Source organism: Polaribacter sp. Hel_I_88 (assembly GCF_000687935.1).
Taxonomy (GTDB): domain Bacteria; phylum Bacteroidota; class Bacteroidia; order Flavobacteriales; family Flavobacteriaceae; genus Polaribacter.
Genome location: NZ_JHZZ01000001.1, coordinates 2,915,343 through 3,376,715 on the forward strand (window position 1 = coordinate 2,915,343; position 461,373 = coordinate 3,376,715).

General features: G+C 29.2%; 413 protein-coding genes, 1 tRNA gene, 1 other RNA gene and 1 riboswitch (1 of these 416 cut by a window edge). Of the genes, 189 read left to right on the forward strand and 226 right to left on the reverse strand.

Annotated elements, in window-relative coordinates:
- Positions 1 to 20: 20 nt before the first annotated feature.
- From trmD to P161_RS0112875, 3 genes are all read right to left on the reverse strand, one after another.
- Positions 21 to 698 (reverse strand): tRNA (guanosine(37)-N1)-methyltransferase TrmD, encoded by a 678-nt coding sequence (trmD, locus tag P161_RS0112865; RefSeq protein ID WP_026777353.1) that lies wholly within the window; start codon positions 696 to 698, stop codon positions 21 to 23.
- 444 nt (positions 699 to 1,142) lie between these two features.
- Positions 1,143 to 1,319: a hypothetical protein gene (locus P161_RS0112870; RefSeq protein WP_155810465.1), complete on the reverse strand. Its 177-nt coding sequence runs from the start codon at positions 1,317 to 1,319 to the stop codon at positions 1,143 to 1,145.
- 333 nt (positions 1,320 to 1,652) lie between these two features.
- Positions 1,653 to 3,047 carry a T9SS type A sorting domain-containing protein gene (locus tag P161_RS0112875; RefSeq protein WP_026777355.1) on the reverse strand — a complete coding sequence of 465 codons (1,395 nt, stop codon included), beginning with the start codon at positions 3,045 to 3,047 and terminating at the stop codon, positions 1,653 to 1,655.
- 345 nt (positions 3,048 to 3,392) lie between these two features.
- Between P161_RS0112875 and P161_RS19775 the strand changes: the two genes are divergently transcribed.
- Positions 3,393 to 4,472, forward strand: coding sequence for a transposase (locus tag P161_RS19775; protein WP_231494742.1), 1,080 nt, complete (start codon positions 3,393 to 3,395; stop codon positions 4,470 to 4,472).
- Between the two features lie 24 nt (positions 4,473 to 4,496).
- Positions 4,497 to 4,961, forward strand: coding sequence for a transposase (locus P161_RS19780; protein ID WP_231494743.1), 465 nt, complete (start codon positions 4,497 to 4,499; stop codon positions 4,959 to 4,961).
- Positions 4,962 to 5,059: 98 nt separating this feature from the next.
- On the opposite strand, the gene P161_RS0112890 is transcribed toward P161_RS19780, so the two are convergent.
- Both P161_RS0112890 and P161_RS0112895 read right to left on the reverse strand, forming a co-directional pair.
- The gene (locus P161_RS0112890) at positions 5,060 to 5,362 is read right to left on the reverse strand and encodes a helix-turn-helix domain-containing protein (RefSeq protein WP_026777356.1); all 303 of its coding nucleotides are present in this window, start codon (positions 5,360 to 5,362) and stop codon (positions 5,060 to 5,062) included.
- A complete protein-coding gene (locus P161_RS0112895) occupies positions 5,340 to 5,690 on the reverse strand; it encodes a type II toxin-antitoxin system RelE/ParE family toxin (protein WP_026777357.1) in 351 nt (116 codons plus the stop codon). The genes P161_RS0112890 and P161_RS0112895 overlap by 23 nt, the downstream gene beginning before the upstream one ends.
- Positions 5,691 to 5,971: 281 nt before the next feature.
- Here P161_RS0112895 and P161_RS19785 point away from each other — a divergent pair, with 281 nt between their 5' ends.
- Together P161_RS19785 and P161_RS19790 are read left to right on the forward strand one after the other, a co-directional pair.
- Positions 5,972 to 7,051: a transposase gene (locus P161_RS19785; RefSeq protein ID WP_231494742.1), complete on the forward strand. Its 1,080-nt coding sequence runs from the start codon at positions 5,972 to 5,974 to the stop codon at positions 7,049 to 7,051.
- A gap of 24 nt (positions 7,052 to 7,075) precedes the next feature.
- Positions 7,076 to 7,540: a transposase gene (locus P161_RS19790; protein ID WP_231494743.1), complete on the forward strand. Its 465-nt coding sequence runs from the start codon at positions 7,076 to 7,078 to the stop codon at positions 7,538 to 7,540.
- A gap of 1,249 nt (positions 7,541 to 8,789) precedes the next feature.
- On the opposite strand, the gene P161_RS19145 is transcribed toward P161_RS19790, so the two are convergent.
- The 10 genes from P161_RS19145 to P161_RS0112950 form a co-directional block, all read right to left on the reverse strand.
- Positions 8,790 to 10,292 carry a hypothetical protein gene (locus P161_RS19145; protein ID WP_051605750.1) on the reverse strand — a complete coding sequence of 501 codons (1,503 nt, stop codon included), beginning with the start codon at positions 10,290 to 10,292 and terminating at the stop codon, positions 8,790 to 8,792.
- Positions 10,293 to 10,326: 34 nt separating this feature from the next.
- On the reverse strand, positions 10,327 to 11,532 hold the full coding sequence (locus P161_RS18620) for a hypothetical protein (RefSeq protein ID WP_051605751.1): 1,206 nt from the start codon (positions 11,530 to 11,532) through the stop codon (positions 10,327 to 10,329).
- 21 nt (positions 11,533 to 11,553) lie between these two features.
- Entirely contained in the window at positions 11,554 to 12,504 is a 951-nt protein-coding gene (locus P161_RS0112915; protein WP_026777358.1) for a succinylglutamate desuccinylase/aspartoacylase family protein, read from the reverse strand.
- Positions 12,494 to 13,369 (reverse strand): 30S ribosomal protein S6--L-glutamate ligase, encoded by an 876-nt coding sequence (gene rimK / locus P161_RS0112920; RefSeq protein ID WP_026777359.1) that lies wholly within the window; start codon positions 13,367 to 13,369, stop codon positions 12,494 to 12,496. Before rimK ends, P161_RS0112915 begins: the two co-directional genes overlap by 11 nt.
- Positions 13,366 to 13,806, reverse strand: coding sequence for a RimK/LysX family protein (locus P161_RS0112925; RefSeq protein WP_026777360.1), 441 nt, complete (start codon positions 13,804 to 13,806; stop codon positions 13,366 to 13,368). Before P161_RS0112925 ends, rimK begins: the two co-directional genes overlap by 4 nt.
- Before the next feature lie 73 nt (positions 13,807 to 13,879).
- Positions 13,880 to 15,436: an NAD(P)/FAD-dependent oxidoreductase gene (locus P161_RS0112930; protein ID WP_026777361.1), complete on the reverse strand. Its 1,557-nt coding sequence runs from the start codon at positions 15,434 to 15,436 to the stop codon at positions 13,880 to 13,882.
- A 77-nt stretch (positions 15,437 to 15,513) separates the two neighbouring features.
- Positions 15,514 to 16,671 carry an aminotransferase class V-fold PLP-dependent enzyme gene (locus tag P161_RS0112935; RefSeq protein WP_026777362.1) on the reverse strand — a complete coding sequence of 386 codons (1,158 nt, stop codon included), beginning with the start codon at positions 16,669 to 16,671 and terminating at the stop codon, positions 15,514 to 15,516.
- A gap of 340 nt (positions 16,672 to 17,011) precedes the next feature.
- Positions 17,012 to 18,100, reverse strand: coding sequence for a M42 family metallopeptidase (locus P161_RS0112940; protein ID WP_026777363.1), 1,089 nt, complete (start codon positions 18,098 to 18,100; stop codon positions 17,012 to 17,014).
- Positions 18,100 to 18,522 (reverse strand): PIN domain-containing protein, encoded by a 423-nt coding sequence (locus P161_RS0112945; protein ID WP_026777364.1) that lies wholly within the window; start codon positions 18,520 to 18,522, stop codon positions 18,100 to 18,102. Before P161_RS0112945 ends, P161_RS0112940 begins: the two co-directional genes overlap by 1 nt.
- Complete coding sequence (locus P161_RS0112950; RefSeq protein WP_026777365.1) at positions 18,519 to 18,776, reverse strand: DUF6364 family protein; 258 nt, start codon at positions 18,774 to 18,776, stop codon at positions 18,519 to 18,521. The genes P161_RS0112945 and P161_RS0112950 overlap by 4 nt, the downstream gene beginning before the upstream one ends.
- Positions 18,777 to 18,935: 159 nt before the next feature.
- On the opposite strand from P161_RS0112950, the gene P161_RS0112955 reads away from it, so the two are divergent.
- The 8 genes from P161_RS0112955 to P161_RS0112990 all read left to right on the forward strand — a co-directional run bounded on the left by P161_RS0112955 (position 18,936) and on the right by P161_RS0112990 (position 28,991).
- Entirely contained in the window at positions 18,936 to 19,826 is an 891-nt protein-coding gene (locus P161_RS0112955) for an ATP-binding cassette domain-containing protein (RefSeq protein WP_026777366.1), read from the forward strand.
- 106 nt (positions 19,827 to 19,932) lie between these two features.
- Positions 19,933 to 23,586 (forward strand): M1 family aminopeptidase, encoded by a 3,654-nt coding sequence (locus P161_RS0112960; RefSeq protein ID WP_026777367.1) that lies wholly within the window; start codon positions 19,933 to 19,935, stop codon positions 23,584 to 23,586.
- A 162-nt stretch (positions 23,587 to 23,748) separates the two neighbouring features.
- Positions 23,749 to 24,252, forward strand: coding sequence for a hypothetical protein (locus P161_RS0112965; RefSeq protein ID WP_026777368.1), 504 nt, complete (start codon positions 23,749 to 23,751; stop codon positions 24,250 to 24,252).
- Positions 24,253 to 24,348: 96 nt separating this feature from the next.
- Positions 24,349 to 25,224 carry a 4-hydroxy-tetrahydrodipicolinate synthase gene (gene dapA, locus P161_RS0112970; protein ID WP_026777369.1) on the forward strand — a complete coding sequence of 292 codons (876 nt, stop codon included), beginning with the start codon at positions 24,349 to 24,351 and terminating at the stop codon, positions 25,222 to 25,224.
- A 398-nt stretch (positions 25,225 to 25,622) separates the two neighbouring features.
- Positions 25,623 to 26,480, forward strand: a complete 858-nt coding sequence (locus P161_RS0112975) for an outer membrane protein assembly factor BamD (RefSeq protein WP_231494744.1) — start codon at positions 25,623 to 25,625, stop codon at positions 26,478 to 26,480.
- Between the two features lie 5 nt (positions 26,481 to 26,485).
- Positions 26,486 to 26,809 (forward strand): DNA-directed RNA polymerase subunit omega, encoded by a 324-nt coding sequence (locus tag P161_RS0112980; RefSeq protein WP_026777371.1) that lies wholly within the window; start codon positions 26,486 to 26,488, stop codon positions 26,807 to 26,809.
- Complete coding sequence (gene coaBC, locus P161_RS0112985; protein WP_026777372.1) at positions 26,809 to 28,017, forward strand: bifunctional phosphopantothenoylcysteine decarboxylase/phosphopantothenate--cysteine ligase CoaBC; 1,209 nt, start codon at positions 26,809 to 26,811, stop codon at positions 28,015 to 28,017. Before P161_RS0112980 ends, coaBC begins: the two co-directional genes overlap by 1 nt.
- An 83-nt stretch (positions 28,018 to 28,100) precedes the next feature.
- Positions 28,101 to 28,991 carry a DUF4835 family protein gene (locus P161_RS0112990; RefSeq protein WP_026777373.1) on the forward strand — a complete coding sequence of 297 codons (891 nt, stop codon included), beginning with the start codon at positions 28,101 to 28,103 and terminating at the stop codon, positions 28,989 to 28,991.
- Between the two features lie 4 nt (positions 28,992 to 28,995).
- Here P161_RS0112990 and P161_RS0112995 read toward each other — a convergent pair whose 3' ends face one another.
- Positions 28,996 to 30,255 carry an exo-beta-N-acetylmuramidase NamZ domain-containing protein gene (locus P161_RS0112995; protein WP_026777374.1) on the reverse strand — a complete coding sequence of 420 codons (1,260 nt, stop codon included), beginning with the start codon at positions 30,253 to 30,255 and terminating at the stop codon, positions 28,996 to 28,998.
- 4 nt (positions 30,256 to 30,259) lie between these two features.
- Here P161_RS0112995 and P161_RS0113000 point away from each other — a divergent pair, with 4 nt between their 5' ends.
- Positions 30,260 to 31,495: an ABC transporter permease gene (locus tag P161_RS0113000; RefSeq protein WP_026777375.1), complete on the forward strand. Its 1,236-nt coding sequence runs from the start codon at positions 30,260 to 30,262 to the stop codon at positions 31,493 to 31,495.
- Here the strand turns inward: P161_RS0113000 and P161_RS0113005 are convergent.
- Both P161_RS0113005 and P161_RS0113010 read right to left on the reverse strand, forming a co-directional pair.
- Positions 31,482 to 31,778 (reverse strand): type II toxin-antitoxin system RelE/ParE family toxin, encoded by a 297-nt coding sequence (locus P161_RS0113005; RefSeq protein WP_026777376.1) that lies wholly within the window; start codon positions 31,776 to 31,778, stop codon positions 31,482 to 31,484. The two genes, P161_RS0113000 and P161_RS0113005, sit on opposite strands and share 14 nt — an antisense overlap.
- Positions 31,766 to 32,023, reverse strand: a complete 258-nt coding sequence (locus tag P161_RS0113010; protein ID WP_026777377.1) for a hypothetical protein — start codon at positions 32,021 to 32,023, stop codon at positions 31,766 to 31,768. The genes P161_RS0113005 and P161_RS0113010 overlap by 13 nt, the downstream gene beginning before the upstream one ends.
- Positions 32,024 to 32,098: 75 nt before the next feature.
- Between P161_RS0113010 and P161_RS0113015 the strand changes: the two genes are divergently transcribed.
- The 6 genes from P161_RS0113015 (at position 32,099) to P161_RS0113040 (ending at position 42,062) form a co-directional block, all read left to right on the forward strand.
- Positions 32,099 to 33,469, forward strand: a complete 1,371-nt coding sequence (locus P161_RS0113015) for a pyridoxal-phosphate dependent enzyme (protein WP_026777378.1) — start codon at positions 32,099 to 32,101, stop codon at positions 33,467 to 33,469.
- A gap of 674 nt (positions 33,470 to 34,143) precedes the next feature.
- A complete protein-coding gene (locus P161_RS0113020) occupies positions 34,144 to 35,439 on the forward strand; it encodes a dipeptidase (RefSeq protein WP_026777379.1) in 1,296 nt (431 codons plus the stop codon).
- Between the two features lie 186 nt (positions 35,440 to 35,625).
- A complete protein-coding gene (locus P161_RS0113025; protein ID WP_197026354.1) occupies positions 35,626 to 36,411 on the forward strand; it encodes a hypothetical protein in 786 nt (261 codons plus the stop codon).
- Positions 36,412 to 36,424: 13 nt separating this feature from the next.
- On the forward strand, positions 36,425 to 39,178 hold the full coding sequence (locus tag P161_RS0113030) for a TonB-dependent receptor (protein ID WP_026777381.1): 2,754 nt from the start codon (positions 36,425 to 36,427) through the stop codon (positions 39,176 to 39,178).
- Between the two features lie 13 nt (positions 39,179 to 39,191).
- A complete protein-coding gene (locus P161_RS18625; protein WP_051605752.1) occupies positions 39,192 to 40,340 on the forward strand; it encodes a DUF4249 domain-containing protein in 1,149 nt (382 codons plus the stop codon).
- Positions 40,341 to 40,349: 9 nt separating this feature from the next.
- Positions 40,350 to 42,062: a hypothetical protein gene (locus P161_RS0113040; protein ID WP_155810466.1), complete on the forward strand. Its 1,713-nt coding sequence runs from the start codon at positions 40,350 to 40,352 to the stop codon at positions 42,060 to 42,062.
- Here the strand turns inward: P161_RS0113040 and lipA are convergent.
- From lipA to P161_RS0113080, 8 genes are all read right to left on the reverse strand, one after another.
- Entirely contained in the window at positions 42,055 to 42,924 is an 870-nt protein-coding gene (gene lipA / locus P161_RS0113045; RefSeq protein ID WP_026777383.1) for a lipoyl synthase, read from the reverse strand. The two genes, P161_RS0113040 and lipA, sit on opposite strands and share 8 nt — an antisense overlap.
- 264 nt (positions 42,925 to 43,188) lie before the next feature.
- A complete protein-coding gene (locus P161_RS19530; RefSeq protein WP_155810467.1) occupies positions 43,189 to 43,341 on the reverse strand; it encodes a hypothetical protein in 153 nt (50 codons plus the stop codon).
- Between the two features lie 61 nt (positions 43,342 to 43,402).
- Entirely contained in the window at positions 43,403 to 44,623 is a 1,221-nt protein-coding gene (locus tag P161_RS0113055) for an Nramp family divalent metal transporter (protein ID WP_026777384.1), read from the reverse strand.
- Positions 44,624 to 44,625: 2 nt separating this feature from the next.
- On the reverse strand, positions 44,626 to 44,931 hold the full coding sequence (locus P161_RS0113060) for a type II toxin-antitoxin system RelE/ParE family toxin (protein WP_026777385.1): 306 nt from the start codon (positions 44,929 to 44,931) through the stop codon (positions 44,626 to 44,628).
- A gap of 2 nt (positions 44,932 to 44,933) precedes the next feature.
- A complete protein-coding gene (locus tag P161_RS0113065; protein WP_026777386.1) occupies positions 44,934 to 45,188 on the reverse strand; it encodes a hypothetical protein in 255 nt (84 codons plus the stop codon).
- A 43-nt stretch (positions 45,189 to 45,231) separates the two neighbouring features.
- Positions 45,232 to 45,795 carry an RNA polymerase sigma factor gene (locus P161_RS0113070; protein WP_026777387.1) on the reverse strand — a complete coding sequence of 188 codons (564 nt, stop codon included), beginning with the start codon at positions 45,793 to 45,795 and terminating at the stop codon, positions 45,232 to 45,234.
- Positions 45,786 to 46,889 (reverse strand): glycosyltransferase, encoded by a 1,104-nt coding sequence (locus tag P161_RS0113075; protein WP_026777388.1) that lies wholly within the window; start codon positions 46,887 to 46,889, stop codon positions 45,786 to 45,788. Before P161_RS0113075 ends, P161_RS0113070 begins: the two co-directional genes overlap by 10 nt.
- A 15-nt stretch (positions 46,890 to 46,904) precedes the next feature.
- Positions 46,905 to 47,108 (reverse strand): hypothetical protein, encoded by a 204-nt coding sequence (locus P161_RS0113080; RefSeq protein WP_026777389.1) that lies wholly within the window; start codon positions 47,106 to 47,108, stop codon positions 46,905 to 46,907.
- A 96-nt stretch (positions 47,109 to 47,204) separates the two neighbouring features.
- Between P161_RS0113080 and P161_RS0113085 the strand changes: the two genes are divergently transcribed.
- The 7 genes from P161_RS0113085 (at position 47,205) to P161_RS0113115 (ending at position 51,204) form a co-directional block, all read left to right on the forward strand.
- Positions 47,205 to 47,786 carry an RNA polymerase sigma factor gene (locus tag P161_RS0113085; RefSeq protein ID WP_026777390.1) on the forward strand — a complete coding sequence of 194 codons (582 nt, stop codon included), beginning with the start codon at positions 47,205 to 47,207 and terminating at the stop codon, positions 47,784 to 47,786.
- A gap of 91 nt (positions 47,787 to 47,877) precedes the next feature.
- A complete protein-coding gene (locus P161_RS0113090) occupies positions 47,878 to 48,195 on the forward strand; it encodes a hypothetical protein (protein ID WP_026777391.1) in 318 nt (105 codons plus the stop codon).
- Positions 48,196 to 48,200: 5 nt separating this feature from the next.
- The gene (locus P161_RS0113095; protein ID WP_026777392.1) at positions 48,201 to 48,689 is read left to right on the forward strand and encodes a Spy/CpxP family protein refolding chaperone; all 489 of its coding nucleotides are present in this window, start codon (positions 48,201 to 48,203) and stop codon (positions 48,687 to 48,689) included.
- 146 nt (positions 48,690 to 48,835) lie between these two features.
- Positions 48,836 to 49,123, forward strand: coding sequence for a hypothetical protein (locus tag P161_RS0113100; protein WP_051605753.1), 288 nt, complete (start codon positions 48,836 to 48,838; stop codon positions 49,121 to 49,123).
- 69 nt (positions 49,124 to 49,192) lie between these two features.
- Positions 49,193 to 49,966 carry a YHYH protein gene (locus P161_RS0113105; RefSeq protein WP_026777394.1) on the forward strand — a complete coding sequence of 258 codons (774 nt, stop codon included), beginning with the start codon at positions 49,193 to 49,195 and terminating at the stop codon, positions 49,964 to 49,966.
- Complete coding sequence (locus tag P161_RS0113110; protein WP_026777395.1) at positions 49,953 to 50,561, forward strand: toxin-antitoxin system YwqK family antitoxin; 609 nt, start codon at positions 49,953 to 49,955, stop codon at positions 50,559 to 50,561. Before P161_RS0113105 ends, P161_RS0113110 begins: the two co-directional genes overlap by 14 nt.
- On the forward strand, positions 50,548 to 51,204 hold the full coding sequence (locus P161_RS0113115) for an SCO family protein (protein WP_026777396.1): 657 nt from the start codon (positions 50,548 to 50,550) through the stop codon (positions 51,202 to 51,204). The genes P161_RS0113110 and P161_RS0113115 overlap by 14 nt, the downstream gene beginning before the upstream one ends.
- Before the next feature lie 88 nt (positions 51,205 to 51,292).
- On the opposite strand, the gene P161_RS0113120 is transcribed toward P161_RS0113115, so the two are convergent.
- From P161_RS0113120 to P161_RS0113150, 7 genes are all read right to left on the reverse strand, one after another.
- Positions 51,293 to 51,880 (reverse strand): hypothetical protein, encoded by a 588-nt coding sequence (locus P161_RS0113120; protein WP_026777397.1) that lies wholly within the window; start codon positions 51,878 to 51,880, stop codon positions 51,293 to 51,295.
- Between the two features lie 184 nt (positions 51,881 to 52,064).
- On the reverse strand, positions 52,065 to 53,120 hold the full coding sequence (gene murB / locus P161_RS0113125; protein ID WP_026777398.1) for a UDP-N-acetylmuramate dehydrogenase: 1,056 nt from the start codon (positions 53,118 to 53,120) through the stop codon (positions 52,065 to 52,067).
- Between the two features lie 137 nt (positions 53,121 to 53,257).
- Entirely contained in the window at positions 53,258 to 54,073 is an 816-nt protein-coding gene (locus P161_RS0113130) for a DUF695 domain-containing protein (RefSeq protein ID WP_026777399.1), read from the reverse strand.
- Positions 54,074 to 54,181: 108 nt separating this feature from the next.
- Positions 54,182 to 55,048 (reverse strand): IS3 family transposase, encoded by an 867-nt coding sequence (locus P161_RS0113135; protein ID WP_036841220.1) that lies wholly within the window; start codon positions 55,046 to 55,048, stop codon positions 54,182 to 54,184.
- Positions 54,976 to 55,434 (reverse strand): helix-turn-helix domain-containing protein, encoded by a 459-nt coding sequence (locus tag P161_RS0113140; RefSeq protein WP_026775760.1) that lies wholly within the window; start codon positions 55,432 to 55,434, stop codon positions 54,976 to 54,978. Before P161_RS0113140 ends, P161_RS0113135 begins: the two co-directional genes overlap by 73 nt.
- Positions 55,435 to 55,644: 210 nt before the next feature.
- A complete protein-coding gene (locus tag P161_RS0113145) occupies positions 55,645 to 56,496 on the reverse strand; it encodes a hypothetical protein (RefSeq protein ID WP_026777400.1) in 852 nt (283 codons plus the stop codon).
- Between the two features lie 94 nt (positions 56,497 to 56,590).
- Positions 56,591 to 57,781, reverse strand: a complete 1,191-nt coding sequence (locus P161_RS0113150; RefSeq protein ID WP_026777401.1) for a pyridoxal phosphate-dependent aminotransferase — start codon at positions 57,779 to 57,781, stop codon at positions 56,591 to 56,593.
- A gap of 156 nt (positions 57,782 to 57,937) precedes the next feature.
- Here P161_RS0113150 and P161_RS0113155 point away from each other — a divergent pair, with 156 nt between their 5' ends.
- Entirely contained in the window at positions 57,938 to 59,278 is a 1,341-nt protein-coding gene (locus P161_RS0113155; RefSeq protein ID WP_231494745.1) for a retropepsin-like aspartic protease, read from the forward strand.
- Between the two features lie 2 nt (positions 59,279 to 59,280).
- Here the strand turns inward: P161_RS0113155 and P161_RS0113160 are convergent, their stop codons facing one another.
- Positions 59,281 to 59,688 (reverse strand): DUF1573 domain-containing protein, encoded by a 408-nt coding sequence (locus P161_RS0113160; protein ID WP_026777403.1) that lies wholly within the window; start codon positions 59,686 to 59,688, stop codon positions 59,281 to 59,283.
- A gap of 1 nt (position 59,689) precedes the next feature.
- Positions 59,690 to 60,052, reverse strand: coding sequence for a DUF1573 domain-containing protein (locus P161_RS0113165; protein ID WP_026777404.1), 363 nt, complete (start codon positions 60,050 to 60,052; stop codon positions 59,690 to 59,692).
- A gap of 280 nt (positions 60,053 to 60,332) precedes the next feature.
- Between P161_RS0113165 and P161_RS0113170 the strand changes: the two genes are divergently transcribed.
- Both P161_RS0113170 and P161_RS0113175 read left to right on the forward strand, forming a co-directional pair.
- Positions 60,333 to 63,032 carry a valine--tRNA ligase gene (locus tag P161_RS0113170; protein ID WP_026777405.1) on the forward strand — a complete coding sequence of 900 codons (2,700 nt, stop codon included), beginning with the start codon at positions 60,333 to 60,335 and terminating at the stop codon, positions 63,030 to 63,032.
- Between the two features lie 161 nt (positions 63,033 to 63,193).
- A complete protein-coding gene (locus P161_RS0113175; RefSeq protein WP_026777406.1) occupies positions 63,194 to 64,060 on the forward strand; it encodes a flagellar motor protein MotB in 867 nt (288 codons plus the stop codon).
- Positions 64,061 to 64,128: 68 nt separating this feature from the next.
- On the opposite strand, the gene P161_RS0113180 is transcribed toward P161_RS0113175, so the two are convergent.
- The 7 genes from P161_RS0113180 to P161_RS0113210 all read right to left on the reverse strand — a co-directional run bounded on the left by P161_RS0113180 (position 64,129) and on the right by P161_RS0113210 (position 75,620).
- Positions 64,129 to 64,581: a DUF4199 domain-containing protein gene (locus P161_RS0113180; protein ID WP_026777407.1), complete on the reverse strand. Its 453-nt coding sequence runs from the start codon at positions 64,579 to 64,581 to the stop codon at positions 64,129 to 64,131.
- Positions 64,582 to 64,676: 95 nt separating this feature from the next.
- Positions 64,677 to 65,678: an L-glyceraldehyde 3-phosphate reductase gene (gene mgrA / locus P161_RS0113185; RefSeq protein WP_026777408.1), complete on the reverse strand. Its 1,002-nt coding sequence runs from the start codon at positions 65,676 to 65,678 to the stop codon at positions 64,677 to 64,679.
- On the reverse strand, positions 65,675 to 66,913 hold the full coding sequence (locus tag P161_RS0113190; protein ID WP_026777409.1) for a nitrate/nitrite transporter: 1,239 nt from the start codon (positions 66,911 to 66,913) through the stop codon (positions 65,675 to 65,677). The genes mgrA and P161_RS0113190 overlap by 4 nt, the downstream gene beginning before the upstream one ends.
- A gap of 760 nt (positions 66,914 to 67,673) precedes the next feature.
- Positions 67,674 to 70,610 (reverse strand): FAD-binding and (Fe-S)-binding domain-containing protein, encoded by a 2,937-nt coding sequence (locus P161_RS0113195; protein WP_026777410.1) that lies wholly within the window; start codon positions 70,608 to 70,610, stop codon positions 67,674 to 67,676.
- A gap of 112 nt (positions 70,611 to 70,722) precedes the next feature.
- Complete coding sequence (locus P161_RS0113200; protein WP_026777411.1) at positions 70,723 to 71,253, reverse strand: RNA polymerase sigma factor; 531 nt, start codon at positions 71,251 to 71,253, stop codon at positions 70,723 to 70,725.
- 410 nt (positions 71,254 to 71,663) lie between these two features.
- The gene (locus P161_RS19150) at positions 71,664 to 72,716 is read right to left on the reverse strand and encodes a T9SS type A sorting domain-containing protein (protein WP_051605755.1); all 1,053 of its coding nucleotides are present in this window, start codon (positions 72,714 to 72,716) and stop codon (positions 71,664 to 71,666) included.
- A gap of 330 nt (positions 72,717 to 73,046) precedes the next feature.
- Complete coding sequence (locus tag P161_RS0113210; protein WP_231494746.1) at positions 73,047 to 75,620, reverse strand: chondroitinase-B domain-containing protein; 2,574 nt, start codon at positions 75,618 to 75,620, stop codon at positions 73,047 to 73,049.
- A gap of 534 nt (positions 75,621 to 76,154) precedes the next feature.
- Here P161_RS0113210 and P161_RS0113220 point away from each other — a divergent pair.
- The 3 genes from P161_RS0113220 to P161_RS19385 all read left to right on the forward strand — a co-directional run bounded on the left by P161_RS0113220 (position 76,155) and on the right by P161_RS19385 (position 79,574).
- Positions 76,155 to 76,583, forward strand: coding sequence for a peptidylprolyl isomerase (locus P161_RS0113220; RefSeq protein WP_026777413.1), 429 nt, complete (start codon positions 76,155 to 76,157; stop codon positions 76,581 to 76,583).
- Between the two features lie 169 nt (positions 76,584 to 76,752).
- Positions 76,753 to 79,242: a M14 family zinc carboxypeptidase gene (locus P161_RS0113225; protein WP_026777414.1), complete on the forward strand. Its 2,490-nt coding sequence runs from the start codon at positions 76,753 to 76,755 to the stop codon at positions 79,240 to 79,242.
- A 173-nt stretch (positions 79,243 to 79,415) separates the two neighbouring features.
- Positions 79,416 to 79,574: a YqaE/Pmp3 family membrane protein gene (locus tag P161_RS19385; protein WP_081817044.1), complete on the forward strand. Its 159-nt coding sequence runs from the start codon at positions 79,416 to 79,418 to the stop codon at positions 79,572 to 79,574.
- Positions 79,575 to 79,625: 51 nt separating this feature from the next.
- On the opposite strand, the gene P161_RS0113235 is transcribed toward P161_RS19385, so the two are convergent.
- The 9 genes from P161_RS0113235 to P161_RS0113275 all read right to left on the reverse strand — a co-directional run bounded on the left by P161_RS0113235 (position 79,626) and on the right by P161_RS0113275 (position 89,059).
- Positions 79,626 to 79,964 carry a tRNA-binding protein gene (locus P161_RS0113235; RefSeq protein ID WP_026777415.1) on the reverse strand — a complete coding sequence of 113 codons (339 nt, stop codon included), beginning with the start codon at positions 79,962 to 79,964 and terminating at the stop codon, positions 79,626 to 79,628.
- 159 nt (positions 79,965 to 80,123) lie between these two features.
- Complete coding sequence (locus P161_RS0113240) at positions 80,124 to 80,588, reverse strand: DUF962 domain-containing protein (protein WP_026777416.1); 465 nt, start codon at positions 80,586 to 80,588, stop codon at positions 80,124 to 80,126.
- 63 nt (positions 80,589 to 80,651) lie between these two features.
- Positions 80,652 to 81,332: a lipopolysaccharide assembly protein LapB gene (locus tag P161_RS0113245; RefSeq protein WP_026777417.1), complete on the reverse strand. Its 681-nt coding sequence runs from the start codon at positions 81,330 to 81,332 to the stop codon at positions 80,652 to 80,654.
- 161 nt (positions 81,333 to 81,493) lie between these two features.
- Positions 81,494 to 82,549 carry a hypothetical protein gene (locus P161_RS19155; protein WP_026777418.1) on the reverse strand — a complete coding sequence of 352 codons (1,056 nt, stop codon included), beginning with the start codon at positions 82,547 to 82,549 and terminating at the stop codon, positions 81,494 to 81,496.
- Positions 82,550 to 82,632: 83 nt separating this feature from the next.
- Positions 82,633 to 82,857 (reverse strand): hypothetical protein, encoded by a 225-nt coding sequence (locus P161_RS0113255; RefSeq protein ID WP_026777419.1) that lies wholly within the window; start codon positions 82,855 to 82,857, stop codon positions 82,633 to 82,635.
- A 72-nt stretch (positions 82,858 to 82,929) separates the two neighbouring features.
- Positions 82,930 to 85,836 carry a type III restriction-modification system endonuclease gene (locus P161_RS0113260; protein WP_026777420.1) on the reverse strand — a complete coding sequence of 969 codons (2,907 nt, stop codon included), beginning with the start codon at positions 85,834 to 85,836 and terminating at the stop codon, positions 82,930 to 82,932.
- A 2-nt stretch (positions 85,837 to 85,838) separates the two neighbouring features.
- Entirely contained in the window at positions 85,839 to 86,804 is a 966-nt protein-coding gene (rhuM, locus tag P161_RS0113265; RefSeq protein ID WP_036841481.1) for a RhuM family protein, read from the reverse strand.
- Position 86,805: 1 nt separating this feature from the next.
- Positions 86,806 to 88,851, reverse strand: coding sequence for a site-specific DNA-methyltransferase (locus P161_RS0113270; protein ID WP_026777422.1), 2,046 nt, complete (start codon positions 88,849 to 88,851; stop codon positions 86,806 to 86,808).
- A gap of 1 nt (position 88,852) precedes the next feature.
- Positions 88,853 to 89,059 (reverse strand): helix-turn-helix domain-containing protein, encoded by a 207-nt coding sequence (locus P161_RS0113275; protein WP_026777423.1) that lies wholly within the window; start codon positions 89,057 to 89,059, stop codon positions 88,853 to 88,855.
- A 371-nt stretch (positions 89,060 to 89,430) separates the two neighbouring features.
- On the opposite strand from P161_RS0113275, the gene leuC reads away from it, so the two are divergent.
- From leuC to leuB, 4 genes are all read left to right on the forward strand, one after another.
- The gene (gene leuC, locus P161_RS0113280; RefSeq protein WP_026777424.1) at positions 89,431 to 90,828 is read left to right on the forward strand and encodes a 3-isopropylmalate dehydratase large subunit; all 1,398 of its coding nucleotides are present in this window, start codon (positions 89,431 to 89,433) and stop codon (positions 90,826 to 90,828) included.
- A 113-nt stretch (positions 90,829 to 90,941) separates the two neighbouring features.
- A complete protein-coding gene (gene leuD, locus P161_RS0113285) occupies positions 90,942 to 91,541 on the forward strand; it encodes a 3-isopropylmalate dehydratase small subunit (protein ID WP_026777425.1) in 600 nt (199 codons plus the stop codon).
- Positions 91,542 to 91,677: 136 nt separating this feature from the next.
- Positions 91,678 to 93,198, forward strand: a complete 1,521-nt coding sequence (locus P161_RS0113290; RefSeq protein WP_026777426.1) for an alpha-isopropylmalate synthase regulatory domain-containing protein — start codon at positions 91,678 to 91,680, stop codon at positions 93,196 to 93,198.
- A 166-nt stretch (positions 93,199 to 93,364) separates the two neighbouring features.
- Positions 93,365 to 94,420, forward strand: coding sequence for a 3-isopropylmalate dehydrogenase (leuB, locus tag P161_RS0113295; RefSeq protein WP_026777427.1), 1,056 nt, complete (start codon positions 93,365 to 93,367; stop codon positions 94,418 to 94,420).
- 78 nt (positions 94,421 to 94,498) lie between these two features.
- On the opposite strand, the gene P161_RS0113300 is transcribed toward leuB, so the two are convergent.
- The 4 genes from P161_RS0113300 to P161_RS0113315 form a co-directional block, all read right to left on the reverse strand.
- Positions 94,499 to 95,686 carry an aspartate aminotransferase family protein gene (locus tag P161_RS0113300; protein ID WP_036841484.1) on the reverse strand — a complete coding sequence of 396 codons (1,188 nt, stop codon included), beginning with the start codon at positions 95,684 to 95,686 and terminating at the stop codon, positions 94,499 to 94,501.
- Positions 95,679 to 97,304: an OstA-like protein gene (locus P161_RS0113305; RefSeq protein ID WP_197026355.1), complete on the reverse strand. Its 1,626-nt coding sequence runs from the start codon at positions 97,302 to 97,304 to the stop codon at positions 95,679 to 95,681. Before P161_RS0113305 ends, P161_RS0113300 begins: the two co-directional genes overlap by 8 nt.
- 72 nt (positions 97,305 to 97,376) lie before the next feature.
- Positions 97,377 to 98,591 carry a hypothetical protein gene (locus P161_RS0113310; protein ID WP_026777430.1) on the reverse strand — a complete coding sequence of 405 codons (1,215 nt, stop codon included), beginning with the start codon at positions 98,589 to 98,591 and terminating at the stop codon, positions 97,377 to 97,379.
- A complete protein-coding gene (locus tag P161_RS0113315) occupies positions 98,588 to 99,025 on the reverse strand; it encodes an Rrf2 family transcriptional regulator (RefSeq protein ID WP_026777431.1) in 438 nt (145 codons plus the stop codon). The genes P161_RS0113310 and P161_RS0113315 overlap by 4 nt, the downstream gene beginning before the upstream one ends.
- 151 nt (positions 99,026 to 99,176) lie before the next feature.
- On the opposite strand from P161_RS0113315, the gene nirK reads away from it, so the two are divergent.
- From nirK to P161_RS0113350, 7 genes are all read left to right on the forward strand, one after another.
- On the forward strand, positions 99,177 to 100,634 hold the full coding sequence (gene nirK, locus P161_RS0113320; protein ID WP_026777432.1) for a copper-containing nitrite reductase: 1,458 nt from the start codon (positions 99,177 to 99,179) through the stop codon (positions 100,632 to 100,634).
- A gap of 10 nt (positions 100,635 to 100,644) precedes the next feature.
- The gene (locus P161_RS0113325; protein ID WP_026777433.1) at positions 100,645 to 101,409 is read left to right on the forward strand and encodes a formylglycine-generating enzyme family protein; all 765 of its coding nucleotides are present in this window, start codon (positions 100,645 to 100,647) and stop codon (positions 101,407 to 101,409) included.
- An 11-nt stretch (positions 101,410 to 101,420) separates the two neighbouring features.
- Positions 101,421 to 102,131: an SCO family protein gene (locus tag P161_RS0113330; protein ID WP_026777434.1), complete on the forward strand. Its 711-nt coding sequence runs from the start codon at positions 101,421 to 101,423 to the stop codon at positions 102,129 to 102,131.
- 6 nt (positions 102,132 to 102,137) lie between these two features.
- Entirely contained in the window at positions 102,138 to 102,521 is a 384-nt protein-coding gene (locus tag P161_RS0113335) for a group III truncated hemoglobin (RefSeq protein WP_026777435.1), read from the forward strand.
- A 34-nt stretch (positions 102,522 to 102,555) separates the two neighbouring features.
- Positions 102,556 to 102,897, forward strand: a complete 342-nt coding sequence (locus tag P161_RS0113340; protein ID WP_026777436.1) for a cupin — start codon at positions 102,556 to 102,558, stop codon at positions 102,895 to 102,897.
- A gap of 20 nt (positions 102,898 to 102,917) precedes the next feature.
- On the forward strand, positions 102,918 to 103,640 hold the full coding sequence (gene ric, locus P161_RS0113345) for an iron-sulfur cluster repair di-iron protein (RefSeq protein ID WP_026777437.1): 723 nt from the start codon (positions 102,918 to 102,920) through the stop codon (positions 103,638 to 103,640).
- A gap of 170 nt (positions 103,641 to 103,810) precedes the next feature.
- Positions 103,811 to 105,244 (forward strand): aminotransferase class V-fold PLP-dependent enzyme, encoded by a 1,434-nt coding sequence (locus P161_RS0113350; protein WP_036841487.1) that lies wholly within the window; start codon positions 103,811 to 103,813, stop codon positions 105,242 to 105,244.
- Positions 105,245 to 105,319: 75 nt separating this feature from the next.
- Here the strand turns inward: P161_RS0113350 and P161_RS0113355 are convergent, their stop codons facing one another.
- The 11 genes from P161_RS0113355 to P161_RS0113405 all read right to left on the reverse strand — a co-directional run bounded on the left by P161_RS0113355 (position 105,320) and on the right by P161_RS0113405 (position 119,299).
- Positions 105,320 to 106,591, reverse strand: a complete 1,272-nt coding sequence (locus tag P161_RS0113355; protein ID WP_026777439.1) for an adenylosuccinate synthase — start codon at positions 106,589 to 106,591, stop codon at positions 105,320 to 105,322.
- 170 nt (positions 106,592 to 106,761) lie between these two features.
- Entirely contained in the window at positions 106,762 to 107,211 is a 450-nt protein-coding gene (locus P161_RS0113360; RefSeq protein ID WP_026777440.1) for a Fur family transcriptional regulator, read from the reverse strand.
- Between the two features lie 72 nt (positions 107,212 to 107,283).
- On the reverse strand, positions 107,284 to 109,506 hold the full coding sequence (locus P161_RS0113365; RefSeq protein ID WP_026777441.1) for a bifunctional (p)ppGpp synthetase/guanosine-3',5'-bis(diphosphate) 3'-pyrophosphohydrolase: 2,223 nt from the start codon (positions 109,504 to 109,506) through the stop codon (positions 107,284 to 107,286).
- A 239-nt stretch (positions 109,507 to 109,745) separates the two neighbouring features.
- Entirely contained in the window at positions 109,746 to 110,981 is a 1,236-nt protein-coding gene (locus P161_RS0113370; RefSeq protein ID WP_026777442.1) for a M48 family metallopeptidase, read from the reverse strand.
- A gap of 30 nt (positions 110,982 to 111,011) precedes the next feature.
- Entirely contained in the window at positions 111,012 to 112,070 is a 1,059-nt protein-coding gene (locus tag P161_RS0113375; protein ID WP_026777443.1) for a nuclease-related domain-containing protein, read from the reverse strand.
- A gap of 163 nt (positions 112,071 to 112,233) precedes the next feature.
- Complete coding sequence (gene ppgK / locus P161_RS0113380; RefSeq protein WP_026777444.1) at positions 112,234 to 112,980, reverse strand: polyphosphate--glucose phosphotransferase; 747 nt, start codon at positions 112,978 to 112,980, stop codon at positions 112,234 to 112,236.
- Between the two features lie 289 nt (positions 112,981 to 113,269).
- Positions 113,270 to 114,067 carry an RNA methyltransferase gene (locus P161_RS0113385; protein WP_026777445.1) on the reverse strand — a complete coding sequence of 266 codons (798 nt, stop codon included), beginning with the start codon at positions 114,065 to 114,067 and terminating at the stop codon, positions 113,270 to 113,272.
- 108 nt (positions 114,068 to 114,175) lie between these two features.
- The gene (locus P161_RS0113390; RefSeq protein WP_026777446.1) at positions 114,176 to 115,108 is read right to left on the reverse strand and encodes a peptidylprolyl isomerase; all 933 of its coding nucleotides are present in this window, start codon (positions 115,106 to 115,108) and stop codon (positions 114,176 to 114,178) included.
- A gap of 90 nt (positions 115,109 to 115,198) precedes the next feature.
- The gene (locus P161_RS0113395) at positions 115,199 to 116,782 is read right to left on the reverse strand and encodes a hypothetical protein (RefSeq protein WP_026777447.1); all 1,584 of its coding nucleotides are present in this window, start codon (positions 116,780 to 116,782) and stop codon (positions 115,199 to 115,201) included.
- A 4-nt stretch (positions 116,783 to 116,786) separates the two neighbouring features.
- Positions 116,787 to 118,379 (reverse strand): peptide chain release factor 3, encoded by a 1,593-nt coding sequence (locus P161_RS0113400; protein ID WP_026777448.1) that lies wholly within the window; start codon positions 118,377 to 118,379, stop codon positions 116,787 to 116,789.
- Positions 118,380 to 118,537: 158 nt separating this feature from the next.
- On the reverse strand, positions 118,538 to 119,299 hold the full coding sequence (locus tag P161_RS0113405) for a peptidylprolyl isomerase (RefSeq protein ID WP_026777449.1): 762 nt from the start codon (positions 119,297 to 119,299) through the stop codon (positions 118,538 to 118,540).
- A 120-nt stretch (positions 119,300 to 119,419) separates the two neighbouring features.
- Between P161_RS0113405 and idi the strand changes: the two genes are divergently transcribed.
- Entirely contained in the window at positions 119,420 to 119,938 is a 519-nt protein-coding gene (gene idi / locus P161_RS0113410) for an isopentenyl-diphosphate Delta-isomerase (RefSeq protein ID WP_026777450.1), read from the forward strand.
- Positions 119,931 to 120,347, forward strand: coding sequence for a 6-carboxytetrahydropterin synthase (locus tag P161_RS0113415; RefSeq protein WP_026777451.1), 417 nt, complete (start codon positions 119,931 to 119,933; stop codon positions 120,345 to 120,347). Before idi ends, P161_RS0113415 begins: the two co-directional genes overlap by 8 nt.
- 48 nt (positions 120,348 to 120,395) lie before the next feature.
- Here P161_RS0113415 and P161_RS0113420 read toward each other — a convergent pair whose 3' ends face one another.
- A complete protein-coding gene (locus tag P161_RS0113420) occupies positions 120,396 to 121,310 on the reverse strand; it encodes a hypothetical protein (protein ID WP_026777452.1) in 915 nt (304 codons plus the stop codon).
- Positions 121,311 to 121,738: 428 nt separating this feature from the next.
- Positions 121,739 to 121,906, reverse strand: a complete 168-nt coding sequence (locus P161_RS19535; RefSeq protein ID WP_026777453.1) for a lmo0937 family membrane protein — start codon at positions 121,904 to 121,906, stop codon at positions 121,739 to 121,741.
- A 101-nt stretch (positions 121,907 to 122,007) separates the two neighbouring features.
- Here P161_RS19535 and kdsB point away from each other — a divergent pair, with 101 nt between their 5' ends.
- The 4 genes from kdsB to P161_RS0113445 all read left to right on the forward strand — a co-directional run bounded on the left by kdsB (position 122,008) and on the right by P161_RS0113445 (position 124,053).
- Positions 122,008 to 122,742, forward strand: a complete 735-nt coding sequence (gene kdsB / locus P161_RS0113430) for a 3-deoxy-manno-octulosonate cytidylyltransferase (RefSeq protein WP_026777454.1) — start codon at positions 122,008 to 122,010, stop codon at positions 122,740 to 122,742.
- The gene (locus P161_RS0113435) at positions 122,735 to 123,427 is read left to right on the forward strand and encodes an HAD family hydrolase (RefSeq protein ID WP_026777455.1); all 693 of its coding nucleotides are present in this window, start codon (positions 122,735 to 122,737) and stop codon (positions 123,425 to 123,427) included. The genes kdsB and P161_RS0113435 overlap by 8 nt, the downstream gene beginning before the upstream one ends.
- 41 nt (positions 123,428 to 123,468) lie before the next feature.
- Positions 123,469 to 123,729, forward strand: coding sequence for a hypothetical protein (locus P161_RS0113440; RefSeq protein WP_026777456.1), 261 nt, complete (start codon positions 123,469 to 123,471; stop codon positions 123,727 to 123,729).
- A gap of 126 nt (positions 123,730 to 123,855) precedes the next feature.
- Positions 123,856 to 124,053 carry a hypothetical protein gene (locus P161_RS0113445; protein ID WP_026777457.1) on the forward strand — a complete coding sequence of 66 codons (198 nt, stop codon included), beginning with the start codon at positions 123,856 to 123,858 and terminating at the stop codon, positions 124,051 to 124,053.
- A 37-nt stretch (positions 124,054 to 124,090) separates the two neighbouring features.
- On the opposite strand, the gene P161_RS0113450 is transcribed toward P161_RS0113445, so the two are convergent.
- From P161_RS0113450 to P161_RS0113465, 4 genes are read right to left on the reverse strand one after another with little or no spacing between them, the layout of a single operon-like run.
- A complete protein-coding gene (locus P161_RS0113450; protein ID WP_026777458.1) occupies positions 124,091 to 124,552 on the reverse strand; it encodes a flagellar basal body rod protein FlgC in 462 nt (153 codons plus the stop codon).
- 11 nt (positions 124,553 to 124,563) lie between these two features.
- On the reverse strand, positions 124,564 to 125,103 hold the full coding sequence (locus P161_RS0113455) for a hypothetical protein (RefSeq protein ID WP_026777459.1): 540 nt from the start codon (positions 125,101 to 125,103) through the stop codon (positions 124,564 to 124,566).
- A 31-nt stretch (positions 125,104 to 125,134) separates the two neighbouring features.
- The gene (locus P161_RS0113460) at positions 125,135 to 125,683 is read right to left on the reverse strand and encodes an RNA polymerase sigma factor (RefSeq protein WP_026777460.1); all 549 of its coding nucleotides are present in this window, start codon (positions 125,681 to 125,683) and stop codon (positions 125,135 to 125,137) included.
- Between the two features lie 53 nt (positions 125,684 to 125,736).
- Positions 125,737 to 127,185 (reverse strand): hypothetical protein, encoded by a 1,449-nt coding sequence (locus tag P161_RS0113465; protein ID WP_026777461.1) that lies wholly within the window; start codon positions 127,183 to 127,185, stop codon positions 125,737 to 125,739.
- 77 nt (positions 127,186 to 127,262) lie between these two features.
- Here P161_RS0113465 and P161_RS0113470 point away from each other — a divergent pair, with 77 nt between their 5' ends.
- The 5 genes from P161_RS0113470 to P161_RS0113490 all read left to right on the forward strand — a co-directional run bounded on the left by P161_RS0113470 (position 127,263) and on the right by P161_RS0113490 (position 131,349).
- The gene (locus P161_RS0113470) at positions 127,263 to 128,045 is read left to right on the forward strand and encodes an MBL fold metallo-hydrolase (protein WP_026777462.1); all 783 of its coding nucleotides are present in this window, start codon (positions 127,263 to 127,265) and stop codon (positions 128,043 to 128,045) included.
- A 109-nt stretch (positions 128,046 to 128,154) separates the two neighbouring features.
- Complete coding sequence (locus tag P161_RS0113475; RefSeq protein WP_026777463.1) at positions 128,155 to 128,508, forward strand: hypothetical protein; 354 nt, start codon at positions 128,155 to 128,157, stop codon at positions 128,506 to 128,508.
- Positions 128,509 to 129,324: a hypothetical protein gene (locus P161_RS18640; RefSeq protein ID WP_051605757.1), complete on the forward strand. Its 816-nt coding sequence runs from the start codon at positions 128,509 to 128,511 to the stop codon at positions 129,322 to 129,324. It abuts the gene before it with no gap.
- A 13-nt stretch (positions 129,325 to 129,337) separates the two neighbouring features.
- Positions 129,338 to 129,823, forward strand: coding sequence for a Rab family GTPase (locus P161_RS0113485; RefSeq protein WP_026777464.1), 486 nt, complete (start codon positions 129,338 to 129,340; stop codon positions 129,821 to 129,823).
- A 5-nt stretch (positions 129,824 to 129,828) separates the two neighbouring features.
- Positions 129,829 to 131,349, forward strand: a complete 1,521-nt coding sequence (locus tag P161_RS0113490) for an ATP-binding protein (protein WP_026777465.1) — start codon at positions 129,829 to 129,831, stop codon at positions 131,347 to 131,349.
- A gap of 150 nt (positions 131,350 to 131,499) precedes the next feature.
- On the opposite strand, the gene P161_RS0113495 is transcribed toward P161_RS0113490, so the two are convergent.
- The 10 genes from P161_RS0113495 to P161_RS0113540 all read right to left on the reverse strand — a co-directional run bounded on the left by P161_RS0113495 (position 131,500) and on the right by P161_RS0113540 (position 140,150).
- Positions 131,500 to 131,817: a type II toxin-antitoxin system RelE/ParE family toxin gene (locus P161_RS0113495; RefSeq protein ID WP_026777466.1), complete on the reverse strand. Its 318-nt coding sequence runs from the start codon at positions 131,815 to 131,817 to the stop codon at positions 131,500 to 131,502.
- A complete protein-coding gene (locus P161_RS0113500; protein ID WP_026777467.1) occupies positions 131,817 to 132,047 on the reverse strand; it encodes a hypothetical protein in 231 nt (76 codons plus the stop codon). The genes P161_RS0113495 and P161_RS0113500 overlap by 1 nt, the downstream gene beginning before the upstream one ends.
- Before the next feature lie 181 nt (positions 132,048 to 132,228).
- A complete protein-coding gene (locus P161_RS0113505) occupies positions 132,229 to 132,867 on the reverse strand; it encodes an alpha/beta hydrolase (RefSeq protein WP_026777468.1) in 639 nt (212 codons plus the stop codon).
- A gap of 132 nt (positions 132,868 to 132,999) precedes the next feature.
- A complete protein-coding gene (locus P161_RS0113510) occupies positions 133,000 to 133,344 on the reverse strand; it encodes a hypothetical protein (protein WP_026777469.1) in 345 nt (114 codons plus the stop codon).
- A gap of 1 nt (position 133,345) precedes the next feature.
- Positions 133,346 to 134,602: a dihydroorotase family protein gene (locus tag P161_RS0113515; protein WP_026777470.1), complete on the reverse strand. Its 1,257-nt coding sequence runs from the start codon at positions 134,600 to 134,602 to the stop codon at positions 133,346 to 133,348.
- Positions 134,603 to 134,604: 2 nt separating this feature from the next.
- Positions 134,605 to 136,554 (reverse strand): BatA domain-containing protein, encoded by a 1,950-nt coding sequence (locus P161_RS0113520; protein ID WP_026777471.1) that lies wholly within the window; start codon positions 136,552 to 136,554, stop codon positions 134,605 to 134,607.
- A 12-nt stretch (positions 136,555 to 136,566) separates the two neighbouring features.
- Positions 136,567 to 138,051 carry a S10 family peptidase gene (locus P161_RS0113525; protein WP_026777472.1) on the reverse strand — a complete coding sequence of 495 codons (1,485 nt, stop codon included), beginning with the start codon at positions 138,049 to 138,051 and terminating at the stop codon, positions 136,567 to 136,569.
- 66 nt (positions 138,052 to 138,117) lie between these two features.
- Positions 138,118 to 138,882, reverse strand: a complete 765-nt coding sequence (locus P161_RS0113530; RefSeq protein ID WP_026777473.1) for a TIGR02757 family protein — start codon at positions 138,880 to 138,882, stop codon at positions 138,118 to 138,120.
- Position 138,883: 1 nt separating this feature from the next.
- Positions 138,884 to 139,432 (reverse strand): CPBP family intramembrane glutamic endopeptidase, encoded by a 549-nt coding sequence (locus tag P161_RS0113535; protein ID WP_026777474.1) that lies wholly within the window; start codon positions 139,430 to 139,432, stop codon positions 138,884 to 138,886.
- 58 nt (positions 139,433 to 139,490) lie between these two features.
- The gene (locus P161_RS0113540) at positions 139,491 to 140,150 is read right to left on the reverse strand and encodes an ABC transporter ATP-binding protein (RefSeq protein ID WP_026777475.1); all 660 of its coding nucleotides are present in this window, start codon (positions 140,148 to 140,150) and stop codon (positions 139,491 to 139,493) included.
- A 412-nt stretch (positions 140,151 to 140,562) separates the two neighbouring features.
- On the opposite strand from P161_RS0113540, the gene sucC reads away from it, so the two are divergent.
- Entirely contained in the window at positions 140,563 to 141,762 is a 1,200-nt protein-coding gene (sucC, locus tag P161_RS0113545; protein ID WP_026777476.1) for an ADP-forming succinate--CoA ligase subunit beta, read from the forward strand.
- Positions 141,763 to 141,943: 181 nt separating this feature from the next.
- Positions 141,944 to 142,519 carry a hypothetical protein gene (locus P161_RS0113550; protein ID WP_026777477.1) on the forward strand — a complete coding sequence of 192 codons (576 nt, stop codon included), beginning with the start codon at positions 141,944 to 141,946 and terminating at the stop codon, positions 142,517 to 142,519.
- Between the two features lie 93 nt (positions 142,520 to 142,612).
- On the opposite strand, the gene P161_RS0113555 is transcribed toward P161_RS0113550, so the two are convergent.
- From P161_RS0113555 to uvrB, 6 genes are all read right to left on the reverse strand, one after another.
- On the reverse strand, positions 142,613 to 143,812 hold the full coding sequence (locus tag P161_RS0113555) for a glutamate-5-semialdehyde dehydrogenase (RefSeq protein ID WP_026777478.1): 1,200 nt from the start codon (positions 143,810 to 143,812) through the stop codon (positions 142,613 to 142,615).
- A gap of 10 nt (positions 143,813 to 143,822) precedes the next feature.
- A complete protein-coding gene (gene proB / locus P161_RS0113560) occupies positions 143,823 to 144,593 on the reverse strand; it encodes a glutamate 5-kinase (protein WP_026777479.1) in 771 nt (256 codons plus the stop codon).
- 1 nt (position 144,594) lies between these two features.
- Entirely contained in the window at positions 144,595 to 145,401 is an 807-nt protein-coding gene (proC, locus tag P161_RS0113565; RefSeq protein WP_026777480.1) for a pyrroline-5-carboxylate reductase, read from the reverse strand.
- Between the two features lie 44 nt (positions 145,402 to 145,445).
- Positions 145,446 to 145,886, reverse strand: a complete 441-nt coding sequence (locus tag P161_RS18645; RefSeq protein ID WP_051605758.1) for a GNAT family N-acetyltransferase — start codon at positions 145,884 to 145,886, stop codon at positions 145,446 to 145,448.
- Positions 145,887 to 146,265: 379 nt separating this feature from the next.
- Positions 146,266 to 147,432 (reverse strand): hypothetical protein, encoded by a 1,167-nt coding sequence (locus tag P161_RS0113575; protein WP_026777481.1) that lies wholly within the window; start codon positions 147,430 to 147,432, stop codon positions 146,266 to 146,268.
- A gap of 136 nt (positions 147,433 to 147,568) precedes the next feature.
- Entirely contained in the window at positions 147,569 to 149,557 is a 1,989-nt protein-coding gene (uvrB, locus tag P161_RS0113580) for an excinuclease ABC subunit UvrB (RefSeq protein ID WP_026777482.1), read from the reverse strand.
- 502 nt (positions 149,558 to 150,059) lie between these two features.
- On the opposite strand from uvrB, the gene P161_RS0113585 reads away from it, so the two are divergent.
- The 6 genes from P161_RS0113585 to P161_RS0113610 all read left to right on the forward strand — a co-directional run bounded on the left by P161_RS0113585 (position 150,060) and on the right by P161_RS0113610 (position 156,090).
- On the forward strand, positions 150,060 to 150,662 hold the full coding sequence (locus P161_RS0113585) for an alpha-ketoglutarate-dependent dioxygenase AlkB (protein ID WP_026777483.1): 603 nt from the start codon (positions 150,060 to 150,062) through the stop codon (positions 150,660 to 150,662).
- 219 nt (positions 150,663 to 150,881) lie between these two features.
- On the forward strand, positions 150,882 to 151,775 hold the full coding sequence (gene rluF, locus P161_RS18650; RefSeq protein ID WP_036841490.1) for a 23S rRNA pseudouridine(2604) synthase RluF: 894 nt from the start codon (positions 150,882 to 150,884) through the stop codon (positions 151,773 to 151,775).
- 73 nt (positions 151,776 to 151,848) lie between these two features.
- Positions 151,849 to 152,979: a tRNA guanosine(34) transglycosylase Tgt gene (tgt, locus tag P161_RS0113595; protein ID WP_026777484.1), complete on the forward strand. Its 1,131-nt coding sequence runs from the start codon at positions 151,849 to 151,851 to the stop codon at positions 152,977 to 152,979.
- A 91-nt stretch (positions 152,980 to 153,070) separates the two neighbouring features.
- The gene (locus tag P161_RS0113600) at positions 153,071 to 154,162 is read left to right on the forward strand and encodes an LptF/LptG family permease (RefSeq protein ID WP_197026356.1); all 1,092 of its coding nucleotides are present in this window, start codon (positions 153,071 to 153,073) and stop codon (positions 154,160 to 154,162) included.
- On the forward strand, positions 154,149 to 155,063 hold the full coding sequence (locus P161_RS0113605; protein WP_026777486.1) for a DMT family transporter: 915 nt from the start codon (positions 154,149 to 154,151) through the stop codon (positions 155,061 to 155,063). Before P161_RS0113600 ends, P161_RS0113605 begins: the two co-directional genes overlap by 14 nt.
- Positions 155,064 to 155,136: 73 nt before the next feature.
- Complete coding sequence (locus tag P161_RS0113610; RefSeq protein WP_026777487.1) at positions 155,137 to 156,090, forward strand: acetyl-CoA carboxylase carboxyltransferase subunit alpha; 954 nt, start codon at positions 155,137 to 155,139, stop codon at positions 156,088 to 156,090.
- A gap of 504 nt (positions 156,091 to 156,594) precedes the next feature.
- Here the strand turns inward: P161_RS0113610 and P161_RS0113615 are convergent.
- From P161_RS0113615 to P161_RS0113650, 8 genes are all read right to left on the reverse strand, one after another.
- Positions 156,595 to 157,629, reverse strand: a complete 1,035-nt coding sequence (locus P161_RS0113615) for a TlpA disulfide reductase family protein (protein ID WP_026777488.1) — start codon at positions 157,627 to 157,629, stop codon at positions 156,595 to 156,597.
- 134 nt (positions 157,630 to 157,763) lie between these two features.
- On the reverse strand, positions 157,764 to 161,417 hold the full coding sequence (locus tag P161_RS0113620; RefSeq protein WP_026777489.1) for an AAA family ATPase: 3,654 nt from the start codon (positions 161,415 to 161,417) through the stop codon (positions 157,764 to 157,766).
- 12 nt (positions 161,418 to 161,429) lie between these two features.
- The gene (locus P161_RS0113625; RefSeq protein ID WP_026777490.1) at positions 161,430 to 162,632 is read right to left on the reverse strand and encodes an exonuclease SbcCD subunit D C-terminal domain-containing protein; all 1,203 of its coding nucleotides are present in this window, start codon (positions 162,630 to 162,632) and stop codon (positions 161,430 to 161,432) included.
- Positions 162,633 to 162,788: 156 nt separating this feature from the next.
- Positions 162,789 to 164,474 (reverse strand): pyruvate dehydrogenase complex dihydrolipoamide acetyltransferase, encoded by a 1,686-nt coding sequence (locus tag P161_RS0113630; RefSeq protein WP_026777491.1) that lies wholly within the window; start codon positions 164,472 to 164,474, stop codon positions 162,789 to 162,791.
- A 3-nt stretch (positions 164,475 to 164,477) separates the two neighbouring features.
- A complete protein-coding gene (gene pdhA / locus P161_RS0113635; RefSeq protein ID WP_026777492.1) occupies positions 164,478 to 165,467 on the reverse strand; it encodes a pyruvate dehydrogenase (acetyl-transferring) E1 component subunit alpha in 990 nt (329 codons plus the stop codon).
- Between the two features lie 133 nt (positions 165,468 to 165,600).
- A complete protein-coding gene (locus tag P161_RS0113640; protein WP_051605759.1) occupies positions 165,601 to 166,272 on the reverse strand; it encodes a hypothetical protein in 672 nt (223 codons plus the stop codon).
- A 78-nt stretch (positions 166,273 to 166,350) separates the two neighbouring features.
- Positions 166,351 to 167,019 (reverse strand): M15 family metallopeptidase, encoded by a 669-nt coding sequence (locus tag P161_RS0113645; RefSeq protein WP_026777494.1) that lies wholly within the window; start codon positions 167,017 to 167,019, stop codon positions 166,351 to 166,353.
- 30 nt (positions 167,020 to 167,049) lie between these two features.
- Complete coding sequence (locus P161_RS0113650; RefSeq protein WP_026777495.1) at positions 167,050 to 167,811, reverse strand: DUF1206 domain-containing protein; 762 nt, start codon at positions 167,809 to 167,811, stop codon at positions 167,050 to 167,052.
- Between the two features lie 102 nt (positions 167,812 to 167,913).
- Here P161_RS0113650 and P161_RS0113655 point away from each other — a divergent pair, with 102 nt between their 5' ends.
- A complete protein-coding gene (locus P161_RS0113655) occupies positions 167,914 to 168,321 on the forward strand; it encodes a DUF2721 domain-containing protein (protein WP_026777496.1) in 408 nt (135 codons plus the stop codon).
- A 183-nt stretch (positions 168,322 to 168,504) separates the two neighbouring features.
- Here the strand turns inward: P161_RS0113655 and P161_RS19950 are convergent, their stop codons facing one another.
- The 10 genes from P161_RS19950 to P161_RS0113705 form a co-directional block, all read right to left on the reverse strand.
- Positions 168,505 to 169,860 (reverse strand): transposase, encoded by a 1,356-nt coding sequence (locus tag P161_RS19950; protein ID WP_026775079.1) that lies wholly within the window; start codon positions 169,858 to 169,860, stop codon positions 168,505 to 168,507.
- Positions 169,861 to 170,049: 189 nt separating this feature from the next.
- Entirely contained in the window at positions 170,050 to 170,823 is a 774-nt protein-coding gene (locus P161_RS0113665; RefSeq protein ID WP_026777497.1) for an NYN domain-containing protein, read from the reverse strand.
- Positions 170,824 to 171,007: 184 nt separating this feature from the next.
- Complete coding sequence (locus tag P161_RS0113670) at positions 171,008 to 171,679, reverse strand: aspartate/glutamate racemase family protein (protein WP_026777498.1); 672 nt, start codon at positions 171,677 to 171,679, stop codon at positions 171,008 to 171,010.
- 1 nt (position 171,680) lies between these two features.
- Positions 171,681 to 172,628, reverse strand: a complete 948-nt coding sequence (locus P161_RS0113675; protein WP_026777499.1) for an L-histidine N(alpha)-methyltransferase — start codon at positions 172,626 to 172,628, stop codon at positions 171,681 to 171,683.
- Position 172,629: 1 nt separating this feature from the next.
- On the reverse strand, positions 172,630 to 173,778 hold the full coding sequence (gene egtB, locus P161_RS0113680) for an ergothioneine biosynthesis protein EgtB (protein ID WP_026777500.1): 1,149 nt from the start codon (positions 173,776 to 173,778) through the stop codon (positions 172,630 to 172,632).
- 448 nt (positions 173,779 to 174,226) lie between these two features.
- On the reverse strand, positions 174,227 to 174,694 hold the full coding sequence (locus P161_RS18655) for a DUF4440 domain-containing protein (RefSeq protein ID WP_051605760.1): 468 nt from the start codon (positions 174,692 to 174,694) through the stop codon (positions 174,227 to 174,229).
- 112 nt (positions 174,695 to 174,806) lie between these two features.
- Positions 174,807 to 175,532: a head GIN domain-containing protein gene (locus tag P161_RS0113690; RefSeq protein ID WP_026777501.1), complete on the reverse strand. Its 726-nt coding sequence runs from the start codon at positions 175,530 to 175,532 to the stop codon at positions 174,807 to 174,809.
- A gap of 106 nt (positions 175,533 to 175,638) precedes the next feature.
- The gene (locus P161_RS0113695) at positions 175,639 to 177,327 is read right to left on the reverse strand and encodes a PspC domain-containing protein (protein WP_026777502.1); all 1,689 of its coding nucleotides are present in this window, start codon (positions 177,325 to 177,327) and stop codon (positions 175,639 to 175,641) included.
- Positions 177,320 to 177,664: a PadR family transcriptional regulator gene (locus tag P161_RS0113700; protein WP_026777503.1), complete on the reverse strand. Its 345-nt coding sequence runs from the start codon at positions 177,662 to 177,664 to the stop codon at positions 177,320 to 177,322. Before P161_RS0113700 ends, P161_RS0113695 begins: the two co-directional genes overlap by 8 nt.
- A gap of 235 nt (positions 177,665 to 177,899) precedes the next feature.
- Positions 177,900 to 178,340: a DUF4870 domain-containing protein gene (locus P161_RS0113705; protein ID WP_026777504.1), complete on the reverse strand. Its 441-nt coding sequence runs from the start codon at positions 178,338 to 178,340 to the stop codon at positions 177,900 to 177,902.
- Between the two features lie 243 nt (positions 178,341 to 178,583).
- On the opposite strand from P161_RS0113705, the gene P161_RS0113710 reads away from it, so the two are divergent.
- Positions 178,584 to 179,042 (forward strand): DUF4442 domain-containing protein, encoded by a 459-nt coding sequence (locus P161_RS0113710; RefSeq protein ID WP_026777505.1) that lies wholly within the window; start codon positions 178,584 to 178,586, stop codon positions 179,040 to 179,042.
- Positions 179,043 to 179,165: 123 nt separating this feature from the next.
- Here P161_RS0113710 and P161_RS19800 read toward each other — a convergent pair whose 3' ends face one another.
- A complete protein-coding gene (locus tag P161_RS19800) occupies positions 179,166 to 179,312 on the reverse strand; it encodes a hypothetical protein (protein ID WP_197026357.1) in 147 nt (48 codons plus the stop codon).
- A 194-nt stretch (positions 179,313 to 179,506) separates the two neighbouring features.
- On the opposite strand from P161_RS19800, the gene P161_RS0113720 reads away from it, so the two are divergent.
- A complete protein-coding gene (locus tag P161_RS0113720) occupies positions 179,507 to 180,307 on the forward strand; it encodes a TIGR00266 family protein (RefSeq protein WP_026777506.1) in 801 nt (266 codons plus the stop codon).
- Positions 180,308 to 180,383: 76 nt separating this feature from the next.
- On the opposite strand, the gene P161_RS0113725 is transcribed toward P161_RS0113720, so the two are convergent.
- Positions 180,384 to 181,100 carry a YebC/PmpR family DNA-binding transcriptional regulator gene (locus tag P161_RS0113725; protein WP_026777507.1) on the reverse strand — a complete coding sequence of 239 codons (717 nt, stop codon included), beginning with the start codon at positions 181,098 to 181,100 and terminating at the stop codon, positions 180,384 to 180,386.
- A 468-nt stretch (positions 181,101 to 181,568) separates the two neighbouring features.
- Between P161_RS0113725 and P161_RS0113730 the strand changes: the two genes are divergently transcribed.
- Positions 181,569 to 182,564, forward strand: a complete 996-nt coding sequence (locus P161_RS0113730; RefSeq protein WP_026775323.1) for an IS110 family transposase — start codon at positions 181,569 to 181,571, stop codon at positions 182,562 to 182,564.
- Positions 182,565 to 182,693: 129 nt separating this feature from the next.
- Here P161_RS0113730 and P161_RS0113735 read toward each other — a convergent pair whose 3' ends face one another.
- The 8 genes from P161_RS0113735 to P161_RS0113770 all read right to left on the reverse strand — a co-directional run bounded on the left by P161_RS0113735 (position 182,694) and on the right by P161_RS0113770 (position 196,660).
- Positions 182,694 to 183,881 carry an acetate/propionate family kinase gene (locus tag P161_RS0113735; protein WP_026777508.1) on the reverse strand — a complete coding sequence of 396 codons (1,188 nt, stop codon included), beginning with the start codon at positions 183,879 to 183,881 and terminating at the stop codon, positions 182,694 to 182,696.
- A 2-nt stretch (positions 183,882 to 183,883) separates the two neighbouring features.
- Complete coding sequence (gene pta, locus P161_RS0113740; protein ID WP_026777509.1) at positions 183,884 to 185,977, reverse strand: phosphate acetyltransferase; 2,094 nt, start codon at positions 185,975 to 185,977, stop codon at positions 183,884 to 183,886.
- Between the two features lie 114 nt (positions 185,978 to 186,091).
- Complete coding sequence (locus tag P161_RS0113745; protein ID WP_026777510.1) at positions 186,092 to 186,724, reverse strand: hypothetical protein; 633 nt, start codon at positions 186,722 to 186,724, stop codon at positions 186,092 to 186,094.
- Positions 186,725 to 186,732: 8 nt separating this feature from the next.
- On the reverse strand, positions 186,733 to 188,361 hold the full coding sequence (locus tag P161_RS0113750) for an acyl-CoA carboxylase subunit beta (RefSeq protein WP_026777511.1): 1,629 nt from the start codon (positions 188,359 to 188,361) through the stop codon (positions 186,733 to 186,735).
- Between the two features lie 77 nt (positions 188,362 to 188,438).
- Complete coding sequence (locus P161_RS18660; protein WP_051605761.1) at positions 188,439 to 193,934, reverse strand: T9SS type B sorting domain-containing protein; 5,496 nt, start codon at positions 193,932 to 193,934, stop codon at positions 188,439 to 188,441.
- A 165-nt stretch (positions 193,935 to 194,099) separates the two neighbouring features.
- Positions 194,100 to 194,942 carry an ABC transporter permease gene (locus tag P161_RS0113760; protein WP_026777512.1) on the reverse strand — a complete coding sequence of 281 codons (843 nt, stop codon included), beginning with the start codon at positions 194,940 to 194,942 and terminating at the stop codon, positions 194,100 to 194,102.
- A 19-nt stretch (positions 194,943 to 194,961) separates the two neighbouring features.
- Positions 194,962 to 195,861 carry an ABC transporter ATP-binding protein gene (locus tag P161_RS0113765; protein ID WP_026777513.1) on the reverse strand — a complete coding sequence of 300 codons (900 nt, stop codon included), beginning with the start codon at positions 195,859 to 195,861 and terminating at the stop codon, positions 194,962 to 194,964.
- Between the two features lie 298 nt (positions 195,862 to 196,159).
- Entirely contained in the window at positions 196,160 to 196,660 is a 501-nt protein-coding gene (locus P161_RS0113770) for a hypothetical protein (protein ID WP_036841496.1), read from the reverse strand.
- A gap of 72 nt (positions 196,661 to 196,732) precedes the next feature.
- On the opposite strand from P161_RS0113770, the gene P161_RS0113775 reads away from it, so the two are divergent.
- Positions 196,733 to 197,149: a PaaI family thioesterase gene (locus P161_RS0113775; RefSeq protein ID WP_026777515.1), complete on the forward strand. Its 417-nt coding sequence runs from the start codon at positions 196,733 to 196,735 to the stop codon at positions 197,147 to 197,149.
- Positions 197,150 to 197,234: 85 nt separating this feature from the next.
- Positions 197,235 to 198,302, forward strand: coding sequence for a chorismate-binding protein (locus P161_RS0113780; RefSeq protein WP_231494747.1), 1,068 nt, complete (start codon positions 197,235 to 197,237; stop codon positions 198,300 to 198,302).
- A gap of 184 nt (positions 198,303 to 198,486) precedes the next feature.
- Here P161_RS0113780 and P161_RS0113785 read toward each other — a convergent pair whose 3' ends face one another.
- Together P161_RS0113785 and P161_RS0113790 are read right to left on the reverse strand one after the other, a co-directional pair.
- Entirely contained in the window at positions 198,487 to 198,846 is a 360-nt protein-coding gene (locus P161_RS0113785; RefSeq protein WP_026777517.1) for a PUR family DNA/RNA-binding protein, read from the reverse strand.
- Between the two features lie 73 nt (positions 198,847 to 198,919).
- Complete coding sequence (locus P161_RS0113790) at positions 198,920 to 200,674, reverse strand: ABC transporter ATP-binding protein (RefSeq protein WP_026777518.1); 1,755 nt, start codon at positions 200,672 to 200,674, stop codon at positions 198,920 to 198,922.
- A 149-nt stretch (positions 200,675 to 200,823) separates the two neighbouring features.
- On the opposite strand from P161_RS0113790, the gene nusB reads away from it, so the two are divergent.
- The 8 genes from nusB to P161_RS0113830 all read left to right on the forward strand — a co-directional run bounded on the left by nusB (position 200,824) and on the right by P161_RS0113830 (position 207,308).
- Positions 200,824 to 201,762: a transcription antitermination factor NusB gene (gene nusB / locus P161_RS0113795; RefSeq protein ID WP_026777519.1), complete on the forward strand. Its 939-nt coding sequence runs from the start codon at positions 200,824 to 200,826 to the stop codon at positions 201,760 to 201,762.
- 51 nt (positions 201,763 to 201,813) lie between these two features.
- Positions 201,814 to 202,275, forward strand: a complete 462-nt coding sequence (locus tag P161_RS0113800; RefSeq protein ID WP_026777520.1) for a DUF1573 domain-containing protein — start codon at positions 201,814 to 201,816, stop codon at positions 202,273 to 202,275.
- Positions 202,276 to 202,299: 24 nt separating this feature from the next.
- A complete protein-coding gene (yajC, locus tag P161_RS0113805) occupies positions 202,300 to 202,599 on the forward strand; it encodes a preprotein translocase subunit YajC (protein ID WP_026777521.1) in 300 nt (99 codons plus the stop codon).
- Between the two features lie 156 nt (positions 202,600 to 202,755).
- Positions 202,756 to 203,637, forward strand: a complete 882-nt coding sequence (locus P161_RS0113810; RefSeq protein ID WP_231494748.1) for a CdaR family protein — start codon at positions 202,756 to 202,758, stop codon at positions 203,635 to 203,637.
- Positions 203,638 to 204,231 (forward strand): dephospho-CoA kinase, encoded by a 594-nt coding sequence (gene coaE, locus P161_RS0113815; RefSeq protein ID WP_026777523.1) that lies wholly within the window; start codon positions 203,638 to 203,640, stop codon positions 204,229 to 204,231.
- Between the two features lie 109 nt (positions 204,232 to 204,340).
- Positions 204,341 to 205,909 (forward strand): sensor histidine kinase KdpD, encoded by a 1,569-nt coding sequence (locus tag P161_RS0113820; protein WP_026777524.1) that lies wholly within the window; start codon positions 204,341 to 204,343, stop codon positions 205,907 to 205,909.
- Between the two features lie 10 nt (positions 205,910 to 205,919).
- Positions 205,920 to 206,621: a response regulator transcription factor gene (locus P161_RS0113825; RefSeq protein WP_026777525.1), complete on the forward strand. Its 702-nt coding sequence runs from the start codon at positions 205,920 to 205,922 to the stop codon at positions 206,619 to 206,621.
- A gap of 66 nt (positions 206,622 to 206,687) precedes the next feature.
- Positions 206,688 to 207,308: an L-threonylcarbamoyladenylate synthase gene (locus P161_RS0113830; protein WP_026777526.1), complete on the forward strand. Its 621-nt coding sequence runs from the start codon at positions 206,688 to 206,690 to the stop codon at positions 207,306 to 207,308.
- A gap of 179 nt (positions 207,309 to 207,487) precedes the next feature.
- Here P161_RS0113830 and P161_RS0113835 read toward each other — a convergent pair whose 3' ends face one another.
- Together P161_RS0113835 and P161_RS0113840 are read right to left on the reverse strand one after the other, a co-directional pair.
- A complete protein-coding gene (locus tag P161_RS0113835; RefSeq protein WP_026777527.1) occupies positions 207,488 to 208,486 on the reverse strand; it encodes a glycosyltransferase family 2 protein in 999 nt (332 codons plus the stop codon).
- A 46-nt stretch (positions 208,487 to 208,532) separates the two neighbouring features.
- A complete protein-coding gene (locus P161_RS0113840; RefSeq protein ID WP_026777528.1) occupies positions 208,533 to 208,976 on the reverse strand; it encodes a type I restriction enzyme HsdR N-terminal domain-containing protein in 444 nt (147 codons plus the stop codon).
- Between the two features lie 29 nt (positions 208,977 to 209,005).
- Between P161_RS0113840 and P161_RS0113845 the strand changes: the two genes are divergently transcribed.
- The 3 genes from P161_RS0113845 to P161_RS0113855 all read left to right on the forward strand — a co-directional run bounded on the left by P161_RS0113845 (position 209,006) and on the right by P161_RS0113855 (position 211,400).
- Positions 209,006 to 209,371 carry a GxxExxY protein gene (locus P161_RS0113845; protein ID WP_026777529.1) on the forward strand — a complete coding sequence of 122 codons (366 nt, stop codon included), beginning with the start codon at positions 209,006 to 209,008 and terminating at the stop codon, positions 209,369 to 209,371.
- 573 nt (positions 209,372 to 209,944) lie between these two features.
- Positions 209,945 to 210,946: a DNA polymerase III subunit delta gene (gene holA, locus P161_RS0113850; protein WP_026777530.1), complete on the forward strand. Its 1,002-nt coding sequence runs from the start codon at positions 209,945 to 209,947 to the stop codon at positions 210,944 to 210,946.
- Position 210,947: 1 nt separating this feature from the next.
- A complete protein-coding gene (locus P161_RS0113855; RefSeq protein WP_026777531.1) occupies positions 210,948 to 211,400 on the forward strand; it encodes a DUF1569 domain-containing protein in 453 nt (150 codons plus the stop codon).
- Here the strand turns inward: P161_RS0113855 and P161_RS0113860 are convergent.
- From P161_RS0113860 to tsaD, 3 genes are all read right to left on the reverse strand, one after another.
- Complete coding sequence (locus tag P161_RS0113860; RefSeq protein ID WP_026777532.1) at positions 211,397 to 212,221, reverse strand: FkbM family methyltransferase; 825 nt, start codon at positions 212,219 to 212,221, stop codon at positions 211,397 to 211,399. The genes P161_RS0113855 and P161_RS0113860 overlap by 4 nt on opposite strands.
- 45 nt (positions 212,222 to 212,266) lie before the next feature.
- Positions 212,267 to 214,123 carry an LTA synthase family protein gene (locus P161_RS0113865; protein WP_197026358.1) on the reverse strand — a complete coding sequence of 619 codons (1,857 nt, stop codon included), beginning with the start codon at positions 214,121 to 214,123 and terminating at the stop codon, positions 212,267 to 212,269.
- A gap of 83 nt (positions 214,124 to 214,206) precedes the next feature.
- Complete coding sequence (gene tsaD / locus P161_RS0113870; RefSeq protein WP_026777534.1) at positions 214,207 to 215,232, reverse strand: tRNA (adenosine(37)-N6)-threonylcarbamoyltransferase complex transferase subunit TsaD; 1,026 nt, start codon at positions 215,230 to 215,232, stop codon at positions 214,207 to 214,209.
- Between the two features lie 230 nt (positions 215,233 to 215,462).
- Here tsaD and P161_RS0113875 point away from each other — a divergent pair, with 230 nt between their 5' ends.
- The 3 genes from P161_RS0113875 to gap all read left to right on the forward strand — a co-directional run bounded on the left by P161_RS0113875 (position 215,463) and on the right by gap (position 222,015).
- Positions 215,463 to 219,854 carry a translocation/assembly module TamB gene (locus P161_RS0113875; RefSeq protein ID WP_036841502.1) on the forward strand — a complete coding sequence of 1,464 codons (4,392 nt, stop codon included), beginning with the start codon at positions 215,463 to 215,465 and terminating at the stop codon, positions 219,852 to 219,854.
- A gap of 157 nt (positions 219,855 to 220,011) precedes the next feature.
- On the forward strand, positions 220,012 to 220,995 hold the full coding sequence (gene pfkA / locus P161_RS0113880; RefSeq protein ID WP_026777536.1) for a 6-phosphofructokinase: 984 nt from the start codon (positions 220,012 to 220,014) through the stop codon (positions 220,993 to 220,995).
- 18 nt (positions 220,996 to 221,013) lie between these two features.
- Entirely contained in the window at positions 221,014 to 222,015 is a 1,002-nt protein-coding gene (gene gap / locus P161_RS0113885; RefSeq protein WP_026777537.1) for a type I glyceraldehyde-3-phosphate dehydrogenase, read from the forward strand.
- A 94-nt stretch (positions 222,016 to 222,109) separates the two neighbouring features.
- Here gap and P161_RS0113890 read toward each other — a convergent pair whose 3' ends face one another.
- Together P161_RS0113890 and P161_RS0113905 are read right to left on the reverse strand one after the other, a co-directional pair.
- Positions 222,110 to 222,490, reverse strand: coding sequence for a Rid family detoxifying hydrolase (locus P161_RS0113890; protein WP_026777538.1), 381 nt, complete (start codon positions 222,488 to 222,490; stop codon positions 222,110 to 222,112).
- 114 nt (positions 222,491 to 222,604) lie between these two features.
- Complete coding sequence (locus tag P161_RS0113905) at positions 222,605 to 225,301, reverse strand: putative LPS assembly protein LptD (protein WP_026777539.1); 2,697 nt, start codon at positions 225,299 to 225,301, stop codon at positions 222,605 to 222,607.
- Between the two features lie 92 nt (positions 225,302 to 225,393).
- Between P161_RS0113905 and P161_RS0113910 the strand changes: the two genes are divergently transcribed.
- The 13 genes from P161_RS0113910 to P161_RS0113970 all read left to right on the forward strand — a co-directional run bounded on the left by P161_RS0113910 (position 225,394) and on the right by P161_RS0113970 (position 239,170).
- The gene (locus P161_RS0113910; RefSeq protein ID WP_051605762.1) at positions 225,394 to 226,497 is read left to right on the forward strand and encodes an N-acetylmuramoyl-L-alanine amidase; all 1,104 of its coding nucleotides are present in this window, start codon (positions 225,394 to 225,396) and stop codon (positions 226,495 to 226,497) included.
- A gap of 54 nt (positions 226,498 to 226,551) precedes the next feature.
- Positions 226,552 to 227,547 carry an MlaD family protein gene (locus P161_RS18665; RefSeq protein ID WP_036841504.1) on the forward strand — a complete coding sequence of 332 codons (996 nt, stop codon included), beginning with the start codon at positions 226,552 to 226,554 and terminating at the stop codon, positions 227,545 to 227,547.
- A 17-nt stretch (positions 227,548 to 227,564) separates the two neighbouring features.
- A complete protein-coding gene (locus tag P161_RS0113920) occupies positions 227,565 to 228,878 on the forward strand; it encodes a (Fe-S)-binding protein (RefSeq protein WP_026777541.1) in 1,314 nt (437 codons plus the stop codon).
- A 150-nt stretch (positions 228,879 to 229,028) separates the two neighbouring features.
- Positions 229,029 to 229,808 (forward strand): (Fe-S)-binding protein, encoded by a 780-nt coding sequence (locus tag P161_RS0113925; protein WP_026777542.1) that lies wholly within the window; start codon positions 229,029 to 229,031, stop codon positions 229,806 to 229,808.
- Positions 229,809 to 229,812: 4 nt separating this feature from the next.
- Positions 229,813 to 230,226, forward strand: coding sequence for an SPOR domain-containing protein (locus P161_RS0113930; protein ID WP_026777543.1), 414 nt, complete (start codon positions 229,813 to 229,815; stop codon positions 230,224 to 230,226).
- 4 nt (positions 230,227 to 230,230) lie between these two features.
- Positions 230,231 to 230,743 carry a PH domain-containing protein gene (locus tag P161_RS0113935; RefSeq protein ID WP_026777544.1) on the forward strand — a complete coding sequence of 171 codons (513 nt, stop codon included), beginning with the start codon at positions 230,231 to 230,233 and terminating at the stop codon, positions 230,741 to 230,743.
- Entirely contained in the window at positions 230,736 to 232,244 is a 1,509-nt protein-coding gene (locus P161_RS0113940; RefSeq protein ID WP_026777545.1) for a PH domain-containing protein, read from the forward strand. The genes P161_RS0113935 and P161_RS0113940 overlap by 8 nt, the downstream gene beginning before the upstream one ends.
- The gene (gene menA / locus P161_RS0113945; RefSeq protein WP_026777546.1) at positions 232,235 to 233,170 is read left to right on the forward strand and encodes a 1,4-dihydroxy-2-naphthoate octaprenyltransferase; all 936 of its coding nucleotides are present in this window, start codon (positions 232,235 to 232,237) and stop codon (positions 233,168 to 233,170) included. The genes P161_RS0113940 and menA overlap by 10 nt, the downstream gene beginning before the upstream one ends.
- Before the next feature lie 40 nt (positions 233,171 to 233,210).
- On the forward strand, positions 233,211 to 233,726 hold the full coding sequence (locus P161_RS0113950; protein ID WP_026777547.1) for an SRPBCC family protein: 516 nt from the start codon (positions 233,211 to 233,213) through the stop codon (positions 233,724 to 233,726).
- 158 nt (positions 233,727 to 233,884) lie between these two features.
- Positions 233,885 to 234,922, forward strand: a complete 1,038-nt coding sequence (locus P161_RS0113955) for an o-succinylbenzoate synthase (RefSeq protein ID WP_026777548.1) — start codon at positions 233,885 to 233,887, stop codon at positions 234,920 to 234,922.
- Between the two features lie 3 nt (positions 234,923 to 234,925).
- A complete protein-coding gene (locus P161_RS0113960; RefSeq protein ID WP_026777549.1) occupies positions 234,926 to 235,903 on the forward strand; it encodes a CPBP family intramembrane glutamic endopeptidase in 978 nt (325 codons plus the stop codon).
- Positions 235,890 to 236,984 (forward strand): AMP-binding protein, encoded by a 1,095-nt coding sequence (locus tag P161_RS0113965; RefSeq protein WP_026777550.1) that lies wholly within the window; start codon positions 235,890 to 235,892, stop codon positions 236,982 to 236,984. The genes P161_RS0113960 and P161_RS0113965 overlap by 14 nt, the downstream gene beginning before the upstream one ends.
- A 98-nt stretch (positions 236,985 to 237,082) precedes the next feature.
- Positions 237,083 to 239,170, forward strand: a complete 2,088-nt coding sequence (locus P161_RS0113970) for a VWA domain-containing protein (RefSeq protein WP_026777551.1) — start codon at positions 237,083 to 237,085, stop codon at positions 239,168 to 239,170.
- Between the two features lie 32 nt (positions 239,171 to 239,202).
- Here the strand turns inward: P161_RS0113970 and P161_RS0113975 are convergent, their stop codons facing one another.
- Positions 239,203 to 239,853, reverse strand: coding sequence for a peptidoglycan-binding protein (locus P161_RS0113975; protein WP_026777552.1), 651 nt, complete (start codon positions 239,851 to 239,853; stop codon positions 239,203 to 239,205).
- Positions 239,854 to 240,238: 385 nt separating this feature from the next.
- Here P161_RS0113975 and P161_RS0113980 point away from each other — a divergent pair, with 385 nt between their 5' ends.
- Entirely contained in the window at positions 240,239 to 240,775 is a 537-nt protein-coding gene (locus P161_RS0113980; RefSeq protein ID WP_026777553.1) for a hypothetical protein, read from the forward strand.
- Between the two features lie 114 nt (positions 240,776 to 240,889).
- Here the strand turns inward: P161_RS0113980 and P161_RS0113985 are convergent, their stop codons facing one another.
- Complete coding sequence (locus P161_RS0113985; protein ID WP_026777554.1) at positions 240,890 to 241,510, reverse strand: metallophosphatase domain-containing protein; 621 nt, start codon at positions 241,508 to 241,510, stop codon at positions 240,890 to 240,892.
- A gap of 25 nt (positions 241,511 to 241,535) precedes the next feature.
- Complete coding sequence (locus P161_RS0113990; RefSeq protein WP_026777555.1) at positions 241,536 to 242,534, reverse strand: YafY family protein; 999 nt, start codon at positions 242,532 to 242,534, stop codon at positions 241,536 to 241,538.
- Between the two features lie 538 nt (positions 242,535 to 243,072).
- Between P161_RS0113990 and P161_RS0113995 the strand changes: the two genes are divergently transcribed.
- The 19 genes from P161_RS0113995 (at position 243,073) to P161_RS0114085 (ending at position 269,283) form a co-directional block, all read left to right on the forward strand.
- The gene (locus P161_RS0113995) at positions 243,073 to 244,068 is read left to right on the forward strand and encodes an IS110 family transposase (RefSeq protein ID WP_026775323.1); all 996 of its coding nucleotides are present in this window, start codon (positions 243,073 to 243,075) and stop codon (positions 244,066 to 244,068) included.
- Positions 244,069 to 244,383: 315 nt separating this feature from the next.
- Positions 244,384 to 245,793, forward strand: a complete 1,410-nt coding sequence (locus P161_RS18670) for an RtcB family protein (protein WP_231494749.1) — start codon at positions 244,384 to 244,386, stop codon at positions 245,791 to 245,793.
- The gene (locus P161_RS0114005) at positions 245,780 to 246,328 is read left to right on the forward strand and encodes a hypothetical protein (protein ID WP_155810470.1); all 549 of its coding nucleotides are present in this window, start codon (positions 245,780 to 245,782) and stop codon (positions 246,326 to 246,328) included. Before P161_RS18670 ends, P161_RS0114005 begins: the two co-directional genes overlap by 14 nt.
- Positions 246,329 to 246,337: 9 nt before the next feature.
- Positions 246,338 to 247,096, forward strand: coding sequence for a nucleotidyltransferase domain-containing protein (locus P161_RS0114010; RefSeq protein ID WP_026777557.1), 759 nt, complete (start codon positions 246,338 to 246,340; stop codon positions 247,094 to 247,096).
- A complete protein-coding gene (locus P161_RS0114015) occupies positions 247,074 to 248,129 on the forward strand; it encodes a nucleotidyltransferase domain-containing protein (RefSeq protein ID WP_026777558.1) in 1,056 nt (351 codons plus the stop codon). Before P161_RS0114010 ends, P161_RS0114015 begins: the two co-directional genes overlap by 23 nt.
- A 121-nt stretch (positions 248,130 to 248,250) precedes the next feature.
- Positions 248,251 to 253,305, forward strand: a complete 5,055-nt coding sequence (locus P161_RS0114020; RefSeq protein ID WP_026777559.1) for a translocation/assembly module TamB domain-containing protein — start codon at positions 248,251 to 248,253, stop codon at positions 253,303 to 253,305.
- Positions 253,306 to 253,310: 5 nt separating this feature from the next.
- The gene (locus P161_RS0114025) at positions 253,311 to 255,590 is read left to right on the forward strand and encodes a BamA/TamA family outer membrane protein (protein WP_036841509.1); all 2,280 of its coding nucleotides are present in this window, start codon (positions 253,311 to 253,313) and stop codon (positions 255,588 to 255,590) included.
- Between the two features lie 192 nt (positions 255,591 to 255,782).
- Positions 255,783 to 258,158 (forward strand): heavy metal translocating P-type ATPase metal-binding domain-containing protein, encoded by a 2,376-nt coding sequence (locus P161_RS0114030; protein WP_026777561.1) that lies wholly within the window; start codon positions 255,783 to 255,785, stop codon positions 258,156 to 258,158.
- 3 nt (positions 258,159 to 258,161) lie between these two features.
- The gene (gene hemN / locus P161_RS0114035; protein ID WP_026777562.1) at positions 258,162 to 259,523 is read left to right on the forward strand and encodes an oxygen-independent coproporphyrinogen III oxidase; all 1,362 of its coding nucleotides are present in this window, start codon (positions 258,162 to 258,164) and stop codon (positions 259,521 to 259,523) included.
- Positions 259,524 to 259,621: 98 nt separating this feature from the next.
- Positions 259,622 to 259,795 (forward strand): cbb3-type cytochrome oxidase assembly protein CcoS, encoded by a 174-nt coding sequence (gene ccoS / locus P161_RS0114040; RefSeq protein WP_081817076.1) that lies wholly within the window; start codon positions 259,622 to 259,624, stop codon positions 259,793 to 259,795.
- A gap of 9 nt (positions 259,796 to 259,804) precedes the next feature.
- The gene (gene ccoN, locus P161_RS0114045) at positions 259,805 to 262,000 is read left to right on the forward strand and encodes a cytochrome-c oxidase, cbb3-type subunit I (protein WP_026777564.1); all 2,196 of its coding nucleotides are present in this window, start codon (positions 259,805 to 259,807) and stop codon (positions 261,998 to 262,000) included.
- Between the two features lie 3 nt (positions 262,001 to 262,003).
- A complete protein-coding gene (locus P161_RS0114050; protein ID WP_026777565.1) occupies positions 262,004 to 262,171 on the forward strand; it encodes a cytochrome c oxidase subunit IV in 168 nt (55 codons plus the stop codon).
- 13 nt (positions 262,172 to 262,184) lie between these two features.
- The gene (locus tag P161_RS18675) at positions 262,185 to 263,129 is read left to right on the forward strand and encodes a cbb3-type cytochrome c oxidase N-terminal domain-containing protein (RefSeq protein WP_036841511.1); all 945 of its coding nucleotides are present in this window, start codon (positions 262,185 to 262,187) and stop codon (positions 263,127 to 263,129) included.
- A gap of 126 nt (positions 263,130 to 263,255) precedes the next feature.
- The gene (gene ccoG / locus P161_RS0114060; protein ID WP_026777566.1) at positions 263,256 to 264,677 is read left to right on the forward strand and encodes a cytochrome c oxidase accessory protein CcoG; all 1,422 of its coding nucleotides are present in this window, start codon (positions 263,256 to 263,258) and stop codon (positions 264,675 to 264,677) included.
- 119 nt (positions 264,678 to 264,796) lie between these two features.
- On the forward strand, positions 264,797 to 265,243 hold the full coding sequence (locus P161_RS0114065) for a FixH family protein (RefSeq protein WP_026777567.1): 447 nt from the start codon (positions 264,797 to 264,799) through the stop codon (positions 265,241 to 265,243).
- 79 nt (positions 265,244 to 265,322) lie between these two features.
- On the forward strand, positions 265,323 to 266,021 hold the full coding sequence (locus P161_RS0114070; RefSeq protein ID WP_026777568.1) for a sulfite exporter TauE/SafE family protein: 699 nt from the start codon (positions 265,323 to 265,325) through the stop codon (positions 266,019 to 266,021).
- A 213-nt stretch (positions 266,022 to 266,234) separates the two neighbouring features.
- Positions 266,235 to 266,774 (forward strand): heme NO-binding domain-containing protein, encoded by a 540-nt coding sequence (locus P161_RS0114075; protein ID WP_026777569.1) that lies wholly within the window; start codon positions 266,235 to 266,237, stop codon positions 266,772 to 266,774.
- Positions 266,774 to 268,501 carry an ATP-binding protein gene (locus P161_RS0114080; protein WP_036841514.1) on the forward strand — a complete coding sequence of 576 codons (1,728 nt, stop codon included), beginning with the start codon at positions 266,774 to 266,776 and terminating at the stop codon, positions 268,499 to 268,501. Before P161_RS0114075 ends, P161_RS0114080 begins: the two co-directional genes overlap by 1 nt.
- A 77-nt stretch (positions 268,502 to 268,578) precedes the next feature.
- Positions 268,579 to 269,283 carry a LytTR family DNA-binding domain-containing protein gene (locus P161_RS0114085; RefSeq protein ID WP_026777571.1) on the forward strand — a complete coding sequence of 235 codons (705 nt, stop codon included), beginning with the start codon at positions 268,579 to 268,581 and terminating at the stop codon, positions 269,281 to 269,283.
- A gap of 136 nt (positions 269,284 to 269,419) precedes the next feature.
- Here the strand turns inward: P161_RS0114085 and P161_RS0114090 are convergent, their stop codons facing one another.
- A complete protein-coding gene (locus P161_RS0114090) occupies positions 269,420 to 271,489 on the reverse strand; it encodes a lipopolysaccharide assembly protein LapB (protein ID WP_026777572.1) in 2,070 nt (689 codons plus the stop codon).
- 152 nt (positions 271,490 to 271,641) lie between these two features.
- Between P161_RS0114090 and P161_RS0114095 the strand changes: the two genes are divergently transcribed.
- Both P161_RS0114095 and P161_RS18680 read left to right on the forward strand, forming a co-directional pair.
- The gene (locus P161_RS0114095) at positions 271,642 to 272,901 is read left to right on the forward strand and encodes a sugar isomerase (RefSeq protein ID WP_026777573.1); all 1,260 of its coding nucleotides are present in this window, start codon (positions 271,642 to 271,644) and stop codon (positions 272,899 to 272,901) included.
- 103 nt (positions 272,902 to 273,004) lie between these two features.
- A complete protein-coding gene (locus P161_RS18680) occupies positions 273,005 to 274,225 on the forward strand; it encodes a glycosyltransferase (protein ID WP_036841518.1) in 1,221 nt (406 codons plus the stop codon).
- A 113-nt stretch (positions 274,226 to 274,338) separates the two neighbouring features.
- Here P161_RS18680 and P161_RS0114105 read toward each other — a convergent pair whose 3' ends face one another.
- Genes P161_RS0114105 through P161_RS0114115 form a run of 3 tightly spaced genes read right to left on the reverse strand, consistent with a single transcriptional unit; the run spans position 274,339 to position 280,153 of the window.
- Entirely contained in the window at positions 274,339 to 275,853 is a 1,515-nt protein-coding gene (locus tag P161_RS0114105; RefSeq protein WP_026777574.1) for a glycoside hydrolase family 2 TIM barrel-domain containing protein, read from the reverse strand.
- A complete protein-coding gene (locus tag P161_RS0114110; protein WP_231494750.1) occupies positions 275,847 to 277,022 on the reverse strand; it encodes a hypothetical protein in 1,176 nt (391 codons plus the stop codon). The genes P161_RS0114105 and P161_RS0114110 overlap by 7 nt, the downstream gene beginning before the upstream one ends.
- 41 nt (positions 277,023 to 277,063) lie before the next feature.
- Positions 277,064 to 280,153 carry a membrane protein gene (locus P161_RS0114115; protein ID WP_026777576.1) on the reverse strand — a complete coding sequence of 1,030 codons (3,090 nt, stop codon included), beginning with the start codon at positions 280,151 to 280,153 and terminating at the stop codon, positions 277,064 to 277,066.
- Between the two features lie 195 nt (positions 280,154 to 280,348).
- Here P161_RS0114115 and P161_RS0114120 point away from each other — a divergent pair, with 195 nt between their 5' ends.
- Positions 280,349 to 281,572 carry a response regulator gene (locus P161_RS0114120; RefSeq protein WP_026777577.1) on the forward strand — a complete coding sequence of 408 codons (1,224 nt, stop codon included), beginning with the start codon at positions 280,349 to 280,351 and terminating at the stop codon, positions 281,570 to 281,572.
- Positions 281,572 to 282,018 carry a glycosyltransferase gene (locus tag P161_RS18685; protein ID WP_051605763.1) on the forward strand — a complete coding sequence of 149 codons (447 nt, stop codon included), beginning with the start codon at positions 281,572 to 281,574 and terminating at the stop codon, positions 282,016 to 282,018. The genes P161_RS0114120 and P161_RS18685 overlap by 1 nt, the downstream gene beginning before the upstream one ends.
- Before the next feature lie 16 nt (positions 282,019 to 282,034).
- Here the strand turns inward: P161_RS18685 and P161_RS0114130 are convergent, their stop codons facing one another.
- From P161_RS0114130 to P161_RS18690, 3 genes are all read right to left on the reverse strand, one after another.
- Complete coding sequence (locus P161_RS0114130; protein WP_026777578.1) at positions 282,035 to 282,394, reverse strand: hypothetical protein; 360 nt, start codon at positions 282,392 to 282,394, stop codon at positions 282,035 to 282,037.
- An 11-nt stretch (positions 282,395 to 282,405) separates the two neighbouring features.
- Positions 282,406 to 283,281 carry an NmrA family NAD(P)-binding protein gene (locus tag P161_RS0114135; protein WP_026777579.1) on the reverse strand — a complete coding sequence of 292 codons (876 nt, stop codon included), beginning with the start codon at positions 283,279 to 283,281 and terminating at the stop codon, positions 282,406 to 282,408.
- 658 nt (positions 283,282 to 283,939) lie between these two features.
- Complete coding sequence (locus P161_RS18690) at positions 283,940 to 287,224, reverse strand: type ISP restriction/modification enzyme (protein WP_197026359.1); 3,285 nt, start codon at positions 287,222 to 287,224, stop codon at positions 283,940 to 283,942.
- Between P161_RS18690 and P161_RS0114145 the strand changes: the two genes are divergently transcribed.
- Entirely contained in the window at positions 287,201 to 288,769 is a 1,569-nt protein-coding gene (locus P161_RS0114145; protein WP_026777580.1) for an IS1182 family transposase, read from the forward strand. The genes P161_RS18690 and P161_RS0114145 overlap by 24 nt on opposite strands.
- A 1,034-nt stretch (positions 288,770 to 289,803) precedes the next feature.
- Here the strand turns inward: P161_RS0114145 and P161_RS0114155 are convergent.
- The 8 genes from P161_RS0114155 to P161_RS0114190 all read right to left on the reverse strand — a co-directional run bounded on the left by P161_RS0114155 (position 289,804) and on the right by P161_RS0114190 (position 298,077).
- Positions 289,804 to 290,163 carry a type II toxin-antitoxin system HigA family antitoxin gene (locus P161_RS0114155; protein ID WP_026777581.1) on the reverse strand — a complete coding sequence of 120 codons (360 nt, stop codon included), beginning with the start codon at positions 290,161 to 290,163 and terminating at the stop codon, positions 289,804 to 289,806.
- Between the two features lie 62 nt (positions 290,164 to 290,225).
- Positions 290,226 to 291,449, reverse strand: a complete 1,224-nt coding sequence (gene dsrP / locus P161_RS0114160) for a sulfate reduction electron transfer complex DsrMKJOP subunit DsrP (RefSeq protein WP_026777582.1) — start codon at positions 291,447 to 291,449, stop codon at positions 290,226 to 290,228.
- A 142-nt stretch (positions 291,450 to 291,591) separates the two neighbouring features.
- Positions 291,592 to 292,797: a 4Fe-4S dicluster domain-containing protein gene (locus tag P161_RS0114165; protein WP_026777583.1), complete on the reverse strand. Its 1,206-nt coding sequence runs from the start codon at positions 292,795 to 292,797 to the stop codon at positions 291,592 to 291,594.
- A gap of 57 nt (positions 292,798 to 292,854) precedes the next feature.
- A complete protein-coding gene (locus P161_RS0114170; RefSeq protein ID WP_026777584.1) occupies positions 292,855 to 293,487 on the reverse strand; it encodes a cytochrome c3 family protein in 633 nt (210 codons plus the stop codon).
- On the reverse strand, positions 293,480 to 294,172 hold the full coding sequence (locus P161_RS0114175) for a multiheme c-type cytochrome (RefSeq protein ID WP_026777585.1): 693 nt from the start codon (positions 294,170 to 294,172) through the stop codon (positions 293,480 to 293,482). The genes P161_RS0114170 and P161_RS0114175 overlap by 8 nt, the downstream gene beginning before the upstream one ends.
- A 2-nt stretch (positions 294,173 to 294,174) precedes the next feature.
- Positions 294,175 to 296,499 (reverse strand): molybdopterin-dependent oxidoreductase, encoded by a 2,325-nt coding sequence (locus P161_RS0114180; RefSeq protein ID WP_026777586.1) that lies wholly within the window; start codon positions 296,497 to 296,499, stop codon positions 294,175 to 294,177.
- On the reverse strand, positions 296,496 to 296,741 hold the full coding sequence (locus P161_RS0114185) for a hypothetical protein (protein ID WP_026777587.1): 246 nt from the start codon (positions 296,739 to 296,741) through the stop codon (positions 296,496 to 296,498). The genes P161_RS0114180 and P161_RS0114185 overlap by 4 nt, the downstream gene beginning before the upstream one ends.
- Before the next feature lie 70 nt (positions 296,742 to 296,811).
- Entirely contained in the window at positions 296,812 to 298,077 is a 1,266-nt protein-coding gene (locus P161_RS0114190) for an alginate export family protein (protein WP_026777588.1), read from the reverse strand.
- 181 nt (positions 298,078 to 298,258) lie between these two features.
- Between P161_RS0114190 and P161_RS0114195 the strand changes: the two genes are divergently transcribed.
- Complete coding sequence (locus tag P161_RS0114195) at positions 298,259 to 298,699, forward strand: hypothetical protein (RefSeq protein ID WP_026777589.1); 441 nt, start codon at positions 298,259 to 298,261, stop codon at positions 298,697 to 298,699.
- Between the two features lie 88 nt (positions 298,700 to 298,787).
- Here P161_RS0114195 and P161_RS0114200 read toward each other — a convergent pair whose 3' ends face one another.
- The 4 genes from P161_RS0114200 to P161_RS0114215 form a co-directional block, all read right to left on the reverse strand.
- Positions 298,788 to 299,153 (reverse strand): YchJ family protein, encoded by a 366-nt coding sequence (locus tag P161_RS0114200; RefSeq protein ID WP_026777590.1) that lies wholly within the window; start codon positions 299,151 to 299,153, stop codon positions 298,788 to 298,790.
- A gap of 4 nt (positions 299,154 to 299,157) precedes the next feature.
- Positions 299,158 to 300,552: a tRNA uridine-5-carboxymethylaminomethyl(34) synthesis GTPase MnmE gene (gene mnmE, locus P161_RS0114205; RefSeq protein WP_026777591.1), complete on the reverse strand. Its 1,395-nt coding sequence runs from the start codon at positions 300,550 to 300,552 to the stop codon at positions 299,158 to 299,160.
- A 97-nt stretch (positions 300,553 to 300,649) separates the two neighbouring features.
- Entirely contained in the window at positions 300,650 to 301,555 is a 906-nt protein-coding gene (locus P161_RS0114210; RefSeq protein WP_036841523.1) for a mechanosensitive ion channel family protein, read from the reverse strand.
- A 58-nt stretch (positions 301,556 to 301,613) separates the two neighbouring features.
- Positions 301,614 to 302,114 carry a Dps family protein gene (locus P161_RS0114215; RefSeq protein WP_026777593.1) on the reverse strand — a complete coding sequence of 167 codons (501 nt, stop codon included), beginning with the start codon at positions 302,112 to 302,114 and terminating at the stop codon, positions 301,614 to 301,616.
- A 280-nt stretch (positions 302,115 to 302,394) separates the two neighbouring features.
- Between P161_RS0114215 and P161_RS0114220 the strand changes: the two genes are divergently transcribed.
- Positions 302,395 to 302,733, forward strand: a complete 339-nt coding sequence (locus P161_RS0114220) for a DUF4870 domain-containing protein (RefSeq protein ID WP_026777594.1) — start codon at positions 302,395 to 302,397, stop codon at positions 302,731 to 302,733.
- Positions 302,734 to 302,881: 148 nt separating this feature from the next.
- Here P161_RS0114220 and P161_RS0114230 read toward each other — a convergent pair whose 3' ends face one another.
- Positions 302,882 to 303,316, reverse strand: coding sequence for a DUF4268 domain-containing protein (locus tag P161_RS0114230; protein WP_026777595.1), 435 nt, complete (start codon positions 303,314 to 303,316; stop codon positions 302,882 to 302,884).
- 374 nt (positions 303,317 to 303,690) lie between these two features.
- A complete protein-coding gene (locus tag P161_RS0114240; protein ID WP_026777597.1) occupies positions 303,691 to 304,272 on the reverse strand; it encodes a tRNA-(ms[2]io[6]A)-hydroxylase in 582 nt (193 codons plus the stop codon).
- Positions 304,273 to 304,374: 102 nt separating this feature from the next.
- On the opposite strand from P161_RS0114240, the gene P161_RS0114245 reads away from it, so the two are divergent.
- On the forward strand, positions 304,375 to 305,688 hold the full coding sequence (locus P161_RS0114245; RefSeq protein WP_026777598.1) for a DEAD/DEAH box helicase: 1,314 nt from the start codon (positions 304,375 to 304,377) through the stop codon (positions 305,686 to 305,688).
- A gap of 289 nt (positions 305,689 to 305,977) precedes the next feature.
- Positions 305,978 to 307,906 carry a sodium:proton antiporter gene (locus P161_RS18695; protein ID WP_081817046.1) on the forward strand — a complete coding sequence of 643 codons (1,929 nt, stop codon included), beginning with the start codon at positions 305,978 to 305,980 and terminating at the stop codon, positions 307,904 to 307,906.
- A 99-nt stretch (positions 307,907 to 308,005) separates the two neighbouring features.
- On the opposite strand, the gene dnaX is transcribed toward P161_RS18695, so the two are convergent.
- Entirely contained in the window at positions 308,006 to 309,703 is a 1,698-nt protein-coding gene (gene dnaX / locus P161_RS0114255; RefSeq protein ID WP_026777599.1) for a DNA polymerase III subunit gamma/tau, read from the reverse strand.
- Between the two features lie 317 nt (positions 309,704 to 310,020).
- Here dnaX and msrA point away from each other — a divergent pair, with 317 nt between their 5' ends.
- Together msrA and P161_RS0114265 are read left to right on the forward strand one after the other, a co-directional pair.
- Positions 310,021 to 310,677 (forward strand): peptide-methionine (S)-S-oxide reductase MsrA, encoded by a 657-nt coding sequence (msrA, locus tag P161_RS0114260; protein WP_026777600.1) that lies wholly within the window; start codon positions 310,021 to 310,023, stop codon positions 310,675 to 310,677.
- A 126-nt stretch (positions 310,678 to 310,803) separates the two neighbouring features.
- Positions 310,804 to 312,342 (forward strand): IS1182 family transposase, encoded by a 1,539-nt coding sequence (locus P161_RS0114265; RefSeq protein ID WP_026775472.1) that lies wholly within the window; start codon positions 310,804 to 310,806, stop codon positions 312,340 to 312,342.
- 200 nt (positions 312,343 to 312,542) lie between these two features.
- Here the strand turns inward: P161_RS0114265 and P161_RS19955 are convergent, their stop codons facing one another.
- The 6 genes from P161_RS19955 to fahA form a co-directional block, all read right to left on the reverse strand.
- A complete protein-coding gene (locus P161_RS19955) occupies positions 312,543 to 313,898 on the reverse strand; it encodes a transposase (protein ID WP_026775079.1) in 1,356 nt (451 codons plus the stop codon).
- 188 nt (positions 313,899 to 314,086) lie between these two features.
- A complete protein-coding gene (locus tag P161_RS0114275; protein WP_026777601.1) occupies positions 314,087 to 314,617 on the reverse strand; it encodes an OmpH family outer membrane protein in 531 nt (176 codons plus the stop codon).
- 84 nt (positions 314,618 to 314,701) lie between these two features.
- Entirely contained in the window at positions 314,702 to 315,964 is a 1,263-nt protein-coding gene (locus P161_RS0114280) for a DUF2254 domain-containing protein (protein ID WP_026777602.1), read from the reverse strand.
- Entirely contained in the window at positions 315,954 to 316,868 is a 915-nt protein-coding gene (miaA, locus tag P161_RS0114285; protein ID WP_026777603.1) for a tRNA (adenosine(37)-N6)-dimethylallyltransferase MiaA, read from the reverse strand. Before miaA ends, P161_RS0114280 begins: the two co-directional genes overlap by 11 nt.
- Before the next feature lie 6 nt (positions 316,869 to 316,874).
- A complete protein-coding gene (locus tag P161_RS0114290; RefSeq protein ID WP_026777604.1) occupies positions 316,875 to 317,702 on the reverse strand; it encodes an ion transporter in 828 nt (275 codons plus the stop codon).
- A gap of 568 nt (positions 317,703 to 318,270) precedes the next feature.
- On the reverse strand, positions 318,271 to 319,548 hold the full coding sequence (gene fahA, locus P161_RS0114295) for a fumarylacetoacetase (protein WP_026777605.1): 1,278 nt from the start codon (positions 319,546 to 319,548) through the stop codon (positions 318,271 to 318,273).
- A 200-nt stretch (positions 319,549 to 319,748) separates the two neighbouring features.
- On the opposite strand from fahA, the gene glyA reads away from it, so the two are divergent.
- The gene (glyA, locus tag P161_RS0114300) at positions 319,749 to 321,023 is read left to right on the forward strand and encodes a serine hydroxymethyltransferase (RefSeq protein WP_026777606.1); all 1,275 of its coding nucleotides are present in this window, start codon (positions 319,749 to 319,751) and stop codon (positions 321,021 to 321,023) included.
- A gap of 282 nt (positions 321,024 to 321,305) precedes the next feature.
- Here the strand turns inward: glyA and P161_RS0114305 are convergent, their stop codons facing one another.
- Positions 321,306 to 322,769, reverse strand: coding sequence for an L-lactate permease (locus P161_RS0114305; protein WP_026777607.1), 1,464 nt, complete (start codon positions 322,767 to 322,769; stop codon positions 321,306 to 321,308).
- A 237-nt stretch (positions 322,770 to 323,006) separates the two neighbouring features.
- Here P161_RS0114305 and P161_RS0114310 point away from each other — a divergent pair, with 237 nt between their 5' ends.
- Positions 323,007 to 324,254 carry a sodium:proton antiporter gene (locus tag P161_RS0114310; protein ID WP_026777608.1) on the forward strand — a complete coding sequence of 416 codons (1,248 nt, stop codon included), beginning with the start codon at positions 323,007 to 323,009 and terminating at the stop codon, positions 324,252 to 324,254.
- A 62-nt stretch (positions 324,255 to 324,316) separates the two neighbouring features.
- Here P161_RS0114310 and P161_RS0114315 read toward each other — a convergent pair whose 3' ends face one another.
- The 5 genes from P161_RS0114315 to rmuC form a co-directional block, all read right to left on the reverse strand.
- Positions 324,317 to 324,502, reverse strand: coding sequence for a CsbD family protein (locus tag P161_RS0114315; protein WP_026777609.1), 186 nt, complete (start codon positions 324,500 to 324,502; stop codon positions 324,317 to 324,319).
- A gap of 54 nt (positions 324,503 to 324,556) precedes the next feature.
- On the reverse strand, positions 324,557 to 324,799 hold the full coding sequence (locus tag P161_RS0114320) for a hypothetical protein (protein ID WP_026777610.1): 243 nt from the start codon (positions 324,797 to 324,799) through the stop codon (positions 324,557 to 324,559).
- Between the two features lie 12 nt (positions 324,800 to 324,811).
- Positions 324,812 to 325,063, reverse strand: a complete 252-nt coding sequence (locus P161_RS0114325; RefSeq protein ID WP_026777611.1) for a hypothetical protein — start codon at positions 325,061 to 325,063, stop codon at positions 324,812 to 324,814.
- Positions 325,064 to 325,336: 273 nt separating this feature from the next.
- Positions 325,337 to 325,555 (reverse strand): hypothetical protein, encoded by a 219-nt coding sequence (locus tag P161_RS0114330; protein ID WP_026777612.1) that lies wholly within the window; start codon positions 325,553 to 325,555, stop codon positions 325,337 to 325,339.
- Positions 325,556 to 325,642: 87 nt separating this feature from the next.
- Positions 325,643 to 326,986 (reverse strand): DNA recombination protein RmuC, encoded by a 1,344-nt coding sequence (gene rmuC / locus P161_RS0114335; RefSeq protein WP_026777613.1) that lies wholly within the window; start codon positions 326,984 to 326,986, stop codon positions 325,643 to 325,645.
- Positions 326,987 to 327,169: 183 nt separating this feature from the next.
- Between rmuC and P161_RS0114340 the strand changes: the two genes are divergently transcribed.
- Positions 327,170 to 327,709: a 1-acyl-sn-glycerol-3-phosphate acyltransferase gene (locus P161_RS0114340; RefSeq protein WP_026777614.1), complete on the forward strand. Its 540-nt coding sequence runs from the start codon at positions 327,170 to 327,172 to the stop codon at positions 327,707 to 327,709.
- A gap of 155 nt (positions 327,710 to 327,864) precedes the next feature.
- Here P161_RS0114340 and pepT read toward each other — a convergent pair whose 3' ends face one another.
- From pepT to P161_RS0114355, 3 genes are all read right to left on the reverse strand, one after another.
- Complete coding sequence (gene pepT / locus P161_RS0114345) at positions 327,865 to 329,106, reverse strand: peptidase T (RefSeq protein WP_026777615.1); 1,242 nt, start codon at positions 329,104 to 329,106, stop codon at positions 327,865 to 327,867.
- Position 329,107: 1 nt separating this feature from the next.
- Positions 329,108 to 329,671: a hypothetical protein gene (locus P161_RS0114350; protein ID WP_026777616.1), complete on the reverse strand. Its 564-nt coding sequence runs from the start codon at positions 329,669 to 329,671 to the stop codon at positions 329,108 to 329,110.
- Positions 329,672 to 329,881: 210 nt separating this feature from the next.
- A complete protein-coding gene (locus P161_RS0114355) occupies positions 329,882 to 330,922 on the reverse strand; it encodes an oxidoreductase (RefSeq protein ID WP_026777617.1) in 1,041 nt (346 codons plus the stop codon).
- Between the two features lie 219 nt (positions 330,923 to 331,141).
- On the opposite strand from P161_RS0114355, the gene P161_RS0114360 reads away from it, so the two are divergent.
- Positions 331,142 to 332,110, forward strand: a complete 969-nt coding sequence (locus P161_RS0114360) for a patatin family protein (protein ID WP_026777618.1) — start codon at positions 331,142 to 331,144, stop codon at positions 332,108 to 332,110.
- Positions 332,111 to 332,382: 272 nt separating this feature from the next.
- Here the strand turns inward: P161_RS0114360 and P161_RS0114365 are convergent, their stop codons facing one another.
- The 4 genes from P161_RS0114365 to P161_RS0114380 form a co-directional block, all read right to left on the reverse strand.
- Positions 332,383 to 332,865 carry a GNAT family N-acetyltransferase gene (locus P161_RS0114365; RefSeq protein ID WP_036841531.1) on the reverse strand — a complete coding sequence of 161 codons (483 nt, stop codon included), beginning with the start codon at positions 332,863 to 332,865 and terminating at the stop codon, positions 332,383 to 332,385.
- Between the two features lie 138 nt (positions 332,866 to 333,003).
- The gene (locus P161_RS0114370) at positions 333,004 to 334,185 is read right to left on the reverse strand and encodes a DUF4105 domain-containing protein (RefSeq protein WP_026777620.1); all 1,182 of its coding nucleotides are present in this window, start codon (positions 334,183 to 334,185) and stop codon (positions 333,004 to 333,006) included.
- A gap of 5 nt (positions 334,186 to 334,190) precedes the next feature.
- Positions 334,191 to 335,261: a PorV/PorQ family protein gene (locus P161_RS0114375; protein WP_026777621.1), complete on the reverse strand. Its 1,071-nt coding sequence runs from the start codon at positions 335,259 to 335,261 to the stop codon at positions 334,191 to 334,193.
- 71 nt (positions 335,262 to 335,332) lie between these two features.
- On the reverse strand, positions 335,333 to 336,316 hold the full coding sequence (locus P161_RS0114380; RefSeq protein WP_026777622.1) for a YheT family hydrolase: 984 nt from the start codon (positions 336,314 to 336,316) through the stop codon (positions 335,333 to 335,335).
- A 200-nt stretch (positions 336,317 to 336,516) separates the two neighbouring features.
- Between P161_RS0114380 and P161_RS0114385 the strand changes: the two genes are divergently transcribed.
- The 3 genes from P161_RS0114385 to P161_RS0114395 are packed head-to-tail and all read left to right on the forward strand — an operon-like array spanning position 336,517 to position 338,864.
- On the forward strand, positions 336,517 to 337,278 hold the full coding sequence (locus P161_RS0114385; RefSeq protein WP_155810471.1) for a phosphatidylcholine/phosphatidylserine synthase: 762 nt from the start codon (positions 336,517 to 336,519) through the stop codon (positions 337,276 to 337,278).
- A 4-nt stretch (positions 337,279 to 337,282) separates the two neighbouring features.
- Positions 337,283 to 338,503, forward strand: a complete 1,221-nt coding sequence (locus P161_RS0114390) for an ATP-binding protein (RefSeq protein WP_026777624.1) — start codon at positions 337,283 to 337,285, stop codon at positions 338,501 to 338,503.
- 4 nt (positions 338,504 to 338,507) lie between these two features.
- A complete protein-coding gene (locus P161_RS0114395; protein WP_036841536.1) occupies positions 338,508 to 338,864 on the forward strand; it encodes a VOC family protein in 357 nt (118 codons plus the stop codon).
- Here the strand turns inward: P161_RS0114395 and lptB are convergent.
- From lptB to P161_RS0114415, 4 genes are all read right to left on the reverse strand, one after another.
- Positions 338,861 to 339,598, reverse strand: a complete 738-nt coding sequence (lptB, locus tag P161_RS0114400; RefSeq protein ID WP_026777626.1) for an LPS export ABC transporter ATP-binding protein — start codon at positions 339,596 to 339,598, stop codon at positions 338,861 to 338,863. The two genes, P161_RS0114395 and lptB, sit on opposite strands and share 4 nt — an antisense overlap.
- A gap of 138 nt (positions 339,599 to 339,736) precedes the next feature.
- The gene (locus P161_RS0114405; RefSeq protein WP_026777627.1) at positions 339,737 to 340,087 is read right to left on the reverse strand and encodes a carboxymuconolactone decarboxylase family protein; all 351 of its coding nucleotides are present in this window, start codon (positions 340,085 to 340,087) and stop codon (positions 339,737 to 339,739) included.
- Positions 340,071 to 340,892 (reverse strand): twin-arginine translocase subunit TatC, encoded by an 822-nt coding sequence (gene tatC, locus P161_RS0114410; RefSeq protein WP_026777628.1) that lies wholly within the window; start codon positions 340,890 to 340,892, stop codon positions 340,071 to 340,073. Before tatC ends, P161_RS0114405 begins: the two co-directional genes overlap by 17 nt.
- Complete coding sequence (locus P161_RS0114415; RefSeq protein WP_026777629.1) at positions 340,892 to 341,860, reverse strand: SIS domain-containing protein; 969 nt, start codon at positions 341,858 to 341,860, stop codon at positions 340,892 to 340,894. The genes tatC and P161_RS0114415 overlap by 1 nt, the downstream gene beginning before the upstream one ends.
- 138 nt (positions 341,861 to 341,998) lie before the next feature.
- On the opposite strand from P161_RS0114415, the gene P161_RS0114420 reads away from it, so the two are divergent.
- On the forward strand, positions 341,999 to 344,182 hold the full coding sequence (locus P161_RS0114420) for an ATP-dependent DNA helicase RecQ (protein ID WP_026777630.1): 2,184 nt from the start codon (positions 341,999 to 342,001) through the stop codon (positions 344,180 to 344,182).
- Here P161_RS0114420 and P161_RS0114425 read toward each other — a convergent pair.
- The 5 genes from P161_RS0114425 to P161_RS0114445 form a co-directional block, all read right to left on the reverse strand.
- Positions 344,179 to 344,820 (reverse strand): response regulator transcription factor, encoded by a 642-nt coding sequence (locus tag P161_RS0114425; RefSeq protein WP_026777631.1) that lies wholly within the window; start codon positions 344,818 to 344,820, stop codon positions 344,179 to 344,181. The genes P161_RS0114420 and P161_RS0114425 overlap by 4 nt on opposite strands.
- 64 nt (positions 344,821 to 344,884) lie before the next feature.
- Positions 344,885 to 346,555, reverse strand: a complete 1,671-nt coding sequence (locus P161_RS0114430) for a sensor histidine kinase (protein ID WP_155810472.1) — start codon at positions 346,553 to 346,555, stop codon at positions 344,885 to 344,887.
- 51 nt (positions 346,556 to 346,606) lie between these two features.
- A complete protein-coding gene (locus P161_RS0114435; RefSeq protein ID WP_026777633.1) occupies positions 346,607 to 347,107 on the reverse strand; it encodes a hypothetical protein in 501 nt (166 codons plus the stop codon).
- Positions 347,108 to 347,210: 103 nt separating this feature from the next.
- Positions 347,211 to 347,888, reverse strand: coding sequence for a ZIP family metal transporter (locus P161_RS0114440; protein ID WP_026777634.1), 678 nt, complete (start codon positions 347,886 to 347,888; stop codon positions 347,211 to 347,213).
- Positions 347,885 to 348,610 carry a class I SAM-dependent methyltransferase gene (locus tag P161_RS0114445; RefSeq protein ID WP_026777635.1) on the reverse strand — a complete coding sequence of 242 codons (726 nt, stop codon included), beginning with the start codon at positions 348,608 to 348,610 and terminating at the stop codon, positions 347,885 to 347,887. Before P161_RS0114445 ends, P161_RS0114440 begins: the two co-directional genes overlap by 4 nt.
- A 244-nt stretch (positions 348,611 to 348,854) precedes the next feature.
- Between P161_RS0114445 and P161_RS0114450 the strand changes: the two genes are divergently transcribed.
- The gene (locus P161_RS0114450) at positions 348,855 to 350,036 is read left to right on the forward strand and encodes a class I SAM-dependent RNA methyltransferase (RefSeq protein ID WP_026777636.1); all 1,182 of its coding nucleotides are present in this window, start codon (positions 348,855 to 348,857) and stop codon (positions 350,034 to 350,036) included.
- 320 nt (positions 350,037 to 350,356) lie between these two features.
- Here P161_RS0114450 and P161_RS0114455 read toward each other — a convergent pair whose 3' ends face one another.
- The 10 genes from P161_RS0114455 to P161_RS0114500 form a co-directional block, all read right to left on the reverse strand.
- A complete protein-coding gene (locus tag P161_RS0114455) occupies positions 350,357 to 350,911 on the reverse strand; it encodes a hypothetical protein (protein ID WP_155810473.1) in 555 nt (184 codons plus the stop codon).
- A gap of 238 nt (positions 350,912 to 351,149) precedes the next feature.
- Entirely contained in the window at positions 351,150 to 351,941 is a 792-nt protein-coding gene (locus P161_RS0114460) for an anti-sigma factor (RefSeq protein WP_026777638.1), read from the reverse strand.
- A 3-nt stretch (positions 351,942 to 351,944) separates the two neighbouring features.
- Positions 351,945 to 352,478, reverse strand: coding sequence for an RNA polymerase sigma factor (locus P161_RS0114465; RefSeq protein ID WP_026777639.1), 534 nt, complete (start codon positions 352,476 to 352,478; stop codon positions 351,945 to 351,947).
- Between the two features lie 38 nt (positions 352,479 to 352,516).
- Positions 352,517 to 354,472: a DUF3857 domain-containing protein gene (locus tag P161_RS0114470; RefSeq protein WP_051605765.1), complete on the reverse strand. Its 1,956-nt coding sequence runs from the start codon at positions 354,470 to 354,472 to the stop codon at positions 352,517 to 352,519.
- Between the two features lie 2 nt (positions 354,473 to 354,474).
- Complete coding sequence (locus tag P161_RS0114475) at positions 354,475 to 355,554, reverse strand: exonuclease domain-containing protein (RefSeq protein WP_026777641.1); 1,080 nt, start codon at positions 355,552 to 355,554, stop codon at positions 354,475 to 354,477.
- 35 nt (positions 355,555 to 355,589) lie between these two features.
- Positions 355,590 to 356,249 carry a YggS family pyridoxal phosphate-dependent enzyme gene (locus P161_RS0114480; RefSeq protein WP_026777642.1) on the reverse strand — a complete coding sequence of 220 codons (660 nt, stop codon included), beginning with the start codon at positions 356,247 to 356,249 and terminating at the stop codon, positions 355,590 to 355,592.
- A gap of 116 nt (positions 356,250 to 356,365) precedes the next feature.
- Entirely contained in the window at positions 356,366 to 357,601 is a 1,236-nt protein-coding gene (locus tag P161_RS0114485; protein WP_026777643.1) for a DUF1015 domain-containing protein, read from the reverse strand.
- A 74-nt stretch (positions 357,602 to 357,675) separates the two neighbouring features.
- Entirely contained in the window at positions 357,676 to 358,626 is a 951-nt protein-coding gene (locus P161_RS0114490; RefSeq protein WP_026777644.1) for a D-2-hydroxyacid dehydrogenase, read from the reverse strand.
- 89 nt (positions 358,627 to 358,715) lie between these two features.
- On the reverse strand, positions 358,716 to 359,771 hold the full coding sequence (gene serC / locus P161_RS0114495) for a 3-phosphoserine/phosphohydroxythreonine transaminase (protein ID WP_026777645.1): 1,056 nt from the start codon (positions 359,769 to 359,771) through the stop codon (positions 358,716 to 358,718).
- 200 nt (positions 359,772 to 359,971) lie between these two features.
- Positions 359,972 to 361,033, reverse strand: coding sequence for an acyl-CoA reductase (locus P161_RS0114500; protein WP_026777646.1), 1,062 nt, complete (start codon positions 361,031 to 361,033; stop codon positions 359,972 to 359,974).
- A 69-nt stretch (positions 361,034 to 361,102) separates the two neighbouring features.
- Between P161_RS0114500 and P161_RS0114505 the strand changes: the two genes are divergently transcribed.
- Entirely contained in the window at positions 361,103 to 361,453 is a 351-nt protein-coding gene (locus P161_RS0114505) for a 4Fe-4S dicluster domain-containing protein (protein WP_026777647.1), read from the forward strand.
- Between the two features lie 120 nt (positions 361,454 to 361,573).
- Here the strand turns inward: P161_RS0114505 and P161_RS0114510 are convergent, their stop codons facing one another.
- The gene (locus P161_RS0114510) at positions 361,574 to 363,076 is read right to left on the reverse strand and encodes a carboxypeptidase-like regulatory domain-containing protein (protein ID WP_026777648.1); all 1,503 of its coding nucleotides are present in this window, start codon (positions 363,074 to 363,076) and stop codon (positions 361,574 to 361,576) included.
- Between the two features lie 284 nt (positions 363,077 to 363,360).
- Here P161_RS0114510 and ychF point away from each other — a divergent pair, with 284 nt between their 5' ends.
- From ychF to P161_RS19550, 3 genes are all read left to right on the forward strand, one after another.
- Positions 363,361 to 364,452: a redox-regulated ATPase YchF gene (gene ychF, locus P161_RS0114520; protein ID WP_026777649.1), complete on the forward strand. Its 1,092-nt coding sequence runs from the start codon at positions 363,361 to 363,363 to the stop codon at positions 364,450 to 364,452.
- Positions 364,453 to 364,747: 295 nt separating this feature from the next.
- Positions 364,748 to 365,935, forward strand: a complete 1,188-nt coding sequence (locus P161_RS0114525; RefSeq protein WP_026777650.1) for a hypothetical protein — start codon at positions 364,748 to 364,750, stop codon at positions 365,933 to 365,935.
- Between the two features lie 227 nt (positions 365,936 to 366,162).
- On the forward strand, positions 366,163 to 366,330 hold the full coding sequence (locus P161_RS19550) for a hypothetical protein (protein WP_155810474.1): 168 nt from the start codon (positions 366,163 to 366,165) through the stop codon (positions 366,328 to 366,330).
- 31 nt (positions 366,331 to 366,361) lie between these two features.
- Here P161_RS19550 and P161_RS0114535 read toward each other — a convergent pair whose 3' ends face one another.
- Positions 366,362 to 367,360, reverse strand: a complete 999-nt coding sequence (locus tag P161_RS0114535; protein WP_026777651.1) for a metal-dependent hydrolase — start codon at positions 367,358 to 367,360, stop codon at positions 366,362 to 366,364.
- Between the two features lie 9 nt (positions 367,361 to 367,369).
- Complete coding sequence (gene gcvT / locus P161_RS0114540) at positions 367,370 to 368,455, reverse strand: glycine cleavage system aminomethyltransferase GcvT (protein WP_026777652.1); 1,086 nt, start codon at positions 368,453 to 368,455, stop codon at positions 367,370 to 367,372.
- 132 nt (positions 368,456 to 368,587) lie between these two features.
- Between gcvT and P161_RS0114545 the strand changes: the two genes are divergently transcribed.
- Genes P161_RS0114545 through P161_RS0114555 form a run of 3 tightly spaced genes read left to right on the forward strand, consistent with a single transcriptional unit; the run spans position 368,588 to position 371,097 of the window.
- Positions 368,588 to 370,210, forward strand: coding sequence for an aminopeptidase P family protein (locus P161_RS0114545; RefSeq protein ID WP_026777653.1), 1,623 nt, complete (start codon positions 368,588 to 368,590; stop codon positions 370,208 to 370,210).
- Positions 370,210 to 370,869 carry an NAD(P)H-binding protein gene (locus tag P161_RS0114550; protein WP_026777654.1) on the forward strand — a complete coding sequence of 220 codons (660 nt, stop codon included), beginning with the start codon at positions 370,210 to 370,212 and terminating at the stop codon, positions 370,867 to 370,869. The genes P161_RS0114545 and P161_RS0114550 overlap by 1 nt, the downstream gene beginning before the upstream one ends.
- 6 nt (positions 370,870 to 370,875) lie before the next feature.
- Positions 370,876 to 371,097 carry a VF530 family DNA-binding protein gene (locus tag P161_RS0114555; protein WP_026777655.1) on the forward strand — a complete coding sequence of 74 codons (222 nt, stop codon included), beginning with the start codon at positions 370,876 to 370,878 and terminating at the stop codon, positions 371,095 to 371,097.
- Here the strand turns inward: P161_RS0114555 and P161_RS0114560 are convergent, their stop codons facing one another.
- Entirely contained in the window at positions 371,098 to 371,781 is a 684-nt protein-coding gene (locus tag P161_RS0114560) for an NAD-dependent deacylase (RefSeq protein ID WP_026777656.1), read from the reverse strand.
- Between the two features lie 35 nt (positions 371,782 to 371,816).
- Here P161_RS0114560 and P161_RS0114565 point away from each other — a divergent pair, with 35 nt between their 5' ends.
- Complete coding sequence (locus P161_RS0114565; RefSeq protein WP_026777657.1) at positions 371,817 to 372,488, forward strand: RNA methyltransferase; 672 nt, start codon at positions 371,817 to 371,819, stop codon at positions 372,486 to 372,488.
- Positions 372,489 to 372,493: 5 nt separating this feature from the next.
- Entirely contained in the window at positions 372,494 to 373,087 is a 594-nt protein-coding gene (locus tag P161_RS0114570; RefSeq protein ID WP_026777658.1) for a YdeI family protein, read from the forward strand.
- Here P161_RS0114570 and P161_RS0114575 read toward each other — a convergent pair.
- The gene (locus P161_RS0114575; RefSeq protein WP_026777659.1) at positions 373,084 to 373,452 is read right to left on the reverse strand and encodes a DUF4258 domain-containing protein; all 369 of its coding nucleotides are present in this window, start codon (positions 373,450 to 373,452) and stop codon (positions 373,084 to 373,086) included. The genes P161_RS0114570 and P161_RS0114575 overlap by 4 nt on opposite strands.
- A gap of 280 nt (positions 373,453 to 373,732) precedes the next feature.
- On the opposite strand from P161_RS0114575, the gene P161_RS0114580 reads away from it, so the two are divergent.
- From P161_RS0114580 to ald, 4 genes are all read left to right on the forward strand, one after another.
- Positions 373,733 to 374,293, forward strand: coding sequence for an RNA polymerase sigma factor (locus P161_RS0114580; RefSeq protein ID WP_026777660.1), 561 nt, complete (start codon positions 373,733 to 373,735; stop codon positions 374,291 to 374,293).
- Positions 374,280 to 375,092 (forward strand): hypothetical protein, encoded by an 813-nt coding sequence (locus P161_RS0114585; RefSeq protein WP_026777661.1) that lies wholly within the window; start codon positions 374,280 to 374,282, stop codon positions 375,090 to 375,092. The genes P161_RS0114580 and P161_RS0114585 overlap by 14 nt, the downstream gene beginning before the upstream one ends.
- A 107-nt stretch (positions 375,093 to 375,199) precedes the next feature.
- Positions 375,200 to 376,315, forward strand: coding sequence for a hypothetical protein (locus P161_RS0114590; protein ID WP_026777662.1), 1,116 nt, complete (start codon positions 375,200 to 375,202; stop codon positions 376,313 to 376,315).
- A 269-nt stretch (positions 376,316 to 376,584) separates the two neighbouring features.
- Positions 376,585 to 377,667 carry an alanine dehydrogenase gene (gene ald, locus P161_RS0114600; protein ID WP_026777663.1) on the forward strand — a complete coding sequence of 361 codons (1,083 nt, stop codon included), beginning with the start codon at positions 376,585 to 376,587 and terminating at the stop codon, positions 377,665 to 377,667.
- A 69-nt stretch (positions 377,668 to 377,736) separates the two neighbouring features.
- Here ald and P161_RS0114605 read toward each other — a convergent pair whose 3' ends face one another.
- Positions 377,737 to 378,627 carry a sterol desaturase family protein gene (locus P161_RS0114605; RefSeq protein ID WP_026777664.1) on the reverse strand — a complete coding sequence of 297 codons (891 nt, stop codon included), beginning with the start codon at positions 378,625 to 378,627 and terminating at the stop codon, positions 377,737 to 377,739.
- Between the two features lie 123 nt (positions 378,628 to 378,750).
- Here P161_RS0114605 and rpsF point away from each other — a divergent pair, with 123 nt between their 5' ends.
- The 7 genes from rpsF (at position 378,751) to P161_RS18700 (ending at position 381,946) form a co-directional block, all read left to right on the forward strand.
- Positions 378,751 to 379,092, forward strand: a complete 342-nt coding sequence (gene rpsF / locus P161_RS0114610; RefSeq protein ID WP_026777665.1) for a 30S ribosomal protein S6 — start codon at positions 378,751 to 378,753, stop codon at positions 379,090 to 379,092.
- A 3-nt stretch (positions 379,093 to 379,095) separates the two neighbouring features.
- Positions 379,096 to 379,392 (forward strand): 30S ribosomal protein S18, encoded by a 297-nt coding sequence (gene rpsR / locus P161_RS0114615; protein ID WP_026777666.1) that lies wholly within the window; start codon positions 379,096 to 379,098, stop codon positions 379,390 to 379,392.
- Positions 379,393 to 379,407: 15 nt separating this feature from the next.
- Positions 379,408 to 379,854 carry a 50S ribosomal protein L9 gene (gene rplI / locus P161_RS0114620; RefSeq protein ID WP_026777667.1) on the forward strand — a complete coding sequence of 149 codons (447 nt, stop codon included), beginning with the start codon at positions 379,408 to 379,410 and terminating at the stop codon, positions 379,852 to 379,854.
- Between the two features lie 93 nt (positions 379,855 to 379,947).
- Positions 379,948 to 380,415 carry a DUF6495 family protein gene (locus P161_RS0114625; RefSeq protein WP_026777668.1) on the forward strand — a complete coding sequence of 156 codons (468 nt, stop codon included), beginning with the start codon at positions 379,948 to 379,950 and terminating at the stop codon, positions 380,413 to 380,415.
- Between the two features lie 125 nt (positions 380,416 to 380,540).
- A complete protein-coding gene (locus tag P161_RS0114630; protein WP_026777669.1) occupies positions 380,541 to 380,954 on the forward strand; it encodes a response regulator in 414 nt (137 codons plus the stop codon).
- Positions 380,955 to 381,122: 168 nt separating this feature from the next.
- Positions 381,123 to 381,446 (forward strand): Hpt domain-containing protein, encoded by a 324-nt coding sequence (locus P161_RS0114635; protein WP_026777670.1) that lies wholly within the window; start codon positions 381,123 to 381,125, stop codon positions 381,444 to 381,446.
- Between the two features lie 230 nt (positions 381,447 to 381,676).
- Positions 381,677 to 381,946, forward strand: coding sequence for a hypothetical protein (locus P161_RS18700; protein ID WP_036841543.1), 270 nt, complete (start codon positions 381,677 to 381,679; stop codon positions 381,944 to 381,946).
- Position 381,947: 1 nt separating this feature from the next.
- Here P161_RS18700 and P161_RS0114645 read toward each other — a convergent pair whose 3' ends face one another.
- The 7 genes from P161_RS0114645 to lysA form a co-directional block, all read right to left on the reverse strand.
- On the reverse strand, positions 381,948 to 384,293 hold the full coding sequence (locus P161_RS0114645; protein WP_026777671.1) for a type IA DNA topoisomerase: 2,346 nt from the start codon (positions 384,291 to 384,293) through the stop codon (positions 381,948 to 381,950).
- 48 nt (positions 384,294 to 384,341) lie between these two features.
- Positions 384,342 to 385,220 carry a GIY-YIG nuclease family protein gene (locus P161_RS0114650; RefSeq protein ID WP_026777672.1) on the reverse strand — a complete coding sequence of 293 codons (879 nt, stop codon included), beginning with the start codon at positions 385,218 to 385,220 and terminating at the stop codon, positions 384,342 to 384,344.
- Between the two features lie 91 nt (positions 385,221 to 385,311).
- Positions 385,312 to 387,435, reverse strand: coding sequence for a Tex family protein (locus P161_RS0114655; protein WP_026777673.1), 2,124 nt, complete (start codon positions 387,433 to 387,435; stop codon positions 385,312 to 385,314).
- Between the two features lie 83 nt (positions 387,436 to 387,518).
- A complete protein-coding gene (locus tag P161_RS0114660; protein WP_081817048.1) occupies positions 387,519 to 390,422 on the reverse strand; it encodes an ELWxxDGT repeat protein in 2,904 nt (967 codons plus the stop codon).
- A 71-nt stretch (positions 390,423 to 390,493) separates the two neighbouring features.
- On the reverse strand, positions 390,494 to 391,006 hold the full coding sequence (locus P161_RS0114665) for a GNAT family N-acetyltransferase (RefSeq protein ID WP_026777675.1): 513 nt from the start codon (positions 391,004 to 391,006) through the stop codon (positions 390,494 to 390,496).
- Positions 391,007 to 391,103: 97 nt separating this feature from the next.
- Entirely contained in the window at positions 391,104 to 391,715 is a 612-nt protein-coding gene (locus P161_RS0114670) for a fumarylacetoacetate hydrolase family protein (RefSeq protein WP_026777676.1), read from the reverse strand.
- Between the two features lie 94 nt (positions 391,716 to 391,809).
- Positions 391,810 to 393,060, reverse strand: coding sequence for a diaminopimelate decarboxylase (lysA, locus tag P161_RS0114675; RefSeq protein WP_302846544.1), 1,251 nt, complete (start codon positions 393,058 to 393,060; stop codon positions 391,810 to 391,812).
- A 246-nt stretch (positions 393,061 to 393,306) separates the two neighbouring features.
- Between lysA and P161_RS0114680 the strand changes: the two genes are divergently transcribed.
- The 7 genes from P161_RS0114680 (at position 393,307) to P161_RS0114710 (ending at position 401,412) form a co-directional block, all read left to right on the forward strand.
- Complete coding sequence (locus tag P161_RS0114680; protein ID WP_026777678.1) at positions 393,307 to 395,169, forward strand: DNA topoisomerase IV subunit B; 1,863 nt, start codon at positions 393,307 to 393,309, stop codon at positions 395,167 to 395,169.
- 316 nt (positions 395,170 to 395,485) lie between these two features.
- Positions 395,486 to 396,007: an ORF6N domain-containing protein gene (locus P161_RS0114685; RefSeq protein WP_026777679.1), complete on the forward strand. Its 522-nt coding sequence runs from the start codon at positions 395,486 to 395,488 to the stop codon at positions 396,005 to 396,007.
- Positions 396,008 to 396,417: 410 nt separating this feature from the next.
- A complete protein-coding gene (locus tag P161_RS0114690; RefSeq protein WP_026777680.1) occupies positions 396,418 to 399,180 on the forward strand; it encodes a DNA gyrase/topoisomerase IV subunit A in 2,763 nt (920 codons plus the stop codon).
- A 65-nt stretch (positions 399,181 to 399,245) separates the two neighbouring features.
- A complete protein-coding gene (locus tag P161_RS0114695) occupies positions 399,246 to 399,491 on the forward strand; it encodes a type II toxin-antitoxin system ParD family antitoxin (protein ID WP_026777681.1) in 246 nt (81 codons plus the stop codon).
- Complete coding sequence (locus P161_RS0114700) at positions 399,478 to 399,765, forward strand: type II toxin-antitoxin system RelE/ParE family toxin (RefSeq protein WP_026777682.1); 288 nt, start codon at positions 399,478 to 399,480, stop codon at positions 399,763 to 399,765. The genes P161_RS0114695 and P161_RS0114700 overlap by 14 nt, the downstream gene beginning before the upstream one ends.
- The gene (locus P161_RS0114705) at positions 399,762 to 400,097 is read left to right on the forward strand and encodes a DUF2834 domain-containing protein (RefSeq protein ID WP_026777683.1); all 336 of its coding nucleotides are present in this window, start codon (positions 399,762 to 399,764) and stop codon (positions 400,095 to 400,097) included. The genes P161_RS0114700 and P161_RS0114705 overlap by 4 nt, the downstream gene beginning before the upstream one ends.
- Entirely contained in the window at positions 400,087 to 401,412 is a 1,326-nt protein-coding gene (locus P161_RS0114710; protein ID WP_026777684.1) for a LuxR C-terminal-related transcriptional regulator, read from the forward strand. Before P161_RS0114705 ends, P161_RS0114710 begins: the two co-directional genes overlap by 11 nt.
- A gap of 334 nt (positions 401,413 to 401,746) precedes the next feature.
- Here P161_RS0114710 and P161_RS0114720 read toward each other — a convergent pair whose 3' ends face one another.
- Positions 401,747 to 402,844, reverse strand: a complete 1,098-nt coding sequence (locus P161_RS0114720; RefSeq protein ID WP_036841547.1) for an ABC transporter substrate-binding protein — start codon at positions 402,842 to 402,844, stop codon at positions 401,747 to 401,749.
- A gap of 95 nt (positions 402,845 to 402,939) precedes the next feature.
- Positions 402,940 to 403,977 carry a GMP reductase gene (locus P161_RS0114725; RefSeq protein ID WP_026777686.1) on the reverse strand — a complete coding sequence of 346 codons (1,038 nt, stop codon included), beginning with the start codon at positions 403,975 to 403,977 and terminating at the stop codon, positions 402,940 to 402,942.
- A 75-nt stretch (positions 403,978 to 404,052) separates the two neighbouring features.
- Positions 404,053 to 404,277: riboswitch (cobalamin riboswitch) on the forward strand.
- A 144-nt stretch (positions 404,278 to 404,421) separates the two neighbouring features.
- Between P161_RS0114725 and P161_RS0114730 the strand changes: the two genes are divergently transcribed.
- Complete coding sequence (locus P161_RS0114730) at positions 404,422 to 406,326, forward strand: TonB-dependent siderophore receptor (protein WP_026777687.1); 1,905 nt, start codon at positions 404,422 to 404,424, stop codon at positions 406,324 to 406,326.
- A 62-nt stretch (positions 406,327 to 406,388) separates the two neighbouring features.
- Here P161_RS0114730 and P161_RS0114735 read toward each other — a convergent pair whose 3' ends face one another.
- From P161_RS0114735 to P161_RS0114745, 3 genes are read right to left on the reverse strand one after another with little or no spacing between them, the layout of a single operon-like run.
- Entirely contained in the window at positions 406,389 to 406,901 is a 513-nt protein-coding gene (locus P161_RS0114735) for a hypothetical protein (RefSeq protein WP_026777688.1), read from the reverse strand.
- 1 nt (position 406,902) lies between these two features.
- On the reverse strand, positions 406,903 to 407,625 hold the full coding sequence (locus P161_RS0114740) for a DUF3307 domain-containing protein (protein WP_026777689.1): 723 nt from the start codon (positions 407,623 to 407,625) through the stop codon (positions 406,903 to 406,905).
- A 2-nt stretch (positions 407,626 to 407,627) separates the two neighbouring features.
- A complete protein-coding gene (locus P161_RS0114745; RefSeq protein ID WP_026777690.1) occupies positions 407,628 to 408,242 on the reverse strand; it encodes a hypothetical protein in 615 nt (204 codons plus the stop codon).
- Positions 408,243 to 408,450: 208 nt separating this feature from the next.
- Between P161_RS0114745 and P161_RS0114750 the strand changes: the two genes are divergently transcribed.
- From P161_RS0114750 to P161_RS0114780, 9 genes are all read left to right on the forward strand, one after another.
- Positions 408,451 to 410,775 (forward strand): ATP-dependent helicase, encoded by a 2,325-nt coding sequence (locus P161_RS0114750; RefSeq protein WP_026777691.1) that lies wholly within the window; start codon positions 408,451 to 408,453, stop codon positions 410,773 to 410,775.
- Positions 410,776 to 411,183: 408 nt separating this feature from the next.
- Positions 411,184 to 411,315 (forward strand): hypothetical protein, encoded by a 132-nt coding sequence (locus P161_RS20065; protein ID WP_368086212.1) that lies wholly within the window; start codon positions 411,184 to 411,186, stop codon positions 411,313 to 411,315.
- A gap of 6 nt (positions 411,316 to 411,321) precedes the next feature.
- Positions 411,322 to 411,642 carry a transposase gene (locus P161_RS18705; protein WP_368086213.1) on the forward strand — a complete coding sequence of 107 codons (321 nt, stop codon included), beginning with the start codon at positions 411,322 to 411,324 and terminating at the stop codon, positions 411,640 to 411,642.
- Between the two features lie 175 nt (positions 411,643 to 411,817).
- The gene (locus tag P161_RS0114760; RefSeq protein ID WP_026777692.1) at positions 411,818 to 412,468 is read left to right on the forward strand and encodes a DUF4290 domain-containing protein; all 651 of its coding nucleotides are present in this window, start codon (positions 411,818 to 411,820) and stop codon (positions 412,466 to 412,468) included.
- A gap of 3 nt (positions 412,469 to 412,471) precedes the next feature.
- A complete protein-coding gene (murA, locus tag P161_RS0114765; RefSeq protein WP_026777693.1) occupies positions 412,472 to 413,779 on the forward strand; it encodes a UDP-N-acetylglucosamine 1-carboxyvinyltransferase in 1,308 nt (435 codons plus the stop codon).
- A 261-nt stretch (positions 413,780 to 414,040) separates the two neighbouring features.
- Positions 414,041 to 414,589, forward strand: a complete 549-nt coding sequence (locus P161_RS0114770; RefSeq protein WP_026777694.1) for a nucleotide exchange factor GrpE — start codon at positions 414,041 to 414,043, stop codon at positions 414,587 to 414,589.
- A gap of 149 nt (positions 414,590 to 414,738) precedes the next feature.
- Entirely contained in the window at positions 414,739 to 415,866 is a 1,128-nt protein-coding gene (gene dnaJ / locus P161_RS0114775; RefSeq protein WP_026777695.1) for a molecular chaperone DnaJ, read from the forward strand.
- A gap of 188 nt (positions 415,867 to 416,054) precedes the next feature.
- An RNA gene (gene rnpB / locus P161_RS19250) (RNase P RNA component class A) lies at positions 416,055 to 416,366 on the forward strand.
- 181 nt (positions 416,367 to 416,547) lie between these two features.
- Positions 416,548 to 418,815 (forward strand): aconitate hydratase, encoded by a 2,268-nt coding sequence (locus tag P161_RS0114780; RefSeq protein WP_026777696.1) that lies wholly within the window; start codon positions 416,548 to 416,550, stop codon positions 418,813 to 418,815.
- A 64-nt stretch (positions 418,816 to 418,879) separates the two neighbouring features.
- On the opposite strand, the gene P161_RS0114785 is transcribed toward P161_RS0114780, so the two are convergent.
- A complete protein-coding gene (locus P161_RS0114785) occupies positions 418,880 to 420,046 on the reverse strand; it encodes a nitrate/nitrite transporter (protein ID WP_026777697.1) in 1,167 nt (388 codons plus the stop codon).
- Between the two features lie 85 nt (positions 420,047 to 420,131).
- On the opposite strand from P161_RS0114785, the gene P161_RS0114790 reads away from it, so the two are divergent.
- The 4 genes from P161_RS0114790 (at position 420,132) to P161_RS0114805 (ending at position 426,517) form a co-directional block, all read left to right on the forward strand.
- Positions 420,132 to 420,989 (forward strand): hydroxymethylglutaryl-CoA lyase, encoded by an 858-nt coding sequence (locus P161_RS0114790; protein WP_026777698.1) that lies wholly within the window; start codon positions 420,132 to 420,134, stop codon positions 420,987 to 420,989.
- Between the two features lie 225 nt (positions 420,990 to 421,214).
- Positions 421,215 to 423,521, forward strand: a complete 2,307-nt coding sequence (locus P161_RS19390) for a CHRD domain-containing protein (RefSeq protein WP_197026360.1) — start codon at positions 421,215 to 421,217, stop codon at positions 423,519 to 423,521.
- Positions 423,522 to 424,020: 499 nt separating this feature from the next.
- Positions 424,021 to 424,950 (forward strand): hypothetical protein, encoded by a 930-nt coding sequence (locus P161_RS0114800; RefSeq protein WP_231494751.1) that lies wholly within the window; start codon positions 424,021 to 424,023, stop codon positions 424,948 to 424,950.
- A 58-nt stretch (positions 424,951 to 425,008) separates the two neighbouring features.
- Positions 425,009 to 426,517, forward strand: coding sequence for a bifunctional UDP-sugar hydrolase/5'-nucleotidase (locus P161_RS0114805; protein WP_026777700.1), 1,509 nt, complete (start codon positions 425,009 to 425,011; stop codon positions 426,515 to 426,517).
- 117 nt (positions 426,518 to 426,634) lie between these two features.
- On the opposite strand, the gene P161_RS0114810 is transcribed toward P161_RS0114805, so the two are convergent.
- On the reverse strand, positions 426,635 to 428,455 hold the full coding sequence (locus P161_RS0114810; protein ID WP_026777701.1) for a DEAD/DEAH box helicase: 1,821 nt from the start codon (positions 428,453 to 428,455) through the stop codon (positions 426,635 to 426,637).
- A 144-nt stretch (positions 428,456 to 428,599) separates the two neighbouring features.
- Positions 428,600 to 429,991, reverse strand: a complete 1,392-nt coding sequence (locus P161_RS0114815; RefSeq protein ID WP_026777702.1) for a hypothetical protein — start codon at positions 429,989 to 429,991, stop codon at positions 428,600 to 428,602.
- 185 nt (positions 429,992 to 430,176) lie between these two features.
- On the opposite strand from P161_RS0114815, the gene P161_RS0114820 reads away from it, so the two are divergent.
- Positions 430,177 to 431,796 (forward strand): ABC-F family ATP-binding cassette domain-containing protein, encoded by a 1,620-nt coding sequence (locus P161_RS0114820; RefSeq protein WP_026777703.1) that lies wholly within the window; start codon positions 430,177 to 430,179, stop codon positions 431,794 to 431,796.
- Positions 431,797 to 431,980: 184 nt separating this feature from the next.
- On the opposite strand, the gene P161_RS0114825 is transcribed toward P161_RS0114820, so the two are convergent.
- Positions 431,981 to 432,922 carry a hydrogen peroxide-inducible genes activator gene (locus P161_RS0114825; protein WP_026777704.1) on the reverse strand — a complete coding sequence of 314 codons (942 nt, stop codon included), beginning with the start codon at positions 432,920 to 432,922 and terminating at the stop codon, positions 431,981 to 431,983.
- A 100-nt stretch (positions 432,923 to 433,022) separates the two neighbouring features.
- Between P161_RS0114825 and P161_RS0114830 the strand changes: the two genes are divergently transcribed.
- Complete coding sequence (locus P161_RS0114830; RefSeq protein WP_026777705.1) at positions 433,023 to 433,496, forward strand: Dps family protein; 474 nt, start codon at positions 433,023 to 433,025, stop codon at positions 433,494 to 433,496.
- Between the two features lie 129 nt (positions 433,497 to 433,625).
- Here P161_RS0114830 and P161_RS19960 read toward each other — a convergent pair whose 3' ends face one another.
- From P161_RS19960 to P161_RS0114855, 4 genes are all read right to left on the reverse strand, one after another.
- On the reverse strand, positions 433,626 to 434,258 hold the full coding sequence (locus P161_RS19960) for an acyloxyacyl hydrolase (RefSeq protein WP_231494752.1): 633 nt from the start codon (positions 434,256 to 434,258) through the stop codon (positions 433,626 to 433,628).
- Between the two features lie 71 nt (positions 434,259 to 434,329).
- The gene (locus tag P161_RS0114845; protein WP_026777706.1) at positions 434,330 to 434,569 is read right to left on the reverse strand and encodes a hypothetical protein; all 240 of its coding nucleotides are present in this window, start codon (positions 434,567 to 434,569) and stop codon (positions 434,330 to 434,332) included.
- 3 nt (positions 434,570 to 434,572) lie between these two features.
- The gene (locus P161_RS0114850; protein WP_026777707.1) at positions 434,573 to 435,463 is read right to left on the reverse strand and encodes a 3-hydroxybutyryl-CoA dehydrogenase; all 891 of its coding nucleotides are present in this window, start codon (positions 435,461 to 435,463) and stop codon (positions 434,573 to 434,575) included.
- A gap of 230 nt (positions 435,464 to 435,693) precedes the next feature.
- Entirely contained in the window at positions 435,694 to 436,677 is a 984-nt protein-coding gene (locus tag P161_RS0114855) for a Gfo/Idh/MocA family protein (protein WP_026777708.1), read from the reverse strand.
- Between the two features lie 170 nt (positions 436,678 to 436,847).
- Between P161_RS0114855 and P161_RS0114860 the strand changes: the two genes are divergently transcribed.
- Complete coding sequence (locus tag P161_RS0114860) at positions 436,848 to 437,489, forward strand: protein-L-isoaspartate(D-aspartate) O-methyltransferase (RefSeq protein ID WP_026777709.1); 642 nt, start codon at positions 436,848 to 436,850, stop codon at positions 437,487 to 437,489.
- Positions 437,490 to 437,726: 237 nt separating this feature from the next.
- Here the strand turns inward: P161_RS0114860 and P161_RS0114865 are convergent, their stop codons facing one another.
- The 3 genes from P161_RS0114865 to P161_RS0114875 all read right to left on the reverse strand — a co-directional run bounded on the left by P161_RS0114865 (position 437,727) and on the right by P161_RS0114875 (position 439,440).
- Positions 437,727 to 438,158, reverse strand: a complete 432-nt coding sequence (locus P161_RS0114865) for a DUF2147 domain-containing protein (RefSeq protein ID WP_026777710.1) — start codon at positions 438,156 to 438,158, stop codon at positions 437,727 to 437,729.
- A 72-nt stretch (positions 438,159 to 438,230) separates the two neighbouring features.
- Positions 438,231 to 438,755, reverse strand: a complete 525-nt coding sequence (locus P161_RS0114870; protein ID WP_026777711.1) for an HAD family hydrolase — start codon at positions 438,753 to 438,755, stop codon at positions 438,231 to 438,233.
- Complete coding sequence (locus tag P161_RS0114875; protein WP_026777712.1) at positions 438,745 to 439,440, reverse strand: Rossmann-like and DUF2520 domain-containing protein; 696 nt, start codon at positions 439,438 to 439,440, stop codon at positions 438,745 to 438,747. The genes P161_RS0114870 and P161_RS0114875 overlap by 11 nt, the downstream gene beginning before the upstream one ends.
- Before the next feature lie 72 nt (positions 439,441 to 439,512).
- Here P161_RS0114875 and P161_RS0114880 point away from each other — a divergent pair, with 72 nt between their 5' ends.
- From P161_RS0114880 to P161_RS0114890, 3 genes are all read left to right on the forward strand, one after another.
- Positions 439,513 to 440,670 (forward strand): PLP-dependent aspartate aminotransferase family protein, encoded by a 1,158-nt coding sequence (locus P161_RS0114880; RefSeq protein WP_026777713.1) that lies wholly within the window; start codon positions 439,513 to 439,515, stop codon positions 440,668 to 440,670.
- Positions 440,667 to 441,383, forward strand: a complete 717-nt coding sequence (bshB1, locus tag P161_RS0114885) for a bacillithiol biosynthesis deacetylase BshB1 (protein WP_026777714.1) — start codon at positions 440,667 to 440,669, stop codon at positions 441,381 to 441,383. Before P161_RS0114880 ends, bshB1 begins: the two co-directional genes overlap by 4 nt.
- A gap of 54 nt (positions 441,384 to 441,437) precedes the next feature.
- Positions 441,438 to 441,513, forward strand: a tRNA-His gene (locus tag P161_RS0114890).
- A gap of 97 nt (positions 441,514 to 441,610) precedes the next feature.
- Here the strand turns inward: P161_RS0114890 and P161_RS18725 are convergent.
- The 6 genes from P161_RS18725 to uvrA form a co-directional block, all read right to left on the reverse strand.
- The gene (locus P161_RS18725; RefSeq protein ID WP_036841552.1) at positions 441,611 to 441,976 is read right to left on the reverse strand and encodes a helix-turn-helix domain-containing protein; all 366 of its coding nucleotides are present in this window, start codon (positions 441,974 to 441,976) and stop codon (positions 441,611 to 441,613) included.
- A 1,068-nt stretch (positions 441,977 to 443,044) separates the two neighbouring features.
- Positions 443,045 to 443,410: a helix-turn-helix domain-containing protein gene (locus tag P161_RS0114900; RefSeq protein ID WP_026777715.1), complete on the reverse strand. Its 366-nt coding sequence runs from the start codon at positions 443,408 to 443,410 to the stop codon at positions 443,045 to 443,047.
- Between the two features lie 66 nt (positions 443,411 to 443,476).
- Positions 443,477 to 444,226, reverse strand: a complete 750-nt coding sequence (locus tag P161_RS0114905; RefSeq protein ID WP_026777716.1) for a LytTR family DNA-binding domain-containing protein — start codon at positions 444,224 to 444,226, stop codon at positions 443,477 to 443,479.
- 30 nt (positions 444,227 to 444,256) lie between these two features.
- The gene (locus P161_RS0114910; RefSeq protein ID WP_026777717.1) at positions 444,257 to 446,230 is read right to left on the reverse strand and encodes a histidine kinase; all 1,974 of its coding nucleotides are present in this window, start codon (positions 446,228 to 446,230) and stop codon (positions 444,257 to 444,259) included.
- 240 nt (positions 446,231 to 446,470) lie between these two features.
- Positions 446,471 to 447,562, reverse strand: a complete 1,092-nt coding sequence (locus P161_RS0114915) for a hypothetical protein (protein WP_026777718.1) — start codon at positions 447,560 to 447,562, stop codon at positions 446,471 to 446,473.
- Positions 447,563 to 448,020: 458 nt separating this feature from the next.
- Positions 448,021 to 450,807 carry an excinuclease ABC subunit UvrA gene (gene uvrA / locus P161_RS0114920; RefSeq protein WP_026777719.1) on the reverse strand — a complete coding sequence of 929 codons (2,787 nt, stop codon included), beginning with the start codon at positions 450,805 to 450,807 and terminating at the stop codon, positions 448,021 to 448,023.
- A gap of 215 nt (positions 450,808 to 451,022) precedes the next feature.
- Between uvrA and P161_RS0114925 the strand changes: the two genes are divergently transcribed.
- Positions 451,023 to 451,610 (forward strand): RNA polymerase sigma factor, encoded by a 588-nt coding sequence (locus P161_RS0114925; protein WP_026777720.1) that lies wholly within the window; start codon positions 451,023 to 451,025, stop codon positions 451,608 to 451,610.
- A gap of 610 nt (positions 451,611 to 452,220) precedes the next feature.
- On the forward strand, positions 452,221 to 452,844 hold the full coding sequence (locus tag P161_RS0114935) for an SDR family oxidoreductase (protein ID WP_026777721.1): 624 nt from the start codon (positions 452,221 to 452,223) through the stop codon (positions 452,842 to 452,844).
- A 260-nt stretch (positions 452,845 to 453,104) separates the two neighbouring features.
- Here the strand turns inward: P161_RS0114935 and nth are convergent, their stop codons facing one another.
- A complete protein-coding gene (gene nth / locus P161_RS0114940) occupies positions 453,105 to 453,761 on the reverse strand; it encodes an endonuclease III (protein ID WP_026777722.1) in 657 nt (218 codons plus the stop codon).
- A 116-nt stretch (positions 453,762 to 453,877) separates the two neighbouring features.
- On the opposite strand from nth, the gene bcp reads away from it, so the two are divergent.
- The 4 genes from bcp (at position 453,878) to P161_RS0114960 (ending at position 458,740) form a co-directional block, all read left to right on the forward strand.
- A complete protein-coding gene (gene bcp, locus P161_RS0114945) occupies positions 453,878 to 454,330 on the forward strand; it encodes a thioredoxin-dependent thiol peroxidase (protein WP_026777723.1) in 453 nt (150 codons plus the stop codon).
- Between the two features lie 262 nt (positions 454,331 to 454,592).
- Positions 454,593 to 457,034: a M1 family metallopeptidase gene (locus P161_RS0114950; RefSeq protein WP_026777724.1), complete on the forward strand. Its 2,442-nt coding sequence runs from the start codon at positions 454,593 to 454,595 to the stop codon at positions 457,032 to 457,034.
- An 87-nt stretch (positions 457,035 to 457,121) separates the two neighbouring features.
- The gene (locus P161_RS0114955; protein ID WP_026777725.1) at positions 457,122 to 457,910 is read left to right on the forward strand and encodes a membrane protein; all 789 of its coding nucleotides are present in this window, start codon (positions 457,122 to 457,124) and stop codon (positions 457,908 to 457,910) included.
- A 53-nt stretch (positions 457,911 to 457,963) separates the two neighbouring features.
- Positions 457,964 to 458,740 carry a zinc-dependent peptidase gene (locus tag P161_RS0114960; protein ID WP_026777726.1) on the forward strand — a complete coding sequence of 259 codons (777 nt, stop codon included), beginning with the start codon at positions 457,964 to 457,966 and terminating at the stop codon, positions 458,738 to 458,740.
- 25 nt (positions 458,741 to 458,765) lie between these two features.
- Here P161_RS0114960 and P161_RS18730 read toward each other — a convergent pair whose 3' ends face one another.
- Positions 458,766 to 460,409 carry an AAA family ATPase gene (locus P161_RS18730; protein ID WP_197026373.1) on the reverse strand — a complete coding sequence of 548 codons (1,644 nt, stop codon included), beginning with the start codon at positions 460,407 to 460,409 and terminating at the stop codon, positions 458,766 to 458,768.
- A 15-nt stretch (positions 460,410 to 460,424) separates the two neighbouring features.
- The gene (locus P161_RS19810) at positions 460,425 to 461,045 is read right to left on the reverse strand and encodes a hypothetical protein (protein WP_051605767.1); all 621 of its coding nucleotides are present in this window, start codon (positions 461,043 to 461,045) and stop codon (positions 460,425 to 460,427) included.
- Between the two features lie 250 nt (positions 461,046 to 461,295).
- Here P161_RS19810 and P161_RS18735 point away from each other — a divergent pair, with 250 nt between their 5' ends.
- Positions 461,296 to 461,373, forward strand: the 5' portion of a protein-coding gene (locus P161_RS18735; protein WP_036841557.1) for a radical SAM protein. It continues 1,788 nt past the right edge of the window; only the first 78 of its 1,866 coding nucleotides appear in the window; it begins with the start codon at positions 461,296 to 461,298; its stop codon lies beyond the right edge, outside the window.

Below are 461,373 nucleotides of genomic sequence, written 5' to 3' on the forward strand. Positions count from 1 at the left end.
AATCTTTAAGTTACTTATTTTTAGTCTTCCAATAAATCGGGTCTAATTTGTTCTGTTCTTTTATAGGCTTGTTCACTTCGCCAATCTTCAATCTTTGGAAAATTACCAGATAATAAAATTTCTGGAACTTTACTACCTTCAAAATCGGCAGGTCTTGTATAAACTGGTGGTGATAATAAATTGTCTTGAAAAGAATCTGTTAACGCAGATTGTTCATCGCCAATTACGCCTGGAATTAAACGCACCACAGCATCTACCAAAACAGCTGCAGCCAATTCGCCTCCTGTTAACACATAATCGCCAATTGAAATTTCTTTGGTAATAAATAAATCACGAATTCGTTGATCTACACCTTTATAATGACCCGTTAAAATCAATATATTTTCTTTTAAAGAAAGTGTATTTGCTGTAGTTTGATTTAGTGTTTTTGCATCTGGAGTCATGTAAATTACTTCATCGTACTTTCTTTCAGCTTGCAATTTTTTAATACAATTTGCAATGGGTTCTATCATCATCACCATACCTGCACCACCACCAAATTGCGTGTCGTCAATTTGTTTGTAATTGCCCAAACCATATGTACGTAAATCGTGAATTATAATTTCTGCCAAACCTTTTTCTTTTGCACGCTTTACAATAGAGTGGTTAAATGGACTTTCTAATAAATTAGGAGCTACTGAAATAATGTCTATTCGCATGTTGCAAATGTAAGTTTTTTGAATGTTTTGAAAAGACTTTTTTAGAAATGTGTAAATCTAATACTATCTTGAATTCTATTTGTTAAATAGGTATGTTGGCAGTAGTTTTTATTCCGCTAAAACCTCAATTACTTCAGCTTCTCCGATTTTTCTTGGTCCTTCGTGAAACCACCAAGTTCTTCCTTTTTTTTAGTAACTCCTCAATATTCTGATGTCTTAAAAACATAATTTTTACGTTTTCAGTTTCTCCTCGATAAATTCTGTCTTTTTCAAAGTCAATTTGTCCAATATAGGTTGTCGGAAAGTCATTCGAGTTTGGCAAATATTCATAACGTGGTTTGGGCGATAACCTGTTCCGATTCCAGTTTCACGCCCTCCATTTTCGGTTGAGTATAAAGTCAGTTTAGCTTTTGTGTTTATTATGTCGGAATTCATTAATTCAATTTAGCTTTTATTCATTTTCTTCATAAAGTATGGTTTTGTTAGATTTCTGAATAACATATACACAACAATAATAGCTATAACAATAATAGTTCCGCTTATACTTGTTTTTTCATCAGGAATTCCACCTAAAAGATAGAGTAACGTTCTAATTCCAACCAAAATGGAAAGTATTATCATAATACCGTAAATGAAATTGATAGTTTTCCATAGATATTCAAATAATATTTCTTTGTCGTATTTGTCCAAATTCTACTCGTTTCTCAAATTACTGCCAACGTGTTTGTACAAGATTAGTTGCGATGTAAAGCAATAAAGTTTCTAAATAAAACAAATAATCAAGAAAGTCCACGAGAACTTTCGTTAGTAAGTACAAACAAAGCAATTAATTTTGTATGTTGTTGGGCTTTCGTTTTTTATTTATTCCATAACATTATTTATTCCTATAATTTGCTTTGTTAAATTTTTAAGTTTTGTAAATATATTACATGAGTTTTAGGACAAGGTTAATTATTATTTCTTAATTAATTTACCCTTTTGATTTTTGTCTCCAATTATAAGATTATATAAATAGATGCCACTATTTAAATGCTCAAGGTTTAGCTTTTTATTTTCATTAATTTTTTTAGAAATAATTTTACGACCTTGAGAATCAAACAACTCAAAAGTAATTATTTTAGAGTAATCTGTAAGATTAAATTTTAGTTCATTTATAATAGGATTTGGGTATAATGTTATCTTTAGAGGTTTTGTATTTTTAATACTAAGTATATTTTCTTCAGAGTAATAATAAATTTTCTTCTCTTTATTTATCCAGTTATTATTTGTGTCATCCCAATAATAACGTATATATTCAAGAGGTTTATTGTTTAATTCATCAGTTCTTAGATAACTATATGGTAAAAATAAATCAGAAAGATTATATGATAAATCATAATGGTAGGTATATCTTATACTATAAGTATTAGTCGAATCACTTGGAAATTTAGAAGAACGTTTATATTCAATAAGGTTTCCATTACTGTCATAAATGTAGTCATCAAATTGATTACCATATTCAATTCCATTATCTGTTACTTGATAAATTGTACTTGTATTTTTTTGAATTAGATATCCTTCTGAATTATAAGTGTATTCATATTGTCTACTAATCTCCCATATATTGTCTGTTGAATTCCATTTATAAATAATATCTGATAATTCGTTTCCTAATGAATCATATGTATATTCTGTTTTTAAATTATTTTCCCACTCATTGGTGTCTTCATTTAGACGTGGAGCTAATCTTAAAATCAAGTTTTCATTTAAATCATAGTCGTAACTATATTTATAACTTAATTTCCAAATATTCAAGTCCTTTTCCCATGAATAGCCAGTGGTTAGTATTAAATTTCCTTTTGAATTATAAGTTCTTTCACTTTTTTCATCTAAAACCAAACTATTGGCAGAATCATGCCAACTTGAACTATAAGTTTCAGTTATTTTGTTTTCAGTATTGTAGGTGTTTTCAGTTTTTGTGCTAGGTCTCCAATCAGTACCATTTTTTCCAAAATAAAATATACTTTGTGTTCTATTGCGATTTACATCATAAATATACTCATATCTATAATCATTAAACCATCTAGAAGATCCCCACTCATAAACAGAGGCAGTTAACATATCTCCATTAAAATTGTAGGTGTACTCTACTTTATCGTCAAAATACCAATCTGTACCATTATCCCCATGAGATCTAAAGTATTGTGTTATGTTACCATTTGAATCATAAGCAAATTCCTCTTTATCGTCTAAAATCCAATTGCCAGTATTTGCATCCCAATCATATCTTATTGATTGGTTTAAATATTGTATGTTAAAATCGGTAGATTTTAAGTTTTTATTATTTGCCTTAAATTTAACTATATTCATTAAAGATTTTTTTGATTTTGTATCAATAAACCTAAATGAGTTATTTATTTGCTTTTGAGCATGGGTCTTAAGTGTTATGAATAAAATAATAAATAAAATAATCTTTTTATGTTTCATATTTTAATGTTTAGTCAACCTATTTCAGGAAAGTACATTTTTGGTATGAAGCACAACGTGTTTGTGTATGGATAGTTGCGTGTTTGCGTGCGAGGAATTTCCGAAGGAAATTCAGAAGTAGCAAACGTGCAACGACCTTTTGATTAAGCCAATATAAGCAATTATTTATACACGGTGTGTTTGTTGCACAACACTTGTTAAATATACAGAATTTTCGTATCTTATTGGATGCAAGGCACAAAAATATACCAAGAAAAACTGTTCAATAATTTTCAGTTGAGCAGTCGAGTTCCTAAGACCAATTTCTATCGTCGATTATCTGTAGTTTTAAAGTTAGATTTTTTACGGAATCAGACTAAATTGTACTATGGTAACTGCGGACAAAAAAGTATTGATCCTATCGTTTTTTTTAAACTCTGTTTAGTCGGGTATTTAGAAAACATCATAAGCGACCGTAAGTTAATCGAGCATTGTAGCATGCGTATGGATATCCTTTATTTTTTAGGCTATGACATAGATGAAGTTCTTCCTTGGCATTCTACAGTAAGTAGAACGCGTCAATTGTATCCAGAATCTGTATTTGAAACTTTATTTACTCATGTTTTTAAAATGTGTTTTGATAAGGGTATGGTTAGCGGACACACCCAAGCCATTGATTCAGCTCCTGTAAAAGCCAATGCTAGTATGGACAGTTTAGAACTTAAAGTACCTGCATCAGATTTAGAATCTCACTTAGCTTCTGTGCGTCAAATTAGCGAGCGAGATAAAGCGGTTTATCGCAAAGCAAAAGAAAACAAAGCAAGTTTAGAACAACAAACTATTACAGCCAACAAAAAACAATTAGATAGTATTACTGCAAGAAATAAGCGCTGGTCAATCACACAAGATCATCGTCCAGGGGCAGGTAATAAAGGCTCTAGATACACGAGTAATAAAACGCATTACAGTCCAACAGACCCTGATGCTCGAATCAGCGTTAAACCAGGAAAAGCTAGAAAATTAAATTACATGAGTCAGCTTAGTGTAGACACAGGACATCATGTTATTTCGGATGTTCAGGCTTACCATGCAGACCATAAAGACAGTCAATGTTTAGAAGATATTAGCGAGCGATTATCAAAACGATTAAACAGCTTTGGTTTAGTTTGGGAGAACTGTGTAGCCGACACTGGATATAGTAGTGGTGAAGTATATGCGTATTTAGAAACAAAAGGATTAAAAAGTTTTATTCCTCCACATGGCACGTACAAAGGAGGGCCAGATAATTTTAAATATTACAGCATCCCAGATTTGTATCTGTGTCCATAAGGCAAGGTTATTCCCTTTAAGAAAGTGTTTTTTGAAAGTAAGAATAACACTAAGAAAAAGGAATACAGAGCTTCGAGTAAAATCTGTATAGACTGCCCATTAAAAGGGAGTTGTTTAGGGAAATCGAAAGAGAAAAAGTTTACAGTTACCTTTTATAGAGATGAATATGAACGCAATAATCAAAGAATAAATAGCCGACAAGGTAGGTATATGAAAGGTAAGCGGCAAAGTACTGTAGAGCCTGTTTTTGGAACACTTACACAGTTTCTAGGACTAAGGAAAATAAATACTATCGGAATCAAACAAGCTAACAAAGTAATGCACCTGTCTGCTATTGCTTATAATTTGAAGAAGTATCTAAAATTTGTCAATAAAAAGGTAAAAAGCGGGGTAAAAACCCCACGATTAACCTTTTTATATAAAAACTTCTTTATACCGTTAATTTACTCGGTTTTAAGACCACTAAAATTTAGATTTATATACTGCTAAAATTAATATTAAAAGCATAAAATCATGAGTTTTAACATTAATTACTTGTAAATTATAGGGTTGTGCAACGATTACCGGTGTTGCCATTAGTACTTTTTCTAAATGTCCATTGACAATTTCAAACTGCCACCTAATCCTTCTCTAATTATTCTCATTAAAGTCGAAAGTCTTATGTCGCTCGCATTATTTTCGATTCTTGAAATGTAGTTTTTAGTCGTTCCTACTTTTTCCGCTAATTGCTGTTGAGTTAGTTTCTGCTTTTTCCTTGCTTCTTGAATTAAAACTCCAATTCTGAAAGTCTCGAATTCTTCCTCGAATTTTTCTCGATTTTCAGTTCCTTTCTCGCCATATTTATTATCAATATGTTCTTTCCAACTTTTAGGATTTTCCTTTGTTTTCATAATATTTCTTTTTTAGCATTTCAGCTTTTTTAATTTCCTTTTTTGGTGTCTTTTGAGTTTTTTTCTGAAAACCGCTCAATAACATAATTATATTTCCTTTGTCGAAAAAGCAAAATACTCTGAAAATATTACTTCCAGTTTTTACTCTTATTTCCCAAAGTCCATCTGTTCCAGTTAAATGGTCAAAATATTGTTTGGGAACTATTTTTGTTCTTTCGATTAGTGAAATTGTCCAATCAAACTTTGTCTTAACTTTTGGTTCAAGTTTATTATAAAAGTCCCAAAAGTGATTTTCAAATGGTATTATTTCTCTTTCAAATTCAGCCAATTCTATTTGTATTTTTTAATTCTCAAACAAAGTTACCTAAAAAGATAACATTTTCCAAATTATTCAACAAATTTCATTATGAAGACGAGATTTTTTTGTATTAATGGCAACGTGTTTGTATATGGTTTGTTGCGTGGTTTAAGCACCTAATTTAGCAAATAAAAACCGAATAGAAAATCCGCAAGGATTTTCGTAAGTAGGCTAGAACTAGCAATAAATTATATACGGTGTGTTTGTTGCACAACACTTGTTAAATATACAGAATTTTCGTATCTTATTGGATGCAAGGCACAAAAATATACCAAGAAAAACTGTTCAATAATTTTCAGTTGAGCAGTCGAGTTCCTAAGACCAATTTCTATCGTCGATTATCTGTAGTTTTAAAGTTAGATTTTTTACGGAATCAGACTAAATTGTACTATGGTAACTGCGGACAAAAAAGTATTGATCCTATCGTTTTTTTTAAACTCTGTTTAGTCGGGTATTTAGAAAACATCATAAGCGACCGTAAGTTAATCGAGCATTGTAGCATGCGTATGGATATCCTTTATTTTTTAGGCTATGACATAGATGAAGTTCTTCCTTGGCATTCTACAGTAAGTAGAACGCGTCAATTGTATCCAGAATCTGTATTTGAAACTTTATTTACTCATGTTTTTAAAATGTGTTTTGATAAGGGTATGGTTAGCGGACACACCCAAGCCATTGATTCAGCTCCTGTAAAAGCCAATGCTAGTATGGACAGTTTAGAACTTAAAGTACCTGCATCAGATTTAGAATCTCACTTAGCTTCTGTGCGTCAAATTAGCGAGCGAGATAAAGCGGTTTATCGCAAAGCAAAAGAAAACAAAGCAAGTTTAGAACAACAAACTATTACAGCCAACAAAAAACAATTAGATAGTATTACTGCAAGAAATAAGCGCTGGTCAATCACACAAGATCATCGTCCAGGGGCAGGTAATAAAGGCTCTAGATACACGAGTAATAAAACGCATTACAGTCCAACAGACCCTGATGCTCGAATCAGCGTTAAACCAGGAAAAGCTAGAAAATTAAATTACATGAGTCAGCTTAGTGTAGACACAGGACATCATGTTATTTCGGATGTTCAGGCTTACCATGCAGACCATAAAGACAGTCAATGTTTAGAAGATATTAGCGAGCGATTATCAAAACGATTAAACAGCTTTGGTTTAGTTTGGGAGAACTGTGTAGCCGACACTGGATATAGTAGTGGTGAAGTATATGCGTATTTAGAAACAAAAGGATTAAAAAGTTTTATTCCTCCACATGGCACGTACAAAGGAGGGCCAGATAATTTTAAATATTACAGCATCCCAGATTTGTATCTGTGTCCATAAGGCAAGGTTATTCCCTTTAAGAAAGTGTTTTTTGAAAGTAAGAATAACACTAAGAAAAAGGAATACAGAGCTTCGAGTAAAATCTGTATAGACTGCCCATTAAAAGGGAGTTGTTTAGGGAAATCGAAAGAGAAAAAGTTTACAGTTACCTTTTATAGAGATGAATATGAACGCAATAATCAAAGAATAAATAGCCGACAAGGTAGGTATATGAAAGGTAAGCGGCAAAGTACTGTAGAGCCTGTTTTTGGAACACTTACACAGTTTCTAGGACTAAGGAAAATAAATACTATCGGAATCAAACAAGCTAACAAAGTAATGCACCTGTCTGCTATTGCTTATAATTTGAAGAAGTATCTAAAATTTGTCAATAAAAAGGTAAAAAGCGGGGTAAAAACCCCACGATTAACCTTTTTATATAAAAACTTCTTTATACCGTTAATTTACTCGGTTTTAAGACCACTAAAATTTAGATTTATATACTGCTAAAATTAATATTAAAAGCATAAAATCATGAGTTTTAACATTAATTACTTGTAAATTATAGGGTTGTGCAACGATTACCGGTGTTACCTCTAGTTATTGATTTTCAGTTCCAGTTTTTTGTCCGTAATTAAATTCCGTTTGAGTAAATTCCGATTACGTTTTTCCGTAAAGTTTTTCAATTCCGATTTATTGAGCAATTCCGAAAGTGGCTGAATTCACGAGCAATTCAGTTTCCGCAAACTTGCTAAATTCCGACTGAGTGAAATTCCGATTGTGAGTAAGCAATTCCACAATATTCAATTCAGATTCTGAGTGAGAAATTCCAGCGTTGTGCTTTTCAGTCCAACGTTTTAAAATTCAGATTTCGAGTTAGATTTCCAGCGTTTAGTTTGGCTTTAATTCCGCATTTTTAAATTCAGATTATGTTCAGATTTGAGTGCGTGCGTAATTAGAGGTAACGAGTACCTATATGAAATGTAGCGTTTTTAAAGCTATTATTTTATAGATATTCTATTAGTTCTTAAAAATACTTTAATTTTTTTAATAATAACTAAAGTAGCTATTTTTTATATGGGTTGTTGTGTTTAGTATTTTCCATAATCCATCATATAAATAGTTTCGAGGATCTTCTAAAAGATATCATCACTGACAACCTTTCCAAAAATTCACCTGAAAATACGGAGTCTCGAAGACGCTACAATAGAACGCTTTTCAATGCAGTTTTTCACTTAAATATGTTTTATATGCGTTTTATATGGAACGTCTTTAAGTGAAAGAATTATCAAGTCTCGCTCAAAGAGAAGTCACGTAATACTTGACTTTGTCAATTATTTTCAGTATCTTCAAACTGTATAACGTTTTAACGTTTTGAGAGTGAACTCTCAACGATTTCAATCGTAAAGTTTGAGATCTAAAATATTTCAAAGTTATACCGTAAAACTTCTCACTAGATACGCTTGAAAATTCGAGAAAGTGTATTGAAAATTCCGAAAGTCTATCGATATTAAATACAACTCGTTATATAATAACTTTTATTACGCATATCCCGTAAAATTCACGTGATATGGTACTTTTTATGTTACTGTTATTCTGTAAAGATAATTTATTTATTGTAAAATCTGAAAGGCTTTTTTTTAGGTAAACCTTACTTGAAATTTTTGTGATTTATAGATATGTTGGTTTTTATTCTGATTAATATTTTTTTTTAAATAAAGAAAAAAGTTCAAATTATGCAAGTGAGGTTTATATTCAACTAGTTAACATAAAGCGTAAACGGAATTCTGTAACTTATATTCACAATTTTTCCATTTTGCATTGCAGAAGATTTCATGTTTGGTATTAAACTCATTACCCTTTTTGTTTCAGCTTCAATTTGTGGGCTTGGTTTGCTAAGTTTGGTTGTAATTTTGGTAATATTCCCTTCTTTATCAATCTTAAAATTAATTAATATGCTAAGTTTACCTGCAGATAAACCAAGTCTGTTTGGTAAATCTGCATCAAATTTTTTAGCATAATGCATTTGAATATTTTTACTAAAACATCTTTTTGCGTCTTGAATATCTTTAGAGTTTTCACAGCCCACATAAATAGGGATTCTCTCATAACCAACTATGCTACTTGTATTTATGGTGTTTTTTGAATCTTCAAAAGATAAAATTTGAATTAAATAGTTATTAAAATCGCTTTTGTCTGCAAAATTTAAATTCACAATAGGATATTCTTTAAATTCAGTAATAATTTTTTCGTTTAAAGCTGTAGATCTTGCGTTTGTTTTTATATTGAAAGGTTTGTTTTTTTTATCTAATTCAAAAGAAATTGTTAATCGGTTATGAAACCTATTTAGATTCGATTTTTCAAGTAAATCTTCGCTCAGTTTTTCTTTAAAAAAGAGAGATAATTGATTTTCTGGATTTGGTTTTGTGAAGTTAGAAAATTCTTGTCTTGAATCTTTATAAACAGTTTCTTCGCCTTCTTTATAGTAAATTGTAAAGCTATGTAAAGGATTGTGAGTTTGTCCGAAAAAAGTAGATGGATTTTTAATTTTAGGAAAAGAGTTTAAAGCTTTTTCAATTTCATCTTTTAAGAAACTCGGAACTTTTGTTTTTTTATTGATAAGTTTTCCATTTTCATCCACAGTAAATTGGATAAACAAATCAACTTCTTTGTCAAAATATAATTCTAAATCTTTTTCATCTTTTAAATTAATTTGATTTTTAGAATTGATGCTATTTAAAAGTTCGAAATTTATATTTTGATATAAATGTTTTTTTACTTCAATATTTAAGCACGATTTTAAATCTTCAAAATAGTTTAAATCTTCACAAGGTTCGCAAATTGGTGGGGTTTCAACAATAATTTTTGAGCTACAATTTATAAAAGCTTTGTTTCTTTTTCTAGAAGCTATTTGTAAATAATATCTGTTTTTACTATCAAAATTATGTAGGTTTAATTTTTCTAGAGGATATTTTTTAAACGCTTCAATAATCGCTTTTTCAAAATCATCACCATTAAAACTAGAAAGTTGAATTCTATAAGGTTTCTTTTCTTTGTTGATGCTAAAAGACAAAACGATATTTTGTCTATCATTATTAAAGTCTATTTTTTTAAGTACCTTTTTAGGAATTTCTTTCTTGAAATACATAGAAAGTTCATTGTCTTCAGTCGGATTTGAAAATTTTTCATAATCAAAATCTTTTTTATTTTGAGAAAATGAAATTACTGTGTATAAGAATAAAATGAAAACTATTTTTTTCATGCTTTATTTTTTTTTAATGGGTAATATAACAAAATTAATGCAACCAGTTTTTCAATATTTCTGATATTTTAGGATTGCTTAACAAATCTGAATGATTGTTTTCATAAACCGTAAACGTATTTTCTTTTTTAAAATGTAAAGTTTTGTCAGGATTTTTATGCTTTCCTAAGGCACTTTTTACAGAGACTAAACTATCACCAAAAATCCTGTTTTTTAGATAACTTTTCTCTTTGCCAAAAACTGCAGCAATGCTATAAAACGCTATATTTTCTGATAGGGGAATGTGTTTTTTTTCTTCTTTTTTTAATTCGAATCTATTTTTGTTTTGCCAATCTTCATCAACCAAATTGCCATATCTTAAATCGGTTACACCAGCACTTCTTATTTTACCTAATTTTGCAAAAGGTTTTGCATAAGGCACAGATTCAAGAATTAAATCTAAATAATTGCCTTTTCTTTCAATATGAGAACCATGATGTGGAGTTCCTAAAAAAACGATTTTTTTAGTGAGTTTTGTCCAGTTTTTTTCTGCTTGTTCTCCATAATACAAAGCACTTCTGGTTACTAAACCACCCATGCTATGATTTATAATGGTGATTTCTTCCACAGGAACAGGCCAAATTTCAGTAAGTTTTTCTAATAATTTATTGAATTCTTTTCCATTGGTAGAAACATGTTTGCCACTATTATAATTTAAATAGATAAGCGTTTCGTTGGTTTCTTTGGTTAAAACCTCTCCATGATTATGGTTTTTGCGCGTCCAAAGATTTGCATTCATGCAAGAACCATGAACCATTATAATAATTTTACCAAAGATGTTTGCGTAAGAATCTTCGATACTTTTTGTATCAAGTGTAATTTTTTTCGATTGATGCAACAAGTGCATTTTAATCTCTAAGGGATTTTCTTTTTCGGCTAAATAGTCGCCAATAACACCATTTAAAATAGAAAGGATAAAATCCTTTTTATCAGAAGATTTTAAATTACCAATGGCAGGATTTAGTAAGCCTAAAGTTTTGTCTAAAGTTTTACCAACAAATAAGGTACTCCATCTAAAATTTTTAAAAGCGATGCTTGCAATTTTTGTAATTAGTTTTTGGATTTTTGTAGAAGGTAATAGAGGAGGATGCACAATTTGCTTGTGCATAGCTTCCACTAAATCTGTAATACCAAGAGTTGCATCAACAACTAAGTGATTAACGCCTTGTAACTCAGATTTTTTTTTAGGTTTTTTAGACATGCTGTAAGTGTCTCAATTAGGCTATTCTTCTAAGCTTAAATGAAATAAAGCATCTCCTTTATTAACAATAGGTGTTTTGTTGATGCAAAAAACGTAGCCATTGTAAGGAGCATATACTTTCTTTTTAAATTCGCCAAAAGGATCTTGAATAACTCCTAATACTTCTTTTTTCTTTACAAAAGCACCATTGGTAACTCTGGCTTTAAACATTCCAGAATCTGAGGCACGCAACCATTTTGCTTCTTTTACAAATATAGAAGTTGCTCTTGCTTTAATTTCGCCTTCAATTAAACCTAAGTGAATTAATACATTTCTTGTACCATTTACACCCTCGTTTATAATGGTTGGGTTGAGTTCTTTCGATTTTCCACCTTCAAAAAGTAAAACAGTTTTCCCCATTTTATGTAAGGTTTCTCGTAAAGATTTTACAATATTGTTAGAGTACACAATCATTGGTGGATTGAATATTTTAGCCAATTCCAACCCTTTATCATCGTTCTTATTACATCGTATTTGTGCAATATTATCACGTTCTCCTCCACCTGTATGAAAATCGATGACATAATCTACAAAAGGAGCAATTTTTTCGCTAAACTGATAGGCAAATTGGCTCGCCAAAGAACCATTTAAAGTTCCAGGAAACATCCTATTTAAATCACGACCATCAGGAAACTCTCTTGTTTGAATTAAATATCCAAAAATGTTAAAAACAGGAATACAAATAATCGTCCCATTTTTAGGTTTATTAATTTTTAAATCGATAATTTCTCTAACAATACCAACTCCATTTGTTTCATCACCATGAATACCAGCCAATAATAAAACTACAGGTCCAGGGTTTGTGGAATGTTCGATAATTACAGGAACGTTTACAGTAGTTCTTGTGTGTAATTTTGCGATTTTTAAATCGATTACTGTGCGTTTTCCCTCAGGAATAACTTTGCCTAAAAGTGTAAAAGGTTTATTCGACATGCAATTCTAAATAACGGATAATTTCTTTAGCAATATTTTTACCAGTAGCAATTTCAATACCTTCTAAACCAGGAGAAGAATTTACTTCTAAAACTAAAGGTCCTTTTGAAGATTGTAACATATCTACACCAGCAACTCCTAATCCCATTGCTTTTGTAGCTTTTAAAGCTGTTCTTTCTTCTTCGTCAGACAATTCTATAACAATAGCATTTCCACCTCTGTGTAAATTAGAACGGAATTCGCCTTCTTTTCCTTGACGTTTCATAGCACCAACTACTTTACCATCAACCACAAAAGCTCTAATATCTGCACCACCAGCTTCTTTGATAAATTCTTGTGCAATAACTCTTGCCCCTAATCCATTAAAAGCTTCTAGTACAGAAGTCGCTGCATTTGGTGTTTCTGCCAAAACAACGCCTAAACCTTGCGTTCCTTCCAATAACTTTAAAACTAAAGGTGTTCCACCTACTGAATTTATAACATGTTCTACTTCTTTGGTGTAGTTCGTAAAAACTGTTTTTGGTAAGCCAACTCCAGCTCTTGCTAATATTTGAAGACTGCTTAATTTATCTCTAGATCTTGTTAAAGCAATAGACGAAACTGCTGTAAAAACTTTCATCATTTCAAATTGACGAATAACTGCTGTACCATAAAAGGTTACAGAAGCTCCAATTCTTGGAATAATGGCATCAATATTTTCTATATATTCTCCTTTATAATATATTTTCGGAGCTCTTCTTTCTATCTCTATATTACATTTTAAATGATCAACCACAAAAACTTCGTGCTTTCGTTTTGTTGCAGCTTCTACCAATCTGCGTGTAGAATATAATTTAGGATTTCTTGATAGAATAACTATTCTCATTTGTTTGTGTATTTTAATTTATGGGATAAATTTGTTTTTGAAGTATCTATCACAAATTTTTTATTTAAAAATTTTCTTCCTAACAAGATAGGAAATTTCATGTCTTTGCGCTCACTTAATGTTAAGTAAATAGGATATGTTCTATTAAAAATGGTAATCTCTGTCTGAATCATAAATCTTTTTTCAGAAATTCCGTTCGAACTTTTTACAATTTTAGATGTATAATTTTTAAAGGTAAACTCTTTATGGTTGTAAAAAGGGTGTTCAGGATCTAATAATGTAAACTTTATAAAACTTTCATTTTCAATAGTAACTTCCTCTATGTTAGAGCAATGTATGGATGATGTGTAGGCACCTGAATCTACTTTTAAGTCAATATCTTCTAAAATTAATTTAGGAAAATCAGCTTTATCAATTCTGCCAATGGTAATTTTCATGGATTGTATTAAGTTGTAAAATTATAAATAGTAATTGATTTAAAGCGAAAAAGTTATAAAAGTTATCAAAAACTTATAATTTTCCAATAGCAGCTTCTGCACAACGTTCTCCATCCATTGCTGCAGAAACAATTCCTCCTGCATAACCACCACCTTCTCCACAAGGATATAAACCAATTATTTCTGTATGTTCTAAATCTTCTTTTCTTGGTATATTTACTGGTGATGACGTTCTAGATTCTACCCCAACAATATTAGCTTCATTAGTATAATAACCGTGCATTTTTTGCCCAAAAGCAGCAAAACCTTTTCGCAATCTACTTCCAATAATTTTTGGTAATAAAGAATGTAAAGGTGCAGCATTTAATCCTGGTTGATAGGATGTTTCATTTAAATCTGTAGAGAGTTTTCCATCAACAAAATCTACCAATCTTTGGGCAGGTGCAGTTTGTGTTCTTCCACCAGCAAAAAATGCAATTTTTTCTAAATCTTTTTGAAATTCCAACCCTTTTAAAGCGCCAAATTTTTCGTATTTTTTAAAATCTTGATCAATATCCAATTCTACAACAATGCCTGAATTGGCAAACTTGTTATTTCTTCTACTTGGCGACATTCCATTTACAACAACTTCTCCAGCAGATGTTGCTGCAGGTACAATAAAACCTCCTGGACACATACAAAAAGAATACACACCTCTGTTATTTACTTGGTGTACCAAACTATAAGCAGCTGCAGGTAATAATTCGTCTCTTTCTCCTGAGCAACTGTACTGAATTTGATCAATAATTTCTTGCGGATGTTCAACACGAACGCCCATTGCAAAAGATTTGGCTTTTAAAGCGATTTCTTTTTTATGTAACAATTCATACACATCTCTTGCAGAATGACCTGTTGCTAAAACAACAGCATTAACAGCCATTTCTGAACCATTTGCAAGTTGAATAGCTTGCAATTTGTTGTTTTTAATGGTAAAGTCTACCACTTTAGTTTCAAAATGAATTTCACCACCAAATTGTAAAATGGTTTCTCGAATATTTTGAATGATTTTTGGTAATTTATTGGTACCAATATGAGGATGAGCATCTACCAAAATTTGTTCTGTAGCACCATGAAAAACAAGGTTTTCAAAAATTCTACGAACATCACCACGTTTTAAACTTCTGGTATATAATTTTCCATCAGAATACGTTCCTGCACCACCTTCGCCAAAACAATAATTAGAATCTTCGTTTACAATATGATCTTGATTAATTGCTTTTAAATCTCTTCTTCTATCTTGAACATTTTTTCCTCGTTCTAAAACTACAGGTTTGTAACCCAATTCTATACAACGCAAAGCAGCGTACATTCCTGCTGGTCCAAAACCAATAATATGAATTTCTTTGGCCTTAGAAACATCTTTATAATCAAAATTATATTCAGATTTTTCTGGAACTTGTTCATTAATGTAAACAGCTACTTTGTAATTAAAAATGGTTTCTTTTTTACGAGCATCAATCGATTTTCTTAAAACTTTTACAGCAGAAATTTCAGAAACATCCATAGAAAGTTTTTTGGCTGCTTTGTAAAGTAGCGTATTTTCTTGGCGTTCTTCAATTAAATTTACGCGTAATTGAATTTCTTTAATCATATGAAAATAAAAAATAGAGAGTTTCTAATCTGTCTGAAAAGATTTGCAAAGGTACTTAAAATCTTAGAATTTAAAATTTATAAGCATTTTAAAATACAATCTGTTAACTTCTTGAAATCGTCTTTGGTATTGTATAAATGGCAAGAAAGGCGAATGTAATTTCCTCTAAAAGAAATAAAAATATTAGTTTCTTTTAAGGTTGATTTTAGCATGTCAATATTTAATTTTGTAGGCAGTTCTACCCCAAATAAATGATGAGTTCTAAAAGCATCATTTTCAATAATACAACCGTTATTTTTTAAGGTGATGACAGCCTCTGATGTAATTTCTTTACAATAATCTTGAATTGCTTTTGGAGTCCATTCTAAAACTTGCTCTAAAGCCGCAATTTGCATTTTTACATGAATAAAACTTGCGTGTTCACCTACAGAATACCTGTTCGCTAAAGGTTTATATTCAGGTTGATATGAAGTTAAACCGACCATGTTTTCACTATGCAAACGATTGGACCAATTTTCTTCTAGCGGATTTCCGTTATCAAAATAGTCGCTAAAATAGGCATATCCACAACCATAAGGTCCAAAAAGCCATTTGTAACCAGCGCAAACTAAAGCATCTGGTTGTATTTCTTTTACAGAAAAAGGCAAAGCCCCAATAGATTGACTTCCATCAATAATTAATAAAGCCTTGTTTTCGGTCGTTTTTTTTCTGATAGCTTTTAAATCAAACAAAGTTCCATTTGCCCAATGAATATTTCCAAGCGCAACAACTTTGGTTTTTTCTGAAATTCCATTTAATATTGATTCATTCCAAATTTTTCCACGATTTTCTGTGGATTTTGGCATGCCTATAATTTTTAATTTCGCATCAAAAGTATTTGCTAGTTTTTCCCAAACATAATAATTGCTAGGAAACTGACTTTCTATCAACAAAATTTCATCATCTTTTTTAAGAGTGATATTTTTTGCAATAGTTGCTAATCCATAAGAAGCAGAAGGAATGTTGGCAATTCTATTATAATCATCAACATCAATTAATTTCGCAAAAAGTTGTTTGAGTTTTTTTACGGGTTCAAAATAACTATCACCAATAATTTTATAAGGATGGCTTTTTTCTAAAACACCTTCAATTCCTGCTTCTTCAACAGTTTTAAAACTGGGAGATTGACTTGCAATATTCAAGTAGCAAATTTCTTCTGGAATGCTAAAAAGATGTCTTTGGTTGTTGAGTTTCATTATTTAATAAAATTAGATTTATTGCCATCTCAAAAACAAAAAATACATCTATTATTTTTGAATTGATGCTTACAGTTTTCATAGCCATAGATTTGATGTGAACATTGAGGACACATTTCTTTCATTTCAGATTTTTCTAAAAAATATAAGCTATCACATTCTACACATTTTTGAGTTTTCATTAGAAACCTTATATATTTATTTTGTCATTTCTAAATGCGTTTTTTTAGCGATTGAGAAATCTCATAATTTATAAAAACTATGAGATTTCTCCTATCGTTGAAATGCCAGTATTCGCCCGAAAAACATTAATTTTTGAATTTTGTTTCTATTATTTTATTTATTCAAAATAAGAAAAAGTTTCTCCACCTTTTATATTTAAAAGTGTTTCATAAATCATCTTAATTACATTTTCTACATCCTCTCTATGCACCATTTCTACTGTGGTGTGCATATATCTTAAAGGTAAAGAAATCAAAGCAGAAGCAACACCTCCATTGCTATAAGCAAAAGCATCTGTGTCTGTTCCTGTCGCTCTAGAAAGCGCAGAACGTTGAAAAGGAATCTTGTTTTTTTCCGCAGTTTCTGTAATTAAATCACGTAATTTTTGTTGAACTGCAGGAGCGTAAGCCACTACAGGTCCTTTGCCTAATTCTAATTTTCCAGCCTTTTTAACTTCAATCATTGGCGTTGTTGTATCGTGAGTTACATCTGTACAAATTGCCATATTTGGCTTAATTGTATGTGTAATCATTTCTGCACCTCGTAAACCAATTTCTTCTTGAACAGAGTTTGTTACGTATAAACCAAAAGGAAGTGTCTTTCCATTTTCTTTTAATAAACGTGCAACTTCAGCAATCATAAAACCACCCATTCTATTATCTAAAGCTCTACAAACAAATTTATTTCCGTTTAAAATGTGAAACGTGTCTGGATACGTAATCACACAACCCACATGAACTCCCAAAGCTTCAACTTCTTCTTTGGTTGCACAACCAGTGTCAATAAAAATATTGTCTGGTTTTGGTGCTTGTTCTTCAGATTTGTCTCTAGTATGGATTGCTGGCCATCCAAAAACACCTTTTACAATGCCGTTTTTAGTATGAATATTTACAATTTTACTGGGTGCAATTTGATGATCTGATCCTCCATTTCTTATGACATAAATTAGTCCATTGTCAGAAATGTAATTTACATACCAAGAAATTTCATCTGCATGCCCTTCAATAACAACTTTATATTTTGCATCAGGATTAATTACACCAACTGCAGAGCCATAAGTGTCTGTAATAAAAGTGTCTACATAAGGTTTTAGATAGTCCATCCAAATTTTTTGACCTTCCCATTCGTAACCTGTTGGAGCTGCATTGTTTAAATATTTTTCTAAAAAGTCTAATGATTTTTTATTTAAAATTGATTTTTCTGCCATTATAATATGATTAGTGTTTTTAAGTAAGTTTCTGGTGTTAAAACAGCTAGATTACTGTTTTTATAATCTTTTGTATTTCTTGTTATGATGATGTCGATTTTTTTTGAATACTCTGCTGCATAATTTTGTAAAGCATCTTCAAAGTCTTTAAAATTTGAATTTAAAGCTTTTAAAATTATCATTTTATCTATAGATGCAATTTCGATAAAATTTAGAAGTTTCAAAAAAATTGGAACAATTTTCTCTCTTTTATATTTTTTATTAATGATATAATATGTGTTGCTTAAAATAACAGGGGTTATATATCCTTTTATTTTCTTTTTTTCACACAAATCTAAAATGGCTTTAGAATCTTTTAAAAATTCTGTTCTTTCAATTAAAATATCTATTAGAATATCGCTATCAATTAAAATACTTTTCATTTCAGGTATTTTTTCTCTAAAGCTTCTAGTAAATCTTTTTTGTAATCAAAATCTTTATCCATTTTAAAGACACCAACTAAAGAATCTGATATTGGGGTGTCACTAATATTACTGCTAGAATTATCTTCTTTTTTAGTAATTAATTTCAAGTAGTTTTCAACAATATCAGACAAGCTTCTTCCTTTTGACTTTGCATATTGTTTTGCTTTTAGTATAACTTCTTCTTCTACAGTAAGTGTTAATTTAGTATTCATAATACGTTTTTTTTTAACAAAAATTACACGTGCAATTTAATAAAAATGTTTCACATAATAATTAGTATGAAACGTTTTGTAATTATTTAATCTTTTTTGTAACAAATCTCATTATTTTTACACTAATTCTACAAGTAAAACGATAAAAAACCAAGCAACATGAAATTAGTAATAAAAAACTTAACCAAAACTTACAAAAACGGTGTAAAAGCAATTGACGATTTAAATTTAGAAATTGGCACAGGAATGTTTGGTTTGTTAGGACCAAATGGTGCAGGTAAATCCTCTTTAATGAGAACGATTGCAACCTTACAAAGTCCTGATTCTGGTTCTATTATGTTTGGTGATATTAATGTTTTAGAAGACAATATGTCTTTACGAAAAGTGTTGGGGTATTTGCCACAATCTTTTGGAGTGTATCCTAAAATGTCTGCTGAAGATTTGTTAGATTATTTTGCAACGTTAAAAGGAGTTTCAAGCAAAACTGACAGACAAAAAATTGTAAAAGAGGTTCTAGAAATCACCAATTTGTATGAAGTTCGATACAAACATGTTGCAGGGTATTCAGGTGGAATGAAGCAACGTTTTGGAATTGCGCAATTGTTGTTAAACAATCCAAAATTAATTATTGTTGATGAACCAACAGCTGGTTTGGACCCTGCAGAAAGACATCGTTTTTTAAATGTTTTACGTGAAGTGGGTACCAATTGTACTGTAATTTTTTCAACTCACATTGTAGAGGATGTGAAGGAATTATGTAATGAAATGGCAATTTTAAATGGTGGAAAAATTTTAAATCACACTACTCCACAAAAAGCAACAGCTGCTTTAGAAGGGCAAATTTGGAAAAAAATTATTGAAAGAGATGATTTAGAAGAAAATGAGAAATTGTACAACATTTTATCATCCAACTATAATCAAGATAATACATTAAATATTAGAGTGTATTCAGCAGAAAAACCATCAGAGGATTTTATAGCAGTAACTCCACAATTAGACGATGTTTATTTTATCGCTTTAAAACAAGATGAACCAGTTTTAACAAGTTAAGAGTTGTTAGTTTAGAGTTCAGAGTTAAAAATCTGAACCAAATTTTGCTTTTAATCAACTCAACTAACTCATAACTCATCACTCAAAACTCATAACTTAAAGAAGTATGTTTTCAACAATATTCAAACAAGAATTAAAATACTGGTTTAAAAAGCCTATTTTTTATATTTATGCAGCAATTTTTTTTATAATAGCTTTTTTGTCAGCAGCTACAGCAGCAGGTATTTGGGATGGAATTACAGGAACTACGGGTTCCTCTAGAATTGTAAATTCGCCCATAAATATTTTAGATAATTTCAACATATTTACACTATTAATTTTCTTTTTATTTCCCTCTATTATTGGGGTTTCTATTTATAGAGATTTTAAAAGCGAAATGCATACCATTTTATACTCCTATCCGTTTACAAAAGCCAACTATTTATTTGCTAAATTTTTTAGCGGCATTTTAGTAGTTTCTGCAATTGTGTTAGTGATTGCTTTTGGAATGATGATTGGTTTTCGATTTCCAGGAACAAATTCAGAAATTGTAGGATCTTTTAGTTTTATGGCGTATGTAAAATCGTATCTGGTTTTTATTTTACCAAACGTTTTATTTTATGGTGCTGTTGTGTTTGCAGTGGTTACCTTTTCTAGAAACATTGGCGCAGGTTTTATAACTGTTATTATTTTATTGTTTTTCCAAGCAGCAATTGGTGGTATTTTATCTGAACCAGACCAAGAAACTTTGTTGGCAATTTTAGATCCTTTTGGTGCTGCAGCTTCAAATAAATATACAAAATATTGGACCATGTCCGAACAAAATGAAATGCAAGTTCCTATTAAAGAGTTGGTTTTGTATAATAGATTATTTTGGTTGGCGATTTCTTCTTTAATATTTGGGCTGGTTTTTAAATATTTTAAATTCAACCAAAATGCAGTTGTTATTTCTTTTAAGAAAGTGAAATCAGAGAGAGTTATCAAAAGAAATTTTAGCGGAATTACAAGAATCAACTTGCCAAAAGTAACACACAATTATTCGTTTGTAAATAATTTAAAAACGATGTGGCAACTATCCAACATCGACTTTAAATTCATTTTAAAAAGCATTCCCTTTATCTGTATTTTAATTGTTGGTCTTTTAATGATGGTAATTGCCTTGTTTAGTGCAGGTGCAATTTTTGGAACAGAAACCTTGCCTGTAACTTGGCAAATGTTAGGAAGTGGAAGTATTTTTAGCTTTTTAGTCATTAATATTTGTACGTTTTTATATGCAGGTATTTTGGTGCAAAGAGCAGAAACAGCTAAAATAAATCATTTAGTTGATAGTACACCAGTTCCCAATTGGACGCTTTTATTCTCTAAATTGATTGCGTTGTTAAAAATGCAATTGATTTTATTAGCGGTAATTATGGTTGCAGGAATGATATTCCAAACCTATAAAGGCTATTATAATTACGAAATTGGGCATTATATACAAGAATTGTTTGGGTTAAATTTCTTAAACTATTTAGTTTGGGCATTGTTATCAATTTTTGTTCAAACCTTGGTGAAAAATCAATATTTAGGCTTTTTTATTATTTTGATTGTTGTGATTGCAATTCCATTATTATCTTTTATAGGAATTGAATTGGCTGTGTTTAAATACAATCAAGGTCCAGGTTTTGACTATTCTGATATGAATGGTTATGGATCAGCCTTGTCAAGATATTTATGGTATAAATTGTATTGGATTTTAGGAGGATCTTTATTAGTAATTTTAAGCATTTTAATGTGGGTTAGAGGTTTGCCAAGTTCTTTTTCAGAAAGATTGCAAATTGCAGTTCAGCGTTTTACAAAACCAAAGATCGTAAGTTTTCTGGTGATTTTAATCGCATTCTTAACTTTAGGAACTACAATTTTTCTAGAAACAAAATCGGACAATGAAAACTCATCATCTAAACAGGCAGAATTGAATGCTGTAAAATGGGAAAAAACCTATAAGAAATACGAAAATTACAAGCAACCCAGAGTTGTAGCTGTAAAAGCAGATGTGCATATTTATCCGAAGAAAAGAACCTACGAAGCTTCTGCGATTTACACATTGGTTAATAAAACCAATCAAGAAATTGATAGTATTTTCTTAAATCATAATTCTTTAGAAAGTACTTTTGAGTTTAATATTGCAAACCAATTAGTATTAGAAGACACTGTTTTTAATTTTGATATTTATCGATTCGATCATAAAATAAAACCTGGGGATTCTTTACAGTTAACCATCAATGTTAAAAGCAACAAAAACACGATGTTTCAGCAAAAATCGCCTGTTTTAGAAAATGGAACTTTTTTAAATAACTCCATGTTTCCAAATTTAGGCTATGTTTCTGCTGGCGAATTAACAGATAATAAAACACGAAAAAAATACGATTTATTACCAAATGATTTGCAAAAACATCCTTCAGATTCTACAGCTTTAGGCAATACGTATATTTCTAAAGATTCAGATTGGATTGATTTTGAAGCAACAGTATCCACATCTAAAGATCAAATTGCCATTGCTCCAGGATATTTGCAAAAAGAATGGGAGGAAAACGATCGTAAATATTATCACTATAAAATGGATAGTAAAATATTGAATTTTTATGCTTTTAATTCTGCCAGATATGAAGTGAAAAAAGAAATCTGGAATGGCATAAGTTTGGAAATTTACTATCACAAACCACACACCTATAATTTAGAAAGAATGATGAAAGGAATGAAAGCTTCTTTGGCATATAATGCAGAGAATTTTAGTCCTTATCAACATAAACAAGCAAGAATTATTGAATTCCCAAGAACACAAGGAACGTTTGCACAATCGTTTGCAAATACAATTCCGTTTTCTGAAGGTTTTGGCTTTATTGCAGCTGTAGATGATGAGAATGAAGATGGTGTAGATTATCCATTTGCTGTTACTGTTCATGAAGTTGCTCATCAATGGTGGGCACATCAAGTAATTGGTGCAGATGTTTTAGGAGCAACTATGTTGTCTGAAAGTTTGTCTGAATATGTGGCTTTAAAAGTGTTAGAGCACGAACATGGAAAACCTAAAATGCGTACCTTTTTAAAGGAAGCTTTAGATGGTTATTTATTTCAAAGAACCTTAGAAACAAAAAGAGAAAAACCATTAATGTATAATGATGGACAAGGATATATTCGTTACCAAAAAGGATCTTTAGTCTTTTATGCGTTGAGTGATTATATTGGAGAAGAAAACTTAAATGGCGCATTAAAACGTTATGTAGAAAAAGTAAAATTTCAAGAGCCTCCTTATACAACATCCATAGAAATGGTTGACTATATTAGAGAGGTTACTCCAGATTCTTTAAATTATGTTATTAACGATATGTTTGAAACGATTACTTTGTATCAAAATAGAGTTACTGATGTAAAATCCACAGCATTAGAAAACGGAAAATATCAAGTTGATATTGAGTTTGAAGTGGCTAAATATAGGAATGATGAAAAAGGGAAGAAGTTTTATGGCGAAAAAGTAGGGGATACTTTAAGTTACACTCCTGCAAATAAAAACAAACCAATTTTATCAGTAAAATTACAAGACTATATAGATGTTGGTATTTTTACAGAAGAAGAAGTGGATGGAAAAAAGAAAGAAGTAGCCTTGTATTTGCAAAAACATAAGATTACTCAAATCAATAATAAAATAACTATTATTGTTGATAAAAAACCGACAGAAGTTGGTGTTGATCCTTACAATAAATTGATTGACACACAGTCTAATGATAATAGACAAAAAATCTAAAAACTATAAAGTAGATATGTTTATAAAATTGAAAAATTTTTAGAACGTATCTACTTTTAATCCTAAAGTTATTATTTAAACTAAAATCTATAGGTGCTTTTTGTAGATAAAATAAATTATATAGTATTTTTACCAAACTTAATTTAACAGAGATCACAAAACTTGAAAAAATCTTTCATAAAAAAACGGTTTAAAAAATTACTAAAAGAAGAAGAATACAGAGTAGCTTCTAATGAAGAGGTATATACTGTTGGAATTATTGCTTCTGGTGAAATTTCTAAATGGTTAAAAATTGAAGATGAAGTTGAAAAAATTTTAGATTTAGGAAATATTAGGATTTATAGCTACAGACCTTTTAGTAAGAGTGATGTACCTTCTTATAAGTATTTTTCTGAAAAAGATTTTAATTGGAAAGGAGAGCCCAAGAAACCAACTTTTAAAGATTTTATTGATGAACCTCATGATTTGTTAATTGGTTATTTTAATAAGAAAAACCTGTATTTAGAGAATGCAGTTTTGCACAGTAAAGCCAAGTTTAAAGTTGGTTTTGCAAAAGTAAATCAAGAATTATACGATATAGAAATTGCTGAATTTCCAACTAAAATAGAAAGCTTTCTTTTAGAGCTTAAAAAATATCTAATAGTTTTAGGAAAACTAAAAAATTAAACTTCATTTAAAAAGTTGTGTATTCTTTATAAGAACATAAATTTAAAGAATACAATCAATTTGAAAATTGTAATTTTACCTCGTAAAAATTAAGAAATGCAAAAATTTATTGGAACTGGTGTCGCTTTAATAACACCTTTTAAAGATGATTTATCTGTAGATTTTGATGCGCTAATTAAATTAGTGAACTTCAATATCGAACACGGAACAGATTATTTAGTAATTAATGGTACAACTGGCGAAAGCGCAACCATTACTAAAGAAGAAAAACAGCAAATTATTGATGTGATCATCAAAACAAATAATAAGCGTTTGCCTTTAGTTTTAGGCGTTGGTGGTAACAATACTTTAGAAGTTGTAAAAGAATTTAAAACAAGAGATTTTACTGGAATTGACGGAATTTTATCGGTTGCTCCTTATTATAGCAAACCAACTCAAGAAGGTTTTTATCAGCATTACAAAGCATTAGCAGAAGCAACTGATTTACCCATAATATTATACAATGTTCCTGGTAGAACAGCTAAAAATATGGAACCATCTACAACTTTACGTTTGGCAAAAGATTTTAGCAATATTGTTGGTGTAAAAGAAGCAGGCAATAATCAGCAACAATATAATACATTGCTAAAAGACAAGCCAGCAGATTTTTTAATAATTTCTGGTGATGATGATTTAGCTTTAGGAGTAGCATTAGCAGGAGGTTCAGGAGTGATTTCTGTAATTGGACAAGCATTTCCAGCAGCATTTTCTAAAATGATAAACTTAGGGTTAGAAGGAAAAAATAAAGAAGGTTATGACATTCATTTTAAAATGATGGACATTATAGATTTCATTTTCGAGGAAAATAATCCTGCAGGAATTAAAACGGTTTTACAAGAATTAGGCATTTGTAAAAATGATGTTCGTTTGCCTTTAGTAAAAGCAAGTAAAGGTTTACAGGCTAAAATAGCAAAGTTTGTAGCTGATTTCTAGGTTTTTTTGTGATTTAAAGACAAGAGATAAGAGAAAATAGGAATTTCGAAAAACCTGAGTTCTCTATGTCTTTATAGGTTATTTTTTTATTTTAAACCAATAACCAACAAACAATAACCAATAACTAATAACCACAAACCAATAACCAATAACCACAAACCACAAACCAGAAAAAACTTAACAAACTTTTAGGCTCATTTTACCATTTATTTAGCTCTTTTTTATGGATTATTGTAGAACAATTTAAAAGGTTTGCATTCGTTTTAATTTAGGTTGATAAAATTTTTACGCAATCTGTTTAAAAACAAATGATAACCCTTAAAAAAGAAGTTTTATTTCAATAGAAATAAATACTTTTATTATCCATAATTAATTACTAATTTTGCCCGATGCAAAAAATGAAAAATTTAGCGTTTTTATTACTGTTTAGTCTTATGTTATTTTCTTGTGGAGAATACCAAAAAGTACTGAATAAAGGTACTGTGGAAGATCAGTACAAAATGGCTGTGAAGTTATATGAAACCAACAAGTACGCGAAAGCTTTGCGTTTGTTTGATAAAGTAATGCCTGCTTATAGAGGTAAACCACAAATGGAACGTATTCAGTTTATGATTGCACAATCTAACTTTAATGAGAAAAATTACACAGACGCTGGTTATTATTTTGATCGTTTTGTAAAAAATTATCCAAGTAGTTCAAAAATAGAAGAAGCATCTTTTTTATCAGCTTACAGTTATAAATTAGCATCACCTGTTTTTAGTAAAGATCCTACAGATACAAATAAAGCTTTAGAGGCTTTTCAAGTTTTTATAAATACATATCCAGATTCAGATAAAATTGCTGAAGCAAATGCACATTATAAAGAATTAAGATATAAATTACAGAAAAAATATTTCGAAATTGCAAAAACGTATTATACAACTGCAGATTACGATGTAAGAAATTACAAAGCAGCAATACAAGCTTTCGATAATTTATTGTCAGATTATTTAGGGTCAGAATTTAAGGAAGAAGCTTTGTATTACAGATTAAAAGCGGCTCATGATTTTGTGTTAAAAAGTACTGACAGAAGAAAACAAGACAGAATTAAAGATGCTATTGAAGCTTACGAAAAGCTAATAAGAAATTATCCAGAATCACAATTTATGGAAGATGCTAATGAAATGTTAGCGGTTTTAAAAAGTGAGAAGATAAGAATAGACGCTTTAATGGAACAAGTAAAGGATATCAACGAAGAAAACTCTAAAGAGAAATAACAATTATGGATTATAAAGATACAAAAGCAGCAATAAGTACAGTTACTTATAACAGGAATCTTTTGGAAGCTCCAACAGAAAATATTTATGAAGCAATTTCTATTATTGCTAAAAGAGCAGACCAAATTAACGAAGATTTAAAAAAGGAATTAGTTGATAAATTAGAAGAGTTTGCTACTTATAATGATAGTTTAGAAGAAGTTTTCGAAAACAAAGAGCAAATTGAAGTTTCTAAATTTTACGAACGTTTACCAAAGCCAACTGCATTAGCAGTAGAGGAGTGGTTAAATGATAAAGTATATCATAGAAATCCAGAACAAACAGTATAATGTCTGTTTTAGGTGGTAAAAAAATCCTTTTAGGCATTACTGCTGGAATAGCTGCATACAAAACGGCTTCTTTAGTTCGTTTATTTATAAAATTAGGCGCAGATGTCAAAGTAATTATGACACCTGCGTCTAAAGATTTTATAACACCTCTCACACTTTCTACACTTTCTAAAAATCCGGTTCACTCTACTTTTTATGAAAAAGAAGATGAAAACGAACTTTGGAATAATCACGTAGATTTAGGTTTATGGGCAGATTATTTTTTAATTGCTCCTGCAACCGCCAATACACTTTCTAAAATGGTAAATGGAACTTGCAATAATTTATTATTAGCAACCTATTTATCCGCAAAATGTCCAGTATATTTTGCACCAGCCATGGATTTGGATATGTATATGCATCCATCAACCAAAAATAGTTTAGCAAAATTACAATCTTTTGGCAATATTTTAATTCCAGCAACTTCAGGCGAATTAGCAAGTGGTTTAGTTGGCGAAGGCAGAATGGCTGAACCAGAAGACATCGTTTCTTTTATAGAAAGTGATATTACATCAAAATTACCTTTGAAAGGTAAAAAAGTGTTAATTACTGCTGGGCCAACTTATGAAGCTATAGATCCTGTTCGATTTATTGGCAATCATTCTTCTGGGAAAATGGGTTTTGCCATTGCAAGTGCTGCTGCTAATTTGGGAGCAGAAGTTATTTTAATTTCTGGACCAAGTAACCAACAGATACAGCATTCTTTTGTAAAAAGAATTAACGTTATTTCTGCTGATGATATGTATACAGCATGCCACAAATATTTCAAAGAATCAGATATTGCTATTTTATCTGCTGCAGTTGCAGATTATAAACCAAAAAATAAGGCAGATCAGAAAATAAAAAAGAAAGATACAACGTTAACAATGGAGTTAACACCCACAAAAGATATTTTAGCTTCTTTAGGCGAAATTAAAGAACATCAGTTTTTGGTAGGCTTCGCATTAGAAACGAATAATGAAATTGAAAATGCAAAAGGTAAAATAAAACGTAAAAATTTAGATGCGATAGTTTTAAATTCTTTACAAGATAAAGGAGCTGGTTTTGCAACTAACACAAATAAAATTACTATTATTGATAAAAATTTGATTGAAAAACCATTTGAATTAAAATCGAAAGTAGAAGTTGCCAAAGATATTATGAATGAAATTGTTACAAAACTAATTTAAAATATCTTGTCTCCTCGAGTGCAGTCGAGAGGTTTATAGTTAGGTCTCGACTGCGCTCGACCAGACAGAAATCTAAATACAAAATGCGTAAACTAGTTTTTCTTTTTGCTGTATTATTATTTACGAATAACATCAACTCTCAAGAGTTAAACTGTTTGGTAAATATAAATTACGACCAAGTTCCAGGTTCTAATTTGCAGGTTTTTAAAACGTTAGAAACTGCATTGACTGAATTTATCAATCAAACAAAATGGACGAATAGAGTTGTTCAAGCAGAAGAAAGAGTAGATTGTGCTATGAATATTATCATAACTTCTAGAAATGATAATACATTTACAGCAACTCTGCAGGTACAATCCACAAGGCCTGTTTATGGTTCAAGTTATTTAACACCTGTTTTAAATATAAGAGATAACGATTTCTCTTTTAAATACAATGAATTTGACCCTTTATTGTTTAATAAAAACTCTTTTGACAGCAATTTGGTTTCTACCATTGTCTTTTATGTGTATACAATTTTAGGAGTGGATGCAGACACTTTTGCTAAATATGGAGGTCAAGCAGAATTAGAAGAAGCACAAAATGTAATGTTGCAAGCGCAACAAAGTGGCATCAGTTCTTGGCAAAATGTTGTTGGGAAACAAAATCGTTTTTTATTGATTGACAACTTGTTAGCGCCCAAATTAAAGGTATATAGAGATGTTTTATACGATTATCATATAAAAGGTTTGGATAATTTTGCTACCAACAAAGAGTTTGCAAAGCAAACTATTGAAGATAGTGTTTTAAAGGTTGAAAATATATTTAATAAAACTGTTGGTAATTATTTAATCCGATTATTTTTTGATGCAAAAGCAGATGAAATCGTAAATATTTATGCTGATGGACCAAGAACCAGAAATGCAATCAATTTAGTTGAATCTCTTAAGAAAATTTCTCCTAACAATATTTCTAAGTGGAGAGATATTGAGTAGGTTTCTACTCATAAATTAAATATTTGTCTCTAACTTTTTTAAACACTTCCAAATCTTTCTTCCAAGATTCTCTTATTTTTTCTTGAGATAAACCTTTTTCAATTTGTTTTTGTAGTGTTGTATTTCCTGCATGAATTGTAAACGTGCTCCCAAAGAATTGTTCTGTTTTTGGTGTTTTTTCATAAGCATCTAACAACCATTGTAAATTTATTTGATCTTGTTTTTCTGCAGTTCTTAAATCTACGCCATAACAAAGATTCCCATTTTCTTTTGGATATTTAGCGCCAAAGTTTGGTTTTGGAGTATAACTAAAATCACTTTTCGGAAAAAAGGAAGCTCCATATCTTTGAAACTGAAATTCTGTTCCTCTTCCTGCATTTATAATTGTTCCTTCAAAGAAACCTAAACTTGGGTATAAGTTTATAGATTTGTCATTTGGTAAATTTGGAGAAGGTCTTATTGGCAAACTAACATCAGAATTATGAGTATAATTTTTTAAAGGAATTACAGTTAAATCGCAATTCAAGTTGTTTTTAAGCCATTTTTCGCCATTAATCATTTGCCCATATTCGCCAATAGTCATTCCATAAACCACAGGAACAGGGTGTTTACCCACAAAAGAGCTGTGTTCCATTTCTAAAACTGGGCCATCAACATAATGTGCGTTTGGATTTGGTCTATCAAAAATAATCACAGGAATACCAAGTTCTGCACAAGCTTCCATCACATAATGTAAGGTAGAAATATAGGTGTAAAAACGCACACCCACATCTTGAATATCAAAAATAACAACATCAATATGTTCTAATTGTGCTGTTGTAGGTTTCTTGTTTTTTCCATAAAGTGATATAATTGGCAAACCTGTTTTGGTGTCTTTGCCATCTTTTACAAGTTCTGCTGCATCTGCTTCGCCTCTAAAACCATGTTCAGGAGCAAAAACTTTTTGTACGTTGATTTCTAAAGATAATAGAGAATCAACTAAATGAGTGAATGTATGCTTCTCACTTCCAGCTTCCAACTTCCAACTTTTTCTTATTACAGAAGTCTGATTCCCAACAACAGCAACTTTTTTCCCTTTTAAAAGCTTTACATATAAATCTGTTCTTTCAGCTCCAGTTTTAATAGATGCATCTTCTTTTTCAGAATCTTGAACTTGAAACTTTGAATCTTGATTTTGTGATTTTTGTGCACAAGAAATCAGCTGAAAATTCAACGACAAAAACAAGATTAAATATGTACTTTTGAAGGGTTTAAAATTTATCATCAAATTGAATTACGAGTTATTTATTGCAAAACGCATTATTGCTGGCAAAAAGTATAAAAATAGTATTTCTTCACCTATAATAAAAATTGCAATTACAGCAATTGCTTTGGGAATTATTATTATGTTGATTGCTGTTGCAACAGGTTTAGGCTTGCAATATAAAATACGCGATAAAATGGCTGGCTTTAAAGGCCATGTTCAAATTGTAAATTACGATAATAACAATTCTGATGTTTCTACAACACCTGTTGATAAAAACCAAGATTTTTATCCGAAGTTCGATAGCATTTCAGGCATAAAAAATATTCAAGTTTTTGCAAATAAAGGCGGAATTTTAAGAACTGAAACCGATTTTGAAGGTATCATTTTTAAAGGTGTTTCTACAGATTACGATTGGACTTTTTTTGAAGAGTATTTAGTAGAAGGGAAAGTGCCAGACTTTAATCAAATAAGAACCAAAGAAGTTTTGCTCTCGCAAACAGTTGTGAACCGACTTCAGTTAAAGTTGAATGACACTATTTTAGCTACTTTCCTAAAAACAGAAAACAGCAAATTGCCTTCTAATAGAAAATATATTATTTCAGGAATTTATAATTCTGGTTTTGCCCAATTTGATAAAAGTTTTATGATAGGCGATATTAGAGAAGTACAAACCCTAAATAAATGGACAGATAATCAGGTTGGTGGTTTTGAAGTTTTGTTGGATAATTTTGATGAAATTGATAAAAAAGGAAATGAAATTTATTCAAAAATAGGAGTAACTTTAAATAGTAAAACAATTATAGAAGCTTACCTAAACGTATTTGAGTGGATTAAACTTTTTGATAATAATGTGTGGTTTATTATTGCAATTATGATTGTAATTGCTGGCATAAATATGATTACAGCTTTATTGGTTTTAATTTTGGAACGAGTACAGATGATTGGGATTCTAAAAGCTTTAGGAAGCACCAACACAAGTATAAGAAAAGTGTTTTTGTATAATGCGTCTTATTTAATTCTAAAAGGACTTTTTTGGGGAAATGTTATTGGTTTGGCAATACTATTTATACAGCATTATTTTAAAATAATTACGTTGAATCCAGAAACCTACTATGTAACAACAATGCCAGTTTATATTTCATTTACAGCAATTATTTTGCTAAATATAGGTACATTGTTTTTATGTTTTTTAATGTTGATAATTCCTTCTTACATTATTACAAAGATAGAACCCTCAAAGTCTATTAAGTTTGCGTAATTTTTATTGGTTTTTGTCTGCTGTCAAAAATTTGTAAGATTAATATTTTATTGTTTTTCACAATATAAATAATTTTAAAATGCTTGTAAATTACTCTGAACTGGTTGGGTTTTAAGTATTTTTCAGTTTGATGTAAAAAATTAATGGTTAAGGCATCTCCTGTCTTTTTTATTCCTTTTACAACAATATTTGCTCCAGTTATTGTTTCTAATTCTAAAGCATAAAAATTCCAAATTTTTCTTAAATTAATAACAGATCTTTTCGACCAAATTACTTGTTCCATGAAGCAATTTCATTATCTAATTCTTGAGAAGTTAGGTAATTTCCATTCTCTGCTTCTTTTTCAGCTAAATATAATTCAGATTGAAATTCTTCAGCAGAAAGTGATTTTCCATCAATTGTATAAGCAACAACATTATTTTGTTCAGAAGAATTTATTAAAATATCCTTAATTTTTTTTAAAATAGCTTCATTGTCAGTATTTAATAACTGTTTTGCTAATTCTATTTTTGTAGTTTGAATATCCATAAATCTATTTATTGTAAATATAATAATTTTGTTTCAAATTTTAATAAATTACCTTTGCATTTGTAAATTAAAGAAATGAACTACGCAGAAAATATATTAGAAACTATTGGAAACACACCTTTAGTAAAATTAAATGTTTTAACAAAAGAGTTACCATGTTTGGTACTTTCTAAATACGAAACTTTTAATCCAGGAAATTCCGTAAAAGATAGAATGGCTTTGCAAATGATTGAAGATGCAGAAGCAGATGGCCGTTTAAAACCTGGAGGAACTATTATAGAAGGAACTTCTGGAAACACAGGAATGGGTTTAGCTTTGGCTGCCATCGTAAAAGGGTACAAATGTATTTTTGTAATGGCAGACAAACAATCTAAAGAAAAGATAGATATTTTAAGGGCAGTTGGTGCAGAAGTTGTGGTTTGTCCAACCAACGTAGAACCTACTGATCCTCGTTCTTATTATTCAGTTTCTAAAAGGTTAGGAGAAGAAACAACTAATTCTTGGTACGTAAATCAATATGATAATCCAAGCAATTGCAAAGCTCATTTTTTAAGTACGGGTCCAGAAATTTGGGAACAAACTGAAGGAAAAGTTACTCATTTTGTTGTTGGAGTAGGAACAGGAGGAACCATTTCTGGAGTTGGAAGCTATTTAAAAATGAAAGCAAGAGAAGCAGGAACAACTGTTAAAGTTTGGGGAATTGATACCTATGGTTCTGTTTTTAAAAAATATCATGAAACTGGTATTTTTGATGAGAACGAAATATATCCTTACATAACAGAAGGAATTGGAGAAGATATTTTACCAAAAAATGTAAATTTTGGAGTAATTGATGGTTTTACAAAGGTTACTGATAAAGATGCTGCTATTTACACACAACGTTTGGCGAAAGAAGAAGGCATGTTTTTAGGGAATTCTGCTGGAGCTGCAGTAAAAGGGTTGTTACAATTAAAAGAACATTTTACAAAAGACGATGTTGTAGTTGTTTTATTTCACGATCATGGAAGTAGATATGTAGGTAAAATGTTTAACAATGATTGGATGAGAGATAGAGGTTTTATTGATGAAGTAGCTACAACTGCTGCAGATTTAATTAAGAATCATCATGAAAAATCTTTAATAACAGTGCAAACTGAAGAGTTGGTTTCACATGCTATTGAAAGAATGAAAAGCAATAAAATTTCACAAATTCCAGTAAGAGACATGAATGGTTTTGTGGGATCTGTAGATGAAACAGATTTATTACATCATTTTATTTCTGATAAACAGAATGCACATATTCCTATAAAAGAAATTATGGGAAAACCATATCCTATTGTAAAAAAATCAACAAAAATTGATGCAATTTCAAAATTGATATCCAAAGAAAATGAAGCTGTTTTAGTAGATTTAGAAAATGGGAATTATAGTATCATCACAAAATATGATATTATAAGTGCACTTTAAATAACGATTGATTCATGCAATTTAAAGGTATAAAATGTTCAGTCGTCGAAAAACGAACAAAGCAACTTAAATTCCTGCTATATTTGTAACGTATTTAATTACGAATACAACAAATTAATTATAAGTTGGGGGATTTATAGTTTGATTAAAAAACGTCTAATATTTATTAGGCGTTTTTTTTGTTTAATGTTATTTATAATAGAATTCATTTAAAATCTTATAGTAAGTGTTTTTTTAAAAATTAATTATTTATTTTTTTAAATAAATATATGTGATATCAATATTAATTTTGTACATTTACAACATATTTATTTATAAATATAAAAATTTACAATTACTATAAGTTGGGGGATTTATAAATTGTAATAAAAACGTCTGATTTTTCAGACGTTTTTTGTTTACCTACATATAATTATAATTAGTTTTCTTTTTCTAAATTCTATTTGATAGGATTTTACTTATCATTTAAAATAATACATAATTCTTTAATAGTAGTTCTTTAGAGTGTATTTGATACATAATGCAATTTTAAAATAAAGGAAATATTCATATTTTTTTATATTCATTTCAAAAACCCTTTTATAAAGTTACAATTTTTAGACAATTTATATTTTTACATTATTATTGTAGAAAAAGTTGTTATATTTAAATTTAATATAATCAATTAATCAATCATGAAATTTTTAAAAATTTTACCTATTTTTTTTATTATTATATCTTGTAAAAAAGAAAATAAAAACACTATTAACAAGGAGGATATGGTAAGCAAAGCAAAAGCTATTCATCAAAAAGTTATAACTTTAGATACACATGTAGATATTAATGTGGCTAATTTTACAGATGATAAAAATTATACTCAAAAATTAAATAACCAAGTAAACCTCCCAAATATGGAAGAAGGTGGTTTAGATGTTGCATTTTTTATTGTGTATACAGGTCAAGGAGAGTTAACTGAGGAAGGTTATGATAGTGCTTACAAAAATGCCATGAGTAAATTTAACGCTATCCATAAACTCACCAAAGAAATTGCTCCTAAAAGAATTGGTTTAGCAACGACATCTAATGAAGTTAGAGATATTTATAAATCTGGCAAAAAGGTTGCAATGATTGGTGTGGAAAATGCCTATCCTATTGGAACAGATCTTAGCAGAGTAAAAGAGTTTTACGATTTAGGAGCAAGATATATGAGTCTTTCTCATAATGGGCATAGTCAGTTTTGTGATTCAAATACAGGCGAATCAGATGATATTTGGTTGCATAATGGCGTAAGTGATTTAGGAAAAGAAGTTATTAAAGAAATGAATAAATGGGGAATGATGATAGATGTTTCTCACCCATCCAAAAAAGCAATGAAAGATATGATTGAGCTAACTAAAGCACCAATTATAGCTTCACATTCATCTGCAAGAGCTTTATGTAACCATAGTAGAAATTTAGATGATGAGCAATTACAATGGTTAAAGGAAAATGGAGGTGTTGTGCAAACTGTAGCTTTTAGTGCCTATGTAGATACAGAAAAAGATAAAAAATTTAAAGAAGCTTTAATAGGTGAAATGGATATTTTAGCAAAAGAACAAAATTTAGAGTTAGTACCAAGAAGAGAGATTAGAAATTTAACAGGAAAAGCACAAGAAGATGCTATTGCAGTTTATACGCAGTTATCTAAAGAGGCAAAAGCTAAAATGAAATCTTCAGAAAATGCGCCAGTAAATGTTGCAGATTTTGTAGATCATATAGATTATTTGATTAATAAAATAGGAATTGATCATGTTGGAATTAGTTCAGATTTTGATGGTGGAGGAGGAGTTGATGGCTGGAATGATGCTTCTGAAACTTTTAATGTTACTTTAGAATTGGTAAAAAGAGGATATACAGAAGCGCAAATAGCACAACTTTGGAATGGTAATTTATTACGTGTTTTAGATGAAGTAGAAGCTGTAGCTAAAAAAATACAAACTGAAGAGATTTAAATAATTTTTAATAAAAAACTAAAAAACCATCTCGAAGAGAGATGGTTTTAAATTAACTAATTCAAATAATTTACACAATGAAAAGGTTTACTACGTCTTTTCATATAATTTTTAAATCAAATTCTGTGCCAAAGATTATATTTATGGTTAAATTATTTTAATTTATTGTTTTGTCATCAATAGTAAATGAACTACATTTATTTTATGAATGATAAAAAATTATTCTTTTTACTATTGCTGGTTTTTTTAAAACCAAACTTATACGAACTGCATGCTCAATTAAATTTAGCATCAAAAAATCATTATATTTGGTTTGATGAGATTGTTGGCAATGGAAATTTAGCAATTTATAATGGAACTATTTTTGAAGAAAAATTTAAAGCTCCAGAAAATAATCATCGTTTTCTTTTAGATGATACTTACCATTTAGGAAATTTAATTTACGACAATCAGCCTTATTATAATATTTATTTAAAATATGACATTCATGAAGATCAGGTAATTGCGAAATTAGCCTATAAAACCAATTTTTTATTTATCAAACTAATCAAAGAAAAAATTACTTCTTTTGAGATTGATAACTCTAATACAGCCATATTTAATACCCAACTTTCATTTATAAGTAGCGAAACAAAACCTAAAGTTTCTGAAAAAAAATTCACGGGATTTTATCAAGTTTTACATCAATTTGATGAAATCTTATTGTTAAAAAAGAATTTTAAAAAAAGAGGAGAAATAATTTTAAACAACTTTGTGTATAGTAATTTTTTAGACAAAGGTTATTTCGTTATTTTAAGAAATAATAATTATTTTGAAGTCAATTCAAAGTATGATTTTATAAATATTTTTCCAAATCAAAAGAAGTATATTTCTATATTTTATCGAAGAAATAGAAAGTTGTTAAGAACTGATAAAGATCAATTTTATACAAATTTAATGAAAGATCTTCAGGTTTCAATTAGCAAAACATAATCAAATAAACAAGATGAAAAAACACCTATTCTTTTTTATTTTTATGATTAGTTTCATTGCAAATGGCCAACAAAAAATAACATTAACTTTTGATAATTTATCTAAAACTGACATCATAAAAAAAATTGAAGAGCAATCTACTTACCGTTTTTTTTATATAGAAAATTGGTTTAAAGAAACAACATTACATTCAGGTATTTATAAGGATGTAAAATTAGAAGAACTTTTGAATGATATTTTTGATAATTCTTTAATCAATTACTTTATCTACTCAAATACAAAAGTAATTTTAACGCAAAACAGTGTTATTCACAACAACTTTTCAAATTTAGTTTGGCAAGAGGAAGAAAACTTTAATATTGTTGAAAAGGTTAAAGAGACTACACCAATTTTTTACAATGAAGTTGTAAAAGATAAATCATCTAAAATAGGTGTTGTTAGAATTGGTAAAGAATCAGAAAACGCTACAGAAAAGTCATATATTCTTAAAGGTTTTGCTAAGAACGAAACTACTGGAGAACCAATTCCTAATTTGGTTGTTTTGGTTGATGATAAAAATTTATCAGCAGTTACAAATAATGAAGGATTTTACTCTATAAAACTTCCTGTTGGTGCCAATACAATTGAAGCTTCATCTTTAGGTTTTACAAGTTTAAAAAAGGTTTTTGTAATTTATAATAATGGCAATTATAATTTTTTGATGACAGAAAGTTCTGTTTTGTTAGATGAATTAATTATTGAATCTAATAGAGATAAAAATATAAATGACCCAGTTACAGGAGTTTCTACCATAAACATGCAAAACATAAAAAATATTCCACTAATTTTAGGAGAAAGAGATATTTTAAGAGTGGCAATTTCTTTACCAGGCATTAAAAAAGCAGGAGAAGGAGCAGCAGGTTTTAATGTTAGAGGAGGTAAAGAAGATCAAAATTTAATTTTGTTAGATAATGCAGTTTTGTATAACCCTTCTCACTTCTTTGGCATTTTTTCGGGTATAAATCCATTTACATCTGGCGATTTAGATGTCTATAAAGGTTCTATACCACCAGAATTTGGTGGTCGATTATCGTCTGTTTTTGATATTAAAACTAAAGAAGCCGATTTTAATGACTTTAATGGTCAAGCTGCAATTGGTCCAATAACTAGTAATTTGTCGTTTCAAATTCCTGTGATACAAAACAAGGCAAGTTTAATTGTTGGTGGAAGAGGAACTTATTCTAATTGGATTTTAAGACAGTTAGATGATGAGAATTTAAGAAATAGTACAGCATCATTTTACGATACAAACCTAAAATATACACACAAATTTAATGATGAAAATACGTTGGAAGTTGCAGGTTATTATAGTTACGATTCTTTTAATGTTACTAGAGATTCTGTGCAAACTTATTCAAACAGATTTCAATCTTTAAAATATAATCATAAATTTAACGAGAAAAATAGTGGTGATTTAATTTTTGCAAATAGTGAGTATAAGTTCAATTTAAAGTTTGATGAAAATGCTGTAAATGATTTTGAACTTGCGTACAGAATTGTAGAAACTGAATTGAAGTTAAAAATGAAATACGATTTAAACAAACAACATAAAATTGAATACGGTATTTCTAATAAATTATTTAATGTTTCTCCAGGGAATATAACACCAAAAGGAAATCAATCGATTGTAAATGAATTTAATTCGCCAGAGGAAAGAGGATTAGAATCAGCATTATTTTTATCAGATAATTTTAAAGTAGATAAAAAATTACAGCTAAATTTAGGAATTAGAGTTTCTATGTTTACAGCTTTAGGACCATCATCACAAAATATTTATGATCCTAATTTTCCAAGATCAGAAAACTCAATTACAGCAGTTAGAGAATTTGATAATAATGAAGTAATTACAACTTATGGAGGTCCAGAAATAAGAACTTCTTTACGTTATTCTTTAACACCAACGTTATCATTTAAAACTGGTTTTAATAGTACATATCAATATATTCATACACTTTCTAATAACACAACAGCTTCTCCTGTAGATACTTGGAGGTTGTCTAACATCAACATAAAACCCCAACAAGCAAATCAGGTTTCTGCTGGGTTTTTCAAAAATATTAATGGAAACGAATATGAATTAAGTTTAGAAAGTTACTACAAAACCTCTAAAAATATTCTAGATTATAAAGTTGGAGCAAGTTTATTATTGAATGATAATATAGAAGCAGATGTTTTACAAGGAAATGGAAAAGCCTATGGAGTTGAATTTTTATTAAAGAAAAATAAAGGAAAATTAAATGGTTGGGTTGGTTATAGTTATTCGCGTTCTTTTATTCAATTAGATAGTGAGTTTAGTGAAGAAAGAGTAAATGCTGGAAATTTTTTTCCAGCGAATTTCGATAAACCACATGATTTAAACATTATTGCAAATTATAGAATTACTAAAAGATATAGTTTTTCTGCCAATTTTTCTTATCAAACAGGCAGGCCAGTTACGTATCCAATAGGTAGTTTTGTAATTAATGGAGAAGAGCGTGTTTTGTATAGTGATCGTAATAAATTTAGAATACCAGATTATTATAGATTAGATGTTGGTTTTAATGTGGAAGGAAATCATAAATTGAAAAAACCAGGACATAGTTTTTGGAATATTTCAGTGTATAATGTTTTAGGAAGAAACAATCCTTATTCAGTATTTTTTGTAACAGAAGCAGGAGAAATAAAAGCGTATAAAAGTTCCATTTTTGCATTTCCTGTGCCAACAATTACTTACAATATTCGTTTTTAAATCAGTTTAAATTATGAAAAAAGTCATATATTTTTTATCGATTTTAATTTCTTTTACAGCTTTATATAGTTGTATTGAAGAGTTTGAGGCTGCTACTACAGAATTTGAAGATGTAATTGTTATTGAAGCAACACTTACAAACGAACTTAAAAATCACGTTGTTAAATTAACTAGAACCTATAAATTTGAAGATGGTGGTCCAAGTTCAGAAACTGGGGCAAACGTAAAAATTATTACAAATAATACTACATACACTTTTAGTGAAATAAGTTCTGGTGTTTACGCATCAAATGAAATTTTTAAAGCAGAGATTGGTGTACCTTATAGTTTAGAAATTACAACACGTAGTGGAAGAGAATACAAATCTAAAGACACACAACTTACAAATATTACAGCAATCGATGATGTATATGCAGCAATAACAACAAATAAAGATGGTGTTGAAGGAATTGGGTTGTTTGTAGATAGTTTTGATGCTACAAATAGTTCTAAATATTATGGTTATGAATTTGATGAAACGTATAAAATTGTTGTTCCTTATTGGTTTCCTACCGATTTAATTTTAACAGATAATGGTGGCATTAGAGAAGTACCAAAATCACAAGAAGAAGAAACTTGCTATAATACCATAGCATCTAAAGGCAGATTATTAACAAATACAACTTTATTAGGTGAAGATCGTGTAAATGGATTTTTATTAAAATTTATTGCTAATGATGATATTCGCGTAAATACAAGATATAGTATTTTAGTAAAACAATACATTCAATCAAGAGAGTCTTACAATTATTTGCGAGTTTTAGAAGAGTTTTCAGAATCTCAAAGTTTATTTTCTCAAGTACAACCTGGTTTTTTGGCAAGTAATATTTTTTCTTTAACCAACGAAAATGAAAAAGTTTTAGGTTTTTTCGAAGTATCATCTGTTTCAGAGAAAAGATATTTTTTCAATCGAGAAGATATTTTAAACACTGATTATCCTTGGCCTTGTGCAGTTACAGAACCAACAGTACAAAGGTTAATCTCGCAATTAAGAAACAATAGAGTAAAATTAATAGGTGTTTTAGATCCTCAAGATCCAATTCCATATCAAGTGGTAAATAGACTTTGTGGAGATTGTACAGCTTCTGGCAGTAATATAAGACCCGATTTTTGGGAAGATTAAATGTTTAAAATGAAAAAAATAATATTTTTATTACTTACAATCTTTTTTCTTTCAGTTTCTTTTGGGCAACAAATATATGCGCAAACGAATACTGATATTCCTCAAGAAAGAATTTTTGTACACTATAATACTTCTTTTTTTTTAACAGGAGAGCAATTGTTATATAAAATATATTGCTTAAATGCAACAGATAATAATTTTACAAATTTAAGTAAAGTAGCCTATGTTGCTTTGGTTGATAAAGATTTAAACGTAAAATTTAAACATAAAATAATTTTAAATGATGGAGTAGGTCAAGGAGATTTTTTTATACCAACTACTATAGAATCTGGGAATTACAAATTAGTTGCGTATACAAAATGGATGTTAAATGGTAGTAAAAACAACTTTTTTCAGGGAGATGTTGCTATTTTAAATCCATTTTTAAATAATACAGCTTTTTTAACGAATGATAAAAATAGCCCAACTAATTCTAATATTAAAGAAGAGAATACTATTAGTAAAATAAATTTAGCTACTAATAAACAAGTTTTTTCGAAAAGAGAAAAAGTTTCTTTAACTATTAATGCTTCTAATGGTATAGATTTTTCTGGAAAATATTCAATTTCAGTTCGTAAAAAAGAAGCTTATAAAATACCAACTCAATATTCTTCAGGAAATTATAAAACAATCTTTAAGGAGGAAAAGAAGTTTACAAATTCAGCAAATTTAAAGCAAGTTCCAGAATTTAGAGGTGAATTAATTTCTGGTAAAATTGTCGATAAAACTACTAAAAAACCAATTGCAGATGTCTATATTTCTATCACTATAACTGGTAAAGAATATGTGTTTAAAGTATCAGAAACTGATAAAAACGGCATGTTTTACTTCAATATTGATGAAATGTACAACTCTACAAACGCTATTTTTGAGATTGATGATCCAAATCGTGAAAATTTAGAAATTATTTTAAATAAAGATGTGTCTATAGATTATAATGCAATTACTTTTAGTGATTTTCAATTGACAAAAGAAGATAAAAATAGGTTGATGCAAAGAAGTATTTACAGCCAAATTGAAAATGCGTACAACCAAAAGAAACAAGATTCTGTAAAGAATTATGCAAAAACAGCTAGTTTTTTTGGTACGAATGTATACACTTATATGTTAGATGATTACAAAAGGTTTCCAACTTTAAAAGAAACGCTTGTAGAAATAACAGAACATATTTATTATACAAGAAGTAGAGATAATTTTGCTATAAAAATACTTGGTTTCGATTTTATTTATGACGATTTAAAACCTTTATTATTAATAGATGGTTTGCAAATTTTAGACGCGAATGAAATTGCGAATTTAAAGACTAAAAATATTAAAAAAATTCAAGTTTTAAAAGAGAATTACGTTTATGGAACCAAACGTTATAATGGTGTAGTTGTTTTAGAAACATTTAATGGCGATTACAATGTTGAAGCAAATAAGAGCTACAAAAAGAAGATAAATTTGTTTAAGCCATTAGTTTCAAAAATATATTTTGAACAAAAATATGACCTAGATACAAATGATAGAATACCAGATTTTAGATATCAATTATTTTGGGATGCTAATTTTAAGTTTTTTAGTAAACAAAATGAGTTCACTTTTTATACATCAGATAATTTAGGAACTTTTGAAGTACATATAGAAGGTTTTACAGAAAAAGGAAATCCAATTTCTGTAAAAACCTACTTTGAAGTTAAATAGCGTGTTTATGCGCTTTGTAAGAAGAACGTACTAAAGCACCACTTTCTACATACATAAAGCCCATTTCTAAACCAATTGTTTCGTATTTTTTAAATTGCTCTGGAGTTATAAATTCCTTAACAGGTAAATGTTTTTTTGTTGGTTGTAAATATTGTCCAATCGTAATTACATCACAATTTACTGCACGTAAATCTTTCATGGTTTGTATTACTTCTTCTTCTTTTTCTCCTAAACCTAGCATCAAACCAGTTTTAGTTCGCATTCCGTTTTCTTTTAAGTATTTTAAAACACCTAAACTTCTATCATATTTTGCTTGAATTCTTACTTCACGAGTTAGCCTTCTTACAGTTTCCATATTGTGAGAAACTACTTCAGGATGTACAGCAATAATTCTATCAATTTGATCGGTTTTTCCTTGAAAATCAGGAATTAAAGTTTCTAAAGTTGTATTTGGGTTTGCTCTACGAATTGCATCCACAGTTTCTGCCCAAATAATAGAACCACCATCTTTTAGATCATCTCTATCTACAGATGTAATTACAGCATGTTTTATGCTCATAATTTTTATAGATCGAGCTACTTTTTCAGGTTCATCCCATTCTACAGTTTCTGGTCTACCAGTTTTTACGCCACAAAAACCACAAGAACGAGTACAAATATTACCTAAAATCATAAAAGTTGCAGTTCCTTCTCCCCAACATTCGCCCATGTTTGGACAGCTTCCACTTGTACAAATGGTGTTTAGTTTATATTTATCAACCAAACCTCTTAATTCCGTGTATTTTTTACCAACAGGTAATTTTACACGTAACCATTTTGGTTTTTTTGGTCTTTCTGGAAGTACTAGAGTTTCTATTGACATTTCTTTCGATTTGAATTGCAAATTTACGAAGAAATTAAGAGAATAGTCTGTTAAAAATTATAGAAATCTGATTGGATTATTCTCTTTTGAATGAATCTTTTTAGTGCAGAAATTTTGCCGGTTTTTTCTTTTTCGGATAAATTTTCCGGAAGCTTAATTTCATCAATTTGAGATTTTAAACTTTGTTTTAAAGTTGATTTAAAATGCTTTTTCCAGATGCGTGAAATTGATTCATAGTAATATTTTTTTAAAAGTAAAATTTTATCAAACTATTTTATATCTATTTTTACTTTTTTGTAAAATATTATCAAAGTTTGAAGTTTTTCCATCTAAAATTTCATTTTTAGATTTTTCCAGTAATTCACCTATTAAATTTTCTTTAAACCTCTCATTACTATTGTCATTTGAAAACTTCATTTTTATTATTTTATGAATTATTTATTTTGATATTTTATCACTTTATAAAAATACAAAATTTCTACAAACTCATTAAAAACCAAAAACTAAATCCTATTAAAAAGACAATTCCAACAAGACTCAAAATTTTGGTAAATATTTTTGGTTGATGTTCTTTAGGCATATTTTTACCTGTTACCAAAATATAATTTAGAATCGCATAAAAAGGGGCTGTTAAAAATGACAAAATAGTGGCGATATTAATGAGATTTCCCATATCTGCCCTATAAAATTGAAGGATGATAAAAGTACCTGCAAAAAGAAAAAGTATCCAAAACCAATATCCGAGCTTATATTTTTTTCTAAATAATAATTCAGAGCTTAAATTCATTGCTCTTGGTGATGCATCTAAAGTTGTAATTGTGGTGCTAAACATGGTTGTAAAAGCAGCAATTGCAATAAAAATATAAGAGAATTCTCCTAAATTATTAGTATATAATGTAATTAACTGAGATGCAAATTCGCCTCCTTTATTAGAGAAGGTTTCTCCAGACTTATACATAACTAAAGCACCTAAAAGTACAAAGCAAATTCCAAGAATAAGTGTTCCAATATAACCCACATTAAAATCGAAAACAGCGTCTTTGGGTTTTATGTTGATAAACGTATTTTTACTTTTTTCTACAGACCAAATGGAATGCCAAATGGAGATATCTAAAGGAGCAGGCATCCAACCTAAAAAAGCAATTAAAAAAGTTATTTCTACAGTTCCTGATGGTAAAATCTGAGAAACATCAAAAGCTTCTTTAGAGCTAAATAAAGCCACAGAAACTGCTGCAATTGTGCTAATTGTTAAAATGATGATGATGTACTTCATCAAATTATCTAGCAATTTGTATTTGCCAACTACAAGAAATAAAATGCTAATCAGCATTAAAATACTAGACCATAAAACCAGGTTGTTTGTAATACCAAAAAGTTGAGAAGCCAAACCTGCTGTAACAATAGTAACTGCAGCTTGAATGGTAAACATTGTGGCAAAATTTATGATGTAATATATAGCTAAAACACCTTTTCCTAATTTTTTGTAACCATCTAATAAAGTTTCGCCAGTTGCTGCTGCATATCTTGGTCCAAATTGAAAAAACGGATATTTAAAAATATGAACCAACAACAACGCCCAAAGCAATCCAAAACCAAATTCAGCTCCAGCTTTTGTAGATTGCACCAAATGCGAAACCCCAATTGCGGCTCCTGCAAATAATAAACCTGGACCTAAAGATTGTAAAAATGATTTTTTCATAATTAAGACCTTTTTTTAAATACAAAAAGCTTATCTAGATCTTGTCTGCTGTCAAAAAGGTCTAGAATAAAAATGGTGTTAACAGTTTTTTTATAAATGACTTTATAACTCCATTTAGATACAACTCTAACAGCTTCATCATTTATAATTAAATCTTTTGAATATTCAAGAGTTGTGTTTTTTAGCGAATCTCCAAGTAAGATTAATTCGTTAAAAACCATCAAAGCATTTTGTGGACTTTTCTCAAATATAGTTTTGTAAATTTCGTTGAGTGATTTTTTGGATTCTTCTGTCCAAACAACCTCCAAAATTAGTTTTTTTGATTTAAAACAAAATCTCTAACTTCATCTGTGCTATAAGTTTTTGCTCCGTTTTTTATGTTTTCTCTAATTGTATTGATATGTTTTTTATAAGAATTTTCTGTAAAAGATTCTCCTTTAGTAGAGTAGATGTTAATATTTTCTTGCGTAGTTTTTTCTTTAATTTTCTCTACTTTAAGCAAAATATCTTCATTTGAATTTAAAATCCATTGGATTAATTCAACTTTTTTAGTTTGTACGTCCATAATAAAAGTTCTTATAAGGTAAATATAATACTAATTTAACAATTTAACTTCTCTTAATAATCTCTGCTAACAACTTTTTTGCACGTAATAATTTTACTTTTACGTTGTTCATAGGCTCGTTTATTTGTGTAGAAATTTCTTTATAACTCAATTCTTGAAAATAGCGTAACTGAATAACTTCTTGGTATTTAGGTTTTAATTGTTTAATGTCTCGTAACAATTTTGCTAAATTTTGTTCTCGAATAATTTTATCTTCTGGAGTTGGGTTTTCATCAACCACCAAATAAATTTTATCTTCTTGTTCTTTGGTAGTTTCTGTTGAGATTGATGTTTTTTTCTTACGCAATAAATCAATATGAACATTTTTAGAAATGGCAATTAACCAGGTTTTAAAAACGTAATTTTCATCAAAAGTGTGAATTTTATCAAAAGCCTTAGAAAAAGTTTGAATGGCAATATCTTCGGCTTCGTTTTCGCTTCTGGTTCTTTTCAATTGATAATTGTAAACATCGACCCAAAAATTATTCAACAAAAAACGAAAAGAAGATTGATTGCCTTCTTTCGCCTTTGAAATATGTGATTCAATTTTGGTGTTGTCTATCTCCAATGATTGGGTTTTGAAATCAAATTAGCAATAAATATACTAATTTGAATCAACAATAAAGAAATTTCTAGCAAAGGAAGAAAAAAAATGATTTGAGGTTCTTGAAGTTTTTTTGCTGACAATCCTATTATAATATATTGAACCAAAAAATAACCAAGTACAATTCCTAAAATTATTTGCCAAGGATACAAGAAGAATAAAATTGCCCCTAAAACATAAAATAGTAGTTTAGAAATAAAAAAAAGATTTAAAAAAAACTGATTTTTAAATTTAAAATGTTCTTCTATAGAGCTTAAAAGTCGCTGTTCTTGAAACCAATCGTTAAAAGATTTTGGAGCATCAGTTTCAACAAAACTATTTTTAGAAATAGCGTAGCTTATGTTTTCTTTTGTTGCAGCATCTTTTATAAATAAATCGTCTTCTGCAAACTTTATTTTTATGTGTTTTATAAAACCATTCACTTTAAAAAACTCCGTTTTTTTATAGGCTAAGTTATTGCCAAAAGCCATAAAAGGAGAACCTTGTTTTGCAAAAGCAAAGCATTGAATAGCCTTTAATAATCTGTGAAAACGAATAAAAAGATTTTTGATTGAGTTTTCTTTTTTATATTTTTCATACCCTAAAATAATTGTTTTTTTTAAGGTAAATTTCTTGCTCATTTCAGTAACCCAATGCTCATTAATTGGACTCGAATTGATGTTCGAAAATAATAAATGGTCGTATTTAGCTGCTTTTATACCCAAGGTTAACGCATACTTTTTGTTGTTCCAAAAAGCTTCGTTATTTTCTACACTTACAACTTTAATATTTTTATGTTTTGCTACAAAACTTTCAATAACATCTTCTGTATCATCTGAAGAAGCATTATCGATTAAAACAATTTCGAATTCAGGATAGTCTTGAGCTAAATAGTTGGGTAGGTTTTGTTGTAAATTAGTTGCACTATTTTTTGCAAATACAATGAGAGAAACTGGTACTTTTTCGGTGTTATTTGCCTTTTTCTTTTGTTTAAAAAGAAAAGAAGAAAATATAAGATAATATAGTATTTGAATTCCTGTAAATGCTACAAAAACGTAGAAAACTACAGTTATAATCATCGAGTAGAAATAATTTTATTGATGTTGTGGTTCTGTGCAAGTTTCAAATTCATCTGCTGACTTTCCGCAAAAACCACAAGCTTCACCATTTTTATTTAACATTGGGTTTTGGCTAGCACATGTTCCTGCAAATTTACCATCTTTTTTTGCCCAAATTTTAATGCAAATTCCAGCTACTCCAAGACCTAATAAAACTAAAGTTATCAAAAATAATTTCATAATATATGATTGTTTTGCAAAGGTACAAATTATAAATGTCATCATAAAATTGATATTTGTAGTTTTTTTGTATGTTTACTTTTTTAAGAAACAAATTTGAGCGAGCAAGAATTTATTAACGATCTCAAGGAAGGAAAACAAACAGCATATAGCCAACTTTTAGATGAGTATCAGCAGAAAGTTTTTAGTACTTGTATTTCCTTTATCCCCAATAAAGAAGATGCAGAAGATGTTGCACAAGAGGTTTTTTTAACTGTTTTTAAATCGATTCATAAATTTAAGGGCGATTCTAAATTATCTACTTGGATGTATAGAATTGCCACCAATAAATGTTTGGAATTCATTAGGAAAAAGAATGCCAAAAAGCGTTTTGCTTTTATGCAAAGTATTATGGGGAATGAAATTCCTTTTGATAAAACCAATTATTTTACAGAGTTTAATCATCCTGGAATTATTTTAGAAAATAAAGAAAAATCTTCTACTATTTTTAAGGCGATAAATACTCTGCCAGAATCACAAAGAGTAATATTTACCTTGGCTAAAATTGATGGAAAAAGTTATGAAGAAATTATGGAAATTACAGGCAAAAGTTTATCATCTGTAGAATCTTTAATGTTTAGAGCAAAAAAATCATTACAAGAAAAATTAGCCACATTTTATAAAAATAACTCATCTTAATTTTTTTAATAAATTTAAAAAAAGGAACGCAAGTTTTTAAAAAATAATGCATCTAATTATATAGAAGTTTTAATTTTATCAATACAAAAAGATGAAATCATCAGAAAAAATAGAAGAAAATATTAAGGAAACCTTTAAGGTTTTAGATACTATTGAAGAAGTGAAGGTGAACCACTTTTTTAAACACAAAGTGTTGCAAAACATAAAAAGCCAACAAGAAGAGAAAGTACCCGTTTTTGGTTGGTTTACGCCTAAATTTCAATTAGCAACTTTAACTGTGATTTTACTATTAAATGTAGGTTCCATTTTATATGCTTTTTCATCGCAAGAAAATAATACAGAAGTTAGTATAGAAAGTTTTGCGGAAGCATATAATTTGCAATCTGAAACAACATCAATTTTAAATTAAACTCAATGAAATCAAAATTACTTCCAGCACTTTTAATAATTTTAATCGTTTTAAATGGGTTTTTAATTTTTATGTTGATAAAAAAACCGCATCAAAATAGAGAACATCTTCCTCAGAGAACCTTTTTAACTGAGCAGTTACAGTTTTCTGAAAAACAAAAAGAAGTATTCGAAAATCTTGATGAAACTCATAGAGAAACTATGATGGATTTAGATAAAAAAATAAGAAAACAAAAAGACATTTTATTCAATTCTTTTGGAAGTGATGACGTAAATACAGATTCTTTAATTAAAAAAAATGGCGAATTACAAGTTCAAAAAGAAGTAGAAGTTTTTCGTTTTTTTAAATCGGTAAGAAAAATTTGTAGCCCAGAACAGCAAGAAAAATTTGATAAAATTATAAATAAAGCATTAAAAGGAGCTGGAGGAGTAAAACCACCAAGGAATAATGATAGAAGACCTCCAAGAGAAGGAGGAATGCCACCACCAAGATAATTTTTTTAATTCAATTTAAATACTATCAATTTTTATAGGTAGCCTTATTAATTTGTTAATAAGGCTTATTTGTTAAAGTAAAGTTAATGGCCACAAGTTTTTAAAAGGATCTGCATCTTAATACATATAACATTAAAAACAGAATAATGAAAAAATTAATTTTAAGTATCAGTCTAGTAATTTTAGGTTTTATGAGTGTAAATGCACAAGAAGAAAATAATGAGAAAGAAAAAAGAAAAGGACCACCATCAATAGAGCAAATTTTTAAAGATTTAGACAAAGATGAAGATGGTAAAATTTCTTTGAAAGAAGCGAAAGGACGTTTAAAAAAAGATTTTAAAAAAGTAGATTTGAATGAAGATTGTTTTATTACTAAAGAAGAATTAAAAAAAGCACCAAAACCTAAAAGACCAGAAAAAAGAGAAAATAACTAAAATTTTGCGCAAGTTTTTATTTAAAGACGCATCTAAAGAATTACAAACAACTTAAACTATCAAAAAAAAATGAAAAATAAGATAACTAAAATTACAGTATTTTTTTCAATAATATCTTTAGGAATTATTGCTTGTAGTTCATCATCTCAAGAAGAACAAGAAGAAATAATTATCACAAATGGAGTTTTACACAATGCTTTTGCTGATTTTGATGTAGACGAAACAACAATATATGTATCAGGAGCAAATGTTGTGATTGAAACAACTGGTTTACCCAATCATACAACACCTTATTGGAGTACAAATCATCCTTTATATATAGCACCAACAACGACAACTACTGGTATGATGACTCCAACAAGAATAGATACTTCTAATAGAGATTTTACAGGTACTTTAACGGTTTCTCAAAGTCCTTCTAAAGCTACTTCTACAACTTCAACAAGTTTAGGAGCTATAGGAATTGCTGTAAGTGGTGCTTATATTTATAACGATCAAGAAGGAAATGGACCATTGAGCTCTGCTGCAGGAAGTTTAGATTATACAGGAGGTCATATTGGGCCTTCTCAATATCATTATCATTTAGAGCCTTTGGCTTTTACAAATGATGACGAAAATTTAGTAGGTATTATTTCTGATGGATTTTTCCTGTATGGGAGAAAATGCAATGCAACAGGTACATATCCAACTGGTTTAGATGCTTCTGGTGGTCATACAAGTGCAACACAACATTCTTTAAATGATGAATATCATTATCATATTATTAATGAATTATATACAACAACAGGAAGGTATTTAGCTTTTGCTGGTCCATATCAAGGTACTCCAAATGCGATTAACTAAATATTATATCATATTTATTTGTGTTTTTAGTGCTTGTAAAAAGCAAGTTTCTAAAAACACACCTTTATCAACCGAAAAAATAATTCAAACTATTTCTGTTGATAAAAATGATTTGGAATTAAATCAACTAAAAGGAAAATGGTTTTATAATAATGAGCCTTTTAATGGTTTTGGTATAAAAGTGTATGAAAATGATAGTTTATCAGAAAAAACGGGGTTTTTTAATGGTAAAAGAGAAGGAGTAGATTTAAAATATTTTGAAAACGGAAACCTTAAAAGAAAAGCTTTTTATGTTGATAATAAACTTCAGGGTAAAAAATTTAATTATTCAAAAGCTGGTATTTTAATTTCAGAATCTAATTACAAAGATGGAAAACTTGATGGTGTTCAAAAGATTTGGTTTGATAATGGAACATTGGCAAAAAAGAAACATTTAAAAGAGGGCAAAGAAGAAGGTTTGCAACAAGCTTGGTTAGAAAATGGAAAGATTTACGTGAATTACGAAGCAAAAAACGGAAGAGTTTTTGGTATGAAACGTGCCAATTTATGTTATCAACTAAAAAATGAAAAAATTGTAGAGAATGAAGAAATATAGTTTTTTTTTACTAGTGATTCTTCCTTTTTTCTTTGGATGTAAAAATGATAAGAAACAAGAAGTTGCAAGCAGAGTAGCTGAATTACCTTTTTATAATTCACCAACTTTTACACCAAAATGGTTGGATAAAAAGAGCAATGAATTAAAGGGTTTTCATAAAATCCCTGATTTTAAGTTGACCAATCAAAATGGAGAAATTATCACTCAAAAAACATTTGAAAACAAAATTTATGTCACTGATTTTTTCTTTACAACTTGCCCAGGAATTTGTCCAATGATGACCAAAAATATGACAATGGTGCAAGAAGCTTTTAAAAATGATAATGAAGTTTTAATGCTTTCACACTCAGTAACTCCAACAATAGATTCAGTTCCTCAATTAAAAAAATATGCTTTAGAAAAACAAATTGGTAATAATTGGCATTTGGTTACAGGAAATAAAAAAGAAATTTACGATTTAGGAAGACAGTGGTATTTTGTGGAAGAAGATTTAGGAGAGCCTAAAGGATTAGACGATTTTTTACATACAGAAAACTTTATATTAATTGACAAAAACAAACATATAAGAGGTATTTACAATGGATTGAATAAAAATTCTGTGGAACAATTAATTGCAGATATTAATACATTAAAATTAGAATAAAACTTATTGAAGTGGGGATTAGTAAGTTTACTCTATCATTAATTTGATAGAGTTTTTTTTTGATGAAGATTTTATTGAACAGTATGTTTTAATTAGTTTTTTTCGACTTTTTTACTCTATAAAATATAGTAAATTGAATAATTAAACCTATAAAAACTAAAAAAGCAATTTCTAATTTAGACATTACATTGTTTGTGTCTAAAGATCTTTGAGCGATACTTGTTAAATTTTTACTCTCATTAATTTGAATTTCAGATAATTCAATTAAATCTAATTTTATGATATTAATGTTTTCGATAATTTCATTATTGTTATCTGAATTTTCATTTTCTAAATCAATCAAACTATTAAAATCTACTTTTAGTTTTTCAAAAATTCGATTCTCTTTTTTAGTAAGCTTAGTTTCAGAAAATTTTTCAATTAAAAGATTAAAATCCCTATTTAAATTATGGTTAACGCTATTAGGGCTTTCTGTAAGCATAGAAAGTTGTTTGTTGTATATAATAGCATTCATTTTGTAGATAAAATCTTGTGCAATAACTCTATCTGTATGCAAACTTAGTACTGTATTTTGTACAGTATCAAAATGTCTTTTATCTAACCTATTGGTAGCAAAAACCAACAAAAAAACTATTGAAAGTGCTAAGCCTACATTTACTCTATTGGATATCGACATATTTTTATTTTTTTATTCTTTACTTATAGTATTGCATAAAATTTTTATAATTAAATTGACTTTATTTTGATTAAAATCAAAAATAAAGCCAAATACAAGGTTTAAATACCTTTAAAATTTCAGTTCTCTAAAATAAAAGTTATTCTTGAATATTCAATGTAATTTATAAAAAAAAATATAGATTTTATGCAATTACGTTTACTTCAATTTCTAGTTCTATTTGAAACTGATTTAAAATTGTTTGCTGTATTTTTTGTGCCAATTGATAAATTTCTTTTCCAGTTGCATTGCCATAATTTACCAAAACTAGGGCTTGTTTTTCATGTACACCATAATTGCCAAAACGTTTTCCTTTAAAACCAGCTTTTTCTATTAGCCAACCAGCAGGTATTTTAACTTTGGTTTCAGATTTCTCTGAGGAGTTTATCTTGAGCAAAGTTGAAAGGCTCGAATTAACAGGATAACAAGGAATGTTTGGATATTCTTTTTGTAATTTTAAAAACAACTTTTCAGAAATTACTGGATTTTTAAAAAAACTACCACTATTACCAATCTCTTTTGGATCTGGTAATTTCGATTTTCTAATCGCAATTACAGCATCAGAAATATCTTTTAAAGAAGGTTTTTTGATGTTTTTTACAGCTAATTCAGTTTCTATAGCACCATAAGAAGTATTTAAATGATGACTATTTTTCGTCAGTTTAAAACTTACAGCAGTAATTACATAGTTGCCTTTTACTTCATTCTTAAAAATAGAATTTCGATACCCAAAATTACATTCAGCATTTGAAAATGAAACTAATTTTTGACTTTCAATTTCTACAGCTTCCACTTTTATGATGGTGTCTTTTACCTCAACACCATATGCACCAATATTTTGGATTGGACAAGTACCCACATTTCCAGGAATTAAAGATAAATTTTCAATGCCTCCATAATCGTTATCAACACAAAACAAAACGAATTCGTGCCAATTTTCACCAGCATTTACGGTTAAGTACACAAAATTATCATCTTCTTTATCAATAGAAATTCCTTTGATATCAATATGAACCACCAATTTTTCAATATCTTTTGTGAGTAACATATTACTGCCACCAGAAATTAAAAAAATGTCTTTTTCAACTTTTAACAATTGTTGTAATTGATACACTGAATCAACAGTAATAAAACGTTTTGCAGTTACGTTTATACCAAAAGTATTATAGTTTTTTAAAGATATGTTTTGTTGGATGTTCATTTGCGATGGTTAAAAATAAACCTTTTAATGTATTTTTTTTGTGAAGTTAGGTTTGGTAAAATTAAAAAAACTTATTGTAATAGTATTCAACTACGTATTATAATAAATTAGTTATATTCGGATGTTGTGTAAAGTATTTATTCTTTTTCAACTGACGTTTCCCATCCGTCGTAATCTCCATTATATTTTTTAGCTAATTCTCTCAATTGATTTGTAATTAGATTAACTGAATTCAAATCTACTTTATGAACTTTCCAAATTCTAATTTCAAAAGGTCTTTCAAGAGATGCCTTTTCATTCTGACTTTTAATTTTGAAATTTAGTTTTTCAATTTCTTTTCTAAATAAACTTAAATTTTCCTTTTTGGAAAAGTAGACCCAATGATCAACTTGTCGTTCTTTTTTTAGTTTATCACCAGCTTGAATTAATTGACGAACGACTTTTTCGTCTTCTATATAATTTATGGTTTCCTCATTTGGATAAAGAAATTCTCTGTAATATTTCCAGTTGGTGTCTTTTATTAGATTTATATAATATTTTTCTTTTGGAAAATTCCGTTTGTAAAAATTTTCAAGCTTTTCTTTTATTCCGTTTTCAGATTGCAAATAAAAGTAATCAAGTCTTTCATAATCGTAAGTAAATGAACCTACAATAATGTTTTTACAATTCTTATTCAATATTTCAATTATTCCATCAGTTACTTTATATAGCTTGTCAAAAGTTTGTTTTTCAGGAAAACCATCTTCTCTTTTACTTTCATATTTTATTCCTGTAACTAATACATATTCAAATTCCTTATTAGGAACTGAATTTATTAAATCCATTCTAACAGTAGTTGAACCTGGTTTACTTTTTTCATATGTAGCAATATATGTCTCCCAACTTTCCTTTTTTGATTGAGAGTTTAAAAAAGAGGTAATAAAAGCTATTAAAATTAGCGTTAGTTTTTTCATTCTGTATTATACTGAAATAGGTTGACCTTTTTTTAGTTTAAATTATCCCGTCCAAATTATTTTTTTTAGCCGTTTAGAAGGCAAAAAATAATTTGAACTGCTATTAGTTTAAATTTTAAGTTCAGTCAAATTTAGTTTATTTTTTCGATATGATTTGTATTTGATATTTGGGTTTAGGTGTACTTCAGCTGGTTTTCTTAAATCTAAGCTAAAATGGGTTCTTAAATTGTTGTAAATATGCACAGCTTGATTCGCAGTTTTTTGAGCAATCTCTGTATTTTTAATGCAATTTTTAAGACCATATTCATATTTCAAAGTTCTGTTTATTCTTTCTGCGATTGCATTTTCATAAGGGTCGTATTGTTCTGTCATACTCATAATAATTCCATTATTTTCAGCAAATTGAGTGTATTTTGGATTACAGTATTGAAAACCTCTATCTGAGTGATGAATGAGTTTTTTATTAGGGTATTTTCTGTTTTTAATAGCCATTTGAAGCGCTTTTGTACAGAGAGAAGTTTTCATATGATTATCTAGATTATATCCCATAATTTGCTTGGAATAGGCGTCTGTAACAATTGCTAAATAGTTATGTCCATTATCTGTTTTAATATAGGTTATATCGCTTACCCAGAGCTGTTCTGGTCTAGTTGGCACTTGGTCTTTAATTAGGTTTTTATATTTTCTAAACAGGTGATTAGAGTTGGTTGTTGTCACGTAGTTTTTGAGTTTGGGTACCAGTAAATTATGAAGCCTTAAAACGTCATACAACTTGTCTCTTCCTATTTTAATTTCTTGGTTAATAAAGTCTTGTTTAAGTTCAGCATATAGTTTGATACCACCCGTTTTTTGACCTACCTTTTTACGGTAGTTTTTAACCATTTTAATAATTTTGGTATCGTTTATTTGTTTGATTTTTTGTGTTTTAAGTCTTTTGTAGTAGGCTTGTTTGCTAATCCCAAAACATTGATAGATCCATTTTGTTTTAAAATGTTTTTCTTTTTTAGTTCTATCTCTTTTGCTAATGTTTTGGGCAATGACTTTTTTGCCAAATCGACCCCTGTAATGATTTCCATATCAGCAATAATGTCTTGTTGAAAGTCTTTTACAAACTCCAACTCTTCAATACGTTCCTTTAATTTTTTAATTTCATCGTTTTTACTCATACCAGTGTTTTGTTGCACTAAAGTACTGTATTTTTTAATCCAATAACCAATAGTAGTTCTAGGAACATCATATTTTTTGGAAGCAAAGTTTGTTGAAATCTGACCATTTTGAATTTGGTCAACGACGAATAGTTTGGTTTCTAAAGTTACTTTTTGGTACTTTTTTTTCTGCCAGTGTTGTTTTTGATTTTTCATAAGTGACTATTAATAATTGATGAATTTTTAGTCAACCTATTTCAGGAAAGTACATTCTGGGTATTTTACACAACGTGTTTGTATATGGTTTGTTGCGTGTTTTAAGCAACTAATTTAGTAAATAATTAACGACCAAGAAAGTCCGCGAGGACTTTCGTAAGTGGGCGAGAAGCCAGCAATAAATTATATACGGTGTTGCCAGTAGTATTTTTAGTAATAAACTTTAATTTCATTCGGTTTTTTATAGAACTGTAAAAATTTTCTAATTCTTACGGATGTTTTAGTTCCTTCAATAAAAGTTCTTTCCCATACTTTCAAATCTTTTACAATTTTCAAAATATCTATTTCAAAATTTGTTTTAGGTTTTCTGATTTCAATATTTTTTGGTTTATTTAAATTATAGATTGAATCAATAACTTCATTGTTTTCAATATTCATATGTTCTTTAGAAGTCAAGTTTGCTGATATTAGATTTCCTTTTCTGTCTATGTCTACGACAATATCAACTCTATTTTCTTTATATTTTTCTCCGTAGTTTTTATTTTTATAATTATTTAATATTGAGTCTAAATTAATTTTAGGTTTTGCATTCGTAAAATGACCGTCTAAATTCGTAAAAGTGTATTTGTCAATTTTAAATTCATTTCCATTGTCTAAAATTTTTTGCTCTCTCTCTGAAATAATTCTTTTCCCTATGGGTTTTGAGTTAGAACAGTAATAGCCAAAAGTCAATTTATCTTTCCAATAGTAAGCATAGACAAGCCAATTTTCGTTTTTATTTACATTCCAATCACAAGAAGTCCATTCTCCAGTATATTTTCCTTCTGATTTTAAAGTGAATTTCAATTCTGTTGGATTATTATTTCCTTTATAATATTTTGAAACTTTGAAAGTGATAGTGTATGTTAATGAATCTTTTGCATAGACTTTAGAAATTACTTTTCCTTCAAAAACAAATTCTGATGATTCAAATTCAATAATTGGTTTTGGAGTTTCACAACTACAAGCATTCGTTTTAAAAAACGAAAATATAAAAATCACTAAAATTATTGTTTTTTTCATATTACTGGCAACTCCTTATATAATAACTTTTATTACACATATCCCGCAAAAATTACGGGATATGTTATTTTCTTAAATAGTAATTATGTATAAACTACTCTTTATAAACCTTTAAAGCTTCTTTTAAAATCTCAACAGATTTTATCAAGTCTTTTTGGTTCAAAACGTAGGCCATTCTAATTTGATTTTTTCCTTCACCTGGAGTTGAGTAAAAGCCACTTGCAGGGGCAACCATTACAGTTTCGTTATTCAAATTAAAATCTTCTAATAACCATTGAGCAAAAGCATCTGTGTCTGCAACAGGTAATTGCGCAACACAATAAAAAGCACCTTTTGGCTTGGCAACTTTTACGCCATCAATTTTCTCTAATTCAGTTATTAACGTATTTCTACGTTCTACATATTCTGCTTTTACATCATCAAAATAACTTTGTGGTGTATCTAAAGCAGCTTCACTTGCAAGTAATGCATATGTAGGTGGACTTAATCTTGCTTGTGCAAATTTAACAGCTGTTTTTATAAAGTCTGGGTTTTTAGAAACAATACAACCAATTCTTGCTCCACACATGCTGTAACGTTTAGAAACGGAATCTACAACAATGGCATTTTGCTCTAAACCTTCTAAAGAAAGTACAGAGGTGTGCTCTAAACCATCATAAGCAAATTCTCGGTAAACTTCATCCGCAATTAAAAATAAATCGTGTTTTAAAACAATTTCTTTTAATTTTTGAATTTCTTCTTTTGAATATAAATACCCAGTCGGATTTCCTGGATTACAAATTAAAATTGCCTTCGTTTTTTTGGTGATTAATTTTTCGAATTCTTCAATTTTAGGAAGTGCAAAGTTATCATCTATGCTAGAAGTTACAGGAACAACTGTTACTCCAGAAGCTGTAGAAAATCCATTATAATTTGCATAAAAAGGCTCAGGAATTATTATTTCATCACCAGCATCTGCAATGCTTCCCATGGTAAAAAACAACGCTTCAGAACCACCTGTGGTTACAATAATATTATCTTCAGTTACGTTAATGTTATTGTTTCTATAGTATTTAGATAGTTTAACTCTATATTCTTCCGAACCTTCAGAACGTGCATAGGATAGGGTTTCGATATTGTTGTTTTTAACAGCATCTAAAGCAACTTGTGGTGTTTTAATATCTGGCTGACCAATATTTAAATGGTATACTTTAACGCCTCTTTTTTTCGCATCTTCAGCATAAGGTACCAATTTTCTTATTGGCGATTCTGGCATTTGATTTCCTTTTATAGATATTGTAGGCATACGATTATTTGTTTTAAATTTATACGCAAATTTCCGAAATATATTTTAGAAAAGCGATTTAATTTCAGATTCTTTAAAAGGTTAAAAGTTTGCTAAAAATAAATTGAAATGAAACTTAATTTGTATCTTTCTTATCATCCTAAAAAAAATATTTTTTTGAAAAAAACAGTACTTTTTATTATACTACTAATGTGTATTTTTTCTTTGGATGTAAACTGCCAAGAAGGTTTTGAGTTTTTGGACAAAACAAAAACGAAACAACGAGTTAGTTTTAAATTTATTAATAATTTAATTATAATTCCTTTAGAAATAAATGGTAGAACATTGTCTTTTATTTTAGATTCTGGTGTAAATAAAACAATTCTTTTTAACATTACAAAAAATGATAGCATTGGTTTAAATAATGTTGAAAAAGTAAGCTTACAAGGCTTAGGAAATGGAAATCCTGTGGAAGCTTTATTATCAAAAAAAAATACGGTAAACCTAAAAGGGCTAACAAGTTCCAACGAAACTTTATTTGTAATTGTTGAAGATTATTTAGATTTATCTGCAAAAATGGGCATTACCATTCATGGTATTGTTGGGTATAATTTGCTAAAGAATTTTGTTGTTAAAATTAATTATAAGGCTAAAAAAATAGTTTTTTATAAACCAGAAAATTACAAGGCTAAAAAATGTAGAAAGTGCGAAGTTTTCCCTTTAACTTTTTACAGAAGAAAACCATATATAGATGCACAAGTTCAGTTAGATACTGTTGGGAACTCTTTAACGGATGTAAAACTTTTAATAGATACTGGAGGTAGTGATGCTCTTTGGCTTTTTGAGGATACCAAAGATGTTATTCAAACGCCAAATCGCTTTTTTACAGATATTTTAGGGGAAGGCTTAAGTGGTCTTGTTTATGGAAATAGAAGTAGAATACCTAAAATTAAGTTGAAATCTTTTGAGTTAGAAAAGCCAACAGTTTCCTTTTTAGATTCTCTTTCTACCAACAATGCAATAAGCTTTAAAGAAAGAAATGGCAGTATTGGAGCAGCCGTTTTAAAAAGGTTTGTAGTTTGGTTCGATTACCCAAACAGAAAAATTACACTCAAAAAAAATAGTTCTTTAAAAAAAGGTTTTAATTATAATATGAGTGGTTTAGAAGTAATTTATAGTGGTGCAAAACTGGTAAAGGAAAAAGACATCAACACTTTTTCAGATAGCTATCAACAAAAAGCAAACCCTAACAATTCGATTAGTTTTATAACAAGTTTTTCATACAAGTTTAAACCAACTTATAAAATTAATTCTGTTGTAAAAGAATCTCCAGGAGGAAAAGCAGGCATTTTAAAAGACGATATTATTTTAAAAATTAATGGCAAATCGTCTTATGATTACACCTTAGGACAAATCATCAATTTATTCAAACAAAAAAAAGGTAGAAAAATTAAAATGTTAATAGAAAGAAAAGGAGTTGCAATGAAGTTTCAATTTCGGTTAGAAGCTAAAATTTAAAATTAATGATCGTTAGAAAGCATGCTTTTTTCTTTTTCTAACGAAACACCATTGTATACAAAACCTTTAATTTTAAGAACTGTTCTTTCGTTTTTTGCATTTGATAATATGGTGATCGATTTAGAAAATCCGCCAATAATTTTGGTGTTATAAGAAACTTTTATGGTTCCTTTTTCGTTTGGTAATATTGGCTTTTCTGGTTTTTCAGGAATCGTGCAACCACAAGTAGATTTAATATCTTTTATAATTAGTGGTTGATCGCCAATATTGGTAAATGTAAAGGTTCTTACGCCATTAGCATTTTTATCAATTTTACCATAATCAATCGTGGTTTTATCAAACTTAAATTCTTGAGCATTGATAGCAAAATTGAAAAATCCTATAAAAAATAAAGCAAGTATCGTTTTCATATTAATCAATTATAAAACCTTTAATTTTAATTTTTTTGGGTGATGTTTTTGCATTTGAGAAAATAATAATTTCTTTAGAAAAACCACCAACAGTTGCAGTATCATAAGAAACTGTAATGGTTGCTTCTTCTCCTGGCATAATTGGTTTCTCTGGTTTTTCTGGCACAGTACAATCGCAAGAAGTTTTTATTTCTTTTATTATGATTGGAGCATCACCAACATTCGTGAATTTAAAAATACGTTTGCCATCTGCATTTTTTTTAATTTTTCCGTAATTAATAGTTTCCTTTTCAAATTTGAATTCCTGAGCAGAAATCGCCATTGAAAATAAAAACCCTAAAACAAAAAGAAATAATTTTTTCATACTACAAATTTACAAATTTAAAATGATACAGATTAAAAAGTACAAAATCATACTTAGTTTTAAGCCACGAATACACGAATTAATTATTTTAAAAAAGATAATAGATGATTTCACAAATAGAAACCAAAGGTTTATAAAATTCGTGAATTCGTGGCTAATTTTTAGATGATATTTGCAAAATAAAAAGTGTAATTCTATCCTAAAATAATCAACCTCACATTTCCTCTACAAAAAAGAGAATTGTATTTTTGCGAACTATATTCAAAAATTATTCCAAAGTATGGCAATTCCATCTAAATATGATGCAAGTAAGGTAGAAGATAAGTGGTATGCTTATTGGCTTAAAAATAACTATTTTCATTCGGAAGTAGATCACACCAAAGAATCTTATACCATTGTAATTCCACCTCCAAACGTAACTGGAGTTTTGCACATGGGCCACATGTTGAACAATACAATTCAAGATGTTTTGGTTCGTAGAGCAAGATTATTGGGCAAAAACGCTTGTTGGGTTCCTGGAACAGATCATGCATCAATTGCAACAGAAGCAAAAGTTGTAGCAAAATTAAAAGAGCAAGGTATTTCTAAAAACGATTTAACTAGAGCTGAATTCTTGCAACATGCTTTTGATTGGAAAGACGAATATGGAGGAAAAATTTTGGAACAACTTAAAAAGTTAGGAGCTTCTTGCGATTGGGAAAGAACCAAGTTTACTATGGATCCAGAAATGTCTGAATCTGTCATTAAAGTTTTTGTTGATTTATACAACAAGGGGCTAATTTACAGAGGTTACAGAATGGTAAATTGGGATCCTGAAGCAAAAACTACACTTTCTGATGAAGAAGTAATTCATGAAGAAAGACAAGGTAATTTATACTATTTAAAGTATAAAATCCTTTCAGAGGAAAATGAAAAAGTTTCTCAAAGCAACAGTGAGAGTTCTCCTCCTTTGGAGGAGTTAGAGGAGGCCTTTTTAACAATCGCTACAACTCGTCCAGAAACCATTTTTGGAGATACTGCAATTTGTATCAACCCAAATGATGAGCGTTTTACGCATTTAAAAGGGAAGAAAGCAATTGTGCCACTTTGTGGAAGAATTATCCCAATTATTGAAGATGAATATGTTGACTTAGAGTTTGGAACAGGTTGTTTAAAAGTTACACCAGCTCATGATGAAAATGATAAAAATTTAGGTGATAAACACAATCTTGAAGTTATCGATATTTTTAATGACGATGCTTCTTTGAATTCTTTTGGTTTGCATTATCAAGGAAAGGACAGGTTTGTTGTTCGTAAGGAAATTGCTCAAGAATTAGAAGAAAAAGGGATTTTAGTAAAAACTGAAGTGCATACCAATAAAGTTGGAACTTCAGAAAGAACAAAAGCCGTTATTGAACCAAGATTGTCAGATCAATGGTTTTTAAAAATGGAAGAGTTGGCAAAACCTGCTATTGATGCTGTTTTAGGTGATAATGCTGAAGTGAATTTATATCCAAAAAAGTTTGAAAATACTTACAGACATTGGATGGAAAATGTACGTGATTGGAATATTTCTCGTCAACTTTGGTGGGGACAACAAATTCCTGCTTATTTTTATGGAGATCGAAAAGAAGATTTTGTAGTTGCAGAAGATATTGAAACTGCTCTTGAACTTGCGAAAAAGAAAACTTCAAACTCCCAACTTCAAACTTCTGACTTAAAGCAGGATGAAGATGCATTAGATACTTGGTTCTCTTCCTGGTTGTGGCCAATGAGTGTTTTTGACGGAATTAGAAATCCAGAAAACGAAGAAATTAAATACTATTACCCAACAAACGATTTAGTAACTGGACCCGATATTTTATTTTTCTGGGTAGCTAGAATGATTGTTGCTGGGTATGAATACAAAGATGCAAGACCTTTCGAAAATGTGTATTTAACTGGTTTGGTTAGAGACAAACAAAGACGAAAAATGTCTAAATCTTTAGGGAACTCTCCTGATGCTTTAAAATTGATAGAAGAGTTTGGTGCTGATGGAGTAAGAGTAGGACTTTTATTAAGTGCGCCAGCAGGAAATGATATTTTATTCGATGAAGATTTATGTCAGCAAGGAAAAGGTTTTGCGAACAAAATTTGGAATGCCTTTCGATTGATAAAAGGTTGGGAAGTAGATGCGAGTTTACCACAACCAGCAACTGCAAAAATTGGTTTGGAATGGTATGAAGCTAAGTTTCAAAAAGCATTGGCAGAAATAGAAGATCATTTTTCTAAATACAGGTTATCTGATGCTTTAATGGCAATTTATAAATTAATCAATGACGATTTTTCTTCTTGGTTATTAGAAATTGTAAAACCTGCATATCAACAACCCATTGATAAAATTACGTTTGATGCCACTATTGAGGTTTTAGAAAATAACTTAAAAGTGTTGCATCCTTTTATGCCATTTTTAACAGAAGAAATTTGGCAATTTATTGCTGATAGAACTCCAGAAGAAGCTTTAATTATTGCAAAATATCCTGTAATAAAAGATTTTGATACTCAAATAATTGCAGATTTTGATTTTGCTTCGGATGTAATTTCTGGCATTAGAACCATCAGAAAAGATAAAAATATTGCCTTTAAAGATGCCATTGAATTGTTTGTAATTGATGCAGAACAAAATCCAAAAGACTTTGATGTTGTTATTCAAAAATTGACGAATACTTCAAGTATAAAAACGGTTACAGAAAAAGTAGAAGGCGCTTCTTTTAGAGTAAAATCTAATGAATACTTTGTGCCAATATCTTTAGAAAATATAGATGTTGAAGCAGAAATTGAGAAATTATCAGCAGAATTAAAAAGAGCACAAGGCTTTTTAGTAGGAATTCAAAAGAAATTAGCAAACGAACGTTTTGTGGCGAATGCACCAGAAAAAGTTTTGGAATTAGAACGCAAAAAAGAATCTGATACGTTGGCTAAAATTCAAACAATTATTGGAAGTTTAAATTCTTTAAAATAATTTTGAACTAACACTTTTTACATAATAAGTTTTAAAAAACCATAAGAGTCAATTCTTGTGGTTTTTTTAACTTATAACGTTAAAGAAATCAAAAAAAGAATCTTCTCAAAGAATATCGCTCTTTAATATTAGTTTATAGAAGTAACTATAAAACATTAATTATGAAAAAACTTATGATTCCAGTTGCTATTTTAGCAATGATGACAACTTCATGTGTTTCAAAAAAGAAATATGTTGAATTAGAAGAAAGACATACAAATACAAAAGGAACCCTCCAAAAAACAACTTTAGAGAAAGAAGCTTTGGAAGCTAAATTTGCAAAAATTGAAGAACGTGTTGTTTCTTACAACGATAAAATAAATTCTTTAAAAAGTGATAACGTTTCTTTGCAAAGAGAAAATGAAGTAAAATTAGATATGGTTGGGAATACTGCAGTAATATCTAAAAGAACAAAAGAAAAAATGTTGGAAACATTAGCAAAAGTAGATCCAGCTATTTTAGCAAATGCTACTACACTAAAAGATTCATTAAATATTGCAGTATCTTATAATTTAAAAAAATCTATTGATACTTCAGATTTGGAAAATTCCGATGATATTGAAATAAATATAGATCAAACTGTAGTGATGATTTCTGTATCTGATAAATTGCTTTTTAATACAGCAAGTTATAGTGTAAAAAGAGGTGCGTATCCTTTGTTAGAAAAATTAGCAAAAGTTATAAAATCTGAACCAAGTATGGATGTAATGATTGAAGGGCACACAGATTCTAGAACTATAAACAATGCAGTTGTGCAAGACAATTGGGATTTGAGTGTAAAAAGAGCAACATCAATTATTAGACTTTTGGAAGATAAATACAAAGTAGAAGGTAAAAGATTAATTGCTGCTGGTAGAGGTTCTACAATGCCTTTGGTTGAAAATACTTCAAACAAAAATAGAGCAAGAAATAGAAGAACACGTATTGTGATTTTGCCAAATCTAGATAAATTCTTTTCTCTTTTAACAGATGAAGGTGTTATTGAATAACATTAAATTAAATATTAAAAACATAAAAAAAGCTCCAGTTTGGAGCTTTTTTTATGAAATATAATTAGTTATGATGCTTTTGTGTCACTCTTATCATGATTCTTAAAAAATTGCATTACAATTAAAGCACCAACAATTGAAGAAGCTAAACCTTCTATCATTAAAGAGAAAAATACTTCAAAAACGTCTAAATCTCCACCAATTAAAAAGTTGTTGTTCATTAAGTCTAAAAATTCAGGACTTATAAATTCTATATAAAGCAACACACCTACAGAAGAAATTAATACACTTAATGCGCCTGTTGCAAATGCAGAGCCAAAATTTAAGCCATAATTAGTAACGCCATTTTTTGCGATACTTTCTTTAACGGCTTGTCTTATTCCTAAAATTACAAAAACAATGTTTAAAAATCTTAAATAAGGATTATCTTCCTGTCCTAATAATTTACTTAAAAAAAAGAACCCACTAATCATTAAAACGATTAATAAGGCGTTTTTTATTATAATTTTTCTTTGTGACATTTGTTTATTTTTTTTGGTTAATATCTAAACAAATTTAAGAAAATCATCTTAATAAACTCTTAAATAAAATTTAAAACTTTTTATTGTTCAAGTTGTTAGTTTCCTAAAACGTTTTCTATTTTCGTTAATTCCTCCTCAGAAAAAGTAGTGTTTTCAATAGCCTTAACACTATCTAAAATTTGTTCGGTTTTACTTGCGCCAATTAAAACAGAGGTAATTCTATCATCTTTTAAAATCCAAGAAATTGCCATTTGTGCCAAATTCTGATTTCTGTTTTTAGCGATTTCATTCAATGCTTTAATTTTTGGCAACATTTTTTGAACATTTTCAGCGTTTAAAAATGGGCTATCTTTTACAGCTCTTGAATCTTTTGGCAATCCATTTATATATTTATTGGTTAGCATTCCTTGTGCTAAAGGCGAAAAACAGATGGCACCAATGCTCGATTTTCCTAATAAATCTAACAAACCATCTTCAATCCATCTATTAAATAAACTATAATTTGGTTGATGAATTAAACACGGAGTTCCTAACTCTTTTAATATTTTAAATGCATCTTCAGCTCTTTCTGGTTGATAATTTGACAAACCAACATACAAGGCTTTTCCTTGTCTTACCATCAAATCTAAAGTGCCCATGGTTTCTTCTAAAGGTGTGTCATAATCGGGTCTATGATGATAAAAAATATCAACATAATCCAAACCCATTCGTTTTAAACTTTGATCTAAACTGGCAACCAAAAACTTTTTAGAACCCAAATCTCCATAAGGTCCAGCCCACATTCCATAACCCGCTTTTGACGAAATTATCAATTCATCTCTATAATTTTTGAAATCTTTTTTTAAGATTTTACCGAAGTTTTTTTCTGCAGAACCTGGAGGAGGTCCATAATTATTTGCCAAATCAAAATGGGTAATTCCGTTATCAAAAGCACATTTTAATAGATTCCTTTGATTTTCAAAATCATCTTCATTTCCGAAATTATGCCATAAACCTAGTGAAAGTTCGGGTAAAAGCAAGCCACTATTTCCAGTTCTTCTATAATTCATTTTTTCATAGCGATTTTCATCAGCTATATAGTTGTCTTTTTTACTCATAATTTTGATATACTTTTTCGAAAACCCAAAGCTGCTAATAAACCAACAATAGGTATAATTGTAAAGGTTGTAAATAAATGTTGATATTCTAATATTGTAGGATTTTCGCCCAACATATATCCATTAAATAAGGACATAAATATGTCTGGTGTAAAACCAACTACAGAAATAATTCCTACTAACGTTCCTGTAAGTTGCAAAGGTGTTTTTGTTTCTTCAATAATGGCAAAATACAAACCTCTTAAAGAATACGTACCAAATGCCATCAATACAAAAACCGTAAACGATAAAATTATAGGTTGATGTTCAAAAAATCCAAAACCTAATAGTACAGATGCCAAAATTAAAAAAGAAAAACTAGGAATAAGCAGTTTAGAGGGAATAAATTTATCAGCAATATACCCAATAGAAATGGCTGCAATAGGTCTTAAATATTGAATAAAAACTGCAAAATAAGTTGCTTCTTCCAGACTATAATTCCAAACATCTTTGGCATACGTTCCATAAACGCCTGTTAACTTATAAGAACAATAAGCACAAAATATAATCAATGAGTGAAATATTACTTTTTTTTGTTTCATCAACAAAAATGCTTCTTTAAAATTGAATTGAAACTCATTATTGTCATTCTCATGAATAGTGGAAGCTGTTTTTTCCTTCGGAATTACTTTCCAAACTAAAAACGCAATTAAAAACACAATAAAAGTAATTGAACCAATAATATATTGTAATGTTTCAACTTTGTTTTCAAAAGTGATTTCTTCTCCTTTTTGTGGAAAAAAGAAGGTTAAAATTCCAGCTCCAGACAAAGCAATGGTTGCTGCAAAAAAGCCTCTTCCACCATCTAACAAGCCAAAAGATAAACCTTGATTATTTTCATTTCCCCATTGTCTGGTTGCTTTGATTAAAGAAGCCCAAAACAGTAAAATGGTAGAAACTCCCCAAAAAGGATATAATAGTTTCAAGGTAAATATCGATGGAATTGTAGTCAACCAAAAACCGCCAAAAGCCGTTAATAAAAGTGATAAAGAAAGTAATTTTCGAGGTTCGAATTTATCAGCAATAAAACCACCAAAAAAATAAGAAATAACTGCTGTGATGCCATATAAAGCTTGCGCTTCTCCAATTTGAGCATCAGAAATTAAAAAAGCTTCTCTAATTACGGGTTTAAAAACGCGCATCAATATAAAGGGCAATAAAAAGATAGCTTCGCCTGCAATAATTAAGGCAAACATTGCAGATATTTTTGATTGTTTTGGCAAATTGATTTGATTAGAGTTTAAATGTACGAAACTATTTTTAGAAGATTTAAGTAAGTTAATTAAAAAATAAAATTGGAAATTTGAAATAACATTGCAATGTTCTCTCCCGAAATTTCGGGAACAAAATTTCTGAAGAAGAAATTTCACTCGAACTGACAATATCGTTTATTGTTGATATAAAAACCTTCTTTTTACTTTTAGAATTATTTCATTTCAATAAGGGGATTTTTTGAGTTTATGAAATTTAAAACATTTATTAATTAAGCTGATATTTAATATATCGCCCTTATAGGGCTAAATTAGTTTTAATTAAACTATTTCTATTAATATTTCATCCCTATGGGATTTTTTAGCTCCATAGGAGCTTAATATTAATAAAATAATGAATTAAAATTAAATATAAAAAGCTCCATAGGAGCGAAATTACAAAGTTCTTGATGCAAAATTTTAAAAAAGAAATTTCACTTGAACTAAAAACATCTTTTTATATTTAAAGTAAAAAACGTTTTTTTACTTTTAACATTACTTCTTCATGAGTAGAAAATTTACCATTTTTAATGTCTTCTCTGCTTTCGTTTAAAAGTTTCTGAATTTCTTTAGGAAGTTCACCATAAAAATCTAATTTTTCATTTTTAAGATTATTTAAAATCTTTTATGTTAGAATTATCATCAATATTAAAATCAATTATTTTACTGTCAACTACAACTGCAAACTACAACTGCCAGCTGCCTACTAAACTAAAGCTTCTCTCAAAATTGTAATAGGATGTTTTGCAATACGTTTTGTGCCATCAAAAATTTGATGTCTACAGCTTGTTCCTGCAGCAGCAATTTCGGTTTCTGAACTATAATTTCTTACTTTTGGAAAAAGTGTGTCTTCACCAACCTGCATAGAAACTTTGTAATGCTCTTTTTCATACCCAAAAGAACCAGCCATTCCACAACAACCAGAACTGATAATAGTTACAGAATAATTTTTAGGAATATTTAAAACCTGAAAACTAGCATGTGTTCCTGATAAAGCTTTTTGATGACAATGTCCATGAATCTTAATATCTTTTTTTGCGGATGTAAAAAGAGAAATATCTATGTTTTCTTTCTCGATTTCTTTCGCTAGAAATTCTTCAAATGTAAAAGTGTTTTTTGCAATTTTTTCTGCGGATATTTTATCATCTGCTAACCTAATATATTCGTCTCTAAACGTTAAAATTGCAGAAGGTTCAATTCCAATTAATGGGATTTCATCAGTTATAACATTTTTAAAAATGGCAATATTATTATTGCAAATTTCTTTGGCTTCTTTTAAAAATCCTTTAGAAATATGACTTCTTCCACTTTCATCATGCGCAATATTTTTGATTTCATACCCTAATTTTTCTAACAGAAAAACAGCATCTTTTCCAATTGCTGAATCGTAGTAATTAGTGAATTCGTCCTTAAATAAAAAGACAGTTTTTTTAGACTTCTCAACAGAGTTTATCTTGAGCGAAGACGAAAGGCTCGAAGAGACATTATGTTTTTGCAACCAACTCTCTAAAGTTTCATTAGCCAATTTAGGTACTGAACGTTCTAAAGCAACTCCTAAAACCTTTTTTGCCAAAAGTGAATTCGTAAAAAAGTTTGTAATCGCTGGAAATTTACTTCCTAACTTATTGTATTTGGCATTGTTGGCAAACATTTTATTTCTAAAAGAATAGCCATTTGTTTCTTGATATTGATATAAAAACTCAGCTTTCATAGTTGCAATATCCACATTACTTGGGCATTCAGAAGCACAGGCTTTACAACTTAAACATAAATCGAAAACTTCTTTTAATTCTTTATGATTGAACTTGTTGGCTTCCTCTGAATTCGTTAAAAATTCACGTAAGGTATTGGCTCTTGCTCTAGTTGTATCTTTCTCATTTTTTGTGGCTCTATAACTTGGACACATAGTTCCTCCAGCTTCTACAGGTTTTCTGCAGTCTCCAGAACCATTGCATTTTTCTGCTAGTTTTAAAATTCCTTCACTATCAGAAAAATCTTGAATGGTTTCAATTGCTGGCTCAATTCTATCCACTTCATAACGCAAGTTTGTATCCATAGCAAAAGCATCTGTAATTTTCCCTTTGTTAAATACATTATTTGGGTCAAAAGCTTTTTTGATGCGTCTTAACAATTGATAATTTTGTTCACCAATCATTAAAGGAATAAATTCAGCTCTAACAATTCCATCTCCATGTTCACCAGAAAAAGAACCTTTGTATTTTTTGACTAACTCAGCAGTTTCTGTCGTAATTTTTCTAAATAAAACAACATCTTCCTTTTTCTTTAAATTCAAAATCGGACGTAAATGCAATTCTCCAGCTCCTGCATGTGCATAATACACCGCATTTTGCTGATATTTTGTCATGATTTGGGTAAACTCTTCAATGTAATTTGGTAAATCTTCTAAAGCAACAGCAGTATCTTCAATACAAGCAACAGCTTTCATGTCTCCAACCATATTTCCTAAAGCACCCAAACCTGCTTTTCTTAAATAATGCACTTTGGCAATGTCTGCTCCATACACTTTTGGATGATGATACCCAAAGTCATTTTGTTCCAAATCTGCAATTAATTTATCTGCTAAAAGTTCGGCTTCTGGTAAAGTGTTTGCAGAAACTTCTAACATTAAAACTGCTTCAGGATTTCCTTGTAAAAAGAATCGGTTTTTAGCTAATTCTCTGTTGTTTTTTGTGCAATCTAAAATGGTTTTATCCATCAGTTCACAATTATACAAACTGTGATTCATGGCAATTACAGTCGCTTTTAAACTTTCATTAATTGATTTAAAATGCGTACAAACCATAATGCTTTCGGTAGGAGGTAAATCATCTAATTGCAATGTAATTGCTGTAGAAAAAGCCAAAGTGCCTTCACTTCCAGTTAAAAATTTAGCAACATTTATCATGGATTCTGTGCCTCCAAATAAATCTGAAGTTAAGAATTCATCAACTGCATACCCTGTATTTCTTCTATGAATTGCTGGTTTTGGGAATTCGTTTTTTATTTCTTGTTGATTTTCTTTTGATGATAATTCAGTATAAATTCGTTTATAAATTTTACCTTCTAAAGAGTCTAATTTGGTTTTCTCAATAAATTCATCCGAAGTTATTTCTTTGAAAATTGCTGTGCTTCCATCGCTTAAAATAGCATCAATTTGTAATACTTTATCTCTGGTAACTCCGTATTTTATAGAGGTGCTTCCAGAAGAATTATTACCAACCATTCCACCAATCATACATCTGTTAGAGGTTGAGGTGTTTGGTCCAAAAAATAGGCCAAAAGGTTTTAAAAATGTGTTTAAAGAATCTCTTACAATTCCTGGTTGTAGAGTGATTGTTTTTGCTTCTTCATCAAAAGAAAGAATATTGGTAAAATGTTTAGAAACATCAACTACAATTCCATCTCCAACACATTGTCCTGCAAGTGAAGTTCCAGCAGTTCTTGGTATTAAAGTGACGTTGTTTTTGGTAGCAAAATCAATTAAGATTTTAATGTCTTTGTTATCTTTTGGAAATGCAACTGCTAAAGGAATTTTTCTATACACAGAAGCATCTGTAGCATATAAAGTTTTGTGTAAATTATCGAACAAAACATCTCCAGAAAGTGCATTGTGTAAAGTTTCTAATACTGAAATTGCTATCATCAAAAAAAGTGTAAAATATCTTATTTACAAATATCTGAATAAATTAATCAATGAAAGAAACTGTTCGCTAAATTCTAAAATTTTTGTCAAATTACTAAAATTGACGTTTAATTTAAATGAATATTGCTTTTAATTGAGATAAGCCATTTCTTTTTCTAGTTTTTATTGTGCCTAAAGGAATATTGTATTCTTCTGAAATTTCTTTTTGAGTAAAACCTTCAAAATACAAAAGGTTTAAAATATTTCTAAGTTTAGGTTCTAAATTAGCCACAATTTTATTAAGACCAATAGTATTTGTTGTGGAATCTGAATCTGTATGAGACATAAAATTATTAGCAAATTTCTCTGAACTTATGTTTTTCAATGATTTTTTGGAAACTTTAGATCTTGTATAATCAATAGCAGAATTCCTAGCAATATTTAAAATCCATGTAAAAAATCGACCTTTTTTAGACGAGTAATTTGCAGCATTGTTCCATATTTTTAAAAAAACGTCTTGTGTTAGTTCGCTTGCAACATCTTTATTTTTAACAATTTTTAAAATAATTCCATACACACTATCAGCATATATAGTATGTAACTCTTCGAAAGCCGTTTCATTTTTATTTTGAAATCTTTTTATTAGTGCATCTAAGTCTGTCATAAAATCATTTTAATTTGTTTAACAAAGATACTTTGATGTTAGACGAAAAAATGAGCTCAATGCAATTAGATTTTAACCTTAATAAGAATTTGTTTCATCCTTACAAAAACTATTATTCTAAATAGACCATCTTCTATGTAAGAAAAATTCAATGATTGAAAATAGAATAATTGGTGTTTATAATTTTGATAAAAATAAGATGAAGAAGTTTTAGATAAAGGTTTAGTTTGTGATATAAAAAGTTGATATTGTATTTGTTATATTCGAATTAAGAAAAGTTTAAAGGAACTTTTAAAGTTGTAAATTGTGTGGATTTGACTCAAATTTAATATAAAGAGTATGTTTTAAAAACAATGATTATGTAAAAATAATGTATGTAAACTGGTAAACTTAGCTGATGGTAGTAAATTTTATTTTTTAATCAATTTTTGAATGGTTGAAGCCCCATTTTTAAAATGTGTTTTTATAAAATAGATGCCATTAGAAAATTGAGAAATGTGTATCTGATTTTGAAATCCGTTTATTTTTAGTATTGACGAACCAATAGTATTTATAATTTCGATATTAGCTATTTTATTAGGTTCATCCGTTTTAACATGAATGAGCTCGTTAGCGGGATTTGGATATATTGTTAATTGAGGAATGGTAGCATCGTTAGTAGAATTATTTGATAAAGTAACAGATTTTGCTTTTATGCTTTCAATTTTAAAATAATCGATTACTAAAGTATGGGTACCAGTCCAATTAAAGTTTCCTGCCCAAGGTAAATTCCTAAAACCAATAATCACTTCTGACCATCCTTTAGCAATATTTGTATCAAAAGAATCTTGTAATACACCATCTATAAAAAAATCTACACTATCTGATCTCCATTCTATGGTGTAGGTATGAAACTCATCATCCATTAAAGAGATTTTTTGATTATCTACATTTACTACTGCTTTTGCAGAACCTGTATGTGGAAGAGCCGTATTTTCATCTGCATCTCTCCAACTATTAAACCGTGCATCTGTCCAACCATTTGGAGTTGTTATATCATGAGGAGCTGCATCTCTATCCTGAGCTACTACTTCAATATCTACTTCATTAAAAATTGAGCCTGTTTGAGTATAAGTGAATAAAAAAGCGACTAAACCACCAGCTACAACAGCTCCTTTCATTCTAACTTCTAAGCGATGATTTTCTCCAACACCTCCAAAAATTAATGTTTGATATGGATGTATTAAATCAGTATCATTGGTAATGTCAGCATCTACTTTTAGATACGCAAAACCATCTCCAGGAATAAATTTTTCCCAAGTGTCTTGTGTTGGATCAATTTCATTATAAAAGGCCCAATAGCTATCTACTGGAAGTCCTGAAGGATAACCAGCTGTATTGAAGTCTTCAAAATAACTTGTTTGACTATTAATATCGTTAATTTGAAAAACTAAAAGTATGAAAACGAGAAGTTTATATTTCACTAAAAATACTTTTAGTAAATATAAGACAAATTTTTTAAACGTATTTTTTATGAAATTATGGTACTTCTAGCTATAAGTTTCTGAAATTATTTAAAACTAATATTCACTAATAGAAGAAACTTAAATGACCTAAACAATTGGTTGCATTTACTTTTAAAATAGAAAATATATCAGGAATATTTGAAGTTTAAAAATGCGCAGATTTGACTATTATAAAGTAAATACTTAAAATGCAACTTTAGAAGATATCTTAAAAATGAAATTTTACAAGTAATGATTAATGGCAAATTAGCAAATCAAATTGAAAAGCTAATTTGCCATTTGTTTATTTTATAGTTTAATTATTTTTTTAATGATTGTTTTTCCATTGTCTAATTCTGCTTTTAAGAAATAGATTCCTTTAGACAATTTAGAAATATCAATATTTTCTTTATAGTCCCTAACTTCTATGACTGATGCTGATACTGCATTATATATTTTAATCGATTTAATTTTTAAATCTTCATAATTTTTTAACTTTAGAATAGTATGAGAAGGAACTGGATAAATGGTGAAATTTTCAAGATCGAAATTTGTAGTTGATAAAGCTGCTGCTTCTCCAAAGAACTCTATTTCTGTAATATTAGACCATTGACTTTTTCTGGAATTTCCATCAACATTAAAGCGTCCAAAAGAAAGTAATTTTACATAACGCGCATTTGCTGTTATTTGATATTGATCAAAACCTTCTCTAGTTCCTGTAGTGGTTGTAATTTGTAAATCGCCAGAAGTTGGTAGAATTTTGGTAAAATCTGTTGTTTCAGTTCCTGTTGTAGAAACCCAAATTTGAAATCCATAAGGATCAGCTTTATCGTCTGTAGCAATTTGAATTAAATCTAATTGATACTCTTTGCTTAAGTCGAAAATGATAAATTCGCCATCGCTTTTATAATCTCCAGCTAAAACATCTTGATCATCTGCTGTCCATTGCGTATTAAGATCTTTATCTAACGTGTTTACTGCAAAATTGGTTCTGCCACCTTCTGTTTGTTCTTTAGAAAATGAATGAATTGAAACAGGACCACCACCTGCAACATTATTTATAAGTGGGTATAAATCTGTTAAATCTGCACCTTCTTGCGTAATATTTAAAGTTCTTTCAATGGCGTCACTTCCTGTTGTTTGTGTAAATGTTACTGAACCTGTTCTGCTAGTAGTTTGTTCGTTTTTAGTAACAGATAATGATATTGTTGCATTTCCATTACCAGCATTTATATCAATACTTATCCAATTATCATTTACAACAGCTTGCCAACCCACATTTGCTGTTACAAAAATATCGTTGCTAGAAGCACTTGCTGCAAGTGAAGATAAACTGCTAACTGTTAATGATTCTGTTACTGCAATAGTACAATTTCCATTATTTATACTTGCTCCAGCACTATCTAAAAAACAAGCTCCAATTCCATAACCAACCATAGCATCTGTAATAGGTGAGTTATTGCCTAAGTTAGCACCTTTATTTGCAGAACCTGTTCCTGTGAATGTAAAAATTTCTCCATTTGGAGTTGCTGTAATTCCTGTTTCTTCAGAGAAGCCAGCATTTGTTTTGCCCAAGGTAGTTCCAGTAAATACGTTTCCACTATACGTTAAAGCAGTTCCAAGATTTGCGTACGAAGTTTCTGTATCTCCAGAAATAACTGATGTTATATTTGGATTGTTTTCTGCAAAATAAATTAAATTGTTAGAAACTGTTCCTGTAGGATCTGTAGAGCCTTTATCTGTATTATAAAATAATGGAGCATTTGTATTTACAATGGAATTGTTAGATACTATGATGTTTTCGGATTTTTGATATCCGTTAGAAACATTGGTAGAATTACAATCTACAGCTGCATTGTCAGAACCACCAATAAAGGTGATGCCATTATTCCATTTGGCTTGATCAAAGACAGTAATACAATCTTGAATATAATTATTGGTGATGGTATGATTGCTATCTGTAATTCTAATGCCTCCTGTTCCATCTACATTTTCTCCTAAAAAGTAATTTCCATCTACTAATGCGTTTGATCCATGTCGTAAAACCAAAGAACCTCTAGACTGCCTAAAAGTGTTGTTTGTGTAGGTGTTGTTTTTACTTTTATTGGTGATAATTTCATTTTCTCCATCTGCTTTTACAAAGTAATTGTTATGAACAAGTGCTCCACTATTTACGTTTTGATATTCACTTGTTCCAATTCTAATGGTTTCACTATCTCCAGCATTACTTTTAGTAGCATCCATTTTTTCGAAATTGTAGAAATAATTATTACTGATTGTATGACCAACTAAATTACAGCTTGTATTAATTTCTGGTTCGCCATCTGCAACTTCAGGAAATGCATTGTAAGCGTATTCTGCCAAGATTAAGGCACCAGCACTTTTTTTATTCATAAAAGTACAGTTAAGTACGGAATTGTAAGTTCCGTATAAAACGATCCATCTATGTTTTGTAATTGAATTATCTATAATGTCTTCAGCTAAATCACTTGGTTCGATTTGTAAGCCATCAATAACACAATTTTGAATTGTACTATGATGTGCATAGTTATTTCCATTTCTAAATTCAATAAAGTTACTAGCTCCATAACCACCTTTCCAATGAAAGCCATCTACCACCAAATATTCTCCAGTTGCTGTTGTTACACTATTTTCTGATTCGCCACCAATTGTTAAACGAGCTCCACCAGTAAAAACGACACCTCCAGGAGTTTCTGCTCTAAAAGTTACAGGTTTTTCGGCAGTTCCAGATCCCAGAAACCTCATTCGTTCGTCAGTTGAATACGTTCCGTTTTTTAGTATAATTAAATCTCCTGGTTGATAAATTACATTTCTTAAATCCTCAGGGTCATCAATCGTATAGGTTTTGTCTTGGGATAACATTTTGTAATTACTAGATAAAACAAGTAATAAAATGCATGATTTTAAAATAAAATCCTTCAAAAAAGAAAACGTTTTTTTTGTAATTTTAAGTTTCATAGTTGTTTAATTTATAGATTTATAATTGGTTACCCAAACTGGTTAACCAAATGTAGTATTTTTTTTTAGATAAAAACAAATCTTTTTTAGTATAGTGTCAGGTATTTGTGTTTTAATTTTTGATGAATTTTTAAACATGAAATATTCGTTATTATATTAGTTAAAAAGAAGATGAAAACTAACTGACATATTTACAGATTAATAACTTTTTTTTAATTAGCTGGTTTTTCAATTATTTTTATAAAATGCCAGCTATTGTTGCTATGAGTAGTTTCTATCAGTATTTGTGTTTATTGATATTTTTAGAGAATAAATTTAGCTTTCTCATAAATGCTGTTTGGCTTGGTTTTAGCGGTCTTAATAATTATAATTTTAAACAGAAGTAGTTATTGCATAAAAATTATGTAAATATCATTTCTAAAAAAAGTAAATATTAGTATGAGTCAAGTAAAAGAGAACAACACAGTAAAAGTAAATTACACAGGAAAATTAGCTGATGGACAAGTTTTTGATAGTTCTGAAGGTAAAGAGCCTTTAGAAATTACTTTAGGGCAAGGAAAGTTAATTCCTGGTTTTGAAAAAGGTTTAATTGATATGAAATTGAACGAGAAAAAAACTATTACTATTGCTAAAGATGATGCTTATGGAGATGTAAACGATGCCTTAATTCAAGAAGTAAATAAAGCACAATTACCACAAGATATGGCACCAGAAGTAGGGATGGGTTTAGTATCTAAAACTCCAGATGGACAAGAAATTAATTTATTGGTTGTAGAAGTAAAAGACGAAACAATTGTGGTGGATGGGAATCATCCATTAGCAGGTAAAGACCTTGTTTTTGATTTAGAAGTTTTAGAAATTAAATAGAATTTTAATTTTTTTATACATAGCCTGACAGTTTTACTCAAAATTGTCAGGTTTTTTTTTGTATCTTTTTAAAAGAAATGAACTGTATTTCATAAAGCAATGTTAAAAACTAACCTTTAAACTCTTTGAATTGCTATATTTGAGAATTAAACAAAAACCAAACTTTATAATGAAAAAATTACTGTTACTTTTCTTATTTATATCTGTTTCAATTACTGCTCAAAAAACAGATTTATCTTATTATTTGCCAGCAAACACAAATTACAACCAAAACATACCAACTCCAGCATCTGTAATTGGACATGAAGTAGGTGAGTGGCATGTTACACACGATAAATTAGTGGAATACATGAAAGCTTTAGCAGCTTCATCAGATAGAATATCCATAGAAAATAGAGGCAAAACCTATGAAGGTAGACCTTTGTTATTATTGACGATTACTTCTCCAGAAAATCATAAAAATTTAGAGACTATTCGTGAAAAACATATCGAAGCTACCAATAGCAATTCAGTTGATGTTTCTAAAAACCCAATAGTTGTGTACCAAGGATTTTCAATTCATGGTAATGAGCCAAGTGGATCTAATGCAGCTTTGGCAGTTGCTTATTATTTAGCTGCAGCAGATAATATAGATGATTTGCTAAACAATACTGTAATCCTTTTTGATCCTTCTTTTAATCCTGATGGTTTACAGCGTTTTGCGTATTGGGCAAATACAAACAGAAGTAAAAATATCAATCCAGATCCTAATGATAGAGAATATTCAGAGATTTGGCCAAGAGGAAGAACCAATCATTATCAATTTGATATGAATAGAGATTGGTTGCCTGTGCAATTGCCAGAAAGTACTGCAAGAATTGCGAGTTTTCATAAATGGTTGCCAAATATTTTAACTGATCATCATGAAATGGGAAGCAATTCTAGCTTCTTTTTTCAACCAGGAATTCCTAGTAGAACAAATCCTGCTACACCACAAATGAACCAAGATTTAACCAAAGAAATTGCAACCTATCATGCAAAAGCGTTAGATAAAATTGGCTCTCTATATTATTCAGAAGAAAGTTTTGATGACTTTTATTATGGAAAAGGCTCTACATTTCCAGACATTAATGGAAGTATTGGTATTTTGTTTGAACAAGCAAGTTCTAGAGGACATGCACAAGAAACTGAAAACGGAATTTTAACATTTCCATTTACGATTAGAAATCAATTTACAGCAGCCTTATCTACTTTAGAAGCTGCTAAAAATATGAGAGTAAAAATCTTACAATATCAGCAAGATTTTTATCAAGAATCTAGAAATTCAGGAACCAACAAAGCTATTGTTTTTGGTGATGAAAAAGATGCTGCTAAAAGCTTTCATTTGGCAGAAGTAATGAAAAAGCAACACATTAAAATTCATGAAGTAAAAGAAGATTTTACTGAAAACGGAAAAACCTTTAAAAAAGGCTATAGTTATATAGTTCCTATGAATCAGAAAAACCAACGTTTGGTAAAAGCGATGTTTCAAGTAAAAACTAAATTTCAAGATAGTTTGTTTTACGATGTTTCTGCATGGACTTTTAATCATTCATTTGGTGTAGATTTTGCTGAAAATGTTTCCATTTCTAAAGCAGGAAATGAAATCACAGATTTAAAAATGAATGCAGGTAACGTCTCTTTTAAAAGTGATTATGGGTATTTAATGCCTTGGAATGAATTTTATGCTCCCAAAGCTTTAAATGCTATTTTACAAAAAGGATTGCGTGCAAAAGTATCAATGAAAAACTTTAAAAATGGAGGAAATGCTTATGAGTATGGAACCATTTTTATTCCTGTGCAAAACCAAGAATTAAATGCAGCTGAAATGTATCAATTCTTAAATAAAGTTGCAGATGAAAGTCATGTTAAAATTGCAGGTGTTACAACAGGTTTAAATGACGGAATTGATTTAGGTTCCAATAATTTTGAAGCAATTACAAAACCAAAAGTAGCCATGATTGTTGGTGATGGAGTTGCAGGAAACGATTCAGGAGAAATTTGGCATTTGTTTGACCAACGTTTTGACATGCATTTAACACGTTTAGATACGCGCGATTTTAATAGAATGGACATTGCAAAATATACGCATATTGTAATTCCAAGTAGTGGATTAGAGAAAGCAGCTGTAGAAAAATTAAAAACGTGGGTTCAAAATGGTGGAATTATTGTAGGGTATAAAAATACAGCTAGATGGTTGGCAAGCAACAAAATGATCAATTTAAATTTTGAGAGTCAAAAAAGAGATTCCGTTAAAAATGTTTCTTTTGAAAACCGTTCTTTACAATCTGGAGCGCAAGTTATTGGAGGCGCAATTTTTGAAGCAAATTTAGACAGATCTCATCCAGTAAACTTCGGTTATAAGAATGATAAATTAGCTTTATTTAGAAATTCAACTATGTTTATTACTGCTGATAAAAACAGTTATAACAACCCAATTCAATATACTTCAAATCCATTATTAAGTGGTTACATATCAAAAGAAAATGCAAAAGTAATACCAAATACAGTTCCTTTTAAAGCGCAGCGTTTTGGAAGAGGTAGAGTGATTGTTTTTACAGACAATACAAATTTTAGAGCTTTTTGGTTCGGAACGAATAAGTTGTTAATGAATACTATTTTCTTTGGAGACAAGATGTAGGAAATTCAGTTAGCAGTTTATCAGTAAGCAGTTGGCAGTCTGTAAGTTTTAGCAATTTCAGACCTCACAGGTTTTCAAAACCTGTGAGGTCTTTTATATTGTTGAATTTGTGGCGTTTTTGCTGTAACAAAATCAAGAGTAAAACGTCTTATTGATAACTAACCAACATTTAAATGAGCATTTTTAGAGTATTTTTTGCCATCTTTTTTCCACCACTTGCTGTGATTGATAAAGGTTGTGGTTCTTTTGTAATTATTTTTTTATTAACACTTTGTGGTTGGATTCCAGGTATTATTGGAGCTTTGGTAATTTTGAATAATCCCAAAAATTAATGAAATCGTCTTTGTGAAGTTTACTTTTTTTAAACTTCTAACTTACAGTTTCTAACTAACCTGCTCACCATTTTTAATTCCTTTACTAGCTTGCAATAAAACAACATCTCCATCAGTATTATAAATACCTAACACCAAACATTCGCTCATAAAATTGGCAATTTGTCTTGGTTTAAAGTTGATAATAGCTGCAACTTGTTTTTTATGTAAATCTTCTTTAGAATACAAATCCGTTATTTGAGCACTCGATTTTTTTACACCTAAAACACCAAAATCTATTTTAAGTTGATAGGCTGGTTTTCTAGCTTTTGGAAAATCGTTTACTTCAATAATAGTTCCAATTTTGATATCAACTTTTAAAAAATCTTCGAAGGTTATTGTTGGTTTCATTGCTATTGATTTTTAAGGTGTGATTTAGGTTTCATAAAAAGAATATAAAGACTTCGACAAGCTCAGCCTGACATTCGATATTTAAACTGTTATTATTTATGTAATAAATTACGTTTCTTATTATCAACAATTACACAATTACACAATTACACAATTACACTATTTCCTCTTCCCAACTTTCTGAATTACCCAAAGTGGACCAATCAATAAAAACTCTAAATCTTTTAAGAACGATGGTTTTGCACCTTCTACTTTATGACCATAAAACTGACCAATCCACCCCAACACAAAAATGGTAATGGAAACATAGAGTAAATTAAAATTGTTACCAATCCAAAAATTAAGAATGATACAAAGTAGCATCACAAAAAGCATTTCTACAAAATACCAGAAACCTAATTTTAAATAAAAGAAGGAAATAAGTAAACCAACAACTGCAGCCCAATTTTCTAACAACGGATTGTACAAACCAAAAGTATCTCTTAAAAAAGAAGTTGGAATGCACATCAACAAGCCAATAACACTAAAAAAAATAAGCGGAACACAAATATAATGGATGGCTTGGTTGGTTTCATTTTGATGACTTAAAGCATACTCATCAAAATATTCTTGTGCGTTTTTCATGTTCTTTAAATTGAGATTTAAAGATAGTAATTTATAAAAAGAAATATAAAATTTAAAACTAATTTATTCAGTTGTTAATTTTTGGTAAGCGTTTTTTGCATTTCTATTTTCAGGATTTATAGCTAATGCTTTTTTATAATACATTACAGCATTTGTAGTATCTTTTTTGGCTAAATAAGCATCAGCCATGGAGTCGTACACATTTGAACTTTTTGGATATAAAGCTATATTTATTTTAAAAATTTCTATGGCTTTTTCTTCTTCTTTATTTTTTAAATAAGTATACCCTAATCTATTTAAACTGTACTCTCTAATATTGGCATTCAAAGAATCTTTTTGTTGAATATGTAAATAACCAGTCAAGGCTTTTTCATATTCTTTGGCTTTAAAATATTCATCTGGGGTTTTTTCGCCTTTTTTCATTTTATCAAAATGATACAAAATACCATCATGTTCTGTTTTTGGAGCGAGTTCAATGTGCATTTTAGGGTTGCTTACAAAAATCATTTTTTCATTGAGTTCTTTCATGTAAAAAGAGCTATCGCTAACTTTTAAGAGTTCAATATCGTCATTTCCTCTCCATTTTGCGTGCATTTCAGCGTCATCAAAATAAATTTCTAACACCTCATTTGCGTTAAATAAATAACGCCCAGAAGTTGCATTGATAAATTCGTCTGTATTTTTTTGAGAAGTGCAACTGCTTACAATTATCGATAAAATTAAAAGATAGCTTATTTTTTTCATGTTTGGTTTATTAAAAGATTCTATAATTTAGACGTGAAATTTAGTGGTTTTGTTACAAAAAAATCAAACAAGTTTTAATTACATCAAATTAAGTGAAGAAACAGCAATTGCAAAATCAATATTAAATGCAAAAAAAATCCGATTATAAATTAATCTTTTCTTTATTTTAATTGAAGAGCATCATTATCAATTTTAATAAATTTTTGGCGAATTTCACCAACCTCTAAGAAAAATGCTTCAACTTCATCTTCCTCATTAAATAGGAAACGCCCAAAACTAAAACCAGCTATAAAATTTTTTTTCGTATCAAAATACACTTTTGAAGTTCTAAAAAAAGTAGAATCATTGCTATTTTTAAGTGTATAATTTAAATAGCGTAAATTTTGGTTGTTTTCAATGGTAAATATGTAATTTTTTTGATTTTCTAAGTTGTAAGAACCTAAATAATGTGCTATTGAATCATTATTTTTAGTGAAAGATTCGTCTGTATCCATTTCTAAATAATCTGATAATTCATCATAAAGATGCAAACTTGCATTTCTAAATTCAATCACTTTTCTTAAATGATTATTAATACTGATCAAATCGAAATTTATAACTTTATTATAGTAAAAAGGATCGTTTAAAAAGTATTCAATAACTTCATCATTAATATCATAAGTATTTGAAAATTTACCATACCACGCTTTTGTTGCAGATAATTCTTCTATAAATTTAAATAAATCTGAAAGTACTTTTTCATCTAAAATATCTACTTCTTTTTTAACCTTTTTGTAAAGGTTATCTAATTTGAAAATAATAGAATCTTGTGCCTCAGAAAGCTCACCTTTGTTATTTAAAAGATTTACAAAAGCATCATTGGCAATGTCTACAGTTTCTACTCTTTGCAAAATAAAAGTTAAGTTAGGTTGTTTTCTATAATCTTCTTCAGTTACTTTTTTATTAATGATTTTGTAAAAATCAGGATTTATCTCTCTATAAAAATCAATAACCGTATTTGCATTTTTAATATTGACAGCCATTTCTTTTTGAACCTGTTTTAACAACAATTCAGTTTTGTTAAAAGACTTTGTATTTTCATTCCAATTGTTAATTTGTAAGGCAATTACAATACCAATTACAACCAAAACAATTTCGCCAATAGCGTACAAAACATATTTGCTAAATTTGTTATCAGTCAAGTTTTTTTTACGGATTTTTCGGAAGAAGTTAATCATGTACTTTGTGATTTTTACTTTTGTAAAGTAAACAATAAAAAATTGTTTGTAGAATTAAATTTGTTTTAAACTAATTCATAAAACTACTCCACAATTTCATAATCAATATCTAATTTACGCAAAGCTCTTAAACCAGAACCTTTACTTTTATCATTTAGTTCGATGTCTACAACATCACCTTCTAACAAAATTTCGGTGAATTCATTTGCTAAAGAATCACTAACATTTACAGAAATTTCAGCAATACAATTGGCAATCGCTCTTTTATTGGGTCTTTGAGAAGTGCAGGAAAGTAGGTTTATGTGCATGGTTTTGGTTTTGGTTTGTGAGATTTATTAAAATTAATTGCGTTGTCATTTAATTTTAAAGAAAACTTTGGTTTACTTTTCAACGATAATCTCTCGTATTAAATCTTCTATTTTTTTGTTGCTAAATTGTTTTCTAAACTTAATCTTAATTGTATCTCCAAAGAACTTTTCTGCGTGTCTTATTTTCTGTTTTTCTTCATTTCTCAAACTTTCTTCATTTGTGTTTTTTGTTTCTACAACAAAATATAACTTTTTCGAATTATCTTCATAGTTTAAAACATACGCAAAATCTGGTGAGTAACTTTTTCCACCAGCTACTGGAATCTTAATTGAGTTTTTTGGAATTTTAGAGAAAACTACTACTTCCTTCAAATTTTGTTCAATATTCTGTTTTTCTAGTTCAGAATCGTAAAATAATTCGTCTAATAAATAATTTTCAGCAACTTTATTATCGGAATATAATACACCAACATCAGAAGCAGAAATTTCTTTCTTTACAGTTCCATCTGGATGTGTAAATTTAGTGGGATGAATTTCATTACTCACTTTTTGATATTCAATGCCAAATTTATCTATGGCATTAAACATTAAATAATTTTCGAATTTTTGCTTTATAATACGAACTGTAGCAATATTTAAAAATTTGTTGATATCAATATTTGCCTCTATAAATGAATTGTGTAACGTTTTTATGTTGATGTTTACTGTTTTTGCTAATTCCTTTAAGAAACTACTGTATTTCATTGTAGAAATAGGTGTTATTTCATTTCCATAAATTTCTTGTTCTTCTTTAACTCCTGCAATTTTATCAGTTATTGTTATCTGTGCTGTTCTTTCTTTGATGCCTTCAATGGTAAAATTACTATTTTGTTCATTTAAAAAATTTACAAACAGCGTTTTGAACTTGTCTTCTTTTTCGAACTTGTATTCTAAAATTACCTTTTCGTTTAGTTTTTCCCAAAGCTCTTTTAATTCGCTGTATTTTTCTGTTCGTATACTAACTTGCTTTTTTACATCTGTAGCTTTTCTAATTTTATTAGAGCCAATACCTTCAAATATTTTTGGATAGTTTTGTTTGATAAAATCAAAACCACCTTCTTTAAAATCGTTATTTCTTTTAATAAGACCAGCATCATCTAATTTTTCTAATAATTGCTCTTCATCGATATTATATTTTTCTACAATTTGTTGAATCATTTTAGGATGCAATTTGTCTGGAATATCTTCTATAGAAATTGCTCCTGATTTCTCATTAATTTCATTCACTAATTTATCTACAAAATCACTTTCTGTAAAATCTACAAAATAGTTTAGGTAAAACTGTTCGTCTTTTACTCGGTTTCCATATTCATTTACAGGTAGTCTTAAACCTCTACCAACTTCTTGTAATTTAGAAATATCGCTACCACTACTTCTTAATTTACAAATTTGAAAAACATTAGGATTGTCCCAACCTTCTCTTAAAGTCCATTTACTAAAAATAAAACGTCTTGGATTTTCTAAAGAAAGCATTGCTTGTTTGTCGTGCAAAATTTCGTTTATTTCTTTTTCAATAGCTTCATCTTTTTCTGAATTATCTTTAGAAAAATAACCTGCATGTGTAACGCTTATGTCTTCTAATGTTTTTTCGAGATACGCTTTATAAAAGGTATTCTTTTCTGTTTTCAGTAAGGTTTCTACTTCAGCTTTTATTAAATTTTCTATATTTTTTCTTAAATAACCATCTTCATTTCTGTATTCTTCTATATTATCAATAAAAAAAAGGGTAATTGGTTTTATTTTTACGCTTCTAGTTAATAATTCCTTTTCAGTTTTAAAATGACTTTTTATAGCTTTTTTAATCATTATTTCTTGCAGTTTTTCTGCATAAGAATAAGGATTTAATTTATCTCCTTTAGCTAATTCTATTCCATTAGATAACACAACTTTGCTTTTGTTTAAGCTTTCTACATACAAATCTTCCATTGCAAAATGTACACGTTGCAAACTTTCTTTTTTAGTAAGTTTAAAGGTTTTTTTACTTTTATCTTCTAACAATTCAAGAGTAGCCTCTTTGCCATCTGTATTATTTAATTTTACAACAGCGTTTTTACCACTTTCAAATTCTGTAATATGCCCAATAACACCTTTTACTAAATTTCTGTTGAAAGAATCAACAGCAGTTAATGTATAAATTAAATTTTCATATTCCTTAAAGGTTGCTCCATAACGCAATACAAATTGTGGTTTCATTTTTTGAATATTCTCCCAAGTTTTGTTCGATTGTGAAAATTTGTGTGGTTCATCAATAATTAAAAAAGGACTAACTGCCGAAATTGCTTTAAAAGGAACTGTGTGTTTATCAAATATGCCTTTATCAAAAGATTGCTCCATTGTTGGCGAATTTATCATACCTGCATTGATAACAAGAACTTGAATGCTGTTTTTTTCGTAAACACCTGCGTTTACAAAACTATTTACAGCAGGTGGCATAAAAGATTTTTTATTTTTACCCCCTTTTTTACTTTCTACAATATGTAATTTAATAGTTTTACCATATTGTTCTTTAAAATGTGCTCTTGCACTATCGCTTTTTAAAAAATCTACAGTTCCTGCTTTTATTGAAAGTGTAGGTACAATAACAATAAATTTAAAAAGACCGTAATTTTTATTGAGTTCAAAAATAGTTTTAGTATACGTATACGTTTTTCCTGTGCCTGTTTCCATCATAATATCTATGATGTTGCTTTTAGTCTTTACACTTTCTTCTATATCATTGTTTTTTTGCTTTGCTGCAATGTTTTTTCTGAATTGTCCATAAGGCAAATAATTATTATCAAATACGTTTCCTTGCCTTGTTATATTATTATATGTAGGGTTTATAAAATGCTGATCAATTTTTGATACTGCGTGTTTTTCTAAATCTCTAAAAACAGCAACCGTACTTTCTACTGCTTGGGTTTGATGTTCTAGATTTTTCTCAAAATTAAATCCTTTCATAACTAATCTTTAAGTAAAAGCAAAACTAATCCTATCATTTTGTCTTTTTCTTCTGGTAAAGAAGTTGCAATTAATAGGGTAAGTGTTGTTAAGGTTTCTGGTGATATTTTGTGTGTAAAATTATAATTAGCTTTGTGTAAAAGCCAAATAAATGCAAATGCTCCACTGCGTTTATTGCCATCGTTAAAAGGATGATTTTTTACTATAAAATAGAGTAAATGTGCTGCTTTATCTTCAGTAGTTGGGTAGGCATCTTGCCCAAATACAGATTGAAAAACAGTTCCATAAATTCCTTTTAAACTTCCTTGTTTTTTTTCTTGAGCAAACAAATCTGTTGCTTCTCCTTTTTGTAATAATTCTTTTTTCAAGGTTTTTAAGTCGTCTTCTAGCTCTTTTGCAGAGGTAAATATTTCTACTATTTCATTACTTTTTGGGAAGTTATTTTTATCAAAATTTTCTAAATTAAAAAAAGTACTCGAAAAAGATTGTATTAAAGACAGCACATCTTTCGTTTCTAAATTTTTAGTATTTTGAGTTAAAATTTTTAAATCTTCTAACGTGTGTAAGAATTGCTGTTTGTTTTTTTCTAATATTTTTTGGTTGATTGTGTAGCCTTTGGTAATATGTTGTTTTAATGTTTGGGTAGCCCAAATACGAAAATTAGTTCCTTGTTTTGAATTAATACGATAGCCAACAGATATAATTGCGTCTAAATTATAAAAATCTACTTGCCTTTTTACCTTTCTTCCAGATTCATCTTGAACTAGTTCCATTTTGGAACTAGTTGCATTTTTTTGTAGCTCTCCTTCTTTATAAATGTTTTGTAAATGCTTTGAAATTGCCTGCGGATTAACTCCAAAAATTTCACCCATTTGCATTCTTGTTCCCCAGATAGTTTCGTTTTCTGAATCTAACTTTAAAGCGATAGCTCCATTTTCTGCTTGATATATCTTTAACTCCTTTTCCATATTAATAACGTGTTATAAAATCGATATCAATACTTTTTTTATTGGCAAAACTTTTTACGTTTTCGCTAATTTCACGTAAGTTTTTACTTTCAAAATGATACCCAAATGCAATAATGGTGGTTGGGTTAAAATTGGTATCGCTGTCAATTTTTTCTAACAATGTTTTCAAAGTATCAGTTTTAAAACCTTTATCCATTAAATACAGTTTGTTGCTTACATAATTGGCTGTGTAACCATTTAAATCTACTTCTATAAAGTTTTCTGTAAGTGGTACTGTATCATTCGTTTTCCAAGTAATTAATAAGGCTTTTATATCTTCTTTGGTTAATTTACTTTCATCAAAAAGTTGCATTTGTTTTGCATCCAACTCTTCTGCTTCAAAATTATAATCGTCCCAAATTGGCATTGTTTCAAATATTTTGAAACCTACATCTTGCTTCTGAAGTTCTTTTATTTGAACTTCAATTTCTTTTATTTTTTCATCTTTTTGATCAATATTTAATTGACCTTCTAAATCTTTTATCTCTTTTTGTTTTTCTAAAATCTTAATTTTTAAGGTTTCTTCTTTTATTTTTTTTGATGCACGAAGTAAACGTTCTTTAGTGATGTCAAAAATAGTAGGTATTTCTACTTTTAAGTCATTTTTTACAAAATCGTAAGCTGTTTTATTGCTTTTTGGGTCGATGATTTCTGGCAATTGTACTAAAATAAATTTACGCTTTCCATTACCTTCTGCATTTAACTGCATTACAGCATCGCCTGTGGTTCCTGAACCTGCAAAGAAATCGAGGATTATAGAATTTTCTTTTCCTATTGAAATTTCAATACACTTTTGAAGTAATTCAACAGGTTTAGGAAAATCGAAGTATTTTCCATTCAATAAGTTTTTTAAATCTACGGATGCTTTTTTATTACCATCAATATCCTTCCATAAATTTGAAGCTTGTTTCAATCTACCTTCTAAATAAAATTTTAAGTATGGTTTCCAAGTTTCTTTAAGTTCAGTCTTTGATTTAGTTTTTTTCCATTCAATCAAATTATTTAATTTAAATTCTTCATATTTAGATTTAGAACACCTCCATCTGCTTTCATAACCAGTGGGTCCAATAGGTAATATTTCTTCTCCATCAGGAGAGGCAAGAGAAAAATACATACTTGGTCTATCTCCTCTTCTGTCCTCACCACCTGTTTTCCTTAAAGGACGTGTTAAATATTTTCCTTTTGAGTCCTCTTGATTATATATATTCTTATCCTTCTCATTAAAAGGTAAGCCATAGAATTCCATTTTAGAACTTTTAGAATACACTAAAATATAATCAAACTCGGAAACTAAACCATTAGTGCCTTGACCTGTTGGTGTACCAGTTAACCTACTAATTTGACCTAAAAAATTCTCTTCACCAAAAATCTCATCCATCAACAAACGCAATTGCGCAACTTCATTATCATCAATAGAAATAAAAATAACACCATCTTCTTTTAAAAGATGTTTCGCAATATATAAACGAGGATACATAAAGGTTAGCCAAGCAGAATGAGAGTTGCTTTTACTTTGTGTAAAACTTAAAATTCGTTTGGCACGTTCTTCACTTACTCCAGAAAGTTCCATTAAGGTTGGCACATCAAATTTTCTATCATCTTCATATACAAAACCATCACTACCTGTATTATAAGGTGGATCTATGTAAATCATTTTAATTTTCTCATAATAGGCATTGCTTAAATGCTTTAGCACTTCTAAATTATCGCCTTTTATGAGTAGGTTTTCAGAGGTTGCGTTTGCTTCTTTTTGGTTAAAAGCTTCATCTTCTTTTAAAAGAGTATTGGTTTCGTCTGTAGCCAATAAACGCGCATAACTTTTACCCAGCCAATCCATTCCATAACTTTCTGTAGAAAAGTTTATTTCGTTTGCAGAAAGTTGGGTTTTAAATTTATCAAAATCAAAATCGCCATTTTTATCAAAACAGTTTGGGAAATTTTGTTTTAGAATTTCTACATCTTTATTTGGTGGTTGTATGTTGCCTGTTACTTTTTGTGTTGTGCTCATTTTATTTCCCAGTATTGTTTTGGCTATCTATTAACAAGTCTTTTGCATTTATTTGGAGTATTTCAGCTATTTTGTACAAGTCTTGTATACTTGGTTGTCTTATGTTTCTTGCGTATTCATTAATGGTTGGGTAACTTTTGTCCATTTTTTCTGCAAGCCACTTTTGGCTAATTCCTTTTTCTTTTAAAACTTCTTTTATTCGGTTCATGTTAAACCTTTTTTATGATTTGGGCAGAAAGATAGTAAAAATGATTGTCTTGTAATTAAAATATTCATTGTATTATCAATAGTAATTATAAAAACAAACAGAATTAAAAAAAGTATTTTGTAACTATTTCAAAATCATTCTGATAAAAAAAATAAATTACTTCAATTTTAAGAAGATTAGATACACAAAACAAAAATTTCCTAAAACAAATAGACATCGTATTTAAAAACCTGTTAAAAGTCTAAAAATCAAATGTCTAAATCGTTCATCAACAGTTGAAAATAATACCAAAACAAAAACCATCAACCTAAAAAAGTATAAAAACCCTAATTTTGGTAGCTGATATTAAAAATCGAAAAAAAGATACAAAAATGGCAAAGACATTATTTGATAAAGTTTGGGATTCTCATGTAGTTCGTAGTATAAAAGACGGACCAGATGTGTTTTTTATAGACCGTCATTTTATTCATGAAGTTACAAGTCCTGTTGCTTTTTTAGGATTGGAAAGCAGAAACAATGCTGTACTATATCCAGAACGCACATTTGCAACAGCAGATCATAATACACCAACCATCAATCAGCATTTGCCTGTAGAAGATCCTTTGTCTGCAAATCAGTTAAACGCTTTAGAAAGTAATGCTAAAAAGCACGGAATTTCGCATTGGGGTTTAGGTGATAAAAACAACGGAATTGTACATGTTGTTGGGCCAGAAAACGGAATTACATTACCTGGAGCAACGATTGTTTGTGGAGATTCTCACACATCTACTCATGGTGCTTTTGGTGCAATTGCATTTGGTATTGGAACATCTGAAGTAGAAATGGTGTTGTCTACACAATGTATTATGCAGCCAAAACCAAAATCGATGCGAATTAACGTAAACGGAAAATTAGGGTTGGGCGTTACTCCAAAAGATGTGGCTTTGTATATTATTTCTCAACAAACCACTTCTGGAGCTACAGGTTATTTTGTAGAATATGCAGGCGAAGTTTTTGAAGACATGTCTATGGAAGGTAGAATGACAGTTTGTAATTTATCGATAGAAATGGGTGCAAGAGGAGGAATGATTGCTCCAGATGCTAAAACATACGAATATTTAAAAGGACGTTCTCAAACTCCTAAAGGAGAAGCTTGGGACAAAGCCATGAACTATTGGCAGACTTTATATACAGAAGACGATGCTGTTTTTGATCAGGAATTTACCTATCAAGCATCAGACATTGAGCCAATGATTACTTATGGAACCAACCCAGGAATGGGAATGGGTGTTACAAAATCGATTCCGATTGCAGAAAGTTTAAAAGGAGGAGTGGAAACTTACAAAAAATCTTTAGGATATATGTCTTTTAATGAAGGCGATTCTATGATTGGCAAACCCATTGATTTTGTGTTTTTAGGTTCTTGTACCAATGGTAGAATTGAAGATTTTAGAGGTTTTTGTTCTATTGTAAAAGGAAGAAAAAAAGCTGATAATGTTACAGCTTGGTTAGTGCCAGGTTCTCATAAAGTGGTCGATCAAATTAAAGCAGAAGGTTTAGATAAAATTATTTCAGACGCAGGTTTTGTGTTAAGAGAACCAGGTTGCTCTGCTTGTTTGGCAATGAATGATGATAAAATTCCAGCAGGGAAATTATCGGTTTCAACATCGAACAGAAATTTTGAAGGAAGACAAGGTCCAGGTTCTAGAACGCTTTTAGCAAGTCCATTAGTGGCAGCAGCCTCTGCAGTTAGTGGAGTGGTTACAGATCCTAGAACGCTTCTTGTATAGTTTGCAGTTTACAGTGGCAGTTCACAGTCCAAAAACTTGTAAAAATAAAATATTTTATAAAAATTAAATAAGTACTGCCAACTGATACTGGCAACTGAATACTAAAAAAAAAAATGGCATACGATAAATTTACAACGCTAACAAGTACAGCATATCCATTACCAATTGAGAATGTAGATACAGATCAAATAATTCCTGCTCGATTTTTAAAAGCGACAGAACGTGTTGATTTTGATACCAACTTTTTTAGAGATTGGAGATACAACCAAGATGGAACACCAAAAGCAGATTTTCCTTTAAACAAAGAAATTTATGCAGGTTCTAAAATTTTGGTAGGTGGTAGAAACTTCGGTTCAGGTTCTTCAAGAGAACATGCAGCTTGGTCTGTGTATGATTTTGGATTACGTTGTGTAATTTCATCGGCTTTTGCAGATATTTTTAAGAACAACTGTTTAAATGTTGGGGTTTTGCCTGTACAAGTTTCTGAAGGTTTTGCAGATCAATTATTTGATGCAATTATGGCAGATCCAAAAACGGAAATCAAGGTTGATTTACCAAACCAAACAGTTACTTTAGTTGCAACTGGTGCTTCAGAATCTTTTGAGATTAATACCTATAAAAAAGACAATATGCTAAATGGTTTTGATGATATTGATTATCTAAAAAACATTGAAAACGAAATTGTTGATTTTGCAAAAACAAGACCTTTTTAAAACAAAAAGTCTTCGACAAGCTCAGACTGACATATAGAATTTTAATTTCCTTTTAGGATTAAATTTAAAACTAAGAATGTCACACTGAGCTTGTCGAAGTAATTTTAAGTAAAAACTCAATTACTTTTCATAAAGAATGACCAAGAGAAAGATTGAAATAATGGATACCACATTGCGTGATGGAGAACAAACATCAGGTGTGTCTTTTTCGGTTTCAGAAAAACTAACCATTGCAAAATTACTAGTATTAGAATTAAAAGTAGATCGTTTAGAAATTGCTTCTGCAAGAGTTTCTGAAGGCGAATTGCAAGCTGTTAAAAAAATTACGGCTTGGGCTTTAGAACATCATAATATCGATAAAATAGAGGTGTTAACCTTTGTTGATGGAGGAAAATCCATTGATTGGATGTTAGATGCTGGTGCCAAAGTTCAGAACTTACTAACCAAAGGTTCATTAAATCACTTAAAATATCAACTTAAAAAAACACCAGAACAACATTTTTCAGATATCAAAGCAACCATAGATTTAGCTGCAAAAAACGATATTAAAACAAACGTATATTTAGAAGATTGGAGCAATGGAATGCGAAATTCTAAAGACTATGTTTTTGAATATTTAGACTTTTTAGTTACACAAAAAATAGAACGCATTTTATTACCAGATACTTTAGGAATTTTAACTCCCGAAGAAACATTTTTATATATTGATGAAGTTCGAACAAAATATCCAGAAATTCATATTGATTTTCATGGACATAATGATTACGATTTAGGAGTTGCCAATGTTATGGAAGCTGTAAAAGCTGGTGCAAATGGTTTGCATTTAACCATCAATGGAATGGGAGAACGTGCAGGAAATGCGCCAATGGCTAGTGTTTTAGCGGTTATTAAAGATTTTTTGGTTGATGTAAAAATTACAACAAACGAAAAAGCTTTGCACAAAGTTAGCAAGTTAGTGGAAACTTTTTCAGGATTTAGAATTCCTGTAAATAAACCTGTTGTTGGTGCCAATGTGTTTACACAAACTGCAGGAATTCATGCAGATGGAGATAACAAACACAATTTATATTTCAACGATTTAATGCCAGAACGTTTTGGTAGAAAACGTAAATATGCTTTAGGAAAAACATCTGGAAAAGCAAACATTCAAAAGAATTTACAAGATTTGGGCATCAGCTTAAATGATGATGAATTAAAAAAAGTTACCCAAAGAATTATAGAATTAGGAGATAAAAAAGAGGTGGTTTCTCAAGATGATTTGCCTTATATTATTTCTGATGTTTTAGATTCTGATACTATTGAAAAACGTGTTGTTGTAGAAAATTATGTGTTAGGTCATGCAAAAGGCATGAAGCCATCAACAACGTTACAATTAATTGTGGAAGGTGTTTTATATGAAGCGCATGCACAAGGAGATGGACAATTTGATGCTTTTATGAATGCATTAAAAAAGTTGTACAAAACACATAGTAAAAAAGAATTACCAGCGTTGATAGATTATGCAGTTCGAATTCCTCCAGGAAGTCATTCTGATGCTTTGTGTGAGACCATCATCACTTGGAAAAAAGAAAAGAACGAATTTATTACTCGTGGTTTAGATTCAGATCAAACAGTATCTGCGATTAAAGCTACAGAGAAAATGTTGAATATAATATAGTTGATAGTCTTTAGTCGTTAGTTGGTAGAAGTCATACTATCGTCTAAAGTCTAAAGAATACTAACTTAAAAGTTGAATGTAATATAAAAATTAGTCTTTAGACGTTATACTTTAGTTGGTAGAACTCATACTAACGTCTAAAGTCTAGAGACTACAAACTTAAAATATGAAATTAAATATCGCATTATTAGCAGGAGATGGAATTGGTCCTGAAGTAATAGACCAAGCAGTAAAAGTATCAGATGCTATTGCAAAGAAATTCAATCATGAAATTACTTGGAAACCAGCTTTAACTGGAGCAGCAGCCATTGATGCTGTTGGAGAACCTTATCCAGATTCTACACACGAAATTTGTGCGTCTTCAGATGCAGTTTTATTTGGAGCTATTGGGCATCCAAAGTTTGATAATGATCCATCAGCAAAAGTTCGTCCAGAGCAAGGATTGTTAAAAATGCGTAAAAAATTAGGGTTGTTTGCCAATGTTCGTCCTACGTTTACATTTCCTTCTTTGTTAGATAAATCGCCTTTAAAAAGAGAACGCATTGAAGGAACTGATTTGGTTTTTTTACGTGAATTAACAGGAGGAATTTATTTTGGTGAAAAGGGTAGAAGAGATGATGGAGAAACTGCTTTTGACAATTGTGTGTACACAAGAGCTGAAGTAATTCGTTTGGCAAAAAAAGGTTTTGAATTGGCAATGACGCGTTCTAAAAAATTATGTTGTGTAGATAAAGCTAATGTTTTAGAAACATCAAGATTATGGAGAGAAACTGTGCAAGCAATGGAAAAAGACTATCCAGAAGTAGCCGTTTCTTATGAGTTTGTAGATGCAGTAGCTATGCGTTTAGTTCAATGGCCAAATAGTTATGATGTTTTAATTACTGAGAATTTATTCGGCGATATTTTAACAGATGAAGCATCTGTGATTTCAGGTTCTATGGGTTTAATGCCAAGTGCTTCTTTAGGTTCTGATATTGGTTTGTTTGAGCCAATACATGGTTCTTATCCACAAGCAACAGGTTTAAATATTGCAAATCCAATGGCTACAGTTTTATCTGCAGCAATGATGTTTGAAAACTTTGGTTTGCAAGCAGAAGGAAAAGCTATTAGAGATGCTGTGAACAGTGCTTTAGAAAAAGGAATTGTAACAGAAGATTTAGCTGATGGTGCAAAAAGTTATGGAACTAAAGAAGTTGGAGATTGGTTAGCAGCCAATATTTAGTCAAATTATATAAAGTAAAAATGCGTTAAATTTATATTTTAGAATATGAATTTAGCGCATTTTTTTTGAAAAGTAGTTTTAAGAAACTTCCTCTATAACTTCTAAAATTAGTTGACAACCTTCTATCAATTCTTCATCAGAAATGGTTAGTGGAGGTGTAATTCTCATGGCTTTTGGTTCAAATAACAAGAAGAATAAAATTAAGCCTCTGTCTAAACATTTTAGAACAATTTTTGCAGCTAATTCTGGCGATTCAACAATAGCAGCCAACATTAAACCTTTTCCTCGTATTTCTGTTATGACTGGATGTTGTAAGTGTTTTCTAATGATTTTTTCTTTGCGCAAACTTTCAGAAAGATACTGTTTGTCTAAAATTTCTGTAACAGTTGCCAAAGCAGCAGCAGCAATTATGGGATGCCCAGCAAAGGTAGAAATATGACCAAGTTTAGGATTGTCTTTTAGCAAACTCATATGTTCTGAAGATGCTATAAAAGCGCCAATTGGCATTCCACCACCCAAACCTTTTCCTGTAATTATAATATCTGGCACAACATTATAATTTTTAAATCCCCAAAAAGTTCCTGTTCGTCCAATTCCTGTTTGAATTTCATCTAAAATTAACAACGCTCCAACTTCTTGGCAACGTTTTTTTACTTTGGATAAATACCCATTTTGAGGCTCAATAAAACCTGCTCCACCTTGAATGGTTTCTAAAATTACTGCTGCAGTATTTGTGGTGATTTGTTGCAAGCAAAATTCACAATTAAAAGCAATAAATTTTGTGCCAGGAATTAAAGGTCTAAAAGCTGCGTTTTGTCTTTCAACACCAGAAACGCTCATGGCACCCATTGTATTTCCATGATAGGAATTTTTTGCGGCTATAATTTCTGATCTATTGGTAACTCTTTTTGCTAATTTTAAAGCACCTTCTGTAGCTTCTGTTCCAGAATTTGTAATATAAACAGCTTGTAAATTTTCAGGTAATGTTGATGCTAGTAGTTTGCATAAATCAACTTGAGGCTGTTGAATAAATTCGCCATAAACCATTACATGTGCGTATGTATCAACTTGATTTTTAATAGCTTCAGATACTTTTGGGTGATTGTGTCCTAAACTATTGGCAGAAACGCCTGCAACAAAATCTAAATATTTTTTTCCAGAAGTATCGTAGATGTAACTTCCTTTTGCGTGAGAAACTTCTAAGGCAAATGGATGAGAAGAAGTTTGTGCTTGATATTGATAAAAATCGGCTTTTAAATTACTCATTATTTTGCAACGTTGAAACTTTCTTTTTCTCTTGACTAATTACCGCTGATTTTTTTAAAGATTTATTTTTTAACGGTGGTTTTTCTCCATCATTTTTATCTTTGATAAAAATATCCTCCATTTTTTTAGGTTGTTCATCTTCTCTCCAAATAAAATCTTTTAGTTTTCTATCTTCATCAGGATACATAGAAGGAGGATAGGTTTTACCTTCTGAAGCTTTTAAATATTTAATGGATTCAATTTCACCTTTATCAAAAACAAATTCAATATTGCTAGAGATTTCTTTGGTGATGGTTTCTAAAACACCAGTCTCTTCGTTTCTATTGAAATAAACAGATTCTGCATTTCCTGCTACAAACAATGTTTTGAGCTTGTTTTCTAAAAATTTTCCATACATATTCCTACCTTTTATTTGGTTGAAATTGTCTTTAGATAATGAATCTTTAGAAATGATAAACGCATTGTTAAAAACCTTTAAAGAATCTAGTTTTTCAGTTTCTGTATTAGACTGTAGATAAATACTATCGCCCGTAATTTGATTTTGATCCGACCAAATTACAGGATCTCTGTACATTTTTGTATAACCAGTTGTTTGGTTTGTGTGGATAGAATCGCACTTTCCTTGCAAATCCGATTTAAATATTTTTACATTGTGATAGGTTCTTACAATTCGTTTTTTTGGTTTCCCAGTAACCAACAAAGTATCACCATGAATAAACATGGAATCTTTATCAATAATTGAAATAGCAACCGCTTTTTTAATGATGTATAAGGAATCTTTTAATTCATAAAGTTCAGCATAATTTCCTCTAGAAATAAAATTTTGAACAGTATCAATAATTTGAATATTGTTAGTGGCAGATGCAAAACCTCTTTTTTTATCATAATACAAACTATCACCTTCAATTGTTCTTTCTTCAGAATATATTTTTGCGTTGTCTAAAAAATAGGAAATATCGGTTTTGGTATCATAAAACCCTTTTTCGCAATAAATTTTGTTTTTGTTTTGTGTGTTTGTAATTGTTGATGGTCCATACAAATACGTGTGCCCAGTTTCTGTATAATAATTTAAATGATTGGACTCTAAATTATGTTCAGGATTTACAACTGTAACTCTTGTAGTGGCAATAAATTTTTTATCCTCTAAATAATAATTTCCGTATTTACTTTTTAAGGTATTGGTTTCGTCTTTTATAGTAGCATAACTTTGGTAATACAGCTTTTGATTAATTCTGTCAAACTGTAAAGTATCAGTTGTTAACGTCATTGTTGGATCTTTCAAAACTACGTTTCCCCAAGAAAGTGCTTGTTTAGCATTCGCATCATAGTCTGCATAATCACTTGTTTGGGTAATGGTATCTCCTTGTTTGATAAAAACGTTTCCAATTGCTTTAAAAAAGTTTTCTTTTCTGTAATATAAAGCTTGTTGGCAAGTTAAATCAATCCCTTCATGATTCATTTGTACATTTCCAATCAGTACAGTTGCTCCAGGATATTTTTCTTCGTCAGCTTCTTGAATTTCAGCTTTGTATTCGATTTTTCTAGTTCCTTTCTCTTCTGTTTGAGAAAAAGAAAATAATGCAGAAAAAGTTAGCAATAAAAAAAAGATTCTTTTCAAAAGATTTGTTTTGCGACAAAAATAATGAAAAGAATATTGTTGCAACTTAAATAAAAGTGAAAGTTGATGATATTATTTCTTAATTAAACTCCTTTTTTTTACAATGTTTTGAAAAAGGATTCCAAAAAGACTTATAGGAATAAAGCCACTTACCAGAACTAATGTGAGATAATAAGTATCGAAAATAGACAATTGTTGCCAATTACAAAAGCCTTTATAAAAGATTAAAATTTCGGATACAATAAAGCCAATAAGATACATTTTAACCCAAATTTCGGATAGTTTTATCAACTTAAAATAAGCAAGAAACAGCAATAAACTTAAGCTTACTAAGCCTAAAAATACAAGATGTAGATAGCCAATTACAAAATCTATTATTTGTGAAATTAAGGTTGAAAAATAAGGAATATCAGATAAAAATTGCAAAATAATTTTGATGATAAAAAGGAGATATACAAATTTTAGCAATTGATATAAAAACGGCGTTAAGTTTGTAGCTATTGTAGATTTTATTCCGATTAAAATACGATGGAGTTTTACCAATGCTATCAGTTGATATATAACCCCAAAAGTAGCTAAAACAAGAATGTATTTTGGCGGATTCATCCATAGAAATGATAAAAATAATGTTAGAACACAGCTAATAATTAGGTGTCTATAGAAAGAAGAAATCGCTCTTTTTTGAATACTAATCTTATTCTTTTCAAGAAATATTAAGAAAAATCCTAGTAAACAAAAAATAAACCAACCATTATATTGAAAATGCAAATAGAAATAAATAGCATTTTTATACCAATGAGAACTGCTGCCTAAAGTGTTCATGATAATGCCTAAAACCCAAGGACCAATGCTAGAAAATACCATAAATAATAGCGAAGCATTTATAAATTTATAAGAATAACTGTTTTTTATGCACGTATTATTTTTTCTAAAAAAAAGATAAAACCAGTACGAACAAATTAAGAAAAGCGTAGAAAAAATAATTGAAAATAATGCGTAACCAGTTATAGGAAAGCTCACAAGCATTCCTATAATTGTAATTTGTGTACACCAAAATAATAATGAATACTTTTTTTGAACATCATTTTTAATACATACATAAAAAATTAACGATGTTAAACCCACATACACCCAACCTAAAAGTGCAACATGAGAATGTGTGTGAACAATATATTTGTAAGTAGCATTTACATTAGCTACTGGAAATAGACGAAGTATAATACCTAAACTACTGGCAATTAAAAAATAGAAAAGGCTTATTAAAATTTGTTTTTTTACGGAAATCATTTTATAATTTCATTCAAGTTATTGTTTTTAGCAAATTCAGTTGCCATTTCTAAAACTGTTTTATTTTTAAGTTTATGTAATAACTTATTTTTAAAAGGCGCATACAAATAATGAACAACACAAGGGTTTTCTTCATTACATTCATTTTGTCCTAGATAACATTGGTCAAATTTTGCAATATCGTCTATACAATCTATAATTTCAAACACAGTATTTTTTTTGTTTTTTTCTGACAAATAAAAACCTCCATGAGGTCCTTTTACAGAACTTATTAATCCTTTTTTTGTGAGTTCTTGCATTGTTTTTGCCAAAAAAGGTGCAGGCAATTCTAACTTTTTAGCAATTTCTTTAGAACCTATTTTATGCTCTTTAGAGGCATTATTGGTTAGGAATAAAACTGCGGTTATAGCGTATTTACTGGCTTTAGACAACATAGAATTGTTTTTGCTAATATAAAAAGATAATATTATCTTTTTATATGATATTTATCATATTTTAAAAAGTAATGGCATTGTATTTTTGCTGTATTAAAAGATAAAAATGTCTTTTATTTAAAAATGAACTAATACTTTAAAACGATACACTATGAAATTTTTGAAATTAGTCAGTTTATTATTCATTGTAAGTTTGTTGGTAACAAGCTGTAAAAATGAATCAAAACAAGAAGTTGCAATTGTGGACAATGCAAATATCTACATTAAGGGAACTATGGACGCAGAACTCACAGCACCACCATTTGTTCCTGCTCCAGTAGGAAATAGACCAGCAAAAAAGCTATTAGTTAATATGGAGATAATCGAAAAAGAAGGCACAATGACTGATGGTGTACAATATTTATATTGGACATTTGGAGGTTCTGTTCCTGGAAGTTTTATAAGAACAAGAGTAGGAGATTTAGTGGAATTTACTTTATCTAATCATCCAGATAATAAATTGCCTCATAATATAGATTTACATGCAGTTACAGGTCCTGGAGGTGGAGCAGAATCTTCTTTTGTAGCTCCAGGTCATGAAAAAACATTTTCTTTTAAAACCTTAAATCCTGGTTTGTATGTATATCATTGTGCAACTGCACCAGTTGGAATGCATATTGCGAACGGAATGTATGGTTTAATATTGGTAGAACCAGAAGGAGGTTTGCCTCCAGTAGACAAAGAATATTATATTATGCAAGGAGATTTTTATACAAAAGGAGCAACTGGTGAAAGAGGATTACAACCTTTTGATATGACAAAAGCCATTAAAGAAGATGCAGATTATGTAGTTTTTAATGGAGCTGTAAATGCCTTAACAGGAGATAATGCAATTACTGCAAATGTGGGCGAAACTGTTCGTTTGTATGTTGGTAATGGTGGACCAAACTTAACATCGTCTTTTCATGTTATTGGAGAAATATTCGACAATGTGCATGTAGAAGGTGGAGATTTAATCAACAAAAATGTACAGACAACCTCGATTCCTGCTGGTGGTGCAGCTATTGTAGATTTTAAGGTAGATGTTCCTGGAACGTTCATTTTAGTAGATCACGCTATTTTTAGAGCTTTTAACAAAGGTGCTTTAGGAATGTTAAAAGTAACTGGAGAAGAAGACAAAAAATTATATTCAGGTGTAAAACAAGAGGGAATTTATCACCCAGAAGGAGGCACAATTCAAACAATGCCTGAAACAGAAGAGGCTAAGCAAAAGGAAGTGATTGCAGTAAAAGAGAAATCTTTATTAAAAAAATTAAAAGACGGGAAACAAGTGTATATGAATACCTGTTTTGCATGTCATCAAGCAGAAGGTCAAGGAATTCCAAATGCGTTTCCTCCTCTAGCAAAGTCAGATTATTTAAATGCTGATGTAGAAAGGGCTATTGGTGTTGTCTTGAATGGATTAACGGGTGAAATTACTGTAAATGGTAAAAAGTACAACAGTGTAATGACTAGACAAACATTAACAGATGAAGAGGTAGCAGATGTAATGACATATGTTTATAATTCTTGGGGAAATAATAAAACCAATGTAAGTATAAAAACTGTACAAGAAGTTAAAAATAATTAAAAGTAACCCTATGAAAACCATTTTAAGACTGACAATTTTTTTATTACTCCTAAATTCAATAGTTACAAATTGTCAGTCAAAAATGGTGACTATAAAAGGAGGAGAATATATTCCTCTTTATGGCAGAGACTCTATGAAAGTTGTTATTAATGATTTTTTGATGGATGTTTATCCAGTAACTAATAAAGAGTATTTAGAGTATGTGATAAAACATAAAAACTGGCAAAAATCTAAAGCAATAAAATTATTTGTTGATGCAAGTTATTTAAGAGAATGGAAATCTGATACTACTTTAAATGCAAACCAGAAATTAAATTCACCCATTACAAATATATCTTGGTTTGCCGCTAAAAGTTACTGTGAAAATCAAGGAAAAAGATTGCCAACTGTTGATGAATGGGAATATGTAGCCATGGCAAATAAAACAAAGCCAGATGCTAGATCCTTAAAAAACTACAATGAATTTATATTAAGTTGGTATGAAAAGCCAAAAACATTTAATCAATCAATTGGTTCAACTTTTAAAAATTATTGGCAAGTGTACGATTTACATGGGTTGGTTTGGGAGTGGACATCCGATTTTAATTCGGTTTTAATTACTGGAGAATCTAGAAAAGATGTAGATAAAGATAGTAATTTATTCTGTGGAAGTGCAGCTGTAAATGCAACAGATTTAATGAACTATGCAGCCTTTATGCGTTATGCCATTAGAGGAAGTTTAAAAGCAAAATACACCATGAAAAACTTAGGTTTTAGATGTGTAAAAGATAACTAAAAATAACAAATATGAAATCAATAAAATATATCTTTCTGTTTATAACATTCACATTGTTTGTTTCTTGTAATGAAAAAAGCAAAGAAGAAACAGCAAAAGTTGAATATCAATGCCCAATGAAGTGTGAAGATGAAAAAGTATACTCAGAAAAAGGTACTTGCCCAGTTTGTAAAATGGATTTAAGACCACTTTCAAAAGCATCAAAAAAAGTGTTGAGTACTGAGATTTCTGAAGAATCTATCTTTAATTTAACTTCTAATTGGAATACAGAAGAAGGGAAGACAATCACTCTAAAAGAGTTAAAAGGTAAAACTTTAGTGATGGTGATGGTTTATACTACGTGTAAAGCTGCTTGCCCTAGATTAACTGGAGATATGAGGAATATTGAGCAAAAAATTCCAGCTGAAAACAAAGAGGATGTTCAGTTTGTTTTTATTAGCATCGATCCAGAAAATGATACACCAGAAAAACTAAAAAAGTTTGCTATTGATAATTATATAGATGGCGAACAATGGACTTTTTTGCAAGGAACAGAATCCAGTGTGCGTGAATTTGCAAACGTATTAGCTGTAAAATATAAGCAGATTTCACCCATAGATTTTTCACATTCAAACATCATTAGTGTATTTAATCCTCAAGGAGAATTGGTGCATCAACAAGAGGGCTTAGGTGTTGATAATAAAGAAACAATAGCAAAAATTCTAGAAACAGTAAATCAATAAAACTATATGAAAACTATTGAATCTAGAGACGATATTTCATTTCTCGTGAATGAATTTTATGGTAAAATTAGAAAAGATTCTTTGTTAGGGCCAATTTTTAATAGTCATATTCCTGATGAAAAATGGCCTGAACATCTTTTAAAGTTAACGGACTTTTGGGAAACAAATCTTTTTGGTATTCCAAAATTTAAAGGGAATCCTACTCAAAAACATATTGTAGTAGACCGTAATTTAAACCATACAACAAATCAAACACATTTTGGACAGTGGCTTCAACTTTGGTTTGAAACAATAGATAAAAACTTTGAAGGAACTTTAGCTTTAAAAGCCAAAGAAGCTTCAAGAAGAATGGCACATGGACAATTTATGGCAATGTGGAATCATCGCTAAAAACAGCAAAAAAATAATTATTAAATATAGCATTATGAAAACAGCAAATTTATATACCGATTTAGAATTTAATGAAAAAAGACCTTTGATAAAAGTTCTATTTGAAACTCCGTTTACAAAAGAAATTAGAATAGCGATGCATAGAGGAACCGAAATGAAAAAGCACAAAACATCGTTTCCTATTGTTGTAGAAATTGTTGATGGTACTATTGATTTTGGCGTTGATAATGAAGTTTTAAACTTAAATAAAGGAAGCATAATTTCATTGGATAGCAGTGTGCCACATGATTTAAAAGCATTAGAAGATAGTGTTATTAGATTAACATTAACAAAAAATGATGAAACGAATAGAGTTGAAAAAGTAGCCGAAAATTAGTCTTATTAAAAAAATAAATCATGAACATTACAGAAAATAATACAGTAGCAGAAGTTGTAACAAATAATATAAAATCAGCAGACGTATTTAAAAAATATGGCATAGATTTTTGTTGTGGTGGAGGAATTTCAATTAAAAAAGCATGTGAAAAACATGGCGTATCTTTTACAAGTTTAGAGCAAGAATTAGCAAAAATTAATAATAATACTTCTAAAGCATATAATTATGATCATTGGAAACTCGATTTTTTAATTGCTCATATTGAAAATGTTCATCACACATATGTGGAAGAAAGTACACAAATTCTATTGCAATATGTTGCAAAGGTTGCCAAAGTTCACGGACATCATTACACTGAAGTTGTAAAAATTAATGAACTCTTTAATGACATTGCTAAAGAATTAGCATCGCATATGAAAAAAGAAGAATTAATTTTATTTCCATTCATCAAAAAATTGGTCAAAGGTGAAAAAGAAGGAGTAAAAGTAGCTGTGCCTCATTTTGGTTCTGTAAATAACCCTATAAAAATGATGGAAGAAGAGCATGAAAATGCAGGTGATATTATGAAAGAAATAAAACAACTTTCTAATAATTATACTCCTCCAAAAGATGCCTGCAATACATTTAAGGCTTTGTATGCAAAATTAGATGAGTTTGAACAAGACTTGCATCAACATATACATTTAGAAAATAATATTTTGTTTCCAAAAGCAATTCTTTTAGAGCAAAAAAACAATCAATAAAATAATGAATAGTAGACTTGAAAAAGTTATTGAAGTTTGCTCCACCTTTTTAGACATAAAAACATAAAAAGTCCCCCAAAGAAAATTGCGGAATAACTGAAAAAAAATAATCAGTTATTTCGCTTTTAGTTTTTATAGATGTTTTAATTTTGAAAGCTTAAATAAAACAAATGAACTCACCTTTTGAAATGACCAAAGAAGAAATGACTTCTTACGGATATAAAATTGTAGATCAAATAGTTAATCACTTTACTGAGGTAGAACATAAAAAGCCAGTAAAAAAAGCGTCTCGTAAAGAAATGGATACCATTTTTTTAAGTGAAGCACCTGATGAAGCAACAGATGCAGATACTGTATTAGATTTTGTAATGAAAAATGTAATGCCAAACAGTATTATTCTTTCGCATCCAAAATCGTTTTCATTTGTGCCAGGACCAAGTAATTTTATTAGTGCCATGTCAGATTCTCTGGCAACAGGTTTTAATATTTTTTCTGGTGGATGGAATATTGCCCCTGCAGCAGCTGAGTTAGAAATTGTTACCTTAAATTGGATTTTAAAAATATTTAATTTTCCTGTGGATAAAGGTGGAGGAATTTTTACAAGTGGTGGTTCTATGGCAAATTTAACTGCATTAACCACTGCAAGAAGAGTAAAATGTGGTGAAGATTTTTCGAAAGCCATAATTTATTTGTCAGATCAAGCACATTCATCAAACATTAAGGCTATTCGAGTTTTAGGTTTTAAAAGAGAACAAATAAGAATTATTCCTACAGATATTGAATTTAGAATTAGCATTAACAAATTAAAAAATGAAATTGCTAGAGATCGTTTAAAAGGCAATGAACCTTTTTGTATAATTGCTACTGCAGGAACCACCAATACAGGAACTGTAGATCCTTTAGATGCTATTGCAGATATTTGTGAAAAAGAAAATTTATGGTTTCATATTGATGGTGCTTATGGTGCTGCAGCTATGTTATCAAAAAAAGGAAATCGTGCTTTAAAAGGGATTGAAAGAGCAGATTCTTTAACAGTAGATCCTCATAAATGGTTTTTTCAACCGTATGAAATTGGCTGTTTAATTGTAAAAGATAAAGAGTGGTTAAGTGGCACTTTTAGCGAAAAACCAGAATACTTAAGAGATATAGAAGGCAATGAATCTGAAATTAATTTTTACGATTATGGAATTCAATTAACCAGAAGATTTAGAGCTTTAAAATTTTACATGTCTATAAAAACGTATGGTTTAAATGCGTTTAAAAAAGCAGTAACCTATAATATTGATTTAGCAGAAGAAACTGAAGATATTTTAAGGAAAAGCAGCAATTGGGAAATTGTATCGCAAGCAACTTTGGCGATTATCAATTTTAGATATAATCCTATTCATTTAGAATTGCCAGAAGACAAATTAGACAAGTTGAATCAAGAGATTTCTTCCAGAATGACTAATTCTAGAGAAGCTTTATTGGTAACTACCATTTTACAAAATCAAGTGGTTATTAGAATGTGTTTGATAAATCCGAATACCACAATTCAACATATAAAAGACACTTTGAACGAATGTGATAATTTTGCAACAGAGATTTTAAAAGAGTGGAAGTAAATCGACTTTTATAAATGAAAAAAAGCATCTTTTAGAATTTAAAAGATGCTTTTTTTATGAAATTAAATGACTAATTTATCTGTTAATTGTTTGTTTTCTATCTGGTCCAACAGAAACAATACTTACAGGAACTCCTGTTTCTTTTTCTATAAAGGCAACATAATCTAGCAAGTTTTTAGGTAGTTGATCTGCAGATGTCATTTTTGTTAAATCATCTTCCCAACCTTTGAATTCTGTATAATTTACAGAAACGTTTTCTGGCTCTATATTATAAGGTAAATGTGTAATTTCTTCTCCTTTATAAGTATAAGAAGTACATACTTTTAAAGTTTTAAAACCAGAAAGTACATCACCTTTCATCATCATTAATTGTGTAACACCATTTACATCTACAGCATATTTTAAGGCAACTAAATCTAACCAACCACATCTTCTTGGTCTACCCGTTGTTGCACCAAATTCGTGCCCAACACTTGCCATTGTTTCTCCATCTTTATCAAACAATTCTGTAGGAAAAGGGCCAGAACCAACTCTTGTTGTATAGGCTTTAAAGATTCCAAAAACATCACCAATTCTGTTTGGAGCAACTCCTAAACCTGTACAAGCACCAGCAGCTGTTGTGTTAGATGAGGTTACAAAAGGATACGTTCCAAAATCAATATCTAGCAAAGAGCCTTGTGCGCCTTCAGCTAAAATTGTTTTTTTATCTTTGATTGCTTGATTTAAAAACTCTTCACTATCAATAAATTTTAATGTTTTTAATTTATCAATTCCTTTTCTGAATTCAGCTTCTAATTCTGTTAAATTATATTCAACTTGAACATCAAAAAATTCTAACATTTTTAAATGCTTTTCTGTTAAAGCATCGTACTTGTCTTTCCAGTTTTCTAACTCTAAATCACCAACTCGCATTCCATTTCTACCAGTTTTGTCCATATAAGTAGGGCCAATTCCTTTTAAAGTAGAACCAATTTTTGCTTTTCCTTTTGATGTTTCAGAAGCTGCATCTAATAATCTATGAGTAGGTAAAATTAAATGTGCTTTTCTAGAAATTAATAATCTAGATGTATAATCGATGTTATGTTTGTCTAGATTTTCTAATTCTTTTTTAAAGATTACAGGATCTATAACTACACCATTTCCAACAACATTTAAAGCTGTTTTATGAAAAATACCTGAAGGAATTGTATGTAAAACATGTTTAAATCCGTCGAAAATTAAAGTATGTCCTGCATTTGGGCCTCCTTGAAAGCGTGCAATAATATCGTAATTGTTGGTTAAAACATCTACAATTTTACCTTTTCCTTCATCTCCCCATTGTAATCCTAATAATAAATCTACAGCCATTTTGTTGTGTGTAATTGTTTATTTGTTTAATCGTTTATTTGTTTAAATGTGTATTCGTGTAATCGTTTATTTGTAATGAATAACAGTAATTTGTTATTTAATTATTTAACTAAATTTTATTTTTAATAAATACTGAGAACTGCTACTGAAAACTGCCAACTGAATTCTACCTACTCTTTTTTCTTGGTTGTTCCGTAAAAATAAAGTGAATGATTATGGATGTCAATTTCAAAAATATCTTCAATTGTTTTTTTGATGATTTGAATTCTTGGATCACAAAATTCTTTTACTTCTCCAGTATCTGTAAAAATTACATGATCGTGATTTTTATCGAAATAACTTTTTTCGTAACGAGCCATAGATTGCCCATCAAATTGATGTTTACGAACCAAATTACAGTCTAACAATAAATCGATGGTATTGTACAAAGTTGCTCTACTAACCCTATAGTTTTTATTTTTCATTTTAATATAGAGCGATTCTATATCAAAATGCTCTTCAGCATCATAAATTTCTTGGAGTATAGCATAACGTTCAGGTGTTTTTCTGTGTTTATGCTCTTGTAGATAAGAGGTAAAAACTTTTTTAACGACTTCTTGGTTTTCAAGAGAATTACTCATAATTTTAATTTTTACGAAACACAAATTTACTGTAATTTCTTAATAAACTTCTACTTTTTTATAAAATGATATTTACATTCTATTAACACGCTCTACAGTTTTTACACCTTCTACTTTTTGAATACGTTTTATAAGCTTTTGTATTTGAGAACTATTCTTTACACTTAAGGATATTTTACCATCAAAAACACCTTCATCTCCAGAAATATTTATGCTGTGAATAAAAACTCCCATATTGCTAGATATAATTCGAGTTACGTTATTTACAATTCCGCTGTTATCTACTCCATTTATATGTAAAATAGCTTTGAAGTCTTGTTTTGTTGAATCTATCCATTTAGCTAACATAACTCTGTAAGCATAGTTAGATTGCAGAGAAATTGCATTTGGGCAATTTTTTTTGTGAACCTTTATACCATCATTTATGGTTAAAAAACCAAAAACTTTATCACCAGGAATAGGGTTACAGCATTTAGATAACGTATAATCTAACTTTTCTTCATCTTTACCAAAAACTAAAGCATCATATTTGTGAGTAACTTCTTCAGTATTTTCTTGATTCTCTTTTGCGGATGGACTTCTTCTTAATTTTGTTTTAAAGAAGTTTAAAATACTACTATTTTTTTGTGATACAAACGCTTTTAACTGTGTATTGTCTATGGCACCATTTCCAAATCTATAAAATAAATCGAAACTCGTTTTTAACTTAAAATAAACGACTAATTCGTTAATTGTTTTTTCGTTAAAAGGAATTTTTAAATGACGTAATTTTCTTGTTAATATTGCTTTTCCTTCTTCTGCAATTTGTTTTTCTTCATCTTTTAAAGCGGCTCTAATTTTGGTTTTTGCTCTTGCAGTAATTACAAAATCTAACCATCTTGCGTTTGGTTTGTTGGTAGAGCTTGTAATTACCTCTATTTGATCTCCACTATTTAAAGTGTGACTTAAAGGAACCAATTTGCCATTTACTTTTGCACCTCTACATTTTAAACCAACATCTGTATGTACAGAAAATGCAAAATCTAAGGCAGACGCATCTTTTGGTAGCGATTTTAGCTCACCTTTTGGCGTAAAAACGTAAATTTCTTTCGCATATAAATTCAGTTTAAAATCTTCAACAAAATCTACAGCATTAATATTCTGACTTTCTAATGTTTCTTTTAATTTGTTTAACCAACCTTCTAAACCACTTTCATTTTCTTCACCTTGTTTGTACTTAAAATGTGCAGCATAGCCTTTTTCTGCAATTTCGTTCATACGTTCAGATCTAATTTGCACTTCTACCCATTGGGCATCTGGTCCAACAACTGTAATGTGTAAAGCTTCGTAACCAGTAGATTTTGGTTGTGAGATCCAATCTCGTAAACGAGCTGGGTTGGGTCTAAAATTATCGGTTACAATCGAGTATATTTTCCAAGCATCGTGTTTTTCATCTTCGGAAATTGGGCTAAATATTATTCGAATGGCATATTTATCAAAAACTTCATCAAAAGTAACATTCTGTTTTAGCATTTTTCTTTTGATAGAAAAAATAGACTTAAACCTTCCTTTTATTTCATAATTAAAGTTCTCTTTACTTAAACCATTTTTAATGGATTCTGTAAAACGTTCTAAATAATTTTGTTGTTCTTCTTTACTAGCTTTTACTTTGGCAACAATGCTATTGTAAACTTCTGGTTCTGTGTATTTTAATCCTAAGTCTTCAAGCTCTGTTTTTATGTTATACAAACCAAGTCTGTGTGCTAAAGGTGCATAAATATATAAAGTTTCAGAAGCAATTTTTACTTGTTTATCAGCAGGCATTGCATCCATAGTTTGCATATTATGCAGCCTATCCGCAATTTTTATCAAAATAACTCGTACATCATCATTTAATGTTAAGAGCATTTTTCTGAAATTTTCAGCTTGAATAGAGGCGTTTTGTTCTTTGTTTAAACGCGAAATTTTGGTCAATCCGTTTACAATTCTTGCAATAGTTTCTCCAAATAAATGTTCAATATCTTCAACAGTATATTCTGTATCTTCTACAACATCATGCAATAAGGCAGCAGCAATTGATACTGCTCCCAAACCAATTTCCATAGCAACAATTTTAGCTACTGCAATAGGATGAAAAATATAAGGTTCACCCGTTTTTCTGCGTTGCTTGGAATGTGCATCAACAGCAATATCAAAAGCCTTTCTAATCAGTTCTTTATCTTCTTTTGATAAAACTTCATAGGTAATTTTTAGTAGGTCTTTGTATCTACTTGCAATTTCTTTATTTTCTTCTTCTATGGTTGCTGTATATGCCATAAACTGCGCTGTTGGGTTCTTGTTAAATGTAAAGTGAAGTTAGTAATTACAATTTTAACGAGCAAGAATTACTGTTTTTAATTTTGATAAAAAAGACATAAATTTCACGAATTTTCACGGATTTTTGCAGAAAAAAAGACACGAATTGCCCGAATTACACAAAACTAAATTTTTATTTGAGTAGAAATCTGTGCCTATTCATAAAATCTGTGTCAAAATATTTTAGATCAATTCGTGTTTTAAGATTTTTCTAAATTTTCAATTCTTTCCAACAATGTTGGATGAGAATAATGCATAAAAACATACGCAGGATGAGGAGTTAAATTACTCAAACTGTTTTTTGATAATTTTTTAAGTGATGTAATTAAAGGTCTTGCTTCAAAGGTTTCTTTGGCAAAATTATCTGCTTGATACTCAAATTTACGAGACATATAATTCATGAATAACCCTGTAATTTCAGAAATTGGCGAATACAAGATTCCGAAGGCAATTAAGCCAATATGGAAGCTTGGAATGGAAACTCCCAAAGCTTCTGATAACAAAGATGAATTTATAAATAGGGATAAAATAAACAACGTTAAACCTGTGAGTAGGATAGAGGAAGCTAAATTAAAAATGATATGTTTTCTCTTGTAATGACCAACTTCGTGCGCTAAAACAGCTACAATTTCATCGGTTTCTAAATCGTTGATTAGTGTATCAAACAATGTAATTCTTTTTTGCGAACCAAAACCAGAAAAATACGCATTTGCTTTTGTAGAACGTTTTGAACCATCAATCACAAAAATATTATTCAATGTAAAACCCACTTTTTGAGCGTAATTTTCGATAGCAGTTTTTAATTCGCCATTTACTAAAGGAGTCTGTTTGTTGAATAATGGCACAATTAGTTTTGCATAGAACATATTCATAATCAACGAAAAAACAGCAACTACAATCCAAGCATAGATCCAAAAATCTTTTCCTGCAAATTGATAAAACCAGATGATTAATGCTAAAATTCCTCCACCTAAAAGAATGCTCATCAACCAACCTTTTATTTTATCGAACCAAAAAAGCTTTTTTGTAGTTTTATTAAATCCGAACTTTTCTTCAATAACAAACGTTTTGTAATATGAAAAAGGTGTTGTTAAAATATCTGAACCTAACATAATAACTCCGAAGAAAATCAACGCCACTAAAATAGGATTGTCTGTAAAACTTCTTGCAAAATCGTCTACATATTTAAAACCATCAGCAAAGAAAAAAACTAATGTTAACAAAACTGAAAATGTAGAAGTTAAGTTCGAAAATTTATTATTTGTTTTTTTGTAAGCCTGCGATTTCTTGTATTCAACTTCATCATAAACATCGGCTAATTTTGCTGGAATTTTATCATCAAAATGCTTTGCATTTAAAGTGTCTAAAACTTTATCAATAATAAAACTGATAATGATGATTGAAATTAAAATAATAAAAAGTGTGGTTGGTTGCATTTTTAGAGAGATTATTTATATTCGATTTTTTTAATATTTGGCTGTTAGTTTTTTTGTTATTATTTTGAGCTCAGAAGAAGTAAATATCGGCTCAAAATAATTTATATAATCGTTTAACTCTCCTAATAATTTTACTTTAACAAACTTAAATTTAATAGAAGGCTTTTCATTAATCATAACAATTACGTTTCTTATTGGGATTCTTTTTTCTCCCCAATGATGATTTTTTAGAGTTATATTTTCTGAAATATAAATAAAGAGCGCAAAGTTAAACCTTTCAATTTGTTCTACAGGAGATTTTAAATTAGTTGAATTTATTGAAAAGTTATTCCAGTTTTTTGTTTCTATTATGAAAATTCCTGCTTTTGAAATTAAAAGATGGTCAATTTGAATGGAATGAATTCTTTCATTCTTTTTTTTATAATAAATAGGTTTAGGAAACTTTAAATTGAAATCATTAATTAAAACAAAATCATCTGATAATTTTGCAATCTCTTTTGTAACTAAATTTTCTCCAATTGCACCTGAGATTAGATTTTTTAAATTTTTTACAATAGTTCGAGTATTTTCTAATTTTTCAATTTTAGGTTTTGCTATTCTTTCTATTAATCCTTTTCTATTTTTTTTATATTCATTTATAAAAAGTTCATCATTTGTTATTTTTTTTGAAATTTTTATTATTGAATTTTTTATAAGTTCAGACTTATTATTGATAAAATAGTTCAAACGATTTTTAATAAAATAAACCTTTAAACTTGAAGTAAAAGCAATAATGAAATTTTGATTTTTATCTTTTTCAATTAAATTGATTTTTTGCTGTAAAAAAATAATCTGATTATTTATCTTTTCAGTCTCAATTTTAATTTGTTCATTCTTTTCATATATTTTACTTTTTAAATTAATGGAAGTTTCTATAAAATCTACTTTTAATTTTTTGCTGACGTTATTAAATATTTCAAGTTTTTCGGAATTATAATTTAATAAAAATTCGTTAATCTCTTTAACAGATTTAAATCTAGAAATCTTTCGACGTTTCAATTCAAATTTTAAGGATTTTAGCGATTCTATTGTTCCAATTATTATTGCCATTAATTAAAATTCAGATAATTTAAATAAACTTTTAAATATTTAAAAACATATATAAATTTCGTTTTGTTTTATAAAGTTAATTCAAGGTAGATTTTTACATCATTATTTAAAGTAAATTGATATAGAAACTAATTTATAAAGTCTTTAGCAAGATTTTAAAAGATTACGACTTCTTCATTTTATGCGCATACATTGCTGCACCAATAATGCCAGCATTGTTTTTAAACTCAGCAACTTTTACTTTTACATCAGCATTTAAAAATTCCTTAAAACCATCGAATCTTTTGCTAATGCCACCACCTATAATAATTAAACTTGGGGAGAATACAATTTTGGTGTAATTTAATAATTCATCAAATCGTAAAGCCCATTTTTTTAACGTTAATCCTTCTTTTTTTCTCACAGAATCTGCTGTATAATATTCAATAATTTTTCCATCTGAATGCAGCATTTTGCCCAATTCCAAATTAGGGATTAATTGTCCATTAAAAAACAAACCAGAGCCAATACCTGTACCAATGGTAATTACAATAACAACACCTTTTTCTTTTTTACCAGCACCTAAACTAACTTCTGCCAAACCAGCTAAATCAGCATCATTACTCACATAAAAAGGAAGTTTACATTCCTTTCTAAAAAGTTTATCAACTTTAACATTTAACCATTTTTCACTTAAATTTCCAGTATGAATACATTTGCCATCTACAAGTGTTGTTGGAAAACTACAACCCACAGCTTTCTTCCAATCGAAATGTTTCACCATTTCCTTCACCACTTTTGCTACAGCTTCTGGGGTAGCTGGTTTTGGAGTAGGAATTCTGTGTCTTTCAGATAATAATTCACCCGTTTTTGTATCTACAATTGCAGCTTTAATACCTGTACCACCAATATCTATTCCTAATATTTTCATTTTTATTGTGCTATAAATTATATTTTCTGCTACGAATTCACGATTTTTTTATCTAAAAATAAATTTTTTATTGATTTCAAATTTAGTTAAAATTAAGTGATTTCGAATTTTTCACTTTAGTTTCTTATACTTATCAGCCACGAATTCTCGAATTTTATTTAAATACATTTATTAACCTTCGTATTTCACAAAGCAGACTTTTAGTCTGCAAAAATTTGATGAACTTTACGTCGATATTGGCTTTTTTTTAATAAGCTAAAAAAAAGAATCCAATTTTAATTTGTGGCAATTATTTTTTAAAATTTCGTTGTCTTTTTGCTTCAAAAATTACGATAGCAGCAGCTACAGAAACATTCATAGAATCTATTTTGCCTTGCATAGGTATGTTGATGTTTTGCGTTGCTTTTTCTCGCCAAATTTCAGACAAACCTGTGGCTTCTGTTCCAACTACGATTGCAGTTGGTTTTTTATAATTTTCTTGATGATATTCGTTAGAATTCTGCAAAGTAGTTGCAAAAATATCGATATTATTTTCTTGTAAAAAAGCTATAATTTCTGCTGATGAACCAACCCCAATTTGATTGGTAAAAATACAGCCAACACTAGAACGTATGATGTTTGAATTATACAAATCGCTTTTAGGGTCTGCAATAAAAACAGCATCAATATTGGCAGCATCTGCAGTTCTTAACAAAGCACCAATATTACCAGGTTTTTCAATGCCTTCAGCAACTAAAATTAGCGGATTTTCGTCTTTAAAAACAATATTTTTTAAGGAGAAATCTTTCCCTTTTACAACTCCAATAATACCTTCTGTAGAGGCTCTATAAGCTAATTTTTGATACACTTCTTTAGAAATTATAGTTCTATTGATGTTTTGATTAAAGAGGTGTAAAACTTCATCTTCAGAAATAAAACTTTCTAAAAATAGTACATCTTCAAATTCGTAATTAGCAGCGATTGCTAAAGAAATTTCTCTTTTGCCTTCTACTAAAAATAGACCTTGTTTTTTGCGTTCACGAGATTTTTCTTGAATCTTCAGTAAATTTTTGATGTAAGAATTCTGAATGCTTGTAATTTCTTTCATTAGTACAAAGATACCTAAATGTATGGATTTTGTGAATTTGATTGTATAAAAAAAAACTCTTCAATTAGCATTAATTGAAGAGCTTTTTTATATAAATAGGTTTGTAATTTATTTTACATCCATCAATTCAACATCAAAAATAAGTGTTGCATTTGGTGGAATTACTCCTCCAGCTCCAGCTGCACCATATGCTAAATCAGATGGAATTACAAAACGAGCTTTATCACCCACTTGTAATAATTGAATTCCTTCATCCCAACCAGAAATTACTTGACCAACACCAACATTAAAATCGATTGGTTGTTTTCTTTTGTATGATGAATCAAAAACAGTTCCATCTAACAATTGTCCTTTATAATGTACAGAAACTCCAGCACCTTTTGTTGCTTTTTTTCCATCACCTTTTTGTAAAACTTTATAACGTAAACCACTTGCAGTTTCATCATAACCAGCAGCAACAGAATCCAACAATTCTTTTTGTTTTGCTTTTTCTTCTGCTTCACGTTTTTCTCTTGAACCTTCAAAAGTTCTAAAAGCTTCTACAGCGTTAAATTCTTCAGCAGCATCACCAACTCTAATAATTTCTAAAGACTTTAACTCATCACCTTGAGCAACAGCATCCACAATATCTTGCCCTTCAATTACAGATCCAAAAACGGTATGTTTACCATCTAACCATGGAGTAGGAACGTGGGTAATATAAAATTGACTTCCGTTTGTTGCTGGTCCAGAATTAGCCATTGCTAATTTTCCTGGAGCATCATGTTTTAAATTTGGATGAAATTCATCATCAAATTTATAACCTGGATTTCCTGTTCCTGTTCCAAGTGGACAACCACCTTGAATCATAAAATCTGGAATTACTCTATGAAATTTTAAACCATCATAATAAGGCGTTCCTTGTTCTTTTACTGCGTTTTCTAAATTACCTTCTGCTAAAGCAACAAAGTTACCAACAGTTCCAGGTGTTTTTTCGTGTTCTAATTGTACTAAAATATCACCTTTTGTAGTAGTGAATTTTGCGTAAATTCCGTTGTTCATAATTTTAATTTAATATTTAAAAAATAGACTTCGACAAGCTCAGTCTGACATTTCGATTTTTAATTTTTTTTATAATTGAGTTTACTAAACTTATTTCTTTGCATTTAAGATGGATAATCCATAAGACAATCCAATATTGATGTTTGATGAATTTACATTTCCATAAGGAGACCACATCTGTCCTCCAGAAGCATGGAAAGTTAAATCATCTGTTACGTGATAATTTAAACCAATTGTTGGTCTTACTAAAACACCTTCTCCAGAATCAACTCCACCACCACCAGCAACACCACCTGCAGCTTCTACAAATAATGAAAAATTATCGTTTAAAAACTTATTTGATTTTACACCTAACCCAAAAATTCCATGAGCATAACCACCTGCACCACCTAAATAAGCAAATGAAGCTTCACCAGCTACATAAAAACGTTTGTTGATATCATAATTTATTTTTACGGCTAATAGTTGTAAGTCATTATCAGGTTTATCAAGAATGGCAACATCAAAATACGTTTGATTTTGAAAACCTATTTGAACACCTTGAGTTTTTATTTGTTTGATTTTTTCTGATGAAAAAGGGTCTTTTGTTCCTCCACTTAAACCATAATATTTTAAGCTAAAACCAGCTGTATAGGCTTCAAAAGTTCCACCAACTGATCTGTGATACCCTCCATGAAGACTTACACCAATTTTTTCGGTAATTTTAACATCAGCACCTAAACTTGGGTACATTGTTAAACCACCTTCAGGAAAAATTCTACCTCCAGCTGCACCAAGTCCCATTTTAGCGAAAAAGTTTACATATTCTGTTTCTATAAAGTTTTTACCAATTCCGATAAAAACATCCATAAAACCAGCTCTTAAACCACCATACATAGCATCTACATGTGCATAAGCAAAAGTGTTTTTTGTTAAATATCGTTGATATTCAAAACCAATAAGGCTTAATGTTTGTGTAATAGGAGTTGTGTTGTTAAAGTTTCCAATTCCATCATTTCTGGTATCACCAATAGGAAAAAGATAATCGAAAGTTATTTGTTGAACACTTTTTACTGCTGGTTTTTGCCAAAATTCATCTTCAGAATTATTGTTTACTTCAAATTTTTCTGCTGCATCTTTATAGGAAGCAGCTCTGATGGTCGTTGGTATTTCTACAAAGAAAGAAATATTATCTCCTTTTTGAACTCCTGTAAAGAAATTTACGTAACCATATTGAATACCAAAAGCAAACTCATCAGTTTTATATTGTAAACCAGCATTTGGATATATAATTCCACCTCCATTTACCAAACTTCTAAAACCACCTCCACCACCAAAATGGATGTTGGCATCAAAATATAAATTTTTATACAGTTGTTTATTGACTCCTAAATTAATACCTAAGGTAAATAAACCTCCTTGATCTCCATAAACAGCACCGTGAAAACCAGCACCTGTATACAACCAATCATTTAAGGGAATGTTGTAATTTAAGCCAAATAAACCCATGGTTGGGTCTAGTTGATAGGTACTTCCATCTCCATATGTATAAGTTCTATCTGGTTGATCTATTAAAATATAATTTAAGCGGATACTATTTTTTAATTCTTTCCCTTTTAAATTATCTAGATTAAACTCTTGAGAAAAGCTATTGTAGCTTAAAAGAACAACTAATAAAAATAGAATTTTCTTCATCAAATTATTTTTTAAATTCACTTGTAAAATGCAATTTTACAGAAGGATATTTACTCTGTGTCATTTGAATTGTAAAAGCTGAATCTGCCAAAAACACCAATTGACCTTGTTTATCTTTTGCTAAATAACGTTGTTTTACACGTTTAAACTCTTTGAATTCATCGTTTTTTTTGTCTTGTGGTTCTACCCAACAAGCTTTGTGAACGCTTAAATTTTCGTAGGTACATTTTGCGCCATATTCGTGCTCTAATCTATATTGAATAACTTCAAATTGTAAAGCACCAACAGTACCAATTACTCTTCGTCCATTCATTTCTAGAATAAATAATTGAGCAACACCTTCATCCATCAACTGATCTAAACCTTTGTATAGTTGTTTAGATTTCATTGGGTCTGCATTATTTACATACCTAAAATGTTCTGGAGAAAAACTTGGAATTCCTCTAAAGTTTAAATCTTCACCTTCAGTAAGTGTATCTCCAATTTTAAAGTTTCCTGTATCGTGAATTCCTACAATATCGCCAGGAAAAGATTCATCTACAATTTCTTTCTTTTCAGCAAAAAATGCATTCGGACTCGAAAACTTAACTTTTTTGCCATTTCTAACATGTAAATATGGCGAATTCCTTTTAAAAGTTCCAGAAACTATTTTTATAAAAGCCAATCTATCTCTGTGTTTAGGATCCATATTTGCATGGATTTTAAACACAAAACCAGTCATTTTTTTCTCTTTAGAATCTACTAAACGTTCCTCAGCTTTTTTAGGTTGAGGAGAAGGAGCAATTTCAATAAAAGCTTCTAGCAATTCTTTAACGCCAAAATTATTTAAAGCAGAACCAAAAAAAACGGGTTGTAATTCTCCTTGTAAATATTCGTCTCTATTAAAATCAGGATAAACCTCACTAATTAATTCAATTTCTTCACGTAAAGTATCTGCTGCTTTTTTACCAACAATTTTATCTAATTCTGGGTTTGATAAATCATCAAACTCAATTCCCTCTGAAATTGTGGTTTTATTATCACCAGAAAAAAGGTTTAATTTCTTTTCCCAAATATTGTAAATCCCTTTAAAATCATATCCCATTCCAATTGGGAAACTCATTGGTGTAACTCGCAAACCTAATTTTTGCTCAACTTCATCTAACAAATCGAAAGCATCTTTTCCTTCTCTATCCAATTTATTGATAAAAACCAACATAGGTATGCTTCTCATTCTACAAACTTCTACTAATTTTTCGGTTTGTGGTTCTACACCTTTTGCAACATCAATTACAACAATAACGCTATCTACAGCAGTTAAAGTTCTAAAAGTATCTTCTGCAAAATCTTTGTGACCAGGAGTATCTAAAATGTTTATTTTTTTGTCTTTGTAAATAAAAGCCAAGACAGATGTTGCTACAGAAATTCCTCTTTGACGCTCAATTTCCATAAAATCGGAAGTTGCGCCTTTTTTAATTTTATTATTTTTTACAGCACCTGCTTCTTGAATGGCGCCACCAAATAATAATAATTTTTCAGTAAGTGTAGTTTTACCAGCATCTGGATGCGAAATGATACCAAATGTTCTTCTACGTGCTATTTCTTTTAAAAAACTCATCTACAAAATTTGAGGTGCAAAGATAGGTTTTATTCTATAAATTTTTAGGTTGATTTCTGTTTGAAAATAAGATGCTTTTTTTGCTGTTTTTTGATGCTGATCAATATTAAAATTGATTTTTTTTTGCCTTAGATAAAAGCTTAAACTAGAAACCTTTTTTATTCTAAAATTTCAACAGTAATTGGAATTTCGTCAACTGGCCAATCATCTTCACCAACTTGTACTTTAGATATTTTTGTCATGGTATCAAAGCCTTCAAAAACTTCTCCAAAAACGGTATGTTGATTATCTAAATGAGGAGCTCCTTTTTTATTTTGAACCACATAAAACTCAAAAGGATTGGATAGTTTATTAGGGTTATTATCCCATTCTCTAGCAGCAGCCAAAGAACCATATTTGTGAATTCTATGTTTTTTAAATTCAGGTTCTATTAAGTAATTTCCATGTCTTGTTCTCTCTTCTATTGTTAAGTAATTATCGGAATTTCCTCCTTGAATTACAAAATTTTTGGCAACTCTATAAATAACAGTGGTATTGAAATATTTGTTTTTTGTAAGGTAAATAAAGCTAGCTCTATGAGCAGGAACATCTTCAAATAAACGAATTTTTATATCGCCAAATTTAGTTTTGATGATTACTTTGGTTTCTGGATTTCGTTTGCCATATTCTAATAAAAATTCCTCGGTATTTGAACTGTTTAGGCTATTCCATTTTTCAGTTTCTTTTGTTTCTAAAGTGTCCTCCTCAATGATATTTTCAGCTTCTTTTGTTTCTAGAGTGTCTTCTTCAATGATATTTTCAGTTTTTGAGATTTCTTGTTTAGGTTTTTCCTTTTTTAGGTTATCCTTTTTTTTGGGAGCATCACATTGATAACAGATTATACAAAGAATTAAAATAAATAATCGAAATAAAAACTTCACTTTTAAATGTATTTTATGAAATCCAAAGATAAATGATCAACATAAAAGAATAGATAAATCTTATGATTTTATAATAATTTTAAGTTTTTATTGCTATTTGATTCCTCTATATTTGCAAATATGGAAGAATTAGTTGTTTTAGTTGATGAAAAAAATAACCAAATAGGTTTAATGCCTAAAATGGAAGCACACGAAAAAGCTGTTTTACACAGAGCATTTTCCGTATTTGTTTTTAATAAAAAAGGAGAATTAATGGTGCAACAAAGAGCAGCCTGTAAATATCATTCGCCTTTATTATGGACAAATACTTGTTGTTCTCACCAAAGAGAAGGAGAGAGTAATGTGGAAGCAGGTAGAAGACGTTTGCAAGAAGAAATGGGCTTTACAACCGATTTAAAAGAAGTTTTTTCTTTTATTTACAAAGCACCTTTTGATAATGGTTTAACAGAACACGAATTTGATTTTGTGTTAGTTGGTAATTTTGAAGACAAGCCAAATATTAATAAAGAGGAAGTTGAAGCGTACAAATGGATGTCTTTGCAAGATGTAAAAAAGGATATTGAAAACAATCCTGAAATTTACACTGAGTGGTTTAAAATAATTTTTGATAAATCTTTTGATAAATTAATAAATGCCTAAAGTTACAGTACATAGAAAAGCACATTTTAATGCAGCTCATAGGTTGTATAGAAAAGATTGGTCTGAAGAAAAAAACTTTGAAGTTTTTAGCAAATGTAGCAATCCTAATTTTCATGGTCATAATTACGAATTGATTGTTTCTTTAACTGGAGAAATTGATAAAGAAACTGGTTATGTATATGACTTAGGTATTTTAAGTTCGTTAATTAAAGCTGAAATTGAAAACAGTTTTGATCATAAAAATTTAAATATTGATGTGGAAGAATTTAAAAATTTGAATCCTACAGCAGAAAATATAGCCGTTGTTATTTACGATAAATTAAGAAAACATATTCCAACTCATTTGGATTTAAAAGTAACTCTTTATGAAACTCCAAGAAATTTTGTGAGTTATGCTGGCGATTTGTAAATTTTATTTGAGCTATTCAGCTAATATAAAATGATACTTTATCATACTTTAATTCTGTCTGTAAGAATAGTAGCTAACAGATTTTTCTAAAAAACTAAAAGTATGATAACTAAAACCATCAAGATTTAAATTTTTCTTAAAGTTGGTACTGTGATCATTCATAACATCAAAAAATAGGCTTTCACTTTTTTCTAAATCATTAAATTTAAAAAAGTAACCCATTTTATCCATTCTTGTAGAAAATACGATGGATGTTTTTATTTTACTGTTATTCTTTAAAACGTGCTCTAAATTTTTCTTAGCGAATTTAAAACTTGTTTGTGGATTCCTGCCATAAGCTTGCACAATTAGCCTATCAGAATATTTAGCAATTAGTTTAATTTCTTCCTGAGAATAATAACCAACATATGCATCTATTTTTATAGAATGACTATTATTTTTAGACAGTTCTTTGAGTTCTTTTAAATTTTCAATAAAAAAATTAAAAGAACCTTCTCTATTGCAAGGAGAAGAGTTTGCCTTTAAATAATTTTCGCAATAATAACCATTATCTCCAGATGCTTTGTTGGACCAATATTCATATTCTAAATTATAAATATCAAACTTTTCATCAGGTTTGTTTCTAGAGTTATTATAAAGGTTTATTGTATTTGTAAAAAAAGAAGCAGATTCTCCAGAAGCACCAATATTTTTAATTTTAAATTCGGTCTTGGCTTTTAATATAAATTCGGCTAAAACATTATTTTTTCTTGGGTCAGATAAAGACCAAATTTTATCAACTTTATTTAAATCATATAAGATTAAAGTTTTAAAATCGTTTCTCATAGCAAAAAGAAGCAATTTATCTTCTTTATTTGGGCTGCCAATAATGTTGCTAAAATTATCTACGTATAAAGTTCTATCATTGCTAAAAATGTTGGAAATTATAAATAAAAAAAATACGAAAAGAATGGTTTTTCTCAATTGTTAATAGGATTATCTGCACATATTACAACACATGTAAAATGTAATTATTCAAGAATAAATTGCATTTTTCATGCCAAAAAAATTAAATTTAACAAATTGAGGAATTCAAGAATAAAAATACTAAAACTTTTAGAGTTTTAGCCTATTTCAAACTTAAATTTGCATAAAAATTATATAATTTTATTCATTAAAATATTTTTACCTTTTTCTTTCAGATTCACTTATATCTTTTCCTGACTATTTTTCTGTACCAAGTAATTTTTTTTAAAAATAGGCTTAATTTTGGGTGATCATTTTATTAAAAAAAAGTAATTTTATATTTTTATTGCGCTGATTTTAAGAAGAATAGATTCTTTTTAGCCAATAAAAAAGTTCAAGATATATTCTTGAACTTTTTTTAAATATTTTTATTTTTATTGTAAAATCTACAAAGGTTTTCTACCTGTAATTAGATTATATAAAATACTAATAATTGCGATTACTAATAAAATATGAATTAAATTTCCAGTAGCCATTCCTGCTATTACTCCTAAAAAGCCTAATAACCATACAACTATACAAATAACTGCTACTAACCATAATATACTTCTCATAATTTCTGTTTTTTTAGTTCGTCGTAAAAATATGCACAATATGAAACTGAAATTAACGCTATCCATTTAAATATTATCTTTGATACCTAAAATTTTATATAATGAAAGTAATTGCAATGATTCCAGCAAGATATAGTGCTTCACGTTTTCCTGGTAAATTGATGAAAGATTTGGGTGGCAAACCAGTAATTGTAAGAACTTACGAAGCTACCTTAAAAACTAATTTATTTGATGATGTTTATGTAGTTACAGATTCTGATATTATTTTTGAAACCATACAAAAAGCAGGTGGAAACGTAATAATGAGTATAAAAGAACACGAATGTGGTTCTGATAGAATTGCAGAAGCTGTGCAAAATATTGATGCAGATATTGTAATTAATGTGCAAGGAGATGAACCTTTTATAGATACCGTTTCTTTAACAAAATTAGTAGCAGTTTTTAAAGCTGATGAAAAAAAAGAAATTGATTTAGCTTCCTTAAAAGTTCAAATTACGAACCAAGAAGATATCGAGAATCCTAATAATGTAAAAGTAATTACAGATGTAAATAATTTAGCAATTTACTTTTCTAGAAGCGTAATTCCTTATCATAGAGATAAAGAAATTGCCGTAAAATATTATAAACATAAAGGTGTTTATGCCTTTAGAAAACAAGCGTTGTTAGATTTTTATACAACACCAATTACACCCTTGGAAGCTGCCGAAAAAATTGAAGCAATTCGTTATCAAGAAATTGGCAAAAAAATAAAAATGGTAGAAACAGATGTGGAAGCTGTTGGAATTGATACACCAAAAGATTTAGAAAAAGCAATTCAATATTTAAAAAATGTATAAAAATATAAAAGTAATTGCGTTTGATGCTGATGATACTTTATGGGTAAACGAAACCTATTTTAGAGAAGCAGAAAATGAATTTGCAGAACTATTATCAAAATACGAAACCAAAAATAAAATAGATCAAGAACTTTTTAAAACCGAAATAAAAAATTTAACGCATTATGGCTATGGAGTAAAAGGTTTTATCTTGTCGATGATTGAGTGTGCTTTGGAACTATCTAATTTCCAAATTCAGCAAAAAACAATTGAAGCTATTTTAAACATTGGTAAAAATATGCTTGATAAACCCATAGAATTATTGGTGGGCATTGAGGATGTTTTAGATAATCTACAAGGTAAATACAAATTAATTGTTGCTACAAAAGGAGATTTGTTAGATCAGGAACGCAAATTAGAAAAATCGAACTTGCTCAAATACTTTCATCATATAGAAGTTATGAGTGATAAAAAAGAGAAAGATTATCTTAAATTGATACAGCATTTAGATATTGATCCTTCACAATTTTTAATGATTGGGAATTCTTTAAAATCGGATGTTTTACCATTGATAAAAATAGGAGCAGCTGCAATTCATGTTCCATTCCATACAACTTGGGTACATGAAGAAGTTTCTGAACAAGAATCAGGAAAAGCAACTTATAAAACAGTTTCAAATATCAAAGATGTTTTAACGCTCTTTTAAATAAATACCCTAACTTTGCAGCACTTAAAGAATAAGAAATTATGGCAAATATTAAGAATTTAAAAAAAGATATTAATTACGTTTTAGGTGATGTTATTGAATATACTTTAGATGTATCAACCTTAAAAAACGAGCAAAAAAAAGGAGACCAAATTGTAGATGAAGCTATTGAAACTTTTGATGGTTTAATTGCAAAAGTAAACGCAAAAAATGTTGAAAACAAAAAGGCGCATTACAAAGCAATTAATCAAGAGTTAGAAACGAAAGCTAAAGCTTTGGTTGAAAAAGTAAACAGCTTATAAATTTAACAATTTGTAAACAAAAATTTAAGACCAACATTTAAGATATATGTTGGTTTTTTTATTATATTTGGTAAAGTAATAAAAAACAGGAAATTACGTTTAGATAGTAACATTAAATTTTTAAAAATGGCTAGAGCAATGTTTGAGTACACCAAGATAATTTTGAAAAAAGTAAGTTTTAATTCAGAATTGTTTTGTAGAGAATTAGAGAAATCTTTACAAAGATTATTGCCTTTTGAAATTCAAGAATTAACAATTTGGCTAAAACAATTTACAGCAAATAAACCAGAGCTATTTGTCTGTTTAAATCTCATAAAATCATAAAAAAAAGGAGCTAAAATAGCTCCTTTTTTTTATGATTTTAATCTTTTGAATCTGATCGTTTTTTTCGATACTTTTTCATTAATTTTCTAGCAAAATCCATTTCAGAAATTTGTAGCTTTATTATTTTTTTAGCTGATAAAATTCCTTCCATTTTAATAATAAAGTTTTTTTGAGATTCATACAATTGCTTGTCTGTAAGAAGTTTTAAAGCTATCAATTTTTTTGCATCGGCTTCATTTAAACTGTCAATTTCTTCAGTACTTTTAATGGATTGTCTTAGAACTGATTTGTAATTAATTCGTAAATCATTTTGTTCTTTATCAAACTTATTATAAATAGGCCAAAATTTTTGAGCTTCTTCAGTTGTTAAACTCAATTGTTCTGTTAAGTAAGCAACCTTTAAAGCCTTTATTTTTTCTCTACTTTCCTCTCTAGTTTGGGCATTTATAGCCAGTACGTAAAAAAGAGAAATGCTTATAAAAAGGATTATTTTTTTCATGATATATACTTTTAATTCAATTCATTTAATAAAGATGTATTGTCTATTGAGTTTATATAGTCCTCAATGCTTTCATCTTTAATTTCAGTAAATAAAAATTCGTTTTCTTCTAAAATATCATCTTCGTAAACTGTCGAAATATCAGTAGAATGAATTGTGTTTGTATCTAGCCAATATTCAATATCACTATTAGAAAGTGAATCTAATGTTAGTTCATCAATGGTGTTAAAAACAAAAGCATTTAAACCAATAAATAAGATGATAGATGCAGCTGCTGCAATTGGAATCAATTTAAAAATACGTTCTTTAAAAGAAATAACTTTTGTTTCTTTTTCTTCGGATGAAATTCTTTGTAAAATGTTATTTTCTAAATCATCAAAATAATTTTCTGGTACTTTAAATGCACTTTTGTTGCCAAAATTTTCTTCAGCAAGTTTTGTTAGAATGCTATCTTCTAAAGTATCAAAATAATTGGTTGGTGCAGAAAAACCAGTTTTTTTGCCAACTTTATTGTTGATGTATTCAACGCTATTTTTTAGTTCATTTTCCATTGTTATTTAGACCTTTAAAATGCAAAAAGGTTTAATCTGTTTTTGTTTTTATATATTTTTCTATTTTCTTAACTGCATGAAAATAAGACGCTTTTAATGCACCAACAGAGGTTTCTAAAATTTCTGATATTTGCCCATATTTTAATTCCTCAAAATATTTCATATTAAAAACAAGCTGTTGTTTTACAGGTAAAGTAGCAATTGCTTTTTGTAAAATAAGTTGAATTTCATCACCAGAAAAATGCACATCACTTTCTAAAGTACTTGCCAATTGTTCATGATAATCAGAAATATCTACATTTCTTTCTTTGGCTCTCTTATTAATAAAAGTAATAGATTCGTTAGTGGCAATTCTATACATCCAAGAATACAATTTACTTTCTCTATTAAATTTATTGATATTTCTAAAAATTTTAACGAAAGTATTTTGTAATACATCATCTGCATCATCATGTACCAATACAATTTTACGAATATGCCAATACAAACGTTGTTTGTATTGCGTTATTAAAACACCAAAAGCTTTGTCTCTGGTTTTAGGATTCTGTAGTTGTTCTACTAATGTAATTTCGTCTATCAAAAACCATTTTTATAATTAGACAGAAAAATAGAAAAAAGGTTTAATTAAGAGATTTAATTTTTGCCTCTAGTTCTAGAGTAACCAAATAAACGTTTTTGTTTAATGGTTTCTGCAATACCTTCTGGTAACATTTCTTCCCAACCTTTTTCACCATCCATAATCATTTTTAAAACGGTTCTAGAAAAAATATCCAAACTATTTTTATCAAAATCTTTAATATCTACAAGTCTACCATTATTATTAAAAAACTTATACAATTCCTTAACTCTTGGGTGTACTTTTAAGTTGGTGCTGTTTATGTATTCATCAGCTTCTTGATCATGATAAGGATACATATAAACTTTTAAATCTCTGTGGAATAATTTACCAAAGGCTTCTAAAATACCACCACTTAAATCTCGATAGTATTTTTCTTCAAAAATTTGAATTAAATTGTAAACGCCCATAGCCAAAGCCATTCTTTCTTTGGTGAATTCGCTAAAATACTCTACCAATTTATAATATTGTTGAAAGCTGGTAATCATTACATTTTGTCCTAAAGAACATAGTAATTCTGCTCTGTCTAAAAAGTCTCTTTCATTAATTTTACCCTCTGCAGTTAAATTACTTAACGTAATTTCAAAAATAACTTGTGTTTTTTCCTCCTTTACTTTTGTTTCGTTTAAAAACATTTTTTTGGATTGTTCAAACATATCCATGTTTACTTTTGTAACAGGCCTAAAACTGCCACGTAAAGCTAAAATGTTTTTTTTGTAAAGTACTTGAGCAGGTAATAAGTTGTTTCCATCAGGTCCAAACATAACTGCGTTTGTCATGCCGTTTTTAAGGAGTTGTAAACTCATCAATCTGTTATCAACATACATAAAACGTGGCCCAGAGAAATTAATCATATCAATTTCTAGCTGATGATTTCCTAAGTTATCGTAAAAAGATTTTACCAATTCTTTAGGGTTATCATTTAAATAAAAAGCACCATAAATTAAGTTTACACCCAAAATACCAAGCGTTTCCTGTTGCAAACGAGCATCTGTTTCTTTAAAACGTAAGTGCAAAACAATTTCATTATAACCTTCTAAAGGATCTAATTGAAAACGAATTCCAACCCAACCATGGCCTTTAAATTTTCTTGCAAAATCGATTGTTGTAACTGTATTTGCGTAACTAAAAAATAATTTATCAGGATGTTTTTGTCTGCTTAACCTGTCTTCAATCAAGTCAATTTCATGACGTAACATGGTTTGCAAACGAGGTTGAGTTACATAACGTTTGTCTTCTTCCATTCCATAAATGGCGTCAGAGAAATCTTTATCATAAGCACTCATTGCTTTTGCAATAGTTCCAGAAGCAGCTCCAGATCTAAAGAAATTACGCGCAGTTTCTTGTCCTGCTCCAATTTCTGCAAAAGTTCCGTAAATATCTGTGTTTAAATTTATTCTTAATGCTTTACTTTTAGTAGTGGGTACACTACTAATTTCTTGATCTCCTCTTAAAGAAATTGCCATGTATGGATTTTTAATTTCGTAAACAAATGTACTAAATTAGAACGCTACCAGTCAATTTTTATCTTATTTTTGTTGCAATGAATACTGATAAAAAACTGTTAACGATTACTTTTTTAGGAACAGGAACCTCACAAGGCATTCCAATGATTGCTAGTAAAGATCCTGTTTGTTTGTCAAAAGACATAAAAGACAAACGTTTAAGATCTTCTATTTTAATTTCTTGGGACGATGTAACATACACCATAGATTGTGGCCCAGATTTTAGACAGCAAATGTTACGTGAAAATGTAGCGCTAATAAATGGCGTTTTTTTTACGCACGAACATTCAGATCACACAGCTGGGATTGACGATTTAAGACCTTATTGCTACAAAATAGGAGAGATGCCTATTTATCTAAATCAAAGAACTTTAGTTAGTTTGGAAAAACGATTTGAATATATTTTTTGCAAAGAAAATAGATATTCAGGAGCGCCAAGTGTGTGCCCAAATATTGTAGATGAAAACGCTTTTTACGTGGATGATTTAAAGGTAACTCCTATAGAAGTTATGCACGGAAATTTGCCAGTTACAGGCTATAGATTTCAAGATTTTGCGTATTTAACAGATGTTAAAAGTATTGAGAGTTCAGAAAAAGACAAGCTTAAAAATTTAGATGTTTTGGTTGTAAATGCTTTAAGAATTGAAGAACATCCCACGCATTTTAATTTACAAGAAGCCTTAAATTTTATAGAAGAATTGCAGCCTAAAAAAGCATATTTTACGCATATAAGCCATAAATTAGGTTTTCATGAACAGGTTACTAAAAATTTACCAAAAAATGTTTTTTTAGCTTTTGATGGTTTAAAAATTATTGTATAGATTTTTATAATTTGATATTTAGTGTATATTTGTCTACAAAGCTATTATTTACAGCTATTTAGTGAAACCTAAAAAGTGTAAATAGCACTACCAATCTAACAAATATAAAATGACAAAAAATTCCGAAGAAAATAATGAACCAGCTTCTAACCAGCAAGTTGATTCTAGAATTGCAGCAGTAAGAGACCTGATATTTGGAGAAAATATCCAAAAATACGATTCTGAAATTGCAGATGTTTACGATAAAATAAACATACTTCAAGAAAAAAATGCCAAAGCATTAGCTGATGCAGTAGCCAATATCGAAAATAAACTAGCTGATTTAGAAAGTTTAGTAGATCATAGGTTTCAAGATATGACCGATGATTTAGATAAAAAATTGGCAGATTTAGATGATGAAAAAGCTGACAGAAGAAAATTAGGAAAAGCTTTAGAGAAAATTGCACAGATGTTGCAAGAATAAATGGAAAACCTACCTGTAGATCATAAAAAAGAAAATCGATTTGAACTACTAAAAGAACTTTTATTAACAGAAGACAGAAAAGAATTTGAATCTTTAAGAAATGAATTTTTAAAGAAAGAGGATTTTAAAAATGAGGTTAAACCTGTTATAGATAACAAAATTGACGATTTAAAAGATAATTTTTCTGATTATTTTGGCGATCAAGTTACGCAAGCTATAAAAGTTCAAATTAGAGAATCTCAAGACGAAGTCGTAGAAGCTCTTTACCCAATTATGGGTAAATTGATTCAGAAATTTATTGTCGCAGAAATTACAAAACTTTCAGATACCATTAATAAAACTATCAACGATAAATTCTCATTAAAACATATTTTAAAAAGATTATTTAAAGGAAAAAAAACAGATGCAGAAGATGTTTTACAAACCGTTTTTGCAGCAACCATAGAAGAAGTTTTTGTGATTGAAGAAAACTCAGGTTTGTTAATTGGTAGTTATTCAAGAGGTAATATTGCAGATAAAGACATGATTTCTGGAATGTTAACCGCAATTAAATCTTTTGCTGAAGATGCCTTTTCTAAGCAAGGTCAAGATTTAGAAGATATTAAATTTGAAACTTTTCAGTTATCCATGTATAACTTTAAATCGATATATATTGCCACTGCAACTTCTGGCGTTATTACTTCTGAATTCAAAGAAGAATTGTCAGACAACTTAAACACTTTAGCAGAAAAAATTTTACGAGATAGAACTTATTTATCAGATGAAATAAGGCTAAATGCTTTAATCGAAAACATTTTAATAAAAGCCCCAGCATAAAACTCTTTTCAATATGATTGCAAAAAAAGTACTTCTTGTTGGTAATTTTGGTGTTGGTAAAACATCTTTAATAAGGCAATTTGTTTTAAACGAATTTTCTGAAGATTATATTAGTACCATTGGAGTTCGAGTAAGTACAAAAATTGTAAGTTTAAATGGTGAGCAAATTAAACTGTTAATTTGGGATGTTGCTGGTACAAAAGATGATGAAAAAGTACCAAAAGCTTATTTTTTAGGAGCCAGTGCTGCTATGTATGTGTTCGATTTAAATAGAGAGGAAACCTATTTAAATTTAAAAAATCAATTGGAAGTCGTTAAACAATTATCGGGTTTAAAAGAAATTTTAGTAGTTGGTAATAAAAAAGATTTGTTAACAGCTAACGAAATAGATCAAGTTAAAAAAATAATTGAAATTCCTGTAGATTTAATTACCAGTGCAAAAGAAAACGAAAATGTAGAAGATGCTTTTACAATTCTTGCCAAACAATCTCTAAAATAAAACTTTTGACGCCAGCTAAAATTGAAAATGTTTTTTTAGAAGTAATTACCAACCAACAAGGTATTATTAAAAACATACTTGCTGGTAAATTTGCTATTGAAGAGTTTGTTGTTGATACTTCAATTTTTGAAACTTGCCCATTTTTATTCGGAACTTTAGAGTTGCTTCCAGAAAAAGAGTCTTTTTTGATGGAAGGAATGGTGATCACTTCAAAAAATAAAGAATACAATACAGATGTAGAATTGTTTAAAGATGGTGAAGAAATTACAATTTTACTACATAATAGAACAAGTGTTTATAAAGTTATTACTGAGTTAAATCAAAATAGGAATGATTTATTTTTTATGAAAAGAGAAATTTCAGAGAAAAATAAAGAGTTGGCTATTTTAAGAAAAGCATCAGACAAAGCAAACGAAGAAAAGTCACGTTTTTTGGCAATTATGAGTCATGAAGTTCGGAATCCTTTAAACACCATTTTAGGATATACCAACATGATTGCTGAAGAAAATTTGAGCGATAAAGTTAGAGAATATGTGAGCTATTTAGCGTTTTCTGGTAAAAACTTAAAAGTTATTGTAGATGATATTTTAGATTTATCCAGAATTGAAGCTGGTAAATTAGAGTTGGCTTTAGAGGAAATTAACGTGAATAAAATTGTACAAAGTAATTTTATCAATTTTAAAAATCAGCATACAAACGATTTTGTTGCTTTAGAAATTTCTACTTCAACTAAAATTCCAGCAACTTTAATAGGAGATGGAGTTAGAGTGAATCAAATTTTGGCGAATTTGATGAATAATGCACTTAAATTTACCAAAGAAGGTAAAGTTTCTGTTCAAACAGAAATTATATCAGAAAATGAAAAATCAGCTGAAATTAGATTCAAAATTACAGACACAGGCAGAGGAATGACTGATGAACAAACTGCAAAGATTTTTGAGGAATATAGGCAAACAGAATTAGATGATAACCGAGTTTTTGGGGGTGCAGGTTTAGGGTTATCAATTGTAAAACGTTTGGTGGGTGCTATGAATGGCTCTATAACTGTAGCAAGTAAATTGAATGTGGGCACAACTTTTTATGTGGAAATTCCGTTTAAAAAGGTTCTAAATACAGTTAAGAAGCCAATTACTGAAGTTGAAAAATCAACCAAAAAAAGTTTACAAGGAAAACGAATTTTATTGGCAGATGATGATTTGTTGAATCAAAAAATAACTTCACATATTTTAAATAAAGAAGAAGTAATTATAACTGTTGCAAAAAATGGCTTAGAAGCCTTAGAAATATTAAACGTACAAGATTTTGATCTTGCTATTTTAGATATTAACATGCCAGAAATAACAGGAGATACTTTAATTCAACAAAAAGCAACTTTTAAGAAAAACAATCAAATCCCGTTTTTAGCTTTAACAGGAAATGCCACACAAGAACACAAAGAAAATTATTTAAAAATTGGTTTTACAGATGTTATTTTTAAACCTTATAAGTTTGATGAATTGATTGGGAAAATTGAAGGGTGTTTGTAGGTGGTTTTGCTAACGTTTGTGTATAAGAAAAGTTATGTATTTTAAGTAATAAAGTTACTAAATAAAACACGGACCAAGAAAATCCTTGAGGATTTTCGTAAGTAAGCTTTTACCAGTATTTTTTTTATACTTTTTTGCAACTGGCTTTAGTTATTTCGTTCGTTTTATTTTTAATGGATATTGTCGAGTATCAAAAACATCAGCGATTTTAATAAGTCCATTTTCAATATCTACTGAATAGATTATGTTATAGTTTGTATAAATTATATATCTGTACTCAGTTTTTCGTTCTTTAAGTAATTGCTCTTCTTGACCAATAAAAGATAAGTTTATTAATTTTTTTGGTTCATTAATGATTCCTTTAGTGATTTTTTTTGCTAATCTCTCGTTAACTTCTTTTTTATAATATTCGTAAATTTTGTCAAGTTCAGTTTCTGCAAATTCAGACCAAATAATTTCAAATGTCATTATTCGTATTTCGCTAAAAGTTCAGAACTGCTTTTAAATCGATTATTTTTAAAGTCAGATTCTGATTTGTCAATTCGTTCATTAAATTCAGCTATAGTCATTGGTTCAAGTATTTTCTCGGAAGTCTTTTTTTCTTTCCTTAATATTTTTTCAAGACGAGAAACGATATCTTCACTTTGAAGATTTAAAAATTCTTGTACAAATTCTATTTTTCGGGTTTCTAAACTCATTTTAATTTGCTTTTACCAAAGATACTAAAATTTCAATTTATTATCTATTTTTCTTTAATTGATGGATTTTTATTTGCTTGTTGTTAACTTGGTTAAATATTACGAGTATTAATTCGTTATATGTAAAGTTAACGAAGTTAAGAGATTAAAAAATAAAAAATCAACAGGAAAAATCCCCTTCCTACAACCTCTCTTCAATCCACTTTTTAAAACTATAAAAGTTTTGTGGAGCAACTCCATGCCCAACATTGTATTCGGAATATACATTTTGTAAACCTATATTGTCTAAAAAAGGTTTGCTTTTTCTTGCCCAATCTACAGGTAAAACTTGGTCTACAGAGCCATGAGAACAATAATAATCAGTTTTGATGTCTTTAGAGATCGTTTTCGGAATCATTTCATCATTTATATAGCCACTCAAAGCAATTACATGCTGTACTTTGTTTGGATACATAAAACTCAAAGAATAACTTAAAATAGCACCTTGACTAAATCCTAATAAAAAGGTTTTGTCAGGATTTGTGTTGTATTTTTCTTTAATTTCATCAATAAAATCAGCAATTTTTGTTAAAGATTCCCTAGCTTGTTTTAAATCGGAAAATTTACCTTTTACAGCATCAAAATTAATAGCATACCAAGCATAGCCTCCATAACCCATTTCGTAAGGTGCTTGTGCACTTATAATTAATAATTCTTCAGGCAATTCTTCAGCAAAAGAAAATAAATCTTCTTTATTGCTTCCATAACCATGTAATAAAATTAATAAAGGTGGGTTTTTAGTTTCTTTCGTTGGTTTTCTGATACTATATTCTAAACTCATATTTTTTTTGTGATGTTCAATTTTGAAGTAATGATTGCATTATAAATTCAAAATAGACGTGTTATTAAATCCAACTTTTCGATAGGATTTTGTATTCGTAATTTATTAAAATTGCATTTTAGGAATATTGTTTTAAAACCCAATAAACCATTTTTGAAAATATTCTCCAATATAGGGTATCAATTTTTCTTCCCCTTTAAAGGAACCAAATAAAGAAATTATCCAACCTATAAAAAGGAAAACTCCAACAATCCAACTAGCAGTAGCTCCTAAAGATTTATAAATTAAAACACCATTTAAAAGTTGAACTAAATTTAAACCAATCATTTGTCGTATGTAAAAACTTGTAAAAGTGTTTTTTTCGTTTAAATTCAATGCAAAAGCAATGATGATACCAATAATCCAAAAGTGACTAATAATGGCAGGAATTTTTCCATTGCTAATGGTTTTTTCGGTATTTATGTTTATTCTATCCATTTTACTTTAAAATTAATTGATTGTTTGCGAAAATTCCATAAACATTACCTTTTAATTTTTTGCTGATAAAAGGGCTGTTTTTAGACGTTGATAGAATATCGTTTTTCGTAAAAGTTATTTCAGTATTTGGATTGAATAAAGTAATATCAGCAATATTTCCTTTTTTAATAGCGTGATTTTCAACTCCAAAAATTTCTCTAGGTTTAGTGGTAATACAATTGATAAAATCATCCAATTCTAAAACTGAATTCATAGCTCCAAAAGCACTTTCTAAACCAATAACACCATCTTTAGCTTCGCTAAATTCTACTTTTTTATGTTCAATATCAATAGGATTATGATCGGAAGTAATAACATCAATCACACCAGATTTTACTGCTTTTTGCAACGCTTTTATATCGTCTTTAGTTCTTAAAGGCGGATTCGTTTTAAAATTACTATCAAAACCATGCAGTTCATTGTCGGTTAAAACCAAATGATGAGCAGCAACACTGCAAGTAACTTTCAAGCCTTTTTTCTTGGCATCTTTTATTAATTCAACCGATTTTGCTGATGAAATTGTTGGAATGTGCAATTTGCCTCCTGTATATTCTAGCAAAAATAAATCTCTTGCAATTTGAATGTGTTCAGCCAAAGCAGGAATTCCTTTCAAGCCCAATTTAGTGCTATTAATACCTTCGTTAGCAATGCCTTCTCCAGCAATTTTGTTGTTTTTTGGGAAACTCAACACTAAACCATTAAAATTTTGAGCGTACAAAAGTGCAACTTTCATTAAGTTGTCATTCTCAATAGGTTTGTTGTAATCGCCAAAGGCGACTGCTCCAGATTGTTGCATGTCATACAATTCAGCCATGTCAACACCTTCGCTGTTTTTTGTTAAAGCAGCAATTGGGTACAATTTTACAGCAGCATTTTGAGCTTTGTTAATTAAAAACTCAACATCCGATTTCGAATCGATAACAGGATTTGTGTTTGCATTTACAGCGATAGCCGTAAAACCACTTTTTGCAGCCACTTGCAAACCGTTTTTAATGGTTTCTCTTTCTTCAAAACCAGGCTCTCCCAAAGAAACACTGGTATCAAACCATCCACAAGAAACGTGTAAATTTTCTACGTTTACAAGGGTGTAATTCTCTTTTTGTGCAATGGAATCTGCAATTTTTTCAATGTTTCCATCACTAATTAAAATGTCTTTTTTTTGTTGATGATAAGGACTTGTGGCATCTATAATGGTTGCGTTTTTAAGAAGCGTACTCATACTCATGGTTTATAGAATTTTAAAATCAAAATTTCTAATAACAAAGATACAATTGCCAAGGCTAAAAACCATTTCCAAAGCCAATGAACTTCGTTTTTATTATTCAGGTTGATGAAAAAATCTTCAATTGATGAAGAAAAATTGATGTCTGAATTGACATCTTTTACACTATTAATGTCTAAAAATTGCAACAAACTCTCTTCTTTAGGATTGTTAAAAGCGATGGTTTGTAAGGTATCTTTTTTTCTGATAATGTGATAAAAACCAGCCTCAGTTGGATTCTCTTTTGTGGTAATCGTTACTTTATTTTGATAGGTTTGTTGAGCAGGAATAAATGAAGAAGCTACATTTACAATCGATAAAATTTCATCTTTTTCGATTTCAGTTTCAACATCAATCACATTTTCACTATCTAAATGATAAAATAATTTCGAGTGTTGAAAGCTCAATTTTCCGAAATTATAAAAAACGGGCACAATTAAAGGCGAATTTAAAAAGTTGCTATTTTCTTTAGATAGCGAACTCGAAACCCAAAAGATGTTTCCATCAGCATTATTTATTTGACTTATAAAGTCTGTTCCGTTTTCAAAAGAGATAATTTTACTGCTATTTTTTGATAGAATAGGGTAGTGGCTTTTTACAATCGGATATTGAAAATTGTTTACTTTTTTAGAAAAAACATTTTGAAATAAAGGGTGACTGAAATTGATATTTGTAATTTTTAAAGTGTCAGAAATCTTTGATTGTATTTTTACATTTGAAATAGAATTCAAAAATAAATTATACGATTGTAGTTCTATTTTTGAATTTGGAATCATTACAATTGTGCCTCCTTTTTTAGAGAAATCTAGTAGGCTTTTAGATAAACTTTCTGGGATGTTTTCTAACTCATTTAGGAGAACAATTTGTTGTTTTGGAATGCTATTATAATTCACATTTTGAACGGTGGATTCTGTAAGATTAAATTCGTCTTTTGTGTAAATTTTGGATAAGAAATCAGTACTATTTCCAATGCTTAAAACGTTTATTTTTTTGGTTGAATTTAAGCTAAAATAAAACGTGTTGTCAAAAGAAAAAGTATCGCTAAAAGTAAGGGTTATTTTTCCTAAAAATTTTGGTTGATTCTGAATGGTAAATAAAATAGTTTTTGTCGAGTTTTTATCAATAGAGAAGGATTGTTTGCTAATCAGTTTTTCATCATTAAAAATAGCAATAGGAATGTTGTTTTTTGCTTCCCCTTGATTATTTACAAGAATATTTACAGTTAAGTTTTCGGTATTTGTGTTGTTGATAAAAACGCTGTCAATAGAAATGTTATTTTTCTTGGAAGCCTCTAGTTTTATGACCGAAAAAGCAGGTGTTACATTTGTAAACTCGTTATTGTAAGTATTCTGAAAATCAGATATTAGTATGTTTTTATATAAAGTGTTTGTTTGCTTTTTGTTGATGCTCTTTATTTTTAGTAAAATAGTGCTTACATCTATTTTTTTAGCGGTATTTTTAATGTTTAAAAGTGCTGTTTTAAGTTCTTCAAAAGAAATGTCCGAAGAAAGATTAGTATTAGTTTGTAATGAATACATATCTTTTTCAGAAGCATTTTCGATAATTTCTTGCGCCGCTATTTTTAGTAAATTTCCTTTTTCTCCAGTTGCATTTGTGCTTAAAGAATTGTCTAAATAAATAAAAGTATGCTGTTTTGTCTCTGTAGTTTTATTGCTAAAATACGGTTGAGAAAACGCAAAAAGTATCGCTGTAAATAATAGCATTCTAGTAGCTAAAATTAACCACTTTTTGATGCGTGAACTTTTACGAGTTTGTTGTACTAACTTCTTTAAAAAAGCAACATTGGTAAAAGGCACTTTTACAAATTTTTGCAACTGAAAAAGATGTATAATTATGGGGATAATTAACAGTGCTAAAAAGTATAAAACTTCAGGATTTTTAAATTGCATTTAGTGGTTGAATTAGTATTTAGCAGCGCCAATATTTTCTGAACTTTTTTTGATAAAAGAACGCAAATCTTCGTTAGCTTTTTCTAAATCTTCTTTACGTAAATACATCATATGTCCACTTCTATATCCCTTAAAACTCATCCTATTTTTCATCTTTCCACTTGGATCAATTTTACCCATTGTGTATTTTGCAACTGAGTATGTGGTGGCTCCATCATAATAACCAGATTGCACTAAAACTTGTAAATATGGGTTTTGAGCCATTGCTTTTCGTAGACTTTCTCTAGCATCTTCGTTTTCAAAATCCCAATTGCCAACGGGTCCAAACATATTGTATTTTACATCGGTTTTAAAGTTTAAAATGTTTTGTGTGTAATAATTTATAGCTGGCGTAAAAGAATGCAGCCAAGAAGTTAATTCTGGACTATAATCTGGACTTGTACCAATTTCTTGTCTATCAATTCCTAAATACCTGCTATCTAAACGTCCAATAGTTTGGCCTGTTTTGTCTCGTAAAAGTTCTTTCCAGAAAAAACTTGGTTTCATTTCTAAATTTTGCTGTAATAAAACTCGTTTTTTAATGCCTGTAAAACGTGCCATTTTTTCTGCAACCGAATTTCGTTCTTCATCAGTAATATTGCCACCTTTAGCAATTGCAGGTAATAATTCGTTGTAAGAAAAAAGTTCGGCTTCTGGTAAAATCTCTTCTAAATCTTTTTGTTGTAAATCTGCAGGTAACATTTTATGATACCAAGCAGTTGCTGTAAAATAAGGTAAATTCATGGCAATATCTTCAGAACCACCAGTTCTAATTACTTTATAATCTGCAGGCGAAACCATAATTACACCATTTAAATACATCCATTGTCTGCCTTGCAATTCGTTTGCCAATTGCATAACTCTTGTGCCTCCATAACTTTCACCAATAATATATTTTGGAGATAACCAACGATTATTTCTAGTCATAAACGTCGTTAACCAATCTGCTAAATATTTAGCATCAGCATTTACGCCAAAGAAATATTTTTCATCAATTTTTTCTCCTTTTTCTAAAACTGGTCTTGAATAACCAGTGTTTACTGGGTTTATAAAAACTATATCAGCAACATCTAGCACAGAATAAGGATTGTCTTGAATTCCATAAGGTTGAATTGGATTTCCTTCATCATCAATCTTTAAAATTTTTGGACCTGTATATGCAATATGCATCCAAACAGAGGCAGAACCAGGACCACCATTAAAAGACATAATTAAAGGTCTTTTAGAATTGTCTTTTACATCAGTTCTTGAATAATAGGTATAATTTAAAGTCGCTACAATTTTTCCATTGCTGTTCCAAACTGGTTGCATACCAGTCATGGCTTTGTATGGAACGTTTTTACCTTTAATAATTACAGAATTTGTAGTAATTACAGTGGTGTCTAAAGGGATTCTAGAATCCTGAGCAGTAATACATTGATAACTTAAAAAAACGAGAACAAAAAGAATTTTTTTCATGATGTTTGAATTAAAAGACTAAATTATCATAAAAAAAATTAATATTGATAGGTTGTTAATTTCTATTTAAAACTTTTCGAAAACTCCTAAGCCAAAAAGTGCAAAATCATATTTAACAGGATCGTCTTTATCGAGATTTCTTAAACTTTTATCTAATTCAGTTAAGGCTTTCCAGTCGTTTTGTGTTCTCTTTAAAATTTTTAATTTACGTGCAACATTGCCAGAATGTACATCTAAAGGACAAGATAAATTTGCAGGATTATGCGTTTGCCAAATGCCAAAATCTACACCAGTATTATCATTTCTAACCATCCAACGTAAAAACATATTAATTCGTTTGGCAGCCGAATTTTTTAAAGGATCAGAAATGTGTTTTTGTGTTCTTTGCTGATGTTCAACTTCAAAAAATAATTTTTTAAAGTGATGAATGGCAGTTTGGTAGTTTTTTGTTTTATCAGAAATTAATAGGGCATTTTCTAATCCATTATGATTTTTATAAATATGTTGTAACGATTTTATAAATTGCTTAAAATCGACTGAATTAAAGGTTCTGTGCACAAAACTATCAAAAGAGTTTAAATCTTTTTCTTGATGATTGATGATAAAATCGTGTGGAGAATTGTCTAATAATCCCATCATTTTGTAAGAATTTTTGATAATCATAGTTCTGTTTCCCCAAGAAATGGTGGCTGCTAAAAAAGCAGCTATTTCTATATCTTCTTTCTTTGAAAATAAATGTGGAATTTGAATAGGATCAGATTCTATAAATTTTGGATTGTTATATAAAATAACTTTCTCGTCTAAAAATTCTTTGAGTTCGGCTTTTTTCATATTAAGATTCAGGTAAAAAACTTAGTAGAATAAAAAAGCAATTATAAGAGCCATGTAATAAAATAGACCAATGCAAACCAAAACGAACTCTAACATAGCCAAAATATCCACCAACTAATAATTGTGGTAAAACTAAAATTGGCGATAATAAAAGCACGCTTGTTGTAAAATCGAAATTGGTAATATGTACAAAACCAAAAAGTAATGTAAGCACGTAAAAACCTATTTTAAAAGATTTTGGAGTTTTAAAAGCGGTTATTGGACCTCTAAAAATTACTTCTTCAATGGCAGGAACAATAATAGCCCCCATAAGAATAATCAATAATTTATTCATGCCAGCAAATAGTTCTTCAACTTTGTGATTGTCCATATTTATCCAATTCATTTCTTCGAAAAGTGCAAAAATTGGAGTGATGATAATTCCTGTTAAAATGCTGATAAAAAGAATGTAAAAAAATATCTTAAACCGATAGTTTATATCTTGATTTGTATCTTTTTCAAGAACAGGATTTTTAAGATAATTAATAAGATTAAAAAACGTTTCTTTCATGTTGATTTTTATACAAGGGGTTTAAACCCCTTGTTCTGTGTTGTGAATAAACCCCTTGTTATATAATTTTTCCATCTTTCATGGTTAATTTTCTATCTGCCATATTTGCCAGAGTCTCATTATGAGTCACCAATACAAAGGTTTGTCCAAATTCATCTCGCAGTTTAAAAAATAGTTCGTGTAAGTTTTTGGCAGATTCACTATCTAAATTTCCACTTGGTTCATCCGCTAAAATAACAGAAGGATTGTTAATTAACGATCTTGCAACTGCAACTCTTTGTTGTTCTCCTCCAGAAAGTTCGTTAGGTTTATGGTTAATTCTGTGAGATAATCCTAAAAATTCAAGTAATTCTTTTGCTCTTTTTTCAGCTTCCTTTTTAGATTTTTTTCCAATAAAAGCAGGAATACACACATTTTCTAAAGCAGAAAATTCTGGTAATAATTGATGAAATTGAAATATAAAACCAATATGATTGTTTCTAAATTCGGAAAGTTGTTTATCAGAAAGATTTTTTAAAGAAATATCGTTGATTGTCAACTCAAAATCTTCCTCTTTAATAGGCTTGTCTAAAGTTCCTAAAATTTGCAACAGAGTTGTTTTTCCTGCTCCAGAAGGACCAACTATAGCAACAATTTCACCTTTTTTTATTTCTAAATCTAATCCTTTTAAAACTTCAACATCGCCATAATATTTATGGATATTTTTTGTTACAATCATAATTTATATATCGATGTACGAATGTATAAAAAAAGAGTTTGTCCTAAAAGTAATACTAGCTCTATTTGTTTTTTTGATTGGAGATATATGTTGAAATTAGATTATTTAAAAAATCAATAATTTTTATTTTTGTAGGCTTTAGTTTTTATTAAGTTCCTTGTATTTTATCAATTTAATATCATAACAATCATTTTTTAAAAGTGTTCTTTACGTTCATATCATTTTGTTAATCATTTCTTAAAATAAACATAAATATTAATTTTGAAGCTTTTCAGTAATCTTGAAAACCTATTAATAATACCTAATAACTAAAGAATAGGATTACTTTACAGTGAAAATTAATTTTATTAAAAATTTTACAAATCTTCTTCTTTGAATTTGTATTTTTGCTTCCGTTAAAAATACGATACAGATGAACTTACACGAATATCAAGGTAAAGAAATACTAAATAGTTTTGGCGTTAGAATTCAAAGAGGAATTGTAGCAAGTACTCCAATAGAAGCAGTTGCAGCAGCAAAAAAATTGACGGAAGAAACTGGTACAGGTTGGCACGTTATAAAAGCACAAGTTCACGCAGGTGGTCGTGGAAAAGGTGGTGGAGTAAAGTTAGCTAAAAATTTAGAGCAAGTAGAAAGTATTGCTGATGATATTTTAGGAATGATGTTGATTACACCACAAACTTCTGCTGAAGGAAAGTTGGTTAATCAAGTTTTAATTTGTGAAGACGTTTATTATCCTGGAGATTCTGAACCAGATGAATATTATATGTCAGTTTTATTAAATAGAGCAACTGGTAAAAATATGATTATGTATTCTACAGAAGGTGGAATGGATATTGAAACTGTTGCAGAAGAAACTCCACATTTAATTTTTACGGAAGAAATTGATCCTTTATTAGGAATCATGCCTTTTCAAGCACGTAAAGTTGCTTTTAATTTAGGGTTGTCAGGAACTGCTTTTAAAGAAATGACAAAATTTGTGACTGCTTTATATACAGCATACATCAAATCTGATTCTTCTATGTTTGAGATTAATCCTGTGTTAAAAACTTCAGATGATAAAATAATGGCTGTTGATGCTAAAGTTTCTTTAGATGAAAACGCTTTATTTAGACATAAAGATTATGCAGCAATGCGTGATTTACGTGAAGAAAACCCAATTGAAGTTGAAGCAAAAGCTGCTGGTTTAAACTATGTAGATTTAGATGGAAACGTAGGTTGTATGGTTAACGGAGCTGGTTTGGCAATGGGAACTATGGATTTAATTAAAGAATCTGGAGGAGAACCTGCTAACTTTTTAGATGTTGGTGGAACTGCTGATGCTCAAAGAGTTGAAACTGCTTTTGGAATTATTTTAAAAGATCCAGCTGTAAAAGCAATTTTAGTAAATATTTTTGGAGGAATTGTTCGTTGTGACAGAGTTGCACAAGGTGTTGTTGATGCTTACAAAAGTATGGGAGACAAAATTAATGTGCCAATTATTTGTAGATTACAAGGTACAAATGCTAAAGAAGCAAAAGAATTAATTGATAATTCTGGAATGGAAATTATTTCGGCTACAGAATTTCAAGAAGCTGCAGATAAAGTAAAAGAAGTTTTAGAAGCTTCATAGATTTTACAGCTTACATATATTTTAAAAAACCTCGCTTTTGCGAGGTTTTTTTATTTTCAGAAGTTTTTAACCTTCAATTTTAGGCTATCGCTCGTTTTTAACGAGTGAACATAAGTAATATTTTAGTTAAGCTGATAAATTTGATTTATATTTCCAACTCAATTGATATACTTATTAAAAAATGAAAAAATTTCTAATTTTATTATTATTTCCGATTCAAATTTTTGCACAAGAAATTCCAAATTCAATTGAATTTTGGAACACTTTAAAAAAACATTGTGGTAAAGCTTACGAAGGTAAAATTGTTGAAGGAGGCAAAGAAGGGGATGGTTTTACAGGCGAAAAATTAGTAATGCACGTTTCACTTTGTGAAGAAAATACGATTAGAATTCCGTTTTTTGTGGGTGATGACAAATCAAGAACCTGGGTTTTTACGTTGAGTGATGATAATTTAATCACATTAAAACATGATCACAGACATAAAGATGGTTCTGAAAATAAAATTACTCAATATGGAGGAACAAATGCAAATACAGGTTTACCCAATATCCAGATTTTTCATGCAGATCAAGAAACAGCAACATTAATTCCTGCAGCTTCTTCAAATGTTTGGTGGGTTACTTTAAAGGATTCTAAGTTTACCTATAACTTAAGGCGAATTGGTAATAATCGTTTCTTTTCAGTAGAGTTTGATATATCCAAAGAAATTGAAACTCCAGAAAAACTTGGTAGAAATATAAATTTGTACTTATACTAAATGGAAATTTGTTAGAAGAAGTTTTATAGGTTTTACAATACAACTATATTTAAAAAACCTCGCAAATGCGAGGTTTTTTTGTTTTTATATTATTTAAACACGAACATGTCCATCTCCAAATATATAGTATTTATTGGTTACCAATTGTTTTAAACCTAATGGACCTCTATGATGTAATTTATCTGTACTAATTGCCAATTCTGCACCAACACCTAATTGCCCACCATCTGTAAATCTTGTAGAGGAATTTTTATATACTGCAGCACAATCTACTTGTTGCATAAAATTATTCGCATTATCATCATTTTGTGTCATGATTGAAGCTGAATGACCACCTGAATTCTCATTAATTATTTGAATAGCTTCATTAACATTATTTACTGCACCAATAACACATTTTAAAGCTAAAAATTCTTGTTTCCAAATAGTTGTATCTTGTATAACAGTTTCTTCATTTAAAACTTTTTTCACTGTTTCATCAACTAAAATTTCTACTTCTTTTTCTTTTAAAACAGCTTGAAGCTCTTTTATTTTATTTTCAAAATCTGGTAAATTTGAATTGATTAAAATTTTATCTAATGCATTACAGGCAGAAATTTTATCTGTTTTTGCATTTAAAACAACGGATAAGGTTTTGTTCCAATCAGCAGTTTCATCAATATATAGAAAGTTGTTTCCACGTCCGCTAATTAAAACTGCACATTTTGCATGTTCTTTTACAAAAGCAATCAATCTTTCTCCACCTCTTGGCACAATTAAATCTAATGGTTCTGTTGGGTTTCTTAAAAAAGCTTGTGTTTCTTCTCTATTTAATTGCATCAACTTTATGTAATCTGTACTTAGATTGTTTTCAGTTAAGGCTTTGTGCCAAAAATCAACTAAAATTTTATTACTATGTATTGCTTCTTTTCCACCTTTTAAAAGTATTTTGTTGTTGGCCTTAAAAGCTAATACTGCAGCTTCTATAGTTACATCTGGTCTCGATTCGTAAATAATCATAATCGTACCAAAAGGCGCAGTTTTATTAGTTACTTGCAAACCATTTGCCAAGTTTTTATCACTTATAATTTGATTTACAGGATCTTCTTGAGCTTCTACTTCATTGATGGCTTTGATCATTCCATCAATTTTTTTGTCGGTTAAAATAAGGCGATCAAACATTGCTTGATCTTCTTTGGTAAATGCATCTAAATCTTTTTTATTAGCAGCTAACAAAGCTTCTCTGTTGTTGTCGAGAATTTTTGTCATGCTTGTTAATACGTTATTTTTTATTTCTGTATTTAATAATTTCATTATTTGTTTTTTAAAGTGCCACTTTTGTTCCTACTGATTTTCCATCAATAATATCAATAATAGTGTTGTCTCTTTTTCCGTTTGCAATAAATGTGGGTATATTATTAGCTGCAGCTTTTTGAGCATAGTCTAATTTAGAACCCATTCCACCTCTTCCTTCTCCAGGTTTTTTATTGTTTTCTTGAATGTATTTGTCTAAGTTATCCTCTGGGTCTACATCAGAAATTAAGTTGCTACTTTCTGACTCTGGATGCCCTGTGTATAAACCGTCGATATCTGTTAAAATAATTAATTTGTCTGCATTAATAAGCTGTGCAATTAAGCTGGCTAACTCATCATTATCAGAAAACATAGACATGGTTACAGAAACTGCATCATCTTCGTTTGCAATGGGTATGACACCTTCTGACATCAATCCCTCACAACAGTTGATCATGTTTTGTCTATGAACACCTGGACTAAAATCTCTCTTCGTAGGTAAAACCTGCGCACATTTCATTCCATAATCGTTAAATAAATTATAGTAATGACGCATCATTCTTGGTTGGCCAATAGCAGAATATACTTGTCTCCTTTGTGTATTATTTTCAATAGTCGATTCTCCTAAAACCTCTTTACCTGCAATTACAGATCCAGAAGAAACCAAAATTGTGGAAATACCTCTTTCATATAATTCTGCAATTTGCTTTACTAAGCGTCTTAAAACAGGTCTAACAATTCTGTTATCTCTGTTTGTCATTACGTTTGTTCCTACTTTTATTACTATTCTTTGTGTATCCATTTTAGTGTTCTTTACCTAATTCTACAGCTCTGTTAAAAGCAGCAAAAGCGGCATCTTTTATTAATTCATTTACATTATTGTCTTGCATAGAGTCTAAAGCTGCACGAGTTGTACCGCCTTTAGATGCTACTCTTTCCATCCAAGAATTTGGAGAAAGGTTAGATTGATTAAATAGTTCTACTGCACCCGTAAATGTTTGACTTACTAAGACTGTGGAGTCGTTTTTTGAAAAACCCATTTTAAGTGCAGCTTCCATCATGCTTTGCATAAAATAAAATACATAAGCTGGTCCACTTCCAGAAATACCTGTGGAAGCATCAATGAATTTTTCACTGGTAACTTCCATCGATTTTCCTGTGGTATCTAATAGACTTTCTACCGTTAATTTTTCAATTCTGGAAACTTCAGGAGATGTTACATAAGAGGTTAATCCTTTACCAATTTGCGCTGGTAAATTTGGCATAGCTCTTACAATTTTTGTTAGTCCTGAATATTTTTTAATATTATCAATATTTACACCAGCCATAATAGAGACTAATACTTGACCAGGTTTCGTGAATGATTTTAAAGCTTTGAATAAATTTTCTGCATGGTAAGGTTTTACTGCTATAAAAATAATATCTGCTTTAGGTACACAGTCTCCTAATTCCTTAAAAGCGTCGAAATGAGAAATTTCATTTAAAGCTTCTAACTTTTCTTCAGAATTGTCTAAAACCATAATGTTTTTTTTCTTTAACAATTTTGATTTCGACATTCCTTCTGCATAGGTTAAGCCCATGTTTCCTGCTCCAATAACTAATATTTTCATTTTTATTTAAATTATTTTACTATTTATATTTATTTATAACTATGCTATTCTTTATGTAGCGTCATTTCTATCTTTTTTGATTTAAAGCCATTTTTTTCGAATAGCTTAATGGCATTATTTTCTTTTTTTATATTTAATGTGATGTTTCCTTGGCAATATTCTACAGTTTTATGAATTAGTTTCGTAGCAAAGCCTTGGTTTCTGTAGTTTTTATGAATAGCTAAATAGGTCATTAAATTTTCTGATTGATATTGGCTCATACCAGTCTTGTTTATCACAATTACACCAATAATTTCATCATTTTTTTTCATTACAAAGGCGTAACCTCCTAAACTAGTAATCTCTTTGGCAGCATACTTTAAAGATGTACGAATAACATTTTTTGGATCTTTACAATCTTCTAAATGTTCATATAAAAAATTGGTGATTCTAGTAATATTTAAGAATGACATCCTGTTAAAGGCGTCAAAAATTTCAATGGTCATTATATTTTGATTTAATTTATCTAAAAAATGGATAAAAAAGGAAAGCTATAAATAGCAAAATAAAAATTTTAATAAAGAAGTTACTTTATTAAAATAAAATTAGGTAAAGAAAGGTAATTAAAAAAGAGGGTGTGGAGGGATGAATTTTTTAGATTGATTTCTAAAAACCAAAAAATTGAAATTAAATATTCTAAAGTTACGCAGTTTGTGTATCCTAACTTTCATCCTGCAAAATTACGAAAATGCAGGGCTATAGGCAAATTATAAGGGGTTTATAATTTTTAAATTGTCATAATATCAGATAGATAAGAGTATTTTTAGGGGTCTAATAAATATAAGTGCAAATTAATGTAGATTCTAAAATAGAAAAGTAAACTAATTAAAAAATTGTATAACCAAATATCAATGATACTGTGTTGTAATTTGAAAAAGTTGTTCTATAATTATAAAATAAGTCTCTACTGGTATGATATCTAAACTCTAAAGATAATTTATCATTTCTTTTATAACCTAGACCAAAACCTAAATTACCACTTGATTCTATTTCCAAATTTAAAGCTTTACCACTACTAAAATCAATAATATAAGACCCATTTAAGAATAATTTTGATTTTTTATTGATAAACATATAGTGTCTAATTCCAAAAGGTAGTTCTAAGGAACTGTAATCAACAGAATTTCTAACACTACCTTCGTTTTCTACTTTATACGATTGGTAAGTAGGTTCAACAATAAATGCCCATTTATTATTATTAAATGGAAAAATATATTCAAGTTCAAGTCCTGCTCTTAACCCAATTTTGCTTTCAAAATCTGGGTATCTTGAACTGGAACTTACAGTTGTATTATTTGTTGATAGTGACGAATTATTAAGTCCAATTCTGACATTTAGATTAAATAAATCTTGCTTTTTATTCTTTTCGTAGTTTATATAATCTTCGTTTTTACACTTATTATATTTTAAGAAAAAATCAACAAGATCTCTTTTTTTGTATTCTAAATATTTAAAACTTTTAAAAGTAATATTGTTACACTTTAAGTGAAGCCAAAGTTGTTTTTTATATTCCTCGTTCGAAACAATATTATTATCGCTATTTTTATATTTTTTTAGAATTAATTGTTCAATTTCAGAATCATTTTTTTTGTAAAGAAATTTCACTAAATTTCCATCTACATATTCGAAAAGGGTTGCATTTCCTTCTATTAAAACTTTAAAAAATGCTTGTTTTTCTTCGTATTTAAGTTCTTCACTTTCACTCAATTTATAAAGTTCATTATTAGATAAATCCATATCTACTAAAGCTCTAATATATTTTGAGCTATTATAAATGCCAAATTCTTTTACATCTGTAATTGTGTTTGTTTTTTGTTCAGAATTTTCAGAAATTTTATACTCAAATTTAGTTGGATTATTCAACCAATCAATATTTCTTATCAAGCACTCAATTTTTTTGTTTGAATTATCGATAAAGTAACCTTTATCAAATTTAATTTGAGAAAAGCTATTGATACTAATAAATAGGAATAAGAAATAAATTTTTTTCATAGTTTTTATAATAATACTTATGGTTGATTCGTAATTTTTTAAAATTTAATTTTTTGATAAGTAATATTTATCGTTGTTTTAAAATAGTAAAAATAAGTATTGATAAACGAATATTAACATTAAAATAAAAACTAAATTAAACTTGCTCTTTTAAAACAGCAATTTCATCACGTAATTTTGCAGCCACAATAAAATCTAAACCTTTGGCAGCAGCTTCCATTTGTTTTCGTTTTTTACGGATTCTGTCTTCGATTTCTTCTTTAGGTAAATATTGTAGTTCATGTTCAGCAGCCACTTGTTTTGCATTGTCATAATGATAACTGGAAACAGCAGATTTTGTTAACGTATCTTCAATTTTTTTGTTGATTTGCGTGGGTACTTTATTGTGTTTGGTATTGTAAGCAATCTGAATTTCACGTCTTCTTTCTGTTTCATCAATAGTACTTTGCATGCTATTTGTAATTTTATCAGCATACATAATAGCTAAACCATTTACATTTCTTGCAGCTCTACCAACTGTTTGTGTTAAAGATTTGTTGTTACGTAAAAAACCTTCTTTATCAGCATCTAAAATAGCAACTAAAGAAACTTCAGGTAAATCTAAACCTTCACGTAAAAGGTTTACACCAATTAAAACATCAAACAAACCTTTACGCAAATCTTGCATAATTTCCACACGCTCTAAAGTGTCTACGTCAGAATGAATATATCTACACCTAATATCAACTCTCGTTAAATATTTGGTCAATTCTTCTGCCATTCTTTTAGTTAAAGTTGTTACCAAAGTTCGTTCATCTTTTTCAACACGAATTTGGATTTCCTCAATCAAATCATCAATTTGATTCAAACTTGGACGCACTTCAATTGGCGGATCTAATAAACCAGTTGGCCTAATAATTTGCTCTACAAAAATACCTTCTGTTTTTTGCAATTCGTAATCTGCTGGCGTTGCAGAAACAAAAATAGTTTGATTCTGGATTTCCTCAAATTCCTCAAATTTCAAAGGTCTATTATCCATGGCTGCAGGCAATCTAAAACCATATTCCACCAAATTCTCTTTTCTGCTTCTATCTCCACCATACATGGCATGTGTTTGTGGTACAGTCACATGGCTTTCATCAATAACCATCAAATAATCATCAGGAAAATAATCTAACAAACAGAAAGGTCTTGTGCCAGGTTCACGTCCATCTAAATATCTGGAATAGTTTTCAATTCCAGAACAATAGCCCAATTCTCGAATCATTTCTAAATCGAATTCTGTACGTTCTTCCAATCTTTTTGCTTCTAAAGGTTTGCCAATTTCTTTAAAATAATTGACTTGTTTTACCATATCATCTTGAATTTGATGAATCGCATTTTGTAAAACGTCTGGGGAGGTCACAAATAAATTAGCAGGATAAATGGTTAAATGTTCAAACTTTTCAAGGATGTTATTGGTTTCTAAATCAAAAGATTCTAGTTCTTCAATTTCATCACCAAAAAATAAAACACGGTATCCATTATCTCCATAAGATGGATAAATAGTTACCACATCTCCTTTAACTTTAAATTTTCCACTTTTCACTTCAATTTCGGTTCTAGAATATAAACTTTGCACCAATTGATGTAAAAAAGTCGTTCTGCTTATTTGTTGACCAACGTGAACAGGAATTACGTTTTTCTTAAATTCTGTAGGATTTCCAATACCATATAAACACGAAACTGAAGCTACAACCAATACATCTCGTCTACCAGAAAGTAGGGAAGAAGTGGTGCTTAAACGTAAACGTTCAATATCTTCATTAATAGATAAATCTTTTTCTATATACGTTCCTGTTACAGGAATGTAGGCCTCAGGCTGATAATAATCATAATAAGAAACAAAATACTCCACAGCATTTTCTGGAAAAAATTGCTTGAACTCTGAATATAATTGTGCTGCCAATGTTTTGTTATGTGCCAAAACCAAGGTTGGTTTTTTTACCTCTTTCACAACATTTGCAATTGTAAATGTTTTTCCTGAACCTGTAACGCCTAAAAGCGTTTGAAATTTCTCGCCAGATTTTATGGCTTGAGATAATTCATTAATTGCTTGTGGTTGATCTCCAGTAGGAGAAAACTCTGATACCAATTTAAATTCCATACTGTAAAAATACGCATACTTAAAGTTTTAAAAAATAGATAATTTTAAAATCAAGTTAAATTTTGATTTTAGAATAATACATTTGGTAAGTTTAATTATTTCGTTCCTATGGAGCTTTTTGGTTTTTATTATTTTTTCTGTTATTAATATTTCGCTTCTATGAAGCTAAAATTCTATAGGGAAGAAAAATGACTAGCTTTTATTTTGCCACTTTATGTTATTAATAGGATGGTCCTGTAAAACTAAAAATCCCAGAGGGATGAAATATTAATAGCAAGAAGTTATAAAAGTTGATTTAGCTCCAGAGGAGCGATATATTTAAGTTGAAGATATAAAAAAATGTAAATATTTATATAATCTTAAAACGAGCAATAATTAATTAGATTTATAAAATTTAGATTCATAAATTCAATTTTGGTCATCCAAAAAAATCTCTACTAAATCAAGATAAAAAGCGTAATCACTCGTACTAATTTTTATATAATTTTAGTATTTTTATCTTATGGATTTATTTTCTTCGGATGAAATAACGAATATTTTACCTTTTGATGGTGAAACCAACTATCATGGAATTATTTTAGGTAAAAGTCAGTGCGATTTTTATTATCAACAATTATTAGAAAAAATTAATTGGAAAAATGACGAAGCTATTATTTTTGGTAAGAAGATTATTACCAAAAGAAAAGTAGCTTGGTATGGAGAATCTGAATATTCGTACACCTATTCTAAAGTTACAAAAACGGCTAACCTTTGGATAAAAGAATTGTTAGAACTCAAAGAAATCGTAGAAAAAGAAAGTAAGGAAACCTATAATTCTTGCTTGTTAAATTTATATCATTCAGGAGATGAAGGAATGGCTTATCATTCTGATGGTGAAAAAATGATGAAGAAAAATGGCGCAATTGCTTCTGTATCTCTAGGAGCTGAACGTAAATTTTCATTCAAACACAAAGAAACCAAACAACGCATTGATGTTTTTTTAGAAAGAGGGAGTTTATTAGTCATGAAAGGCGAAACTCAAAAAAACTGGTTACACAGATTACCACCAACCAAAAAAGTGAATTCGCCAAGAATTAATTTGACTTTTAGGACAATTGAATTATGATTTTTTTACAATTAACATTACAGCAAGGGGTTTAAACCCCTTGTTAAATTTGTTACATATTATCATCTGTGAAAATCCGTGAAATCTGTGTCAACCTTTTTTGCGAATTCGTGGTAGAATATCAACTGTGTAAATCCCTGAAACCTGTGTCAACATTTTAATTATCTCACAACGCAATTCAAAATAAATATTGATTATTTTTGCAAAAAACTATTTCTTTTGGATATCAATAATCAACAAACAACAAATCTTAATAAATATATTAGTTCTTCAGGAATCTGTTCAAGAAGAGAGGCCGAAAAATTTATAAAAGAAGGCAGAGTTTCCATCAATGGAAAACCTACGCAATTAGGAAATAGAGTTGGTAAAAAAGATGTTGTAAAATTAGATGGACGATTGGTAAAACCAAAAGAAGAAACACTATACATTGCTTTAAATAAGCCAGTTGGTATTGTTTCTACTACTGATGATAGAGAACCAAACAACATCGTAAAACACATTAATTATCCTGAAAGATTATTCCCTATTGGACGTTTAGATAAACCATCTGAAGGATTAATTTTCCTAACAAACGATGGAGATATTGTCAATAAAATTTTACGAGCAGGGAACAATCACGAAAAGGAATATTTTGTTTCAGTTGATAAAACAATCACAGATGATTTTATCGAAAAAATGAGTAATGGAATTCCGATTTTAGGAACTGTAACTCAAAAATGTTTGGTTGAAAAAATTAGTGCTAAAATCTTTAAAATTGTTTTAACACAAGGTTTAAATCGTCAAATTCGAAGAATGTGCGAATATTTAGATTACGAAGTAACCAAGTTAAAACGTACCAGAATTATGAATGTAGAATTAGGATATTTACAAACTGGAGATTGGCGCGAATTAACAGAAGAGGAGATGAAAGAAATTAACGGAATGATTGCTGAATCCTCAAAAACGGAGGAGGCCTCTAAAGTTAAAGAACCTGCTAAAAAGAAAGTATTCAAGAAAAAACTAGCGCCAGCTAAAAACGATTTTAATAAAAAAAGTGCTTCTTTTAGAAAATCATCACCAAAAAATAAGAGAACTACAGGCTCTAAATCTAATTTTCGTAAAAAACGAAATTAAACAAAATATTAAAACTTTCTAAATTCCATTCCTTTAGGAAGGTTAGGAAGGGCTTTTTACTATATTTGCCACAATGAAATTCGACTTAAAAATTACCGATCCAAAAAGTAAAGCAAGAGCAGGAACAATCACCACAGATCATGGTGAGATTGAAACGCCAATTTTTATGCCTGTAGGTACTGTTGGTACTGTAAAAGGAGTTCATCAAACAGAACTTAAACAACAAGTAAATCCTGATATAATTTTAGCAAATACGTATCATTTATACTTACGACCTAAATTAGATATTTTAGAAGCTGCTGGTGGTTTACACAAGTTTATGAATTGGGATAGAAATATTTTGACAGATTCTGGTGGTTACCAAGTGTATTCTTTATCTGGAAGAAGAAAAATTAACGAAGAAGGTGTAAAATTTAAAAGTCATATAGATGGTTCTATGCACTTTTTTACACCAGAAAATGTAATGGAAACTCAACGAACAATTGGGGCAGATATTATTATGGCTTTTGATGAGTGTACACCTTATCCTTGTGAATATAATTACGCAAAACGCTCTATGCACATGACTCATAGATGGTTGGATAGATGTATAAATCATTTAGAAAAACTACCATTTAAATACGGTTTTGAGCAAACTTTTTTTCCAATAGTTCAAGGAAGTACGTATAAAGATTTGCGAAGACAATCTGCAGAGTATATAGCAAATTCTAACCAAAAAGCAAATGCAATTGGCGGTCTTTCTGTGGGTGAACCTGCAGAAGAAATGTATGCAATGACTGAAGTTGTTACAGAAATTTTACCAGAAGACAAACCTAGATACTTAATGGGAGTTGGAACGCCAATTAATATTCTTGAAAATATTGCTTTAGGAATTGATATGTTCGATTGTGTGATGCCAACCAGAAATGCCAGAAATGGAATGTTGTTTACAGCTCATGGAAGCATCAACATAAAAAATAAAAAGTGGGAAAAAGATTTTTCGGCAATTGATGAAATGGGCATTACTGAAGTAGGTACCTATTATTCAAAAGCCTATTTACGTCATTTATTTGTTGCTAAAGAAATGTTAGGGAAACAAATTGCATCGATTCATAATTTAGGATTTTATGTTTGGTTAACTCGCGAGGCAAGAAAACATATTATAGCTGGAGATTTTAGAGAATGGAAAGATAAGATGGTGAAGCAAATGGATAACCGTCTTTAAAATTGTAGACAGTTTTTAAGTAGGCAGTTTGCAGTCATCAAAATAGGGATATCAAATTAAAGATTTTAAAATAAAAAATAAAGCTGCGCTTTTGAAGATAATTGATTGGTACATATTAAAACGATTTCTGGTAACTTTTTTCTTTACCTTATTAATCTTGATTCCTATAGCTGTTGCAATTGATATTTCTGAAAAAATAGATAATTTTTTAGAACATGCAGATTTAGGTTTTTATCAAATAGTAGATGAATATTATAAAAATTTTATCATCTATTATGCCAATACTTTTATGCCTTTAGCGTTATTTATCGCCGTTATTTTATTTACTTCAAAATTATCTAACAACACAGAAATTATTGCTATTAACAATGCAAAAGTATCTTTTACACGTTTTTTGTATCCCTATTTTGTTGGGGCAACTTTAATTACAATTTTATCTTTAGTAATGAATCACTTTGTGGTACCAAATAGTAGTACTACAAGAAAAAACTTCGAAAAAGAGTATATAAATAACAGAAGACAACAACAGGAATTTAAATTTGTAAGTGATTTTAGTCTTCAATTAACAGATAGTACGTATATTTTTATTAAAAATTTTAATACGGAAACCAATGCAGGTTATGATTTTACATCAGAATTATATGATGGTTTAGAGTTAAAAACAAAATTGGTAGCCGATAATATTAGATACAATGAAAAAGATTCTACTTTTTCTGTTCAAAATTGGCGATTGCGTAAAATTTATAAAGATAGAGATAGCATATTTTCGGGTAATAAAATTGACACAGTTTTTAATTTTACACCTAGAGATTTAATTTATAAATCTGCATTATCTCAAGAAATGACTTCAGATGAGTTGTATAAATTTATTAATATTTCTAAAAAAAGAGGTGTTAAAAACCTAAATGCGTATTTGGTTGAATTTCATAAAAGAACAAGTCTGCCAATAGCCTCTTATATTTTAACAATTATAGCTGTGGCTTTGGCTTTTAGAAAAAGAAGAGGAGGTACAGGTGTAAATTTGGCTATCGGCATTGGGTTGATGTTTGTATACGTTTTTCTAATGAAAATTTCCGAAGTTTTAGGCGCTGTTGCAGGTGTAAATTCGCTTTTATACGTATGGATGCCAAATATTTTCTTTGGTTGTGTTGCCATTTATCTATATAATAATGCTAGAAAGTAAATTAAAAAATTACCTATTATTACATCTTATCGTTTTTATTTGGGGCTTTACAGCAATTTTAGGTGCATTAATTACTATTGATGCAATTCCGTTAGTTTTTTTTAGAATGGGGTTGGCTGTTTTTTTTATCGGCATTTATTTTATATTCAAAAAAAAACCTTTTTATGTTGATAAAAAAGGATTGGTTAAGTTTTTATTTACAGGAATTATTATTGCCCTGCATTGGATTTTTTTCTTCAAAGCGATAAAAGTATCTAACGTTTCAGTGGCTTTAGTAACTATGAGTACAGGTGCTTTTTTTACATCACTCATAGAACCAGTTTTCTTTAAGAGAAGAATTAAAACCCTAGAAATTATATTAGGTTTAGTTGTAATTTTCGGACTGTATATTATATTTAATTTCGAAAGTCAGTATAAATTAGGAATTATTTACGCACTCATATCATCGTTCTTAAGTGCCTTATTTGCAGTTTTAAATGGTATGTTCATCCAAAAATATGATGCTTCAAGAATTTCATTTTATCAACTTTTATTCGGAACTTTATTTGTTACAGTTTATCTTTTAATTAACAGCAGTTTTTCAGTTTCATTTTTTACGTTACAAAGTATGGATTGGGTGTATTTGTTTGTGCTAAGTAGTATTTGTACAGCATATGCATTTATAGCTTCTGTAAAGATTATGAAGTTTATATCTCCTTACACTGTAATGTTGACTATTAATTTAGAGCCTATTTATGCCATAATATTAGCGTTATTTATTTTTGGCGATAAAGAAAAAATGAATCCAGAATTTTATTTTGGAGCTTTTATAGTTTTAGGAGTTGTTTTGTTTAACGGAATTATTAAGAATAAATTGGTTATAAAGCAAAAAATTCAGCAAAGAGTAAAATCAAAAAAGTAGTACTATTTAGCGTAAAAAAGTAAATTTTGTAGTATGTTTGTTAATCAAAATAGATCATCAAAATAACTACACAATGGAATATTTAGATTTCGAAATGCCAATAAAAGAGCTTGAAGATCAGCTACAAAAGTGTCAAATTATTGGAGAAGAAAGTGAAGTAGATGTAACTGCTACTTGTAAAAAAATTGAGAAAAAATTAGCAACTGCTAAAAAAGATATTTATAAAAACTTAACACCTTGGCAAAGAGTTCAATTGTCAAGACACCCAAACAGACCTTATACTTTAGATTATATCAAAGCACTTTGTGGAGATACTTTTATGGAACTTCATGGAGATAGAAACGTAAAGGATGACAAAGCCATGATTGGTGGTTTGGGTAAAATTGGCGATCAATCTTTTATGTTTATTGGTCAGCAAAAAGGTTTTAACACAAAAACGCGTCAATTCAGAAACTTTGGAATGGCGAATCCTGAAGGATATAGAAAAGCATTGCGTTTAATGAAAATGGCAGAGAAATTTGGGATTCCTGTTGTTACGTTGTTAGATACACCTGGAGCTTATCCTGGTTTAGAAGCAGAAGAACGTGGACAAGGAGAAGCAATTGCAAGAAATATCTTTGAAATGACTCGCTTAAAAACCCCAATCATTACAATTGTAATTGGTGAAGGAGCTTCTGGAGGTGCATTAGGTATTGGAGTAGGAGATAGAGTGTATATGATGGAAAATACTTGGTACACAGTAATTTCACCAGAATCTTGCTCTTCTATTTTATGGAGAAGTTGGGAATTTAAAGAACAAGCAGCAGAGGCTTTAAAATTAACAGGAACTGATATGAAAAAGTTAAAGTTAATTGACGGAATTATTAAAGAACCAATTGGTGGTGCACATGCAGATAGAGCAGGAGCTTTTAAAGCTGTTCAAGAACAAATAATAGCTGCTTATGACGAATTAAAAGATTTAATTGAAGAAGAATTAGTTGCTAAAAGAATGGATAAATACGCAAATATGGGTGTTTATAAAGAATAGTTTTTAGTGCTACTAGAAACAAGAAAATAAAAAAAGCCTAATTCTTATATAAGAATTAGGCTTTTTTTATTTTCAAACTTCGATCTTCAAACTTCGATCTTCAAACTTCGATCTTCAAACTTCGATCTTCAAACTTCGATCTTCAAACTTCGATCTTCAAACTTCGATCTTCAAACTTCGATCTTCAAACTTCGATCTTCAAACTTCGATCTTCAAACTTCGATCTTCAAACTTCGATCTTCAAACTTCGATCTTCAAACTTCGATCTTCAAACTTCGATCTTCAAACTTCGATCTTCAAACTTCGATCTTCAAACTTCGATCTTCAAACTTCGATCTTCAAACTTCCATCTTCAAACTTCCATCTTCAAACTTCGATCTTCAAACTTCGATCTTCAAACTTCGATCTTCAAACTTCGATCTTCAAACTTCGATCTTCAAACTTCGATCTTCAAACTTCGATCTTCAAACTTCGATCTTCAAACTTCGATCTTCAAACTTCCATCTAAATCCCTAAAGAATCAAACATCGACTTTAATGCTGGGTCAGAAGGTCTAGGAGCGTTTGCATCTACTATATTTCCATTCGGGTCTACCAATATAAATCTTGGAATTCCGTTTATTTGATACATTTGTTGAAAAGAAAAATCTTGTCCAGACCAAAGCTGAACTCCACTCATATTTCTAGCTTTTACAAAATCTCTCCATTTCTTTTCTGCTGCTTCCCAAGAACCACCACTTCTTTGAGATTCATCTGTAGAAATACTGATAAATTCTATATTTTTATTTTGATACTCTTTTTCTAAATTTTGTAAATATGGAATTTGCTGAATACAAGGACCACACCAAGTTGCCCAAACATCAATATAAACATATTTTCCTTTATAATCATCTAAAGAATTCTTACCACCTTTTATGTTGATGTAATCTTCAAATTTTGGAGAAGGTTTACCAACACCCATAATTTGATTTTGTGCATAGGCATTATCAAAATAAGTAACTAATTGCTCATTTTGTTGCTTTACTGAGGCATATAAAACACTATCTAAATTTTTATGAGATTCTAAAATACTGTCGTATTCAAATTTTATTTGATCTACTTTTTTTCGAAACGCTTCCTCTTCTAAATTTAAAATAAGTTGAGGATTTCCCATTTTTTGACTTTTCTCTATTTGAGCCAACACAAAATTACTATTAGAAGATCCTTCACCCGAAAACTTGAAACTAGTCATAAATTTATCTGAATCGCCATTTAAAACAATATTATAACCGTTTTTTAAATAAATTGGCGCTCTTTTAGTATCACTTGTTTGTATTGTGTAGATTTCTCCTTGATTGGTTTTTAACTTTAATGTGTCTTTGAAAGAACCATTTTCGTTAATTTTCATAGTTTTTAAAACGCCTTCTCTGCTAATAATTGTTAACGTTGAATCTTTATTGTTTTCTAATTTTCCAGATAAGGTAATATAGTCTTTTGGTTGCTCTTGGCTACAAGCAATCATTACTAACAAACCTAGAATAAGTGAGCTTATTTTTTTCATTTTTAAAATTTCAAATTGAGTGCAAATATAAAACTTTCTCTTGCAAGAAAATAGTTAAAATCACTTGTTTTACAAGCTGTAAAAACAATTTTAAAGTTAAATTTTGAGATTTACTATTGTATTAATTTTATTTTTTAAACAACATCTACAACACTTATTCCATTGCTTTTTTTTGTGATTTTAATTTGTGTAGGAATTCTTTCTTTTAAGTTTTCTACATGCGAAATTATCCCAATCATTTTTCCTTGAGATTGTAAAGTTTCCAGCGTAGAAATTACAGTTTCTAAAGTATTACTATCTAAGGTTCCAAAACCTTCATCAATAAAAAGTGAATCTATTTTTACATTTTTACTTGCTAAATCTGACAATCCTAAAGCCAAAGCCAAACTAATTATAAACTTTTCTCCACCACTAGATGTGTCTACCAATCTTGCTTGATCTGTTTGATAATGATCAATTAAATTAAAATTCAACTCTTCTTTTGGCTTATAATCTTGCTCCATTTTTAACGAATAACGTTTGTTTAAATTGAACAAATGAACATTCGCTAAATCCAATAAATGTTTCAACGTTAAACGTTGCACATATACATTAAAAGCTTCTTTTGAACTACCAATAATTTTATATAAATCTCTCCAAGTAGTACAAACTGCTGTTTGCTCATCAATCTTTTTATAAATTTCTTGATTTCGGTTTTTAATTTCTTGATCTTTTCTAAACGCTTCTTTTATTTCTCCTTTTTCTGCGGATAAAGTATCTTTTTTAGTTTTTAATTCCTGTAAAGAAACTTTTATATCATCTTCAGCAATTTCAAAATTTTTGCTAGCATTTAAGCTTTCTATTGCTTTTTGGTTGGTTTCTTTTAGGGTGTTTAGTTTTATTTGTTTTTCTTTAATAAGCTCTTTTTGTTTCGAAATTATGGAAACATCATCTTTAGCCAATAAAGCGTTTTCTATATTTTCTTTGGATGTAAAATCACTATTTTTTAAATGATTTTCAAGTGATGATTGCAAAACATTTAGTTCCTCTTTTAAAGTTTTTTGAGTTTTTATATTTTCAACTTTTAAAGTTTCTCTTTCGTTTCTTGCATCTATATATTTCTGCAATTTTCTTGAAGTTATTTCTTCTTTTTCAATCAGTTGCTTACTAATGAACTGTAAATTTTCTCTTTTATTTTCTACAGATATATGTAGAGGTAAAATATTGGAACGTTCTGTTTTTAGCTGAAATATTTTGGATTCACTCTCTTTGATGTTTTTTAAATATTCTTGCTGATTTTCAATAAAAGTTTTTAATTGTTTTTTTATCGATGTTAAATTATTGTGTGAAATTGTAATTTCATTTTTTAATTTTTCAAGATTTTTTTGAGCTGTAATATATGTAAGAATTGATTTTTCAATCTTTTCTATAAAAGAATTTATTTGCTCAATAGTTGGTAATTCAAAATTGAATTTAGATAGTTTTATTGTCAGATTACTTTCTAAAACGTTACAAATTTCAGTATTCTTGTCTATCAATTTTTTCTTTTCGCTAATTTCTAAACTACCATTTTTGATGTTTTCTTTTAAAGTAGCATCTTTCGTTTTTAAAATATCAAAAGATTCGTTTTGCTCTTTTAAAACTGTTGAGATTTTATCTTTTTTAACTTGTAAATTTTGAGTAAATTTTATCTTTTCTTCTATAGATTGAAGTTTATTAAAAGTTGATTTTAATTCAAAATCGATTTTAGTAACATCTTTTAACTCGCAATCAATTTGTAGAGTTTTTGCTTTTTGATGAATCGATTTTAAGGCTTCATTAATTGATTTTATTTGCTTAGAAATATTATCAATCGATGTCAATAATTTCACTTCAATTTTATCTAATTCAGATTTGGATTCTTCTAACTTTTTTAATTGTTCTTTTCTCTTATTTAACTCCAATTCAGATTTCGAAACTCCATTTGCTTCTAAGTTTTCTGCAAAAGGATGATGCTCAGAACCACATAAACCACAAGGTTTTCCATCAACTAGATTCTTACGATCTTCTTCATATTTCGCGATACTTTTTTCTAAATCTAAAATCTTTTCAGCATCAAAAACCGATTTTTTTTGAACCTCAATTTCTTTTTTAAGAAGGTTTATTTCTTTCTTAATAGTATCTAATTCAAAAGAATAAGTTTTATGTTGAATTGATATTTCAGCCAAATCTTTTTCCTCTTTTACGATTTCTTCAGAGAAATTTTTGAATTGTTTTAGATCAGCAATTTTTAAAGAAAGTTTTTTTTCTTCGGATAATAAATCACTTAAATTATGTTTTTTTAAATCGTTATTAAGCTGATGAATTTCTTTATCTAGGGTTTCAATTTCTTGTGATTTTTTATCTAGAATTTCTTTGTTTTTAAAGAATTCAGTATTGGTACTTTCTATATTTTTTTTCTTTTCAGAAATAAGTATTAGGCTTTCATTTAAAGATTCTTTATTCGTTTTTAAAGTTGTTAACCCTTTTGTCCAACCAGAAATTTCTTTGCTTACTTCTTCTAAATATTGATGTTCAGTAAGATACTTTTCATCAATTTTAATCTTTGCTTCGATTTCTGTTAAGTCTTTAGAAACATTGCTTTGTTCTTTTTTGGAAGATTCAATTTGTGAATTTAATTCAGCTAATTTCTTTTTAGTTTTTTCCTTATTGTCAAGTTCATTTTTAATCTGATTATCTAATTTTGTAATCAAATCGAACTTTGGCAACCATAAAGAAAATGTTTTTTCTGCTTTTTCAATTTCAAGAACTTGTTGTTTAGAAATTTCTGTTAGGTTTTTAATAATTGGCTCACGTTGTTTTAATTCCTCTTCTAAAATCTTTAACTGTTGAACTTTATCAAAAGAATTTTTTTCATTTCTATTTAAATTTTCAATGATTTCCTTAAAAGGAGCAGCTTTTTCATTGAGTTCTAATAATTCAAATTCAGTTTTATGGTTTTCTAAATCAGTTTTTATTTCTTTGGCATCTTCGGCTAATTTTTCAGTTTGGATATTTAATTCTTTAGCTTTTGAATACCAATTCACAATCAACTGTATGCTTTCTATTTCTTTGTCCGATTTTACAAGTTCAGCATCAAGTTCTTTGTCTTTTTTTACAAGTTCCTGTTTTTTTTCTTCGGATAAAATATCATCAGCATTTATCTTAGATTGTATTTCTTTTAAAGCATTTTCTTCAATAGATTTTCGTTCTGAAATCGCTAAACCAATTTTTTTGTAAATTTTCTCTCCAGTAATTTGTTCTAACAATCGTCCCTTTTCTGGACCTTTAGCAGTTAAAAAAGAAGCAAATTCACCTTGAGCTAACAATACAGATCTTAAAAATTGATCATAATCTAATTGTGTAACTCGAATGATGTTTTTTATGAAATTTTTCTTTTGAGAAGCTAAATTTTTAGACTTTGTTAAGTTTTTTAAACTCACTTCCTCTTGTGGGTTTTTTAAGATTTTACCTGTATTGGAAGCCAAACGAATTCCCCAATAAGCTTCAAAAATATTCTTTTCATTTTCAAAAGTTACTCTTGTAAAAGCATCAGTAGCACCATAACTTACAACATCTAGTAAAGTAGCTTTTGTGCTGTTAAAACGAGGTACACTATGATATAATGCAATTGTGATTGCATCTAAAATAGTCGTTTTTCCTGCACCTGTAGAACCCGTAATTGCATACAAGCCAACATCTTTAAAATGCTCATTTTCAAAATCGATTACAATTGGCGAATCAGATTTTAAGGAATTTATATTTTGTAATTCTATCTTTAAAATTTTCATAACAACTTGCTTTTATTGATTTTTAACACTTTGTAAAATTTCATTAAAAGCATCCCAGATTTTTGGATTTTCTTGTAAATCAAAATTCATTTCTTCGCATTTTAATTTAAAAACTTCAGTTGGGTTTAATTCTTTGATCGATTTTGTTTCTTTCAATAACTCCTCAATTCCTTTTTGTTTTCTTTGCGTTTTTAAGGAGATTTTTAAAATTTCAAACGTATATTTTTCAGCTTCTTTTTTTAAATCGTCTGTATTTATGGTATGGTCTTCTTTTAAAACAATTTCTACCCAAGGGTTTAAACCAAAGGAATTAGAGGTAATGGTTGGAAACAAATTGATACATTCTTCAATAGTTCCAGAAAGTCGATAAAATTCTCTGAAATTAGGAACAATTATAGCATCAACAGCAATAATTTTATTATTTTCTGTCGATAAAACTATTATTTTTTTATCATAATTAATTTCGCTAAAACTTAAAATATTTGGAGAACCAGAATATTGAATCTTTTCATTTCCGCCAATTATTTGAGGTCTGTGTAAATGTCCTAAAGCAACATAATCAAAATAAGTAGGAAAATCTTTGGCTCCAATATGTCCTAAAGTTCCCACATAAATATTTTGTTCACTGTCAGAAACTGAACCTCCAGTGGCAAATAAATGGCCCATTGCAATTACAGGAGCAGTATTTATGTTGATTTTTTTACATTCTTCAGCTGCAGATTCATAATGATTTATAAGCGCAGTTTTGTATTTATCAGTTAAATCTTCAAAAGATTCTCCTGCAACTGCACGTCTAATATCTCCATCTCTTAAATAAGGAACAGCTGCAATAATGAGTTCTTCATTTTCAATATTTAGCTTGAATACTTCATCTTCAATATCTTCAGTGGCTTTACCAATAACTTTTATAGAAAGTGCGTTTAGAATATGCTTTGGTGCATTTAAAGTTCCTGGAGAATCGTGATTTCCACCAGTAATGATAATTGATTTGCAACACGTATTATTCAATTTTACCAAAAAACTATAATACATTTCCAAACTCTGATTGGATGGAGATCCTGAGTCAAAAATATCGCCAGAAATTAAAAGCACTTCAATTTTTTGAGTAATGATGTAATTTTCAATCCAATTTAAAAATAACATTTGTTCTTCAAATTGAGATTGATCATGCAACCTGTGTCCTAAATGCCAATCTGCTGTGTGAAGTATTTTCATAGCTTTTTATTATGCTTATGTTCAATTTCAAGTTTAGCGAAGTTATAGGTTTATGATAAGAAATTCAAGTTTAGAAATTTATTTTCATCAACAAAAAAAATCCCAAACCAAAAGGTTTAGGATTTTTAAATCTTATAAAATATTTTAAAGAAATAGTTACGCAATCATGGTAACAGGATTTTCAATAAATGTTTTTAAAGTTTGTAAAAATTGAGCACCAACAGCACCATCAACAGTTCTGTGATCGCAAGTTAATGTTAAATTCATTGTGTTTCCAACAACAATTTGTCCGTTTTTAACTACTGGTTTTTGCACAATAGCACCAACAGATAAAATCGCTGAATTAGGTTGGTTGATAATTGACGTAAAATTATCGATACCAAACATCCCTAAGTTAGACACCGTAAAAGTACTTCCTTGCATTTCTGCTGGAGAAATTTTCTTATGTCTTGCTTTTCCTGCTAAATCTCTAACAGTTGCACCAATTTGAGTTAAACTTAAATGATTTGTGTGTTTTACAACAGGCACTAGTAAACCATCATCTACAGCAACAGCAACACCTACATGAATATGAGAGTGATAAATTGTGTTATTATCTGTCCATGAAGTATTTACTTGTGGATGTTTTTGTAAAGCCATTGCACACGCTTTTACAACCATATCATTAAAAGATACTTTTGTATCTGGAATTGCATTGATAGTTGCTCTAGAAGCCATTGCATTGTCCATATCAACTTCAATATTTAAACTGAAATCTGGTGCAGAGAATTTAGAGTTTCCTAAAGATTTTGCAATTGCTTTACGCATTTGAGAATTCTTAACTTCTTCCGATTTTTCTTCTCCAGAAACTGAAAAAGTAGGAGTTGCAGCACTAGTTGCAGGAGCAGGAGTTTCAACTTTTACAGTAGCAGAAGGTGTGTAGTTTTCTACATCCTTTTTTATAATTCTACCATTTTCTCCAGAACCAGTTACATCTGCTAAATTAATTCCTTTGTCAGAAGCAATTTTCTTCGCTAATGGAGATGCAAATATGCGTCCACCAGAATTATTTGTAGTTGTATTTGCTGTTGAAGATGTTGATTCTTCTTTAGACTCTTTTTTATCTTCGGCTTTTGTTTCTTTTTTCTCTTGTTTTTTGTCAGAAGATGAATCTTTTGCTTCAGAAGAACTTGAAGTAGCTCCACCATTTTTAACAATTGCATCAACATTTGTTCCTTCAGGACCAATAATCGTTAATAAACTATCTACAGGTGCAGTTTCGCCTTCTTGCACACCAATGTAAAGAATTGTTCCTTCATAGAAACATTCAAATTCCATAGTTGCTTTATCAGTTTCAATTTCTGCTAAAATGTCTCCTTCTTCAACTTTATCACCAACTTTCTTTAACCAAGTAGCAACTGTACCATCAGTCATTGTATCACTTAAACGTGGCATAGAAATAACAGTAACTCCTTTTGGAATTTCAACCCCTTCAGAAGAAGAGTCTTCTTTTGATTCGTCTTTAGAAGTGTCATCTGAATTTTCTTTTTTATCAGAACTTTCTTCAGATTTGTCATCTTCTTTTTTATCAGCATCACCTTTTAAAAGATCAGAAATATCTTCTCCTTCTTCACCAATAATAGCTAATAATTTATCAACAGGAGAAGTTTCACCTTCTTGAATACCAATATGTAGTAAAACACCTTCATGAAAAGATTCAAATTCCATGGTTGCTTTATCTGTTTCAATTTCTGCTAAAATATCGCCTTCTTCAATTTTATCTCCAACACTTTTTAACCATTTTGCCACAACACCTTCTTCCATGGTGTCACTTAAACGCGGCATATTTACAACTGTAGCCATATTTTATTTTATAAAAGGATAATCTTCTTGTTCATAAACCATATCATACATCTGTTGAGTTTCAGGATATGGAGAATCTTCTGCGAACTTTTCGCATTCTTTTACTTTTGCCTTCACTTCTTTATCCATTGAAGCAATTTCTTCTTCATTAGCAAACCCTTTTTCTAAAATAACTTCTCTTATTTGAGTAATCGGGTCTATTTTTTTATATTCTTCAACTTCGTCTTTTGTTCTATAATGCTGTGCATCAGACATTGAGTGACCTCTATACCTGTATGTTTTCATTTCTAAGAAAGTTGGGCCATCTCCACGTCTTGCTCTTTCAATAGCTTCATCTACAGCTTCAGCAACTTTAATTGGATTCATAGCATCTACAGGTCCACAAGGCATTTCATATCCTAAACCAAGTTTCCAAATATCTGTATGGTTTGCAGTTCTAGCAACAGAAGTACCCATTGCATACCCATTATTTTCAACAATAAAAATTACAGGTAATTTCCATAACATTGCCATGTTAAAAGCTTCATGCAAAGAACCTTGTCTTGCAGCTCCATCACCAAAACAACATAAAGTTACAGCGTCATTACCTTTATACTTATCAGCAAAAGCTAAACCAGCACCTAAAGGAATTTGACCACCAACAATTCCATGACCTCCATAAAAACGAAATTCTTTTGAGAAAATATGCATAGAACCACCCATACCTTTTGAAGTACCTGTAGCTTTCCCATACAATTCTGCCATTACTTTTTTAGGATCTTCGCCCATACCAATTGGTTGTACATGGTTTCTGTATGCTGTAATCATTTTATCTTTCGATAAATCCATAGCATGTAAAGCGCCTGCTAAAATAGCTTCTTGTCCATTATACAAATGCAAAAAGCCTCTAACTTTTTGTTGAATGTAAACAGATGCTAATTTATCTTCGAACTTACGCCAAAAAAGCATGTCTTTGTACCAATCTAAATAGGTTTGTTTGGTGATTTCTTTCATTTAAATAATGTATTGATTTGTTTAATCGTTTAAACAGTTTCTAATTTAACAATACTACAAAAATAACTGTTTTAAGTAGAATAAAAAAACAAGGTTTTACGAATTTAGCGAAAACGATTGCGCTAGCTGTTTGTTATTTGTCTTTTGCAATAATTAATGTTGCTTTTGCACCTGTTGCTAAATTCCATTCATTCGATGAAATTAACATGCCAGCATCATTAAAAACTTTAAAAGCTGCAGTGTTTGGTCCAGAAGTACCTTGATTTAAGGCTTCAATAACAATTGTATTGATACCAACATTTAAAGGAATATTGAATTTCTGATAGTTTTGCTCTAAGGTTAAATTGTAAATAACTGGAACATCGTTTACATAAATAGTAACTCTATCACCATCTGGATATTGATAATCTCTACAAATAATATTTACACTTTTAGAATCTGATCTAAAAGTTCCTAAATCTTGGTCTATTTTTGGAATAATATATTGACCGTTAATTTTTTTAAACGATTTTAAAAAACGTTGTTCGTTTAGTTTTTCTTTGGTTAAAATCCCTTTGTTATTTAATTTATCTTCTTCTTGCTTCTTTTTTAATTTTGCATTTTCTTTATCAAAAGCTTCTTTAAAGCCATTTGTTCCGTCAATTTCTAAAGATTTTGGTTTGATGGCTTCTTTTGAGTTATTTAAAATAACTGCTTTTGTTTTACCACCTTCTTTAGATCCTTTATTGGAGTCTAATTGAGCGAAAATTGTTGCCGATAAAAATAGACAACTAATTGTAAAAAAGTATTTTAAATGTGATTTCATAAGAATATATTTATAGCAATTATAGTACAAATATAATGCCGATTTTATATCATGTGCTTTACAAACTGTTAAAAAATATTATTCTACAGGAAAATTAAAATAAGTATTTCTAAAAGGTTCGTTTTTTAACGTAAAATGCCACCATTCGTTTTCATAAGGTTTAAAGTTGTTTTCTAACATCATTTTGCGCAATAACATTCTATTTTCTTTTTGTTCTTTAGTTAAATTTGGATAAAAAGGATGAGATTGAACACCGAAAAAATCATAAGGACTTCCCATATCTAATTCTTTGCCAGTTTTTGTATTAACAATTGTTAAATCTACTGTACTTCCTCTCGTATGTCCAGATTTTGATGCAATATACCCTTGGTTGAATAATTCCGATTTTGGTACTTTTGGGTAATATTCTTGCTTCATTAACGTATCACTCAAAACTTTTGCCCATTTTACAAAATGATTTACGGCTTCTTGTGGTCTATACGCATCAAAAACTTTTAAACTCAACCCTTCTTTTAAAAGTTGTGCTTGTACTTTTTTAAGTTGATGTGCAGCTTGCGCTGTTATAATTACACAATCATTTTTATAACCATCAATTTTTTTACCAATAAAATTATTGTTGCTTAAATATCTTAATTCTTTTTGAATTGATGCATCTACATCACTCAAATAAACAAAACCATTAGGGATTTCTTGCGCAAAATTTAACGCGCTAAAAGCGAAAATAAATAAGTACAGTATTTTTTTCATAACCCAAAAATAATAAAAAAGAAGGGAAGTTTAATACGTGCTATATCTCGCATAAAAATATTGAAAAATTCCATAAGAAATAAAGCCCAAAGCCATAACTGCCATTAAAATATCTCCAAAAGACAAGCTATGCAAATAGCGAAACATTTCTTGAGTTCCTTTTATTTTATCAGGATTTTTGGTGGATGCTGCTTTGTAAATAAACCATGCGAAAATTAAAAAGGAAACACCTCTTGATGTTATTCCGAATTTGCCAGATTTTTTTAAAAAACTGAATGATTCTATATTTTCTGACTTTTTTATATTGTTTAAATAGTTTTTTTTATACACGATATAAAATTGATTTAAAGCAGAAAAAAATACAATAATAGCCATTGCATATAAAATATATTGGCCATTTTCTAATTTTAAAACATTGGATGCTATTGTTTCTTTTGAAACATCTTTACTTGCAATATTAAAAACTTTATAAAGAATAGAAACCCCAAAAGAACCATAAATAATTCCTCTTGTAAAAAAATCGATGCTTAAGAAATACTTTTTGTTGTTATCTTCTTTTTTTAAGACTTTATACGCTTTAAAAAACCGCCAAATTGCATAAGCTAATATTCCAAGACCAATAATAATTAAAAGTATTTTTCCAAAAATTTGATCTTCCAAAAATTTAATAACACCATTTTTATTGGCAACTTTTCCACCAAGATTTAAAGCAGCTAAAAAGGTTAAGATTCCTAAAAGAATGTATAGAAATCCTTTTGTATAAAAGCCTATAGTTCGTATTTTTTGTATCATTTTTAATAATATAAAACAAAATTAGTGTTAAAAGATGTTTGATTATAATACAATCAATTTAAATATGAATGTTTTTCAAATAAATGGCTAATTTTGCAACTTATGAATGAACTTACTTTAACAACTCCTGCGCTTTTATTTTCGGCAATTTCTTTGATTATGCTTGCTTATACAAATCGGTTTTTGGCATACGCTTCTGTTATAAGAAGTTTGCATGACAAGTATTTAAAAGAAAAAGACGATTCGCTCCTAAGACAAATTAAAAATTTAAAATTGCGTTTAAATTTGACAAAATGGATGCAAATATTCGGAATTACAAGTTTGTTATTCTGTGTATTAACAATGTTTTTGATTTTTATAGGCTCTACAGTAATTGCAGTGTACGCTTTTGGTTTAGGCTTAGTTTTGTTATTGATTTCTTTGGCATTGTTAATCAAAGAAATTCAAATTTCTACTCAAGCACTACAACATCACATTGCTGATATTGAAGAGTATTTAAAGAAAAAGTAAGTTTTATAAGATTATTCTCAATATAGGCACTTTCAGAAGTAGTTTAATTTTTTGAAAATTATTTTAAAAAAGTGATAGAAAATTATAATTTTCTATCACTTTTTTAATTTATATACCTTTTTTATGTTTCGCAGTAACCTTATTGCATAGTTATCCTGTGTTTTTAATTTTTATTTTAAAAATTTAGGCTACTTTTTGTAAAATTTGATTTTGCATTCTTCTGCCAATTTCAAGGCAATTTGCAGTATGAATACCAAAGAATATCCAAAGTATTTCTGTTGGTTTGGTTTTCGCTTTTATCTTTTTTAGATGATAATGTTCCTTTTCTTTACCAAAACCCCCCTCTAATCTAGAAGCTCTTTCTTTGGTAATCATTTTTTTGAGCTTTTTTTGCTCTTTATGATGCTTTGAAGGTCTTCCTTTAGGTTTGAAGTCTGTTTGTATATGGTTTGAAGTTGCAAAAACTCTGTTCTTATTCGTTGCATAAATAGCATCTGCACCAAGTATTTTAATTTTCCTATTGGTTAATCCTTGTGCCTTATAAACTGTATTTTTAAATTGTGTCCCTTCATTAAAGTTATCAAAACTTATTTTCTGTATAAAGTTAATTCCATCAATTTGAAGTTTGTTTACTTTTGCCCCAAATTCTACTTTTTTTATCTCTTTTCCTCTCACTATTGGACGTAAGTAATCTTTGCTTATGCTTACGATTCTATTCTTTGGTTTTTCTCCTTTCTCAAACAGTAAATACTGTTGTGAGAATATTTTTTTTACTGTATTTAGTGTTTTATAAAAACGATTTGGCATTGTAAAATAATGTTGTTTTTCAAGAGTTTTAATCTCCGCTAATAATTTGCGTAATAGTTTTAAAAAAGCTCTTGTTATGGAGGTTCTTTTCTTTGTTGTTTTTCTTCGCATTTTACTATAACCAACATATCTTTTTGACCATTTCAAGTATTTGGTTCTAGGAAGTTTTACACCTAAAGATTTACAAATTATCTTCATTTGTTTATAGCACCAGTCAACAGATTCTTTCAATAGTTTTTGATCTGTTGGATAGCGAACTTCACTCTCATAACAAGTGGCATCTGTTGTTGCTTTTTCTTGTTCATCAATATATTTACTCCAATAATTAAATAGTATTTTTTCTGTTGAACTAATGTTTAAATCAGCAGCTAATTCGCAACGTATTTGACTCACTATTTTATAGTTTTCAAGGGTATCAAATCCTAAATAAATACCACAAAAAAACTGATAATTATAATTGGAATTCAACTGCTCAATCAAACGCTTATCAGAACAACAAGCATAATGTTTTAAAAACATTAAACCTAATTTTCCTTGAGGGCTAAAAATACAGTCTGGTCCTTTGATAGCTTCTGTAATTTTAAATGATTTGACTAAATTTTTCCAAGGAATTGCACTGTAAATTTTACCTAAATCAGACATTAAAAAACGTGCTTTGAATTTTTCTAATTCCTCTGTAGAGGATAAAAAAGAAAAAGAGTACTGGAAGTCAGAAATTCTTCGTATTTTCATATTTGTAAAAAAGAAAAACCCCGTTTTTTAGGCTTTTTGCCTATTTACGGGGTTTGGTTTATCTAAAATACAACTTATTTAACTGATAAACAAGTGTTTATTTAATTCTGAAAGTGCCAATATAAAATTTCTGAAAAAGAAATGTCACTGGAACTGACAGGTTTCTCTAGATACCTTTTCTTAATACTTCTATTTCATCTTCAAAAGAGGATGATTCAAACCATTCACTTCATTTTTAATTACTTCAAACTTTTCGATGTTTGCAAAAAGTTTTGATAAACTTTTAAAACCATAACTTCTAGGATCAAAACTAGGATCTATTTTACGGATGTTTAAACCCAAAGTAGAGATGTGTGCTTTTTCTTCTTCATCCGTAGAAATATCAAAAGCTTTCATGACTGTTTTCCAATCGTCTTTTGAAAGTCTTAAATTTGGCGTAGCTTCCTTTGCTTTTTTAGTGGTTGGTTTTTTAGTAGTTTTTGATGTAGAAGTTGTTTTTTCTTCAGTTTCCTCATTTTCTTCAGATTCTTCTTTTAAGTTTTCTGTAAACGTAAAAACTTCGCAAGATTTTACAAAAGCAGTTGGCGTTTTTTTCTCTCCAATTCCCATAACAAACAAACCTTCTTCTCGAATTCTTTTAGCAAGACCAGTATAATCACTATCACTAGAAACAATACAAAAACCTTCTGTATTTTTACCATGCAAAATATCCATGGCATCAATAATTAAAGCGCCATCTGTTGAGTTTTTACCAGTTGTGTAAGAAAATTTCTGAATGGGAGTAATAGAATGTTGGTTTATAATCGCTTTCCAACTATTCATTTGTTGCGATGTCCAATCGCCATAAATTCTTCTAATAGTTGCTTTTCCGTATTTAGAAACTTCATCAATAATTTCTTTAATGAGTTTTGGTTGAGCATTATCACCATCTATTAATACTGAAATATTGAATTTGTTTTCCATTTGATTATAAAGTTTTGAGTGTTTTTTTATGTTGATTAAATGAGAATGATAGTTTTTTTTATGACCTAATTCCTGAAATTTTAAATGTGTTATTAAAAAGGAAAGTTAGCAAATTAAAACGACATATAATATTTGAGTTCGTATGTATAGTGAAGTGAAAATCAAATTTTTTTAGTTTCTGAATTTAGTCAACTAAAACTTGATGTATGGCTCCTTCCATTTGTATTTCTGCCATATCTAACAACATTTTATGTTCTTTTGGTTTTAAAATAGAAAGTTCTGTACAAGATAAAATTACTGGGTTTTCTTCAGAATATTTATAAATTATTGAATGGTATTTTTTTATCAAATCATCAGTTTCAATTTCATCGTAAATTTGTTTTCGTACTTCATCAATAAAAACCATATCTTCTTCATTAGGTAAAATTACTTCAATATTATTTGCTTTAAATTGATTTTTAATATAATCGGATTTCATACTAAATAGCGAACCAAATAGCACTACTTTTTTCCATTTGTTCTCTTTAATTTTTTTAATACTTAGATGAACAGGATGAATAATGTTTTGAGAAATAGTCAATCGATCAATGGTTTTGTGAAGCGTAATATTTGGTACTAGTAAAGAATCAACTTTTAAACTATTTATTTGATTTGTGTATTGAGAAACTGCATTATCTAACTTTTCTGAAACATAAGGTAACAGTGAATTTATGGTATTAAAATCTGCATTTAAAAGTAAAAACGGACACGTACTAAAACCGCCTTTTTCTCTATTGTAAATCTTGTTTAGGTTCTTTAAATAAAAGGAAGTTGTTCTACTACCAAGTCCTAATATTGCAAGTTTATTTTTTATCATATTAGTTTCTATTTAAAACATAATCAGCAAAATAAGCTTTGCTATCCAAAATTTTAGTTTTTAAACTAAAATCGGTCTTTGAAATAATTTTTTTTATCAAATCATCATTATATTTTCTTGAAATTTCAGTGTGAATTTTTTCTCCTTTTTTAAAGTGATATTTTTTACCAATGGCTTTAATTTCTACTGATTGATCTGCTGTACTCATTATAAAGCTCTTTGCAATGCCTTCTTCCTCATTATATTCTGGGTGATGTTTAAATTGGTTGATATTAAAATTAGCTTCTAATTCCTTGTTAATTCTATCAAGTAAGTTCATGTTGAATTTTGCAGTAATTCCTTGACTATCATTATAAGCTGGCCCCACAATTTCTTCCGATTTTATCAAGTCTACACCTAACAATAACTTATCTCCTGAATTAAGATTATCACCTAAATTGTAAATAAATTTTGAGGCTAATTCATCATTCATATTTCCTATATTGGAGCCTAAAAACAAAATTATTTTAGGATTTTTACTCGTTTTTAAGGTGTCTAAAACTTTAAAATAATCTCCTTGTAGTGTTTTTATGGATAATTTGGGAATTTCACTTTTTAAATTTTCTTTTAAAAGTGATAAAGCATTCGAAGAAATATCGATAGGGAAATAGTCAAAATTGTAGTTTTCATTAACTAAAACTTTTAGTAATTCCTTGGTTTTTAAGCCATCACCAGCTCCTAATTCAATTAACTCAAAATAAGAATCTTTTTGAATATCAAACGAATTGATTAACTCGTGGGTTTTGTTTTTAAAAATATCAAACTCACATCTTGTTAAATAATATTCAGGTGAATTCATGATCTTAACAAAAAGTGCGTCTCCTATTTTATCATAAAAATATTTTGAGGGTAATTTTTTAGGTGTTGAATCTAAACCTTGCTGAACTTCTTTCTTAAATATATTGTTCATATTATTTTACTAATCTTAAACCTGTAAATTGCCACCTATCAGAAGTGTGAAAAAAGTTACGATACGTGTTTCTACTATGATTTTTAGAAGTTGCTACAGAAGCACCTCTTAAAACCATTTTATTGCTCATAAATTTGCCATTATATTCGCCAACAGCGCCATTTTCTTTTTCGAATCTTGGATATGCCAAATAAGCACTGTTTGTCCATTCCCAACGTTTTCCCCAATCTAAATTGTTGGAAGCAATTTCCCATTCAAATTCGGTTGGCAAACGCATTCCTTTCCATTCTGCAAAAGCACTAGCTTCATAATAATTAATGTGACAAAGTATTGCATTTTCATCTACTTTTTGCATTCCTGCAAGCGTGTAATAATGCCATTTGTTATTCATTTTATGCCAATATAAAGGCGAATTAATTTGTTCATTATTTACCCAACTCCAACCTTCATCTAACCAAAGATTAAAATCTGAATAGCCACCAGCATTCATAAACTCTATATATTCTCCATTAGTTATGAAGTAATTATTTATTTCAAAATCATCAACATAAACTTTATGAACTCCTAATTCATTATCGTAACAAAAATCGGTTCCTTGATAGCCAATATCATAAACTCCAGCTTTTATTTTTATACATTTTGAGTCTGTATTGCTGTCTTTTACTAGATTATAAGCTGCATCTAAACTTGGAAAAATAGGGTTGTGTCCCAGCATATATTTCACATCTGTAATTAATAATTCTTGATGTTGTTGCTCATGATTTAAACCAAGTGTAATTAAATCTGTCACTTTTTTATCAGAAATATCCTTTAAATATTCCTGCATTTTAGCATCTACGTATTTTCTATAATCTAAAATCTTACTAGTACTGGGTCTTGACATATTACCTCTGTTGTTTTGTAAAATTCTTTCACCAACAGTATTATAATAGCTATTAAAAAGATAGTTGAAGTTTTTATCGAACTCGTGGTAATTTTTTGCATGATTTTTTAAAATAAAAGTTTCAAAAAACCAAGTTGTATGTGCCAAATGCCATTTTGCAGGACTTGCAAAATCAACCACCTGAACTGCATAATCTTCTATTTCTAAAAGACTGCAAAACTCAATAGTTTTTTGTCTTATTAGCTGATATTTATGTAATAAGCTCATTTATTTTTTGTTTAAAATGCTCTTTATTTATAGAGCTTGATTTTTTTGTGTTGTTTAAAACAAATAATTAGACTAATATAATAATTAAAGATTTAAAAGTTAAAATTCTTATTGAATGCGTTACAATTAAATCTGAATCAGCAAATATTAAAAGTTATGTTTAAAAATACTTTTATTAAAATGGAAGCACTTATAAAATGAAAACATGTAAGTCCCTCTTAAATACTTAAGAGTTAAATTTTACTATTATGTTTCAGAAAATTATTTTTTTTAAGTTTTACACAAAAAAAAAGTAAGCCTCGTTTTTAAAATAAAAACGACGACTTACCAAGTAAACTAATAAAACCAAGTATTAGTAAGAATATGAGAAGTTAGCTTTCTCATAAATTTTTATTCTTTGCTATCTTTATGATCGAAACTTAAAACGCGTTTTAATTTCCATTTATTGTTATCTAAAATCCAAAGATGTGTAAATTGTGCAGTGCCTGTTTTGCGAATTTTTATTATTTTCTTTAACGTAAAAATCGTGTTTGCCATTTTGAATTGCACCATAAACTTTTCCATTGTTTTTAAGTTGATGCACTTCTAAAGAGTTTTCAACTAACTTTCTTGTAAAAGTTCCAGGGTTTGTACAAATGTTGTTTTTAACAGCATTTATAAACTCTTCTCTATTTTGAACACCAACAATATCATGATAAAACTCAATATCTTCAGCGATAATCAGTTCTAATTTATCAACCTCACAATTGTTAAAAGCTCTATCAAAAATAATACTGTCATTCGCTTTTAATACTTTATAAATTTCAGAATTTTTATCAACTTGTGCAGTGCTTATCAAACTAAAAAGAAATACACTTATAGCAATTACTAATTTGTAAAAAGCAGATTCTTTAAAGGATGCTAAAAGTGAATTCATAATTAATTGTTTTTAAGATCTGTTAAAAGTAAGATGAGTTAAAGAAATCTTGAGGCTTTTATAAAACCTCAAGAAATCTAATTTTGGTTGATTGATCTAATTAATTCTATTTTTATTTAGCAGAAATACTTCCACCAGAAGTTGATGTCTTTTTTACCTTTTTTGGGTTTCCTTTAAAATCGATATCTCCACCACTTGTAGCAACTGCATCTATATTTTCTGAAGCATAAATGTTAATATCTGCACCACTTGTAACCTTAACAGTCGCATTTTTACTCTCTAAGTCATATCCGTTAATAGAAGCACCACTTGTTGCAGTAGCTGTGTGATTGTTTGCAATTCCTGAAATTTTAATCCCAGCACCACTTGTAGCTGCAGTGCTTACAGAATCAGCATCTAAAGAAAGTCTAATATCTGCACCACTTGTAGCAATAACAGCCATCATTTCTGTTTTTATCATTTCTTCAGCATACACATCTGCACCACTTGTAGCAGTAATTGCGTCTAAATTTGTTACAGTAACATGAATCTTTTTAGCTTCTGCTCTCCAGATATTCTTTTCCGAATAAATTTTTAAAACACCTTCGTTAATTTCTGTAAAAATAATATCGTGCAGATTTTCATCAGCTTCTACAATAATTTCATTTTTAGAACCTTGAGTTATGTACAAATCTAAACCTGTGCTAATGGTTATTTTTGTAAAATCTGCTTTAGCACTTCTGTTTTCTGTAATTACATTTTTATTTCCGTTAACGCTATTAAACATATTTGCGTTACAAGAACTTAAAATTGTTGCTAAAAATAGTACTGAAAAAAATGTTTTGATTGATGTTTTCATAATGGTTGTTTTTGTATTATACTTCAAAGTTCTTTAAATAGACGTTTAAAAAGAAAGTTTGGTTGCCCAACTGTTGTTTTTTTGTACTGAATTGTATAAAAACAACTTAGTCTTCTTTTTCAGGTTCAGTTTCTTGTTTAATTTCAATGACTTTTTCATCATCTTTAACTTCACAATCTGTGCATGTTAAGTTTTTAGATGTCATTTTAAAGTGATGATCTACCATTTCTTTATCATAAATATCCTCTTCATTATCAATGTTTGATAAAAAGTATTTTGTGGTTACATCAAAATAAACAAATACATTTTCTGGTATGTAAAAGATTAGGTTTACTTCTTCATCTTTCCAGATATTTTTAAAATCAGATAAAAAGTAAGCATCTAAAATAATAGTATTATCTACAATTTTAAATTTGTATCTAATTTTTTCTGAATTTAAACTTGCGCTACTTTTACTTTTTCCTTTTGATTCTTTTTGAACAATTAAGTAACTTTCATCAGAAGAACTTTTTCTAACATCAACTCTTATATTATTCGTATACACCATTTTTTCGCCATCAATTTCTACTTCTTCTTTTCGAGAACTTCTTCTTAAAGTGGGTTTGAAATAAATAGTATCATCATTTACCATTTTAATTTGTAAAGTATCATTGGCAATAAGGTTCAAAGAATTTTTTGTTGATGATTGCCCATAATTTGCATGCGATGTTCCAAAATCTAATCCCGTAAAAATTAGTGCTAAAAGAGAAACAATCCAAATACCTAATAATGATAATGATGCAGGTTTGCTTAACTTTTGTACGTTGCTAGATAAAATTCTTAATCCTAAAATAAATAAGATTAAAAACGGAATTCCAATTAAAAATAGTCCTGCTAAAGTAAGCAGCCAAACAGGTAATTTAGCTTCGTAAAAGAAAGGTGGATACTCCAAACCATCTACATTTAACCACTCTAAACTTCCGATAGAAAACCCTCCAATAATTAGAGATAAAATAACAGCAGCAGAAACAAAAATTATAATGATACCAATAAACTTGCCAATTACTTTAAAAATAGCGAGTATAATTTTACCAATTGTATCTACAAAATCGCTTGCTCCGTTATTTTTTTTTGTCTTTGCTGAAAACGTTTTATTCATTTTATCAGAAAATTCATTTGCACCATCTTTTATTTTTTCGGATGCTTTGTTGGCAAATACAGTAACGTTTTCTGACATATTATTAAACTCTTCACGAATCTTTTTTTCGATGTTATCGATGTTTACAGGTTCGCCTTCCATTTGTAATTTTTCTGCGGTTGTTTTTGCTTCTGGCAACAAAATCCAAAGTATAATGTAGGCTAAAGGAGAAAAACCAGAGGCAAATAAAACTATAAATAAAATACGTATCCAAATAACATCAATATTAAAATAATGCCCAATACCAGAACAAACACCACCCAAAAATTTGTCATCTCCATCTCTAAATAATTTTCTGCTAGAAGCTGTATTTCTTTGATAAGAATAACTAGCATCGCTATAAGCCTCTTCAGCATCTGCATAATCTTCTGGTTGCCCCATTATCTTAATAATATCATCAATATCACCTTCGTTAACAACCTGTCTTACATCCGTTATTTTTTCTGATAAAAGCTCGCTAATTCGTGCTTCAATATCTGCAATAATTTCATTTTTTCCTTGAGGATCGTCGCTCAAAGATCTAGAAATAGATTCTAAATATCTTCTTAATTTCTGATAGGCAACTTCATCTATATGAAAGAAAAATCCGCCTAAATTTATGTTGATAGTCTTATTCATTGGTAGTTGGTTTTTTGCTAGTTACTTGACTTACTGAGTTGATTAAATTGTTCCATGTTTTGTTTAATTCCTTTAAAAACATGCCTCCATTTTCTGTTAAAACATAATATTTTCTTGGAGGTCCAGAAGTGGATTCTTCCCATCTATAGGTAAGCAAACCTGCATTTTTGAGTCGTGTTAAAAGTGGATAAATGGTTCCTTCAACCACAATCATTTCAGCTTCTTTTAGTGTTTCGAGTATTTCAGAAGTGTAAGCATCTCCATTTTTTAAGATGGATAAAATACAGAATTCCAAAACACCTTTACGCATTTGTGCTTTTGTGTTTTCAATCTTCATATATATAATGTGTTAAGAAGCCCATCCTAACCTTCCCATTTCGTCTAAGCTCAATGCAGGCGAAAGGAAGGAACTGTTGTGTGAGCATTTTATTCGTTAAAATCATATTTTAATTTTTACGCTGAACTTGTTTCAGCTTTTTTCTGTTTTCAATCATTTTCCTCCTTTTGGAGGGATTAAGGGAGGCCTTTCCGTTTTCAATCTGTTCCCCTCTTTTGGAGGGGCTAGGGGAGGCTTATTTCACAAACTTTATCGTAAACGGATATTTATAATTTTCGCCATCTTTTGCTTTTATAGAGGCTATAATTACTAATACAATTCCTAAAATGTAAATAATTCCTGCAATAGAGCCAAAACCCAAAAATCCAAAAATGTTATCAAAACCAAAATCGAAATTTATATCTAAGTTGTTCCAATTTAAGTGATTTCTGTTTCTGTTAAACAAAGAACCAAAAGCAAAAGGAATAAATAATATTGTTAAAAGAAATACATATAGCGTATAACTAATATTAAAATTTACAGCTTCTTTGCCTTGTTCATCTAAAAAAGTACTTCTATCTTTTAAGGTTTGCCAAGCAATTAAAGGCGTAATAATATTGCCAAATGGAAACATAAAACCTGCAAATGCAGAAATATGAATTAAAAATGCGTTGGTATTTTCGTTATTATTTTTCATTTTTTAAGTTTGATATAATACTTGCTTATGCAAATATATGTTCTTAAAAAGGTATTGTGCAATACATAGTACTATAATTAACATTTTTTTAACATATTCAAAAATGAATAAAAAGCTTTAAAACTATTGTTATTACTGACTTTAATTAAAATTTAGCTATCTTTGAAAGCAGATTAATAAAATAAATAAAAATAAATTAACAATCTGTTTTTAATAAAAACTTTAAAAAAATCAATCTAAAAAATGAAACTTACACCTGCAAAAGTCAATTTTTTCAATTTTATAAAACTTCCTTTGGCATATTTTGGAGGTGTAAGAGTAAAATCGATTACAGAAAAGGAAGCGATTGTAACTATAAAACATAAATGGATGAATCAAAATCCGTTTAAAAGTATGTTTTGGGCTGCACAAGGAATGGCTGCAGAAATGCCTACAGGAATCTTAGTAATGCAAGCTATTGAAAATTCTAAACGTAAAGTTTCCATGCTAGTAACACATCAAGAGGCAGACTTTTTTAAAAAAGCTACAGGTAAAATTACATTTTCTTGTACTGGAGGAAATGAAATAAGAGAAGCCATTCAGAAATCGATAGAAACAGGAGAAGGACAAAAGATTGTTTTAACATCCGAAGGTAAAAACAAAGATGGAGTAGTGGTTTCTAACTTTAGTTTTCATTGGAGTTTGAGAGTAAAACCTCTTTAATTCCCTATTTCGACTTTGCTCAATACAAGCTCTAGGGAAAACTGATGTTGTAAAAATGTTACTAAAAAAAATAAAAATCCTTAAAACTTAGATAATTTGAGAGCAGTTCGTATTCAAAAAAATCTATTTTTTCTTTCGATGAATTTCAGGTTTTTTCTCTTTATAATCACAATCTTGAAAAATTCCACAAGAAACACTTTTACGAGCTAAAGATTTAGTGGTTTCAAATTGTTTGTAAAAAGCTTCTAATTCTGGAGATAAATATTTCATAATTTTTTTTCAAAAATAGTTTAAATTTTAAAATTCTGATATCAATATAATCTTAAGAAATTATTAAATTTAAGGATTATTTTGTCCATTTATGTAACAAAACAATATCTTAATCATCTTATAAATATAACTAAAATACTAAAACTATGTTTCAAGATAAGCTACCAAACAATTCCCCAAAAAGAAATATCACTATGAATGCTCACGAAATTGATTATAAGATTTTCGGAGAAGAAATGCAATTTGTAGAAATTGAATTAGATCCTCAAGAAGGAGTTGTTGCAGAAGCTGGTACTTTTATGATGATGGATGACCACATTAAAATGAATACCATTTTTGGTGATGGATCTAATCAAGAAAAAGGTATTTTAGGTAAAATATTTTCTGCTGGAAAACGAATTTTAACGGGTGAAAGTTTATTTATGACCGTTTTTACAAACGATGGAATTGGCAAAAAGCAAATCTCTTTTGCATCACCTTATCCAGGAAAAATAATTCCCATTGATTTAGCCGAATTTGGAGGAAAATTTATCTGTCAAAAAGATGCTTTTTTATGTGCTGCAAAAGGAGTTTCAATCGGAATTGAATTCTCTAAAAAGTTAGGAAGAGGGTTATTTGGTGGCGAAGGTTTTATCATGCAAAAAATCGAAGGTGATGGTTTAGGCTTTATTCATGCAGGAGGAACTATGGCTAAAAAAGTCTTAAAACCTGGTGAAGTTTTAAAAGTTGATACAGGTTGTATTGTCGGTTTTACAAAAGAGGTAGATTATGATATTGAGTTTGTTGGTGGTATAAAAAATACTGTTTTTGGTGGCGAAGGTTTATTTTTTGCAACTTTACGTGGTCCAGGAACTGTCTATATTCAATCTTTACCTTTTAGCAGATTAGCAGGTAGAGTGTTGGCAATGGCTCCACAAACAGGCAATGGAAGTAGAGGAGAAGGCTCTGTTTTAGGTGGCATTGGTAATTTATTAGATGGTGATAATAGATTTTAAACCACATGACTTTTAATAAAAAAACCTAAACTTTTAGAAAAGTTTAGGTTTTTTATATTTAAGAACTAGAAGGAAATTAATTTTCCATAGAATGATACACAGAATTTACATCATCATCTTCTTCTAATTTTTCTAATAATTTTTCAACATCAGCTTTTTGTTCATCATTTAATTTTACAGTTGATGTCGGAATTCTTTCAAATCCAGAAGATAAAATTTCTATATTATTTTCTTCAAAATAAGATTGTAAAGAACCAAATTGCTCAAAAGGAGCATAAATTATAATTCCATCTTCATCATCAAAAACCTCTTCCACATCAAAATCAATTAATTCTAATTCTAATTCCTCTAAATCTGTAGTAATATCTTCTTTCTTTAAAGTGAAATTACAAACGTGATCAAACATAAAAACAACAGAACCAGAAGTTCCTAAATTTCCATCATTTTTATTAAAAGCGGCTCTAATATTAGCAACAGTTCTGTTATTATTATCGGTTGCAGTTTCTAAAAGAATGGCAATTCCATGAGGAGCATAGCCTTCAAAAAGTACTTCTTTATAATCTGCTGTATCTTTGTCAGTTGCTTTTTTTATGGCTCTTTCAACATTGTCTTTTGGCATATTTGCTGCCTTAGCATTCTGCATAACAGCTCTTAAACGCGAGTTTGCTTCAGGATTTGGACCACCTTCTTTTATAGCCATCACAATATCTTTACCAATTCTAGTAAAGGTTTTTGCCATTGCTGACCAACGCTTCATTTTACGTCCTTTTCTTAATTCGAATGCTCTACCCATTTCTGTTGTTTGTTTTTTAAATGCTTACAAATGTAAAAATAAGTAAGTTGGTTTACAATTATTTTATTAGGGACTTTTTGTTTAAAATAATGTCACAAATTCACGAATTAGAAAGAAATAATTGATAATAATTAAGACCTAGTTTTGTCTTTTCGACGATAGGAGAAATCACATAATCTTGCTCAACTTTATGCTCTAACTCTTTTAAGACTTCTCCAAAAAGTCCTTTAGATTAGCAAAGTATAATTATTGCATTTAATTCATATATTTAGAACACTAAAGAATTGTTACTTTTTTAATGAAAAAGAATGGAGTGAACTTGTCAAAAGTCCAGATTAATAAGATCTATACTTCGTATTAGTCTCCATTCTTTTATTACCGATTACAAAGGACCAAATAGAATTTCAGCTTCGCCCTTTTAAAGGTTTTAGTCAACGTAATCATCTTTTACTAACACAAAACAAAATTATGAAAATTAAACAAACTATTGGTATTGACATTAGCAAATTAACTTTTGATGTCCGTATTCACAGTAACCAGTGTTATCAATCATTTGAAAACAACTCAAAAGGATTTAAAGCACTTGTAAAATGGGTCGAAAAAAACAACCCAATTTCTAAAGAGCAAACTTTATTTGTTTTAGAACATACAGGTATTTATTCTGAAGAAATCTCATTATTTTTTGATATAAATAACTTTTATTTTGCACTAATTCCAGGTTTAGAAATAAAGAAATCCCTTGGTATTTCTAGAGGAAAAGATGATAAAGTAGATGCCACAAAAATAGCACTTTATGGGTATCGATTAAGAGATGAAATTAAACCTTATAAACTTCCATCAAAAAATATTCATCAACTAAAACGCTTATTAACATTAAGAGAAAGGCTAGTAAAACAAAATGCTGGTTATAAAGCAACACTTAAAGAACAAAAAAGAATTTATACTAGAAAAGAGAATCAACTTCTTATAGAAACCCAAGAGAAAATGATAAAATATTTTACCAAACAAATTAAGAATATTGAGGCTGAAATGAACGTAATAATTAAGGCTAATGAACAACTTAAAAAACAATATAAACTAATTGTGAGTATCAAAGGAGTGGGTAGTCAGACAGCTTTATTTATGATTGTAACAACAAACGGATTTACAAAGTTTGCTTCTTGGAGAAAGTTTGCTTCTTATTGTGGAATTGCACCTTTCCCTAATACCTCTGGAACAAGTATTAGAGGAAGAACTAAAGTGAGTAATCTTGCTAACAAAAAAATAAAAAGCCTCTTTGATATGTGTGCAAAATCAGCAATACAAAATAACCCAGAAATGAAAATATTTTACCATAGAAGACTCGAACAAGGAAAAAATAAAATGAGCACAATTAACATCATAAGAAATAAACTATTATCACGAATTTTTGCTACTATAAAAAGACAAACTCCTTATGTAGATGTATTAAAATATGCTGCGTAAATAAATCAAAATATATTTGGTAAAGTCATAGAATACGAAGTGAAAGGTTTTTGAGATTTTTAATTTTTCACACAATCTACTTTTTAATTCTTGAATTCGTGGCATTTTCATCAAACAAACTCGTAATAATTATTTTAAAAGTTCATAAGATTGTTTTGCAATCTCAATCTCTTCATTAGTTGGAATGACTAAAATTTTTACTTTTGATGATTTACTTTGAATTTCTCTAATTTCTTTAGAGCGAATATTATTTTTTTTGTCATCTAAATTGATACCTAAAAAATCTAAATTTTCACAAGCTAATTTTCTCATGATAGCTGAGTTTTCTCCAATTCCTGCAGTAAAAATTATGGCATCTAATCCGTTTAAAATGGCAACATATGAACCTATATATTTTTTAATTCTATAAGCAGCTAAATCTAAAGCATTTTGGCAGTTTTCATTTCCTTCAGCCGCTTTTTCAGAAATTTCTCGTAAATCAGAAAAACCAGTTAAACCCTGCATCCCAGATTCTTTGTTTAATAAGTTGGAAACTTCATCAGCAGATTTGTTTAATTTTTTCATCAGAAAGAAAATAACAGATTGGTCTATATCTCCTGAACGAGTTCCCATAATCAATCCATTCATAGGGCCAAAACCTAAAGAATTTTCGATACTTTTTCCATCTTTTATGGCAGACATAGAGCAGCCATTTCCTAAATGAATTGTAATAATTTTTGATGATTTTTCTTTTCCTAAATATTCAATAGTTTTTTCTGAAACATATTTATGACTTGTGCCATGAAATCCATATGCCCTTATTTTATAATCATTTAAATACGAATTATCAATGGCATATTGATACGCTTCTTTTGGCATTGTTTGGTGAAAAGCAGTATCAAAAATAGCAATTTGTTTTGCAGTTGTAAAAATGGTTTCTGCAATTTCAATTCCTTTTAAATTTGCAGGATTGTGCAAAGGTGCTAAATCAAATAAATCACGAATACTATTTTTTACTTCAGCTGTAATTACAACAGTTTTGCTAAATTTATTTCCTCCATGAACCACTCTATGCCCAACAGCTTCAATTTCATCAACATTAGTTATAACACCAATTTTTGCATCTAACAATGTTTTTGCAATCTTTTGTAAACCTATTTCATGGTTTAAAATAGATAGATTTTCAGAGTGTTTTTTACCATTTTTTTCATGTGTAAAAATGGCATCATCAAAACCAATTCTTTCAACCAAACCTACACATTCTACAGTTTGAGATGGCATTTCTATCACTTGATATTTTAAAGAAGATGATCCCGCATTTAAAACTAAAATATTCATACTTATGCTTGATTTGCTTGAATAGCTGTTAATAAAACTGTGTTGAAAATATCATCGACTGTACAACCTCTACTTAAATCGTTTACAGGTTTGTTTAATCCTTGTAACATTGGGCCAATTGCCAAAGCTCCAGTTTCTCTCTGAATAGCTTTATAGGTATTATTTCCAGTATTTAAATCAGGAAAAATCAACACAGATGCTTGCCCAGCAACCATAGATTCTGGCATTTTTGTTTTTGCAACAGACATGTCAACAGCTGCATCATATTGAATGGGGCCTTCAATTAATAAATCTGGATTCAATTTTTTAGCAATTTCTGTCGCTTTTCTTACCTTCTCAACTTCTTCTCCTTTTCCAGAACTTCCTGAAGAATAAGACAACATTGCCACTTTTGCTTTAATACCAAATGCTTCTGCAGACGCTGCTGATGAAAGTGCAATTTCTGCTAATTGTTCTGCATTCGGATTAGGATTTACAGCACAATCACCCATTACAGAAACTCTGTCTGACAAACACATAAAAAATACTGATGAAACTACAGAAACACCTGGTTTTGTTTTGATAATTTGCAAAGCTGGTTTTATAGTGTGCATAGTTGTGTGAATTGCGCCAGAAACCATACCATCTGCTAAACCATTTAAAATCATTAAAGTACCATAGTAAGAAACATCTCTTGTTAAATCTTGAGCTGTGGTTTCTGTTAAACCTTTGTGTTTTCTTGCTTCGTATAAAGTTTTTGCAAAATTGTTATTATGAATAGAATCTTCTGGATTTAATATATTTATTTTATCTAAATTTATTTGTAAACCAATTTGATTACATTTTAATTGAATTTCCTTTTTATTACCTAACAGCGTTAAATCTACAATATCTAATAATTGCAAACGTGCAGCTGCCTCAATAATTCTTGGATCATTACCTTCTGGTAAAACAATATGTTTTCTGCTTGCTCTTGCTTTTTGCAATAAATTATATTGAAACATGCTTGGTGTTAATTTATCAGAATTAAAACTTGATAAAATACTTGTTAAGCCTTTTTCATTTACATGTTTATCAAAAGTATCTAGAGCTAACACAATTTTTTTTGTATTGCTAGCATAAATTTTTGGTTTAACAGAACCAATTTGATTCGAAACACCAAAAGTGCCACCTTTTACAGAAATAATAGGAATGGTAGATTGTACGCCTTCAATCAGTTTAAGAATCGAATCTTCAGGGATTAAACCTCCTGTTAAAATAATCCCTGCAATTTTTGGATAATTGCTAGAAGCATTTGCCTGTAAAGCTCCTAAAATAATATCAGCTCTGTCTCCAGGAGTAATTACCAACGCATTTTTTTTAATTCGAGTAATGTAATTTCGCAATTGCATGGCACCTGTGCTATAGCTGCCAATAGAATTATTTAAAAATTGCTCACCAAATAAAATTTCTCCTTGTAATGCATCAACAACTTCTTTTACAGTAGGAAATGCTAAATAGTTTACTTTTGGAATTACATCAATTTGTACTGATTTAGGAATTGATTTATGCAATTGTTCTCTAATATAATCAATTTCATCAACTTCAGTTTTGTTCGCAATTACACCAATAACATCTACTTCTTTTTGCACAAAAGAATTGTAGGTAATTTGCATTGTGTTGATAAAATCTTTTTTCTTTTTCCCATTTCCAGCACCTACAATTAATACAGGAACTCCTAAATTTTTAGCAATCATAAGGTTTACATCAACCTCTGTGAAACCTCCATCACCAGAAAAATCTGTTCCTTCAATTAGCACATAATCGTAAATTGATTCTAGGTTTTTGTATTTTTTAATGATGTTATGAATTACTTCATCAGTTTTGCCTTCGCTAATTAATTCTACAACTTCATTTTGTTCGTACACAAAACAATCTTTGTAATCAATATCTAAATTAAAATAATTAATTGCGGTGTTTGTGTGGTTGTCGAATTCGTTGTTTTCTCCTTTGTTGATAATAGGTCTAAAATACCCAACTTTAGAAGATTGATTTAACATCATTCTTAAAATACCAAGGGAAATTAGTGATTTACCACTATTCGCTTCAATCGTGGTTATATATATGGATTTACTCATTTTTTGTAATTTCTTGCAAAAATAAGGCATAAAAAAATGACTAATTGTGATATTAGTCATTTAATTAAGGTTAGTTTTTTAATTTTATTATTGAAGCTTCATAAATTTGTAATCTTATTTACATTCCTCATTGTAGAAGTCAACAACTTTTATAATATCTTCTTTTCCAAATTCATTATTATCAATTTTATCAACGAATTTTGGACAATTAGAAAAGTATTTTCGAATACTTTTTTTAAATCTTAAACTTTTGGTATCGTTATAAAAAAAGAAAGCTTTGTCATCATTATTTTTAGCAAAATAGTAAGTTTCATAAAAACTAGCTTTTTTATTATAAATACTTATACCTAGCCCATTGGAATTTCCTGAAAATGGAGCTGTATCTGTTTCTTTATGAAGGGCTGTATATAAGGACATACTTTCCCCTTTTTTTAATAATTTTAGTAATACAAACTTTCTTGTGTTCCCTATTTTTTTATAGTAATATGAGGTGCTATCTAAATTGAAATCTAATCTTTTTACTTTTCTGGAATCATAATTTTTTCTTTTTCCGTCTAAAGATTCTTTAAATTTTACTTTGCTGTTTGCTAAAGAATTATAATCTGCAAATCCTATTTTTGATGATCCATCTTTAAAATAAATAGTAGCCTCTTTATAATTTTTACTTGAAGCTAAATTTATTGGTATATTTTGAGAAAAGAGTTTACTAAATGTAAATAATAGTAAAATTAAAATTAAGTTTTTCATAATATTTTTTAAACCTGTAAAACACCCATATTAAACTTCTTTTCAATAGGAGCGTGGTTTGCAGCTTCGATTCCCATAGAAATCCAAGTTCTAGTTTCCAGAGGATTTATAACACCATCTGTCCAAATTCTTGCAGCAGCATAATAAGGAGAAACTTGGTTGTCATAGCGCGATTTTATTTTATCAAAAAGTTCTGCTTCTTTTTCTGGTGTAATTTCTTCACCACGTTTTTTAAGTGATGCAGTTTCTATTTGTAACAACACTTTTGCAGCCGAGTTTCCACTCATTACAGCTAGTTCAGCACTTGGCCAAGCCACAATTAATCTTGGATCGTAAGCTTTACCACACATAGCATAATTTCCTGCACCATAAGAATTCCCAATAACAATTGTAAATTTTGGAACCACAGAATTACTTACAGCATTTACCATTTTTGCGCCATCTTTTATAATTCCTCCATGTTCAGATTTAGAACCGACCATAAAACCAGTAACATCTTGTAAGAAAACTAATGGAATTTTTTTCTGATTACAATTGGCAATAAAACGAGTAGCTTTATCAGCAGAATCATTGTAAATAACGCCACCAAATTGCATTTCTCCTTTTTTAGTTTTTACTAATTTACGTTGATTGGCAACAATACCAACTGCCCAACCATCAATTCTTGCATAACCAGTTAGGATTGTTTGTCCATAACCTTCTTTGTATTGTTCAAATTCAGAATTATCTACCAAACGCTTTATGATTTCTAACATATCATATTGTGCGTTTCTTTCTTTTGGTAAAATCCCAAAGATATCATCTTGATTTTCTTTTGGCTCAAAAGATTCAGTTTTGCTAAAACCAGCTTTGTCATAATCGCCAATTTTATCAACAATAAATTTTATTTTATCCAAAGCATCTTTATCATCTTTGGCTTTATAATCTGTAACTCCAGAAATTTCACAATGCGTAGTTGCGCCTCCTAAAGTTTCATTGTCAATACTTTCACCAATAGCTGCTTTTACTAAGTAACTACCAGCTAAAAAAATACTTGCAGTTTTGTCTACAATTAAAGCTTCATCGCTCATAATTGGTAAATAAGCACCACCAGCAACACAGCTTCCCATTACTGCAGAAATTTGTGTAATTCCCATAGAACTCATCACTGCATTGTTTCTAAAAATACGTCCAAAATGTTCTTTATCAGGAAAAATTTCATCTTGCATTGGTAAATAAACACCAGCAGAATCTACTAAATAAATAATTGGCAATCTATTTTCTATGGATATTTCTTGTGCTCGTAAATTCTTTTTTCCTGTAATTGGGAACCAAGCTCCAGCTTTTACAGTGGCATCATTAGCTACAACAATACATTGCTGTCCTTTTATATAGCCCATTTTTACAACAACACCTCCTGAAGGGCAACCTCCATGTTCTGCATACATATCTTCGCCTGCAAAAGCACCAATTTCTATTGATTTTTTATTTGAATCTAATAAAAAATCAACTCTTTCACGAGCGGTCATTTTACCTTTTTCATGATGTTTATCGATTCTTTTTTGACCTCCACCTAATTTTACTTTGGCAAAACGTCTTTTTAAATCTGATGCTAAAAGTTTATTGTAATCTTCGTTTTTATTAAAGTTAATGTCCATAGATTTTTGATTTCTTAATTTTCAGCTAATTTAAGGAATATAAATGTGAAATATTTTATAAAAATGGCTATTCATTATTATTTCCTCAACAACGAAAAGTTTCCTTTTTTGTTGATGGTTGGTTTTGTAGTATCAGCAGGAATTAGAGTAATGTTGAACCAGTAATCGTCAGAAGGTAATAATTTACCTTGATACATTCCATTCCAACCTTCGCTATCAATTTGTTCTTGTGCTACCAAGGTTCCATATCTGTTAAAAATATTGATACTTGCATTTGGGTAAAAATCTTTGTTGGCACCTTTTACAACCCAAGTATCATTTCGTCCATCTCCATTTGGTGTAAAGAATTTTGGAAACTGAATTACAGAAACTAACAGCATTTCATCTGGAGCACAACCATTTTTATCGTTTACAATAATTTGATATACACCACCTTCTAGATTTTCAAACAATGGCTCGTCTTGAAAACCGATGATTGGAGTTCTTGAGTTATCATCAGTATTTATAATGGCAAATTGATAATCTCCAGGACCTAAATCATTATTGACAATATCAATAGAAATTGATAAGTTGTCCTCACTGCTTATATTGTTACCTTCATCAATAATGGTGATAAAACTGCGCTCTAAAATGGCAGGATTGGATTCGTTAACAACAATACTTTCTGATCTTTCACATAAAGTGCCATCTGTGGTGGTTGCAGTAACTGTATAGGTTCCACCAGAAGTGATATTGATGTTATCTCTAGAAGCTGTGTTTAAAACAGTTCCGTTTTCATCTTGCCAAATATAGCTATACACATCTCTTGCATTTTCTGCAGCAATGTTTAAAGGTAAATCATTCAAACATAAAATTTGAGGTGTTGTCACTGTAAAATCAGGCAATGTATTGACGATCACATCAAAAGTAGCATCATCATTTACACAACCTGTATTTTTGTTTTCAATACGCACAAAAATAGTTTCTGTAGCATTTGTGTTTTGATAAGGAGAAATGATGGCATCATTTCCAGAAGTTGCATTTGCTTGAGAGCTATGAAACGTAACATTAAAATCGTTTGGATTTTGAGTTGTTCCTAAAATCTCAACTATTTTACTATCCAAATCGATGTTTTGCACAATTCCATTGGCATCATCACCATCCAAGTCATTATCACAATAAGCTAAATTAGTTGGTACTACTAAAACGGGTTCAGCATTTATAATGACATCAAAGTTAGAAATTGGATTTGCACACCCAGTATCTGTATTCAAAATACGTACAAAAATTGTTTCTCTATTTGGAGCGTTATTTGAATATGGAGAAATCAAAGGATTGTTGCCATTTTGAGCATCAGCCAAAGATCTGTGATAGGTAACTGTATGTGTATTGGGATCTTGAGTTCCTAAAATACCAGCAGTTTGAGATTCTAAATCAATAGCTTGTGAAAAGCCATTTCTAGCAGAACCATCAGAATTATCATCACAAATTTCTAAATCTTCTACAAAATTGGCAACAGGAATAGGGTTTACAATCACATTAAAGGAAGTATGATTAGTAAAACAGCCAGTTGTAGTATTGGTAACTCTCACAAAAATGGTTTGAGAATCGCGAGTTGTATTTACAAAAGGAGATGATTGAGCATCATTTCCAGCATTGGCATCTGCAGCAGAAAGGTGATACGTTACCGTAAAATCAGCAGGATTTTGGCCATTTAAAATTAAACTAGTTTGGGATTCTAAATCGAAAGATTGCACAATTCCATTGGTTCCATCACCATCATTAGCATCATCACAAAGTTCTAAGTCTGGCACATTTGCAGCTTCAGGAACTGTATTTGTTCTTAGATACAATTCGCCAGTTCCAGAGCAATTGTTGTTGTTTTTATTGGTGATTTTAAAATAAATAGTTTGTCTTGTAACATCTGAAGGAAAATTGATATTTCTGTAATTCGAAATATCAGCAATTGCATTTACAACAGCAGTTCTATCGTCTCTTGTTTCAAAATAAGAGATTTCTAAATCTGGTCGTAAAGCAGGAGGGAAGAACATTAAAATTTCGGCATTTGCTTCACTAAAATCGAAGTTTGTAATACCATCAGTATCATCATTTGCAGGGCCATTTGTGCCATCTGTTTGCAGAAAATCATCACAAACAGCCTCAAATTCTTTGTTGTAAGCAACATCAGCAGCAGCTTCCACTTCTAGATTAATTTTAGAAATTCGGTAACAATTTTCTGTAGAAATAGTTCTTACCCAAGCTTCTCCACTTTGATTCACAGGATAACGCAATTCATCATCAACTAAAGGAGTTCCAGCAATTGCGTCTGCTTCAGTAGCAAAATATTCAAATCTTTCGTTTGCAGAATTTGCAGAAATACTAATTTCTGCTTCTGTTAAATTTACAGTTGATATTCTATCCAAATCATCATCACATTGTAATAAATCTACTTCTGGGGTTACTGTAGGAGCAGGATTTACAGTTAATGTAATTTCGTTTGAATTTTTTGGACATCCATTGCCTGTTCTCTCTAAAACAACCCTGTATAAAAATCCATCAAAATTTAGTGGTGTGTTTGTTATTTGAAGTGTATTTGTTGTTGCTCCACTATAAATGCTGTTATCTGTAATTGTACTCCAAGTTGTTCCATCAACAGAAACTTCCCAAAGAAACGAATCTGCTGTTGTATCTATGTTGATTGTATCTGTAAAATCTTCACAAAAAAACACCTCAACAAAAGGCGTATTTATGATGATTAGCGCACTTGTAATATAATCTACATTAGGATTTGTATAACCATCTGAATTATTTATAACTCTTCCTTTTTCGTCAACCTGAACAGGAGAAACCCCTAAAAATCCATCGTTATTTATATCTGAAAAACCAGCTTCTGTAACATCAAAACAGTCGTCATTATCTGCATCTAGTTCCATGAAATTGAAAATACTATCTGCATCTGTGTCTAAAACTGTATAATTGATTAAATTACTATCTACTGCTGTTTCTAGCGAATTTAACAATCCATTTAAACCAACATTAGTTGCATCTGCATTATCTAAAACTCCATCATTATTTGTGTCAGTTTCTTGATGATTGGCTTCTACCAAATCAAAAATACCATCATTGTCAGAATCTAAGTCGATATAATTTGGAATGCCATCATTATCTGAATCTATATTTGTAGTAATTCCATTAAAAGCATCATCTAAACCATCTTGATTAGTATCTGTATTTAACAACGTAATTTTGGTTGATGAAGCTTCTGCAATATCTGGAATTCCATCATTATCTGAATCCATATCAAACATATTTTCGATGCCATCTCCATCTGAATCTAAAGAAAAGCATGTTAATTGCAGGTTTCCGTTAAAGGTTGATGATGAGTTTGTTGCTGAAGATTGGTGTTGAAATTCTATTTGATTGATTTGATTTGCCAAAAATTGGAAAGTACTTGCTGATCCAGCTAAATTGGCTTTAAACTTAAAATGTATTTCTGATGCAGAAATATTGGTAACCCCAGTTTCAAATTCGCCATCAAAATTAGTATCAATCAATAATTGATCATTAGGATCTAAAAGTGTTAGGTTTTTATTGTTAGGTCCAATTTTTATAATAAAAAATTCGCCTTCTGTAATTGTATGATTTGTAGCTGTATTTTGAGCGAATCTAAAATTTACATTTTGTGTAAAATTAAGTTGATAGACTAACTTAGAATCTACAGCAGGATTTATACTGGATTCAAAATTTCCATTTATATCACCAGAAAAAGTATTGGTTGCTTGCGATTGCGTAAAAACCGAAGAAACGATTGTATTGTTAGTGGAATTATCTAGAAAAATAATTGAAGGATTGTTGCTATCAGTAATATTTAAAGCTGCATTTCCAATAGATTCAGCGCAATTTAAAATACCATCATTATCAATATCAACATCTAAATTGTCGATAATTAAATCGCCATCAAAGTCATCAGGACAAATACTTACAGGGATTTCTACAGATTCAAAAGTAGTTCCAGTACAAGCAATAAAACCAATTAGTTTATATCTTCCTGGTTCAGATTCTATAGGTTTGTATTCTGAATCGGTACTTTTTTGCTCCCACAAAGAAGTTGTTTCGTTAAAATATTGCCATTCAAAACTATCAAATAAATCTGTATTGGCAGCTTGTAAAGTAATGTTAGGGATACAGTTACCCAAAGAAGAGATTGTTGTATCTAGAATAATTTCTGGAGAGGAAGGAAATCCAGAGTAAAAACTACCAGAAGTAGCTGCACCATTTTGATTAAAATAGGCACAATATAATTCTCGATCGCTGTCAATAGAAATATCGCCAGTTAAATTTATCACTTTATACGTAACGTAGTCAGGATTTCCATCAACATCAAAAGGTCCAGAAGTATTAAAATCAGAAATTGGTTGAGAATTGATGGTGACAGTTGCATCTTTGTTGGTAACAATGGTAATTCCTCCTGTAAAAGTAACAGCTCCAATAGATTCTATTTTTGGAATATTATCTACTTTTCCTCTGTTTTCACAACTTAAAGGAGGAACAAAAAATAGTCCTTGATTTGCTTCGCTATTATTAGCCCCAATTCCTTGATATGCAAAAACGGGTTTTGAGGTATTAACATATAAATTTCCATTACTGTTATAAGAGTTTCCCTCAATTAAATAATATTCTCCTTTATTTATAGTTGCTATAATTGGACCATCATTTAAAATTATTCCTGTATCATCTTCATGAGCAACAATTAAAACATTTTCCCAATCGTTATTTCCATTGCCTTTTACGAAAATATAATCAGTGCCAATTTTATCTGCACCAACAATTTGGTCTATTCCATAATCTCGGCCACCACCATTATGAAAACTTCCATTTGCAGAACCAGTATTTACAATAATGGGTTTATCAGCATTAATTAAAGTACCAATTAAACCATCTCTATTAATGGTGTTTTCGAAGGAATTTGTTGCAACTACGTAGCTTTCGCCTTCATTTAAAGTAGTAGAAATTGGTAAAGTGCCTGTATAGTTTTTAATTTCGATGCCAGCTGGTAAATCATCAAAAGTAACTTGAGTGTTATCTTCTGATGCCATAACTGAGATAAAATTCAAATAATTGTCTTGAGGATTTTCATTAGTAAACATCCCTGCTCTAAACGTTGTACCTAAAGCAGAAGCGCCTTTGCTAACTAAAGCTCCTGCTTGTGCACCACCACCTGCTAAAACACGAATAGAAACATAGATAACATCATTTGCTTCAATTATATAACCTTTATCACTATGAACAACACTCGTTTGTCTTGAATCTACAAAAAGTTGGGTATTACCAGTTCCTACAATAATTTCTGCAGGAAAATTACTAGATACAACACCGTTAAAATCGTTATCAGGAAAACCTATTTGTTTGATAGTGTAACTAACATTTTGGTTTTTTGGAGTTGAAATATAAAAAAATTGCTCTTCAGGATTTGCATTTCCATTTTCAGCATAGGTTAAAGGCGGAATAAAATGCTTTTTGCTTAATTGGGCGTTTACACTAGAAACGCAAATAAAAAAGAAAAGATATATGAAGACTATTATTTTTAATTTCAAAGTGTTACCTATTTAACAAAATTATTTGCTAAAAATAACAAGAAATAAATAATAAAAGAGTCTTCTTTTTATAAGTTTAAAACTTTTTTATACACAAAATTTACATATCGTATCATTTTATAAGTTATGATACTCTATTTGTAAAATGTTTACTGAAAAAAATGTTTATAAATCTCTTTTTAATAATAATCTGTAGGATAAAAAAATGAAAATAAACGTCCAAAAAGAAACGATTAAGATTGTTAAAAAGTCCACTTCTTTTTCCATAAAGTTTTTACCCATTTGACTTGCAAAACTTTTAACAGCTCCTAATCTAGAAAATGGTTCTTTGATTAAATTGCTCATGGCTTCCAAAGGTAAAAATTGCATGATAGCATCTACTTTATCTCCAGTATTTTCTGAGTCATTAAATTGCCAATATAAAAAACCTTTGAACATTCCTTCAAAAATTAGCCACACAAACATAGCTCCAACTGCAAATGCAGATCGTTTTACTAAAATGCCTAGAAATAAACCAAAAGAAAAGAAGCCAACTAATTTTATGAAAAAAGCTACTAAATACTCTAAATCTGAAACAATGATTGCTAGCTCATTATAATCTGAATATATCAAACCTAAAACTAATGAAACAACAAAAACAAATACAGTAGAAACTGCTGCAAAAGCTATGACAGTATAGAACTTAGAAAGGATAAATTCTTTTTTACTTAAACCATCAATTAAATTCTGTTTTAAGGTTTTGTAACTATATTCATTAGACATCATTGAAACAATAACCAACAACAAAAAGAATTTTAAAATTGCTGCAATATAGGTGTTGAAATGCCAGATATATGGAAAATTAAAAATCCCTGCATCTGCTAAATGTAATTTGAAACTTCCAAATTCAAATTTTATAGCTGCAATTAATGCAATAGATGTAAGCAAACCAAAATAAATAATAGATAATATTTTACTTGCTCTATTATATTTTAATTTGTGAAATTCTATAGTAAGTAGTCTTAACATGACTTTGTGTTTTAGTTGATTAGTTGTTATTGGTTAAATCTAAAAATTGTTGTTCTAAACTTGGTTTACGTTTTACCAAATGGCTTAAAACAAACCCTTTTTCAAACAAAAATTGATTGATTTCTGTAGCAGAGATTTCAGTATTTAAAGTTGCAATAATTGTTTCATGATCTTTGGTTACTTTTAAAATTGCAGTATGATTTTCTAAAAGTTGCATTAATTCTGCTTCATTTGTATCAATTTTTAGCTCTAGCAAACCTTTAGAGGCTGTCATTTCATCCACTCTACCAGCATATAATTTTATACCTTTTCTAATCACAACCACATGAGAGCATACTTTTTCAACTTCATCTAAAAGATGAGAAGCTAAAAGAATTGTGGTTCCGTTTGCAGCAATTTTTTTAATAATTTGCCTAATTTCGTGAATTCCTTGAGGATCTAAACCATTTGTAGGTTCGTCTAAAATTAAAATTTCAGGATCGTTTAATAAGGCAGATGCAATTGCCAAACGTTGTTTCATTCCTAAAGAAAAAGTACTAAACTTGCTGTTTCTTCTCTCATAAAGATTTACAATTTGTAATTTTTCGTCTATTTTTTCGGTGGATGTTCCTTTAATCTTACAAATCAATGCTAAATTTTGAGTTGCTGTCATATAAGGATAAAAGTTAGGGCGTTCAATTATAGCACCAACTTTTTTAAGAGCTTCATGGGTTGATAAATTTCCATTAAACCAAGAAAATTCACCAGAAGTTCTGTTTACAACATTTAAAATAATACCTAAAGTGGTTGATTTTCCAGAGCCATTGGGTCCAAGAATTCCGTAAACATTGCCTTTTTGAATATCAAAAGAAAGATTATTTACTGCATGAACAGCTCCGTATTTTTTATCGAGATTTTTGAGAGATAAGATAGTTTCCAAAGAAATAGTTTTAGTCGGTTATAAAAAGTAAGACGACTAAAGTACAAATTTGTTACAATATTTCAGTTGGCAGTTTTCAGTTGCAGTATTCAGTTTTCAATATTGAGAAGAAAGGATTCAGTTGAGGTTAAAAGCTACCAATATTATATAAAAAGTATTCTAAAAATTTTTGCCACGAATTCACGAATTTATTTAAATACAATTTTAAAATAATTCGTGAATTCGTGGCAACTTTTTATCCTTTTATAAAAGTCACCCTTTTACACAATTCAACAATTTAACAGTTACACAAATTCTACTAATACTCATTATAATCAAAATCATCAAAATGCCCAAATTCGTCATCAATATCCTCTTCATCACCAAAACCATCATCTACTTTTTCTGCAACAAATTCTTTTTCGGGAGCTTCTGCAGGAATTTCGCCAACCGTTAAAATTATTTGAGGTAAATCGTCTCTTTTTTCGTCCAATATTTCAACAACATCCACATAAAAAGTCCACATTTTTAAAAAATCGTACACATAAATTAGTTTGCTATTTTCTTCTGGCAATGTTTCGCTTAAAATACAGCCTTTCATAGAAATATCTTCACCAGCTTCTGCCATATTAAATAACGGAATTTCCTCACCTTGATTCCATTCATCATCCGTTCTGTAAAAAGAAGCCATTTCTTGCCCAGCAAAACCAAAAGACGACGCAATTGTTTTATGCAAAATTTCTAAATCAATAGTTTCATCAACTAAAACAGTTCTAATAATATCTTCTTTGGTATCTAAAATAATTCTTATTTTGTACATAATCTCTTGCTCTTTTCGATGGCAAAAATACAAATTTTTATGCGTATTTTTACAAGATAAAACCTTTTTAGAATGGATACAAAAGAACTCCTTAAAGCATTTAATGCTCGCAATAAAAACACATTAATGGAAACGCTTGATATAGAATATGTTGCTATTGGTGATGATTTTTTAACAGCAAAAATGCCAGTTTCTCCTAAAGTTCATCAACCTTATGGGCAATTGCATGGAGGAGCCACAGCAGCTTTGGCAGAAACTGTGGGCAGTGCAGCTTCCAACTTTTTTATTGATAGCAAAGATCAATTTGTGAATGGAATTCAGCTTTCTATAAATCATATAAAAAGTAAAAGAGAAGGAGTTGTTTTTGCTACTGCTAAAAATATTCATAAAGGCAAAACAACCCATTTATGGGAAGTTACAATTGTTGATGAAGAGGACAATTTAATTTCGGTTGCTAAAATGACGAATATAATTTTAGCAAAAAGATAACATAAAAGCCTTTAATTTTTGATGAAATTTGTAAAACAAGTCATTGAATTTTAATTGAATAAGGAAGAATTTTAAACTATTTATATTGAATATTTTTAAGAAAATCACTCAGTTTTACGAAAATAATTTACCTTTTGTAGTATATAGAAAACCGAATCAAAATGAAATTTCTGGTTTTTTTATGCAGGATGATTCTTTATTTTTTACTGATAACTTTTCTGAAACTGGTTTTGTTTTTGCACCTTTTAATACCGATGAAAAAGCAATTCTATTTCCATCTGAAAAAGCAGAATTTATTCAAGAAGAATTGATATTAAATGATTTTACTTTTGATGAAAATGATTATTTGGTCGATATAAAATCCAAAGAAAATCACATAAAAATAGTTGAAAAAGCGATTGATGAAATTGATAAAAGTGATTTACAAAAGGTAGTAATTTCGCGAAAAGAAGAAGTTCAATTATCCGATTTTGAATTGCTTTTAGGGTATCAAAAATTATTAAAAAAGTATAAAAATGCTTTTGTTTATGTTTGGTTTCATCCAAAAGTAGGTCTGTGGTTAGGAGCAACACCAGAAACCTTATTGCAAATTTTTGATACTAATTTTAAAACAATGTCTTTAGCAGGTACTCAAGTTGTAACAAATGATTCCGATGAAAATAATGTAGTTTGGAAAAGTAAGGAATTAGAAGAACAGCAATTAGTAACCGATTTTATAGAAAGTCAATTAGCAACAATTTCATCGAACTTAAAAATTGATAAGACAGAAACTATTAGAGCTGGAAATTTATTGCATTTAAGAACCAAAGTAGAAGGAGAGTTGAACAAAAAATCAACTTTAAAATCTTTGATAAGATCCTTGCATCCAACACCAGCAGTTTGTGGTTTGCCAAGAAATATGGCAAGAGATTTTATCATCAATAATGAAAATTATAATCGAAGTTTTTATACTGGATTTTTAGGTGAATTGAATGTTCAAGATTTAAAATTGAATGTTCAAAGTTCACAATTATATGTGAATTTAAGATGTATGGAAATCAACAATAACAAAGCATCAATTTATGTTGGAGGAGGTATTACAAAAGATAGTATTCCAAAAAATGAATGGAAGGAAACCGTATCTAAAAGCGAAACCATGAAAAAAGTTTTGTAATTATTTTCTAGGATTTAAAGATATATATTATTTAGCAAAATTTAAAAACCGCAAACGTTAGTTTACGGTTTTTTAGTAAATGAAATTGTAAATTGAATTTGAATTAAAACTCTTTAAAAGTTGCTTAACAGTTAAATATTTTTACCGTAAACAAGCTAAATAATAAAACAGTTTGAGGCTGTTGTTAAATATCGTCAAAAGAAATGTCTGTAAAACTTTTTGGAGACGTTGCTTCTTCTGCAGTTTCTTCTTTCTTAAAATCTTTTTGATGACGTTCGCTAATAACTTCATCACCTTTTTCATTAACAATATAGTCTGTAGCTTTCTTTAACATTTCATGAAAATCAGAGAAATCTTCTTTGTAAAGATAAATTTTGTGTTTTTGATAATGGAAAGTTCCATCATCATGTGTGAATTTTTTACTTTCTGTAACAGTCAGATAATAATCGTCTGCTTTTGTAGCTCTTACATCAAAAAAATAGGTTCTTCTTCCAGCTCTTAAAACCTGAGAAAAAATTTCTTCCTGTTCAACTCTCTCTGCCATAATCTTTATAATAGTGGTTATTGTTTGTTAATATACAAATCTAACAAAATATTTTACGTAGCAAGGTTAAAGATTACATTTCTTTTTCTAAAAGTTGCTGCTCGTACAAATTCTTATAATATCCTTCTTGTGCTAGTAATTGATTGTGAGTACCTTGTTGTGCAATTTCACCATCTTCTAAAACAATAATTTTATCTGCATTTTTTGCTGATGAAACTCTATGACTAATAATAAAGGTGGTTTTATTTTTTGATACTTTTTCTAAATTAGAAAGTATTTTTTCTTCAGTTTCTGTATCTACAGCAGATAAACAATCATCAAAAATTAAAATTTTAGGATTTTTAATAATAGCTCTAGCAATAGATACACGTTGTTTTTGTCCTCCAGAAAGTGTTACTCCACGTTCCCCAAGAATCGTGTTGTAACCATTTGTAAACTCTATGATATTATCGTGAACAACAGCATCTTTTGCAGCTTCCATAATTTCATCTTCTGTAGCATCTTCTTTCCCGAATTTTATGTTATTTCCAATGGTATCAGAAAATAAAAATGGATCTTGAGGTACAAAACCAATTTGACTTCTAATATCATTTAAATTTCCTTCCTCAATAGGTTTGTCATCTAATAAAATTGTGCCTTTTGTTGTATCGTACAATCTAGAAATTAATTCAATAATAGTAGATTTACCAGAACCAGTGTTTCCTAAAATAGCTAACGTTTCTCCTGGATTCACTGTAAGATTAATATTTTTTAAAGCGGTAATATTGGTGTCATCATAGGTAAAAGTTACATCTTTAAAAGTTACTTTACCATGAATTTCTGTGGATGTTTCGCTTTCGTTTTTAATTTCTGGAACTTGATCTAAAAACTCATTAATTCTAGCCTGTGAAGCTTCTGCTTGTTGCACCATAGATGTTACCCAACCCACAACAGCAACTGGCCAGGTTAATATATTTACATACATGATAAATTCGATGATAACTCCAGATTGTATTTCGCCATTTATGTATTGATTCCCACCAACATAAATTACAATTAGGTTACTAATTCCAATTAATAAAAGCATCAATGGAAAAAAGAGTGCATTTGCTTTCTGTAAATGAATATTTTTTTCTTTGCTCATGTCAGAAATTTCATCAAAATCTTTTATGATTGATCTTTCAATTCCATAAGATTTTACCACATTAATTCCAGAGAAAAACTCTTGATTAAACGTTGTTAATTCCGATAAATATTCTTGAACAACAGTACTTCTTTTATGAATTACTTTGCTTAAAACAAAAATAGAAATCGATAAAAGTGGAAAAGGAAGTAATGTGTATAAGGTAAGTTTTAAATCTACTTGAACCATCTGTGTAAAACCAACTGCAAAAAGTACAATCATGTTCATAGTATACATTACAGCTGGGCCAACGTACATTCTAACTTTAGAAACATCGTCGCTAATTCTGTTCATTAAATCTCCAGTTCTATTCTTTTTATAGAAATTTAAAGACAGTTTTTGGTATTGTTGGTAAATTTCGTTTTTTAAATCGAATTCAATTAATCTTGAAGTAACAATAAGTGTTTGCCTCATTAAAAAAGTAAAAAAACCACTTAATAAAGCAACACCAATTATAATGAGTACATTTATTAAAAGTTCTCTTTTAACATATGCTACATCTATTGTTTTGTCTTTTAAATAGTCTTCTACAACATTAAAAGACTCACCAATAATTTTTGGGACTTGTAATGCTAATAGTTTCGATAAAATAGTAATGAGTAAACCAATTAAAATACGCCATTTGTATTTCGAGAAATATTTATTTAAATATTGTAATGCTTTCAAACGAGTTTTTTGCTTTTTAAAATAAAGCACGAATATACGAGTTTCGCTAAGATATATTTTCTTAAAAAAGAATTAAAAAAGTAGGCATCAAAAAGTAAAATTATACTACTTTTGCAACGCAAATAAAAACGCCTTTTTAAGTTCTTATAATGATTAACAGAAGACATATTCGAGTTAAAGTAATGCAATCTGTATATGCCATGCAGCAATCTCTAAATCAAGATATAGTTAGAGAAGAAAAATTTTTAAAGCACAGTATTTTAAAAATGTTCGATTTGTACGTTTTAAACCTTCAGCTTTTAGTGGAAGTTCAAAAACTAGCAGCAAAAAGAATGGCACTTTCTAAAAAGAAAATTCTTGCCACTAAAGAAGATTTAAAACCCAACACAAAATTTATTGACAATAAAGTAATCAATCTTATTGCAGAAAGCATTAGTATTGAAAGTTATGTTGAAACAAACAGTTTAAATAACTGGGAATTAGATAATGAATATGTTAAAATTATTTTAGATGAATTACAAAAAAGTAATTTATACACAAAATATTTAGACACTGTAGAAGATTCTTATAAAGTAGACCAAGCTTTTATTGTAGATTTCTTTAAAGAAATAATTGCTCCTAATGAAAAATTAGCAGAGTACTATGAAGACAAGATGATTTCTTGGGTAGATGATATTCCTTTTGTAAACACATGGATTGTTAGATCTATAAGCAAGCAAAAAGCGACTAATAATTTTACACTAGGAGTTTTGTATAAAGACGCAGATGATGAGGCTTTTGTAAGCAAGTTGTTTAGAAAAACAGTATTAAAACAGCAAAATTACGAGCAAGACATTGCAGATAAAACACCAAATTGGGAAACTGATAGAATTGCAGATATTGACATGATATTGATTAAAATGGCAATTACAGAGTTTATTGAATTCCCATCCATACCAACAAGAGTAACTATTAATGAATATATAGAAATTGCAAAAGATTATTCAACTTTAAAAAGTAGTTATTTTATCAATGGAGTGTTAGATAAAATTTCAAAAGAATTAACAAACGACAAAAGAATTGTTAAAATAGGGAGAGGTTTACTCTAACCTTATTGCTAAAGACAATTTATTTATTATTTTTACAAAAAATATAATATCATGAAAAAAGTAACAATATTATTCGCTTTTATAATCTCTTCGAGCTTATTTATTTCTTGCGGAAATGGTGGTAGTGCATCAACAAAAATTAATAGTGATAATTTAGAAAGTGCAAAATCTAGAGACACTGAAATTAAAAATGGAGCAGCTTCTGTTTCTTTCGAAAACCCTGTGTACGATTTTGGAACTGTAAATGAAGGAGAAGTTATAGAAACTACCTTTAAATTAACAAATTCAGGAAAAACAGATTTGGTAATTACAGATGCGCAAGTAACTTGTGGTTGTACTGTACCAGTTTGGCCAAAAAAACCAATTAAACCAGGAGAAACAGAAGAAATTCAAGTAAGGTTTAATACAAATGGTAAACAAAACAGACAACAAAAAAACATTACCTTAATTACAAATACAGAAACTGGTAGAGAAATTTTAACTCTTAAAGGAATGGTAACACCAAAAGCTTAAAAAAAACAATAATATATTTTATACATGGATACAGGAGCATTAACAAGTATGTTGCCTTTTGCAGCAATGATTTTAGTCTTATATTTTTTTATGATAAGACCACAAATGACAAAAGCAAAAAAAGAAAAATCTTTTCAAGCAGAGATTAAAAAAGGAGCAAAAGTGGTTACTTCTAGTGGTATTCATGGTAAAATTGCTGAAATAAATTCAACAGACAATACAGTTACAATTGAAACTGGTGCAGGTAAAATTAAGTTTGAACGTGCTGCAATATCAATGGAACTAAGTAAACAATATTTAGCAGCACCTGCTGTAAAAAAATAAACTAGTTTTAAATTTTTAAAAATGAGCTTTTCTTTTTAGGTAAGCTCATTTTTTTGTTTATAAGCTTTTCATTAGATTGCATTAAAATTATATTTCTTGGCCACATCTTCAAAGAAAATACCGAAAACATTTATTACTTTTCTAATCATCTCTTTTTTGATTTGGTTATTAATTACTTTTTCCAAAGAATATACAACAGTAATAACATATCCTGTAAATTATAACAATATTGCACAAGATAAATTATTGCAAGAAAGCCCCATAAAAAAAATAGATCTTTCTATTACAGCAACTGGTTTTAAGATTTTAAGAGCAAAATTAAACACAAAAAAAATTAATATAGAAGCTTCTAATTTGCGAAAAAAAAGTGCTTCAAAATTTTATATTTTACCAAAAAATCAAATAACAAAAATTCAAAAGCAATTATTGAATGGTATTGTTATACAAGAAATATTACAAGACACCATTTTTTTAAATTTAGGAGTTTTGACCTCTAAAAAAGTTGCGTTAAAACCACAAGTAAATATTACCTATCACATTGGTTACGATTTATTAGACGAACTTATAATAACTCCAGATTCTATTGTAATTTCTGGACCAGAAGATCAATTAAATTCAATTACACATCTTAATTTGAGTCCTTTAAATTTAAAAGGAGTAAAAGCTAGTTTTACAAAAGAAGTTTCAATTTTAAAATCTAAAAATCAAAAGAATTTAAAGTTTAAAGATACCAAAGTAACCATTACTGGTAAAGTAGATAAGTTTACAGAAGGCACTGTTAAAGTCCCTTTTATTATTAAAAATTTACCAGAAGACACAGATTTAACTATTTTAACGGATAATGTAGAAATAGTGTATGTAGTTGCTTTATCTAATTTTGCAAAAGTATCAGAAGCCTCTTTTATTATAGAATGCGATTATGCAATGGCTGTTAAAAATGATGTTGGTTATTTAATTCCTAAAATAACAACAGACGTCGATTTTATAAAAAACATTAAAATAATTCCTAGTAAAATTGATTTTTTAATTCAAAAATAAATGAAAATTGTTGGGCTAACAGGTGGTATTGGAAGTGGTAAAACTACAGTTGCAAAATTCTTTGCAGAGTTTAAAAATGTTGCTATTTATATTGCTGATGCAGAAGCTAAAAAGCTAATGAATTCATCAAAAATTATAAAAGAAAATTTAATAAAAGAGTTTGGGCAAAAGTCTTTTGTAAATGGTGAATTAAATCGAGAATTTATCTCAGAAATTGTTTTTAAAGATTCAGCAAAATTAGCCATTCTAAATAGTATTGTTCACCCAGAAGTTCGCAAACATTTTCAAGATTTTGTAAAAAATAATCAAGATAAAGATTATATCATTTACGAGAACGCTATTCTTTTTGAAAGTAAAAGCAATGTATTTTGCGATATTGTTATAACTGTATATGCAGCTTTAAATACAAAAATTAATAGAGTTATGGCAAGAGATTCATCAACCAAAACAGCTGTTTTAAATAGAATGAAAAGCCAATGGAATGATGTTAAAAAAATACTACAATCTAACTATATAATTGATAACGAAAAACTTGAAGATACTGAAAATCAGGTTCATAAAATTCATAATATTTTAACACAATATTACGTTTGATTTTCTAAATATTTAAGAATTCTGTTAAATTACTCATAAATTTACGTTGTTTTTGTTAATCTACGTTAAAATCGTTAATTGCAATTTTATAATAACTTAACTTTGATATATGGGCAAAAAAATGTTTGTTCTTATTGTTGTTTTAATGAGCGTTTCCCTGATGGGAATTATCGCTGTTCAGCTCTATTGGATTAACAATGCAGTAGAAAGTAAAAATGAACAATTTACCAATGATGTTATGAGATCATTAGGTAGTATTGCTGAGAGAATTAATGAAAAACAAGAAAATCAAGTTTATAGTGAAATACAAGATATTATAAATGCAAGAGCTTCTGCAGACAATGCACAAATAAAAAATTTTTTAATTCAACAAATAGATACAACAAACAATAGAAAAATAACATTTGGATCCACTGTTTTAGAGGAAAACTTTGAAATTCCTTTAGATTTTCTTGATAATGAAAGTATAATCTTTACAAGAGTTTCTGGTAAAAAAGATTTTTCTCAAACAAGTTTGATAAAAGGAGTAGATGATCTTTTTAAACCCATAGAAGAAAAACGTTATTCGTTTACAAGTAGATTAAAAAAAATAAATGAAAGTTTGTTTGATGATGTAATGGATAATTACAAAAAAATATATCCAATAAACCAAAGAGTAAATAATAACGAGCTAAATGAAACTATAAAAGACGAATTAAAAAAACGAAATATAAATTTAGATTTTAAATATGGCGTCTATGGAAATGATGGTTTAGCAACAAAATTGAAATCAGGATATTACACAATTAATACAAAGAATAGTTACAAATATCCATTGTTTAAAAATGATGAAGATGTTCCAGAATATATACTATATGTAACGTTTCCAAAAAAAAATGAACATATCTTATCAGGTATTTCAGGTATTTTGCTATTATCATTGTTTTTTATATTAATTATTATTATTGCATTTTCAAGTTCTTTATATCAATTGATAAAACAGAAAAAATTATCAGAAATTAAAACTGATTTTATCAATAATATGACTCATGAGTTTAAAACACCAATTGCAACAATTAATTTGGCTATTGACTCTATAAAGAATCCAAAAATTATTAATGATACAGAAAAAGTAATTCGTTATGTAAATATGATTCGTGACGAAAATAAAAGAATGCACAAGCAAGTGGAAAACGTTTTGCGTATTTCAAAATTAGAAAAAAACCAATTAGATATTAGTACAGAAACTATTGATATTCATGAAGTAATTGAAGATGCTATTAATCACGTTAGCCTTTTAATTGATGATAAAAAAGGAAGCGTAGAAACACATTTTCAGGCAATTACATCAGAAATAAATGGAAACGAATTCCATTTAACAAATGTTTTTGTAAATATTTTAGAAAATGGAATTAAATACACGCAAGGAGCACCAAAAATTGATGTGTATACAGAAAGTGCCAATAAATTTTTTATTATCAAAATAAAAGACGAAGGCATAGGAATGAGTAAAAATGTTCAGAAACAAGTGTTTGATAAATTTTACAGAGAGCAAAAAGGAAACGTGCATGACGTAAAAGGGCATGGTTTAGGGTTGGCTTATGTAAAAGAAATTGTAGAAAAGCATCATGGAACAGTTTTTGTAGAAAGTGAAAAAGGAGAAGGAAGCATATTCACAGTTAAATTACCTTTAATTTAAAATAATAAAAATGGGAAGTAAAAAAATATTATTAGTAGAAGACGATCCAAATTTCGGAACCGTTTTAAAAGATTATTTAGCGTTAAATGATTATAACGTTACACATGCAAAAGATGGTATAGAAGGCTTAATTATGTTTAAAAATAGCGATTACGACTTGTGTATTTTAGATGTTATGATGCCAAGAAAAGATGGTTTTTCTTTAGCACAAGATATTAGAGTTACTAATAAAGAAGTGCCAATTATTTTTTTAACAGCAAAAACTTTAAAAGAAGATGTTTTAAAAGGATATGCTGTTGGTGCAGATGATTATTTAAACAAACCTTTTGATTCTGAAGTTTTATTGCATAAAATTAAAGCAATTTTACAACGTAAAGAATCGGATAAAACAGCGGAATCAGAGCAATTTGAGTTTAAAATTGGATCTTTTTTCTTCAACTCTAAATTACGTCATTTATCTGTTGGCGAAGAAGGAGAACCAAATAAACTGTCGCCAAAAGAAAGTAAATTGTTGCGCATGTTAGCCATTCATAAAAATGATTTAATGCCAAGAGAATTGGCACTTACAAAAATCTGGAGAGATGATAACTACTTTACTTCTAGAAGTATGGATGTTTACATTGCTAAATTACGTAAGTATTTAAAAGAAGATGAAATGGTGGAAATTTTAAATATTCATGGAGAAGGTTTTAGGCTAGTAGATAAAACTTAAAAAATAAAACTTCCTATAATAAAAACTCAATTTGTATTTCAGGTTGAGTTTTTGTAATTTTATATGATGGCAGAATTTATTAAAATTTATAACGAAAACCCAAATCAAAAAGCAATTGATAAAATTGTAAAGGTTTTAAAAAACGATGGTGTAATTATTTATCCTACAGATACCGTTTATGGTTTAGGCTGTGATATAAATAGTAATAAAGCTTTAGAAAGAATTGCTTTAATGAAAGGTGTAAAACTAGAAAAAGCAAAATTTTCTTTTATTTGTGATAGTTTAAGCCATTTATCAGATTACGTAAAACAAATAGATTCGCCAACATTCAAAATTTTAAAACGAGCTTTACCTGGGCCTTACACGTTTATTTTACCAGGAAGTAATAATTTACCTAAAGTTTTTAAGAAGAAAAAAACAGTCGGAATTAGAATTCCAGATAACAATATTGTAAAAGCGATTGTCTCTTCTTTAGGAAACCCAATTGTTTCGACTTCTATTAGAGATGATGATGACGTTTTGGAATATACAACTGATCCAGAATTAATTTTTGAAAAATGGGAAAACTTGGTAGATTTAGTCATTGATGGTGGTTATGGAGATAATTATGCATCTACAATTATCGATTTAACTGGTATTGAACCTGAAGTTGTAAGAGAAGGAAAAGGAAGTTTAGAGATTCTTTAATTCAAAGTTCAGAGTTCAAGGTTCAGAATTTGTCTGTTTGAGTGATTTTCGATTTTTTGAGAAAATTCTATCGAGAACTTGTTAAAACTAGCAATCTTTTTTAAAAAACATCTTTGCGATTTCCTCTGCGTTTTTGCGTTTGAACTTTAACTTTGAATTCAAAATTTTGAATCTTGAACCTATTCCAGTTCTTCAAACTTTTTTCTACCTAAAAAGAAATACTGCCAAACAATGCTAGTTTGTAAATTATAGTCTTGTTTTTTTTGAAGTTTTCTTCGTTTTCCTAAAAATTTAAAAAAGTTTTTATAAAAACTTAAATGTGCTTTAATAATAGACCAAGTGTGGATTGGTCTTAATTCAAACATGAATTTAATTCCTGCAATTCCGTCTAAAATTAAGCGAGAAAAAACCACAAATAGGAACCATTTTTTTGGTACATTTTTTACCACATTTAACAAGCTATTTCTAAAGTTTAAATATGTTTTATGAGGATTTGTTTCTTGTAAAGTTGCTCCACCAACATGAAAAACTGTTGACAAACCTACATATTTAACCTTGTAACCTATATTTTGAGTTCGCCAGCACAAATCAATTTCTTCTTGATGCGCAAAATAATCTTCATCAAAACCATTTAATTGATGATACACTTTAGAGCGAATAAAAAAACAAGCTCCTGATGCCCAAAAAATTTCAGCAATATCATTAAATTGATTTGCATCTGTTTCAAGATGATTAAAAACGCGTCCTCTGCAATAAGGATATCCATATAAATCAATAAAACCACCTGCAGCACCTGCATATTCAAACTTATCTTTCTCTTTATAATCTAGAATTTTCGGTTGAATGATTGCTGTTTTTTCATCACTTTTAAAAACATCTACAATAGGAGAGAGCCAATTTTCGGTTACTTCTACATCAGAATTAATTAAGCAATAAATATCTGCTTTGATGGATTGTAAAGCATCATTATAACCTTTTGCATAGCCGCCATTTACAGCGTTTTGGATAATTTTTACAGCAGGATAAAATTCTTTAATATACTTAATGGAACTGTCAGTAGAAGCATTGTCGGCCACATAAATTTCGGCTTCGTTCGCGCTAAAATTTACGATTGATGGCAAAAACTGTTCAAGTAGTTTTTGTCCATTCCAATTTAATATGACAATTGCTGTTTTCAAGTTTGCGAATTTACATTTTATAAACTGGATTATAACTAAAGTTTTCTTAATTATAAGCAGGTATTTCTTTCAAGAAAATATAGGTTTCTTTTTCAAAATCCATTTTACAATAAAAATGAGTTAAACCATTGGTAACTATTAAATAATTAGCTTTTAGTTTTAAATTATAACGAGCAATTTGATCGAAAGTAGCTTGAGTTATTTGTATTTGTGGTGCTTTGCATTCTACGATAATATCAGGATTTCCATCAGCATCAAAAACTAGAATATCAGTCCTTTTTTTTCGATTGTTAATGGTTAATTGCTTTTCTAAAGCAATCAAAGAAACAGGATATTTTTTTTCATCAATTAAATACTGCACAAAATGCTGACGAACCCATTCTTCTGGAGTTAAAACAAAATATTTTTTTCGTAAATTATCAAAAATAAGCGTCTTATTTTCGCTACTTTTGAGTTTGAATTTATAGTTTGGTAAATTGAGGTTTATCATCTTCATTACAACGAATATCATAATTAAATATGATTTATAAAAAAGAAAGTTATGATATTGTTGGAACTTTATTTGAAGTTCATAATAATTTGGGAGGTGGTTTTTTGGAAGTTGTATATAAAGATGCTTTAGAGCATGAGTTTAAGCTAAAAAACATTTCTTACGAAAGGGAAAAAGAATATACAGTTAATTATAAGGAAATAGTTTTAGCACATAAATTTTTTGCAGATTTTGTTGTTTTAGATAAAATAATTTTGGAGATTAAATCAGTTAAAGAATTTCACCCAAAACATATTGCCCAATGCATTAATTATTTGAAAGTGTCTGGTAATAAACTTTGTATATTAGTTAATTTTCGGAATGAGTCATTAGAATTTAAAAGGATTGTATTATAAATGGGTTTAGCCACGAATTCGCGAATTTTTGTGGTTGAGAATGAAAAAAAAGAATTTCACTAATTTAAATCCTTTGGATTTAAATTTATAATAATTGTTTTAGAGTATGATTAATTTTTTAATTCGTGAATTCGTGGCAATTTTAAAGCAATAATTGAAGTGTCTTCAGCCACGAATTTACGAATTTTGTGGTTGAAAATAAAAAACAGAATTTCACGAATATAAATCCTTTGGATTTATATTTTTAATTAGCGGTAATTATTTAAAGGTTGAGTTTAAGAGTATAATTATTTTTTTAACTTGTGAATTTAGGGCGATTATTATAGAATTAATTTTACTCATAATTTATGAAAAATTTTAGCCACGAATTCACGAATTTTTGTGGTTGAAAATAAAAAACAGAACTTCACGAATATAAATCCTTTGGATTTATATTTTTAATTAGTGGTAATTATTTAAAGTTTGAGTTTAAGAGTATAATTATTTTTTTAATTTGTGAATTCGAGGCAATTATTTTAGAATTAGGTTTTAAAAATATAAATCCATTTAAGTTAAGGAAAAAATAAGTAGTAAATGAACGAGATAAGAACCATTGTTTCAGATATTAAAAAAGGCGATATAAAACCCATATATTTTTTAATGGGAGAAGAGCCTTATTACATTGATAAAATATCTGATTACATAGAAAAAACGGTTTTAGATGAAGCAGAAAAAGGCTTTAATCAGCAAATAATGTATGGTAGAGATGCAAGTATAGAGGATATTGTAGGTGCTGCAAAACGTTATCCAATGATGGCTGAAAGACAGGTCTTGATTGTTAAAGAAGCACAAGATTTAAGCAGAACTATAGAAAAATTGGTTGCTTATGCTCTAAATCCACAGCCCACCACAGTTTTGGTCATCAACTATAAATACAAAAAGTTAGATAAGCGTAAAAAACTCCATAAAGCCATTGCAAAATCGGGTTTAATTTTTGAAAGTAAAAAACTATACGACAATCAAGTTTCAGATTGGATTAGAAGAGTTTTAAGTGGAAAGAACTATCACATTGAGCCAAAAGCAGCTCATATGTTGGTGGAGTTTTTAGGAACTAATTTAAGCAAAATTGCCAATGAACTAGATAAACTAATGTTAATTTTACCAGTAGAAACAATTATTAACGATAAACATATTGAAGAGAATATAGGCATATCCAAAGACTTTAATAATTTTGAGTTACAAAAAGCTGTTGGTGCCAAAGACATTAAAAAAGCGAATAGAATTATCAATTATTTTGTTGAGAATCCAAAGAATAATCCAACAGTAATGACAATTTCTTTATTAAATAGCTTCTTTACAAAGTTGCTGTTATTTCATGGTTTACAAAATAAATCTAAAGATGCAGTTTCTAAATCTTTAGGCGTTGGTTTTTATTTTATTGATGATTATTTTGCGGCTGCTAGAAATTATCCAATGAGAAAAGTTGCACAGGTAATTGCATTTTTAAGAGATGCAGATGTAAAGAGTAAAGGAGTTGGAGCAAGCCAGACACAAAGAGATATTTTAAAAGAATTATTATTTAAAATTTTACATTAAAATGAAAAATATTTTCACCAAAGAAATTACAGCAGAAGTTATTTCAAGAATTGAAAACTTAACTTCCCAAAAACAACCAATTTGGGGTAAAATGTCTGTGTCGCAAATGCTGGCTCATTGTTGTGTTACTTATGAAATGGTATATACAGATAAACATCCAAGACCAAATGCATTTACAAGGTTTATGATGAAAGCTTTGATTAAAAACATAGTAACTTCAGATAAACCTTATGTTAAAAACGGCAGAACTGCGCGTCAGTTTTTAATTGTTGATGAAAAAGATTTTGTATCAGAAAAAAAACGTTTGATAAATTTTATAACGCAAACCCAAGAATTAGGAGAAAAAGAGTTTGAAGGAAAAGCATCTCATTCTTTTGGTAAATTAACAGCGAAAGAATGGAGCACTATGTTTTATAAACATTTAGACCATCATTTAAGACAGTTTGGAGTTTAGCCTTTAAAAACATTTTTAATGGAGTCTTTGGTTTTTCCAAAAGCGCTTGATATTTTAGATTTTAGTTCAGTTTTATGGCTAACAATATTTAAGTACGATTTTGTATCGCTATCTAAACTTTCAAAATAAGTTTTTCTTACCCAAAATTGATCTCCAGCAATATGATTTACTTTATTTAAAATACAGATAAAATTATTTTTAAGGAAAAAATTCTCTATGTCTTTTCTTAAAGCTTGTTTTTCATATAATTCAATTTCTTCAACTTCTAACCATACAGATTTAATGTTAGAAATCATATCATTTGAACCTTCTAAAACCATTAGTTCTGCTCCTTGAACATCCATGTGAATAAAATCTATTAAACTGATTTTTTTTGTTGTACAAAAGTTCTCTAATGTTTCGGTTTTTATTGTAATAGATTCATTGAATTGTAGCCAAGGATGAATTTCTTTTGTTTTTCCTGGCTTATAAAGTGAAGAACTTTTGTTACCAAAGCTGGTAGAGTTATCAGAAGGAATATCTTTATTTTCGGGTTTTCCTGAAGATACATAAAAGGTAGCTTCACCTATTTTAGAAGATAGACCTAACTCAAAAGTGTGCATATTCTTTAAATTATATGTTTCTTTATTTTTTAAAACTATTTTGTAATTACTTGGTACAGGTTCAAATACGTAAATTTGAGAGCTTGGAAATAAAGAAAGATATCGAACACTGCTTAAACCTTCACAAGCACCAATATCAAACAATATTAATTTATCATTTTGGTTAAATAATTTAGTAAGTACTTTTTCATGCAATGTTAATTCAAGATTTTTCTCCATTATATAATTTGTTTCTTTCTATCGCATAAATATATAATATTGTTTTCATTTCCTTTCCAAAAAATCTTGATAAGAATCTTGAGTTAGTGCTTTTCCTAAAGAATCTAATTTTTTTGTGTATTTACCTTCGGATAATATTGGTTTTTTGCTTACATAATCATAAATAAAAGTACCGTTTTTTGTAACAGTTCCATAGCCTTTGTTAAAAGTATAATGCGCATATTGTTCATTAGATGAGTTAAAAATATGCTTGCTAAAAACAAAATCTTTTTTATCGCCTTTTAATAAATCTAGTAAAGTGTAAGAAAAATCAACTTGGCTTGAAAAATTATCAATCTCTTTAATGTTTTTATTTACAGCACCTCCAAGCCACAACATTGGAATTCTGAATTTTTTAGGCGAAAAATAAGGACCTTCGTGTTCAGGAGAACTATGTCCATGATCTGACATGATTACAATTATCGTGTTTTTATACCATTCTTGTTTTTTAGCAAAATTCATAAAATGGCCAATTACGCTGTCCGTATAAAAATGGGCACTTCTAAACAAGTTATCTTGTGAATTTTGTCCAAATTTATATTCGCCTTTAATTTCGTAAGGTTCGTGACTTGTTAAAGTTAAAGCAATTTTAAAAAATGGTTCTTTTTGTTCGGTTGATAAATCATCAGCAAAACGTTTCATAAAAACATCATCATAAGCGCCCCATTTTGAATTCCAATCTTTTGTATCGAATTCACTTCCATCTACAATTTTATTAATTCCTGCATTTCGTAAATAGGTATTCATATTTCCAAAATTTAAATCTCCACCATAATAAAAAGAAGTGTTATAGCCCAATTCAGCCATTTTTTTTGGTAACATTGGTAAGCTTCTAGTTTTGTTTGGCATTCGCATAATTCTCTTTACTGGTTGTGGGTAATAACCACTTAAAACAGCAGGAATTCCTTTGTCAGTTCTATCTCCATTTGCATAGAAATTTGTAAATAACAACCCTTCTTTAGAAAGTCGGTTTAAATTGGGAGTAACATTAGGTTCGCCACCTAAAGAGCCCACAATTTTTGCAGGTAAACTTTCCCAAAGAATTAAAATTACATTGGGTTTTGTTGTTGTTAATATAGAGTCTGTATCAGCAATTAAAAGATTATTTTTTGTTTTGTTGATGATTTTTAAAGCAGTTTTATCATCAAAATATTTATAAATATTTGTGCCATCAGTTTTGTGTGTTAGTGTGTTAGAAAAATTCCACATAAAATTAATTGCTGCATGATTTGCAAACATCGATTCAGAAAAATAAACGTTGCTTTGGTTTACAGGTACAATTTGGAAACCACCTCTTACAGGAATAATCAAAACTGCTGTCATCAATAAAAAAATAGGAAGTTGTGTCCAGTTTCCAAAATCAATTTTATCGCTATTTTTTTGATGAATTTTTTTGAAAATTTTTATAAAAAGAAACGAAATTAAAATCCAACCAAAAATACCAGAAACCAACTGAAAAGTTGATGTTGAAGAAATCATTAATGTTGGTGTGTTTAAGTAAGGAAGCAAAGACGTGTCTAAACGAACACCCCAAGCTTGGTATAAGCCAGCATCAATAAACAAAAGTAAACTTATAAAAATAACGATTACAAAAGTGTACCATTTTATAAATTTTAAAATGATTTTTGGGTTGGTAATCACAGAAAACATGATGAATAAAAAAGGAATTGTAGATATATACGCAGCAAAGGAAGCATCCAATCGTAAACCGTATAAAAAGGTTTTTAAAACAGTTGATAGTTCAAGTTCTTGAGTTTTATCAACATAATACATCAAGAAAAAGAAACGTGCAAAAACAAAATAAACAATCCAAAATAAGAAGTAATAAAGATTATATAAAAATCTGTTTGTAATGTTTTTCATTTTTGATATTTAAAATGTTTTTCAAAACTCTTTATCAAAGAGAATTAAAGTATAATTGTAATAAAAAAATATCTCTTAGAGATTTATTCTGTAACTTTTAAACGAGCTTTTGCAGTTACATTAACATTGGCAAAATCGTTATTTAAAAATTTTAAATAGCCAGTAATTGCAATCATTGCTGCATTGTCTGTAGTATATTCGAATTTTGGGATGTAGGTTTGCCAGCCAAAATGTTGTTCTGCTAATTGTAAACGATTTCTAATTTCTGAATTTGCAGAAACGCCACCAGCAATAGCAATTTGTTTAATCCCTGTTTTTTTAACAGCATTTTTTAATTTATTCATCAAAATTTCTATAATTGTAAACTGAATTGAAGCACAAATATCATGTAAGTTTTCCTCAATAAAATTAGGATTTACTCTTTGTTGCTTTTGAATAAAATATAAAATTCCCGTTTTTAAACCACTAAAACTAAAATCTAAATCGCCCACTTTTGGCTTTGTGAATTTGTAAGCTTTTGGGTTTCCTAATTTAGCATACTTGTCAATAAAAGGACCTCCAGGATAAGGCAATCCTAAAATTTTGGCAGATTTATCAAAAGCTTCTCCAACAGCATCATCTATAGTTTCGCCTAAAATTTCCATATCAAAATGGTTGGTAACTTTTACAATTTGAGTATGTCCACCACTTATTGTCAAACAAATAAAAGGGAAAGTAGGTATTTTGCTGACATCATCTTTAATAAAATGAGCCAAAATATGTGCTTGCATATGGTTTACATCCAACAAAGGAATTTGTAACCCTAAAGCCAACGATTTTGCAAAAGAAGTACCTACCAATAAAGATCCCATTAAACCTGGGCCTTTGGTAAAGGCAATTCCAGCTAATTGTTCTTTAGTAATATTTGCTTGTTCCAAAGCCTGTTGCACAACAGGTACAATATTTTGTTGATGCGCTCTTGAAGCTAATTCTGGAACAACTCCACCATATTTTGAGTGTACTTCTTGGTTTGCAACAACGTTACTCAACACTTTAGCATCACAAATCACAGCAGCACTTGTATCATCACAAGAAGACTCTATTCCTAAAATATAAACAGGTTTTTTCATCAAAAATTAGTTAAAGTGCTGCAAAATTAAGGATTAATTTATGCACCTCTTTGATTTTTAAGAATAGAAATTTAATTCTTTGTTAAAATTGCACGTTCTTTGTACTAATTGGTCAAATTTTTGAGTATTATTAATCATATCTTACAACCACATTAAAACCATCAAATATCAAAATAATAGGAAAGAAAATACTGAAATTTTTAGGGTACTTTATACTCTTTTTACTTTTGATGAGTATAGTGCTTTCTATTCCTGTAGTGCAAACAAAAATAGGTAAACATTATACTGATAAAATTAACGAAGATTTTGGAACAAATTTATCGATAAATAAGGTTGATTTATCTTTTTTAGGAAGTGTAAATTTAAAAGGAATCGAAATTAAAGATCATCATAAAGATACCATGATTTATGTTGCGAAATTGACAACATCGATTATAAACGCAAAAAGAATTTTAGATAAAGAGGTGTATCTAAATGATATTTATCTTGATGGCGCCTATTATTACATGAAAACCTATAAAGGTGAGGAAAATGATAATATGGGTATTTTTATTGATTCTTTTGATGATGGAACTCCTAAAGATTCGCTGAATCCTTTTGTTCTAAAAACATCTAATGTTTATGTAAATAACTTAAATTTTAGAGTAACAAATGCTAATAAAGTAGATTCTGTAAATTATGCTGCTAAAAATGCAGGTGGTAATTTACAAGATTTATCAATTGTAGGCCCTAAATTTTCGAGCAATATAAGAGGTTTGTATTTTATTGATAAATTTGGTTTGGATGTAACTAATTTAACAACCGATTTTAGTTATTCTGAAACTGCAATGCATTTTAAAAATACAACTCTACAAACTGAAAATACCCATATAAAAGCAGAAATAGATTTTCTGTATAAAAGAGAAGATTTATCAGATTTTGTTAATAAAGTACAAATTAAAGCACGTTTTAAAGAGAGCGAAGTTGCTGTGCAAGATGTTAAAAATTTTTATGACGAATTAAGTGGAAATGATATTTTAAGTTTGCAAGGAAACTTGAATGGAACTTTAAATAACTTTGAGTTAAAGAACTTGAATTCAGCCTCAAAAAAAGGATTAAAAATACAAGGAGATTTGTTTTTTGTGAATGCTGTAAGTAGAGAAAGAGGTTTTGTTTTTGAAGGAGATTTGGCAAATTTAACAGCCACTTACAGAGAATTAAGGAATATTTTACCAAATGTTTTGGGTAAAAATTTACCAACTGAATTTGGCAAACTTGGCAAATTTAATTTAAATGGAAAAGTAAAAGTTACTCCAGATCAAATCCAGACAAATATTACTGTAAACTCTGCTGTTGGTACTCTTAAAACAGACTTACAAATTGCCAATATCGAAAATATAGATTACGCAAAATATGATGGAAAAATTCAACTTAAAAATTTCGATATCGGTAATTTTTTCAACGATCCATTATTTGGTAAAGTTTCTTTAAAAGGAGATGTAAATGGAAGTGGATTTAAGCTAGAAAATATTAGCACTTCTTTTGTTGGTAAAGTTTCAGAATTTGGTTTTAAGCAATATAATTATAAGAATATTGAAGCAAATGGACAATACCAAAACAACAAGTTTGATGGAGATTTAACCATTGATGACGAGAATTTTAAAATGAAATTTAATGGCTTGGCAGATTTATCATCAGAAGTTTACGAATTTGATTTTAAGTCGGATGTTGACTATTTAAATTTAAAGGAAACTAACCTGTTTACAAGAGATAGTATTGCACATTTAAAAGGTTCTTTTGAGTTAGATATAGAAGGCAATACATTTGATGATATTGTTGGAAACGCTATTTTTAAAGATGTTTTTTATACCAATCAAAAGCAGGAATTTAGTTTTAAACAATTCATGGTTGCATCTTCTGTAAAAGATAGTATTAAAAGAATCGATTTAGAATCTGAAGATATTGCTCAAGGGTATGTAACAGGTAAATTTACGTTTTCTGAAGTTGCCAAAGTAGCTCAAAATGCGTTGGGAAGTATTTACACGAATTATCAACCTTATGAAGTTGCACCAAATCAGTTTTTAGATTTTAATTTTACAGTATATAATCAAATTGTAAATGTGTTTTTTCCTGATATTTACATTGATGATAATACCAAATTAAAAGGCAAAATAGAATCGAATAAAAATCAATTAAGGTTTACATTTTCATCACCAAGAATAGATGCCTATGGCAATGAGTTTAAAGAAATTTTACTGAGGACTGATAATCAAAACCCTTTGTACAATTCTCACTTAACAGCAGCTGAAGTAAATACAAAATTCTATAATATCTCTAAATTAAACCTTTTAAACAGAACAGAAAATGATACGCTTTATTTTAAATCGGAATTTGATGGGGGTCTAAAAAATAATGAGAATTTTAATTTAGATTTCTTTTATACCATCAATAAAGAAAAAAAATCGGTTTTAGGTTTTGAGAAATCTACTTTCGTTATCAAAAATACAGCTTGGAGTATAAATCCAGATAAAGATTATACAGATAAAATTACCTTCGATTTAAAAAATAATGAATTTGATTTTAGTCAGTTTAAACTAGTATCTGGCCAACAAAAAATAGAATTTAAAGGAAGTTTAAAAGGAGATAGCGAAAAAACATTACTGGCAAATTTAACCAAAGTAAAACTGCAAAGTTTTTTACCAGAAATAGATAGTTTGGCTTTAAAAGGTAGGGTTTCTGGTAATATAGATTTTGTTCAAAAAGGAGCTGTTTACAGTCCAGAGGCAAATTTAATTATTAGTGGCTTTGAAGTTAATAACTTTAAACAGGGAGAGTTAGCCATCAATATTGCAGGAGATAATTCTTATGAAAAATACAATGTAGATTTATCCATTAATAATGAAAATGTAAAAAGTATTGCAGCCACTGGTGTTTTAGATTTTTCGAATAAAAGACCTATTATAGATATTGAAGTTTATTTAGAAGATTATAATCTGCAAGCATTTAGTCCTTTAGGTCAAGATGTAATTTCATCTTTAAGAGGTAGTGTTTCTGGGAACTTCTTTTTGAGAGGTTTTTTAAGAAATCCAGATATGGAAGGTGTTTTAAAATTGAATAATGCAGGTTTAAAATTTCCATATTTAAATGTAGATTTTGATTTTGAGGGAGAATCCATAGTTTCTTTAGAGCAACAATCCTTTATTTTAGAAGATATTAAACTAGTTGATAGTAAATATAAATCTACAGGAAGATTGTTTGGTAATATAACGCATCAAAATTTTGAACAATGGTTTTTAGATTTAGAAATCGATACCGATAATTTAGTGGCATTAGATACAAAAAATACGGAAGAGGCTACTTATTATGGAACTGCCTTTATGAAAGGTTCAGTTGCAGTTTCTGGATTAACAGATCAATTAACCATAGATATTAATGCCACAACAAACCCTAGAACAAAATTTGTAGTACCTTTAAAAGATGTGGAAACTGTAGATAGTTTTCGCTTAATTTATTTTAAATCTGATCAAATAAAAGTAGAGGATAGGCAGAGAGAGTTAGCGCAAGAAGCTTTAAAAGGATTAACCTTAAATATTGATTTAGAAGTTACCAAAGATGCAGAAGCACAAGTTGTAATTGATGAAGAGAATGGAAGTCAATTAACAGGAAGAGGATCAGGAAATCTACAAATTAGAATCGATACAAGAGGTAAATTCAATATGTATGGAGATTACAGAATTGATTCTGGAGTATACGATTTTAGATATGGAGGCATTATCAACAAACCTTTTATAATCCAAAAAGGAGGAACAGTTTCTTGGATTGGAAATCCTTATGAAGCAAATTTAGATGTTACTGCCATTTACAAAGCAAAAGCAAATCCTGGAGTTTTATTGCAAAATTTTAATTCTAACAGAAGAGAGGAAATCGATTTGGTAACAAGAATTACAGGAGATTTGTTCAACTCAAAACAAGAATTAGATATTCAACTTACAAATGTAGATCCAACTATAGCAAGTGAGTTAGAGTTTGTTTTAAATGATAATAATGTAAATGAAAAAACTACTCAATTTATATCTTTATTAGCCTTTAATACGTTTCGAAATCCAGATAAAGTAGATTTTGATGTAAATAATACGTTGGCAGGCACTGCATCAAGTGCACTTGCAGGCGCGTTTTCGAGTTTATTAAACAACCCTGATAGTAAATTTCAATTGGGTGTAGATTATCAGCAAGGAGAAAGAGGCAATGATATAGATCGTTTAAATATAGATAATCAAGTAGATGTTTCTGTAAGCACACAAGTTAGCGATCGAGTAATTATCAACGGAAAAGTCGGTGTTCCTGTGGGTGCACAAACACAATCAAGTGTTGTTGGCGAGGTTAAAGTTGAAATTCTCTTAAATACAGAAGGAAATTTTAGAGGGGTTATTTTTAATCGACAAAACGAAATTCAATATTCGCAACAAGAAGAAGGTTATACACAGGGAGTTGGTTTATCTTATCAAGTTAATTTTAATACTTTATCAGGATTACTTACAAGAATTGGCCTTAAAAAAGAAACGAAAATTAAGGCGAAAAAAAATGAGAAAAAAGATACTTTGCAACCAAAAGTAAACTCGTTAATAAATTTTGAAGGAAATTAGTACCTTTAATTTTTAACAGATTATTCACTAAAAACGAAATGGTTTTCGTACTTAAATTTGTATTTTTCCTTTTAAAAATAAGGGGTTAAAGGCTATATCGATTTCGTAATTTAATTATTTTAAACCACTAAAAAGAATTATTTTTACATCATAATATATGGAGAAAATTAAAAAAATAGGCGTAATGACTTCTGGAGGAGATTCCCCAGGAATGAACGCAGCAATAAGATCTGTAGTAAGAACTTGTGCATATTATAAAATAGAATGTGCAGGAATTTACAGAGGTTATGAAGGAATGATAGAAGGTGATTTTATCGAACTAAATGCACGAAGTGTTAAAGGTATTATCAACAAAGGAGGTACTTTTTTAAAATCTGCGAGGTCTAAAAAATTTATGACCAAAGAAGGAAGGCAACAAGCATATGAGGCTTTAAAAGCAGCTCATATAGATGCTTTAGTTGTTATTGGTGGAGATGGTACTTTTACAGGAGCATTGATATTTAATAAAGAATTCGGTTTCCCAATTATGGGAATTCCTGGAACAATTGATAATGATATTGCAGGGACTTCACATACATTAGGGTATGATACAGCTTTAAATAACGCTGTAGAGGTTATCGATAAAATTAGAGATACAGCATCTTCTCACAACAGATTATTTTTTATTGAAGTAATGGGTAGAGATGTTGGTCATATTGCCTTAAATGTTGGTGTTGGAGCAGGAGCAGAAGAAATTTTGATACCTGAAGAAGATTTAGGTTTAGAGCGTTTGTTAGAATCTTTGCAGAGAAGTAAGGAATCTGGGAAATCGTCGAGTATTGTAATAGTTGCTGAAGGCGATAAAACTGGTAAAAATGTTTTTGAACTAAAAGATTATGTTAATGAGCATTTACCAGAATACGATGTTCGAGTTTCAGTTTTAGGACACATGCAAAGAGGAGGTTCTCCTTCTTGTTTCGACAGAGTTTTGGCGAGTAGAATGGGCGTAAAAGCTGTTGAATCTTTGTTAGATGGTAAATCTAATTTAATGGTTGGTTTATTAAATGATAAAATAGCAGTAACTCCTTTGGAAAAAGCAATCAAAGGACAATCAAAAATAAATAAAGAATTAATTCGTGTGTCAGATATCATGACCACATAATAGTAAAATAGAAAGAATATGATAAAAGTAGGAATTAACGGATTTGGTAGAATAGGAAGATTAGCATTTAGATCTTCAGTATTAAGAGATAACGTTCAAGTAGTAGCAATAAACGATTTATTAGATGTAGATTATTTAGCATACATGTTAAAATACGATTCAGTTCACGGAAAATTTGATGGAACTGTAGAGGTTAAAGATGGTAAATTAGTTGTTAACGGAAACGAAATTAGAATCACAGCAGAAAGAGATCCAGCAAACTTAAAATGGAACGAAGTTGATGCAGATTATGTAATTGAATCTACAGGTTTTTTCTTGACTGAGGAAACTGCTGGAAAGCATTTATTAGCAGGAGCTAAAAAAGTAGTTTTATCTGCTCCATCTAAAGATCATACACCAATGTTTGTGATGGGTGTAAATAACAAAGAATTAAAAGCAGATCAAAAGATTTTTTCTAACGCATCTTGTACAACAAACTGTTTAGCGCCAATTACTAAAGTTTTAAATGATAATTTTGGTATTGTTGAAGGTTTAATGACAACTGTACATGCTGCAACTGCAACTCAAAATACGGTTGATGGACCATCAGCAAAAGATTGGAGAGGAGGACGTTCTGCTATTGGTAACGTAATTCCTTCTTCTACTGGTGCTGCAAAAGCTGTAGGAAAAGTAATCCCAGCAATGGATGGTAAATTAACAGGTATGGCTTTTAGAATACCAACTATGGATGTTTCTGTGGTAGATTTAACTGTAAAGCTAGAAAAAGCAGCTACGTATGATGAAATCTGTGCAGCTATGAAAACAGCTTCAGAAAGTGAAGAAATGAAAGGTGTTTTAGGATATACTGAAGATATGGTTGTTTCTCAAGATTTTGTAGGAGATACAAGAACTTCAATTTTTGATGCTAAAGCAGGTATTGCTTTAAATGACAATTTTGTAAAGGTTGTTGCTTGGTATGATAACGAAATGGGATATTCAACTAAAATAGTTGATTTAATTGAATATGCTGATACTTTATAGTAACTACAATTTCAAATAACTAAAAACCTGATAGAATTCATTTTCTATCAGGTTTTTTAGTTTTTACTGAATACTGAGACTGAATATGGCTAACTTATTTAACAGCAATCATACTAATTTCTACATTTACAAATTTTGGTAAGTTTGCAACTTCAACAGTTTCTCTTGCAGGCGCAGTTTCTTCATTAAAATAAGAACCATAAACGGTATTTATTTTAGCAAACTGATTCATATCAGCAATAAAAATAGATGATTTTATAACGTTTTCAAAAGTCATTTCAGCAGCAGCTAAAACTTCTTTCATATTTTCCATTACTTGTTTTGTTTCGGCTTCGATAGTATCTAAAACTAATTCTCCAGTTGTTGGATTTATTGCAATTTGTCCAGACGTGTATAAAGTATTTCCACTTAAAATAGCTTGATTATAGGGCCCAATAGGAGCAGGTGCTTTTGTAGTTGATATTATTTTTTTCATTTTTATATTTTTGGTCTCTTCTTAAAAGATTTTTTTTATTTTAAACTTCCAACTTCCAACTTCCAACTTCCAACTTCCAACTTCCAACTTCCAACTTCCAACTTCCAACACCAATTAAAACAATCTATCTGGTGGTTTATTTTTATCCCATTTTAAATCTGCTAGTGTAGATGATTTTACACCAATAAAAAAGGTATATGATGAGTTAGAGCCAAAAGGCACCCAATTAAAATTGAATTGCCAGCTATCTAAATCTCTTGTAAAGTTAAATCTAGAAAAAGAAAAAGCACCATTTTTAACATCATAACCAGAAGAATAGCCAACTTTCCATTTTGGTGATAAATCAACATTACCACTAAAACCCAAAGTATGCACACCAATAGTTCCTGGTACTACACCATTGTTAGAATAGGTTGCTGCATATACTAAATTTAAAGACCAAGGAATTTTACCTTTATATAAATCTGTTTTTGTAGTTCCACCACCAATATCTCTTGCATCTTGTCTTCCTTGCCTATTTGTTGGGTCAATGTCTGCACCCATTGTATCAGGAGGATTATTGTTACCATTAGCATTGCTATTCTGATTCCCTTTTTCACTTTTATTAAAATCAGTACTAGAAATAGAATAATTAGCTGTTAAATTGGCGTTGGTTAATCTAAAAATACCAGGATTAAATTTATCGATTCTTCTACCATTTTCATTTACTTGGTAAGGATCTAAAGAGCCATTAAAGTTTAGGGCTAATTTATCTTTAAAAAGTCTTGTTCCAGCACTAAAAGTAACATTAGACCAACGTAAACTATCTGCAGCAATGTTATAAGAAGTATTAAAATTTAAATTATTTAGAAGCATTATTTTTTCATCTTCTTCATCGCTATCAGGATCTTTAGGTGCCATTTTTGCCTCTAAAACATTGTTTACAGAAAGCCCAATAGAATTGCTTAAACCTCCTGATGGAGCTCCATAAATTCCTTGATCAAAAACAGTATAATCTATAACGTCTAAAGGATTTGCGCTTTGCTGAACTTGCTCTAAATAATTATCTCTAAAATCAGGTCTGTAAGAATAAGAAATTGTTGGTCTTATGGTGTGTCTAATTGCTTTTAATCTTCCTTTTTTAAAGTTGAAGGTTCCATAAATATTGGTAGACAAGCTAACTCCCATATTATATTCTCTGTAAGACTTAAAACCTCTTAAAGTATCTGTAACGATTACATTGTTAGTTTCATCGTATTTTCTATCAATATAATCAAACTGCCAAGTTTCTTCATAATTTGCACTTGGTGATAACGTAAAATATTTAAATGCTTTAATATTGGTATTCGTACTTGTTTTATGTTGCATACCAGATCTAGCAGTTTCAAACATTTTGCTAGTAAAAAATTCATCATCAGTTGTATTAATTAAATATTGACCTTGCATATTATAATTAAAGCCTAATTTTTGAATCGGATTCTTTTTTACACCATTTTTCCCTGCAAATGGGTAAACCCTATTCATGTTTAAAGTTAACGATGGCAATGTCATTGTTATACTTTCTGTATTTGTGTTCTGTTGATGAGAAGCTGTAACAGCCATATTAAAAGGTGTGCCAACAAAAGTTTTACTGTAATTTACAGAAGAATTGAATGTGTTGTTTTGGTTCTGATTTAAATTAAATTGATTTAAAGATTCTCTAAAAAAACGACTACTTCCTAAATTTACAGAAGCTGAAAATCTTGAATTAGGGCTCGCTTTAGAATCTTGACTATGATTCCATCTGATGTTAAAGTTGCTTCTTTTATCAAAATCATCAAAACCTCGAATACCGTTAATGATGTTTTCGTAATTAAAGCTAAAAGTTCCATTAAATCTGTAGCGTTTATTGTAGTTAGAGTTTGTTCTTAAACCCCAACTTCCATTTGCCCAGGCATCTCCAGTTAACGTTAAATCTACATAATCGTTAATAGCAAAATAATAACCTCCATTTTGCAAACCAACACCTCTAGCGCTACTTCCAGTATCAAAAGCAGGAATTAAAAAACCAGAAACACTCGTTTCTGTCATCGGAAAATAGGCAAAAGGTAAAAAAACGGGAGTGGGTACATCTGCTAAAACTAAATTACTTACACCCACAATAATTTTTTTTCCAGGAACTAATTTCGCTTTATCAGTACTTATATAATAATCAGGTACTTCTTTCTCAGAGGTTGTAAATCTAATTTTACGAATATAAATAGTAGAATCGTTTACCTGTTTAGTTTTTTCACCATAGGTAAACATTTCTCCTTGTTTGGTTTTTAAACCATAAATTAAAGCTCGCTTACTTTTAAAGTTATAAAGTATGGAATCTTGTTCAGATTCTTGGCCACCTTGTTTAAAAACAGGTCTTTGTATATAACCAGTACTATCTTTAATACCCTTTGCAAAAAGTGTATTTTTTTTATAATCTATAATAATAATACCCGCTTTTAAATCAATATCTGTATAGGTTATATTTGCCTCATTATATAAGGTTACTGTTTTTTCTTTTGCATTTTGAATAGTATAATCTTGGGCAATATGTGTAATAATATCATCAATACTTTCCTTTAATTTTATAGAATCCTTTACAATTGAGTCTTTATTTTTAAGAAGTAAGCTGTCTTTTTTTAAAATGAGACTATCTTTATTGATAGATAATAAGGAGTCTTTTTTCTGTAGCTTTATAGAATCTCTTTGTACAGAGGGAATTACGATTTTTTCTGTCGATTTTATATCTTGTGCTAACCCAATCTTTACAAAAAAGATACAACAAAATAAAAGTAGGTATGATAGGTTTGATTGCAATGCTATATATGCTATTTTTGTATAAAAGTAAAAGTATGGCTCAATAATTGAAACACAAAATTAATGACGCCAAAATTAGTTAAATTTTATTGATGAACTTTTCACAAACGAACAAAATTAATACCAAATTTAAAAAACTTGTTTTTTTAACATTTTCGCTTGTCTTTTTATTTTCGGGATTTACCACAAATGCTCAGAAAAAATATACGATTGTAATAGATGCTGGTCATGGAGGTAAAGATCCAGGGAATTTAGGAAACGGATATAAAGAGAAAAATATTGCCTTAAAAGTGGCTTTAAGTGTTGGCAACGAATTAAAGAAAAATAAAGATATTAAAGTTTTGTACACAAGAGACAAAGATGTTTTTATTGATTTATGGAAAAGAGGAGATGTAGCCAATACAGCAAAAGCAGATTTATTTGTGTCAATTCATTGTGATTCTCATACATCGAATGCATATGGAGCAGGAACTTTTGTTTTAGGGTTAAGAGGAAACAAAAAAAACTTAGAAATTGCAAAAAGAGAAAACTCTAGTATTCTTTTAGAAGATAACTTTCAAGATCGTTATACAGGTTTTGATCCGAATTCAGCAGAATCTGTTGTTGGATTATCACTTTTACAAGAAGAAAATTTAGATAAAAGTTTAGAGATTGCTAGTCTAATACAAAACAATTTTACTTTTAAATTAAAAAGAAATGATCGAAAGGTAAAACAAGATAATTTTCAAGTTTTAAGAGAAACGATTATGCCAAGTGTTTTGGTTGAGTTGGGTTTTTTAACTAACAAAAATGAAGGTAGATATTTAAATTCAAAAAAAGGGCAGTTGCAAATGAGTAAATCAATTGCAGATGCAATTGAAAATTATGTGAGTAATTTAAAATTAAATACAGTAATTGAAAAAATTTCTGAAAACGATTTTGTTGAAACCATAAATAATGAGGTAGAATATAAAGTTCAATTAGCATCTGGAAGAAATAAAATTGAAACAAAATCTTATAATTTTAAAGGCTTAGTAAATGTTGAAAGAGTAAAAGTTGGGTCTTTTTATAAATATTATTATGGGGTAACTTCCTCTTACAAAGATGTTATAGCATCTTTAGATATTGTTAAAAAGAAAGGCTATACATCTGCCTTTATTGTGGCTTTTAAAAATGGAGAAAAAGTATCTGTAAAAGAAGTTAATAAAATGCCTTAAATTTGGCACTTTCAAACAAAAAAAATCAGTAATATTGTTATTAAATTTCTATGTATGTCTAAAGAATTAAAAACAGGAATTGTAGTAGTTTTAATAATTGTAGCTTTCTTTTGGGGTTTCAATTTTTTAAAAGGACATGATTTGTTAGATGGTAAAGCCCGTAAATTTCAAGTAGAATACTCTAAAATTGGAGGTCTTAACAGAGCAAGTTCTGTAACTCTAAATGGCTTAAAAGTTGGGCAAGTTAATGAAATAGAGTTTAATACAACACCTGAGAAAAGAGGGGAATTGATTGTTACTTTTTCAGTTGAAAACGATTTTGAGTTTTCTAAAAAAAGTGTCGTAAGAATTTATTCACCCAATCCATTAGCGGCTTCAAGTTTGGCAATAATTCCTAGTTATGAAGGTGAAATGGCTGTGTCTGGAGACACCCTTGAAGGTAAAATCGAAGAGAGTTTATTTACCTCGATTGGAGAAAGATTAGATCCACTTCAGCAAAAACTTGAAAAAGTAATAGTAAGAGCAGATACTTTATTTAGTGGTGTAAATAGAATTTTAAATGAAGAAACTATAAGTGGTGTAAATGGCTCTATTAGCAATATAGCAGCAATTATTGCAGATTTAAGAGAAACAGTGCAAAGGGTAAATTCTCTTGTTGTTGATAATCAAGATAATCTTAAAAAAACATTACAAAACACAAAAGATATTACAGGAAACTTAAGCAAGATTTCTGATAGTTTAACAACTGTTAATATTAATGAAATTGTAAAAAAAGCAGAAAACGCTGTTAATAATTTTAATGAATTATCTAAAAAAATAAATTCTAATTCAGGTTCTGTTGGTAAACTTCTTAACGACGAACAATTGTACGATAATATTGAGGCTGCAACCAAAGAATTAGAAGAGTTATTAAGAGATATAAAATTAAATCCTAAAAGATATGTTCATTTTTCGGTATTTGGTAAAAAACCAAAAGAATATTCTCCTGTAGAAAATCAATTGCAAGAATTAAAAGAATTAACAGAACAACTGGAAGAATTAAAACAATAGTATTTTAAAAAACAACTATGCAATATTTACCAAATATACTTTTTGCGCTAACTTTAGCTGTTGGTATTGGTTATTTTGTGATGAACGTCAGAAAATTATCAAGAAACATTAAATTAGGAAAAGATGTAGACAGAACAGATAACAAATCTGAACGATTAAAAAATATGTTGATGATTGCAGTTGGGCAATCTAAAATGGTTAAAAGACCTTTGTCTGGTCTTCTTCATATTATCGTTTACATTGGTTTTATCATTATAAATATCGAAGTTTTAGAAATTATTATTGATGGTTTATTAGGTACTCATAGAGTTTTTCAAGGAATTATAGGAGATGGTTTTTACGCATTTTTAATTGGAACTTTCGAAATTTTAGCAGCTTTAGTTTTTGTTGCTGTTGTTGTTTTTTGGTTGCGAAGAAATGTATCAAACATCAAACGTTTTTTAAGCAGAGAAATGAAAGGCTGGCCAAAAAGCGATGCCAATTATATCATTTATTTTGAAATGGTTTTAATGACGCTTTTTATTGTGATGAATGCTACAGATGTTCCTTTTCAACAAGCAGGAATTGGAAATCCAATAAGTCAGTTTGTGGCGCCATTATTTGATGGTTTTACACCAGAAACGATTCATACAATAGAAAGAACTGCTTGGTGGTTGCATATTGTAGGTATTTTAATCTTTTTAAATTACTTGTATTATTCTAAACACTTACATATTTTATTGGCGTTTCCAAACACTTATTTTGCCAATTTAAAACCAAAAGGACAATTCAATAATTTAGAATCGGTTACAAACGAAGTTAAATTAATGATGGATCCTGATGCAGATCCTTATGCAATGCCAGCTGAAGGAGCAGAAGAAGCTGTGCCAGAAAAATTTGGCGCAAGTGATGTAGCAGATTTAAGTTGGGTACAATTATTAAACGCATACACTTGTACAGAATGTGGACGATGTACTTCTGCTTGTCCTGCAAATCTAACAGGTAAAAAATTGTCTCCTCGTAAAATTATGATGGACACAAGAGATCGACTTGAAGAAGTTGGTAGAAATATAGATGCAAATAAAGGTGCTTTTGTCGATGATGGAAAACAGCTTTTAGGCGATTATATTTTAGAAGAAGAACTTTGGGCATGTACAAGTTGTAATGCTTGTGTAGAGGAATGTCCTGTAAATATCGATCCATTATCAATCATTATGGATATGAGAAGATATTTAGTGATGGAAAAAAGTGCAGCACCTCAAGAATTAAACATGATGATGACAAACATCGAGAATAATGGTGCACCTTGGGCTTACAATCAACAAGATAGGTTGAATTGGGCAAATGAATAAGCCCCTGTTTCCCCAAAGGGGAGCAGTGTGTTAGTTTGTTAGTGGAGAATTATTTATGAAAATAAATATTTTAAAAAGGATAAAATTTAATATTAACTAAATACGTAACCCTTGCGTGTGTTCCCCTTTGGGGAAACAGGGGCTTTTTTTATGAACGTACCAACAATGGCAGATATGATGGCTCAAGGCAAACAACCAGAAGTGTTGTTTTGGGTTGGTGCTGCAGGAAGTTATGATGATAGAGCAAAAAAGATAACCAGAGCATTCGTAAAAATTTTACATCAAGCAAATGTAGATTTTGCAGTTTTAGGTGTGGAAGAATCATCAACAGGAGATGCAGCAAAAAGAGCAGGAAACGAGTTTTTGTTTCAAATGCAAGCTATGATGAATATCGAAGTTTTAAATGGTTATGAAGTGAAAAAAATCGTGACTTGCGATCCACATTCCTTCAATACTTTTAAAAATGAATATCCTTCTTTAGGAGGAAAATACGAGGTGTATCATCATACACAATTCATTCAAAATTTAATTTCAGAAGGTCGTTTAAAGATCGATGATACCAATTTAAAAGGAAAAAGAGTTACGTTTCATGATCCTTGTTATTTAGGTAGAGCCAATGAAGTATATGAGTCTCCTAGAGATTTAATTAGAAGATTAGGCGTTAATTTAACAGAAATGAAACGTAGCAGAGAAACTGCTTTATGCTGTGGAGCTGGAGGTGCACAAATGTTTAAAGATGCAGAAAAGGGTGATAAAGAAGTAAATGTTTTAAGAACAGAAGACGCTTTAAAAACCAATCCTCAAATAATTGCAACTGGCTGTCCTTATTGCAATACAATGATGACAGATGGCATAAAATTTAAGGAAAGAGAAGACAATGTTATTGTAAGAGACATTGCAGAACTAATCGCAGAAGCAAATAATCTTTAAAAAAATGAAAAATTTAGCAATCGTACTTTTTTTATCAATTTGTTTATTTTCTTGTAAAAATAAGGAAGTAGAAAAAGAGGATGAAAAAATCTCTGAACCAGAAATTACTTCACCTGTTTTTGAAGTAGAAAAAGACGATATGCTTAAAAATGCAGATTCTGAAAGCGTTAAGAATGATAAAGTTGTATTTACAGTTCAAATTGCTGCTTTAAAAAATGAAAATGAGCAATTAATGAATTTGAATGCTGTGAAAACATATCAAGAAAATTCTTTAACAAAATACAGGTTAGGTTCTTTTGAAACGTATCAAGAAGCTAAACAATTTAGATTACAGGTTTTAAATACGTATAAAGGAGCGTTTGTGCAAGCGTTAAAAAATAACGAGCCAATTCATATTTCAGAAGCTTTACAAGAGTAAATTTATGGCAGATTATTTTCAAAATTCAGAAGTTACTACTTTACCAAATATTATTGAAGTTGAATTTACAAAAATTGATAAAAGTTACCTCAAAGTAATTTTAATCAATTTTTTTCTGATACTTATCCCTCTTTTTGTGGGTTTGGTTTTGTTAGATAAATTTACATTTACAGAAGAAATAACAGTCTATTCAATTTATATATATGCGTTATTTACGTCTTTTTTTGGATTGATTTTTTTATTCCTAATCTTTAGTTTTCCGAAAAGAATGTATGTTGTAAGAGACAAAGATATTTCTTACAAAGCTGGTTTATTTACTAAAAAGATTACAACAGTTCCGTTTTCAAGAATTCAACATGTAGAGATTGATGAAAAACCAATTTCAAGAGTTTTTAATTTGGCTTCTATTAGCGTTTTTACAGCAGGTGATAGTAGTGACGATTTAGAAATTAAAGGCATCAACAAAGAAAAAGCATTACAAATTAAAGAATTTATTAGCACAAAAATAGATGAATAATTTGTTTGATTTTTCAACTTTTTCAAGGCAATCAACAAAAGGTATTTTAGTTATTTATATTGCACATCTTTATAAATTTTTAAAACTAACTTGGATTTTGGTTTTTTTGATAGTAAAAGATTTCACCAAGATAACAAACAAAATAGATGCAATTTATATTTATGCAGGAATTGCATTTTTCCTTATTTTCTTTTTAATTAGAACCTATTTAATTTTCAAAAACTTTCAATTTAAAATAGAAAACGAACACTTTATTTTAAAACAAGGAATTCTTAAAAAAACAAATACAGCCATTCCTTTTCATCGCATACAAAACATCAATTTTAAGCAAAATATAGTGCAACAAATTATTGGTGTTTTTGAGGTAAGCATAGAAACTGCTGGTTCAAGCACTACAGAAATTTCAATAAAAGCGCTGTCTTTGCAAAAAGCAACAGCGTTAAAAGAAATCATTTCTAAAAACACAAAACTTATTGAGGAAGAAGTAGTTGAAAAGCAAGAAACAAAACCATTGGTAAGAATTGGTGTTAAAGAGCTTTTTAAGGTAAGTTTAACCGAAAACCATTTGCAAAATTTATTATTATTTTTTGCAATTGTATTTGGTTTATTGCAACAATTACAACAATTATCAGACAGTTTAGGGCAAACAGAAGCCATAGATGGTTTTATTGAAGAAAATACAAATGCAATTTCTGCGAGTATTTTTTTAGTAATTATCATCCTTTTATTGTTAACTATTGTTGCTTTAGTAAGTTCTTTTGTGAGAGTGTTTTTAGTTCATTTTAATTTAACAGCCTACTTAAAAGAAGATGCTTTTGAAATTAACCAGGGTTTATTTACCAAAAAATCGATTATTTTAAAAAAGCAAAAAATTCAGAATATTACCATATCTACAAATCCTTTAAAAAGGTTGATTGGCATTTCTTTTATCACTTTTAAACAAGCAGTAAGTGGTAAAATAAACAATAAGAAGAAAGACAAGTTAATACGAATAGTTGGTTGTAAAAAAGAGCAAATAGAAATTATAAAAGCAAGTTTGTTTAACCCAACTGATGTTGAAAATAGCGACAAGAAACATCCAGAAAACTACTTTAAGAGAAGGCTTTTTATTTTTACTTTTTTGTTTTTAATACTAGCTTATACAATAACCTATGTAGTGTATTCTCATTTCGAAATTTTCTATTCAACTATAGTAGTCGTTCCAATTGTTGTATTTTTGATCTTGAAAAAAGTAAAGAAACGTTTCTATAAAATTTCTGACGAAATGATCTTAGTTGGCAAAGGATTGTTAGAAACGCATATTACCTATTTAGAAATTTTTAAGGTTCAGAATATAGAAATGCAGCAGACAATTTTTCAAAAAAGAAGTAATGTTGCCGATTTAATTTTACAAACAGCTTCAGGGAAAATAAAAATTCCTTGTATCGATTTTCAAGAGGCCATTAAAATTTATAACCATACTTTGTATAAAGTAGAAACGAGCCAAACTTCATGGATGTAAAAAGTTTTATAAAAGCAGCACGTTTGCGTACTTTACCTTTATCAATTTCTGGAATTATTGTTGGGAGTTATTTAGGGGTCGAATATTTAAATTCAATTTTAACAACAAATAGTATAAAAATAGTGGTTTGGCTTACACCAATTTTCTGGTTAGCAATTCTAACTACAATTGGTTTCCAGGTTTTATCCAATTTCGCTAATGATTATGGAGATTTTGTAAAAGGTTCAGATACAAACAGAACAGGAGAAGCAAGAATGGTTTCTTCTGGTAAAATTACGCCTAAACAAATGAAAATGGCAATGGTTATCACAACCATTATCACTTTAATAATTGCTTTAGCGTTGATTTATGTGTCATTTGGCAAAGACAATTTTGGGTATTCAATCTTGTTTTTTGTGCTGGGAATTGCCTCAATTACAGCAGCTATAAAATATACAGTGGGTAATTCAGCTTACGGGTATTCTGGTTTTGGCGATGTTTTTGTATTTCTGTTTTTTGGTTTGGTAAGTGTTGTTGGGTCTTATTTTTTATATACGAAAACCATCAATTTTGAAATATTTTTACCAGCAATTTCTATTGGTTTGTTAAGTACAGCTGTTTTAAATTTAAATAATTTACGAGATAGAGAAGAAGATCAAAAGAATAATAAAAATACATTAGTTGTAAAATTAGGAACTGATAATGCAAAAATATATCATTATTCTTTAATCATTGGAGCTTTAATTTTTGCACTAATTTATGTGTTTTTAAACTACGAATCTGTATATCAATTTGTATTTTTAGTTGCTTTTATTCCGTTGATAAAAAATATAAAAACTGTAGCAGAAAATAAAATTCCAGCAGCTTTAGATAGTGAGTTAAAAAAAGTAGCGTTAAGTACATTTTTATTTGCTATTTTATTTAGCATTGGAAATACTATTTTTTAGATCTAAAACACTTAAAATTTATAAAATATTGTATTAAAATATGAAGACTGTAAAAGTAATTTTAACGATTATTGTTATTTTAACATTAGCTTTTTTTGCGACAGGTATTGTTGTAAAAGAAACTACATATCAAGCATCAGTTATCATAAATAAACCTATTGAAGTTGTTTTTACGGAATTTAACACTCCAGAAAACACCAAAAATTGGATTCCAGAAATTAAAAAATTCGAAGTGGTAAATGAAAATTTCGGAAAAACAGGAAGTGTTTATGATATTGTTGTAGAAAATCAAGATCAAGAAATTAAGATGACTCAAAAAGTGATGGCTTATGTGCCTAATGAAAAAGTTACCTTATTTTTTGATGCTGAAAATATGTTAAAAAAAGACGATTATACTTTTTTTGAAAATAATGGTATAACCACCATTAAACTGAACTCTGCTTGTAATAGTAAATCGTACATCATGTCTTGTATGTTGCCTTTTTTTGCTGATAAATTAGAAGCTCAAAGTCAGACGTATTTAGATAATTTTAAGGAGTATATTGAAAAGGAATAGTATTCAGTTTTCAGTTGCAGTTTGCAGTATTTAGGATAATTTAAAAAGTTTTTTAAATCTAAAGTTGCATTAAGAATAGTAAATCCAAAACTATGTTTTCTATGCCCCTATTTGTTAAAATTTTTATATTTTAAATTCAATAAAGCAAATTATATATTTTGATAAAAGCAACCTACAAAAAATACATTCTCAACTTCAAAAACCCAAGTGGAACTTCCAGAGGAATTTTAAGAACCAAAGAAACTTGGTTTATCATTTTAGAAGAAGATGGTAAAACAGGTATTGGAGAAACAGGACTTTTTAGAGGTTTAAGTATTGATGACGTTCCTAATTATGAAGAAAAACTAAGTTGGGTTTGTAAAAATATTAGTTTAGGTTTAGAAAACTTGTTATTAAAACTCATTGACTTTCCATCAATTCAGTTTGGATTAGAACAAGCATTTTTATCTTTAAAAAGTGATGACAAATTCGAACTTTTCCCATCAGAATTTACCAAAGGAAATAAAGCCATTAACATTAATGGTTTAATTTGGATGGGCGAAAAGCAGTTTATGAAAGATCAAATTAAAGAGAAACTAAAAACGGGTTTTTCTTGCATCAAAATGAAAATTGGTGCCATTGATTTTGAGGCTGAAATTGAGTTGTTAACATCCATTAGAAAAGAATTTACAGCAAACGAAATAGAATTAAGAGTAGATGCAAATGGTGCATTTAGTCCCAAAAATGCGTTAGAGAAATTAAAGCGTTTATCAGCTTTAGATATCCATTCTATAGAACAACCTATAAAACAAGGACAAATTCAAGAAATGGCTGCTTTATGTTCAAAAACACCTTTACCAATTGCTTTAGATGAAGAATTGATTGGTGTTTTTAAATCCGAAGAAAAACAAGAACTAATTGAAACTATTAAACCACAGTTTATCATTTTAAAACCAAGTTTGGTTGGTGGTTTTGCAGGTAGTAAGGAATGGATTAATTTTGCAACAAAGAATAACGCAGATTGGTGGATAACATCAGCTTTAGAAAGTAATATTGGCTTAAATGCAATTACGCAATTTACGTATACATTGCAAAATAAATTGCCTCAAGGTTTAGGAACAGGAGGATTATTTACCAATAATTTCGACAGTCCTTTAGAAGTTAAAAACGGAAAATTACACTATAATTCCAATAAAAATTGGAATTTTAATTTATAAAACATGAATTATATACAACAAGCCTATAAAGGGCAGTACAAATGGTATTACTGGTTAATTACTATTTTATTGGTGTTTTTTGGTTGGCAAATTTTAGGAGCAATTCCTTTATTATTTGTAGCATTTATGCATGCAGATGGTTTGGAATCTTTTGTGGCAGCTGGTGCAGATAATTTTATGAGTTTAGGGATTAACAAAAATTTATTTTTATTTTTAATGTTATTCACTTTTGTTGTTGGGCTTGTTTTTTTATTGATTGGTATTAAATTTATTCATAAAAGAAGTATTACCTCTTTAGTTACAAGCAGAAAAAAAATAGATTGGAAACGTTTTTTTACAGGTTTTTTAACTTGGGGAAGTTTAGCAGTTGCCTTTTCATTTATTGGTATTTATTTAGAACCAGAAATTTATACATTTAATTTTAATGCAAAACCATTCTTTATATTAGTCGCAATTTCCATTTTAATTTTGCCTTTGCAAACCAGTTTAGAAGAACTTTTATTCAGAGGTTATTTTATGCAAGGAATTGGTATTTTAGCCAAAAATAGATGGTTGCCACTTTTAATAACTTCCATAAGTTTCGGTTTGTTGCATGGTGCAAATCCAGAAGTTCAAAAACTGGGTTCTGTAATGATGGTTTTTTATATTGGCACAGGTTTTTTCTACGGAATTTCAACTTTAATGGATGAAGGCACAGAATTAGCTTTGGGTTTACATGCAGCCAATAATATGTTTGCTGCGTTTTTAGTGACTACAGATTGGATGGTTTTTCAAACGGATGCTTTGTATATTGATACTTCAGAACCTTCTGTTAGTTTCGAAATGTTTTTTCCAGTAGTTATTTTATATCCTTTGCTTTTGTTCTTTTTTTCCAAGAAATACAAATGGACAAATTGGAAAGAAAAATTGACAGGAAAAATAGAAAAACCAGTTAATTTAGAAGAAAACTATAGAATTTTAGAAGAACTTGGTACAAAATAAATTTCATAAAAACTTTACATTAAACAACCATTCATTTACTTCTGTTGATGAATTGTTAGCGTTTACAAAAGGTTTTTCTGATGAAATTCATCAATTTTTAGAAAGTTGGTTTTCTAAAGATGATTATATTATTGTGCAAACTTCTGGCTCAACAGGAGCACCAAAACCAATATCACTTAAAAAAGAATTTGTTATAAATTCGGCAAAAGCAACAGGTTTGTATTTCGATTTACAGGCAAATACAACAGCATTATTATGTTTGCCAATTGCCTATATTGCAGGCAAATTAATGTTGATAAGAGCCTTAACTTTAGGTTGGCATTTAGATGTTGTTGAACCCAATTCAAATCCATTAGTAACTATTGATAAAACATTCGATTTTTCTGCAATGGTGCCTTTGCAAGTAGAAAATTCGCTTTCAAAACTTAATTTAATAAAAAAAATAATTGTTGGTGGAGGAGTAGTTTCTAACTCATTGCAAGAAAAATTACAAGAAATTTCTACGGATGTTTTTGCAACCTATGGAATGACAGAAACCATAACGCATATTGCAGTTAAAAAACTTAATAATTTTATAGCGATAAAAGAGAAACCTTCTATAAACAATGAGATTGCCTCACTTAAAAAAGTTCTCAAAGACGAATTCTATACTATTTTACCAAACGTAACAATTTATAAAGATGAACGAAACTGTTTGGTAATTGCTGCTCCAAAAGTTTCTGATGAAATTATTTTTACAAATGATGTTGTCAACTTAATTTCAGATACACAATTTGAATGGTTAGGACGATTTGACAACGTTATAAATTCTGGTGGCATTAAATTGCATCCAGAAAAAATAGAAGAAAAATTAGCTAAAATCATTACAAATCGTTTTTTTGTTGCTGGTATTCCTAATGAAAAAATAGGCGAAAAATTGGTTTTAATTGTTGAAGGAAATCAACAGGAAATAAATCTTGAAACTGCACAACTTTCTAAATTTGAGATTCCTAAAGAAATTTACTTTGTAAATGAATTTGTTGAAACGAAAACAGCAAAAATCCAAAGAAAAAAAACGTTGGCAAAAATCTTACCTAAATAAAAAAGCAAGTTCACTGCTATAAAAGGAGTGTTTACTCATTATTAGTTTTTTAAAATTGATATAAGAAGTAGTTTTATAATAACTTTAAAACGAATGTTATGTATAAAAAATTATTTTTTCTATTGATAATTTTAGGGATTTCAATAGTACAAGCTCAAGAAAAAACAATTACAGGAATTGTTTACGAAACTTTTGGTCCTTTACCAGGAGTTAGTGTTTTAGTAAAAGGAACCACAAATGGAGTGCAAACCGATTTTGATGGTAAATACTCAATTAAAGCATCAATAGGAGATACTTTAGTTTACACTTATTTAGGTTTTAAAACAGCTTATAAAACTGTTGGAAAATCTTCTATTATCAATGTTACTTTACTTGAAGATGCACAAACTTTAGATGAAATTGTAATTGTAGGTTATGGAACATCAACAAAAAATTACACAACTAGTTCAGCAGTTTCATCAGTAAAAGCAAGTCAAAAAAACAAAAGAAATTATAACATTAGCCAATCTTTGAGTGGTAAAGTTTCTGGAGTTCAAATTACGAATCAACCATATATAAGTTCAGCTATAAGAATTAGAGGAAACTCATCAATTTCAAATAATAATGAACCTTTATATGTTGTAGATGGTGTACCTATCAACAATAATTATAATTCAATTATTAAAGATTTAGATAAAAATTCCATAGAAAAAATAAATGTTCTTAAAGATGATAAAGCAACTAGTTTATATGGAAATCGAGCTTCAAATGGTTGCATTATCATCACTACAAAAAAAGGAAATTATAGTTTAGAAAATGATGAATCTTATGCCCAAATTAACGAGAATAAATTTAAACGAGTACAACTTTCTCCTTTATCTACTTTTTCAATAGACGTTGATAAAGCCTCTTATAGCAATGTAAGAAGAATGATAAATAATGGCGAAAAAGTTCCATTTAATGCTGTTAAAATCGAGGAAATGATCAATTATTTTGATTATCAATATCCACAGCCTAAAGGTGAACATCCTTTTTCAATTAATACAGAATTTGTAGAAACACCTTGGAATACAACTACAAAATTGGTTAAAATTGGTTTGCAGGGTAAAACTTTTGAGCAGGAAGATTTGCCAGCATCCAACCTTACTTTTTTAATTGATGTTTCTGGATCTATGGGTGCTCAAAATAAATTACCTTTATTAAAATCGGCTTTTAAACTTTTGGTAAATCAGCTAAGAAAAGAAGATAAAGTTGCCATTGTTGTTTATGCAGGAGCTGCTGGAGTTGTTTTAAAACCAACTTCTGGAAATCAAAAAGAAAAGATATTAAATGCTTTAAATAATTTAGAATCTGGAGGATCTACAGCTGGTGGAAAAGGAATAAAATTAGCCTATAAATTGGCAGAGAAAAACTTTAAAAAGAATGGCAATAATAGAGTAATTCTTGCAACAGATGGCGATTTTAATGTGGGGGCTTCAAGTGATGAAAGAATGGAAAAACTAATTGCTAAAAAAAGAGAAACTGGTGTTTTTCTGTCGGTTTTAGGTTTTGGTTATGGCAATTATAAAGATTCTAAATTAGAAATTTTAGCCGATAAAGGAAATGGAAATCATGCTTATATTGATACAATGCAAGAAGCTCAAAAAGTTTTTGGACAAGAATTTGGAGGTACTTTACACACGATTGCTAAAGATGTAAAAATTCAAGTTGAGTTTAATCCTAATAAAGTAAAAGGATATAGATTAATTGGTTATGAAAACAGATTATTAAATGATGAAGATTTTATAGATGATTCAATTGATGCAGGAGAATTAGGTGCAGGTCATAAAGTAACAGCTTTATACGAAATAATTTTAGCTGGAACAGAAAATGAATTTTTGAAAGTAGTTCCTGATTTAAAATACACTGGGAATAATTCAAAATTATCAACAAATAATAATGAATTATTTACAGTAAAATTTAGATATAAAAAACCATCAGAAGATAAAAGTTTTGAAATGATTCATATTCAGAATGATGAAATTACAAATGCTTCTGAAGATATGAAATTTGCTACAGCAGTTGCTTTGTTTGGGTTGAAATTAAGAAAATCTCAATATATAAATAAAATTGAAAATTCGACAATTATTGAATTGGCAAAAAATGGAAAAGGAGAAGATGTAAATGGTTACAGAGCAGAATTTATAAGATTGGTAAAAAGTATTTAATTATTAAAAAGGATTGTAATTCAGTTCTTTTTTTACTCAAAAATCATTTCCAAGGTTAAATCATCTAAATAACCATCAGCTAAAAGATTGTTTTTTTGCTCAAAATCTTTAATCGCGTTTAAAGTTTCAAACCTGTAAACACCATCAACAGTAATACTATCACCTTTTCGATTCAGTTCTTTTTGAACTTCAAAAATAATCGCATTTTTTTCGCCATTATAAAGTTTCACGTTCGAATTGAAAAGGTTTTTAATTTTACTGTATTTTAATTTTCTTTTGTAAGTTTTTAAATCAATCCCTTGATTTTCAAGAAATTTTACTTCGCTATTATCAAGGCCTTTTTCTTTTAGTTTGGTAGAGTTTTCAAGAATAGCTTCATAATAATGAACCTTAGCAAGTTTTTTAGCGTAGTTTTCTAAAGCAACTTTAGTTTCAATATCGTCTTCTTCTGGAACTCTCACATCAATTTCATTGGCAGACCATTGCAACATTATATAACTATCTAAAGCCTCAACAGCTTCATAATAATTCATTAAAAGTTCTTGATTGTGATAAGAAACATCAATGTTTTTATCAGTTTGATACTTAATTTCTGTAGAATTATACCTTTTGTATTGCATATATTTTCCATAACCAATACCCAAAGCAATAATTACCAGTAAAAAAATGATGATTTGTTTCATATTATTGGGGAGTTAGATTGATGTCAATTTTTTTAACAAATGTATAAAATCTTTTAGAAAATAAAGATAATATGAAATTTAAGGCAAAGTAATATAATTTCTTGCATATTTGTACTTTAGGAGCAAAATAAACAAAAAAATTAATCTATGAATAATAGCAAACAATATAAAATCGGGCGTTTTTTACGAATATGGATGTCGTTATTTTAGATTTAAAACTCTATAAAATAGTAAAAGCGTCTAAAATTCATTTTTTAGACGCTTTTTATTGAAATATTAACATCAATTATGATATCAATTTTAAAAATGATTTCAAAAGACAAGAAGAATAATAATATCTTTGCAAACAAAAGCGAAGTCTTTTTAAAGAAAACAGAGAACAAGAATGGGATCAGACATTAACAATTATTTATTTAAAGCGTTAGAAAATTATCCTTACGATTTAGATGAAGTCATGGAAGCATTAAATTATGCGTTATCTTATGACGAAAAAAATACAATGGCATTAACTTTAATGGGAAGAATGTATGCCGAAAAATTGTATAAATATGAAGAGGCAATTAAATTTTTTAAAGATGCATTAGCTGAAAATATTTATGCTTTTGAAGCGTATGTGCCATATATCAATACACTTTTATGGAATGAAGACTATAAAGAAGTAGAAGAGTTTATCGATTTCGCATTAACTATAAAAGGTTCTGACAAAGCTGTTTTGTATTTAAAAAAAGCTGTTTTATTTGATCAATTAAAGGACTATAAAAAAGCGTTAGCATTTCTAAAATTGGCAAAACAACATACATATAATGCTGAATTTATGGAAAGCGTAAAAGAAGAAAAAGATAGAATTAAAGGTAAAATGCCTAAGAAAAAGAAAGTTGAAGCAATAAAAAAAGATAAAAAACAAAAGAAAAAGAAGAAGTAAAATTTGTTTTAATATGAATTTTATAATTTAATGAAGTTTTTTAATAAAATCTATTCCCAAAAAACGCTTAATAATTTGGGTGATTAGTGAAATTCGTGTCTTTTTTTATCAAATTTATAAATCAATTACAATAGGAATGTGCGCACTTTGATACTTTTCATTTAATAAAGAAGCGTTAATAAAAAGCGTTTTATTAATAGTAGTTGTGCCATAACCTTCATGAATATGACCAAAAACATGCAATTTTGGTTGAATTGCAAAAACCTTCTTTTTTAGTTCTTTACAGCCAGAATATGTTCCTTTTGTTGTTAAATCTAAAATTTTGTATGGTGGTCCATGTGTGATTAAAATATCTGTATCTGTAGGTATTAAATCCCAATGTTTTTTTATTTCAGCACCTCTTTCTCTATTAAAAGCCCAATCAAAAAAAGTAGGCTGAATGGGAGATCCCCAAAATTTTAAACCATTTATTTCGCAACCAGAATCGTTTAAATAAATAAGATTTTCGAACTCAGGTTTCTCTTTATTTTTAGCTGCATCTTCAAAATAAAAATCGTGATTCCCAGCAATAAAAATTTTGTGTTTGTGAGGATGTGATTGAAACCATTTTATAAAAACATCAATTTCTGCTTTTGTGCCTCTAGAAGAAACATCGCCAGCGTGAATTAATATATCGCCTTCAGGAATCCTAAAGTTGTGATTGGTATGTGTATCAGAAATTAAAACAATTTTCATAAGCAGATGGCAAAGTTAACCTTATTTATTGATAATTTGAAGTTGCCTTCTGGAGTTTTGCAAAAATTAGATTTCTAAATTTCTCTGGTTTTAAAATTTCAATAAGTTCGCCAAAACCTAAAATTTTACGTTCAAGTTCAAAATTTATTTGAACAAAAATATTAAATATTACACCATCTTCTGTATGTTTTATGACTCTTTGAGATTTATGAAATGGTTTCGTAATTACATAAGGTGCATTCTTTTTTTCTATCCAAAATTGTATTCTTTGAGGTCTAGTATTAGAAACTGTTGCACCAATTACATCTTTATAATAAGTATCTCCATCAACATTTTCATCTTTATACTCAATATTATTTTCTTTGGATATTGCAATAATTCTATCTAAAGCTAATGTGTAAAATCTTTTTTTATTTAAACACAACACAAACCACCGATTATTAAATTCCTTTAATAACTGTGGATGCACAATCATATCACTTGGTTTATGTGCTTTAAAAGATTGATAATTTATAACAATTACTTTTTTCTGTTGAATTGCTTGATAAATAGGATCTATAAATTCCAAACCTTTTAATTGTTCATTTTTATCTAAATGAATAATTGATTTTTTGTTTTTTTGTGATGAATATACAGAATCTTCCAACCGTTGTAAAACGCCATTCATCTCTTTAAATAAAGAGAAATCTTTAAACTGACGCAATAATTGTATGGCTTCATTCATCACTTTTACATCATTGTCTGTTACAGGAATATTTGTGATGCTAAAATTGGGTTCACTATATTTATAAAACCGTTTTTCGTAAACTTCGATAGGTGCATTGTAACCCAATTTATCACTTCGCATTAATTGAATATCTAACTGAATAGTTCGTTTACTAACATTTATGTCTTTGCCTTCATATTCATACAAAGCATCAGAGCAGGCTTCAATTAAATCATCTAAAGTCCATTTTTTGAAGTTGTTGCGTAAACAATAATCAATGGTTTTGTATCTGATAAGTGCGTTTTTGTTGGATGCCATTTTATTGTGTTTATGCTGATAAATTAGACGCAAAGTTCGCAAAGTTTTACGCAAAAGTTCGAAAATTATAACGAGTTGTCAGTTCGAGTGAAATTTCTTTTTCAGAAATTTTGTATCGAGAACAGGTTTAAATATCAAAGTTATCAATAAAAATAATAAACTTTTTAATTGAGATGATTACATCCAGTTTTGTACACACAGTTTTATCATTTCTCTTCCGAAATTTCGGAAGAGAAATCTCATAAAGTAGCTCACTCAAAATTTAGCACGATTATGTGATTTCTCCTAAAAAGTCCTTTAGATTAGCAAAGTATAATTATTGCATTTAATTCATATATTTAGAACACTAAAGAATTGTTACTTTTTTAATGAAAAAGAATGGAGTGAACTTGTCAAAAGTCCAGATTAATAAGATCTATACTTCGTATTAGTCTCCATTCTTTTATTACCGATTACAAAGGACCAAATAGAATTTCAGCTTCGCCCTTTTAAAGGTTTTAGTCAACGTAATCATCTTTTACTAACACAAAACAAAATTATGAAAATTAAACAAACTATTGGTATTGACATTAGCAAATTAACTTTTGATGTCCGTATTCACAGTAACCAGTGTTATCAATCATTTGAAAACAACTCAAAAGGATTTAAAGCACTTGTAAAATGGGTCGAAAAAAACAACCCAATTTCTAAAGAGCAAACTTTATTTGTTTTAGAACATACAGGTATTTATTCTGAAGAAATCTCATTATTTTTTGATATAAATAACTTTTATTTTGCACTAATTCCAGGTTTAGAAATAAAGAAATCCCTTGGTATTTCTAGAGGAAAAGATGATAAAGTAGATGCCACAAAAATAGCACTTTATGGGTATCGATTAAGAGATGAAATTAAACCTTATAAACTTCCATCAAAAAATATTCATCAACTAAAACGCTTATTAACATTAAGAGAAAGGCTAGTAAAACAAAATGCTGGTTATAAAGCAACACTTAAAGAACAAAAAAGAATTTATACTAGAAAAGAGAATCAACTTCTTATAGAAACCCAAGAGAAAATGATAAAATATTTTACCAAACAAATTAAGAATATTGAGGCTGAAATGAACGTAATAATTAAGGCTAATGAACAACTTAAAAAACAATATAAACTAATTGTGAGTATCAAAGGAGTGGGTAGTCAGACAGCTTTATTTATGATTGTAACAACAAACGGATTTACAAAGTTTGCTTCTTGGAGAAAGTTTGCTTCTTATTGTGGAATTGCACCTTTCCCTAATACCTCTGGAACAAGTATTAGAGGAAGAACTAAAGTGAGTAATCTTGCTAACAAAAAAATAAAAAGCCTCTTTGATATGTGTGCAAAATCAGCAATACAAAATAACCCAGAAATGAAAATATTTTACCATAGAAGACTCGAACAAGGAAAAAATAAAATGAGCACAATTAACATCATAAGAAATAAACTATTATCACGAATTTTTGCTACTATAAAAAGACAAACTCCTTATGTAGATGTATTAAAATATGCTGCGTAAATAAATCAAAATATATTTGGTAAAGTCATAGAATACGAAATGACAAATTGTATGTTTAAAATTTAGTTAGACGTTTACAATGTCAGTTCGAGTGAAATTTCTTTTTCAGAAATTTTGTATCGAGAACAGCTTTAAACCTAAAAAATTTTCAATAAAAATAACATTTAATTTTAACTGCGCAAATAGATTGCGTAATTAAGTTAGATTTTTGTATCAGATTTATAAGAATAGCGAATTCTTATAGAGTAATCGCTCCACAAAACAAGGAGTTTGTGGAGCAACCCAAATAAAATCGATACATTTATAACAATAAATATGGAACATAAAATGAACATCACAGGAAAAGAGATTATTGAATTAGGTTTTAAATCTGCAAAATGGTTTCCGGAAGCGATTGAATTTATCAATACAAATCAATTATCAAAAGAGGAAATGATAAACTATTTAGCCCAATTTAAAGTTGAGCAAATTGACTTGTTGACAAATCCTGCTGATTTTAAAATCAATATAAAAGCTAAAAATGAGTTGGAAGATATTAATGTGAATTCGGTTGTAAAATCGATGGAAGTTTTAATGAAAACACCAACTATTGTAAATGGCGCAATTATGCCAGATGCTTGTCCTACAGGTTCTTCAGGTACAATTCCTGTTGGTGGAATTGTAGTTGCAAAAAACGCCATTCATCCAGGCATGCACTCTGCAGATATTTGTTGTTCTGTGATGCTAACCGATTTTGGAAAAGCAGATCCTAAACAAGTTTTAGATGCTGCACATTCCATTACACATTTTGGTCCTGGAGGTAGAGATAGAAATACACAGTTTCGTTTTCCTATGGATTTATTGGCGGAAATTGAAGCGAGTCCGTTTTTGAACAATCAAAAATGTATTTCTGCTGCCAGAAGTCACTTAGGAACGCAAGGAGATGGAAACCACTTTTTGTTTGTGGGCACATCTAAAAATACAGGAAATACGATGTTAATTACTCATCATGGTTCTAGAGGTTTTGGTGCGAATTTATATTCAAGTGGAATGAAAGTTGCCGAGAAATTTAGAAAGGAAATTTCACCAGAAACCTTAAAACAAAATGCGTGGATTCCTTTTGAAACTGAAGAAGGAAAAAACTATTGGGAAGCGTTGCAAATTATTAGAAAATGGACAAAGTTAAACCACGAAGTTTTGCACGATGCAACTTTGCATACAATAGGAATGCAACCAGAAAATAGATTTTGGAACGAACATAATTTCGTTTTTAAAGATGGTGATTTATTTTACCACGCAAAAGGTGCAACTCCTTTAGATGCCAAGTTTATGCCAGATATTACTGGTCCAAGATTAATTCCGTTAAATATGGCTGAACCAGTTTTAATTGTGGAAGGAAAAACTACTGAAAATAATTTAGGTTTTGCGCCTCATGGAGCAGGAAGAAATGTGAGTAGAACGCAACATAGGAAAAGCAAAACAGGCACAGTAAAAGATATTTTTAGAGAAGAAACCAAAGGTTTAGATATCCGTTTTTTCTCCAAAGAAATTGATATTACAGAATTGCCTTCTGCTTACAAAAATGCAGCAACAGTAAGAAACCAAATGGACGAATTTGGTTTAGGTGAAGTTATTGATGAAGTAATCCCTTATGGTTGTATTATGGCTGGAGATTGGCAAAAAAATGCCCCTTGGAAAAATAAGAGGAGACAGGATAAAAGGAATAGGAATAATGGAAGAAATTAAAGAAAAAGCGATTGAACTTTTGTTAGATATCATCTCAAAAGAAGATTTTGAGATGATACTTTATGAAAAAGTAAAAACCGAAGATTTGGTTAAAAATAAACTGCTTTTTGATTTGGTAAGTATTAATTATAGAGATGAAAATTATCAAAATAAACTATTTGATATTTTAAAAGATTTTTTGTCGAAAGAAAGTTTAATTATATATAAAGTGAATATTTATTGTTCTAAAATAATTAATGCCGAAACTAACAAAGATATTTATGATTGGTTTGAAAAAATTCTAGATTTATTTTGTGTTGCTATTGATGAATATAACTTGATGTGGGATTTTCTTCTTCTATCTGATAGATTAGGTTTTCTATATATGAAATATGAAAAAGAGGAAATTATTTTAAAGGATGTAAAACATTTGTCTTTAGAATTAATCAAGAACTTTAAAGTTGCCTCATCAATAAAAGAAAAACACAACATATTAAATGATGGATTTAATTTAAAATATAAGTCAGCAATTAAATGGTACGAATTCTGGAAATAAAAAAATGAAATGGAAATAAATAACAAACTAAAAGTAATAGAAAAAAGCAAAAATGTAAACATCCTTTTTGCTTGCGAATCTGGAAGTAGAGCTTGGGGTTTTGCTTCACCAGATTCAGATTTTGATGTACGTTTTATATACACAAAACCATTAGAATGGTATTTGTCAGTATTAGAAAAAAAAGATTCCATAGATATTATGGATGGAGATTTTGATGCTGTTGGTTGGGAAATCAAAAAACAATTAAAGTTGATGATGAAATCGAACATCCCAGCTTTAGAACATTTGTTTTCGCCAATAATTTATAAAGGTAATGATGTTTTGGTTGATGAAATGAGAGCAATTGGTTTGGAATGTTTTTCGCCCATAAAATCGATGTTTCATTATTTGAGTATGAGCAAAAAGTATGAAGCTAAATTACATAAAGAAGAGGTTAAGTTAAAAGATTTATTTTATGCTTTAAGAACTGCTTTTGCAGGAAAATGGATTTTAGAAAACAATTCTTTACCTCCAGTAATTTTTGAAAAAATGTTGCATTTAGTTGATGAAAATTCAGAAAATGAAATTAGAAACTTAATGAAAATTAAAAGTGAAAATGGAGAAAGCTATTTGCATCCAAAGAATGAAAAAGTTGTAAATTTAGTTTCAGAAATTATTGCTAAAAATTGTAAATATGCAAAAACTTTACCATCAGGAAAACCAAATAAAGATAAAATTAATAGTTTTCTATATAAAATATTAACAAATGAAAACAATATCAGCACTTAAAAAATCAGGAAGCATAATATTTGAATGTATAAGTGGTAGCAAGGCTTATGGTCTTGCTACGCCTAATTCTGATACAGATATTAGAGGCGTTTTTATATTACCAAAAGAACAATTTTATTCGTTAGATTATGTTGGTCAAATTAATAACGAAACAAATGATGAGGCTTATTATGAATTGCGAAAATTTATAGAATTATGTGCTAAAAACAATCCCAATATTTTAGAAATGCTTAATGTGCCTGATGAATGTGTTTTGTATAAACATCCATTATTTGATGAAATAAAGGAAGAAATTTTCTTATCGAAATTATGCAAAGATACTTTCGCAAACTATGCGTTTACGCAAATTAAAAAAGCACGAGGATTAAACAAGAAAATAACAAATCCTGTTGAAAAAAAAAGAAAATCTGTTGATGATTTTTGTTTTATTAGAACTGGTAAAAAATCGATAAAATTAGTTGACTTTTTATCAGAAAATAATTTAAAAAGTGCCTTTTGTGGTTTAGTTAAGATACCTCATATAAAAGATTGTTTTAATCTGTTTTATAGCGAAACTGAAAACTATCAAGGTGTTTCTAGAGAAAATGCCAATGAAGTATGTTTAAGTTCGGTTGATAAAACTGAGCAGGCTATTGCAATGCTCTATTTTAATAAGGATGGTTATTCAACATATTGTAAAAAGTACAAAGAGTATTGGTCTTGGGTAGAGAAAAGAAATAGGGAACGTTATAAAAGTAATATTTCTCATGATAAAAATTACGATGCTAAAAATATGATGCACACTTTTAGACTGCTAAATATGGCAAAGGAAATAGGAGAGGAGAGTATAATTAATGTAAAAAGAAAAGACAGAGATTTTTTATTGTTAATTAAAAATGCTGAATTTGAATATGAAGATTTAGTTGAAAAAGCTGAAATTATTAAAAATCAATTAGATGTTATTTACGCATTATCTAATCTTCAAGAAAAGCCAGATTTAAGAGTCGTAAATGAGTTGTTAGTTTCTTTGAGAAGTAAGTTTTACTCATTTTAAAATGATATATAAAAACTTATTTCATCAACACAAAAACATTGCAAAAGAGTTAAAAAATTATTCAAAAAAGATAATTTTGTGATTAGAGTATAAATATCTTTACATTTCTAAAATCAACTAATTGTCTGTTAAAAAAACAAAGAAAAGAAAGTATCGTTTTGTAAGAAGATTACTTCGTGTTTTATTAGGAGTTGCTATTTTCTTTTTTCTAATATACTTATTTATCAGAAGTCCTTGGGGACAAAATATCATTGTAGACAAAGCAACCAACTACGTTGCTAACAAAACCAATACAACTGTAGAAATTGATAAAGCTTTTATAACTTTCGATGGAAATTTAAAAGTTGAAGGGTTATTTTTGAATGATAAAAAAGGCGATACACTTATATATTCCAAATCTTTAGAAGCCAATTTACCACTTTGGGGTTTGATAAATGGAACTGCTTTAGGGGTAGATGATGTAAAATGGAATGGGTTAAAAGCCAATATTATTAGAAAAGATACTATTTCTGGTTATAATTTTCAGTTTTTAATAGATGCTTTTGCAACAAACGCTTCAAATACAGTTACAAAAGATACCACAACAACTTCATCAACTTCGCCAGAAATTGTTATTGGAAGTTTACATTTATCTGCAATAGATGTTGTTTACCTTGATATTCCTTTAGGAATTGACAGCAGCTTTAAAGTTGGCGAATTGCAAACAAGCATGGAAACTTTAGATCTTGAAAATATGATTTTTAGTTTGAATGATATATTTTTATCCAACTCAAACATTAAATATATTCAAACTCCAGTTTTAATTGCATCAACTGAAGAAGCTCCTTTACCAAAATTATCCGCAGAAAATATTGATATAAAAAATACACAGGTTTATTACAAGGCAGAAGAAAATAATTTGTTGGCAGATTTAAACCTTGTAGATGTTGAGGTAGAAAATCCGAACTTCAATTTACAAGAATCTATTTTTAAGATTGATAAAATTGCGCTAAGAGATTCTAAAACGCTTGTTGAAATGCAAACTGCAAGAAATTCTAATCCAGAAACTAACAAATCAGAATTTATTTGGCCATTAATTACGTTAGATGTTGGCGAAATTGATATTGAGAATAATTCGATTAATTACATAGTAAACAACACTAAAATAAATAAAAATGCTTTTGATGCTAATGCAATTTCTTTGCAAGATGTAAATTTAAAAGCATCCACAATTTTTTATAAAGACAAAAATGCAAGGTTGTTAATTGATACTTTTAATTTTAACGAAACCTCTGGCATCAACCTAAAAAAATTGAATTTAAATGTTGAACTAACAGATAAAAGTTTAGATGTTACGAATTTAGATGTTGAATTTAACAACAATAAATTAAAAGCAAACGCGAGTGTAAATTACAGTTCATTATCGCAATTTATTGCTTCACCAGAAACAGCAAATTTAAAAGTCTCTTTATCGTCATTTAATATATTTTTAAAAGAATTACTTAAGATAGAACCTTCTTTAAGAAACAATAAAATTATAAACGATGTAAGTAAAAAACCATTTACAGGAAATTTTTATGCAGATGGAACTTTCGCAAACATAGAAATTTTTAACAGTAAAGTTTTATGGGGGAAATCCACTCAAGTTTATGTAAATGGAATTCTTGAAAACGTTACAAATCCTGATAAAATTGCTTTCAATATTCCTGATTTTAAAGCAGAAACTATTAAAAAAGATTTGTTGGTATTTGTAAATGAAGAAGATTTAGGAATTCAAATTCCAGAAAAAGTATCTTTAACAGGTCAAATTAATGGAGGGTTAAAAGATATTGCTACCAAGCTAAACTTAACATCATCTCAAGGAGTTATTGCATTAAATGGTACTTTCAAAAACACAAAAACAATTGCTTTTGATGCTGCTATTAATGTAGAAAATTACAAATTAAATAAACTTCTAAAAAATAATCAATTAGGAGAAATCTCTATCAATGTAAATGCAAAAGGAAGTGGAAAATCATTGAACGACTTAGATGCTACTTTAAATGCAACTGTTTCTGATTTTAAATTCAAAAATTATACAATAAAAGATTTAAATTTAGAAGGAAACTTTAAAGACGGTAATGGAAAATTAGCATCAAAGTATAAAGATGAGAATTTAAACATCACTTTAGACGCTTTGGTAAATTTAGATACTGTAAATACAAAAGCTTCTGCAACTATTAATTTAATTGGTGCAGATTTACAAGGTTTGGGAATTATGCAACGTAATGTAAAAACGGGTATGGATATTTCCTTAGAATTTAATGGAAATTTAGACAATTACAAAGTAGATGCAGACGTAACTAATGGAGCAGTTGTGTACGATAATAGAACCTATTTATTAGGTGCTATAATTGCAAATGGTTTTGTTGATAAGGACACTACATCAATTACTATAAAAAATAAATTAATTGATTTGGACTTGCAATCTAACACAGATCCTGCTTCTTTTAGTAAAGCTATACAACAACATATAGCAAGTTATTTTTATAGAGATGTTGTTACAAAAGATACACTTACAAATCCTGTAGATCTAAAATTAAAGAGTAAAATTACCCAAACTTCATTATTGAGTGATGTGTTTCTAGTAAACTTAAAAGATATTGATACCATTGATATTTCTTTAGATTTTAACGAAGCTAAAAGAAAATTAGACGCAAAAATTACAGCTCCACACATAAATTATAGTGGCAACGAATTAGATAGTTTGGCTTTTACAATGAATACAGATCAGGATAATTTCAACTTTAAAATTGGTTTTAAAGACATTATTGCAAACCCTCTAAATATTCCAAGAACCATAATTACAGGAAACCAAACAAATAATGAATTGTCATTAAATTTTGCAGGTTTTCACAAAGGCGAAACTTTAATGAACGTAAATACTAAAATTAAAGGAAATAGAGATCGTTTACGTTTTACGGTTAATCCAGATAGTTTAATTCTGAACAGAAATAAATGGAATATTCCAACTGATAATGAAATTGTTTTTACTGAAGATAATAATCTATCATTTTCAAATTTTAAAATTGATAGACAAAATCAATCGATAGAAATTACAGATAAATTACCTAATGTTACTAAGAATCACATAGCAATAACCTATAATAATTTTAAAATTAGCGAGGTTTTTAATTACTTAAATCCTACTAAAAATTTAGCAACAGGAGTTTTAAATGGAGATTTTGTATTGGAAGATCCTTTTAACGATACAGGAATTATTGCAAATTTAAGTGTAAGTAAATTTAAAGTTTTAAAAACAGATTTAGGTACTTTAACCATGGATGCAAAATCCTTAGGAAATAATAATTATGATTTTAGCGCGAAGTTAAAAGAAGGAGATATCGATTTAAATGTAACAGGAGATTATTTTGTAGAAAATACAGATGCTAATCTAAATTTAAATTTGGCAATTAATGAATTTAAGATGCAGGCATTAAACTCACTTTCTTTAGGAGAAATTAAAGAAACTAGTGGTAGTTTTTCTGGTGATTTTAATGTGAAAGGAACAACTTCTAATCCTAAATATAATGGCGAATTAAATTTTAAAGATGCTGTTTTTAATATCACAAAATTAAATACAAAATTCACTTTACAAAACGAAAAATTAAGTGTAGATAATGCTGGTTTTTCTATGAATAATTTTACGGTTTTAGATGCTAAAAAGAATGCTTTAGTGCTGTCTGGATCCATAGGAACAGAAAGTTTTTTAAATCCAACTTTTAAATTAGATTTAAAAGCCAATAATTTTAGAGTATTAAATGCTACTAAAGAAGATAACCCAACATTGTTTGGTTTGGCAACTTTAAATGCAAAAGCAAAACTTACTGGAGATTTACAAATTCCAAAATTAAATGCAACTGTTACAGTTGGTGCAGATACAAATTTAACCTATGTTTTACCAGCAACCTATGCTAACATAGAAAACAGAGATGAAGTTGTTGCTTTTGTTAATCGTGAAAATCCAGATGCAATTTTAACACAAACTGAAGAAAAAACTGCCATTATTAGTGGTTTTGATATTAAGACCACATTAAAGATTGATAAAAAAGCAGCTGTAACAGTTGTTTTAAATGAAGATACAGGTGATAATTTTAAAATTTCTGGCTCAGGAGATTTTATTTTTACAATGTTGCCTAATGGCAGATTAACGCTAACAGGAGGTTATGAAGTTGCAAGTGGGCATTATGAGTTAAACCTTTATAATTTAGTAAATAGAAAGTTTAATTTAGTGCCTGGAAGTAGAATTTCTTGGTCTGGAGATCCTTTTGATGCCGATTTAAATGTTACTGCAAGTTATAAAATAGAAACATCTGCTTCACCATTAATGGCTAGTCAAATTTCTAACGAAGATCCATCTGTAAAAAATAGATTTAAACAAGTTTTACCATTTAATGTGTATTTAAATATTGATGGTGAATTGTTGCAACCCAAAATTTCTTTTGCCTTAAATATGCCAGAAGAAGAGCAAGGAGCAATTGGTGGGCAAGTTTATGGTAGAGTACAACAAGTAAATCAACAAGAAGAAGAACTAAATAAACAGGTTTTTTCTTTATTGGTTTTAAATAGATTTTATCCAAATTCAGGAAGTGATGGTAGTTCAGGTGGTTTTGCAACCATTGCAAGAGACAATTTAAATGATGCAGTTTCTGGACAATTAAATGCTTTTTCTGACAATCTTTTAGGTGGTTCTGGAATCGAATTAGATTTCGATTTAAATAGTTATACTGATTATCAAGGAGCAAGTGCAACAGATAGAACTCAATTGGGTGTAACAGCACAAAAAAAGCTGTTTAACGAACGCTTAACTGTAAGAGTTGGTAGTGATGTAGATTTGCAAGGAACCAGTTCTACAGGAGAAACATCACCTTTAATTGGTAATGTAAGTATTGAGTATAAACTATCTGAAGATGGCAGATATCGTATAAAAGGTTTTAGAAAAAGTGAGTTCGAAAATGTAATTGATGGGCAAACTATTGTAAGCGGAATTGCATTAATTTTTACACAAGAGTTTAATGAGTTTAATGAACTATGGGATGCTATTTTTAGGGCGAAAGAAGATGAAGAGGAAATTCAAAAAGCAAAAGAAGCTGCAGAAGCAAAATTAAAAGAGAAACAAGCAGCAACTAACAAGAGCATTCAAAAGAAAAAGAATTAATTTTAATGAAAAACATACAAACTAAAATAGGTTTATTTTTTTTAGCAATACTGTTATACTCTTGTAGTATTAACAAATTTATTCCTGAAGGAAAACGAATATATACAGGTGCAACAATTGAAATTGATTCAGATTCAACTGTTCAAAAAGTAAATAGATTAAAAGAAAATTTATTGTCTGTGGAATCACCTAAACCCAATACAAAGTTATTAGGGATGCATTTGGGTTTGTATTATTACTATAAAAACGAACAAGAAAACACTAATTTTATTAATAGATGGTTATATAAAAGATTAGGTCAAGAACCTGTTTATCAGTCTGATGTGGAGTTATTAAATGTAGAAGATATTTTAAGAAATAGATTAGAGAATAATGGTTTTTTTTATAGTACTGTAGTTTCTTCTTTTAATGAAAAAGAAAAAAGAGCTTCTGCAACTTATAATTTGCAAATACCAAAACCTTATAAAATGGCAAATTATAAGATTGATAGTATGATTTCTCCAATTTACGAGGACATTAAAAAAGCAACTAAAACATCTCCATTTCAAAAAGATATGCGTTTCGATTTAAACAACTTAAAATTAGAACGCCAACGTTTAGATTCAGAATTAAAAAAAATGGGTTATTATAATTTTAATCCTAATTTTTTAATTTTTGAGGCAGATACAAATCAATATTCTAATAAAAAGTTTGATTTATTCCTTAAATTAAAAGGGAATGTACCTAGAAAATCAACAGTTCCATATACTTTAAAAACAATAAATGTATATCCTAATTACAATTTAAAAGACTCTACAAATACAAACGTTATCAAATTTGATTCGATAAACTATTATCAAGATGAAATATTTTTTAAACCTGAATTTTTAGACGAATTCATCACTTTAAAAAAGGGGAGTAATTACAACCCAATAACGTCTAAAAACACAGCAAGACGTTTATCGTCAATTGGTGCTTATAAATATGTAAACATCCAATACAAAGAATTAGATTCTACAATAACAGGTAGTGAAGGTAATTTAGAAGCAAATATTTTTTTATCACCTTTAACAAAAAGAGCGCTTCGTGCAGAATTGCAAGCGGTTACCAAATCTAACAATTTTGCAGGCCCAACTTTAGGGTTAACTTTTAGTAATAGAAATTTGTTTAAAGGTGGTGAAACCTTAAATATAAGTTCTACAATTGGATATGAAACTCAAGTTTCAAGTGGAGAAAATGCAGGTTTAAGCAGTTTGGAATTAGGTTTAAAATCTGAGTTAATTTTTCCAAGAGTCATTTCGCCTTTCTCTTTTAGTGAAGATTTTTTCGAATACTCAATCCCAAAAACAAAAACGAGTTTAAGTGCAACCTATCTGAGTAGAAGTCAATTATACACATTACTTTCTGGAACTGCTCTTTTTGGCTATGTTTGGAATGCCAATAAATATATTACGTATGAATTCAATCCAATCTCTGTAAATTATACACGTTTATCGAATACAACTCCAGAATTTGAGCAGATATTAGATGATAATCCATTTTTAGAACGAAGTTTCGACCAGCAATTTATATCGGGTTTAACCTTTTCATTTACGTATAATGAAATGATAAGTTCCTCAAAAACACATCAATTTTATGTAAATAGTACTTTAGATGTTGCAGGGAATTCTATTAGTTTATTTGATAGAGAATCTTCTACAAGCGCATCAAGAGAATTTTTAGGATTGGAATATGCACAGTATGCAAAAGCAGATGTAGATTTTAGATATCATTTTAATTTTGGTAGAAATAATGAACAAAAAATAGCAACTAGACTATTTGCAGGTTATGGTTTGGCTTATGGAAATTCTGATGTTGTTCCTTTTGTAAAACAATATTTTTCTGGAGGTCCTTATAGTGTAAGAGCATTCAATATTCGCTCTTTAGGGCCAGGAACGTATACAGATACAACTAACGAAAATAACAGTTCTTTTTTTGATAGAACTGGTAACATTCGTTTGGAAGCCAATATAGAATATCGTTTTCCTATTTACTCTTTCTTTAAAGGTGCCGTTTTTGCAGATGCAGGAAATGTTTGGAATTCTGTTGGAAACCCAAGTTTTAATGGTCAAGATAAATTTACATCAAACTTTTTAAATGAATTAGGAATGGGAGCAGGAGTTGGTTTACGAATCGATGTACAAGGTTTTGTGATTCGTTTTGATTTAGCAGCGCCTTTTCACGATCCTGGTTTACCAGAGGGCGAACGTTTAGACTTTAGATTGGATGAGCCTGTTTTAAATTTTGCAATTGGGTATTCTTTTTAGAAATATTTATCATATAAATTATTCCTAACATTAAAATTTCTATACAACTTTAATAATGTTTCAGTTAATGTATTATTAACATTCACTTCTTTTTTTATTTATAAAACAGCTCACAAAGATTTTAAAAGATGACAATTATCATATTTTAAAAAGTGTATTTATTCGAAATTTGCACTAGGCAAAAGAGTAAATATGAATACGACACAATGTTATCATTGTGGAGATTCTTGTAATGATACTATCATAAAAGTTGATGAGAAAAATTTTTGTTGCAATGGTTGTAAAACTGTTTACGAAATTTTTTCAGAAAACGATTTAACTTGTTATTATGATTTTCAAGAAAATCCAGGAGCAATACCAACAGAAATCCAAGGAAAATACGATTTTCTTGACAATAAAACCATCCTCGATAAATTATTAGATTTTAATGATGATGCTACACAAATTGTAACATTATACATTCCTCATATTCATTGCAGTTCATGTATTTGGGTGTTAGAAAATCTACATAAATTAAACTCAAAAATAACAACCTCTCAAGTAGATTTTCCAAAAAAAACAGTAAGAATTACATACAACTCAACAACTATTTCTTTAAAAGAAATTGTGCTTTTGTTAAGCTCCATTGGGTACGAACCTTATATTAGTTTAGAAGATTACGAAGCTGGTAAAAAGAAAGTTGACAGAAGTTTAATATATAAATTAGGTGTAGCAGGTTTTGCGTTCGGAAACGTAATGTTTCTCTCTTTTCCAGAATATTTTGAAGTTGATGGTTATTGGATCGAAGAATACAAAAACGTTTTTCGTTGGTTGATGTTTTTCTTCTCTTTACCCGTTGTTTTTTATGCTGGTAAAGATTATTTTACTTCTGCATACAAAGGTTTGCGTTCTAAAATTTTAAATATTGATGTGCCAATTGCACTCGGTATTTTAGTATTATTTGTAAGAAGTTCTGTCGAAATTATTTTTGATTTAGGAACTGGTTTTTTTGATAGTTTAACAGGCTTGGTGTTCTTTTTATTATTAGGTAAATTTTTTCAACAAAAAACCTATAATTTTTTGTCTTTTGAGCGTGATTATAAATCGTATTTCCCAATTGCAGTAACTCGAATTTTAGCAAATAATAAGGAAGAAAATGTTCAGATTTATGATGTTGAAAAAGGAGACAGACTACTAATTAGAAATCAAGAATTAATTCCTGTAGATGGTATTTTAATCAACGGAAATGCACAAATAGATTACAGTTTTGTTACTGGAGAAGCTGTGCCAGTTGCAAAAAAATCTGGAGATAAATTATTTGCGGGAGGAAAACAATTATCAGGAATTTTAGAAATGGAGGTTTTAGCATCGGTTTCTCAAAGTTACCTAACACAACTTTGGAGTAACGATGTTTTTGCGAAAGATAAATCATCAACCTTTAAAACACTTACAGATAATATTAGTAAAAACTTTACCATTTTTGTATTGTCAGTGGCATTTTTATCAACAGCATTTTGGTTGTTTTATGATGCTAGCAAAGCTTTAAATGTTTTTACAGCTGTGCTGATTATTGCTTGTCCATGTGCAATTGCTTTGGCTGCACCTTTTACTTTGGGTAATTTATTACGCATTTTTGGAAAGCAAAAATTCTATCTAAAAAACGCTACAGTTATCGAGCAATTAGCAGGTATAAATTCTATTATTTTTGATAAAACTGGTACACTTACCACCAGTAAGGAAAGTACAATTACTTATGATGGCATTGCATTAAATCAGCAAGAAAAAAGGATTTTAAAAAGTGCATTGAGAGCTTCAAACCATCCATTAAGTAGAAATTTATACAACACTTTCGCAGATTTAGAAACGTTAGAAATAACGAATTATAATGAAGTTGTAGGCAATGGAATTAAAGCAAATTACAAAGAAAATTCACTAAAACTAGGAGCTGCTTTTTTTGTAAAAAATGAAACCGAAAATAATGCTTTAGATACAGCTGTTCATATCAGTTTTAACAATATTTACAAAGGAAAATTTACTTTTAAAAATTCGTATAGAAAGGAAGTTGTTGCACTTTTTAATTCTCTTAAAATCGAGTATGATTTAGCTGTTGTTTCTGGAGATAATGAAGGCGAAAAAGATTATCTAAAAGAAAACTTACCAGAAAACACCCATTTATTATTCAACCAAAAACCGAATGATAAATTAAATGTCATTGCAAAATTGCAACAAGAACATAAAAAAGTGGTGATGGTTGGTGATGGTTTAAATGATGCTGGAGCTTTGGCACAAAGTGATGTTGGTATTGCTTTGTCAGAAAACATAAACGTGTTTTCTCCTGCTTGTGATGCCATTTTAGATGCTTCACAATTTCATAAAATAGCCTTGTATTTGCAAGCATCCAAAAAGGCGATTACAATAATTAACTATTGCTTTATCCTTTCTCTGTGCTATAATTTAGTGGGATTATATTTTGCAACTACAGGTCAGTTAAAACCTGTAATAGCAGCAATTTTAATGCCTTTAAGTTCTATAAGTGTTGTTGTGTTTACAACAGTAGCAACTAATTTATTAGGAAAAAAAATAAAATAGAATATGAAATCATTAGTTCAAAAATACAATATTCCAGGGCCAAGATATACGAGTTATCCAACTGTTCCTTTTTGGGATTCAGCAACATTTAGCAAAGAAAAATGGATTGAAAGTTTCAAGAAATCATTTATAGAAAGTAATGAAAAGGAAGGCATCAGTTTGTATATTCATTTGCCTTTCTGCGAGAGTTTGTGTACGTTTTGTGCCTGTCATAAACATATTACAAAACGTCATGAAGTTGAGGAAGAATATATTCAAACCGTTTTAAAAGAATGGCAGTTGTATTGTAATTTGGTTGATGAAACTCCTATTGTAAAAGAATTGCATTTAGGTGGAGGAACTCCCACTTTTTTCTCAAAAGAGCAATTGCAAATTTTAATGGATGGACTTTTTAAAATTGCAAAAAAACATCCTGAAGCTGAATTTAGTTTTGAAGGGCATCCTAATAATACAACAAAAGAACAATTACAAACTTTGTACAATTGTGGTTTTGAAAGAGTAAGTTTTGGTGTGCAAGATTATAACTTAAAAGTCCAAGTAGCTATCAATAGAGTGCAACCTTTTGAGGCTGTTGAACAAGTTACAAAATGGGCGAGAGAAATTGGTTATACTTCTGTGAGTCACGATTTAATTTTTGGTCTTCCACATCAAACAAAAGAAAACGTAATTCATAGCATCAACAAAACAAAGGAATTACAACCCGATCGAATTTCATTTTACAGTTATGCACATGTTCCTTGGGTAAAAGGAGTTGGGCAAAGAGGTTTTAATGAAGATGATTTGCCAAAAGATGATGAAAAAAGAGAGTTGTATGAAATTGGTAAAGAATTATTCGCAGAACTAGGATATGAAGAAATTGGGATGGATCATTTTGCACTAAAAACGGATAGTTTGTATACAGCAACGATCAACAAAACATTGCATAGAAATTTTATGGGCTACACCTCTAGCAAAACACAATTAATGGTTGGTTTAGGTATGTCATCAATTTCTGATTCTTGGTATGGTTTTGCACAAAATGTAAAGACGGTAAAAGAATATCAGAAACTTGTAAATGAAGGTGAAATTCCAGTTTTTAGAGGACATATTTTATCCGAAGAAGATACAGTAATAAGAAAACATATTTTAAATATGATGTGCAATTTTGAGACTTCTTGGGATACTAAAGAAACCCAAATAAACAATATTGAAAAACATTTAAAATTATTAACAACACTAGAAGAAGATGGTTTAGTGCATATAAAAGAGACGTCATTATCGATTCCAGAAAAGGCAAGACCCTTTATTAGAAACATTTGTATGGCTTTTGATGTGCATTTATTAGCAAAAAAACCTACGACAAAATTATTTTCACAAACTATATAAGTTAAAAGTATTAACACTTTTTTAAGAAACATGATAAATGTCATATTTTAAGAATTAGATGAATATTATTTTTGATGTATCAAATTATCAGGCAAGATATGAGCGTAATATACCTACTACTAACACTAAGTATTCTAGTGGCAATTGTATTCTTTATCGCATTTATTTATTCAGTAAAAAAAGGTCAGTATGATGATTCATACACGCCTTCAGTAAGAATGCTGTTTGATGATGAACTCGTAAAGGAAGTAAAAAAAACAAGTAAAAATTAGATTTTAATTATGGAGATGCAACAGTTTTATTATGACAATAAAATAGTCAAGAAGTTTATTTATGCTACCCTAATTTGGGGGATAGTAGGTTTTAGTGTTGGTTTGCTTTTAGCATTTATGTTTTTATTCCCAAATGTAACTGACGGAATTTCGTGGTTAAGTTTTGGGCGTTTAAGACCTTTACATACCAATGCTGTAATTTTTGCCTTTGTAGGTAATGCAATTTATGCAGGTGTTTATTATTCACTTCAAAGATTACTGAAAGCAAGAATGGCAAGTAATTTTTTAAGTAATTTTAACTTTTGGGGTTGGCAAGCAATTATTGTTGCAGCAGCAATTACACTTCCTTTAGGCTATACAAGTTCTAAAGAATACGCAGAGTTAGAATGGCCAATAGATATTATGATTGCTTTGGTTTGGGTTGCATTTGGTGTAAACATGATCTGGACAATTTTACAGAGAAGACAACGTCATTTATATGTAGCAATCTGGTTTTATTTAGGAACTTTTGTAACGGTTGCAGTATTACATATTTTTAACAGTTTAGCATTACCAGTTGGTTTCTTAAAAAGTTACTCAGTGTATGCAGGTGTGCAAGATGCACTTGTACAATGGTGGTATGGACATAATGCAGTTGCCTTTTTCTTAACAACACCATTTTTAGGGTTGATGTATTATTTTGTTCCTAAAGCAGCAAACAGACCTGTATATTCTTATAGATTATCGATTGTGCATTTCTGGTCTTTAATATTTATTTATATCTGGGCAGGCCCTCACCATTTACTTTACACTTCTTTACCAAACTGGGCTCAAAATTTAGGAGTTGCGTTTTCTGTAATGTTATTAGCACCTTCTTGGGGTGGAATGATCAACGGATTATTAACATTAAGAGGTGCTTGGGATAAAGTTAGGACAGATCCAACTTTAAAATTCATGGTAGTTGCAATTACAGGTTATGGAATGGCAACTTTTGAAGGACCAATGTTATCACTTAAAAATGTAAACGCAATTGCACACTTTTCTGATTGGATTATTGCACACGTTCACGTTGGTGCATTAGCTTGGAATGGTTTCTTTACGTTTGGTATGTTGTATTGGATGATTCCAAGAATGTTTAAAACAACTTTATATTCTAAAGCATTGGCTAATTTCCATTTCTGGATTGGAACTTTAGGAATTATTTTATATGCTTTACCAATGTATGTTGCAGGTTTTGTTCAAGCTTCTATGTGGAAACAATTTAATCCTGATGGATCTTTAACCTATGGTAACTTCTTGGAAACTGTAAACGAAATTATCCCAATGTATTGGATGCGTGCCATTGGTGGAACTATGTTTATAATTGGAGCCATTGTAATGTTGTACAATGTTGTAAGAACTGTAAAACAAGGTAGTGGAGTAGAAGATGAGTTAGCAGAAGCTGCAGCTTTAACTAAAATTTCTAAACACAGAAGAAAAGGTGAAGGATACCATACTTGGTTAGAAAGAAAACCTATTAAATTAACAATTTATGCAACAATTGCTATTTTAATTGGAGGTATCATTCAAATTGTACCAACGTTATTGGTAAAATCTAACATTCCAACAATAAGTAGTGTAAAACCTTATACACCATTAGAATTAGAGGGACGAGATTTATATATTAGAGAAGGTTGTGTGGGTTGTCACTCACAAATGGTAAGACCATTTAGAAGTGAAGTAGAACGTTATGGAGAATACTCTAAAGCAGGAGAATTTGTGTACGATCATCCATTTTTATGGGGAAGTAAACGTACAGGACCAGATTTACATAGAATTGGAGAAAAATACTCTGATAGCTGGCACTTGAATCACTTTTACGATCCACAAAGTACTTCACCAGGTTCTATAATGCCATCTTATAAATGGTTGATTAGAAGCAAGCTTGATAAATCGAACACAAAAAATAAAATGGAAGCAATGGTATCATTAGGAGTTCCATATTCTGAAGAAGAAATAGCAAATGCACAAGCCTTAATGGATGCTCAAGGAAAACAAATTGAAGAAAATTTATATCAAGATCCTGCATTTGCAGATAGCTATGAGGCAGATAAAAAGTATGCCAGAGAAAACGGACAAGACTTTGTGGAAATGAAGGATAGAGAAGTTGTAGCAATTATTGCCTATATACAAAGATTAGGTACAGATATAAAAGTTAAAGACGAACAAAAAATTTCTAAAAAATAAGTTATGTTTAAATTTATAAAAGGTCATTTAGAAACGATTACAGGTATAGAAATATATCCATTAATATCACTCCTTATATTTTTTACTTTTTTTGTAGCCTTATTTTGGTGGGTATTTACAGCAAAAAAAGAATATATCAATAAGGTTAGTAACATTCCTTTAGATCAATAAAAACAGCATTATCATGAAAAAAAAGATTCAATCTACAGTTTATATACTATTTATATTAGTAACATTTTTTGCACTTGTAAATGCTTTTAAGTCGTATCAAAATCCGTTAAGTATTTATGAAAACCCATTAGTTTGGTTAGCATTAATTGGTTTTATAGCTGTTATAATTTTAAAGGAAGTTGTAAGTTTTATTGCAACATCAAAAATAACAGAAAGACAAAATGAGGAAGCAGGTATTATTCCTGAAGATCCAAACCTTTGGATAAAGAAATTATTGGTAAAATTTACAAGATCTAAATCTATTGATGAAGAAGAGGATATTGTATTAGATCATAATTACGATGGTATTAGAGAATTAGATAATTCGCTTCCTCCTTGGTGGGTGTATATGTTTTATGCAACTATTTTATTTGCAGTTGTGTATTTGGTTCGCTTTGAAATTATGGATGGTGCAACTCCAGAGATGGAATATCAACAAGCTGTTGCAGAAGCAAGAATAGAAATAAATAAATATAAAGCAACTTCACCAGATGTTTTTGATATTGCAAATCTTGAACTTTTAACAGACGAAAAAGATTTAAAAAGAGGAAAAGCTGTCTTTAATTTAAATTGCGCTTCTTGTCATTTAGGTGATGGAGGAGGAGCAATTGGTCCAAACTTAACAGACAAACACTGGATTTTAGGTGGTGGTATTAAAAACGTTTTTAACACCGTTTATAATGGTGGTAGAGATGGAAAAGGGATGATTGCCTGGAATAAAACCTTAAAACCAGAAGATATTGCAAAAGTATCTAGTTATGTTATTTCTCTTGGAGGCACAACTCCTGCAAAAGGGAAAGAACCTGAAGGAGAAATCTGGGTTGATGAAACTGTAAAAGCTGAAGAAGTAGAGGTTAAAATTGAGGATACAGAAGAAGAAATTGAAGGCAATACTTTAAAAGTAGAGATAGAGGAGTAGGTTTGAAGATTGAAGATTGAAGTTGGAAGTTGGAAGTTTGAAGCTTGAAGTTTAGAGTAGAAGAGTAGTAAATTTTGAAGTTGTTCAAAATTATAAAATAGTAAAAGTTAGTTTTTTTTAGTTAGTATGGAAAATACCGAGAACGAACAATTTAGAGATACTATTGGAACCATCAATAAAGAAGGTAAACGTTCTTGGGTGTTTCCTAAAAAGCCAAGTGGAAAATTTTATAAATACAGAAGTTATGTAAGTTATTTTCTATTAATCTTTTTATTGTCAGCACCCTTTATTAAAATAAACGGAAATCAGTTTTTATTATTTAATATTTTAGAAAGAAAGTTTAATATTTTCGGACTTCCTTTTTGGCCACAAGATTTTTATTTATTGGTAATTTCAATGATTGTTGGTGTTGTTTTTATTATTCTTTTTACGGTAATTTTTGGGCGTGTTTTCTGTGGATGGATTTGTCCACAAACCATTTTTTTAGAAATGGTTTTTAGAAAAATTGAATATTGGATTGATGGTGATCGAGGAAAACAAATTCGTTTAGATAAACAACCTTGGAATGCTGATAAAATTAAAAAAAGACTGCTAAAATGGTTTCTTTTCTTTGTGATTTCCTTTATAATCGCAAATGTATTTTTAGCTTATTTAATTGGTGGAGATACCCTAATTAGCTACATTACAGGGAATCCTTTAGATAATATTAATACACTTATATCTTTAATAATTTTTACAAGTGTTTTTTATTTTGTGTTTGCTTGGTTTAGAGAACAGGTTTGTATTATTGCTTGTCCTTATGGTAGGTTACAAGGTGTTTTATTAGATGATAAAACTATAAATGTTGCTTACGATTATAAACGTGGAGAACGTGAGGAAGGAAGATCTAAATTTAAGAAAAACGAAGATAGAGAAGCTTTAGGAAAAGGAGATTGTATCGATTGTAAACAGTGTGTTGTGGTTTGCCCAACAGGAATCGATATTAGAAATGGTACACAATTAGAGTGTGTAAATTGCACAGCTTGTATAGATGAATGTGATCATATTATGGAGAGCATCAACTTACCAAAAGGATTAATTAGATATGCAAGTGAAGATAATATTGCCAAAAAAGAACCTTTTAAAATTAATGCCAGAATAAAAGGTTATTCAGCAGTTTTGTTAATTTTAACAGGAATTTTAGTAGGAATGTTATTTTTAAGAAATAATGTTGAAGCAACTATTTTAAGATTACCAGGACAATTATATCAGCAAAAAGAAAATAACATTATTAGCAACGTATATACTTTTAAAGTGATTAATAAAACCACGAAAGACATCCAAAATGTTAGCTATAAAATATTATCTCACAAAGGTGAAATTAAATTAGTTTCTAATCATAATTTTATAGTTCCAAAGCAAGGGGCTGCAGAAGGAACTTTATTTATAGAGTTAAATGCTGCACTTTTAAAAGGATCTAACATGGATTTAGAAATTGGAGTTTTTAGTGGCGATAAATTAATAGAAACCACAGAAACTAACTTTTTAGGACCTAGAAGTTATAGGTAGAAAGTTTGAAGTTGGAAGATTGGGGTTTGAAGTTGGAAGTAGATTGAAAAGTATTTTAAAAAAGAAACGAAATTCGTAATTAATTACTCTGAGTTTCGCTAAAATAAAAGTTAGAAATTATGAAAATAGGTTGGGGAACAGGAATTGTAATAGCCATTGTAGCTTTTATGTCCTTTATTTTGTATTTAGTGATTACTATGAGTACAGATCATAACTTTAGTCATGATTTGGTAACAGAACAATATTATCAGCAAGAATTAGCATATCAAGATGAGATTGATGCTGAAAAAAACTTTAAAAATTTAGGAGAAGAAATATCAATTCAAAAAAATAATGAAGGCTTAAAAATTAAATTCCCCAATAAATTTCTAAATGAAAAGTTAGAAGGAAAAGTGTTCCTATATAGACCATCTAATAAACAATTAGATTTTGAAATACCTATTTCAACTTCTGATACATATTTGCTCGTGCCTGAACAACGTTTATTAGATGGTCGCTGGAACATTAAAATTGCTTGGAAACACAAAAATACGGACTATTTGTTTAAAAAAGAATTGATTTATTAATCACTTTTATTAAAAAAGTTACACAAAAAAATCCCTATATTTTTGTGAAGCTTTTATCATTAATTATTATACTTCAAGGATGCTTTTATCAGCAATTATATTCGGTTTATTAGGTAGTTTTCATTGCATTGGCATGTGTGGACCTATTGCGTTTATGTTGCCTATTGATAGAACAAATAAAACAAAAGGTTTTTTTCAAATTTTAAGTTATCATTTAGGTAGGTTGTTTACTTACAGTTTAATAGGGTTACTTTTTGGGTTTTTAGGAAAAGGTTTTTATTTCTTTGGCTTTCAGCAACAACTCTCCATTATTGTTGGAGTTTTAATGATAATTACCATTTTATTTCCAAAAATTTTACAAAAATTATCAGTATCAAAAAAAATAAGTACTGTAATTTTAAAAATCAAAAATTCTTTGGGAAAAGAGTTGAAAAAGAAAGGAAATGACACCTTTTTTACCATCGGTTTTTTAAACGGATTTTTACCTTGTGGCTTAGTTTACATGGCTGTTTTTGGTGCTTTAGCAACCTCAAATGCATTTTCAGGAAGTTTGTATATGTTTTTGTTTGGTTTGGGCACAATTCCTTTAATGACAGCTTTTGTTTATTTAGGTAATTTTACCAAAGGCAATTTTAGGAAAAATATACAAAAAGCAATTCCAGTTTTAGTTGTTTTTATTGGTGTTTTGTTTATTGTAAGAGGTTTAGGTTTAGGTATTCCTTATGTTTCTCCTGCTCCTGTTTTAGATGTTGTTACAAATAACGCAGTTTGTCATTAAGTACATTCCCTTTTTAAGATTAGGTACAATCTCAAATATCTAATTTAAAAACCATTTACCTGTATATTCTTTCATGTGAACTAAAGTTAACCCTATTTTTAACAGATTATAAAAAGCTTTCAAAATAAATAATTTAATTTTACTTTTATTATATTCGAATTTTTAGAAGAAAAAATTTCTTTTTAAAGATGATAATAAATTTAAAATATAATTATGAAAGGAATTGTTTTTACAGAATTTTTAGACTTAGTAGAAGATAAATTTGGTATAAAAATGGTTGATAAAATTATCCACCAATCTAAATTAGAATCTGAAGGAGTTTATACTTCCATAGGTACATATCGTTTTTCTGAAATGCTACAGTTACTTCAAAATTTAAATAAAAATACAGGTATTGCAATCGATGATTTACTTTTAATTTATGGAGAACATTTTTTTGGAATCATCGAAACAAGTTACCCAGGTCTTTTAGCAACCTATAAAGATCCTATAGAAATGATATCCTCTATAGAAAATCATATTCATGTAGAGGTTAGAAAAATATATCCAGATGCTGAATTACCTACTTTTTTAGTAGAAGAAAAAAAAGAAAATTCTTTGACAGTGGTTTATCAATCTAGTAGAGCAATGCACCATTTTGGACTTGGTTTAATGAATAAAACGTTCGAACATTTTAATACAAAGGCTACTATTAATTTAGAAAAAATTAAAGAAGATGGTACAGAAGTTAGGTTTTTTATTAATAAAAAATAATGAGTCAGAACAAAACTGATATATTAGAAAGAGCTTTAAAGCGTCAAAAAAATGCTCGAAAAGAAGCAGAAAAAATACTTGAACATAAGTCTTTAGAATTATATAATACTTCTCAAGAATTAAAACAAGTTAATGAAAAACTTGGCAACCTTTTAAAGGAAAAAACATCTATACTTAAAGGTATTTTTAGGAATATTAATGATGCTTACCTTGTTATAGATTTGAAAGGTAATGTCTTAAAAATGAATAAAAAAGCTCAAGAGTTATTTGGATATAATTTAAAAAACGAAAGTTTAAATACGGCAAAACTCTTTTTTAAGGAAGACTACTCTTATGCATATGAATCATTTCAAAAGCTTATAAAAACTGGACATTTTTTAGATTACGCTTCAAGGGTTATTACTAAAAATAATGAAGTAAAATGGGTAAATATTAATGCCAGTATTATCTACGATAAATTTAATAAACCTATAGCAGCACAGGGTATTATTAAAGATGTTACCTTAGAGAGAGAGAAAAAACGAATATTAGATTTAATAAACAATACTGCAAAATCTATCTTAGGAAAAGAAGATATATTTGAAATTGCTACAGAAATTTCTCAAACAATTGCAAACTATTTAGAAACTGAAGATTGTGTAATTTATCTATTAAATAAAGAAAAAAACGTTTTAGAAGAAATTGCAAGGTTTAGCAGCGATGAAATTAAAAGTAGAAAACCTAACAACAGAATAGTAATTCCTTTAAATAAGGGAATTATCGGTCAAGTTGCAAAAACAGGTATATCCGAAATTGTAAATGATACAAGTAAAGACACTAGATATTTTTTAGATGATGCTTATAGATTGTCGGAAATAACAGTGCCAATTATTAGTGGTGGAGAAGTAATTGCTGTTATAGACTCAGAATATAAACATAAAAATTACTTTACAGAAGAACACAAAAAAACAATTGAAAATATAGCGAGTTTAGTATCTGTTCAATTAAAAAGTGCTATTAATTTAAGAGAAATTAAAAAAGTACAATTAAAAAATAAAGAACTTTTAGACAAATTAGCTAAAAGTAACGAAGAGTTAAATGAATATGCACATATTGTTTCTCACGATTTAAAATCGCCTTTAAGAAGTATTGCAGCCTTAACAACTTGGATTAAAATAGATAATCAAGATAAATTTGATGCCACAAGTTTGCAAAATTTTGATGCTATAGACCTCACTTTAGAAACTATGGAAACTCTTATTTCAGATATTTTGAGATACTCTAGTTTAGACTCTATTTCAGAAGAAATTAAAGAAGTAGATTTAAATTTTTTGATTAAAGATTTAAATCACGTTTTGTTTATACCAGATAATATTAGCATTAATGTTTTACATAAGTTACCCATTGTAAAAGGCGATAAAATAAAATACCAACAAATTTTTCAAAACCTAATTGGAAATGCTATTAAATTTAATGACAAAGAAAAAGGCATTATCAATATTGATGTTGAAGATCAAAATTCTTTTTACAAATTTTCTATAAGTGATAATGGAATTGGTATTGAAAAAAAATATTTTGAGAAAATTTTTAAAATATTTCAATCTTTAAAAGTGGCACAAAACTCATCAGGAATAGGTTTATCTATCGTAAAAAAAATTGTAGATATCTATAAAGGAGAAATATGGCTAGAATCTGAAATACATAAAGGAACTACCTTTTATTTTACAATTAAAAAGAATCTTTTATAAATTTATTCAAAAAACTAAAAATTTTGCTTTGGCATTTCTACAAAAGTAGTATTTTAGAAGACTAAATAAATTACCCTATGAAATGTATCATTATTGATGATGAAAAAATGGCAAGAGTTATCACTAGCACTCTTTGCAATCAAATTTCAGATCTTATTGTTGTAGAAGAATTTAGCAATGCAATACAAGCTATCAAGTTTTTAAACGAAAATAGTGTAGATTTAATTTTTTTAGATATTCATATGCCAGATTTTAACGGTTTAGATTTTATAAAAACGTTAAAAGATCCACCAAAAATTATCTTAACTACTTCAGATCCTCAATTTGCTATAGAAGCTTTTGAATATGATTTTATTATAGATTATTTATTAAAACCTTTAGAGCTAACTCGTTTTAAAAAAGCGATAGATAAAGCCGAGAGAAAGTCAATAACAAAAGCATCTACTACTTCAAAAACTACAAAAGAAAGTGATAACGATTTTTATGTAAACATAGATAGACGACTTATTAAAATCGATTTACCATCCATCTATTTAATTGAAGCAAAAGGAGATTACATCAACATAAAAACAGAAGATAAAAATTACACAGTACATTCTACGCTTAAAAAAATAGAGGAAAAATTACCAGAATCTTTATTTTTAAAAGTGCATCGTTCTTATATTATTAATATCAAAAAAATTATTGATATAGAAGATAATAGTGTGTTGATTAAGAGAGATGTAGTTCCTGTAAGTAGATCAAAAAGACCAGAATTAATGAAACGATTAGATTTGCTTTAAAATCTAACTAAACTTAATTTTAGTGTACTAGATAGTATTTTATCAACGGAAAAATTAAAGTATTTTTGATAATCATAAAATAAGGAATTATCTAAATAATTTTTTGAAAACCAATAATCAAAAAGAAGTCATTAACTTAATCTTTTCTTTTATATAAAGGTGATTTTAAAAAGAACCACTGAAAACGTAACCCGAATTCTGTATAGGTAAAACCTGCTGCTGTTGCAGAAGCAATATTACTTTGCAAACCATATACGTTAATAATACTTCTTTCCGAAAAACGATAGCCTAATTTTCCTTGAACTCTGTAGGTACTTTGCTTTGCATCTTCATCTATATATTGTAAACCAATAGCTGCTGTTAAATCGTAAAATAATGCTTTGTTTTTAGCTTCACCTTCCGTTTTAATAATATTAAAAAATACTTCAACTGCGTTAAAACTATTGGGACTAAAATAAATAGTTGGTACTTGATCTTTAAATGTAATGTATTGATAATTGATTCCAGCTTTTAAAGAAGGTTTCTCTAAAATGTTGTAATACAAAGATGTAAATAATAAATTTCGTTGGTTAGCATCACTTTGATCAGTAAAATAATATTGGCTAAACCAACCCAATTTAAAGTTTGTGCTTAAACTATAATTTACAATATAATTGTTCATTACAATTTCTCTGTCTAATAATTCCGCATTAAAATTTTGTACTTCTCGTCTGTAGCCTAACTCTAAATTTTGCAGTTTAAAAGGCTTTATATTTAATGACGATTCTATTAAAAGTTGATTATAAATAGCAGCTTCAGATTCAGATTTTATGGTTCCTAAACTTCCTCTAAAAACAACATTATTTAAAAGTTGATACGAAAGACCAAAACTAGCAATATTGGTAGTTGCTTTTAAATTATTGATAGGATTGGATGTTTCTCGATAATTATAGGTTCCAAAAATAGCCAAACGAATTGATAATGGCACATTTGCAGTTGCAATATAAGAATTGGCCTCATTGTCTCCATTATCATAAGAATACGAAGTTGTTGCCTCTACATAAGGCGTAAAAACTTTGTCTAAACTAATAATAAAATTAGAAGCATCTTTTTGTTTTTCGTAAAAAGACAAGGTGTTTTCTGCACTTTTATACGCTTCTTTATAATAGCCTAAAGCTTTTAGGGCATTGGCTTTACCAAGATTACCATCAAAAGAAGCACTATCTTTTTCTAAAATTAAATTATAATCGGCAACACTTTTCTTAAAATCGCTTTTATAAATGTTTAAAGTTGCTCTTAAACTGTACATCCAGTTTTCAGGTTTGTCTGTATTTTCAAATAAAGCATCAATTTCATTTTTAGCTAATTTGTATTTTTTATTCCAAATTAAAGCCTGAATATATCTTTCTTTGGTTTGTTTTATAAAGTCAGCATCGGTTTTATCTGTTAAAAGAGCCATCGCTTTTTCACTGGTTTCTAAAGCCATTTTTTCATCTCCATCAAGATGAAAAGCCAAAGCAATTCCGTTTAAAGATGTAAATTTATTTTCAGGATTTAAACCAATGGTTTTATAAGTTTCTTTTGCTTTTTCTGTTTGGTTTGATATCAAATATAAGTTTGCAAGATTCAATAAGGTTTCTTTATCATTTTCGAAACTTTCAAAATTTTCTTTTAAAATAGCTTCAGCTTCACCATATTTTAAATCGGTAACTTTTGTACTTGCTAAACCTAATCGCATATATTTTTTTGAAACCAAGGCATTTGCATTTCCAGGTAAAACCGCTAAAGCTTTATCAACATACATAAGTGCATTTTCATACTCTTTTAAGTTTGATAATGTATTTGCATATCCTAAAAGTGCTGGAAAACTTTGTGCATCTTCTGCCACTAATTTTTGATAAAATTCTTTTGCTTCATCATATTTTTTGTCCCAAAGTAAAGCTTCTGCATAATTTAATTTTACCTCAAAATCCGTAGGATAATCTTTTAAAAGAGATGTAAATAAATTTAGAGCTTTATTTGAGTTTCCACTCAAACCAACAGCTCTTCCATAACATAACCTTGCAGTTTTGTTAGTTGGGAATTCCTGTAGAATTTCTTTAAAAAACACTTCTGCTTTTGCATATTTACCAGTTTCTAAATAGGTAAAACCTTCTTGCATTTCTTGAGAAATACTAGTAAAGCTTATAGAAAAAAGAAAAAATAAGAATAAAATTTGTAAACGCATAAGAGGATTTTTATGGAATGCAAGTTAAGCATTAGAGATGAATCATTAAGCTAAACTTAAACGTTTTTCAACGATAAATAAAAGTATAAGATACCTTTCTGTTAGATATTTGTGCTCAAAATAAACAACAATATAGTTTTAAATTTAATAAAATGGTAGCAACTTTAAGAACTTTAAAAACCAAAATACAACCAGAACAATTATTTATGTTAAGTGTTTTGTTAGTAAATGGTGGAAACTATCTATATAATTTAATTTTAGGTAGATATTTAGGGCCAGAAAAGTTTGCAGATGCTGCAATTTTAATCACTTTTTTATTGGTACTTTCTTTTGTAGCCATGACTTTTCAATTGGTAACAGCAAAATTCTCAGTGTTGTTTGAAGGTTCAGTTTTTGCCAATTTTATTTCATCGATGTTAAAGAACTCTTTAATTGTTGGAGTTTTATTGGGGCTTTTAGTTATCGTGTTTTCATCAGCATTGCAAACATTCTTTAAAACTACAACGTCCACCATGTTTGTTGTTTTTGGTTTTGGCATTCCTTTTTATTTTTTGATGAGTGTTAATAGAGGTGTATTTCAAGGGAAAAAAGAATTAACATCACTTTCAATCACCTATCAAGGAGAAATGGTAAGTCGTTTATTGATTACTTTTTTATTGTTATATTTTTTACATATAGAATCTTCAATATTAATTGCAGTCGGAATTTTTATCTCTTTTATAGTGGCTTTATTTCCTTTTAAAATACAACAGTTTTCTTTTTTTAAATCGATAAAATTAGAAGCACCACAAAAGAAATTAGTAAAGAACTTTTTTATAATTACTGCATTTTACGAGTTAACGCAAATCATTATAAATAACAGTGATATTTTATTAGTAAAACACTATTTTAATGCTGTAGATGCTGGTTTATATGCTTCTTTGGCATTAATTGGTAGAGTTGTTTATTTTATAGCTTGGATGTTTGTAATGCTCTTATTGCCAACTGTAATTCAACTTAAAAAAGATGGAAAATCGACCTTACCAATTTTATTAAAATATGTGAGTTATATTGCTATTATTGCAAGCGTAATTATTGCAAGTTGTTTCTTATTTCCTCAACAAATTATCCTTGCATTATTTGGGAATGATTACATGAATATTGCACCTTTATTATGGCAATATGCTTTGGCAACAGGAATTTTTGCAGTGTCTAACATTTTTGCTTATTACTATTTGTCTTTAGATAATTACATACCAGTTGTACTTTCTGGCTTATTTGGAATGTTGCAAGTTGTTTTTATCGTTTTCTTTCATAATTCTTTAGCGCAAGTTGTTCACGTTCAAATAATAGCAATGATTTTGTTATTGATTATGCAACTAAGTTTTTTCCTTTTATCGAACTTAAAAGAAAGAAAAAACAACAATACCTAAACGTATTTTCCATTCATCTAAACATACTTGTGTTTCAGCCTTGTTAGGTCATAAAAGACTCAAATATTTAAGAAATTTGTATCAGAATTAAAAATCAAAACTCATGAAATTAGCCATTGTAACAGCATATCCACCAAGTAAAGTAACCTTAAACGAATACGCTTATCATTTAGTAAAAAGCTTTAGACAAAGTAAAAAAGTAACAGAACTAGTTTTGTTAACTGATGAAACTCCAGAAGGAAAAGACATCAACTTTACAGAAAACGGATGTAAAATTACTGTTAAAGAATGTTGGAAGTTTAATAGCTACAAAAACATCATTAATGTTACAAAAGCGATTAACGAAACTAAACCAGATTCAGTTTTATTCAATTTACAGTTTATGAAGTTTGGCGATAAAAAAGTTGCTGCTGCTTTAGGCTTGGCTTTGCCTTTGATCTGTAAAATTAAAAGGATTCCTACAATTGTTTTGTTACACAATATTTTGGAACAAGTAGATTTAGAAAGTGCAGGTTTTACATCAAACAAAATTGCTCAAAAAATATATAATTTTATAGGAACTTCATTAACAAAACTAATCTTAAAAGCAGATTTGGTTGCTGTTACTATGGATAAATATGTAACTACATTACAAGAAAAATATAAAGTTGATAATGTAAAAATGATTCCACATGGAACTTTTGAAATTCCTGCAGAACCTTCACATACATTACCTGAAGGTGCTTTAAAAATAATGACTTTTGGTAAATTCGGAACATACAAAAAAGTAGAAAATATGATTGAAGCTGTAGAAAAAGTTAGAAAATCTTCGGGTTTAGATTTAGAAATTGTTATTGCAGGAACAGACAATCCTAATGTACCTGGTTATTTAAAAAGTGTACAAGAAAAATATAAAAATGTTCCTCAAATTACATTTACTGGGTATGTTGAAGAAAACCAAGTAGAAACCATTTTTAACGAAAGTGCTGTGGTTGTTTTTCCTTATACTTCTACAACTGGTAGTTCTGGAGTTTTGCACCAAGCAGGAAGTTATGGAAAAGCTGTTGTAATGCCAAATTTAGGAGATTTAGCCACTTTAATTAAAGATGAAGGTTACAGAGGAGAGTTTTTTGAGCCAGAAAGTGTGGCAAGTTTAGCCAATGCAATTGAAGCAATTGTTACGAATAATCAACACAGAATTCAATTAGAAGTAGCAAATTATAAGGCTGCAACTGCATACCCTATGGAAAGAATTACAAATATGTATTTAAATGAATTCGAATCGATTAGTACTAAAAATCAAAAAGTATATGATAGCGAATTTTCTAAAACATCTACAATATAAAATAGCCCCAAAACTTTTTTGAAGAGTTGTTTTCAAGGAGAGTTTCCCTAAACCTTTTCTTGAAACTTCTTTAAAATTATAAATTAAAAAATAACAAAATACACATTAGGTTTTTATTTAGCAATGTGTTTAAAAGATGGCTTTTCAACTCCTTCAGATGAAATAAAACCAAATCTTTTTTGAGGATTAGTTCTCCAAGGAAGTTTCCCTACAACTTCTTTGGGAACCTCTTCAAAATCATATAAAGTCCATGACATAAAAGAAATTTGATTCTTTGTCAGGACTTTTTGTATTTCTTGATGAAACGTAGCTTGCTCATCTTCAGAAAGTCCAAAAGGCCACCAAAAACCACTATAAGAAGAAACTCCAAACTCTTGCAAAACAAGTGGTTTATTTGGAATTTCGTCTTTTAAAGATTGATAGGATTTTTCGAAGTCTTTTAAATTTTCATAATAATGAAAAGAAACTACATCTACTTTATCTTTTAAAATTGTAGCACTTTCTATGTTGGACCAACCAATGGTTAAAGGATGTTTTTCATCAACAGATTTTATTAAAACAATTAAATTCTCTAACCAAGCAATTACAGTTTCTTTTCCTCTAGCATCAAAATCTAAATTGGGTTCGTTTTTTAAATCCCAAGCTAAAATTGCAGGATGGTTTTTAAAAGTTGATACAATTGTTGAAGCGTGTTTGTAGGTTAACGTCCAATCTAAAATGTCGTAATTTCCATAAAAATCGAATAAAGTTAACACCACTTTTAACCCTTCTTTTTCTGCTCTATCTAAAACTAATTTTAGTTTTTCAAGTTTATCATTTTTTACAGTTGCTTTTCCAAAATCTTCATAAGGCACAAACACACGAACGCTATTTAAACCTGCATTTTTAATAATTTTAAAATCTTTGGTAATGGTTCTAATTTCAAAAGCATCCCCAAACATATCCCAAGGTGTTTTTTGCGGATAATAATTGATACCTTTTATAACCAAGGAATCTACATTTATAGGAATAGGAGTGAACTTGTAAGGTTTTGAGGCTTGTTTTATTTTGTGTCTTATTCTCCAAAAACCATCTTCTAACAAAAGAATAAGCTTGTAATCTGATATTTCTGTAGTTTCAAAAATGAGTTTTTTATCTTTAAAAACTTGTTTGTATTCAATTACATTTTTATCTTCTAAAACTGCTAATTGTCCATCTTCAGAAAAGAATAAAAGATCTGTATTGTGTTGTAAAGTAGTGCTTTCTATCGTTAATTTTTCTTTTTTATTTTCATCGATAAAAGCATAAATATTTTCTCTGGCATTTTTTGTAAAATAATCGTCAATACCAATTTTAGTGTTTGTTTTGTAGGCAATATGTTGCACATACCAAGCGTCTAAATAATCGTTTTCGATTTCATTTAACGTTTGTTCGCTAATTTTTCTACCTTCATTTCCATCTTTTTTCCAAGTGATTTTTGGTGTGTAAATGGTTTGTTTTTGAATTTCTGTATGCAAAATTTTACTTCTGTCTGCACCAGAATTAAAATAACTATATAAAGAACTTATTAAAAACACGATGATACAGATCACCAAAACGTAACCTAGCATTAAAATGGCTCTCAATAATTTTCGATTGCTGTTTACCATAACTTTTTTGCGTTAAAAGTTTTTATAATTCCAGCTGTAGAAATTTCTAAATCGTAATTTCCGTTTTTGTAGATATTTTTATCCAACATAAATTTTGCAAAACCATCTTTTGAGTCTTTTAGAATGGTTTTGATGATTTTTTTATTTTGAGAAATAGTCAATTTTACTTGTAAACCATCAGGAATTAATTGATTCATAAAACTTTTAAGAGGCCCAACTGTAAGCATTCTGTTATCTTTTGAAAAAGTTACAGAAAAATCTTGAACGGCTTTTTTATAGGAAACAGTAATGATATTACTTTCTGCAATTCCTAAAAAATAAGCTTTTACTTGCCAGGTTTCCTCATGATCTGGATGAATCATTTTTGCCTTTGCAACACCATTGATGGTAGTTCCAGTAGTTTTTAGAACGTTATTTTTACTATTGGTGATGTAGAAATATACAAAACTACCATCACTAATAATATTGTTATTTTTATCTTTTATAACTGATGTAGAAAATGTGCTAATTTGATTGCCATCTGCATATTCATGATTTCTATCAACAAAAATTTCAAAATTTGTGGCGATTGCTGGTGTAACATTTACATCAAATTCTTTAGAATTTAGAGATGATGTACTAGATGAAATAATCATTCGTCCATCTTTGTTGGGAGAAAAAATGTTCTTAAAACCGAGTAAGTTTTTTGTATTTATATCTTCTTCAATTTCATCTTTTAAAAATTGACGTTTGGTATTTACAATCGTATTTTCGGGCAAAGGATTGTCTAAAGAATCTGTAGGAATTACCACCAACATTGTAAAATCTGTTCCACCAGCTTCAATGCTTGGAGGTCCTAAATAGGTTTCTAAAGAGTTCGCTTTTAATTGAGGCGTAATTTCAAAATTTCCAGAAATTTGGTTTTGTTCAGTAATCAATTTCCAAAAAACATATCCTCTTTTTTTAGTGATGAATTTTGGAATTCTATAGGTAAGTCTTTCATCTTTTAAAACAGGAGATACAAGTGTGTTTCCATAACTATTTGAACAATATAATTGTGGTTTTATATTGGTTGATGATTCAAAAGAAAGTATAACTTCAGTGCCAGCTTCAAAGGTGTTTTGTGTTGTAAGTAATAAAAAATTTGGAGCATCATTTTTTATGTTTTGAGCGTAAAATGTAGCACTCAAAAAACAAATTAATACTATTAAAAATTTTCCATGTAAACTCATTATCTAGGATTTCCTATAAAATTATTCATCTCTATATTAATAAAACCATAGTTGGGATGTGCTATTTTTTGCAATTCAGTATTTTTATGATTTAGAATTCTGTCTGAAACTATTTTATTCGCAATTTCAGCATTAGGCAAACCATTTACGTAACAATCTTCCATATTTGCATTGATGATTTCTACCTTTTTATCATCAACGAAAGGATACTCAAAATTTTGTTTTCTTTCCTGTCGAATGCCATCTTTCAAAAACAAATGATCTACCCAAATTAATTCTTTTTCAGCAGTATAATAGGTAATTAATAATTGTGGCACTGTAATTTCTTGAAGTCCGCTATTAAAAACAGTTCCAGAAATTGAGTTAGCATTCATATTTACATCACTTAAAACAGCATCTTTATACAAATCTGAATTGCTAACATTCCCTGCAGCTTGTAGATTGAATTTTGTAGGTTGCTCCTCTAATTCAACAGGTGTAAACTCATCTGGATTAAATTTATTCGGAATAGAATCTTGTGTTTTAGACCAAGCAATACCCTCAAAATTAATTTTAAAAGCAGTTATTTCTTTGGGCATTAACTTGTGTTTTACGTGATATTTTGCATTATACGTTGCCAATATTTTATTAGCATCATTATACAAAGTTCCTTTTAAAACAATATCAGAAGGCACATTATCAATATTTTGAATTTCGCCAATAATGGAATAACGATTATCTCTTTTTACCAATTTTGCAGATAAAATTTCTAAAACAGGTTGTTTTAAAACATCTTCATGATAGGTTTGTTCTGTGGTAATTCTTCGTCTGCCTTGGTTAAAATACTTGGTTTCATTTTTAGAGTACAATTGATCTGGAGGCGTATCTAAATCCACATTTTCTGGCTCAATAAACCAGTTTCCTTTTATCTTTAAAAGTGTTTTATAATCTATTCTTTCAATTTTTTCTAAAGGTGTTATCCAATTTGTAGTTACTTTTAAAGTCGCTAAACTATCTGTTTTTGTAAGAACTTTAGTTTCTATGGCATCTAATTTTGCATACGAACTTAAAATACCGTCAGTTACAGACATTTCCAGCATAAATTGCGAAATTGGTAAATTTGCTTTTGGATTTATGAGTTGATAACTTTTTTCAAATTGTTTAAAATCGATGGCATCATAATAGGCAGTTATTGCATTTTCTGGAGTTCTTTGAGAATCGTTTTTTAGATAAAATAAATACAAACTGTACCCTAAAATCAACATTAAAAAAACCGTCCAAATATGTGTGAATTTTAAAAGTCCGTTAGAAAACTTTTTATAACATGTATTTAATTTCAAATAAGCAGGCGCAACTTTTTCTTTCGTTTTTAGGCTGATTACAAAAATGGATTGTATGTTGAGTATAAACGCAATAATTACTGTTAAAAACGGAATAATGCCCCACATTATTTTTAACCAAGTAGCTACTTCATCTTTTGGTAAAATGCTAGAAAGTGGAGGCACATTTAGTTTTTCCCAAACCATAACGCCGTTTTCTAAAGGTTGCAATCTTTGCCAGCCACAGAAATATAAAATAGGATCGTAAAATTTATCGTTCGAAAAAATATACTTCAAATTATATTTTTCGGGCGTTGTTAAAAACTGTTGCAAAGAACCAATTCCTGCAACTCCTTTAAATTTTGAATTTTCTAAACGTTCTATGGGTCTTGTGGTTAATTCTGGCAAACGTCTTGCAGAATGGTAATTGCCATCTACACTCATGGCATTTGTTTGTGCAGACAACCAAGCCATTTGATCGCCAAAACCGAGTGTTAAAAATCGCCATTGATCATGCTGATCTTGGTTTAGGAAATTTACAATTGGTAACATTTTAATTTTTTGTGGTTGAGAAGGTCTAAAATAGCCTAGACTCATAGTAAAAATCACCATAAATAAAAATAGCGAAGCCAAAAAGCCTGCAAAAATTCTATGGTACACTGCCCCAAATTTTGTTTGAATTAATTGTTTTAAATCGCCTTCTACAAATCTGTACACAAATTCTCCAAAAAGAGGTAAAGACATGATGGATGCCCAAAGTGTAAACCTGTCTAACGTTAAAATATTAAAAGCATTTTCGCCTAAAATTATTTTAGGAATTGAGGTGGTTCCTCCAGTTCCTAACAAGGTTAACATGGCAATTGATAGCCCAAAAAATAAATAACGTTTGCTAAAATATCTGTAAAAAATGTAAGGTAAAAGCAATAATAAAATTCCCCAAGGAATAAAAAAGAACACCAAACCAGAAGATGTAATTTCTAAAAAATTATCTCTAGAGCCATGTGGAATAGGAACTTGTGTTATTGGGTTGTTTTTTGAATTGATCCAATAAGGTAACAAACAGCCAATAATTAACGCTAAGGAAAGCAACCCAAAAGTCATGTTTCTTTTAAACTGTTTGCCAAAATTTTTAATGAATAATCTAAAAGTTACTTCCTTGTAAGAGTTTACTTGTTCTCTAGAAATATCTAAAATTACCATGCCAATTAATGGGAAAATAAAGAAAATCATTCCAAAAATAGGCGTAACATGATGTGAGGTTACTGTAACTGCAATTAAAGAAAGAGATGTAAATAAGTATTTATATTTCCCTGTTTTTAACCATAAATAAATTTCGGGCAGGGCATGCAATAAAACAGAAATTCCAATAATACTTGGCAATTGACCAAAAACGTGCAAGGTTTCTAAAAAAGATGATGAAAAAACGGCCAAAAGTGCAGCATACCCAGCAACTGTTCTGTTGGCTGTCATCAACAAAGAAAAACGATACACACCAGTTATAAATAAAATAACTGCAATAATGGCCACTGTAAAAAGTCCAAATTTTAATCCACCTAATAAAGACAAAGCTGCAATAGCTTGATGTACCAAAGGTGGATAACTCATTACTGTAAAACCTGTGTACCATTTATAGTTCCAAGGTTCAAACCAACTGGTACTATAATGTTCTGCAAAAAATAGATGAATTAAAGCATCATAGGTAGTCTCTAAAGTAAAAAATATGGCACTTCCATGAAAAGCAATTGCTAAAAGTAAGGCAACAATTAAATATTTATTAGAGGTTTCTTTCATTAAAATATATCTATTTCTTTAGATACTGTAAAGATAATCGTTTTAAATTATCGTTGAAATTATCATGAAAATTAATTTAGCATAGGTAAAATGTCATTCGTCTAACTAAAACATTCGTTTAGTCTGTAAATTGAAATATAAGGCTGATTCTTAAAGTAAATTTGCAGTGTAATTAATACTTAAAAACACCTAAAGATGAAAGTTTTAGCAATAGATGACCAAAAATTAGTTTTAATCCCATTAGAAATTAGACTAAAAGAATTAGGTTATGAAGTAACAACAACAACTTCTGCTTTAAAAGGAATAGAATTATTCGATTTAATACAACCAGATTTGGTAATTGTTGATATTAATATGCCAGAAACATCTGGAATTGAAGTTGTAAAACACATCAGACAAACTAAAAATGTAGCAACGCCAATAATGATTTTATCTGGAAATACAGATGACGCAATTATCTCTAAAGCGTTTGATTTAGGTGTAAACGATTACATGAAAAAACCATTGAGCCTGCAAGAAGTTTGTGCAAGAACCAAAAGATTAATTGGCGCTCCAAAATTAGATAATAATAATACAAAAACGTATAAAGATGTTGTAATTCAACAAAGATGTGTGGGTGTTGTAATACCTTGTTATGATGAGGAAAAAAGATTACTAAGTGATGAGTTTACAACTTTTATAGAAAAAAATTCTGGTTACCATTTGTGTTTTGTAAACGATGGCAGTAAAGATAATACCTTACAAGTTTTAAACGATTTAAGAAAAGGTAGAGAAGACTTTATAACCGTTTACGATTGTGAAAAAAACGGAGGAAAAGCAGAAGCTGTAAGATTGGGAATGTTGCACATGGCAAAGCACGAAGACCTAGATTATATTGGGTTTTTAGATGCAGATTTATCTACAGATTTAGCAGATTTTGATGATTTGGTTAAAACCATTGAAACAACCGATTATAAAATAGTAAGTGGTTCTAGAATTAGTAGAATGGGTGCAGATATTACCAAAGAGTCTGCAAGAAAAGTAATTAGTTTAACCATTAATTATATCATCAGAAAGATTTTAAAAATGGATTTTAAAGACACGCAATGTGGTGCTAAAATTTTTCATAAAGATGTAATTGAGGTTTCTTTTAAAGACAAATTTGTAACACAATGGATTTTTGATGTAGAAATCTTTAAGAGAATAACGTTGCATTTTGGTTTGGCAAAAGCAAAAGAAATGCTTTGTGAGCAACCTTTAAAAAGATGGATACATGCTGATGGTTCTAAATTATCAATGAAAGACTCTATAAAAATTGTGGGTCAATTAGGGCAAATTGCTTGGACGTATAGAAGTAAAAAAACCATTTCAAAAAAAGAAACTCAAAGTAATTTAAGTGTTATAAAGAACCAACCTGTAATATCTAAAATAGCTTCTTAATGAATACAGGAGTAATTATAATTTTCTCAAAAGAAGAAGAAAAAATTAACGATACAGATGTGGATACACTAGTTAATCAACTTCCATATAATTTATGTTTTGTTAATAATGGTAAGAAAGATGATACCCTTAGTTTTTTGTTGGATATAAAAGAGCATGCAAAAACAAATGTTGTAGTAGTAGATCTTAAAAAAGAAAATGGTTTAAAAAATGCCATTAAAGCAGGAGCAAGGCTATTGTTAAGTGATGCTGATTATGACTTTATCATCTATTTAAAATCGAATATGATACAATGTTTAGATTCTTTAAACGAGTATATAAAAGAATTTAAAAACAAAAAAGAATTATTTACAGCCATTCCATCAAGATCGCAAAGAAGTGTTTTAAATGATGTTTTTCCGATATCAGAATTTTTAAAAATTAAAAAACACGTTCCATTTTTTTAAATGGTGCTGCTTAAATTTAACTTGGTAAATCTTTTTTATTCTTAACCCTAAAACAATTCTCGCTCCCTAAAAACTGTGGATTCCCAAATTCTTCGCTCCAAAAGCCTTCCAGAATATCTTTGGTGAAACATTTGTAAACCACAGTGCCATAATACATGTCATTTTCATCACCCATATACTTAAAGTTGATGACCAAAATATTGTCTTTAAAAAAACCAACGCCAAATTGTTCTTGACTTTTGTTGATGAGCCATTTTGCTATAATGCTATTGTTTTCATCTAACGTTAAAGAAAGTGTGCCTTTATAGGTTTCATCGGAATCGTTTTGGTTTGTGCCTATAATTGTGTAGTCTCCTAGAATATTTTTTATCGTCATTTTTTTATGAATTAATGCCCTAATAAAGTTGATTTTTCTCTTTTAATAAACTCTTTTAATGTTGTGGTTGTCTTGCCAGTTATTTTAAAATAGTTGTTTGTAATCTCTGGTTCTTTCTCTAACCTTGGTAAGAAATGTAGCAGCGTTATTACAAAAGCAAAACTACTTTCCATACCGCTTTTTCTTTTTTTAAAATAAAAACGAATAGGATTTATACTTTTAAATTGAAACTTGGTGCCAGTAACAGTTGTCATTATTTTGGTTACTTCGTCAAAGTTTTTATTTTCTGAACCTGTTATCTCAAAGATATTATTTTCATATTTATGAAACGATTGTAAGAGTATAGCTATAACTTCTGCAATGTTTTTTACATCTATCCAATTAAATTTAGCTTGTTTTGCAGGCAGTGTTATTGTTTTATCTTCTAAAATTTCTGCAAGTAACGTTGTTGTTAAGTTTTGCATAAAATAACTTGGACGCACAAAAATATATTGAAAGCCAATCAATTTTATCAAGCGTTCTATTTTATTATGTGGTATTATGTTGCTTTTTTCTGCACCTTGTACCGATAAAAAAACTATTTTTTCTATTCCGTTTTTTTTGGCGGATTCTAAAAGGGGTTTAAAATATCGGTTAACTTCTGCGATTTGAGGTGGGCGTAATAAAAAAAGTATTTCGATATCTTTAAATGCACTAGTATACGTTTGCGGATCTTTAAAGTTAAATGTTCTGTAGCCTAAGTTTGGCTGATTCCGAAAGTTGTTTTTTGCGCTTGCAATATTTCTAACAGCAACAATTATTTCGGCTTTATTGGTTAGCGTATTCAGAAAGTTGACAACTTCCGTTCCAATATTTCCTGTGGCTCCTGTTATTAATATTTTGTTCATTTTACATTAAATTACAAACTGTATGCAGTATAAATTTCGATAAAAAATAGAAAGCATGCAAATTAACAACGTTTATTATTTTCAACTGAATTTTTGCCTGTGTTCTCGATACAATTTCGATGAAAAAATCGAAATCACTCGAACTGACATTGCTTTATTTTATTTATTTGTTGGTTTTTTTGCCTAAACTTCTCTAAAAACTGTTGCATTTTAATTCAGTTAGGTTACAATGTGGTTAAGTGTTGTTACATTGTAGTTCAGTTGGGTTGCAATGTGGTTAAATTCTGTTACATTTTAGTTCAGTTGGGTTACTTATTCATAAAGTGGACTTACTTAGTGGTTCGTTTAGGTTACTTAGTCATAAAGTGGACTTACTTAGTGGTTCGTTTAGGTTACTTTGTCATTAAGTGGACTTACTTAGTGGTTCGTTTAAGTTACTTAGTGATAAAACACACTTCCTTATAGGTCGGTTTGGGTGACTTAGTGTTAAAACGCACTTCCTTATAGGTTGGTTTGGGTGACTTAGTGTTAAAACGCACTTACTTATAGGTTGGTTTGGGTTGCTTAGTGTTAAAACACCAATGCTTTTATATATATGTAAGTGGTTTTGCTACAAAATGCAGTTGCTGTTTCGTAAAAATCATTTTATGTTTTGTTTTTACTCAATTTCTATGGCATCAATTTGTTGCATTATCTTGTGTGTTTCTGTGAGCGATACAATAATTTTTGAATAATGAAAAATATCATCATATTCTAAAACCCTGCCTTTTCTATCTTTTAACCATTTTTGTGCTGGTTGATAGCCACCAATATAAAATTCCCAAGCAATTAGTGGCACATTGTCAAAATATTGGGTGTCATTTATCCACACTTTGCCTTTTAATGCTGATGTGTTCTCGATTGTGCTAGCACTAACATGTGGTTCGTAGCCAATATCGGTTTTGGTAATTTTCCTGGTGATGCTATTATCGCCTTCACCTGTATAGTTGGTAATAAAATCGTTTACTTTATCACTTTCTAGCAAATGCAATTGGCGAAGTTCTGAGCCTAATTGTACCAATTGCCAAAAGCGTTCTTTAATTTGCAAGGGGTTTAAACCCCTTGTGATAGGAAAAGGAACTCGTGGAAAATCGATCTTTAAAAACTCTTTGTACTTTTCTCTGTAAGTGGGTGAGTGCAAAACTGCGTAGATATAATCTAACAAATCTAAAGGTGAAAAATACTTGTTATGCTCAACTTGTTTCAGCAGTTCATGGTCTTCTACAAACTCTAAACCAATTTTTTTAGCAATTTTATTAACAATTTTTAGGTTTAAGTTTGGTGTTCTTTTGGTTGATGAATTTTCTGTGGATATTTGATTGGTTTCTTCTGGATATAAATAGAGAGGGAAAACAGTACCTCCTCCTCTTCTGTAAATATTTTGATCTGTTAAATTTTTAGAACTAAAAACAACATTCCAATCATTACCACCAGCTGCTTGTCCTTGTCTGCAAATTATTAAACCTATATTTTCATTTATTAAATGACTTAAAACTTTTGGATTTTGTCTGGCTACAAAATAAGAATTATAAAAAACTTTTCTAAAATCAAAAGGTCTGTATTGGATGCGTTGTATTTGTCCTATTATTTCATCTTTTGAAACATTTGATCTAGTAATATTTGCATCCCATTTATCTTTATCTTTTATTACTAAATTATAATATTTACATACTTCTTCTGTTGTAATATCTTGATTTAAAAAATGCTCTATTTTTGATTTCAATTCTTCAGAATTGAATCCTATTGCTAGATTATCTCTTTTTGTTAATAACCCAAGAGAATTTAACGGAAATAAATCTTTAATAAAAAACCCTTTTTTATAAATATCCTCAACTTCATAATCTTTTTGAACCATAAAGTAATTTGGTGCATTATTGGGTAGTTTTTGATAATCAATCGTTTTTAAAGAATTTTCAATTAAAAAATCATATTTAAAATCTCGTTTTCCAAACAAATCATAATGGAAAACTTGCCCCAATTCATTTGATTTCTTTTTTCCTGTTTTTACAAAGATGTTAATAGAAACTCCCTGTTCAATATCAAAAACATTTATATCTGCACTTCCATCAGGTGCAGTTTCCTTCTTTTTTGCATTTCCATGTAAATCAATCGTGTAAATTTTATCGTATGTTTTTAATAAATTCCAACGCATTCCTCTAAAAGTTGGGTTGTCTAAAAAACCATGAGGGTTTATAAAGGCTAAAACTCCAGCTTCGTTTTTTTCGATATAATGTTGCCCATATCTTAAAAACTTTACATAATCATCATTTATAAATTTAGAATTCTGTTCTTTTAACTTCTCTTTTCCTCCAGGTTCTTTTTTATAATCGTCCATTAAACCCATAATCCAATCGCCTTTATTGGCACTTTCTCCACTATAAGGTGGGTTGCCAATAATACACATTACTGGTGTATCTCTTTTAATATGGTTGGCTTCGTTTGCCTCAGAACTTAACCAATTGGCAAAAAGTGTACCTGTATCTTTATGATATTCCTCTAAAGAATTGGTTAAATAAATTTTGGTTCGTCCAGCACCAACGTCTCCAAAAGTGGGGAGATAGCCAGTTTCTTTTAAGAGTAAATCTATTTGCAAATGTGCCATTGCATAACTTGCCATTAACAACTCGAAACCATTTAAACGAGGCAATAAATCGTTTGCTGCATAGCTGCTCCAAATACCAGATTGCCCTTTAAATTTTTTATGAACGTGTTTTATAACTTCTGCCAAAAAAGTTCCTGTACCAGTTGCAGGGTCTAAGATTTGTACTTTGTGTACTTCTTTATCAACCTCTGTATAGCCACTTTTAAAACGGTTGTCTGCAATATCTGTTTTTACTTTTACAGTGGTTTTGCTGGTATCTGCCAAACCTTGTGATAAATTAAAATCGGTTTTTAAAACATCGTCTACAGCTCTAACAATAAAGTTTACAATTGGGGCAGGTGTGTACCAAACACCTCTTGCTTTGCGCAATTTAGGATCGTATTCTGCTAAAAACGTTTCGTAAAAATGAATGATGGGATCTTCCATCTTTGTGGCTTTTCCGTAGTTTTTTAGAATTTCTTCTACATTACACGCCAAAAATATTTCGGATAGGTTTTCTACAATCCATTTTATACGATCATCGATATCTGGCCCAGCAATATAGCCAAAGAGTTTTCTTAAAAACGGGTTCGATTTTGGAATAAGTTCTGCTGCTTCTTGTCTGCTAAAGGTGTTTAAAGTGGGGTCGTGCAAACGTGCAGCAAACATACCATAAGCAATGGTTTGTGCATATACATCTGCAAAACCTTTGGGAGTAATATCATGAATTAAAATGTCTTTAAACGCCAACATTTGCTCTTTTAAGGTGCTGTTTTCTTGGTTTACAACATCGCTATTTAAGGCTTTTTCTATAACATCGGACAATAAACGAGCTTTACCAGCCATCATTTCTGCCAGTTTTTTAGAGCTTTTTATATTCTGACTAATGTGTGTTGCAAAATCTTTAATAAGGTTGGTAAAGGTGTCAAAGTTTTCTGCAAGGGGCTGAATCCCCTTTTCGGTTATTTCGCCAATGGCAATTTTGGTGATAAATTCGCCATCTTGATAAATATGAAAATCGATATAATCTGTAAAAATAAGATTGGTTAAGGATGCTTTGTATCTATCAAACTGTTCTTTATTGCCAGTTTTCTTTTTGCCTAGTAAATCTTTATCGCCAATATCTTTGGCTTCTATAAACCCAACAGGAATTTCTTTTTTGGTTAAAATATAATCTGGAGCGCCACAAGATTGTCTTTTGGGTTCGTTTGTGGCTCTAATATCTGGCAAAATGGATTCTAGGAGTTGTGTTTGTTGCACAACACTTGTTAAATATACAGAATTTTCGTATCTTATTGGATGCAAGGCACAAAAATATACCAAGAAAAACTGTTCAATAATTTTCAGTTGAGCAGTCGAGTTCCTAAGACCAATTTTTATCGTCGTTTATCTGTAGTTTTAAAGTTAGATTTTTTAAGGAATCAGACGAAATTGTACTATGGTAACTGCGGACAAAAAAGTATTGATCCTATCGTTTTTTTTAAACTCTGTTTAGTCGGGTATTTAGAAAACATCATAAGCGACCGTAAGTTAATCGAGCATTGTAGCATGCGTATGGATATCCTTTATTTTTTAGGCTATGACATAGATGAAGTTCTTCCTTGGCATTCTACAGTAAGTAGAACGCGTCAATTGTATCCAGAATCTGTATTTGAAACTTTATTTACTCATGTTTTTAAAATGTGTTTTGATAAAGGTATGGTTAGCGGACACACCCAAGCCATTGATTCAGCTCCTGTAAAAGCCAATGCTAGTATGGACAGTTTAGAACTTAAAGTACCTGCATCAGATTTAGAATCTCACTTAGCTTCTGTGCGTCAAATTAGCGAGCGAGATAAAGCGGTTTATCGCAAAGCAAAAGAAAACAAAGCAAGTTTAGAACAACAAACTATTACAGCCAACAAAAAACAATTAGATAGTATTACTGCAAGAAATAAGCGCTGGTCAATCACACAAGATCATCGTCCAGGGGCAGGTAATAAAGGCTCTAGATACACGAGTAATAAAACGCATTACAGTCCAACAGACCCTGATGCTCGAATCAGCGTTAAACCAGGAAAAGCTAGAAAATTAAATTACATGAGTCAGCTTAGTGTAGACACGGGACATCATGTTATTTCGGATGTTCAGGCTTACCATGCAGACCATAAAGACAGTCAATGTTTAGAAGATATTAGCGAGCGATTATCAAATCGATTAAACAGCTTTGGTTTAGTTTGGGAGAACTGCGTAGCCGACACTGGATATAGTAGTGGTGAAGTATATGCGTATTTAGAAACAAAAGGATTAAAAAGTTTTATTCCTCCACATGGCACGTACAAAGGAGGGCCAGATAATTTTAAATATTACAGCATCCCAGATTTGTATCTGTGTCCACAAGGCAAGGTTATTCCCTTTAAGAAAGTGTTTTTTGAAAGTAAGAATAACACTAAGAAAAAGGAATACAGAGCTTCGAGTAAAATCTGTATAGACTGCCCATTAAAAGGGAGTTGTTTAGGGAAATCGAAAGAGAAAAAGTTTACAGTTACCTTTTATAGAGATGAATATGAACGCAATAATCAAAGAATAAATAGCCGACAAGGTAGGTATATGAAAGGTAAGCGGCAAAGTACTGTAGAGCCTGTTTTTGGAACACTTACACAGTTTCTAGGACTAAGGAAAATAAATACTATCGGAATCAAACAAGCTAACAAAGTAATGCACCTGTCTGCTATTGCTTATAATTTGAAGAAGTATCTAAAATTTGTCAATAAAAAGGTAAAAAGCGGGGTAAAAACCCCACGATTAACCTTTTTATATAAAAACTTCTTTATACCGGTAATTTACTCGGTTTTAAGACCACTAAAATTTAGATTTATATACTGCTAAAATTAATATTAAAAGCCTAAAATCATGAGTTTTAACATTAATTACTTATAAATTATAGGGTTGTGCAACGATTACAGTTGTTGTAAATCGCCTCTAAAAGTATGTTCGGTTGCGTTACCAAGTGTAAAACGTTGGTTTAAATTGTTGATGTAGTTTTCTAAAGTCATAGCTTAGTTTTATTTCTTAGCAATAAGGCTTAAAAATAGGTTTTTTGAGTTTAGAAATAAGGAAAAGGATTAATTTTTTTTGGGATGAATTCGCGGATATGTTTTTAGACTTTTTGTATCAGAACTTGTTCTCGATACAATTTCGATGAAAAAAATCGAAATCACTCGAACTGACATTGTTGTATCAAGTTTGCTTTTTAAATATGACCACATAGAAACATAGGGCACATAGCTTGTGTGTGTTCTCGATACAATTTCGATGAAAAAATCGAAATCACTCGAACTGACATTTCTTTAGTATCCGTTTTTAGGTATATGCTGTCAGTTCGAGTGAAATTTCTTTTTCAGAAATTTTGTATCGAGAACTTTTAGTGTTTGAATTAAATTTTTAATTGAATTTTTATGAGTGTTCTCGATACAATTTCGATGAAAAAAATCAAAATCACTCGAACTGACATTGTTGTATCAAGTTTGCTTTTTTAAATATGACCACATAGAAACATAGGGCACATAGCTTGTGTGTGTTCTCGATACAATTTCGATGAAAAAATCGAAATCACTCGAACTGACATTGTTGTATCAAGGTTGCTTTTTAAATTTTACCACATAGAAACATAGGGCACATAGCTTGTGTTTAAATGCAATAATTATACTTTGCTAATCTAAAGGACTTTTTAGGAGAAGTCTCACAAATACGAGCACACAAAGTTGAGCAATCGTATGTGATTTATTAGTTGGCTAGTTTCAATTAAAAAATGTTTTAATTTCAGTAATGGTTTAAAAGACAAAACTGTGCTAAATAATTGTTTGTCACTCTAAATTTATTTCGGGGTCTTAGTTTGCAGTGATGATTTATAAATATTTAAATTAAACTCCCAAAACAATAGAAGCATCAATACCTAGTTTGATACTAATTTGTTTAGCTACTTTTAAGGTTGGTTCACTTTTACCATTTAAATATTCGCTAACTCTGGAAGTGCTTACTTCTAAAAGTTCAGATAATTTTTTTTGATTTAAGTTCATTTCTGCCATTCGTAGTTTTATAACATCAACTAAAGAAGGTTTTTGAATAGGGTAGTATTGTTCTTCAAAATCTGACACCAAGTCTGACAAAATATTTAATTCAATATAGCCTTTTGCATCTTGATTTTCAATATTATTTGGGTCTTGTAAAAGTGTTTCCACACGTTCTACAATTGTATTGTATTCTTTTTCTGTTTTAATCATCTTTAATTTTTTTAAAAATAAATAAAATTACTACATAAAAAAGCAAAGTTTTAAGCTTATAACTACTTTTTTTTCTTAAACCTCAATTTTCCTAATTCAATTTCAATAGCTGTTCTTGCTAACATTGTAAATATAAATGCGCCCAAAGCCCAAATACCAATGGTTACACCAATTTCTATACCTGTTGGTGTATATTCTGATATTTTTCCATAAGGTCCAGGAATAAAACCAGGTACAATAAGTCCGAACCCTTTTTCTATCCAAATGGCTACAAAGAGCATAAAACAAGAAGCGTACAAAAACCTATAATTGTTTCTTAACTTATGAAAAGTAAGCATTATTGTAGCAATAACATTTAGAGATATGGCTGTCCAAATCCAAGGTAATAGTGCTGTTTTGCCTTCTAAACCAAAGAATAAATAATACGCACTTTCACTATGATGTGTAGGGAAATAGAATTCTTTAAAGAGTTCAGAAATCAACATTATTAAATTAATTTGAGCAGCAACAGTTACTATAATTGCTATTTTATTGATGGTTTTATCTTTAATTATAAATGCAGTATTAGATCTTATAACTGCTAACACTAAAATGATAAGTGCAGGACCAGCTGCAAAAGCAGATGCTAAAAAACGTGGGCCTAATAAAGCGTTGTTCCAAAAAGGTCTTGCTTGTAAACCTTGGTATAAGAAAGCTGTTACTAAGTGAATACCTACAGCCCAAAAAACTGATAATATAGATCCTGGAATATACACTTTTGGGTTTGATTCTTTACCTTGATAATGCCTAAACAGAATGTAAAAAGGAATGGAAATATTTAAAAATAAATAGCCATTAAGTACAATAACATCCCAAGCAAGCATAGAATCTGGGAAGTTAAAAACACCAAGTCCTGGAATCATGTGCCATAAAACTGATGGGCCTCCCATATCTGCCACTACAAATGCCAAGCACATTATTAAGGCTGCAACAGCCAAACCTTCTCCTATTAAAACAGCTTGTTTAAAATCTACATCTTTTAAAATATACGTAGGCATTACCAACATTACAGCAGCAGCTGCAACTCCCACAAGAAATGTAAAGTTAGAGATGTATAAACCCCAACTTACACGATCGGTCATACCAGTTACACTTAAACCATGCTCTAACTGAATGGAATAACAATACATACCAATTAACATAATGAGCGTTAAAAATCCCATCCATAAATGATATTTTAAAGAGCCTGTTGTAATTACTTTCAGGCTATCTTTTATTAAACTGATCAGTACTTTTGCTATTCTCATTATAATTTTATTTTGGTGAAAATCAATTTTGAAAAATAGCAAAGCTGTAAATTCAAAATTCTTCGTTGCAATAATCCCACTTTTTGGCTAATTTTTTTGGTTGATACTCTTTTGGCTCACTTTTCTTAGCTGTTTTATTTTGTTAATCCATAAAATACCAAAACTTAGGTTCTGTACCTAAATCTTCTTTTAATCTAAATACTTTTTTGTTTTCTAATACCCAACGAATGGTGCTATCTGGATCTAACAAGTTTCCGAAAATTCTTGCACCTGTTGGGCAAGCTTCTACACAAGCAGGATTTTTGCCAGCTCTAGATCTTTGTACACAAAAAGTACATTTTTCCATGACACCTTTTTTACGCATTCTGTTTCCAAGATAGTGCTGATCTTTGTTTATTTCTGCTTCTGGAACTTCTGGTTTGCTCCAATTAAAACGACGACCATCATAAGGACAAGCTGCCATACAATATCTACATCCAATACACCAATCGTAATCAATTACAACCAAACCATCATCTTCTCTCCAAGTTGCTTGAACAGGACAAACATCAACACAAGGAGGATTATCACAATGAAAACACTGTGTACCCATGTAAAAATGCCCTTCTGCAGGAACTTCATGATAATAATTATCATCAGCCTCGTTAAAGTTTAATCCTTTTCCATCTTCCATTTCATGAATTCTGATGTATTGCATTTCAGAATTCCTATCTTGGTTATTTTCTTCTACACATGCAGTTACACAATTCATATACCCTTGGCACTTAGAGATGTTGAAAGCATAGCCAAAAAGCACATCTTCTTCAGCATTTTTAGAGGACATAGTTAGGTTTTTACCCGTTCTTAATTGATAAGAACGCACCAATCTATCTACAGTTTTTTCTTTTTCGGAATCCGTCATTAACTTATAGTTTCCTTTAAACTGTTCTTCCCAGTCTATTTGTGCTTTTTCTTTTGATTCACTAGAAGTTACAGTACTGCAAGAAGTAGCAACTGCACCAGCTCCAATTAATAAACTTGCTGTTAATTTTCTAAAAGCTGTTCTTCGATCCATTTTTACATCAAAAACCTGATCAAAACCATCTTTATGACGTTCATCTCCAATAGCGGCATTTACTGCACCATCAAAAAACTCTTGGTCGCTTATTGGTAATTCTTGTTTTTGTTCATGAGAACCACAACTACCTTCACTATTTCCACAACCACAAGCCGTTTTTTCTTGCACAACTTCTTGTGGCTGAGAATTACAACCACCACCAGAACTACTTCCACAACCACAACCTCCAGAAGATTGCTGTTTGGTAGCGCTATTTAAATTCAACTTAAAATATTTTTCAAATAAGCTCATAGGTATATTTTGTATTAAATAATTGATGTTAACAAAAGTTATACATCAATTAAATTTTTATTTGTTTCTTTCTTTTTCTACTCTAGAATTAAATTGCACAGGCAATCTTGTTTCAAAAGAGGGTTTATGAGGATCGTGACAACTTACACAGGTCATAGAAGCTCTTGGTGGTGCCCAGCCTCCAATACGTTTTCCATGTGCACCACCTTTCCAATCTTCAAATTGCGATGTATGGCATTGGCTACAAAGATTGTAACTTTTGTTAAAATCTATTTTTTCGCCAGTAATACTGTGCAATTCATCCATATTATTAGAGTTGTGGCAGGTTACACAATTCATAGCATTTTTATTTGCATGGGCAATTTTAATATTCCAATGGGCTTTTTTATAATCTTTTCCTTTTATTTTTGATAAAGGTTCTGAATGGCACTCTGTACATTTAAAAGAAGCGATTTGACTTTTGCGATCAGGAATTAAAAAGGTTTTACCATCTTCTGTAATTTCGATTAATTTTACATCGCCAAAATGAGCCTCTGAAGTTGTTTCAATTCCCTTAAAATCTTTTCCTTTGGCTTCAATTTTATCAATTATAGTGTGATATTCATCCTCTTTGTGTTTACAAGAAGATGCTAAAATCACTATTAAAAAGCAACTGATAAATAGCAAATATGTGTAGCTGATTTTATTCATTGATGTTGTTTTTTTTAATGAAAATTCCAATATCTTCTGTTATTTTATTATTTAAAACATGGCATTGTCTGCAGTTTACTCTTTCTGGATGTGTAACTCTAATTTCTTTAGGAGCTGTTGGCCCTGCATGACAAGACAAACAATTTTCTCTTAATTGCAATTGATGAGGTATTGTAGGTGGACTGCCTAACAACGCATTGTTAACTCCAATTTTAGGAACATCAAACTTTGTAGCATTTGTGCCTTTAAATAACGAATTTGTTTCTTTACTTACATGACATTGTTTGCAATTCACAAAGTTTGGATGAGGTGTAATAGGAGTATAGGCATTAAATTTTGCTACAAAACCACCATTTTGATGGCATTTTAAACAGTCTTTGCCACCCATCGTTTTTTTCTCACTTACAGGATGTGGAATGTATGGAGGTGCACCATAAAAAGCTCGATTATCATAATAGGTTTCTAATGTTCTTTGATGGTTTTCATCTACAGGCATATTTGCATAGTCTAAAGAAAACTCTGAACCTTTAAAAATACCAATTTCAGTAGGAATTGGGATTTCCTTTTTACTTTCTATAGGCATGTAAGCTTCTTCTTGTCCTTTATAGTAGCTGTAATTCCAATTTAGAATAAAGCCTATAAAAAGGAGTACGAAAAACGATATGATTCCAAATCTCTTTTTCATAATTAGGCTTTTTCTATTTTAACAGCACATTTTTTATAGTCTGGTTCTTTAGAAATCGGACAAAAAGCATCTATGGTAACATCATTAATCATCATGTTTTCATCAAAGAAGGGTACAAAAACTTGCCCAATGGTTGGCAAACCTCTTTCGTTTATAGAGGCTGGTAATGTGCAAGAACCTCTTCTTGATGTTACTTTTATTTGCTCACCATTCCTAATACCCATTTTTGCAGCATCATCAGGATGTAATTCAACATACGCATTTGGCATAGCTTTGTGTAAAACAGGAATTCTTCTGGTCATAGAACCTGTGTGCCAATGTTCTATAACTCTACCTGTGTTTAGCCAAAAAGGATATGTTGCGTCTGGCATTTCTGGAGCAGGTTCAAAAGGCCTTTGCCAAATAATAGCTTTACCATCAGGTTTTCCATAAAAATCAAACTCTGACCCCTTTTTACAAGCAGGATCGTATTTTTCGTTAAAACGCCATTGTGTAGATTTCCCATCAACATAAGGCCAAATAACACCAGATTCTTTTTTCAAAACCTCTAAAGGTGCCATTTCATGTTTTTTACCTTCATGAAATTGACGGTATTCATTAAAAATTTCTTCTACGTGATTTTCTTTTGTGTATGGAAATAAATCTCCATAACCCATTCTTTTTGCAACTTCTATAAACATCCAAGCATCTGGCGTTGTTTCTCCTGGTCCTTCAACCATTTTTTGCCAATACTGGGTTCTTCTTTCTGAATTTCCATACAAACCTCCTTTTTCTATATGCCAGCTTGCAGGTAAAATAACATCGGCAACATCTGATGTTGGAGTAGGAAACACATCAGAAACCACTACAAAACAAGAATCTTTTTTCATACCTGCTGTATACCGTTTTGTTTTTGGCAAAGAAACTAGTGGGTTTGTTGCTTGCGTCCAAATAAATTTAATGTCTCCACGATCTACAGCTCTAAACATTTCTGTTGCATGATACGTAGGTTTTGATGGAATATTTTCTACAGGAACTTTCCAAATTTTAGCAGCTAATTCTCTGTTTTTAGCATTTGTAACCATACCTTTTGGTAATTTGTGAGTAAACGTACCCACTTCTCTTGCAGTTCCACAAGCAGAAGGTTGCCCTGTTAAAGAAAAAGGTCCATTTCCTGGTTGTGATATTTTTCCTGTTAATAAATGAATATTATAAACCAAGTTATTCATCCAAGTTCCTCTTGTATGTTGGTTCATGCCCATACACCAATAAGAGACTACTTTGTTGTTTGGATTGCCATAAATATTGGCTAAATATTTAATATCTTTTACAGAAACTTTAGAGTATTTAGAAACTTTTTCTGGCGTGTAATCTTCTAAAAAAGTCTTGTAGTCTTCAAAACTAATTTTTTCTGGAATATCTTTAAACTCAAAATTATCTTCTAAACCATATCCAATATTTGTAAGCCCTTTGTTAAAATTACAATGTTTTTCTACAAAAGCCTTATTTACAAAACCATTATTCACAATTTCATAACAGATGGCATTTGCTACAGCTAAATCCGTTTGAGGTTCAAATAAGATAGATCTGTTAGATGCCATACTAGAACGTGTTGTTCTTGTTGCAAAATCTATAATTTTTGCACCTCTATTGTTTTTTTGTTCCAACATTCTAGAAAACAAAACAGGGTGCATTTCTGCCATATTATTACCCCAAGTAACAAAATAATCTGCATGTTCTATATCTTCATAACAACCCATGGGTTCATCTGCGCCAAATGTTGTTAAGAAACCTGTAACTGCACTAGCCATGCATAAACGCGCATTACAATCTAAATTATTTGTACCAATGGCACCTTTCATTAATTTTGAGGCGATATAACCTTCTGGAATTGTAGATTGCCCAGAAGTGTACATGGCAACTGAATCTTTACCATGATTTTCTATGGTCGATTTCATTTTGCTAGCCACTAAGTCTAAAGCTTCGTTGATTGGTGTTTTTACATACCTACCATTCTTTTTTACCAAAGCATGTGTTAACCTATCTTTAGCTTGTATACACATTGTTTGATGATACCCTTTTACGCACAACAACCCTTTATTAACACTACTATTTGGGTCTCCTTTTACAGCAACAGCTTTTCCATTTTCTACACCCACTAAAATTCCACAACCAACGCCACAAAAACGGCAAGGTCCTTTTTTCCAATCTAAATTTCCTTCTGGAATTCCTGCCAATTGTTCACTTGCAAAAATAATACCTGGAAACATTGTTGCTGCAGCAGTCATTGCAGCAGTGGCAGCCATTCTTTTTATAAAAGTTCTTCTACTTGATAAAGGTGCACTCATATTTGGTTGTTTTTTGGTGTATTAAAACCAGAAACCAATGCAAGTAATTTTAAACTTTCAAAGGCTTCTATTTGTTCTTTTATAATATCTTCTTGAATTGTATCTTCTGTTTCTGTAACTACAACAACGATATCTTGATTTTCTGCAGGAATTATTTCGCAATTCTGTAAGCCCGCTAATTGTTTGATCAAAACTTCTTTTTGACCCTTCATGGCGTGCGCTAAATAACTTGTGATTGGCATTTTAAAAATGTTAAATATTTACTAAATTAAAAAAAATAATTATATTTCCAAATAGTGGTATAAGTTTTTCTTATTTAGAATTACTAAATAAAGTTGGCTTTACAATTAATTGCACCCAAGCCCAATTGTTGGTATTGTTATTTGATCTACCACTTTTAATTAGACTCATACTATTAGAAGCAAACATGTGAGAATACCCAATATTCATCGAAACATCTTTTAGTAAATTTTTTGAATATACAAGGTCTAATTCAGTACCTAAATAAGTATCAGCATTGTTTATAAGCGTATTATTAGCAGCAAAATAATGTACTTTAGTTAACAAGGTAGATTTTTCGCCAGTTTTAAAAACAGCTTTTGCATAAAGGTCATTTAAACCAACATTATTTGCATGATTGCCCACATAAAAATAATCCATAAAACCATTAAATTTATGATTGGTACCATATAAAGGGAAGAAAGACTTATTTTTAGAAGAGCCATTTTGGTCAGTTCCACTTAAAACTTCAAACCCTAAACCAAAAACAGTATTATTTGGTTTGTAAATTGCTTCTAAAGCCAAATTATACGCACTTAAATCTTTGGTTGCTGTAGCTTTTCCAGATTGATAATAAGCGTTTCCTTCAAAATTAATGGTATTAATTGGGAATTTGAAAAAAGTTCCAGTTGTTTGTCTATAATTTACGCCATCTACAATGGTATTATTTGCATCAGTAAAGTCTTGAAAACCTGTGTTTAAGAATAAAAAACTCACCAAGCCTTTATTATATGTTTTTTTCAAATAAGCATATTGCATCGATTTATAAGTAAAAGCTCCTTGTAATAAAAAATCCGTGTTTTCATTTCTTTGTGATTCTTGACTAAATGCAAATCCAAAGTCTGCTATAAAATTTTTATTTTTATATTTTAATAAAGCAGCATCATGAAATCTTCCTTGCATAGCCCAATCCAAACCACCAAAAATTCTTTGATTATCATAAGAAATTACCTGTCTCCCTAATTTTACAGCCCAAGTTGGCGCAAACGCATATTGCACCCAACCTTGAAACATTGAGAAGGAATTATTGTTATCTCCGATGGCTAATTGTTTGGTATCTCCCCAAGTACTAACGTCTTGAAAACTCATCAATACAGTTAGTTTTTCTAGTTTATAGTTTACATTTAATCGGGTTCTTTGCGTTACAAATGCAGCAGGATCTGTATTATCTGGAAAAAGGTTTCCAAAGCCATGTCTATATTCAAAACGAGCTCTAACATCTGCATCTACTTGGAATTGAGAAAAAGTGTTTAGTGCAAATAAACAGGCAAAAAGAATCGAAATTTTTTGGAAAGTCATAAGTAGTTATTTGGTTTTTCTATAATTGACATTCAAAAATAGAAGACAGCTAAAAGAAAAACTATGACATTTGTCATAATAAATTTAGTTTTAATTCGTAGATTTATTTTATAGAAATATATGTACTAATTTTATTCAATACATAAAATTTGTAATCATCTAGAAAAGAATATTAAAAAAAATGAATTTAAATACAATAGATAAAGTTTGGAATGAGTTTTCAATCCTAAAAAAAACAGTACTAAAATATAACGAACGTAAACAAGGTGCTCTAACTCAAGCCCATTATGTAATTAATTATACTGATGAATTGGCTACGTATAGTTTTATCGGAATTTTAATAAAATCTGCTGATGGGAAAAACACCAATAAAACATCAATTATTATAGAGTTTGAAAATAGATTGGCTATCGATAATTTTGATTTTAAAGCTAGTAATATTTCATCAGAAGTTGACAACTCGTCATTTGAAATAAAGATTTTAGCTCAAATTAATAACGTTGGTGGTAACAGTATAACTTTAAAAGATAATTTTATAAGATTAGATACTGATGCTATTTTTTCTTCTTTAGACGATTTTTACTTTGTTGTTGATTTGGTTAAAGAATTTAAAAACTACTAGTAAATTAAAGTAATTAGGATTTTTATTTTATTAGAAGACTAAGAATTTATAAAGCTTTTAAAAGAAATAATACTGCTTTTCCACTAACTTATAAAGCCTCTTTATATACCCAATGATTATTTTCTTTTGCAAAAAAAGAATTTTCATGTATTACATTCAAAGAATTATTTTCATAAAAAAAAGCTTTAAACTCAACTGTATTTTCGGTGGATTTTAAAACAGTTAATTTCACCCATTCTACAGATTTTGTCCAAGTTAACATTTCTTTTTTCTCAAGCATGTTAGGTCTTGTTTTAGGATGATGACTTTTTTGCAGATAATCAATATTAGCCAAAACAAAAGCACTATATCTAGAACGCATTAATTGTTCAGCTGAAGTTACAGAGCGAATGTCTAGATGTGCTTTTCTACAACAATCTTTATAAAGTTTAGTAGGATTACAAGGACATTTCATGTTTTTACTTTCCAATACAAAAGTTTCCAAAAATATGCCCAAGAATATCTTTATCAACATCATAATTTCCAGTAATAGCTCCTAAATGTCTTAAACATTCTCGAATATCAATAGAAAATAAATCGGTACCAATTTCTAAATCTATACCTAGCTGAACAGACGAAATAGCCATTAAAGCATTATTTAACGCTTCAAAATGACGAGAATTGGTAACAATGGTTTCATTATTACTCAAAGCACCAATGTTTACTAAAGACGTTAATTCGTTTTTAAGTTCCTCAATGCCTGTTTTATTTTTTGCGGATACTAAAATTAAATTTTCTATTTCCGATTGTAGAATTGAAGAATCATGGCAAGTTAACGTATCAATTTTATTAGCAATTACTAATAGTCGTTTGTTAGGAAAACGTTTTTTTATAATGTCAATTTCTTCTAAAAACTCTTCTTGAGCATAAGAGAATTTGTTAGAATCTATTAAATAAATAATCAACTGCGCATTCTCCGCTTTTTCATAGGCTTTTTTAATTCCAATACTTTCTATAACGTCTATGGTTTCTCTTATTCCTGCAGTATCAATAAATCTAAAAGCAACACCATCAATAATTAAATCGTCTTCAATGGCATCTCTTGTTGTACCTGCAATATCAGAAACAATGGCTTTTTCTTCATTTAAAAGCGCATTTAAAAGTGTAGATTTCCCCACATTTGGTTCGCCAATAATAGCAACAGGAATTCCATTTTTCATGGCATTTCCAAACGCAAAAGAATCTATTAAGCGTTTCAACACAAAAGTTATTTTTAAAACTAATTCTTTAAATTTTGTTCTGTCTGCAAACTCTACATCTTCACCAGAAAAATCGAGTTCAAGTTCTATTAAAGCAGCAAAATCTAATAATTGAGTACGCAATTCTTTTAATTCGTTGGTAATTCCACCACGCATTTGCTGAATTGCCATTTGATGACTTGCAGCAGAATTCGCAGCAATTACATCTGCAACAGCTTCAGCCTGACTCAAATCCATCTTTCCGTTTAAAAAAGCACGCATTGTAAATTCGCCATTATCTGCCATTCTACAACCATTTTGTAAAAATAATTGCAGTATTTCTTGCTGGATAAAGCTAGAACCATGGCAAGAAATTTCCACGACATTTTCGCCTGTATACGAATTTGGATTTTTAAAAACCGATACTAAAACTTCATCTAAAATGATTCCTTTATCAATTATATGCCCTAAATGAATGGTATGTGTTTTTTGCGTTTTTATTGATTTTCCTTTTTTAATCGATTTAAAAAAAGCATCAACAATTGTAATTGAATCTTCTCCAGAAAGACGAATTACTGCAATTGCACCAACTCCAGCTGGTGTTGCCAAAGCTATAATAGTATCATTTTTAATCATGGTACAAAAATACGGAAACATTTTATCAGAAAAATAAAAAGTCCACCACAATTTGTGATGGACTTTTAGATACGTTTAAGAATCAATATTCAAAGAATTAAGCATTTTCAACTTTTTCGTTTTTTGCTTTTTCTTCTTCTTGATTGTTATTTTTGGTAATATTTAGATTGTTATTTGGTACAAATTCTAACGTTCTCATTGGGAAAGGTATGTTGAATCCTTCTTTATCAAAAGCCTTTTTAATTTCTATGATGGCTGTACTTTGGGCTTGCCATCTATGCAAAGCTCTTTCACCATCAATCCAAAATCTACATAAAAAATTTATAGAACTATCACCAAATTCGGTAAAATAAAACTCTACATCTTTTCCAAATTTTTTCTGATCAAATTTAGTACCAATGGTTTCAATGGTTAACTTTTTAACAGCCTCTAAATCTGCTCCATATTCCACACCACATGTTACAGAAATTCGCATTTCTTGTGTTAAGGAATAATTTTTAAATGGACTTTCTAAAATTATTTTGTTAGGAATCACAACCATATTATTGTCAGCTTCCTTTAGCACAAAATAATTTAAATTGATATCGATAACTTCACCTGCATAATCGTTAGTTTCTACCCAATTACCAATATTTAAGTTTTTTCTGAAAGATAAAACAACACCAGAAATTGTGTTGGATAAAGTTCCTTGCAAAGCCAAACCAATTACAATACCAGAAACCCCAGCAGCAGAAACAATGGTTTTTAAAGTATCATCGAATTTTAAAATGGTCATTGCAAAATACAATCCTAATAAAAATATAACACCAGATGCAATTCTAGATACTAAATCTCTAACCGATTTTTGTTTTATTTTGCTACCAATTGTCCTATTTATTAAAGAACTTATGTTTCTAGAAGCAAAGTAAGCAATAACTAAAACTACCAATGCAATTGCAATATTTGGTATGTTTTTTATAAAAACATCTTTCCATAGTTCTAATTTTTCTATTACTTTATCCATTTTTGTATCTGCTATTTTTATTAATTAATTATTTTTTGAAATTCAATATTTGTTAAAACTATTCAACAAATGTAGTGTTTAATTCTTCTTTTGTGTCTTTAGACCAGGCATTTAACATCCAGGTAGATTTTTCTAATTGTCTTATATAAGCACCAATTAAATCTACAGTTCCTTCATCTGAAGCTTTGTTAGCTCTATCAATAACCTTACTTAATTGTTCTAATAAAATTTTATGATCATCAATAATATTTGCTACCATTTCTTTGTCAGAAAGTAAAGGGCTAGATTCTTTGATTCTAGAAACTTCAATATAATCAGATAATTTACTTATGGGGTGGTATTTTAAAGTAATAATTCTTTCTGCAACTTCATCAATTTTTAGGCGTGTATCATTATACATTTCCTCGAATTTTTTATGCAAATCAAAAAAATTCTTGCCTAAAATATTCCAATGAAAATTTCTTAATTTTTGATAATATACATGATAATCTGCCAGTAAAACATTTAATTCAGTAACTACAGGCAACACTTTTTGGTTTTCCATATTTAAATAATCCATATCTGTCATTTTAAGTTCTTAGTATTTTACAAATACAAAATTAGTTGCAAATACGTGTTAAAAGTTGCTCAAATAAGTGAGATGTTAACTCAATCAAATTTTATATTTTTATCAACTTAAAACATAGGAATAATGTTTATTTTACTGTAAATAAGTAGTTTAAATTTGTAGTAGTTTGTAAAAAGTTACTGCTATTTAAAAAATAGTAGTAATTTAGTTGTAACATATTAAAAAATTATACGTCTTATAATTATAAAGAATCAACTTAAAATTAAAAATAATGAAAGAGGACAAGCAACTATTAGTACTTACACATTTAAGCCAATTATTAGATTTTGTAACAGGAATTGGTGGTTTTATTGTGCCTTTAGTTTTGTGGCTTATAAAAAAGGACGAAGTTTATAAAATGGACGAACAAGGGAAAGGAATTATAAACTTCAGAATATCCATGTTTATTTATATTTTAGTTTGTATTCCCTTAATTATTTTATTCGGTTTAGGAATTCTTGGTATTATTGTTATTTCAATTTTCTATTTAATTTTCCCGATTATAAATGCGATAAGAGTTAGTAATAACCAAGAGCCAAATTACCCATTAAGTATTACATTTATTAAATAATTATTTTTTTAGGGCGTTCCCAAGTTGAAAAAACTTGGGCAGGCTTGGAGCCAGTATTGAGCGTAGACGAAATATCTCGCTTTTTTTCTGGAATAGAAAAAAGAGCTCAAACAATTGCTGCAATCCTTAACGCAAAGCAAGTTTATAATCAAATGGCTTGATTAATAAAATCTTCATATTCATAAAAGAAAAGCTCAAACTTTGGCATTGTTTCCATGTAAAACTCATAGCAATCTCTCCAAGTATTTTTATTATAAATACTAAATTTTTTATCAAAAGGAACATAAATTCTATGGATAATTTTACCACTTTCCAATTCATAAGCATCATCAAAAATAACTTCAGGCAATTCAGTTTCTAGCAAAACTTTCAAAGAAATCATTTGATCAAAAAGTAATTCGTTTGCAATTTCTTCTGGATGATCAATATCCAAACAAACCATGGCTTTTTTTCTATCAGCCACAAACTTAAAAGCGAAACCTTTTATTTTGGTATTGTACAACAACCATTTTCTTGGAAACGATTTTCCAAAACTCGTCCAAAATAATTTACGTAATTGTGCAGCTTCTTCTTTGCTAAACATTTAAAAATAATTTAAGGTGTAAAGTTTAAGATTCAATTTTAAAAAACAATAATTGACAGCACAAGATAATTGCAGCAAACCAATAAAAGTATTGAATGTATTTTACAATTTTAGTTTCGTTATCAACCACAAATTTTATAGGTTGCCTATGCAGATTCGCTGGATTATATTTTTTATGAAAACCAATTAACTTGTTAATAATAATAGTAATCACAAACCGATTCCAAAGATAAATTATCAATAGAATAAAAATTACGAAGAAAAGTTTTTTCAAAAAATCCATTTAAAACAATTTAAGGTTCAAAATTCCGAATTCAAGATTTAAAATTCTGAGTAAGAATTTTGAATTTTAAATATTAAATTTTGAATCTATTCTACCCATGAATTTTAGCCACATTTCCTCTTTCTCTCATCATTTCAGCTTCAAAAGCTAAAAGGGCGTTCCATTTTTCATCCACAATTGCTCTATCTTGGTATTGTCTTGCAAACTGTAAAAAAGTTGTGTAATGGCCAGCTTCAGAAATCATTAAATTTTTATAGAATTTTTGCAATTCTTCATCTTCCATATTTTCAGAGAACACTTTAAAACGTTCACAACTTCTTGCTTCAATTAAAGCAGCAATTAGCAAACGTTGCACAAGGGCATTTGTTCTATCTTTTGTTTTTGTAAAAAACTTTTGCAATCGAATTGCATAATCGTTTTTTTGCTCACGTCCTAAAACCATTCCACGTTTTACCATTAATAAATGCACCATTTTAAAATGTTGCATTTCTTCGATAGCAATATTGCTCATTTCTTTTACCAATTCTGTTTCTTCAGAATAATTAATAATGATTGATACTGCATTTGAAGCTGCTTTTTGTTCTAAAAAAGCATGATCTGTAAGTATTTGTTCTAAATTTACTTTGGCAATTTCTGCCCAAGAAGTTTCAGTTTCGAATTGTAAGCCTAACATAGTTTTGTTTTAAAACACAAAAGTAAAGAATATAAAATCTTTTATTGATGTTAGACTAACTATCTTTGGCGAAATTATAGAACACTTAAAATAAAAATCAAAATGGCAAACGATATAAAGAATCAAGAAGAAATTTTAGCGAAATTAAATATCTACGAGCTAAATGAAATGCAGAATGAAGCCATTTCAGTAATTGAAAATACAACAAATACTATTATATTATCACCAACAGGAACAGGTAAAACATTGGCTTTTTTATTACCAACGTTAAAACTTATTGATCCTGAAAATGAAGAAATTCAAGTGTTAATTTTAGTGCCATCAAGAGAATTAGCTATTCAGATTGAACAAGTTATTAGAGAAATGGGAACTGGTTTTAAAGTAAATGCAGTGTATGGAGGAAGATCAATGGCGAAAGATAAAATTGAAATTAAACACACACCAAGTATTTTAATAGGAACTCCAGGAAGAATTTCGGATCATTTTGCGAACGATCGTTTTTCAAAAGATAGCATTAAAACTTTAATTTTAGATGAGTTTGATAAATCTCTAGAAGTTGGATTTGAGTATGAAATGAGAGGAATTATCAACCAATTACCAAACATCAACAGACGAATTTTAACATCAGCAACACAAGATGCAGCAGTTCCTGATTTTGTACAACTAGATAAACCCACTGTTTTAAATTATTTAACAGGCAAAAAATCGAAGAAATTAGATATTAAAATTGTTACTTCTTCATCAAAAAATAAAAATGAAACCTTAGTTGATTTGCTGAAACATATTGGGAATCATCCAGGTATTATTTTTTGTAATTTAAAAAGTAGCATCGATCATGTTAGCGCATTTTTAACGAAACATAAATTAGCACATAGTACTTTTTCAGGAGGCATGGAACAAAGAGATCGTGAACGTTCTTTAATTAAATTCAGAAATGGAACAAGCAACATTTTGGTTGCTACAGATTTGGCTGCAAGAGGAATTGATATTCCTGAAATGAAATATATTATTCATTACGAATTGCCAGAAAGATTAGAGGAGTTTACCCATAGAAATGGAAGAACTGCAAGAGTGGATGCCAAAGGAACTGCGTATGTGTTAAAGTGGGAAAAAGAAAATTTACCCGATTTTATAAAAGGTTTTACGAACGCAAATATTGATACAAAACAAAAATTAAAGCCTGTTTTTTGGGAAACATTATTCATTTCTGGAGGTAGAAAAGATAAAATATCAAAAGGAGATGTAGCAGGATTATTTTTTAAACAAGGTAATTTAAATAGAGATCAATTAGGAGTTATTGAACTGAAACAAGATTGTGCTTTTGTTGCTGTGCCAGTTTCTGAAGCCAATAAATTGGTTGAAGAATTGAACAATGTAAGATTGAAAAATAAGAAGGTTCGCGTTTTTGTTGTTTAAACTTTTCTTTTAAACTTTAAAAAAGAATTTTATGGATTTTTACAACTTTAAGAAATATCAATTGTAAAAATTAATTTACCATATAATCCACGTCACAAAACAGCTTTTATACATTTTAAAAGCTGTTTTTATTTGCTTTAAAAGGTTTGTTTATAAAATAGTTTCAAGGAATTTATTTAAAAATAGATTTTAACCTATAAAACCCAATAATAAAGCAAAAAAAATGTGCATTTTATTTTCAAGATGCGCAAACATTCTTAAATTTACAATTAATTGTTTTTAGAAACGTATGATAGAATTAGCAGGAATTATTATTTTAGGAATATTGGCACAATGGGTTGCATGGAAATTTAAAATACCAGCAATTTTACCTTTAATATTAATTGGTTTGTTAGTAGGGCCTATTGCTGCTGCTTATTTAAGTGAAGATGGTTCTAAGTGGATAGAGCCTGTTTGGAATGGCGAAAAAGGCTTATTTCCAGGAGATAGTTTATATTATTTTGTTTCCTTGGCAATTAGTATTATTCTTTTTGAAGGTGGTTTAACCTTAAAAAGAAACGAAATTAAAAATGTTGGCCCAGTAATTACCAAACTAATTACATTAGGTTCTGCCATCACTTTTTTTGGTTCAGGTATTTTAGCACATTATATTTTTGATTTAAGTTGGGAAATTTCTTTTCTTTTTGCAGGTTTAATTATTGTAACTGGCCCAACTGTAATTACACCAATTTTAAGAAATATTCCCTTAAAAAAAGATGTTTCAACTGTTTTAAAATGGGAAGGAATTTTAATTGATCCAATTGGAGCTTTAGTGGCTGTATTGGTTTTTGAGTTTATTAGTGTTGGTGGAGGAGGAGGATTTACCAAAACAGCCTTGATCGAATTTGGTAAAATATTACTTTTCGGTACTACATTTGGATTCACTTTTGCTCATGCTTTAACGTATGCTGTTAACAAAAAAATGATTCCTCATTATCTTTTAAATGTAGTTTCACTATCAACAGTATTGTTAGTTTTTGTAGAATCGGAAGTTTTTGCACATGAATCAGGCCTTTTAGCAGTCGTTGTTATGGGAATGGTTTTAGGAAATGGAAAGCTAAAGAACCTAAAAGAATTGCTTTATTTTAAAGAATCTTTAAGTGTTTTATTAATTTCTATTCTGTTTATTTTATTAGCAGCAAACATCAATATAAGCGAGTTAATGCTTTTATATACTTGGAAAACAGCAGCTTTGTTTGCAATTATAGTTTTTATTATTAGACCTTTAGCCGTTTTTGGAAGTACTATAAATTCTAAACTACAATTTAACGAAAAGTTATTTATCAGTTGGGTTGGTCCAAGAGGTATTGTAGCAGCTGGTATTGCTTCTTTATTTGGCAGTAAATTGTTAAAACAAGGTGTTGATGGAGCTGAATATATTACACCTCTTGTATTTATGATTGTTTTAGGAACCGTTCTTTTAAACGCAACAACAGCAAGATTATTTGCAAAAATGGTAGGTGTTTTTCTAAAAAGTTCAAATGCGATTCTATTTATAGGAGCCTCTAAACCATCAAGATTAATTGCTTCTTATTTACGTGATAAAGGCAAACGTGTGGTTTTAATTGATTCTAATAAAACCTTTATAGAAAAAGCTATAGAAGATGATTTAGAAGCGATTAATGTAAATATTTACGATGATGATTTAACTGATAATATCGAGTTAAATGACGTTGGTTATTTAATAGCATTAACAGGAAATGATGCTGTAAATAAATATGCGCTTACTAATTTTTCTGAAGCTTTTGGCGAACATGGTGCTTTTAGATTAGCATCTTCATTAGAAGTTATAAATGCTACTACAGATGAAAGACAAGGGTTTTTTACACCTAAAGATGACTATATTAATTTAAGTGAAGCTTTTAGAGAAAATCCTACAATTAAGGAAGTTTCCATAAGTTCTCAAGAGGAATATGATAAGATTTTTGAAATTTTAGCAAACGAAGAAAAATCAATTCCTTTATTTATTGAAAAAGGAGAGGGTTTATATTTAATTCCTGAATTCGAAAAACTTGATGTAGAAAAGAGTGGTGTAATATTATCTTATTTAGGAAAAGATGTTGGTGATGATTATAAAATTGAGATAGATCAAGAAAAAGTAGAGATTGAAGATGAAGAACCTTTAGTAGAAACAAATGCAGAACCTGTTAAAAATGAAAAGAAAATAAAAGGTATTTAAAATTAATAGTTATAAAACTTTTACTTCACATCAAAAGTAAAAATATGTAGTATAAGCAAACAAATTCTTGTTCTTAAGGTTCATAAAAACGCTTTTATCTTACAAATCTAACTCAAAAGTTTGGCGTAATTTTTCTAATAAAGGATTCATTTCCTTCATTTTATTAAATTTTTCTTGAGGTGTATAAGCAAACTTTTTTTCTACAGTTTCATTCAATTTTACAGTAATTTTAATTCCATAATTATTTAATTTTTCCCTTAAAAATTTTAATAACATGGGTCTCCCTTTTTTAAATTGATCTTCCATTAACTTATTAGGTACTGTAAAAGAAATTTTAAAAGGACTCTCTAATCTAGGAATATCTGTGCCAACAATGGATGCCATACTTCGTTCTCCTTTTTTTTGAAGTAAGGCTACATAATCTTTCCAAAATTCTTGTAATTTTTTTTCTGTAAAACTATCTTTTGGGTGATTGTCGAAATTTTCTTCAACTACAGATTTTTTTTCAACTTTTTTCTCGTGAATACTTTTTAAAGAAAGTGATGATGATCGTCTTTGTACAGACTGTAAAATAGGTTTGTTTAGTTTTGGTTTTGGCTCTTCAACTTTTTCTGCTTTTTGAGGAGTTGAAGTCGCAACTTTTTGTTCTAAAGGTTTTGCAATCTCTTTTACTGCTGGTGATAGTGATTGGAAAAATGTTGCAGGTATTATGTAGTTAGCTGGCTTTTTTTTTTCTCCATCAAAAGTGATAGAGGCAATTTGCATTAAGGTTAATTCCACCAGTAATCGTTGGTTTTTACTAGCTCTGTAATTTAAATCACAATCGTTTGCTTTGTTAATAGATTGCATTAAAAAAGGAATACTTGCTTTGGTAGATTGTTCTAAATACTTCTTTTTGGCAGTATCTCCAACTTCTAACAAATCAATTGTAACTTTATCTTTAGCCACTAATAAATCTCTAAAATGACTTGCTAAACCATTTATAAAGTGATGTCCCTCAAACCCTTTTCCTAAAACTGTATTGAACGCATTTAAAACATCAGGAATTTTGTTTTCCAACAGTAACGTTGTCATATTAAAATACGTATCGTAATCTAATACGTTTAAGTTTTCTGTAACAGCTTCTCTTGTTAAGTTTTTACCAGAAAAACTAACCACTCTATCAAAAATCGATAAAGCATCCCTCATGGCTCCATCTGCTTTTTGAGCAATGATGTGCAAAGCATCATCCTCAGCAGTAATAGCTTCTTTTTCGCAAATAACTTTTAAATAGTTTTTTGCGTCTAAAACACCAATTCGTTTAAAATCAAAAATTTGACAACGAGATAAAATTGTCGGAATTATTTTATGTTTTTCTGTGGTTGCTAAAATAAAAATAGCGTGAGCAGGTGGTTCTTCCAGCGTTTTTAAGAACGCATTAAAGGCAGCTTGAGAAAGCATGTGAACTTCATCAATAATATATACCTTATATTTTCCTGTTTGTGGAGGAATACGAACTTGGTCTGTTAAACTTCTAATATCATCTACAGAATTATTAGAAGCAGCATCTAATTCAAAAATATTAAACGCAAAATCTTCGTCTGCGGATACTTCTACATCTTGCTGATTTATTTTTTTTGCCAATATCCTAGCACAAGATGTTTTACCAACTCCTCTTGGTCCTGTAAATAATAAAGCTTGTGCTAAATGGTTATTTTTTATAGCGTTTTCTAACGTGTTTGTAATGGCTTGTTGCCCAACAACATCCTCGAAATTTTGAGGACGATATTTACGTGCAGAAACTATAAAATGCTCCATATTATTTTACTAACTTAAGTTTGTTTGAGCGCAGTCGAGAACTAATTTATAAACCTTTCGACTGCACTCAAAAAGACACGATTTATAATTTTTAATTATAGAACAACAAAAATAAGGTTCTATTGATAGTTTTACAACTTGGTTTCTTAATAAAATGCTAAAGTTGTAAACAAATTGTATGAAGTTAGATTTATAGCCGACAAATAAATTAATTCGAATTTTGTTATCGAATTAAAAGTTCAGAAATTTGTTCCAAGAATTTTTAGTTTATTCTTGGGGCAAATTTTATTTTAAAAAACAACTATTTAATATTAAATATGAAGATTATAAAACCAGTATTTACAATTGCAATATCATTATTACTAATTTCTTGCTTGGGTTTTTCTAAAAAAGAAGAAACTACAAATCAAAAAGCTATTTACGTACCAACAGAATCTACTGAAATCGCTTATTTTGCAAGTGGTTGTTTTTGGTGTGTAGAAGCAATTTTTGAAAGTGTACATGGAGTAGAGGAGGCTGTTTCTGGTTATGCAGGTGGACATACTAAAAACCCAACGTATGAAAGTAGCAATACAGGAAAAACAGGTCATGCAGAAACAGTTGCTGTGTATTACAATCCAAAAGAAGTAAGTTTTGAAACTTTAGTAACTGTTTATTTTGGTTCTCATGATCCAACAACGGTTAATGGGCAACATCCAGATTATGGATCTCAATACAGGTCAATTGCTTTTTATCAGAATGATGCTGAAAAGAAAATTATTGAAAACACCATTGCTACTTTAAATAAAGAAAAGTATAATGGAAAAATAGCGACTGAAGTTACTCAATTTACTAAATTTTATAAAGCTGAGGAATATCATCAAGATTTTGAAAAAAGAAACCCAAATCAAAGTTATATAAAAGCAGTTTCTATTCCAAGATTAAATAAATTTAAAAGTAAATTTCCTGAATTATTAAAAGATTCTGAGCACTGATAATTTTAAATAGGCACTTTCAGAAGTAGTTTAATTTTTTGAAAATTATTTTAAAAAAGTGATGAGGCTGTCTGAAAAGGCAGTCTTTTTTTTTGCAAATTTTTAAAGAATTTCGTATTTTTAAGAATGAGCAGAAAAGTTGTTTTTAAGACTTACACTCAAGATCAGTTGAGTCTTTTACCTCCCAGTTATGATGATTTAGTTCCAAAGAATCATCCAGTTCGTATTGTTAATACGATTATAGACCATGTAGATATTAGTAAATTAGAAGAGAGTTATAAAGGTGGAGGCACCTCAAGCTATCACCCAAGAATGTTGCTAAAAATATTAATTTATGCTTATTTACGTAATTTATATTCTTCAAGAAAAATAGAACAAGCTTTATCAGAGAACATCCATTTTATGTGGTTAAGTGGACAAAACAAACCTGATCATAACACAATTAATGATTTTAGAGGTAAAAGACTTCAAGAACATTTCAAGCCCATATTCCATCAAGTAGTTTTACTGCTTGTTGAGCAAGGAGTTATCAGTTTAAAAGATATTTTTGTAGATGGTACTAAAATAGAAGCCAATGCAAATCGCTATACTTTTGTTTGGGGTAAATCTATTAAAACCAGTAAAACTCGCATTGAAAAACAGTTGAAAGAGCTTTGGTCTTATGTAGAGAAGGTTTACAAAGAGGAACAACATATACCCAATACACCAGATTTTGAGCAGATAAATGCGGAGCAAGTTGAAGCTACAATTGATAAAATAAATGAAGTTTTACAAGGCAAAGTAATTGATAAAAAAGTAAAGCAGAAGCTGAATTATGCCAAGAAAAACTGGCCAGCTAATTTAGCGAAATATGAAAAACAAGAAGCTATTTTACAGGGTAGAAATAGTTATAGTAAAACTGATAATGACGCTACTTTTATGCGAATGAAAGATGATCATATGCAAAATGGACAACTCAAACCTGCCTATAATATACAAGCCTCTACCAACAATCAATACCTTACCAATTACACTTTAGCACAAACCACAGCAGACACCACTACTTTAAAAGAACACCTTAACAATCATATCGAAAATTATGACCAAACTCCAGAGACGCTCACAGCAGATGCAGGCTATGGAAGTGAAGAAAATTATACAGATTTAGAAGATAAAGAAATTACCGCTTTTGTAAAATACAATTACTTCCATAAAGAGCAATTAGATAAAAAAAGAGGAAAAACAAATCCTTTCCATCCTAATGAATTACATTATAATAGAGAGAAAGATCTTTATTACTGTCCTATAGGACAAGAAATGAAACTTATAGATACTTATAAAAGAAATACTAAGAACGGATTTATCCAAGAAATACACAGATACCAAGCACAAAACTGTAAAGGTTGCCCTTTAAGAACACTATGTCATAAATCAAAAACAAATCGAGTTATAGAAAGGAATTATAATTTAATACGATTAAAATCAAAAGCTAAAATATTACTCAACTCTGAACAAGGCATTGCAAAGCGAAAACAACGCTGTTGGGATGTAGAAGCTGTTTTTGGAAATATCAAACAAAACATGAACTTTAAACGATTTATGCTAAGAGGAACACGTAAAGTAAATGTTGAAATAGGGCTAATTGCAATGGCACATAACTTAAAAAAGTACAGTTTAACTATTTAGAAAAACTATACTTTTTTTAAATCTGAGTATTTTTTAAATCATTCTTAAAAAATCGCAAGAAAAAATTAACAAAATAAAAAATCGCCTAAAAAATGCTTTTTAGACGACCTCATCACTTTTTTAATTTATATACCTTTTTTATGTTTCGCAGTAACCTTATTGCATAGTTATCCTGTGTTTTTAATTTTTATTTTAAAAATTTAGGCTACTTTTTGTAAAATTTGATTTTGCATTCTTCTGCCAATTTCAAGGCAATTTGCAGTATGAATACCAAAGAATATCCAAAGTATTTCTGTTGGTTTGGTTTTCGCTTTTATCTTTTTTAGATGATAATGTTCCTTTTCTTTACCAAAACCCCCCTCTAATCTAGAAGCTCTTTCTTTGGTAATCATTTTTTTGAGCTTTTTTTGCTCTTTATGATGCTTTGAAGGTCTTCCTTTAGGTTTGAAGTCTGTTTGTATATGGTTTGAAGTTGCAAAAACTCTGTTCTTATTCGTTGCATAAATAGCATCTGCACCAAGTATTTTAATTTTCCTATTGGTTAATCCTTGTGCCTTATAAACTGTATTTTTAAATTGTGTCCCTTCATTAAAGTTATCAAAACTTATTTTCTGTATAAAGTTAATTCCATCAATTTGAAGTTTGTTTACTTTTGCCCCAAATTCTACTTTTTTTATCTCTTTTCCTCTCACTATTGGACGTAAGTAATCTTTGCTTATGCTTACGATTCTATTCTTTGGTTTTTCTCCTTTCTCAAACAGTAAATACTGTTGTGAGAATATTTTTTTTACTGTATTTAGTGTTTTATAAAAACGATTTGGCATTGTAAAATAATGTTGTTTTTCAAGAGTTTTAATCTCCGCTAATAATTTGCGTAATAGTTTTAAAAAAGCTCTTGTTATGGAGGTTCTTTTCTTTGTTGTTTTTCTTCGCATTTTACTATAACCAACATATCTTTTTGACCATTTCAAGTATTTGGTTCTAGGAAGTTTTACACCTAAAGATTTACAAATTATCTTCATTTGTTTATAGCACCAGTCAACAGATTCTTTCAATAGTTTTTGATCTGTTGGATAGCGAACTTCACTCTCATAACAAGTGGCATCTGTTGTTGCTTTTTCTTGTTCATCAATATATTTACTCCAATAATTAAATAGTATTTTTTCTGTTGAACTAATGTTTAAATCAGCAGCTAATTCGCAACGTATTTGACTCACTATTTTATAGTTTTCAAGGGTATCAAATCCTAAATAAATACCACAAAAAAACTGATAATTATAATTGGAATTCAACTGCTCAATCAAACGCTTATCAGAACAACAAGCATAATGTTTTAAAAACATTAAACCTAATTTTCCTTGAGGGCTAAAAATACAGTCTGGTCCTTTGATAGCTTCTGTAATTTTAAATGATTTGACTAAATTTTTCCAAGGAATTGCACTGTAAATTTTACCTAAATCAGACATTAAAAAACGTGCTTTGAATTTTTCTAATTCCTCTGTAGAGGATAAAAAAGAAAAAGAGTACTGGAAGTCAGAAATTCTTCGTATTTTCATATTTGTAAAAAAGAAAAACCCCGTTTTTTAGGCTTTTTGCCTATTTACGGGGTTTGGTTTATCTAAAATACAACTTATTTAACTGATAAACAAGTGTTTATTTAATTCTGAAAGTGCCTAAATACATAAACTATTTATAACACAAAAACCTCACTTTTAGTGAGGTTTTTGTATGTTTAAAACGAAAATTAATTTTGTTCAGGTTCTTTAACTTCTGGTACTTTAATGTTTAATTTTTCCATTACTAGTTTTGTAATATCAAACTTTTGATCTATGTAAGCAAACTGGTTTCCAGTACTTGTTAAAATATGAGTATATCCATTTTCCTTAGCAACTTCATCGATGGCAAGATTCAGTTTTTTATATAATGGACGCATTAACTCGTTTTGTTTTAATTGCATGAGTTTGTTTCCATTATCTTGATATTTTTTTACATCTTGCTCAAGAGCTGTTAATTCTTGAACCAATGTTTTTTTCATTAAAGCACCCATTTCTTTTTCCTTATCTCTAAAGTCTTTTACACGAGTTTGATAATCTGCCATTTTAATAGAGAACGTAGAATCTAATCTTGCTCCATATTCTTGAGATCTTGAAACAACAATCTCATATTCTGGCATATTATTTATAATATAATCGCTGTTGATAGTTCCTGTTTTTGTTTGAGCAATTGCAATAGTGCTTATAAAAGCAACTAATAATAAAGTAAATTTTAATTTCATGGTTGTAATTTATCTATGGCAAAGATATAAAAGTGAACGAATTGCCCAAATTTGCATATCACAAATAATGTTTAATTTTTTATATTAAATATTTTCTAGTTTTTCTAAATCAGTTTTATTGGTAATGGCAATTTTTGCATCTGCCAAAAAGTTTTCTATTTCTTTGTTGATAATTTTAATTTTATCGTCTTTAGAGGTATATGTTTTTAGATCTTTTAAAAATAAAAGTATCTTTTTTACTATAATAACATCGTGTTTACAATAGGTTCTTAAAGATGCCATTACTTTATAAAGTAGATCCTCGAAAGCTACAATATGTAATAAAATAATACATTTTTCTTCTTCAAAAATATAATCTTTTTCTTCTTTTAAAATTCTTAGCTTAAATAATTCGTGTAAATAATCGATAGCATTCATAGCTGTTCCTGGATCATTTATTCCTGGAGACATCGCTTTTAAAGCAATTTCTTTTAGGTGTTTAAAGGCTATTAAATAATTATCTTCTATAAATTCATCATTCGAAAAATCAAACGCTTTATATATTTTATCAGTATTATTTTCTTCTAATTCTTTTTCAATTTTAAAAAGAACATCTCCTTTATAACAAAGTGTACCTTTTTGGGCAACAACTTCTACTTTACATTCTTGTTTAAGTACAATTTCCTTAATAATTTTTATGGAAACATCTTGAAAATAACCAGTTTCTTTCGATTCAAAATCAATCCAATTAGAAGTATCTGGAAAATTAAATTCTTTATCTTTTTCTAAATCTAATAGTTTTTGCAATTTTTTATGCGCAGTTGTACTAATTCTCTTCATTATAAATTCAATTTGAATTTCTTGCGATATTGAATGAATAAAGTAGATAAAAGAGCCCAGTGAAAAAACCATAAAAATAATACTCCAAAGTACAGAAAAGCCAGGAAGTTGGTATTTATTGCCTGAAGGTTCAATAAAAACTAAAATAAAAATACAGTATAAAATAGTAGCGATATAAATGCCTAAAATTATTTGATGTTTTCTATTTGATATTAATCCTGGCAACAATCTTGGCGAAAAATTACTAGAAGCCTGATTTAATAAAATCATCACCATAGAAAAACTAAACACCATAATTGAAATTAAACCTCCAATAAATGTTGTTAAAATATTTCTGGCAGTTTCAGTATTATTGATTACTAACTGTGGTAAAAATTCTATTAAATAGTTTGAGATTCCTTTACTTTCTGCATACATCATTATATATGCAAACACACACCCAGCTAAAGAAATAATAGTAGGATAAAAAGCAATTTTATCTTTTAAGTGATAAACTTTTCTAAAGAATTGTAAAATTCTATCTTTCATTTTTTATCCTATTTTCAATTTCACTAATAATTTTTTTTGCGTCCGATTTATAATCAAACCACAGTGTTTCTTCGTCTCTTTTAAACCAGGTTATTTGTCTTTTTGCAAAGCGTCTTGTATTTTTTTTGATTTCTGAAATGGCGAATTCCATTGTAAAATTAGTATCAAAATAAGAAAATAATTCTCTATAGCCAACCGTTTGTAATGCGTTTAAGTTTTTATGTTGATGTAGGTTTTTTGCTTCTTTAATTAAACCATTTTTAATCATTATATCTACTCGTTGGTTTATTCTGCTGTAAATGATTTCTCTTTCTGCAGTTAAACCAATTTTTATACAGTTAAAATTTCTTGGTTCTTTAGGTTTGTTTTTAAATTCGGAATATGTTTTACCAGAACCAATACAAACTTCTAACGCTCTCATTATTCTATGAGGATTGTCTAAAGCAATGTTATTATAGGTTTCTATGTCTAATTCTTGTAGTTTGTTTTGTAAACTTTCAATGCCCTGTTCTTTAAGTTCTTTTGTTAAGTTTTCTCTTATTTGTGGATCAACTTCAGGAAAATAATCCAATCCTTTTAAAACAGCATCCACATACAAACCACTACCACCAACCATAATTTGTATTGGATTTTCTAAAAACAATTCTTCTAATTTTGCTAAAGCATCTCTTTCGAATTCGCCAACATTATAAGCATCAAAAATACTTCTGTTTTGTATAAAATGATGTTTTGCAGCATTTAGTTCATTAATAGAAGGAACAGCAGTTCCAATAGTCATTTCTTTAAAGAATTGTCTTGAATCGCAAGAAATAATATCACTTTTAAAATGATTAGCTAAAACTATACTTAAAGCAGTTTTACCAATTGCTGTAGGACCAACGATGGTTATCAACGTATTTTTCATAACAAATTACGGATTTAAAACGCTTCCACAATTGTAACAAAAAACAGCTTTATCTTTGTGCTTTTCTTTTAAACAAGTTGGGCAAGATTGTGTATTGTTATCTTCGCTTAAAGTAGATTTTGTTAACTCAGAACTTACAATACCTGTTGGAATTGCAATAATAGCGTATCCTAAAATCATAATAACACTTGCTATTAGTTGGCCTAAAGGTGTTTGTGGTGCAATATCACCAAAACCAACTGTTGTTAATGTTACTATTGCCCAATAAATACTTTTAGGAATGTTTGTAAAACCATTTTCTGCACCCTCAACCATATACATGATAGTGCCAAGAATAATACAAACAATTATAACAAAGAAAAGAAATACAGATATTTTAGCTTTACTAGCTCTCATGGCTAGTTTTAATTTTTCTGATGCTCCTGTATATCTTGCAAGTTTTAAAATTCTAAAAACACGCAATAAACGCAGAGCTCTTAAAGCAACTAAACTGTGAGAACCTACTAAAATAAATGATAAATACATTGGTATGGTTGCCAATAAATCTATAATACCATAAAAACTTAAAACATATTTCAAAGGTTTTTTAATAGAAATTATCCTTAAAATATATTCAACCGAAAAAAAGATGGTAATAATCCATTCACCAATATATAAGTATTCATGAAATTTAGCATCAAAACTTTTTACACTCTCTAACATTACCAATAAAATACTGGCAATAATTACAACTAACAGAATAACATCAAAAAGTTTACCTTCTTGTGTATCTGCTTCATAAATAATTTCATGAATTTTTTCTCTCCAAGATATTTTTTTTGTTGTTTTTTCCAATAGTTTATATCGTTTCTATTACAATATTACAAATATATAATGATATAGTGAATTATTTTAGAAGGCTATTTCTCTATATCTAAAAGGGTTTTTAGAAAAAATAGTAAAAAAGTTACATTTTTTAAAACCGCACATCAATTTACTTCGTATGTATAAGTGAGATTCAATTTAACAGTATTTTAAAAAAAATTAATACCCCTTAAAAATTAATAAAAATCAAATAATTGCTAACTTATTTTAGAAAGCATTAAAAATAGTTTGGTTAGTTTTAGTTGGATTTGAGTACCTATTGCTCTTAAGTAATGGGTACTCTTTTAAAAAACGTTATACCCCTATAAAATAGTTTGAACTTAAATTTGGTTGATTTTAGTTTGATTAGGAGCCTGTTATAGTAATATAACAGGTTTCTTTATTTAAATTATCAATCAAAAACAAGATTTTTTTAACGAATTAAAAAGCTAATTATTTGTATTTAAGTTTATTATATGTTGATATTAGATTTGTTTAAACAAAAAAAAGCTTCACGAAAAGTGAAGCCTTAATTTTTTTAAAAAAGGTAAGTATATTTTTATTTCGCAGGCAAAACTTTCCCAACACATTCTCCAAAACCAATACGCACTTTATCATTTTTACAATGCGCACGCATAATTACAGTATCATTATCATTGATAAATTTACGCGTTGTTCCATCTTTTAATTTTACTGGGTTTTGTCCTTTCCAAGTTAACTCTAACATAGAACCATAACTGTCTTTTGTTGGGCCAGAAATTGTTCCAGAACCCATCATATCTCCAGCCTCTACTGGGCAACCATTTACTGTATGGTGTGCCAATTGCTGAGCCATAGTCCAATACATATACTTAAAGTTCGATTTTGCAACCACAGTTTCTTCACCATTTTCTGGTTTGATGCCTACTTGCAAATTAATATCATAACTTCCTTTTCCTTCTTGTTTTAAATAAGGTAAAGGCTCTACAACTTGTTTTGGATTTTCAGTTCTAAAAGGTTCTAAAGCATCTAAAGTAACAATCCAAGGAGAAATCGTAGAAGCAAAACTCTTTCCTAAAAACGGCCCTAAAGGCACATATTCCCAAGCTTGAATATCTCTTGCAGACCAATCGTTAAATTGTACCAAACCAAAAATATATTCTTCTGTTTCTTCAATTGGTATTCTTTCTCCTAAAACATTGGCATCTGTAGTAATAAAAGCCATTTCTAACTCAAAATCTAATAATTTTGTTGGGCCAAATCCTGGAGTATTGCTTCCTTCAGCAGGTTTTGTTTGTCCATAAGGTCTTCTTATTGGTGTTCCAGAAGGCACAATAGAAGAACTTCTTCCATGATAACCCACAGGAATGTGCAACCAATTTGGTAATAATGCATTCTCTGGATCTCTAAATAATGAACCCACATTTGTTGCGTGTTCTTTACTTGAGTAAAAATCTGTATAATCGCCAACAGCAACTGGCAACAGCATTTCTACTTCTTCCATTCTAAAAATAATTTTATCTTTATGGTTGGCATTATCTCTTAAAGAACCATTGGTTACATCAAAAACTTCAGCAATTCTATTACGAACCAATCTCCATGTTTTTCTTCCATCAGCAATAAAATCATTTAAATTATCTTGCAGAAACATATCGTCTGTTAAAGGAATGCCTTCAAAATACCCTAATTGATGAAATGCGCCTAAATCTATGGCAAAATCTCCAATTCTACTTCCAATGGTAATAATATCATCTCTAGTTATAAAAACGCCAAAAGGAATATTTTGGATAGGGAAATCTGAATTTTCTTTTACTTTTAACCAAGATTTTCTTTTTGGGTTGTTTGCTGTTATGATCATTCGTCTGATTTTTTTTTAGTTCTTCAAACCTACATAATTTTTTATCATTTTAAAACTATTATTTAATGAAAAATGTAATTTTAAGATTACTTTAATCTATTATGTATAATTATTAATAACTTGTTGAAAACAACCACAAAAAGACTTTATTTACAAGGCGATTTTAATTAATTTTGAGTTTTTAATAAATTATACCAAGAATGCAAATAGATAATCAAATTTTTGACCTGATTCAGGAAGAGAAAGAAAGACAATTAAATGGTTTGGAATTAATAGCTTCAGAAAACTTTGTAAGTGATCAAGTTATGCAAGCTCAAGGTTCTATTTTAACCAATAAATATGCTGAAGGATATCCTGGAAAGCGTTATTATGGAGGTTGTGAAATTGTAGATATTGTAGAGCAAATTGCTATTGATAGAGCTAAAGAATTGTTTGGTGCTGAATATGTAAACGTGCAGCCACATTCTGGTTCTCAAGCAAATACAGCTGTATTTTTTGCTTGTTTAAAACCTGGAGATAAAATTTTAGGATTCGATTTGTCTCATGGTGGCCATTTAACACATGGTTCTCCAGTAAATTTTTCTGGTAAATTATACAATCCTGTTTTTTATGGAGTAGATAAAGAAACTGGTATTTTAAATTATGATAAAATTCAAGAAACGGCTACCAAAGAACAACCAAAATTAATTATTGCTGGTGCTTCTGCTTATTCTAGAGATATCGATTTTGAACGTTTTAGAAAAATTGCAGATTCAGTTGGCGCAATTTTAATGGCAGATATTTCTCATCCTGCAGGTTTAATTGCAAAAGGAATTTTAAATGATCCATTACCTCATTGTCATATTGTAACGTCTACAACACATAAAACGTTACGTGGACCAAGAGGAGGAATCATTATGATTGGTAAAGATTTTGAAAATCCGTTTGGAGAAACTTTAAAATCTGGCAAACCAAAAATGATGTCTACTTTGCTAAACTCTGCTGTTTTTCCTGGAAATCAAGGAGGTCCTTTAGAGCACGTTATTGCTGCAAAAGCCATTGCTTTTGGTGAGGCTTTAACAGATGAGTTTTTAGAATATCAAATTCAAGTAAAAGAAAATGCTGCTGCAATGGCTAAAGAATTTGTTGCTAAAGGTTATGATATTATTTCTGGAGGAACAGACAATCACTGTATGTTAATAGATTTAAGAAATAAAAATATCTCTGGTAAAGATGCAGAAATTGCACTAGGTAAAGCAGATATTACTGTAAATAAAAATATGGTTCCTTTTGATGATAAATCTCCTTTTGTTACTTCTGGAATTAGAATTGGAACACCTGCAATAACTACAAGAGGTTTAAAAGTTGCTGATATGAAAGCTGTCGTTGATTTTATTGATGAAGCTTTGCAAAATGCAGACAATGAAGAAGCTTTACATGAAATTGGTGATAGAGTTGCAGATATGATGGGTTCTCGCAGATTATTTGTAATGTAAACTATTACTTTTTAAAATTAAATAATAGAAAAGCACCACTTTATCGAGTGGTGTTTTTTTTGATTATAGGAATTTTTTATTAAAGTAAATTATAGAGGTTATTAGGTTAAATTAGTATATTACTAAACGTTGTTAGATTGAGCTGTTCGTATTCAATCAGCATACAAGCTAAAGGCAAAATTTATATTTTGCAATTCAAAGATTATTAAATGCACTTCAAATGAGAGTGAAAATAATTTTAATACGTTATAATGATTCGGTTAAAGTTATTTATCAAGATATTTAACCACTAATTTTTATCAAGTTTATTATGATCATACCAATTACAGATATTACAAATGTTGCCAATAAAACTGGAGCAATATTTTTACTTAATATTTTTGTATACTGATGAACACCTGCTACTGCAGCAGCAGAAATAATATTAAATAAACAAATAGCATTTCCCAAAGAAGCACCATTTAATTGCATTGCTAATATAATTTCTGAAGATAAACTTAAACTTTCTGCTGTATTATATTGTACTGAACCAAAAATAAGGTTGGAAACTGTTGTGCTTCCTGTAATAAAAGTACCCATTACACCAATAAACGGACTAATTAAAGGGTAAGCACTTCCTGTTTTTGCAAATAAAATAGACATTGTATCAATCATAGAAGGCATTTCAGAACCACTAGATAACATTAATTGTGTAATGCATAAAGATGGAAATAAAATAAAAAACACACCTAAGGTTTTTTTAAATACAGGTTTTAACTGCATCTTACGTTTTTTACCTAAAATAGCAGTGCAAATAGCAGCAAATACAAAAGGAAAAAGAGGCGATCTAAAAGGTGAAAATGATGCGCTTACAGATGAGTTAAAAATTTCGTTAAATGATAATTTAAAGGCTATTAAAGGTTGTAAAGGTGTTATGATTTTTGGCATTAATAGCAAAAACATAAGAATTGCATAAGGTAACCATGGTTTCCAAACTAAATTTTTATTCGTAAAAAAGAAGAAATAAGCAATTATTCCCATAACTGTTGCAGCCACAATTCCTGTTAATTCTTGTAGAAAAAATGATAAAATTACAAAAGGAATTGTAACACTAAAGTACATTCTCCAACCATATGCAGAAATTTTAGGATTTTCTTGCACTACAAAACGCTTAATAAAAATAAGGATTACTGCTCCAGAAATAATCATAAAACAAGAAGCATATATATAAATATGATTAATTTGAGAAGGTTGTAAGTTTAAATTATCTCCAAAACCAGCAATAACAGGTGTGCCAACAGCGCCAGTAATTGCAAATAAACCATCAATTAATAAAACAACAACAATAGATAAAATAGGAGAGAAGCCTAAAGAAATTAATAATAAAGGTACAATAGCCCCTGGAGTTCCAAAACCTGCAACACTTTCAAAAAAAGCCGTTAAAAAAAAAGCTAAAAAGTAAAATTGAAAACTAGAGTCATGGTGTGCTTTTTTTAAAGAGATTTTTATTTCTTCAATAAAACCTACTTGCTCCATATTAGCATGAAGTAATAAAGCTCCAAAAATAATCATCAATATAGAAATAGTATCGATAAAAGCAGAAACCAAAGTAGCAGGAAAAGCAATAAAAGAACTATCCCAAACAAAAAATAATACGGTTGTTATAATAAAACCAGAATAAACACCGGCTTTTACACCTTTGAGTAAACTAATTAAAAGCAGTACTAAAATAGGCACTAATGATAAAATAGAAAAAAGAATATTCATAGCTATTAATTATAAAATAAGGCTCTTTTTTAAGTTACAACTTAAAAAGTAGATCCTTTACTTAAGAACCTTAAATTTATTCAAAATTAAGCTTACTTTATTTTACAAATTATGATAAATGTCAATTTTTTTATATTTAATTACTTCAACTTTTTAATATCTAAAATGATTTATTAAATAAGAGGCTTTACTATTGATGATTAAAAATTCTTTTAATAAATTTGAAAAAACAAAAAAATGGATGCTTATTTAATTGCTACAATACTCATATTTTTATCTGCTATTTTTGGATATATTAATGTTCGTTTTCTAAAAATGCCCAATACGATTGGGTTGATGATTATAACCATCGTTTTTACGTTAATTATTTTATTGATAAGCGTTTTTGATACTACTTTACTAGATTTAGAAAAATCTATTATTTCAAGTATCGATTTTAAAACAGTTTTACTAGACGAAATGTTAAGTTTCCTTTTATTTGCAGGTGCTTTACATACCAATTTTGAACAGCTTAAAATTCAGCGTTGGCCAATTTTATTATTTTCTACATTAGGGGTTTTAACATCTACTTTTTTAGTTGGGATTGTTATGTTTTTTTTACTTCAAGTTTTAAATTTTGATGTCAATTTTATCTATTGTTTACTTTTTGGAGCCTTAATAACACCAACAGATCCTATTGCTGTATTAGGAATTTTAAAACAAGCAAATGTTCCTAAAAAATTAGAAACCAAAATTGTTGGTGAGTCTTTATTTAATGATGGAGTAGGAGTTGTTGTTTTTTTAACCATCTTTCAAATTGCAAGTTCGGGTGTTGAAAATACAACTGTAACAGATGTGTTACAATTATTTGGTCAAGAAGTTTTAGGTGGAATTGCTTTAGGTGCTGTTTTAGGTTGGGTTTCTTACAAGTTGTTAAAAACAATTGACGATTATGATATTGAAGTAATCATCACCTTAGCAGCTGTTATGGGTGGAACTGTAATTGCTCATAAGTTGCATTTATCTGCTCCTTTGGCAATGGTTACTGCTGGTTTAATTGTTGGGAACGATACTGTTAGATCTGCTACTATGTCAGAAAATACGGAAAAATATGTAGACAAATTTTGGGAATTATTAGACATTTTATTAAATGCTATTTTATTCGTTTTAATTGGTATGGAAATGCTTTTATTAGTTTTTGAAGGCAAATATATGATAGCTGGCCTTATTGCAATTCCTGTAGTGTTAGCTTGTAGATATATTTCTTTATTCTTACCCATAAATATCTTTAAAAAGAAATTGGATTTTGTACCAAAAACTAATTTAATTATGACTTGGGGTGGTTTAAGAGGTGGAATTTCTATTGCTTTGGCTTTAGGATTAACCTCAGATATGCACAGAGATTTATTTTTGGTAATTACCTACGTAGTTGTTGTTTTTTCTATTATAGTACAAGGTTTAACTGTAGGATCTTTAGTAAAAAGATTAAAAGAAATTGTAAAATAAAAAAAGCATCCAATAATTAAATTATTGAATGCTTTTCTGTTTTTAAGAAACTGAAAAAAATATTACCAATTTTTAACTGCTTCTGCAATTTCATCTTTGGTTTTACCATATTTTTCTTGGATTTCTCCAAACATTTTATCTTTTTTTCCTTCTGCTTCTGCAGATTCGTCATTTGCAATTTCTCCGTAAGTTTCTTTAAACTCACCTTTAATTTGTTTCCAAGTTCCTTCGTTTGTGTCCTTATTCATAATATTGTGTTTAAATGTTAATAAATTGGTTTAAGTAAAAATAGATTTCAAAAATTATTCTTCTGAGTTCTGAATCTTATCAGCAACTCGTTTATCAGAATTGTCAGTAGCACTATGCACTTGATTTTCTAATTTTTCTTTATCTTCACCTTTTAGCCTTTCTTTGCTACTGTCTTTGTCTTTATATTCGTCTTTTTTGACGGTTCCTTTCAAAGGATGTAAACCTTGTTCGTGTACATCTCCTGAATTTCCTTTTGTTGTATTTTCTGCACTAACTCGCTTTGATTTCTCTGCCATAACATTTTTGATTTATTTCATCAATTTGTTTAAAATTCTTCTTTGTAAAGATTCATGATCTTCTTCTACTTTTTCAACTTCTTCAATTTTTTTACCAATCAAAACCTCTTTACCATCACTTTTATCTTCAGATTTTATAATCTTTGTTTCTTCAGTTTGAATCGTTTGTTCGCCAGCTACATTTTTAGTAACACCATCTGTATCAACATTTTTATATAGCTTTTTATCTTTGTTCTCGTCTTTATTATTATCAATTGTCCCCATAATTGTTGATTTTATTTATTTGTTATACAAAGATATAGGAGAAGGTAGTTTTGTATGTATTCAATCAAAATAAATCTTAACTCATTAGCAAACAATTGCAGTTAATAGTTACAATAACTTTTTTTTAATATTAATTTTTAGGTAGATTTTATTCTTTGAATTTTAAAAATTTTTTTAAATGATTTGCAATCAATAAAAAATCCTTCAAAGATTTCTCTTTAAAGGATTTAAAATATTAGGGATTTTTTACGATAAAGAATACTACAAATAAGATTATTTCATCATCTTATTTAATAGTCTATTTTGTAAAGATTCATGACTTTCTGAAATTTTCTTCACTTCCTCAATATCCTTTCCAGTTAAAACTTCTTTACCATAAAATTCTAGAATTTTTTTTTCTCTAGTTTGCATGTTTTGAGTACCAATATTATTTTCAGTAACTCCATCTCTGATTGCACTCTTCTTGTAAATACTTTTTTCGTCTTTCCCCATGACTTTAAAATTTAAATTAATAATTATAAATTTAAAAAAAATAAAACAAAAAATAAGGTATTTATCTAAATTTTAACGTATTAAAATCTAATTTTCTCTTTTTGCTCTTTCAATAATTTTTTCTGGAATCGCTTTTTTTGCTTTTGCGCCCATTTTTTTTAACTTTTCTACACTAGTAATTAAATTTCCTCTACCATCAAATAACTTATTCATAGCACTCGAATATTCTTTTTTACTATCGTCAATTCGTTTTCCAATACTTACCAAATCTGTTAATAAACCTTGAAATTTATCATACAAGGCACCAGCTTGTTTTGCTATTTCTAGAGCATTTCTTTGTTGTTTTTCATTATTCCACATAGAATCTATAGTTCTTAATGTTGCTAATAATGTAGAGGGAGTTACAATAACTATGTTTTTATCAAAGGCTTTGTTATACAGGTTGTTATCCGTATTTAAAGCCACAGCAAAAGCAGGTTCTATGGGTATAAAGAGCAACACAAAATCTGGGGATTCAATTTGATAAATGTCTTCGTATTTTTTATCTGATAATTGCTCAATATGTTTTTTAAGCGATATAAGATGTTCCTTTAAATAACGCTCTTTTAAACCTTCATCTTCTTCATTAATAAAACGCTCATAAGCCACTAAAGATACTTTAGAATCTACCACCATTTTTTTGTTATCAGGCAAATGAATCACTACATCTGGCAACACTCTTTTTCCATCATCTGTAGTAAAACTTTGCTGCATAAAATATTCTCTATCTTTCTCTAAACCAGATTTTTCTAACACACGTTCTAAAACTAATTCACCCCAATTTCCTTGCATTTTGTTATCACCTTTTAATGCTTTGGTTAGGTTTAGAGTTTCTTTGCTCATTTGTTGATTTAGCTCTTTTAACCCTAGTATTTGTTGACGTAAAGCTGCATGATAATCAATACTTTCTTTATGCGTTTTATCTACTTTATCTTCAAAAACCTTAATTTTTTCTTGAAGCGGATTTAAAATAATCTTTAAGTTTTCTTTATTCTGAAGTGTAAATTTATTCGATTTTTCCTCTAAAATTTTATTGGCTAAAATTTCAAAATCATTGGTAAATTTTTTCTGTAGATTTTCGACCTCGTTTTTGTGTTCGGCTAATTTTAGCTGCAAATTTTTATTTTCCGAATCTTGACGTGTATTTAAAGTGATTAAATTTTCTTTCTCAAATTGTTGTTTTTTAAGCTCTTTTTGCAATTCTATAAAATTATCTTCAACCATATCTTTAGATTGTTGTAATAAAGAAACACGTTCTTCTAAAGTAGATTTTTCTTTTTCTATGGATGTTTTCTCTTTTTCGAAATTTAATTTTGAGAGTAGTTTTCCGATTAAAAAACCAATCAAACTAAAAATTAATGCGATTATAAAATAGGTGATGAAAGTTGTCATTGATTTTTTAAGATTTACTTATTTGTCATCATAAAAATAACAAGAAAATTTAAGGTAATTGCTTCACGACTATTTTTTGTGAAATAACTTTTTATTTCTGCACTCATAAATAATAATTTGCAATTCGATTATAAAGTCGTCAATAATTAAATGCTTAATTTTGTGTATCGATTAAAATAAGGAATGAAAAGATTTGCAAGTTTTATTTTATATAACATTTTAGGCTGGAGATTAGAGGGAGATTTTCCAAGAGAACCAAAAAAATACGTTGTTATTGCTGCTCCACATACAAGTTGGTTAGATTTTCCGATTTCAATTTTAGCTAGAATGAGCTCTGGAATTATGATAAATTTTATTGGAAAAAAATCACTTTTTAAATGGCCTTTTGGCTATTTCTTTAAAGCTTTGGGTGGCACTCCAGTAGATCGTAGCAAAAACAATAATTTGGTGGATGCTATTGTAGAAATTTTTCGTAAAAAGGAAGTCTTCAGATTGGCCTTATCTCCAGAAGGAACTCGCAAAAAAGTAACGGAATGGAAAACAGGGTTTTACTATATAGCAAAAGGCGCAAATGTACCTATTGTAATGGCTACTTTAGATTTCGAAAATAAAAAGTTAAAAATATCTGAACCTTATTACACCACCGAAAATAAAGAAAAAGATTTTGCTTTTATAAGGGGTTTTTACCTGAATGTAAAGGGGAAAAACCCTGAATTATCATAAAGCATTTTTTAAAATTATTTTTTTAAATTAAATTTGAATTCATGTTGTTTTACTATTCAATTTCGGGGGATTTTTATTAGTAAAAGCAACTTAATTGTATTTCATTGTACAATTTTAACACGAAATCTTCAAAAAGCAATTTTTGAAGATTTTTTTTATCGATATTTTATAGCAACTTTAGTTGCAATTCCTACAATTACTTCAGTCGCCTTAAGCATAGATTCTACAGGAACATATTCAAAACGTCCATGAAAATTATGGCCACCAGCAAATATATTAGGACAAGGCAATCCTTTGTAAGAAAGTTGAGAACCATCTGTACCACCTCTTATAGGTTTAATTAAAGGTTGTATGCCAACTTCTTTCATAACTTCTTCAACAATATTTACAATATGCATTACAGGAACTATTTTTTTCTTCATATTAAAATATTGATTTTTAATTTCTAAAGAAATCAATTCTTGCCCTAGTTCTTCATTCATATCAAAGGCAATCTTTTGCATTAAATACTTTCGTTTTTCAAAAATATCTAAATCATGATCTCTTATAATATATTCTAAAACAGTTTCTTCCACACTTCCTTTTACGTCATCTAAATGGAAAAAACCTTCATAACCTTCTGTTTTTTCGGGTACTTCTTCAGATGGAATTGCAGCAATATATTCGTTGGCAATTAAAATGGAATTAATCATTTTTCCTTTTGCATATCCTGGATGTACAATTTTACCTTTAATAGTAACTATGGCACTTGCTGCATTAAAATTTTCGTATTCTAATTCACCAATTTGGCTTCCATCCATAGTATACGCCCATGTTGCACCAAATTTTTCAACATCAAATAAATGTGCACCTTTGCCAACTTCTTCATCGGGTGTAAAACAAATTCTAATTTTTCCGTGTTTAATTTCTGGATGTTCAATTAGATATTCCATGGCAGAAACAATTTCTGTAATACCAGCTTTATCATCTGCACCTAAAAGCGTATTCCCATCTGTAGTAATTAAAGTTTGACCTTTATATTGTAATAAGTCATCAAAGTAATCTGGAGATAAAATGATGTTTTTTGCTGCATTTAAAATGATGTCTTTACCATCATAATTTTCAATAATTTGAGGGTTTACATTTTTACCTGTAAAATCTGGACTTGTATCCATATGCGCAATAAAACCAATTGTTGGCACCTCATACGTTAAATTACTAGGCAAAGTTGCCATAATGTAGCAATTTTGATCTAATTCAACATCTTGCATACCAATTTCAATCAATTCTTTCTCCAACACTTTAGCCAATTCCCATTGATTTTCCGAACTTGGAAAAGCAGGATTTTCAGGATTAGATTCTGTATCAATTGTTACATATTTTATAAAACGCGAAATTATGTGTTGTGTATCTATCATCTTAATTTTTTATTTTGATGTTTTCCATCAGTGAAAATGCTTTACAAAATCGTTGATTTACAATAGAATCTCCATAAACTTCGGTTTTTGCTAATATAAAGTTCGATTCGTTTACTTTGATAAAAGTATTAGAAACTTGATAATCGAATTTACCTTTTTTGCCTTTATAAACCATATAATAAGTTGGTTTTTCAAGAAATATAAGTTCTTTTAATTTTATTCTGATGAGCTCATTTGCTAAATTTTCTTGGTCTTGTTTCAGTAAAAAAACATCATCAAAATTTATTTTTTTGTTGATAAACGTTACATCTAATAAAACAGTTTCTGTCAATTGTTTTGTTGTATCTGCTGTAAAAATGGAAGATTGTATTTCATCTTGATATAAATTAATTTTCCAATCTTTTGGCAAATCAACAGAGAATAAATTTTTAACATCATCAACAGCTTCTAGATTATTAAAGGTTTTGGAATCACAATCAAATTCTTTACGAATTGTTGAGTTTTTATCACAAGAAATAAATAGGAGTGAAGCTATAAAAAGAATACTATAAATATATTTTGACACAGAGTACAGAGTTGATTTAATTATTAAAAGTAAAAAAAATAGACACTAATTTTACAAAGTACACTCAATTTTGACTTTTATTATATTTTGACACAGATTTTCACTGATGCTAAATTTTAAAAAATAATTACACGAATCAAAATTTTGTAAATTTATGAGATTTTTATCACAAAGATTTTTTCTCCTTTGGGGAAATTAAAAGGGGCTTTTTTAATTCAACACCATTTTCCCAATTTTCTCATTTCCACTTAACCAAGCTGTGTTTTTATCCACAAACTGAATGGCATAATAACTTTCATCAGAAACATCTGCCCAAGAAACCCCACCATCATTAGAGAAAGAAACACCAGTTTTACCTACTGCAAAAATCTCTTTTCCATTTGTGTTTGGCACATATTGTACACAACTTTTATAATTTGGGTTTTGATTGTTAGCCACTAAAGTCCAAGTTTTGCCACCATCTTTTGTTATTGCTTTGTTGGCTCTGTTTTCTAAAGGTTTAGAATAATCTCCTCCAATAATAATTCCGTTGTTTTTATCAGCAAAATCAATCGAATAAATTCCTTGAGGGCCATTTCCTTGAATAATTGGCGTTTCAAAAATTTCCCAAGTTTGACCAAAATCATCCGACTTCAAAACTCGTGCTTTTGTACCTCCAGAAGCAATCCAGACTGTGCTTCCTAAAGTTTTTATATTGGTATTACTTGCTGCAAAAAAAGCTTCACCTTCTTCGAATTTCGGTAAGTTTTCGCAAGCTAATTTGTCCCAAGTTTTGCCAGCATCCGTAGTTATTATAATGGATGCACAATTTTCTGTTGGGTCTCCAACTGCAATTCCATGCAAATTATCATCAAAAAAATGCATGGAATCATAAAACACTTTTTCATGTTCTTCTTTGTAAACCAATGTGTATCCAGTTATTGGAGTTTTATATAATAATGCTGGATTGCCAATACTTAAAACAAAAAACTCTTTATCATTAGTTGCTATGCTTCTAAAATTTGGAATCATTGAATCTTGGTACTTTATAGTCATTGGTAAAATAGATTTACCTTTAATGATATAACCAACTTTACCATTAGAGCCTGCATAAGCAACTTTGTTTTCATCCAAAGCAATAATGGCTCTGATGCTTGTGTCTTCCATTTTAAATTCTTCAATTTCAATTGAATCTATATTTCTTGGCACATATTCTTTAGTACAAGAAATTATCAAAAGGAAAACAAGAATTAATAGCGCTATTCTTTTCATTTTTAATATTTTTAACGAAAATAAAGTTTTTTTATAGATAATTACTTGAAACCAAATTGATATCTCTTTTTTATAAATTACGATTTAAAATAATCGTATTAAAAAACAAAAAACTGTATTTTTAAAAGCCCGTAAAAAAATGGGAAAAACAATTGATAAGGGAATCATAAAGAACTTTTTGTGGCGCTCTTTTTCGAATAAACAAATCATTTTTATTGAATGAAAAAAGCGTTGGTAATTTCTGGAGGAGGAAGCAAAGGAGCATTTGCAGGAGGTGTTGCTCAATATTTGATGAAAAAAGAGCACAAAGACTATGATTTATTTGTAGGCACTTCTACTGGTAGTTTAATGGTATCTCATTTGGCTTTAGGAATGTTAGATGATTTGAAAGAATTGTATACAAACGTAAATCAGAACACCATTTTTAGCAATAATCCTTTTCATGTAAAAGTGGTAGCTGGTGAAAAAGTGGTAAGTGTTAGGCATTTAAATACCTTATGGAATTTTTTAAACGGACGTAAAACTTTTGGCGAAAGTAAAAATTTACGAAAGTTAATTAAACAAAGAATAACCAAAGAAATGTATGCTAAAATTCAGGAAAGTAATAAAGAAGTTGTGGTTACAGTATCCAATTTAACAGCCAATCAAATTGAGTATAAATCTAGCAAAGACTGTACTTATGAGGATTTTGCAGATTGGATTTGGGGTTCTTGCAACTATGTACCTTTTATGAGTTTGTTAGAAAAAGATCACTGTCAATATGCAGATGGTGGATTTGGTTCTTTAGTGCCCATAAGAGAAGCAATTTTAAGAGGAGCCACAGAAATTGATGCCATTATTTTAGAAACTGAAGTAACACAATTAAACAGATTGCCTTCTAAAAATCCGTTTTCTTTGTTGTTTGATGTGTTCGATTTTATGTTAACACATGTTGAAAGGCATAATATTACCATTGGTAAATTAGCTGCCACCAACAAAAATGTGAAGTTAAATTTATATTATACACCCACAGTTTTAACCACAAATTCTTTAGTTTTTGATCAAAGATTAATGAGAAATTGGTGGAAATCTGGCTTTAAATATGCAAAATCTAAACAAGAAGAATTAATGAGCGAGTTTAGACCAGATGTGTTAACAGATCAAGAAATTGAGGAAGGTGTAGATGATGTTGAAGATATTAAGGTGTAGTTTTATTTGAAGCTATTTCCAGCTTTCAGCACTCGCTTTTTTTTATGCTGAATTTATTTCAATTACTTTTTATTTTAAAAAATAATTGGATTGTTTATAATAGATCTTGAATCGAGTTCAGCATAAAAAAAGAGCTCAAACAAGAGCCTGTCTTGAGCGTAGTCGAAAGGCTTCAATCTGGGCTAGACTTGTTTGCAAACTATTTTAATTACAGCTAACAATCTGAAATTTCAAAGAATTAAATTAATAGATAATTTAAAAATTATTTTCTACTAAAACTCTAGAAGCATCTTAATATTTGCTCTTTTGTAATGCACATCTTTTTCCACAGGAATTTCTTTAAACCCTATTTTCTGATACAAATTGATGGCAGTTTCTAAAGATCTGTGAGAATACAAAGTAATACTTTCCCATTGTTGCTTTTTTGCGAAATCAACACAAAACTCTAGTAATTTTCGTCCAATTTTTAAGCCTTGGTATTTTGGTGAAACAGCCATTTTACTCAATTCAAAAAACGTTTTTTGATTGATGAGCGCCACAACTCCAACAATTTCATGGTTATATTTTGCCATAAATATAAAACCACCAGGATTTAAAATATATGCTTCAGGATTGCTCAAAACTTTTTCATCATAAGGTTCTACATAAAAATACTTTTGTAACCAAGCAACATTTAAATCGTAGAAGTCTTTTTTGTATTGTACATCAAAAGGAATAATTGCTACTTTTGAAAGGTTGAAATCTGTATTTTCCATTATTTAGAAATCGCTTTGTTTTTTTAATTTATTTAGAATTGAAATTATTTACCTACGATTTTTACGCTTAATATTTAGTTGTGTTTCTAATTTCACGAAGCAGGCTTTTAGTCTGCAAATAATCTATAAGTGACTATATTAAATTGTTTTACCTTTTAAACTTATCGATAAAAACAGATACCTTACAAATAATAAAATCAGCAAAGGTACTATTGAGACTGGAAATAATTGAATTTCTAAAACCCATAAAATTGGTATTAAAATCAATAATAAGAGTAAAAAATTAAAGTAAAAATGCAACCACTTTTTAGGTTGATTTTTAAGAGCTAAAAACGCAACAACTAAATTCGGAGCAAAAGCCCACAGAAAATTAAAGTTGTTTGGAGTAGTGGAGTGGTTGGTAAAAAACCAAAGAAAAACTATTAAAACACCTAAAATTCCAGTCATTAATAATAAGGTGAAATCTAACCATTTGCTTCTCTTTTTATTCTTGAAATCTTTGTAGGTTATAAATAATCCAAATAAAGAAATAACGCTAAAAACCAATAAAGGGTTAAATATGGAAATCTTTTGTTCTAATTCTTTAAAATCTAATAAAACGTCTTCTCTTTTTACTAAACTATCTGGTTGATTTCTAACAGTTAAATTACTGTTTTTTAAAATAGTATGCACGTAATCAGGTAAATACATATAGTCTTTAAAATCTCTTTTTGTATCTAATTTGCTTCCTAAAGCCAAATTAATTCCAAAGCTTCCCCAAGTATTCCAATGGATTTCTTGATTCATTAATTGTCTAAAAGACTTGTTTTTTTCTATTGTACCAGCATTAAAATCAACTTTATTATCTAAAATATCACCTGTAATATCTCTTAATTTTGTAGCACAATTATTAAAGTAAGGATCGTAAAAATAAGTCGCATTTTCTGGCAAAGCATTTTTTTCTAAATAGATAAAATAAGCCTGTTTCTGCTCCTGATTTAAATTCAGCACTTGTTGTTTTACCCAACGTTTGTCTCTTTTATTGCTCGCTAAAAAGTACTTAAAATCGTATCTCGCTAATTTGTAAAGTAATTTTCCTTTGGTGAAATTTGAGTAAAAATTAGGCTGATCAAAATCGAACATTCCATAATTATAAATTAAATCTAAACCTAAAACAGGGTCTTTAATTCTGATGGCAGAATGCCCAAAAGCTTCATATAATTCTGTTCCAGGTCCTGCAGTAACAATGCTAACTTCTGAATACACAGAAAGTTGAACTTGTGCATGAGTGGGTTTTATCAACCCTAAAAAAAGAAGAAGAAATAAGTATTTTTTTTGCATTTTAGTTAAGGTCTAAAAAAACTATAATCGAATGTAATTGAAAAAATATTTGAAAATAAAGCATTCCCAACACTACCAATATTGGTTAAAGCATAATCTATTTGAATGCCTCTGTAATTAAAACCGACTCCAAAATTTGGTTGTGCAGATAAAGATTTACCATCATCAAACTCTGTGATATATTGAAAATTACCAACTCCTAAACGCAAATAAACCAATTGATCATAATCTAATTCAAAACCAACAGCTGGATCTATACTTGCAAATTCTGAAGAAAAAATATCATTAGATTGTTCAAAACGCACATTTAAATTTACCTCAGTTTGTAAGTTAAAATAACGCCCAACTCTAAAATCTTTGGCAACTCCTAATTGTAATTTTGGTTTGGTAATTTCTGTAGTTTCAGGCAATTCTTGATTTTGTCCAGGAATGGCATCTCTAATTTTTTCGAACTCTTCCTCGTTGATAGCCCAACTATTAAAAGTTGTGGTAATATCTCTAGCCATCAATCCAAATTTCCAATTATTTCTTTCAAATTGAATTCCTGCATCAAACCCAAAACCCCAAGAAGAGGCAAATTGACCAATAATTCTTCTTACAATTTTTGCGTTTACACCAAATTTAACATCTTTAAAAATTAAATTACGAGCATAAGCAACATTAAAAGCGTAATCTGCAGCAGAAAAAAGGCTAATTCTATTAAAATCGATATTACCATCGCTATCAATTAATTCTGTTGTGTTTAAAATATCATCGACTCCAAAACGAATTACAGAGATTCCTAAAGCACTTTCGGAATCAATTGGCATTGCAAAAGCAGCATGATTGTAATTGGCAATACCTGCAAAATAAGAAGCGTACATTAAAGAACCTTGATAATCTTCAATGCCCACTAAACCAGCAGGATTCCAGTAAATTGAATTTACATTATTCGTAGTTGCAACAACAGCTTTACTTCTTCCTAAAGCAGCAGCATCAACCCCAATATTTAAAAATTCGTTGGAATAATTTCTAAAAGCTTGCGCATTTAAAAAGAGTGGAAAAATGAATAAAACAACTAAAATTTTATTTTTCAATAGTGGTAAAATTTATCAATACAAATATCTTAAAACCTAGTAAAATAACTGTCGTTTTCTTTGGATATTGTTTACAAAATATCAATTTGAATATTTTCTTTGATAAAACGTGCAATTCTATGCTCTAACCATCTATTTTCATTTGGTTTAAAAGAGGTCATAAAGCCAACATGACCACCAAATTTTGTTTCTTCAAAAAAGAAAAATTCAGAGTTTTCTGCTTCATCAAAAGGAAAACATTCTTTAGATAAAAAAGTATCGTCTTTAGCATTAATCAGTAAGGTGGGTTTTGCTATTTTTGATAAATACGGTTTAGAACTTGCTTTTTCCCAATATTCTTCAGGACTTTTAAAACCAAAAACAGGAGCTGTATATAAATATTCTAAATGTTTAAATTTAGTTGCTTTAAACAATTTATCTTTATCTAGTTGATATTCTGGGAATTTATGTGCTTTTTCTAAAATCTTATTTTTCATCGTCTTAAAAAACATTTCCATATACAATTTGTTTTTTAATTTAGCCATTTCGACTTCAGCACTTCCAATATCAATAGGTACAGAAGTTGCAATTCCTCCTTTTATAATAGGTGAAATATTAGCTCCTTTTTCACCTAAATATTTCAAGGTTAAATTGCCACCTAAACTAAAACCGACAAGTATAATATTCTTATAAGTAAAGCTTTTTAAAAGATATTCAACCACAAAATCCACATCTTCGGTTTTTCCACTATGATAGGTAGCAAGTAACAAATTATCTTCACCAGAACAACCTCTTAAATTAAAACAAACAGTATCTAATCCCTTTTTATTCAAGTGATTAGTGCTTGATGCCATGTATTTAGATTCAGAACTACCTTCCAAACCATGAATCAGTAAAACCAGGGTTTCAGAACCCACAAAAGAAAAATCTAAATCCAGAAAATCATGATCCCAAGTTGTAATTCTTTCTCTTTTATAAGAAGCTTTATCCTTCATAAAAAGAGGTCTGTACATGGTGTTAAAATGACCATTTCTAAAAGGTATTGTAGGCAGAAAATCCGAAGTAAAAACAGGCATAATTTTGGTTGAAGTTGGTAGTTAGTAGTTTGAAGATGGAAATTAAATTATTTGAATAAATTTACAAGGATTCAAATTAATAAAATTTAAATTAATAAAAAAATTTCTAAATTTCTTTTGCAAATATGAAGAAATTTTAGCGATAAAGAAAAACTAACTAATTTCGTTTGCTTATTTTAGCTTTAAAATTGATAAAAAATATGATGATTAAAAAACATATTCCTAATTTATTAACGCTTGGAAATCTTTTTTGCGGAACTTTAGCTACTGTTTTTGCTGTTGAAGGAAAATTTACTGAAGTTGCTTTATTTGTAGTGATAGGAATTTTCTTTGACTTTTTAGATGGTTTTGTTGCGCGCTTATTAAAGGTTTCTGGAGATTTAGGCACACAGTTAGATTCTTTGGCTGATATGGTTACAAGTGGTGTTGTTCCAGGTATTGTAATGTTCAAATTGATTGATATAAATAATTCTCAATCAATTCTGTCTTTTGATTATCATACAGATGAAATGTCTACTGTTTCTATTTATGAAAATACTTTTCTTTTAATTTTTATAGGTTTTTTGTTAACCTTAGGAGCTTGTTACAGATTAGCAAAATTTAATTTAGATACAAGACAAACTGATTCCTTTATTGGTTTGCCAACACCAGCAATGTGTTTATTTGTAATTTCTTTGCCCTTAATACAAGAGTATTCTGAAGTAGAATTTGCTCAGAATTTAATCAGCAATAATTATTTTTTGATTGCAATCACTTTAGTTTTAACTTATTTAATGAATGCAGAATTGCCTTTGTTTTCTTTAAAATTTAAAGATGCTTCTTTTAAGAAAAATTGGATTATTTATTTATTTTTACTAATATCATTAGCGTTAATTTTGTTAATTAACTACTTATCGATTCCTATAATTATTACCTTGTATGTAGTTTTATCAATATTTAAAAATTTAACCCCCAAAATTTAAAAAAATGAAACCTGCAGATATTCCTGAAAATGAAGAGGAAAGATTAAAGCTTTTAGATTCCTACAAAATTCTAGATACTTTACCAGAAGAGGATTATGATGCCATTGCCAAAATAGCTTCAAGTATTTGCAATACTCCAATTGGCTTAATTTCTTTAATTGACAAGGAAAGACAATGGTTTAAATCTCATCATGGCATCAACGCAACAGAAACTCCAAGGAATCTTGCTTTTTGTGCTCATAGTATTTTAAATCCAGATGAATTATTTATCGTTAACGATGCTACAAAAGACGATCGTTTTTTTGATAATCCATTAACCACAGAAAAACCAAATGTTGTTTTTTATGCTGGTGCACCTTTAAATACAACAGAAGGGCATGCTCTAGGAACGCTTTGTGTGATTGATAATAAACCTAACAGTCTTAATGATTCTCAAAAGGAATCTTTAAAATTATTAGCCAATCAAATAGTGGGCTTGTTAGAATTAAGAAAAAAAAATGAAGAACTTAAAGCAGTAAATAATAAGGTAACCCAATTAAATGAACAGTTAAATACATTTGCATTTAGATTGACGCACGACTTAAAATCGCCAATAAGTGGAGTTAATTTTTTATTGAATGTTTTAAAAGAAGATCACAGTAATTTATTTGAAAATACAGCAGCAGAAAATTATATTAGCTTAATAACCAATAGAATGGGCTATATGAGCTCTTTAATTGATGAAATTTTAGAGTATTCAAGAGTAAACACAGAAAACATTGTTTATGAGGATTTTAATTTGGGAACAATTTTAAAAAGTATTTTAAATAATATAGATTTTGATGATAAAATAGCTTTAAACTCTAAAGATTTAGACATACAAATTAATAGTTCAAAAATCGGTTTTGTTCAAATTTTCCAGAATTTAATTTCAAATTCAAGAAAATTTTCTAATAAAGAAAAGGTTTTTATTGAGGTTGATTTTAAAAAGGACAAACAATTTTACAACTTTATTTATAGAGATAATGGTCCTGGTGTTGAAGAACATTATTGGGAGAAAGTTTTTAATATGTTTGAAACATTAGAAAACGGAAATAATGAAAATACAGGAATTGGATTGGCCACTGTTAAATCGATTATCGAAAGATTAGGAGGTAAAATATTTTTACAAAATAGAGAAGATGGAAAAGAAGGGGTTTGCTTTCATTTCTATATTTCTAAAAAAGATGTTTTAGATTCAAAATAAAACTATGTTTAAATCTATAAGAAGTTTTATCGGCGCAAAGGATTTTGAACAATCAAGTAATTTCTATAAAGATTTAGGTTTTTCCGAACTTCGCGTATCAGATAACATGTCTTTCTTTAAGATAGATGATCATCTAGGTTTTTATCTCCAAAAAGCGTATGTTAAAGATTGGGTTGATAATTCCATGCTCTTTTTAGAAGTGGAGGACATTGAGGCTTATTTATCAGAAATAAAAAATAAAAATCTTACAGAAAAATACAAGAATGTAAAATTGTCTGCTATTGTAGAGAATGATTGGGGTAGAGAATTCTTTTTACATGATCCTTCAGGAATACTTTGGCATATTGGTTGTTTCTACTAAAAAAATTTCCTTTTTTTCAATTCGAAATCTTTCCCTAAATATACTTTTCTTACCATTTCATCTGCAGCCAATTCTTCTGGAGTTCCCTCTTTTAAAATACTTCCATTGTACATTAAGTAGGTTTTATCTGTAATTGCCAAAGTTGCTTGTACATCATGATCCGTAATTAAAATACCAATATTTTTGTTTTTTAATTGTGCCACAATACTTTGTATATCTTCCACAGCAATTGGATCTACACCTGCAAAAGGCTCATCTAACAAAATAAAATTTGGGTCAGAAGCTAAACAACGAGCAATTTCTGTTCTTCGCCTTTCTCCTCCAGACAATAAATCTCCTCTGTTTTTACGAACATGACCAATATTAAACTCTTCAATTAAAGACTCTAATTTTATTTTTTGCTCTTTTTTAGACAAACCTGTAAATTGTAACACAGACATTATATTATCTTCCACAGATAACTTTCTAAAAACAGATGCTTCTTGCGCTAAATATCCAATCCCTTTTTGTGCACGTTTGTACATGGCATCATTGGTAATTTCTGTATCATTCAAGAAAATTTTACCTTGGTTAGGTTTTACCATTCCAACAATCATATAAAAAGAAGTTGTTTTTCCAGCGCCATTTGGCCCTAAAAGTCCAATAATTTCTCCTTGCTGAACTTCTAAAGAAATACCTTGAACTACTTTTCTAGAACCGTAAATTTTCTCGATATTCTCTGCTCTTAAAATCATGTTTTTCTGGATGTGTAATTGCTTAATTGTGGAAACGTTTAATTGTTGGTTTTGTGTAAAAGTAATAAAGTTTGTTTGTTAGGAATCTTAAAGCATTCATAAACATTCATACTTTTACACAGTTAGTCAATTCAACAATTACACTTTTTGATTTTCAAGTGCTTCCCAAAACTCAACAGCTCTTCTTAAATGTGGAATTACGATAGTACCACCTACTAAAGTTGCAATAGACATGGTTTCCATCATTTCTTCTTTAGAAACGCCATTTTTATAGGCAGTTTCTAAATGATACGCAATACAATCATCACATCTTAAAACTGCAGAAGCTACTAAACCTAAAAGCTCTTTTGTTTTTGTTGGTAGATGACCTGCTTGAAATGCATTGGTATCTAAATTATAAATTCTTTTGATAACTTTATTATCCGAAGCTAAAATTTTTTCATTCATTTTAGCACGATACTCATTAAATTCTTTAACGTTTGTTGGCATTCTTTTCTTGATTTTTGATAACTCTTTGAGATACTTTTATGCTTATTTCATATAAAATAAGAATAGGAATTGCTACCACAATTTGGCTTGCAACATCTGGTGGTGTAATGATTGCAGCTAAAATTAACACTACAACCAAAGCATGTTTTCTGTACTTTCTTAAAAATTCGGGTGTTATTAAACCTATTTTAGTTAAAAAATAAATTAAAACAGGCAATTCAAATAATATTGAAACCCCTAATAACATGTTAGTTACTAGGCTTATGTGAGATTGTATTGTAAAAGTATTTTCAATAGAATCTGTAATTTGATAGTTGTATAAAAAATTGATGGATATTGGCGCAATTACATAAAAGCTAAATAAAACGCCCAAAAAGAATAAAAGCGATGCAATAAATATAAAACCTCTTGATTTTGATATTTCTTTTTCGGTTAATCCTGGAGAAATAAAGCGCCAAAGTTCCCATAGTAAATAAGGAAAAGCAACTACTATTCCTAAAATTAATGAAGACCAAATAGAGTTCATTAACTGTGAAGTAACCTCAATACTAATTAATTTTTTTTGATTAAAATTAGTTCCACAAAAATCACTATCCATACCAAACAAGTTGAAAAATTCACAAAATACTTGGTAGGTAATAAAATCTGGCTCTAAATGTGCCAGTAAAAAATGATCATAAACTTCTTTCGCAAAAATAAAAAATACAACAGCAAAAATAAAAACTGCTGACGCACTTCTTACCAAATGCCATCTTAATTCTTCTAAATGTCCTAAAAAAGACATTTCTTTTTGTTTGTCTGCCATTAAAAAATACCTTCTTTAATTAAATCATGTAAATGTACAACTCCTGCATAATTATTGGCATCATCTACAGCTAAAATTTGAGAAATGCTATTATTTTCCATGGTTTCTAAAGCCTCAACAGCCATTGCATCTTTATGAATTGTTTTTGGGTTTTTACCCATAATATCTAATGCTACAAAATCATCTATTTTTGTAGTTTTACTTAGCATTCTTCTAATATCACCATCAGTAATAATGCCAATTACTTTTTTATCTTTTACAACAGCTGTAACTCCTAAGCGCTTTTCAGAAATTTCTACGATTACTTTTGCTATGGTATCTGTTTCAACAACTTGTGGTAGTTCATTTTTTTCTAGCAAATCAGAGACTCTTAAATACAAACGTTTTCCTAAAGCTCCTCCTGGATGATATTTTGCAAAATCCTTGCTTGTAAATCCTTTTAATTCTAGTAAGCAAACTGCCAAAGCATCTCCCATTACCAATTGCGCAGTTGTGCTTGTTGTTGGTGCTAAGTTATTAGGACACGCTTCTTTCTCTACATAGGTGTTTAAGGTAAAATCTGCATTTTTGCCTAAAAAAGAATCTACATTTCCTGTTATGGCAATAATTTTATTTCCGTAGTTTTTTATCAACGGAACTAATACTTTTATTTCTGGAGTGTTGCCACTTTTAGAGATGCAGATAACTACATCATCTTTTAAAACATTTCCTAAATCTCCATGAATGGCATCTGCAGCATGCATAAAAACAGCTGGAGTTCCTGTAGAGTTAAAAGTTGCTACTATTTTTGTAGCAATATTGGCACTTTTACCTATTCCTGTTATAATAACTCTTCCTTTAAAATTATAAATATATTTTACAGCATTTTCAAAATCTATATTAATAAAATTTGCTAAATTAGCAATAGCATTACTTTCGGCTAAAATTGTATTTTTTGCGTTTGTAATAATTGAAGATTGATTTTTCAAGTCTTTAGTATTTTATCAGAATAAAAAAAAGTTATATCTTTAAGATATGTTTACAAGACAAATTTACTACAAAAATAAGTTTGCACAAATAATATAATTAAAGGTTTATCTTTTAATTTTCAACAAAATTTATATTGAATGGATTTACATAGTCCTCTTAAAAAGTTTTTTGGTTTTAATAAATTCAAAGGACTCCAAGAAGAAGTCATAAGAAGTATTGTGAATAACAACAATACGTTTGTAATAATGCCAACAGGTGGTGGCAAATCTTTATGTTACCAATTGCCAGCTTTAATGGCAGAAGGTACAGCAATTGTAGTTTCGCCTTTAATAGCTTTGATGAAAAATCAAGTAGATGCTATTAGAGGAATTTCTGAACACCATGGAGTTGCTCATGTTTTAAACTCCTCTTTAAATAAAACAGATGTTGCCCAAGTAAAAGAAGATATTGCAAGTGGCATTACAAAACTGTTATACGTTGCTCCAGAATCTTTAATTAAAGAAGAATATGTTTCTTTTTTAAGAACTCAAAAAATTTCTTTTGTAGCTATTGATGAAGCGCATTGTATTTCTGAATGGGGTCATGATTTTAGACCAGAATACAGAAACTTAAAACATATTATTAAAGCCATAGATAATGTGCCGATAATATGTTTAACAGCAACTGCAACAGAAAAAGTTCAAGAAGATATTTTAAAAACCTTAGGTATTACAGATGCAAACAGATTTAAAGCTTCTTTTAACAGAGATAATTTATTTTATGAAGTAAGACCTAAAACTGAAGATGTTCAAAAAGATATTATTCGCTTTGTAAAGCAAAGAGAAGGAAAATCTGGAATCATTTATTGTTTAAGCCGTAAAAAAGTAGAGGAAATTGCCCAAGTTTTACAAGTTAATGGTGTAAAAGCAGTTCCATATCATGCAGGTTTAGATGCAAAAACGCGCGTAAAACATCAAGATATGTTTTTGATGGAAGATTGTGATGTTGTGGTTGCAACCATTGCTTTTGGTATGGGAATTGACAAACCAGATGTTCGTTTTGTAATTCATCATGACATTCCTAAAAGTTTAGAAAGTTATTACCAAGAAACAGGTAGAGCTGGTAGAGATGATGGAGAAGGATATTGTTTAGCTTTTTATGCTTATAAAGACATAGAAAAGCTAGAGAAGTTTATGGCTAGCAAGCCAATTGCTGAGCAGGAAATTGGACATGCATTATTACAAGAAGTTGTGGGATATGCAGAAACTTCTATGAACAGACGTAAATATTTATTACATTATTTTGGTGAAGATTTTGATGAAGTAAATGGTCTTGGAGCTGACATGGATGATAATTCTAGAAATCCGAAGAAAAAACATGAAGCGAAAGAAAATGTTGTTTTACTTTTAAAAGTTGTTAGAGATACACTTCAAAAATACAAAGCCAAAGAAATTGTAAATACAATAATTGGTAAAGAAAATGCCTTATTAACATCACACAAAACACATTTACAACCTTATTTTGGTATTGGTAAAGATAAAACTGCTGGGTATTGGATGGCGTTAATTCGTCAAGTTTTGGTGGTAAACTTTATCAGAAAAGAAATAGAACAATATGGGGTTATAAAATTGACTGAAGAAGGGGAGAATTTTATAAAAAATCCTACATCTTTTTTAATGACCGAAGATCATGTTTACAACGAAGAAAACGATCAAGCAATTGTTACCAATGCAAAATCTTCTGGTGGTGTTGCTGATGAAAAATTAGTAAGTTTATTAAAAAACTTGCGTAAAAAAGTAGCCACAAAACAAGGAGTACCACCTTTTGCTGTTTTTCAAGATCCGTCTTTAGATGATATGGCTTTAAAATACCCAATTACTTTACCAGAATTAGCAACTGTGCATGGAGTAGGAGAAGGAAAAGCAAGAAAATTTGGGAAAGATTTTATACAGCTTATTGCCACTTATGTTGATGAAAATGATATTTTAAGACCCGATGACTTAATTGTAAAAAGTACAGGAATAAATTCAGGTTTAAAGTTATCGATAATTCAAAATACAGATAAGAAACTCCCTTTAGAGGATATTGCAAAATCCAAAGGGTTGGAAATGAATGAGTTGATTAAAGAGATGGAAGTTATTATCTTTTCTGGAACCAAATTAAATATCGATTATGCTTTAGATGATTTGTTAGATGAAGAGCAACAAGAAGAAATTCATGAATATTTTATGGAAGCTGAAACAGATGATATTGAAGAAGCTTTAAGCGAATTTGATGGTGATTATGATGAAGATGAATTGCGTTTAATGCGAATTAAATTCTTTAATGAAGTTGGTAATTAAAATTTATATTTCATATCTATAGCATATTTAACCAATTCATTTCCAGAAGATAAGTCTAGTTTACGAATAATGTTTTTACGGTGTGTATCTACAGTGGTTTTTGCGATAAATAATGTCTCAGAAATTTCTTTAGATGTTTTTCCGTTTGCAATTAAATTTAAAATTTCCTTTTCTCTATTTGATAAAATAATTTTATTAGATGTTCCAATAGTTACCTGATTCTCTATATAATTATTCATAAAATTGAAAGCCACATTTGGGTCAAAAAATGTTTGTCCGTTTGCAACTGCAACTATGGCTTTTGATAACATTTTAATACCTGAATTTTTTAAAATATAGCCTGTGGCACCAGCATCTAACATTTGTTTAATAGCTTCTGGTTGATCAAACATAGTCATTGCCAAAATATTAATATGGGGTAGTTTTTGCTTGATTATCTTAGTGGCTTGAATACCATCCATAATTGGCATTCTAATATCTGTAATAACTAGTTTAGGCTGTTTTAAACTGACTAGTTTTACAAGTTCATCTCCATTATTAACACTTCCAATAATGTTAATTTCATCATTATATTCAAAAAAAGATTTTACACCATCAATTAGCATTTGATGATCTTCTGCCATTATCACTGTAATCATAGTTTCATTTTAGATAAAAATAATGTTTTTTTAGGGTTTTAACATCCCTATGAATAAGTAATTATTAGACAGGGATATCTAAAATTATAGAACTTCCTTTTCCAAGAGTTGCATCAATACTAAAAGTACCATTTAAGTGTTTTACTCTTGTTTTTATAGAGTTAATTCCCATTCCATTTTTTAAATCTACTTTATTAATATCAAAACCTTTGCCATCGTCTTCAATAATAATATTTAGATTTTTATCATATAGAGAAATATTAATCGTCGCATTTTTGGCATCAGCATGTTTAATAATATTTGTTATTAATTCTTGAATAATCCTAAAAACGGTTATTTCTAAACTATTTTCTAAACGCTCATTAAGACCAAAATGGATTACTTCAATTTTAATTTTATCTGCTAAAGATATTTTTTCAGCCATTATTTGCACAGCCATCAACAAAGCTTGATTAGATATTACACCAGCATTTTTAGCATGTGCAATACTTCTTACCTTTAAATAAGCTTGATCTATTAAACCTTCAGTTTTATTGAATAATTCCTCTTGATTAATTTTCTTTTTTTCTCTGTTAATTTGTAAATTTTCGAAATGTAATTTTAAAGTAGCTAAAACAGACCCTAAATTGTCGTGCAAATCTTCTGCAATTCTTTTACGCTCTTTTTCTTGACCATTAATCATGGCATTTATAATACTTAATTCTTGTTCTTTAAGAAAAGTAATATTTTTTTGTGAAGCTAATTCTTTTTCTTTTTCTGCAAGTTTTATTTTCTTTTTAGAGTTTTTATGGCTTAGCAATGCAATAACTCCCCCAAATAAAATAAAAAGGAGAGCACCTATTAAAAAGTTTCTGTTTTTTTCTTTATCAATTTTTAATTGAAGGTTTTCTTTTTCGTTTTTTTCGTTTTTTGTTTTAAGTTCTTGTTTTTCTATATCATTTTTATATTTTTTATCTAAATTGGAGATTGCAATATTTTGGGCTGTATTGTTTAGACTGTCTTTTGCTAAATTAAATTTTTCGAAATATTCAAAGGCTTTTTTATAATTTCCATATTCTTTATAAATATGAGCAAAATTTTCGAAAATAATTTTGTTGTATTTTAATTGATAAGCATCTAATTGTATTGCTTCTGCTTTTTTTAGTTGAATAAGAGCTTCTTTAAAATTACGCTGTTTTTTTAAAAATAATGCGTAATTGATATAAAAACCAACCATTGTAATTTTATCTGATGAATCTAAAATAGAGACTGTTTTTTTGAAAAAGTAATTCGCTGAATCTGGTTGTTGTAAAGTATATAAAAAAGCTAAATTTAAATATACTGAGGCTTTATATTGTTTTAGTTCTTCTCTGTTTGTTAATAATAATGATTTCTTATAAAATTTACTCGATTTACTTATAGAATCTTGATTCCAAAAGTAAGCTGCATAAGCGTTATTTGCTTTTAATTGCATTAATGAATCGCTTTTTTCTTCTGCATATTTAGAGTAATCATCTAAATATAGTTTTGCATCTTCATTTAAATTATTTTGCGACTTAATTAAGTAATATAAATTGATGTTACATTTTGCAATGCTATCCTTGTTATTTGTTTTTAAATAAAAATTTCTTGATTTAATGTAGCTTTCATAAGCTTTGTAATGTTTATTTTCGAAATCAAATTGTTTTCCTTTTTTAAAATAGTAGTAAGCAGAATCTAGTTTTGAGTTTTGAGCATAACAAAAACTACAAAACATAAAAAATATGATTTGTAGTTTTAAAGTATTAATATATCTTAAAGCTTTCAATTAAGGATTTCTAACAATTACACCTCCACCACCAGCTTCATCTGGCATAAGAATAGTTTCTTCTACTGCTTTTGTAATATTAAATTTACCACAACCCCAATCATGAGAATCTTTATGAAACATCTTTAATAAGGAATATTTTATTCTAAAAATTTGACTGTTAAAATCAGAAGGTATATCGTTTACAATATACACATTAACAGAATCATCTTTATGTAATTTAAAAGGTTCATCTTCCTCAGAATCAAATTTAATAGTTGAAAATGGTATTTCAATAGGTAAACTTATAAAGTCTTCTTTACCACAAATACGTTCTATAGTTCCATTAGAAATATGAACTATAATTCCTTTTGCACCATCTTTTTTATCTAAATAATAACATTCCACATATTTATAAGGATTTTTTTTGTTTTCAGCTACTAGAAAATCGAGATAAATAGTATTATCTCTTAAATCAAAACGATTTGAATCGCTCGCTTTAATAATTAATGGTTCTGGCATATATTTAGTTTTATGGTTAAAATCATTTCAAATATCAGAAATATTCAAAATAATAACATACCTATAAATAGGTATATTTTTACCACTAAATATAAGTAAAAAACTATAAAGTTAAAACAGTTAATAAAACTCCAAAAACGATAGCAATAAATTTTTGTAAGTTAAATTTATGATTTTCAGTGCTTTCAAAAAGAATAATTGTAGAAATGTGCAGAAAAACGCCAATAATTAAAGCCGTAATTTCTGTTGCGTAGGTTGTGAAAAACGAAATTTTATCTCCCAGCAAAACGCCTAAAGGACTCATTAATCCAAAGAAAAATAGAAAACTAAAAACTATTTTTTTATCATATTTTGTTTGCATTAAAAAGGATGTTAACACGATTGCAATCGGAATTTTATGCACAACAATAGCCCATAATAAATTTTCATCTGCATGATGAATAGGTAATCCTTCAGAAAAAGCATGTAAACACAAACTAACAAACAATAAGGTTGGAAACTTTTTCCCATCTGAATGCATATGAATATGTCCATGTTCTGCTCCTTTAGAAAAAGACTCTAAAACCGATTGTAAAATAATACCTACCAGAATAAAAACCCCAATAACAGTGCTGTTGCTTGTAACTGTATAAACATCTGGTAATAAATGCAATATTGTAACCGATAATAAATACGCACCACTAAATGCTAACAGTAAACGAACAATTTGTTTGCTGGGTTTTGTAAATAAAACTAGTAGTGAACCTACTAAAACAGCTATTATTAATAAGATATAATTCACTTGGCAACTAAAATTAATCTGTTAGAAATTTTCTCATTAAAATTATTCAATTTATAATCTCCAAAAGTATGTGTAATTGTAAAACCAACTTTATCAAAGTAAGATTTCATTTTAGTTTCATCTAAATATTTTACTCTTTCTGTGTAAGAATGTTGTTCATCATCAGCAAAAAAAGTGATATTTTTTAAAATAAAACCATTTTTAATTTCCCTTGTAATGTGAAACGTAATGTCGTCTACAATTTTGATTTCTTTCGCCACTAAATTTTCTTTTACCAATGCAGCATTTAAAAAATCGAACACAAAAAAACCATTTGTATGCAAACCATTTTTTATGTTTTGTAAAATTAAAATGTCTTCTTTATCATCCTCAAAATAACCAAAACTTGTAAATAGGTTAAAAATAGCATCATATTGATTGTTAAAAGGTTCACGCATATCATGTACCTTAAATTTTAATGAAGTATTCTCGAATTGTTTTGCAATTTTTATACTGTTTTCAGCCAAATCACCACCAGTAACTTTGTATCCTAATGAATTTAAAAATACAGAATGACGCCCTTTTCCACAAGGTAAATCTAAAATATGAGTTGTTTTTGGCAACGCTAAAAATGCAGTTATATTTTTCATAAATAACTGTGCATCAGCATTGTTTCTATCTTTATAAAGAATGTGATAATACTTTGTATTAAACCATTCTGTAAACCAATCTTTTTCTATCATCATTTTATTGAGTTTGTAAAAGTAGTTAAATCTTACGTTCTGTAAAATCATTTTTTATAAATATAAAGTTTCGGTTCTCAGCAGCATATTCAATAGCAATATTCAGCAATAGTTTTCAGTAATTTACTACAAACAAATACAGCAGCTTTCAACTAATTTTAATGCAATCTAAAACTACCAACAATTTTTTGTTTCTTCAAACTTCCTTTTTCTTACTTTCAACTTATAATAGTAACTTTGCACTATGGATAAAGATTTTAAAATGACAGCAACAACACTTTTTGGTTTAGAAGGTGTTTTGGCAGAAGAACTGAAAAATTTAGGCGCTCAAGATGTTAAAGAAGCTGTAAGAAGTGTTTCTTTTAGGGGAGATAAAGGTTTTATGTATAAAGCAAATATAGCTTTAAGAACTGCTGTTCGAATTTTAAAACCTATAAAAGTTTGTAAAATTTACGATGAAGAAGATTTATACGAATCTATCCAAAAAATTAAATGGGAAAACTTTTTAGATGCAGAAGGCACCTTTGCAATTGGAGCTGTTGTGAATTCTAAAAATTTTACATCGAATTCGCATTATATATCTTTAAAATCTAAAGATGCAATTGCAGATTATTTTAGACATAAATATCATAAAAGACCGAATGTAGATTTAAAATACCCAGATGTTAAAATCCACATTCATATTCAAAAAGATTGGTTAACGGTTTCTTTGGATTCTTCTGGAGATTCTTTGCACAAACGTGGTTACAGAACAGCTACGAATATTGCACCAATTAACGAAGTTTTGGCTGCAGGAATGGTTTTACTATCAGGCTATACAGGAGATGAAAATTTTATTGACCCCATGTGTGGTTCAGGTACAATTTTAATTGAAGCTGCCATGATTGCTAATAATATTCCAGCAAACATCAACAGAAAATTGTTTGCTTTTGAGCAGTGGAAAGATTATGATGAAGATTTATACTTTACCATTCAAGAATCTTTATTAAAGAAAATTCGTTCTTCTCATTTTAAAATTATGGGCTTTGACAAAGCACCATCTGCTGTTCAAAAAGCCAAGGCAAATGTAGAAAGTGCCAATTTAGATGAATTTATTGGGGTACATCATGTCAACTTTTTCAATTCTACCAAAGAAGTTTTTGGAAATACCACCATTTTGTTCAATCCACCTTATGGAGAACGTTTAAATATTGATGTTCAAGAATTTTACAAAAAAATTGGCGATACTTTAAAACACAATTACCCTGGTTCTACTGCTTGGTTAATAACTTCAGATACAGATGCTTTGAAATCTGTAGGTTTGCGAACTTCAAAAAGATTGGCGCTTAAAAACGGAGATTTAGACTGTAAATTTGTTAGATACGATTTGTATGAAGGTTCTCGTAAAATTAAACCTAGAAAAAATAATTCGGACGAGGAAGAGTAGTTTTAAGGTTTTTATAAGGAACAAAGTAATCTTGATATTAAACCTTTTAATTTTTGTTGGAAGCTATTTCCTGCTTTCCATTATATCTTTTTAATTGTTTCTTAACAAATAAAACTTATTCTGTTAGATGTTGTAATTTTTTGAAATGAACAAATATGCTATTTTAAGGCCATTAAAAAGGATGCCATTTCAATCAGGGCTAAACTTGTTTGTTACCTATTAAACCCACAATTTCTATTTTTTTAAAATTAGAATACAAATAAAGGTTAAAACTGTTTTAAATACTATTTGTTAAATATGAATGGTGGCAACTAGTTTTTTTAATTAATAGTTTTCATAATTGGATATGTATCCTCTTTTTTAATATATCCATCCAAAATCAGGCTATGTTTTTTTCTTTCTGTATCATAGATAAAAGTCAATTTCTCACCATGTAAGAAATGAAAATAAATCGAGCTTATTTCGTTTTCCATTTTTGAGTCCGTTAATGCAATTTTCTTTTTTCCATAAGTACACATTGCTGAAGGAATAAAGGCATAATAATTTGTCTCTTTTCCAGAAATGATTTTTTCAGAATAAAAATCCAATTCAGCATTTATACTGTCCTTTTTTGAAGAAATATAATTATATCGAACAACTCCTTTTAAAGGCTTGTTTACTGGTCTAACATCATAGAAACTACAAGGATTTATACTAATTATATATTCGGTATTTTCTTTAAATTTCAAAGCACTCACGCTAATTTGTTTGCCATTTTTTGAACATATTAAAGTGTCAAAATCCATTTTATGAATTTTTATATTGTGCTTTGTCTTGTCAGGCACAATTGTTCGTCCATTTATGTTAAATACTATTTGTTGTCCTTTTAAGTGCATTGTTTCAAAACTAATTATAGCCTCTTCGTACTGACTAAACAAATTTGTTATTGTCAGAATCAATAAAAACGAGAATATGTATTTGTTCTGGGTCATTTCTCAAATTGGTTACAACTCGTTATCTAGTAACTTATCTTACAAATATCCCATAAAAAACAAATAGGATACACAAACTTTTGTTGCTTACTTGTTTTTTTTAATTGGATAAATTATAAATTAAGTAAATAAAATGTAAACTTTAAGAAGAAACTGCCCCTAAAGTATACAGTTGCTCTAGAGTAGGAGAGATACTACCACCTGCAGGCTCTAAAGTAATACCAAATGCTTCTGATTGGTTTGCATTTGTAATGGTAAATATTTTGTTGGTATCCGCTGTAAAAGAATCTAAAGTTCCTAAACTTGTTGGTGTTAAAGGGTCTAAAGTTAAAGACCAAACTTGATACACTTTTCCTTTTGGAGGTTCAGGTAAACCTTTGGCATCTAAATAAATAGATTGCGTTTTTTTATCCCAATACACTTTTGCATAAGCACCTGGTGAAACTGCTTGGCCACCTAAAGGAACTGAAATAATATCTTTATCTCTAAAAATTGTAATCAGTTTTTCTGCAGAAGCTAAATTGGTAGAAGCACTGTCTATTTGAGCTTCTAAAAGTTCTTTTTCAAAATTTTCAGAGGCCAATTGTTCTTTTAATTTATTATTTTGAAGTACAGATAAAATTAAAGTTGAACCTAATATAAAAGCAGCTGCCCAACCAACATATTGTTTCCAATTCGATTGTGGTTTTGCTATTGAAATTACTTTCGTTTCATCAACTTTTAATTTATGCCTTATATTTTCAAATGAATAAGAAGCATCTCTTTTTGTAGCAGCCGTTAATTGTACAATTGCCTTTTCTATAGATTCTACTTCTGCTAATAATTCTGGATTTTGTTGAATTGCAGCGTGTACTTCCTCATTTTCTTTTTCAGAAAGGGAGCCTGCTATATACAGTTCTAAAATTCCAGTTGCTATGTAGTCTTTTGTATTCATTTTTTAAACGCCTAACATTGTTCTTAATTCACCAATGCAAGACCTATTTCTTGTTTTTATGGTTCCTAATGGAATATTCAATTCTTCAGATGCTTCTTTTTGTGTAAATCCTTTAAAATATAGTAATTCAATTACAGATTTACAGGTTTCGCCTAATTTGGTTACAAACTCTTTTAAACCAATTGTATTTGTTTCGCTATCTAAACTAGAACTGCTTTCCAATATATCTACGAAAAAATCTGCACTTAGGTTTTGTTTAGACTGTTTAAATTTTTTAGATCGTGTATAATCTATTGCTGCGTTTCTAGCAATATTTAATAACCACGTAAAAAAACGACCTTTTTTTGCAGAATAAGTATCTGCTTTGTTCCATGCTTTAATAAAGACGTCTTGCGTAATTTCTTGAGCTACATCATCATTTTTAACAATGTTATTTACAACACCAGAAATACTGTTACAATAGAAACTGTAAAGTTTTTCATAGGCTTTTACGTCCTTTTGCTGAAACTGTAAAATTAATTCTGTTTGGTCTTTCATCTATTCGAACAAAAATAGGGTAAATTTTTAGTATAATTTTATTTTTTTTCTATAATTATGTACGAACTTTCTGCAATCACAATTCGTTTAAAAAATTCTTTTAAAGAAAAATATTCTTCAGAAGAATATGTTTTTTTATTTAAACTAAAACGTGTAATTACATTTACAACATTGCCTTTATTAACTGTTTTTAGTAAAAAAGTACCACTATTATTTGGTAACGAAATAGCCATTTGTTCTGGTAATTGGGTAACCTTATAAGTATCAGGAACTTCTAAACTAAGTGTAAAAGTACTACTTTTTGCAAAACCAAAATCTACAGGATAATTTCTTTCTTTAAGTTTAAACGGATTTTCTTTTAATCGATTAAAGAAAAAAGGATTAATTCTTGCTTTTTGAGTCAACTCATCATTCATAAAGATTGTTACTTCAAATATTTCTTGTAAAGGTTTTTCTAAATTATCTTTAAAATGAACCTCATAGCTGTCTACTTCTATATTAGAATTATCTTCTTCAAATTCTTTAATGTAATTGTTTTTGCCTAAAATACTTAGCTTTTCTCTTTGGTTTTGAGCTATATAACCAATTCTTCTTGTGAGTAGATTACCAACAAAATTGCCATTTTCATTTAATTTTAATTTGGCTGATGTATTTATAGATGATTTTGTTTTTGGTTGTAAAACTACCCAATTACTTTCTTTTTTAAAATTTATAACCCTAGCTTGTCCATTTAAAGTTCTTAAAGGAACTTGCCCAAAAGGCGAAAATTTATCTGTTGCATCTAAATAATATTCTTTGCCATTAATTGTGGTTTTTATAACTACATAATTAAAATCGAAAATTACTGGATACAATGTAGTTGGTAAACCGTGATTTCTTGTAGAAAGTATTACCAATTCTGCCTCTATATCTGCAGCTTCTAAAGCATTGAATAAAGATAAATTAATTTCACCTGCACTACCTGATCTATCTTCAAAAGCATCTTTTACTTTTTCATCTTCACTATTCCAATACTTTTCATTCCAAGAATAATGGTTTTGAATAAATGTATAAATACTTTTAGCTTTTTCTAATTGATTTTCTATGGCTAAAATGTCTTCTGGAATTCTTCTTTTAAAAAAGCCTTTTTTACTGGTTTGATTATTAAAAAATATATCTTTTAATTTTTTATCAGCTTCTTTCCAAGTAGTGGTATATCTTTCTGTTTTACCTCTAGGACTTGTATAAGATTTTAAATCAAAAGTTAATCGAGAAACGTAGTTTTTCTTACTTAACATAAAATCTTCTTCTTTAAAGGCAGGTACATCATACATTCCATAAGAGTATATTGCACAGGCAGCATCACCTAACAAACCATCAATGTAAATACATTTTTTGTTTATAGAAGGTTCGTCTTTATCTAAATTTAAATAACCAATAATTCTAATATTATATTTATAATTTCCTAAAATAGCTGCATCAAATTCGCTTTTAATTTTGGGAATATCAGATTGAAAATACCAATCATCAATACCAGAATATGGAGAAATTTTACTGTAGGAATACTCTAAAACACTCCCAACTTTTATATTCGGAAATGTAAATTTATGAGCAGTCCAAGCTTCTGATTCTTCTACTTTAAAAATGGTATTGTCATTTAAATTAGTAGTTTGTATTTTACCGTTTTCAGATATATTATACGTTATCGCTTTTAAGTCTATTATTTTTTCTTTCTTATAAGAATTAATTACAACATTCGCTAAATCAAAAGCTTTTTGATCTAAAATTTTTATTCGATAATAAAAATCTGTTCTTGTATTAAAACCATTTTTTTTGTCTAAATAAATATTGGCATGTTCATATAACACTACTGCTGTTGCTGTTGAGTCTTTATCATAAACTGTCATTGCTAATTCATCTAAACTGGTTTGACCCATTTTTGATGATTTTTCTACTTGAGAATTTAAAAAGGTAGCACTAAATAATAATGTTAGGAGTAAAATTTTTTTTTTCATATTTAAAAACGGACTATTTTTTTCACACTATTTCTATTCAAGTAATTTTTTACAATCGATTTAGCAATTTCTTTATAATTAATAGTTGTTAATACTGATTTTAGGATTTCAGCATTATTTTCTTGAAATGCTAAATTTGTATAACCATAGCTAGTAACAACGTTATTTTCGATTAATATAATTGCATTTTCTTCAACTTCTCTCCCTTTTTCAACAATTATAAAATTATCGTTATTAAAATTTTCTTCATTAATTTTAAAACTCTTTTTAAAGTTGAATTTAGGTGAAATATCTTCTAATTCTAAATAATATTTTAAACGAGTAAATAGCTCGTTACCTGTTTTGTTAAAAGAAACAGAAGTTGCTCTTTCTTGAATTTTTACAGCCCTTCTTGTGGTTTTGATAAACAAGTTGTTTATCTCTGCTTTTATATTTTTTCCTTTTCCAATAAAAATAACTTTTCCATTGGTATCATGTACATAAAAAATACCTAAAACACTCGGAATTTCATCAATTAAATTCTTTAGTTTCTCTTTTTCGAGCCTTCTATCAAAATATTTAATGGAGCTTTGAAAAATAGTTTTTTGAGTATCTTTTGCCAACAATAATTTAAACAATTGTATGGTAGCCAAAGCATCACCATTTGCTCTGTGCCTTTCTGTTATAGGAATTCCCAATGCTTTGGTTAATTTGCCTAAGCTATATGAAGGTTGGTCTAAAATAAGTTGCTGACTTAATTCTACTGTACACAATGTATTTCTCTCAAAATCATACCCTAATCTTTCGAATTCGGTTCTTAAAATTCTATAATCAAATGCAGAATTATGAGCTACAATTATGCAGCCTTTTGTAATCTCTACAATTCTTTTGGCAACTTCGTAAAATTTTGGTGCATTTTGCAACATTTTGTTGTTAATGCCAGTAAGTCTTACTACAAATTCTTGAATGGGTTTTTCAGGATTTATGAGGGATATAAACGTGTCTACAACTTCATGTCCATCAAATTTATGTATTGCAATTTCGGTAATTCCTTCTTCATTAAATTTACCTCCAGTGGTTTCAATATCTAGTATAGCGTACAATTTTTTTCTTTTTTTTGTGAAATTTACTGATAATATTAACGACTACCAAATATAGAACTTCCAACTCGAATCATGGTACTTCCGTTTTCGATTGCCAATTGGTAATCTCCACTCATTCCCATTGATAAAACTTCAAGCTGGCAATTGGCTGCTTCTGTTTTTTGTTTTTGTAAATCGAAAAAGTTTTTAAGGGATGAAAACTCTTCATTCAGCTGATCTTTATCATCAGTAAATGTGGCCATTCCCATAAAACCAACCACTTTAATATTTTGTAAAGTTGCTATTTCTTCGGATGTTAAAATTGCATCAATTTCATCAAAAGAAAGTCCGAATTTAGAATCTTCCTTAGCAATTTTAGCTTGTAACAAAACTTTAATATTTCGATCATGTTTTTTAGCTTCTTTGTTGATGACTTTTAAGGTTTTAAATTTATCGACTCCGTGAATTAAATCGACAAAATGTGCCATATATTTTACCTTATTACTCTGTAAATGGCCAATCATGTGCCATTGAATGTCTTTAGGTAAAGCATCATATTTATCCACCATTTCTTGAATTTTATTTTCGCCTAAAATACGCTGACCAGCATTATAAGCTTCTTGTAAATCTTCAATAGGTTTGGTTTTAGAAACTGCAACAAGCGTTACATTTTCTGGTATTTTCGATTTAAATTCTTGTATATTTTCTTTAATCATTTTGATAATTTTTTAAGCTGATATTCATCAATCTAAATAATGAGAAACTTTTATTTAAAAATACATAAACTATATTTTCAACTTTTTTTTTAGACTGATTTTTTAAAAGATAAAATTTAAAACTCATAAACAGTTAAACCACTTCTTAATTTTGGCTGAATATACGTTGTTTTTGGAGGCATTTTTAAATTTGCATCCGCAATTTCTTTCAATTCAAAAATTGTTACAGGCATCATACTAAAACCAATCGTATAAAAACCAGCATCTACTTTTGTTTTGATGGAAATTACATCTTTTTTATTATCAGAATGGCCAACTCTGTCATTATTCGTTAAATCTTTAACCCCTAAAATTGGTTCTAAAACAGTTCTAAATAATATTTCTGAATCTAATTTACTCAAAGCATTCGTAAAAGTGTAATTATCTTCTTTAAAATATAAAGAATAAAACTCACCATTTAAATACATACTAAAATGATGTTTTTTATCTGGAAAATAAATCAATTGTCCACGATTTTGAATAACAAAATGAACACTTAATTTCTCTAAAAATTCCTCTACAGATAAGCCATTTAAATCTTTTACAAATCGATTAAACTCAGAGATTTTTAATTGTGATTCTGGAATTAAATAACTCATAAAATAGTTATACGCTTCAGAACCAGTATGATTTTCGTTTTCTGAAGCTAATTCTTTAGCTAACAAAGCAGATGATGCAGTTCTATGATGCCCATCAGCAATATACAAAGCCTCTATTTTGGCAAACGCTTTTGTAATTTTTTGAGTGATATTCTCATCATTTACAACCCAAAGTTTATGCAACATTTTATCGGTTGTAGAAAACTCATACTCAGGGTTTTTTGCTTTTTCTTTATTGATGATTTCCTCAAGTGTTTCATCATCTCTAAACGTTAACAAAACAGGTTCTGCATTAAAACCAATTATTTTTAAATATTTTTCAAAAAGACGTTCTCTTTTATGGATTGTTCCTTCGTGTTTTTTAATCAAATTATTCTTGTAATCATCAATACTTGTAGCTCCAATAATGCCACAAAAAGTATTGGTAGCATCGCTTCTTTCGTAAATATAAAAACCAGGAATGGTATCTTGATTAAAAATTTTGTTCCTTTTAAAATCTGCATATCTGCTTTGTACTAATTGAAATCTTTTTTCTGTAGAAACTTCTTGTAAATATTTATAATCAGGATTTACAACATGTAAAAAAGTGTAAGGATTAAAATCTAGTTTTGCACCTAATTCAGCAGGAGTATAGGTTTCATAAGATTTGGAAGAAACCAAAGCAACTTTATCTCTACTTGCTCTAACTGCTTTAAAAGGTTTAATTATGGCCATGTTTTACTATTCAGGTTGCAGATTTGGTATGCAGTTTACAATTTTAGTTTTTTAATATTTTTATAAAAAAAAGACTATCTCAATAATTCTATAATTTGTTTTGCAATTTCTAAACCAACTCTTTCTTCTGCTTCTAAAGTTCCTGCACCAATATGTGGAGATAAAGATAAATCAGGATTCATTAATAGTTGAATTTCTGGATTTGGTTCGCTTTCAAAAACATCTAAACCAGCAAATTGTACTTTTCCATTTTCAATAGCCGTAATTAATGCAACTTCATTTAAATTACTACCTCTAGAGGTATTTATAATTCCAACTCCATCTTTCATTTTTTCTATTTCATCAGTATCTATAACATACCCTTCTTGCTCAGGAATATGAATTGTAATAAAATCAGCTTCTTTTAATAATTCTTCTTTGGTGCTCATATCAATATTAAAATTGATTTTTTGACCATTAAAAAAGTTTAAAGTGATGCTTTCAGAAGTAATATTATCATCAATAGCAATTACTTCCATTCCAATTCCGATGGCAATTTTTGCAACTTCTTGACCAATGCTGCCAAAACCAATAATTCCTAATTTTTTGCCACGTAATTCTGTTCCTTCAGAATACGTTTTTTTTAATTCTCTAAATCTAGAATCTCCTTCTAAAGGCATTTCTCTGTTGGCAGAATGTAAAAATCGTACCATTCCAAATAAATGTGCAAATACCATTTCTGCAACAGAAACTGTTGAAGCTTCTGGAGCATTTATTACATGTAAACCTTTATCAATTGCATACTCTACATCAATAGTATCCATACCAACACCTGCAAAAGCAATTAATTTTAAAGACGGGCATTCATCAATTAAATCGTCTCTAACTTCGGTTAAACTTTTAACAATAATTGCATCTATATTGTTATCATTTATATAATTTTCTAGTTGATTTTGAGCAACTTTTACATTTAGTACTTCAAAACCTCCTTTTTCTAAAGCTTCGATTCCGCTTTTTGATAATCCGTCGTTTGCTAATATTTTCATTCTTAATTCAATTCAAAATTTATAATTTATAGTTCAAGGTTTGGTTCATACTCTAAATTTTGAATATTAAATTTTAAACCTTGAATTCTTTATTTTAAAGCTTTCATTACATCTACCAAAGCTTGCACACTATAAAGTGGCAAAGCATTGTACATGCTTGCTCTATAACCACCAACACTTCTGTGTCCATTTAATCCATTTATTCCTGCTTCTTTCAACATTTTGTCAAACTTTTCTGTTAAAGATTCATCTGTTAACACAAAAGTTGCATTCATAATACTTCTATCTTCTTTGGCTACAATTCCTTTAAAAAGAGGATTTCTATCAATTTCAGCATATAAGAGTTCTGCTTTTTTATTGTTTACTTCTTCAATAAATGGAATGCCACCTAAATCTTTTAACCATTGTAATGTTAGCATAGAAACATACACAGCAAAAACTGATGGTGTATTGTACATGCTATCGCTTTTAATATGAATTTGATAGTTTAACATAGAAGGAATATGTCTTTCTACTTTTCCTAAAATTTCTTCTTTGATAATTACTAAAGTAGTTCCTGCAGGCCCCATGTTTTTTTGAGCTCCAGCATAAATTAAATCGAACTTCTCAAAATCTAATTGACGAGAAAAAATATCTGAACTCATATCGCAAATCAAAGAAACATTTGTTTCTGGAAACGATTTCATTTGTGTTCCTGCAACTGTATTGTTGCTTGTACAGTGAAAATAATCTGCATCCTTTGGAATTGAATATCCTTTAGGAATATAATTAAAACCTTTGTCTTTTGAGGAAGCTACTTCCACAACTTCACCAAAAGCTTTTGCTTCTTTTATGGCTTTGTCAGACCAAGTTCCTGTGTTTAAATACGCTGCTTTTTTATTTAATAAATTGTAAGCAACCATTAAAAATTCCATACTTGCACCACCTTGTAAAAAAATGGCTTGATATCCTTTATTTTCTAAACCTAACAATTCTAAAGCTAAAGAGCGTGCTTTTTCTATCACTTCAACAAAAGGTTTGCTTCTGTGCGAAATTTCGATTAACGATAAATTATCATCATTAAAATTTAGAATAGCATCTGATGCTTTTTGCAAAACCTCTTGTGGTAAAATACAAGGCCCAGCACTAAAATTATGTTTTTTCATACTACTATTAGGTTCAAAATTTAATGTTTTAAGATTCAAAGTTTTGAGTAAAAACTTTGTCTCAATTTTTTTTTTTTTAAATAATAATTTGTGGAATTTTAAAAAACCACACAATTATTTTTAATTTGTGAATTCGTGGCCAATTTATTTTCAGCGCAATTCTTTGCAAACTTTGCGAAAAACCTTTGCCCTCTTCACATTTATATTTTAGATAAAAACTCCAAAGTATTTACGCCATCAGCATAATCTGTTAACTTCGGATGTTGCGTTTGCCCAAAAGCAACTTCATTTTCTAAAAAATCTTTGGCAACAATACACTGTATTTTTTCTTTATCTTGATGTAATTTTATTTTTAAGTCGATTTCATTGTCATAATATTCATAAAAAACGGTAGCAATAGGAGAGGAGTAACTTTCATCTTCCTTAATCATTAAAAAACCATTTTCTAACAAATCGAATTCACTCATTAAATATACAGCCTTATTATAATCGTAATTATTGGCGTATTTTGCATTGTTAATGATGTCTTTTTTTGAGAACATTCCATTGAAAAAGGGATTGAAATCAAAATCTTTTGGCACATACAGTTTTGAAACAGATCTGCAACCCAAACCAAAGTATTGAAAAACATCTTGAGACAGTTTTTCAAAATCTTTATCTGTGACTTTATCAGTAATCACAGCTACAGAATTTCTACTTTTTCTGATAATGTTTGGTTTATCTTTAAAGTAATAATCAAAATAACGAGCAGTATTGTTGCTTCCTGTTGCAATAACAGCTTCAAAATCGGTTAATTTTTCTTCAGTAAATGTAATTTTGCCTTTAAAACCGGGTTCTACATATTCCAAAAATTTTGCTAAAAAAGGCAGTAAATGTTTATCATTAGATGATTGTTTAACAACTACAGCATGTCCAGAAATTAAGACCGATAAAAAATCGTGAAAACCAACCAAAGGAATGTTGCCAGCCATAATAACTGCTACTTTTTTAGAAGAAGTATTTTCAACATTTATTTCACCAACAAAGTTTTTTAAGTTGTTTTCTGTTAGTGCATTAGACCAGCTTTCTAAAGAAAATAGAATGTTATCTTTTGTAAACCAAGAGTTTTTTTCTTGCGCTAATTTTATTTGATGTTTAAAACCTTCAAAAAAAAGAATGTTATCTACAACACTCTCCTTTTTCTCAAAACCAGCTGTTTTAAATTGACTTAAAAAATGCCCTAATTTTGAAAATGCTAAAATTCTATTCTGAATACTAATCATTTATTTGGTTGTCTATTATTTTGGCTTTATTTTTGCAAAAGCAAAGGTACAAAAACAGAAAAGAAAATTATGGCAATTATTATAACAGATGAGTGTATAAATTGTGGGGCATGTGAACCAGAATGTCCTAATACAGCAATTTACGAAGGTGCAGACGATTGGAAATATTCTGATGGAACAGATTTGAAAGGAAATGTAGTGTTACCAAATGGTAAAACCAAAAATGCAGACGAAGATCAAGAACCAGTTTCTGATGAAATTTATTTTATTGTTGCAGATAAATGTACAGAATGTAAAGGTTTTCATGAAGAGCCACAATGTGCTGCAGTTTGTCCTGTAGATTGTTGTGTGCCAGATGATGACAATGTTGAAACTGAAGAAGAATTATTGGCGAAACAGAAGTTTATGCACAATGATTAATTCTTTTGTTTCATGATTTAGTAAATGCCTTAAAGCAATAAAAAAAATAATATTTAGGATTTTTAATTTCTTGAAAATCATTTAAAAGTTTGTAAAACCTCGATTAATTTCGAGGTTTTTTTAGTCCCATTTTTTAAGATACTCAGCAATTAATTGTTTGTTTTTCCAAGCTGATTTATTGTAAGCTTCATTAGTAATATACTCAAATCTTTTTAGTGGGCTATCTTTTGTTACAGGTTTTGTTTCTTGAGCTTCTATACTAAATACATTTGTAATTAGTACTTCTGTAGTTTCTTTGGTATCTAATTCAATCTTTATATCAAACTTTACTTTATTTTTTGTGCGCGAATTTTCTTTGAATTTTATAGGTCTGTGTACGTATGCATACGTTCCTCTAATTTCTTTGTAATAAGAAACATAAACTTTATTTTCCTCATTTTTTTCATAAAATAAAGTTATTGTATTTATATCTTCAGAAACTTTAATACCTAGCAACCATTTTAAATTTACATTCTGCCCCCTTTTTCCATCAGCAAATTGATAATCTATTTTTGCAATGGTAAAATCTGTAGGATTAATAAAAATTTTTCCACTGTATTTAGATTTTGATTTTCTGGGTTCAAAGTTTAAAACATACATCATTTTTGATCCTAAAATGGCGTTTGTCTCTAAAGTATGTTCGTAATATTTTTGACTTAAAAAATTTTGTTGCCTTTGAGAATTAAAAAAACTACCTTTATATTTAGAGGTATTAAATCCACTTAAAGCAAAGTTTTCATTAAAAGTATTTTCAAGGTTTAAAGAATCTGTTTCATTAATTACTTCTTTTATAGAAAGTGAATCTTCAATAGGAAACAAGCCAGTACTTACTTTGTAGGTTTCATTTTTATTAAGGTGTTTTAAAACAATACTTTGTAAATCGTTTTGAGCATCTTCAATCGTAATTTTTTTTCTGTTTTGCATCGATTTGTAACCTTGTACAGTATCTATTTTATCGATATTTTGAAACTTTTTTGTTTTTTCTATAAATAATTTTTTGGTTTTGATATTTCCATAAAATTCATTGGAAAAATTAGGATCACTATTTTTTAAATTGTTTGCATAATCTGTCAATTCTTTTTCAGCTATTTTTCTCTTTTTTCTGCTTAATAATGTGCTTTTATCTAAATTTAAGTCCAATTTTTTAAAGTTGATAAAACTATTTTCTTTTACATAAAAATTACTATTTAAAGCTCCTGAAACAAAATTTTCTTTCATGCTTTTTTGAGTTTTTAAAATAATAGAATCTAAAGAAATTTTAGCTAAATTCAACTGAATTTCGTCTAACTCATTAACTTTTTCAACTAAAAGAACAGTATACTTCAGTTTTTTAAATTCATCGAAATTTATAGTTAAGGTTACATAGCCTAAACTTGAAAAAGTAATTGTTTCTAAACCTTTACTTTGAATAATAAATTCGCCATCAATATTAGACGTACTCCCTCTGTTTAAATTTGTAATAATTGCAACATTTTGTATCGGTTCTAAAGAAACATTATCTACTACTTTTCCAGTAATCGTTTGAGAAATCAGAGAAAAACATCCGAAGAAAAAAAGAAAAACAAAAGGTAATTTTTTAAGCATAGTTGGTTAATTTTTGGGAAAAGTAGAAAAAAATTCAAAACTTGAAACTACAACTATTTTAAGTTTAACAAACTATTATACATCTATTTTCAGAATTTTAAGAAGTGTTAACTTAAATTAAGTTAATTCTTATTGTTATAAACGTTTTTGAATAATTCAACCAAAGTAATAATTCCAAAAAATTGTCAAATTAATTCGGATTTTTTTATTTTTAAAAAAACTATATTTGCACTCGCAAAAATCAAGTAGTGATTCTTGCATTTTTTATCTAAATATCAAAGAAAATGAAAGCTGGAATTGTAGGATTACCAAACGTAGGAAAATCGACTTTATTTAATTGTTTATCAAACGCAAAAGCGCAAAGTGCGAACTTTCCTTTTTGTACTATTGAACCTAATTTGGGAGTTGTAAATGTGCCAGATACACGTTTGCAAAAATTAGAAGAATTGGTGAATCCTGAAAGAGTTCTACCAGCAACTGTAGAGATTGTAGATATTGCAGGTTTGGTAAAAGGTGCAAGCAAAGGCGAAGGTTTGGGAAATCAATTTTTGGCAAATATTAGAGAAACAGACGCAATTTTACATGTAGTACGTTGTTTTGATAATGATAATATTATTCATGTTGATAATTCAATAGATCCTGTTAGAGATAAAGAAACTATTGATATTGAATTACAATTAAAAGATTTAGAGACTGTTGAAAAGCGTTTAGAACGTGTAAAAAGAACTGCAAAAACAGGAAATAAAGAAGCGCAAGCAGAATTGGTAGTTTTACTAAAAATACAGGAAACATTGTTAAAAGGTGTTTCTGTAAGAGCTATCGATTTTAATGAAAAAGAAATGGAATTTGTACAACCTTTACAATTTATTACTGCAAAACCAGTTTTGTATGTGTGTAATGTTGATGAAAATTCTGCTGTTTCTGGAAATGCGTATGTAGAAAAAGTTAGAGAAGCTGTAAAAGATGAAAATGCTGAAGTGATTGTTTTAGCAGTTGGAACAGAAGCAGATATTACAGAATTAGACGATTATGAAGAGCGCCAAATGTTTTTAGCTGATATTGGTTTGGAAGAAGCTGGTGTGTCTAGATTGGTGAGATCTGCGTATAAATTATTAAATTTACAAACGTATTTTACAGCGGGTGTAAAAGAAGTAAGAGCTTGGACAATTCCTATTGGTTCCACTGCACCACAAGCTGCAGGTGTAATTCATACCGATTTTGAAAAAGGTTTTATTAGAGCAGAAACTATTGCTTACGATGATTATGTGGCATTTGGTTCTGAAGCTAAAGTTAAAGAAGCTGGAAAAATGAGAGTAGAAGGTAAAGAATATATTGTAAAAGATGGTGATGTAATGCACTTTAGATTTAATGTTTAAATTTCTTTAGAAATTTAAATGTTGAACTTGCTTCAGTATCTTTATCAAGAAAATATTTAAAGCTGATTTAATTCAAATATTAGCCACGAATTCACGAATTTATCAACTTTAAAATTTAATAATAATTTCACTAATAAAAAATCCGAAAGATTTTAAAATATTAGTGAAATTATTTTTTTTACATTACATTGTAATTCGTGAATTCGTGGCAAAAAAATAGACACAAAATTACACATCTAATCTTAAAATAATTTCTGGCACACACATTGCTTTATCAATTTAAACCAACCTAATTATGAAAAAAACACTACTTTTTACAGCCAGCTTATTTTTATTGATCTCCTGTAGTTCCGTAAAGAAAACGCAGCAAGCAATTAGCAATGGAAATTATGATACAGCTATTGATATTGCTATCGAAAATTTAAAAAAGAATAAAACTAAAAAAGGAAATCAACCTTATGTTTTAATGCTTCAAGAGGCTTTTAACAAAGCAAGATTAAGAGATTTAGACCGAATTAATTTCTTGAAAAAGGATAACAATCCACAAAATATAGAAAGCATTTACAGTCTTTATAACGATTTAAAAAACAGACAAGAGGTTATAAAACCTTTGTTACCATTGCCAATTTTAGATCAAAATAAAAATGCTAGTTTTCAATTTGCTAATTATGATGACGAAATTATAGCGAATAAAAATCAATTGTCAGATTATTTATATGCAAAAGCAAAAAAGCTTTTTACAGCTGATAATAAGTTCGATTATAGAACTGCATATGACGATTTAGAGTATTTAGATAAGGTAAATCCTAACTTTAAAGATGTTCGTAATTTAATGAATATAGCTCATGAAAGAGGTGTAGATTATGTGTTTGTTTCTATGAAAAATGAAACTGATAAAGTAATTCCTAAAAGATTAGAAGAAGATTTACTAAATTTTGACACCTATGGTTTAAATGATTTGTGGACAATGTATCATGGAGCAAAAGATCCAAATATCAAGTATGATTTTGGTTTAGAACTAAATTTAAGAAATATTCAAGTTTCGCCAGAACAAGTTAGAGAAAAGGAATTGGTGAGAGAAAGGCAAGTTGCAGATGGTTTTACCTATCTTTTAGATGATAAAGGAAACCAAGTTTTGGATAAAGATGGCAACAAAATTAAGGTTGATAAAATGGTGAATGTTCGTTGTGAAATTTATCAATTTACACAGTTTAAAACGGCTAAAGTTACTGGTCAAGTAAAGTATGTAGATTTAAACTCCAAACAAACCATTCAAACCTATCCAATTGCAAGTGAGTTTGCCTTTCAGCATATGTATGCAAATTACAGAGGAGATAAAAGAGCTTTAGAATCGTCTTTTTTAGACTTAATTGCCTTAAAAGTAGTTCCTTTCCCAACAAATGAACAAATGATTTATGATGCTGGGCAAGATTTAAAATCAAGATTGAAAACCATTATCACAAGAAATAAATTTAGAAATTAACGTAAAAGTTTTTTTAAAATTGATACAAAGAAAATCGTTTAAAGCTATATTGTTTTAAACGATTTTTTTCTGTGTGATAATCAAATATTTTATAAATTTCAAGAAAATCAAAATAACTAAATCTAATTTTTAAAACCGTTTAACGATAAATACCTACCATTCGAATAATAATAGCCAACTGAAAGAAGTTTTAAAATTACATTTGAGTAACTTTAATATTTAAAATTATGATTTTACAATCTTTTAACTTAGTTCTTATAAAATCTTTAGCAGTTCAATTTGTTGAATATTCAGTTTTAATGGCTGCTTTTTTTATATTTTTTGTATTGATGAATAATTTGATAGATAAAATAAATAAAACTAAAGATTCAAAAGCAAAAGTTTTATCAAATTAAAAGTTTATAAAAAATTTATTAATTATAGTTTCTAGTTTCCTTTAATTCTTGTCCATAATTCAGATAAAAGCTTTTTCCCATCTCGCTTTTCTTTAGTTTCTTCAATAAAAAAAGGGGTTCCGTTTTTATCAATTTCAATTTTATATTTAAAAACAAAATTTGTTGCATTTGGTTGAATGCTTAGAGAACCAAACCGTAAATCATTAAAATACAACACATCATTTTTTCTGTTGATGGTATACCAACCTTTAGAAATAGCAATCATTCGTTGCATTTTTGGATGATTTTTTAATTCTCCCATCAATTCATGATTTTTAGGATATTCAGAAAAGTAAATAGGATTTTTATCAAAAAAAGACGAATAACCAATTAAAAAAGAATTTTCAGTTTCAATATTTGCACTCCATAAAATGGTATTTAGTGGCGTAGGTTTTGTATTTAATTCTTTAAAAGCGATATTTTGATTTGCTAATTCCTTATTAAATGTTTGATAGGCAAAACCTTTTAAAATTAAAGTAATTACCAAATAAGAGCTACTAACAATTAAGCCTAAATTATTATAAAGTTTTCTTTTTTTAGTATTTCTTTTTTGAAACATTGCCAAAATCAGAAAAACCAAAAACGGAATTGTGTATAAAGGGTCTATTACAAACACATTTTTAAAAGCCAAACGAATATCCAAAGGCCAAAAAAATTGAGTTCCCCAAGTGGTTTGCGCATCTAAAATTGGGTGCGTTATAAACGCCCAGAAGAATAGCCAAAACCATTCTTTTGGGTATTTATAGGTTTCGAATTTTGTTGTTAAAAAAGCGAATATTGGTGCAAAAACTAAAGAGAAAAAAATAGAATGTGTAAAACCTCTATGAATTTCTAATGCAGAAACTGTATCTGTAAAAAAGGAAGAAATTACATCTAAATCAGGAATTGTACCAGCAATTGCTCCATACAACATGGCTTTATTCCCAATTTTTTTTCCTAAAACAGCTTCACCAACAGCAGCACCTAAAACAATTTGTGTTAAAGAGTCCAAATAGTAAGTTTATCCTTTATAAAAAGGCAATTTTACAACAGTTGCAGGAATTGCATTTTTACGAACTTGAATATAAATTTGAGTTCCTAATTTAGCAAGTTCTGTTGGTACATAACCCATTCCAATTCCTTTTTGCAAACAAGGGCTCATGGTTCCAGAAGTTACAGTTCCAATAGCAGTTCCAGTGGCATCAACAATATCATAACCTTGTCTTGGAATTCCTCTTTCATCCAACACAAAAGCAACTAATTTTCTTGAAGGTTTATCTGCTTTTTGCTGTGCTAAATTTTCATGATTTACAAAATCTTTTGTAAATTTTGTTATCCAACCTAAACCAGCTTCAATTGGTGATGTTGTATCATCAATATCATTACCATATAAACAATAACCCATTTCTAAACGTAAGGTATCTCTTGCAGCCAAACCAATTGGTTTGATCCCAAAATCGGCTCCAGCTAAAAATATTCTGTTCCAAATTTGTTCAACTTCGCTATTTTTACAGTAAATTTCAAATCCTCCAGAACCAGTATAGCCAGTTGCAGAAATGATAACATGTTCAAAACCTGCAAAATCACCAACTTTAAATTTATAAAAAGGAATGTCTGCCAAATCTAAAGAAGATAAAGACTGCATAGCTTCTACAGCTTTTGGACCTTGAATTGCTAATAAAGAATAGTCATCAGATATATCTTTTAAATCAGCATTAAATTCCTCATTATATTTAGTAATCCAATTCCAATCTTTTTCGATATTAGAAGCATTTACAACAAGTAAATACTGGTTTTCTTTAATTTTGTAACAAATTAAATCATCTACAATACCATTTTTTTCATTTGGGAAACAGCTGTATTGAGCATCACCAATTTCAAGCTTAGAAGCATCGTTAGAAGTTACTTTCTGAATTAATGCCAACGCATTTTCTCCAGAAACCAAAAATTCACCCATATGACTTACATCAAAAACACCCACAGACTCTCTAACAGTTAAATGTTCTGCAGTAACACCTTCATAAGATACAGGCATATTAAAACCTGCAAAAGGCACCATTTTTGCTCCTAATTTTTCGTGAACTTTGTGTAAGGCAATATTTCTCATTGTATAAATTCTTTAATTTTTTGCTAAATTATTGAAAAAATCATAATAAATGCACATTAAAATTCTGTTAATATTCATATTTCAAAAAATAAATAATAGTACATTTGAAATCATAAACGAAATCTACTATCTATGAAAAGTTTAAAATTCTTAACCATTTTATTTATAACATTCAGTTTAAATTTTGTAGCCCAAACTCCAACTGATTTTTTATCGAAAGATTTTCATAAAGAAAGACGCGAACTTCTGCGCTCTAAAATGCCTGAAAATTCTGTAACTGTTGTTTTTGCAAATCCTTTAAGAAATAGAGCAAATGATGTAGATTATGTATTTCATCAAGACCCAAATTTTTATTACTTAACGGGTTATAGAGAGCCAAATGGAGTTTTAGTTATTTTTTCTGATGATCAAACAGCTGAAGATGGAACTAGTTATAATGAAATTTTATACGTGCAGGAAAGAGATGAAAGAGCAGAACAATGGAATGGAAAACGTTTAGGAGTTGAAGGTGCCAAAAAAGAGTTAGGTTTTGAAATGGCTATGAATGCTAGTGAGTTTTTAAAAACCAACATCGATTTTAAAAGTTTTGACAACGTTTATATTGAAAAATTTAATGACGATTATAGAGATTTAGGTGGTGCAGATATTTTTAATTTGGTAAAGAATTTTAAAATAAATGCAGGTTATGATCCTTCTTTATTTTTATCTAACATGCAAAAATATGTGTATAATAATATAGCAGAAACACCAATTGAAAGTAATGCAAATGTGATTAACATTATTGATAGATTGGCAATTAGATCTCCAGAAATTAATAATGACGAATTAATTAAAGGTTACAAATCTGCAACTACAGACGATTTGAAGAAAGAGTATCAACAGAAAATAACGTTGGCATTGCAACCAAAAACAAATATCGACTTAACTTTTTTATCAGCAAATATGGCTACAATGCGTGAAGTTAAAACAGCTGCTGAAGTTAAATTGATAACGAAGGCTGTAAGAATTTCTGCTGTTGGACAAATTGAAGTGATGAAAGCCATGAAACCTCACATGTCTGAAACTGAATTACAAGGAATCCACGAATTTGTGTACAAAAAATATGGAGCAGAATATGAAGGATACCCAAGTATTGTGGGTGCAGGCAATAATGGTTGTATTTTACATTATATAGAAAATAATCAAACAAAAGTTGGTAATGAATTAGTTTTGATGGATTTAGGTGCAGAATATAGAGGCTACACAGCAGATGTAACTCGCACAATTCCTGCAAATGGAAAGTTTACCAAAGAACAAAAGCAAATTTATGATATTGTTTATGATGCTCAAGAAGCTGGCATTGCTTTGTATACAATTGGTTCAAAAATGTCTGCGCCAAATGTAGCAGCAAGAAAAATTGTAAATGAAGGTTTGTATAAATTAGGGATTATAAAATCTGTAGATGAAAGACACAATTATTTTCCTCATGGAACGTCACATCATATTGGTTTAGATGTACACGATCCAGGAAATTATAGAAATTTTGAAGAAAATATGATTGTTACCATGGAACCTGGAATTTACATTCCTGATGGCAGTCCTTGTGATAAAAAATGGTGGGGAATTGGTATAAGAATTGAAGATGATATTTTAGTAACTAAAAATGGACCTATAAACTTGTCTGCAGAAGCACCAAGAACTACAGAAGCTATCGAGAAAATGATGGCTAAAAAATCTGTTTTGGACGATTTTTTATTACCAGATTTAGATAAATAATGAGTAAAACAGCAATTGTATTAGGAGCAACAGGGTTAACAGGAGGAATTTTATTAGAAAAATTACTTGAGGACACAACATATTCAAAAATTAAATTATTTTCTAGAAGTTCTGTAGATATTAAATCTGACAAAATTGAACAGCATTTAATTAGTTTATTTCAATTAGAAAATTATAAAGAAGATTTTACTGGTGATGTCGTTTTTTGTTGCATTGGTACAACAGCAGCTAAAACAAAGGACAGTGCTAAATACAAACAAATCGATTACGGAATTCCTGTAAAAGCAGCAAAAATTGCTAAAGAAAACAAGATTGATACTTTTGTAGTAATGTCTTCTATGGGGGCAGATGTAACCAGTAATACTTTTTATAGCCAAATAAAAGGCGAAATGGAACGTGATGTTTTAAAGCAAAAAATTAAAAACACTTACATTTTAAGACCTTCTTTAATTGGTGGCGATCGTGAAGAGTTTAGATTAGGAGAAAGAATTGGCAAGGGAATTATGAGCGTTTTAAACCCGCTGTTTGTTGGAGGTTTAAAAAAATACAAAATGATTCATCCAGAAGATATAGCAAGTTGTATGCAATCACTTGCAAAAAGTAAAAACAATCAGACCATTTTTAGCTCTGATGAAATCGTAGAAATCGCAAATTCGTAATTATAGATGAGTACAGAACAACCCAATAATCCTTTGCATGGTATAAAATTAGCAACCATGTTAGAGCAATTGTATTTAGAATATGGTTGGGAAGAATTAGGATATTCTTTAAATATAAATGCTTTTAAAAACAACCCAACCTATAAATCTTCCTTAAAATTTTTAAGAACTACACCTTGGGCAAGAGAAAAAGTAGAAAAATTTTATTTAAAAAATATGATTAAATAATTATTTAATCAGCAATTCTATTAATTTATTAGTGCCTAAACTTGCTATGTTTTTAATGATTGTTAAATCGTTAAAATCATTTTCTGAGATTTGAGGTTTTGGATCTATAAAATAAATAGGTGTTTTAGGTTTTATATAATCTATCAAACTTGCAGCAGGATATACTTGCATAGAAGTACCAATAATTACTAAAATATCAGCTTTTTTGGTAATTTCAATAGCCTTATCTAACATGGGTACCATTTCTCCAAACCAAACAATGTGTGGTCTTAATTGGCTTTTTTTAGCGCATAAATCTCCTAAAGTCAAATCTTTAGTCCAATCTAAAATTAAAGAATCGTCTTTAGAACTTCTTACCTTTAAAAGTTCTCCATGCAAATGCGTAACATTTTTACTGCCAGCTTTTTCGTGCAAATTATCGACATTTTGAGTGATGATTTCAACATCAAAATGTTTTTCCAGTTCCACTAAATTTAAATGCCCTTCGTTTGGTTTTACGCTTAGTAATTCTCTTCTACGTTGATTGTAAAACTCTAAAACTAGCTCAGGATTTGCAGCAAAACCTTGTGGAGTAGCAACTTCCATTACATCATGACCTTCCCATAAACCATCAGCATCTCTAAAGGTATTAATGCCACTTTCTGCAGAAATACCTGCACCTGTTAAAACAACTAATTTTTTCATCACTTGTAAAAATAATAATTTTTATGTTTGTATGTATGATTGATGAAAAACTTTTAGCGTATTTTGAAGCGTATCTAACAGATAAAAGAAAAGCTACTTTTAAAAAAGTTCTAGAAAATAGAACTCGACATTTTACTGTGGTTTTAGAAGATATTTATCAACCACACAATGCAAGTGCTGTTGTAAGAACCTGTGATATATTTGGAGTTCAAGATGTGCACTCTATTGAAAATAGATACAGTAACACAGTTTCTAGACATGTTGCCAAGGGTTCTCAAAAATGGTTAAATCAATATAGATATAGAGAAGATGGAGATAATACAAAAATTTGTTTGGACGCTTTAAAAGAAAAAGGCTATCAACTTATTGCAACTTCACCTCATAATGAATCTTGTTTATTGCAAGATTTTGATATCAATAAAAAAACGGCTTTTATTTTAGGAGCAGAAGCAGAAGGCGTTTCAGATATTGTAAAAAGTCAAGCAGATGGTTTTTTAAAAATACCTATGGTTGGTTTTACTGAAAGTTTAAATATTTCTGTGGCTGCTGCTATTATTTTACAGTCTGTTACTACAAAACTTCGAAATTCTAAGATAGATTGGCAATTATCAACCAAAGAAAAAGAAATTTTATATTTTGATTGGGTGAAAAAGACAATAAAAAATGTAGATAAAATTGAGCAACATTATAATAGTAATTTAAAATAATAATTATGAATGTTAAGGTTGATGAATATATAGCTAAAAAAGAAAATTGGAGTAAAGAGTTAAAACTTTTACGTACTATTTTTGCTGATTTACCTTTAGAAGAAACCATAAAATGGGGAGCTCCAGTATATGTTTTTCAGGGTAAAAATATTGTTGGATTATCAGCTTTTAAAAATTACTGTGGCTTATGGTTTTTTCAAGGAGCTTTATTAAAAGACAAAGAAAAGGTTTTTGTAAATGCGCAAGAAGGAAAAACAAAAGCAATGTTGCAATGGAGATTTAATGCTATTGATGAAATAAATACAACGCAAATTAAAGAATATGTTTTAGAAGCTATAGAAAACGTAAAATTAGGAATGGAAATTAAACCAACAAAAACATCAAAACCACTTAGTATTCCTGAAGAATTAAAGTTAGCATTACATGAAAACAAAGAATTAAAAGAAAATTTTGATAATTTTTCTTTAAGCAAACAAAGAGAATTTGCAGCTTATATTGATGAAGCAAAAAGAGCAGCAACAAAATTAAAAAGACTCCAAAAAATAATACCAATGATTATTAGTGGAGTAGGATTGCATGATAAATACAAGAATTGTTAATCAACAATAATTTCTTTGATTGTAGAAACAGAATCGCACCTAGAAACATATAAACTTATGTTTTCTAATTCGTTATTTCCTGTAATATAATATTCTGCACAAGGCTTTTGTCTTGGCTTACTCTTGCCAAAATCTACATCACCAGTATGCAAAATAGTAGAGATTTTTGTAGTATCAATATCCGAGTTTAGCATCACTCTTTTAGCATTATCAGAAAAAACACGCTCTTTAATTCTAATGGTTTTTAACGTTCTTGCATCCATGCCATAATCAAACGTTGCATTTTTCTTTTGCCAGAAAAAGTAAACACCAATTGAACCTAAAGAAACGCCCACTAAATAATATCCTATTCTTTTAATTAACATGCTAAAATTGTTGACTGCAAAGTTATGTAATTTGAATAATTATTGATCTATTTAAAAGAGTTATTTGGAACGATTTTTAAAGTGATACCATAATATCAATAATTAACATCAAAAAAAATCATAATTTATAGTGATTACGAATGTTTGCTATTTTTTATAAATTACATGACTTTAAAATATCAACCCAAAATTAAATACAAATATTTTTTTCACCAAGCAACCTTTTTTAAACTTTGGTAGTCTATATATTTGTAAGGCATTAAAAACTGAATCAAGAGGCTTGAAAATTATAAAACTACATAACTCACAAAAATCGCTCATAAAAAAAGCGAGTAACAATAATAGAGAAGCGCAAGAACAATTGTTCAGGCAACATTCTCCTAAAATGTTAGGTGTTTGTAGGCAGTATGTAAAAGACAGTCATCATGCAGAAGATTTGTTATTACAAGGTTTTTTTAAGGTTTTTAAAAACTTACACACGTTCAAACACGAAGGTAGTTTTGAAGGTTGGATTCGTAGAATTATGGTGAACACGTGCATCTCTTATCTGCGAAAAAAAAATGTAATTGATTTGTCTGATGAAGACTATGTTTTTAATGATGCAGCTACAGAAAGCTTGGAAAATACCTCTGTAGAAGATATTCAAAAATTGATAGATCAATTGCCAGAAGGTTACAAAATGGTGTTTAATTTATACGCCATAGAAGGTTATAAACACTCAGAAATTGCTGAACAATTAGGCATTTCTGAAAGTACATCAAAATCGCAATTGTTTAAAGCGCGTAAACAGTTGCAACAAAATTATATTAAAATGAATACAGTAGTTCATGAAGACAAATAAATTAGATAATTCTATAAAAGAAAAGTTTGCAAATAGAACTTTGGAGCCATCAGCTTCTGCTTGGGAACGCTTGTCTGTAAAATTAGATGAAGAACCTAAACAAAAGAAAATCGGTTGGTTTTTTTATATAGGTGTAGCAGCAAGTATTTTATTATTGGTTTCAGTAAGTATGTACGTTTTTAGTGATACTTCTCAAGAAATTATTTTTGAAGATGATGTTGTGATTGAAAAAATTGACAAAGATTTAATTGATAAAAATATTGAGAATATAAAAACAGAGTTACCAATTGAAGAAGTAATAGTACAAAAAGATGGAATAAAAGTAACTCCAGAAACATCAATAAAAAAAATAATTGATAAAAAAGATATTTTAAAAGAATATAGAAATTCTACAAAAATAAAAGTTACAAAAGCTACCAAAAATGAAAATGTAGGGATTGCAAATGTTGATAAAATATCGACTGAATTAATTGAAAAAGAAGGTTTTAATGAGCCTGAAATTTTAAAAAGAGATCCAAATAGTAGTATAAAAATAAATGCAGAAGATTTATTATTTGCAGTAACACATTCACAAAAAGAAGTAAAAGCCTATTATGCAAAATATAATGTAGAAAGAGAAGATGTTTTAAAAACGATTAAAAGTGAACTGAAAAAAACAAATTTTAAAATAGATCCGAATACTATTTTAGCAGAAGTAGAAAGAACTATAGACGATGATGTTTTTCAGAATAATTTTATGAATTCCCTAAAACGAAAAGTATCTGATATTGCAGAAGCAATTGCAAGTAGAAACGATTAAATTTAATTATTTTATGATGTTGTTTTAGTACGTAATAAAAAAACATTTTAAATATCAATTAGTCATTTATCAACCAAAACAATCAATAAAATTTAAAATCCATAAACATGAAAAGAATAATATGTATCCTGTTATTGTTGTGTGCAACAATTTCACAAGCTCAAGAAAAAACATTCGAAAGAGAAGTCAGTAAAATATCAAAAAGAATAGAACGTATTGCAAAAGAACAAAAAGACTCTTTAAAAGCAAAGGTAATTGCAATTGACAAACGTTTAGATAAGGGAGAAATTACAAAAAGTACCTCGGAAACTTTAAAGAAAGAAGTTGCAGCTTATCACGCAAGACGAATCGAAAAACTAGTAAGTGAACAAGAGGCTTTGTTACAAATATTAGTGCAAGATAAAACCAATGGAAAAATTGCAAGTTCAGGTGAATTAGATAGCGATTATGATGAAGAAAATACGTTTACAATTGGCAGTAAAACCTTTATTTTTAAAGATAATGATAATTATTTTGAAACTCAAAATGAAAAAAGAGAAGCTCGTGAAAAAAAATGGAGAGATAAAGGAAGATCTAGCAGAATTACAACCTCTCAGTTTGTATTTGCAATGGGTATAAATAACGTTTTAACGGATAATGATTTATCTACTTTAGGAGACGATTATCAAACTTGGCGCTCACGTTTTTATGAATTAGGCTTCACTTGGAAAACGAGACTTACAAGAGAACCTTCTCAATTTTATTTTAAATATGGTGTATCTTTTCTTTGGAATAATTTACGATTGAAAGATAATCAACAACATGTTAAAAATGGAGATATGACAAATATCGAAACTAGAATAGATCAAGATTTAACAGAAAGCAGATTACGCCATGTACAAATGAATTTTCCTGTGCATTTAGAATGGGATTTATCTAAAAACAAAATCTATTCTGATGGAAGAAAAAGAGACAGAACTAATGAATCTGTTCGTTTAGGAATTGGAGGCTTTGCAGGTTTTAAATTAGGAACAAGACAGTATTTAGAGTACCAAGATGCTGATGGTGTAGATGTTGAAACTGTGGAGTATGATAATTATAATATGAATATTTTTAATTATGGTTTAAGCAGTTATGTTGGTTATAAAGACGTAAGTTTTTATGTAAAGTATGATTTGAATCCGCTTTTTAAAAATACAGAAACAAGAAATATTTCTATGGGAATTCGTTTAGATTTAGATTAACGAGCTATATCTGTAGTATTAAATATAAGTTTTATATTTAAATTGAGATACTTTTCAATTTTAAATTCAAAAAATATCAAAAAAGCTATTGCGTTTGCAATGGCTTTTGTTTTTTTAGCAAAATTTATACTTGTAAATATAGAATTCATAGTTTAAAATTGATAAATTTATGAAGTTCGTAATAATTAAATGAAATTAGATTTTATTTTATAAAAACCAAAAAAGCCTTATTTTTATATCCTTGTAAACCACAAATAAATAATATAAAAATGAAAATAGGAATTCCTAAAGAAATTAAAAATAACGAAAGTAGAGTAGGGATGACGCCTGCTGGTGTTTTTGCTTTGACAAATAAAAATCATACAGTTTTTGTGCAAGCAACAGCAGGTGAAGGTAGTGGTTTTTTTGATAAAGATTATATAGAGGTTGGTGCAACCATTTTGCCAACAATTGAAGATGTATATGCAAAAAGCGAAATGATTGTAAAGGTAAAAGAACCTATTGCATCAGAATATCCTTTAATTAGAGAAAACCAGATTGTATTTACGTATTTTCATTTTGCATCAAGTGAGCCTTTAACAAAAGCGATGATTGATAGCAAAGCAATTTGTATTGCTTATGAAACTGTAGAAGATGCTGATGGTTCTTTACCATTGTTAACACCAATGTCTGAAGTTGCAGGAAGAATGTCTGTACAACAAGGAGCAAAATACTTAGAAAAACCTGTAAAAGGAAGAGGGATTTTATTAGGAGGTGTTCCAGGAGTTACACCAGGAAAAGTATTAATTCTAGGAGCAGGAGTTGTGGGTGTACAAGCTGCAAAAATGGCAGCAGGTTTGGGTGCTCACGTAACCATTTTAGATATTAATATGAAACGTTTGCGTTATGTAAATGATGTGTTACCAAGTCATGTAATTACAGGTTTTTCTAGCGAATATGTAATTAGACAACACATAAAAACACACGATTTAATAATTGGTGGAGTTTTAGTAAAAGGAGGAAAGGCGCCAAAATTAATTACCAGAGATATGTTAAAAGAAATGCGTCCAGGAACTGTTGTGGTTGATGTTGCAGTAGATCAAGGTGGTTGTTTTGAAACCACAAGAGCAACAACGCATGAAGATCCTACCTATATCATTGATGATGTTGTACATTATTGTGTAGCAAATATGCCAGGTGCTGTTCCATTTACATCAACAATGGCATTAACGAATGTTACTTTAATGTACATTTTAAAAATTGCAAATTTAGGTTGGGAAAAAGCTTGTGAAAATGATGAATCTTTAGCTAAAGGATTAAATATTGTAAAAGGTAAAATTGTTTACAAAGAATTAGAAGGTATTTTTGATTAAAGCTTATTTTATTGCCACGAATTCACGAATAAAATTTTTTAATTGGTGAGTTTGTGGCTTTTTTCAAAATTATTTTCTTTGATGCTCTTCCCACTTTTTTCTAAGATCTGTTGATAAAATACTAGTTCCATCGTGTTTCCAACCTGGAGGTTTTATCAAATATTTAAATTTATTTTTAAGGGTTGTTTTTGAGTACCAAACATCTTTTAGCATATGAATCCATTCTAAGAAAGCAATTTTTATAGGATTATAAGTATTGATGTTAACAACTAAACCATACACAGGCTTTTCAACTTCGGGTTCAAAAGTTTTAAAAAGTCTGTCCCAAATAATAAAAATTCCTGCGTGATTTCTATCCAAATATTGTGGATTGGTTGCATGATGCACTCTATGATGACTTGGTGTATTAAATATATATTCAAACCATTTTGGCATTTTATCAATCAATTCTGTGTGAATCCAATATTGATAAATTAAGCTAATACTCATTTGCACCAAAACCATTATTGGATGAAAACCAATGATAATTAAAGGAAACCAAAAGATAAACGTGTAAAAACTTCCTGACCAAGTTTGTCTTAATGCAGTGCTTAAATTATATTTTTGAGAAGAATGATGCACAACATGACTTGCCCAAAACAACCTACTTTCATGACTTATTCTATGAAACCAATAATAACAAAAATCTTCTACGAATAGTAAAATAACCCAAGCCCACCAAGCAAAAGGAATTGTGAAAAATCTAAATTTATATAAAAATAAAAATACTGCTAAAATCATTATTTTAGTAAAAATGCCAATAAATACATTTCCTAAACCCATTATAATGGAAGTACCAGCATCTTTAAATTCATAATCTTCTAATTTTACCTTTACAGTTAAAATAATTTCAAGAATTACAGTGGCTACAAAAAACGGAATTGCGTAATGAATTAAGTCAGGTATTTCAGGTATTTGCATATCAGTATTTTAAATTGTTTGAATAGAAATTATAGCGTGAACTTTTTAATTAAAAAAAGATGCAGTAAATATAAAAAAGTTACTATATTTGCACCCTTAAAAATAAACAATAAATTATTAATTATGAATCATTACGAAACTGTTTTCATTTTGAATCCCGTTTTATCTGACACTCAGATAAAGGAGACAGTACAAAAGTTCGAGGATTATTTAGTTTCTAAAGGAGCTGAAATAATCTCAAAAGAAGATTGGGGCTTAAAGAAATTAGCCTACCCAATCCAAAAGAAAAAAAGTGGTTTTTATCACTTAGTAGACTTTAAAGTTGCTGGTGAGGAAATCGCTGCATTTGAGTTAGAATTTAGAAGAGATGATAGCGTTATGCGTTATTTAACTGTTAAATTAGACAAACATGCTGCAGCTTGGGCTGAAAAAAGAAGAGAACGTGTTAAATCTACTAAAAAATAAGAAATGGCATCAATAGAACAACAAGCAAAAGGTGGTAAATCTGCTGACGTTAGATATTTAACGCCATTAGATATAGACACTAAAAAAGAAGCTAAATACTGTAGATTCAAGAAAAAAGGCATTAAATATATCGATTATAAAGATGCAGATTTCTTAATGTATTTAGTAAACGAACAAGGTAAAATTTTACCAAGACGTTTAACAGGAACTTCATTAAAATATCAACGTAAAGTTGCGCAAGCAATTAAAAGATCGCGTCATTTAGCGTTAATGCCTTACGTTGGAGATTTACTAAAATAATAAATACGTACAGACATGGAATTGATATTAAGACAAGACGTAGAAAATTTAGGATTTAAAGATGATGTTGTAGACGTTAAAAACGGATATGGTAGAAACTTTTTAATCCCATCAGGAAAAGCATCTTTAGCTACTTCATCTGCAAAGAAAGTATTAGCAGAAAACTTAAAGCAAAGAGCTTATAAAGAAGCTAAATTAATTGATGAAGCAAATGAAATTGCAGAAACAATTAAAGGATATGAAATACAAATTTCATCTAAAACTGGTTCAGGAGACAAATTGTTTGGCTCTGTAAACAACATAGATTTAGCTGAAGCACTTGCAAAAGCAGGTACAGTAATCGACAAAAAATTTATAAAAGTTGTTGGTGGTTCTGTAAAAAGATTAGGTAAATACGAGGCATCTGTAAGATTACACAGAGCTGTAGTTGCTGATATTACTTTTGATGTTGTTGCTGAATAAGTTTAGAAACACATTTAAATAATTTTTTAAAAGCTCGTTAGAAATAACGAGCTTTTCTATTTTTTAATTTAAACTAAAAACCTCAAATATCTTATGAAATACAGACAACTTACCAAAGAACAATTTGAAAGTTTGCATGAAGAATTTGCCCTTTTTTTGGCTTCACAAAGTATAGATGTAAAAGAGTGGAGCACCATTAAAGAAGAAAAGCCAAAAGTTGCAGAAGAAGAGCTAAATGTGTTTTCTGATGTTGTTTGGGATGATGTTTTAACCAGAACAAACTATGTAGAACATTTTTCAGAAAGATCTGCAAACTTATTTAAATGCGATGAAAATGAAATTCATAGAATTGCTATTAAAATTACTTGGGATATTAATTTATTAGAACAAAAAGGTTTTGAATGGTTAATGCAAAACCCAATGGATAATTCAGTTGAAATTTTTAAAGGCTCTAAACCTTATCATTTAGATAGAAATAAAGAAATTTTCGATTTAATAGAAAAAGGTAGCTCTATTTCAAAAGGTGAAATCTTTGAATATTTTAGCCAATTGATTGGGTAATTTTTTAAAAACTGTTTGTCGATACTTTTTTGCATTTTAACCTTACTTTAATTCATTTAAACATCGTTATTAAATTAAAAGATAACTTTAGACTTAATTTGTATCTTATTAATTAGTATTATTAGATGGAAAAAAGTTTAAAGGTTTTATTAGTAGAAGATAATTTAATTGAAATAATGAAAATGAATAGAACCATTTCGTTATTAAAATTAAATCATACCATTTATGAATCCAAAAATGGTGAAGAAGCTCTAAAATTTCTTGAGAATAAAGAAAATATTCCTGATATAATTTTATTAGACTTAAACATGCCTAAGATTAGTGGTTTAGAATTTCTTAAAATTATAAAGGCAAACAACGATTTAAAACATATTCCTACAATTATTTTAACTACCTCAAGCAACCATAAAGATTTATTAGATTGCTATAGAACAGGAATGTCTGGTTACGTATTAAAACCTCTAAAATATGAAGATTATGTTAAAAAAATAGAAACTGTTTTAGCATATTGGAGTGTAAATGAGCTGATAAAAATATAATCATTAGCCAAATAAACTATTCGTAATCTCTATCTAACTAATGTAAATTATCATTTAAAAGTTTACATTTCTTATTTTTTACTTATTTTTTATAAGAATCTTTACGCATTTATTTAAATTTCGCATCAAATCTAGCAACAATTTTTTACCTTTAAAAAAAAGAAAATAATGGAGAAGCCAAATTTAATTTATATAAATAAGTTAGCAAGAGAGGATGTTTCTGTAAAAAACACTTTAATTAAAGTAGTTAAAGATGAGTTTCCAATAGAGGTAAAAGAATACTATTTTAGTGTCGAAAAAAATAATTTTAAAGAAATTGAAGCTAATGTTCATAGAATCAAGCATAAATTTAGTATATTGGGACTCGAAGAGAGTTATGAAAATGCTAATAAATTTGAACATAACCTTCGTGAAAACAAATTAGAGCTTTCACAAAAGGAAAATTTCGAAAAAATTTTAGAAGTAATTTCTCAATATTTAAAAACAATTTAAACATTTAACCCCTAATGAGTTTCATTGTAATAAATAAAACAAATATCTTTTTTAAAATTGTTAACAAATAAGAAAAGGCAACAAATCTTATTTTTATATTCAATCAATAGTCTAAAAGAAAAAATCACTGTTTGATTTTTATTTTTTAAAATATTGATAATAAGTGTTTTATTTAGGTGGAATTTAGTTTTTGATAATAAATTTATACTAACCAATTAAATATTTGTATCATGCCTCTAAAAATTTCAAAAAACAAAAGTGTTTATCATTTAAAAGGAAAAGTAAATACTCCTGACGTAGAATCTCTTTTAACTTATTTTACAGAAAAAATTAATAAAAAAAAGAAAATAACTCTAAACATAGAGGAAACTGAAGAAATTGATAAAAATGGTTTAAATGCTATTCAACAATTGATGATTTTAGCCACAGCTAAGGAAAAAAGTTTTTCAATTGTTGGTGGAGGCTGTAAAGAAATATACGATCATTTTTATGTAAATTAATTTACTTAGATATAATTTCTAAAACAAAATCTTTTGTCAATGGTTTTCCATTGGCAATTTTTTTGATGTTATCAAAAGTAAAAATAAAATCGCAACCCCTTTTATAATTAGAACAACCATAGGCAGTTTTACCTTTTAATACTGTGCCTGTTTTACATTTAGGACAAGAAATTTTTGATGTTGAACTTGTTTCAGTATCTTTTTTTGGTTTTTCTATAGTTTTTTTAGGCTCTAATTTTAGATTAAAATCATCATCAAAACGAATTAAACCTTCTATTTTTTGATCATTTAAAACAAATCCTTTTAAATTTGTTGTGCAGTTTTTGTCAATCAATCTTTTAATTTGATTTTCAGAGACTTTCTTTCCATAAATCTCAAAAGGAATTTTAAAAGCGCAATTATTTTTATATTCAGAACATCCAAAAGCAGAAGAACCTTTTAACAGTTGTCCCTTTTTACATTTTGGACATTTTTTTCCAGCAACTTTTTTAGATTTTGTTGAAGTTGTTTTCGTATCTTTTTTTGATTGTGAATCTGAATTTGAAGAGTTCTCGTCTGCGCTCGAATTAACAGAAGAAATTCGTTTTGAAGATTTGTTAGAACGCACTTCATACACCAATTCATCTACCATTTTTTTCATGTTGTTGATGAACGTTCCTGCATTGAATTCTCCACGTTCAATTTCTTTTAAACGTTTTTCCCACCTTCCAGTCAATTCAGCAGATTTTAGCAATTCATTATCAATAATATTAATTAAATCGATGCCTGTTTGCGTTGGTAAAACTAATTTTTTCTTGCGCTCAATATATTTTCTTCTGAATAAAGTTTCTATGATACTTGCTCTTGTAGAAGGTCTTCCAATTCCGTTTTCTTTCATTAGCTCACGTAAATTTTCGTCATCAACTTGTTTGCCAGCAGTTTCCATAGCTCTTAATAAACTTGCTTCCGTAAAGTTTCTTGGAGGTTTTGTTTCTTTTTCTAAAAACGAAGGTTCATGAGGCCCTTTTTCTCCTTTAACAAAGTTGGGTAAAATTGCTTCACTATTTTTTTTATCAATCTTTTCTGCAGATTGAAAAACAACGCGCCAACCTTGTGTTAAAATTTCTTTTCCTGTTGTTTTAAAAGGAATTTTAGCTGCTTTTCCCAAAATAGTCGAATTAGAAATATCTGATTCCGGATAAAATACAGCAATAAAACGTTTGGTAATAATATCGTAAACCTGCTGTTGATTGTATTGCAAATTACTCTGAATTCCTGTTGGAATTATGGCATGGTGATCTGTAACTTTCTTATCATCAAAAACACGTTTGGTTTTCTTTATTTTCTTACCTAAAAGCGGCTGTGTTAATTCGCTATAACTTGTTAATTTTGATAAAATTCCATGTATTTTAGGATACATATCATTGGGTAAAAAAGTAGTATCAACTCTTGGGTAGGTAACTACTTTCATTTCATATAACTTCTGAACAATTTTTAGAGTTTCGTCTGCAGAAAAACCGAACTTATTATTACAATACACCTGTAAACCTGTTAAATCGAATAATTTAGGTGCATAATCTTTTCCTTTCTTTTTGGTAACAGAAACAATTTCAAAGTCAGATTCTTTAACTTTATCAGCTAAAATTTGGCCATCTTCTTTTTTTAGAAAACGCCCATCTTCGTAATTAAAAAGTGTATCTCTATAGGTAGTTTGTAATTCCCAATAAGGTTCTGGTTTAAAATCTCTAATTTCCACAAAACGATTTACCAACATAGCCAGGGTAGGAGTTTGCACTCTACCCACTGATAAAACCTGTTTGTAACCGCCAAATTTTACAGTGTATAATCTGGTTGCATTTAGGCCTAAAAGCCAATCTCCAATAGCTCTTGAATAACCAGCATAATAAAGATTGTCATATTTTTCTGAAGATTCTAAATTTTCAAATCCTTCTTTTATAGCCTCTTCAGTAAGTGATGAAATCCATAAACGCTGTACTTTTCCTTTGTAATTGCATTGGTTGATAACCCATCTTTGAATGAGTTCTCCTTCAGTTCCAGCATCCCCACAGTTGATAACAACTTCAGCTTTGTCAAACAAAGATTTTACAATATTGAATTGCTTTTTAATTCCAGCATCGCCAGTAACTTTGGTGTCAAAACGTTCTGGAAGCATTGGTAAATTGTTCAAATCCCAACTTTTCCAGTGAGGTTTGTAATCTTTAGGTTCTAAAAGCGTGCATAAATGACCAAAAGTATAAGTAACAGCATAACCATTGCCTTCGTAAAAACCATCACGTTTTGTGTTGGCTCCTAGAATGTTAGCGATTTCTCTTGCTACACTTGGTTTTTCTGCAATACAGACTTTCATTGATTATTTTTGTGAGGTCGAAAATAAGGAAATAATTAAATACAAATTTTAATTGTTGATATTTTCTTGAACTTCTTTAAATGTCAAACCATTTTTGGTAATCCACTCTGTAAACCCATTTGAATTTCTACCCAAAACCATATTAGAGGCTGCACTAGGGCTGTTAAAAACTGTATCTTCTGTAAAAATTAACTTATCTAGGTTTTCTTTCATTATACCAGTTTCAACTAATTTTCGTCTCATATTTCTATAAGTGTCAGTACAAGAATTTGATAAACTTTTTTTAGCTTCACTTCCTTTAGAAATTATATAACCTTGATCAGTTTCTTGCATTGTTGCTTTGAAAGTTTTTGTTTTTATTAAATAAGTTTCGTGAATTGATATTTTATCAGAAATATTATTTTTATCACTTTCTTTTATTGTTGATGAAATTAAAAATTTGAAGCCCATTACAGGTAAAATTAACTTTATCTGTTCTAGAAAATATTCCATATCAGATATATCTGCTTCATGCAAGGTTGGAAGACTAGGAGAATTTCCATTATCAATTTGAGCAGTTTTAGCATCAATTGCAATTTGTACTAATCTAGATTCTAAATATCTTATTTGTGTTTTTGTTAATAACTCATCTTTACTTACAAAGAATATTAATTCCTTAAAATCTTTATTTGGGTCGCTAAGATGTTGTTTTAATCTAACTTTTATGTTTTCTGCTTCACCTATATAAATTTTTTCGTCAAAAGCTTCATCAGTAGGATCACCTTTTAAACAATAAACACCAGGATTATCAAATTCATTTCTATTAATTATTTTATTAATTGATGATCGAGGACTATAAATAGCTTTACCTACCCAATTCCCAATTTCACTCAATCTAGGACCATAAGCAGTCCCATCAATCATGTAGACAGTCAATTTTTTTCCCATTACAATTTAATTATTTTGAAAAGTTTTAATCTAACAAAAATTTTTTTCTTTCATTTTTAAAGATAATCAATTTAATGCTTTAAATGATATTTTACTTCATCAAAGCCAATTGAATTCTCTTCCTCACAACATCAACCTTTAAAACTTTTACAATAATTTGTTGTTGTAAATTAACGATTGCATTTATATCTTTTACAAAAGTTTCTGATAAATTAGAAACGTGAATTAAGCCACTTTCTTTGATGCCAATATCTACAAAACAGCCAAAATTAGTAATGTTATTTACTATTCCTGGTAAAAGTTGTCCTGTTCTTAAATCAGCAATTGATTTGATATTTTCATCAAAAGAAAACGCTTTTGCTTTGGCTCTTGGATCTAAACCTGGTTTTTCTAATTCTTTTACAATGTCCTGTAATGTTGGCAAACCAATGTTTTCAGAAATATAATTTTTTAAGTTTATTTTTTGGAGAATTTCTTTATTTCCAATCAAATTAGAAACATTTTTCTTTACATCTTTGGCAATTTTATCAACCAAAAAATAGCTTTCTGGATGTACAGCAGAATCATCTAAAGGATTTTTTCCGTTCTTGATTCTTAAAAAACCTGCAGCTTGTTCAAAAGCTTTTCCTCCTAATCTTGGTACTTTTTTAATTTCTTTTCTTGATGAAAAAGAGCCATTTTCATTTCTATAATTTACAATATTTTCCGCCAATTTTGGTCCAATACCAGAAACGTAACTCAACAAAGATTCACTTGCAGTATTAATGTTTACACCAACAGTATTTACACAACTTTCTACAGTTGTATCTAAAGATTTTTTCAATTTTGTTTGATCAACATCATGCTGATATTGCCCAACTCCAATCGATTTTGCATCAATCTTTACCAATTCAGCTAAAGGGTCTTGCAATCTTCGTCCAATAGAAACAGAACCACGAACTGTAACATCGTAATTTGGGAATTCGTCTCTTGCAATTTTTGATGCAGAATAAATAGAGGCTCCAGCTTCACTCACCACAAAAACATCAATTTTATCTTTAAAAATAATTTTTTTAACTAAATCTTCTGTTTCTCTGGAAGCTGTTCCATTTCCGATTGCAATTGCATCAATTTTATAAGTTTCAGCTAAAGAACCTAATTTTTTTTTGGCTTCATTAGCTTGATTTTGTGGTTGATGAGGATAAATATTTTCATTGTGTAGTAAATCTCCTTGTTCATTTAAACAAACCACTTTACAGCCAGATTTAAAACCAGGATCGATTGCCAAAATACGTTTTTCACCTAAAGGCGAACCTAATAACAACTGTTTTAGGTTTTTTGTGAAGACATTTATAGCATCTTCATCTGCTTTTTCTTTCGCAATTGATAAAGCTTCATTTGATAGAGAAGGAAATAACAAACGTTTATAAGCATCTTGAATTGCCAACTCAATTTGTGCTGTACAATTGTTTTGAGACTTGATAATTCTATTCTCAATTCTTTGTAACAATCTTTCTGAATCAACTTCAATCTTAACTCGAATAAAACCTTCGTTTTCTGCTCTTAAAATTGCTAGTAATCTATGTGAAGGAATATTTTTTAAACTTTCACTCCAATCAAAATAATCTTTAAATTTTTGTGCGTTTTCTTCATCAATTTTACTCTTAATTATTTTTGATGAAATTGTGGCAAAACGTTCTAATTCTCTTCTGATATTGTTTCTAATATCTGTCCTTTCATTAATCCATTCTGCAATTATAAAACGTGCGCCTTCCAAAGCATCATCAATATTTGTTACTTCTTTTGATGTATATTTTGAGGCAGTTTGTTGTAAGTTATTTACATTTTGGCTTAATATCATCTTTGCCAAAGGTTCTAAACCTTGCAAACGAGCAGTTTCTGATTTGGTTTTTCGTTTTTTCTTGTAAGGCAAATACAAATCTTCTAAAGAGATTAAATCTTTAGAATTTTTAACTTGATTCTCTAATTCACTTGTTAAAACATTTTGTTCTTCTAACACTTTTAAAATTGTCGATTTTCGTTTTTCTAAAGCGTCAAAAAGTTCTTTGAATTTTACAATTTCGCCAATTTGCACTTCATCTAAATTCCCTGTCATTTCCTTTCTATATCTACTGATAAAAGGAATGGTTGCATCTTCATTTAACAGAGAAATAGTATTTTCTACAGATTTTGATGAAAGTTGTGTTTGTTGAATTATATATTGAAGTAGTTGCATTTTGTGTCTAAATTTTATCAGAAAAAAACCTCATAAAATGAATTTATGAGGTTACAAATATAGTTTTAATTTAAACTTTAAATTTAATTCTTAATCCACTTTTTAGAGTAAATATTGCCAAATTCATCTTCAACTTTTAAAATATACATACCTGAATTTAGTTTCGAAACATCAATAGAATTAAAAGAAGTAGTTGCAATTTTTTTTCCTAATAAATTGTAAACTATTCCAGATTTTATTGGTTTGTTTGATTTGATATACAACATAGAATTTACTGGATTTGGATAAATTGTGAAACCTAATTGTCCATCAAAACTTAAGGTATCAAAATTATCTGTACTTAAAACAGCACTTAAATTTGTTACTAATAATTCTTCACCTTTATCATTGAAACTACCTGTAAAATAAAAATCGTTTTCAATAAAAGTGCTTAAAGCAGCCAAACCTCCTGGTAAATTTTCATAATTAACATCAAAACTGTTTGTAGATAAAACAGGGGTTAATGTGCCAGAATTTTCCACAAAATACATTCTATAAATAAAATCAGAGTTTCCAAAATGTTTTGTGTTTATAAACATTTTTTCTCCTTTTGCAACATAATCAAAATATTGATCTATACTACTTGTGCCAGTTTCAGAATCTTTAGAATATAGTTTTTCTGGAGCTGTTGTGTTGCTTAAACGCCATAATTCTGTTTGCGAAGAAGCATTTCTGATAGCAAAGTATAAATAACTATTATGAGCAAAAAAATTGGTTGAGTTTATACCTCGTGAACCAGGCACAATGTCTGCAACAATAGCAATACTATCATCTTTTTCTAAAGCCCACATTTCATCGCCTGTAACTCCACTTTCTGTCTTGTTAAAATATACTTTGTCTTTTACAGGGTAAAATGTTGTATTTCCTGTATTTGGAATTCCAATAACACCATCTGTAGCAGTATCTGTTCTTTGTAATTCTGTTTTATTAGTTCTATTATTTCTTCCATAGAAATACAATTCGTTATTAAAAGAGAAATACGTAAATGCGTTTATAGTTCCGTTTCTAATTACATTGCTTATTTGCGTTGCTTTTTGGGTTCCAGCAATAGTTCCGTTTGTTTTCCACATTGTATAACTTGTATTGTTAATGCTAGAACCTCCAACATAAAAATATAGTTCGTTGTTTACTTCTACAAAAAGTGGTCTTGCATCTAGTGATTCTTGATAACTTGAGTTTGATCCAGGAAGAATATCTTTTAACATTATTGTGCCTTCTTCTGTACCATCAGATTTCCAAGGTTCCATGCCATTTGTGCCGTTATTTGCATAAAAATAGAGTTGATTGTTAAAAATTTTAAACTCTCCAACTCTTACATAGGCTCTTCCATCATTTAAAAAAGTATCACCATTTGGATTGATGTCTTTTACAATTTTAGTGCCTGCTTCTGTGCCATCTGTAATCCAAAGTTCGTATCCTTTTTCTGTGGTATAAGCTTTAAAAAAGATTTTATCGTTTATTAAATAAAAATCGAAAGGATTACTAGATTGAAATCCTGGATGAATGTCTTTAACCAAAGTTGTAGTTGTGCCATCAAAAACAAACAATTCTCTACCATGGATGTTATCATCTGCAGCAAAATAAATTTTACCATTTAATTCTGTTTGAAATTTTGGTTCTGAATCTAAATTACCTGTTTTATTGATGTCTTTTAATAATTTTGTACCTGTATTTGTGCCATCAGAAATCCAAAGCTCTCCAATATCATAAGCCCCAATGGTTCCAGTAAATATTAATTTTTCTCCTAAAGTATACATATTAAAAGTTGGTGTTTGTCCATCTGGCCAAAAAGGATCTAAAGCATAAGTGCCAGTATTTGTACCATTGGTAACCCAAACTCTATCTCCTTGATTTTTATAATTAGATACAAAATAGGTTTTAGTTGTTGTGCTTGCAGCATATTGTCTTACAGAAGTTATATCTGGTGTTGTTAACCTTGTTGTAGTTGTTGTTGTATCGTCAAAAATATGAATACCTCTTTGTAATATTAGTAGTAAATCATTTCCTCTATTCACAATTACTTGTATGCCTCCATCACCATTTACGTTACTTAATACTAATTTTGTGCCAGCTTCTGTGCCATCTGTTTCCCAAAGTTCGTGCGTAAATGCAAAATAAACTTTGTTGTTAAAAGAGGTTATGCCTAAAATTTTAGAAGAAGGTGTTCCTGTAAATGTTTCCAATTTTAAAGTTCCAACATCTGTGCCATCTGTTGCCCATAACTCTTTGTCACCATTTAAAAACAAAAATTTATCTGAAGCTTTGTAAAAATTAGATGGTTTTGCACTTACAGTTTGAAACGTATTTACACCCACTTCTTTTAAGAAATAGGTTCCAGCAGCTGTACCATCAGAAATATAAGGTTCCAAACCTAACGTTTTAGTGTTGATATAAGCTACAAATCGATTATCATCTAATTTTGATAATCCATTTCCGTTAAAAGTGCCATTTGTACTTGCAAATTCATTTCTAGGAAAAGAGATTAATAATTCTGTAGTATTTCCATCAGTTTTAAATAAACCGCTAAAATCTGCGTCTACATATTCTAAATAATAGACAAAATCTTTAAACACACCTACAACAGGGTTATTGTATCCTAAATTTTCTTTTATTTTTGTTGAATTCGCTTCTGTTCCATCAGTTTTCCAAAGATCTCTACCTTCTAGAAAATATATAAAATTATCTGTTGCAAAATATCCTTTATCTGGAAGATTATCTATTTGAATAGTGCCACTTTCTGTTCCATCAGTTTTCCAAAGTTTTCTTACTGAATCGTTATTAGAAAACTCATCTCCAAGTTCAGCAGAAAAGAATAATTGATTTTTGAATTTAAAGAAATTTTGTAAAGAGCTTCCAACAGTTCCCTGATTTACATCACTTGCCACTTGAATTTGAGCACTAAATGAAAAGCTAAAGATGCAAAACGTAAAAAGTAGTATTTTTTTCATAAAATTGAATTTTAAAGTTATTCAAAATTATGATGGTAGTTTATTGCGATCAATACGTCAAATGACGTATTTTAAGAAATCACTTTCTCAAAAGCCAATCTTTTTGCATTGTAATTAGTATAAATAATTCCACAGTATTTATAACCCAATTTTTTGATTAAAGATTGCATACCAATATTTTCTTCATGGGTATCAATCTTTAAACTTTTGATATTTTTTTCTTCCAATTGTAAATGAAATTCGTGAAATAGAAAAGTTGCCAAACCAAATTGTCTGAATTCTTTTTTAATGGCCAATCTATGAATTACACCATACACTTCATCTTCTGAAACGAGCCATTTTCCTTCAATAATTTTATAAGTAGGCTCTTTTCTTAAGGTGAACATAGATGTTGCCATAATTTGATTTTCTTTATTGACAACCACATAACTTTCGCCTTTGTTAATGTCATTTTCAATTTGTACAGCATTTGGATAGCCATTTTGCCATTGATCGATATTTTGAGAAGCTAAATACGCTTTTGCATCATCAATAATGGACATAATATTTGGAATATCATCAAAAGTAGAAAGTCTTATTTTCATCAAAAAAGTATTAGAAAACTTAAATTAAATTTAGGAATTAGAAAATTAGGTTTCGACTGCGCTCAACCTGACAGCTTTAAACTAAAATAAATTATGATTATATCATTTTAAAATCTAACAATAATTCACCCTCAATTGAACATTGTAAATGATCGCCTTTAAAAACTTCTCCTTTTCCCAAAGCAGGAGTTCCAGTAAAAATTAAGTCTCCAGGTTGCAAAGTCATATAATTGGAAATAAATACGATAATATCAGCAAAATCGTTAATCATATAAGCTGTATTACTTTTTTGTTTTTCTTCGCCATTAATTTTTAAATCGAAATTAATATCATCTAAATTATAATTAGAAACAGGTTTAAAGCTAGAAATTGGAGCAGCACCATCAAAACCTTTGGCAAAATCCCAAGGATGTTTGGTTTCTCTAGCATCATTTAAAAGATCTGTTGCAGTATAATCAATACCAACAGCAATTTCAGAAATGTAAGAATTTGCAGTTTCTTTGGTAATATTTTTTCCTTCTTTTCCTATTTTGATAACTAGCTCAATTTCGTAAATTAATTCGTTGGTAATATTACTTGGATACAGAACATCACAATTAACAGCTAAACTACTTTCGGGTTTAGAAAAAATAAATTTCTTAGCTTTCCTTTTCTCTTCAAGTTCCTTTAAATCTGATACGTAATTACTACCAATTCCTAATATTTTCATTGTATTTTAAATTTAATTTATAAAGTAAAAAGCCATAAATTATCAATTTTAAAGTTGATGAATTCATGGCTAAAATAATTTATTTTTAGAATTTTTATGCTGTAACTGCTTCTTTTTTCTTGTTTGATGAAAATTCCACAATTTCTTGATTGTGTAAAATATCTTTAATCGTTTGTCTTTTTCTGATTAAATAATCTTTACCATCAACTATCATAACTTCTGCTGGTAAATATCTTGAATTATAATTAGAAGCCATAGAAAAACAATACGCTCCTGCATTATGAAAACACAACACATCTTCTTCTGAAATTTCTGAAATTCTTCTGTTAGATGCAAACGTATCTGTTTCACAAATATAACCTACCACAGAATAATAACGATCTCTTCCAGTTGGATTCGAAATATTTGTAATATGATGATGAGAGTTGTACATCATTGGTCTTACTAAATGATTAAAACCAGAATCTACATGTGCAAAAACAGTAGAAGTAGTTTGTTTTACAACATTTACTTTTGCTAAAAATACACCAGCTTCAGAAACTAAAAACTTTCCAGGTTCAAACATTAAAGTGATGTCTTTACCATATTCAACACAAAATTCGTTGAATCTTTCTGACAATTGTACTCCTAATTGCTCAATATCTGTAGAAATATCACCTTCTTTATAAGGTACTTTAAAACCACTTCCAAAATCGATAAAATCGATATTATCAAATTGTTTAGCAACATCAAACAAGATTTCTGTTGCACGTAAAAAAGTATCAATATCTAAAATATCAGAACCTGTGTGCATATGAATTCCATTGATATTCATTTTTGTATTTTCTACAACTCTTTTAATATGAGGAACTTGGTGTATGGATATTCCAAATTTAGAATCGATATGCCCAACAGAAATTTTAGAATTTCCACCAGCCATAATATGTGGGTTTATACGTACACAAACAGGGATTTCTGGATGCTTTTGTCCAAAAGATTCTAGAATAGAAAGATTATCAATATTAATTTGAACCCCTAATTTGGCAACTTCTTCAATTTCTTTTAAAGAAACGCCATTTGGTGTGTAAATTATTTTCTTCGGATCAATTCCTGTTGTTAAACCCAACTGAACTTCTTGATAAGAAACAGTATCTAAACCAGCACCTAAATTTTTAAAGAATTTTAAAATATTGATGTTAGAAAGTGCTTTTACAGCATAATTCAATTTTAAGTTTTTAACATTGCTAAAAGCATTTGTTAATCTGTTATATTGAGATTCAATTTTATCTGTATCATATACATATAAAGGGCTTCCGTATTTATTTGCTAATTCTAAAAGTTGTGTATTTTCCACGATTATTTTAATTTTATTACTGGCTTCAAAAATAGTTATTTTGTTGAATAAACAATGATTTGTTTAAAAATACAACATATTGTTTTTTTTTGTGATTTTTCATCATTTTTAATGATGAAATGCTGAACTTGATTCAGTATCTTTTGCTAAAATTTTCGTTGAAATCCTGTTGATAACTAATTAAAATTCCTGTTTTATTTATCTGTTGATAATACTATATTGTCGAGTACTTTAAACCTAACCACAGTAAGGATTTTTATGAGTGAAGAAACAAAATATACAGAAGATAATATTAGATCATTAGACTGGAAAGAGCATATTAGAATGCGACCAGGAATGTATATTGGTAAATTAGGAGATGGCTCTTCTGCAGACGATGGAATTTACATTCTAGTAAAAGAAGTGTTAGATAATTCCATTGATGAATATGTAATGGGTGCAGGAAAAACCATTGAAATTTCTATTCATGGAAGCAAAGTTACAGTTAGAGATTATGGACGTGGAATTCCGTTAGGAAAAGTTGTTGACGTAGTTTCCAAGATGAATACTGGTGGAAAATACGACTCAAAAGCGTTTAAAAAGTCAGTGGGTTTAAATGGTGTGGGTACAAAAGCAGTAAATGCACTATCGTCTTATTTTAGAGTAGAATCTTCACGTGAAGGAAAATCTGCCTCTGCTGAATTTAGCCAAGGAAATTTAGAAAATCAAGAATTTTTAGAAGAAACTTCTCGTAGAAAAGGAACTAAAGTTTCTTTTATTCCTGATGAAGAAATTTTTAAGAAGTACAAATACAGAAACGAATATGTAGCAAAAATGCTAAAATATTATGTGTATTTGAATCCTGGATTAACCATTATTTTTAATGGCGAAAAATTCTTTTCTGAAAATGGATTAAAAGATTTATTAGAAGATAATAACAATCAAGAAGATTTATTATACCCAATTATTCATTTAAAAGGCGATGATATTGAAATTGCAATTACACACAGTAAAACACAATATTCAGAGGAATATCACTCTTTTGTAAATGGTCAATATACAACGCAAGGAGGAACGCATCAATCTGCATTTAGAGAAGCTATTGTAAAAACCATTCGTGATTTTTACGGAAAAAGTTTTGAGGCTTCAGATGTTCGTAAGTCTATAATTTCCGCAATTGCTATCAAAGTAATGGAACCCGTTTTTGAAAGTCAGACAAAAACGAAATTAGGTTCTACAGAAATGGGAGGTGATTTGCCAACTGTACGAACGTACATTAACGATTTTGTAAAAACAAAATTGGATAATTTCTTACACAGAAATACAGAAATCGCAGACAAACTTCAAAAGAAAATTGTTCAAGCAGAAAAAGAGCGTAAAGAACTTTCTGGAATTCGAAAATTAGCAAGAGATAGAGCTAAAAAAGCAAGTTTACACAATAAAAAATTACGTGATTGCAGAATTCATTTAGGAGACACTAAAAAAGAAGCGTATTTAGAATCTACTTTATTTATAACAGAGGGAGATTCTGCTTCTGGATCAATCACAAAATCACGAAATGTAAACACACAAGCCGTTTTTAGTTTAAAAGGAAAACCTTTAAATTCTTATGGATTGAGTAAAAAAATTGTGTATGAAAATGAGGAGTTTAATTTATTGCAAGCTGCTTTAAATATTGAAGATGGTTTAGAGGATTTGCGTTATAATAACATTGTAATTGCAACAGATGCAGATGTAGATGGAATGCACATCAGATTACTGTTGATTACATTTTTCTTGCAATTTTTCCCAGAATTGATCAAAGAAGGACATTTATTTATTTTAGAAACGCCTTTGTTTAGGGTTAGAAATAAGAAGCAAACTTTTTACTGTTATTCTGAAGAAGAGAAAAAAGAAGCTATAGAAAAGTTAAGAGGAAAACCAGAAATAACTCGATTTAAAGGTTTGGGTGAAATTTCACCAAACGAATTTGTTCATTTTATTGGTGATGACATTCGTTTAGATCCTGTAATGTTAGATAAAGAAATGTCGATTGAACAAATGTTGCAATTTTATATGGGTAAGAATACTCCTGATAGACAGAAGTTTATCATCAATAACTTAAAGGTTGAGTTGGATACTGTTGAGGATATCCTATCTTAAATTCCTATCCTAAATCCTTTCCATTTCGTCTGCGCTCAATGCAGGCTTCAGAAAGGACTTTTAGCAAGTTTGTGGAATTGGAGGTGCCAAATTGACTCTTCCAAATCTCATAAAGACCTCAAAGGTTTTTAAAACCTGTGAGGTCTGGAATACGAAAATCTTGAGGTCCCAAATTGCGACCTCAAGATTCAAATAAAAGTTTAAGGTGTCAAATTGGCTTCTTAAAAATAAAAATAAAATTGGAGGTCGCAAATTGCGACCTCCAATTTAAAAAAACAATTTGAGGAGCCAATTTGGCACCTCAAGATTATAAAAAATGAAAGAAGAAGAGAAAAGTATAATTCCGGATGAAATAATATCTAATAAAATCTATTTGATTCGCAATCAAAAGGTAATGTTAGATAGAGATTTAGCGGAATTATATAGAGTTGAAACAAAAGTCTTAAAACAAGCAGTTAAAAGAAATATAAATCGTTTTCCAGAAGATTTTATGTTTGAATTAACGAAAAATGAGTTTGAAAACTTGAGGTCACAAATTGTGACCTCAAGTTGGGGAGGTACAAGATATTTACCTTCAGTTTTTACAGAACAAGGAGTTGCAATGTTATCAAGTGTTTTGAATAGTGACAGAGCAATTGCTGTAAATATTAAAATTATTAGAATATTTACTAAAATGCGCGATTTATTAAGTGATAATTTGAGTTTACGATTAGAAATTGAAGACATTAAAAAGAAAGTAAACAATCACGATAAAAATATTGAGTTGGTTTTTTCTTATTTGGATGAATTAATCGAGAAAAAAGAAAATCCAGAAGAGAGAAATAAAATTGGGTATTAAATCCTATCCTAAATCCTTTCCATTTCGTCTGCACTCAATGCAGGCTCCAGAAAGGACTTTTAATAAGGTTGTGAAAAAATATACTAAAATTGGGTTTGATATCAGACCTGACAGGTTTTTAAAACCTTTCAGGTCTTGCAAAACTTGATATTACAGTTTTATAGATTTAAATATCAATTAATACAATCTAAAAATAATTAGATTCATAAATAATTATAATTTAGACAAATAGTTAGCAAACAAGCTTGCGTTAGGGATTGAAATGGCATCCTTTTTTCTTTTTCAGAAAAAAGATATAATGTAAAGCCCGACCTTTTTAGGGAACGCCCAAAATGAGTTAATTATAAGAAATTATTTTATCAAAATAAACAATTACACAATTAAACGATTAAACAATTACACGTTTTTTAATGAGTGAAGAAATAAACGAGAACGAACACAAAGAGGAATTAACGAATCCAGAAAATCAAGCAGAAGAGACTGATAATTTGACTGAATCTGTAGAAACCATTACCAAAGTTACAGGAATGTACAAAGAGTGGTTTTTGGATTATGCAAGTTACGTAATTTTAGAAAGAGCTGTGCCTTCTTTAGAGGATGGTTTGAAACCTGTGCAACGTAGAATTATGCATTCTATGAAAGATTTGGATGATGGACGTTACAACAAAGTAGCGAATATTGTTGGGCATACAATGCAGTATCATCCTCATGGAGATGCTTCCATTGCTGATGCTATGGTTCAAATTGGTCAGAAAGAATTGCTGATTGATATGCAAGGAAACTGGGGGAATATTCTAACTGGAGATAGAGCTGCAGCATCAAGATATATTGAAGCACGTTTGTCTAAATTTGCTTTAGACGTGGTTTTTAATCCAAAAACTACGGATTGGAAAATGTCTTATGATGGTCGTAGAAAAGAACCCATAGATTTACCTGTAAAATTCCCATTATTGTTGGCACAAGGAGCAGAAGGAATTGCAGTTGGTTTATCAACAAAAATATTACCACACAATTTTATTGAGTTAATTGATGCTTCCATAAAATACTTAAAAGGTAGAAGTTTTAAAATTGTACCCGATTTTTTAACGGGTGGAATTGCAGATTTTACTGGATATAAAGATGGAAAAAGAGGAGGAAAAGTAAGAGTTCGTGCAAAAATCTCACAACTAGATAAAAAGACGTTGGTCATTAGCGAAATTCCTTTTGGAACAACCACTACTTCTTTAATTGACAGCATTATAAAAGCCAATGAAAAAGGTAAAATAAAAATTAAAAAAATTGAAGACAATACTGCTGCTGAAGTAGAAATTGTGGTGCATTTACCACCAAATGTTTCGCCAGACAAAAGTATTGATGCTTTGTATGCGTTTACATATTGTGAAAGTTCAATTTCGCCTTTAGCATGTACAATCGAAAATAACAAACCAGTTTTTGTTGGGGTTTCTGAAATGTTAAAACACTCCACAGATTTGACTGTTAATTTGCTGAAAAGGGAATTAGAAATTCAGTTAAATGAGTTGGAGGAACAATGGCATTTTTCATCTTTAGAAAGAATTTTTATAGAAAACAGAATTTATAGAGATATTGAAGAAGAAGAAACCTGGGAAGGTGTTATAAAAGCAATCGATTTAGGGTTGCAACCCCATATTAAACATCTTAAAAGACCAGTTACAGAAGAAGATATTACGCGTTTAACAGAAATTAGGATTAAGAAAATATCAAAATTTGATATTGATAAAGCCAAACAATTTTTAGAAAGTTTAGAGGAAAAAATTGCTACAGTAAAAAATCATTTAGCCAATTTAATAGAGTTCGCCATTGATTACTTTAAACGTTTAAAAGAAACCTATGGAGCAGGTAAGGAGCGTAAAACAGAAATTAGAATTTTTGATGATATCGTAGCAAGTAAAGTTGCTATGAATAACGCTAAATTGTATGTAAATAGGGCAGAAGGTTTTATTGGGACTTCATTAAAAAGAGATGAATTTGTTACAGATTGTTCTGATATTGATGATATTATTATCTTTAGAAAGGATGGTGGAATGATGGTTACAAAAGTAGATGCAAAAACTTTTGTAGGCAAAGATATTATTCACGTTGCTGTCTTTAAAAAGAAAGATAAACGTACTGTTTACAACTATATTTATAGAGATGGTGCAAGAGGCGCAAGTTATATGAAACGTTTTAACGTAACCTCTATGACTCGTGATAAAGAATACGATTTAACAAACGGAAGTAAAAATTCTGTTGTACATTATTTTTCGGCAAATCCTAATGGAGAAGCAGAAGTTGTTACAGTAAACTTAAGAGCTGTTGGTAGTGTCAAAAAACTAAAATGGGATATTGATTTTGCAGATTTAGCCGTAAAAGGAAGATCTGTTAGAGGAAATAGAATTACAAAATACACCATTAAAAGTATCGATTTTAAAAGTGAAGGAGTATCAACTTTAAAACCCCGTAAAATTTGGTTTGATGATACTGTACAACGTTTAAATGTTGATGAAAGAGGTGAGTTATTAGGTGAATTTAGAGCAGAAGATAAACTATTAATTATTACGCAAAGTGGAAAAGCAAAAGCTGTAAAGCCAGATTTAGCAATGCATTTTGAAGATGATATGATTGTTTTAGAAAAATGGAAACCTAAAAAGCCAATATCTGCCATTTATTTTGATGGCGAAAAAGAACGTTATTATGTAAAGCGTTTTTTAATTGAAACCACAGAAAAAGAGGAGGAGTTTATTTCTGATCATCCAAAAAGTCAGTTAGAAATTGTGGCCACAGATTATAAACCTGTTGCAGAAGTTCAGTTTTCAAAAAGAAGTTTAGAAAATGAAGAAGTAAATTTTGAGGAATTTATTGCTGTAAAAGGTATTAAAGCATTAGGAAATCAACTAACAACTGATAAAATTAAGCAAGTTAATTTATTAGAATCTTTACCTTTTGAAGAGGAAGAAGAAGAGGAGGAGGAAGAGGAAAAATTAACTGAAACAGAAGAAGTTAATAAAGAAAATAACGAAGATAAATTGCCAATTGACGTACCTGAAACTAAAAAACCTGTTTTAGAAGAATTATCAGCAGAAGAAAAAGCGAAGATTGCGTTGCAAAAGTCAATCGCTAAAAAGAAAGCTGAACAGAAGAAATTGGATGATGAAAATCAGACGAAGTTGTTTTAAATAGGAAACTAAAACATTTTTATTTGATGCGTTTTTGGTGTATATTTACATCAAAAATATAATTTATGTCTAGACAAAGTATCTCTTTTACACAACCCAATGATGAATGGTTAAAATCTCAAGTAGATTCTAACGAATATTCTAGCAAAAGTGAATTGGTGAACGATTTGATAAGACAAGCAAGAAAACAACAAACAGAAATAGATTGGATTCGCTCTAAAATTGAAGCTGCAGAAAAAAGTGGTTTTACAAATCAATCAAAAGAAGAAATTTTAGCAGAATCTAAGTCATTTTTGAATGGCAAAATATAAGTTAAGTGAAGTTGCAAAAGAGGATTTAATAAGAATTCATAACTATGGATTTCAAAAATTTGGAATGCAACAAGCAGATAAATATTTTGATTCTTTTTTCACTCATTTTGATAATATTGCAGAACGCCCATTTTCTTTTGAATCAGTAGATTTTATTAAGAAAGGTTATAGACGTTGTGTTTGTGGTTCTGATAGTATTTATTTTAGAATCAATAATGATATTGTAGAAATTATGACGATAATTGGAAGACAAGATTTAAATACTATTTTATGAAACTAAAATATCTCTATTTATTTTTATCAATCCTTGGAATTTGCTATACTTGGTACTACAACATCCAATATTTTAATACTGTAGAAAATGCAAATTTGATAGGTTTCTTTCAAGATGCACAACAAAATTTTGCAGGTAAATCTTTTGGAGCAGATTTAACAGTGGTGGTTTTTACGTTTTTTGCTTTTATGATTCCAGAATCTTTACGCTTAAAAATAAAATATTGGTGGGTTTTAATTCCGTTTACATTTTTAATTGCAATCGCTTTTACCTTTCCACTATTCTTATATATGAGAGAAAATGCTTTAGAAAAAAGTATGAATGAAGCATAAAGTTATCCTCTTTTTATTTTTTGTCACTTCAATTATTTATGCACAAAATGATGTGTATGTCTTTAAAGACATCAAAAACGAATACTCAATACATACTATTGAAAGTGCAAATTTTAAGCGTATAGAAAAAAGTATTTCAGACAAAGATATTAATGCTAGTTTTTGGTTTAAAATTCCTGCAAACAAAACTGTAGAAAATTACATTTTTAGAATTAATAGTATCAGAATTAAAGCATCTTCTGCCTTTCAAAATCAAAAAGAAATAGAAAAAATTGCAAACGAACGATATCTTGCATATAAATTTAATAGAATTTCACCTGTTTATATTAAAGTAAGTTCTGATTTTTCTTCATATTTTCCCTTTGATTTAAGTACTGAAAATGATTCTGTTTTTAGAGAAAAGGTTCAGATTATAATGAATAGCTTTTATTATGGATTTACCTTTTTAGTTATTATATATAGTTTTTTTTATTACTATTTTTTTAGAGATAAAGCCTTTTTATATTCTGGTTTATTAATTTCAAGTTTAACTTTAGGTTTCTTTTTATTAGATGGAATGTTTCATTTTTTCAAATTTAATAATCAAACAGTTGAGGCTATTACATTACTCAATTATATTTTTTTAGCTTTTTTCTCATCAAAATTTGTGCATAGCTTTTTATTGTTAGATGATTATTATCCAAAATTAAAAAAATACACCTATAGTTTGGGGGTTTTAATCATAATTAATGTTATGCTATTTTTAATTTATAGAACAAATTTTCTTTTTGTTTGTTTAAATATTTTAGTGTTTACAATCTTACTTATTTATTGGTTTACAGGAGTTATACTTTTTAAAAATAATATTTATACAAAAATATTTGTATTTGCTTATGCTACTTTATTGTTTACGGGCATTGATTTTCTTGTATTAAAAAATTTTGGAATTCAAATATTTGAATCCAATCCTCAAAATATGAAAATTGGAGGTTTGATACAAATTATTGTTATTTCTCTTGCTGTTTTATACAGAGAAAAAACATTACGTAAATCTAACCAATTTATGAAAATTGAAATAATAAAATACTCTAAGGAGATTGAGCAAATGGAGTTTTCAATTAATGATGAAACTCAAAAAGAAATTTTACAAACTTTGACTGTTAGAGAAAAAGAAATTTTCGATTTAATTATTGCAGGAAATTCTAATAAACTAATAGCTGACTCTTTAAATATTTCTGTAAATACTGTGAAATTTCACGTAAAAAACATTTATGAGAAATTACATATTAAAAGTAGGAAAGAGGCCATAACACTGGATAAATCCTTTAATTTATAGTTAATTTAGGACAAACTACCCAAAAACTACCCTTACACTTTTACTAAATAATTATAATATTAATTAAATTGCCCTATATAATAACTATGGCAGTAAAATAAATTAATTCCCCATTTATAGAGTGGCTCCAGGATTTATTCTGGAGCTTTTTATTTCTATTATCTTTTTTATTATTAGTTATTAAAGAACTAATAATTTATCTTTAAGAAAAATTTTATTATCAATGGAATATCAAGAAAATCAAAATAAGGAAGATAAAGATCATATAGAAAACAATGAAAAAAGTTTAGATGAAAAAAAGAAATTGCAAGAACAGCAACAGCAACAATAATAATTATTTCATCTTTTCAAAGAAAGTAAATTCGTAGTTTGGTAATACCTCAGGATTAGTAATTTTAATGATATCTTTTAAAACCAAATCAGGTCTTGTTCCTGCTAATTCGTAGTAAATTGCGCCACCTGTTTTACCTTTTTTAAGAATTGGCGTATAAATATTGTCCTTTTGAAAAGCTTTAAATTCTTTATAGATTTCATTACTCTTTAAAAGTTGCTCTTTAGAAGAAAAATAACCAGGTGTAATCCAATAATCCGCATTTTGAGCTTTGTCAAAAACACTTTCGAAACTTAAAGACAAACTCCCTTTTCCTTCTGTGTTTTTCCATAGATAATTTAGGTTTGCATCTTTTAAAAATTGTGCAACAAAACTTTCTCCAGCAGGTAAATTCCAAATGTCTTTGCTCATAATTGCGCCTGATAAAATTTTTGGTTTTTTATTCGATTTTAGTGCGATTTTTTTAGCCTCTAAATAATCTGTTTCTATCACTTTAAAAATACTGTCTGCTTGTTTTTCTTTATCAAACAAAACACCAAAAAACTTAATCCATTCAGCTCTTCCTAAAGGAGTTTCTTCAAGCCAATCTCCATTATAAATTACCTTAATACCTGCTTTTTGAATCGCTGTTAAAGATTTATCAGCAGAAGAAACACTATAACCCACTACCAATTCTGGTTGTAAATCCAATAATATTTCTGTGTTTAAAGAGCTTTCTTTTCCTATTTCTTGAATTTTTCCTGCATCAATTAAAACTCTTGTTTTTGCAGATGAAACATATTTAGAATATGGAAAACCAATTATAGATGATTCTTCATTAAGCAACTCAACCATTGGAATGTGTGTTGTTGAAGTCACAACAATTTTTTGAATGGGAACTTCCAGAACTTCATATTTATAATCAATAATAGTATCAATTTTTTTCTTTTTGATGATATATTCAAAAACATCATCAGAATTTTGATAGGCAGACTTTACAATCAACTTTTTTGTTCCATTTTCATCAACAATATCAAAACCTTTGGCATATTTAATAGTACTTTCAGTTTGATTTTTATCATCAACATTTATGGTTACTTTTTTGCAGGAAAAAGAAATCAATAAAAGGAAAGTAAATAACGTTATATAAACAAGTTCTCGATACAATTTTTCGTACTTCAAAATCACTCGAACTGACATTTTGTTGTAGAAACTCATTAATTGTAAACTTGATTTTCTTGTTCTTGAACTCTAATAAACGTTGTTCTTTTGGTCAATTCTTTTAGCCTGCTTGCACCAACATAGGTACAAGTAGATCGTATTCCGCCTAAAATATCAATAATAGTATGTTCTACATCACCTTTAAAAGGGACTTTAACTGTTTTTCCTTCTGATGCTCTGTAATTTGCAACACCTCCTGAATGTTTATTCATAGCAGTTTCAGAGCTCATTCCATAGAAAGCTTTGAATTTCTCGCCATTTTTTTCTATCAATTCTCCACCACTTTCTGTGTGTCCAGCCAACATGCCACCTAACATTACAAAATCTGCACTTCCACCAAAAGCTTTTGATAAATCTCCAGGAATTTTACAACCACCATCAGAAATTATTTGTCCACCCATTCCATGAGCAGCATCTGCACATTCTATAATAGCTGATAATTGAGGATAACCAACACCTGTTTTAACACGAGTTGTACAAACAGAACCTGGTCCAATACCAACTTTTATAATATCAGCTCCAGCCAATAATAGTTCTTCTACCATTTCTCCTGTAACCACATTACCTGAAATAATTACTTTCTTTGGATGATTTTTACGCATTTTTTGAACAAAATTCACAAAATGTTCAGAATATCCGTTAGCAACATCTACACAAATAAAATTTATTTGAGGAAATTCAGTTAGAATTTGAGCTACTTTTTGCGAATCTTCTTTTCCAGTTCCTGTGCTTACAGCAATATTTTTTAAAATTTCTTCAGATGAATTTGTGGCAAAATCTCGCCATTCTTCAATAGAGTAATGTTTATGAATTGCTGTAAATAATTTGTGTTTTGCTAATGCTTTTGCCATTTCAAAAGTACCAACAGTATCCATATTGGCTGCCATTATTGGTATTCCAGACCAAACAACATCACTATGTAAAAAATTAAACTCTCTCACCAAGCTTACTTGTGAACGCGATTTTAAAGTAGATCTTTTTGGACGAATCATTACATCTTTAAAACCTAATTTCAACTCATTTTCTATCCTCATAATTGTGTAAAATTTCAGAGTTTAAAGGTATAAAATTTAGAAGTCTTTTTGTTAGATTGTTTGTAAGATTCATATATATTTGCAACGATTTTTGGTTTTGATGTTATTTTTAACATCGAATTAAAAGGGAATCTGGTTAAAAGCCAGAACTGTTCCCACAACTGTAAGTTTATGCTGAATTTTTATTCAGCACCTCATTTGAGGATGTTATTTATTCTTATACCACTGACAATTTATTTGTTGGGAAGGTGAAATAACATAAAATAAGTCAGGAGACCTGCCCTAAATCACAAGTTATAACTTTTGGGATAAAAGTTTATGTACTTATTTATTTCTATTCGTACACGAAGTTTACCTGATTAATTTAGGTTTCATACTAGTTATGAAACTCACATTCCTGTTTTTTGCATAAGCAAAAGGCAAATTTTAAATTATATCGTTAAAATGAAAAAGCAATTATTAATTGTTAGTGTTTTGATGTGCAGTTTTGTTTGCACACATGTGTTTTCTCAACAAAAAAAAGAGAAAATAGAATCTTTAAATGAAATTGTAGTAACTGCTACAAAATTTGAAACCAATAAAAAAAACGTTGGTAAAATTGTGTACAAAATTACACAAGAAACTATTGAGAATAATCAAGGTAGAACTGTTGTAGATTTATTAAATGATGTTCCTGGAGTAGAAATTAATGGTAACTTTAGTACAAAGGGGCAAAATTTAGGATATTATATTAGAGGTGGACGAAACAGACAAGTGGCTATTTTAATTGATGGCGTAAATGTTAACGATCCATCTTCTTTTAATGCCGATTTTGATTTACGTCAAATAGACATCAACCAAATAGAAAGTATTGAGGTTTTAAAAGGAGCCTCATCAACTTTATATGGTTCAGGAGCTGCAACAGGTGTAATTAACATCATTTTAAAAAAATCTTCGAAAGATAGTTTTGCAGGAACTTTTACAACTTCTGTGGGTACAAATTCATCAAGTGAGAATCCTAAATTTTCTGGAGAAGAATTTTCTACAAACTTCAATTTTAATGGAACTTTAGGCAAAGTTGACTACCTATTAGCTTTAAATGCGAATGGTTCTAGTGGTTTATCAGCTGCAGAAAGCACAACAGATATTCCTTTTGAAGAGGATAATTTTGCAAGACAAAATGTGTTACTAAAAGTTAATTATGCTGTAAATGATAAATTAAAAATTGGCTTATTATCTAGTTATGATGAGTTTTCTACCGATTTTGACGGTTTTGATTTTGACCCTGTAACCTTTGCAAGTATTCCTGCTGATAGAGAAAATAACTCAAAAAGTGTTCAGAAAAGGGTAGGCCTAAATGCAGATTATTCTTACAAAAAAGGAGAATTAAAAATAAGAACTTTTTTAACGGAAATTGATAGAAATGAATCGCCTTCTAATGATTTTTTCTATGGAGAAGTGTATGGTTTTGATGTGTATAATAATTATAAATTCAACAATCAATTTTCTTTTTTAGTTGGTTTTACCTCGCAATTTCAAGATATGATCCAAAAAACTTCTTTTAGTACTATAGAAGAAGGTTCAGGAAAACAACATTTCTATGATCCTTATATTTCTTTTAATTATTTTTCGGAATCAGGCTTTAATTTAAATGCAGGAACTCGTTTAAATATGCATAGTGAATATGGAAATAACTTTGTTTTTAATGTAAATCCTTCATACAATTTTAAAATTTCAGAAAATGATTTTAAGGTATTTGCATCATATAGTACAGCTTTTGTAGCGCCAACCTTATCTGAAATTTTTACAAAATTACCAACCATTGATGAATTATTGCCAGAAGAAGATATTACAATTGAAGGTGGTTTTGATTTAGATTTAGGAGATAAAATCAACATAAATGCAACTTATTTTTATAGAGAAGAAACCAATAAAATAGGTTTTGATCCAACAACATTTCAAACCATTAACGATTTTGGAACTTTTTTAGCGAGAGGTTTAGAAACTGAAATTTCTTATAAAGCATCTCAGAAATTAAGATTATTAGCAAATTACACGTATATAGATAGAGACGAAAATTTGTTGCTAAAAATACCTCAGAATAAATTTTTTATCAAAGCAGATTATAGTTTGTTTCCGCAAACATTTACTTCTTTAAGCTACAGATTTGTTGATGAAACTAAGGATTTTGGGAATGTAGATTTAGCTTCTTACAGTTTAGTTGATTTTTTCATCAACCATAGTTTGTTAGAAAATAAAGTAATTTTTTATGGAAGTATTACTAATATATTTAATGAAAATTTTCAAGAAATTGCAGGTTTTACAACGCGTGGAAGAAATTATAATATAGGATTAAGAATTAAATTTTAAGGGGAAGAGTGCAAAATGAAAAAGACGAAAAGGCTTCTTAATATTTAAGAAGTCTTTTTTTATTACAGTAGTTTTTTTACTTCGTTTTTTATAAAAGCAATTGCAGTTTTTGTTGGTGGCAATGTTTTAGAATAATCGATTAGTATATTTTCACGTAAATCGTTCGCTGAACTTGAATTTTCTGCAACTTGTTTTAGTTTATTGATCACTGCACATTTGGCAGCGTAAATTGCTGTCCAACTATCATCAGAAATATAGATTTGTTGTACCAAATTATGCTCAAATTCCTGTTCTATATTTGCTATTAAAAGCTGTAAATATTCGTTTGTATTTGTTGATAAAGGCTGAATACGAATCAGCAATTTTACAGGATTTATGCGTTCGCAAAAAAGTAAAAGTCGCTCATAAGCTTGCAATTTTATAGGTAAAGAATCTTTCTTTTTTTGAGACATTAACTCTAATTGTTTTGCAGAATTCTGCTGACGAATAAAGCCATTAAACATGTAATAAGCTACAAAACCAGTAACTACAGCAGGTAAAATATAGGCGATACTCTCTAAGAATTTGTCTTCCATTTTATGAGATTAATTTTAAAGTTTGCAAATATAAAACTCCTAAAAGTATGGCAAACCCAAAACTTAATAAAGTTCCTATTAAAATATATTCGGTTAGTTTTCTGTCTTTAGATGATGTTAAATCTCCAAACCTAAATACCGATTTTGCTGCCAATAAAAATCCAATAGCTTCCCAATGATTGGTAATTACAAAAGTGAACACAAATAACCTTTCTAAAACACCAATATATTGACCAGCTTTTGCCAAAGAATCGTCGTTTTCTTTTTTCTTTTCAGGATTCCATTGTGTAATAATTAATTTGATGATTATGGATGACACAAAAATAACGAGCAATAAAAATATCAACAATAATAAAATTTTCTCTGTGATGATATTTTTTGCTGATAGTTTAAAATCAGTATAAAAAGAGGTAGCAATTATCAACATTAAAACATGTAAAATTTGATCGATAAAAAACCAAATTCGTTTTGTTTTCTTCTTTTGTAAGTATAGTTTTAGCAAGTCAATTGCATAATGAGAAATAACTATGAGTAAAAATCCTGCCCAATATGTTTGCAAATCAAACTGTAAAATCAACAATAATAAAACTGCGTGAATTGCAATATGAACGTATAATTTTGTAGATTTTACTTTCTTTTCCTCTTTGTCTTTTACCCATTTTTCTGACTGAAAAACAAAATCACCTAAAATGTGTGCCAATAAAAACTTTAAAAAGAGTAACATATTTATTGGTTTAATTTTTTGTTGATTAATTCTCTGTAGAGATTTTCTAACTGCATAATTTCATCTAAACCAGCTCTTTTTCTGCGTTCACTAGCACTACTTTCTGAAATATTTAATTCTTTGGCAATCAGTTTTTGTGTAGTACTTGGGTTTTCTAAATACTTTAAAACAAAATCGGCCGAATTTACTGTCCAATTATCCATAGTTAATAAAGCAAGGGCAAATGAAGTATTACATATGCTATCGAATTCTTTATCAGAAGATGTTATTGCTAAATTTTGTTTCTTTAATAGTGTGTCAAAAGCCAATCCACTATAAATAAACGCTTCTCCATTTCCTTCAGTAATGTTTGTATATGAATCATTTTTCTCGCCAATTCCGATAGCAATTCTAACATCTAATTTTTTTATTTTCTTTAGAGTTGCTTTCAGTTTTATAGCAAATAATAATGAATCTTTTACATTTTCAATTTCAATTTGAAAACTATCACCTCTATAAATTTCCCATATTTTGGGTGATCTTCCAATAGTTTGGAAAGCACTTTTTATCAAAGGAAGCCATTCATTAGAATCCACTTCTCTCGAATTTATAATATCTCCTGTTAAAATGCTAGTCATTAAAAAATATTTTTAACAAATATATCATTTATATTCGGGTTTTAAGACGAATATCTTATAATTCGGGTTTTAACACGAATATTTAATAATTCGAGTTTTAAGACGAATTTTTGTCGAAATAAGTTGTGTATAAAAATTCATCATCATTCTTTATAAAAAGAATAAGTTTTGTTAATTTCACAGTTCTAAATTCATACAAAACTTACGCTTGAATACATACTTAAATACTTTAAACGAAGCACAGAAAGAGGCAGTTATTCAAAAAGATGGCCCAATGATAATTATTGCTGGTGCAGGTTCTGGTAAAACACGTGTTTTAACTTATAGAATTGCACATTTAATGCAATCTGGAGTGGATTCTTTTAATATTTTATCGCTCACATTTACCAACAAAGCAGCCAAAGAAATGAAAGCCAGAATTGCTGGAGTTGTTGGACAAAGTGAAGCTAAAAATCTTTGGATGGGAACTTTTCACTCGGTTTTTGCACGTATTTTACGTTCTGAAGCAGACAAATTAGGTTTCCCAACAAACTTTACCATTTACGATACGCAAGATTCAGTTCGATTAATTTCATCAATTATTAAAGAAAAGAATTTAAACAAGGAACAATACAAACCAAAGCAGATTTTAGGGAGAATATCATCCTTTAAAAACAGCTTAATTACTGTAAGAGCTTACTTTAATAATTCTGATTTGCAAGAAGCAGATTTACATGCAAGCAGACCAGAAGTTGGTAATATTTACAAAGAATATGTAGATAGATGTTTTAAATCTGGTGCAATGGATTTTGATGATTTGTTGTTAAGAACCAACGAATTATTGGCTCGTTTTCCAGATGTTTTGGCAAAATATCAAGATAGGTTTAGATATATTATGGTGGATGAGTATCAAGATACAAACCACTCACAATATATAATTGTAAGAGCTTTGGCTGACAAATTTGGGAATATCTGTGTGGTTGGAGACGATTCACAAAGTATTTATAGTTTTAGAGGGGCAAACATTCAGAATATCTTAAATTTTCAAAAAGATTATCCTGATGTAAAAACCTTTAAATTAGAACAGAATTACAGATCTACAAAAAATATTGTGAATGCAGCAAATTCTGTAATTGCAAAAAACAAAACAAAGTTAGATAAAGAAGTTTGGACGAGTAATGATGCTGGAGATTCTATAAACGTAATGCGTACTATTTCTGATGGTGAAGAAGGGCGTTTTGTAGCACAATCTATTTGGGAAAATATGATGAATAATCAACTAACACCCGATAATTTTTGTGTACTATATAGAACAAATTCTCAATCTAGAGCCATAGAAGATGCTTTGAGAAAAAAGAACATCGACTATAAAATATATGGTGGAATTTCCTTTTATCAACGTAAAGAAATAAAAGACATTTTATCTTATTTGCGGATTTTAATCAACCCAAATGATGAAGAAGCTTTAAAAAGAATTATCAATTATCCTGCAAGAGGAATTGGTGCTACAACTATAGATAAACTTACAATTGCTGCAAATCACTATAAAAAATCAATTTTTGATATTTTAAAATATATTGATAAAATCGATTTAAAAATAAATTCTGGAACTAAAAATAAGTTGCAGAATTTTATGAATATGATTTTACGACTTCAAATTGAAGCAAAAACTAAAAATGCTTTTGAAATTGCAGAAGTAGTTGTAAAACAAACCCAGTTAATTAAAGATTTAGAAAAAGACGGAACACCAGAAGCTGTTAGTAAAGTAGAAAATGTTCAAGAACTTTTAAACGGAATTAAAGATTTTATAACAGATAAAATTGAACAAGGAGAAGATACTTCTTTAACATCGTTTTTAGAAGATGTTGCTTTGGCTACCGATTTTGATTCAGAAAAAAATGATGATAAACCTACAGTTTCTTTAATGACCATTCATCAATCTAAAGGATTGGAATATTTGTATGTGTATGTTGTTGGTTTAGAGGAAAATTTATTTCCATCTGCCATGAGTATGAATACAAGAAGTGAATTAGAAGAAGAACGTAGATTGTTTTATGTGGCGTTAACAAGAGCAGAAAAAGTTGCTTATTTAACGTATGCACAAACACGTTATAGATGGGGAAAATTAATTGATTCAGAACCAAGTCGTTTTTTAGAAGAAATCGACGATCAATATTTGCATTATATAACTCCAAAGGTTCCAGAATCTTCCGTAAATAGATTTATTGATAAAAGTATTTTTGATGATGCTCCAAAAGGAATTCGTTTTCAAAAACCTATTCAACGTAAAAAAGCAGAACGAGATATACTTAAAAAGAAAGAAATTATTGTTCCTAAAAACTTAAAAAAAGTATCACAAGCAACAACACCAAAAGCCAATTTATTTGATGGTAATATAGTGGTTGGTAATATTGTTGAACATAATAGGTTTGGTAGTGGAGAAGTAATAGCATTAGAAGGAAGTGGCCCAAATAAAAAAGCAGAGATAAAGTTTGGAACTGTTGGTAAAAAGAAACTATTACTACAATTTGCTAAATTAAAAGTGATTGGTTAATTTTTTTTAAATTAATCATGGATATTTGTAAATATGGCACTCCTAAAGGAGTTCTATAAAATTACCTAATTTATATCTATTAATATACAGCTCCTATGGAGCTAAAAAGATTAAGCTAAAGTAAATTAAAAGTGATTGGTTAATTTGAGTTTAGAATTAAAAAATAATATAGATATTGTAAATATGTTACTCCAAAAGGAGTTCTATAAAATTATGAAATTTATTTTATTAATATGTTGCTCCTAAGGAGCAAAAACATAAAATATGATATTAAAAAGTAAAACTGCAGAGCAGTGAAACATTAATAGAGAATATTTTAATTCAATTAAATCAAGCTCCATAGGAGCGACATATTTCACAGCATTAATTACATCAATAATAAAACATCAAAAAACCACACCATAAAAAATGGCAAATACATACACACAATTATATTTCCACATTGTATTTGCTGTAAAAGGAAGAGATAATTTAATAACATCAAAATTTAAAGTTGATTTATATAAGTATATCACAGGAATCATCAGTAAGAAAGATTAAAAATTGATGATTATTAATGGGATGCCTAATCATATTCATATTTTAATTGGCACAAAACCAAATTGTAATTTATCAGATTTAGTGAGAGATATCAAAGCAAATTCATCAAAATGGATAAATGAAAATAAATTTGTGTTAGGTAAATTTGAATGGCAAACAGGATTTGGTGCTTTTACAGTGAGTCAATCTGGAATTAATAAAGTAATAAAATATATAAAAGATCAAGAGGAACATCATAAAATAAAATCTTTTAAAGAAGAATATATCGATTTTTTAAAAGGTTATAAAATTGATTTTGAAGATAAATATATTTTTTCAGAAGATTAAATTTATGAATTGAATACCTTTTTTTAAAATTAAAAGTGATTGGTTAAAAAATCAATTATAAAAACAAAAATAAATTGTTATTTTGCAACATTAAATAACTACAAAGTATAAATTGTTATTTCGAGGAGCACGAATTTTACGTAAACTTTCGAAAACACACTTCAAAAATAAATAAATGACATTCGATTTAGAATATAATTCAGAAAGAACATTAATGATAATTCCAGAATATGGCAGACATGTTCAAAAATTGGTAGATCATTGTGTTGCCTTAGAAACCAAAGAAGAACGTAATGAAATGGCATTAGCAATTGTTGATGTTATGGGAAATTTGCAACCTCACTTAAGAGATGTTCCAGATTTTAAACACAAACTTTGGGATCAATTGTATATCATGTCCGATTTTAAATTGGATGCAGATTCGCCTTATCCAATTCCTTCAAGAGAAGAATTACAAGAAAAACCAGAACGTTTACCTTATCCAAAATATGCGTCAAAATATCGATATTATGGTAACAATATTCAAACAATGATTGATGTTGCTTTGAGCTGGGAAGAAGGAGATAAAAGAGAAGCCTTGGTATTTACGATTGCAAATCACATGAAAAAGTGTTATTTAAATTGGAATAAAGATACAGTAGACGATGCTGTGATTTTTAAGCATTTATATGACTTGTCTAATGGAGCATTCGATTTAAGAGATTCTGATGAAGATTTATCAGAAAGTAAAAATTTAATGAAAAAGAGAAATTCTCAAGGTCAGAATAACTCAAAAAGCACGCATAAAAAAGCACATCATAATAATAAAGGTAGAAAAAGATATTAGTCAATGGCATCATTTAAAATTGAAGGAGGACACAAACTAAAAGGAACCATTACACCTCAAGGAGCAAAAAATGAAGTTTTACAAATACTTTGTGCAGTCTTATTAACTCCAGAAAAAGTAACCATAAACAATGTTCCAGATATTATTGATGTTAACAAACTAATCTTTATTCTTGGAGAATTAGGTGTTAAAGTTGTAAAGTTAAGTAGCAATGCCTATTCATTTCAAGCAGATGAATTAAAATTATCCTATTTAGAATCAGATGATTTTAAAAGAGATGGAAGCTCTTTAAGAGGTTCTATTATGATTGTTGGTCCATTATTAGCACGTTTTGGAAAAGGATACATTCCAAAACCAGGAGGAGATAAAATTGGTAGAAGACGTTTAGATACACATTTTGAGGGTTTTATAAGATTAGGAGCAAAGTTTAGATATAATAAAGAAGATAGGTTTTACGGAGTAGAAGCAGAAGAATTATTTGGAACAGAAATGTTATTAGATGAAGCCTCTGTAACAGGAACTGCCAATATTTTAATGGCCTCTGTTTTAGCAACTGGAACCACAAAAATTTACAACGCAGCTTGCGAACCTTACATTCAGCAATTATGTAAAATGCTGAATGCAATGGGCGCAAATATTACTGGAGTTGGCTCAAATTTATTAACTATAACTGGTGTAGATTATTTAGGTGGTTGTGAGCACAGAGTTTTGCCAGACATGATTGAAATTGGTTCTTGGATTGGTGTTGCAGTCATGACACGTTCAGAATTGACGATCAAAGACGTTAGCTGGGAAAACTTGGGACAAATTCCAAATGTATTTAGAAAACTTGGAATTCAATTCGAAAAAAGAGGCGATGATATTTACATTCCAGAGCAAGAATCGTACGAAATTCAGAACTATATAGATGGTTCAGTTTTAACAGTGGCAGATGCTCCTTGGCCAGGTTTTACACCAGATTTATTAAGCATTGTTTTGGTAATTGCAACCCAAGCAAAAGGAACTGTTTTAATTCATCAAAAAATGTTCGAAAGCCGTTTGTTTTTTGTCGATAAATTAATAGATATGGGCGCAAAAGTTATTTTGTGCGATCCTCACAGAGCCACTGTAATTGGTATGAATTTTGAAAGCTCTTTAAAAGCAACAAAAATGACTTCTCCAGATATTAGAGCAGGAATTTCTTTACTAATTGCAGCACTTTCTGCTAAAGGAACAAGTATCATCAACAATATAGAGCAAATAGATAGAGGTTACGAAAACATAGAAGCTCGTTTAAAATCTATTGGCGCAAAAATTGAAAGAATAGAGTAGTGTTAGGAGCTATTTCCTGCTTTCCACTGTATCTTTTCATAGGCGTCTTTGCGAAGTTTACTTTTTTGTAAACTGTGGCAATCTCTTTCAGGAATTGAATTACTTATTTAAAAAGCCTATAAAAAGGATGTCGTTTCAATCAGGGCTAAACTGGTTTACCAACATTCATAAAAGATTTAAAAATAGTGTCATCTTGACACTATTTTTTTGTTGGCAACATTTTTGTCAATATAGTTGTGACAATTTAATTATTACAAAGAAATGAGTAAGAAAGAAGATATAAAAGACGAAGAAATAAACAACGAGCAAGAAACTGCACAAGTTGAAGAAAATCAAGAAGTTGAAGTGGAAGTAGTAAAGGAAGAACCGACTACAGAAGAATTATTAGAAACAGAAAAAGATAAGTTTTTACGTCTATTTGCTGAGTTCGAAAATTATAAAAAGAGAACAACTAGAGAAAGAATTGAATTATATAAGACAGCAGGACAGGAATTAATGACATCTTTACTGCCAGTTGTAGACGATTTTGAACGTGCTTTGACACATATTGCAGAAGATATAGAAACTGAAGAATTAAGAAAAGGAGTTTTATTAATTTACAATAAATTCTACAATACTTTAGAGCAAAAAGGCTTATCAAAAATAGAAACCAATGCTGGTGATGTTTTTGATGCTGAAATTCATGAAGCAATTACACAAATTCCTGCACCATCAGAAGATTTAAAAGGAAAAATTATTGATTGTGTAGAAAAAGGATATAAAATGGGTACTAAAATTATTCGTTACCCAAAAGTAGTAATAGGACAATAAAAATAGTAAACAGTTTTCAGTTTCAGTTGGCAGTGTAATACTTGCTATAATTCTAAAACTAAAAATTGTTATATTTTTTTAGAAAACATAAGTGTTAGTAAACAGTGAGCACTGAAAACTGCGACTGTTTACTGAAAACTAAAATAATAATGGCAAAACAAGATTTTTACGAAGTATTAGGCATTTCTAAATCTGCAACACAAGCAGAAATTAAGAAAGGTTATAGAAAAATGGCAATCAAATATCATCCAGATAAAAATCCAGATGATAAAACTGCTGAAGAGAAATTCAAATTAGCTGCAGAAGCTTATGAAGTTTTGAGCGACGAAAATAAAAAAGCAAGATACGATCAATATGGTCATCAAGCTTTTGAAGGTCCTCAAGGTGGAGGTGGCTTTGGAGGTGGTGGAATGAATATGGATGACATATTCAGCCAGTTTGGAGACATTTTCGGTGGTGGAGGTGGAGGCTTTGGTGGTTTTGGTGGTGGAGGCCAAAGACAAGCCAGAGTTAAAGGAAGTAATATGCGAATTCGTGTAAAACTTACTTTAGAAGAAATTGCCAAAGGTGTAGAAAAGAAAGTAAAAGTTCGTAGAAAAGTACAAGCAGATGGTGTACGCTATAAAACTTGTACTACTTGTAATGGTTCTGGTCAGCAAATGCGCGTTACAAACACTATTTTAGGTAGAATGCAAACTGCAACTACTTGTAGTACGTGTTCTGGAGCTGGAGAAATTATTAGCTCTAAACCAAATGGAGCAGATGCTCAAGGTTTAATTGTAAAAGAAGAAACTGTACCAATTAACATTCCTGCTGGTGTAACAGAAGGTGTTCAATTAAAAGTTGGAGGAAAAGGAAACGATGCTCCAGGTAAAAATTCTATTTCTGGAGATTTATTAGTGTTGATTGAAGAAATTCCTCATGACACTTTAAAAAGAGAAGGTACCAATATTCATTATGATTTGTACATCAATTTTTCTGAAGCAGTTTTAGGAACTAGCAAAGAAGTAGAAACTGTAACTGGAAAAGTAAAAATTAAAATTGATCCAGGAACACAATCAGGAAAAATTCTTAGATTAAAAGGAAAAGGCTTACCAAGTATAGAACGTTATGGAACAGGAGATTTCTTGATTCATACAAATGTTTGGACTCCTCAAGAATTAGACAAAGAACAAAGACAGTTTTTTGAAAAAATGAGCGATAATTCAAATTTTACACCAAGTCCAAATACCACTGATAAATCATTTTTTGAAAAAGTAAAGGATATGTTTTCTTAATAAAATACTAAATTCTCAAAAAAGTTTATTTATTTTATCAAATTTACTTTTTAATAGTATTAAAAATTATATATTTGTAGTGTGATTAGTTTACTAGTCACACTTTTTCTTTTTCATAGCAATTTTTCCCACTCAAATTTATATTTGAGTGGGTTTTTTATAAAAGAGAAAATCAAAATTTAAAATAGAAAGCAGATTTATCTTATCGCTTTAAATTAATTTTAAAGAGGAAAGTCCGGACACCAAAGAGTAATCATAGTGGATAACATCCATCCAACGTGAGTTGAGGACAAGTGCAACAGAAAGCAAGTACAGTTAGGCTGTAGTGAAACCAGGTAAACTCTATGAGGTGCAATGTCATGTAAATTAGAGCTTGAGAGCTACTCGCTCGATTCTAAAGGGTAGGCAGATAGATTCTAAGAGTAATTTTAGAACTAGATAAATGATAAGAGCCTTACATATGTAAGGAACAGAATTCGGCTTACAAGTCTGCTTTTTTATTTTAATTATCAAATCCTCAAAATTAATTACAAAAACTATTTTTTTATTGAAGTATATTCAATGTTTTGAAAAATAGCTTTTATTTATCTATTAATTATAGCAATCTATTATTTATCTTTTAAAATTGATATTAAAACTGTAGATTTGTTTTACGAAAAATTTTTAAAATCACAACTGAATATGGCATTTGACATTGATATGATCAAGCAGGTTTACGCAAACATGACAGAACGCGTTGATGCTGCTCGTAAAATTACAGGAAAACCACTTACATTATCTGAAAAGATTTTATACTCTCATTTATGGGAAGGAAAAGCTACTAAAGAATTTACTAGAGGTAAAGACTATGTAGATTTTGCTCCAGATAGAATTGCTTTGCAAGATGCAACTGCACAAATGGCATTATTACAATTTATGCAAGCTGGTAAGCCAAAAGTAGCGGTTCCTACAACAACTCACTGTGATCATTTAATTCAAGCTAAAGAAGGTGCTGCAACAGATTTAAAACAAGCAAACACAACAAGTAGTGAAGTTTTTAATTTTTTAGAATCAGTTTCTAACAAATACGGACTTGGTTTTTGGAAACCAGGAGCAGGAATTATTCACCAAGTAGTTTTAGAAAACTATGCATTTCCAGGAGGAATGATGATTGGTACAGATTCGCACACAGTTAATGCTGGTGGTTTAGGAATGGTAGCAATTGGAGTAGGTGGAGCAGATGCTGTAGATGTTATGGCTGGAATGGCTTGGGAATTAAAATTTCCAAAATTAATCGGAATTAAATTAACTGGAAAATTATCTGGTTGGACAGCTCCAAAAGATGTTATTTTAAAAGTTGCCGAAATTTTAACTGTAAAAGGTGGAACAGGGGCAATTGTAGAATATTTTGGCCCAGGTGCTACTTCTATGTCTTGTACTGGTAAAGGTACAATTTGTAATATGGGTGCAGAGATTGGTGCAACAACATCAACTTTTGGTTATGATGAATCTATGGAACGTTATTTACGTGCTACAGATAGAGAAGATGTTGCAGATGCTGCTAATAAAGTTAAAGAATATTTAACTGCGGATACTGAAGTATATGATAATCCAGAAAAATATTTTGATCAAGTAATCGAAATTAACTTATCAGAATTAGGTCCATTATTAAACGGTCCTTTTACTCCAGATTTATCTACAACAGTAGGTTCTGATATGACTAAAAAAGCAAACGATAATGAATGGCCGCTAACGGTTGAATGGGGATTAATTGGTTCTTGTACAAATTCATCTTACGAAGATTTATCGAGAGCATCATCTATAGCACAACAAGCAATTGATAAAGGATTAAAAATGAAAGCTGAATTAGGTATCAATCCTGGTTCTGAAAAAGTAAGATATACTGCAGATAGAGATGGGATTTTAGGAATCTTTGAAAAATTAGATGCAAAAATATTTACAAACGCATGTGGACCTTGTATTGGTCAGTGGGCTAGATATTCAGATCCTAAAAATGCTCCTAAAAATAGTATTGTACATTCTTTTAACAGAAACTTTGCTAAAAGAGCAGATGGGAATCCTAATACGCACGCTTTTGTTGCATCACCAGAAATAACTGCTGCTATTGCTATTGCAGGTCGTTTAGATTTTAATCCATTAACAGATAAGTTAATCAACGAAAATGGTGAAGAAGTTATGTTTGATGAGCCAACAGGTTGGGAATTACCTCCAAAAGGTTTTGAAGTAAAAGATAATGGATATTTAGCACCAGAAGAAGATGGTAGCCACGTTAAGATTGCTGTAGAAGAAGATTCTGAAAGATTACAATTATTAGAACCTTTTACACCTTTAGGAGACACAATTACAGGAGCAAAATTATTAATTAAAGCTTTTGGAAAATGTACAACAGACCATATTTCTATGGCTGGTCCTTGGTTACGTTTTAGAGGGCATTTAGATAATATTGCAAATAATACATTAATTGGTGCAGTAAATGCGTTTAACAAAAAAACAAACTTTGTTAAAAATCAATTGAATGGTGAGTATAATGCAGTTCCTGCAGTGCAAAGAGAATACAAAAAAGCAGGGATTAAAACAATTGTTGTTGGTGATCATAATTATGGAGAGGGTTCTTCTAGAGAGCATGCTGCAATGCAACCAAGACATTTAGGTGTTGCTGCTGTTTTAGTAAAATCTTTTGCAAGAATTCATGAAACAAACTTGAAAAAGCAAGGAATGTTAGGTTTAACGTTTGCAAATGAAGCTGATTATGATTTAATTCAAGAAGATGATACATTCAACTTTTTAGATTTAAATGAATTTGCTCCAGACAAACAATTAACAATCGAAGTTGTTCATGCAGATGGAAGCAAAGATGTTATTAAAGTAAACCACACTTATAATGATGCGCAAATTAGCTGGTATCAAAAAGGTTCTGCTTTAAACTTGATCAAGTTGCAAAACGCTTAAAAATAATATAATTTATAGTTGAAACTCCTGAAGAAATTCAGGAGTTTTTTTGTGCCAAAAACAGTTAAGTTTTTCTTCTTAAAGCTAGCAAACCAAAAATTGGTCCAATGGCTAAAATCGTAAATATAAAAATAGAGGTTGATGAAATTTGTAACTTACTTAATAACTGAATGCTAATAATTGTTATCGAAAAACCGATACAATTTACAATTGTTAAAGCTGTTCCTTTATTATTTACTGGTGCATTTCTTGCGACTAATGTCGAAAAAAGTGGTGAATCTGCTATTACAACCATTCCCCAGAAAATTAAAAAGATTATAAATATATTTTCGTTTGATTGATACAAAATCAATGGAGAAAGTAAACAGCATACACAAGAAAGTAATAAAAAAATAAAAGCTGTTTTTTTGATACCTAATTTCTCAGCTATATAACCTGATAAAATACAAGAAACAGTTCCACTTCCAATAATAATAAAAGATAATAAGGGAATATTTAAAACCACACCAACATGTAAATTTTGATATATTAATAGAGCAATGGGAACAAAGGTCCAAAAAGCATATAACTCCCACATATGGCCAAAATAGCCAAAAGCCGCTTTTCTAAAATTGATATTTTTAAAAACTTTAAAGCAACTTGATAAATTTAAACCTTTACTTTTTGTTCTAAATGGGCCATCTTTTATAAAAATCAACAATAAAAAACCACCAAAAGCTGATAATAAAGAAGTTGCGATTAAAACGTGTTTCCAAGAAGTATTGATGAAAATATCTTTTAATAAATGAGGTAGAGCAGTTCCCAACACTAAAGCTCCCACTAAATATCCAAGTGATTTCCCCAAACCTTTATCATAATAATCTGTGGCAATTTTCATGCCTACAGGATAAATTCCTGCCAAGAAAAAACCTGTAAAGAAGCGTAAACTCAATAAACTAAACAATGTTTGATTGTCTAAAATACACATCAAATTAAAAGTTCCTCCTAAAATGGCACTTATAAAAAATACTTTTGAAGGTGAAAAGCGATCTGCAATGGTAAATAACGCAAAAATAAAAGTACCAGTTATAAAACCAAACTGAACAGCTGATGTTAAATGACCTAAAGAAGAATCGTTTAAATTAAAGTTTTTTATAAGACTTGGCATTATTCCATTACCTGCAAACCATAAAGAAGTGCAGCAAAATTGAGAAATAACGATGATAGGAAGTAGTAGTTTAGAGTTTTTCATTTCAGAAAACGAAATTAATCAAAAAGAGTATAATAATCAGATTAAATAATTTTGCAACAAGTTTACTTTCTTTATATTTGAATTGATGAAAAAAGTTAAAATTATAGAATGTCCAAGAGATGCAATGCAAGGAATAAAATCTCATTTTATATCCACAGAAAAAAAGGCATTGTATATCAACTCGCTTTTAAAAGTTGGTTTTGATACGATTGATTTTGGTAGTTTTGTATCGCCAAAAGCAATTCCGCAAATGCGAGATACTGCTGAAGTTTTGGCAAAATTAGATTTATCAAAAACCCAAAGTAAACTTTTAGCCATTATCGCAAATGTTAGAGGGGCAACTGATGCATCACAGTTTGAAGAAATTGATTATTTGGGGTATCCTTTTTCGATTTCTGAAAATTTTCAAATGAGAAATACCCACAAAACAATTGATGAATCCATTACTGCTTTAGATGCTATTTTAAATATCGCCCAAAAAACAAATAAGGAAGTTGTTGCATACTTATCTATGGGTTTTGGGAATCCTTATGGTGATCCTTGGAATGTTGAAATTGTTGGAGAGTGGACGGAAAAATTATCAAAGATGGGTGTTAAAATTTTATCACTTTCAGATACTATAGGTAGCTCAACCCCAGAAGTTATTGATTATCTTTTTTCAAATTTAATTCCACAATATCCAGAAATTGAGTTTGGTGCACATTTACATACAACTCCAGATAAATGGTTCGAAAAAGTAAATGCAGCTTACAAAGGTGGTTGTTTACGTTTTGATGGAGCCATAAAAGGGTATGGAGGTTGCCCAATGGCTAAAGACGATTTGACAGGAAATATGCCAACAGAAAAATTACTAAGTTATTTTACAGCTGAAAAAGTAGATACAAATATAAAACCAATGAGTTTTGAAAGCGCTTATAATAAGGCTTTAGAAGTTTTTATATAAATTAAATCATTTGCTATTATTACCTCTATTTTTTACTCTTTTTAATACCTCGATATTTAGAGTTTTATTAAGCGTAATTTATTAAACATAATTCTGATAACTTTAACCTTCTCTGTTAATTTCTGTTAAAAGTGTATAACAGCAAAAAATATTTTGATATAAGTTAATGTGTAGATTTAGTTTTGTTTATTTTTGGGTATAAATAATTAAACAAAAACTTTTTTTATGAAAAACATTAAATTAATATTACTTCTATTTGTAACATCTATAATTTTTTATAGTTGTGAAGATAATGACCAAGAATTTGTATTCAATACACCTTCTGGTAACCAAATAACATACAATTTAGCAACTAAGGATGTTGATGGAATTTCGGGTACAGCAACTTTTGTGGAAAACACAAACTCAACAGTAACGATTGTTTTAGATATTTCAGGAACTTCTTCAGGAGGCATTCATCCAGCTCACGTTCATTTTAATTCGGCTTTAGAGGGTGGAGATATCGCATTAACCCTAGAACCTATAAATGGTAGTACTGGTGGAAGTGCAACAACAGTAACAAGATTAGATGATGGCACACCAATTTCTTTCAACGATTTTTTAAATTTTGATGGATATATTAATGTTCATCTAAGTGCAAACGAATTAGAAACTATTGTTGCTCAAGGAGATATTGGGGAAAATGGTTTAAAAGAAAGTATAACGTATGATTTAGGAGAAAAAGCAGTTGATGGTATATCTGGAGACATTACTTTTTCTGAAAGAAATAATGGAGAAATTTTAGCTACTATATTATTAAATGGAACTCCTGATGGTGGAATGCACCCAGCACATATTCATGCAAATACAGCTGCTGAAGGTGGAGATATTTTATTAAGTTTTTCTCCTGTAAATGGCGATTCTGGAGTAAGTATGACTAATATTACAACTTTCGATGATGGAACTACTTTCTCTTTTTCAGCTATTGAAAATTTAGATGCTTACGTTAATGTACATTTAAGTGCAACACAATTGGGAACTATTGTATCTCAAGGAGATATTGGTCAGAATGATTTAACAGGAATGACTAAAACCTATGATTTAGGGGAAAAAGATGTTGCAGGAATTTCTGGTGATGTTGTATTTTCAGAAAGAGTAAATGGAGAAGCATTAGCTGAACTTATAATTACTGGAACTCCAGCAGGAGGAATGCACCCAGCACACATACATGCAAACACAGCTGCAGAAACAGGAGCAATTTTATTTTCTTTTGAACCAGTTGATGGAGATACAGGAATGAGTGCAAAAAATTTATCAACTTACGATGATGGTTCTGATTTTGGATATTCAGATATTGAAGGATTAGATGCATATGTTAATGTACATTTAAGTGCAACACAATTGGGAACTATTGTATCTCAAGGAGATATTGGTCAGAATGATTTAACAGGAATGACTAAAACTTATGACTTAGGAGAAAAAGATGTTGCAGGAATTTCTGGTGATGTTGTATTTTCAGAAAGAGTAAATGGTGAAGCATTAGCTGAACTTATGATTACAGGAACTCCAGCAGGAGGAATGCACCCAGCACATATACATGCTAATACAGCTGCAGAAAGTGGAGCAATTTTATTTACGTTTACTCCAGTAAATGGAGATACTGGAATGAGTGTAACAAATGTATCAAGTTTTGATGATGATTCAGCTTTTGGATATTCAGATATTGAAGGATTAGATGCTTATGTTAATGTACATTTAAGTGCAACACAATTAGGAACAATTGTAGCTCAAGGAGATATTGGTCAGAATGATTTAACAGGAATGACTAAAACTTATGACTTAGGAGAAAAAGATGTTGCAGGAATTTCTGGTGATGTTGTATTTTCAGAAAGAGTAAATGGTGAAGCATTAGCTGAACTTATGATTACAGGAACTCCAGCAGGAGGAATGCACCCAGCACATATACATGCTAATACAGCTGCAGAAAGTGGAGCAATTTTATTTACGTTTACTCCAGTAAATGGAGATACTGGAATGAGTGTAACAAATGTATCAAGTTTTGATGATGATTCAGCTTTTGGATATTCAGATATTGAAGGATTAGATGCATATGTTAATGTACATTTAAGTGCAACACAATTAGGAACAATTGTAGCTCAAGGAGATATTGGTCAGAATGATTTAACAGGTGATTCTAAAGTATATGCTTTAGCAGAAAAAGACGTACCAACTATTTCTGGAACTGCAACTTTTTTCAAAAGAGTAAATGGTACAGCATTATCAATTTTAAATATTCAAAATACTTTACCAGGAGCAATGCACCCAGCTCATATTCATGAAAATGATGCTGCAACTGGAGGTCCAATTGCATTTACCTTTAACCCAGTAAATGGAGATACAGGCTTAAGCAACACTCAAGTTGAAAAATTAGATGATGATACTGAAATCACTTATGATGAAATATTGACTTTTGATGGATATATAAACGTTCATTTGAGTTCTGCACAATTAAGTACTATTGTAGCGCAAGGTAACATTGGTTCAAATGAATAATTACATTCATTAAATTACAAATTATAAACCCATCAATTTTTGATGGGTTTTTTGTTGTTTTGATGTCAAATACTTAAATAAGGCTAAATAATTCTAAAAATCACAGAAAACTATTTAAACAACTGCTACTTTTTTTTTGCACGAATAAAATTGTTTTTTATATTAAAAATTGTACAATCGCTTAAACTAGATTTCAATAAATATAATATGAAAATTGATAGATTTTTTATTATTTAAAAAAACACTTGATTTGAAAGACAATTTTTATATGACCAAAATTCTTATAACTTAGCTCAAATTAAAAGATTTGTAAAAAGTGTAATTATTTTATACAACAAAATAAGATTAGACTTACCTTTAAATTATAGAATACTTAATATGGTATATAAATTATCAATTTAATGGAACTATAGCTTATCCACAGAAAAAAAAATAAAAATAAACACTAATGAAAATATCGTTTAAGTTATTATTTATACTCTTCTTAAGTATTCTTAGCATGAAATCTTTTTCACAGAAAATGATTGAATATTATGAACCAGCAAAAAGTGATAGCTTAAAAATTGGTATAGGAGAAAATGATTTTTTGCCATTTATTCAAAAAGGGTATACATTAATGCTTCCAGAAAACAAAAAAATAAAAGGAGTACTCATTTTTCTAGAAGATTCAAAGTATGACAAAAAGAATTTTAGTTCAAAACAAATGTATAGTCAGGCATTTGAAAATAATTTTGCAGTATTGTCAGTTTCAACTGAAATTCCTTTAGACTTTTATTTTTCTAAAGTTTCTATGAATTCTACACATAATCTAATTCAAGAAGTATTTAACAAATATAATTTACCTAATGAAAACATTTTCTTTTTAGGAGCAAGTTTGGTTGGCCATAGAGCATTAAAATATATTGAATATATTAATAAAAAAGATTTTGATTTTCAGGTTAATATAAAAGGAGTTGTTATTTGTGATTTCACATTAGATTGGATAAGAAAATGGAAACAACACAAACGAGATATAAAAATCAATAGAATTGACCTTTGGGAGCCAACTTTTATGAATTACATGTTAGAAACTTATTTGAAAGGTACACCAGAAACTGCTAAAGATAATTATTACAATTTTTCTTCCTATAGCTACTCAGATGAAAATCCTAAAAATGTTTTGTTCTATAAAAATTACGCAGTTAGAGCATATATAGAACCTAAGATAAAATATAGGCTAAAAAAATATTTCAGGACTATGTATGAAAATAATACGACTGACATAGTTGGTTTTTTAGCAGAATTAGAACTTATAGGGAATGAAAATACGGAATTAATTGTTTTACAACCAGAATCTAAGTCATCTAAAGTAAGAAATACACAAACAACTTGGAATGAAATTAATAAAGAGGAACTAATGAATTGGATACAGAATCAAATTGAAAAATAACTATGACCAATTTCTACTTTTCAAAAACAAAAGAAATATTATTGTAAAAAAATCATCATTGAAAACTACAAAATTATTTATTTATCTGCTACTCATTGCAATTTTATCATCTTGCCAAAAAGACGATCAAAAAATTGATTTTACCTTTTTACAGTTAAATGATGTGTATGAAATTGCACCAATCCAAGGTGGGCAATTTGGTGGAATGGCCAGAGTTGCAACTGTACACAAAGAATTGTTGCAAGAAAATAAAAATACCATGCTTTTTATGGCTGGCGATTTTTTAAATCCTTCTTTATTGGGTACTTTAAAAGTAAATGGAGAACGAATTCGTGGAGCACAAATGGTTGATGTTATGAATGAAATGAAGTTTGATTTGGTAGCTTTTGGCAATCATGAGTTCGATCTTTCTCAGCAAGATTTACAAAAACGTTTAAATGAAAGTACGTTTCCTTGGATTTCTGCCAATGTAAAATTAAAAACGGATAATGCTGCTATTCCATTTTACAAAGAAATCAATGGAAAAAAAGAAAATATACATGAAACGTTTGTAAAAGAATTTACGGATGAAGATGGCACAAAAATTAAAGTAGGTTTTATAAGTGTTTGCATTCCCTCAAATCCAAAAGAATATGTAGAATATGGGAACATGTTTGTAAAAGCTAGAGCTTCTTATGCAGCATTAAAAGATTCTGTAGATGTTGTTTTTGGATTGACACACGTAAAAATTGCAAACGATAAAAGAATTGCAAAGCTTATTCCTGAAATTCCATTAATTATGGGTGGTCATGAACATACCAATATGAGGATTGAAACTGAAAATGGTGTTATAACAAAAGCAGATGCCAATGCAAAAACGGTTTATATTCATAGAATTTCTTTCGATAAAAAAACTAAAAAAGCAACAATTACATCAGAATTAAAAGAGATCAATGCCGCTATTAAAAACGATGAAAAAGTTGAAGCTGTTGTAAATAAATGGCAAGATATCTTGAATACTCAAATAAAAGAAGTGATTCAAAATCCTGAAGAAATTATTTATACTACAAAAATACCTTTAGATGGAAGAGATTTTGCTGTGAGAGGGGAACAATCAAATTTAGGGGTAATAATCACTAAATCAATGTCTTTTGCTTATGATGAAAAAGTAGATGGAGCTATTGTTAATGGTGGTTCTATAAGAATTGATGATCAATTATTTGGTACAATTACTCCTGTAGATATTTTTAGAGTATTACCTTTTGGTGGAGCCATTGTAAAAGTTAAAATTAAGGGTAGATTATTAAAACGTGTTTTGGATTATGGAGAACTAGCAGCAGGAACTGGAGCATATCTTCAAAGACACAATATTGAAAAAGTAGGAGAGAAGTGGTTTATTCAAAATAAGGAAATTAATATCAATAAAATATATACAATTGCTTTTTCTGATTATTTATTAAAGGGATTTGATATTCCTTTTTTATCTGAAGAAAATAAAGAAGTTTTAGAAGTTTATAATCCTACAGAAAACGAATTAGCTTTTGATATTAGAAAAGCAGTTGTTGAATATTTAAAAACACAAAATTAATTTTATCAATATAATTATTCAATTCGAAATTATAAAAAAAAAACTCAAAATTGAATTTCAATTTTGAGCTTTTTAGTATAAATTAGTTTGCAAATTTTGCAATAATTCTGTGTTTATTTAAGAATCCCTGCGTTTTCTTCCAAATCCTCCTGGTTTTCTATCTCCAGAGCTTCTTGGTCTTTCTGATGCAGAACGTCTATTTGATCTGTCAGAATTTCTTCCTCCACCATCGCTTTTTCTTGCAGAACCTTTATCAGAGCTTCTTTTTCTTCCAAAACCACCCTCTTTTTTACCAAATGATTTTTTGCCTCCTCTTCTTCCTCCTCCAGAACGTTCTTTTTTAGTAATCTCTACATTTACAGATCTACCTTCAAAATCTGGCTGATTTGCAGCAAAAGCATCTAAAGTTTTATCTTCGTAATTCTTATCAATTTCAAAGAAAGAAAACGTATCTAAAATATCGATAGCTCCAATTTCTATTTTATCTCCAATATTTTGGTCGTTAATTAAACCAATTAATTTACCTGGATTTAATTCGTCTTTTCTACCAATGTTGATGAAGAAACGAGTCATATTATCTGCTGTAGATCTTGTTCTTGAAGTTTCTCTACCTAAATCATTTAAATCTTTAGAGTTTTCATAATACGCTAGCATGGTATTAAATTCTAAAGACACGAATTTTTTAATCAATTCTTCTCTGTCTAAATCTTTTAACTTCTCGTAAATACTAGGTAAAAACTCCTCCATTTCAGATTCGTTTACTTCCGTATTTTTTACTTTATCAATTAGGTTTATCAATTGATTTTCAACAATTTCTTTTCCAGTTGGTACTTTACCTTCTGTAAACTTTTGTTTTATAATACGCTCTATTACACGTAATTTACCTTTTTCTTTTCCGTTTACTAACGCAATTGAAATTCCTAAATTTCCAGCTCTACCAGTTCTACCACTTCTGTGTGTGTAGTTTTCTATTTGATCTGGTAATTTATGGTTGATAACATGTGTTAATTCATTCACATCCAAACCACGAGCAGCAACATCTGTAGCAACTAAAATCTGAATTGTTTTTTTACGAAATTTACCCATTACAGAGTCTCTTTGTCCTTGAGATAAATCTCCATGCAAAGCATCTGCACTATAACCATCCTTAATTAAATTATCTGCAACTTCTTGTGTTTCTCTTCGAGTTCTACAAAAAATAATTGCATAAATATCAGGATTTAAATCTGCTATTCTTTTTAAAGCTGGGTAACGTGTTCTTTCTGTAACTGAATAATATTCGTGACTTACATTTACTGAACCTGCATTTTTTTCACCAGAAGTTACTTCCACAGGTTTGTGCATATAATTTCTTGCAATTGCTTCTACTTCTTTAGGAAAAGTAGCAGAAAACAATAATGTTTGCTTGGTATCTGGAGTAGCTTCTAAAACTTTATCAAGTTCTTCTTTAAAGCCCATATTTAACATTTCATCAGCTTCGTCTAAAACTAGCCATTGAACGTTTCCTAACTTTAATGCTCTTCTATTAATTAAATCTACAGTTCTTCCTGGGGTACCAACAACAATTTGAGATCCTCTTTTTAAAGATTTAATTTGTTGTTCCATACTAGAACCACCATATACTGTAGTTACTTGTATCTTTTTTTGATATTTACAAAAATCTTCGATGTTTTTACCAATTTGAACTGCAAGTTCTCTTGTTGGAGATAAAATAATAGCTTGTACATTGCTACTATCTCCATCTATAAGTTGTAAAATTGGCAAACTAAAAGCAGCTGTTTTTCCTGTTCCTGTTTGTGCAAAAGCTTTTAAATCGCTTTTAGAAGAAATAATTTGTGGAATTGCTTTTTCTTGAATAACAGTTGGACTTTCGTACCCTAAATCTGTTAATGCTTTAATAATAGGTTCGTTTAAACCTAACTCTGAAAATGTTGACATTACTGTGTTTTTATTGGATTCACAGAACGCCTCACCTGTAAACCCGTTTATAATTCGGACTGGTTTTAATAGAGATATAACTCGTTTTTAAAACCGTGCAAAGGTACGTTAAATTTTGATAAAAATAAGAATTTAAAACTTTAATTAGTTTTTATTCAATTTGTTAAGAAATGGGGTTAAATTATTAGAGGAAATTGATGCATAACCATTTACAACTTTGCCTTTTTTGTTTACAAGAACTGAACGTGGCATTTTACAAGTTAAGAATTCGTGTGCTGCACTATTATCAGCCAAATAAAATTGATTTTTAATATCTAATTTTTGTATTCTTTTATTTTTATCGCCATTAATTTTAATTTCGATAAACTGAATATTTGGATAGGTTTTAGATAAGTACTGAAATCTTGAAACAATATAAGACTCAGAAACAAATTCTGGACTCCAGAAAAATAAAAAGGCATTTTGATCTTTAATAACATCACTTATAGAATGTTCAGTATTTGCGTAATCAGTAATCGCAAACTGTGGCAGATCTTCATTAATAATAATCGATTGAGAATCATCAATTAAATTAGTAATTATTTTTTTATCTTTTTCGTTCGTTGATAATTTAAAAAATGTGTTGAAAGCCTCTAAGTTTATTGAACAACTAGATTTGTTGTAAAAATGACCAATAACAGTTTGTCTTAAAAAGGCATTTTTAGAACTTTCTGTGCTAACTTTATCGTTAATAGTATTTAATAAATCTAATGTAAATTCAGATGAATACTCACTTTCTAAAGGATTGTGCCCTAAAGTAAAGGTTTCATTATACAAGTAATTTCTAATGTATCTAGAATATGGAGGGTAATACATCAAAGAATCACTATTCTTTTTTATTTGTTTCCTATAGTCATAAAAAGAAGTTTCAACTTCAGGTAGTTTGTTTTTTTCCGTAATTTTAGCGTGTATTATTGGGTATTTTTCAATTCTAGAATATATAGGATATGTTAAAGCTATTTTTAGTATTTCATTAAACCCAGAAGTTTCAAAGGAATGGGTTTTTATATACTCATTATAAGTAACTATTTTTTTTTGTAATAAAGAATCGGCTTTTGCATTAAATTCTGCTGGTTCAAGTTGATTGTATTGATAGAATAGTTTTTTGTCTTTTTCAGTATCTAAAAAACAATCGATTAACACATTATTTCTTTCTGCTCCTTTACCCGCAAAAACTAAAGATTCATCAAAATCCCAGGTATTTAAACGCAACATTAAACTATCTCCAGGTTCTAAATAAATATGCTGATTTTCATTACCATGAGAAAAATAATACAAACCTTCGTTTGCTTTTTTAACTTTACCAATAAATTTATTGTTTGCATCTAAGAAAAAAGTATCAACTACTTCTTCCATAGCATATAAAATTACATGAGAATTTTTAGGATTTATTATTTTACCACCAAAATATATATCAGTGTTTTTATCAGTTGATTTACAGCTTACTAAAAAAACTAAGAATATAATCGCAAATAAAATAGATACTTTTTTTATCATATATATAGTGCTGAAAGCGCCTAACAAATTTAGGTATTCAATGCTGTTAGAGTTGTTAATACGTTGTTAAAAATATGAGTGTTTAGAGCCTAAAAGACCGTTTTAACTTTTCCTAAAATGCGTTTAAAATTGAACCCAAAAATAGTTATCAAATTTGTACTTTTGCAGAAATTTAAAATACTATTATGTTATCAGTTTCTAATTTATCTGTACAGTTTGGCAAACGTGTTTTGTTTGATGAAGTAAGTACAAAATTTCAACAAGGAAATTGTTATGGAATTATTGGCGCAAATGGAGCAGGAAAATCTACTTTATTAAAAATAATATCTGGCAAACAAGACCCAACTTCTGGGCAAGTACATCTAGAAAAAGGCAAAAGAATGTCTGTTTTAACGCAAGATCATTATGCTTATGACGAGTTTCCTGTGTTGGAAGCAGTAGTGATGGGAAATAAAGAACTGTTTAAAATTAAAAAAGAAATAGATGCTTTATATGCTGATTATACTGATGAAAATGCAGAAAAGATTGGTGAGCTTCAAATAAAATTCGAAGAAATGGATGGTTGGAATGCAGATGCTTCTGCAGCAGCAATGCTATCTAACCTAGGAATTACTGAGGATTTGCATTATACCTTAATGAAAGATTTGGATGGTAAACAAAAAGTACGTGTATTAATTGCACAAGCTCTTTTTGGAAACCCAGATGTTTTAATTATGGATGAGCCTACCAACGATTTAGATTTTGAAACTATTGCTTGGTTAGAGAACTTTATCGCAAATTTTGATAACTGTGTGATTGTAGTTTCTCACGACAGACACTTTTTAGATTCAGTTTGTACGCATATTTCTGATATTGATTTTGGGAAAATAAATCATTATTCAGGAAATTATACTTTCTGGTACGAATCTAGCCAACTTGCTGCTAAACAAAGAGCGCAACAAAACAAAAAAGCTGAAGATAAAAAGAAAGAACTAGAAGAGTTCATTAGACGTTTTTCTGCGAATGTTGCAAAATCTAAACAAGCAACTTCTCGTAAAAAAATGATTGAAAAATTGAATGTAGAAGACATTCAACCTTCAAGCAGACGTTATCCTGCTATTATTTTTGATAGAGATAGAGAAGCTGGAGATCAAATTTTAAACGTAAAAGGTTTAAGCAAAGAGTTTGAAGGTGAAAAATTATTCGATAATGTACATATCAATTTAAACAAAGGAGATAAAGTAGCTATAATTTCTAAAAACTCTAGAGCAGTTACTGCATTTTATGAAATTATTACAGGAAATGAAAAAGCTGATGCTGGCGAATTTTCTTGGGGAGTTACCACAACTCAATCGTATTTACCTTTAGATAACTCACAATTTTTTCAGAATGGTGAATTAAATTTGGTAGACTGGTTAAGACAATATGCACAAACAGAAGAAGAACGTGAAGAAGTTTTTTTAAGAGGCTTTTTAGGAAAAATGATTTTTTCTGGAGAAGAAGCTTTAAAGAAAAGTAATGTATTGTCTGGTGGAGAAAAAGTACGTTGTATGCTTTCTAGAATGATGATGAAAAGAGCGAACATTTTATTATTAGATGAACCTACAAACCACTTGGATTTAGAATCGATTCAATCTTTAAATAACTCTTTAATTAACTTTAAAGGAACTGTTTTATTGTCTACTCACGATCATGAATTTGCACAAACAGTTGCCAATAGAATTATAGAATTAACACCAAAAGGTGCTATTGATAGATACTCAACTTTTGATGATTATTTATCTGATCCAAAGATTAAAGAATTGCGTACTTCAATGTATGAGTAAAATTAATAACACAAATTTATCTAAATTAATAAGTATAAACTAACACTTTAAATAAATTAATTTAAGTATTTTATTATCAATTAAATAAGTGAAATTAAAACTTAATAAGGCTTTAAGAATTTTATTAATTCTTAAAGCCTTATTTTATTATTGATATTCGTAAAATTCGTGTCTTATATTTTCCTTATTTTTTATTCAAAGGACTAATAATTTTTACATCAGCAAAAGAAATTGCACCTCTAACAACGCCATCAATTGTTTTCTTTAAAGCTTCAATCATTTGCATTTTTAATTGTGATTTATGATAAATTAAACTTACTTCTCTTGCAGGTGGTGGATTTGTAAATTCACGTAAATGACTTTTATCATTATCACTTAAATCTAACGTGTGTAAATAGGGTAGTAGTGTCATGCCTAAACCTTCTTTAGATAATTTTATGAGCGTATCAAAACTGCCACTTTCTAACTGAAATCCTTTTTTGTTATCAATTTTATGAGTTCTACATAAATTGATAACACTGTCTTTAAAACAATGCCCATCTTCCAACAACAAAATGTCTTCCATTTCTAATTCATCTGCAGAAATTTGTTTGTTTTTATAAAGTCTATGATTTTGTGGAATTAAACCCACAAATGGTTCATAATATAAAGGGCGCTCTTTTATAGCTTCATTTTCTAAAGGAGTTGCAGCAATAGCAGCATCAATATGTCCATCTGTTAATTTTCTAACAATTTCTTCAGTGGTCAGTTCTTCTATAATTAATTTTACTTTTGTGTACTTTTTAGTAAAGTTATTTAAGAACATTGGCAGTAAAGTAGGCATTATTGTTGGGATAATTCCCAATCTAAATTCGCCTCCAATATATCCTTTTTGTTGATGAACAATATCTAAAATTCGGTTACTTTCATCTACAATTACTTTACCTTGTTCTACTATTTTTTTACCAACTTCTGTTAATTCAATTGGTTTTTTAGAACGATTAAAGATTTTTACACCTAATTCTTCTTCTAATTTTTGAATTTGCATACTCAAAGTAGGTTGAGTTACAAAGCTATGTTCTGCAGCAACTGTAAAGTTTTGGTACTCTGCAACAGATAAAACGTATTTTAATTGGGTTATAGTCATTTAAATAAGAAATTTTGATAAAGATATTAAAACTATCAATTATAATTATAGTTTATTACAGTTAATTTCTAATAATTTTGAATTTCACAAAAATAATAAAATGAATAAAAATATTTTAGGATTAAACAAGCAAACTTCAGCAGATTCTGTTGAAAAATTAAACGGACTTTTAGCGAATTTTCAAATATATTATCAAAACTTAAGAGGTTTACATTGGAATATCAAAGGGAAAAACTTCTTTGAACTACATGTAAAGTTCGAGGAATTATATACAGATTCTCAAGTTAAGATTGATGAAATTGCAGAACGTATTTTAACATTACAAGGAAAACCATTACATACATTTTCAGATTATATAGCAAATTCTTCTGTACCAGTAGGTAAAGATATTTCTAATGATGTGGAAGCTGTTGAACTGGTTGTAAATTCGTTATCTGAACTACTACAAATAGAAAGAGTAATTTTAGATTTATCAGATACTTCTGATGATGAAGGAACAAACTCAATGATGAGTGATTTAATCTCAGAACAAGAAAAAACAATTTGGATGTTAAACTCTTGGTTAGGAAAATAGTTTTTAAACTATTTTCTTAATTCTGAACTTTTTTCAGAATTCTTACGTTAAACTTCAAATAACTTTTTTAAGAAGTTCGTAGAATATTAAAACCTATCAAAATACTTTAAAAGTATTCTGATAGGTTTTTTATAATTGATAAGAATAACCAACTTCCAAGCCTAAAATATTATAACCATCGTTTGGTTTTTGAAAATTTAGGTTCGAAACATGGCCAAAATTTCCACCAACATAAATGAACGATTTTTGATATAATTGATGCGAAAATCCTAAAGAAAAGTTTTCTATAAACGTGAAGCCTTTTGCTAAACGTTCGGTTCTGGTATCAATATACATAAAACCTAAACTGATAGTTCCTTGCAAATCCAATGTATTGGTCAGTTTTAATTTTGAAGCGAAACCAAACTCTAAACCATATAAACTCATGCTTTTTGGTTTCATAAATTCTATGGTTTTTTCTTCAAAATTTTCTTGATCTGGAGTCACATACCAAAAGTTTAAAAGTTGGTGTTGCAAAGACTGAATTTGTGGTTGTACAATCAGTTCAAAATCAATGGTTTTCCATTTTCCTAATTTGTAAAAAGCTTGTAATTTATAGGTATTAGTAGAATACGTATAATCAGGATCATCGAACATAAAATTTTCGTTCGTTCCGTAATTAAAAAGAACACCAATTTTAGTGGGTTTTAAAATATTCTTCTTAATTTCTTGTCCAAAAGACAACTGAGTAAAAAGTAAAAAGAATATAATTTTTTTAAACATTTTCTCTTCATATATTTTCGATAAGTGAATTATGATTATTTTAAATATATAATTCACTTATCAAAAATTAATTATTTAACAACTTGCTTTTTTACACAATATTTGCAATTTTCTTTGTGTAACATCTGAATATCACTACCATTTTTATCTTTGTAAATTATATATTCACAACCTTCGTAATCAATAGTTTGAATGCCATATTTTGCTATAAAATCGTTTGTGTTTTTTTTATCATTTGTTTTGCTGTTATCATCACAAGAAATAATAATAAAAGCGATTGTTATGCAAAATAAATAAATTTTTTTTCTCATATTCTATGAGCTAAACATCTTAGCCACAACTTCAGCTTTTCTGTTTTCTGAATAGTCATAAAAACCTTCTCCAGATTTTACACCTAGTTTTCCAGCATTTACCATATTTACCAACAATGGACAAGGAGCATATTTTGGGTTTTTAAAACCATCATACATTACTTGTAAAATCGATAAACAAACATCCAAACCAATAAAATCGGCAAGTTGCAAAGGACCCATTGGGTGAGCCATTCCTAATTTCATAACCGTATCAATTTCTGCAACACCAGCAACACCATTATATAACGTCTCAATAGATTCGTTAATCATTGGCATTAAAATTCGGTTCGCCACAAAACCAGGATAATCGTTTACTTCTACAGGAATTTTACCAATTTTCTTAGAAAGTTCCACAATTGTATTGGTAATTTCATCAGTAGTATTGTAACCTCTAATAATTTCTACCAACTTCATAATTGGCACAGGATTCATAAAATGCATTCCAATTACCTTTTCAGGTCTATTGGTAACTCCAGCAATTTGCGTAATAGAAATTGATGATGTATTGGTTGCTAAAATTGTTTTTTCGTCACAAACTTCATCTAATTCTTTAAATATTTTAGCTTTTAAAACGGCGTTTTCAGTAGCAGCTTCCACAACCAAGTCCATATTAGCAACACCTTTACTAATTTTTGTAAACGTAGTAATGTTGTTTAAAGTCTTTGTTTTATCAGCTTCAGAAATCTTTTCTTTGGCCACCATTCTATCTAAATTTTTTGTGATTGTTGCGATTCCTTTTTGCAAGGCAACTTCAGATATATCAATTAAATGTACCTTATAGTTAAATTGAGCAAATGTGTGCGCAATTCCATTTCCCATTGTTCCTGCACCAATTACAGCTATATTTTTCATCAATATTATGTATTTAAATTATGTTTAATTATTTATGTTTTTTTTGGGCGTTTTAACGGGCTTGAAGCATTTCTCGAGCATAGTCGAGAGGTTGCAATCTTTTTTTAAGTTCGGTTTTACAAAAAGTTTTTTGCTTTTTATGACAATCTGTTTTTTTAAAAACAACATTTATTCGATACAAAAAAGGATTTTCACTGCAATCCCTAACGCAATTATTTAGCAGCGAATTGCTAAATTTTAAGATCTTCTTCTTTTTTAAAACAATCAATAACCCATTGTGCAATTCTTAATGCTTCAGTTCCATTACTCAAAGTTACAATTGGGGTGGTGTCATTAATAATAGCATCAGCAAAAGTTTCCAATTCACTTAAAATGGCATTCGTTTCTAAAACCTCTGGATTTTCAAAATAAATTTGTTTTTTTAGCCCTTCATCATTTTGTAAAATCATCGCAAATTCATCAGGTGTTTCAGGTGCATCTTGAATTCTTACAATTTCTGCTTCTTTACTTAAAAAGTTCACAGAAATATAGGCATCCTTCTGAAAAAAGCGAGTTTTACGCATATTTTTCATAGAAATTCTACTCGCTGTTAAATTCGCAACACAACCATTTTCGAACTCTATTCTAGCATTGGCAATATCAGGAGTTTCAGAAATTACCGAAATTCCACTTGCATGTACATTTTTAACTTTAGATTTTACAACCGATAATATAATATCAATATCATGAATCATCAAATCTAAAACCACAGGTACATCTGTTCCTCTTGGATTAAATTCTGCCAATCTATGCGTTTCAATAAACATCGGGTTTTTAATTAAATCTTTGGCAGCAATAAAAGCAGGATTAAACCTTTCTACATGCCCAACTTGCCCCTGAACATGATATTGACTTGCTAACGTTTTAATTGCTTCTGCCTCTAAAACAGTTTTTGAAATTGGCTTTTCAATAAAAATATGACACCCTTTTTCGATTGCTTTTTTGGCACATTCAAAATGCGATAATGTAGGTGTTACAATGTCTACGACTTCAACAGCATCAATTAAATCATCTATAGAATCAAATAATTTATATCCAAATTCTTTAGCTACTTTTTCTGCATTTTCTCTAAAAGGATCATAAAAACCAACCAATTCGTACTTTTTAGATTCCTTTAATAAACGAAGATGAATTTTTCCTAAATGACCAGCACCTAAAACCCCTACTTTTAACATATATATGTTTGTTTTTGTCTCCTCGAGCGCAGTCGAGATGTTTTAAAATGTTCTCGACTGCGCTCGAACTGACATTTTGATGAAGAAATTACATCAAAAACAAAGATACAATTTTATAAGAATTTAAATCAATTTATTACTAACTTTAGAGTCTTGAAACCAAACCAGATTTGAAAGATACATCAAAACATTTAGGACTTCGTAATCAATTAGCTAGCGTTTTAGAAGCAAAAGGAATCACTGATAAAAATGTGTTAAATGCCGTTCGTAAAATTCCACGTCATTTATTTATCGATTCTAGTTTCGAGTCTCATGCTTACCAAGACAAAGCGTTTCCAATTGCTGCAGAGCAAACCATTTCGCAACCTTATACAGTTGCTTTTCAGTCGCAAACTTTAGAAATTAAGAAAGGCGATAAAATTTTAGAAATTGGTACAGGTTCTGGCTATCAAACAGCTGTATTGTTAGAGTTAAAAGCAGAAGTATACTCTATAGAAAGACAACATGAATTATTCAAAAAAACCTCTTTATTTTTACCAAAATTGGGTTACAAACCCAAGAAATTTATTTTTGGTGATGGTTATAAAGGCTTACCAGAAAAAGCTCCTTTCGATAAAATTATTGTAACAGCTGGTGCGCCTTTTGTACCAAAACCATTATTAAGTCAGTTAAAAGTAGGAGGGATGCTATTAATTCCTGTTGGTGATGAAAAGCAAATCATGACATTGTTTATCAGAAAATCCCCAAAAGAATTTGAAAAACACGAATTAGGCGATTTTGCTTTTGTACCTATGTTAGAAGAAAGGAATTAGAGGGCCCATCTAAATCTTTCCAAAGGGAAGACTTTTGAGCTACTTTTTCAAAATTAGAAACCAATATTTTATCATATTTACTAAACCATAAAGTTTGTCATCCTGAAAGGATCTCGCACAAACTGGCTAAAGATTCTTATAGAAAAACAAACTTTGTGGTATTATGAAATTAATTTAATTTGTTACAATGTGTTTTTAACCTTGAATTTTGAACTCTAAACTTTGAATTTCAAGAGACTATTTAGCTCTTTCCCAATAAGCAGTTTTGCCAAATAAAGCAACACCTATGTAGCCTCTAATTTTTAATTTATTAGCTTTTACTAGTTCAATATAACATTTATAAACTTTGCCATTTCTTGGGTCTAAAATTTCTCCTCCAGACCACTCATTATTATCTTCCTCTTCTTCTAACCCAGATAGTATATCTAAACCAAGTATAGGTTTATTTTTATTTTCGCCTTCACAATCTATACATAAAGCATCTCGTCTTTTTTCATTCATAATTTCAATTACTTTTGCATATGCTTTTCCATTTTTTTCATAAACTTCAATTACAGAATCAACTTTACCAGTTTCTTCGTTTTTGGAATTCCATTTACCAAAAATAGTTTGTGCGTTTATTGAAATTGTTACAACAAAAAGTGCTAAAGTTAAAAGTGTTTTTTTCATATTTTTTTTAGATTTAAAATAGATTAATAATAGTGAAATCTACAATTTATTATTTTAATTAATAATTAATTTTTACAATGTTGCTTCAAAATAATGATCCCATTTTCCTTGAACTCGCATCACTTGTTCAATAACATCTCTTACACAACCTTCACCACCTTTTTTAATAGAAATGTATTTAGAAATTTGCTGCACTTCTGGAACTGCATCATTTGGACAAGCAGCCAAACCAACTTTTTGCATTACAGGAATATCAGGTATATCATCTCCCATATACAACACATTTTCTGGTTTTAAATTGTATTTTTCAACCAACTCATTATATTGTTTTATTTTATCATGTGCCCCTAAATAAATATCAGAAATACCCAAAGCAGCCAACCTACTTTTTACAGCAATATTGGTTCCTCCAGAGATAATACAAACTTTAAAACCTTTATTTAAAGCTATTTTCATGGCATAGCCATCTTTTACATTCATGTGTCTAACCAATTCTCCATCAGGCATTATGGTTAACATTCCGTTTGTTAAAACACCATCAACATCAAATATAAACGTGTTAATTTCTGGCAATAATTGTTTGTAACTAATTTCCATTTTGGATAGATTTTGTCAAGATTTTATAAATTTTCTGTTGATTTTTATCCAACAAATTTAAGTGATTTTTTATTGTTTTTTTATCATTTCTAACGGCTGGACCTGTTTGTGCATTTTCTGGTGATAATTCTTCAATTTTTAAAACAGTTTCCTTTATTAAAGGATGTAGAATTTCAAAAGGAATATTGTTAGTATTACAAATATCGTTCCCAATTTTAAATAAATGATTTGTAAAGTTATTTACAAAAACAGCAGCAACATGTAATGTTTTTCGTTGCTCAGAACTTATTTCATATATTTTTTTTCCTATTGACTTTGCTAAAAATTCCAACTGTTGATAATCTTCCTTGTTCTCTGCTTCCAAACAAAATGGGACTTCCTTAAAATCGACCTTTTTATCTTTAGAGAACGTTTGCAACATGTAGAAAACTCCTTTTCTTTTGATATTTTTTAAATCGTTCAAAGCAACACTTCCAGAAGTATGGACTACAAAATTGTTTGTTATTTTTGAGGATACTTTAGCAATAGCATCATCAGAAACAGCAATAATAGTTATAGTTGCTTTAGGAATATTTGTTAAGTCTCTAGAACTGATTTGAGTAACAGCAATCTCATCAACATTTAAAAAAGCATTATATAAATGAGTGGCTACATTTCCTTTGCCAACAATTAAAATTGTGTTCATAAAAGCGAAGATATTAAAATTTTATAGAAAGATACATTTGGATTTCTTAATTTAGCAACCATAAATTTTTATATGAAAGATTCAAAAAAACTAGGAATAAATACAATTTGCACTCATGTTGGCGAAGTAAAAGACGAGCAATTTAAAGGAGCAATTTCTCCTATATACATGTCCACTTCTTATGCTTTTGATGGCGTTGATGTTAAACGTTATCCACGTTATTTTAACACGCCAAACCAAGAAATGCTTTGTAAAAAAATAGCAGCGTTAGAAAAAACTGAAAATGCTTTAATTTTTGGTTCAGGAATGGCTGCAATTAGCACAACCTTATTAGCTTTTTTACAAAAAGGAGATCATATTATTTTACAGCAAACTTTATATGGAGGAACGTATAATTTTGTGGTAGAAGAGTTTGATAAATTCGGAATAGAATATTCTTTTACAGAGAGTTTAGCAATTGAAGATTTTGAGAAAAAAATCAAAAAAAATACGAAAGTTATTTATATCGAAACACCTTCAAATCCGTTATTGACAATTACAGATATGAAAGCAGTTTCTAAATTGGCGAAGTCAAAAGATATTGTTACGATGATTGACAATACGTTTGCATCACCTATTAATCAAACTCCTGTAGATTTCGGAATTGATATTATGATTCATTCTGCTACAAAATATATGGGAGGTCATTCAGATATTTTAGCTGGTGCCATAGCTGGTAGTAACGAACATGTTTTGAGAATTTGGAATGTTGCTAAAAATTTAGGGGGTAGTTTAAGCGATTTTACAGTTTGGATGTTAGAAAGAAGCTTAAAAACGATGAATCTTCGTGTTAAAAAACAAAGTAAAAATGCCCTAAAAATGGCTAAGTATTTAGCTATTAATCCTGATGTTTATCACGTATATTATCCAGGATTAAAAGGGCATCCTGACTATAAGTTGGCAAAAAAACAGATGAAGAATTTTGGAGGTATGTTGTCTTTTGAATTGAAAGAAGGCATTGATGTTATGAAATTTCAAAACAGTTTAAAATTGATAAAATCATCTATGAGTTTAGCTGGTGTAGAAAGTACTTTATTGAGTCCTACACAAACTTCACATTCATTATTAAGTCCGGAGGAAAGAGCAAACCAAGGAATAAAAGATGGATTAATTCGTTTTTCTGTGGGTATTGAAAATACTAAAGATTTAATTGCCGATATTGAAAAAGCCATTAAAAAAGCAAAAAAATGAAATTAGATATTTTAGTTTTTGGTGCACATCCAGATGATGTTGAATTAGGTTGTGGAGCAACTATAGCCAAAGAAATTTCATTAGGTAAAAAAGTTGGAATTGTAGATTTAACGAGAGGCGAATTAGGGACTCGCGGTTCAGCAGATTTAAGAGATATTGAAGCTGCAAACGCTGCAAAAATATTAGGAGTTTCCGTTCGTGAAAATTTACGTTTTGCTGATGGTTTTTTTACAAATGATGAAAAACATCAATTAGAAATTATTAAAATGATTCGTAAATATCAACCAGAAATTGTATTATGTAATGCAATTGATGATAGACATATAGATCATTCTAAAGGAAGTAAATTAGTTTCTGATGCTTGTTTTTTAAGTGGATTGCTAAAAATTGAAACATTTTTAGAAGATAAGTTACAAGAAAAATGGCGACCAAAACAGGTGTATCATTATATACAATGGAAGAATATTGAGCCAGATTTTGTAGTGGATGTTACTGGTTTTATTGATATTAAAGAAAAAGCTGTAATGGCTTACAGCTCACAATTTTTTGATAGTAATAGCTTAGAGCCAGAAACACCTATAACTAGTAAAAATTTTATAGATAGTATTAACTATAGAGCAAGAGATTTAGGAAGATTAATTGGAGTTGATTTTGCAGAAGGCTATACATCAGAACGTTATGTTGCTGTTGAAAATTTTGATAAATTAATTTGATTTTTTTCTTTTTAAAAAGAGAAAAAGAAGTATATTTGCAATCGAAATTTACATGGTGGTTGTAGCTCAGTTGGTTAGAGCGTCGGTTTGTGGTACCGAAAGTCGTGGGTTCGAGCCCCATCTTCCACCCAAAATTTTTTAAAATTAAAAAGCTTACTTTTCAGTAAGCTTTTTTTATTTTACTATAAATCAATTTGGTGATTTTTTACTGAAATACGAAAAATTGGTTAATTAGATTTTTTAACAGAATCTTCGATGTTGGATAATTTTTGAATGATATCAAAAGACAATTCATTAAATTGATTTCTAACAATATTTACAATACTTTCTTCAATAGGGGATTGAGTATTTAAAGGTACATATTTTTTGTTATTTTCTCCAGTGCCTGTAAAGAGCCACATAGGATCTATTCCTTCTATATGATCTATAATTGCTAATAAAATTGTTTCATTAGGTTTTTTTGTATAATTCACTACTGCACTAACCAATTGTTGTGAAACTCCAATAAGTTCCGAAAACTGTCTTTGGTTTAGTCCAGTGTCTTCAAACACTTCTTTAACTCTATTAGCTCTATGTTTATCTTCTTCTTTCATCTCTATAAAAACAAATTTAATAAATAATTACCACAAATAAGGATTTATAAAATAAAAAAAGATTTTAAACTCACTACAAAAAAAATAATTAATTGATTTTAAGGTAAATATAATAACAAAAAAAAAGCCCAATATTTAAATTGGACTATTTTTAGGGGTATTAAAAAGGGGTACTCATTAAAAAAAGCAAATATTGAAGATATTTATAAAAAACGTAATGTTTAGGGAACAAAACTTTCTTTAAGGGTTAGTATATAATCAACATTATATATTAATTATTTTAACATAATCTCCAATATTTGATAACTTAAAAGAATGTTTTAACTATTCTTCAGTTTCACTTCAACTAAGCTTTTGTAAGCTTTATAGGGATTAAGCCTTTAGGGGACATAGTTGTATTCTTTTCTTCTATTATTATTTAAATAGATGCATGTTTTACCTTGATTGTTTTATTAAAAAATAACTTTTAAAAGACAATAGAACTTAATAATTTTTAGGGGCACTACAAATGTAGTATTTATTTACCACAAATAAGGATTATTTTAGAGTTATTTTTAAAATATCTCACCACAAATAATTAAATAATTGATTACCAGTAATTAAAGATTCAAATTTTTTATAATTTTTTTTTAATTAAGTAAAGGAAAAACGTAAATATTGAAATAATTTAAAATAGGAGCACTGTTTTGAGCGAATATTTCATTTTTTATAATTTTGAATATAAATACATACAGAAAATTTTTGATTAATTACAAAACTAGATGTTATGTTATTTGGGATTGTTTCCTTGAAGACGAACTATGAAATCCTTTTTAAGCTGCTGTTGCTGTTGCTGTTGCTATTGTGTATGTTAAACTAAATTTTAAGGTTTTGAAAATAAGTACTTTAATTTTTCTTTAAATTTTAAACAATAAAAAAGTCCAATGATAAAATTGGACTTTTTAGAAAGGGGATTTCTGGGGATTTTTTAAAAGAATAACAAATATTGAAGATTATAAACTAAAAAAATAATACTTAGGGAATACTAAATCTTTAATTTGTTGAGTTCTAATTAAAACGATAATCACATTAATTAGAGTTCTTAACAGAATCCTCAATATTTGATAATTTTTGAAGGATGTCTTGAGACAATTCCTCAAATTCTTTTTTAACTATGTTTTTTATATGAAGTTCTATAGGGGATTCAACTTCTTTGGGGGCATAGTTATCTTTTTGTTCTCCAACACCAGTTAATAACCACATTGGATCTATGTTCTCTATCTTATCTATTATAGCGAGTAATATGGCTTCGTTTGGTTTTTTAGTGTAGTTTACAACTGCACTAACTAACTGCTGAGAGATCCCTAAGATTTCCGAAAACTGCCTTTGATTTAATCCAGTTTCTTTAAAAATCTTTATTACTCTGTCTGATCTTTCTTTATCTTCTTTTTTCATAATCTTGGGGGTACTACAAATATAGTAAATATTTACCACAAATAATGATTATTTTAAAATAATTTTTTATTTATTTTTTAAAGCTTCTATAATTTCACTCTTTTTCCTTGAAGATACTGGGATATTTGAAGAATCATTTAATAATAAATAACCTCCATCAGACTTTATAAATTCTTTGATATAGTTTTTATTTACTAAATGACTTTGATGAACTCTTAAAAAATTAATTTCTTTAAGAATATCTGCATAATATTTTAATGTTTTTGATACTAGAATTTTTGATGTATCTTTTAGATAAAACGTGGTGTAGTTATTATCGGCTTTACAACGAATAATATCTTTTATATCTACTACGATAATTTTTTCTGAAGTATGTAATGAAAGCCTTTCTGGTTTATTGTTAGGTTCTGTAACTAATTGTTTTAAGACTTTTAATTGATCTTTTTTTGGTTGAATTTGATTTTTAGCTTTCTCTATGGCAGTCGATAATTCCTCAATAGCATAGGGCTTTAAGATATAATCAATAGCAGCGAATTTAAAAGCTTTAATAGCATATTCATCACTTGCTGTTACAAATATTATTTTAGCGTTTAAGTTTGGTACAATTTCTAAAATATCAAATCCAGTGCCATCTCCTAACATAATATCTAAAAACAAAATATCTGGCTGTTGCTTTTGTAATAACTTAGAAGCTTCTACAACACTTGCAGCTCTTCCTATGATTTCTATGGATGGATGATACCTTTCAATATCATTGCATAACATTTCTAATGCTTCTGGAATATCATCTACCACAAATGATGTAATTTTACTCATAGTTTAGTTTTTTTAATTATATCAACTTTATTAATAATCGGTTTTTAGAGGAATTCTAAAACTTACTTTGGTTCCTTTTACTTTGGTATCCTCTATAATTTCATCAATTTTAAAGTTACTTTTATTAGATACTATATGCAATCTTTCTTTTGTAACATTTAAAGCAACAGATTTATAGTCGGTAACTGTTTTACGTTTTTTAGATTGATGAATACCAATTCCATTATCAATAATAACACATTCTAAAAAACTATGCTTAACATCAAAATTGATTTGAATTGTACCTAAATCGTTTTTTTGAAAAGCATGTTGCACACAATTTTCTACAAAAGGTTGCAGTAACATTGTAGGAATTAGGATTTCATCAGGATCTATATTATTTAAATTTGACGTTATTGTAAACGTGAATGTTTTTGAACTCATTCTTTGTTCTAATTCAATATAATTTTTTAAAAGCGTAATTTCTTCTTGTAATGTAATTTCTTCAGTTCTTGAGTTGTTTAAAATTCCTCTTAAAAGAACTGAAAATTTAGATATTGTTGCATTTAATTCATCAACTTTATTAGTATTACCAAGTGCTTTAATTCCATTTAAAACATTAAATATAAAATGCGGATTCATTTGCAATTGCAACGCCTTTTGCTCTAAAGACAATAATCGATTTTTCAACTTTAAAGAATCTAACTTTTCTTTGTGTTTTTTAGTGATGTTTTTTAGGTAGAAATCTAAATAAAAATAGCCTATAATTAAAAATGAAATAACTACTGCAAAAATAAACCAAGCTTTTTTATAAAAAGGAGCGTCAATTCTAAATGCAAAACGGATAATATCACTCTCATCATTATCTATTTTAGATTGAACCTGAAAATTATAGTTACCAGCATTTAAATTTGGAAACTGAATGGTATTATTCACAGACCAAGGAGAAAATTCGTTATTTAATGTATACCGATAATTTACTTTCTTTGGATTTGAAATGTGTACTGTTTTAAAAGTGATGGATATATTATTCTCTGAATTCGAAAAATTTACTTTTTTAGCAGTCAATAAAGAATCTACATCTTGATGATTTACTTGAAGATTTTCAAAGTAGATAGTAGGTTTAAAAAAAGATTGATTTTCTACATCATTTTTTATGCTAAAAATTCCTTGATCAGAAGCTATAAAAATAGAATTCTGTCGATCTTTAAAAACATCATAAATTGTATTGGTCGTTAACGAATTGTATTTGTTTATTTTTTGTTTGAACGAAAAGGAGGGAAGCACAAAAACTTCTAATCCGTTTGTTTTAGAAGTAACCCAAATCTCATTTTTTAATTTTTTAATCGATGAAATATTCTCTAAAGTAGCAATTTCTTTTTCAATTAAATTATCGTTTATAATAAGCAATCCGTTATTTAAAGTTGCTGCAATAACATTCTCTTGAAAAGTTAAAAGTGAAACGATATTTTTTGTTGATATTCTAAAAATATTTCTTGGATTTTGTAAATTATCTATTTGCCATAAACCTTTGTTAGAAGCAATGTAAAAGGAATTATTGTGAAAAATAATATCATTAATTATCGAAAAGTCTACAGTTGCATTAATTTTAACGGATACTAAAATGTTATTTTTTAAGTGATAAATTCCTTCTTCGGTTCCTAAAAAGAGTTCCTCATTTTGAAAGAAAATTTTTAAGATTTTTTTACTTGGTAAAAATTGCTCTTTGCTTTTATTTTTAATGAATAATCCATTTTCAGTTCCTGTATAAATTACATCTTCTTTAAGACCTATTACATTTGTTTTTAGTTTGTTGATTTGTGTAAAATCATCACCATCAAACTTTACCAAACCTTTATTTGTGGCAATTAGTAAGTAGCCAGTTTTATCTTGCTGAATGTCGAAAATAGTATTGCTTGGTAACCCATTTTCTACAGTTATATTTTTGATGTTTTGTTGTGCATTAGTTATAAATGCTGAAAATATCAGCACTAAAAACAAGAGATATTTTTTTAAAATCGTCATAAAACAAACTTACTAAATAAAATTTTTTGAATTTTGGAAGTTATTACTTAATTATCTATTGCTGCTTTTTATTTTATTAATATTAAGTGAAATAAAATTTTATTTTGGATTCCTTTTTTAAAAGGAATGACAAATTTAGAGGAACTTCAAGGTAAAACCTTGAATAACTCTTTAGAATAAAAACGTCATGTTACACAATTTTGTACCATGACGTTTTGTAAAACTACTTTCCCTTTTCAATTATTTCATTGCATATAAACGCTTGTTATTGGTATCTGGAGTAATATATTCCAATTCTCCATAAGGTTTAATCAAGGGCTTTAAAACCACTAAACCTGTTGTTTTTCCTTTAATAATTAAGGTGCTATTTTTAAGCTGATAAGACCATCTAAATTTTTCAATTGGAATGTTTACTTGTTCCACTTCAAAATATAAAACTTCTTGTTGTTTTATAAAACTCATCAATTCCTCTTGGTTTTCAAAAGTTGGAATTTCATTATCAGAATTATGATAATCCAACTCAAATTTTAAAGGAATTGTAAACTGTTTTGTATACGCTTCACCCACAAATCTCTCCTCATCATTATATAAAACATCCAACCAATCTATATCTTTTTCTTCTGGATATTTTGCAGCAATTTCTTTAGATAAATCTACTTTTCCTGGAGAATATGCTGTTGGATAAAACACATAATGTGGTTTTGCTAAATAATGTTGGGTAAAATCGCCATTAAAAATTGAATAATAAGGAGAAGCAATTACGTTTGGCATTTCGTCTGAACAAAAAGCATCTTTAAAAGTGTTCATTAATTCTTTATTTTCGCCCAAACCATTTGCGTGAAAAATAATTTTTGAGTTCGCATTTACACTTTCTCGTAAAATAGGCAAGGCTCCTTTTGTAATATTTTTACGTAAGGTTTCTGCTGTAATTTTTTCGCCTTTAATAACAGTTTCTAAACTCAAACCTTTAAAAGGATTGCTATTATTTACAATATGAATTTCTCCATAAGGATTTTTAGATTCGTTGCTGTTTAACCAGTTGATAATTTCTTCTAATGAATATTGATCTTCTACAATTTGGAATTGCTTTTCCTCAAAATAAGCTCTTGCATTGTTATAATAGGTTTCAGTTCCTTTATCATAACCTGTTATAAATACCAAAGGTTTTCTGGCAACAACTTCTTCTTTTACAGTATAATCTATTGTGTTTTCTAAGGATGCAATAGTTGGTCTATTTTTTTTAGTTGCTGATGATTTGTCACAATTAATAAATAAACTTGTTGATAAAAAAAGTGCAAATACAAAGATTGAGATTTTAAATAAAGTTTTCATAATTTAAGTTTTTAGAGTTATACACTGTAAAAGTAATTATGAATTGTAGGTAAATTTTGGCTGTTTTAGAATTCGTGAAGTGTGAATTAGAATTCGTGATTTTCTTTTTAAATTGATGAGAATTTGTAAGTTGTTTTGTAAGAAAAGTTTGAAGTTTTTGAAGTTAGGATTTCAGATCTCACAGGTTTTGAAAACCTGACAAGTCTTTTTTACAAGTTTTTTGTAATTATATTTTATTGTTGGCTTTAGCCAAATTTTTAAGAGTTTTAGTATTTAGGCAATTTAAATATTCAGAAACATAAATCGAAAATTAATTAGCAGCCAAAGAAGTTTAGCCCAGATTGAAACCTTTCGACTTCGCTCAAGATAAATGCCAAGCTGGAAACAGCAACAAAAAATAGTTAGAAATTTAAAAAAACCTACAAGGTTAGAAAAACCTTGTAGGTTGTATATTGATATTATATTTTCTCAGCTAAATATTTAGCAGTATAAGATTCTTTATTATTTATTAATTCTTCTGGAGTTCCTTGAAAAATAAGGTTTCCACCATTTTTACCACCTTCTAAACCTAAATCGATAATATAATCTGCACATTTAATGAGTTCAATATTATGCTCAATTACGATGATAGAATGTCCTTTTTTGATTAATTCATTAAAAGACTTTAATAGTTTTTTAATATCGTGAAAATGCAAACCAGTTGTAGGTTCATCAAAAATAAATAAGGCTTTGTCTTTTGTGGTTCCTTTTACTAAAAACGATGCAAGTTTTATACGTTGCGCTTCTCCACCAGAAAGCGTGGAAGAGGATTGCCCTAAAGTAACATACCCCAAACCAACATCTTGCAAAGGTTTTAGTTTTTTAGCAATTTTTGTAACTAAATTTTCAGAGAAAAAAGCAACAGCATCATCAATGGTTAAATTTAAAATATCATCAATTGATTTTCCATCAAACTTAACTTCTAAAACTTCTTTTTTAAAGCGTTTTCCATTACAAACATCGCATTCCAAATGCACATCTGCCATAAATTGCATTTCAATGGTAACTTCACCTTCACCTTTACAGGTTTCACAGCGTCCACCTTCTACATTAAAAGAAAAATGTTTGGGTTTGTAGTTTCTTACTTTTGATAATTTCTCATTCGAATATAAAGCTCTAATATCATCATAAGCTTTAATATACGTTACAGGATTTGAACGTGAAGAACGCCCAATAGGATTTTGATCTATAAATTCTACGTGTTTTATATTTTCAAAATTGCCTTTAATTTCTGTATGTTGTCCAATTTTATCTCCATAACCATTTAGCTTTTTTTGCATGGATGGATATAAAATCTTCTTTATCAACGTACTTTTTCCTGAACCAGAAACACCAGTAATAACCGTTAAACAATCTAATGGAAATGTAACATCTACATTTTGTAAATTGTGTTCTCTTGCTCCAAGAATTTGAATGTTATTTTTTGAAGTTCTACGTTTTGTAGGTACTTCAATCTTTAATTCTTCATTTAAATATTTTGCAGTTAAAGATGCTGACTTTAAGATTTCCTCAAAATTACCTTCAGCTACTACATTTCCTCCAAAAGTCCCTGCTTCTGGGCCAATATCGATAATGTAATCTGCCTCTTTCATGATATCTTCATCATGTTCTACCACAATTACAGTATTGCCTAAATCACGCAAATCTTTTAAAACACCAATTAAACGTTCTGTATCTTTTGGATGCAAACCAATACTGGGTTCATCTAAAATGTACATAGAACCCACTAACGAACTTCCTAAAGAAGTTGCCAAATTTATACGTTGACTTTCTCCTCCAGACAATGTGTTGGAGGTTCTGTTGATGGTTAAATAATTCAAACCAACATCCGTTAAAAATTTTAAACGATTGTTAATTTCCATCATTAAACGTTTTGCTATTTTCTCATCATATTTATCTAATTTGATGTTTTTAAAGAAAACAGCCAATTCGTCTAAAGGCAAGGAAACTAAGTCAGAAATCGTTTTTTCATTGATTTTTACATAATTGGTTTCTTGGCGTAAACGTTTGCCATGACAAGTGGTACATTTTGTTTTGCCTCGATAACGAGATAACATAACACGATTCTGAATTTTGTAACTTTTCTCCTCTAAAGCTGCAAAAAAGTGATGAATTCCATTGAAAGACTTATTGCCATTCCAGACCAATTCTTTCTGTTTGTCTGTAAGTTGAAACCAAGGTTTATGAATAGGAATATCAAAATTATAAGCAACTGCAATTAAATCTTCTTTATAATGAACATAAGAAGGAGTTCTGAAAGGAAAAATGGCATCATCAAAAATGGATAAACCTGTATTTGGTATTACTAAATCTTCATCAATCCCAATAACATTTCCATAACCCTCACAAGTTGGGCAAGCTCCATAAGGATTGTTAAAACTGAACAAGTGTGTGTTCGGTTCTAAAAAACTCATGCCATCTAAATCAAATTTATTACTGAATTCAGTAACCTTATTGTCTGCCAAATTTTCTATAAAACAAATTCCTTTTCCTTCAAAAAAAGCAGTCTGTATGGCATCTGCTAATCTGTTGTAAAAATCTTCATCGTTTTTCGTTACAATTCTATCAACAACTAAATATAAAGGTTCGTTTTTAAACTCTTTCTGCGGAAAATCTGCAATTCTATACACAGTATTATTCCATTTTAAACGAGCATAACCTTGTTGTTCTAAAACTTGTAAAACAGTTTTTAGTTCTCTGTTTTCATCAATAGTAACAGGAGCAAATAATAAAAGTTTTGTTTTCTCATCGAATTTCTGAACAAATTTTACAACGTCAGAAACTGTATCTTTTTTTACTTCATTTCCAGAAATAGGAGAGTAGGTCTTCCCAATTCTGGCATATAATAATTTTATATAATCGTAAATTTCTGTGGATGTACCAACAGTAGATCTTGGATTTGTAGAATTTACTTTTTGCTCAATAGCTATTGCAGGTGCAATTCCTTTAATATAATCTACTTTTGGTTTGTCTAATTTCCCTAAAAACTGACGAGCATAAGAAGATAAACTCTCCACATAACGTCTTTGCCCTTCAGCATACAAGGTATCAAAAGCCAGCGAAGATTTACCAGAACCAGAAAGTCCTGTAATTACTACGAGTTTATTTCTAGGAATTACAACATCAATATTTTTTAAATTGTGCAGTTTTGCACCTTTAATAATAATGTTTTCTTTAGGGTTTATTGTGGAAATATCAGGCTTCATCTATCTAAAATATAAGCTGTAAAAATACTACTATTTTAAAGGATTGAAAAAAAAGTTTATGCTTCAATTTGTTAAAAAAGTTTGTGTAATTAAAAATTAACAGTATATTTGACCACTTAATAATCACTAAATTAGACGCATATAGCTTAAAACTACTTTTACATTATTCATAAAATAATAAAAAAAAGAACCACTTGTTCTTTTAAAAAGTAGTTATGGTGAGAAAATACAAAATTTCAGATAGTACTTTAGTAAGCGAATACATTCAAGGTAAGGAAGCTTCTTTAAGTATTTTAATTAACAGACATCAACAAAGATTATTCAGCTTTATATATAGTAAAGTAAAGGATAGAGATATTACAGAAGATGTTTTTCAAGACACTTTTATAAAAGTTATTAAAACCTTAAAAAAGGGCAATTATAACGAAGAAGGTAAGTTTTTGCCTTGGGTAATGAGAATTGCTCATAATTTGGTCATTGATCATTTTAGAAAAACGAAAAGAATGCCTAAATTTAATAATACAGATGATTTTAATATTTTTTCTGTTTTAGGTGATGATAATTTAAATGCTGAAAAACAATTAATCCAAGAACAAATATTTTCTGATGTTAGAGAACTTGTAAATGAATTACCAGACGAACAAAAAGAAGTTTTGGTAATGCGTATGTATAAAGATATGAGTTTTAAGGAAATTAGCGAAAACACTGGGGTTAGCATTAATACTGCTTTAGGTAGAATGCGTTATGCATTGATAAATATGCGTAAATTAATAGATAAACATAAAATTATTTTGGTGAATTAACAATAAAGTAAAATATGCGTCGTTAATAGTTTATAACCAACAAATTAAACAACCTATATGATGCAAATTTACTCAAGAAAGCCATCTGAATTTCAGATGCAACCCAAAAAAGAAACAGTTCAATTTTTGATTGATTTTTCCAAATCGCTAACTATTGTAAAAACCAAATCAAAAAATTTCATTGAATTGAATTTGAATTAAGAGCGGGAAAAGCTTCAACAAATGTTGAAGCTTTTTTTTTAGCCCCTTTAATTCCCCAAAGGGGAAAACTCTTGTGTAACAATCTTGCTTTATTTTTTTATGATTTATATGCTAAAGAATTTAAAAGTATAATCTTCTCTTCTTGTGTGAGCTCTTTTTAGAAAGGCAAATTGTGTGAAATTTGTTTTTGAAAATTTAAATTTGTTTTGTGTAGTTTTTGAAATTCGTGTCTAACCCAGTTTCCATAAGGATTTTAAAAGTCTGTAAAATTTGTTTTAAAAAAAACTACTTTCTCTGTGAATCTCTGTTAAAAACTCTGCGAAACTCTGTGTCAAAAATTTTTCCAAATGCGTCATTAAAAAAATCAAAAGAATTAATAGCAACCTAACTTTCTTCCGAAATTGCAATCATGGAAAATATATTAGTAGCAGGTGCAAATGGTACCACAGGAAAAAAAATAATAACACTTTTAGAATCATCACAATATTTTACGCCAATTGCAATGGTCCGTAAAAAAGAACAACAAGAACAATTTGAAAAAAGAAATATAAAAACAGTTTTAGCTGATTTAGAAGAAGATGTTTCGCAAACAACCAAAAATATTGATAAAGTAATTTTTGCAGCAGGTTCTGGAGGGAAAAAAGTAAAGGAAGTAGATGAAAATGGTGCTAAAAAATTAATTGAGGCTTCTAAAAACGCAAAGGTTAAAAAGTTTGTGATGTTAAGTTCAATGGGAGCAGATAAACCAGAAGAAGCTGAAGATTTACAAGAATATTTGCAAGCAAAACACAATGCAGATATGTATTTAAGAGACAGTAAATTGCCATTTTCTATTGTTAGACCAGGATCTTTAACAGATAATCAAGGAAAAGGAAAAATAGAACTTTCTGAAAAACTACATAAAAGAGGAGAAATTAGTAGAGATGATGTTGCTCAAACTTTAGTGAGAGTTTTACATGATTCCGCTTTTGTAAATGAAACTTTTGAAATTATCAAAGGAGATACTTTAATTGGGAAAGCGATTCCAAATTAAGAGCCCCTTTTAATTTCCCCAAAGGGGAAAACACTCTTGCTTTTAAAAAAAAATCTCTTAAAATTTCCACAGAAATTTTAAGAGATTTTTTATGTGTATAATAATATGTGTTTTTTAGAAATAACTATTTTCTCTGTGAATCTCAGCGAAAAAACTCTGAGAATCTCTGTGTCAAATTTACTCACAATCATCAGTGAAAATCAGTGAAAATCAGTGAAATCTGTGTCAAAAGCTTTTTGTGAAATTAGTGCAATTCGAGTCTACTTTTTACCTTTATAATAATCACTCAAAACAGTTCTTCTACCAATAGTTTTTGTAATAATATCTTTCTCTAAATCCCAACCTCTTGCAGGCGAATAATCGCGTCCATACCAAATAATTTGTAAATGTAAATCGTTCCAAAGTTCTTTTGGGAATAATCGTTTTGCATCTTTTTCGGTTTGTGTTACGTTTTTTCCGTTTGTTAAATTCCATCTGTATAATAATCGATGAATATGTGTATCCACAGGAAAAGCAGGCACACCAAAAGCCTGGCTCATTACCACACTCGCTGTTTTATGACCAACAGCTGGCAATTCTTCTAAACCTTCAAAAGAATTTGGAACTTCGCCATTATATTTTTCGATGAGTATTTTAGACAAACCATAAATTCCTTTACTTTTCATGGGTGATAATCCACAAGGACGAATAATTTCTTTAATTTCTTCCACAGATAGTTGAACCATATCAAAAGGATTATCTGCTTTTGCAAACAACAAAGGTGTAATTTTATTAACACGAACATCTGTACATTGTGCAGATAATAAAACAGCAATTAAAAGTGTATAAGGATCTTTATGATCTAAAGGAATAGGAATTTCTGGGTATAACTCTTCTAAGGTGTCAATTACAAATTGAACTTTTTCTTGTTTGGTCATGCTTATAATGCTAGGCTCTAGATTTAAAAATTCAAAGTTATTAATATCTTGTTAAACAATTTCTCAAATACTAAAATATTATACATGCTTTGTATCTTTGTTAAAAACTAACAATTATGACATCATTAAAAATAGGAGATAAGGCTCCACAATTTGAAGCAAAAGATAATGCAGGAAATACTGTAAAATTATCAGATTATGCTGGTAAAAAATTAGTATTATTCTTTTATCCAAAAGCAAGTACCCCTGGTTGCACAAAAGAGGCTTGTAATTTGAGTGATAATTACCAAACATTTGTGTCTAAAGGATATGATGTTTTGGGTGTAAGTGCAGATTCAGCGAAAAGACAACAAAATTTTATTGATAAATATGATTTTCCTTTTCCACTTTTAGCAGATGAAGACAAAGCAGTAATTGAGGCTTTTAATGTTTGGGGACCAAAGAAATTTATGGGTAAAGAATATGATGGAATCCACAGAACTACTTTTATCATCGATGAAAAAGGAATTATTGAAAATGTAATTACGAAAGTGAAAACAAAAGAACATGCTGCTCAGATTTTAGAGTAACATTTAAAGATAAATCAAATTCACATAAAAGCTCTTTATTTATTCTTAAGAGCTTTTTTTTGTTATATTTAAAAGTAAAAAAAATTAATGAAAACTATATTCATTAAATACTATTTACGATACTTTTTGCTAATAGCATTTTAAATAAGATTATGAAAAGCTATACATCTTTTTATTTTGGTATACTTTTTGAATTTAACTGCTCGTTAACAGCTTCTATCATCATATTTATTATTTTTGAAGCTTTTAGAACATGATATTTATGAAGTTTCAGAAAATTATAATGCTATTATTTGTCTTGATTGCAAATAGTATTTTTTCACAAATAATAACTACTTATAAACCAGAAAGAGAAAAAATGCACGATTTGGTGCATACAAAGTTAAAAGTCGATTTTAATTTTGAGAATAAAACCATGAATGGAGAAGCTTGGATTACAGCAAAACCTCATTTTTATAAAACTGATAAAATTACGTTGGATGCAAATTCCATGATTATCAAAGAGATTTCTTTAAACAGTAAAAAACTCCCTTTTAATTATAATGACTTCGATTTAACAATAGATTTACCAAAAACATATCAAAAAGACGAAGAATTTACCATTTACATCCACTATACTGCAAGACCAGAAAAGGCAAAAGATAGAATTACCCAAAATATTACCGATAAAAAAGGATTGTATTTCATCAATGCAGATGGAATTGACAAAAATAAACCGACTCAAATTTGGACACAAGGTGAAACTGAAGCAAACTCAATTTGGTTTCCTACAATTGATACTCCAAACCAAAAAATGTCACAAGAAATTTATATTACAGTTCCTAATAAATACAAAACACTTTCCAATGGAACTTTAGTAAACCAAACTAATGCTGGAGCAAATAGAACCGATTATTGGAAATTCGATCAAAAACATGCACCTTATTTAGCATTTATGGCAGTTGGTGAGTTTGAAATTATCAAAGATTCGTACAAAAACATTCCTGTAAATTATTATGTTGAAAAAGAATTTGCTCCTTATGCAAAAGACATTTTTGGATTCACACCAGAAATGTTAGGCTTTTTTTCAGATAAGTTAGGAGTGGAATATCCTTGGGAAGCTTACAACCAGATTGTGGTAAGAGATTACGTTTCTGGTGCTATGGAAAACACAACAGCAGTTGTGCATGGAGAACAGGCGTATCAAAAACCAGGACAGTTAATTGATGAAAATGTGCAAGAAAATACGATTGCTCACGAAATTATGCATCATTGGTTTGGTAATTTAGTAACGTCAGAAAGTTGGAGCAATCTTACCTTAAATGAATCTTTTGCCAATTATGGCGAATATTTATGGCAAGAATATAAGTACGGAAAAGTTGCCAAGGAAATGCATTATTTTGAGCAATTAGAAGCGTATAAAAATGGACAAAATGATGCCAAAAGTTTAGTTCGTTATCAATATGATGATCCTGAGGAATTGTTTGATTTAGTAAGCTATAATAAAGGTGGCGCAATTCTACATAATTTAAGAACCTATTTAGGAGATGAGGCATTTTTCCTAGGTTTAAAGCAATATTTAACTAAATATAAGTATCAAGATGCAGAAGTTTCGCAATTACGTTTGGTATTTGAAGAATTAACAGGGAAGGACCTAAACTGGTTTTTTAATCAGTGGTATTTTGGTGCAAATCATCCAAATATAGAAATCTCTTATGATTATAATACGTTACAAAAAACGGTGACTGTAAATATTATTCAAATGCAAGGAGAAACGTTTCAATTCCCTTTTGCTATTGATATTTTTGAAGGAACTAAAAGAACAAGACACAACGTTTTTGTAGCAGGGAATGATGCTTCTTTTACGTTTCCATATAACAAACAACCTAATTTAATTCAGGTAAATGCAGACAATGTATTAATTTGTAAAATCTATGAAAATAAGATTTTAAGTGAATATATTTTTCAACTTAAAAATGCAGATAATTATGCTCATAGAAGAGAAGCGTTGTTGGAAGTTGTTAAAAAACAAGAAGATAAAGACGCTTTTAATGCAGTTGTAAATGCTTTAAATGATGAATCGTATAAAATTAGACAGTTAGCCTTGCAAAATATCGATTTAATTAATAAGAACGCAAAAAAAGATGCCATTGCTAAAATAATGAATATGGCCAATAACGACCCTAAAACCATTGTGCAAGCAGAAGCTTTAAACACGTTAGGAAAGTTAACAGATTCTGAATTAAAACCAGTATTTGCAAAAGCATTAGAAAGTAAATCGTATTCGGTTTTGGGCAAAGCATTGGTTTCTATGTATTATATTGATAAGCCTACAGCCATCAAAAAATCAAAAGAATTGCCAGATGAAGTTCGTAAAATTTTAGCAACACCTTTAACACGAATTTTTATCGAAGAAAATGATGAAACCGAATTGCCTTTCATAGCAAAAACGGTGGTTTCTGGTATGTTTTTAACCAATGATGATGCTACCAAAGAGTTGTATCAAAAAGCATTTAAACAAATTTCTGAAAGTAATAATACAGAAGCTATTCAAAATACTGTAGATGATATGGTTGTAAAAGGAATTGAGTTTAAAGGGTTCAATTTTGATAAAGTAGTCATTAATTTAATGCGAAAAATGATTGACGATCAAAAGAAAGCCAATAAACCCAACAGAGAACGAAATATAGAAATTATTAAAACTGCTATGGCTAGGTTGTTGTAAAATTTAGTTTTTATTTATTAAAAGTTTATGGATTTTAATTCTATTATTGAATTGAAATCGATTAATTTTATCCCATAAAAATATATTATGAAAAAAATTTTCTTACTTCTTTTAGTGTTTGCTAGTTTAACAACATCTTCTCAAGATTTATTTAGAGAAACGATTAATGGTAAAATAATCGTTGAAGGCAATGATGTGGAAGGTATTGTTATTTTTAACGCTACAACAAATCTTGGAACTGTTTCTAATGCAAAAGGAGAATTCGAAATTAAAGTGGCTTTAAATGATTTGATTGAAGTGAAAGCTTTAGAGTATAAGAATTTTGATCTTAGAATAAACGAATATATTTTAGAATCGAAAAGATTAAGTCTTTTTTTAATTGAAGAAGTCAATAAATTAGACGAGATTATTATTGTTGCCGATAACAGAATGACTGGAAATTTGAATGCTGATATCAACATTGCATCAAAATTTATTCAGAAAAAAGATGTAATGTATTTTAGCATCAAACCTAGTGCAATTGATACTCGAATCAATGAAAAACCAGATGATGTAATCACATATGAAAATAGGTTGGTAGATGGTTTAAATATTGTAAATGTTGTTGATCAATTATTAATTCCGCTTTTTAGGGCAGAAGTAAAAGACAAAAAAGCAGCTGGAATTCCAGAAGTTCCTGCAGAATACGTTAAATATTATTTAGGTTCTAGTTTTTTAGTTGATAATTTTAACATTCCAGAACACAGAGTAGAAGAGTTTATCAGATATGTAGAAGATGATACCTTTGATTTTAACTTACTAAATTATGGGAATGAAATTAAGTTTTTAGAGTTGCTTAACGAGAAAAGTAAAACGTTTTTAGCCGAAAAAAAATAAGCAAGTTTTTAAACTTCCTTTTCTAAAAATCTAAAGGTTTTCCAAAAAATAAAATGAGTTATCTACTTGCAATTGTTATTTTGTTAATCATTTTGTTTGTGGGTTTAAAACCCAAGAAAACACCCAAAACATTTCCTTTAAAAAGTATTATAGTTCCTGAACATTGGCACCAAAGATTACTACAAAACGTATTGTTTTATAAAAAGTTAACCAAAGAAGAACAAACCCTTTTTAAAGCTAAAATGGTTCGGTTTTTAGAAGCTACAACTATTGAAGCAATTCACTTTGAGCTGGAAGAATTAGACAAAATCTTAATTGCAGCAAGTGCCGTAATTCCTGTATTTCGTTTCCCAAATTGGAACTATTGCAATTTAACAAACGTTTTAATTTATCCTGATTATTTTGATGAAGATTTGCAATTCAACAGTAAAACAAAAGGCAGAAATATTGCAGGTTTGGTGGGTACAGGAAGATTTGAAAACCACATGATTTTGTCTCGAAAAGCTTTGCATCATGGTTTTAGCAACAAAACTGACAAAGGCAACACAGGCATTCACGAATTTATTCATTTGTTAGACAAGGCAGATGGTGTTATTGATGGAATTCCAAATGCTTTGTTAGACAAGCAATATACAATTCCGTATTTGCAATTGGTACATAAAAAAATGGAAGAAATCAATAAAGATAAATCCGACATCAGAAATTATGGAGGCACTTCTCAAACTGAGTTTTTAGCAGTAGCTGGAGAATACTTTTTTGAAAGACCTAAATTGCTAAAAAGAAAACATCCAGAATTGTATGAGATGTTGGAGAGTTGTTTTGTGAGGTGAAATTATATAAAATTAATTATGTGCTTTACTTGCATATTTTCTTACAATATTCAACCTGTCCAACATATTTTGTTTCAATATGCTTTATTAATGTTTCACATATTTCAATATAATCGTCTTCATTAATGGGTGCTTGTTCTGTTCTCCAACCTCCATGAGATAAATCATTAATTAATGTATATGATTTAGTGTCATCTTTAATATTTTCCTTGATATATTTAGAAATACTATCTCCTGTGACATCAATCTTTTCAAATTTTGTTAATGTTTCAATTATATGTCTAATTGAATTTGCAGTTGTGTGTGTTGGAATTCCATTTTTTCTACAGATTTCATAAATATCCATCAGATGATTTATGTAGGGAACAGTTAAATTATTGTTGAAATCTATAAGTTCCCCTTTTTTAAGAAGTAATTTTTTATCAATAATATTATTTGAAACTAATACACGCATAAAATCATTATTATGCGTTAAAACAAGGAATCTTTCACGTTTTAATTTATCTATAATTTTTGATATATCTCTTATGACACCACATAAAGTATAAACGTGTGAAAAATCCATACTTGAAATTGGGTCATCAATTACAAAAAATAATTTTTGATAGTCATCTTCGATTTCAACTTTTAAGTGAGTGTCTCCAATAAAATATGCGAATGCAACAATGTTTTTTTCTCCTTCACTTAGTATGTTTTTTGCTTGGTCTTTTTCAAGCGTATTTTTGTCAAATATCAATCTGAAATTTTCATCGTCTAAAGTATACTTTTCTGCAAAAAAGTAATTAAGAACTGTTTTTATAGTTGCAGATACTTTTTCTTTTTTGCTGATTTTTTGTTGCTCTCTTTTTTTCTTTATTTCATTGTACAAAGATTTCCATTGAGCTCTTAATTTTATAACACTTTCAATACTGCTCTTGTGTTCATCAATCAAATGATTATAAGTACACTTAATTATCTCTTTTCTGGTGGATTTGTTTTCATCTCCAATTTTGTCTTTTTTCTTATTGATAGTTTCAATTTCTTCATTGTTTGAAGATAAAATTCCATTAAATAGTGTTTCTGAGTCATGTAAACTCTGGATTTGTAAATCAGTTAAATCAATGGATTTATTTATATTTTTAATTTTATCTTGAACAATTTTTATTAAAAACCCAATTTGTTCTTTTATAAGCTCAATATCTAAACCTTTTAGCTCAATATCTTCACTTGAAGGAATATATTTAGTTTTGTATATATTAAAATCATTTATTCTTTTAGTGTTTTGAATTTCAATGTTCGTAATTGCAATTAAATATTTATCAAGAGTGGTTTCGTAATCTTTAAATAGCTTTATAGTATTTGCCTCAACATCATTTAGATAAGCTGTATAATTGTCTATTAAATTTAAAGCATCTTTTTCTAAATTTTGTTCGCAGAATGGACAATTTTTTTCTGCAGAATCGATTAACCCAATACCTGTTTCAACAAAGAGTTGTTTTCTTTTTATTTTATCTTTAAATTCTTTTGCTAAAGAACTCAAACTATATTCTTTAAAACAATTTTCTTTAATTTCATTTATTAAGTTTAAATCTAATTTTAATAGTTCAATTTGTTTAATATCGTCTAAATTTTCAGGAACAGATTTAATTTTGTTGTAATCTTGAATTAGTTCTTCAAATGTTTTTGAGATATTATATTTATCTTTCTATATTCCATTAAAGATGTTTTGAAATTCTAATATTTTGTAATCGCCTAATCTCCTAATATTTTGAATATTACTGACGTTTTCCTTGATATATTTTTCTGCCTCAATTTTTATTTGTTGATTTAAATCAATACCTTCTTTTTCTATTTTTGATAATTTTTCTTCATCTTCTTTCAAGTCAATGTTTATCTTCCCAAGAATAAACCCTTCAATTTCGCTATCTTTTTCATAACTCAGTGCACTTATGTTTTCTTCAACATAATCTTGATTAAATGTATGATAAGTGTATTTAGTTTTAGGAATATTTGGAATAACTCCTTTTTGTAATTCCATTTTGAAATCTTCTTGCGTAATTCCATTCTTGTCAATTACCGAAAAGGAAAAATTGCTATTGGATTTTCCAATTGTAATTAATTTATCAGTTGGACTAATTTCATTTTGAAGTACTAATTCATTTTTGTTTTCTGTTAGTCTAAATAAACGACTGATAAAAGTTTTTCCACTTCCGTTATTTGCAAAAACACCAATTTTGAGAGAATTTGAAGAAATTAATCTTGTTAGGTTTTTAATTGGTGCAATATTCTGAAATTGAATATTTGTTTTTATTTTTTCTTCTGCCATTGATTTATAACGTATTTTTAATGTAGTATACAAAAAATTAATATGTGTAGCGTTCTAAAAACTGCTTTAAGTTTAGAACAAGTTTGTGATATTCTTATTTAGCTAATTTCGTCTTTTAATCAATAAAATCAACAGGAAAAACACCCTAACTTACTGAAACTTATCCACAAAAAGTTATTCTTCAAAAACCAAATACATTTTTCATCACTTTTCCCAACTCACACACTATCTTTGCACTTCACAATTATTTATGTCCATAAACACACTTTTAATAACGCCACCATTTACGCAGTTAAATACTGCCTATCCTGCAACTGCCTATATTAAA

Excerpts from the sequence above, each read along its gene's own strand:
- P161_RS18655 (WP_051605760.1), bottom strand. The coding sequence starts at position 174,694 with ATGAATTCACTTTTAGCATCCTTTAAAGAATCTGCTTTTTACAAATTA.
- P161_RS0113940 (WP_026777545.1), top strand. The coding sequence starts at position 230,736 with ATGAATAATTTGTTTGATTTTTCAACTTTTTCAAGGCAATCAACAAAA.
- P161_RS0114470 (WP_051605765.1), bottom strand. The coding sequence starts at position 354,472 with ATGAAAAAAAAAATTTTACTCCTAACATTATTATTTAGTGCTACCTTT.
- P161_RS0113245 (WP_026777417.1), bottom strand. The coding sequence starts at position 81,332 with ATGAAAAAAATAAGCTATCTTTTAATTTTATCGATAATTGTAAGCAGT.
- rplI (WP_026777667.1), top strand. The coding sequence starts at position 379,408 with ATGGAATTGATATTAAGACAAGACGTAGAAAATTTAGGATTTAAAGAT.
- P161_RS0114925 (WP_026777720.1), top strand. The coding sequence starts at position 451,023 with ATGGTGAGAAAATACAAAATTTCAGATAGTACTTTAGTAAGCGAATAC.
- P161_RS0112930 (WP_026777361.1), bottom strand. The coding sequence starts at position 15,436 with ATGATTAAAGAAATTCAATTACGCGTAAATTTAATTGAAGAACGCCAA.
- P161_RS0113830 (WP_026777526.1), top strand. The coding sequence starts at position 206,688 with ATGGCAGAATTTATTAAAATTTATAACGAAAACCCAAATCAAAAAGCA.
- P161_RS0114170 (WP_026777584.1), bottom strand. The coding sequence starts at position 293,487 with ATGAATAAAATCAGCTACACATATTTGCTATTTATCAGTTGCTTTTTA.
- proC (WP_026777480.1), bottom strand. The coding sequence starts at position 145,401 with ATGAAAATATTAGTTATTGGAGCAGGAAACATGGGCTTAACCTATGCA.
- P161_RS0114200 (WP_026777590.1), bottom strand. The coding sequence starts at position 299,153 with ATGAAATGTCCTTGTAATCCTACTAAACTTTATAAAGATTGTTGTAGA.
- P161_RS19955 (WP_026775079.1), bottom strand. The coding sequence starts at position 313,898 with ATGAAAATACGAAGAATTTCTGACTTCCAGTACTCTTTTTCTTTTTTA.
- P161_RS0114555 (WP_026777655.1), top strand. The coding sequence starts at position 370,876 with ATGAGTACAGAACAACCCAATAATCCTTTGCATGGTATAAAATTAGCA.
- P161_RS0114175 (WP_026777585.1), bottom strand. The coding sequence starts at position 294,172 with ATGAAAAAGAGATTTGGAATCATATCGTTTTTCGTACTCCTTTTTATA.
- P161_RS0114875 (WP_026777712.1), bottom strand. The coding sequence starts at position 439,440 with ATGAACACAATTTTAATTGTTGGCAAAGGAAATGTAGCCACTCATTTA.
- P161_RS0114145 (WP_026777580.1), top strand. The coding sequence starts at position 287,201 with ATGCAAGGCACAAAAATATACCAAGAAAAACTGTTCAATAATTTTCAG.
- trmD (WP_026777353.1), bottom strand. The coding sequence starts at position 698 with ATGCGAATAGACATTATTTCAGTAGCTCCTAATTTATTAGAAAGTCCA.
- P161_RS0114915 (WP_026777718.1), bottom strand. The coding sequence starts at position 447,562 with ATGAAAACTTTATTTAAAATCTCAATCTTTGTATTTGCACTTTTTTTA.
- P161_RS0114670 (WP_026777676.1), bottom strand. The coding sequence starts at position 391,715 with ATGAAAATATTAGGAATTGGTAGTAATTACGTATCAGATTTAAAGGAA.
- P161_RS0114180 (WP_026777586.1), bottom strand. The coding sequence starts at position 296,499 with ATGAGTGCACCTTTATCAAGTAGAAGAACTTTTATAAAAAGAATGGCT.
- P161_RS0114355 (WP_026777617.1), bottom strand. The coding sequence starts at position 330,922 with ATGAAAAGAATAGCGCTATTAATTCTTGTTTTCCTTTTGATAATTTCT.
- P161_RS0113370 (WP_026777442.1), bottom strand. The coding sequence starts at position 110,981 with ATGCAACCAACCACACTTTTTATTATTTTAATTTCAATCATCATTATC.
- P161_RS0113310 (WP_026777430.1), bottom strand. The coding sequence starts at position 98,591 with ATGATTTCCGTAAAAAAACAAATTTTAATAAGCCTTTTCTATTTTTTA.
- P161_RS0113640 (WP_051605759.1), bottom strand. The coding sequence starts at position 166,272 with ATGAAATCACATTTAAAATACTTTTTTACAATTAGTTGTCTATTTTTA.
- P161_RS18685 (WP_051605763.1), top strand. The coding sequence starts at position 281,572 with ATGAATACAGGAGTAATTATAATTTTCTCAAAAGAAGAAGAAAAAATT.
- P161_RS0114450 (WP_026777636.1), top strand. The coding sequence starts at position 348,855 with ATGGATAAAGATTTTAAAATGACAGCAACAACACTTTTTGGTTTAGAA.
- P161_RS0113710 (WP_026777505.1), top strand. The coding sequence starts at position 178,584 with ATGAAACTTACACCTGCAAAAGTCAATTTTTTCAATTTTATAAAACTT.
- P161_RS0113225 (WP_026777414.1), top strand. The coding sequence starts at position 76,753 with ATGAAAAAATTACTGTTACTTTTCTTATTTATATCTGTTTCAATTACT.
- P161_RS18695 (WP_081817046.1), top strand. The coding sequence starts at position 305,978 with ATGATAGAATTAGCAGGAATTATTATTTTAGGAATATTGGCACAATGG.
- P161_RS0112995 (WP_026777374.1), bottom strand. The coding sequence starts at position 30,255 with ATGATAAATTTTAAACCCTTCAAAAGTACATATTTAATCTTGTTTTTG.
- P161_RS0114280 (WP_026777602.1), bottom strand. The coding sequence starts at position 315,964 with ATGAAAGATAGAATTTTACAATTCTTTAGAAAAGTTTATCACTTAAAA.
- P161_RS0114480 (WP_026777642.1), bottom strand. The coding sequence starts at position 356,249 with ATGATTAAAGAAAATATACAAGAATTTAAATCGAAAATACCAGAAAAT.
- P161_RS0114655 (WP_026777673.1), bottom strand. The coding sequence starts at position 387,435 with ATGCAACTACTTCAATATATAATTCAACAAACACAACTTTCATCAAAA.
- P161_RS0112960 (WP_026777367.1), top strand. The coding sequence starts at position 19,933 with ATGTTTTCAACAATATTCAAACAAGAATTAAAATACTGGTTTAAAAAG.
- miaA (WP_026777603.1), bottom strand. The coding sequence starts at position 316,868 with ATGAAAAATACGTTGATAACCATCGTTGGTCCTACAGCAATTGGTAAA.
- P161_RS0113110 (WP_026777395.1), top strand. The coding sequence starts at position 49,953 with ATGCGATTAACTAAATATTATATCATATTTATTTGTGTTTTTAGTGCT.
- P161_RS0114465 (WP_026777639.1), bottom strand. The coding sequence starts at position 352,478 with ATGAAAGACCAAACAGAATTAATTTTACAGTTTCAGCAAAAGGACGTA.
- P161_RS0113260 (WP_026777420.1), bottom strand. The coding sequence starts at position 85,836 with ATGAAAGGATTTAATTTTGAGAAAAATCTAGAACATCAAACCCAAGCA.
- P161_RS0114210 (WP_036841523.1), bottom strand. The coding sequence starts at position 301,555 with ATGGATAAAGTAATAGAAAAATTAGAACTATGGAAAGATGTTTTTATA.
- P161_RS0114725 (WP_026777686.1), bottom strand. The coding sequence starts at position 403,977 with ATGAGGATAGAAAATGAGTTGAAATTAGGTTTTAAAGATGTAATGATT.
- P161_RS19155 (WP_026777418.1), bottom strand. The coding sequence starts at position 82,549 with ATGATTAACTTCTTCCGAAAAATCCGTAAAAAAAACTTGACTGATAAC.
- P161_RS0113920 (WP_026777541.1), top strand. The coding sequence starts at position 227,565 with ATGCAATATTTACCAAATATACTTTTTGCGCTAACTTTAGCTGTTGGT.
- P161_RS18700 (WP_036841543.1), top strand. The coding sequence starts at position 381,677 with ATGCCTCTAAAAATTTCAAAAAACAAAAGTGTTTATCATTTAAAAGGA.
- P161_RS0113995 (WP_026775323.1), top strand. The coding sequence starts at position 243,073 with ATGAAAATTAAACAAACTATTGGTATTGACATTAGCAAATTAACTTTT.
- P161_RS0114950 (WP_026777724.1), top strand. The coding sequence starts at position 454,593 with ATGAAGTTTCAGAAAATTATAATGCTATTATTTGTCTTGATTGCAAAT.
- P161_RS19785 (WP_231494742.1), top strand. The coding sequence starts at position 5,972 with ATGCAAGGCACAAAAATATACCAAGAAAAACTGTTCAATAATTTTCAG.
- P161_RS0113865 (WP_197026358.1), bottom strand. The coding sequence starts at position 214,123 with ATGAAAAACATTACAAACAGATTTTTATATAATCTTTATTACTTCTTA.
- holA (WP_026777530.1), top strand. The coding sequence starts at position 209,945 with ATGAACGAGATAAGAACCATTGTTTCAGATATTAAAAAAGGCGATATA.
- P161_RS0113820 (WP_026777524.1), top strand. The coding sequence starts at position 204,341 with ATGGGCAAAAAAATGTTTGTTCTTATTGTTGTTTTAATGAGCGTTTCC.
- P161_RS0113445 (WP_026777457.1), top strand. The coding sequence starts at position 123,856 with ATGGCTAGAGCAATGTTTGAGTACACCAAGATAATTTTGAAAAAAGTA.
- P161_RS0114080 (WP_036841514.1), top strand. The coding sequence starts at position 266,774 with ATGAGTCAGAACAAAACTGATATATTAGAAAGAGCTTTAAAGCGTCAA.
- P161_RS0113385 (WP_026777445.1), bottom strand. The coding sequence starts at position 114,067 with ATGAAAGAAATTACAAGCATTCAGAATTCTTACATCAAAAATTTACTG.
- uvrA (WP_026777719.1), bottom strand. The coding sequence starts at position 450,807 with ATGAAGCCTGATATTTCCACAATAAACCCTAAAGAAAACATTATTATT.
- P161_RS19950 (WP_026775079.1), bottom strand. The coding sequence starts at position 169,860 with ATGAAAATACGAAGAATTTCTGACTTCCAGTACTCTTTTTCTTTTTTA.
- P161_RS0114360 (WP_026777618.1), top strand. The coding sequence starts at position 331,142 with ATGAAAAAAGCGTTGGTAATTTCTGGAGGAGGAAGCAAAGGAGCATTT.
- P161_RS0112935 (WP_026777362.1), bottom strand. The coding sequence starts at position 16,671 with ATGAAACTCAACAACCAAAGACATCTTTTTAGCATTCCAGAAGAAATT.
- P161_RS0114570 (WP_026777658.1), top strand. The coding sequence starts at position 372,494 with ATGAATGTTAAGGTTGATGAATATATAGCTAAAAAAGAAAATTGGAGT.
- pepT (WP_026777615.1), bottom strand. The coding sequence starts at position 329,106 with ATGATAGATACACAACACATAATTTCGCGTTTTATAAAATATGTAACA.
- P161_RS0114220 (WP_026777594.1), top strand. The coding sequence starts at position 302,395 with ATGAAAGAGGACAAGCAACTATTAGTACTTACACATTTAAGCCAATTA.
- P161_RS0114485 (WP_026777643.1), bottom strand. The coding sequence starts at position 357,601 with ATGGCCATAATTAAACCTTTTAAAGCAGTTAGAGCAAGTAGAGATAAA.
- fahA (WP_026777605.1), bottom strand. The coding sequence starts at position 319,548 with ATGATCATAACAGCAAACAACCCAAAAAGAAAATCTTGGTTAAAAGTA.
- P161_RS0114785 (WP_026777697.1), bottom strand. The coding sequence starts at position 420,046 with ATGAAAAACTCTAAACTACTACTTCCTATCATCGTTATTTCTCAATTT.
- P161_RS0114420 (WP_026777630.1), top strand. The coding sequence starts at position 341,999 with ATGGATTTACATAGTCCTCTTAAAAAGTTTTTTGGTTTTAATAAATTC.
- P161_RS0113950 (WP_026777547.1), top strand. The coding sequence starts at position 233,211 with ATGAAGACTGTAAAAGTAATTTTAACGATTATTGTTATTTTAACATTA.
- P161_RS0114560 (WP_026777656.1), bottom strand. The coding sequence starts at position 371,781 with ATGAAAAAATTAGTTGTTTTAACAGGTGCAGGTATTTCTGCAGAAAGT.
- ccoS (WP_081817076.1), top strand. The coding sequence starts at position 259,622 with ATGAGCGTAATATACCTACTACTAACACTAAGTATTCTAGTGGCAATT.
- dapA (WP_026777369.1), top strand. The coding sequence starts at position 24,349 with ATGCAAAAATTTATTGGAACTGGTGTCGCTTTAATAACACCTTTTAAA.
- P161_RS0114880 (WP_026777713.1), top strand. The coding sequence starts at position 439,513 with ATGAAAGATTCAAAAAAACTAGGAATAAATACAATTTGCACTCATGTT.
- P161_RS0113145 (WP_026777400.1), bottom strand. The coding sequence starts at position 56,496 with ATGAAAAAAACAATAATTTTAGTGATTTTTATATTTTCGTTTTTTAAA.
- nth (WP_026777722.1), bottom strand. The coding sequence starts at position 453,761 with ATGACCAAACAAGAAAAAGTTCAATTTGTAATTGACACCTTAGAAGAG.
- P161_RS0113450 (WP_026777458.1), bottom strand. The coding sequence starts at position 124,552 with ATGAAAAAAATAATCCTTTTTATAAGCATTTCTCTTTTTTACGTACTG.
- P161_RS0113875 (WP_036841502.1), top strand. The coding sequence starts at position 215,463 with ATGAGTATAGTGCTTTCTATTCCTGTAGTGCAAACAAAAATAGGTAAA.
- P161_RS0114910 (WP_026777717.1), bottom strand. The coding sequence starts at position 446,230 with ATGACGATTTTAAAAAAATATCTCTTGTTTTTAGTGCTGATATTTTCA.
- P161_RS0114115 (WP_026777576.1), bottom strand. The coding sequence starts at position 280,153 with ATGAAAGAAACCTCTAATAAATATTTAATTGTTGCCTTACTTTTAGCA.
- P161_RS0113745 (WP_026777510.1), bottom strand. The coding sequence starts at position 186,724 with ATGAAAAACTTAATTTTAATTTTACTATTATTTACATTTAGTAAACTC.
- leuB (WP_026777427.1), top strand. The coding sequence starts at position 93,365 with ATGAAATTAAATATCGCATTATTAGCAGGAGATGGAATTGGTCCTGAA.
- P161_RS0114625 (WP_026777668.1), top strand. The coding sequence starts at position 379,948 with ATGAAATACAGACAACTTACCAAAGAACAATTTGAAAGTTTGCATGAA.
- mgrA (WP_026777408.1), bottom strand. The coding sequence starts at position 65,678 with ATGAGTAAAAAAGACAACTATATAGCTGATGAAAATCGCTATGAAAAA.
- P161_RS0113180 (WP_026777407.1), bottom strand. The coding sequence starts at position 64,581 with ATGTCACAAAGAAAAATTATAATAAAAAACGCCTTATTAATCGTTTTA.
- P161_RS0114460 (WP_026777638.1), bottom strand. The coding sequence starts at position 351,941 with ATGAATACAAAAGACTACATAGCAACTGGAATTTTAGAACTGTATATA.
- coaBC (WP_026777372.1), top strand. The coding sequence starts at position 26,809 with ATGTCTGTTTTAGGTGGTAAAAAAATCCTTTTAGGCATTACTGCTGGA.
- P161_RS0113130 (WP_026777399.1), bottom strand. The coding sequence starts at position 54,073 with ATGAAAAAACTAACGCTAATTTTAATAGCTTTTATTACCTCTTTTTTA.
- P161_RS0114645 (WP_026777671.1), bottom strand. The coding sequence starts at position 384,293 with ATGAAAGTCTGTATTGCAGAAAAACCAAGTGTAGCAAGAGAAATCGCT.
- P161_RS0113515 (WP_026777470.1), bottom strand. The coding sequence starts at position 134,602 with ATGAGTACGCTTCTTAAAAACGCAACCATTATAGATGCCACAAGTCCT.
- P161_RS18620 (WP_051605751.1), bottom strand. The coding sequence starts at position 11,532 with ATGTCTAAAAAACCTAAAAAAAAATCTGAGTTACAAGGCGTTAATCAC.
- P161_RS0113925 (WP_026777542.1), top strand. The coding sequence starts at position 229,029 with ATGAACGTACCAACAATGGCAGATATGATGGCTCAAGGCAAACAACCA.
- P161_RS0114820 (WP_026777703.1), top strand. The coding sequence starts at position 430,177 with ATGTTATCAGTTTCTAATTTATCTGTACAGTTTGGCAAACGTGTTTTG.
- P161_RS0112875 (WP_026777355.1), bottom strand. The coding sequence starts at position 3,047 with ATGAATATAGTTAAATTTAAGGCAAATAATAAAAACTTAAAATCTACC.
- P161_RS0113175 (WP_026777406.1), top strand. The coding sequence starts at position 63,194 with ATGAAAAAACTTATGATTCCAGTTGCTATTTTAGCAATGATGACAACT.
- P161_RS0113335 (WP_026777435.1), top strand. The coding sequence starts at position 102,138 with ATGAAAACTATTGAATCTAGAGACGATATTTCATTTCTCGTGAATGAA.
- P161_RS0114900 (WP_026777715.1), bottom strand. The coding sequence starts at position 443,410 with ATGAAAAAAGAAGATAAAGAAAGATCAGACAGAGTAATAAAGATTTTT.
- P161_RS0114380 (WP_026777622.1), bottom strand. The coding sequence starts at position 336,316 with ATGCCTGTTTTTACTTCGGATTTTCTGCCTACAATACCTTTTAGAAAT.
- P161_RS0114500 (WP_026777646.1), bottom strand. The coding sequence starts at position 361,033 with ATGATTAGTATTCAGAATAGAATTTTAGCATTTTCAAAATTAGGGCAT.
- coaE (WP_026777523.1), top strand. The coding sequence starts at position 203,638 with ATGAAAATTGTTGGGCTAACAGGTGGTATTGGAAGTGGTAAAACTACA.
- P161_RS0114230 (WP_026777595.1), bottom strand. The coding sequence starts at position 303,316 with ATGTTTAGCAAAGAAGAAGCTGCACAATTACGTAAATTATTTTGGACG.
- P161_RS0113960 (WP_026777549.1), top strand. The coding sequence starts at position 234,926 with ATGAATTATATACAACAAGCCTATAAAGGGCAGTACAAATGGTATTAC.
- leuC (WP_026777424.1), top strand. The coding sequence starts at position 89,431 with ATGGCAAAGACATTATTTGATAAAGTTTGGGATTCTCATGTAGTTCGT.
- P161_RS0112980 (WP_026777371.1), top strand. The coding sequence starts at position 26,486 with ATGGATTATAAAGATACAAAAGCAGCAATAAGTACAGTTACTTATAAC.
- gap (WP_026777537.1), top strand. The coding sequence starts at position 221,014 with ATGATAAAAGTAGGAATTAACGGATTTGGTAGAATAGGAAGATTAGCA.
- P161_RS0113300 (WP_036841484.1), bottom strand. The coding sequence starts at position 95,686 with ATGAGTAATTTAAAAGCCGATTTTTATCAATATCAAGCACAAACTTCT.
- P161_RS0114935 (WP_026777721.1), top strand. The coding sequence starts at position 452,221 with ATGGAAAATATATTAGTAGCAGGTGCAAATGGTACCACAGGAAAAAAA.
- P161_RS0113785 (WP_026777517.1), bottom strand. The coding sequence starts at position 198,846 with ATGGCAGAGAGAGTTGAACAGGAAGAAATTTTTTCTCAGGTTTTAAGA.
- P161_RS0113090 (WP_026777391.1), top strand. The coding sequence starts at position 47,878 with ATGAAATCATCAGAAAAAATAGAAGAAAATATTAAGGAAACCTTTAAG.
- P161_RS0114340 (WP_026777614.1), top strand. The coding sequence starts at position 327,170 with ATGAAAAGATTTGCAAGTTTTATTTTATATAACATTTTAGGCTGGAGA.
- P161_RS0114385 (WP_155810471.1), top strand. The coding sequence starts at position 336,517 with ATGATGATTAAAAAACATATTCCTAATTTATTAACGCTTGGAAATCTT.
- P161_RS0113415 (WP_026777451.1), top strand. The coding sequence starts at position 119,931 with ATGCCTAAAGTTACAGTACATAGAAAAGCACATTTTAATGCAGCTCAT.
- P161_RS0114030 (WP_026777561.1), top strand. The coding sequence starts at position 255,783 with ATGAATACGACACAATGTTATCATTGTGGAGATTCTTGTAATGATACT.
- P161_RS19390 (WP_197026360.1), top strand. The coding sequence starts at position 421,215 with ATGAAAAACATTAAATTAATATTACTTCTATTTGTAACATCTATAATT.
- P161_RS0114130 (WP_026777578.1), bottom strand. The coding sequence starts at position 282,394 with ATGACGATAAAAAATATTCTAGGAGACTACACAATTATAGGCACAAAC.
- egtB (WP_026777500.1), bottom strand. The coding sequence starts at position 173,778 with ATGAGCTTATTACATAAATATCAGCTAATAAGACAAAAAACTATTGAG.
- P161_RS0113475 (WP_026777463.1), top strand. The coding sequence starts at position 128,155 with ATGACAAAAAATTCCGAAGAAAATAATGAACCAGCTTCTAACCAGCAA.
- P161_RS0114705 (WP_026777683.1), top strand. The coding sequence starts at position 399,762 with ATGAAACTAAAATATCTCTATTTATTTTTATCAATCCTTGGAATTTGC.
- P161_RS0113990 (WP_026777555.1), bottom strand. The coding sequence starts at position 242,534 with ATGGCATCCAACAAAAACGCACTTATCAGATACAAAACCATTGATTAT.
- P161_RS0114405 (WP_026777627.1), bottom strand. The coding sequence starts at position 340,087 with ATGCCAACAAACGTTAAAGAATTTAATGAGTATCGTGCTAAAATGAAT.
- P161_RS0113190 (WP_026777409.1), bottom strand. The coding sequence starts at position 66,913 with ATGTTTGCCTTAATTATTGCAGGCGAAGCTATCTTTTTATTGCCCTTT.
- gcvT (WP_026777652.1), bottom strand. The coding sequence starts at position 368,455 with ATGAGAAATATTGCCTTACACAAAGTTCACGAAAAATTAGGAGCAAAA.
- P161_RS0113100 (WP_051605753.1), top strand. The coding sequence starts at position 48,836 with ATGAAAAAATTAATTTTAAGTATCAGTCTAGTAATTTTAGGTTTTATG.
- P161_RS0113930 (WP_026777543.1), top strand. The coding sequence starts at position 229,813 with ATGAAAAATTTAGCAATCGTACTTTTTTTATCAATTTGTTTATTTTCT.
- P161_RS0113800 (WP_026777520.1), top strand. The coding sequence starts at position 201,814 with ATGAAAAAAGTAACAATATTATTCGCTTTTATAATCTCTTCGAGCTTA.
- P161_RS0113695 (WP_026777502.1), bottom strand. The coding sequence starts at position 177,327 with ATGAATAAGACTATCAACATAAATTTAGGCGGATTTTTCTTTCATATA.
- P161_RS0113495 (WP_026777466.1), bottom strand. The coding sequence starts at position 131,817 with ATGACATTTGAAATTATTTGGTCTGAATTTGCAGAAACTGAACTTGAC.
- P161_RS19535 (WP_026777453.1), bottom strand. The coding sequence starts at position 121,906 with ATGAGAAGTATATTATGGTTAGTAGCAGTTATTTGTATAGTTGTATGG.
- P161_RS0114010 (WP_026777557.1), top strand. The coding sequence starts at position 246,338 with ATGGAAATAAATAACAAACTAAAAGTAATAGAAAAAAGCAAAAATGTA.
- P161_RS18625 (WP_051605752.1), top strand. The coding sequence starts at position 39,192 with ATGAAAAAAGTCATATATTTTTTATCGATTTTAATTTCTTTTACAGCT.
- P161_RS0113105 (WP_026777394.1), top strand. The coding sequence starts at position 49,193 with ATGAAAAATAAGATAACTAAAATTACAGTATTTTTTTCAATAATATCT.
- P161_RS0114490 (WP_026777644.1), bottom strand. The coding sequence starts at position 358,626 with ATGAAAATATTAGCAAACGACGGATTATCAAAAAGCGGAATCGAAGCT.
- dsrP (WP_026777582.1), bottom strand. The coding sequence starts at position 291,449 with ATGAGAATAGCAAAAGTACTGATCAGTTTAATAAAAGATAGCCTGAAA.
- bcp (WP_026777723.1), top strand. The coding sequence starts at position 453,878 with ATGACATCATTAAAAATAGGAGATAAGGCTCCACAATTTGAAGCAAAA.
- P161_RS0114545 (WP_026777653.1), top strand. The coding sequence starts at position 368,588 with ATGAAAAGTTTAAAATTCTTAACCATTTTATTTATAACATTCAGTTTA.
- P161_RS0114650 (WP_026777672.1), bottom strand. The coding sequence starts at position 385,220 with ATGGGAAAAAAATTGACTGTCTACATGATTGATGGGACTGCTTATGGT.
- P161_RS0113980 (WP_026777553.1), top strand. The coding sequence starts at position 240,239 with ATGGGATCAGACATTAACAATTATTTATTTAAAGCGTTAGAAAATTAT.
- murB (WP_026777398.1), bottom strand. The coding sequence starts at position 53,120 with ATGAACATCCAACAAAACATATCTTTAAAAAACTATAATACTTTTGGT.
- P161_RS0113855 (WP_026777531.1), top strand. The coding sequence starts at position 210,948 with ATGAAAAATATTTTCACCAAAGAAATTACAGCAGAAGTTATTTCAAGA.
- P161_RS18705 (WP_368086213.1), top strand. The coding sequence starts at position 411,322 with ATGATTATTAATGGGATGCCTAATCATATTCATATTTTAATTGGCACA.
- leuD (WP_026777425.1), top strand. The coding sequence starts at position 90,942 with ATGGCATACGATAAATTTACAACGCTAACAAGTACAGCATATCCATTA.
- P161_RS0114185 (WP_026777587.1), bottom strand. The coding sequence starts at position 296,741 with ATGCCAATCACAAGTTATTTAGCGCACGCCATGAAGGGTCAAAAAGAA.
- P161_RS0113670 (WP_026777498.1), bottom strand. The coding sequence starts at position 171,679 with ATGATAAAAAATAAACTTGCAATATTAGGACTTGGTAGTAGAACAACT.
- P161_RS0113355 (WP_026777439.1), bottom strand. The coding sequence starts at position 106,591 with ATGGCTGTAGATTTATTATTAGGATTACAATGGGGAGATGAAGGAAAA.
- P161_RS0114550 (WP_026777654.1), top strand. The coding sequence starts at position 370,210 with ATGAGTAAAACAGCAATTGTATTAGGAGCAACAGGGTTAACAGGAGGA.
- ald (WP_026777663.1), top strand. The coding sequence starts at position 376,585 with ATGAAAATAGGAATTCCTAAAGAAATTAAAAATAACGAAAGTAGAGTA.
- P161_RS0113690 (WP_026777501.1), bottom strand. The coding sequence starts at position 175,532 with ATGAAAACATCAATCAAAACATTTTTTTCAGTACTATTTTTAGCAACA.
- P161_RS18675 (WP_036841511.1), top strand. The coding sequence starts at position 262,185 with ATGAAAAAAAAGATTCAATCTACAGTTTATATACTATTTATATTAGTA.
- P161_RS0113025 (WP_197026354.1), top strand. The coding sequence starts at position 35,626 with ATGAACTACATTTATTTTATGAATGATAAAAAATTATTCTTTTTACTA.
- P161_RS0114660 (WP_081817048.1), bottom strand. The coding sequence starts at position 390,422 with ATGAAAAAAATACTACTTTTTACGTTTTGCATCTTTAGCTTTTCATTT.
- P161_RS0113365 (WP_026777441.1), bottom strand. The coding sequence starts at position 109,506 with ATGGCATATACAGCAACCATAGAAGAAGAAAATAAAGAAATTGCAAGT.
- dnaX (WP_026777599.1), bottom strand. The coding sequence starts at position 309,703 with ATGGAGCATTTTATAGTTTCTGCACGTAAATATCGTCCTCAAAATTTC.
- P161_RS0113620 (WP_026777489.1), bottom strand. The coding sequence starts at position 161,417 with ATGAAAATTTTAAAGATAGAATTACAAAATATAAATTCCTTAAAATCT.
- P161_RS0114690 (WP_026777680.1), top strand. The coding sequence starts at position 396,418 with ATGAGTGAAGAAATAAACGAGAACGAACACAAAGAGGAATTAACGAAT.
- P161_RS0114905 (WP_026777716.1), bottom strand. The coding sequence starts at position 444,226 with ATGAGTAAAATTACATCATTTGTGGTAGATGATATTCCAGAAGCATTA.
- P161_RS0113455 (WP_026777459.1), bottom strand. The coding sequence starts at position 125,103 with ATGGAAAATGAACTAAAAAATAGCGTTGAATACATCAACAATAAAGTT.
- P161_RS0113020 (WP_026777379.1), top strand. The coding sequence starts at position 34,144 with ATGAAATTTTTAAAAATTTTACCTATTTTTTTTATTATTATATCTTGT.
- P161_RS0114190 (WP_026777588.1), bottom strand. The coding sequence starts at position 298,077 with ATGACTTTCCAAAAAATTTCGATTCTTTTTGCCTGTTTATTTGCACTA.
- P161_RS0114165 (WP_026777583.1), bottom strand. The coding sequence starts at position 292,797 with ATGAGCTTATTTGAAAAATATTTTAAGTTGAATTTAAATAGCGCTACC.
- serC (WP_026777645.1), bottom strand. The coding sequence starts at position 359,771 with ATGAAAAAACATAATTTTAGTGCTGGGCCTTGTATTTTACCACAAGAG.
- P161_RS0113555 (WP_026777478.1), bottom strand. The coding sequence starts at position 143,812 with ATGAAATTATTAAATACAGAAATAAAAAATAACGTATTAACAAGCATG.
- menA (WP_026777546.1), top strand. The coding sequence starts at position 232,235 with ATGGATGTAAAAAGTTTTATAAAAGCAGCACGTTTGCGTACTTTACCT.
- tgt (WP_026777484.1), top strand. The coding sequence starts at position 151,849 with ATGAAATTCGACTTAAAAATTACCGATCCAAAAAGTAAAGCAAGAGCA.
- P161_RS0114435 (WP_026777633.1), bottom strand. The coding sequence starts at position 347,107 with ATGCCAGAACCATTAATTATTAAAGCGAGCGATTCAAATCGTTTTGAT.
- P161_RS0113015 (WP_026777378.1), top strand. The coding sequence starts at position 32,099 with ATGAACTACGCAGAAAATATATTAGAAACTATTGGAAACACACCTTTA.
- P161_RS0113935 (WP_026777544.1), top strand. The coding sequence starts at position 230,231 with ATGGCAGATTATTTTCAAAATTCAGAAGTTACTACTTTACCAAATATT.
- P161_RS0112915 (WP_026777358.1), bottom strand. The coding sequence starts at position 12,504 with ATGTCGAATAAACCTTTTACACTTTTAGGCAAAGTTATTCCTGAGGGA.
- P161_RS0113770 (WP_036841496.1), bottom strand. The coding sequence starts at position 196,660 with ATGTACAAAATAAGAATTATTTTAGATACCAAAGAAGATATTATTAGA.
- P161_RS0114850 (WP_026777707.1), bottom strand. The coding sequence starts at position 435,463 with ATGAAAAATATAGCTGTAATTGGTGCAGGAACAATGGGAAATGGAATT.
- P161_RS0113470 (WP_026777462.1), top strand. The coding sequence starts at position 127,263 with ATGAATACTGATAAAAAACTGTTAACGATTACTTTTTTAGGAACAGGA.
- P161_RS0113330 (WP_026777434.1), top strand. The coding sequence starts at position 101,421 with ATGAAATCAATAAAATATATCTTTCTGTTTATAACATTCACATTGTTT.
- P161_RS0114590 (WP_026777662.1), top strand. The coding sequence starts at position 375,200 with ATGAAAAGAATAATATGTATCCTGTTATTGTTGTGTGCAACAATTTCA.
- P161_RS0114430 (WP_155810472.1), bottom strand. The coding sequence starts at position 346,555 with ATGTTTTGTAGTTTTTGTTATGCTCAAAACTCAAAACTAGATTCTGCT.
- P161_RS0114075 (WP_026777569.1), top strand. The coding sequence starts at position 266,235 with ATGAAAGGAATTGTTTTTACAGAATTTTTAGACTTAGTAGAAGATAAA.
- P161_RS0113720 (WP_026777506.1), top strand. The coding sequence starts at position 179,507 with ATGAATGCTCACGAAATTGATTATAAGATTTTCGGAGAAGAAATGCAA.
- P161_RS0113440 (WP_026777456.1), top strand. The coding sequence starts at position 123,469 with ATGGCAAATATTAAGAATTTAAAAAAAGATATTAATTACGTTTTAGGT.
- P161_RS0114525 (WP_026777650.1), top strand. The coding sequence starts at position 364,748 with ATGAAAAAAACACTACTTTTTACAGCCAGCTTATTTTTATTGATCTCC.
- P161_RS18665 (WP_036841504.1), top strand. The coding sequence starts at position 226,552 with ATGTCTAAAGAATTAAAAACAGGAATTGTAGTAGTTTTAATAATTGTA.
- P161_RS0114565 (WP_026777657.1), top strand. The coding sequence starts at position 371,817 with ATGATTGATGAAAAACTTTTAGCGTATTTTGAAGCGTATCTAACAGAT.
- P161_RS0114955 (WP_026777725.1), top strand. The coding sequence starts at position 457,122 with ATGAAAAAAATTTTCTTACTTCTTTTAGTGTTTGCTAGTTTAACAACA.
- P161_RS0113065 (WP_026777386.1), bottom strand. The coding sequence starts at position 45,188 with ATGGACGTACAAACTAAAAAAGTTGAATTAATCCAATGGATTTTAAAT.
- P161_RS0114455 (WP_155810473.1), bottom strand. The coding sequence starts at position 350,911 with ATGCACTTAAAAGGACAACAAATAGTATTTAACATAAATGGACGAACA.
- P161_RS19775 (WP_231494742.1), top strand. The coding sequence starts at position 3,393 with ATGCAAGGCACAAAAATATACCAAGAAAAACTGTTCAATAATTTTCAG.
- rmuC (WP_026777613.1), bottom strand. The coding sequence starts at position 326,986 with ATGACAACTTTCATCACCTATTTTATAATCGCATTAATTTTTAGTTTG.
- P161_RS0114025 (WP_036841509.1), top strand. The coding sequence starts at position 253,311 with ATGAAAAACATACAAACTAAAATAGGTTTATTTTTTTTAGCAATACTG.
- P161_RS0113975 (WP_026777552.1), bottom strand. The coding sequence starts at position 239,853 with ATGAAACAAATCATCATTTTTTTACTGGTAATTATTGCTTTGGGTATT.
- P161_RS0113650 (WP_026777495.1), bottom strand. The coding sequence starts at position 167,811 with ATGATACAAAAAATACGAACTATAGGCTTTTATACAAAAGGATTTCTA.
- P161_RS0113220 (WP_026777413.1), top strand. The coding sequence starts at position 76,155 with ATGAGTCAAGTAAAAGAGAACAACACAGTAAAAGTAAATTACACAGGA.
- dnaJ (WP_026777695.1), top strand. The coding sequence starts at position 414,739 with ATGGCAAAACAAGATTTTTACGAAGTATTAGGCATTTCTAAATCTGCA.
- P161_RS0113665 (WP_026777497.1), bottom strand. The coding sequence starts at position 170,823 with ATGGAAAACAAATTCAATATTTCAGTATTAATAGATGGTGATAATGCT.
- P161_RS0113325 (WP_026777433.1), top strand. The coding sequence starts at position 100,645 with ATGAAAACCATTTTAAGACTGACAATTTTTTTATTACTCCTAAATTCA.
- P161_RS0114680 (WP_026777678.1), top strand. The coding sequence starts at position 393,307 with ATGAGTGAAGAAACAAAATATACAGAAGATAATATTAGATCATTAGAC.
- P161_RS0113825 (WP_026777525.1), top strand. The coding sequence starts at position 205,920 with ATGGGAAGTAAAAAAATATTATTAGTAGAAGACGATCCAAATTTCGGA.
- P161_RS0113750 (WP_026777511.1), bottom strand. The coding sequence starts at position 188,361 with ATGGACATTAACTTTAATAAAAACGAAGATTACAATAAACTTTTAGCA.
- P161_RS0113970 (WP_026777551.1), top strand. The coding sequence starts at position 237,083 with ATGTATAAAAAATTATTTTTTCTATTGATAATTTTAGGGATTTCAATA.
- P161_RS0113735 (WP_026777508.1), bottom strand. The coding sequence starts at position 183,881 with ATGAATATTTTAGTTTTAAATGCGGGATCATCTTCTTTAAAATATCAA.
- pta (WP_026777509.1), bottom strand. The coding sequence starts at position 185,977 with ATGAGTAAATCCATATATATAACCACGATTGAAGCGAATAGTGGTAAA.
- mnmE (WP_026777591.1), bottom strand. The coding sequence starts at position 300,552 with ATGATTAAAAATGATACTATTATAGCTTTGGCAACACCAGCTGGAGTT.
- P161_RS0113160 (WP_026777403.1), bottom strand. The coding sequence starts at position 59,688 with ATGAAAACGATACTTGCTTTATTTTTTATAGGATTTTTCAATTTTGCT.
- P161_RS0114090 (WP_026777572.1), bottom strand. The coding sequence starts at position 271,489 with ATGCGTTTACAAATTTTATTCTTATTTTTTCTTTTTTCTATAAGCTTT.
- P161_RS0113655 (WP_026777496.1), top strand. The coding sequence starts at position 167,914 with ATGAATGAACTTACTTTAACAACTCCTGCGCTTTTATTTTCGGCAATT.
- P161_RS0113725 (WP_026777507.1), bottom strand. The coding sequence starts at position 181,100 with ATGGGTAGAGCATTCGAATTAAGAAAAGGACGTAAAATGAAGCGTTGG.
- P161_RS0113645 (WP_026777494.1), bottom strand. The coding sequence starts at position 167,019 with ATGAAAAAAATACTGTACTTATTTATTTTCGCTTTTAGCGCGTTAAAT.
- P161_RS0114365 (WP_036841531.1), bottom strand. The coding sequence starts at position 332,865 with ATGGAAAATACAGATTTCAACCTTTCAAAAGTAGCAATTATTCCTTTT.
- P161_RS0114305 (WP_026777607.1), bottom strand. The coding sequence starts at position 322,769 with ATGAATATTCTTTTTTCTATTTTATCATTAGTGCCTATTTTAGTACTG.
- P161_RS0114445 (WP_026777635.1), bottom strand. The coding sequence starts at position 348,610 with ATGATAGAAAAAGATTGGTTTACAGAATGGTTTAATACAAAGTATTAT.
- P161_RS0113005 (WP_026777376.1), bottom strand. The coding sequence starts at position 31,778 with ATGGAACAAGTAATTTGGTCGAAAAGATCTGTTATTAATTTAAGAAAA.
- P161_RS0113395 (WP_026777447.1), bottom strand. The coding sequence starts at position 116,782 with ATGAAGAAAATTCTATTTTTATTAGTTGTTCTTTTAAGCTACAATAGC.
- P161_RS0113615 (WP_026777488.1), bottom strand. The coding sequence starts at position 157,629 with ATGAAAAAAATAAGCTCACTTATTCTAGGTTTGTTAGTAATGATTGCT.
- P161_RS0113210 (WP_231494746.1), bottom strand. The coding sequence starts at position 75,620 with ATGTTATCCCAAGACAAAACCTATACGATTGATGACCCTGAGGATTTA.
- P161_RS0114315 (WP_026777609.1), bottom strand. The coding sequence starts at position 324,502 with ATGAATAAGGACACAAACGAAGGAACTTGGAAACAAATTAAAGGTGAG.
- P161_RS0113610 (WP_026777487.1), top strand. The coding sequence starts at position 155,137 with ATGGAATATTTAGATTTCGAAATGCCAATAAAAGAGCTTGAAGATCAG.
- uvrB (WP_026777482.1), bottom strand. The coding sequence starts at position 149,557 with ATGGAATTTAAATTGGTATCAGAGTTTTCTCCTACTGGAGATCAACCA.
- P161_RS0113530 (WP_026777473.1), bottom strand. The coding sequence starts at position 138,882 with ATGAAAAAAGCCGAACTCAAAGAATTTTTAGACGAGAAAGTTATTTTA.
- rimK (WP_026777359.1), bottom strand. The coding sequence starts at position 13,369 with ATGAGAATAGTTATTCTATCAAGAAATCCTAAATTATATTCTACACGC.
- rpsR (WP_026777666.1), top strand. The coding sequence starts at position 379,096 with ATGGCATCAATAGAACAACAAGCAAAAGGTGGTAAATCTGCTGACGTT.
- P161_RS0114085 (WP_026777571.1), top strand. The coding sequence starts at position 268,579 with ATGAAATGTATCATTATTGATGATGAAAAAATGGCAAGAGTTATCACT.
- P161_RS0114855 (WP_026777708.1), bottom strand. The coding sequence starts at position 436,677 with ATGTTAAAAGTAGGGGTTTTAGGTGCTGGTCATTTAGGAAAAATTCAT.
- P161_RS0114825 (WP_026777704.1), bottom strand. The coding sequence starts at position 432,922 with ATGACTATAACCCAATTAAAATACGTTTTATCTGTTGCAGAGTACCAA.
- P161_RS0113055 (WP_026777384.1), bottom strand. The coding sequence starts at position 44,623 with ATGAAAAAATCATTTTTACAATCTTTAGGTCCAGGTTTATTATTTGCA.
- P161_RS0114760 (WP_026777692.1), top strand. The coding sequence starts at position 411,818 with ATGACATTCGATTTAGAATATAATTCAGAAAGAACATTAATGATAATT.
- yajC (WP_026777521.1), top strand. The coding sequence starts at position 202,300 with ATGGATACAGGAGCATTAACAAGTATGTTGCCTTTTGCAGCAATGATT.
- P161_RS0113775 (WP_026777515.1), top strand. The coding sequence starts at position 196,733 with ATGGATACAAAAGAACTCCTTAAAGCATTTAATGCTCGCAATAAAAAC.
- P161_RS18640 (WP_051605757.1), top strand. The coding sequence starts at position 128,509 with ATGGAAAACCTACCTGTAGATCATAAAAAAGAAAATCGATTTGAACTA.
- P161_RS0114870 (WP_026777711.1), bottom strand. The coding sequence starts at position 438,755 with ATGGAAATTAGTTACAAACAATTATTGCCAGAAATTAACACGTTTATA.
- ychF (WP_026777649.1), top strand. The coding sequence starts at position 363,361 with ATGAAAGCTGGAATTGTAGGATTACCAAACGTAGGAAAATCGACTTTA.
- P161_RS0113165 (WP_026777404.1), bottom strand. The coding sequence starts at position 60,052 with ATGAAAAAATTATTTCTTTTTGTTTTAGGGTTTTTATTTTCAATGGCG.
- pfkA (WP_026777536.1), top strand. The coding sequence starts at position 220,012 with ATGGAGAAAATTAAAAAAATAGGCGTAATGACTTCTGGAGGAGATTCC.
- sucC (WP_026777476.1), top strand. The coding sequence starts at position 140,563 with ATGAACTTACACGAATATCAAGGTAAAGAAATACTAAATAGTTTTGGC.
- lptB (WP_026777626.1), bottom strand. The coding sequence starts at position 339,598 with ATGATTTTAAGAGCAGAGAATATCGAGAAAATTTACGGTTCTAGAAAA.
- P161_RS0113400 (WP_026777448.1), bottom strand. The coding sequence starts at position 118,379 with ATGAGTTTTTTAAAAGAAATAGCACGTAGAAGAACATTTGGTATCATT.
- P161_RS0113315 (WP_026777431.1), bottom strand. The coding sequence starts at position 99,025 with ATGTTGTCTAAAGCCAGTAAATACGCTATAACCGCAGTTTTATTCCTA.
- P161_RS0113505 (WP_026777468.1), bottom strand. The coding sequence starts at position 132,867 with ATGAGTTTAGAATATAGTATCAGAAAACCAACGAAAGAAACTAAAAAC.
- P161_RS0114275 (WP_026777601.1), bottom strand. The coding sequence starts at position 314,617 with ATGAAATTAAAATTTACTTTATTATTAGTTGCTTTTATAAGCACTATT.
- P161_RS0114330 (WP_026777612.1), bottom strand. The coding sequence starts at position 325,555 with ATGGGGAAAGACGAAAAAAGTATTTACAAGAAGAGTGCAATCAGAGAT.
- P161_RS19960 (WP_231494752.1), bottom strand. The coding sequence starts at position 434,258 with ATGTTTAAAAAAATTATATTCTTTTTACTTTTTACTCAGTTGTCTTTT.
- P161_RS0114370 (WP_026777620.1), bottom strand. The coding sequence starts at position 334,185 with ATGCAAAAAAAATACTTATTTCTTCTTCTTTTTTTAGGGTTGATAAAA.
- P161_RS0113840 (WP_026777528.1), bottom strand. The coding sequence starts at position 208,976 with ATGATAAACCTCAATTTACCAAACTATAAATTCAAACTCAAAAGTAGC.
- P161_RS0114095 (WP_026777573.1), top strand. The coding sequence starts at position 271,642 with ATGGTAGCAACTTTAAGAACTTTAAAAACCAAAATACAACCAGAACAA.
- P161_RS19385 (WP_081817044.1), top strand. The coding sequence starts at position 79,416 with ATGAGCATTTTTAGAGTATTTTTTGCCATCTTTTTTCCACCACTTGCT.
- P161_RS0113150 (WP_026777401.1), bottom strand. The coding sequence starts at position 57,781 with ATGCCTACAATATCTATAAAAGGAAATCAAATGCCAGAATCGCCAATA.
- P161_RS0113550 (WP_026777477.1), top strand. The coding sequence starts at position 141,944 with ATGAAAAAATTTCTAATTTTATTATTATTTCCGATTCAAATTTTTGCA.
- P161_RS0113510 (WP_026777469.1), bottom strand. The coding sequence starts at position 133,344 with ATGGATAGAATAAACATAAATACCGAAAAAACCATTAGCAATGGAAAA.
- P161_RS0113730 (WP_026775323.1), top strand. The coding sequence starts at position 181,569 with ATGAAAATTAAACAAACTATTGGTATTGACATTAGCAAATTAACTTTT.
- P161_RS0113200 (WP_026777411.1), bottom strand. The coding sequence starts at position 71,253 with ATGACAGACTTAGATGCACTAATAAAAAGATTTCAAAATAAAAATGAA.
- P161_RS0113630 (WP_026777491.1), bottom strand. The coding sequence starts at position 164,474 with ATGGCTACAGTTGTAAATATGCCGCGTTTAAGTGACACCATGGAAGAA.
- P161_RS19550 (WP_155810474.1), top strand. The coding sequence starts at position 366,163 with ATGATTTTACAATCTTTTAACTTAGTTCTTATAAAATCTTTAGCAGTT.
- P161_RS0114265 (WP_026775472.1), top strand. The coding sequence starts at position 310,804 with ATGAGCAGAAAAGTTGTTTTTAAGACTTACACTCAAGATCAGTTGAGT.
- P161_RS0113095 (WP_026777392.1), top strand. The coding sequence starts at position 48,201 with ATGAAATCAAAATTACTTCCAGCACTTTTAATAATTTTAATCGTTTTA.
- P161_RS0113985 (WP_026777554.1), bottom strand. The coding sequence starts at position 241,510 with ATGAAAATTGTTTTAATTTCTGATACACATACCAATCACAACTTTAGG.
- P161_RS0113605 (WP_026777486.1), top strand. The coding sequence starts at position 154,149 with ATGCTAGAAAGTAAATTAAAAAATTACCTATTATTACATCTTATCGTT.
- P161_RS0113910 (WP_051605762.1), top strand. The coding sequence starts at position 225,394 with ATGAACTTTTCACAAACGAACAAAATTAATACCAAATTTAAAAAACTT.
- P161_RS18645 (WP_051605758.1), bottom strand. The coding sequence starts at position 145,886 with ATGACCATTGAAATTTTTGACGCCTTTAACAGGATGTCATTCTTAAAT.
- P161_RS0112870 (WP_155810465.1), bottom strand. The coding sequence starts at position 1,319 with ATGATAATACTTTCCATTTTGGTTGGAATTAGAACGTTACTCTATCTT.
- P161_RS0113625 (WP_026777490.1), bottom strand. The coding sequence starts at position 162,632 with ATGAAAATACTTCACACAGCAGATTGGCATTTAGGACACAGGTTGCAT.
- P161_RS0114630 (WP_026777669.1), top strand. The coding sequence starts at position 380,541 with ATGGAAAAAAGTTTAAAGGTTTTATTAGTAGAAGATAATTTAATTGAA.
- P161_RS0114390 (WP_026777624.1), top strand. The coding sequence starts at position 337,283 with ATGAAACCTGCAGATATTCCTGAAAATGAAGAGGAAAGATTAAAGCTT.
- P161_RS0114135 (WP_026777579.1), bottom strand. The coding sequence starts at position 283,281 with ATGAACAAAATATTAATAACAGGAGCCACAGGAAATATTGGAACGGAA.
- P161_RS0114120 (WP_026777577.1), top strand. The coding sequence starts at position 280,349 with ATGAAAGTTTTAGCAATAGATGACCAAAAATTAGTTTTAATCCCATTA.
- P161_RS0114635 (WP_026777670.1), top strand. The coding sequence starts at position 381,123 with ATGGAGAAGCCAAATTTAATTTATATAAATAAGTTAGCAAGAGAGGAT.
- ric (WP_026777437.1), top strand. The coding sequence starts at position 102,918 with ATGAACATTACAGAAAATAATACAGTAGCAGAAGTTGTAACAAATAAT.
- P161_RS0114585 (WP_026777661.1), top strand. The coding sequence starts at position 374,280 with ATGAAGACAAATAAATTAGATAATTCTATAAAAGAAAAGTTTGCAAAT.
- P161_RS0113435 (WP_026777455.1), top strand. The coding sequence starts at position 122,735 with ATGTATAAAAATATAAAAGTAATTGCGTTTGATGCTGATGATACTTTA.
- P161_RS19145 (WP_051605750.1), bottom strand. The coding sequence starts at position 10,292 with ATGAAAAAAATAGTTTTCATTTTATTCTTATACACAGTAATTTCATTT.
- P161_RS0114735 (WP_026777688.1), bottom strand. The coding sequence starts at position 406,901 with ATGGAAGACAAATTCTTAGAGAGTATCGCCTATATTTTACCTGCTGTA.
- P161_RS0114745 (WP_026777690.1), bottom strand. The coding sequence starts at position 408,242 with ATGACTAGCATTTTAACAGGAGATATTATAAATTCGAGAGAAGTGGAT.
- P161_RS0113075 (WP_026777388.1), bottom strand. The coding sequence starts at position 46,889 with ATGATTATAACTGTAGTTTTCTACGTTTTTGTAGCATTTACAGGAATT.
- P161_RS0113275 (WP_026777423.1), bottom strand. The coding sequence starts at position 89,059 with ATGAACCGAATAAAAGAAGTTTTAAAAGAAAAAGGAATTAGCCAAAAG.
- rhuM (WP_036841481.1), bottom strand. The coding sequence starts at position 86,804 with ATGGAAAAGGAGTTAAAGATATATCAAGCAGAAAATGGAGCTATCGCT.
- P161_RS0114425 (WP_026777631.1), bottom strand. The coding sequence starts at position 344,820 with ATGATTACAGTGATAATGGCAGAAGATCATCAAATGCTAATTGATGGT.
- P161_RS0114790 (WP_026777698.1), top strand. The coding sequence starts at position 420,132 with ATGAAAAAAGTTAAAATTATAGAATGTCCAAGAGATGCAATGCAAGGA.
- ppgK (WP_026777444.1), bottom strand. The coding sequence starts at position 112,980 with ATGAAAATATTAGGAATAGATATTGGTGGTACAGGTATTAAAGCTGCA.
- P161_RS0114105 (WP_026777574.1), bottom strand. The coding sequence starts at position 275,853 with ATGGTAAACAGCAATCGAAAATTATTGAGAGCCATTTTAATGCTAGGT.
- glyA (WP_026777606.1), top strand. The coding sequence starts at position 319,749 with ATGCAAATAGATAATCAAATTTTTGACCTGATTCAGGAAGAGAAAGAA.
- P161_RS0114065 (WP_026777567.1), top strand. The coding sequence starts at position 264,797 with ATGAAAATAGGTTGGGGAACAGGAATTGTAATAGCCATTGTAGCTTTT.
- P161_RS0113760 (WP_026777512.1), bottom strand. The coding sequence starts at position 194,942 with ATGTTAAGACTACTTACTATAGAATTTCACAAATTAAAATATAATAGA.
- idi (WP_026777450.1), top strand. The coding sequence starts at position 119,420 with ATGGAAGAATTAGTTGTTTTAGTTGATGAAAAAAATAACCAAATAGGT.
- P161_RS0113520 (WP_026777471.1), bottom strand. The coding sequence starts at position 136,554 with ATGCAATTTAAAAATCCTGAAGTTTTATACTTTTTAGCACTGTTAATT.
- P161_RS0114770 (WP_026777694.1), top strand. The coding sequence starts at position 414,041 with ATGAGTAAGAAAGAAGATATAAAAGACGAAGAAATAAACAACGAGCAA.
- P161_RS0114740 (WP_026777689.1), bottom strand. The coding sequence starts at position 407,625 with ATGTTACTCTTTTTAAAGTTTTTATTGGCACACATTTTAGGTGATTTT.
- murA (WP_026777693.1), top strand. The coding sequence starts at position 412,472 with ATGGCATCATTTAAAATTGAAGGAGGACACAAACTAAAAGGAACCATT.
- P161_RS0113705 (WP_026777504.1), bottom strand. The coding sequence starts at position 178,340 with ATGAAAAATAATAACGAAAATACCAACGCATTTTTAATTCATATTTCT.
- P161_RS0113575 (WP_026777481.1), bottom strand. The coding sequence starts at position 147,432 with ATGAAAAAAATTTATTTCTTATTCCTATTTATTAGTATCAATAGCTTT.
- P161_RS0113500 (WP_026777467.1), bottom strand. The coding sequence starts at position 132,047 with ATGAGTTTAGAAACCCGAAAAATAGAATTTGTACAAGAATTTTTAAAT.
- P161_RS0114240 (WP_026777597.1), bottom strand. The coding sequence starts at position 304,272 with ATGTTAGGCTTACAATTCGAAACTGAAACTTCTTGGGCAGAAATTGCC.
- P161_RS0114050 (WP_026777565.1), top strand. The coding sequence starts at position 262,004 with ATGTTTAAATTTATAAAAGGTCATTTAGAAACGATTACAGGTATAGAA.
- P161_RS0113195 (WP_026777410.1), bottom strand. The coding sequence starts at position 70,610 with ATGATAGCAATTTCAGTATTAGAAACTTTACACAATGCACTTTCTGGA.
- tsaD (WP_026777534.1), bottom strand. The coding sequence starts at position 215,232 with ATGAAAAAACCTGTTTATATTTTAGGAATAGAGTCTTCTTGTGATGAT.
- P161_RS0113240 (WP_026777416.1), bottom strand. The coding sequence starts at position 80,588 with ATGAAAAACGCACAAGAATATTTTGATGAGTATGCTTTAAGTCATCAA.
- P161_RS0114510 (WP_026777648.1), bottom strand. The coding sequence starts at position 363,076 with ATGCTTAAAAAATTACCTTTTGTTTTTCTTTTTTTCTTCGGATGTTTT.
- P161_RS0113890 (WP_026777538.1), bottom strand. The coding sequence starts at position 222,490 with ATGAAAAAAATAATATCAACTACAAAAGCACCTGCTCCTATTGGGCCC.
- P161_RS0114310 (WP_026777608.1), top strand. The coding sequence starts at position 323,007 with ATGGATGCTTATTTAATTGCTACAATACTCATATTTTTATCTGCTATT.
- P161_RS0114015 (WP_026777558.1), top strand. The coding sequence starts at position 247,074 with ATGAAAACAATATCAGCACTTAAAAAATCAGGAAGCATAATATTTGAA.
- P161_RS0114865 (WP_026777710.1), bottom strand. The coding sequence starts at position 438,158 with ATGAAAAAAACACTTTTAACTTTAGCACTTTTTGTTGTAACAATTTCA.
- P161_RS18680 (WP_036841518.1), top strand. The coding sequence starts at position 273,005 with ATGAAATTAGCCATTGTAACAGCATATCCACCAAGTAAAGTAACCTTA.
- P161_RS0113080 (WP_026777389.1), bottom strand. The coding sequence starts at position 47,108 with ATGAAATTATTTTTGATAACTTTAGTTTTATTAGGTCTTGGAGTAGCT.
- P161_RS0114505 (WP_026777647.1), top strand. The coding sequence starts at position 361,103 with ATGGCAATTATTATAACAGATGAGTGTATAAATTGTGGGGCATGTGAA.
- P161_RS0114960 (WP_026777726.1), top strand. The coding sequence starts at position 457,964 with ATGAGTTATCTACTTGCAATTGTTATTTTGTTAATCATTTTGTTTGTG.
- P161_RS0113340 (WP_026777436.1), top strand. The coding sequence starts at position 102,556 with ATGAAAACAGCAAATTTATATACCGATTTAGAATTTAATGAAAAAAGA.
- P161_RS0112940 (WP_026777363.1), bottom strand. The coding sequence starts at position 18,100 with ATGGCAGAAAAATCAATTTTAAATAAAAAATCATTAGACTTTTTAGAA.
- P161_RS0114685 (WP_026777679.1), top strand. The coding sequence starts at position 395,486 with ATGAAAGAAGAAGAGAAAAGTATAATTCCGGATGAAATAATATCTAAT.
- msrA (WP_026777600.1), top strand. The coding sequence starts at position 310,021 with ATGAAGATTATAAAACCAGTATTTACAATTGCAATATCATTATTACTA.
- P161_RS0113270 (WP_026777422.1), bottom strand. The coding sequence starts at position 88,851 with ATGAGCACAACACAAAAAGTAACAGGCAACATACAACCACCAAATAAA.
- P161_RS0113675 (WP_026777499.1), bottom strand. The coding sequence starts at position 172,628 with ATGAACAATATATTTAAGAAAGAAGTTCAGCAAGGTTTAGATTCAACA.
- ccoN (WP_026777564.1), top strand. The coding sequence starts at position 259,805 with ATGGAGATGCAACAGTTTTATTATGACAATAAAATAGTCAAGAAGTTT.
- P161_RS0114815 (WP_026777702.1), bottom strand. The coding sequence starts at position 429,991 with ATGATAAAAAAAGTATCTATTTTATTTGCGATTATATTCTTAGTTTTT.
- proB (WP_026777479.1), bottom strand. The coding sequence starts at position 144,593 with ATGGATACACAAAGAATAGTAATAAAAGTAGGAACAAACGTAATGACA.
- P161_RS0113540 (WP_026777475.1), bottom strand. The coding sequence starts at position 140,150 with ATGATTGTAACAAAAAATATCCATAAATATTATGGCGATGTTGAAGTT.
- P161_RS19800 (WP_197026357.1), bottom strand. The coding sequence starts at position 179,312 with ATGAAATATTTATCTCCAGAATTAGAAGCTTTTTACAAACAATTTGAA.
- P161_RS0114730 (WP_026777687.1), top strand. The coding sequence starts at position 404,422 with ATGAAAAAGCAATTATTAATTGTTAGTGTTTTGATGTGCAGTTTTGTT.
- P161_RS0112990 (WP_026777373.1), top strand. The coding sequence starts at position 28,101 with ATGCGTAAACTAGTTTTTCTTTTTGCTGTATTATTATTTACGAATAAC.
- P161_RS0113845 (WP_026777529.1), top strand. The coding sequence starts at position 209,006 with ATGATTTATAAAAAAGAAAGTTATGATATTGTTGGAACTTTATTTGAA.
- P161_RS0114215 (WP_026777593.1), bottom strand. The coding sequence starts at position 302,114 with ATGGATTATTTAAATATGGAAAACCAAAAAGTGTTGCCTGTAGTTACT.
- P161_RS0113115 (WP_026777396.1), top strand. The coding sequence starts at position 50,548 with ATGAAGAAATATAGTTTTTTTTTACTAGTGATTCTTCCTTTTTTCTTT.
- lipA (WP_026777383.1), bottom strand. The coding sequence starts at position 42,924 with ATGTCAATAGAAACTCTAGTACTTCCAGAAAGACCAAAAAAACCAAAA.
- P161_RS0113010 (WP_026777377.1), bottom strand. The coding sequence starts at position 32,023 with ATGGATATTCAAACTACAAAAATAGAATTAGCAAAACAGTTATTAAAT.
- P161_RS0114780 (WP_026777696.1), top strand. The coding sequence starts at position 416,548 with ATGGCATTTGACATTGATATGATCAAGCAGGTTTACGCAAACATGACA.
- nirK (WP_026777432.1), top strand. The coding sequence starts at position 99,177 with ATGAAATTTTTGAAATTAGTCAGTTTATTATTCATTGTAAGTTTGTTG.
- P161_RS19530 (WP_155810467.1), bottom strand. The coding sequence starts at position 43,341 with ATGAAGTTTTCAAATGACAATAGTAATGAGAGGTTTAAAGAAAATTTA.
- P161_RS0114575 (WP_026777659.1), bottom strand. The coding sequence starts at position 373,452 with ATGTTAATTAAAAGAATAGGATATTATTTAGTGGGCGTTTCTTTAGGT.
- P161_RS0112950 (WP_026777365.1), bottom strand. The coding sequence starts at position 18,776 with ATGAATACTAAATTAACACTTACTGTAGAAGAAGAAGTTATACTAAAA.
- P161_RS0112890 (WP_026777356.1), bottom strand. The coding sequence starts at position 5,362 with ATGAAAACAAAGGAAAATCCTAAAAGTTGGAAAGAACATATTGATAAT.
- P161_RS0114395 (WP_036841536.1), top strand. The coding sequence starts at position 338,508 with ATGTTTAAATCTATAAGAAGTTTTATCGGCGCAAAGGATTTTGAACAA.
- P161_RS0113390 (WP_026777446.1), bottom strand. The coding sequence starts at position 115,108 with ATGAACAACGGAATTTACGCAAAATTCACTACTACAAAAGGTGATATT.
- P161_RS18725 (WP_036841552.1), bottom strand. The coding sequence starts at position 441,976 with ATGAAAGAAGAAGATAAACATAGAGCTAATAGAGTTAAAGAAGTGTTT.
- P161_RS0113360 (WP_026777440.1), bottom strand. The coding sequence starts at position 107,211 with ATGAGTAATTCTCTTGAAAACCAAGAAGTCGTTAAAAAAGTTTTTACC.
- P161_RS0114245 (WP_026777598.1), top strand. The coding sequence starts at position 304,375 with ATGGCAAACGATATAAAGAATCAAGAAGAAATTTTAGCGAAATTAAAT.
- P161_RS19810 (WP_051605767.1), bottom strand. The coding sequence starts at position 461,045 with ATGGCAGAAGAAAAAATAAAAACAAATATTCAATTTCAGAATATTGCA.
- P161_RS0114800 (WP_231494751.1), top strand. The coding sequence starts at position 424,021 with ATGAAATCTTTTTCACAGAAAATGATTGAATATTATGAACCAGCAAAA.
- kdsB (WP_026777454.1), top strand. The coding sequence starts at position 122,008 with ATGAAAGTAATTGCAATGATTCCAGCAAGATATAGTGCTTCACGTTTT.
- P161_RS0113030 (WP_026777381.1), top strand. The coding sequence starts at position 36,425 with ATGAAAAAACACCTATTCTTTTTTATTTTTATGATTAGTTTCATTGCA.
- P161_RS18670 (WP_231494749.1), top strand. The coding sequence starts at position 244,384 with ATGGAACATAAAATGAACATCACAGGAAAAGAGATTATTGAATTAGGT.
- P161_RS0113235 (WP_026777415.1), bottom strand. The coding sequence starts at position 79,964 with ATGAAACCAACAATAACCTTCGAAGATTTTTTAAAAGTTGATATCAAA.
- P161_RS0113700 (WP_026777503.1), bottom strand. The coding sequence starts at position 177,664 with ATGAAGATTGAAAACACAAAAGCACAAATGCGTAAAGGTGTTTTGGAA.
- P161_RS0113860 (WP_026777532.1), bottom strand. The coding sequence starts at position 212,221 with ATGGAGAAAAATCTTGAATTAACATTGCATGAAAAAGTACTTACTAAA.
- P161_RS0114830 (WP_026777705.1), top strand. The coding sequence starts at position 433,023 with ATGAATAAAAATATTTTAGGATTAAACAAGCAAACTTCAGCAGATTCT.
- P161_RS0113140 (WP_026775760.1), bottom strand. The coding sequence starts at position 55,434 with ATGAAAAATCAAAAACAACACTGGCAGAAAAAAAAGTACCAAAAAGTA.
- P161_RS0112975 (WP_231494744.1), top strand. The coding sequence starts at position 25,623 with ATGAAAAATTTAGCGTTTTTATTACTGTTTAGTCTTATGTTATTTTCT.
- P161_RS0114845 (WP_026777706.1), bottom strand. The coding sequence starts at position 434,569 with ATGAGAAAAAAAATTTATTTATTTTGCATAACAATCGCTTTTATTATT.
- P161_RS0113585 (WP_026777483.1), top strand. The coding sequence starts at position 150,060 with ATGGATTTATTTTCTTCGGATGAAATAACGAATATTTTACCTTTTGAT.
- pdhA (WP_026777492.1), bottom strand. The coding sequence starts at position 165,467 with ATGAAAGAAATCACCAAACAAACCTATTTAGATTGGTACAAAGACATG.
- P161_RS0114325 (WP_026777611.1), bottom strand. The coding sequence starts at position 325,063 with ATGGGGACAATTGATAATAATAAAGACGAGAACAAAGATAAAAAGCTA.
- P161_RS0114320 (WP_026777610.1), bottom strand. The coding sequence starts at position 324,799 with ATGGCAGAGAAATCAAAGCGAGTTAGTGCAGAAAATACAACAAAAGGA.
- P161_RS0113465 (WP_026777461.1), bottom strand. The coding sequence starts at position 127,185 with ATGGCAATTTCTTTAAGAGGAGATCAAGAAATTAGTAGTGTACCCACT.
- P161_RS0114665 (WP_026777675.1), bottom strand. The coding sequence starts at position 391,006 with ATGAAAATAAGACTTTCTACTTTTGATGATATTCCAAATATTATGTCC.
- P161_RS0112955 (WP_026777366.1), top strand. The coding sequence starts at position 18,936 with ATGAAATTAGTAATAAAAAACTTAACCAAAACTTACAAAAACGGTGTA.
- P161_RS0113255 (WP_026777419.1), bottom strand. The coding sequence starts at position 82,857 with ATGCACATAAACCTACTTTCCTGCACTTCTCAAAGACCCAATAAAAGA.
- tatC (WP_026777628.1), bottom strand. The coding sequence starts at position 340,892 with ATGGCAGACAAACAAAAAGAAATGTCTTTTTTAGGACATTTAGAAGAA.
- P161_RS0112945 (WP_026777364.1), bottom strand. The coding sequence starts at position 18,522 with ATGAAAAGTATTTTAATTGATAGCGATATTCTAATAGATATTTTAATT.
- P161_RS0113525 (WP_026777472.1), bottom strand. The coding sequence starts at position 138,051 with ATGAAAAAAATTCTTTTTGTTCTCGTTTTTTTAAGTTATCAATGTATT.
- nusB (WP_026777519.1), top strand. The coding sequence starts at position 200,824 with ATGATTAACAGAAGACATATTCGAGTTAAAGTAATGCAATCTGTATAT.
- P161_RS20065 (WP_368086212.1), top strand. The coding sequence starts at position 411,184 with ATGGCAAATACATACACACAATTATATTTCCACATTGTATTTGCTGTA.
- P161_RS0113120 (WP_026777397.1), bottom strand. The coding sequence starts at position 51,880 with ATGTCGATATCCAATAGAGTAAATGTAGGCTTAGCACTTTCAATAGTT.
- P161_RS0113350 (WP_036841487.1), top strand. The coding sequence starts at position 103,811 with ATGAACTCACCTTTTGAAATGACCAAAGAAGAAATGACTTCTTACGGA.
- P161_RS0113375 (WP_026777443.1), bottom strand. The coding sequence starts at position 112,070 with ATGGCAATAATAATTGGAACAATAGAATCGCTAAAATCCTTAAAATTT.
- P161_RS0114005 (WP_155810470.1), top strand. The coding sequence starts at position 245,780 with ATGGAAGAAATTAAAGAAAAAGCGATTGAACTTTTGTTAGATATCATC.
- ccoG (WP_026777566.1), top strand. The coding sequence starts at position 263,256 with ATGGAAAATACCGAGAACGAACAATTTAGAGATACTATTGGAACCATC.
- P161_RS0113290 (WP_026777426.1), top strand. The coding sequence starts at position 91,678 with ATGACCAAGAGAAAGATTGAAATAATGGATACCACATTGCGTGATGGA.
- P161_RS0113040 (WP_155810466.1), top strand. The coding sequence starts at position 40,350 with ATGAAAAAAATAATATTTTTATTACTTACAATCTTTTTTCTTTCAGTT.
- P161_RS0114155 (WP_026777581.1), bottom strand. The coding sequence starts at position 290,163 with ATGATTAAAACAGAAAAAGAATACAATACAATTGTAGAACGTGTGGAA.
- P161_RS0114695 (WP_026777681.1), top strand. The coding sequence starts at position 399,246 with ATGTCTAGACAAAGTATCTCTTTTACACAACCCAATGATGAATGGTTA.
- hemN (WP_026777562.1), top strand. The coding sequence starts at position 258,162 with ATGAAATCATTAGTTCAAAAATACAATATTCCAGGGCCAAGATATACG.
- P161_RS0112925 (WP_026777360.1), bottom strand. The coding sequence starts at position 13,806 with ATGAAAATTACCATTGGCAGAATTGATAAAGCTGATTTTCCTAAATTA.
- P161_RS0113535 (WP_026777474.1), bottom strand. The coding sequence starts at position 139,432 with ATGAAAGAAACGTTTTTTAATCTTATTAATTATCTTAAAAATCCTGTT.
- P161_RS0114605 (WP_026777664.1), bottom strand. The coding sequence starts at position 378,627 with ATGCAAATACCTGAAATACCTGACTTAATTCATTACGCAATTCCGTTT.
- P161_RS0114810 (WP_026777701.1), bottom strand. The coding sequence starts at position 428,455 with ATGTCAACATTTTCAGAGTTAGGTTTAAACGAACCTATTATTAAAGCA.
- P161_RS0113485 (WP_026777464.1), top strand. The coding sequence starts at position 129,338 with ATGATTGCAAAAAAAGTACTTCTTGTTGGTAATTTTGGTGTTGGTAAA.
- rpsF (WP_026777665.1), top strand. The coding sequence starts at position 378,751 with ATGAATCATTACGAAACTGTTTTCATTTTGAATCCCGTTTTATCTGAC.
- P161_RS0114070 (WP_026777568.1), top strand. The coding sequence starts at position 265,323 with ATGCTTTTATCAGCAATTATATTCGGTTTATTAGGTAGTTTTCATTGC.
- P161_RS0114700 (WP_026777682.1), top strand. The coding sequence starts at position 399,478 with ATGGCAAAATATAAGTTAAGTGAAGTTGCAAAAGAGGATTTAATAAGA.
- bshB1 (WP_026777714.1), top strand. The coding sequence starts at position 440,667 with ATGAAATTAGATATTTTAGTTTTTGGTGCACATCCAGATGATGTTGAA.
- P161_RS0113170 (WP_026777405.1), top strand. The coding sequence starts at position 60,333 with ATGGCAATTCCATCTAAATATGATGCAAGTAAGGTAGAAGATAAGTGG.
- P161_RS0114710 (WP_026777684.1), top strand. The coding sequence starts at position 400,087 with ATGAAGCATAAAGTTATCCTCTTTTTATTTTTTGTCACTTCAATTATT.
- P161_RS0114195 (WP_026777589.1), top strand. The coding sequence starts at position 298,259 with ATGAATTTAAATACAATAGATAAAGTTTGGAATGAGTTTTCAATCCTA.